Consider the following 461,373-nt stretch of genomic DNA (forward strand, 5'->3'; position numbering starts at 1 on the left):
TTTCAGAAAGTAGCAGAATTCGAGCGCAATGGCCTGAATTATAGCATGGTGCTGTCTATTGAGAGTCGTTAAATTTCTCGTTTCAGCGTTACCAGCAACCCGCGTGAGCCACCACCGTAAACCTCGGTGTCTACAACCGATACGACTTCCCAACCCTCGCGACCCATTTCGTTCAGCTTGTCGGTCAGGTCCTGAGCGTCTACCTTGCCACCCAGCCAGCCTTTTGCGGTTATGTCTATTATGCGATATTCAAAGCGTTTCATTAAGATTGAGGGTTTAATTAAGAAAAGCCCCCACGTTTCGGCAGGGGCTTCAATATAGACAGAATGTTGTAGAAATTGAATCAGGTGACTGGCTGACGCGAGAGAGACGCAAAGGTGGCTGGCTGGCGCGAGAGAGACGCAAAGGGTTGCGTCTCTACAATTGACCATCCGGTGTAGAGACGCAACCCTTTGCGTCTCATCCGCGCCAGCTATCAAAGCTACAGATTATCCAACACTGCCTTCCAGACTAATCGCCAGCAGCTTTTGCGCTTCAACGGCAAATTCCATCGGGAGTTGGTTTAGTACTTCTTTGGCGTAGCCGTTGATAATCAGGGCTACGGCCTGTTCGGTCGGGATGCCGCGCTGATTGCAGTAGAATAGTTGGTCTTCACCAATTTTCGACGTCGTGGCTTCGTGTTCGACGGTGGCCGAGGGGTTGTTTACTTCCAGATAGGGGAAAGTATGCGCCCCGCATTTATCGCCCAAAAGCAACGAGTCGCACTGCGAGTAGTTACGGGCATTTTCGGCGCGTTTCAACACCTGCACCAAACCCCGGTATGAGTTGTGGCTCCGGCCCGCCGAAATGCCTTTCGAGACAATCCGGCTTTTCGTGTTTTTGCCGATGTGTACCATCTTCGTACCCGTATCGGCCTGTTGCATGTTGTTGGTAACGGCCACCGAATAAAACTCACCAATGGAGTTATCTCCCTTCAGAATCACAGATGGGTATTTCCAGGTAATAGCCGAGCCGGTTTCTACCTGCGTCCACGAAATTTTGGCGTTCTGACCGTCGCAGATGCCGCGTTTGGTTACGAAGTTATAGATACCGCCTTTCCCGTCTTTGTCGCCCGGATACCAGTTCTGAACAGTCGAGTATTTGATTTCGGCGTTGGCATGGGCTATCAGTTCGACCACAGCCGCGTGAAGCTGGTTCTCGTCGCGCATGGGGGCTGTGCAACCCTCCAGATAACTAACATACGAACCTTCGTCGGCTATAATCAGCGTCCGCTCAAACTGCCCTGTTCCGGCTGCGTTGATGCGGAAATAAGTCGACAGTTCCATTGGGCAGCGAACGCCTTTCGGAATATAGCAGAACGAGCCATCTGAGAATACAGCCGCATTCAGAGCCGCGAAATAGTTGTCTTTGGCAGGCACCACTGAGCCGAGATACTTCCTGACCAGTTCGGGATGCTCATGCACGGCTTCCGACATGGAACAGAAGATAATGCCGCGTTCGGCGAGGTCTTTCTTAAACGTCGTGGCTACTGATACCGAGTCCATTACGGCGTCTACAGCCACTCTTGGCCGGTCGCCTTCGGGCAAGTCGAGGCCGGGTACGTCAACAACGCCTGCCAGCCGTTTCTGTTCGCTCAGCGAAATACCCAGTTTGTTGAACGTGTCGAGCAGTTCGGGATCGATTTCATCTAAGCTACCAACGGTTTTCTTCTGCTTCGGGGCTGAATAATACTTGATGGCCTGATAATCGATCTTGGGATACTTGACATTGGGCCAATGGGGTTCGGTCATTTCCTGCCACAGCCGGAATGCCCGCAAGCGATCCTCCAAAAGCCAGTCAGGTTCGTTTTTCTTGGCAGATATGAAGCGAATGGTACTTTCGTCAAGGCCAACAGGGGCTTCATCGGCCTCGATCAGCGTCTCGAATCCATACTTATATTCCGAGGTAGTGATGCTTTCTAAAATTTCAGCGTCCTTGCTCATGGTCGGTTAATGCGCCTGGTTAGTAGTGCCACACGCTCTGTTTTTAACAATCTGCCGGGTGGGTACGTTCCGGTTTGAGTTGACAAATATCGGAATCTTTATGTTAATTCGGGGCATCGCTCCTACGAACAGGTGTGATATGTAACCACGACCAATGATAAGACTTGGTTATCAATTCTCCGAGCGTCTAAATGCCCGCACTTATCTTGCTTTGTTGGTCATGAGCTGGCTGGCAACGATCTGCGTTGAGTTTGTGCCGTTTCTTCAGACGTTCGACTACGACGCGGTGCGGATGATTGAGAAAATGGCAAAACACCCCTTCGCCTGGATCAGATGGGGGCAGTTGGGGGTGCTTACCGGAGCCGCAATATCGACGTGGCGACGGGATTTCGATGATGATTTGGCAAACACACCCAAACTATGGCTGGTTATTCCTGTAGTCGCTATCAGTAATTTTGTAAATGGCATGCTGCTGTATCTGTACTTAACCGAACGCTGGAAAGAGCAAAGCAACGACGAACAATCCCGCTAAAATCGTTGGCGGTCGGTATCGCTCAGCCCGCGCAGTGCCAGATAAAACGCGATGACGTAAATCATTTGTGAACCAGCCGTATCCCAGTCTTCTTTGAGCGTTGTACCGAACAGCAACGCGCCAATAATCAGACCACCCAGCACGTAGCCCCACCTACTGAGCCGACCGCCCAGCAGAATGAGCAAACCACTGGTCAGTTCAGCAAACGGCAGCATGTACAGAAACGCGTTGGTCAAGACGGGCGGTAGGATGGTATTAGCGAAGCCGGCCCCCATTTTCTCGACAAATCCGCTAAGTTTGGGTAACCTCACCAGCCCGTGCATAAGCATGTTGATGCCCAGACCAAGGCGCATGATGATCTGGGCCAGTTGCTTGTTTGTCAGGTTCATATCAGTTGTCGCCTTCTTCGTATTCGACATTCACGTTGCCTGCTTCAACGTCTTCTTCAGCCAGTAGGTCATCATTTACGCCATTGGCATCGGTGTCTGACGCATTGACTTCTTCCCTGATGGTTTCCGGGCCTTGCGCAGTTGGAATGGCAATACCGCCCGATTGTGAAAAGCCGCCGTTTGTAGCCTGCGCCAGTGGCTGTACCACGCCCTGATTGTCATCTTCTGCGGGATTGTAATCCTGATTATCGTTCGGGTTCATAACGTTGCTGTTTGTTTTGATTGATAAACGGTAAACCCGCCGAAGACCTGAAAGGTTAAAAGTGTCGGTTAGAAGGCTGATTATCAGAATTTTGTAAGGGGATTTTTAGATAATCTGCTTCATTGTCCACTTCCAACAGTATTTTACCGATGCTCGTAGTCAATCAGTAGCAAGCCGCTTATACCATTGGCAATCAGACCAACTAAAGGTGGCGTAATGAATAGAGTGAGACTGCCCGTTTCCAGAAAATGAGCAGACAGGTTGGCCATCGATACATAGAAACCAAGACAGACAGCACCGGAAATAAGCATACTACCCATCCACCGCAGTACCGCGTTTTGCAATTCGTCGGAGATCATCAGCAACAGGCATGTACTGCATAGCAACTGACCTGCATAATGTGCTGCGATACCATACTCGACACGTCCGTGAGGTTCAGAAAACAGTTGCTCGATGGGACCCCATCTGAACCAGATGTAACTGGTAATTGGTGCCGTGAGAAACCAAATCCAAGGCCGGATAACCACCGGATGCTTTTTGAGCGTATAATAGTACACGATAGTCAGTAATAGTGGAAACAGGAAAATGCTCAGAGGGCCAGCTACCCAACTCAGTATAAACGCCAGCGAAGGAAGCAGCATCCAGCGTTGGTAGAGCGGATGACGCAGAGCGAAATAGAGCAAGTTCATGAACGTATTTTTTATGGCAGCCCCGGAATGTTCAGCCACTGGTTCGGATTGGGGCAGATGCTTAGAAAACGGGCACGGTCGGCCACGGAGCAAACGCCGGGGAAGTCGCCGTGCAGGCCGAGCAGGTCGTTCATCACCTGAAAATGCAGGTGCGGGGGCCAGTCGCCGTTTTCGGGGTAAGGGCCAATTTCGGCAATTTTTTCGCCTGCCTTTACTGATTTTCCAACGAATAGACCATCGAGAGACGTGCGCGTCAGGTGGCCGTAGAGCGAGTAACGCGGCTGAAAAGCTGCATTTTTCATCTCTGCCAGCGGCTTTCCAGCCGCGTTACTGTGTTCCAGAATGATGGTTGGGCCATAGTCGCCGAAATTGTTATTATCCTGAAAGCTGTGTACCACCCCGTCGAAGGGCGCAAATACGGGTGTACCGGCTTCGGCCCAGAAGTCAATGCCGAGGTGAATTTCGCGGGGTTCAGGCTGCTCGTCGGTGCGGATTCTCTGAAAATGATTGCTACGGCGGTAAATGGTGCGGTGTTCGTTGTAGCCGCCCACGCCAATCACCGCGCCCGCGTCGCGGAGTTTGCCGAATACGTAGTCGTTAAATGCCGCTGTGTTGGTTAGGTCAAGGCTGAGCAGGTCGGGGTTTGTGGCCGAGAAGTCGAGAACCAGAAACCGCTCGCGGTAGAAGTCGTAAGGAAGGAGCATGGTTGGGAGCCGAGTCATGAGTTCGGCGCGAAGACTGCAAAATTGAGGTGGCGATGGGTTGTTTGCAAGATGGTGAATATCTTTACCATTCCGTTTTTTGTTATTTGTCCATATTTCTTCTTTGCATACGTTTAGTTAACCCGACTACATGGAATCAACGCTTGGCAGAACAGCCCACCAAACCACAATTCTGGGCCATCCGGCTGGCCTTTTTGTTTTGTTCTTCACCGAAATGTGGGAACGCTTCAGCTACTACGGAATGCGGGCCATTCTCCTGCTGTTTCTGCTCGACAATGTGCGGGGTGGCATGGGCTTAGACGAAGCCAACGCAGCCGCTATCTATGGCCTCTATACGTCGTCGGTCTACCTGCTTTCATTACCCGGCGGCTGGATTGCCGATAACATTCTCGGCCAGCGACGGTCGATCTGGTACGGCGGGTTGGTTATTATGCTGGGCCATATCATTCTGGCTTTTCCGGCGGGGGAAGCTCTGTTCTATGCTGGCTTATGTACTGTGGCTCTCGGCACGGGCCTGCTGAAACCCAACATCAGCAGTATTGTGGGCGAACTCTATCCCGAAGGTGGTGCCCGCAAAGATGCGGCTTTCTCCATTTTCTACATGGGCATCAACATCGGCTCGCTGCTCGGAATCACCATTGTTGGGTATCTGGGTCAGAAAGTCGGCTGGCATTATGGTTTTGGTGCGGCTGCGGTCGCAATGGCACTCGGTCTGGTCATCTTCCGCACGTTTGGGCAGCGTTACCTCGGTCAGGCGGGCGAACGTGTGCAAACCGACAAGCCGCAAACAAGCGGGGGAAGCCGGTCGTTGTGGCTGTTTCTGGCAATATTAGTGGTCATTCTGACCACGCTGCAACTTACCGGCACCCTTGACCTGACCACCGCACCGGGTCTGGCAAAGGGCATGGGCACTATTATTTCGCTGACTGCTTTAGGGTATTTTGCTTATATTCTGATTGCGGGTGGGCTGGATGCCGTCGAGCGGAAGCGCGTGCTGGTGCTGTTCGTGTTTTTTCTGGCGGCTGCCATGTTCTGGGCTGGCTTCGAGCAGCAGGGTTCGTCGCTGCAAATTTTCTCCGACCGATATACCGACCTGAATATTCTGGGCTGGCAGATGCCATCGAGCTGGTTTCAGAACTTTAACCCGGCGTTCATCCTGATTTTTTCGCCCATACTGGCTGGATTTTGGGTGTTTCTGGCAAATCGAAACATCAACTTTGCCGCCCCGGCCAAACTGGCAACGGGCCTGTTATTGCTTGGCGTTGGCTATTTGATTATGGTAGCTGCTTCTAAACTGGCCGTGGCCGGGCAGAGTGCTACGCCGAAAGAATTGGTATCGCCCGTGTTTCTGTCCTTCACGTACCTGTTTCATACGTTGGGCGAACTGTTTCTAAGCCCGGTAGGGTTAAGTGCGTTTTCCAAGCTTTCGCCCAAACGCTACACCAGCCAACTGATGGGCATCTGGTTTGTGGGCGCGTCGCTTGGCAACCTCATTGCGGGCTTGTTTGCGGGTGGCTTCGACGAAGAAAACGTTGAGCAGATGCCATCTCTGTTTCAGAGCGTTGCTTTCCCCTGTTTAGCGTTCGGATTGCTTCTGTTGCTGCTGGCCCGCCCGCTGACAAAATGGATGGGTGGAATAAAGTAGGGGCTGTACAGACTCAGTTGCCTCCGGCCTTCTTCGCCTTGTATCCTTTCGTGGTAAGCCACGTCAGCACTCTGTCGCGGTGGTCGCCCTGAAGCAGAATTTCGCCGTCTTTTACGGAGCCGCCTGACCCACAGGCGGCTTTTAGCTGTTTACCCAAATCAGATAAATCAGCGTCAGAACCCACAAAATCACGCACTGCCGTTACCAGTTTGTTGCCGCCTAATTTCACGAGCCAGATTTTCAGATTCTGCTGGGCCGGTGGCAGAGTCACCGCTTCGGGCTGGTCGTCGGACTGGAAGGCGAAATCCGGGTTGGTGGAATACACAATGCCGGTGCGATTTTTCTTGCTCATAAGCGAAGCGAATGTCATTAGTTGGAGTAATAACATTCGCTTCGCTTATAGTTCCAGCAGTTGCCGCACGGCGTCGGCGTAGGTGCTGCCGGTGGTGAGTTTGGTGGCCTTTTTGTCGTTCATAATCAGGACAAACTTACCATCGAAATGGCGGTGAATCTCGCTGATTTTGTGTCGATTAACCATCGCCGACCGGCTTACGCGCACAAATGTATCGGGCAGTTTTTCGGCGAGCGTAGTTAGCGTGTACGTCGTCAGGAATTTCTGTCCATCGAGGGTAGACAGAAAAACGTATTTGTCTTCGGCTTCAAAAAAGGCAATATCGGAGAGCGGAATAAGCCGGATTTTTTCGCCTGTTTTCACCGAGATCGAATAGATTTCTTTCTTCGGCTGCATCTGGGCCAGGAGCCGCATCACGTTCTCAGTCATTGGATTCGTGACTGACCTCGGTTCATTGCGTTCGACTAACGTTCTGATTTTCTGAGCTGTACGTGCTAATCGGTCGGCTTCAATGGGCTTTAGCAGATAATCGACCGAGTTTTCTTCAAACGCCCGGATGGCGTATTGGTCGAAGGCCGTAGCAAACACCACCATCGGCACGGTAGTGAGCCGCGACAGCATCTCGAAGCCGTTGAGCAGCGGCATTTCGATGTCTAAAAAAATAACGTCGGGCTGCTGGGCTTCAATGAGCGTTAATCCTTCGGCCCCGTTCGGAGCATCGCCGATGACCTCGAACGTGTCGCTGTGTTTATCAAGCAATCGACGCAGCCGACTGATTGCCAGCGGTTCATCGTCAATTAAGATAGTTCGTAGACGGCTCACTTATTTTTTCAAGTTTAATGCTTAACAAAACCTGCTTAACGGGCCAGTTCTGAAGTTCCATACGGGCATCGTCGCCGTAGAGCAGTTTGAGTTTATCCTGAATGCTACGCAGGCCGTAACCTCCCCCCATCTCGTCGGAGAAAGCCGGGCCGTTATCGTGAACGCAGAGGTGTAGCTCACCATTTTTTTCGTAGATACGCACGTCGATACGGCCCGCGTCGGCGCGTTTGGCGATGCCGTGTTTGATAGCATTTTCAACGATAGGCTGCAACAAAAACTGCGGCAATCTCAGCTCAATCAAGCCTGGGTCTGATACATCGACGCTGAACGTCAGGCGGTTGCCAAATCGAACCTGTTCAACCTGCAAATAAGTTTTCACCATCTCCAGCTCGTCGGCCAAACTGGCAAACAGCTCTCCATCGCGCCCGGTCGAATATCGAAACAGCTTTGAGAGCAACAGCGTCATTTCCTCAGCTTTTTCGGGATTGTCATGCACCAAACTGGCGACGCTGTTGAGGGCGTTGTAGAGAAAATGTGGATTTATTTTAGCCTGTAGCGCATCGAGTTCGGCACGGGTTTTCAGTTTGTCGAGGCTTAAGAGCTGAATCTCCTGTTCGGTCATTTTGCGGGTCAGTTGCCGCCCCTGCCGCAGTACGTAGCTAAACAGGTTGGCTACCACGATATATGCGAGCACGTAGGCCCAGCCCGGCGCATTGCTTTGGTCATAGTTGGGCCGTTGGGCCAGGACCTTAAGAGGGCCTTCGCCTAACCACAGGTAGATGCCTACGTTGACCACAAAGCTGAGAGCCAGTGCCATGCCCGAAATGAGCAAATGCCGCCACCAGACTGATCGAATCTGCCGGTCCAGCCAGTCGGATACCAACCACACCATTAAAAAGATGGTAATACCCTGCATTACATTCAGCACAACCAAAAAACGGTAGAGACCTGCCAGAGCGGTGTCTTTGGTGATCACAAGCAGGCCGGTGAAATAAATAATGCCACTGAAACCATAAATAATCAGCGCACTTAGTACCATGCCCGTTAGTAAACCCCAAACAGGTTTTTGCAGAATCGACGCCAGTGTAATCCGTTCGGTGAGGCCAGCTTTTTTAGGGTCTGAAAGACCAAAATCGGCTCCTGCCAGATTAGTGTAGCCGCGCTGTCCGGATTCCTGTATCGGCGAACCTTGCCGGAATGTGTCGGGAGGGCGGTGTAGCTGCTGTTCGAGTTGTTCGCGGGTCATACGAGAATATGGTTACTCATTTGCACTTCGCTAATAAAGGGGCTATCTGATCTCTTCCCCAGTTCGGATGCAGGTCGCTGGTGGGTTTAAAGGTAGCGAATTTCTGAACCGACTGTTGCAGTAAAGGGCAGGCCGAGGCAGGACCACCGCCAAAGGTGGCAGGCTTATGATAGAGGGCGAGACCCTCCAGCAAGGGTATGCGCGGATTTGCCGGATTCTTCTGCCGGGCGGCTTGCAGTGCCTTCTCCGACAGCGGGCCATACTTCATCCACCGGAACATGGGTTTGGCCGCCAGTCGGGCCTGTGCCATATAGCTTTGCAACACCAGCACTTCGTCGTTTTGGGGTTGAAGCCGGATAACCCGCTCGTAATAGGGTTCGGCACGGTCAAGCAGGTCGTCGGCGTTGTCGCCTGCCCGAAAGCTTGCTGTAATGTAGGCATAGGTAGCCCAATAGGCAGGCAACCATTCGTTGGGGGACTGATCGCTCAGGCGGCTTAGCTGCGAAGCCACGTTCTGCCATTGGTCGGCGGTGCGGGCCGCATTCATCTGCGCCAGAGTGGGGCGTAAGGCCGGGTTTGCCCACGTCGCGAGAGACGTGCCTGCAATGCAAAGCACGAACAGACTGATTATGCGCGTTTTCATCGGCGTACTACAGAGTTTATTTTGAGCATTTTGCCAGTAGTTGTTCCATGTTTTGACGGCCCCAGTTTGGGTGCAGGTCGCTGACAGGTTTGAAGGTGGTGAACCGTTCCGCAGCCTGCTTCAGCACCGGACAGGCCGTGGCGGGGCCACCGCCAAACTGTTCGGGTGTATACAACAGGCCGGTTCCTTCCAGGATGTAAGGGCGCGGATTGCCGGGATTCATGCTCTTTGCTTTGTCGATATTGGTTTGAAAAATAGGGCCATACTGTTGCCAGCGATTCATCGGATCGACTGTCATGCGAGCCTGCGCTATGTAAGCTGCCAGTACAATCAGTTCATCGTTGGTGTTGATGGCCTGGGCTTCTTTCAGATAGCGGTCGGCATTGTCTAAGTATTTGTCCTTTTCGGTGGCATCTTTACCCATAAAACCCAGAAACACATACGATAAACCGGCATAGTAGCGTGGCAGCCATTCGTTCGGTTCGGCACTGGCAATGCGCTCAAACTGGTTGGCAACGCTCAGAATATCGGCAGTTGGCGTTTTTTCACTTTGAGTTTTCATCGTGCCGATGGCGTCGGCCATAGCCTGTTGATATTGAGCCGACTGAGCTTGTAGGGCGGTGGTGGTCAGTGCCACGAGCAGGAGAATGATGAGGGTTTTCATGGTTTCGCTTTATTTGATGTTAACAGATTGGTACTTGAAAAGCATTAAAAGGCTTCTGCCAGTTGAATGTAAAAATTGGACGTACCTTGCCCGACGCCATAATCGAAGCGGAGGTTAAGGTTTTCTTTCGGGATAATCTTAAACCGAATGCCCGCTCCCGCGTTGGGCTTTAAGCCACTAAAGCTGAACTGATTAAGTTCTGAAGCCACACTGCCCGCGCCTAACCACGCCACCACGCCTAACCAATTATTGATGGTCCGGCGATATTCGGCCTGTGTGGCAATAAAATGATTATCGCGGAAACGCCCCGTGAAGTAGCCTCGCATAATCATCGAACTACCCAGCAGCGAGAGGTCGGTGAAAGGAGTATTGCCCGCGCTGAACTCCGAAAAAATCTGTGCGGCAATCACGTTTTTATACGGATTTTGCGGATTGAGCGACCAGTATTTCCGGGCGTCGATGCGCAGTTTTTCGTAGTCGAAAGTGCTACCCAAAGCCTGTCGGTTCGGGTTATAATTCAGATCGAGATACCAGCCCCGGTAGGCGTTGAGTATACTGTTTCGGTTGTCGTGCCGAAGCGTAAACAAGAATCCGGACGATACCGAACCGTTCCAGCCAGGGGGGCGCTTCGAATCTAATAAGCCGCCGTCTTTCTGCGAAAAATCGAACAGGTTCATATACTGATACCCTGCCCCCACAAACCACTTGCCCCCAAGCCGATACAAAAATTGATGATTGAACGAAAAACTTTTCGAGTCATAACGCTCCCGGTCTTCGCGTCTGGTTTGGTTGCCAATTCCGAAATAATAGAATGGAAAACTGGTATAGCGGATGCTGCCAACGAGGTTCCAGCGTTCGGCTTTTGTGAACACGTTGTATTCACCAACCGTAACAAACTGTCGCCGTAGGGTGTAGAAGGCAGTCAACTGGGCAAACGAGGTGCGCACGTCTGAGCCGGCGTTTCGGGGCTTGAATAGCTTTTTGCCGTTTGCGCCAAGCAGGAAGCTGGTTTCCGGCGATACGCCAAATATGGGTGCCCAGGCAAACTCACTCCGATACGGCTGCTGTAGACTATCCGACTGGGCCAATAGCGGGCCGCTACTTATCAGCAGAATAACAAACGTTTTCATAGTTCATTTACATTGACTTTTGCTTTGCGGTTTAACATTACAATACCGCCTAAGAAGAAACTCCGAAATGCCTGTGGGCCAACGGCATAACGAGTTTGCCCATCGGGCGTGTAGCGGTAGGTGAATACGTTACGGGTGTTCAGGATGTTATCGACGGTGGCGTATAAAATCACCATGTTCTTTTTGATGTTGGTGAGATGGCTGGCCGTGAAACTCAGGTTGTTGACTACGGGCGTGCGGTCGCCCAGAAACTCACCCGGCGTTTCCGGGCGGTTGGGGTTGTAATACGGGCGGCCACTGCTGACGGTGTAGGTCAGCCCTACGTTGGTCGTGATTTTCTCGAACCACCGCTTGGCAATGAAGCTCATGTTGTGGTTTGAAATAAACGTGGGCGTGGCCGAAACAACGTAGTTCTGAAACAGCCGTTTCGAGTCGACGTAGCTGTAGGTGATCCAGTAATCTAATCCTTTCACCGACTTCTGATCGCGCCAGAATACGTCGAATCCCTGAGCGTAGCCGCTGCCGGTGTTGTTGGTCTGACCCCAGGGAAACCGAAACGGGTTGGCGTCGAACTGGCGGCCCGGCGTTCCGGTCTCGCCGGTGAACTCCCGCACTAATTGCGCGTAGTTTTTGTAGTAGGCTTCGACCCGGAACGTGCGCTGGTTTTTGATAATCTGATAGTTTAGAATCAGGTGGTCGGCCCGCTCAAAATCCAGCATTTTGTTCAGATATAGATAGCGATAGTCGGGCGTCTGATAAAACTGCCCGTATGCCGCTGAAATCTGACTGTATAACCCCGTTTTGTAGGCCAACGACAGGCGCGGAGCCACGTTGGCCCGGTTAATAACAGACGCATATTCGACCCGGATACCCGACTGCAAGGCGAACTTACGGCTCAGATACGTCTGCGATTCCACGAATACGGCACCGTAGTTATCCTGAAGTTTATAGGATGTTCCAGTGACGGTGTTACGCAATGTAATTGCACTCGCTTCTGTTCCGAAGAGAATCGAATGGTTATTTCGTAGCAGCCGCGTCAGCACCAGCCGCCCCTGCTGCCGGGCACTGCTTCGACCAAAATCCATGACGTCGAAACGTGTATCGTCGGTGTCGTAGCTCGATGATAAACCCGCGTTCAGCAGCCATTTTCCATCGGCCCAGCTATCGGTATAGGTGCTGGTCATGAAGGCGTTACGATTGAGTTGATTGAACGACACCCGGCCTTGTGGGTTCGTCTCGGTAGCCATGCGAGGGTCGCGGACATACATGCCTAACCGACTGTCGGAATACATGCCGTAGACTTTCAGCATACCCGTCTTGCTGGGCTTGAAACGATACGTAAGCGACGACCCTGTAAAGACCGGTTCGCGTAGCCACTCAACGTTTTGCGGCACCAGCGCAAACAGTGCTTTCAGGTTGCCGTAATAGCCGGTTGCCGAGATAGAAGATCGTTCGGTGGCGCGGTCGTAGCTGACGTTGGCACTGACTAAGTTCAACCCCAGACTAAAACCATTGTTGTTACCTAAATCCGTAGTATTCAGTAACAGCACACTCGACATGGCCTGCCCGTACTGTGCCGAGTAGCCGCCCGTGCTGAACGACGTACCTTTGAACATAAACGGCTGAAAACGTCCGCGTGACTGTAGATCGGGAAGGCTGGAAAAAAACGGATTCTGCACAATCATGCCATCGATAATTACCTTCGCTTCGGCATTGGAGCCGCCCCGTACAAACAGCCCTTCCTGCTCGCCCACGCGCTGCGCTCCGGGCAATAAATTCATGACTGCCGTAATATCGGCTCCGGCTCCGGCGGTTGTTACGATATCGATGGGTTTCAACATGGTCATACGCTTCTCGTCCGATGCCTCGAACGATCCGGCAGTAATGACCACTGTGTTCAGTTCATTGGCAGCTTCTGTTAGCCTGAAGGTCAGCGGACCGGGTTGGCCGATGGTGATTTTGCGGCTAAATGGCTCATAGCCAATATAAGAGACAACAGCGGTGGCCGTATCTTTACGCTGAGTTTTGAATCGAAACGCGCCCGTGCTGTCGGTGTTGCCCCCATCGTAGGTGCCGCGCAGAAATACGTTTGCACCGGGCAGCGGTTGCCCTTTCTGGTCTGTAACGCGGCCCGTAAGCACAGTCTGCGCCAGGGTTTCACCCCCGTAAGGTGCTATGCTGAGTAGCAGACAAACGGTGAGCAGAAAAGTTGATCGGTGGCGGTTCATAATTCGGCTTGGTTGATGCACCAAAACTATTGCCCACCAACGGCCAATACCTACCTTTTCCGACGAACCCGGTTTAAGCGGGAGTAAACTGCCGAACTAACCCGATGATTTTTTTTCGTAGTATTGAAAAAACGGCCCTACCTTAACAGTTCAGGCAGGTTCGTGGTTACTAACCTACCAAACGAAGCCCTTCTCTTGACAACAACGTTGCTAACTTTTCAACTCTCTTTAGGCCGCCTTCGTCCCTGGCGCGAGGGCGACGAAGAGGCTTTGGTGCGCCATGCCAGCAACCGGCGAATCTGGAACAATGTCCGCGATTTTTTCCCGTATCCCTACACCCCCCGCGACGCCAGTTCGTGGGTGCGCTCGAATAAATCGTACCACCAACCCAATAATTTCGCCGTAGAAATAAATGGCGAAGCGGCTGGCAATGTTGGCTTCACGGTTAAAGATGACATTTACCGTTTCAACGCCGAAATTGGTTACTGGCTCGGCGAACAATATTGGGGCCGGGGTATCATGACCGAAGCCGTACCGATTCTGACCAACTACATTTTCGATAACTTCCAGGTGAACCGCATTTATGCCTGTGTGCTTGACAATAACATTGGCTCGATGCGCGTACTCGAATCGGCGGGCTACCGGCACGAAGCCATTCATCGCAAAGCCGCTGTCAAGAATAATCAATACATAGACGAACATATTTTCGCGATGCTACGCGAAGAGCGAGCGTAACTGTTCACTGTTCTCTATTTTTGCTGAAACATTACCGCTTCGGCGGAATCATTCATTCATGCCGAAGATCGTTATTGCCATTGACGGGCATTCGAGTTGCGGAAAAAGTACGACCGCCAAAGCCGTTGCGGCCCGCATGGGCTACGGTTATATTGATACCGGGGCTATGTACCGGGCCGTTACATTATTTTTCACGCAGGAACGTATATCGCTGACTAACCCACGTGAGATTAATGCCGCCCTCGATGCCATTCATATCACATTCAACCATAATAGCCGCACCGGCAAAAATGAAACCTGCCTTAATGGGCTGAATGTGGAAGAGGAAATCCGAAAGATGTATATTTCCAATTTAGTTAGTGAAGTAAGCGTAATTCCTGAAGTGCGCCGGGCAATGGTGGCGCAACAGCAGCGCATGGGCCGCAGGCGGGGTGTAGTGATGGATGGGCGAGATATTGGCACGAAGGTTTTTCCCGATGCCGAGGTAAAAGTGTTCATGACTGCCGAGACGCTCATCCGGGCCAAACGCCGACAGCAGGAGTTGCTGGCAAAAGGCGAACTGATTAATCTCGACGACATCGTAGAAAACCTCAAAAAGCGTGATTTTATCGACTCCACCCGTGCCGAAAGTCCACTGATTCAGGCTCCCGACGCCATACTGCTCGATACGTCGTATATGACCATTGAAGAGCAGGTCGATTGGGTTATCGAACAGGCTGACCGCCGACTGGCGCAACTGCATAGAGGAAAGTGAAAAGTGAAAAATGTAAAGTGAATAGTATGACCAACAGGAAGTGGTACAGAACGTGTGCCCATTTTTCATTATACATTTTTCACTTTTCACTTCACCATCATGACTATTGATTTCCTCATTGTAGGGCAGGGGGTGGCGGGGTCGGTGCTGGCCTGGACCCTCGACCGGCGTGGCTGCTCGGTGGTGCTGGCCGATGATCCGGCTTCGCCCTCGGCATCGGGCGTGGCGGCTGGCATCGTGAATCCGCTCACGGGTCGCAAACTCGTTCGTACCTGGAAAGCTGATGAATTGTTCCCGTTTCTGCACCAATTTTATACCGGCATCGAGCAGGAATTAGGCGTTCGTTTTTTTCATCCCAAAACTATCTATCGTCCGTTCCGCTCCGAGACAGAAAAAAACGAGTATCTGGCTTTAGTGGCCGACCCGGCTGTGCGACCGTATGCATCGGAAGCTGCTGATAATGAGCAATACGCGGGTTATATTGCTAATTCGTTTGGCGGGTTGGACGTTCGGCAGGCGGGCTGGCTCGATCTCAATGAGTTTGTGCGGATTATAAAAGGTTATTTTATTAAAAAAAATCAATATTACGAAGGCTGGTTTGATAGCAGTGAGCTGATAAACAAAGGAGAATCAGTACAATGGCAGGGGTTGACCATTAATAAAGTTATATTTTGTGATGGTACGCAGGCCCGCGAGAATCCGTTATTTAACTGGTTGCCGCATAACCCGGTAAAAGGGCAGATTCTGACGGCGGTTGTCGATAATTATCCTATAAAACATATAGTTAATCAGGGCGTTTTTATTTTGCCTGTTCGCGATGGCCTGATTCGGATTGGGGCTACCTACACCTGGCACGACCTCGACTGGCAAACAACCGACGATGGTCGTGCGTTCTTAGAGTCTAAGGTTCAGAATCTTCTGACCGTGCCATACCGGGTGGTGGCGCAGCAGGCGGGCATTCGGCCTTCGACCAAAGACCGCCGACCATTCATTGGCCTGCATCCCGAATCCCTATCTTTCGGTATATTTGGTGGAATGGGCACCAAAGGCGTATCGCTCGCTCCGTATCTGGCCGAGCAATTCGCCCGGCATTTACTCGATGGCGAAGATTTGGATGCCGAAGCGAATATTAGCCGATGCGTTTCGTTATATCAGGGAGATAAAAAACAAGGGTGAGCTGGCTCCTCATCAATACGTTTATGCGGAATCGATACTTACTGTTTTGTGTGCTGTGGCTGAGCGGGTTAGGTGCCGTTTCGGCTCAGAATTATCCATCGCTCGAGCGGTTCGGGCGGAACCGGATTCAGTATCAGACATTCGACTGGAAAATTATTCGCACGTCGAACTTTGAAATCTATTACTACCAGGACGGTACGCAGATTGCCAACCTGACAGCGCAGTATGCCGAGTCGGAGTTTGACCGTATTACCGAACTGCTGGGATATACGCCTTATAATCGCATCAAAATTTTCCTGTTCAACTCCCCGCAGGAACTGGCGCAGAGCAACATCGGTCTCAATGGGCAGGGCGGGCTGAGCAGCCGCGAACGCGACCTGTCTAAATCGCGGGTCGAACTGGCTTTCACTGGCGATCAGGTGAGTTTTCGGCGTGAAGTGATCCGCAATATTTCGATGCTGTTTGTGTATGACATGCTTTACGGCGGTAGCCTGAAAGATGCCTTGCAAAGCTCCCTGCTGCTGACCCTGCCCGACTGGTTCATGCCCGGCATTGCGGCCTATATTGCCGATGGCAACAGCGTTGAACTGGACGATTACATGCGCGACGTGGCACTGACCCGGCCCGTTCGGAAGCCGTCGCTGTTATCGGGGGCCGATGCCGAGCGGGTAGGTCACTCAATCTGGAATTACATCGTACAGAAATACGGGCGAGACAATGTCTCGAATATTCTGAACCTGACGCGTATTATTCGCAATGAACAAAGCAGCATCTCCAGCACACTGGGCATTCCCTACAGCCGGTTTTTGCGTGAATGGCGCGAATATTACGCCGGTATGGCAGGCAGCGTGGCGCAGGCATATCGCAACAGTACCGATAATTTTCAAATCAAAGTAGGTTCGGCAGAGTCGCGCTCGTCGTTGGTAAGTCTGAAACTTAGCCCTGATAATCAGTTTATTGCGTACACTGTTCTGCGTGATGGGAAGTTCACGGTAGAGGTGGTGAACACTACCAATAGCAAACGTACCTCGGTGCTTACGGGCGGCTACCGGCTCGACGGGCAGGCTAACCTGACTACTACTCCGCTGGTAGCCTGGCAACGTGAGAATAATCTGCTGGTACTGACCGAAGAGAAAGGCCGCACGAACCTTTACCAGTTTGCAAATTTTGAGAAACGCCCCAAGCAAGAATTTAAGCGACCCGTAGTGGGGCTGTCTGAAGTGGTCTGGATGGACGCGTCGGACGATGGCGGCAGCCTGATTATGAGTGCCGACCGTAACGGGCAGAATGACCTGTTTCTGTATAGCATCAATCGGGGTTCATATCAGCAACTGACCAACGACCTGTACGATGACCTGTACCCGCAATTTATTGGCCGCACAGCCCGGCAGGTAGTATTCAGCAGCAACCGGCGATACGACACGCTTGGCGTCGATAAGGGGTCGTATCGCAGCATTCGCGATCAGTTTAGCTTGTTCACCAAAGAAGGTGGTGCCCGCGATTTCTCATTAGTGCGGCTGACCGACTCGCTAACGAATGCTTACCAGCCTATCCCGGCGGGCGAATCGACGGTGTATTTTCTGAGCGATATGGGCGGCATCCGCAACCTGTATCGGCTCGAAACGGAGTCGCGTTCAGTGCGGCAATTAACCGCTTTCGCGCAGGGTATTCGTATGTACGATCTGAATACGGCCAACGGCGGCTTCGTATACAGTAGCCTGAAAAATGGCGATGAATACATCGGATTTCGTTCGCAGCTCGACTTAACCCAGTCGGTTCAGGCACCACCCACGCAGCGAACGGTCAGTATCCGGCGGGCCAATCCGCTGAGTTCTGTACCTATTAATAGTGGTCAAACAATGCCGGTAACAACTGCCCCTCCCGATTCGGCTCGTGCCGACAGCACCCGTGCAGTTGCCGACACAAGCATAACGAACCGAACCGTAGCCGCAAACGGCGGACAAACTGCGCTGGAACCGGGCGAAGTAGATACTGATAATTACCAGTTCGACCCTGAAGTTGTGAAGGCGGCTGAGTATCGGCAGCGTCGGTCAACGGCGGGCATTCCGGCACTGGTGTCGAGTGCGCCACCGCGTAACCGCCGTCGGGAGAACATTACTATTCGTGGCCCGTTCGATTATCGCGGCTTGTTTTCGGTTAATGATGCTACGTCGAACTGGCTCATCGATCCGATTCGCGGCTTCGGTTTTGCGCAGGATGTGTTGCTGACCGATCTGCTCGAAAACCATGTGCTGCGGGCTGGCGGATTCATTAATACCACACTTAACAACAGTAATTTATTCGCGGAATATAATTACCTGAAACATCGCGTTGACTTCGGCTTGCGAGCCGACCGACAGACGTTACGCATCCCTGACGACGGTGGTTTAAATCAGCGGTATCGATATAATCGGTTTGCCCTGTCGGCATCGTACCCACTGTCGGTTAACAGTCGTTTCACGGTGTCGCCTTTTTATGCCATCACCCGATTGGTTGATCTGACTTCGTTTGCTGTCCCTGATCTGGTTTCTGACTATGCCGGTTTGCGGACCGAGTTTGTTTTCGACAACACCAATATCAATGGGATGAACATGATGGTAGGAACGCGGCTCAAACTGCGCTTCGATGAGTTCGCCGGACTACGTTCCTCTTCTGAAGGTTTTCGTCGGCTGTCACTCGATTTGCGGCATTATCAGCGACTTCATCGTGACCTGGTGTTAGCACTGCGTTTTTCGGTGAGCCAATCGGGTGGCCCTTCGCCCAAGCAAAGCACGCTGGGCGGTATGGAAAACTGGATAGGTGCCAACACGAAAGACCCTATTGCCAACAATCCGCTGCGCGTACCCAATACCGTACCGAATGAGATTCCGTATGATTATCGGGATGTTTTCTTTCTTGATTTTGCGGCTCCGCTGCGGGGTTTCCGGCAGGGCAAGCTAACGGGTAATAGCCACATGTTGTTTAACGCAGAGCTACGCTTGCCACTGGTGCGCTATTTATACAGAGGCAACATTACATCGAACTTCCTGCGTAATTTGCAGTTGGTGGCCTTTACCGACATTGGCACCGCCTGGACGGGGCCTGACCCATTCAGCCAAAATAATTTGAATACTGAGATAGTAGGAGGGGGCAATATTCCCTTCCGGGCTGTGGTAACGAATTTCAAGAACCCTTTCCTGATTGGCTATGGAGCCGGTGTACGAACTATGCTTTTTGGCTTTTTTGTTAAGTTCGATTACGGCTGGGGCTTAGAAGATAAAGTGGTTGGAAAGCCCATTAGCTATCTGACACTGGGCTACGATTTTTGATTGGTCAGCACATAGCAAGAAAAGCCGCATCGGAGGGATGCGGCTTTTTTTATTGGCTAATAAGTTAAGTAACACCGAATGGTAAATACAGGGCTATTTACCATTCGCTCTGTCTATATTTGTATGACCAAAGTTGTCAGGCAGGTACTTGAGGCCCGACGACGGCTTTGGCCCCTAATCCATAACAAGCTTCTATCACTGGTTTTGTCCATCAGTTCGTGTGTCGACTGACGGCTTTGCTATGCTCGTCAAATCGGTTGATTCTGTTTAATCAGTTGTACCCGGCTACAGTTGGCATAGTTTTCGCTATCCTCAGGCCGCTGTGAATCATAGGTCGTCAAGCAGGTATAGGCACGTCTGGTGGGCAAACTCGTTCAGGTGTTCAATCAAATAATACCTCTTTGTGATTCGAAAAATGCACATTTAGGCCGACTTGGCGGTCGTGTACCCCGTGAACTCGTGATTTGGCATAGTTTTAGTTAATTTTTGACAGAGGAAGATAGCCTAAAAGCTGAAAAATTTATTCGTGACTCATTCATAACGAAAGGGTCTGAATAATCGCACTTTGTGCGTAGGCTATTTCTTTAAAAAGTGTGTCGCTCCAAATCAAGTTGCAGATGAACGTATTTTCTACGCTACGCAAAAAGTATCTTGAGACTCAGAACGCTCGGTTCGGGGTTTTCTCGAAGCCCGCAACAGGTGAGCGCAATCGGTCGATTGTGCCGCTGGTTGGGCAGTTTATCCACTATTTTCTGCACCTGATTCAAGACGGGTTTTCTACGACGCCTGCTGTTTTAGCGGATGCTACACCCTCAACTCCATTTTCATCTGAGCCGGTTTTTAAGTGGCAAACGAAGCAGGAGGGTAGGCGGACAAGAGGTGAACCACCCGATTTTGTTGATACCGGCCCACCCAAGAGCCATTATCAATCGTTTCAGGAGATTCTTACTTCTTTCTATCAACATCCAATGAATGAACATTTTTTACTAAGCAAATCACCTCACGAGTCCATTTATCGGGCAGATACCGATTCGGGTGGTGAGCCAGTCAGTCAGACCAGCCCGCCATTGGTGAGGAGCAGCCTATCAGAGCTGCTGTTACCGTTTGTCGGCTGCATTGCCAGAGCCATGCAGCCAGGTGGGCGAAGTGTTGGAGCTGTAGTCGCATTGCTGCTGCTGTGGCTGGCTGCTCCGCTGGCAATGGCCCAAACACCAACCACAGTCGACTTAAGCCTGACCAAAAGTGTCAGTAAGCAGAATCCAACTATTGGTGAGGTTATTACGTATACGGTGGTTGTGGAAAACAGTCCCACGTCAACCACAGCTACCAATGTTGTTGTAACCGATCAGTTATTGGCCGATGGAGCTACCTACGTACCGAACTCAGCTTCGGTGTCGAGTGGTACGTTTACGCCGGGGGCATCGGGAACGCTGGTGACAAGCACCTGGAACATTCCATCGATTGCGCCGGGTGTATCAACTACCTTGACGTTTCAGGCGACCGTAAAGGCGCGGGGTGTCTGGTTCAACACGGCTGAGGTAACAGCCGTTGACCAAGCCGACGCTGACTCTCCTGAGATTGGAAACGTTTACGAAGACGATTACGCTGCGGTATGCTTCGCTATACCAATTTTGTGGTATGCTGGTGACGAATACACGGTTTCTGTACCGGCAGGGTATGATCAGATTGTTTGGTATCGCGATAATCAGCCAATCAGCGCGTCGGCCACTTCTGCATCTATCGCCGTTGTTAATCAGGATAACTCGCTGACCATTAAGGCAACGGGCGTTTATCGTTTTGTAACCTTTAAAAATGGTTGCGAATCATCGAACTGCTGTAATATCGAGTTGATCCCAGGACCGCTTGCGGGCTTGGGCGATTATGTTTGGGCTGATATTAATGGTAATGGTCAGCAGGATACGGGTGAGCCGCCCATTCCGGGCGTAGTTGTTACGCTTTATCTGAATGGCAGTGCGACCAGCACAACGGCTATCACCGATGCCAACGGTCTGTACAGCTTTACGGGTCTGACGCCGGGCAGCAGTAATAGCTACGCGGTGGGTTTTACCACGCCTTCGGGCTTCACGGCTACGCTGGCTAATCAGGGTAATGATGCTACCGACAGCGATCCGGTGAATGGTATCACTCAAAGCGTCACGCTGGCAGCCAGCGAGTATAATCCAACACTGGATGCGGGCTTCCTGCCATTTTATGATGTAGGTATTGCGAAAGCCGTACTGAATCGTAAAGGTAGCTATCTGCCGGGCGATCAGATTACATATGAGCTGACAGTAACCAACAACTCAGCTTTCCCGGTATATAACGTACAGGTAAACGATCAGATGCCAGTGGGCGTGAGCTTCGTGAGCAGTGGCAACGGTCTCGTTAGCAGCGGTCCGAACTCAACCTCGACTACCATTGCTGGTCCATTAAATGCCGGAGCAAGTGTTTCGCTCACCTACGTAGCGCAAATTAGCCAGAGCTACTCGGCTACCAGCGTTACGAACGTAGCTGTTGTGGGTCCCTTTACCTCGACTTCGAACGTAGACGGTTTCCGCCCGACGGATTCTAATCCAAACAACAACACAGCTACAGCGACGGTGCCGGTTGGCAACTTTGCTTCACTTGGCGACTTTGTTTGGGCCGACCTGAACGCTAATGGTCAGCAGGATGCGGGAGAGCCGGGCATTCCGGGTGTAGTAGTAACACTCTACGTTAACGGTCAGCCAACGTCTACCACGACGTTGACCGATGCTACGGGATTCTACAGCTTCACGGGCCTGACGCCGGGTAACAGTTTCTCTTATAGTGTAGGCTTTGGTACACCATCGGGTATGACGGCCACGCAGGCTAATCAGGGCAATGATGCCACCGATAGCGATGCTGTCAACGGATTGACTCAGAGCATCACGCTGGCCTCGGGCGAGAACAACCCAACGCTGGATGCGGGCTTCCTGCCACCCTTTGATGTGGGTATTGCCAAAACGGTAGTGAATCAACGTTCGTCGTATCTGCCGGGCGATCAGATTACATATCAGTTGGCAGTGACGAACAACTCGGCTTATCCGGTTTATAACGTTGTTGTCAATGATCTGCTGCCACCGAACACTACCTTCGTTGAAGGTACGGGCTTTACGGCTTCGGGTGCCAACTCGGTAAGTGCGGTGATTGCCGGGCCACTGACGGCTTCGGGTACGCTCGGATCAAGCACGAGTTTAACGCTCACGCTTCAGCTTAGCAATCCGTATCCGTTTACCAGCGTAACGAACGTGGCAGTTGTAACGCCGTTCACCTCGGTGAGCAATACGGATGGCTATAAACCAAGAGATACCAACCCGGCTAATAACACGGCTACGGTAACGGTGCCGGTAATCAGCCCTGACTTGGTTGTTACGGTTGTACCGCCTGTATGTAATACGGCAACAAATAATTATACGACAACCGGTACTGTTTCGCTGACCAACACCCAGGCGGGTACGCTGGTCATCACCGACAATGGTACGGTTGTGTACAGCCAGACGATTGCCGCCGGAACTACGTCGGTTCCGTTCACGCTGACCGGCGTGAGCAACGGGCCAGCCAGCCGCACGGTAATTGCGTCGGTGGTAAATGGGCTGACAGTGACCAGTAACACGACTTACAGTGTGCCGGAATCCTGTACGAAGGTTAGCTGTCCGCAGGACTTTAGTCTGACAGTTTCGAGTAACAGCACGATCTGTAATGGCGAAAGCGTAACGCTCGTGGCTTCGTCGCCGGTGCCGGGTGCCAAAATCTGCTGGTATCTGACGCCAACAGACGGTCAGGCTCTGGTAACGCTCGACAGTGGTCAGCCGTTTGCCGTGACGATCACTTCGTCGGATACGTTCTATGCAGAAGCCGTTACGATTATTGATGGCGTAACCTGTGTGAGTGGCCGCAAGCCCGTACATGTTATGGTAACGACCATCCCGACGCCGATTTGCCTTGGAAACATTCGGAATGTGTGCCCAAGCCGCACGGTTGATCTGACGAAAATTCAGATTACCAATAGCGAGACCATCTACAGCTATGAATGGTACACCAGCATCGACCGCGCTCAGGGTACGCAGGTAACCAACCTGACAGCAGTGGGAGCCGGTACATATTACCTGTTCGCCAAACTGGGACGTTGCTACAGCAATCCGTCGGTAACAACCGTTGAAATTGTTGACTGCAACTGCCAGAATGTAGCGGGCGTAAACGTTGGGCCGGGTGTTTCGGTCTGCGAAGGCCAACCGGTTTCGCTCACCGCCGTACTAACGGGTTCGGCAACGAGCGTCGTATGGTCAACGAGTGGTACGGGTACGTTCAGTAATCCGAACAGCCCGATAACGACCTACACGCCATCGGCGCAGGATATTACTAATGGCTCGGTGTTGCTGACCGCAACTACCAACGACCCGGATGGCAGTGGTATTTGTCAGGCAGCAACCAGTTCGCTGATTGCGACCATCAACGCCCGCCCGAAAGCTCCAATCAATCTGACCTGCGCCGATTCGCTGGTTTGCCAGGGGCAAAGCACGAAAGTGTTTGCACTGGTAGTGAATGGCAACAATCAGGTTATGCCAGGCGTGAAAATCAACTGGTACGATCAGACCAACAAATTAGTTGGAACGGTCGATAACGGAGCACCGCTCGTTATCACACCTTCCGTATCGGGTCAGGTTGTTTACACTGCCGAAGCCGTGAGTGCCGATAACTGCATTAGCCCACGGAGTTCGCTGACCATTACGGTAGGTACGTGTCTGGCTGATCTGGCAGTTGTGAAGAAGGTAGTATCGGCTGGCCCGTACAAACTCGGTCAAAAGATCACCTACTCGATAACGGCCAGCAACAACGGTCCAATAACGGGAACCGATGTGACAGTGAGCGACGTGATGCCGTCGAACCTCTCGTTTGTCAGCGCAACCCCAGCCAGCGAATACAACGCGGCTACCGGTGTCTGGACGATAGGTACGCTGACGAAAGGTTCGGACCGGAGCCTGTTGATAGAAGCTACGATTAACTCGGCGGGTTCGATTCTGAATACGGCTATTATCGGCGGCTCGAACAATGATCCGAAACGTTCGCAAAACGATACGTCCTCTGTTCGCATCGATGTGGGTGAGTGTGTCGTGAAAGCTCCACACATTGAATGCGCCGTAACCGACATCTGCGTCGATGGCTCTACGAAGCTGACGGCCAGTGGTTGCGAAGGTGGCGTTGTTCATTGGTCAGATGGGCAGACGGGCGTATCGGTTGACGTTAGCCCAAAAGTAACGACCACTTATACGGCAAGTTGCGTACTGGGCCGGAGCTGCGTAAGCCCTGCTTCAAACGCCATCACGATCCGCGTGATTACGCCAACGATTCCGACAATTACCGCTACAGCAGACAAAGTTTGCCCAGGCGCGTCGGTAACACTGACCGCAGGCTACTGCGAGGGTACGGTTGAATGGTCGGAAGGGGCACAAACGGGTTCGTTCATCGTTGTGCAGCCATACACCAAAACGACCTACACCGCACAGTGCCGCGTGGGTAACTGCCCCGGCAAACCGGCAACCAAAACGATTGATATCGCTACGGACCTGCCCACGCCGACAATTGTATGCAGCACAAGTGTAGTTTGCCCCGGCGAATCGGTAACGCTCACGGTTGAGAACTGTGTGGGTACGCCGGTCTGGAGCAGCACCACACAAACAACGGGCAGCATCGTGGTATTCCCGACGGTAGGCAACAACACCTACACGGTATACTGCACCAACGGCGTGTGCCGCAGCAAACCATCGAAAGAATATGTAATCGAAGTTACCGAACCGAAAGTGCCGACTGTTACGGCCAGTGCCGATTCGATCTGCGCCGGTCAGCCAGTAACGCTCACGGCTACAGGGTGTAACGGGACGGTTCAGTGGAACGTGACGGGTCGGAATGGTCAGATTATGACTGGTTCGATTATCACGGTGAATCCGCGCGAAAGCATCAGCTACTATGCACAGTGCAAATACCGCTCGTGCATCAGCGATCCGTCGAACGCCGTACCGATTACGGTAGTATCGCCACAGGCACCTGACATTGCCATCCGTCCGGCCAAAACCGTGTTCTGTAGCGGTGAGAGCCTGACCTTAACGGCTGAAGGTTGCAATGGTGGTACGATCTGCTGGCACGCTGGTAATACGATGATTGGCACGGGTGCCAGCATGAGCCAGATTGCGACGGTCGCCACGGAATACTATGCAGTCTGCAAAATGGGTAGCTGTGAAAGCGATCCATCGTTGAAGATCAAAATTTCGGTGAACACCACGCCAGGTCCTGCGCCGACCGTTATGGCCTCAGCAACCTCGGTTTGTGAAGGCGGTGTAGTATCGCTGTCGGCAATGAACTGCAACGGTAATGTAAAATGGAGCGACGGCCAGATGGGCAATGTGGTATCGGTAACGGCAACGGCATCGAACAACGAGTTCTACGCTGTCTGCACACCAACCAGCGGTACGGCTTGCGGTAGTTCGCGCTCGAAAGTGATTCGGGTGAACGTAACGCCAGCTCCGACACCAACGGTGACGTGCAGCACGGGTGAGATTTGCCCCGGCGAGTCGGTAACGCTCACGGTTAATAATTGCGCCGGTACGCCGTACTGGAGCACAGGCGAAACGGCCAAGACGACCATCGTGGTATCGCCAACAGCTACGACGCCCTATACGGTGTATTGCCAGGATGGTGTTTGCCGCAGTGCAACCTCGAAAGAGTATACCATCAAGGTGACGCCGGTACCGGCACCAACCATTGTGGCTTCGGCTACGGTTGTTGAGCCGGGTGGAACGATCTCGCTATCGGCTATTGGCTGTGTGGGTGAGGTTATCTGGAACGCCAACGATGTCAACGGTAACAATAAAGGCGAAGTAATTGTAGTGCGGCCAGAAGGCACGCAGACGTACTACGCACAGTGTCGCTATCGGACATGTCTCAGTGACCCATCGATCACCATCGTAGTGAATCCGGGCAACTGCATCGCCGATGCTGGCTCGCTGACGGCAGTTAATACGAATGTATGCGCTGGAACAGCCACCTCAGTAACGCTTGACGCTACGCCAAACGGCGGTCTGGTGAAACCGGAAGGCTACTCGGTGCTGTATGTCCTGACGAAAGGCGATGGGCTGGTAATTCAGCAAACGAGCGCAACACCATCGTTTACGGTAGCTGCCACAGCCGGTAACTACACCATCCATACACTGGTGTACAATGCCAACGCAGGCGACAAAAACTACCTCGATCTGTCGGGCGTAGTGCCAGGTGTGACGACGGGTGCCGACGTGCTGAAACTCATTGCCGACCGCAAGGTATGCGCCGACCTCGACGCTGCCGGTGCTAAGGTGAACGTGAAGATTGTGGCTCCGCCAACGCTCGCGTCCCTGCCATCACTAACGGTTTGTGCCGGTTCGAGCGTAACGCTCACGGCTGCGGGCTGCGACGGTGGCACGGTAACGTGGTCTGACAAGTCAACGGGTGCATCGATTGTGCGCACGGTGAACAGCAACCTGTTCCTGACGGCAGTCTGTACCATCGACGGTTGCACCAGCCAGCCTTCGGCAGGTCTCAACGTAGCAATCGCTACCTACGAGATTCCGACCATTGCGGTCGATAAGCCGGTCATCTGCACAGGTGAAACTGTATCGCTGACGGCAACAGGCTGCAACGGTGGTACATACGTCTGGTCTGATCCGGCCAGCACCACTGGTTCGGTACTGACCGTGACACCGCAGGAGACGTCGCAATACCGCGTGAAGTGTATGATTGGTCAGTGCGTAAGCGACTGGTCGGCTTCTAACACCATCACGGTGGGTACGCCACAGGCTCCGACGGTTGCCATTGCCGGATCAGCGCAGGCCAGCACCACGCTGTGCTTCGGCTCGCCAGTTACGCTGGTGGCGGAAGGTTGTCCGCAAGGCAGCTACGTAACCTGGTCGAATCAGCAGGTAGGTACGTCGATCACGATCACGCCAAGCCAGAGCGGAACCTATACGGCCCAGTGCTGCACCTCGAACAATTGTAAGAGTGTGCCGTCGAGAGTCATTGCGGTAACGGTGCTGCCGAAAGTACAGCAGCCGACAGTGGCAGACAGGACAAACACTTGTCCGTTCAATACGGTAGACCTGACTACGGCAGTAGTGGGCCGCGTATCAACTGTCGGTGGCATGTTCGAATTCTACACGAGCGAGACGCTGAATAGTGAATCGAAAGTGGCGAATCCGGCGGCTGTCGGCACGGGAACCTACTACGTGATTGAGAAGACGGTGGATGGTTGCACCAGCCTGCCGGTTGTCATTCATGTACGGATTACCAACTGTACTGAGCAGACGCCCTGCGACGAGAAGAATCCGGCCACTGCGGATGCTGGTACGGATGCCAGCATCTGCGCAGCCAAAACGTATCAGTTAGCTGGTAAGATGGGTGGTTCGGGCAAAACGGCTCAGTGGACCACCAGTGGCACGGGTAAGTTTGACGATCCGTTCGCGCTTAACGCTATTTACACCGCCAGTTTGAATGATATTCTGGCGGGTAAAGTAACGCTGACGCTCTCGGTAAGCACAAATAACACGGCCTGCCCGGTAGCGAAAGACCAGATGGAACTGACCATCAACGGTGGCAAAACCGTTCCGACGATTAGCCCGAATGGGTCAATCAGTCTGTGCTTCGGCGACTCGGTTAAGCTGACTGCATCAGAGGGAGCCGGGTATCTGTGGAACAACCGCGCTACAACGAAGTCGATTGTCGTGAAAACCAGCGGTGTTTACAGCGTACAGGTAGTCGATGCGAATGGCTGCACGTCGGTTAAGTCGGAAAAAGTGACGATAAACGTTGCTGAACCCGTTCTGCCACCGCTCGTTGGCAACCTGCGCAATGTATGCCCGTCGAAGATTGTTGACCTGACAAAGGCACTTTCGTCAACTACGGCTGGCAGCACCTATACCTATCGCATTTGCGAATGCGTGACGTCGAACGTGATTATGCGCCCCGATTCGGTCTGTGAAGGCACCTACTGGGTAGTGGAGAAAACGGCGCAGGGTTGCTTAAGCAAACCGGCTAAGATTGTTGTGAAAACGTTCGATTGTGCAGCGGATACGCTTGACACCGACGTGAGTATTACCAAACTTGCCAGCACGAGTAACGTTAGCAACGGTCAGCCAGTGACGTACACGATCTCGGTAACGAACCAGGGTACGCACACAGCGAAAAACATCGATGTGCGCGACGTATTGCCAGCGGGTCTGGAACTGGTTCCGTCTACGATTAGCGGATTCACGGTGTCGAACGGTGTGATTCACAAGCGCATCGACAGCCTGAAAGCAGGTGCATCGGCTTCGATTACGTTCGATGCCCGCATTCTGAAGAAAGGCCAGTCGATTGTGAACAAGGCTGAGATTACGTATCTCGACAACGAAGACCCCAACCTGACGAATAACACCTCGAGTGTGGCCGTACAGGATACCAGTACACGGAAGGCCAGCCTGATTGGTTTGGCAAAAGCAGTGCTGGGTACGCCCGAAATGCAGGGAGATTCGGTTGTCAACGTGAACTATCAGTTCGTTATCCGCAACTTTGGCGACGACACGCTCCGAAACGTAGGTGTGACGGATGATCTGGCAGCGGCCTTTGCGCCCCATCAGGTGATCTCGGTAGCTCCGGGTACAGACGCCAACAGTACGTTGCAACTGAACACGGGCTATTCGGGTGCAGGTGCCAATGCGAACCTGCTCGATTCGACAAGCTACATCCTGCCGGGTGCTGTTCAGCGGATTTCGCTGGCAGTGTCGATCAAGCGGGTGCCGGGCGATAGCAGCAAGGTGTTTAGCAACACGGCTGTAGCTACGGCGATGAATAGCCTGACGATGGTGAGCGATGCATCGGCTAACGGTGGCGACCCCGATGAAGACAGCGATAATGATCCGGGTAATAACACGGGTGTTACGAGCTTCACGCTGGGTAGCCAGCCGAAAGGTCCGGCCATTGGCCTGGCACTGGCGGTGGTGAAAATTGAACCACAAGGCGATGGCAGCTACAATGTGACCTACAAAGCCACAGTGAAAAATGCCGGTACAGTGAATCTGACAGACGTAAGTATCTCGGATACGCTGGCCCGCACGTTCCCATCACCGGCTTCATTCAGCATCGTGAGCGGACCAACGGTAGCCGGGGGAAGCTCGCTGGTTGCCAACACAGCCTACAACGGCAACACCGATGCGAACCTGCTGACCAGTGCCAGCTCGCTGAGCGCAGGGGCGGTTGACTCGGTACTCGTTGTGGTGAATGTGCAGCCGAACGGCAACAACGGTCCGTTCTACGCCAGCGCAACGGCAAAAGGTCGCTCAGTACTCGACAGCAATCAGATAGTGATGGACATCTCGAACAATGGTATTAATCCGAATCCCCTTGGTTCGATCTCGACGCCGGTTCGCTTTGACCTGCCGATTGGGTTGCTGGGTATTGCCAAAGACGTAGCCCAGACTCGGCGCGATGATGGTACATACGATGTGCTGTACACCATTCTGCTGAAGAACATGGGTACGGGGCCGCTGAACAGGATTCAGGTGGTTGACAACCTGAGCGAAACCTTCGCCGGGGCAGCTATCCTGAACAACGCAAGTAATCCGATCACGGTAACGGCTGGTCCTGGCCTGACGCCGAATCCTAATTACACGGGCGAAGGTCTGCTCACCAACATGCTGGTCGATTCGGCCAGCAGCCTGGCGGTGGGTGGCAGCAGTAGCCTGACGTTCAAGGTGCACGTGGGGCTGACAACGACGGCTTCGTCGCTGACGTTCAACAACACGGCTTTTGCATCGGCCCTGTCGTCGACCAGCGGAGTGGTATCGGCAACGTCAACGGCGGGTACGAACCCCGACCCTGATAATGACCTCGATCCGCGCAACAACAACTCGCCTACACCCGTGGTGCTCAACAATGCAGCGACAAACTCGCACATTGGTGTAGCCATGTCGGTACGCGATACAGTGCGCCAGGCCGATGGCACGTTCAACGTTACCTATCAGGTAGTTGTGCGGAACTTCGGACCGAGCATACTGACGCACGTGTCGGTGAGCGATACGCTGTCGAAAGTTTTCAATGCCAGCACGGGAGCCACGTATAAGGTTGTCAGAGCACCTTACACGACCTCAACGGGTAGTGCGCTGAAACTGAACGATAAGTTCGACGGTGGTGCAGAGCCGCTGCTTGTGATTGGCGACAGCACCAGCCGACTCTCGGTAAGTCAGGTCGATACAATTCTGGTAGTGCTCAACGTGGCAACGAACGGTAGTACGACTACTTTCCTGAACACGGTGTATGCACGAGCCCGGAATAACACCGGAACCGTTTCCGACGTGTCGACCAACGGTTTGAACCCAGACCCGAACGGCAACAACAACCCAACCGACAACAACGAGCGCGAGGCCACTCCGCTCAACCTGCCGGCCACGAGTTCGTCGCTGTTCATACCGGAAGGCTTCTCGCCCAATGGCGATGGTATTAACGACCTGTTCATCGTTCGTGGTACAGGTTCGGCCACCATCAGTCTGGAAGTGTATAACCGCTGGGGCAACATGGTTTACAAAAATGACGATTATCGCAATGATTGGGACGGTAAAGCAAATACCGGTATCTCGACAGGTGGCGATGCGAACGGACTGCCCGATGGCACGTACTACTACGTGATCAGACTGAGCGACGGACGCGAGTTTGTACGATACATGACGATTAACCGCTAATACCGATGGCAAACCAATTTTCAACCAAACGTTGGGCAGCCGCGCTGCTGCTGATCCTTGTGATCGGCAGCAGCCAGGTCCGGGCACAGCAAGACAAGATGTTCTCGCAGTACATGTTCAACATGATGGCTCTCAACCCGGCCTATGCCGGTAGCCGTGACGTGCTGAGCATGACGGCCCTCTACCGAAATCAGTGGACCGGCGTGCCGGGTGCTCCACAAACGGCGACCTTCACGATGGACATGCCCCTGAACCGGGAGCGGGTTGGCGTCGGTCTTCAACTGTACGGTGATCGCTATGGCGAGATGCAGGAAGCCGGGGCGTTTGCGTCCTACGCCTTCCGCATCAAAGTTGGGCAGCGCACCACGCTGGCTCTCGGCTTGCAGGCAGGCGCATCGAGCTACAACGCAAACCTGACGAACGTGCAACTATCACCCGATGGGTTGCCGTCGAACGATCCGGCTTTTGCCGTGAACATCAGCAAGGTGCTCCCCAACTTCGGAACGGGTATCTACCTGAGCAACGACCGGTCGTACTTCAGTATCTCGGTGCCACGCCTGATCAAAAACAAGCTGAGCGAGTATAATGTGGGCGGTTTGCGCTCCGTACAGGCCCGGCACGCGTTTTTGGCGGCTGGCTTCGTGGTGGGAATCAGTCCTGTGGTAAAGATGAAGCCTTCGATGCTCCTCAAATATGCTGAAGGTGCCCCGATGGGCTTCGACGGGAACATCAACTTCTGGTTTGCCGACCGCATCGCTCTTGGTGCATCGGTACGCCGGAATCAGTTCTCGACCTGGACCGACTACACGACCGATGCTATCGTGGGTATGGTAGAAGTGCAACTAACCGATCAGTTTCGGTTTGGTTACGCCTACGACCACACCATGAACAAGCTCCGGTCAATTGCACCAAGTTCGCACGAGATTATGCTGCGCTATGAGTTTGGCTTCGGCAAAAACCGTATCCTGACACCGCGCTATTTCTAAGTTAAAAGTGAAAAGTGCATAGTGAAAAATGAAACACAGCGGTAGGTACGCTACTCATTTTTCACTATGCACTTTTCACTTTTAACTATTTTCGGCGTAGTATTTGCTTAATAAAAGGTATATCCTGTCGCATGTCGGTGAGGATGTACCTTTTCTTATTTTGGTTCAGTGTGTATCTCAATCCCGCAGCGTATGACACGCATCGTTTTACTACTCGGATTTGTCTGGTGTGCCGTAGGGGCGGCATGGGGGCAGTCGGTGCTTCGGCAGGCCGACCGGCAATTCGATCAGTTGGCTTATACGAAAGCCGCCGAACTCTATGAACAGGCTCTTGCCAGGCCAGAAGGATTGTCGGAGAGCGAACGCCGGTCGGCTTCGGCAAAATTAGGGTATAGCTATCAGCAAGTGCGTGATATGCCCAATGCGGAGCGGGTGTACCGAGACCTTGTTAAGGCTGGTGAATTATCTGCCGAATACAACCAGTGTTACCTGTTTTTCGCGCAGGCCCTTGCCAGCAATGGCAAATACAGTGAAGCGCAGGAAGCTTACGAGAAATATAGTAAGCTACAGGCTGCTGATAAACGCGGGCCGATGTTTTCGAAGCTATACCGCGATGTGAGCGTACTAACCAAAAATGCGGGAAGCTATAAGGTCGAATTTCTGAAAATAAACACCAAGAAAGCGGAATTTAGCCCCATGCTGTATAAAGATGGGCTTGTGTTTGTGTCGGCAAACGAAAACAGCGGTATCAAGCGCATTTTTAAATGGAGCAACACGCCTTTCTTAGACCTTTATTACGTTCCCGAACTCAAGTCGATCCGGGCCTCGAAGGCGTCGTCGCTTGGAGCGTCTGAACGTCGGCTTCGGCGCGTATCGGGCACGCCCGTGCTACGCCCGCTGGGCCGTGACGACTACAGTGCGCCAACGGCCAACGACTCCCGCACTGTAGGCTTCTACGGCAATAGTATTAACATGGGCTATGAAGATCAGCCTATTAGTGAATCTGACCGGTTCAGCCGTTCGCTGAATACCAAGTACCACGAAGGGCCGACGACGTTTACCAAAGATGGCTCGCGGGTGATTTTTACGCGCAATAATTACACTGAGGGCAAGTACCGCCAAAGCTCCGACGGAATCAATAAACTCAAACTCTATACGGCTACCCAAACCAACGGATTCTGGAGCGAGGCTGAGGAAATGCCTTTCAACAGTGATGAGTATTCATCGGGTCATCCGGCTCTCTCGAAAGACGATCAGTTACTGTATTTTTCGTCAGACCGACCGGGCGGTTTCGGTGGCACCGATATTTACGTGTCGCGGATGCAGAACGGGAAATGGGGCGAGCCGGTAAATCTGGGGAAAGATGTCAACTCGAAAGGAAACGAACTCTTTCCGTTCGTAGACGAGAAAAACAACCTCTACTTTGCCTCCGACGGTCTGCCCGGTTTAGGTGAACTCGACATTTTTTACGCTCAGCTAACCCCCGAAGGCAAACAGGCGGTCAGCGTTCGAAATGTGGGCGCACCGCTCAACTCACCCAAAGATGATTTTGGTATTGTGACGGATGGTGATCGGATGTCCGGCTTTTTTAGCAGCAACCGAAAAAACGGCGGCTCCGACGACGACCTGTACCGCTTTACCCGCGAAGGATCGATGTACCCGTGTCGCGAACTGATTGTAAGCGTATTCGACGCTGAATCAAAGGAACCGCTCGTGAATACGTCGGTGGCATTGGATAACCCCGCTAACGATAAGCAGATGCAGCTTAAAACCGATGCCGAAGGATTGGTGCGTATTTGCCTCGACTCCGATAACGAAGTGAGTTTTCTGGTGACTCAGGAAGGCTACCTGGACAATAAAGTTGGCTTCTCAACTCGTAACCTCTCCGACGATCAGCCTACGCGTTTAGACATTCCACTGGCTAAACCAACCGTGACCGCTCCAAACGCGACCGTATTGCGGGGTCGCGTAACCACACAAAAAGATAAGAAACCCATTGCAGGCGTGAAGGTAGTGCTGATTAATGAGTGTGATGGTACGTCGCAGGAAACCACCACCGGGGCAGATGGTAGCTACGAATTTGCCACCAAACCTGGCTGTAACTACCTGCTTGAAGCTATGAAAGATAATATGGGAACCACGGGGTCAAGGGTGCTTGCCGATGGCACCGGCTCAACCGAACTGACGATGTTCAAAAAGGGCGATGTGGTGAAAATCGACAATATTTTCTACGACCTGAACAAGGCGGATATTCGCCCCGATGCCGCGACTGAGTTAGATAAGTTAGTCGATTTGATGAATAAATACCCGAATATGACTATCGAAATGCGGTCGCATACCGATAGCCGGGCCACGGCGCAGTACAACAGAACGCTGTCGGGCAATCGGGCCAAATCAGCAGTGGCTTATCTGAAATCAAAGGGCATCTCACCAAAACGGATGGTGGCAAAAGGCTACGGCGAATCGTTGCCGCTGAACAAATGCAAGGATGGCGTGAAGTGCAGCGAAGAAGACTATCAGCAAAATCGCCGGACGGAGATCAAGATTCTGAAGTTGGGGTAAAGTTTAAACGCAGAGGGCGTAGAGTATTGCGCAGAGTTCGCAGAGTTTTACTCGGTGTTCTCTGCGCGACTCGCTGCGTCCTCTGCGTTTAAACACATATATTTCCGTTATGAAAGGCAAACTCGTTTTTATTCTTCTCTTCATCAGCCAGTGTGCCATAGCGCAGCGGGAGGTGCTGTATTCGCAGTACTTAGTCAATCCGCTGGGTATCAACCCGGCCTATGCCGGTAGCCGCGAAACCTTTCATCTGACGGCCCTGCTCCGGCGCAAGTGGTTTGGCGTTCGGGGTGCACCCATCACGCAGACGGTTTCTATCGACGGAACTGTTGCCAAGGGGCAGATAGGGCTTGGTTTTCAGGCATTAAACGACCGGATGGGGTTTTACCAGGCTACGGGCTTCTATGGCAGTGCGGCTTACCGGTTCAACTTACCCGCGCTGGCGAAGCTATCTGTCGGCATTCAGGCGGGCGTTAGCGTGCTGCCGTTCCTGAATATCAACTCGTCGTCGCCACTCAACCAAACCGTAAGCAGCTTTGGCGTAGGGTTATATTACCGGTCAGATCGGCTGTTTGCGGGCATATCGGCTCCCGAACTGGCAGGTCAGCAAATTGGGTTGGGTGTGCAGTCATTCAATGTACGGCCCGTTATGATGCAGGTGGGTGCACCGATCAACGTAGGCGAAAATACGCGGCTGATTCCGTCGGTGATGGTCTCGAAAATTAAAGACCGGCCAGTAGGTTTCGACCTGAATCTGCGGGCGTGGTTCAACCAACAAATCGGTCTGGGTATATCATACCGGCAAAATAGCCCCGGCTTAGTGCAAACCAATTATTTACAGGCACTGGCTGAAGTTCAGGTGAGTAAGTCCATTCGGTTGGGATATATTTTTAACTCACAAACACCCGAAAATCCGAATGCTACGTTATACTTCCAGCCCAGCGTGCATGAGGTGATGCTACGATTCTCCCCCAACACGCTTACGTTTACAGAATAAAACTGTGCTACACAGAAATTTTATGCTGCCACACAAATGTTTAATTTTGTGGTAACTTAGTCGTTAGAATGTAATCCAACGCCCGTTTGAAACCCCACGATGAGATTTCCAGGGCCGACGTGTTTCGCTATCTGACTGCCGACAGTCGTATGCCCAATTTACAAACCATTCAGAATCTGTACATTCCCAGCGATTTGGACCGGGAATTTCCATTGGCCCCGCACTTTGTTCAGGCATTTGGCAGCTACCCCAACTACCTGCACTTCAACGACGATTTTAAGATGTCGGCGCGGGACCTGCTCGATAGTCGTGGCTTTACGCTGATTAACCACACCAGCCGGGTCAATGACGAAGGCTGGCACATGATTGAACGCGTATACCAGCACGACGATGGCATACTGCTGAAGGCTGAGTTTGTAGGCGAACGGTTTTTCCGGTTATACGGCTATTACCGCGATGAGTCGTCGGTGAAAACACTGCTCGATGGTGTTCAGGAACATAAGTATGTACATGAAGAAAATCAGACGCATATTTATCTGATTCAAAGTGGTTTAGGTGGGCTGCATACGGAGCGTGTCGAAATATCTCCTCCCGATATTAACCTCGAACTGCATTATAACGACGATTTTCCGCCCGTGCACGAACGGTTGGTGAACCTGCTGGCGCAACCTAAAAGTAAGGGACTGATTCTGCTTCACGGTGAGCCGGGTACGGGCAAAACTACCTACATCAAATACCTCAGTTCGCTGGTCAAAAAGGACATGCTCATTCTGCCTCCTTACATGACCAATTACCTGACATCGCCCGAAATCATCCCATTTCTGCTCGACAATAAAGATTCGGTGCTGATTATCGAAGATGCCGAGCGCATTCTGCAATCACGCGAGGCCGGGGGCGATACCAACAGCGTCTCGAATATCCTGAACCTGACCGACGGCCTCTTAGCCGACTGTATGCATATTCAGGTTATTGCTACTTTCAATGCCAGTAAGCATCTGTTAGACAAGGCATTACTGCGGAAAGGGCGTCTGATGGTCGATTATGCGTTTGGCAAACTGGCACCGGCCAAAGCCAACGATCTGCTGACACATCTCAACACAGACTACCGCACCGACGTGCCTATGACACTGGCCGACATTTTCAACCTCGACGAGCAAACCGTTTCGGGCGAACGGCAGGATACTCGCAAAGTTGGGTTTTGAAACAGCAATGTGTTTTCAGATAGTTCTTGAAAGCTGCCAGACGTTTATTGTCCGGCAGCTTTTAACCCGATTTCACTTCTTCATTTTAGCCAGCGTTTCCTCATACTTCGCCGTATCTTCACCCTTTGCCTTTAATAGCGCAATGGCTTCCGTTTGGTATTTCACCGCTTCGGCTCTGCGACCTGTTTTGTGTAGCAGATTGGCGTAAGTGTCTAAGTGAGCTGCACTACGACTTAATTCAAGCGACCGCTCCGACCACTTGACTGCCTGCATCAAGTCGTTTTTATCGACCATGTTTTCAAAGTAGGTCCAGGCAATAGAATTTAGTTTGCCAGCTACTTGATTTGACTCCATACGCTCCATCATCTGAGCCGATTTTTGGAAGTTTTCGGACTTTTTTACTGAATCGGGCAACATGGCGGTCTGTTGTTGAAAACGTTTGTAAGCCGCTTCATCTTTTGCTTTTATTGTATCGATTGGGGTGGTCATCAGCCTATTCGCTTCGGCTTCAGCCAGCATCCGATATTTGTCCGTGTTTTTGGTTTGCTGGTAAAAACGCATACGGTACTGATTGGCCGTTGCATCGAGCATTTCCTTGGTCGGCTTCCGAAACAGCGACTGAAATTGCGTGTTACTGATCAGCATAGCATCGAGTTGGTTCTCGTCTTTCATGTCTACGGCGCGTCGAAAATCATTCTGGATGGCCGAGCTAAGCGCGAAAGACGTTTTGCGTGATAATTCTCGTAAATCAATGTTCATCATCAGGCGAGGCTGTTGCTGAAGCAAAACGTCGAAGGCTTTCGAGCGGGCCGAGGTGATATTACCAGCAAGCAACTTCAGGTTTTCGTCGGTTGCCCAGTCAGCTTCAGGAATGCTTTGCATGTACATGTCGAGCGCATCACCATTGGGCATCCCTACCGTGGCCCGTTTGGTCAGGTAGGCCCGCATAAAGTTTATGTCGCGTGTACCGGCTTCATACTGTTTTTCCATTGCCGACAGCGGGTTAGGGTCTTTGGCGGCAGTAATGGCTTTATCGGCCTCGGTCAGCATACCGGGAATGCCGTTGTACCCAATAACCCGGTGAATGAGGTCGCCATCTGCCGAAACGTAGAGCGACGTTGGGTAAGCCGTGACCGCATACTTCTTGGCCACTTCAATGCCCTCACCTTTCTCTGCGTCAATCTGGTAGTTTACGAAATTGGCGTTGAATTTTTCGCCCACTTTGGTGTCGGGAAATGCCTGTTTCGCCATTTGCTTGCAGGGACCGCACCACGTCGTGTAAATGTCGACAAAAACGGGTTTTTTCTGTTTCTTAGCTTCGGCTAATACATCTTTCCACGAGCCGTTAAAGAAACGGATACCCGCAGGCTCCTCGGCCCGAACCGCACTAACAGTCAGGCAAAGCAATAACCACACTCGTAACGTTTTCATGATTTAGGAAGTTGATTTGTTAAAAGACGTATTTAGTAGGGTAAAGGTAACGCTTTGTCTAAACTAAGTATATAGTTGGATGTTAATCTTGTGTAAACCATTTAGTGAATGGTTTCCCGAAATGATTATTGCTTCGGGAAATGTGCATAAGAAAGGGAAAACATTTTGTTGAATGATAAGATAATCTTGAAATTCATCCTATTTTTACGAGTGTACTCAAAGAAATAAGCTAAGTTTTGTGATTAGACGCATGATAGCTCCATTGATTACAAAGGATTTGTATCAGGGAAAAGCGATTATTCTAACGGGACCCCGGCAAGTGGGTAAAACCACTCTACTTCGGGAACTGGCTCAACAGACGCAACAGGACACGCTTTGGCTCAACTGCGATGAACCCGACGACCGTGCCGATCTGGAAGGAGTTGGCAGTACGCAACTTCGGGCATTGGTTGGTACGCATAAATTGGTACTTATTGATGAAGCACAACGGGTCAGCAGTATTGGTTTGACACTGAAACTCCTGGTCGATCAACTGCCTGAGGTGCAGGTGATCGCTACGGGTTCATCGGCTTTAGAATTAGCTGGCGGCATTAGCGAACCCCTGACCGGGCGCAAATTTGACTACCGGCTGCTGCCATTCTCAACGCAGGAAATGGCCTATAGCATATCAGCCCGCGATGAACAACGTTTGCTGGAACAGCGACTTATTTACGGCTTTTACCCGGAAGTCGTACTTAATCCATCGAACGGCGAACGCCGATTGGCCGAACTGGCTGATAGCTATCTATACAAAGATATACTCCGACTGGCTGACATTCGTAAACCAGCCGTATTGCAGAAGTTGCTGATTGCTTTGGCATTGCAGATTGGCAGCGAAGTTTCTTACCATGAATTAGGACAGACCGTTGGCACCGACCCGGCCACCGTTGAGCGGTACATTGGTTTGCTGGAGCAAACATTTGTTGTGTTTCAGATAGGGGCGTTGAGTCGTAATCTGCGGAATGAACTAAAGAAAAGCAAAAAAGTATTTTTCTACGACAACGGTATCCGAAATGCTATTATCAAGAACTTTAATCCGCTCTCGTTGCGGGCTGATGTAGGGGCGTTGTGGGAGAATTTTATGATTGCCGAACGCGTCAAAGCGAACGCATACGCCAACCGACGACCTAATTACTATTTCTGGCGCACCACGCAGCAACAGGAAATAGATTGGCTCGAAGAGGAACAGGGTGCGTTACGGGCGTTTGAGTTTAAGTGGAATCCCAAAGCAAAAGCTCGCTTCCCGGCTTCGTTTCGGGCGGCTTATCCAGACGCCAGCACCAGCGTTGTCTCGCCCGACAACTACATGCAGTGGTTGCTATCGAACTAATCCCTGCATAGCCTTGTCTTTTTACGTATGGCAAAGACGACAACTACCCACGAAGCCGGGCCACCCAACGGCGTGGTGCCAACGGATAAAAAAGACGACCTCAACTGGCGCGAACGATTTGCTGCCCTCGGCAATTTACCCGCCTTTTTTAGATTGGTCTGGGAAGTGTCGCCGGGGTTGTTCATCGGCAACGCAACCCTGCGGCTTATTCGGGCGGCTATTCCGGCAGCAACGCTTTATATCGGTAAACTCATTATCGATGAGGTCGTTACGCTCACTGAGGCTAACGGTAACAGTGACACGCGCTACATATGGTATCTGATAGCGGCTGAGTTCGGACTGGCAATTTTATCGACCGCATTAGGCCGGGCCGTGTCGCTGATGGATGGGCTGCTGGGCGATTTGTTCGCTAACCGCACGTCGATTCGGTTGATGGAACACGCGGCCACGCTCGATCTGGAGCAGTTTGAAGATGCCACGTTCTACGATAAACTCGAACGCGCCCGGCGGCAAACCACGGGCCGAACGGTGCTACTGTCGGGGGTGTTTGGGCAGGCGCAGGAGCTAATCTCCGTTGGCTTTCTGGCGGCTGGTCTGGCTGTTTATAATCCCTGGCTGTTATTGCTGATTCTGGTGGCCGTAACGCCCTCGTTCATTGGCGATAACTATTTCAACCAACGCAGCTATTCGCTTTCGCGTTCGTGGACACCCGAACGGCGCGAACTCGATTATCTTCGTTATGTGGGCGCAAGCGACGAAACGGCTAAAGAAGTGAAAATCTTCGGCCTATCGGGTTTTCTTATCGACCGATTCCGCACGCTCTCGAACGAGTTTTTCCAGAAGAACAAAGCGTTAGCCATTAGTCGGGCAGGGTGGGGCGTATTGCTGACGGGGCTTGGCACGGCGGGCTATTACGGTGCCTACGTCTGGATTGTGATGCGGGCCGTAAATGGGCAGATTTCGCTCGGCGACCTTACGTTTCTGGCCGGGTCGTTCCGGCAGGTGCGGGCGTCGCTCGAAGGTATTCTGCTGCAATTCAGTAGTTTGACGCAGGAAGCCATTTATCTGCAAGACCTGTTCGATTACTTTGCCATTCAGCCGAGTATCGACTCACCCGCCGTTACGCGTCCGTTCCCGAATCCAATCCGCGAAGGATTCGTATTTGAAAACGTTGGATTTAAATATACCAACGCCAACCGCTGGGCCTTGCGAAACCTGAGCTTTACGCTTCAGGCGGGCGAAAAATTGGCTCTCGTCGGCGAAAACGGCGCGGGTAAAACCACGCTCGTCAAACTACTCGCCCGGCTCTACGACCCTACCGAAGGCCGCATTCTGCTCGATGGTTACGACCTGCGCGAGTACGACCTGCTCGAACTCCGGCGCAATATCGGCGTCATCTTTCAGGATTATACCCGCTTCAAAATGTCGGCGGGTACGAATATTGCCGTGGGCGACATAGACGAGCGTACCAACCGTCCGCGTATTCAGGCGTCTGCTGAGCGTAGTTTGGCCGATATGGTTATTGCCAAACTACCCGATGGCTACGAACAGCAACTGGGCCGAAGTTTCAATAAAGGCGTCGAACTGTCGGGGGGCGAGTGGCAGAAAGTTGCGCTGGGGCGGGCGTACATGCGTGATGCTCAGTTAGTTATTTTAGATGAACCCACTGCCGCCCTCGACGCCCGCGCCGAGTACGAAGTGTTTCAGCGGTTTATCAAACTGACCGAAGGCCGCTCGTCGGTAATTATTTCGCACCGGTTCAGTACTGTGCGTATGGCCGACCGGATTTTGGTATTGGAAAACGGCACCCTGCTCGAAATTGGCAGTCACGCCGAACTTCTCGAACACGATGGCCGCTACGCCGAATTATTTGGCCTACAGGCGCGGGGGTATCAGTAGCGGGTAAATTTCGACCCACTGAGTTGTTCGGGACTTATGTCCCGAACGCATTAACAGCGGACGTTTGTCCGCGTATAAAACTTGTTTGGCTAAGGCGGACAAACGTCCGCTGTTAATGTGGTCAGGATAAATATCCTGACCAGCCTTTTTTACTAAGGGGTTAATAATCAGGCGTAAATGGCGTTGCCGTTTGCAGAAACGCGTCGCTGATGGCGTTGGCCCAGAGTTGGGCGGCTTTTTCCTGACCCGACGCGTTCAGGTGAATACCGTCGTAGCGGTCGGTGGGTTGTAGACCCGCGTCGTAGTCGGGGCCGCTGTAGTTGCCGGGCTGGTCGGCTACGGTTTGCTGCACCTGTCGGATGTGCCGTTGCGGGTCGGTAGTCAGAAACGGCGTTTGGCGGTTAACAACCACCGGTATTGTAAAACCAAGCTGAGTGCGAGCCTGTTGAATGATGCCCTCGTAGAAACCAATTAACTGCATCACATCTTTATTTGGAAAATCGTTTTGCCCGTGATCGGCCAGAATTGCCCGAACACCCGTTTGCGGGATGTAGTTGATGAGCGCGTTTTTCAGGTTTGCGTAGGGCATCCCGATAGCCGAACGTACAAAGGGATGCGTGAACGGAACACCCTGAGCCGACTGCCACCACATGGCCAGATTGGTGCCGCCGAAAGCCGCGTTCAGCACCAGAACCGGCACCCCCGTTCGCTGAGCTACTAATTCAGCAAATCTTGACCAGAAATACGGTCCTTTTCCGTAAGGTGCCGGCGCCACGCCCTCACCAAATTGGGTAAAATTCAGACTGGGCAGGTCGTTGGGCGAACCCGTTTGGTTATACCGTTGGTGTTGAAGCGAATCGGTGAGTGGAATCGCCGTGGCCCGGTCGTCGGTGGCGGCTGGTATGGCGTACTTGTCTTCGGAAGCCGCCACGGAATGGCCCATAACCAAAAACACCTCACCTGCTCCTACGCGCCCGACGGTCCAGTTGGCAAGTATAGTGCTATCGTCTGAGATGGCTTGAACATCAAGCTGATACCACCCTCCAACAACGGTCAGCGATCCGGCGAAGGTGGTGGCTTGTGGGCTTGTAACAATTGTCCAGCCGGTGGTTTGGCCGCCGTTGAGTGCCGTAGCGCGGGCCTGAATCCGACTGGTTTGGGCGGGGCAAATGCCGCGAACGGGCAAGCGGGCGCGATTGGCGGTATCGCGCTGAACCACCATACGGTTGAGCGGTAAGCTGAGTTGCGCCTTTACGGGTAAAGAAAGACACAGAAATAAGCAGAAGAGAAAACGTTGCCAGATGACGTACACCTCATTGTAACGAAAAACGCCTGACTTGTTGTGCCACCGGTCGGCATAGTCTGCCGCCACAAGCGCATCCGGCTTAGCAACGACTACGCCGAATCGCGCTAAACTTATATTAATTTACCCAGCACCTCTGGCTCTACGCGGTGGGTGCCATTATAAGCCGTTAGTTGCAGGCCGGGCACGTCTTCCTGCATCCGGCGCATGTAGGCTGCGGCATCGGGAATATCCTTGATAAATTCATCCTGTCGGCCATATACGTAATGCGTATCAACAGCCGCAAGTTTAATCGGGTCGATCACATCGGTTAGGCCGTTTGGAAAGAAACCCGCCCATAGAATGAGCCTGTTGGCACTAACGTGGCCGTGGTTGAGCCATCGGCAGGCGGTAGCGGCCCCCTGCGAAAAACCCAGCAGTGTAATGTGCAGTGTTTGGGGCGAATGGTTCGCCAGCACGTGGTCGTAGAGTGTGTTCAAATACGCCAGAAAGTCGCTGATTTCGTGATCTTTATCTTCACGCGTAAGCCACGACGCCCCCACGCGCTGGTATTCGCCATTGAGGTAGAGCCGCGATAAACCCTCCGGCACAACAACGAACGTCTTCTCGTCGATAAAGCCGGTGAATTTTTGACTGAAATACCGCGCTAACTGCCCGAATCCATGCAGACAGAACCAGACGTGCGTAGTTTGTTCGGTCAATTGGCCGAGGGTATAATAGCGGGCTGTGCGCTGTACGCTAATGTGGTGTTCGTGGGGCATAAGCTACTTTGTCTGGAACCGTGACGATTGCCGGTCGTTCTTGTGTTGTTCGTAAAAAGCCTTGTCAGCAATGTAACACAGCCGTTCGATTTCGGCGTGAACAACGCCCGCTTTATCAACCCATTGCAGTGCGAATGTGCGTTCGGTTTGGCCGTTGGCTGCAACGTCGTGCCGGATGCCATTCAGCAGGTCATCGGTCAGTTCGTAGCGCATAAAAAGGGTAGAGCGGCCCGGCTTCCGAAATCGAATACTGCCCGCTTTATCCCAGACCACATAAGACCGGCCCAGAATCTGCAACAGCATAAGCATATAAAACGGGTCGGCAGCAGCAAACATACTACCGCCGAAAATAGTGCCGACGAAGTTGTAGGTCCATGCGTTCCGACGCAGACGCAGATGTACCTCGCGCCAATCGCCCGACCAGAATAGAATTTTGCCGCCCGTACCGACATACATCGGATACCAGTTCATGATCGTTCGGAACCACCACGATTTGAACGACTCCCGGCGCGTAGTTTGAAGAAAGGCTGGTTTCATGAGGCTACCTGTTTTCCAGCAGTTTATCCGAAAATACCGTCAGGCCATCTACGGCATCAGGGCCGAGTTCTTCACGGATTCGCTGATTGAGCGTTTTCCAGATTTTATGACAGCGTTTGGCAAGCGCGGCCCCGTCGTCGGTCAGAAACAGGCCCTTCCGGATGCTGTCGGTGAGCCAGCCGTTTCGTTGCAGCAATTGTACGTCGCGGCTCATGGCCGACTTTTCGATTTGCAACCGTTTGCCAAGTGCGCCCTGCCGGATGCCCGGTAGCCCGAAGATGTGCATCAGGAGCGCGGCCTGTGCAAACGTTACGCCCTCAGCGGCAAAGGCTTCGTTATAACGGCCCGTGATAATGCGCGACAGCATACGGAGCCGACCGGCAATGCAGTACATTTCAGCGTTCATGTTGTAAAGATTAGTTAAAAAAGTTGCATATACAACTTTTATTTTTAAAATTTCCGCCGTTTTCATCAAAACCCGAAAAAGCCATGACTTTTGAAGCCACCAAAATCGAGCTTTCCAGTAGCCTTCAGACCATTACCGACCTGTTGCCAACATTAACCGACAGCGATTGGAGCCGCCCGCAAAACGGCAAATGGACGGTAGGGCAGGAGTTTGAACACCTGCGCGTATCGACGCAGGGAACCGCCTTTTTGCTCAGTCCCATGAATCGAACCGCGTGGCGGGCAAACGAGCGCGAATCCCGTTCCTACGATACGATTGTTGCCGAATATAAAGCAGCTTTAGCCGCACGGGGGCCAATTACAAACAACGCATTCGGTCCAACGGCGGATTCTGACCACCTGACCGTGGCGAAGCAGGCTGAACGCTGGCAGCAGGTCGTTGAGCAACTGAGGAGTGTAGTCGCGAGCCTGCCTGAAACGGAATTAGATGCGTACACCGTCTGGAAACATCCGTTGCTGGGACCGCTGACGGGCCGCGAAATGCTCTATTTTACAGCGTACCACGCCCGGCACCATCACGCCAGCCTAACCCGCAAGCAGATGGATGTACATTTGTGAAAATGACGCATTTTGCAGCATGATACAGTTTACCGCGCTCCTTCAGAAATTCGATCAGAAAGGCGAAAAAACCGGCTGGACGTACATTGAGATTCCGGCGTATGTAACCGACGCGCTTAGCCCCGGTCGGCGCACATCGTTTCGGGTGAAAGGCCAGTTAGACAATCTTGCCATTCGGTTAGTGGCTCTGCTCCCGATGGGCAAAAACGGCGATTCAGACGCTGCGTTCATTATGCCGATCAATGCCGACATGCGCCGGAGCATTCGCAAAGAAGCGGGCGTTTCGGTGCAGGTCGAACTGGCGATAGACACCGACCCGCTGCCGGTTTCCGACGATTTGCTGGCCTGTCTGGCCGATGAACCAGCCGCGCTGGCGTTTTTTCAGACGTTGCCCAAAAGCCATCAGGTATACTATTCCAACTGGGTTGAAGAGGCTAAAAGCATCGATACTAAAACCAAACGCATCGCGCAGGCTGTTACGGGTATGGCAATGGGCTTAGGTTATGGCGAAATGATTCGGTATTTTAGAAAGCAAAAAGCTGATTGACAAGGTGTAATCAGGAGCAAATAAACTTCAGAATCAATCGTTGCTTATCCTGAAGGTCGTTCCTATCTTTCGCGTAAATTCGTAACCCCGCAATTGTTTGCCCAACTGTACAAACCATTACTTCGATGAAGGCCCTCTATATTTTTGTCCTGTCTGTATTGACGTTTACGGCCTGCAATCGGCAAAACGATGCCGCCGTTCAGCCCGACCGCGCCCGGCGCATGGCCGGAACGTACCAGATCAGTCTGCTAACCATGCAGGCCGGTTCGCAGCCGTCGGTATCGGTGCCGATGCCGCTCCAGTACAATGGTCAGCCATTGCTGTCGGGAGCCATAACCATTACCCGCAAGTCGGAAAACAGGGTCGATGCTACGGTAGCGATGACCGTCAATAAAAGTGCGATCCCGGCCAACGTTGACCCGGCTCTGGTGCAGGATCAAAGCTATACCAGTGAGAATCTGGAAATCCGCGACAACGGTACTGGCTACGATTTATTTGTTGATGGCGATAAAATTGCCCGCTTCGACGACAACACCTTCACCATTCAGCGGGTGGTAGCGAATCCGCAAACGGGCGAGACGTATAACGTTGGTTTGCAGGCTAAAAAGTAATGATATGTAGCTGTTCGGGACTTATGTCCCGAACCTATTAGCTGCGGATATTCATCCGCCAACTAACTATCTGAAGGCGGACGAATGTCCGCTTTTAGTTTGTTCGGGACTTATGTCCCGAACAGCCGACCCCAGTTTTCTCGCTCTTGCAAAGACCAGAGCGTTGGAAAAAATATGCGCTGTTGCTGAACGGGTGGGAGGTAGGTTTGCCAGTTGGTGCCGCCCGTAGCCCGAACAGCATCTGGTTCTTTCTGCAAATACTGCACCGCCGACCGCAGATGCGCCAGTTTCCAGCGGACGTTTACCCGGTGGTCGTATTCGCGCAGGGCGTCGCGGAGGTCGTTGGTAGCTTGTCCGTCCTGTTCCAGTTCCTGAAAACGCCGGTTAAGATTTGTGGTCTGGTAGTTCTCGGCCAACCGAACGAGCGATGCGCCATACTGCTTATCGAACTGCCGCAGGGTCAGCGTTTTTTGCTGCGTAGCCAGTTCAGTGGCTCCGCGTTTCCAGTAGATATAGTCGTATTGGTCGGCAAGGGTATTTGCATTGTCGGCTGGTTCGGTGAGCAGGTTCTGAAAATCGGTCGAGACGATTTCGATTTGCCGGAACTGCACCGATTGAAAGCCGCTCGATGGCAGCAACGCCATTCTGAAGTTCAGAAACTGCTCGCGTTCCATGCCGGTAATCATGACCCCGAACGAGTCTTCGAGCAGGCCGAAGTAGCGGTTGATGCGCTGCATTCGGGCCGTGAAAAACGCACTGGTGAGTGGTTGGGTTTGGGCAATCTGCGCGATTTCGTGCAGAATGAGCTTGAAGTATAACTCGGTGATCTGGTGGTAGGTAACGAAAATCAGTTCGTCAGGGTAGGCCGTTTTTGGGTTTTGGAGCGACAGTAGCGTATCGAGGTGGATATAGTCCCAGTAGGTCAGGTAATCGGCCTGGAGCAGTCCTTCGAGATACGAGGCCATATCCTGCCCCATCGCGGCAAATTTCTGTTCTAACTGGTTAAGTTTATCGGTCAGTGTTTCGGACATCATGGACGCTGTAAACGGGTAATTTCAGCCGCAATTTCAGGAATGATTTCGGGATTACCGATTTCGCCAACTAAGCTAAATACAATAAACACCTTACCGCTGAATTCTTCCTGAAACGACGCAAAGCCAGCTTTCATGCGCTCCGAAACCGAATAATTGCCAAAATTGGCCTTCGCTGTTGTCGGCTTTATCTGAATGCCAAACGCTTTTTCGCCCACAAAGCCGAGGTAATCGACGTCGCTCAGATAGCCAACATCTTGTTGTAGATCAATGTCTAATTTTATCATAGCGTCCATGATTTCAACAAAGCGAGCAGTGGGAAATAGTTTGGGGAGACCACAGCAAATAATGTGTTCCATGCTTCAATTTAGAGAGAATATACAATTGTCGGTATAAAATTTAAATATATTACGTATTTTCGCCCAACATTGTTGCAAAAATGCAAGCGAAAGAAACTCGGCTACGTCATATATTAGAAGGTCAGAATCAGTACGTTATCCCTTTATTCCAGCGTACATATAGTTGGGATGCTAAAGAGTGGCAAATATTATGGGATGATTTAGTAGAACTATTGGAAGGAGATCATTCACGAACTCACTTTGTCGGGTCTATCGTTAGTATGCCAACTATTTCAGTACCCGAGGGAGTTGCAAAATATTTGCTTATAGACGGTCAACAACGCGTAACAACCGTTTTCATACTACTCACGCTTCTACGCAATAAAGCTAAAGAAGTTGGGGAGGGACGACTGGCTGATGAGATTGAAAACACTTTATTGGTAAACTCATACCAAGACGGCGAGGATTATTACAAACTTATGCCTACTCAGGTAGATAGAGTGGCATATAAAGCAATACTGAAAGGGACGCATAAAGATTCCGACAGCCAGATACAACGCGCATATGATTTTTTTGCTCGAAAGTTTAGTCAGAAGAAGCCGGATATTCGTAGGTTAAAAGAACTGATACGGACTAATTTGTCGCTGGTTAGCATCGTTTTGGATCCTGATGACAATCCTCATCTTGTTTTTGAAAGTCTCAATGCCAAAGGGCGGCCTCTAACCCAGTCCGACTTAATTCGTAATTACTTCTTCATGCGCGTTCATGTTTCTCAGCAGGAGGTAATATATAGTAAATATTGGCAACCCATGCAAACAAGATTAGGAGATAACCTAACCGAGTTCATACGCCACTTCTTAACTCGAAAAGGTGCAGTAGTCAAACAGTCAGATGTGTATCAAATTTTAAAAAGCGAAGTTTCGGTCACTAACGCGTTAGAGTATCTAGAACAGTTAGCTCGGTATTCTGAGTATTACAAAAAGTTGCTCGATCCTGCTTTAGAGATTAATAGCAGTATAGAAAATTATCTTCGGAGGTTGAATAGAATCGAGGTTACAACAGCATACCCGTTGCTATTAAACCTTTATTCTGACTATGAAAACAAACACCTTTCATCAGGAGATTTTGTGCAGATGCTACAGGTCTTGGAAAATTATTTGATTCGAAGATTTATATGCGGATATGCAACAAATCAGCTGAACAAGATTTTTCCTGCTATTTATCAAACGCTTGATAAAAACCCGGAGGGGCCAGTCGAAGGTTTGAAGCAAGTGCTCCACACGAAAGGTTATCCCAAAGACGCAGAAGTACTACTACGATTGAAGGATGCTAAACTATACGGAGCAGGAGATCGACTCAATAAGACACGTTTAATTTTAGAAACGTTAGAAGACGAGTTCGGCCACAAAGAGAAAGTCTCTTTTTCTAATTTAACTGTGGAGCATATAATGCCACAAACCTTGACCAGTTGGTGGCAAAATCACTTAGGGACTGAATGGCAGGATACACACGAACTTCTTCTCCATACAATAGGCAATCTCACTCTAACTGCCTATAATTCAGAGCTGTCTAACGACAGTTTTATTGCGAAAAAAGAGCGTTTTGCTCAAAGCCATCTTGAACTTAATGCTTACTTTGAAAACATTCTTGGATGGAATAGCGAACAAATCGAGAGACGATCAGAAAAATTAGCCTTAACAGCTATAGCTATCTGGCCATATTTTGGTAGGGATGAGACAGAGCAGGAATTGGGGCCAGTTACTGGAAGTACCCCCACTCGTTTGTTTATTTTGGGAGAAGAGTTTGAGGTTAAATCCTGGCGGGATGTGCTCGAACACACGCTTAATACAATTGCTTTTCTCGAACCGGAAAAGTTTAGTATAGTGGTAGAAGAATTACCGCATTTTATCTCAAAAAACAATGCAGTATTGCGTAGTGAACGGCAGTTGAATAACGGTTATTTCGTTGAGGTAAATTTGTCTGCTAGACGTATTGAGAGACTTTGCATTCAAGCAATTCAAACGGCAGAGCTGACTATTGACGATTGGAAGGTAACGTTTGTTAGGGGGCACTGAGACTATCTTTAGGGAAGTCTGTACTTTTGCGGCCATGAACATCGAAGATAAAGTCATCATTATTTCGGGGGCTTCGCGCGGAATTGGCCGGGCAACGGCCCTGCTACTGGCCCGGAATGGCGCACACGTAGTAGTCACGGCCCGCTCGGCAGAAGACCTCAAAAAGCTCGAAACCGAACATGCTAACATCGTCGGCGTAGCGGGCGATGTTGCCAACGAAGCCGATATGCAGGCCGTCGTACAAACCGCGCTCGACCGTTTCGGACGTATCGACGTGGTGATTAACAATGCGGGTTACGGCATCTTCAAGAACGTAGACGACATCACGGTGGACGAGTGGGATGCTATCATGGCAACCAATGTGAAAGGTACGTTTCTGCTCACTAAAGCCGCCTTGCCCACGCTAAAAGCGCAGGGTTCGGGACATGTGGTGGTGGTAGCCTCCGACGTAGCGAAGCGGACGTTTGCGGGAGGCTCGCTCTATACGGCCAGTAAATACGCGCAGGAAGCCTTCATGGGCGCACTGCGGAAAGAAGTTCGTCCGTTCGGTATCAAGGTGACGGGCGTGTATTCGGGTTTGGTCGATTCGCATTTCCACGAGAAAGGACACGGCCACGAAACCTCCAAAAACTGGCTCAAAAACGAAGACATGGCCGAGTCGATGCTGTTCATCATCAGCCGCCCCGCCCACGTGGTGATTGATGAATTTATGGTCCACCCGCTGGAGCAGGAGTATTAAGTTAAAAGTGAAAAATGAAGAGTGAAAAATGCTGCCGGAAGACATTTTTCACTCTTCATTTTTCACTTTTAACTCTCCCTACTGGCTCCACTCCGTCGGCTCCCGATCCCACCTGTGTTCCTTCAATTGTTCCAGCAGTTCGGCGGGTAGTCCGGCTCCGTCGCTGGTGGCGATGTTGGACTCTACGTTGCGGAGTTGGCGCATTCCGGGAATGGTCGTGTGTACGTCGGGGTTGCTCAGGATGAAGCGCAGGGCCAGTTCGGGCATGGTCATACCGGCGGGGATGAGCGGACGTAGCGCGTCGGCGTGTTCGACGCTGCTGCTGAGGTTTTCGGGTACGAAATACGTTGATCGCCAATCGTTTGGTGGGAACGTAGTGTTTTTGGTCAGGGTGCCGGTCAGCGTCCCTTCATCGAACGGGACGCGGGCGATGGTGCCGATGTTCAGTTCGCGGCAAAGCGGGAAGAGGTTGTCTTCGGGAGCCTGATCAAATATATTGTAGATGACCTGCACGGCGTCGATGAGGCCGGTACGTAGCGTGTTCAGACTGTTGTCGGGTTCCCAGCGGTTAATCGAGATACCCCACGCCTGCACTTTACCCTGTTGCGTCAGTTGCTGGATGGTTTCTTTCCACTCGTCACGCCCGGCCCAGTCGTCTTCCCAGACGTGAAACTGCATCAGGTCGATGGTCTCTACGTCCAGATTTCTCAGACTTTTCTCCGTGTATTCCACGATATAATCCGCCGGAAATACGTCGTCAATCTGGAAGCCGCGCCGGGAAGGCCACTTGCGGTTTTTGGGCGGAATTTTAGTGGCGTTGTAAAGTCGTTTGTTGGGGTGGTTTTTGATAAGCTGGCCCAGGATTTGTTCGCTGACGCCTTCGCCGTAACCCCAGGCGGTGTCGAAGAAATTACAGCCGAGGTCAACAGAACGGTCGAGGGCGCGGAGAACTTCGGCTTTTTCGGTGCCGGTCCAGCCCGCCAGGCCCCACATGCCGTAACCAATTTCAGAAACTTGCCAGCCAGTGCGGCCAAACGTGCGGTAGTGCATATTTACGAGGTACGTTAGGAGTGCATTATAGTGTATACAGCGATACAAAGCATCGGCAACCGGTTTTGTTTAGGGTTTGGCTATTGACTGATTCCACCTTCGTGCGAAATCCGCGATTTGCCAATCTGTATATAAAACATTTTCCTAACACAGAAAATACTGATTTTTCTCTGTGCAACTCTGCTTTTTACTCTGTGTTCTCTGCGTTTATATTACATGGAATCATCTCTGGCCTATTGCTGACGCGAGGGAGACGCAAAGGGTTGCGTCTCTACGCCGGATGGTTAACTGTAGAGACGCAACCCTTTGCGTCTCCCTCGCGTCAGCAATAGGCTACAATTAATTCAACAGGGTACTGAATAAAAATTACTCCTCTCCTTCCACACTCGGTACGGTCAGCACACTACCAAAAAAGAGAGCGTTTAGGAACAACTTGTTCGTCCCGTACCAGGTTGCCCGGAAGTTGGGGTTGTCAGCGAACAGGACCACGCGCCCGGCTCCGTCGCCACTTGCCAGAATAGCCGCCGACTTCGCCACGCGCTTCAGCGACGCCGGGTGCACGTAACCCCCGATGAGCGGTTTGTCGGTGTATTGCAGCACGGTATTATACGGGCTTTGGCTGGGTTGCAGCATCGTCTGACTGTTTTTGAAGACCGACATGCGCCGGTCTGTAAACCCAAACCCGATGGGGTGGCTCAGGTCAAGATCGGCCTGGAAGATGCTGCCGCCGAGGGCTTTGGCTCCTTCGTAGTTCGTGGCTTCGTCGTAGTTGTAGCGGAGTGAACGGCGAGTAGTGTCGGCGGCTAATAGCTTTTCTTTCGTAAGTCCCTGTTTGATAGCCCATTCGGTGGCCGTTTTGAGCGTAATCAGTGTGCCGCCACTCTGCACCCAGGCTTTTACCTTGTCAGCAATAGTTTTATCGTTCGGATACGCGCCCGATACCATAATGAGCGATGTATAGCGGTTAAGGTTTGTGCGGGGCAGGTTGCTCAGGTCTAACTTTGTAATGGGCATACCTACGCGCTGATCGAGCAGGTGCCATATTTCGCCCGCTTCGTAGGCACTTACGCCGGGGCCTACCAGCAACAGTGCTTCGGGCCTGCGTAGTGTACGCACAGCGTTGCTGCCCAGATCGATGCCCTGCGCACTGAACCCCGACTCAACGCCCCGCACGGCTATGCCTACTTGCCTGCTTACGCGGCTAACCAGTCGAAACAGCGAGTCGGCAGCGAGAGTTTGCTGCTGAACGGGTATTACCAGTGTGCCGTAGCCAAACGCCCGATTTTTGTTGCCTGCCTTGACTGTGAACGGTTTAAAGCTGGTTTTCACGATGGCTCCGCCCGTTTGCAGGGCATACAGGGCGCGGTAGGCGTTGTAATCGCTGACATCAACCAGATAGGCGTAGGGGCTGCGGTCAACGGGCGGCACAGTGGCTGTGAGCGGCCCGGTAATGGCTTTGCCAAGGGGTAGGGCAGGGGCTGCCCCTTTACTGGTAGGGGTGGTTAGTTCGGCATGGGGCAGGCCAAACGCATGAATCAGCGACCACGTAGAAGCATCATAAAAAAGACTGTCGGAATACGTTATCTGCTTCTCAAACGCCGACCGCACCATCAGGTAATTTCGCTGATCGGTGGGCACTACGTAAGCCTGCCCTTTGCGGAACGTTCGTCCGCCCGCCGTCAGGTCGCGGTCGAGTTCATACGTGTCGATCTGGTGCCGACGTAGCAGGTTCACAAATGCGTTGGTGCGAGTCTGGTCGGCGGGGTCGCCAAAAACGTAGCCCTTAACGGTGCTTTGTTTAGCCTGGTTAGCTGCTGCCGTGAAGAAATCCCGGCGCAGTTTCAGCAGCATCGGTTTTTCAGCCATCGACGCCCGCAATGTTGCCAAAGCCGCCGTTAACTGGTTACGAATCGTAAATGCAAATGTGATCGGCACGGTTGTGGTTTCCTGTACAAACCCCCGCGCACTCGCCTGCTCGAACAGAAATCCGGCTCCGCCATAGAAATTAGCGTAGCTGGAGCCGTAGCCGGGGTAAAGCTTGTCGAAAGTTTCTTTGGTAAAATACAGCGACCCGATGCCATTCATGGCCTTCGCGAAGTAGTTGCCGAAAGTTGGATAAACCGTGTCGTATAGATAGGCGGGCACCACGGGGTTGTTGCTGCTGTTCTTGCCGGGGTCGAAATAGAACGTAGCGTTGGTGCCCATCTCGTGATGGTCGACCACCACGTAGGGCATCCACTGGTGAAACCACGCTACGTGGGCCTGTGCTTCGGGATGAGCGCACAGAAACCAGTCGCGGTTGGGGTCGAACCAGTAATGATTCATGCGGCCACCGGGCCATATTTCGTTGTGTTCGCGGTCGAGCGGGTCGGCTACCGACGATTCGCTCTTGTGCATATTGGCCCAATTGGCAAAGCGGTCGCGTCCATCGGGGTTCAGAATCGGCTCCACAAATACGAGCATTTCGCTGAGCCAGCGTTTCACTTCATCGCTTTCCGAAGCAGCTAAGTAATAGGCTGTTAGCAACGTCGATTCACCGCCAGATGGCTCATTGCCGTGTACGTTGGCGCCAATCTGGACAACCAGCGGTACCTCGTCGCCCCCGGCGGCTGTAGCACGTTTGAGGTGATTTTGCCGGATAGTTTCACGGTTTGTGTAGTTAACGGGGCTGGTAAACAGAGCCATAATAAGTGGCCGATGTTCGTAAGTTTGGCCGATGGTTTCAACGTGCACACGGTCGGAGAGTCGGGCCAGTTCGCGGAAGTAGGCCACCATCTGATCGTAGCGGGTCATGTGCGAACTGAGCGGGTAGCCCAAAAACTGTTCGGGCGTCGGGATGGCCGGATTTAGCGGGCCGGGGTTGTTGGCGAAAAAGTAATTGGTTTGGGCCTGTGTCAGACAACTAACAAGGCAAAGGCTGAGAAAAAAGAGGTTGCGTAGCGATTGGCGCATAGTTGACGAAAATTTTGCGGGAAATCGGAAGATAGACATTTCGCCGAAAAATCGTAAATCGTACCCCGAATTCACGTTAAAATATACTATGCTCGTTCGTATTGTTCGGATGACCTTCCGGCCCGACGCCTTGTCCGACTTTCAGGCCATCTTCGATGCCTCTAAACACCGTATTCGGACGTTTCCGGGCAATTGCCACCTGACACTGCTCCGCGACCCCAACAACCCCGCCGTGCGGATGACCTACAGTTTGTGGGTGTCTGCCGACGCGCTTGAAGCCTATCGCCAAAGTGAGTTATTTCGCACTACCTGGGCGGCCACAAAAGTCTTGTTTGCCGAGCGGGCCGTAGCATTTTCGGGAGAAGCGTTGGAAGAGGTGGAAGTAGTTACAAGAAACGTAAGTTCTCAAAATTAATAGCGTTCATTATCACAACCAATCAAATTACTGGCTTCGGTCAAGATGTTGGGCGTAGTATATAGAGGGTGCCGAAATCTCTGTACAAAAGATTTAAGTATTGAAAAATCGTCATTAGTATATTTGCTGAGTCGTTTGTGGCTGCTGATGCGTTTTGGATCAACTGACCCAACTACCAGCAAAACAATTAGATTGGTATCAATTATCAGTCCCCGGCTATCACTAAACAGGCGTTGATTCATTACTAAACTCTCTTATTTTCATAGATTCAACTTCACCAGTAGTAGAGTTGATACGAAAAACCTTAAATCTTCTTTTCATTTTTGGTTGAAGGAACGCCACAGTCTGAGAGTCGTTTTCCACTGGGAAACTCAACGTAATGAGCCATACCTGCTGCTCAGGCTCGTACTCTACTTCTTCAATAAGCTCGCCCTGAATCTCCGGATATATGTCCCGATAAAAGTTCAAGGCACTCTTTGCCGCTTCTTTTACGCCTACAATTTCCATAAATCTGTCATTTATTCGTAAAACTAAGCAAACCTGAGCAAAAGTTCTCAGCGAATAGCATCGCGTACCCGGATGGTGTACCATAGCGATAGCCCGACGCAAATCAGCCGAACTCCGTTGCCAAGCATCCAGATTAAACCCTTGCGGTGCGCTTCGGTTTCGGTAAGCGTCAGTTGGCCGATAAACAAATCGAGATTCAATGAAAGTACAATCCAGGCCGTTAGCACGAGCGCGATTGTGCCCCAAATAGCCGCCCGCCCTAAGTCCCGACCTGCCTGCTGCCGGGCGGGATTAGCGGTGAAGCAGCATACAATCAGCACGATAACGGCTACTTGTGTGATGGGCACATAGTAATGATATTGAATAACTACGGTGTAATAACGGTTGTATGCTTGTAGCACGTCGAGGGGAGCCACTAACCAATTGGGCATTAAAATCACCTCTTCATACAGATTGCCGAAGAACCAGAGTGCCAGGCCAAACAGAGCGAAATTGAGCCAGCGGAGCGTTGTTTGCGTTTTCATGGGGGCAAAGTTCCGCTGTGGAGCGATGGCAAAAATTGCCAAAACGCAAGAAAAGATATAGCCTCATCGCTTTTTGCCCCGAACCCGGCTCAACGTGTGTGGCGTAATGCCCAGAAATTCGGCGATGAATTTGAGGGGAGCGTTTTGGAGTAGGATTTTCTCGCGGCTAATGCGTTCATAACGGGCTTCTGCCGATTCGGCCTGGAACGAGACAATCGTATTAATCAGTTGAACACTAACATCTTCCCAGAGTTTGCGGCCAAACTCCTGCCAAATCGGCTTTCTACCATACAGGTATTGCATGTCGGAATGGGCAACAACAAGCAGGGTCGTATCGGCCAGGGCTTGTACCGAAAAACGGGTAGGACGCTGGTCGCGAAAGCTGGCCAAATCGCAGAACGATTGCCCATCGACAGCTAACCAGGCTGTATGCTCCTGCTCGTCGGGCGTGGTCTGGAAAACGCGCAGGGCACCGCTCTCGATAAATACAAATTCGCCATTGATCTGCCCCGGACGGAGGTAAAATTGCCCTTTCGCCAGCGTTCGTCGGTGGGTTCGGCTGCTGACTTCGGTCCAGTCGACATCGGTCAGCGGCACGTAGGTTTCGATAAAATCACGCCAGATTTGCATCGTCACTCGTTTTCGGTTGCTGCGTGTTCCAGGCCATCACTGCCACCATTGCCAGACAGGCCGCGAACCACGCAAACGGGAGTCGTAAATCGAGCAGCGACAACGCGCCGAACACGAGCGTAGTGCCAAAACTGGCAAGTCCCTGCAACGCCTGATTGATACCGAAGATTTCGCCCCGGTCGTCGTCGCTTGTGCGTTGCGCCATCAATCCCTCAATCAGCCCCTGAATCAGAGAGAGCGTCAGGCAATCGAGCGTAACGAGTATGTATAACCAGACTACCGACGTACCAATCAGGCCGTAAGCTGCCAGCACGGGAGCACCCAGACCGGCCAGCCAGATAATGGCCCGACGCTGGTTGATGCGGTCGGCTGCGTAGGTGTAAAATACGTAGCTGATGACTACGCTCAGCGCACCGAAATACATGAAAAAATAGGAGATGCCCCTGGCGTCTAAGCGCAGTTCGCCGAAACTGGCGTAGGTGACGAAGTAGAAATAGTAGCCGGTACTGAACGTTAGGGCCAACTGCATCAGTACCAACTGTTTCAGCCCCGGATACTTTTGGTTCTTTGCCAGTAGCCTCATCCAGAGCGTTTGCACGTTTAGGGATTGCATCACTTCGACTTTCAGCACAGCGGTATCAACGCCGTTGCCCGATTGGCTCGGTACGTTCGCCATTGTCTCGCGTAATGTCCAGCTCAATAGCATATTCAGTGCCGACAGTATCACGGCCATCAGCACTACCACCCGCGCCTGTTCGCCATCGACCACATCGAATACGGTCAGCAGAAAACCCGCAGCCGCCGGGCCGATTACAAAACCGAGCGAGATAATGGCCCCTTCGATGCCGAGGTTTTTAAACAGTTCATCTTTGGGCGAGATGTCGGTAATGGCCGAGCGCACGGTGGCATACATGCCGTTGGTCAGGCCATCGCTCAGCCGGTTTGCCAACTGTGACCCCAGCCGAACCGGCAGCAGCAGACAATCGGCCAGAAACGTGCCAATGGCCGAAATAATAAAAATAGGCCGACGCCCGTAACTGTCCGACAATTTACCCAGCAGAGGAGCCGAAAATAGCTGAACGCCCAAAAACAAACCCGTACCGAGGGCCAGCCAGAGTTGTGGGTAGCTATGACCTTTTACAAACTCGGGCAGTACCGGCCCAATGGCCGAGCCAACGATAACGTCGATAAAAATAATGGCGTAAATATGTAACAGTCGGCGGTCGCGGAACATACAGGTGTAGGCTATGTTGTAAAGCTACGACGAATGGCCCGGTTTTATTCGGCTATTTCCTGTGGTTTAGCTTCGGCTTCGTGCGCGGCTTCTTCGGGCAGATGCATGACCCGGTAGGCCAGCACTCCCATTGCCAGAGCATAAAACGCAAACGGAGCGCGGGGTTCTAACGCTGTCAGGGCGGTGGTGGCTACTGCCGTAGCAAAACTTGCTACTCCGCCCAATGCCTGCGTGTTTCCAAACAAACTGCCTTGCCCGTCGCTCCTGGCTATAACCTTCGACATCAGCCCTGAAATCAGCCCCGCCAGCAAACCGATGGTCAGTGCATCGGCAGCACCGGCAATGTATAACATAGTTACGTTGCTACCGGCAAAGGCGTAAAGAGCCATTGTGCCAATACCCGCTAAGCTAACGGCAATCAGCAGTTTACGCTGGTTGACATGCTTGACGATAATCTGAAAAAATACCAGATTGACGGTTAGGTTCAGCAGGCTGTGGTAAATAAAAAAGTACGACGCCTGACGGGGTGTCAGACCGAGATCGCCCGTGACTAAATAGGCAATGAAATAATTGTAATAGCCCAGCGAGGCCAGCGACAGCAGTTGCAGAATATAAATGGATTTGAACCCTTTTAACTGCTTATCGACGTCGGATAACTGATTCCAGAGTGTTATTACTTTCACGGCATTGAACGCTTTTTCTTTCAGTTCGGCCCTGTTGAGCGGCTCGGTATCTTCCTGACAGGTTTCTTTGAAAATCAGCGTCAGGCCAATGTTGATGAAGGCGAGTATCACCATCATACTAACCAATGGCTGCGGGTCGTAACGGGCCTGGGGCAGCATGATGATTAGCACACCGCCCACAGCAGGCCCGAAAACGGCACCCAACGCCGTAATACTGCCCTGAATGGCGGTTTGTTGTACTAAATCTTTCTTATCGGCAATATCGACCACCGCCGACCGCAGCACCGACGTCATGCCGTTGGTAGTGCCCTCGAAAGCCCGATTACTGAGGTAGCCCCAGGCTTTTACCGGAAACAAAAACAGCGACGCCAGCAGCGAACCTATGGCTGTACCAATCAGTACAGGCTTGCGGCCCCGCTTATCGGAAATGGCTCCCAACACAGGCGAACAAACCAATTGAAGACCCAGCAGCAGTGCGCTTCCGGCCATTACCCAAACCGTTCGGGCGGGCAGGTCCTGTGTGTATTTGTTGAAGAGTGGCCCCAACCCTCCCGTAATCACGGCGTCGATGAAGGTAATACCGTAAATTAGTGCTAATCGTGGGTCTTTGAACATAACGTTGTGCAAAAAACTGGCCCACCGAGTGGCGGGCCAGTTGATTAGGTAAACGCGATGTAAATTGAATTGGCTTGGCCCGTTGGATAAGTTAGGCCAGTTTATTGCCTACCATACGGTCATACACGTCGTCGAAATCGGCGTTTCTGCTCTGCCGGTAATGGTCGGCATGGTAGCGGTCGAGCTTATCCAGAATGTGAACCAGCAAGGCTTTTTCGCCATCGGTGAGCGAACTATAAGCCACGTCGGCCACGCGGTCCATAACCGGAAATGCCCGCTGGATACCGGCCAGACCTTGTTCTGTAATGCGCAGTCGCTTAGAACGCCGGTCGTGTTCATCCGGAAATTCTTCCACGTAACCCATAGCCATCAGCCGATTAATTACGTCGATGCCCGATGCAAATTCGGCCATCATTTCGTAGATCAGCTCACTCTTTTTAGGCGTTCCCATCTGCACCAGTACAATCAGGTACACGGGGTCATCGATGCTCCTGAAGTCGAGCGGCTGCATCGCCTTTTTCGAGTACAGATAAGCGTACTTCGCCATGCGACCAACCAGCGCACCCAGCCGGGCTTCTGGCCGAATAGCAATCAACGATTTATTCGCTTTCCCAGTCAGGCTTTCTACCCACTGCTCGTCGCGCAGGCCGTTTTCTTCCGTAACGGGGTGGTGGTGTTCTGACGGAACCACCTGTGTATGTTCAGTTAAATAGTGCAGGCAAAACCCCGCCACATCGGCCTCGGTCCGGGCTTCGCTGTAGGTTGCCCACGCATTTACAAGTTCGATAAGTCGTCTCTCTCCCTGATCCATAACGCTATGATGTCGTACTGATTACCATCTATTAAACGTGAATTCATTACGAAAATAAAATATTTTTCGTTCTACTAAAACAATTACTACAAATCCGTAGTAATATTGCAGTGTAAAATCATAAAAACTATGATTGCGGAATTAAAATCAGCCGGTAAAGAGTACAAAACCGGCGATCAGACTATTGTGGCATTACAACCAACTACGCTGCAATTAAACGAGGGTGAGTTGCTACTCATCATCGGGCCGTCGGGGTCGGGTAAAACTACCCTTCTGTCGTTGTTGGGCTGTGTTATTTATCCAAGCTATGGCGACTTGTGGGTCGATGGCGCACACGTTAACAAGCTGAAAGAAACGGCCTTAGCCAAACTCCGGCTCAATACCATCGGGTTTGTATTCCAGAATTTCAATTTGCTGGCTCCGCTCACTGCCGAGGAAAACGTGATGATGCCCCTGCAACTACAGGGTGTTGGCGGCTCCGAAGCCCGCGACCGCACCGAACAGGCCCTGAGAACGGTTGGCATGACCGACCGGCGCAGGAACCTGCCCAAACAACTGTCGGGCGGTCAGCAGCAGCGCATCGCCATTGCCCGCGCCTTAGTCACCAACCCCAAACTCGTGCTCTGCGACGAACCTACGGCATCGCTCGACAAAGATTCGCTCGGTATTGTGATGCACGAACTACGCAATCTGGCCGACGGCGGCAAATCCGTCGCCGTGGTCACGCACGACCCGCGCCTGAAGCAGTACGCCCACCGGATTGTGGAGGTGGATAATGGAATGGTAAAAGAAGTGTCAACTTTTAACGAATAATGCTGATGAAACCTGTTCCCTTAAACGCAGAGAGAAGAGAGGAATGCGCAGAGTGCGCCGAGCTTTTCTTTGCGCCCTCTGCGAAAATCTCCTTTCTCTCTGCGTTTATTATACTTCTATTAACATCCTGTTCCAGCAAAGAGTCCAAACCCGCCGAACAGCAGGATAGCGTCCGCACGGTGCAAACGCCGAAGCGCATCGATGAAGTAGTGGGTATTGCTGTGATTGAACCGGCGGCCCGCATCAGTCAGCTATCTGCCGAAACGGGCGGATTGGTCAAACGTATCAGTGTCAATATTGGCGATCAGGTGAAAAAAGGGCAGGTTGTCCTGACGATGGACAACGCTGTTGAAACGGCCCAGCTTCGGCAGGCGAACGTAAAGATCAGCACCCAGCAGGACGCCATCGAAACGGCCCGGCAAAACGTACAGACACTGCGCGTACAACTCCAGAAAGCCGAAGCCGACCTCAAACGCAACCAAACGCTATTTACTGGAAATGCCCTGACCAGGAAGGAGTTAGATGATTCGCAGTACCAGGTCACGAACCTGCAACAGCAAATTCGGGCGTCGGAAGCGCAGGTGCGGCAGGCCGAGAGCCAGATTGGTTCGCTACGTGCCGACATTCAGTATGCCAACACGGTAGCGGGTCTGAAAACGGTGAAGGCTCCCGACAACGGTACGCTGTTGAGCCTCGACGCCAAAGTAGGGCAGTTTCTGACCAGTAACCAGTCTATCGGTGATTTCGCCCCCGCCGGGCCGCTTGTGGCCGTCACGGAAATTGACGAACTGTTTGCGCTCCGGGTGAAAGTCGGTCAGAAAGCCTACGTTCGGCCACAAGGTAGCGACGAACGCCTGACGACCGGTACGGTAGTGCTGACCTCGCCTTATCTCCGCAAAAAATCGCTCTTTTCCGACAACGCGGCCAACCTCGAAGACCGGCGCGTTCGCGAAGTGCGGGTACAGTTAGACGACCCCGGCAAGGTTATCATCGGGGCAAGGGTAGAGTGTGTGATCTCTGTCAACTAAATAGTTATGACACAGAGATACGCGGAGGAACACGGAGATACACAGAGAAAATGTTTGCTTTCCTGAAGAATACCTCTGTGTATCTCCGTGTTCCTCCGTGCAGCTCTGTGTCCCCAAAAATCATGCTACGAACAGCTTTCAAATTCATCCGCTACGACAAGGCAAAGTCCTTCGGGGCGTTGGCGGGCATTGTAATCTCGGTGTTCCTGGTGGGGCAGCAGGCGGGTATTTTTATCTTCCTGACCGACGCCATGCGGAGCATTGTCGACAATAACAGAGGCTACATCTGGGTCACGGACGAAACCACTACCAACGCCAATCAGCTTAGCCTGCTCGATGTCAGGAAGGGCAACGAAATTGCGTCGCTGCCGGGTGTGGAGCGGGTGTATCCGGTGGTGATAGCCGGTGCCGGAGCCAAGTTTGCCAACGGCGAAACGGGCGGATTTTCGCTCATCGGATCGCAGGCACCCAACTTTGTGGGTGGCCCGTGGCGGCTCTATACGGCCAAACCGCAGGACATGCTGCCCGATGGTGCGCTCATCACCGATTTTTACGATGCAAAAGCTCTCGGCGGACTAAAACCCGGCGACTATTTTGAGGTGAACGGCAAGAAAGTCTATAACGCCGGGCTAACACGTGGGGCGCGGAGTTTCGGCGGGGGACTGCTGGCTTTCACGACCATCGAACGTGCCCGCTACTTAGCCAATGTACCAACCAATAAAGTGAGCTTTTATTTGGTGAAACCGAAACCGGGCGTAGCCGAATCGAAGGTGATCCAGGTCATCAACCGGAGCATCAATGGCGTGCGGGCCTGGAACGCGCAGGAACTGTCGACCACCACCGTCAAAACCGTACTGGCGACCAATGGCATTGCCGCATCGTTCGGGAGTTTGATTGGGTTCGCGATCATTTCAGGGCTGGTTATCATCGGGTTAACGCTCTATTCAGCCGCCATCGACCGCATCAAAGACTACGGCACGTTAAAAGCTATCGGGGCCACCAACGGCTACGTCAGTCGCCTGATTATGACTCAGGCTCTGCTGTTTGCCATTGTGGGGTACACGGTTGGCCGGTTTATGGTCGAGGGCTTTCGACTTGGTATTGCCGAGTCGGGCACCCTGTTTTACTTCCCGGTCTGGTTCGAGTACGCGCTGTTTGTGGTTACGCTGGTGATCTCGCTGGGCGGCAGCGTATTTGCCATTCGTCGGATTATTTCATTAGAACCGGCTTCGGTATTTAGGGGATAAAATCATTGAATGATTGACTGGTTGAATGATTGAGTGTGATAGCAGGGCATCATGCTTCCAGTTGATTAATCGCAAATAGCCATGAAAAAGATAGGTGTTCAGATTGCACTGATGATGTTATTTAATCACTCATTCAGTCAATCATTCAATCCTTCAGTTAGTCAATCATTCAATCGTCTTACCCTCCCGCAGGCGTTGCAACAGGCGCAATCGAACCGGCTGGAGTTGACAAATCAGCAACTGCAAACGCAGATTACGGAAAGCGATGAAACCCGCCGACGTGCCCGCTGGCAACCGCAGGTGAACGCCGGAGCTGATTTTCGCTGGAATACGCAAATTCAGCGAAACATTATCAGGGGGGGCTTTACCGGCACCGGCACCGATCAGGTGCTGCAATTTGGTACGCCCGTCAACAACGTGCTGAACGTGCAGGCCGAACAAAAAGTCTACGACGCGCAGAGCCGCATCGACCGGCGCATCAACCGGTTGAACGTTGACAATCAACAAGCTACGCTCGAAAAGCTGAAAGTCGATGTGCGACAGCAGGTAACGGAAGCGTATTATCAGGCCGTGTTCAACCGCGAAAAACAGCGGCTGTCGGAGCAGGCAAAAATGCGGGCGCAAAGCTACCTCGAACAGGCACAAACCCGACTACAGGCCGGAACACTGCTCAAAACCGACCTCGACCGCTTCGCCCTCGACCTGAGCAATGCCGACCTGACCCTCCGAAACGATCAGCGCGACTATGCGCTGAGTCTCGATAACCTGCGCTACCGCATCAACAGTCCGCAGGCTGTTGAACCCGCCGATTCGCTGGGGCGTTGATTGCGCAGTTTCAGGCGCAGGAACTGGCTACGGGCGAACGCATCGAACTGCGGCAGGAGGAACTAAGCCGACAGGTGAATGAATTGAATCAACGGCGCGAACAGGCTCGGCTGGCTCCGGTCATAACGGCCTATGGTGCGTATTTCGCCCAGCAGTTTGCCGATACGTTCAACCCATTCCAGAGCGGCACCTGGTTTCCGTACAACTACGTCGGTCTGCGGCTGAACGTACCGATTTTCGACGGTCGGCAAACCCGGCTCAATCGTCAGGATTATGTACGCCGGGTGCAGATCAACCAGAATACCATTCAAAGGCTCCGCAACGATTTTGACTACGAAAGTCGGGCGGCCCGCAACACGCTGGATCAGGCCCGCGAAAACCTGATTGAAACGCAGAAAAACATTGTTCAGGCACAGCAGATTCTGGCTGTTGACCGCGTTCGGTTCGATGCCGGTACGCTCGTTCTGGCCGACTTTCGCAATAGCGAATACGCGCTGCAACAAGCTGAAAACAATTATCTCCGCGCCATTTACGACGTGCTGTTAGGACAGTTGCAGGTACGGCGGGCGTTGGGAACCCTGTAGAGACGCGAAGGGTCGCGTCTCAGGAACCGGATGGTATGGTTGGGTTTACCAAATGGGTTTCGCCTGCCGGATGGTTTCGCCTACCAGATGGTTTTACCTGCCGGATGGGTTTACCTGCCGGATGAGGAGACGCGAAGGGTCGCGTCTCTACGGTGAAGCGTTACTATGTGGCGGACTTCTCGTCTGTAGGGTAAAAAATGAGCCAGAAGCGATTTGCGGATCAGTATCGAATAGAATCTACGCGGTTGGCGGAATACGATTATGGGTCAAATGGAATGTACTTCATCACCATTTGCACGAAAAATCGTGAATGCCGTTTTGGTGAAATCATAACCGATTCAAATGGGGAATGGTTTCTCCAACCAACACCCATTGGGCAGCGTGTGCTGGAAGGCTGGCACGCCATCTCTCACTATCAACCGTATGTTTTGCTGGATGTCTTTCAGCTTATGCCCAATCATTTGCACGGTGTTCTGTGGATATGTAAGGACAACTATGAGGGTTGGCAACCGAACGTGTTTGGACCTCAACGGCAAAACCTGGCTTCCATTGTCCGAGGATTTAAATCTGGCGTGAAGACGTTTGCGACAACTAATGGTCTCGTCTTCGATTGGCAACCCCGCTATTATGACCGGGTCATTCGCAATATCGACGAACTGAACCGAATACGACAATACATAGATGCAAACCCTTACAATTGGTATAAAGATCAGGATAATAGCGAGAATCTATATATGTAGAGACGCGACCCTTCGCGTCTCAGGCACCGGCAGGCAGAATCATCCGGCAGGCAGAATCATCCGGCGGGGAGAACCATCTGGTAGGCAAGACCATACCATCCGGTTCCTGAGACGCGAAGGGTCGCGTCTCTACAGGTGGTCAGAACTGTAATACGTAGTACTGGCACAGAAATGTCTGGCCGAACTCGTGGATGATTTTCTGATAGGTTGGCACGAAGCCGTAGCGTTCGTAGAAACGCATCAGCGCGGGGCGGGTGGCGTCGGTCTCTAACTGAATTTCGTGGATGCCCCGTTTCAGGCACTCGGCCCGGCAGAAATCGAGTATGGGCGCAAACAGATTCTGCCCGGCAAACTGACGCCGAATGGCTACTTTATGGATGAACCCCGCCGTATTATCAGGTACGTCGGCGTAGTAAAGCGGGTCTTTCCACTGCAGAATGAACGTTGCAGCCGGGGTTTCGTCGGCATACAGCACATAAGCATTATCGCGGGTGTAGACATCGAAAAGGTTTTCGGGCGTGAGCGTATCGATCTCCCACATTTCGTGGCCGTTATCGGCGAGCCACTGGCCTACTTCGCGAACAATCGACAGAAAAACATCGGGTTGGTCGTTACAAAAGCGAACTGTCATGTTGCAAGTTTACGGCAGTTTTTGTTGGTTGCCGTATGGTTGATTATAATTCAAAAGAATGGCTTAGAACCATTTTTTCATTAGACAAGGGCGATACGGCCCGTAAGCTGGGTCCTTCGCTGCTTGGTGTACTCGTCTACAGTACGGCTGTAGCGTATTTTATCATCGAGTACGTTCACCCCGGCCCCGATTCCGATCTGAAAAATGGAGCTATCATGCACTCGCTGCTGGGCTTTGTCATTTCAATGCTGCTCGTATTTCGCACCAATACGGCCTACGACCGCTGGTGGGAAGGCCGCAAAGCGTGGGGAAGCCTGACCAACAACTCGCGCAATTTAGCTATAAAACTGGCGCATATTCTCGGTGAAGCCGACACCGCCGACCGACAGTTTTTTCGGGCCATGATTCCCAACTACGCGTTTGCGCTGAAAAATCACCTGCGCGGTCAGGCCCGGCCCGACGAGTTGGTAGCCTGCCCCGGTTTCGACCCCGCTTCGGTTGATTTGCAAAAACACCAGCCGAATCAGGTGGCGATGCGGCTTTTCGGAAAAATGGACGAATTATATCAGCGGGGCGTTATCCGGGCCGAGCATCTGCTGGTGCTTAATGCTGAATTCCAGTCGTTTACCGACATCTGCGGCATTTGCGAACGCATCCACACCACGCCCATTCCGTACTCGTACTCGTCGTTCCTGAAAAAGTTTGTGGCCCTCTACTGCCTCACGCTGCCACTCGGTTATGTGCTGTCGCTGCATTACTGGGTCATTCCGGTGGTGCTGATTGTGTTCTACGTGCTTGCCAGTTTAGAACTCATCGCCGAAGAAATCGAAGACCCGTTCGGCACCGACGCCAACGATCTCCCCACCGACCGCATGGCAACCAACATTCGGAATGCCGTAGGCGAGTTATTGTAGTTCCCAGCCAAATGTCAGCCCTGCGTTAACAGTGGTGAAAATCATTCTCATCTTACTCTCCACTCACCACCTCGCTCAGGGCCGAAACGCCGTTTTCGTTGAAGGCTTCGATGGCGAAGTAATACGGTACGCCCACGTTCAACGCCCGCAACTCGAAGGGACTGGCCGTGTCGTGGTGGGCCGAACGCGGCCCGGCCTGATCGTGAAAAAACTGGTAGGTCTGGTAGAGCTTATCGGGTGCGATACCCCAGCGGATGTTGTAGCCCGTTGCGCCGGGTACTTTGCCCCAGCTAATGTCGGCGTTGCGCTGGTCTTTCTGGCGTTTTACGGTCAGGCCGGGGGGCGTGGCGGGGGCTTTGCCAGTGCCGGTGCCAAAGACCCGGAAAGCGTTGATGCTGAGGTGTTTTCCGGCAGTGTAGACGTGTTCATAACGCACATACCGCGCCCGCACGGGTTTGCCATCGGCCCGAACCGAAATCTCAACGTAAGCGCAGGCATGGTCTTTTTTGGGTTCTTTCGTCAGGTCAGCTACGGTTTCCCAGCGTTTGCCATCCAACGAAGTCAGAATTTTAAATTGGGTGTAAACCGTTGAATCGGAGTCGAAAATATCGAGTTTGTAGTCGAAATAATCGACCTGCACGGCCCGGATGTCAGCTTCTGCGCCGAGGTCGGTGGTAAGCGTTTCGCCTGATTTGTTTTGCCCGGCCACCCAGAACGTGCGCGGGTTCTCGTCGGCCACGCGGTCGGCGGTAACAGTGTCGGTGGGGGCAGTTGCCAGCGTAGACGAGGCCGTTACGGGTTTACGGTAATTGAGCAGCATCCAGCCCGTGAAGAGTTCGTCGCGGTTTGTCCATTTCCCGGTAGGCAGGTAGTGCGGGTAATCGCCGAATCGGGTGTTCACGTGCATCTGATCGTCTTTGTCGAAACCGGCGGGATTCATCACAATGCGCCGTTCCATACCCCAGTTCACGCCAATCCAGGTGGTGCCGGTATTCCAGTAGTTGCCGTAATTGTCCTGAAACGTGTTGCCGTGGCCGCAACCCGTCGCAAAGCCGCCCGGCTTGTAGGCAATGGGGTTGTAGGGCGCGTACTCGAACGGTCCCAGCGGGTCTTTGCCTACATACGTGCCGTTGCCATACACATTGTATTCAGTGCCGGGTGCGCCATATTGCAGGTAGTATTTGCCGTTGTATTTGGTCATCCAGGCTCCTTCCGTAAACGGCTTGAACGGGTCGGAGTGGTTCGGGCCGAAGCGTTCCCAGCCGTGTTTGTAAGGATCGAGCCAGAACATGGCCTTGTAGGCTTCAGCGGGATTGTTTCCGGCGTAGGTGAGCTTGCGGCTTTTGTCGAGTTCGGCCCCGAAAATCGGGTACACGTTCGAGGAACCCCAGTACATATACCACTTGTCGGTGTCGGGGTCGTGGAAGAGGGCCGGGTCCCAGGGACCGATGTCTTTGGGCAGGCGCGGCAACCAGCGGTTGTAAAACTTGAGTTTACCTTTCTCCGGCTCGGTCGAGATGAAAATGGGCCGTTGCTCGAACGTACTTTGAAACAGATACAGCGTATCGCGCACCGACAGAGCCGCCGGGGCACACATATCTTCCATCGGCCATTTATCGGGCACTACGTACCGCCAGTTGCTGAGGTCTTTCGAATGCCACCACCCGCCCTGAATCGTCACGAACAAGTAGTACTCCCCTTTGTGATTGATAATAACGGGGTCGGCCCCGGAGCGGTACGAAACCCGCTCGTTCATCTGCTCAAAATTATACCGATAACTAATGTCCATCGGGTTGCAGTAGGTCCGGGCCGGGCTGCGGTCAGCCGCGTTCGGCTGCTTCGGCGTTTGGGCCGTGGCAAATGCGGAGAGCAGGCACAGGGCAAGGAGCAGGCGTAACGTGTTCATAAGGCGAAAGTAAAGGTTTTTAAGAGCCAACCTTTCGGTAAAATTATTCCAGTTTTACCAACATTACGGGCGATAATAGCTTCTAATTAGATAATTACCATTCAGTCATGGAAACTCAGCGAAACGAATTAAAAGACAAAGTAGCTTTGGTTACGGGCGCAGGGTCGGGAATCGGCAAAGCAGCGGCCCTGCTCATGGCCCGCGAAGGAGCAAAAGTGGCCGTGTTGAGCCGAAGCAGCGATGAGGTCGATCAAACGGCCAACGAGATTCGACAGGCCGGGGGCGAAGCCCTGTGCGTTACCGCCGACATCTCGAAAGTCGAAGACATGCAACGGGTCTATGCCGACATCGAACAGCAGTTTGGGCGGTTAGACATCGTGTTTGCCAACGCGGGTATCAACGGCGTGTGGGCACCGCTCGATGAACTCGAACCCGACGAGTGGCAAAAGACCATCGACGTAAACCTGAACGGCACCTTCTATACCGTCAAATACGCGCTGCCATTGCTGAAAAAGCAGGGCGGCTCTATCATCATCACGGCGTCGGTAAACGGCACCCGCATTTTTAGCAACACGGGCGCAACGGCCTATTCCTGCACCAAAGCCGCGCAGGTAGCCTTCACGCAGATGGCCGCACTCGAACTGGCGAAACATCGCATTCGGGTCAATGTGGTATGCCCCGGTGCTATCGACACCAATATTGACGACAGCACCGAAAAACGCGCCATCGATCAGGCTAAAGAACCGGTCGAGTTTCCCGAAGGCAAGATTCCGCTGACCGACGGCAAGTCGGGAACCAGTAAACAAGTGGCTGATTTAGTGCTGTTTCTGGCGTCTGACCGGGCCAGCCACATCACCGGCACGCCCATCTGGATCGACGGTGCCGAATCGCTGCTGATGGGCTAATTTTTTTTGACCGAACATCAGCTTGCCCAGCAGATGGGCCGCGAACGATGGTATGCATCGTATAAAACCCGCATCTGTCGGGTAGAACGCGATTATTTTTTTTGAAGCAGACTGAACCTTTATAATTTATAACACTGTTACAGATTCGTGAATCGAAAAGCAATTTATCAGGAAGATTTAAAGGCCGATATTCTCCGGCACACGCTGGCATTGGCTGGTGAAGAAGGCTGGCCCGGTGTATCGACCCGAAAAATTGCGGATCGGCTTCAAACCAGTACAACAGCTATTTATCATTATTTTGGTAGTAAAGAGGCTATTCTGGAAGAACTTCAGCGCGAAAGTTTTCGCCAACTGCGCGACATCCTGATCGTGGCATTGGCTGAACGGGATGGCAAGCCTAAAAAGCAACTAAAGGCTGTTTCGCTGGCAATGCTGCACTTCGCACGGAATAACCCTGAGCGATATGCGCTGATGTTTAACCTCGACGGAGCGGTATGCCGGAACGATGCCACGCACGAAGCCGCCGAAGGCATGACACAGATTCAGACAGTGTTGCGGCAACTGACCGACGATGACGTTGAATCCGTGTTTGTGCAGTGGTTTGCTATGATGCAGGGCTTTGTTGCACTCGCGCGGCACGATTGTAAGCCCGAAGCTACAGGCCGGTTCGAGCGGCTGATCGATGAAGCAATTAGTCGATTTATTAAGGGGCTGTAATTTTTTTAAGCATTTAAAAACAGTGTTATAAAAAAAACCAATGATTTAAAATTATGAAAACTAAACGATTTATTCTGACAGGACTGCTCGGACTGCTATCGGTACAGTTCGGTACGGTAGGCGTGTTAAAAATCATCGGCTTTGCACCACTCTACCAGCAACTCGCCACGCTGCACGTTGATCAGACAGGCGGTTTGCTCATTGGTATTGCCGAGGTGTTGGGGGTTATTGGTCTTTGGATCCGGCCTACGCGCCGACTGGCCTTGCTGGGCTTACTACTGCTGTCGGTTTCTGCCATTGCTATACACGTCGGAGCCGTTCGACCTTTTCAGGAGGCAATTCCGGCAACAGTAGCTACGGTTTTGTTGTTAACAGCACTGTTACCTATTGAGAGAGAATCATACCTGTGAAAGCCATTCAATTTACGCAAACCGGCGGGCCAGACGTTCTGGCTCTCGTAGACCTGCCCACACCAACGCCTAAAGCGGGTGAAGCTCTTGTTCGTCATACTGCTATCGGCATTAACTACATCGACACCTATCACCGCAGCGGCCTGTACCCGGTACCGTTGCCCTACGTGCCTGGCAATGAAGGCGCGGGCGTAGTGGAAGCCGTGGGCGAAGGCGTTACGGTTGTAAAACCCGGTCAGCGGGTAGGCTACACGACCCACCCTGGCTCCTATGCCGAATACAATACCGTTCCTGCCGATAGGCTCGTACCAATTCCCGATGGGCTAACCGATCAGCAAGCAGCAGCCGCGCTGTTGCAGGGTATGACGGCGCAGTATCTGGCCTACACAACCTACCCAATCCGGCCTGGCGATACAGTACTGATTCATGCCGGTGCCGGGGGCGTTGGCCTGCTGCTGACGCAAATAGCCCGCCAGCGTGGTGCCCGCGTAATTACGACGGTTTCGACCGAAGAAAAAGCCCAACTCTCGCGCCAACACGGTGCCGATGAAGTGATTCTGTACACCCAAACCGACTTTGCCGATGAAATACGTCGACTTACGGGTGGTCAGGGCGTTCACGTTGTGTATGATTCAGTAGGTCAGAGTACGTTTGAGGGAAGTCTGAACAGCCTGCGCCCGCTTGGCGCGATGGTATCGTTCGGGAATGCAAGCGGAGCCGTACCGCCGTTTGCGCCCGCTATGTTGAGTGCTAAAGGTTCGCTCATGCTCACGCGGCCCAAACTGAATGATTATATACTGACCCGGCAGGCTCTGCTCGAACGGGCCGGTATGGTATTCAACTGGGTAGCGTCGGGCGAGTTATCGCTGCTGATTCAGCCGCCCTACGCGCTGGCCGATGCCGCCCAGGCCCACCGCGATCTGGAAGGACGTGGCACCACCGGGAAGCTGCTGTTGTTGCCGTAACAGGCAAATAAGCCGAATATCATTACTCGAAAGCAATGACATTCGGCTTATTTGCCTGTTATACAGCGAACGCTGACCTACTTCGCCAACTCCGAAACCATCTTCATACCGCCCTGAATAACAGCTTCTTCTTTAATGAAGCGTCCGCTACCGTCGGTTGCCATGTAGAGGGTACGGCTACCGGCAGAACCATCGGCGGGTTTGATCTCCACTTTCCAGGCATCGAATGTGCCAGCGGGTACCGTTACCGATTCTTTACCGACAACCGTCAGCGCATACGCTTTTGTCTTCTGTTGTGTCAGATCGAAATTTCGGTAGGTGGTCGAGTACCCTTCTTTGAGTGGCAGGGTGGCTAATTGCAGCCCGTCGCCCCCGCCGTCGGCGAAGAGTGCGCCTTCCAGTTTGCTGTCGATGGGCTTATTCTGGCCGTTCATGCCCATTGTGCCCGTCACTTTCTCTGCCGTGTAAGTTGTTTCAATGGTAACGGGGCCTTGTTTTATGGCCCGTTTCACCGGAGCCAGCGTGGCTTTCGTCACCTCTACTTCGTCGGTTATCTCGCCGGTCATGGCTGAGCTAACCTTATCGCTGATTTTCAGGTTGTCGCCCGCTTCGGCTACCGTAATCGTGCGGTCCATCGGAATGTTCTGGCCCTGCGCTTCGAGGTTTACTTTGTACGAATAAACACCCGCTTTCAGGTTGCCGCTGGGTTTCGGAGCTTCGTTGGAAACGGCCACTTTCTTCGCCAGCGTTACGGTTTTGGGGTCAACCGTAATTTCGGTCAGGCGTTTGGCAATGTTATCAGGCATCGACTCCTGATACCGTCCACCGAGGTGCTTTGCCAGAAACTTCTCCGCAGCCGCCAAAGCCGCCTGGCTGTTTACGGGCCGCGCAAAACCATGTCCTTCGTCGGGCGCAACGATGTATTCAACCGGGAAACCCCGGTCGCGCAGGGCAATCACAATCTGGTCTGACTCGGCTTTGTTCACGCGGGGGTCGTTGGCTCCCTGAATCACCAGCAGCGGAGCTTTAATCTTGTCCGACGAATTCAACGGTGAAGCCTTCGTTAGAATAGCCTTGCCTTCGGGGGTGTTGGGATCGCCCATCCATTCGTACATTTGTTTGCGGCCCGCTTCCCAGTAGGCCGGAATCGAATTCAGCAACGTCAGCAGGTTCGACGGCCCCACATACGACACCCCGGCGGCATATACGTCGGGCGTGTAGGCCAGACCAGCCAGCGTGGCATAGCCACCATACGAAATCCCCATGATACCGACGCGCTTGGGGTCAACAATGCCTTTGGCAATCAACTCTTTAACCCCCCAGGTAATATCATCCTGCATGAGCAGACCCCACTGTCTGTTGCCTGCGTTCAGAAACTTTTTGCCGTAGCCGGTCGAGGCCCGGAAGTTGGGTTGCAGCACCGCATAGCCCCGGTTGGCGAGGAACTGCGAAAACGAATCGTACCCCCACGTATCACGCGCCCACGGGCCACCGTGCGGAAACACCACCAGTGGCAGGTTTTTAGCCGCAACGCCTTTGGGTAAGGTCAGATAGGCCGGAATCTCCAGACCGTCCGACGATTTGTAGCGCAGTGTTTGCATCGGTGCCAGGTCAGTGACGGGCAGCTTCGGGCGCGGGCGGTACTGGAATGTCAGCGTTTTGGTCTGTCGGTCGTAGAGGTAGGTAGCACCGGGGTCGATGTCGCTCGTGGCCGAAACCAGCCAGTACCGTTCGTCGTTGGTGTGGCTGCCGAAATAAGCATCTACGTTCGGCAACTGTTTCTTAATCATGGCGTAATCGGTCTGGAACGACTTATCTTTCCAGAGGTAGCGCACCCGGTCGTCTTCGTAGATGGTATAAATGGGTTCGCGGGTTTTTTCCGAAAAAGCCATGTTGCTCAGGTCAACGCGCTTCATCGGGTCAACTTCATACGTTTCTGATTTCCCGCTTTCGGGGTCCATCAGCAGCACCTCGGTCAGGTCGCGCTCATTGCCGGTGTTAGAAATCAGGTAAACCCGCTTGTTGTCTTTCGTAAAACCCGCAATACCCGCGTTTTCGCCAAGTTTGGCCGAGTAAATCTTCTTTAAACCGTCGGCATCAACGCGCAGAATGTCGGTACTACCGTCTTCGTTCGAGCGGCTGGCAAAACGCAGCTTGTCGTCCCAGTCGAAATCCCAGCCACCGATACGGTCGGTATTTTTCCGAACCAGCGTTTTCTCGCCTGTTGTCAGGTTCAGTTTGTAGAGGTCGTGCCAGGCTTTGTCGCGCTCGTTCAGGCCGATATAAATGCTGTTAGGGTCGGTTTTGGGGACGTTGTAGATGTACACTCGAACGCCTTTCAGTCCCGTCAGGTCGCGGGCGGTGGGTACGTCCTGCCCGGCTTTCAGAGTCTCGACGGGGTTAACGGCGTAGATGTTAAAATTCTCATCTCCGCCCTTATCCTGACTGAATAACAGGTACTTGCCATCGCGCGACCAGAAATACCCACGAATGGGCCGGGTGGTGTCGGCAGTCATGGGTTTGGCCGCCGGGAAGGGCGCGTTCAGGGCTTTGACCCAGATGTTGCGGGTGCCTTTGTAGGGCTTGATAAACGACATGAATTTGCCATCGGGCGAAAGCTGCGCCCCGCTGATTTCGGGGTCGCCGAAGAACAAATCACGGTCGATGATGGGCGGCAGTGCCGTGGCCGAAGCAGCCGGTTTGGTGGGCGCGGTCTGTGCCGACACCGCAAGGGGCGACAGGGCCACCAAACCGAGCAGGATAAGCGTTAATGTTCGCATGATAGGAGCATATAGTTTGAATGACAAATATACATGCACCCCCGTATCGTTGCTTATTCAAAGGTATATACTGTATAATCGGTTAAGGGCGGGGTTAAATGGCGGTGCGTTCGGCTACCATCACCTGTTGCGAATCCGAGAATACCCAAATCACTTTACCGGTGCCAAAATCGAGCAGTTTGCGCGTCTTCAGGTTGACGTAGTTTCGGTCTTCAACGTTCGACAGGTCGGCTTTTACGTCAATCTCGATGGCAACCAAAGCCGGTACGCTGGCGTATTTTTTGTTGATTTTATCGGGCGTCAGCACGGTTCGGTCGTAGATGGCTACGTCATGCGAGAGGTTGCTGCGATGGTCCAGATGAACGCCTGCTTCGTTGGAAGCAAACCAGTATCGGCTTTCATCGAGTGAGCGATACATAATTTTCATAAAATAAGATACCAACACCCATTGTAACGTACTCGATCCCATAACTTCTTCGGTGGTTTTGCGGCCTGCCAGCACCTCGCGATAGCCCTGATAATATAAAGGACGGCCATCCAGCATTTCATATACCAGCGATTCGGGTATGATTGCCGGGCGTTTGGTCGAAACGGCTGTTAATGTCCGACGCTTTTTAGGTTTGGTTTCCATTATGTTGCTGATTGAGTGGCATCAGTCAAAGATAACAATCTTATTCGAGTGCCTGATATACAGCCGTGCGGAACTTGCGGACAAAATCGTTGTAATGAGCGTAAGGCTGTACGTTGGTGAACACCAGCAAAATCAGGTCTTCTTTGGGGTCGATGGTAAATTCGGAACAGTACATGCCGCCCCACGTGTACGCGCCCGGCGTGGCCTGATCGCCGTAGTGACTACCTTCGGTAATTAGCTGAAAACCAAGCCCGAACTTGTCTTCGCGTTCCCATACTTTAGCCGCACCGATTTGGTTACGTGTCATCATCTCGACGGTTTTCCGTCCCAGAATCCGCCGGTTGTTAAAGGTGCCGCCGTTGAGCAGCATCTGACAAAATCGGGCGTAATCTTCGACGGTGCTAACCAGCCCCGCCCCGCCCGAAAAATAGGTCCGTGCACCCGAAATGGCGTAGTTACGGTAGGTTTCGTTGGGGTGCAGCACCAGCGGCCTGTCGGCTTTGCCTTTGTCGTAGAGTTCAACTAACCGACCGGCTTTATCGCTGGGTAAATAAAAATAAGTGTCAGTCATACCGAGCGGGTCGAGTACGCGCTCACGCAGAGCCACGTCGAGCGGTTTGCCCGACAGCACTTCAACCAATCGCCCGATAATATCGGTGTTCAGGCCATAAACGAAACCTTTACCGGTCGAATCAGTGCCCGGATCGTTGAGCAGCGGGCGCGTAGCAAGCCGGTTTACAACGTCTTCGAGCTTGTCGGGTTTTACCGAATTAAAGAACGGCACGGCAAATTCGGGGCGGTTCTGGAGCGGGTGTTCGTAGGGAATGCCTGCGTTGTGTGCCAGCAACTGCCGAATGGTTATTTCAGATTTGGCCGGGCGGGTTTGGTAACTGCCTCCAGTGGGGTTCTGTCGGTCGTAGCTGACCAGCACGTTGGCGTTTTTGAAAGCCGGAATGTATTTGCTGATAGGGTCGTCGAGCAGAAACTTTTCTTCCTCGTGCAGCGTCATCAACGCCACGGTCGTAATGGCTTTTGATTGCGAGGCAATGCGGTAAATAGCATCGCGCCGGAGTGGAGTTTTCTTTTCCAGATTGCTGTATCCGAACGCTTTATGATGCACGACCTGCCCGCGCCGGGCCACAAACGTAACGGCGTTGGGCGCAATACCCTGATCGACCAGCCCCTGTAGAAACGCGTCAACGCGGTTGAGTCGTTCTGGCGAGAAACCAACTCCGGCGGGCGATTGGGCGGGCGTAAACGTTTGCGGTTTCGGCTGCGCGAAGAGTGAGGTTGTGAGTAAGAGTAAGGCGATGTAGCGCATAAAAAATTGTGTTTAAACCAGATTCCAATCCCACACGACCACCTGCCAGGTTTCGCCTGCATTGGGCTCATAAAACTCGTGAACTTTCTGAAAACCAACGCGTTCATGGGCGCGAAGGGAGCGCGTGTTGCGAGTCGAGATGTCTGTAACCAGCAATTGATGCCGATTGCCGTAAGTAGCCCGGTGGTGGGCATACAGTTTATCGAACAACCCCTGCCCCCGGTAGCCATCGGCCACACACACCTGCCCCATCAGGTAATAAGCATACTGACTGATAGGTTTACCTTTGTAAGGAAGTGTTTCGCAAAGGTTGAACAGACTTTCGAGTTCAGGAACGGCATCGCGCACGGCGGGCATGGCCGTGATGGCGTAGCCTACTACACGATCTTCGTCTTTGGCAAGTACGCTTGGCCCGGCAGCGTGCATCACCTGCATTTGGTCGAGCGTGTATAACAGCGTTACAAAACCATCACGCGATTGGCTTTCGGGCGAGATATTTTTAACCTGATTTTGTTGTTGTAGAGTCAGAATACCGCGCAGGTCGTCGTCGGTTTGGGCAAGCGTAATCGTAATCATTTGGTTGGGTGGGTGTTGGTGACAATCAAATATTGAGCAGCCGCGTAGGTGCTCATGATGAACAAAGTAGCCCCGTCGAAGGGCGACAGAAATGCGTTGATGGCAATCGCCGAATCAGATAAAATAAAGAGTATAGCACCCAGCAGCACGGCTCCGTAGCCCGGCAACCTCCGACGTAGCGACGCCATCAGGCCCATACCGGTCAGGCAAAACACGTATAGCAATACCGGAATCCAAAGTGGCTGTAAGGCTGGTTTTTCAACAAAAGCCGGGCGAAGGTTAGCTAAGAAAAAGACCGAATAAAGCACGAATGACAGTGCGTAAAGCCCCACCATTTTTACTGAAACCGGCCCGAAGCCCCGCGTTGTGCTAAACGACAAACTATACAGTACCTGCATGACTAAAAACGACGCCAGTCCTAGCCCGAACAAATCAACTTCCCGAATCATCAGAAAAACATCACCCAGCAAGGCAAATACCATCCCGACACGCAACAGCCATAACGACCGGCTTGTGGGTATCGACTGTTGCCGCGACCAAACCAACAAAAGCCCCATAATCAGTGGTTTGCAGCCGTAATGCAGCCAGCGAACGCCAGACACATCGCCCAGAATTTCCAGTCCCGTAACAGCAACAAACAGCAGTAAGAACCAGCGGGCAGGCGGGTTGGTCATGGCTCAGGCGACAGTGATTTTAGGTAAACCACGCAGAAATGTCGGGTCAATGTCGGCACCAATGCCGGGCGCGTCGGGCAACTCGATGTGATAGTGATTTTTGTAGCGAATGCCGCCCTGCACAGGATCGTCGGCGTGTTCAAAACAGGCGTCGAGGTCGCAGAAGCGCACGTTTTGCCGTGCCGAGGCAAAGTGGGCATTGGCCGTTAACGCCAGCCTCGACTCCGACATGCAGCCAATCATGCACGGCACGCCAGCGGCTTCGGCAATGGCGTTGATGTTCAGGGCTTCCCGAATACCACCGCTTTTCGACAGTTTGATATTGAAATAATCAACGGCTTCCTCGCGCACAAGCCGGATGGCATCGGCACCATCGAACAGGCTTTCATCGGCCATAATCGGCACATTGCCAGCCGCTTTGAGTTTGGCTAAATGGTGAATATCGGCTCTACGAACAGGCTGTTCGCAATACTGAAACTGATGTTCGATAAACCGGGTCTGGGACAAAATCTCAGACGCAGTAGGGTAGTCCCAACCCTGATTGGCGTCTAACCGATAGGGAACGTGGTAGTATGTTCGTTCGGGAAACGTAGCCGACAGAGCCTGCTCGATGGCGTAGAGTCGGTTCAGGTCGTCGGGTGCGTTGGTGCCCAATTTAATTTTAATAGCAACTCCGCCGTTTTCATAAATACGTAGGGCGTTCTCAGCCATGCGTTCTGGCGTGTCGATGTATATGGTTTCGTCGGTCACGAGCGGGCGTTTCGCTCCACCCAGAAACGCATACAGCGGCAGGTTGGCGGCTTTGGCGGCTATGTCGTACAAGGCCATGTCGAAGGCCGAGCGGGTAGTGGGGTGGCCGGGCAGATAGCGGCTTAGCGTCGACACACAACCGTCAATATCGAGCGGATTACGGCCCAGCAGGAGCCGGGCCATGTCCTGCGCTGCTGCCAGCCCCGACGCCTGTGTTTCGCCAACAATCATCCAGAACGGTGAGCCTTCGCCCCAGCCCGTCAGTCCGGCATCGGTCTGAATTTCGATGAGCAGATTTTGAGCGTTTTTGATGGTGCCGAGCGAAATGGAGATGGGCGCTTTCAGCGGAATGTCGTATTGGTAAAGTTTTATGGCAGCGATAATCATTGCGTAATGTATAACGGAGATATGTCAAACCTACTACTTTTTGCGTAGTGGTATAGGGGAATCCTGGACCCCAGACCAAAATTTTGTAAAAGTAAATGTTGTAGCAACATCTATTTTTGTTTCGCACCTGTGTCTCAATCCTCTTTTTTTCTTGCCAGGCTGTTTTTCAAGGGCTACCGTCTGTATCTGCTTTTGTGAGAACGGGAGATTACAGTAACCTATCTAATGATTTTAAGTATCATTTAAGAAGCTGTTACAGTAAAGTCTTAAAAAAAGAGCGTTCATGATTACAACTCTACAGCCCATTCAGGCTGTTTCGTCGGCATTGCGAAACGTCCTGAAACACCAGATAAAAGAACTTTTGCAATGGTTTGGTGCCAATTTATTAACAAAACAACGTACTGAAGCGTACCTCGATCAACATCAAATTGCGGTTCATCAGCACGACATAATTCAACTACATCCTGTTGTCGACATCGCCGATCCGGGCAAAACCATTTTCGGTACTACAAAAGCCATAACGACGCGCAGTTATGTGTGGCGTTATGAAAACATAGACCGGCAAGCGTCTCTGCACAGATCGGGCCACGTCGTTATTCAGGGGCATGTGCTCTGCACGGATTATAATAATCGCGATTTTCTTACCGATTTAGTTACCGATTTTTTCTGGCATACCCAACGAACCAACCTACAGACACCAACATTACTGGCTCCGTGGAGTCAGTATACCAACGGCGTGGTTTTTGGCGGTTATTATGACTTTATGTTGCTGATAGCGGCTAAGTTATGCCGCATGAAAAATGCGCTGCCCGAATCGCAGTTTACCGGCGCAGTAGTTGCTTATCCTCTTTTTAATACCCAATACGAACGCGAGTTTCTCGCTTTGATGGGCTTCTCGCCCGAACAGGTAGTAGACAGCCAACATACCACCGTGCAGTTTGATCGGTGTATTCTGGGAAATAGCGGAGACTGGACCTACCCGAACGTGACAGATATGTTGCAGTTGCGTCAGTTTATGCGTTCCAAAATACCTCCGTTGCCTGTTCGGCAGCATAACCGCATTTATATCCGCCGGGCCGGACGGCGTCGGGTCCTGAATGAAGATGCGCTGATGGCTCTATTGACAAAATACGATTTCACGATTGTAGACGATCAGCCGCGCACCCTGGCCGAGCAATTTCATTTGTACAACGGGGCATCGTTCATTATGGGGCCACACGGGGCGTCGTTCACCAATATACTCTGGTGCGAGCCGGGTACGCATCTGCTCGAGTTGTTCTCTCCCCGTTACGTTCGCGATTATTTTCGTTATATGGCCCACGCGCTTGGCCTGCATTATTCAGCTTATTTTCATGGCCCATCGATACCTGATAACGACCGGGCCATAGCTGATGATATCACTGTCTCCATAGCCGAGCTGGAGCCGTATTTGGCAGCATGTTTTGCTGGTAAAGCCTGAACCAATCACCACTTGTCTTATCGGCTGGTTTCTTTTTCGATCAGTTCAGTTAAGAATGCTGCCGTTTGCAGGCCAATGAGCCGCTGGGTAAGTTGACCATTTTTAAAGAGCAACAGCGTTGGAATTTCGTCGACCTGCTGAGTTTGCATCAGTGCCTTGCTTGCATCGGCATCGGCTTTCACGACCAGTAGTTTACCGGCATATTGTGTTTGTAACTGCTCCATGATGGGCATCATTTTCTGGCAGGGCGCACACCAGGGCGCGTAAAAATCGACCAGCACCAAACGGTTGTTGGCTACGGTCTGTTTCAACTCGTCGGGGCTGATGGCTTTAGCCGACGGATTGATTTTAACGCCTTCTACCGGCTTCAGTTTCGTGGTCCATTTCAGGTAGCCGCCCGCCAGTTCATAAACAGCAGCAAAACCTTGTTCGCGCATCAGTTTGGCTGCTTCAGCAGACCTTCCTCCGCTCAGGCAATACACAAAAACTGGTTTTGTTTTATCCAGCCCGCTTATAGTTTGCGCAAAAGCCGCCTGCCGAAAGTCAATGTTCTGGGCACCTCTCAAATGCCCCCCGCCAAACTCGCCGGGCGTTCTGACATCGATTAGTTGCGCAGTAGGCGACTGTTTCAACTGCTGCTCAAACGCATCGGGTGCGAGACTTTGCGCCGTAGCCGATGCTGTAGTTAGTGCCAAAATGGCAATCAATATCTTTTTCATAATGGGTAAACGCCGAACGGCGAAGCTGAGTAGACTACCATGTGTTTTCCAGATCCTCGGCCCGATAGCGATGATTACGTTCTTTATAAAGCGTCGGGAGTTGCGGCCCGTTTGTGAGGGCAAGGGCGTTGCGTCGTAGAAGACGGTAGAGTAGGGCGAGGGGCAGTAAAAACACGAAAAACAACAGAGATAGCAGCAACTTCGAGTTGACATAACCTAATCCCCGCGCCAGTTTGTACCACCCTATAGCAATCCACCGGCTTACGTGGGGCAGAAATAGTATACACATGCCGATGCCAAATGCCGCGTAGAGCCAGATTGGGTAGTGGCTCTCAGTGAATATATGGAGTGCAAGCAGGCCAACCATGATAGCCGTATTTGCTTTCCAAACGTTCAGTTCCGATAGTTCTTTAGGGAGCATAACCCAGGAGTTTTATCCATGTTTTAGCCGGAAGTGGGCGACGGACAGTCAGAACAAGGTATAAATGAAGGGAGCAATTGCAGACCCTCCCCCAATCACTATAATCAGGCCGAGTAACAGGAGTAAAAGTATAACGGGAGCCAGAAACCACTTCCGTCGCTCTTTTATAAACCTGAACAGATCAGTCAAAAAATCCATACCAAATGAGTAAGACAGTCAATAGCCGGTGACTCAGAAGCGTCAGGGCTAATGTTCGGTGAATTTACTAATCCAAAACGAATTCTCCGTGCCAGTTGCTTTTTTCGTGCCAGACGGGCTGATTTCGCTTGTCGAAGAGGTAGTTTCCAATAGCTACGTAATCCATCCCGGTGCGCATGAAACAACGGTAGGCATCGTCGGGCGTACAAACGATGGGTTCGCCCCGAACGTTAAAGCTGGTGTTAATGACTACGCCATAGCCCGTTTTTGCTTTGAATGCCTCGATCAATTGGTGATAGCGCGGGTTCGTTTCGGGGTGTACCGTCTGAATCCTTGCCGAATAGTCGATGTGCGTGATGGCGGGCATGTCGGAGCGCGGATAGTACAGTTGGTCAGACAGCGGCCACTCGTGGTAGTCGTCGGGTAAGGTACGTTGGCGTGACCTGACGACCGGATGCACCAGCAGCATATACGGCGACACCCCTTTGTAATCGAAATAGTCTGCTACGTCGGCGGCAAGTACCGAAGGGGCAAAAGGCCGGAACGATTCACGGTACTTGATGTTCAGGTTCAGCTTCTTTTGCATGGCTGCGTTGCGCGGGTCGCCCAGAATACTGCGACCACCGAGGGCGCGCGGGCCAAACTCCATCCGCCCCTGCACCCAGCCTACTACGTTTCCTTCGGCCAACAGTTCAGCCACCTGTTTCATTAGTTTGGCATCGGACAGGTATGTAGCGACGCCCCCATAGTTGCGTATCGTTCGTTCGATGTCTTCCTGCTGAATACCGGGGCCAAGATAACTGCCCTGCATGGCGTCAAGGCCGGTAGCAACCTGCCGGGGTCGGTCGAACCCGATGTGGTAAGCCGCCAGGGCCGCACCCAATGCTCCGCCTGCGTCGCCCGCTGCTGGCTGGATATACACGTCGTTGAAGACATTCGCTGCCTGCAACTTGCCGTTCGAGACGCAGTTGAGCGCGACGCCCCCCGCCATACACAAGTAATCGGCCCCAGTCAGCCGCTGGGCTTCCTGAGCCATTCGTAATACCACCTCCTCCGTAACGCGCTGAATAGCAAGACTCAGGTTGCAGTGCTGTTTCGTTATTTCTTCTTCGGGTCGGCGTTGCCTGATGCCGAATAGGGCCTCCCACTTTGGAACCTGGACCATCCTCAGGCCAGTAGCGTAATCGAAATAGGTCTGATCGAGCCAGAGCGACCCATCTGGCTTAAGCGAAATCAGTTTGTTATGAATCAACGATACATAGTGTTCAACCTCAGCCGATTGCGGATCGCCGTAGGGCGCAAGACCCATCAGTTTATACTCGCCCGAATTGACCCGGAATCCCAAAAAATAGGTGAAGGCGGAGTAGAGTAGCCCTAATGAATGCGGAAAATGTAACTCTTTGAGGATGCTGATGCGGTTGCCTTCGCCGAGACAAATCGAGGCCGTAGCCCACTCGCCCACACCGTCGATGGTGAGGATGGCGGCCCGTTCGTATGGTGAGGGATAGAACGCACTGGCAGCATGGGCTAAATGATGTTCGGTGAACAGTAATTTCCTGGGGAGAGCACCGTCGGGCGAGAGCTTCGCCAGTTCTTCGCGCAGCAGACGTTTGAGGAATAGCTTCTCGTTTAACCACACCGGCATGGCCGCTAAAAACGACCGCAGGCCGCGTGGTGCAAAGGCGTAATAGGTTTCCAGTAACCGCTCAAACTTGAGCAGGGGTTTGTCGTAAAACACAACAGCGTCGATGTCTTTCGGGCGTAGTCCGGCGTAATCGAGGCAGTAGTGGGCAGCGTGTTGTGGGAAGCCTGAATCATGTTTTCGCCGGGTAAATCGTTCTTCCTGCGCGGCAGCGACAACCGTACCGTCTATCACCAGTGCCGCAGCCGAATCGTGATAATAGGCCGATATTCCTAAAATGGTTGTACGTGCCTGATTAGTCATCGTAGAAGCAGGGTGAAGGGGGTCTACTTAGCCTGGCGGAGCGTGTCAGCCGCATACTGTCGGGCTGTTTCGCGCAGTTGCCGGGCCTGTCGGTTCGTTGGGTCTAACGCCAGTGCCCGGCTGAGGTATTTCTCCGCAGCCGCTGCGTTGGCAAACTGGAGATACGCTTCGGCTACACTCAAACACCGGCTCACCGACTGGCTATCGGCCTGATACGCTTTTTTGTACAGAATAACCTGTGAGGCTTTGTCTTTCAGGTCATTCCAGGCTGCGTTCCGGGCCGCAACATAGGTCAGGTAGGGCAGGGCCGTTTCCGGTTCGTCTATCTTCAGAAGTTGCACACTCAACCGCATGGCAAGGTCTTCGGAAGGCTGCATAGCAAACGCTTTCTGCCAGTAAAAGCGAGTTTTTTCGAGTTGCCGAGCCGCCTGAGCAAGTTTGCCCGCCTGTACATAAAAATCGGGGTTATAGGGGTGTTCGAGCAGCAGGGCTTCTCCTACGCGCAATGCACCGGCAGCATTATTACGTTTCTGATAATGAAGGAGGGCGTTTTGCAGGGCCGCTCCCCATGATAGCTGCCTGACAACCAAGCCACCCGCCAGTTTTTCTTCAACCGTTTTCGGAGACGGAGCGTTGGCCGGTGGAGGCTGGTTGAACGGCCAGCCTTCTTTCAGAATCTCTATTTCGTATTTCCCTTTTAGCGAATCGATGGCGGTGATTGGCATAGTAGCCAGCGACTGTTGAAACGACATGGCCGTTGACCAGTCTGCCTGAATCCGTTTGTCTTCCCGGAGGGCGTTGAAGAAAGCATCGGCCAGCAGCGCGTAGCCCAACAGGTTCGGATGAACATGTTCGAGCAGGGTTTCGCTTCCCAGAATGCCATGCGCCGAGTGCGATTCGAACACCTTTCGGGCATCGACCAAACGAACACCGGTATATTGAGTGGCCAATTTCCTGACGATTGCGTTCATGGCTTCCGGTGCTCTGAACCGGAGCATATCTAATTCTTTCGCCTGCACAAACCGTTTTTTGGCGGCTACGAAATCGCCGGTCTGATACGCCTGCGTAGCTTTCCAAAAAACGGCGTCGGCAGATCGGGACGCCGACGTGGTGTCGCTCACGAACGGCGGAAGGTCTTTTTCGTTGCTTACGAGCGTGCTCAGGTAAACCGGAACCTTGTGCTCCTGAAACAGGGCAAGCGTTAGGCTCATGTTTTCAGAAAACTGCCGGATACCCTGCTGATACAGCTCACCGTCGAGCGGAACGTAGCTGTCGGCGGCCATGCGCTTCATCAGGTTTTCGCGGAGGTCGGTTTGCTGCTTGTGTAACAGGCTACCCGCCCAGCCAATAAACTGGTAAACAGCCTGCACCAGCCGCAGGTCCCGTAGCGTTGCCACCCAGCGGACAACCGCTGGCGAGCCAATCATCCGGTTGGTAGACCCCACGCCCAATGCCCCGTAATACTCGTTGTGGCCGCCGTAAATCAAAACCGCATCTGGCTTATACTGGACGATTTCTTTGGCAAAACCATAGAACGTGTGGGAATTAACCGCCGTTAACCCGACGTTGATAACCTCAAAATGCCGCGCTGGAAACGTAAACAACAGTCGGTGTTGCAGCCACCGGTGAAACGAGCCGTTGTGCAGATACGGATACCCAACCGTGGTTGATTCGCCCAGCACGAAAATCCGAAATGTATTGTCGGGTTTGTTTTTCAAAAAAGGTTCGGCATTGCCTACTGTGGCATTCGCCTGATTTATAAAATAACGTCTCGATGCATCGGGGTTCATCACCCAGTAGTCGGGGCGTTGCGGGTCGGTGATGAACAAGTCCAGGTTATATCCGTACCCTGCCAGCCGCAGCACGCCCTCCACGCCGGTCAGCAACAGCAGCGGTAGCAGCAACGCAGTTAGTTTCAGTAGCCAAACGGGCGTTTTGGTGGCAGGCGCACTCATCGTACTCGTTTCGACAGATTTTTTAGAATGGTAAAATGACCTGATTGCTGCCAGCGTGACGTGTAGGGAGTTGCCGGGGTGCCTGCGACCGAACAATTCGCCAGGAGCACGTCCGGGTCGCCGTCGCCATCTACGTCGCCAACGTCCGCATCGATCCAGCGGCCCCGGCGGTGGCAGTCAATCGACGAAACGCTGAACGTAAAGTTGCCTTTATTTTCATAATAACAGACGCTCTGTTGCGGACGCCGTTTATAATCAGCAAAAAACGCAATCGTTAGCAGGTCGGTATCGCCGTCGTGGTCAACGTCGGCAGGCAGCGTTTTGTAAGCACCGTCATTGGCAAAAAAGCGTTTCTGAACCAGTGAGCCATTGGGTTGTTGCCGGTACAGGTAAAGCCCGTGATACGGTTTCGGCACGGGCGAGTAATCGGCATTATCGCCACAGGTGTAGGCAATATCCAGACGACCATCTCCGTCGAAATCGGTCGATACAAACGAAGTGGAGCCGTAGACCGGCGGCAACCTCAGCAGTATTTTCTCCCGATACCGACCGCCGGGCCGTTGTTCAAATAGCCGAAGCTGCTCGTCGCCCTGCCCAAAAAGGCCGAGTAGGTCCGGCAGTCCATCGCCGGTATAATCTGCTTCGGCAACGCCAACCGACCCGCTGACGTTTGTTAGCGTATGCTGTACGCGAAAATTCGCATCGCGGAGCGCGAGCTGACCCGTCAGAAAACCGAATTCGGCTGTAAGATACCGCTGTTGCGACAACTGATTTTGCGACAGCCGCAGCGACCGAACCGGGCGGTGCAGGGCTTCCGACGAGCCAATCATCTGCCAGCCTTTAGCCGTTTGGCGATACCGATATGCTCCGCCGTTCTTCTGCTCGGTAGGTAGCAGCGAACCCAGTACTGTAACGACGACCTCGGATGGAGTTGGGCAAATATCGCTCACGGGCAACGGAGCGGCCAGCGAATCGAGCCGGTGGCCCTGCGGGTCGAGCAGCCAGATTTTCCGCTGGGCATTGTCGGCAAGCCAGATACATCGGCGGTGCGCATCCCACCGGATGCAGGTAACAGCGGGGGCCGAATCGGCAAGGCGAATCGATGCCCCGGCTGCGAACAACGGGCTAACGGGCATTTGATTGGGCGTATGCGTCAGGGCGTCGGGGGCGTTCTCATCGAAGTAGGCGCAAAGTTCCTGCCATTGCTGTTGGCTCAGGGCGGGTTTTGCCGGTAGGCGTCCGGCAGCCGACAAATCAAACAAAAGCGACTGCTCCGCCAGCGTGGGAGCCGACGGAACGATGCCTAAATAAAGCCCCATGACCGGCAAAACGCTTGCCGACCAGCTTTTTCGGTCGAGTAATTGGGGTGAAGCGAACTGATGGCACCCGGCGCAGTGCTGCTGGGCCAGCCGTTCCCCCGCCGAAGGGGCACCCTGGCACCCAACCAGCAGGGGGGCGGCAGTTAAGAGTATGAGAATAAACCGTCTCAGAGCGCAGGTGGTCAAGTGGTTAGTGAAAATACACGGAAATGCCCGGCTTTTTAATTTCCGGGCATTTCCGTGTGAAGAAGGCAATTAATAACCAGGATTCTGCCTAATCAGCGCATTGGCTTCGGCCTCCTGCTGCGGAATGGGCTGGGCATAATCGGTAGGGTCAAACTGAATCGGGCCGCTTCGCACACTCTGGTAATACGCAGCTTCCTGGGGGCCTATCTTCCAGCGACGCACGTCGAACCACCACTGTCCCTCGCCATAGAGTTCGGCCCAGCGTTCGTACCGTAGCGGATTATTGCCCAAAACGGGGTCGGAGGCCATCGTTCGGTCGGTCAGACTGCGATAATCAACCGGACTCGGTGCGTTGGGCGGGAAGCCATACGCTCGTCGTTTCACCCGATTAATAAATTCCAGCCCCTGCGTGGGGTTGCCGGTCTGGATGAGCACTTCCGCGTAGAGCAGAAACACGTCGGCCATGCGCAGCCAGTAGAAGTTGGAGCCGTTGTTCTGGTTCACGTCGCCTTCAGTACCCACTTTATTAACGAATTTGCCGAACGACCAGGCATGGAAAGCATTGCCGGGCACTGCCGTAAACTGGGTAATGGGTCTTCGGCGTCCACCTACCAGTATCGAATCGACAAAGGGCTGTTGCGTGCCAATCCAGAGTCGGGGGTCGGCCAGTTGCTGGTTGCGGATAGTGAGCGAACGCTGGATGTAAGCCGGGTCGGGAATCTGCCGCAGGTTATCCAGGCTGACCGGGCGGTTGGCGTCGAAACGTGGGTTATTGATATAGTTGATGATAGGTTCTCGAAAACCGTACCGCTCCAGCGTTTTATCGTGCGGAAACACGTTCGACCAGCCCGAACCGGTCGGTTGTCCATTATCGCCCATAAACGACGGTGCCTGCACCATACCCACGCTCGAACCCGCCGAACGGTCGCCCCAGGCTCCCCAGGTATTACGGTCGATGTTCATGTTAATTTCATCGACCGATTCGACATTGTACTCATTCTCACCGTTGAACATATTTCGGTAAACGGTGAACGGCACCAACGTTTTGCCGCTGTTGTTGATAACGGCTTCGAGGTTGGTGCGGGCATTGGTGTAGTCCTGAATGAAGGTATAGACCTTTCCCAGAAACCCTTTAACGGCCCAGGTGCTGATGCGGTGGCGGTCGTTGCCGGTCCAGACCTTGTTGGCCAGCAGTTCGTCGGCCCGGCGCAGGTCGGCAATGATGAAGTCCCAGGTCTGCCTGACGGTTGCCCGCTCCGTCCGCGTTTCGGTCAGGGTAGACGCAACGGTGGTAACCAAAGGCATACCTAATTTGTCGCCCCCGGTCGTGCCCAGCAGCATATCTTCATTCCAGAAACCGGCCAGATAGTAATAAAACCAGGCGCGGAGGTAGCGGGTCTGCCCCTCTATTTCGCGCAACCGGGTTTCATTTTCCGGGCGGGCAAACTGCCGCCGGAACTCTTCGATGCTAACTAACAGCGTGTTAGCCCGTTGAACGCCCCGCCAGGCATCCCGCCAGGTTTCAGTCATAAATTCATTGTCGGGGCGGGTGTTGTTCTGGTTCATTTCATTCCAGAACTGAAACCCTACCCACGACTGGTCCTGGGTGTGGTCGAAAGAGTTGGTATTCTTACCAAACATATTGTGCCCATACAGCCCAAATGCGTGGCGGTTGGCATACACGCCATTCAGCATCAGGTCAAGATGAGCGACGGTGGTTGGGAAATTATCGGAAGTCAGACTGTTGGGGTCCTCTGTTTCCAGAAAATCTTCCCGGCAGGCCAGCAGGCCAAAAGCCAGACCAAGTGCTGTCAGGCAACAAATCAGGTAGTTTCGCATGATTTTCATTGGAACGATACGTTTAAGTCAGTTTCAGAACGACATATCCAGGCCGAGTGCAAACATTTGGGTGCGTGGGAATGTGCCGAAGCTATCGATGCCCCGCGAGGTGGCGGCACCTGCTCCGTTCCGGGTAGCCAACGACGAAATTTCGGGGTCAAGGCCAGAATAACGCGTAATCGTAAACAGGTTCTGCGCCATCAAATAAACGCGGGCCGACCCAATTCGGGCTTTGCTGAGGAGCGTCTGGGGCAGGTTATAGCCAACCTGGAGATTGGTGAGCCGCAGAAAGCCGCCCGGCTCCACAAAGTGGCTCGATACGTTGCCGTAGTTGCTGTTTGGGTCGCGGACATACACGCGCTGCCCCTGTGCATTGGTAACAAACGTGCCGGTACGGGGCTTGTCGGTCAGTCCGTTGGTGCCGAAAAATGAAGTCTCGAAAATGTTGGCCGTGGTGTTATTGTCGCCTACGAAGAAATCGGTGTACGAACGAACGCCGTTGTATATGTCTACGCCCGCCACCCCTGTAAAGACGGCATTAAGATCGAACTGCTTCCATTGCAGCCCCGTCGTAAGCCCGTAAATAGCTGCCGGCCAGGGGTTGCCGATGAAGGTGCGGTCGTCGAGCGTAATGCGCCCGTCGTTGTTCAGGTCGCGGAAAATCAGGTCGCCGGCTCCGGCTCCGGTTTGCGTAACGCCCCGCTCCGTCACGGCGGCATCGGTGGCGAAAATACCATCGACAACGTAGCCGAAGAACTGCCCGAAGGGTTGCCCAACGGCGGTTCGGGCTACGCTCGTGCGCCACACGTCGCCAGGCCGCCCTTCGTCGAATGGCGTGTTGCGAACGCCATCGAGGTTAAGCACCCGGTTTCTGTTAAAGGCTACGTTGCCACCGATGGCATACGATAAATTACCTTTGCGCCCCCGGTAATCGGCAGCCAGTTCAAGCCCTCTGTTCTGCACGCTGCCCACGTTCACGAAGGTGATGTTGCTCAGGCCCGCCGAAAACGGCGTCGGAACCCGATAGAGTACGTCTTCGCTGCGTCGGTTATACCAGTCAACGGTAATGTTCAGCCGGTTGTTGAGCAAGCCAATGTCCATACCGATGTCGGTCTGCCGAACGGTTTCCCACTGTAGTTCGGTATTGGCTAAGGTGAGTGTGCGTCCAAATCCCTGCACGCGGCTACCGTCGGGCAGGCCGGTAATGTTCTGAAAACTAAACTGTTCGAGAAACTGAAACGGGTCAACATTGGCAATGCCGAGCACGCCGTATCCGCCCCGGAGCTTCAGATTCGAGAGGAACGACACATTTTTCAGGAAGTTCTCTTCGCTGATTTTCCAGCCTGCCGAAAAGCCCGGAAACACGCCCCATTTCCGGGCCGTCTCGAACCGGTCGGTGCCATCGCGACGCACGTTGACTGTCAAAAAGTATTTTCCGGCATAATTGTAGTTCAGGCGACCAAACTGAGACAACAACCGACGGAATGGAAACCGGTTAAAGCCGTTGGTGATGAGCCGGTTGTTGGGATCGCTGCTGAGCAGAAACGAACTGGCCACCGGCACCGTAAACCCGTTGGCCGTTCCGTCGAGCCGTGAGCCATCTTCGCGATAGGCTTCGTAGCCCACCATAGCCTTGATGTCGTGCCGCCCGAAGGTGCGCCCGTAGGTGAGCGTGAAGTTGGCCGTATAGTTTTCCTGATTGAACATGCTCTGAGAGAGCGTAGCGTTCGGATTGCGCAGCGTTCCGTAGCTGAACGCTTCCTGGAAATTCTGAAAGCGGTTGTTAATCAGCGAAGCACCAAGCGTAGTGCGAAGGTTAAGACCGGAAACGATTTCCCAGTCGGCGAAGATATTGCCCTCGATGGCCGAGCGGACGTCGCTAATACGCTGGCTGAGGTTTGCGCCTACGGGGTTGGCTCCTTCGTAAAAACCGCCGGGGGTACGGCCCCAGCCTCCCAGTTCGTTGGCCGGGTCGAACACCGGCATCAGGGGCGTTGAGCGGAATGGGATGCCCCCACCCGTGTTTCGGAAGTTACCCCGCCACATGTAAAGGCTCTGCCCAACTTTAAACTTCTGCGAAAGCTGATAGTCGGAGTTGATTCGGAGGTTCAGCCGCTCGGCAAACGTGTTGATGACCACACCGTCTTCCCGCTGATAGTTGGCCGATACAAAGTAGTTAGACCGCTCGCCACCGCCGGTAATCGACAGCGAATGGTTCTGCTCAGCCCCGGTGCGATACAACTCATTGATCCAGTCGGTATCAGGCTGTTGATTCAGCGGGCCAGCCGAGGCCACGCTAAAGCCGAAGTTCTCGCGGGCCAGCGCGTACTGGTCGCGTCGTAGCAGCGAAAACATGTTGGTAGCCTGCCGGATACCATACCACGAACTTAGGTTGACTACAGGCCGGTTGGCTTTGTTGCCGCGTTTAGTGGTTATCAGAATCACCCCTCCGGCAGCATCGACCCCGTAGATGGCGGCTGCCGAAGCATCTTTGAGTACCTCGATGGATTCGATGTCCTGTACGTTGAAGTTAAACCCGGTTCCTGAAATCCGCATCCCGTCGACAATGTACAGCGGTGGCATTCCGTTGATGGAACCGGGACCGCGAATCAGGATGTCGGCCCCGGCCCCCGGTGCTCCAGACCCTTTCGTGACCTGTACGCCCGCCAGTCGGCCCTGCAATGCTTCGTTGACACTCCGCACGGGCATATTTTTGATGTCTTCGCCCCGCACCGACGCTACCGAACCGGTTACGTCGGACCGTTTCTGGGTGCCGTAGCCTACCACCACAACCTCCTCAAGGCTTTTGGGGTCGGCCTGCATCTGCACGTTGATGGTGGTTTGCCCGTTAATGGCAACCTCCTGGGTCAGCAGCCCAACAAACGAGAATACCAGTGCCCGGGCCTGCTCCGGCACGCTGAGCGTGTATTCTCCACGGGCGTTGGTGACGGTGCCGATGGTGGTGCCTTTTACCACCACGTTCACCCCCGGAACACCCTCCTTGTTTTCAACAGACGTTACCCGGCCCGTTATCTGTATATCCCGAAACGGAACGACTTCCGGTTGTGTATTTGGCGCACTGGCTTCGTTCGTCGGAATCTGTGAACTACTGCCCTGTTTATAACTCAACACAACGGTCCGGTCGATCAGGCGATAGGAGACACCCACTGGCCGGAACAGCGTTTCCAGTACCGATACCAGCCGTTCATCGCTGACTTTCAGCGTTATTTTGCGGGTGGCCTGAATAAGCTGAGGGCTGTACATGAATTTTACATCGGCCTCCCGCTCAATTTGGTGCAGGACGTATTTTATGTCTCGATTCTCGATTTGCAGCGTTAGGCGCGTGTTGAGAATGTCCTGAGCCATGGAATCTTTTGCCGAAGACAAACTACAGAAAGCTAACGCGAACAGCGTTTGCAGTAGAGAAATCTGGATGTATCTCCAGAGCGGAACCGGAATTCTCATGTACGTTTGCATAGTAGTGATAGAACATGTTTGAAAAGAGGAAACTGGTTTGCGTGTTATGCCGGTACGTATGCGTTTGGGTTAAAAATGATTGAGGAATAATCTGGAGGTAAGTGCGTTAGTGGCAGACGACGCCCGAAAGCACAACCTGCCCATCAATGACCTGATAGCTGGCGTTGAGAGCCTCACAAATCAAATCGAGCGAGGTATAGAGTGATTGCTGCGAAAGAGTAGCTGTCAGCGTACAGGACGAAGCCGATACCTCGTCGTACACGATTGTGATGCCGTACATTGTTTCTAATCGACGGAACACCTCCCGCACGGGTGTTTCATCGAAATGAAGGGCCTGCTCCTGCTGGGGCAGTCGAAGCACAATAGGATTTTCTACCAGCGTTTTGGTTAGCTCCTCGCGGTTGTTCTCATAAACCGCTGCCTGATTCGGCAAGAGCACCATCGGGTCGCGACGACCGGCTGCCCGTGGCGACACCGACACTTTTCCGTCAAGCACCGATACAACAGTCGACAGGCGACTCTCCGAAACCCGGAAGCGGGTGCCTAACACTTTGGTCACCAACCGGTTGGCGTATACATAGAAAGGCTGGTGGGCTGCGTGTGCCACGTCAAAGAACCCTTCCCCGTTCAGGTAAACCGTTCGGTTTCCGGTGCCAAAGCGGGCCGGTAATCGCAAACGACTACCGGGTGAGAGCACCACCATCGACCCATCACTCAGGCGGTAGCGTTTGGGGGTCTTTCCGTCGTTTCGGTAAGTTTGGAGCGGCTGGGTTGTCTGTTCAATGGATTTGGTCAGGCTGTCGGCCTGTAGTGGCTCCTGCGGCTTGCTGATAAACCAGTAACCAATTCCTGCCAGCAGAGCTATCGAAGCTGCCGCTGCCAGCGGCCACAGCCGCCATACGCCGGAGGGCCACAGCGGTCGGGTCTGCTCGTGTTCGGCAGCATCTGCGTAAGCGGTCGTCTGAATACGTTGCCAGAGTTCTTCAACCTTATTCTCTGGCAGGCGCACCAGCGCGTATTGCCTTCGCCCGGCAGCCAGCGTTCGAATAATATAGACAGCTTCTTCCCACATGGGGCGGCACTGCGGATGACTCACCAGCCAGTCGGTCCAGAACTGTTCCGACTCGGCGGAGGGGTTCTGGCAGCTTTCCAGAAAGTAATCGTCCGTAACGAGTTCGGCCAGAGAATAAGTTTCGTATGCGGGCATATAGATAACTGTATACCCGGAAATACGCGGAGTCGGTTTTGGTACTCAGTGTTTTGAAAAAAAATCAATAAGACCCAAAAAACAGCATCAGCAGACTGGCTGCCGTCTGACAGAAGGCTTTGCGCAGCGTATCGATGGCGCGGAAAAGTAGATTTTTAGCCGATTGAGGCTGAATGTTCAGCAGGTCAGCAATTTGTTGGTGAGAAAGGTTTTCGTAGAACCGAAGCCGGACAATCTCCTGCTGACGGGGAGGGAGTTCGCGCAGACAATCTGACACTTTCGTCTGCTGCCGTAAGGCTTCTTCATCCTGTTCAGTTGATAGTGAGGCCGGGTCAATGAGTAAGGTCGATAAAGAAATTTCCTGCATCCGGCCAGCCGTGTCAATCAGACGAATGAGCCGGTTTTTAAGTGCCTTCAGTAAGTAGAATTTTACATTGTCGGTATAAGAAATGCGGTCGCGTTTGTGCCACACCTCCGTAAAAACATCGTGTATAGCATCCAGAACGGCATCTTCGTCGGCCCAAATACTCAGGCCATATCGATAAAGTGAATGAACATGGGTACGGTAGATATGCTCAAAAGCAGCCGAATCACCCTGTTTAAGGGCAATCCAGCATTCGTCAGGTTGACCTGAGTATTCGCCTTTTGGCATTTTTCTTATAAATAATAGTCAATTCTGACTAACGCGCTGGACGCGGAATTGTTTCGTTTAGAATCATTTGCTGGTTCAGTTAATTTTAATTAGGACGATCTCAGGCTACGTCGATGGCCCGGTAGGCTTGCAGCGCGGCCATTGCACCCGCTTTTCCAGGCTTGCTTAGCCCATGTTCCATGCCCACAAAACCTCGGTAGCCTTTGTTATACACGTGCTTCATCACGTTCGGGTAGTTGATTTCGCCGGAGGTTGGTTCGTTACGACCCGGTGTGTCACCTATCTGGATATATCCGATTTCGTCCCAGGCATAGTCGAGGGTGGCTAACAAATGGCCTTCCTGCACCTGCACGTGGTAGAAATCGAACAATACTTTTACCTGCGGGCGACCCACGGCTTTGGCGAGGGCATAAGCCTGCGGAATGGTATGCAAAAACATATTGGGGTGATCGACTCGGTGATTCATCGATTCCATGACCATCACAAGACCGTGCGGTTCGTAGATGTCGGCAATGCGCTTGAGCAGATCAATGGCGTTGGCCATCTGAAAATCCCAGGGCAATCGCATATCCGATACGCCCAACACGTTATGAATCAGCTTCGTATTCATCCGTTTGGCAATATCGACCGATGCCCGTATGTCGGCCAGAACGGCGTTGCGGAGGCTTGCATCGCGCCCGGCAAATGTGATGTCCTTGAAGGTCATCGTACCCACGAACTGCCCAAATTCCATGCCTAACTGCTGCACGGTTTTGCTGATGCGTTCCTGTTCGGCCACCGATTTAAATTTGAGACCTGTGTTTTCCCAGGCCCGGAAACCCTGCTCGTGCCCCCACCTGATTTCGTCGACGGGGTCGGTGGGGGCAAGTCCTTTAAAAATTCCGAACTCAGGTGAGAATTTGACGTTGAAGGGGGAGCCTTTCGGCATGGCTGTCGCGTCGGGCGCGGTGAAGCCACCCAGAACGGTGGCCCCGGCGAAGAGACTGTTTTGAACGAATGAACGGCGGTGCATACTGGTGAACGAGTTACCGTAGAATAGCCTGATCGGTTTCGGGGTCTTGATCCTGACCCAACAGAAACGCCATCAGGTCAGCCATTTCCTGCTGGGTAAGTAACTGATCCAATCCCTGCGGCATCATCGACGTGTTTTGCAACTCCATCGACAGCATGTCTGACCGGGCAATGCGTACCGACGAGGTCTGCGCCGTTCCCAGCACAATGACCGTTGGCGTTTGTTCCTGAATGATGCCCGTATGCTCACCTGTTCTGGTTTTTATACGGTACGTTTCGTATTCCCGAACAAAGCTAACATTCGGATACACAATGGCTTCCAGTAAATCATGCGCCGAACGGTCGCGTTGAATCGACGTTAAGTCGGGTCCTAATTTGCCGCCTTCGCCCCGTATCTGATGGCAGGTCGAGCAGATGGCTTTGCCGTAGAACAGCGTGCGCCCCCGCTCCATGTCGCCGTCGGCAATCCGATTTTCCATTGCTTTCAACCGCTCTAACCGCCCGGCCTGAACGCGCCGTAGGTTAGCCATCAGCCGGTCGGTCTGTGGTTTGATTTCCGGCGGGTAGTCAGCGAAAATAGCGTTGAGATTTTCTTCCGAAAAACTATCTAAACTTGGGGAGTCGGCAAGGGTATTGGCCAGTGCAACACCGATAGGAGCTGCGTGAGCACCTTTAAACATGGGCACGATACGGGGCAGACTAAACGCATCGGCTTTGGGTAAATACTCCTGCGCGATTTTCAGCAAGTGAGCATCGGTTAATTTACCCTGAGCCAGCACTGTAGCGGCCTGTTGCCGGATGGGCGCATCGGCCCCGGCGGTCAACTGCCCGTATAAGTACGTAAAATGGCCGTCGCTGAATGCCGGTTGGGTCTTGAGCAAGGTTGCCACCGCGCCCATCCGTAGCGACGCTGGATTCTGCGCATCGTCGGCCACCTGCCGGAGTTGTCCTGTCAGCGCGGTCAGGCTTCGTAAGCTCGCTACTTCCAGCGCGCGGGCCTGCGTAGCCGGTTGATTGGGTACTACGAGTTGCTGCCCGATACGCTCGACCCAAAGGGCAGGCAGTTTTTCGCCCGGAAAGCGGGCCATTGTGGTTAATATGAACAACTTACGGGCAGGTGGGGCCGTTTGCAGTTGATCGGCCATGAATTGCTGCATCGTGGTATTGCCACTGAAGGCAACCAGCATATCGCCAAACAACTGCTCCTCATCGGGGGTAAGGGCCGCGCCAGCAAAGCGAGTTTTTAAAAAAGCGGCCATCTCCCCTGCCCAGGCTGGATGATGCGATGCAACCCAGAGCGCAGTACGCTGGAGGGTTTTGTTTGGGCTGTTGAGGAACGCCGTGATCTGATTGGCCCGCAACGGCGAAGGGCGCATTTGGTCGAGCGCAATCAGGGCGGCTTCCTGCACCAACGGCGAGGGTGGTCCGACGTTTCGCGGTCCGACGTTTCGGTTTGTCAAGGCCGCTTCAAGGAGTTTTGGCTGGTTCAGCGTGATGAGCGAATAGATGAGCGCGTGCCGAACAAAGCGATCTTCGGTTTTGCCCGTAGCGGCCAGTAACGCCGGAACCGCCTTGCTGTCGGCCAACTGACCCAATGCCGTTGCAGCCTGCCGACGGCTTGCCAGATCGCCTTTGGCGACCATTGCCAGCAATTGGGGCATGGCTTCGGCATCTTTTGCTAACCCTACCGACCGGGCAGCCGCCACCCGAACCTGCACGTCGGCATCGGACAGCGCAGCCCGAACACCCGCCAGAGCCGGTGGCGTACCAATGCGGTAGAGGGCGAAAACCGCTTTAGTGCGGGCATCCACCCGTTTCGACTGGCGCAAAACGGCGATGAGGGGAGCAACGGCGGCATTGCCTGCGTCGACCAATCGCTCAATAGCCCGGTCGCAAACCGTTGGTCGTGAGTCGGTTAAATAGCTCGCGGCTTTATTGGGCGAGAGGGTAGTCCACACAATCTGATTGCCGTAAGGGTCGGCTGTTTTGGGCGCATCTTTCCGGCGAACCCGGTAGATGCTGCCGGGCAACTCGGCTTTGGAAACCTGCGAGAGCGGGCAACCCTGAATAAACCAACCGCCCGTTTCAACGACCAGCAAACTCCCATCGGCATCTTCGAGTACGTCGGTGGGGTGAAAATCTTCGTCTTTGGTCGAGAAAAATACCTCGTCTTCGGTACGAAACGACGCCCCTTCCCGAATCAGTTTGTGCCGTAACACCCGGTGCGTATTGAACTGCGCACTGAACAGATTATCCTTAAAATCGGCCCCAAACGCCGTGTGCCGATACCGCCCGATACCCGACGGAGCCACCCGCGAATACCTGGAAACGACCGGCATTAGCTCGCCCGTGCGGACTAAACTATCGCGGGTAATGTTGTTATTGGGTTTGGGATACACGCCCCCTTCGGTCCAGTACACGAGCGCGTCGCGTTGACCGGCCTGCGGGTCGGTGAAGTAGGTTTCGGTGCCGATGGGTTCAGCCGCTTCGGTAAACGTCAGTTCGACGGGGTTGTTCATGCCACCCGCCGAAATCCACTCCAGCCGCGAACCGTCGGGACGCACCCGCCAGATGCGGGCGGTGCCACCTTTGAGCCGTTGGCCTTCCTGCGTGGTCACGTCGAAACCCATGATGGCACTGGTCATGTGGAGCCAGCCGTCTGGCCCCATAAACGGCCCAATCAGGCTATTGGCGTTCACGTTGAGGGTCCAGCCGGTGAGCAGCACCTCGCGCTTATCGGCCACACCATCGTTATTGGTGTCGGTAAATTTGATGAGGTCGGGGGCCGACGTGGCGTATAAACTGCCTTTGTAGAATACGCCACCCTGCGGAAAGCCCACGTTATCGGCGTAGATAGTGCTTTTGTCGTATTTGCCGTCGCCGTTGGTGTCGGTAAGCAGCTTGATCCGAAACTGTGGGTTGTCGAGCGCGTCTTTGGTTTTTTTATAAACGTGCCCAATGGATTCAAAAACAAACAGCCGCCCGGTTTCGTCGAGGGTCGAAAACATGGGAAAGTCGACCAGATCCGGTCCGGCAGCAACCTCAACGGTGTACCCATCGGGTACGGTGATTTCGGCTGTTTTCCCGGCAGTGGTTGTGGGGGCGTTGGTTCGTTGCGAGGTTGAGCCTACCAGTAAGAGCAGCAGACCCGCCAGGCAGGCAGTGCCAATGGCCGACGAAATGAAGCGTGAAGGGTGCATGGGTTGATCCTGAATTGATTTGGGTAATATCGGCTATAATCTGGGTGGGTCTGGGTGGATTGGTATGGTGTGCAGATAGTCTAATTGCGTTATTTGCTATATGGCAGATCAATTGATAAAGCTACTACTTTTAACGTCCGTTTGTGGGTTAACCGCCTGTAAACGTGCAGAACCTGTTACAACGCCCGCTCCGGCCATTTCCTCGACACTGGTGAATGTAACGCTCGATGCCACCATGACCTACCAGACCATTGTCGGGTTTGGCGGGTTTGGTGCACAAAACGTTTACTGGTCAAACGGCCCTTTCACCAGCGACCGATTCGTAAATGATATTGTGACCGATCTCGGCTGCACCATTATTCGCGATGAAGTGCCAACCTCGTTTGAGATTGACAACGACAATGCCGACCCCGCCGTAACCGACCTGACGAGGTTTAACCTCACCCGGCGCATTGCAGGGCATCACGTGCCGTTTGGCGACCGGGTGCCGCACCTGAAAGCCTTGCGGGAAGCTGGTGTTCAAACGTTCATCGCGTCGGTTTGGAGTCCGGCACCGTGGATGAAATGGAACAACCGCATCGACAACGGTACGCAACAAAACTCCGCCCCGGCTTATAATCGTAATCCTACGTCAGCCAGTAATCAGCTAAAAATAGAAAACTACGAGGAATTTGCTGAGAGTTGCGTGGCCTATTGTCGCATCTTCAAGCGCGAAATCGGCGTTGACCTCTACGGGCTGAGCGTTCAGAACGAACCACGTTTTTCGCAGTCGTATCAGTCGTGCGTCTACGACGGCGAAGCCCTGCGCGACGTATTGAAGGTGGTAGGTCGGCGGTTCAAAAAAGAAGGTCTCACTACCAAACTCTTCATGCCTGAAGACGTGGGCTGGCTCGACGGTGTGCGAAGCATGACCCTGCCCACCCTGAACGACCCCGAAGCCCGGCAATATGTGGGCATGGTGGCTACACACGGCTACGCCCTCGACGGGGTGCAACCGGCCTCGACCGATGCCAGCACCTGGCGAACCATGTATGGCTGGGGCCAACCCTACAACCTGCCACTCTGGATGACCGAAACGTCGGGCTTCAAAAACAACCACGAAGGCGCAATGGCCCTGGCAAAAGCCATGTACACGGCGTTTCGGTTTGGTAATGTGTCGGCCTGGGTGTTCTGGTCGCTGAGCGAGGAAAATGCGTCTGATTACGCACTGCTGACTTCTAACGGTATCAAAAGCAAACGATATTGGGTCTCAAAACAGTTTTATCGTTACGTCCGGCCCGGTGCCGTGCGGGTCGAAGCCAATAGTGCCGATGCTGATGTGTTGCCACTGGCCTTCGTGAAAGACGGCCTTCCAATCCTGGTAATCAGCAATGTCGGCACAACCAACAAAACCATTCGTGTAAAGGGCGACGGCGTTTCAACCCAATACAAGGTGTTTCTGACATCGGCTACCGACAACTGTAACGAACTCACTGCCGTAAAAGCGGGCGAATCTGTCACGATTCCGGCGCAGGGCGTGGTAACGCTGGTTGGCGCGAAGTAGGATGAAAAACAGTTCGCTGTCGAAAACCATTACGCATCAGACGGTCGGTAGTTTCCAGGGGCTGCGGTAATGCGCCTTCGCGAGGTCGTTGGCGTTGCTGTCGGCGGTGATGGTCTGAGTGGTTTCGTCCCAGTTCAGTTTGCGGCCTGTGCGGTAAGCAATATTGCCTAATTGGGCGTTTACGGCTACATTGCGGCCCACTTCTGCCGGGGCGTTGGGTTGCTGTCGGCTTCGCACACATTCCACAAAATTGAGCGTATGCTTATCGAGGTCACTGCCATAGCGCAGATGGCGCGGCATGGCCGGTGTCAGGTATTGGCCGCTGTCGGCTTCGGGCAGTAGTTCCCAGCCGTCTCGGTCAACCACCACCGTGCCGAAGTTGCCAATGAAAGCCACCCCATGTTCGCGGTCGAAGGGGCCCCGCCCGATGCCGATAGCCTGCTCCCATTGCAGGGTGAACTCAGGAAATTCATAAATCGCCTGCATCGTGTCGGGGGTTTCGCCCGCGTGGTTGGGAAAGCCGAACCGCCCGCCCATGGCTACCACTGATGTAGGGGTCGTCACGTTCATGCCCCACAGAGCCATGTCGATCATGTGTGCTCCCCAGTCGGTCATCAACCCCCCGGCATAATCCCAGAAGTACCGGAAACTGCCATGAAAGCGGTTTTTGTTGAAGGGCCGTTCTGGTGCCGGGCCAAGCCACATGGCGTAATCGACCCCCGCCGGAACCGGTTCATCGGGCAGCACCGGAAACGTTTTGCCGTAGGGCATGTAGGCCCACGTTTTTACCGTCCGAACTGTCCCGATTTTCCCAGCCCGAACATAGTCGATGGCTGCTTTCCAGTGCCCTCCGCTCCGTTGCCACTGCCCCACCTGCACAATGCGTTGATGTTTTTTGGCAGCCGCCACCATCAGATTACACTCTTCAATTGAATTAGCGAGTGGCTTTTCCACGTAAACGTCTTTCCCGGCCTGACAGGCCATCACCGTTGGTAAACAGTGCCAGTGGTCGGGGGTGCCAACAATAACGACATCGATGGCCTTGTTATCCAGCACCCTCCGAAAATCGTTGTATAAGACCGGTTTGGGGCTACCCGCCACCGTGCCAGCCAGTTTGTCGAGGTCGGTAGCCCGCCGATTCATCACGTTCTGGTCCACGTCGCACAGGGCCGCGCACCGAACTCCTGGGTGCTTAAGCATCGATGTCAGGTCGGCCCAGCCCATGCTGTTGCACCCGATGAGGGCCACCGAAATTGTTTCGGCAGCCGAACGGATTGGTGGTTGAGACGAATTGGCCAGCAGTTGGTCGGGCAGCAGTGCACCCGTAACGGCCATCTGAGCCGATTGGTGCAGAAATTGGCGACGAGTGTTTGTCATGGGAAAGGGGTGTAAGCAATCGTGTTTTTCGGGAGTGTTTTGTCTGACAATAGTGGCGTGCGGGCGTTTTTGAGGTAGTTGGTGTGAATCATAAGATTTCGGGTATTAGCTCCACCGATACGCAAAAACTGGTTTGTGCCCGGCTGAGCCACACACTCATTGATGATCCCATTGCGGCAATCGGTAAGCAACAGAGCGGGCCAATCAGATGTTTTGTGTGCCTGCCGCGCCGAAATGTCGCGCAGTCGGAAGTTGCTTACATTGGTCAGTACCAGCCCACTCTGCCAGCCGGGTTCGGGCTTTTCGTCGTTCCAGCGCACGGCGATGTTGTCGAGCGTCAGACCATCAACGCCCTCGAAGCGCATAGCGTGAGCAGTGCGTTTGTCGGGCGTGGCTTCAGGTTCCATAAACACCTGAACGTTGGCGATGCGGATGTTTTCCAGGGGTTTTCCCACGGTTGTGATGATCCGGCTCGTTCCCTGGGCGTGAGCAATCACGTTATCGATGGTGATGTTTTTGATGGCCCCTACTGCCGAGGTTGGGTTGCGTTTTTTGAGTACGAAATAAAACACCTCTGCATCGCCCCACCAGTTCCAGTGTCGTCGGTGCAGGTCAATGGTCAGGTTCGAGAACTTGATGTCGCTCACCGTTGCTCCATCCTGCACGTTGATACCCATGCCTTTGTTAGCATCGCGGATAACGCAATTGCTGAAAATGACGTGCCGGATGGGCGATAGCGTTTCCGTGCCAATCATCAGGGCGGTCGATGAACTGGTCAGGATACAGTTATCGACCACAATGTTTTCGGTTGGGTACGATTTGCCGCTGGGTTTAAAATCCCATGAGCCTGATTTGAGACAAATGGCATCGTCGCCGGTCGAGATGATGCACCCCGAAATATGAGCGTTGCTGGTTCCGTCGAGGTCGATACCATCGGAGTTTACGCCCATCTTCAGGTCAGAGGTAATGGTTACGCCCCGAATCTTCACCTGCTGGCACCCCCAGATGCGCATACACCAGAGGGAGGTGTTTTCAAACGTCACATCGTCGATTGTGATGCCGGTACATTCTTTAAACAGCACCCCAAACGCGCTGTTGCCTACCCGGTAGCTGCGTTTCATTTCTACGCCCGCTTTTTTGGCAATTTCTACCTCTTTGGCAATTTCTACGTCGCCGTAGTTGTAATCGGTCCACTGGTATTTTGCCTGCCCGTCAATTTTTCCCCGGCCTGTAATGGCGATGTTTGTGGCGTTTTCGGCATAGATAAAACCGTCAGCTTTGAAGGCCGGATTGGGCAAATCGGCGTACAAAATGGCCCCGGCATCCACCTGAAGCGTGATATTGTCGTGTAGCACAATGCCAAGGCAGGTATAGTGGCCGGGCGGCACCTGCACCACGCCCCCGTTTGTTGTTCGGGCGGCTGCAATAGCGTTGGCAATGGCCCCGGTTGCATCATCGCCTTTTTGGCCGGTAGCTCCATACTCGCGAATATTATAAATCGGGGGTGAGCCAATTGCAACTGTACTGAGGAATAGCAGAAAAAATGAGAATAAATACTTGATTATCATAGAATCGGGTAGGTTTCAGTTGGTCATTTCTTCGCTTTCTCCGCTTCAAGCAATAGCGTCACAATGGTCCGATGGCCGTTGTCGCGGGCGCGGTCGATGGCGCGGAACCCGTCGCTGTCCTGATAAAAAACGTCGGCTCCCTGCGTCAGTAAAGCCTTTACTGCCAATTCGTTACCCGTCCAGGCTGCCTGCACCAATTCTTTTCCCAGTTTCCCGTTTCCGGTTGTGCCCGATTGGTTTGGCCGGATCGAAGCCGCCACCTGACCCGTCCGCAGAACGGTGCGTGTGCTGGTCAACTGACGTTCCTGAGCGAGTTGGGCTTGTCGAACGGAGTCGGGAGTTGCCACAAATCCGCTAAATCATGGTACATGACCCAACATGCACAGGGGCGAAAACTGACTATCAGGGAAAAACGATTCCGTCTGTGCAGATTATACAAACAACTCGCAGACTAAAAGGGAGATTTGTTACTAAATGAACACCACGTCGTCAATGACATCGGTTCCCATGTCTTTGTTGATGACCTGAATGAGCTTTTGCTTGGCATTCACGAGTTCGCTGCGGAGGGGGGCGGAGGTCAGTTCGATGTGCAGCTTACGGTCGCGGACGTAGATGCGGTTGGTGCGTGAGGCAATAGCCTGCCCCATCATGCGGCCCCAGAACGCTTCGAGGTAGGTTTCGTTAAAGCGCGATTGAAGCTGATAATGTTTCAGCAACTGCCCGATGGCGTCTTTTACGGTGGTGGTGCCAGCTACGCGGGTGGCGTTTTCGCGATTGTATTTGTAGGGCTGATGCATACGGGGCGGTGTGTCTTTCCTACAAAAGTAAACAGCCCCCGGTTTTACTACCTATGCCGCTGACCAATTTTTTAGAAAAATAAGGGAACGGGCAGAAATCGCGGCAAACGTTTGGAAACAGGCGCGTTGGCTTGTATACTTGCGGCATCAAGTCAATTCTACGCGTTGCTTACCGTCGTCAACGCGCGTTGATTTATACAGAAGCGGGGAGAGATCAGGCTCTTCGAACCGCTGGCAACCTACCACTTGGCAAGGTGCTAACTCCTGCCTAAAATGACCCAAACGTGGTCATTAGGAACTATAAATCGAATACGAACATGCTCTGTATCAGATGCTGTATGCCCTACGGGGCCAGCTAAAGCACATCCGCCACCCGCACACACCAGATCGGGAGTGATTTGGCGTGCCATTTTTCAGTTGTAAAGTTATCGGGTTGTACAGTTGTAAGGTTTGCAACCACCCAACTCCACCGCCCGCTCAACTTTACAACCCTACAACTTTTACAACTTTATAACTCCGTCAAAAATGTCTTCTCAACTGCATTTCGATACACTGCAACTGCACGCTGGTCAGGAGGCCGACCCCACTACCAACTCGCGGGCGGTGCCTATTTACCAGACAACCTCTTACGTCTTCAACGATTCGGCGCACGGTGCCGATTTGTTCGCGCTGAAGGCGTTTGGCAATATTTACACCCGCATCATGAACCCCACGTCCGACGTGTTTGAGAAACGCATGGCGGCTCTTGAAGGGGGCGTGGCCGCTTTGGCCGTGGCATCGGGGCAGGCGGCTCAGTTCATTGCCCTGACCAATATCCTGAATGCGGGCGATAACTTTATTTCGACCTCGTTTCTGTATGGCGGCACCTACAATCAGTTCAAGGTGTCGTTCAAACGGCTTGGCATCGACGCTCGTTTTGCCAATGGCGACAAACCAGAAGCCTTTGCCAAACTGATCGACGAAAACACGAAGGCTATTTACCTCGAAACCATTGGCAATCCCGGTTTCAACATTCCTGATTTTGATGCCATTGCCGAGTTAGCCAGGCAACATGACCTGCCAATTATTGTCGATAACACCTTCGGGGCGGGTGGCTACCTGTTCCGGCCTATCGAACACGGCGCGGCTGTGGTGGTGGAGTCGGCTACGAAATGGATTGGCGGCCACGGTACGAGCATCGGCGGGGTGATTGTCGATAGCGGTAACTATAACTGGGGTAACGGCAAATTTCCGCAGTTCAGCGAACCGTCCGAGGGCTACCACGGCATGGTGTTCAGCGACGTGTTTGGCGTGGGCGGCCCGTTTGGCAACATCCAGTTTATTATCCGAGCCCGCGTCGAAGGGCTGCGCGATTGGGGACCGGCCATTAGCCCGTTCAACTCGTTTTTGCTCTTACAGGGCCTCGAAACGCTCTCGCTGCGCGTTGACCGCACGGTACAAAACGCCCTCGCACTGGCACAATGGCTCGAAGCGCACGAACAGGTTGACGTTGTAAATTACCCCGGTCTCGAAAGTAGCTCATACCACGAACTGGCGAAGAAATACCTCAAGCGCGGCTTCGGGGGCGTATTTACGTTCAAAGTGAAGGGCGGAAAAGAGGCCGCCGATCAGTTTGTGAACAGCCTGAAATTAGTGAGCCATCTCGCCAATGTCGGCGACTCAAAAACGCTGATTATTCACCCGGCCAGCACCACCCATCAGCAACTGAGCGAACAGGAACAGGCCAGTGCAGGCGTTGAACCCGGCCTGCTGCGTATTTCTGCCGGTATCGAGCATCTTGACGACATCAAGGCCGATCTCGAACAGGCGTTTGCCCAGATTGCCGAACCCGTAGCAGCTTAATTGTTTCAGGTACTGTGTTCTATGTACTACGGGCACTCAGTCCACTGTAGCACATAGAACACAGTATTAGGTACGTAGGATATGACCTTTTTCGATTACAAATATTCGTTTCCACTCGAATCGGGGCAAATCCTGCCCGGTTTCCGGTTGGCCTATACCACACGTGGCACATTAGACAATACAGCCTCGAACGTGGTGTGGGTATGCCACGCCCTGACCGGCAACGCCGACGCGGGCGACTGGTGGGGCGGTATGGTTGGGCCGGGCAAATACTTCGACCCTGCCCGCGACTTCATCGTCTGTGCCAACGTGCTGGGATCATGTTACGGCTCAACGGGGCCGCTGTCGGATAATCCTGAAACGGGGCAACCGTACTACTACGATTTTCCGACCCTCACGATTCGCGACATCGTGGCGGCTCTCGATTTGCTGCGTCAGGAGTTAGGTATCGAAAAAATCCGTACCTGTATTGGCGGGTCGGTAGGGGGCGAGCAGGCGTTGGAATGGGCTGTTATGCAGCCTGATGTTATTGATAATGTGGTGGTTATTGCCACCAGTGCGGTGGCATCGCCATGGTGTATTGCGTTCAACGAAGCCCAGCGGATGGCTATCGAAGCTGATCCTACGTGGGGCGAACGCCGTGCCGATGCGGGCATGGCCGGTATGAAGGCCGCCCGCGCTATGGCCATGATTTCGTATCGCAACTATGATACCTATGGCTTCACGCAGGCCCTCGACAACAACGAACAACTCGACGGTTACAAGGCCGCGTCGTACCAACGCTATCAGGGCGAAAAAATCGCCGAACGCTACAATGCCTTCACCTACTGGACGCTCTCGAAAGTGATGGACTCACACAACGTGGGGCGCAATCGGGGCAGCATCCTGAACGCGCTGGGGCAAATTAAAGCCCGTACACTGGTGGTCGGCATTAGTTCCGACTTGCTGTTCCCACCTGGGGAGCAACAATTTTTAGCCCGTCACATTCCCAACGCCACCTATCAGGAAATAGACTCGCTCTACGGACACGATGGATTTTTGATCGAGTTTCGGCCTTTAACCAATATCATCCGAAGATGGATGGAGTCGGCGGCTGCGGAGTCGCTTGTGCCAGTGTCTGCGCGTTTATGAATTGAGAATTACTTCGAGCAATCCACTTTTTCAGCACCATTGTGCCGGGAAATTTTAACCCGGATTTATTGCTGAATACCATTTTGCCGTTTTGCTCACTCACGTTGCCATACCCCTCGCTGAGTTCATTGTTTTTTACCAGAAATGCCACCTGCCGAACGGATTTCTGCCCCTCCGACAGAAAGGTGTAATCCGCCATCAGCGTGTCGCCCATCATCCGCCCGCTCAGGGTGCCGGTATTGGCGTCTTTACCCGACAGCCGGCGCAGGGGCCGTAGCGACAGCGGCTGTTGTTTCGCCTGTGGCTGAGGTGGTCGATCTGCTCTCGTCCGACTTTTTCTGATCCTGGCAGGCCATTGATAGTGCTATTACAACGAGCAGACTAATTTAAGGAGGGAGTTCGTAGTAAAGTAAGTTTGGTTAGAGTAGTTTCGGGTACGTACCCGCTTTTGTGGAAAGCAAGAAAAACAATATTTTTATGGCTCATCATTGGAATCGGCGAATGTTTACCCGGATTGCTTTAACGGCAGGGGCATCTTACTTCATTAAACCTTTATTAGCTTCTGGAGAAAAACAGCAGGTCGCCGTAACTGGCAAACGGGTGGGTATTATCGGGTTAGACACCTCGCATAGCATCGCCTTTACCAAAGAGCTGAACACCAACCCAGCAAGTGCCAATTGGCAGGGCTACCGGGTCGTAGCGGCCTACCCCAAAGGCAGTAACGATATTGAGAGCAGCGTGAAGCGCATTCCCGGCTACATTGATGAGGTCAAAAAAATGGGCGTGCAAATTACGGGTTCAATTGACGAGTTACTGAACCGTGTAGATGTCGTATTGTTGGAAACCAACGATGGGCGATTGCATCGCGAACAGGCATTGAAGGTGATTGCAGCTCGCAAACCCTTTTTTATCGACAAACCCGTTGCGGCTTCGCTTACCGACATTATCTTTATCATGGAGGCTGCAAAAAAAGCCGATGTCCCGCTGTTTTCGGCCTCTTCGGTGCGCTATATGAACGGCATCGATGCAGTCGACAAAGCACAGGTGGTTGGGGCCGATACTTTCAGCCCGGCCCTACTCGAAAAAACGCATCCCGATCTGTTTTGGTACGGGATTCATGGCGTTGAAGCTCTCTTCGCCGTGATGGGAACGGGTTGCCAAAGCGTTACGCGGCTACACACGCCCAACACCGACATTGTGACAGGCGTTTGGGCCGACGGTCGGGTAGGGGCGTTTCGCGGAACCCGGACGGGCAAGCATACGTATGGGGGAACCGTTTATACCAACAATGGCCCGGTCGTGCTTGGTCCTTATGGTGGTTATACCCCTCTGCTGAAAGACATTGTTCAGTTTTTTGAAACGGGGCATGCACCCGTTAATGCCGCTGAAACGCTGGAAATTTACACATTTATGGAAGCAGCCGACGAGAGCAAACGCAAAGGCGGGGTTGCCGTTCGTTTGGAAAGCGTATTAAAACAGGCGCAAGAAAAGGAGTAAACATATTCATTTATGGACTTTCGGGTACGTACCCGAAGTGCCTTAGCCACACAAAACCTGCTGCAATGACAGATAACCTACCCCCAAAACCCGTTGCTGGCCTTGAAACACGTCGGCTGTTTTTGGGACAGCTACTCACTGGAACAGTCGCTTTAACAGTCGGCGGTATACTGCCCGGGTTTAGCCCCCGAAGTTACGCCCGGATCCGGGGGGCCAATGAGCGTATTCAGGTAGGCATGATGGGCGTCAATAGTCGCGGGCTGGCACTGGCCAACACGTTTGGTTTACAACCCAACTGTGCGATTCGGGCGGTTTCGGATGTAGACTCCCGGGCGACCGCGCGATGTATTGCCGCTGTTGAGAAAATTGGACAGCCAAAGCCCAACGCGCAGCCCGATTTCCGAAAGGCGTTGGAGGATAAAGACCTCGATGTGCTGGTGATTGCTGCCCCCGATCATTGGCACGCCCCTGCTGCTATTCTGGCTGCTAAAGCCGGTAAGCACGTGTATCTGGAAAAACCCTGTAGCCACAATCCGCATGAAGGCGAACTGTTGGTAGCGGCCCAGAAAAAGTATGGTACGGTCATGCAGATGGGCAATCAGCGTCGGTCATGGCCCAACGTGGCGGCTGGAGTGAAAGCCGTGCGCGAGGGCGAAATTGGCCGGGCTTATTTTGCGAAGGGCTGGTATACCAACAACCGGCCATCTATCGGCATGGGCAAGGCCGTTGCTATACCCGATTGGCTCAACTTCGACCTCTGGCAGGGACCGGCTCCACGTAAAGCATTTAAAGACAATATTCTGCACTACAACTGGCACTGGTTCTGGCACTGGGGAACGGGCGAATCGCTCAATAACGGCACCCATATGCTCGACCTGATGCGCTGGGGACTGAACGTTACCTATCCCACTCGCGTCAGTTCATCGGGTGGTCGTTACCGCTATCAGGACGACTGGGAAACGCCCGACACGCAGGTGATTAGCCTCGAATTTCCGAACAACACGGCCATGACCTGGGAAGGGCGAAGCTGCAACGGGCGGACGATTGAAGGCAGCAGCGTGGGCGTGGTTTTCTACGGAGACAAAGGGTCGGTTCAGATTGAGCCGGGCAATGCTTACAAAGTTTATGATCTGGAAAACAAGCTGGTACGGGAGGTCAAAAACGACGTGGTGATCAATGCCCGCGACAATATGAATCCCTCGCAGGCGTTGGATGCCCTTCATATTCAGAATTTTTTCGATGGTATTCGAAAAGGAGCTGTGTTGAACTCCGACATGCTGGGGGGGCATCAGAGTACATTGCTTTGCCAGTTGGGCAATATCGCGCTGCGCTCCGAATCGACCCTGCACATCGACCCTGCTACCGGACATATTCAAAATAACCGAGCGGCTCAGTCTTTCTGGAAACGGGATTATGAACGCGGCTGGGAACCCACGCTATAACGCTATGCTCTATAGTCAACCTAACCATACTCCGAAATGAAAGCACCCGCCAACGTTCTTGATGTCGGCTCGCTCACCGGGCGGCAAACCACTCTGTCGATTCTGCTTATCGGCGTCCTGTTTTTCGTATTTGGGTTTGTTACCTGGGTAAACGCCATTCTGATTCCTTACTTCAAAATCGCCTGCGAACTGACCAACTTTCAGTCGTATTTTGTAGCCTTTGCGTTCTACATATCCTACTTCATCATGTCGGTGCCGTCGTCGTATCTGCTGAAACGGGTGGGCTTTAAACAGGGTATGATGATTGGTTTCTGGGTGATGGCCGTGGGCGCGTTCACGTTCGTACCAGCCGCTCTGAGCCGTACCTACCCTGTGTTTCTGCTGGGGTTGTTTCTGCTGGGTATCGGGCTGGCGATCCTGCAAACGGCAGCAAATCCCTACATCACGGTTCTGGGGACAAAAGAACGGGCGGCTCAGCGAATCAGCATCATGGGCATTTGCAACAAAGCGGCTGGCATTCTGGCTCCGATTCTGTTTGCCGCTGTTATCCTCCGGGCTACCGATACCGATTTGTTTAGTCAATTGCCCGGCATGAATCCCGCCGAAAAAGCAGGAGCCTTAGACGCCCTCGTTCGGCGGGTGATTGTGCCGTATTCGGTCATTGGCTGCATTCTGATTGGGCTGGGCCTGTTGGTACGGCTGTCGCCCCTGCCCGAAATCAATACCGAACAGGAAACGGCGGAAGTAGCAGCCGCCAATGAGCATAAAACCTCAGTGCTGCAATTCCCGCATTTGGTCATGGGCGCGTTGGCTATCTTCCTGCACGTCGGCACACAGGTCGTTGCTATCGATACCATCATCGGGTATGCCGGGTCGATGGGAATCACTCTGCTCGAAGCCAAAGCGTTTCCTTCCTATACGCTGTTCGTAACGATTTGTGGCTACGTTCTGGGTATCATACTGATTCCAAAATACGTGAGTCAGGTTGCTGTATTCCGATTCTGCACCGTACTGGGTCTTATGCTAACCCTGCTCATTCTGTCTGCCAGTGGCACTATCATGCTACTGGGCCACCGGGCCGACCTGTCTATCTGGTTTGTGGTATTACTGGGGCTGGCTAATTCGCTGGTGTGGGCGAGCATTTGGCCGCTGGCCCTCGACGGGCTGGGGCGGTTTACGAAAGTGGGCGCGGCTCTGCTGATTATGGGCCTGAGTGGCAACGCAATTCTGCCGCTGATTTACGGCTATGTGGCCGATGGCTACGGTCTCCGCAACGGCTACTGGGTGCTTTTTCCCTGTTATCTGTACCTGGCTTTTTACGCGTTCTACGGCCACAAAGTTCGCCGTTGGAGGATTCTGTCTACGCAAAAAAAACGTACCCATGAACCGCACTGGCAGGGAAACCCCACGGCTTAAGCTTATCAATGGCCGTATCCTAACGCCCCAGCGCATCATCCCGAACGGAACGATTCTGATGGCAGGCGGGACTATTGTCGATGTTGTTGCGGGCGACCTGGAAGTACCCGGCGCCGAGGTACTGGATGTCGGGGGGGCCTACGTGTCGCCGGGGTTTATTGACCTGCATGTACACGGTGGGGGCGGTCATGACTTCATGGATGGCACCGAAGAAGCTTTTCTACAAATTGCCCAAATCCACGCCCGATATGGCACCACAGCCCTCGTACCCACCACCCTGACCAGCCGCTTAGACGAACTGGTCAACACGCTGTCGGTCTATGAACGGGCCAACGCCCGCAATACGACAGGTGCCTGTTTCCTGGGGATGCACCTCGAAGGGCCGTATTTTGCCATGAACCAGCGGGGGGCGCAGAACCCACGCTACATCCGCGACCCCGACCCCGCCGAATACCGGGAAATTCTGGAGAGTTCGTCGGCCATAGCCCGCTGGAGTGCCGCGCCCGAACGACCGGGTGCGCTGGCGTTTGGCGATTACCTACGCTCAAAAGGAGTGCTGGCATCCATTGCTCATACCGATGCTCTGTATGAGGATGTGGCATCGGCAGTGGCCCATGGCTATCGGTTAGTGACGCATCTCTACAGTTGCATGAATGGCGTGAGTCGGCGGAACGGGTTCCGGTATGCAGGCGCGATAGAGGGTGCCTACCTGCACGACGAATTAGCCGTTGAACTGATTGCCGACGGTGTGCATCTGCCGGGCCCGTTGCTTCAGTTGGCTTACAAAATTAAAGGACCCGATGGATGTGCCCTCATCACCGACGCCATGCGGGCTGCCGGTATGCCCCCCGGCCCGAGCGTGCTGGGGAGCCTGCACGATGGTCTCGATGTGATTGTGGAAGATGGCGTGGCCAAACTGCCAGATCGTCAGGCATTTGCGGGTAGCGTAGCTACCGCCGACCAGCTATTGCAAACCATTCTGAAACTCACTGACATTCCGCTCCTGGACGCTGTCCAAATGATGAGCTGTACGCCCGCCCGGATCATGGGCGTAGCCACTCGAAAAGGCGAACTGCGAGCCGGGTATGACGCCGATCTCGTTGTCTTGGACAACCAGTTTTCCGTACAACTGACGGTGGTGGGAGGGCAGGTCGTTTTTCGGCGCGAAGCAACTCCAATTTCTGTTTAGACTATTTTAACTAATTGATTATGCTTACACAATCCAGCACCAATCGACTCATTTTACACCAATTCAACAGCCGGACCGACTTAGGTGAGCAAGCCGCCCGGGCGGTGAGCACCTTCATGCGGGAATTACTGAAACAGCAGGCAACTGTTCACATGATTTTTGCGGCTGCACCTTCGCAGGAGGAGTTTCTGGCGGCCTTAGTTACCCAGCCCGACCTCGACTGGAGCCGCGTCGACGCCTTTCACATGGATGAGTACGTGGGCTTACCCAATGATGCAGCTCAGCGGTTCGGCAATTTCCTGAAAGAGCGCATTTTTGACCGGGTTCCTTTCCGAAGTGTGCATTATTTAGATGGAAATGCTCCCGATCTGGTGGCAGAGTGCCAGCGATATAGCGAACTTTTAGAACATTTCCCGGTCGATATTGTCTGTATGGGCATTGGCGAAAACTGCCATATCGCCTTCAATGACCCGCACGTAGCAGATTTCGATGATCCAGTGCTCGTGAAGGTGGTTGACCTCGATTCGGCCTGCCGACAACAACAGGTAAACGACGGCTGTTTCGTTCAACTCGACGATGTGCCAACCCACGCCCTCACACTGACGGTTCCGGCTTTGATGCAGGCCCCGCATGTGTTCTGCATGGTGCCGGGTACGCACAAGGCCCAGGCAGTGTACCATACGATCCATTCACCCGTTAGCGAAACTTACCCGTCAACGATTTTGCGCTGGCACGAAGATGCTCAACTGTTTATCGACCGGGATAGTGGCTCGCAGCTGTCGTAAGCGTACATTCGACAAACTAAATGAACAACTTGCTGCGGTATTTATCCCCGTTTAGAAAAGAGGGAGTACTGACGAATATGTACGTGTATGGCGAAAAAGGAATTACAGGGAGTGAAGGAAATTGCCCGGCGGGCAAATGTAGCCATCGCGACGGTGGACCGGGTGATTCATAACCGAACGGGCGTTTCGGCCAAAACCCGCGAGAAAATCAATAAGATTATTGAAGAGCTGAACTACCAGCCAAACCTGCTGGCCCGGCGACTCGCTTCAGGCAAGGTTATCAAACTGGCCGTGCTGATTCCGTCGGTGACGGATGAAACCGATTTCTGGGAAGCTCCGCTGCGGGGCGTGCAGCGGGCCGAAGCCGAGATTCGGCAATATGGCCTGTCGGTGCAGTTATTCCTGTTCGACCTGAACGACAAGCACTCGTTTTTATCGCAAACGAATAGGATTCTTCAGAGCGACATCGACGGAGTGGTGCTGGCTCCGATGTTTGTAGACGAAACCCTGACGTTCGTGACCGATTGCCGGAGAAAGGGTATTCCCTATGTATTTATTGACTCTAATATTCCTGACGGTCAGAACCTAAGCTACATCGGTCCCCCGCTACACCAGAGTGGTTATCTGGCGGGTCGTCTGTGTACGTCGGGCTTACAGCCACAGCAGTCTGTGTTGCTGGTGCATATTGCCACCGATATTGACAGCTATACCTACCGGCAGATCGAGCAGGGGTTCCGGACCTATTTCGCCGATCATCTACCCGAACAGCCCCTATACCGGGTAGACATTCATCAGACCGACGAACCATCGGTTACGCAGGCCCTTGGGGCAGCTTTTTCCGGGCATTCTACCGTGGGTGCTGTGTTCGTAACTAACTCGCGGGCGTTCTTAGTTGCCCGGTTTCTGGAAGACTTTACGCTGATCGATAAACCCCTGCTGATTGGCTATGATCTGATTAATGCGAACACCCATTATCTCGATAATGGCTTCATCGATTTCCTGATTTGCCATCAACCCGACGATCAGGGCTACCGGAGCATCATGACATTGTACCAGTATCTGGTTTTCTCGGCAACGGTGAGTAAAGAACATTACATGCCAATCGACATTATTACGCGCGAAAACCGGGCATACTACCGAAATTGACCGCTTTTGTCTAAAGGGCGATTAGCCAAATTTTTCACGGTTTTTCTTGAAGAACACATAATTTATCAAAATAGATGCAGCAAATTTTGAAATTTAAAAACGAATCGTATTTTTACGGGTACGTACCCGTTCATTAGTTAGTTCAGCTCTTTTTTGAGTAAAATGTCTTACGATGCAATCATGAAAAAGTTGTTCACCTCAACCGACCAACCTCAGGTGAAAAAGGTGAAAAATTTTTTATTAATTGATTCCGGGTACGTACCCGCTTTTTGTTTGTTCGTATTCAACCTTAATCATTCGTCTATGAATTCGTGTACAGTTTACAGACTATTTGGGGTGGTAGCAGCCCTGTTACTGAGCCTGGGCGGATTTGCTCAGACCCCTCGTGAGATCAGCGGCAAGGTGATCGATGCCCGAACGCAGGAGAGTATTCCCGGTACTAACGTTGTTGTGAAAGGAACCACAAAGGGAGTAGTTACAAACAGCGAGGGCGTGTTCAAAACGACCGTTAACCCCGGCGATGTGCTGGTTTTCACTTTCATTGGCTATAAAGCCCATGAAGAAATGGTTGGCAATCAGACTATGTTACAAATCAGCCTCTCGGCCAGTGCGTCGAATATAGATGAGGTGGTGGTGATTGGCTACGGAACGGCTAAAAAGAGCGATTTGACGGGGTCGGTCGTGCGAATCAATGCCGATCAGTTCAAGACTCAGCCAATAACCCAACTAACTGATATGCTAACGGGAACGGTGGCAGGTTTCTACGCTAATCAAAGCGCGTCGGCGGCTGGTGGCAGTACGCTGGAGATTCGGGGGCCAAATTCGCTCAATGCATCGACAGACCCGCTGGTAGTACTGGATGGCGTTATTTTCAATGGGAGTATTCGCGATATTAACCCAGCCGACATTGAAACGATAGATATTCTGAAAGATGCCAGCTCAACCGCCGTGTATGGCGCAAGGGCCGCGTCGGGAGTGATTATCGTAACGACCAAGCGCGGCAAAACCGGCAAACCGATCATTTCGCTGTCGACCAAAGTAGGCGTAGCAACGCCGACAAACTCGTTTAAGCCGATGGGCGTCGGGCAGTATTTGGACTTCCGGCGCGATGTACTGCGTCAGGCGAATCCGGCCCTGCCCAGCTACTATTTTTATAATCCTGACCGCCTGCCCGAAGGTGTTACACTCGAACAGTGGCGAACAGCCAGCAGAAACCCACAGGCCGATAACACCAACGAATGGCTGGGGCGGCTACGGCTGTTTCCGGTAGAGATCGATAACTATCTGGCGGGGCGCACCGTCGATTGGTACGACCGCGTAATTAAGCCGGGTGTTCGCCAAAGTCATGATTTAAACATTAGCGGAGGGGCCGAACGGGTAAATTATTTCTGGTCTATCGGCTACGACAACAACGAGGGATTGATTCGGGGAGATAAATTCTCAACAGTCCGCACTCGTCTGAACGTGGATATGCAGGTGACAGATTGGCTACAGGCGGGTGTGAGTGCCCAATATGCCGACCGCGACGAAAGTGTGGTGCCTGCCGACACGGTCAACATGTACCGCATGAGTCCGTATGGCTCCGAGTTTGAGACCGATGGACGGGTGAAATGGTTTCCGCACGATTATTCGGCGGTCGCAAATCCACTCATTAATTACTACGGGCAAGATCGGCTCCGGCGGTTCAATACGTTGTTTGCATCAATCTATGCTAAAATTAAGTTGCCACTTGGGTTCGATTATCGGGTTTCGTTCCAGCCCCGCTACGAGTTCGGGAAGGATTATAATTTCTGGTCGTCGCAAACCATCGATGGGGGAGCCACCCGCTCGAACGGCTACGGCACGCGGGCCGAATCGTCGCTGTACGAGCGATTTATCGATAACCTGCTGCACTGGAACCGGAGCTTCGGGCAATCGACCTTCGACGTAACGCTGCTCTACAGCTCAGAGCAAAACCGAACCTGGTATACCCAACTTACCAATCAAACGTTCGTGCCAAACCAGAACTTAGGATATCATGCGCTTCAGTTCGGGTCTAACCCGTCGCTAACCAACAACGATACGCAGATCAATGGCGATGCCGCGATGGGCCGGTTAAACTACACACTAAAGGACCGGTACCTGTTTACAGCGTCAATTCGGCGGGATGGATACTCCGCTTTTGGGCAAAAAAATCCTCGGGCAAATTTCCCGGCCCTGGCGTTGGGGTGGGTCATCTCGGACGAAAAATTTTTCCAGTTCCGCCCGGTTAATCGGCTTAAGCTACGTCTGTCGTGGGGCGTGAATGGCAACCGGGCTATTGGCGCGTATGCAGCTTTAGCGCAATTATCGCCCAACCTCTATTACAACGGAAGTGCTGTGCAGGTTGGTGTAGTCAATTCGACGCTCTCCAACCCAAATCTGGTCTGGGAGAAAACGAAATCTATCAATATTGGCTTCGATGCGGGCCTACTTAACAACCGCATCGACATTACGGCGGACTATTACGACATCGTTACGACCGACCTGCTCATGAATCGGCAGCTACCGCAGCTTACAGGCTTTTCAAGCGTGGTAACGAATCTTGGCAAATTAGGCAACCGGGGCATAGAACTGACGGTGAATACGGTAAACGTAAACCAGCGAAACCTGTTGTGGAAGTCGAACTTTGTGTTCTCACTGAATCGTAACAAAATCCGCAACCTGTTTGGCGACTACGAAGAGGTGGAAGTTAACGGGCAGAAGGTGCGCCGGGAGGTGCCGGACTATATTAATCAATGGTTTCCGGGACAGCCGCTGGATCGCGTCTGGAACTACGACGTAACGGGCATCTGGCAAACCACCGAAGCGGCTGAAGCTGCCAGATACCGGATGGTTCCCGGCGATTTCAAAGCGGTCGACGTGAACAACAACGGTGTTTACGAAGCCCTGGCCGATAAGCAGTTTATTGGCTACACCCAACCCCGGTATCGCTTCGGTCTTCGTAACGATTTCACATTTATGCGGCACTTCACGGCTTCTTTCTTTGTCCGGGCCGATCTGGGCCATATCGGGCCGTTTGCCGAAGCTTTGCACGCCGGGTCTGAAACATACGACCGCCGGAACACCTACGCCATTCCGTACTGGACGCCAGAAAACGGGCAGAATGAGTACGCCCGACCGATGGTCAATTTCAACGCATACGGTGGTGGTATCATGATCTACAAACCCCGCTCGTTTGTGCGGGTGCAGGACGTGTCGCTGGCCTACAACCTACCCGCCGAACTTTCGAAGCGGCTCAAACTCAATAACGGACGCGTGTTTGTCTCGGCCCGTAACCTGTTTACATTCTCGAAATGGCCCGGCTGGGACCCCGAATCGGGTAATGCCCCGATGCCTCGTATTCTGATGATTGGTTTAGACTTTTCGCTTTAATCGCCCACTCTTCAACCCGAATCATGTATGAAACGCATAGTAAGTAAGCTCTGCATTTGTCTATCGCTGCTTTCGTTACTGTCCTGCCGTAAGGAATGGCTGGAACCTAACCCCCTCTCGTTTTTCACGCCCGAAAATGTGTATACCAACAAAGCCGGGTTTGAGTCGCTGCTCATTACGATGCGGAAAGACCTCAAAAACGAGAATACGGGGCCAATTAACTTTCTGATCAACGAATTTGCTTCGTCAGATCTGGGCGTAGCCAGCGTTCAGTTGGATTTCTATAAACTGACACCCAACACCGACCGCTACTACAAATACCTGTCGATGTTCACAACGGCATATGCATCTATCAAGAATGCAAACGTGCTGATCTCACGAATCGATGCCATCAAGTGGGATAGTCAGGACGTGCGAAACGCTCTCCTGGCCGAAGCTTACTGGCACCGCGCCTACTGGTACTACCGACTGGTAAACTCATACGGCGACGTACCCTTTATCGGCGAAGAATTGACTGGCCCGAAGCTCGATTTTCAGACGCATAGCCGTTGGGCGGTGCTGAAAAAGATTCAGTCTGACCTTGAATTTGCCGTGCAGCACTTGCCTGTGAAAGCACCGGCGGGCGTTATCTCGAAAGGCGCGGGCGATCATCTTCTGGCGAAGGTTTATCTGGCTAATCTGGAGTTCGACAAAGCCATCGAGGCCTCAACACGGGTTATTAATGGACCCTACGCCCTGATGCGAAATCGGTTTGGCATAACGGCCAACGATACCAAACGCAACCTGATCTGGGATTTGCACCGCCCCAAAAACTTCAACATTCCTCAGAATACAGAAACCATTCTGGCGATTGTAGATCGGTTTGAGGCACCACCGGGGGCGCGCTCGGGCGGATTGTACACCATGCGGCACTATAACTGCGCCTGGTGGAATACGATTATTCGTGATAGCCAGGGCAAAGCTGGGATGGTAGCAAGTGGCCCCATGTACGACTCGCTGGGGCGGGGTAACGGTAACGTTCGGCTGACGTCGTTTTACCAGTACGACCTCTGGAATTATAAAAACACAACCTGGAAAAACACGCCCGATCTCCGCCGGAGCGACATCAACTGGACCGACCTGAACGAGATTCTGTACAACAACCCGGCTTCGGTTGATTACCGCAAACCCGTACAGATCAGGAATCTGGCTGCTCCTGCCGATACATTCTACGGCTTATATGCCATGCCGCACTACATCATGTTTGTGCCACAGGATGACCCACTTGCCCAACCTTTTGGTGGTAACGGCGACTGGTATGTGTTTCGGCTCGCCGAGACGCACCTGATTCGGGCGGAGGCTAACTACTGGAAGGGCCTGATTGCCGAAGCTGCCAAGGACCTCAATATTGTACGGCAGCGGGCGGGTGCCTTGCCCGTTGAAGTAGGCGAGGTAACGCTGGACTTTATTTTTGATGAACGCGCCCGCGAACTTTTTGCCGAGGAGCCACGCCATTCAGAGCTGGTTCGTGCCTCATACATCCTGGCCAAACAGGGCCGCAATGGCTATAGTCTCGCCCAGTTCAGCCAAAAGAACTATTACTACGACCGGCTGATGGCGAAGAATATTTTTTACACTCGAAAGGTCAACTACATCGGTAACACCTCCGACATTGCCCCCTTTCATGTGTTATGGCCCATTCCGGCCAGCGTCGTCAACGCCAATACCCTGGGTATTATCAATCAGAACGTTGGTTACGACGGTGCCAGCCGTAACGTGCCCCCCGTCGAAACCATTCCTTAACCCTGTAGATCGCTATGTCTATTCTGTCACGACGCACGTTTTTGAAACAAAATGCCATCCTTGGCGTGGGCGCGGCTCTCTCGCCAGCGTTGCCCGCAATGGCTCTCCCCGCTGTCTCGCCTTCTGTCCCAGCCATTTTAGGGGGAACCCCGCTGCTCAAAACCGAATGGCCCAAATGGCCCCGATGGAATCCTGAAACCGACGAACCCAAACTGTTGGAAGTTCTCCGCAGCGGGGTTTGGTCGCGGGCGGGTGTCACCGCAGAGTTTGAGCAGAAATGGGCCAGTGCATTGGGCGTGAAGCGGAGCCTGTTGGTCGTCAATGGCACTAATGCCCTGACCATTGCCCTTAACCAACTCGATATCCGGGCAGGCGACGAGGTACTGATTCCACCCTACACGTTCATTGCTACCGCAGCCGCCGTGCTGGCTAACGGAGCCATGCCGGTTTTTGTAGACGTTGACCCCGAAACGTTCCAGATTGACCCGGCCAGGATCGAAGCGAAAATCACCCCGCGCACGAAGGCCATTATGCCGGTGCATATTCTGGGACTACCCGCCGATATGCCCGCGATAATGGCTATTGCCAAAAAGCATAATCTGGTTGTAATTGAAGATGCGTGTCAGGCACATCTGGCCGAAATTAATCATCAGAAAGTGGGTACGCTGGGACAGGCGGGTTGCTTCAGTTTCCAGAATTCCAAGAATTTGGCAATTGGTGAAGGTGGGGCCATTGTAAGCAACGACGACGCCTTTATGGACCGGTGTTTTTCGTACCAGAACTTCGGATACCCCTACGGCAACGTAGTTGGCAGTGTCTCGACGGGTAGCATTCGGCAAGGATCGAAGTTACGGATTACGGACTATCAGGCTGCTATCGGACTGGCTCAGTTGGCCCGTTTGGATGCTGAGACCACTACGCGCAATACCAATGCGGCTTATCTCAAGTCGCGGCTGGCGGCTATTCCGGGTATTATACCCTACAAACTGTATGACCACGTGACGCGGGGAGCGTTTCACCTGTTTCCGTTCCGATATCGGCAGGAAGGTTTCAGCGGGCTGTCCCGGGCGGCTTTCCTGAAGGCGTTGCAGGCCGAGGGCGTTCCCTGTTCGAGCGGCTACGCAACGCTGAACGATCAGTTGTTTCTGAAGGATGCGTTTGCATCCAAGAATTTTCGGAAGTCCTACCCCCGCGAAATGCTCAATTTCGAGGAATACGTAGCTCGCAATGCCTGCCCAATGAATGCCAGGTTGTGCAATGAAGAAGCAGTCTGGTTCACCCAGAATATGCTTTTGGGCACCCGGCAGGATATGGACCTCATTGCCGATGCCGTGGCGCGGGTTCATCAGTATGCCGACACTATCCGTAAGCAAACGAACCGATGAGAAGCCGGCTGTCGATCATTGGGGCAATTGCTCTCCTGTTGCTGAGTCCGGCCTCCGTTGGGTGGGCGCAGGGCTGGAAAGTGGGCATTGCCCGGACCATCATTACGCCTAAACAGCCCATATGGCTGGGGGGCTATGCCTCCCGCACACACGTTTCCGACGGTAAACTACATGACCTCTGGGCCAAAGCTCTTGCCCTTGAAGATGCTTCTGGCAAACGCGCCGTGCTGGTCACTACTGATTTGCTTGGCTTTCCGAAAGCGATGTCGGACCGGATTCGCGATAAGGTGGAAAAAACGGAGGGCCTGAGCCGGGGTCAGATTATTCTGAACAGTTCACATACACATTCGGGGCCGGTTCTGGAAAACGCTTTAGTAGATGTGTACCCGATGAATGAGGAACAACAGGCACAGGTTGGGCTGTACTCGAAGCAGTTAGAAGAGCAGATAGTGGCATTGATTCGGCAAGCCATCTGGCAGTTAGAACCTGCTGATGTCTATGCTGGTACTGGTGTGACCCGGTTTCAGGTGAACCGCCGGTCGAATAAAGAAGCCACTCTATCTGAACAGATTGCTTTGAATGGCCCTAATGATTTTGCCGTGCCCGTACTGAAAGTGCTCGACAAAACCGGCAGGCTGAAGGCCCTGACCTTCGGGTATGCCTGCCACCCAACGGTTCTCGATCTGTACCAGTGTTCAGGCGATTATGCGGGTTTTGCTCAACTTGAACTTGAGCAAGCCTATCCGGGCGTAACGGCTCTGTTTTTCCAGGGAACTGCCGGCGATCTGAACCCGCTGCCCCGTCGAACCATCCCGTTGGCACAGCAATATGGCCGGGAGTTGGCTGCTGCCGTACAGCGGATTGTGGACGAGCCGATGCGTTTGCTGAGTCCGACTCTCAAAACGGCATACACCGAAATCGACCTGCCATTTGCTCCTCTGCCAACAGACGCCGAATTAATAAATCTGATGGCCAGTAAAGAAGGGTATGTGCAACGCTGGGCCACTCGTATGCAAGTTGCCCGGAAACGAAACGAACCCGTTCGTTCCAGCTATCCATATCCGGTGCAACTCTGGCAAATAGGCAATCAGTTGCTGATCAGCCTGGGGGGCGAGGTCGTAGTCGAATACGCGCTGGAGATTAAAAAACGGCTTGGCCACAACGTGTTCGTGATGGGTTACAGTAATGATGTGATGGGCTATATACCCTCGGAAACCGTGCTGCGCGAAGGCGGTTACGAGGGTGATTCGTCGCAGATGGTATATGGTTTGCCGGGCCGATGGACACCGGGTTTACAGGCCAAAATTCTAACTGCCGTTGAGAGCCTGAACCAGCAGTTGACCTCTTCTAAGTGAGAATTCCTTAATTCGTTCTGTTTATGATTAATTACGAGACGACTGTTTACTCAATCGAAGCTCCGGCTTCTCTAATAGCCTATCCTTATTATTCGGGCTTCCCATTGGCCCATGATACATACAACGCCATCACGGCAGGCAGCGACGGTCGGATTTATTACGTCCTCAGCTCGGAGTCGGTCGAGGAGGGTGGAAAACTGTGCGTGTATGACCCGGAAACAGATCAGACGCGGATCATTGCCGACCTGACCGAAGCGTGTGGGGAGACCAGACTGGGAACTATTTCGCAGGGCAAAAGTCATGTCCGGTTTTATGAACACGCCGGAAAACTGTATTTCGCCACGCACATCGGTTATTACGAGATGATTGACGGCATGGAGCGGCTTCCGGTACAGTCGCCCAACGGGCGAAAACCGTATCCTGGTGGTCTTTTCCTGGCGTATGATTTGCAGACGGGCCTGATCGACAAACTGGCTACAGCCCCGCATGGCGAAGGTATTCTAACAATGACCATCGACCGGAAGCGGGGCTACCTGTATGGCATTACCTGGCCAACGGGCTATTTTGTGCAGTATAATTTGAACAGTGGGCAGTTGAAAACGCTGCCGCCCGTGTCGGCGCAGGGCGAAGCCGGAATTCCCGGACACGACTACCGTGTGCTGTGCCGGAGCATGTTCGTGGCCCCCCGAGAAGGAACCGTTTTTTTGTCCACTGCCGAGGGCGACATTCTTTGTTACCGACCTGATAACGAAACGCTTGAACGGGTAGAAGGCGCAGATTTACGATTAGATTATTTTGGCTCATACGACCCGACGCGACCCGGTAGTATGGGCTACAACTGGCGCAAAATCTTCTGGTACGAACCCGAGGAGGTTGCCTACGGTATTCACGGTAACTCCGGCTATCTGTTTCGCTTCGACCCCCACCAACCCCATATAGAACTGGTGGAACGACTGACCTCGGAGCCATCGCGACGAAGTGGCATGTTCGATCAGTTCAGCTATGGCTACTTAGGATTCCAGCTAGGCCCGGATGGAAAAACCATTTACTACCTGACTGGCGGACCGATTTATATGGATGGGAGACGGGTGAAAGGTGTCGATCAGATTGCGAAAGGGGCAGCTAAAGGGTTAGAAAACCTGCACCTGATTACGTTTCACCTGCCAACCCGCTCGTACCGGGATCACGGCCCGATTTTTTACCCGGATGGTAACCGCCCAACCTACGTCAATTCTATCACGATTGGGCATGATGGTACAGTGTATACCTTGGCCCGGTTTGAACATGAAGGCCGGGAAATACAGGATCTGGTACGGATTCCGCTTGCTTCACCCTATTGAACCTTGTAATCGAGTAATCAAAAAATAGCTTTTAAAACGATGACTTCAGTTCTGATTTTTTTCTTTTTTAACAGCCTTTTCGGCACATCGACTCCTGCCCACAATACTCTCACAAAACAGGAACGGCAGGCGGGATGGCAACTGCTTTTTGATGGAAAAACAACAAAAGGCTGGCGAGGTGCTTATAGTAAAACGTTTCCTAACAGCGGCTGGCGGGTTGTAGATGGCGAACTGCGGGGCGACCTTCAGAACGGCGGTGAGTCGAGTGATGCAGGCGATATTGTGACCCTCCAGAAATACCGCAGTTTCGACCTGCGTTTCGATTGGAAGCTGGGCAAAGGCGGTAACAGCGGGGTAAAATATTTCATTGAAGAACGGCTTCCCAAGCCTGAACGCGGTTCTCAGGCGGGGTATGAGTACCAACTCATCGACGACGCCAATTTTATCTATAATGGAAAACCCTTAGAACCCGACCATAAAACAGCCGCGCTCTATAATATTCTGCCCGCCAGCAAGCCCGACGCTGGCACAGATCAGTGGCATCAGTCGCGTATTGTAGTGCTGGGAGATCATCTGGAGCATTGGCTTGATGGAGTCAAAGTGCTGGAAATTAACCGGACATCCGATGCCTTTTTACGTGGTGTGGCGCAGAGCAAATTTAATCAGTATAGCGGCTTTGCCCGTATTCCAGAAGGGCATATTCTACTTCAGGATCACGGCCATAGCGTGGCTTTTCGCAACATAAAAATCAGACGTATTTGACTGCCGAAGAGTTGTTGTTGGCGAAACTGGTACATGGCAAGCCAAACGAACGAATTAACGATAACCGACACATTATGGATAAACTCGCCAGATTACTGGACATCAAGGGTAAAGAGCAGAAAAGTGGCTGACCGATGGTAAGTTTAAGTTCGCTAAAACTTGTCATAACTACCACGATGGCCAAGCCACTTTTTGCCAAATGTAGACGGTTCTTTCCGGATATTCCAGAGCATGTCTTTCGAAATCTACTGCTGGTCTGCTCAGCCATTGTGCTGGCCCGAACCACCAATCTAAACGTCCTTAAAGATTATCTGCCTCAACTACTGGAGAACGAGCAAACTAAAGCCGACTCTCATTACAAGCGGCTTATCCGATTCTTTCAATTCGCAATGCCTAAGCGACTGGTGATTTGCATCTTACAGTTTGTTTTTCGGCTCTTTCAGAGCCGTTTCACCCATCTAATCTTGGACGCGACAACCTGGCGGGTGGGTAAGAAACCCATTCATTTATTAACCCTATGCATCCTCTACCGAGATACGGCCATCCCGATTTATTGGGTTCAGCTCCATAAAAAAGGTCACAGCAGCGAGGTTGATCGACAAAAGTTGATGACTGAAGCGCTAGGCTATTATCGCTTACAAGGCAAAATTCTGTTGGCTGATCGGGAATACATGGGCGAGAAATGGCTTCGCTATCTTTGTTTAGAAGGCATTGATTTTGTCATCCGGCTCAGTGAAGGCTGTTATCGGCTGGCCATCAGTGCTGCACCAGGTCCGGCTTATTCTAAACTAACTCGACAAGCCTACCACCGCAAGCGGGGCGTCATCAAACAGTTTACTCTGAATGGGTGTACGATGTCAATCGTTATGCTCAAAAACCCTAAAAACGACCCAACTGAGCCACTCTTGTACTTTGTTTCCAGCTTAGTCCACAAAGTCAAAATAACGGAAGCTTACCGCCGTCGCTGGCGGATTGAAACCTGCTTTAAGCATTTCAAAACGCAGGGTTTCAATATTGAAGACTTAAACTTCAAAAACGACGGGAAGATCATGCTGCTCATTGCTATTGTAGTAATGGCCTATGTGTTATCCTTAAAAGAAGCCTTTGAGCATGGCTCCTTGAAGCAGAAGGCGTATCGAAATGGAAGTCGTTCAATGGCCGTTTCATACTTTCGGCAAGGCATCACCGGTTTGCGTCGACATATACAGTCATTGACCATATTCATCCGTTATTTAGAGTCCATCGCTCAAACCCTTTTGACACCCAAGTGGATGTATGTCCAGTAATCTGTAAACTCGCCACTAACAATATATAAAAAACTGAAATTCAGTAGCTTACGCTAAATTAGCACTTACTTATGCAGCAGTTGAACTGGCTCGACTACACGTGATCGAAAAAAGCAAAATCACCTATTATTTTAAACTTCAGTTGAAAGCGTAAATTTTTTTGTAAACAGTTGGTATGAAAATTGTCTATTTCGTTGCGTTGCGAAAAAGACGTTTTTTTGTCAGCTATTTCATTGTAGCATGCGACAGAGTCATTCTAATGCCATGCACTGCCCCAACATGTAATTGAAACTGGTCTGCCAAGTAATGTAAGAATACATACCTGAAATCCTGAAAAATTCAATATAGTCACATCTAAAACATAGTCAACAGTGAAACTCTACATCAAAGGCATGGTAAGTAATAGCTGTAAAACGATTGTAAGGGCCGCTTTAAATGACCTTGGGTTGCATTGTGCAGCGTTGGATCTTGGCGAAGTTGAACTGGATGGGATTATTACACTGGAGCAACTCTCTCAGGTGAGAGTGGCTTTACTGCTTTCAGGTCATGAATTGATAGATGATAAAAGGAAGCTTCTTGTTGAGAAAATAAAACATACTGTTATTGACCTGATACATCATACGGATGAGGCCATCAAAGTGACAAATTCAGATTACATAAGCGCAAGACTCGAATATGATTATACCTATCTGGCCAATCTTTTTTCTGAAGTAACAGGCAATACAATTGAACATTACATCATTGCGCATAAGATTGAGCGGGCCAAAGAATTACTTCTTTACAATGAACTCAATCTTACTCAAATCGCTAATAAGTTGCACTATAGCAGTGTAGCGCATTTATCTACTCAATTTAAGAAAGTTACAGGATTGACTCCTACACTTTTTAGACAACTCACACACAATGGCCGCATTGCACATGAAGATGTGGGAATAGTGTAAGTTATATCTATAACTATACAACTCTTTATAAAATTAAAGTTACCTACTTTGCTATGTAATATTTATCGAACGTTAAAATTCAACAAAAATGAAAAAAACTTTTCTACTTCTATTAACTACCATAACGCTATCCACGCTTGTGAATGGGAGTTTTGCTCAGACAAAGGCTCCTAATTTAAGGACAACGGCTGGTTTTGCCTTTTTTACTGCCAACGGAGCGTTCGAAGTCAATGGTAACAGTACGATGGTAACCGGCGACGTAGGCACGAATGTAGGAGCCTTCAATGGTTTTCTTCCAGGGACGTTGACTGGCAGCAAACGTCTACCGGGTTCTCCCGAAGCTGTGCAGGCCGCCAGCGATGTGTTAGCTGCGTACAACTCGTTAACCCCGCTTACCTGCGACAGGGTTGTTGCTGCTGAATTAGGGGGGCAAACGCTTACGCCGGGTGTTTCCTGCCAGAATACGGCATCCCCAACCACTTTAAATGGAACGCTGACGTTGAGTGGATCAGGTATATTTATTGTTAAGCTAAGCAGTGCGTTAACGACAGCCACAAGTTCAAATATTGCGCTTACCAATGGTGCCACGGCCAATAATGTGTTCTTTCAGGTAGATGGAGCTTTTACAGCCGGAACCAGTTCCAGTTTACAGGGTACTTTCCTGGTCAATGGTGCTATTGTTCTGGCAACGGGGGCTTCTCTCAATGGTAGGGGCTTGTCTATTGGTGGGGCAATCACCTTAAATGCTAACACAGTAACTAACGTGGCAGCACCGTTGCCTGTATCCTTAGTATCCTTTACGGCCCAGCCGCAAGCTAACCGTACAGTCGATATTGCCTGGACTACCTCCTTAGAAACCAACAATAGAGGTTTTGTGGTTGAGCGCAGTAAGGATCTACAGCTTTTCGTTAAGGTAGGCGAAGTAGGCGAAATCGCAGCCAACAGTAGTGCTTTAAAGAACTACAAACTTACCGACCAGACGCCATATGTCGGCACCAGCTATTACCGCCTGAAACAAACAGATCTCAACGGCAAAATGACCATCTATCCCGCCGTGTCGGTAGTGCTGCGAGACGACGCCTATGGCATATTTCCAAACCCGGCTCTTGGCGATGGTCGGTTTGCACTCCGGATCGATGAGCCGGAGACGGCAAAACTGGGTTTCTTCAGTGTGGACGGTCGTATCCTTCCCCTTCAGAGAACAGGTATTCAATCGGGTAATCTTCTGCTGAAAACTACCGACAAGTTGTCAGCGGGGGTTTATATTCTCACGGTTGAAGAGCGAGGCCAGGTACGCCAGCATCGTCTGGTTGTCGAGTAGGTATAAACCTGCCTAATTACTGATTCACCACATTTAATACTCTGTGCTTATGAAAACGAAGGCTGTACATATACCAACTCTCCCGCCTAAGAAGGCATACAAAACACCCAAACTTAATGTGTTGGGTAACCTGAAAAAACTCACCTTGAAAACCGGCTCGAACGTCGATGGGATGGGCGGTTTCATATAGGTAACAACTAATGAAACGACGAATGGCCTGATGAACCACACTGCTGGTTTATCAGGCCATTCGTCGTTTCAGGTAAGCTCCAAATCCGATAGAATGATGTTTAAGCCAGAAAACAGGGTATTGGGTGAGCAGCAGGGGAAGCCCGAAAATACAGGTGCTGAAAAAAACTTCAAAAAATTCATAGGGTATTTTTACTGGTCGTTGTCTTGTAGGTAGTAATCTGACTTTTTCTAAGATAATATTGTTTTTTTCTGGTAAATGCTGATGCGCATAAAGCCCCTGCAACCAGACCTTGACAACGACGCTGCCCGTCGTTTGTCTAAGGTAGCCAACGAACCCGAACAGGTTTGGGACAAGGAGCTGTTTATCAGGTTAGCGTTTGCCGAAAGTGCTAAGGCAGGTTGCGAAGTTCTCTTTCGATACTATTATCAGGTTCTCTGTAATCATGCAACCCGCTTCGTATACTCCCGAGAGTTAGCAGAAGATATTGTCAGTGAGGTTTTTTGCCGGATGTGGCGAACGCAGGCGTATGCGTCTATCCGCACGTCTTACCGGTTTTATTTATTCAGAGCCGTTCGGAATGAAGCTTACAATTATTTGCGGCTTGAGATACAGGGACACGAAGAAATTAGCTGGGCAGAGATATCGAATGACCCCATTCCCGACAGCGTCGTTCAGTTTGATGAACTGATTGGCCTGATCGATACTATCCTCGAAACGTCGTCTCCTCAATGTCGTCGGGCGTTTATGCTAAACCGTTTTGAAGGTAAAAAGTACCGGGAAATCGCCGATGAGATGGGCGTATCGATTAAGACGGTGGAAGCGCACGTCAGCAAGGCACTGCACATGCTGCGAAAAGGGCTTCGTAGCTACTGGCCCTCATAGAGCAAACTTTATCCAGTTTCTATCAACTCTGAAAACTTCGTCGATGAAAGAGAATGTGTTTCAGTTGTTTGCCAGACAGGCAAGTCCGTTACAGCGTACAGCTATTGAGATCTGGCTCCGTAAGCCAGGCAACGAAGAGCAATATTATGAATGGCTGGAAGAGTGGGAGCGTCAACACGCGCTATGCGAAGATAATTCGGAAAAAGCGTTTGTTGTCTTTCGCGATTTTATGGAGCAGCATGAGCCGAACCAACCCCCTGTCGTGGTCGAACGGCCTGTAGCGTTGGCGTTTCTTTCTTTTCCACTTCGCACGCTGCTGGCCGCAGCCTGTGCAGTATTGATTCTGGGAATTGGTTTCTGGTGGCGCAGCGAATGGGGTCAATACCGGGTCTATCAGACTGCCTATGGTGAAAAGAAGACGGTAACATTAGCCGATGGCAGCCGGGTAAGCCTGATGGGAAATGCTGCGCTGAAAGTTCCGCGCTGGGGGTTTACCGATAGGCAGCGCGAAGTTTGGCTGCGTGGGCGGGCTAATTTCGAGGTTGTCCATACGCGTATGCACACGTCGTTTATCGTGCACACGTCTCACAATTGGAAAGTACACGTATTGGGAACTGTTTTTTCGGTTCGCGCCAGCCCACGTCTGGCAATGGTCCGGCTTCATAGCGGTAAGGTAAAGCTGGTGGACCGGGTAGGTAATGTAGAGCAGTCGCTAATTCTCAACCCAAACGACGTAGCCCGGCTCGATGCGCATCATCGCTGGGTAGTTCGGTCTCAGAAGACGAAATGGGCCGAGTGGAAAGAAAACCGGTTTGATTTTAATGCCCTTACGCTCCGGCAAGTTGGAGACGAGTTGGAGGAGGAGTACGGTATTCGGGTGCAAATTCCGGATCAGGCTCTGGCTGCACGCGTACTAATGGGTTCATTTAACGCCAGAAGCGTGGATGAACTGTTACAATCGATTGCGTTGCTGCTCAATGTCCGTGTTGAACGCCGGGGCAACACTGTCGTTTTTCAGCCATAAAAGAAGCACAACCAATTCGTAAACCCTAAACCTCTTTACACATGCACACGTTTCCGGGAAACAAGCTATCCATGTTGTTAGGGTGTTGGCTACTCAGTCTGCCTAATTTGTCGGGAATGGCCCAGGTAGGGGTTCTGGCACACGTAGATAAACGAGTTCATGCGTCAGCCGAACAGCCCCAAAGTATACCCCTCAAAGCGGCCCTTGACCTGTTGCAAAACAAATTCAGGGTCAGCCTTATGTATGAACGTAAGTCGGTTGAGGGAGTATACATTTCTGCGGGGGCTATGCCAGTTGCCGCCGATATTGAAAAATGCCTGAATCAGCTCCTGCCAGCGTATAATCTCACGTATAGAAAGATGAACGCTGATTCGTATCTGATTCTGCCAAAGCCGAAAGCCGAAAAAGCCGCGCCCGCACTAAAAAGCGAGTTGGAGATATTTCAGCAGGTGGTCGACAAAACCATTACCGGCAAAGTAACCGACGAAAAAGGTGAGTCGCTGGCGGGGGTCAGCGTACTGGTAAAAGGAACCCTGAAAGGCACCAATACCGACGCCGACGGTAATTTCAGGATCAGTCTTGAGCCTGCCGACAATGTGTTGGTTTTCAGTTTTGTAGGATACATCAGGCAGGAGGTTGAAGTAGGCAATCAGTCGGTTATCGCCGTTACGCTGAAAGTAGAAACACAGACGCTGAGCGACGTGGTTGTTACGGCGTTGGGGTTCAACCGCGATAAGGCCGCGCTGTCGTATGCTGTAACGGAGATTGGTGGTGATAATCTTATCAAAGCCCGCGAAACGAACTTGGGAAACGCTTTGGTTGGGCGTATTGCCGGTGTAAACGCTACCGGTTTGGCTACGGGGCCAGGTGGGTCGAGCCGGGTGGTAATTCGGGGGAATGGCTCGCTCAATGGCAATAATCAGCCGCTGTATGTGGTGAATGGCGTGCCGATCAACAACAACAATCAGGGGGCACCCGGTACGTTTGGCGGCATTGACCGGGGCGACGGCCTGACCAGCATCAACCCCGACGACATTGCCACGATTACCGTACTCAAGGGAGGTACCGCAGCCGCCCTCTACGGCGCACGAGCCGCCAATGGGGTCATTCTAATTACCACCAAATCGGGAAATATCCAGAAAGGCATTGGTGTTGAGTATAACACAACGCTCACCGTAGAAACGCCCCGTGATTTGCTGGATTGGCAATATGAATACGGGTCTGGCTCACGCGGGAAAGCCCCGACCTCACAGGCCGAAGCCATTGCGTTTGGGCGGATGTCGTGGGGAGCCAAATTAGATGGGTCGCCCGTGGTTCAGCCCGACGGACAAATCAGACCTTACGAAGCCCAGAAGAACAACATCCGAAACTTTTATAACAATGGCACAACCTTTTCTAACACGCTGGCTTTTTCGGGAGGTAATGAAGCTGTCCGGTTCCGCTTCTCGGCGGCTAATATGGACAATAAGGGCATCGTGCCCAACAATTCGCTGAATCGAAAAACATTCAGCCTCAGTGCCAACGCCAATTTAGCCAAAAAGCTGTTGTTCGAGGGCAATGTGCAGTACACCCTCGAAGAAAACAAAAACCGTGTCCATACGGCTGATTTCACGAAAAACCCCAATGCCGCCACCCAACTGATAGCAACCAACATCGACGTTCGTACCCTGGCACCCGGTTATACGGCCAATGGCACGGAGGTGATCTGGAGCGATTACATCTACGCCACCAATCCATACTTCGCCGTCGATAAAGTACGCAACAGCGACACCCGACGTCGGTTTATCGGCTCGTTCAATGCACGATACAATATCACCGATTGGTTGTATGGGCGCGTTCGGCTGGGGATGGATCAGTTAAATTTCGATGCCTATAACATAGAACCGTCGGGCATTGCTTTCAATGACAGGGGCAGTATGACTACGGATCTGAGCATTGCCACGGAAACGAACGCTGAAGCACTTATTGGCCTGAACAAAGCTTTCGGGAAAATCAATGTCAACGCGTTGGTCGGAGGCAATCAGATGCATAATAAAGTGGATGGCCGGACGCTGAGCAGCGGTCTTTTCAATGTGCCTTTCCAGTATTTTATTGGCAATGGAAGTGGGCAGAATTTTACTGTCAACTATCAGGAGTTTGCCATTAACTCGCTGTTTGTCTCGGCAGATATCGACTATAACAACACGTTGTTTTTTACCTTCACAGGTCGGCAGGATTGGTTTTCTACGTTGTCGAAAGAAAACAACAACCTGTTTTATCCGTCGGTTGGGTTGAGTTATGTCCTCACCAATCACTGGGAGTCGCATCCGACCTGGTTAGACTACGCTAAAGTTCGCACGTCGTGGGCGCAGGTGGGGGGCGGTGCGCCGAATCCATACGGGCTAACGCTCACGTACACGCCACAGGCACAGCAGCACTTAGGGGCCACGCTGATGAACGTGACGGGGAATGTGATACCGAATAAACTGGTGCCGTATACCTCTACCACCACTGAAATAGGCGTTGACCTGAAAGCCTTTCGGAATCTGGTAGGCGTTGATCTGACCTTCTACGAACGTTCTACTACCAACGACATTGTGTTTGCCTCGGTGCCTTTCTCGTCTGGTTATGCCCGAACAGCACTGAACGTGGGGCAGGTTCGTAACCGGGGCGTCGAACTGTTGCTGACCGGTACGCTCTTCCGTAAAGCCAACTGGTCGTGGGACATTAGCTACAATGCGGCTTACAATAACAATAAGGTGGTAAAAATTGCGGATGGGATAACTTCACTGTTTATCGACGGGGCAACCACCCGCACCCAGAATGGCGGAATTTACCACTTCGAAGGTCGGCCTTTCGGGATGATTGCGGGAAACCGGCCCAGAGTGGATGCTAACGGCAGAACCGTTTATAACAGTGCCAATGGTATTCCCGTGCAGGGGCCTTTGGAACCGCTCGGACTGGGAGTACCTCCCTGGATTATGGGCATCAACAACAGGCTCAATTACAGAAACTTCTCACTTGATTTACTGATCGATGGCAAATTTGGCGGGCAGATTTATTCGGCCACCAACGCCTACGGTACTCAGTTTGGATTAGACAGGCGCACGGTTGAAAACGGCGTTCGGGAATCCGGTATTGCCGTGTCGGGTGTTGACCAGCGAGGGGCTGAGTATAGCGCAACCGTACCGGCTCAGACGTACTATTCGGCTATTTGGGCCACGCTCACCGATCAGTTTGTAAGCAGTGCCGATTTCGTTAAACTTCGTTCCCTGACGTTTAGCTACACTATTCCCAAACGTCTGTTTGCCAAAACACCCATTCAATCGGCCAGCCTTTCGGTGGTTGGCCGAAATCTGGCACTTCTCTACAACGCTGCCCGTAACATCGATCCTGAATCGGGCTACTCAAATGGCAACGGACAAGGCTTAGAAAACTTCGGTCTGCCCAGCACCCGGAGTTTTGGCATGAACCTGCTGGTAAGCTTTTAGCGAACAAAGTCTCATCTGTGTACTCTAAAGACATGAAGACGATACTGTACTGTCAAAAAAAATCTCTGTTTACGCTTCTGCTCCTCATCGGGGTATCGTTGGGTTGCGATCAGGGGTTCGACGAAATGAACGTAAATCCCAATGCCTACACTACACCCGTTGTGGGCAACCTCTTCACGTATAGCCTGATTCGGACAGCCGGTACGGGTACAAACGACCGCAACCGAACCAATATCAAATATTTTGCCGGCGTGGTGCAATACATGGCCTCGCTTGGCACCAACTGGGCCGGAGACAAGTACGTGGAGAGCGGTCAGTTCGGCGACTTTTTTGAAACCGCATATTCGGTGCATATCAAAGAATTGCAGGAAGTAATTGCGGCCACCGAGGGTAAGCCCGATCAGATTAACCTGAATGCTATCGCCAACATCTGGCGGATTTATGCCCTGCATCGGGTTACCGATGCTTACGGCGACATTCCGTATACCGAAGCAGGGCAGGGCTATCTAACCAAAACGTATAAGCCGAAGTACGACAGGCAATCGGATATTTATCCGGCTATGCTTAGCGGACTCGAAAAAGCAATTGGGCAGTTAGACCCCGCCAAACCGTCCTACGGCATTTCGGACGTGGTTTTTCAGGGCAATGTGGCAAAGTGGAAAACTTTTGGCTATTCGCTCATGCTGCGGTTAGCCATGCGGCTGACCAAAGTAGATGCTAAAGCCGCCGAAACCTGGGCCAAAAAAGCCATTGCCGGGGGAGTCATGACCAGCAACGCTGACATTGCCAAACTCAACCACGTGGCTGGTAATCCTAATACGCAAAATTGGGATGCGGCTGAACTCAAGCGCGAAAGCTTTCCTGAATCCAATCGGGGAAAAGGTCCGGTGAAATTGGCAAAAACGCTGATCGACATGCTTCAGGCACGTAACGACCCGCGACTTCCTTTCTATGCTACGTTGTGGGAAGGTAATATTTTGAGCATACAAAACGAGAAACTGCCAGTCACCACTAACCCCAAATTGCAGAAAGGACTGCCCAATGGGTACGATGCCAATACGATTAAGCAGGTTATTCCAGACTGGAGCAATGATATGCTGGTTAATTATTCGGAGCCAAACACGGGCACCATTGCCAGCCTCAACGCACCAACCGTTTTTCAGAGTTATGCCGAAGTGGAGTTTCTGCTGGCCGAAGCTTCTCTGCGGGGCTGGGATGCGTCGAGTGCGGAGAATCATTTTAGAAAAGCCATCACGGCCTCCATGCAATCAACTACCTTGTTTCCAGGTAACGTGGTGATTTCGCCGAGCGATATCAATGCGTATCTGGCGGCCCAACCACTCAACGCGGCTACGTTTGACGGCAAAATGGAGCAAATCCACAATCAGTTTTATCTGGCTCATTTTATGTGGACCGACAATTTTGAAGCCTGGTCGAACTGGCGCCGAACGGGCTATCCCAAACTCAGTCCCATTACGTATCCCGGCAACTTCACGGGTGGGGCGCCACTGGTTCGGCTACGCTATCCTATTTCTGAAACCACGCTCAACAAAGAGAATTACGAGGCAGTAGTAGCCCGTCAGGGACCTGATTTGTATACCACGCCTGTCTGGTGGGATAAGCGATAACCCTTACACACAAACCCTATTCTACGACTACGTATGAAAACGAACCGTCGAACCTTTTTCAAACAGGGGGCCGCTGTGGCTACCATAGCCTCTACAGGCGACCTTATGGCAGCTACCCGGTCAGCCAGGCGCGACCGGCTGGAAGCGAGGGATTCCATGAAAGATTTTGGAATGAAATTCGCGCTGGCTATGTCGCCCGATTCGCCACGGGTGCCGTTGGCGCAACAAATGGACGTGATGCACGCAGTGTCGGGGGTGCAACGCCAGCCCAATCTGAACCCCTGGGATGCTGACGCCATCAAGGCGACCAAAGAACGCTGGGACAAACTGGGTATGAAATGGACCGTGGTTGAAGGCCCACCAAGCTTAGGCGAACAAACCAAATTAGCCCTGTCAGGACGCGATGAGGAGATAGCAAATTTTATCACCTTCATGAAGAACCTGAAAAAACACAGCGACGTAGATGTGATCTGCTATAACTGGATGCCTGTCATAAGCTGGTTCCGGTCGAAGATGGACGCTCCGGGTCGCGGAGGAGCTTTAGTAACCGCCTTCGATTACGAAGACATCAAGAACAAACCCCTCACCAAATACGGAGAAGTCTCAAAAGACGCGTTGTGGAATAACCTCACGTATTTTCTGAAAGCCGTTGTGCCCGAAGCGGAAAAAATCGGGATGAATTTATCGCTTCACCCCGACGACCCGCAGGTTGACAGTATCCAGGGCATTTCCCGCATTATGAACACGGTCGAAAATTTCGATAAGATGCTGAAATTAGTTCCCAGCAAATACAGCGGGCTTACCATGTGCCAGGGTAATTTCTCGCTGATGGGTGCCGACATTCCAGCCCTCATTCATCGGTGGGGAAAAGCCGGACACATCAACTTTGTCCATTTTCGCAACGTTCAGGGCGGAAAATTCAAGTTTACCGAAACATTCCACGATGAGGGCCAGATCGACATGTGCAGGGCCATGAAAGCGTATTATGATATTGGTTTTCAGGGGACTATACGCCCAGACCATGTACCGACAATGGCCGGGGAAGAAAACACGCGTCCGGGATACATGACCATCGGTACGTTGTTTGCCATCGGATACATGCGGGGTCTGCTGGAATCAATTGGCAAAAGCTCTACGCTGCGTTAAAACGGTTAGTCTATCAAAAGGCATGGCTGTGAAAAAGAATCTGGCATTACACCAGCCGTACCCACATCGATCCTGACAGTACGTCGCCAGGGTTCAGAACGGCTAACCCATCGCCATTGTTGAACGCATCTACGCTGGCCGTTTGTGGTTCAATGGCTATACTGTCGCGCCGACCGGGGGTGTAACACACTAAATAATTGAGCTTGCCCGCACCCGTTTGTTGCCCTACGATCAGTTTGGCCCCGGTTTTGGTCGATGTCAGTACCGTCTCGGCAAATGGCTGGCCTACAGCCGGAATACCAGTTGGCTCAACAGCAAAGGGCGTGTCGAGTTCGCGGTCGCGCAATGAGAACGTTTCGGCGTTTTCGAGCGGTTGTTTGCCCGATGGAAGCATGGAATCGTTTAACGTAATCTGCGACCGGGCGGGTAGCGACAGCGTCAGGTCGTCAATTGGTTCTTCGGTGAACGTAAAATACGGATGCCAGCCAAAAGCTGCCGGGCAAGGCGTAGGACCCGTATTCAAGGCAGCATAACTAACGCGCAGCGCACACATCTGGTCATTTTCGACGTGACTACCGAGTAGCAGCCGATTGGCTAATGCCAGTTCATAAACCATGGTTAGCGAGAACGGAAACGGATAGCCGACCGTATCGCCCGCGTAGTCGTATCGGAGGGTAAGCCGGGCATAGTTGGGCGTGGTTTCCTGACTTATAACCGAGAATACGCGGCCATGTACAAACCCATGCAGCGCATTATCGCGGCTCACTTCGTTCATTGCCAGCGCATAGTCTTCGCCTTCAAACCGATATATGCCGTGCCGGATTCGGCTCGGAAATGGATACAGCAGCGCACTGGCGTAGCTTTCGTCTGCGAATAAAGATTGCGCCGAATCAGGTGCTTTAATCAGGGCGTACACATCATCGTTCCGACGCAGCACCAACCGACGCAGCACGGCTCCGAAGCCCGGAATAATGGTCGCAAATTCACCCGTTTCGGTATGTTCGAGAACGTACTCAATGAGTGGCTCGGTTTCGTCGGGTAGTGTGCCAAAAGGCTGGGTGGTAATTTGGAATGGCATGAGTCTGAACCAGGATTTAATAGATTTATCAGATTTGCCGTGATTTTGTTTTTAGAATTTCACATTTCCCCGTCAACGCCCAGCCCGAAGAGGGCGAAATCGTATCGAACGGGGTCGGCTGAGTCGAACTGCCGTAGGGTCTCCGTGAGTTCGAGGGCGGCTTTCCAGTCGGTTTGTGGCCGGTTGAGCAAGCCTAACCTACGGGCCACGCGGTTTACGTGTACATCGATAGGCATGATGAGTTTATGGGGTTGCAGGCGCGTCCACAAACCAAAGTCAACGCCCCGGTTGTCTTGTCGAACCATCCAGCGCAGAAACATCAGCAACCGCTTACAGGATGAATTACGGGCGGGCGTGGCAATGTGTTTCCGCGTTCGCTCCGGAAAAAATGGATCACAGCAAAACCGGTCGTGAAAGTTAATAAGAGCCTGCTCAACCGTGTCGCCCGCAAACGCATCTTCGAGCGAATCGTGTTGTTGGTAGTAGTTGTGAAAGAAATGCAGGAAATAGAGTGCGTCGGTCGCGTTGAAGGTGCGGTGTTTAAAAGCAAGAAACCGTTTCAGATCGCTTTCCTGATGATTTCGCACGAAGTCGTAGGGCGCAGCGTCCATCAGGTCGATGAGTTCGTTTGCCTTTTTCAGGATTACGGGCCGTTGACCCCAGGCCAATACTGCCGCCCAGAACCCCATGATTTCAATATCCTGCCGACGCGTGAAGCGGTGCGGGATGCTAATAGGGTCGTGTTCAATGAATGAAGGCTGATTGTACTGATCAGCCTTCGCATCTAAAAACTCTTTCACCGATTGCTGAGAGACGTCTTCGCCCGATATGTACTTCATCATTCATCGGCTTTTTCCGCCACTCGCTACCCAGGCAGCCGCTTTGGAGATGGCCGAAAACGCAGCCAGTGCTATCGACATCACTAACGTGAATACGGCAATGAATGGATAGGCCAGCGTAAACATAATGCTGAACGTGACGTAGCCGGGCGAGGCTCTCATCTGGGCATCACGCTTGCGGTGCCGACGGGCAATGCGCTCTTCTTTGGTTTCCATCTACTTCACAATATAACTCACCTCTGCCCGGAAACGCCGGTCTTCGGGCGAAAGTTTCGCGAACGCCTGTTCTGAGAGCTTAATCAGGATTTTGTCATTAATACCCGTATTGGGCAGCCGGCCAATCACTTTTACCCATAAACTCTGGTTATTGAACTCGTTCCGAACCTGCACCAGCGTGCCAATAGGGGCCGTGCGGTGCAGGGCTAAATACTTGCCCGACCCATCGCTCCCCTCGATCATTTCGGCCACGCCACTGTCCGAAATCCGGCGTCCGCGCGTTGGCATAGGGGCATCGTTGCCGGGGCGGGGGAGTTCAATTTCTTCGACGGGTTTATCACCTGGTTTCGCGCTGGCGGTGGGCTGGTTCTCAGTCCGGCGTGAATCGGGTGGGGTAGGGGCGCGTTCCGGTTTGGACTCGCTGGTAGAGGCCGGGCGGGTGGCAGGCGCATCGGGTCGGCGGGCGGGCGTATCGGTAGGTTTGGCCGATGTGCCGGGTACTGGTGTCGATGGTACGCGGGCCTGATACGCCTTTTCTGAAACAATCAACGCCTGGCCAATCAGCACATTATCGCCGGGGAGGTTGTTCCACCGGCGCAAATCGGCCTGCGACACCCCGTATCGCACAGCCAGACTATACAGCGTTTGCCCGGCTTCGACCACGTGAATACCCGACCGGGCCGGGTCGTCGGTTTTGCGGGCGTCGTTGCCGGGGCGGGTGGTGGGTGGCGTTCCGGTTTTTTCGACAGCTACCTTTTCGTCGCGCTTCTGCTCTTTTTCCTGCTTCTTAATTGCCTTATCGATAGCTTTCGCTTCTTTGCGGGTCAAGACCTCATCGGGCAGCGGAATCCGCACAACCTGGTCATACTGCACGGCATCTTTCAAATCGGGGTTGGCGGCTTTGATCTCGGCCACCGACCGTTTGTAGCGACGGGCAATGGCAAAAAGCGTTTGCCCTTCATCGACGCGGTGAATAATAAACCGCTTCCCATCTTTTTTCTCAACACCTACCGAATCGGCAGGGGAGGTAGTGGTAAAGGGCGAAGGGATTAGGGCAAATGCGGTACTACTGCCGGTGAAGGCAATTAGCAGTGCTATTGACGAAAGACGAATAAAATGAGTATTCATGGGTTGGGTGCCGCTATTAGGCTATTCGTGGATGTTGCGCGGCATGGTTTGTAAAATTAACGCAAAAAAATGGCTGTTGTCGTATGCAGGTATCGAATTGTAGCAATGAAATCCTAAACAGGTTTCATGAATCGGCGGGCATCCGATGCTCTGGCAAACAACGCAAACCCAAATGTGACTACCACCACCGCTCTATAAACCTGTACTATTGTGTGAATATAGTAGCATTGCATATTGTTGATTATGGTGTAAATGTGAATCAATTGATTGTCAACGTATTGCAATTATACAATTATATAAACAATATAAGTACATATAATCATGTAGAAAATATATTGAATTTTACTTGACATTTAGTAAGTGAACGGGTAATCTTGTCGTCTAAACCAACTAATCGATACAATGAGATGAAACCAAATCAACTGTTTCGTATGGCCGTAGTGGGCGTACTATGGCTGAGCATGGGTGTCGGGTGCCGTAAAGAGGAGCCGGATATTGACGCCCCCGTTTTCCCTCTGGTCTGCAACGACGGCACCTGCTGCCTGGCGCAACCGGGCCGCAGCTACTACCATGTGGCCGATGTCAATGGAGCGGAAATGAATATCAGGGGAGGCCTGTCTCCCGGTGTCCACTTTAAAGAACTTCAGCCTCAAAAGTTTAACACCACACTACCTGTTCAAAACGAAAAGGCGTATATGAAGGTCATGGAGATCTGCAAGTTGAGCCTGAAGAATGCGGGTGGCGTGCCTCTTGTGCCCTGGGATGAACCCGTGACTACTTTTCCCTACCGGGTATGGGGCAAGATATATAATGACCCCAACTTTGCCACCTGGGACGCCAAACCAGTGAACTACCTCTATATCGACCGCATCGAAGTCATCAAGTGAGGGCATGGTTGCCCTGTTTCTTACCACCGTAGCTAAACCTTGTTTATGAACCGTTTTACTGCCCCCTTGCTGCTGGGGCTGCTGTGCTGTTTTGTCAGCACCGCCACCATTGCCCAGAATAAGTTCAAACCCAAATACCTGCGCGAGAACGACAAAACGCTGCTCAACCTGACCAGTTATGCTTCCGACAATGGCTGGCTCGACTTTAAACAGGATGCTCAAACCGAAGCTATTGACCCCGACGCTTTCCTCAACCGCTTTGGTAACAAACTCGGCGTCGGCAATGGCTACCACCTGAAGCCGACAAAAGATGAAACCGATTTCCGGGAAATTCGCCATCAGACGTTCCAGCTCTACTACAAAAACATCAAAGTCGAGGGTGTCGAGTATACGCTTCACTCGCGCCATAAGCGGCTGCGAACCGCCCACGGGCGCATCATCGAGGGCCTGTCGACAGACGTGAGTAAGCCCATGCCCGAACGCAAAGCGTTGGAGATTGCCCTGGCCGACCTCAACATCAATGCAGATGAGCTGAAAGGGCGCGATATGCCCAAAGGCGAATTGGTGCTGATTAGCACCGATGAAGCCCTGTCGGCGCAAAACGTCAAACTCTGCTATGCATTCGATATGCGGATAGCGGGATTGAAAAACAAAGCCGCCAAAGCCAGCGAACCGCAGCGGATTTACGTCGATGCCAGCACGGGGGAGGTGGTTCAGCGGGCCGCGCTGAGCAGTCAGTGTTTTAACCCGGCTCATCAGCATCAACCGGCCCTGTTGCCGTTGCGTCCGCATTTGGCTCTGCCTGGAACCGGCAATTCGTTGGTGGCTCAACCGATGGTAGCGTCTACCTTCACGCCTTTTTCGGTAAACAACAACCGGTACTTTGGCGCACAGGGGGTAGGCAACTTCGAGACCGAACCTGTTTCTACCTCCGCCGGACAGCAATACCGGCTGTCGCTGCCCGGCACCAATCTGCGGGTGCGCGATGCCTACGGAGCTGTACCCGGTCCTGCCACAACCAATATGGAATTATGGCAAAACGGACGGGACATTTTCAATCCCACCCCCCATTGGGGAACCAATCATCAGGTGGGTACAATGGCTCTTTGGCTCACACAACGCATTTATCCCTTCTACGAGCAAATAGATCAGCAACAGCGCGGAATAGACCGCAATGGACAGTATCCATTAGTGGTGATTAACATAAATGACACTCGTGCCAGTTGGGACAACATTGCCGCAATAGGGTTCGGTCAATCGAATAATGTACACTACGTAACGGCTGATATTCTGGGGCATGAATACACGCATGCCGTAACCCAAAATAACAGCAACTTAGGAACAGGAGCAGAATATAAGCGTGAACCGGGTGCACTTAACGAATCGGTGGCCGATATTTTTGGCACGGCTTTCGAGCGGTATTTGTTTCCCGATGGCAACCAAACAAATCCTTCCAACTGGAACTGGACTTTAGGCGAAGATGGGCAGGGCGCATTTACTCAGCGCAGCATGGCTAACCCCGAAGCCTTTAGGCAACCAAGTCGATATGGCGCTGTTGATCCTAACTGGTTTCCGGCTAACCAAGCAGTGTCTTGCAACTCATTGAATAATCTATGCGGTGTTCACATTAATAGTGGGGTTATGAACAAGTGGTTTCATACGCTCTGTACGGGGCAGTTCCCGGCAGGTACGCATGCTATGAATGCCATTGCCTTCGACGATGCCATCAAGATTGTGTACCGGGCCGTTCGCCACTATACCCACAGCACCTCCAACTACGCCGATATGCGCGATGCTACGGCATCAGCCGCTCGTGATTTGTTCTTTAGCTGCTCGCCCCAGCACCGGGCCGTGGTCGAAGCCTGGCGGCTGGCAAACCTGCCCTCGCCCCACCGCTGCGATCCGGGCTGTGATTTCGATGTGTCGCCCAATGTGGTGAGCAATGCCGGATGCAATCAGGCCATTACGCTCAATGCTACGTGCAGCAGTCCGCTGGCGTGGCCGTGTTCGGGGCTAAGTTTTTCGTATAGTGGCCCAAACGTTCCCTACAATTCGGGAGGAGCCGCCTTCAACGTAACCACACCTTCCAGCAGCGGCCACTATCGGTACACGGTAAAACTCGCAAAACCCGGTTGTTATACCCCCGAAAAAACGTTTCACGTCAGTGTTAACTGTCTCTCGTCGGGGTTGTGCGATTTCGGCAGCGACCCGCGCTACGTGGGTACGTGGTACGGCCTGACGGTACAGATTCGCCACATTAACGGCAAAAACGTGCTGGTTACGGCCATTACCGGCTCCAACCCGGACAAATATTACCCCCGTGGCGACAACTTCTGGGGCAGTTTCTCGCTCGATCCTAACGCGGCCAACTTGCAGGGCTGTTTGAACGCGGGCAGCACGGGCTGGGGTGGGTTGAGCCTGCCGGGTGGTCTGACGCCCCCACCGGGTTATTCACAGGGTACAGAAGCCGACGGTGCGGTGTACTTCGTAGCCAATGGTGGCCCACCGCCAGCCAATCCCTGCGACTTCAGCCAGCCCCGGCACGTAGGCACTTGGAATGGTCTGAATGTGCAAATTCGGCAGTTTCCCAATAACAAGCGGGCACTGGTAACGGCAGAACCCAATTCGTCAAATGATAAATACTACCCGCGTGGCGATAATTTCTGGGACAACTTCACCAAAACCAGCGATGCGGAGCAGTATCGGGCCTGCCTGAATGCAGGCAACACGGGCTGGTGGGGTATGTCGTTCCCCAGCATTAGCCCGCCCGGCGGGTATCAGCAGGGCAATGCACCCGACGGGGCTATTTTCTTCTCGACCAACGGTCTTCGCAAAGCGGCCTCTGCCGGGCCAACGCCCGAAAACGTGTCGTTGGTAACGGTTCGGCCTAATCCGGCCCAAACTGTCATCACGGTGGGGTTTGTGCTGGCCGAAGCGCAACGGGTGTCGATGCAGTTGCTCGATTTGCAGGGCCGGACCGTAAAGCAACAAAGTCATGCGGGCGTAGCAGGTATGAACGAGCCAGTGCTGAACATTGCCAGTCTGCCAGCGGGTCAATACATGCTGGAGGTGCGGTTGGGCACTGAACGCATTATGCAGAAAGTGATTAAGGAATAACGATTTCTTTCTACAAATGCCCAACCCGGCCTCAGGTGGCTGGGTTGGGCGTTTGTATGCTGTGTTAAAGTATCATAAAAATCGTCCTTACTTCGAGTGCAGCGAACCACCTGAACACAAACGGTCGTTGAGAAGTTAAATCCGAACCAGAACGCTGGCCCGGCAGGATTAGCCAGGATTGACAAGATTACCACAAGATTCTACGCTGCGCTTAGTTGATTCTGTAAAACAAGCGAAGCGCATAAATCCTGTTCAATCTTGTAAATCCTGATTAATCCTGGTTCAGAATTCCATTAACTTGACACATATGCAAAATTATTCGATACTCTGGGCCGATGATGAGATTGATCTCCTCAAACCCCACATCCTGTTTCTGAAAAACAAAGGCTACGATATCACGCCCGTCAATAGCGGAGCCGACGCCCTCGATCAGGTCGAGCAGGTTAACTACGACGTGGTGTTTCTCGATGAAATGATGCCCGGCATGACGGGGCTGGAAACCCTGCAACAAATTAAGCAGATACGCCCCAACCTGCCCGTGGTGATGATTACCAAGAGCGAAGAAGAACACATCATGGAAGAAGCCATCGGTTCTAAAATCGCTGATTACCTGATCAAACCGCTCAACCCGAATCAGATTCTGCTGTCGGTAAAAAAGATTCTGGATAACAAACGGCTCGTAACTGAGCGTACCAACATTGGCTACCAGCAGGATTTTCGGAACATCTCGATGCAGTACAACGACCGCATGGACCACGAGGAATGGGCGGACGTGTACAAAAAACTGATTTACTGGGAGTTGGAGTTAGATGCTTCGCAGGATAAGAGCATGGGCGAAGTCATGAACATGCAGAAGAGTGAGGCCAATGCCACCTTCTGTAAGTTCATCATGGACAACTACGAAGACTGGCTCAACGACCCCAAAGCCGACAGCCCCGTCATGTCGCATCAGTTGATGCGCAAGAAGGTGTTTCCGTTATTGACGCAGGGCGACAGCAGCCCCCTATTCTTCATTTTGATCGATAATCTGCGTTACGATCAGTGGAAAGCCATTGAGCCGCTGTTGGCCGATTATTTTACGGTTGAAGAAGAAAGTCCGTATTACTCGATTCTGCCCACTACCACCGGCTTCGCCCGCAACGCCATTTTTTCGGGCATGATGCCGAGTGAGATGGAACGCAAACATCCCGATTTGTGGGTCAACGACGATAACGAGGACGAGGGGCTGAACAACCACGAAGATGAGTTTCTGCGTCGGCAGCTTCAGCAGAGCCGGTTAGACATCAAGATGTCGTACCACAAAATCCTGAACGTAAATCAGGGTAAATCGTTGGTCGACAACTTCAACAACCTGTTGCAGAATCAGTTGAACGTTGTGGTCTACAACTTCGTAGACATGCTCAGCCACGCCCGCACCGACATGGCGATGATTAAAGAACTTGCCCCCGACGAATCGGCCTACCGCAGCATTACGCGGTCGTGGTTTTTGCATTCGCCCCTGCTCGAATTCGTACAGAAAATTGCGGCCAAAGGCGGGCGGCTCGTTGTCACAACCGACCACGGCATGATTCGGGTGCAGAAACCGGCCAAGATTGTCGGCTACCGCGAAACCAACACCAACCTACGCTACAAACAGGGCAAGAACCTCGGCTTCGACGACAATCACCTGTTCGTAGGCCGCAAACCCGAACGGCTTTTTCTGCCGAAGCCGCACGTATCGACAGCCTACGTGTTCACGCTTGAGGATTATTTCTTCGCCTACCCGAACAATTACAATTATTACGTGAACCATTACCGCAACACCTTCCAGCATGGGGGCGTGTCGCTCGAAGAAGTCATTATTCCATTCGCATATCTGAAGTCGAAGTAAGACGCATCTCAAGAATACTGTAAGGCAGGCAACGCGTTTAAGATGTTGCCTGCCTTTTTTGCAAAAGACACACTACTTACTTATATAGCAGCTTCAACTTGCTATTAGTAAAGTAACCAATGCTGTTTCAATGGGACGAAAGGAATTTGAAAAAAGTTGATAAAGTTCGGGCCAGTGGACGAGAGTTTACCGGCGTAAGTAATCAAATGCGCGTACTGTGTGTTATCTTCGTGGTAAGGGATGGTGTGATTCGCATTTTTAACGTTTGGAGAGCCAAACAAACCGCTTTGAAAAAATACTATGCGGAAGAAACTAACGACGAAGCAGCAGCAGCACGTAATCAGGCAAACACTGACCCCAACGGAGATAAACCGGCTGGAAAACTACCCTGATGCCCGACCAGTCAGCCACACCGAGTTTGAAAGCCTGATTGCCGCCAGCAAAAAACAGGTAAAAGAGTCGGCATGATTTTAGTTCAGGATAGTAGCCCAATCATTACGTAACCATCATGCGAACAGGCTTTTGCATTGTGTTTTGCCTGCTGGTTTCGTTTTTGACGAAAGCGCAGCAACCGTTTGGTAATGAGTGGATTAATTCGACACAATCGTATGTAAAAATCTCGATTGTTCAGACGGGCATCTACCGCGTTGGCTACAGCGACATTCGGGTTGCCGACGCTACACTGACGCAGACTAATCCCATTAACTGGCAGTTATTTCACCGGGGCCGCGAGGTTGCTATGCGCGTCGTGGGGCAGACTGATGGGCGGTTCGATGCAGGCGATTACATTGAGTTTTATGCCACAGGCCACGATGGCGCGTCTGATTCGCTCCTGTATCGCCCGCAAAAACGTCTGCATCCGTACCAAACACTCTTCTCCGACACTACCGCCTGTTTCCTGACGTATAACCCCGGCCAACCGGGTCGGCGCGTAGTTGAGCGGAACGATGCGGCTATCGGTCTTGCGCCCGAACCGTTTCATGTTGAAACCGTCGTTCGGGCGTTCACCAGCGATTATTCGTTCAATAACCTGAAAAGTATTGAACCGTTTTTGCAGCAAAGTTTTTACGAACCCGGCGAAGGCTGGACCGGTCCCATCATTAAAAATGACTCGGTGGGCATCGTAACGCTGCCGTTTGTGAATCGGGTGCGGGCTGCGTGGCCCATCACACTAAGCGGCATGGTCAATGGGCGCGACAATGCCGATCATGAGATTTCCGTACAGACCGATGCGGCTCTGGAAAAACCCATTGCCGAACTCCAGTCTTATGGCTTTCTATCGGAGTCGTTTGAGGGTGTAGTGAAGCCAGAATCAATTCAGCGAGAGCAACTTAGCGTCCGGCTCCAAGCCCAAAAAACGGCGGCTACCAATAATTTTTCGCTTGCCTATCTGACACTGACGTACCCGCAGACTACGGACATGGGCGGGCAATCGGCCAAACTGTTTCGTCTGCCACCCGGCTCGCGCCAAACGGCTTTGCTTAGTGTTGCCAACCCGGTTCCTAATGCCGTAGCCTACGACATCAGCGACCCGTATGCCTGTCGGTGGCTGGTCGTGCAGCCTACTGACAACCGGGCGCAGGTAGTTGTTGGGCAGGCCGGGTTGGGTCGTAGTGTCCTGCTCACAAATCAGTTTCAAAAACCCGCAGCGTTGCGTTCGGTCCGGTTTCGGAATAGTTTTCCGGTGTCGGCCAATTACCTGATTATTACGCACGCATCGCTACGGTCGTCGGCGGTGGCGTATGCGGCTTATCGGTCGTCGGCATCGGGGGGTGGGCATGTGCCGTTTGTAGTAGAGGCCGATTCGCTGTACGACCAGTTCAACTACGGCGAACGCAGCCCGCTGGCTCTTCGGCAGTTTGCCAATTTTATGCTGAGTCGGTCATCTATCAACAACCTGTTGCTGATTGGCCGGGCCAACAGTTACCCGTACACCACCAAAACCAGCCCCGACAATTTGGTGCCAACCATTGGCTACCCCGGTTCCGACGTGTTGCTGACGGCGGGCCTGCGCGGCTATCCCATCAATACGCCCGCCATCCCAACCGGTCGTATCACGGCTACAGCCAACGAGCAGGTGCTGAACTACCTACGAAAGGTACAGCAGTTTGAAACCAACACACCCAACGACCTGTGGCGTAAGCAGATTGTGCATGTCAGCGGGGGTAAAAATCCGGGCGAAATCCAAAGTCTGAAAGCCGATCTGGGCGGCTTAGCCGATTTATTTACTACCAGTTTGCTGGGCGGTTCGGTCAATGTTTTTTATAAAACAACTACCGCCGAAGTCGAGAAAATAAATATTGCGCCGTTGGTGAACGATGGGGTAGGGCTGATTACGTTTTTCGGCCATGCGGGGCCGAGCGTAACCGACGTGAATTTTGGCTTTGCTTCGCCCCCCGAAAATGGCTTTCGGAATTCGCGCTACCCGCTGATGATTTTCAACGGTTGTGGCGTAGGCGAAATTTTCTCGCGGTTCAATACCTTGTCGACCGACTGGCTGCTGGCTCCCGACAAAGGGGCCGTATCGGTACTGGCGCATTCGTACTGGAGTTACCAATACCCAACCACGCGTTACCTGACAAAACTGTACGGTTATCTATTCGACAATCCGGCCACGCTTGGCGCGTCGATAGGGCAGGTTCAGCAGCAGGTAAATCAGGCTGTTGAGCGGGAAAGCACAGACCCGTTCGATGTGTCGGTTATTACGCAGATGGTGTTGCAGGGCGACCCAGCCGTGCGGCTTTTTCCGTTGTCAAGTCCTGATTTCGCCGTCGATGCCAAACAACTTTTCCTGAAGTCGCTGGTGGCTGGCCGTTCGCTCGGCAGTAGCGACTCGCTTCGGCTGGTGGTGCCACTTGCCAACGCAGGCCGCTTTGTGCCGGGCCAATCCATGCGTATTTCGATTGTAAAAGTCGGGGCTACCACCACTACGCAACTGATTCAGCAGGCTGGTTTCCGCTACCGCGATACGCTGGTGTACACGCTGCCCAAAGATGAGAAGCTACAGCGCATCGACGTAATTATCGACCCGGACAACCAACTTACAGAACTGACCAAAGCCAATAACCGGGCTACGCTCCAGATCGATTGGGCGAAAGCGCAGTATAGCAGCAGCTATCCCCCAACGCCCTGCCCGACCGTGTGGCACCTCAGCTAACCGTATTCGTTAACGGGGCCATCCGTGAAAATAAGGCTGTGGTAGGGCAGAAAACCAACGTATCGGTGTTGCTGCTGGACGAAAACCCGCTGTCGATAAGTGACACAAGCGCGGTAGAAATCTACCTGAAAGCCTGCGAAACCTGCGACCTGCGAAAACTGCCCGCCCGTATGGTATCGGTGTCGGCAACGTCGGCTAATCAGGTGCAGGTCGACGGCGATTTACAGCTCGATACCGGACAGACGTATCAACTGCTGGTGTTTGGCAAAGACGCTGCCGGCAATCGAACACAGCCCCCTTATCGACTCACTGTCAATACTATAGCTTCTGATGAGCTTATTGCCGTGCGAGTATATCCGAACCCGGCCCAGACGTATGCCCGGTTTGAATGGGACCTGAACGTGCGCGAGTTACCCACCGACGCAAGGCTGAGGATTTATGATGCGGCAGGCCGGGAGATAGGTGTTTATTCCGTGTCAGTAACAACCGGACGCAATAGTATGCTGTGGCAGGCTCCTGCACCTGGCCTGTACGTTTACAGGCTCCATCTGACCTGGGGCGACGGTCGTACCGAACGGCATACTGGCAAGTTGATCTGGCAACGTTAGGGCAACCGGTTGCTGGTCAGCAGCGACCACCGCTGCCGACGGCCCGACGCAATGATGCCTTTGCCGATGCAGTCGGGTGTAGTCTGGCAGAAAGCCAGCGATTCGTTTTCCTGATAGACCAACCCGATGTTGAGCGCGTAAACCTGTCGATACCGATTCAGATCAACTAATGTCGAATCATTGCGGCCTACAACCGTCACCGTTTGGTCGAACTGGCGCGTACCCACACGAAATGGCTGATTAAGTGCTTCGTAGCGCAGCAGCGTATCGGGGCTGGCATTGTAGGCGTTCACGTTCCAGGATGTGGCCGTGGTAATCGGGAACAGCAGCCGGCGTTTAGGCACGTTGTTGTCTTGTACAACGACTTCTGCTGGATTTTTATAAACCGTTCGGATGGCGTTTATTTGCCAGTCGGCCCGGTCGTTGTTGCGAATGGATTCTTCGATTATGAAAAACGGTTGCCCATTCTGACTGAACGAGCGGATTACTTTTTGCTGCAACTGAAACGTTCGCTCTACAACGTTGCCCGATACAGAGTAGGTTTGCTGCGTTACCCAATAAATCCAGGAATCGCCGACTTGCAGCGGAAAATAAGCTGTGTCGTCGGGCGCGGGCGTAGCTTCGTCAGAACGGCAGCTTTCGCCCAAACCGATTAAGAGCAGTAGGAAAACGAATCCGATAAAGCGATAGAACGAGCGCATAACGGGCCGAAATTACAAATTCTATGGGTGGTATTGCCGGTATTATTCGTTTCGATCAGCAAACCGTGTCGCCTGACCAACTTGTCGCCATGAGCGATATACTGGCACATCGGGGTAATGCGGTGCACCAAACCGTTGACAATGGGGTGTTAATGGCGTTTGGCGGGGGAGTAGACGAGTACCAACCGGCTTCTGTATGGGCCGTGGCCGATGCAACCGTTTTTGAGGAAGGCCCTTTAAATCAGCTACTTACTGATGCATATTTAACGCAAAATTTATCGGCATTCAACGGACTGAACGCTGATTTTGCTGTGGCAATCTACGATGCCCGGCAACGAACGGTTAGCTGCGTTCGCGACCCGCTGGGCGTTAAACCGCTCTACTACACGCATGTGCCGGGTCGATTTTTTGCCTTCGCTTCCGAAATAAAAGCTCTGCTGACGCTGCCCGACGTACCGACTGTTCCGAACGAAGCCAAATTTCGGGAATACCTGACTTGGCCGACCGACTACGTGCCGTACAGTGCTGAAACGTTCTATCGGCACATTTACAGCGTATTGCCCGGCTATGCCATTCGGGTAAATACCCATTCGGTTGAAACGGTTCCGTACTGGACGCCCAATCCCGCCGTATTGGACGGACTGTTGGCCCCCGACGATTACGCAGCACTGTTTCAGGAACGATTTACGACCGCTATCGACCGCCGTATGCGCGGCAGAGAGCGTGTCGGCGCGCATCTGAGTGGCGGGCTTGATTCGTCGTCTGTTAGTTGCGTGGCGCAGCAGTTGCTGCGTAAACAGCAACGACCTGCATTGCATACGTTCAACATCGATACCCGGCAGCCCGAAGCCGACGAACAGAATTACGCGCAAGCCGTGGTTGAGCAGTGGCAAACGCAGCACCAGCGCGTAACGCCCCTGCCCGACGTGCTGGCGTCGGTGCTGGAAATCAACCGGTTGTTCGACCGGCCAGAGCAGTTCATTATTCCCTCGAGCTTTCACCTGAGCGTATCGCAGTCGGCCCGGCAGGTGGGTTGCGACCTGCTGCTAACTGGCCACGACGGCGACAGCGTGATTCCGACCGGATTTGACTACATCGATCAACTGCTCGACGCCAGCGAGTGGGCGCAACTCGAACAGGCTTGTCATCAATTTGTTTCGTTTCATGAACGCGATCTGACAGCCGTTCGGCCCGACTGGTTTACGCTGAACGACCGGGCCAGGTATGAAGCTTATGTGTTGTCGGTATTGGGGGGGGCAGTGAAGAAACGGTTTCGGGTACAATCAGTTTTGGCATTCGGGGTTACGCTGAAGACCTTACAGACGCATTTGCGACTTTCGGCAGGGGCCATTGCTGCTTACGTAGTCAGACGAATACACCGAAAAATAACTCATCAGCGGGTCGTCAACCAATTATTCACCCCTGATTTTCAGCATCGGTTTGCGCCTACCCCGGCATCTACAACCGGCGAACGGTCGGCGGCTTTATCGGCAGAATTTGGCGTACCGATAAGCCAGATTATCAACACAACCAATGTGATTTGTAATGAGCAATTAAACCATATTGGGGCGTATTACGGCCATGAGTACAGTTTCCCTTTTTTCGACCGGAACGTGCTTGAACTGGGGTTGTTTACACCGCTGTCTGTGCATTTCAGCAATGGTCATGGGCGCGGCCTGATTCGTCACGGGCTGCGCCATGTGTTGCCCCCGATTGTAGCTGCCCGAGTGAGCAAGGCTAATTTTATCGGGTATAGCACCCAGGCAGCCCAGCAGTTATACAACGCTGCCTATGAGCAGTTTAGCGCACCATCACACCCAATCTGGGCTGTAATTGACCCAGGGGCTTTTGCTCAGATTAAAGCCGTTGTTTTTAATGACAAGTACCCCATTCGGCGAAAAACGCGTTATAACTGGCTACTGAGCCGGACAATCTACGCGGCCCTCTGGCTGAATTCACTGCGCTAAACGGGTTTTGCAGGCGGAACAAGCAGCCGATACAACGACCGAAACCCACGCCCGATGACCGACAAAAAGCCGAGTTCTTTGGGCACGTAAACCATACGATTGCCGACCAGAAAAGTGCTGGGTACAAAAATCCGGCTCACAACGAACGTGCGTAGGGCGCGCAGTTGCCGGGTGAAGCGGGTTTGCGCATTCAGAAAAAAAAATAGTTTGACAAGTACAAGACGGCTAAGCGATACCGGCGGATTGTCCCATCGGCGTTCGCAGGCGGTTGCCATGACCTGTATACGTTCGTGTCGAACATCGGTTAGCAGGGCGTCGGGCAGCGTGAGCGACCAATAGCGTTGGCAGAGGTTTAGCCCAGTCAGAAATACGCGGTCAATGTCGTGTTGGCGTAGTTCGTTCAGGAGCCAAAACCAGTTGAGATCGGTTTTCTGAAGCAGAAAATACAGATCGTTCAGATAAAAAATATGCTGCCAGACGTTGTTGACGCCGTGATGAACCACCAGCAACACGATTTGCTGTTCGATGAGCAGAGCCGGGTCGCGGCATAAATCAGGCAACTTGAACAGATGGTAATGATGGTCAATATGTGCAACGCCCCAGTGCAGATCGATGTCGAACTGACTACCCGCTGAAAACGGCTTGAACAAACTCATCTCCCACCAATCAGTCAGCACGGATCGGGGGCTTCGTTGCCAGTATAGGCTTTGTTTCCGGTTCAGATGGTAGCCTTCCTGCCGGAGTAATGTCACGCACCGAATTACATCGTCGTGGTTGATTACCAAATCCAGATCGCCGGTTGGGCGCAGGCTGCTTTCGGGATACACGTCGTGGGCCAGAAAGATGCCTTTCAGCGGCCAATGGTCAATACCGTGAGCGTTGAAAAATTGCTTAACAGTTTGATAATGATGGTGTTTTAACAAATTGTCGGCGGCAATTACCCGGCACTCGTTATGCAGTTTCCCGACTATCTCAGCCGGAATGTCAGATTCGGACCGGAGCCAGTAGTACAGAAAGGGGGTAAGTCTGTGGCGTTCGGCTAACGCAATCACACGCGGCCAATCGAGCGACTCGGTTTGGATGAACCGGCGAATTTGAGTGGCCCGCTCCGTCGATTCGCCGAACGCGCAGGTCAATAGCAGCAATTGAAGTTCGGGCGTGGGCTTCATAGCGTTGCAGGCAGGCCGCGAACAAAAGCCAGCAAACGGTCGAAGTTTTCGGGACGACTCAATGTTGCTACCCGAACTGTTCGTGCCAATTGTACGCTCTGTTCAAAATACCGACGTAGTGCTTCACCCTGTAGCATCGCGTCGGCCAGCGGAAAATGCCCAAGCAGGCCAACCGGAACCTGACTTGGTGCCAAAAGCTGTGGCTCACTGCGGCCCGAATCCGGCGGCTGTAGCACAAAAATATGCGACAGCGGCACTGCCGAACTCGCAAACGCCAGCGACTCCTGCCAGGCATATTTGTTAACACCCTCGCGCACGGGCGTCAGATGCGTTTTCGCTACCTGAAGGCCATTGACGGTGGTTTCCCAGATTTTCAGTTGTGGGAAGGCAGGAATAAGCCAGGGTTTTCCGGCTGCATCGATATGAATACAAACCAGATCGTCGCTGATGAGTGCATGGCCCTGCTGAGCGAAGGCAGCCGCCGTTGTGGATTTACCCGCGCCGGGTTCGCCGATGAAAACAACCCCCTGCCCACTCAGATTCACCGCGCTGCCGTGCAGTAGGAAATTGCCTCGCTGAAACAGGATTAACCCAATGGCTTCGCTGAGCGTAAACAGCGCTATCCAGTCGGGGTCATCTGCGTTGGCATCAACGAGTAATTCGCGGCCATCGAGTGCCATAAATGAGAGCGATGGCGGCCAGAACAACCACAGCCGGTCAGGGCCGTCCTGAGCAAACCGGGCCTGCATACCAGCCCGGTAAATTTTAGTTGGTTCCGATGCCGGACCGGGTGTAATCGGGGCATACCGAACAAACAGATCAGCCGGAGCGGGCGAAATTTGCGCAAGCGGGGACAGTACAACTTCCGAATCGATTGTCAGGCCATAAGCGGAATAAAAATGCCTGATTACGTCCATGTCAGAATCGGCGTAAATGCCTGATCGCTTTGTTCGCCTATAATAATTTGCTGGTTATGTTCAACCCACGCATGGGCCGTAAACTGCCCGGTCTCACTTTTGTGAACCCCGATTTTAAGTTCGATAGCCGGATGAGATCTCAGCAACCAACGCACACTCAGTGCCTGCACCAGACACGTAAAACCGAATGGTACGCGTCGGCTAACAACCTGCACCGCCCACACAACCTCGTTAAGCTGCCCGACCGATGGTTTGTTAGTTCGAACCGTCGAATGCGGAGTGATGAAGTAACGGAAAGGGAAAACAAACAGCGCGGACTTGTAAGCCAGCAACACGGAGAAGGCTTTAACTAAAAGCCCTGCTTTGCGCCAGCCGATGGCCCGGAGTTTAAACCAGTTCGATGATCTCTTCACGAAGCAGATCGTCTAAAAACGTTGTCAGTTCGTTGCCGCATATGGCAGGCTCAACGTCAAATTCTGCGAGCATCCGGGTTTCTAATTCGCCAACGCTGACTGGCTGCTGGTTTTGTAGCAAACTCCAGATAAAGCTGCCTGTTTCATTGAGTTCGTAGTACGTACCAGCTTCGTAGTTGAGCAAAATGGTCTCTTGCCCCAGCAATGATGATGCCTGCCCTGTTCTGGCTCGAACTCGTGTGTCGGGAGCAAATGCGGTCTGCATATCAGCCTAACAATTCTATGACCTGACCGTCCTGGCAGCGTAAAACGCGGGCCGGGTATTTGTTCAGCAAATCGTAGTTATGGGTTGCCATCAGCACGGCAGTTCCAGCGTTATTAATCGCCTGAAATACCTTCATAATCTGGTCAGAAACTGCCGGGTCGAGGTTGCCGGTAGGTTCGTCGGCGATCAGAATCTGCGGTTCGTTGAGCATGGCACGGGCAATGACAACGCGCTGCTGCTCGCCACCCGATAGCTGATGGGGCATTTTTTCTGAGCCGTTCCCAGGCCCACCTGCATCAATACCTCAGCGATGCGGTTGTTCATGTCGGTCTTGTTTTTCCAGCCCGTAGCCCGCAAAACAAACTTCAGGTTGTCTTCGACCGAGCGATCATAAAAGAGCTGAAAATCCTGAAAAACAATCCCGATCTTCCGGCGCAACTGCGGCACGTCGCGGCTTTTAAGGGCATTGAGCTGATAACCAGCTACATTACCTTTGCCGTTTTGCAGCCATAGATCGGCATAGAGCGTTTTCAGCAACGACGACTTTCCACTGCCCGTTCGTCCGATTAGGTATACAAACTCACCCTTGCCAACCTGAAAGGACACATCGCCCAGAATCAATTTTGGGCCCTGGTAAATGTCAGCATGGTCGAGCGTTAGAACAGGATCGGAAGAAAACATAATTCAGTTATCAGCTATCAGCCAACAACCAACAGTGGCACCCTTGAAGCACTGTTGGTTGTTGGCTGTTGATTGGTCACTGTTTAACAGGCAGGTTTGCTTTTTCGTGGTCAGACAGGAACTTGGCAAGACCAATATCGGTAAGTGGGTGATTGAGCAATGCCTTAATCGCGCTGAGGGGAGCCGTCATTACATCGGCACCAATTTCGGCGCATTTGATGATGTGCATCGGGTGACGTACCGATGCCGCCAGTACTTCGGTCGTGTAGCCGTAATTGGTGAAGATGGTTACGATCTGCTCGATCAATTCCATACCATCAGTCGAAATATCGTCTAAACGACCAACGAACGGCGATACGAACGAAGCTCCCGCTTTGGCCGCTACCAATGCCTGACCCGCCGAGAAAATCAGCGTGCAGTTGGTGCGAATGCCTTTTTCTGAAAAATATTTGATGGCTTTGATACCGTCGGCGGTCATCGGGACTTTCACCACAATGTTTTCGTCGAGTTCGGCCAGTTCATCGCCTTCTTTAATCATTTCTTCGTATTTAACCGAAATGACTTCGGCACTAACGTCGCCTTCAACAATCTCGCAGATTTGCTTATAGTGGCGCATTACGGCGTCTTTGCCGGTGATACCCTCTTTCGCCATCAGCGAGGGGTTGGTTGTTACACCGTCGAGGATACCCATTTGCTGGGCTTCGCGAATGTCGGCCAGATTGGCCGTATCGATGAAAAATTTCATGGTTTTATTAAATTATAGACTAATAACGTTTGTACCGTCCTGGATTTTGCAGACGTGAAGGTACGTATCTTTCCCCGTTTGGCGTTTATATTCTTCGGTAATCCGATTTGCGAACGCATCCAACGCACGCGCTTCTACTAAGTTGATGGTGCAGCCGCCGAAGCCGCCCCCCATCATTCGCGCACCCAGCACGCCCGGCTGTTGCCGCGCAATGCCAACTAATATGTCTAACTCAGGGCAACTAACTTCGTACCAGCGGCTTAGCCCCTCATGCGACCCATACATCAACTGCCCGAACGTGGCTACGTCTCCAGCTTCCAGAGCCGCCACACCGTCGAGCAGCCGTTGATTTTCCTGTACTACGTAGGCGCACCGGCGATATAGATGCGGTTCTTTTTCTTTCAGATGCGTATCCAGCATCGTCATCGTTACATCACGCAGACTACGGATGTTGGGATAAACCGTCTGGAGGAGTCGAACGCCCGCTTCGCATTCGGCCCGGCGCGTGTTGTATTCCGACGTCACGAGCGAATGCTTTACCCGCGAATCGCAGAGAACGATGCGGATACCTTCCATTTGCAGCGGGGCGTAGGCGTAATCGAGCGACCGACAATCGAGTTTAATGACGTGTCCGGCTTTTCCCATCATGCTGGCAAACATGTCCATGATGCCTACTTTCGCGCCAACAAATTCGTTCTCAGCTCGTTGCGAGAGTTTGAGAAGCGAAATTCGATCAAGACCGAGGTCAAATAACTCGTTTAGTGCAAAGCCAACGCCATTTTCGAGGGCCGCCGATGATGATAAGCCCGAACCCATCGGGATAGTGCCACCGAATACGCAGTTGATTCCCCGCAATGGGTGATTGGCCTGCTGAAACTGTGCTATAACGCCGAGCAGATAATCGGCCCAGGTGTTGGTTTTCTGGATGGTATCGAGCGAACCGACGTAGGTTTTACTGAGGTCGTGGGCAATAAAATGCAGCTCATTATCGGCGCGTGGGCCAACGGCTAAATAAACGGCTTTATCGATGGCGGCTGGCAATACGAAGCCTTCGTTATAGTCGGTGTGTTCGCCGATGAGGTTAACGCGGCCAGGAGAGCAAACAAATGTAGGTTCAGCATTGAACGCGTTCTGAAACGACGCGGCCAGTTGGTTCAGTAGGTCCATTCGACCGGGGAGCAAAACAGAAGGGTCGGAAAACAAAAAATGGCAAACCAATGTCTCACCGCTACAACCACCTACCCTTGCTTCGGTCAAGACCTGGGGGATTCAGCAGGAGCTGGTAGCACCGATTTGCCGACGCAAAGTTAAGCAATTGTTAGCCAAACGACCAAACTTAGGCCGTATCTTTGTGAACTATCTGGTTTCGTAACATAGAGATTCACGGAGAGAAAGAGATTCGCAGAGACTTCGTTAAATCTGCCAACTCGCTGAGTATCTCTGCGTAATAACTTTTTTATAATGACTCGCTCATCAATCATTTTTTGTTTCTGGTCTCTGATTTTTTTTGGATGTAACTCGGCCAACGAGGCTCTTGAACAAGGCCGGGCGCATTTGCGCGACGGGAAATTTCGGGAAGCTGTTCAGGTGTTGAACAAAGCCATCGAAGCCGATGCCGACAATGCCGAAGCGTTCAACTCGCGCGGGGTAGCTTATTTTGAACTAAAAGAATACGCCAACGCCACACTCGATTACGATCAGGCTATCAAATTGCAACCCGATTTTTACCGACCCTACTACAATCGGGGCTTGCTGAAACTGGCCCAAAACGACCTGACGGGTGCGCTGAAAGATTACTCCGACGCCATTCGGCTGGCTCCCGATACGAGCCAACGCATCCGGGCCGAAATTCTGCTTAACCGGGGTCAATTGTTTGCTACACAGGGTCAGGTACAACCGGCTATGACCGACTTTTCGGAGGCTATCAAACTTGCCCCCGACAATGCGTTGGCTTTATATAACCGGGGTAATCTGCGTTATCAGGAAAAAGACCTGACCGGAGCAACGGCTGATTTTCAGCAGGCCGTGCGGGCTGACCCAAAATTTGGCAAAGCATTCTACGGGCTTGGTCTGGCTCAGGTTCTGCAAAATCAACGCGAGGCCGGTTGTGTGAGTCTCAAACAGGCACAGGCTTTGGGGTATGCCGATGCCGCCAACGCCGTAACGGGCTACTGTCAGTAAACATTTATTTACTCGTATGCGTAAGACTCTTTCTATCGTTTTCGGGCTGCTTTTTGTGTTGTTTGCGGCTTTTCAATACAACGATCCCGACCCGGAAATTTGGGTGCCAATTTACGGCGCAGCGGCTGTAGCCTGTTTTATGGCCTGGGCGGGCGTGGGGCGTTGGTGGTTTTTTGCTGGTATGGCCGGGCTGTATTTTGTGGCAACCTGGTATCAGTGGCCGTCTCGGTTCGAAGGGTTTTTATTCAATGAACTGGGAATGCGTAGCCTGAATATCGAACTGGCTCGTGAGGCCGGCGGACTGGGTATCTGCGCGGCTGTCATGGTTTTGTTTGCGGTATTGACCCGCAATTCCGTTCGCTTATGAAACTCGTTGAATGCCCCCGCGATGCCATGCAGGGGCTGCACGATTTTGTGCCAACCGATCTGAAAATCCGCTACCTGAACACGCTGTTGCGGGTTGGTTTCGACACGCTCGACTTTGGTAGTTTTGTTTCACCCAAAGCCATTCCGCAACTGGCCGATACTGCCGAGGTGCTTGCCGGACTCGATCTTTCGGGAACGCAGACGAAGTTACTGGCTATTGTAGCCAATCGGCGTGGGGCCGAGCAGGCGGCTGGCTATCAGCAGATTCAGTACGTTGGTTTTCCTCTGTCTATGTCAGAAACGTTTCAGCAGCGCAACACTAACAAAACCATCGAACAGGCGTTTGTCGAAGTGGCCGAGATTCAGCATCTATCCGTTGGCGCGGGGCAACAGTTGGTCGTTTACTTATCGATGGGTTTCGGAAACCCCTACGGCGATCCCTACAGTCCTGAATTAGTCAGCGCGTTTACGGAGCGGCTGGCGCAGATGGGTATCGGCATCGTAGCACCATCCGACACGGTGGGCACGTCGACGCCCGAAACCATCGAAACCCTGTTCCGGCATTTGCTGGCCGAGTTTCCAGCTATTGAATTTGGCGCACACCTGCACGCGCGGCCCGGCGATTGTTCTGCCAAAGTACGGGCGGCTCTGCGGGCGGGTGTTGATCGCATTGATGGAGCCCTGCGTGGCTTCGGTGGTTGCCCAATGGCTACCGACGACCTGACCGGCAATCTGCCTACCGAAGAGATCATCCAAACTCTTCATCAGGAAGGCGTTAGGTTTACGCTCGACGAGCAGGCATTTGCCGAAGCAATGCAACTATCGGCGGAGGTGTTTTTTTAGGAAGTTAATCCATAAACATTGCCTGAATTTCTTCTTTTACGGCTTTAAGAGCGTCGGCGGTGGGTTGTTTGTCTTTTTGGATAATGCGCTCGAAAATGCGTTTCGACAGGTCGAGGGCGGGTGCGTCGGGGCGAGTGTCGCCCGATGCCTGATTGATAAGCGTGGCTACCTCATTCATGGCGGCCTGAATTTTCTCCCAAACCTCCTGGCTCATGTATACCTGCTGCGACAGGTTGTGGTTGTATTCGTCCCGAATTTCCTGGAGCAACCGTTGTTGAAATTCCAGTACGGTGGTGCTGCTGTTGCCCAGCCGCAGCAGCAGATTGTTTGGGCTGATACGTTCCAGAAACAGCACCATGCGCTCGTAGGCTTGTAGGCGAATCGGAACTACGGTTTCGGTATAACGGGTTTTTACTTCATTACGGTGGCGGTCGGCTTCCCGCTCAAGCAAGAGTTTGGTTGTCAGATACATACCGTAGAGCACTAAGCTGGCCGGGATAATCAACTTCAGAAAATCGCTGAAAAGCTGCATAAAGGTGGACGAATTGTTCACGCGAAAAAAAGTAATTTTGATACTTATGATTGATAAACCGATTGTAGTTCGGCCCGAGGCCCGTCAGCAAATTATCGATACGTTGCACGCCAACAAAATTCCCGGCGAATACGGCCTGCGGGTAGGTATACGCGGTGGCGGCTGTGGCGCATCGTGGCTGCTGGGCTTCGACCTGCCCGGTCCCACCGACGAACTATATAACGTTGATGATGTGCGTGTCATTATCGACCGAAAACATTTACTCTACGTATTGGGGGTCGAAATCGGCTACGAACCGGGCGGGTTCACGGTTGAAAAGAGTGCAGGGGAGGGGGCATAGGGCGAAAGATGGTCATGGTCTCCGCTTTCGCTTGTCGTGTCGTTTGCCTATCGAAATTCTTGGCATGATTTTAGGTCATGTTTTTTTAACTTTCTCTTATGCCTTGTGAAGCGTATCGAACATCACCTGTTTTTAGTTCTGGCTCTGCTGGCGGTTGGGTTGTCGGTACTCTGTTATTTTTTCTTTGAAAAAGATCTCCCCGGAGCAACCGACGAACAATACCTCAGTGCTGTTCAGGAACGTGTAAAAGAAGAAACCCAGGTCAGTGCCAACGAATTGAACACGATTGCGGGCCTGGTTCAACAAAAGAAAAAGCCAACGTTTTCTGAGTTGACCGTGGCAACGCGCTACCCGTATTTTATATTCCAGAATGGGCAGTTACTATACTGGTCCGATCATCGATTTATTCCTGACTATGAGCAGATAAAGGCCGTAGTTCAGCCCCAATTAGTCGATTTCAATGAAAGCCGTTATTTAGTAAGTCATCGACAACTAAAGCGTCAGACAACGGATGTCGATATATTTTCGCTGATTCCGATTTACAAATATTACCACAGCAGTAACGCATACTTACAATCGGGCTATAATTCTGGTATTTTCTCTATTGATCCACAGGCTGTCAGCACTACCCGGCAAAAAGCGTTTCAGGCTATCTACGACCACTCATCCGTCTTTCTGTTCTCGGTTGTACCGCCCAAAGTCGATATTTACCGAAATCAGTCAACCCCGGCCAATACGGTAATTCTGGCTACGTTAGCCGTGATGTTTCTTGGCTTGTACGTACTACGCGTACTAACGCGCCTGAAACGACGTCGGCAGTATGAGCGCGGCTTTATCTGGTTGTCGGCTTACCTGGTTTTGTTGCGGGCGTTGATGCTCTATTTCGGTGTTCCGTTTCTGTTTGTCGAATCGGATTTGTTCAATCCGCGTTTTTATGCCGCTTCGGTGCTGGTTCCTTCCTTAGGCGACTTGCTCCTGAACGCGCTGGTGGTACTGGTGCTGGCGTTATACTGGGTTAATCATTACTATCGCTCCGGGGCTTATCGATTGTTGCTCAACATCCCCAAGTGGGCGCAAACCTTGCTTTCGTTGGTATGCGTTGCGTCAAGCTATGGCGTATTCGCGCTGTGCTACAGGGAGTTAAACAACATTTACGAAAAGTCGCAGTTTACACTCGACATCACTTTGAGCATTCAGTTTTCGGCCCTGAAACTGGTGTGTCTGCTGGTGTTCATTGTAATTTCCTGCATTTATTTTCTGTCGCTTCATTTGCTCGTCAGCCTGTTTATTCGGTACAACCGACGGGTGCATCTTGGGCGTGGGTTATTTCTGGTAGTGCTCGGAACCATGCTGACAGGCGTATTCTGCTGGCTGGCGGGCTGGCCGGTTAGCTGGATTTTGCTGCTGAATGGCGTTTATTTTATGCTGACATACGCCAGTCAGCTACCTCGAACGCTGTACACATTCCGCTATCGCACGTCCATATATTTGTTTCTGGCCGCTTTTGTTTGTGCTGCCATGACTGCTTACGTGGTTTATAATCAGGAGATTAGAAAACAGTTGGTGCAGGAACGCGAATTTGCCCGGCAACTGCTCGCCGAAAACGACGAGTTCGGCGAATTTCTGATGGGTAAAGCGCAGGAGTCTATTGCCCGCGACCTTGAAATCAGCCGTGCGTTACGCGTCGATTCGGTGCTGGTGCGCGAACGGATTCAGCAACGGGTGAAGAGCCTGCACTTAGATAAGTACTTTGATAAGTATGATATTGAGGTCTTTTCGTTCCAGGCCAATGGTAAGCCGCTCGATATTAGTCCAGCCGCTCCGTCGCTGGCGGTCCTGTCGGACCGATACCGGCAAAAAAACTACCTGACCAAGAACCCCAATATTTACTTTGTAAACGAAGTCGGCAATCAGTTTATAAAACAATACCTCTGCTTCATCGAAATTCGGCAAACAGATGGCTCGGCCACCTCGTTGGGGAGTTCGGCTGGTACTACGCTGGGCCATATTGTGCTGGATATGCGGCTCCGTAACGAGCGGCCCAAAAATGTTTATCCCGAACTGCTGGTCGATGCCAAATTCAGTCAGCAACCCAACGCCCCCGAATACAGCTACGGTGTTTTCAGTGGTAAACGGCTCGGTGGTATTCAGCTAAAATCGGAGCCACCTTACGGACTCATTTACAGTGCAGGCAGCTACAATTACGAACGTAAAATGACCCCGCAACTGCTCGAAACAGTGATTATGCATACAGAAGGGGTTTCGGCGAACGGCTACCAGCACGTAGCCCAGCGAGGGCATGATGGCCGGGTGGTAGTGGTGTCGGCAGCCGAGTATCCATTCAGGAATGCGTTCTCGAATTTCTCGTTCCTGTATCTGTTGCTGGTGCTAACCGTAATTCTGGTTATTATCGGTTATGCAGCTAACTACCGGCTTACCCAATTCAGTATCAACTATTCGACACGGATTCAGATACTGTTGAATGTGGCTTTTTTTCTGCCTCTACTGCTGGTTATTCTCATTATTCTGGGGGTTATCAGTGCCAACTACATTGCGAATCAGGAAAATAGCTACATCAACAACACCCGAAACATTGCCGCTAATTTTCTGACATACCTCAGCGAACACATGGCGCAGAAGCGCAGCAAAGCGTCGATGGAAGAAGAGTTGGGTAAGATAGCCCGCGATGCCGATATCGACATCAATTTATTCGATACGCAGGGCCAGCTCTACACGTCGACCCGGCCCCTGATCTACGAGAGTGGCTATCTGTCGAAGCGCATCAACCCTGAAGCCTACGTTCATGTCATCGAAGACAAAGAAAATCAGGTGCTGCTGAATGAATCGCTCGGTACAAAGCAGTACCGCACGGCTTACGCTGGCATCAAGTCATACGATGGTAAACTGCTCGGTATTTTGAGCATACCGTATTTCTATGCCCGCCCAGATTTAGACCGGCAATTGATCGAAGTAATTGCCTCGGCACTGAGCATTTTTACCGCACTGTTCCTATTCTTTTTGGTGCTGTCGTACTTTGCCTCGAACATTTTGACCAAGCCGCTACGAATGCTGACGCAGAAAATCCGCAAAACTAACCTCGACCGACCAAATGATCCGCTACTGTGGCGATCTGACGATGAAATTGGTCTGCTGATACGCGAATACAACCGGATGCTGGTGAAATTGGAGGAAAGCAAGCAGGAACTGGCGCAGAATGAAAAACAATCGGCCTGGCGCGAAATGGCGAAGCAGGTGGCTCACGAAATCAAGAACCCGTTAACACCTATGAAGTTGACGTTGCAGCACCTGCAACGGACCTTGCCGGGTAGTAATTCGGGCGAGACCGGTGCCAACGATGCCGTAACGCGCCGGGTACAGCGCACATTTGATTCACTGCTCGAACAAATCGATAACCTGAGCGACATTGCCACATCGTTCTCCGATTTCGCTAAAATGCCGTTGCCAAAAAACGAAGTGTTTGAAGTGACGGGCGTTCTGAACAAAGCTGCCGACCTATATGCCGACGATCACCGAATTGTGCTCAGAAGGCAGATTAGCCCCGGCCCTGTTATGGTCATCGGCGACCGACAGCTCATTGGCCGAATACTTACGAATCTGATAATCAACGCTATTCAATCTGTCCCGCCCGACCGTCGGCCTACTATCGACCTGCGGCTCTATACGAAAGATGACGAAGCTCAGATAGAAGTACACGACAATGGTGCGGGTATTCCCGAAGCTATTCATACGAAAGTATTTCTGCCCAATTTCAGCACCAAACGGGGCGGTTCTGGTTTAGGATTAGCTATTGCCAAGCGAGGTATCGAACATGCGGGCGGAACAATCTGGTTTGAAACCACCGAAGGCGTTGGCACCTCGTTTTTTGTGTCGCTGCCGTTATCAACAGTCGGTGATGCCACGAAACTACCAAGCCAGACCATAACACGGTAGGATAGAAAAAAGTCAGCCGGTCAGGAAACCCAACCGGCTGAAACTCATAGTCTCAAACATCACTCAAAAACGTGTCCGCGAGCCATTTTGGCTGTTCATCAGGGGCGAAACGGGGGTATCGTCATCCAGAGTAACGTGTTTCCAATTTTCGCCCGACCGTATGCGGTTAAGCTGTGTATGTGTAATGCCAAACTGTTTGGCAATCATTTTAAGCCGGTTTTTATCGTTACGAAGCAGCTTCTTAATAATCTTCACCTTGCTTTCGGTAAGCTTATAGTTGCGTGTTTGCCGAAGTACGGGCCGGTTCTTGAGGTTTGGGTTGTTCCGATTGTGTTCGATCATCTCCTCTTTCGTAACCCAGCGCAGATTTTGGTAATAGTTATTCTGCTTATCATGGTCGAGATGAATGACAAACGTTGCATCGGGCTGGTTTCGGCTAATAAAATGCTCGGCTACAAGCTTATGAACGTATCGGTTCAGGGTTTTTCCCTCCGAACGGATATTCAGTGACCGGTATCCCTGGATAACCGATCCTTTGATAATCGTGCTGGTTGGTGGCGTCACGGGCGTACCCAACTTTCGCCGTTGGGTAGTTGGCGTTGTCTGAAAACTACGTAGCCTCCCGTAGTTTGATACTTCGTACCGGGGCGGGTTTTCAATTCCATCAAACACAATGGACACCCACTTCTCATTCCAGTAACTCTGGCTTTTCTTCTCTTCCATACCGGGTGGGACTATATTATCTATTGACGTATCGAACAGGTATTATGTTTAACTATGGTTTAACAAATGTACAACAAAATAGTTATAAGATATTTTTGCGAACGAAGCTGAAAATCAATAAACTACCGTAAAAACGGAACGTATATACCTGATATAGATAAAAAAGGGGTAAAGTTTTTCCGCGTTGTGCGTACCAAACGTTAAACAAAACTTGATAAGGAAATAAAGCAGCGAAACTGTAATGGCCCAGCCGGGGTTTACCTGCAAAAGCTTGATGAAATGAGTACAACCACACATAAGACGCTGGTGATTGGTGCTTCTGAGCGACCCGACCGATACGCCAATCAGGCCGCGCAACGCCTGCTGCGACATGGGCATTCAATTGAACTAATTGGGTTGCGCGAAGGAACAATCTACGGAAAACCCATTCAAACGGGGCTACCGCACTTAACAGATATAGATACGATAACGATGTACGTCAGTGCCCGCAATCAGCCCGGCTATTACGAGTACATCAAACAGCTAAAGCCACGCCGGGTTATCTTCAACCCCGGTGCTGAAAATCCGCCCTTCGCTGAAGAACTCCGACAGGCTAACATCGAGCCTGTCGAAGCCTGTACACTGGTGATGCTATCAGTAGGAACGTATTAGCCCGCGTAGAGACGCAAGATTTTGCGTCTCATTACCGGATGGTTTTCTGTAGCAAATGAGACGCAAAATCTTGCGTCTTTATACCTGTTATCACCATTTAATCAACGCTGAAGCCCAGGTGAAGCCGCTCCCGAAGGCGGCCAAACAAATTAAATCGCCTGACCGGACGCGCCCCTGCTCAAACGCTTCGGTGAGGGCGATAGGAATAGAAGCCGCCGTTGTGTTGCCGTACTGCTGAATATTGTTGAATATCTTATCGTCGGCCAGTCCCATCTGCTGCTGTACATAATTGGAGATACGAATGTTAGCCTGATGTGGCACTAACAGCGAAATATCATCGGCCTGATAGCCATTGGCAGTAAGACTTTCGTTGATCACTTCGGCGAAGCGCACCACCGCGTGTTTGAACACGGCATTGCCATTCATCACCACGTCGAAGCCGCCTTCATCAATCATTTCTTTGGTGGCGGCCCGGTTGGGGCGGCTGCTGCCCGGCTCTTTTACGTAGAGATCTTCAGCAAACCGACCATCGGCGTGGAGGTGCGTCGATAAAATGCGGTGTTCGGGGTCGGTGGTAGCTTCAACGACAGCCGCGCCCGCGCCGTCGCCAAAGATTACGGCTACTCCGCGCCCGGCGGTGCTTTTGTTGATCCAGGTCGATTGAATTTCAGACCCAACCACCAGAATACGCTTATACATGCCCGTTTTAATGAACTGATCGGCGATAGAAAGCGCGTACACGAAGCCCGAACACTGATTGCGAATATCGATAACGCCGATACCGTCGAGGCCGAGTTCGCGCTGCATCAAAAACGCCGAACCCGGAAAGTAATAATCGGGCGTGATGGTAGCGTAAACAATCAGTTCAATATCAGCCGATTGCAACCCGGCCCGGTCAATAGCCATGCGCGAAGCTGCGGTAGCCATGCTGGCGTTGGTATCTTTGCCGTAGGTGAAATAACGCCGTTGCCGAATGCCCGTCCGCTCCTGAATCCACGCGTCCGACGTTTCCATGTACTGGGTGAGGTCATCGTTTGTCACCACATTTTCGGGGACGTAAAAACCTAACCCACTGATCTTCGAATAAACCGTAGTCATGTATTTTGGTAAAAAACAGTCGGCAAAGGTACGCAAATCGAAAAGGTTTTCAGCACCTTCCCGGATGTTAAGCCGCCTGCAAGGCAAACGTGTATTCTTCCATAATGAGGTTTGCCAGCAATTGACGGCAGGCTGCATCAACGGTTTCGCGGGCCTGCGTTTCGGTGTCGGCATCTACTTCGAGCCGGATATGTTTGCCAATGCGCACGTTGTCGATGCTGTCCATGTGCAGGTTGTGTAAGCCCAATTTTACCGCTTTGCCTTGTGGGTCCAGAATTTCCGGGCGGGTCATAATGTCGATTTCAGCGATGTATTTCATGATTTGGTAATTGAATGATAGAATGGTTGAATGATTGAATGAATCCGTTACCTGACTACTCCATTCAATCATTCAACCATTCTATCATTCAATCATTTATTTATTAGTGAAAGAACGATGTACAGCAGGATAATGAGCGGAATGCCTGCGAACTGCAAAAATAACAGGAGCAGAATGGAAGCCAGCAAAAAACTGTATTTCATCCGGTTTTCGGCCCAGCCAAACGACTTGAATTTGAGTGCGAAGAGCGGCACCTCGGCTACGAGCATGAACGAAAAGGCAATGAGCATACCCAGTCCGATATCATTTTGCCAGAACGCATCAAATTGCGGCTGATACCGACCCATTAGCGGGAAAGCCGCAATCAGCATGGCGTTGGCGGGCGTTGGTACACCGATAAACTGATCGGATTGCCGTGTGTCGATGTTGAATTTAGCCAGCCGGAGTGCCGATAAAATAGCGATCAGGAAAGCCAGATACGAAATGTTACCCAAATCCTGAAACCAGCATAGTTGAAACACGATAGTAGCGGGCAATACGCCAAACGTAACCACGTCGGCCAAGGAGTCGAGTTCTTTGCCGAACGGTCCCGAAACGCCCACTAACCGTGCCACGAACCCATCGCCAAAATCGAGCAGGGCCGCTACACCGATGAGCCAGGCAGCTATCTCCAAATGCCCACGCAGAGCCATTACGAGGCCAATGCACCCGCACAGCAAATTGCCGCAGGTCATAGCATTAGGAAGGTGTTTCATAAATTATGAGTGATGAGTGATGAGTGATGAGTGATGAGTATTGCTTTCGCGTTAGCACTCATCACTCATCGTTTATCACTCATCACTAAAAAAGGGTTTGTTCGCTTTTCATGCTCGATGGTAGTCGGTTCCATGTGGCCGGGGTAAACCACGTAATCATCGGGTAAGGTAAAAAACTTCGTGCGGATGCTCTTGAGCAGGTCGGCATGGTTGCAGTACGGGAAATCGGTGCGGCCAATGCTGTTCCGAAATAGCACGTCGCCCCCAACTACATAGCGGTCGGCATGGTTGATAAAGGCCACATGTCCGGGTGCATGACCGGGCGTAAACACTACGTCGAGTACGGTGTTGCCAAATCGAATCTGATCGCCTTCAGCCAGAAAGGAGTCAATCGTACTGTGTTCGTAGCCGCGCAGACCATATAACACACAACGCGTAGGTACGTCGTTATAAATTACCTGATCTTTCGGGTGGAGATACACCTTGACGCCAAATTTTCGCTTTGCGTATGTCACCCCAAAAACGTGGTCAAGGTGGGCGTGGGTAAGCAATAGGTGTTTGATTGTCAAGTTGTTTTCCTGGATAAATCGACCTAATGCTTCTTTCTCATCCTGATCGTAGCAACCGGGATCTATAAGTACGGCTTCATTCGTCGCATCGTCGGCAATGACGTAGGTATTTTCAGAGAAAGGAGAAAACTCGAAGACTTTGATCATAGTAACGCGGGTGGGAACCCGCAGCCATAAACTATACAATGCGGGTTTTCACCCGCCTTACTGTTACAAAAGTAAAAATACAGTTGGTTTTTTACGCAGATCAGGAATTTGGGTTTTCCATTCGCGGATGGTCAGCGTTCGGACAAAGGCATCGGGGGCGGTCAGGTTGCAGGCTACGCACAGGCGGGTGTTGCCGCCACAGTTCGCCAGCACGTCGGCCAGGAGCGCGTCGTTGCGGTAGGGCGTTTCCATGAAAATCTGCGTCTGACTACGCTGTTGGGCTTCTTTTTCCAGAAATCTGATGGCACGGGCGCGGTCCTGCTTTTCGATGGGCAGATAGCCATGAAACACAAACGACTGCCCGCTCATACCCGACGCCATTAACGCCAGCAAAATACTCGATGGCCCCACCAGCGGCTCCACGCGCCAGCCCAGCGCATGAGCCATGCCCACAACCACCGCGCCGGGGTCGGCCACGCCGGGGCAACCGGCTTCGCTCAGTACACCTGCGTTGCGTTTATGCTCCATCAACTCCTGAATTTGCCGGCGCGTATCCGTTGGGGGCGTGTCTTTGCTGAGTTCAAAAAACGTGGTGTCGTCAATAATGCGTCCTGTTTTCAGGCCCGTAATAAACCGACGTGCCGAGCGGATATTTTCGGCAAAATAGGTATCCGTTTGTTCGATTATCCCGCGAATGTGGGGTGGTAAAACCTGATCGGCGGTATCGTCGGCCAGCAGGGTAGGGATGAGGTAAAGTGTTGGCATTATGATACAAACGTTATCAGCACTTCTACAAACTCAGCCGGTTTTTCGGCCTGTACCCAATGCCCCGCGCCGTAGATGGTTTCGATCTGAACATTCGGAAAAATGCGTTTGATCGTCGGAATGTCTTCGTCCAGAATATAGGGCGATTCGCTGCCCCGGATAAACAGCGTAGGTTCGGTTACGATGCGCGGGTTGGTTAGTTCGTCGCCCACGCCGTGCAATTCGCGTTCAATGACGGGCAGATTAATACGCCAGTCGAACTGCCCCTGTTCGTTGCGGTACAGGTTTTTGAGCAGAAATTGCCGAACAGCCGGAATCGGCTCATACTGACTCAGCACTGTGTCGGCCTCGTTGCGGTTGCTGAGGTTGAGTAGATCAATCGCTTTCAGGCCACGTATAAGATCGGCATGGTGAATGGGATAAAATTTGGGTGCAATATCAACCACAACGAGTTTGCTGAACTGCCCTGAATACTGCATAGCAAACTGCATCACGGTTTTTCCCCCCATCGAATGGCCCACCACCACGGGCTTATCTAACCCCTGATCCACAATAAACTCGTGCAAATCGGCAGCCATGCTCAGGTAACTCTGATCGTCGGCGCGGGGCGACTGCCCGTGATTGCGCTGATCGAGCGCGAACACCCGGTAGCCACGGGCGGCAATAGCTTTGCTGACGGTCAGCCAGTTATCGGATGAGCCGAAGATGCCGTGCAGAATAATGATGGGCGGGGCGGTTGGTTCGCCCACTTCTCTGAAAAATAACTTCATACTTGTTGAAACGCAGAGGCAAAGAGTTTGCACGGAGGCCGAAGAGAGAAGAAGCAAACTCTGTATCCTCTGCGCGACCTCCGCTTCTCTGCGTTTAATTGACGTAAATTACTTTTTCCTGTTTCTGAACTAATTCACCGAATGACTGCAACGTGAATCCGTTTTCAGTCGCTACGCGTTCAAACTCGGCAGTACTATCCGGCGAAACAGCAATCAACAACCCGCCCGACGTTTGCGGGTCGGCCAGTACGTAGCGTTGTGTTTCGGTCAGTTCGCCGATTTTGTGGCCGTAGCTGTCCCAGTTGCGCACCGTGCCGCCCGGAAAGCTTTTTTGTGCCAGATAGTCGTCAATGACCGGCAGTTTCGGTACGGCTTCATACTTGATAACCGCGCTCAGGCCCGATCCTTCGGCCATTTCGGTGAGGTGTCCCAGCAACCCGAATCCCGTTACGTCGGTCAGGGCTTTTACGTAAGGAAGTTTGCCCAGCACGGCCCCGAAACTATTAAGCTGCGCCATTTGCGCCGGGGCCATATCGGCGTGTTCGGGTTTGAGAATGCCTTTTTTCTGAGCGGTAGTCAGAATGCCCACGCCCAGCGGCTTGGTCAGATACAAGCGACACCCTTCGGTAGCGGTGTTGTTCTGTTTAAGGTGTTCGAGCCGAACGCGCCCCGTTACGGCCAAACCGAAAATGGGTTCGGGCGAGTCGATGCTATGCCCGCCTGCCAGCGGAATGCCCGCCTGCTGACAAACGGCCCGCGAACCTTCGAGCACCTGCCCGGCCACTTCGGGCGGCAGTTTGTCGAGCGGCCAGCCCAGAATCGCAATCGCCATAATGGGTTCGCCCCCCATAGCATACACGTCGCTAATGGCATTAGCTGAGGCAATACGCCCAAAATCGAACGCATCGTCGACGATGGGCATAAAAAAGTCGGTGGTGCTGATAATAGCTTCACCGTTGCCCAGGTCCATCACGGCGGCATCGTCGCGCGAGTCGTTGCCAACGAGGAGGTTGCTGTAGTGCGGCTGAGAAGCCGTAGCGTTGGTGTGTAGGATTTTATCTAAAATTTTGGGCGAAATCTTGCAGCCACAGCCTGCTCCGTGGCTGTACTGAGTCAATTTGATAGCAGTTGTTTCAGGAACGATCATAAGTGGCGAAAAACCCGGCGCAGTTTAGTTCTGGCAAAGGTACGTTGTTAACACAACATCCAGGAACTGAACTTGGTTAAGTACAAAATCAGTGATTGATTTAATACATGGTGCTGACTTAACAAAAACTTAACATTGGTGAATAGAACAGAAACGGAGTCTTCTTGACCTATTCCATGAATGATGCCAATAAATTATTGTACAGTATCACTTTTTAAAGAAATGGCGTTTTGTAACCCGCAGAAAATTGTATCATCTTTGCGCCCGAATTGACAGCCTGTCAACGGGTTGAACTTCATGGTACTACTAACCAAATCACAAATTTTTATGTCAAAACAATTACTGCACGTTCGGGCTGCGTTATTGCTGTTCGGCGTTATGCTATTGACTGTGCTGAGTGGCAGCGTAGTAATGGCGCAGGGTGTAACGACTTCATCAATCAACGGTGTTGTTACGGACGATAAAGGCGCAGAATTACCCGGCGCAACGGTAGTGGCGGTTCACACGCCTTCGGGAACACGTTACGGAATCACCACGAACGCACAGGGTCGCTACAGCTTCCCGGCAGTTCGGATTGGTGGTCCTTACGAAATCACTGTTACATTTATCGGCTTTCAGCAACAGAAGCGCGAAATCGTGTCTGCCGAATTGAACACGCCCGTGTCGGCCAACTTCAAACTACTTGAAGAAGGCAAGCAACTGACGGAGGTTGTCGTAACTTCTTCGCGTGGAAGCATTATTGACTCCGAGCGGAATGGCGCATCAACCAACATTGGTAAACAAAGCTTCGAGCGGTTGCCCACGTTATCGCGTAACTTTCAGGATTTCAGCAACCTGACACCACAGGCGGGTCCTGGTTTTTCATTTGGTGGTCGGTCACAGTTGTATAACAACTTCTCGATTGATGGCTCCACGGCCAACAACGTATTCGGTCTGGCGGCTCTGCCGGGTGGTCAGTCGAGTGCAACGCCGGTAAGTATCGACGCCATTGAGCAGTTGAACGTGTCTATCTCGCCGTTCGATGTAACGCAAGGCTCATTCACGGGCGCGGGCGTGAATGCCGTAACGCGGTCAGGCACGAACCGCTTCGAGGGATCGGCCTATTATTTTGGCCGTAACCAGAGTATGGTCGGCTCGAAAGTCGCTGGTGTAGAAGTACCAGCCGCTCAACAGCAGGATTTCAGTTTCCGTAACCTGGGTGTGCGCTTAGGTGGCCCGATTATCAAAAATAAACTGTTCTTCTTTGTCAACGCTGAGCAGGAGCGTCGGTCAAGTCCGGCAGTGTTATTCCCGGTGGGCGGTTCTGATGCTCTCGGTGTTCCATTTCAGCAAACGCAGGCAGCTACGGATTTAGAACGACTCCAAACGTTCCTGACGACAACCGGCCCGAACAAGACGTGGACGTATGATCCGGGAACACTCAATCCGTTCAACGCGCTGAACCAGAGTTTTAAATTCCTCGCCAAAATCGACTGGAATATCAGCGACAAGCACAAACTGACGGTTCGTTACAATCAATTAAACTCGTTCAGCGATATTCCGCCCAGCAACTCAGGCTCAAACGGGGTAAACCCGCAAAGCGGTCGTCAGAACAACGTCAATACCATTCCGTTCTCGAACACCTGGTATCGGATCAACAACAACTTGCGTTCGGTGATTGCTGAGTTGAACTCTACCTTTGGCAACAAATATGCCAATAATCTTCAGGTAGGTTATACGGCGTTCCGTGACTTCCGCGAAGGTGGTGGCGGTGTTGCTACGCCTAACTTCCCTACAGTTGATATTGCTGGTCCAAACGGAAATACGCTTACCAGTTTCGGGGCCGAGCCGTTTACGCCCAATAATATACTGAATCAGGATGTTATTCAAGTAAATGACCGTTTCGATATTTTCGCCGGCAAGCACACGATTTCGATTGGTACGGCCAACGAGTTTTACCGATTTGAGAATGGTTTTACACCCGCTATTCGGAACATCTACACGTTTAACAGCGTAGATGATTTCATTAACAACGCAACGAACCCCACGGCTGCAAACGCGCCAACGGGCTTTACTACATTATTTTCAGCCGTTCGTGGAGTTCCAGTGCCCATTGCCCGTTTCAACTCGGCTCAGTTAGGCTTCTACGCCCAGGACGCGTTCAACATTACGCCCCGCTTCCGCATTACGGCTGGTATCCGTGTCGATATTCCGACGTTCAACGACAGCGGTCTGCTGTCAAACTTGGTGTCGGACACCATGAGATTTAACAATGGCGAACGGATTCAGGTTGCAAAACTGCCCAACACCACCCTGCTCTGGTCGCCCCGTGTTGGTATCAACTGGGATGTCCTGGGCGACCGTAGCCTTCAGGTACGTGGCGGAACGGGTGTCTTTACGGGCCGGGTTCCGTTCGTGTGGATATCGAACCAAATCAGCAATAACGGGGTGTTGTTTGGAACAATCGCCCGTGTCGGACAGGCAGCCAATGCCACAACGTCGTTTAATCCTGACCCGACGTTCTACTACCCACCCTTAACGGGCGAACCGGGTACGCCATTAGCACAAACGTTCTCGATTAACGCAACAGTGCCTAATTTCCGCTTCCCGCAGGTATGGCGTACAAGCTTCGGCGTCGACAAAACACTGGGTGGCGGCTGGGTAGCTACGTTCGACGCTATTTATACAAAAGACCTGAACGCCGTCTATATCCGCGATGCTAACTTAGCGAATCCGGCGGGTACGCTGGCTGGCGATGGCCGCCCGGTATTTGGTGCCGTTGCCGGTACGGCAAACAACCCGCCGTTCGACCGCCGTCTGAACGACCGGATTGTACAGGCACTGGTACTTGACAACATCAACCGGGGTTATGCACTGAGTTTAACGGCACAAATTCAGAAGCGTTTCTCGCGTGGTTTTGAAGGCTCACTGGCCTACACCTTTACCGACTCGAAAGACGTTAACGCGCAGAGTGCTTCTACCGCTGGTACGCTGTTCTCAGGTCAGCCCATTGTAGGTTCGCCAAACTTGCCGAACCTCTCCTTCGCTAATAACCTCATCCCGCACCGTATTGTGGGTTTCCTACAATACCGCAAAGAGTATCTGAAGGCGTTTGCCACAACGGTTTCGCTTATCTATACAGGGCAGAACGTGGGTAACTTCTCCTATACTTATCTGGGAAGCCCCAACAGCGAAGGTATTAATGGCAACGACCTGATTTACGTACCCCGCAATCAGAATGAAATCATCCTGACGACGACTAACGCACAGGATACGCGCTCTACGCAGCAAATCTGGGATCAGTTGAATGCGTACATAGAGCAGGACCCGTATCTGAGCAAGCGTCGTGGTCAGTATGCCGAACGGAACGGCGCTTATCTGCCCTGGCAAAATCTGTTTAACTTCCGGTTGCTCCAGGATTTCTTTATCACGGCAGGCAACCGCCGACATACGTTACAAGTGTCGGCTGACGTGATAAACGTTGGCAACCTGCTGAACTCGAACTGGGGTGTGGCGCAACAAACGAATCGTGCGAACCTGTTGAACTTCATTGGCTATGAAACGCCAAATACAGGTACTGCCGTTACGACAGGACGGCCTATCTATTCATTTGCAGAAGCGGCCCCCGGTCAGGCTTTGACGTCGACCTTCACCAACAACGTGAACCTGATTTCGCGCTGGCAGTTGCAGTTAGGTGCCCGGTATATATTCTAATCAACAGCATTACGGCTTAAAAAAGCATGAAAAATAAGTTGAACATCATCGGTACAGTCGTGGCAACATCGTTGTTGTCGGCAGTACTGCTCACCGGTTGCGAGGACACCGATTATCCGGCTGCTCAACCCGCCACTGGTCCGTCGACGAATCAGGCCCGCTTCCTGTTTGTGAACGCGGCTCCGGGCGCACCAGCCTTAAATTTTCTGGTCGAAAACAATGCGGCTGCTCAGGCAATCGCTTTCGGTCAGGCATCCGCCTATGTACCCTCTCAGGTAGGCCCCGTCCAGTTGCGTGCTAAAGCCGCTTCGGGGCAGATTGGTGGTGTGCTGGGGAGCGGAGACGTTCTGTTCCGGGCCGGTGCTACCAACCAAACCAACTTTGCTGCTGTTGCGGGTACAAACTACTCGGTGTTTGTAACCGACTCGCTGAATCGCCCCCGCCCAACTACAACGGGTGCTACCAACCCCGGTGGGCCGCAGTTTCTGGTCGTGACGGATAATCTGGCGGCTCCGGCGGCAGGGAACGCACACGTTCGATTCTTCCATCTGGCCCCCGATGCCCCCGCAGTGTCGGTACGGTTAGTGCCAACGGCTCCTGCATCGGTAACAGTAACGCCTACGCTCAACAACCGGGCATATCGGGTTACGTCAGTGGGATCAGGTACGGCAGTAACAAACTTCGCCAACTTTACGCCCGTTCCGGCAGCTACTTATACAGCGCAGGTATTTTCCCTGACTGCTGCTCCGCCAATTTCGTCTACCATTGCTCCGATATTGACGGTTCCCGGTCTGGCTTTGGCCGACGGAAAGATTTACACGGTTTATGCCCGTGGTCTGCGTCGCGCGAGTACATTGGGTGCTGGCGTAGTGCAACACAACTAAGCGTATATCTTACGTAGGAACGCAAAACGCCCCGGCCAACACTGGCTGGGGCGTTCTGTGTTCCTGAAAGTTGCCGCTTACTTACCAAACGAGGGGTATTTCACAGTTTCTGTTTCGGCTCTCAACTTCTCAACACCCGCTTTATAGCCCTGCACAATCAGGTGTCCGATGTCGTCAGAATTGAATTTCATGAGGTTTAGGTAAAGCGGTTCGGTTGGGCGAATGATGGTCAGGCCGAGATGCCGACCGTGCAGGTGTTCGCGCTCGGCGTAGCGTTCGGCCCAGGCAATGTCGTTGTTGACCAATTGATTCACCGTGATGTCTTTCACCCGGTCCATCAGGTTGAGCAGGTTACGGTAATTGAATTTCTCGTTGTAAACTTTTTTGGCATGGCAGGCTACGCAGGCAATGTCGGTGGTTCCGTCTTCGATGGCAACCCGCAACGGGGCTACTTCGCGCAAACCGCCATCTAAAAACGCTTTGCGATGGTCGCCCCCAATTTGCATGGCAGGCATCAAAAACGGCAACGAGCTACTGGCAAACACATAATCGAGGAAGTGTGGATCATTGGCATCGGCGTAGCGCATATCACCTTCAATAATATCGACCGCTCCAACCTTAATACTCACCGGGCCGGTTTTAATTGCTTCTATATCAAGGCTTCGGCGAATCAGGTTCTGAATGGGTGAGTTGTCTAACAACCCGTCGAACCGGCTCATAAGCGTATTGTAGCCCATCCGAAAGCGCGAACGAATTACGGCCACGTCGGCGGGTCTCGTGATATTCCGTATCCAGAATTCGATTAACCCTTTGCCCACTTTGGACCAGTCGACCTGCCCGATTTCGGCCTGTTGGCGGGCGGCTTCATTGGCAATAAACGCAGCGTTGAGGCTACCCACCGAGATGCCATACAACTGATCGGGTACAAAACCCGACTCGAACAGGGCCATAATGGCACCTACCTGAAATGCTCCTTTGAGCGAACCGCCCCCCAATACGAGGGCTTTTGACGAGGGCGAGGCCGATGGCGGATTGGGCGTACTGCCGGTTGTATCAGGATTGGGCGCCGGGGGCGTCGGGTTACTGACCATGCGAACGTAACGTTGGGGTGATGGCTCATTAGCCGTTCGTAAGTTGATGATTTCTCTTCAGTAAACAAAACAGCCACACGGCAACAAACGTATTTGAACACACTGTTTTTGAACCGTTTTTTACCGTCTGCGCTTTCCTTACTATACTTGCCGGAAATTCAGCAAACAGCCAGCAGTAAACCGTTGGTACGTTCCGGCACTGTTGGTTGTTCGCTGCTCATTGATAACTGAAATGACCGTCGCTGATATACAAGCCCCGATTGCCGCTGAAATGGAGTTATTCGAGCGCAAGTTTCGGGACTTGATGAAGAGCGACGTCATGCTGCTCGACCAGATCATGAATTACATCGTGAAACGGAAAGGCAAGCAATTGCGCCCTATGTTCGTGTTTTTAACGGCGGGCGTATGCGGGCAAATCACCGAATCGACCTACCGGGGCGCGTCGCTGATTGAACTGCTGCACACGGCCACGCTCGTTCACGATGACGTAGTAGACGACTCGAATTATCGGCGGGGCTTTTTCTCGATCAATGCGCTCTGGAAAAATAAAATCGCCGTTTTAGTGGGCGATTACCTGCTGTCGCGCGGGCTTTTGTTGTCGGTCGATAATGGCGATTTTGAGCTGCTACAAATTGTATCGACCGCTGTTCGGGAACTGAGTGAGGGCGAACTGCTTCAGATCGAAAAAGCACGTCGGTTAGACATCACCGAAGCCGTTTATTACGAGATTATCCGGCAAAAAACGGCTTCGCTCATTGCGGCCTGTTGCGCCGTGGGTGCCCGCTCTGCCGGAACCGACGTAGAAATGGTTGAAAAAGCGCGGGCATTTGGCGAAAAAGTAGGCATTGCCTTCCAGATCAAAGACGACCTCTTTGATTACGGCACGGCTGAAGTTGGCAAACCGCTGGGCATCGACATTAAAGAAAAGAAAATGACGCTGCCGCTTATTTACGCCCTCAACAAAGCGGGTTTCTGGGAGAAACGACGCATTATAAATATCGTCAAAAACGATAGCGAAAATCCTAAAAAAGTAGCCGAAGTTATTTCGTTCGTAAAAAACTCAGGCGGTATCGAATACGCTACGGAAGCCATGAATCACTACGTTGCCGAAGCCCGCCAACTCCTCGACTCGTTTCCCGAATCGGCCTACCGGCAGTCGCTGCATCAGTTGGTGCAGTATACCATCGAGCGCAGCAAATAGTCGAACCGGGATTAGCCGGGATTTACAAGATCAAACAGGATTTAATACTGCATTTATTGTTTGTTCATAGAATCCGGAAAGCGCAGCGTAGAATCTTGTTATAATCGTGAAAATCCCGGCTAATCCTGGTTCTGACTTGTACCTTTGCGGGTAAGTCCCCAATCATCAATTGAACCTCTTCATGCGCTCTTTTCTTTCTGTCGTTGTTCTTACTTTTTTTGTAGGAACAGCCTTCGCTCAACCCCGGAAAACTACTGCCACGCGCCCGGCTACACCCCAAAATCGGCCTAAATTGGTTGTTGGTATCGTCGTTGATCAGATGCGGTACGATTATCTCTACCGCTATTATGACAAATATACTACGCGCGGTTTCCGGCGGCTGATGGATGGCGGTTTCAACGCCCGAAATAACCATTACCATTACGCAGCCACCTACACCGGGCCCGGCCATGCGGCCATCTACACCGGCTCGGCCCCCGCCCTGAATGGTATTGTCGGCAATGATTTCTACGACCGCAACCTGGGTCGAATGGTTTACTGCGCCGAAGATACCACCGTTAGCACCGTCGGTAATGATGGTACGGCGGGTAAAATGTCGCCCCGAAACCTGCTCGTTACTACCGTTGGCGATCAGCTTAAGTTAGCTACCGATGGGCGGGCCAAAGTCGTAGGCATTGCGCTGAAAGATCGGGGAGCCATTCTGCCCGCTGGTCATGCTGCCAATGGCGCGTATTGGTTCGATTCAAAAGATGGTAGTTTTATCAGCAGCACGTTTTACCACACGGAGTTGCCGCAATGGGTTAACGAGTTCAATGCCCGCAAACTGCCCGAACAGTATATCAAACAAAAGTGGGAGCCGCTACTGCCAATAAACCAGTATACCGAAAGTACGGCTGATGATGAGCCTTATGAAGCCACCCTGCCCGGCGAAAGCAAGCCGACGTTCCCGCATGAATTTGTGGTACAGGCAGGAAGTAGCAAATATGAAGTGCTGCGTACCAGCCCTTATGGCGATATGCTGACGAGTGAGTTTGCACTGGCGGCCATCAAAGGTGAGAAACTCGGCCAGAATGTCGTGCCAGATATGCTGTGTGTCAGCTATTCATCGCCCGACTATATCGGCCACGCATTTGGTACACACGCTGTCGAAACCGAAGATAATTACCTCCGGCTCGATAAACAGTTAGCCAACCTGTTCGATCAGTTAGATGCCGGAGTGGGTAAAGGGCAATGGCTGGCGTTTCTGTCGGCAGACCACGGCGTGGCCGACGTGCCGGGTTTTTCGCAGCAGTACCGCATTCCGGCGGGGGTGAAGAGCTACGGCGAAGTGAATGATGCCGCCAAAGCCGCGCTCGAAAAAGCCTACGGTCCTGGTCGATGGATACTGGCCTACTTTAATCAGGAAATTTACCTTAATACTGACTTGCTGGCCGAGAAGAAAATTCCGGTGCAGGAAGCCTACGAGGTGGTTAAACGGGCATTGCTGAAACAGCGGGGCGTGGTAAACGTGCTGAACCTGCGAAATCTGAACGGCGATGCGCTACCTGAAGCCCAGGCTGATTTGTTCCGAAACGTCTACTTCCCCAACCGAAGCGGTGATATATATGTGTTGCAGCAAGCCGGTTGGTTCGAGGGGCGCACCAAAGGCACGACGCACGGCACCAGTTACGCCTACGACACGCACGTACCGTTTCTACTCTACGGATGGGGCGTTCGGCCCGGCCAGATTTTTCGGCGCACCCACATTTACGACATCGCCCCCACCATTGCCGCCCTGCTCGGCATTCTCGAACCCAGCGGCTGCATCGGCGACCCCGTTGGCGAAGCGATAAAATAGTGATAAGTGATGAGTGATGAGAGATGAACGATGAGAGATGAGTTTGTTGACGCCTGTATATTTCCTTTTGCGTCAGCAAACTCATCTCTCATCGTTCATCACTCATCACTTAAAAACTACTTCCTTAAACCCAAAATACCGCACCTGTCCGGCTTCGGCGAGGGCTAAACGGCCCGTGGCGTCGATACCGACCAGAACGGCGCGAAACCGGCGGTCGTCGGCTTCGAACTCGTGTTCTTCCTGATAGCGGTACAGGGTTTGCAGGTAGCTGATTTTCAGTGCGTCGCGCTGACTGGCGCGGAGTTGCAGATAACGCTGCTCCAGTTTCTCGCAGAGCGTACTGAGCATGCCCGGCAAATCGTAGCCGTGGGGGAGGGGTGATTGCCGTTGCAGCGACGTAGCTGTAGCGTATTGAAAATCAGTCTGGTTAATATTGAGTCCGACGCCAATGACCGAGTACGCCAATGTGCTGCCCTGCAAGGTATTTTCAATCAGAATTCCCCCTAATTTCTGATCGCCGACAAATACATCGTTCGGCCATTTTATACGCAACTGACTGCCCAGCAACGGCTGGAGTGCATCGTATATACCCATCGACACGGCCATATTGAGCCAGAACTGCTCTGAAGCAGCCAGAAACGATGGCTTCAACACCAGCGAAAAGGTCAGGTTTTGTGCCGGTTGGGTTATCCAGACATTGCCGCGTTGGCCACGCCCGGCAGTTTGTTGGTCCGTCACGACGATAAGTCCTTCAACGGGGTCGGTTTGGGCAATCAAAGCAGCCGCTTCGTCGTTGGTAGACTGACAGCTTGGCAGATATTGGATAATTTGCCCAATAAAAAGCGTTTTGGGATAGATTTTGTACAAAGCATTGTTTAGTTTAGTAGTACAAAGCTAATGAATGGTGCTGTTGGCTGTTAGGCCGACAAGGCAAAGTACCCGCTGATTGGTTGTTTGCACTACGTTAATCTGAGCGCATGAGAATCAAGCAAAACAATGAATTTACCGCCGGGCAAATCCGCGATTTTATCGTTCGGGGAATGCAGGAGAAAAAAGGGCAGGACATCGTAGTAATGGACCTGCGCAACGTTAAAAACGCCATCTGCGATTATTTTGTCCTCTGTTCGGGTACATCCGACACGCAGATCGACGCCATCGCCACATCGGTTGAGGAAGAAGTTTATAAAGCCAGTCGGCAGGACCCGTGGCATAAAGAAGGCAAGCTGAACCGTGAATGGATTCTGCTGGATTATGTAGACGTGGTGGCTCACGTATTCAAGAAAGAGCGTCGTGAGTTCTACGACCTCGAACAGCTCTGGGGAGATGCTGAAATTCAGCACATTGGCGAAGGTGACCTGATTGCTGCTTCCTAAACAAACCGCCAATAAATAATTCGGCTCCGAACACAGGTTTTGGGCCGCTTACAGGACACACGAACCGTTTGTCCGAACCGGGTTCTGGCAGAAACATAAGTCCTGAAATCGGTGTTACCCTTTGAAATCCGTTTGTACAACCTGAGGAAATGGCAGAAAACAATAATAGAAATCCGTTAGTACCCCGTGGTGGTTCGCGTAAGCCCAACTTCCAGGGGTGGATTGTCGTTTTGCTGATAACCGCTATCCTCGGCATTACCTTTTTTAACAAGAGTTCGGCCACGCGCGAGATCACGCAGAAGCGGTTCGAACGGATGGTGAAAGATCGGGAAGTGTCGGAGGTGGTGGTCGTGAACGACCGTGTGGCTGAGGTAACGCTTACACAGCAAGCTATGCAAAGCCCTAAATACAAGGGGCTATTTGCTGATAAACCTTATTTTGGCACCAGTCAGGGGCCGCATTTTCAGTTTCAGATTGCATCGGGCGAAACGTTTAAAAAAGACCTCGATACCATTCAGCAAGGCATTTCTGACAACGAAAAAATTGACTACCGTTTCGAGCAACGGGGCGACTGGGGGCAGTGGGTTGGCACGTGGGGTTTCCTTATCGTGATGATTCTGGCAATGTATTTTTTGCTGGGCCGGATGTCGGGCGCAGGTGGGCCGGGCGGTCAGATTTTCAATATCGGTAAATCAAAAGCCGCTCTTTTCGACGCTGATAACAAGGTGAAGATCACGTTTAACGACGTAGCCGGGCTTGATGAAGCCAAAGAAGAAATTAAGGAAATCGTTGATTACCTGAAGAACCCGTCTAAGTTCACCAAACTGGGGGCTAAAATTCCGAAAGGGGCGTTACTGATTGGCCCTCCGGGTACGGGTAAAACCTTGCTGGCGAAGGCCGTAGCTGGCGAAGCGGGCGTACCGTTTTTCTCGCTGTCGGGTTCCGACTTTGTAGAGATGTTTGTGGGTGTGGGCGCGGCTCGTGTACGTGACTTGTTCAAGCAGGCGAAAGAAAAAGCACCCTGTATTATTTTCATCGACGAAATCGATGCCGTTGGTCGGTCGCGCGGACGCGGCTCGATGCCCGGTGCCAACGACGAGCGTGAGAATACGCTGAACTCGCTGCTGGTTGAAATGGACGGGTTTGCTACTGATTCCGGTATCATCATTCTGGCGGCTACCAACCGCCCTGACGTGCTGGATTCGGCTCTGCAACGCCCTGGCCGATTCGACCGTCAGATTAGCATCGACAAGCCGGATATTGTAGGCCGGGAAGCTATTTTCCGGGTCCACCTGAAGCCAATTACGCTCGCATCCGACGTTGATCCGAAAGAGCTGGCGGCTCAGACACCTGGTTTTGCTGGTGCTGAAATTGCCAACGTCTGCAATGAAGCCGCCCTGATTGCCGCCCGGAGCGACAAAGAAGCGGTTGACATGAGAGACTTTCAGAATGCGATGGATCGCGTGATTGGGGGTCTGGAAAAGAAAAACAAGTTGATTTCGCCGGAAGAGAAGGAAATCGTGGCGTATCATGAAGCAGGTCATGCCGTGGCGGGCTGGTATCTCGAACATGCCGATCCGCTCGTGAAAGTAACCATTGTGCCGCGTGGCGTGGCTGCGCTCGGCTATGCACAGTACCTTCCCCGCGAACAGTACCTGTACCGCACGGAGCAACTCATGGACGAGATGTGCATGGCGCTTGGTGGTCGGGCGGCTGAAGACCTGATTTTTGGTAAAGTATCGACCGGTGCCCTGAGCGATCTGGAACGCATTACCAAACTGGCTTACAGCATGGTAACGATGTATGGCATGAACGACAAGATTGGCAATGTTTCGTTTTACGATTCAAAGCAGTCGGACTATAACTTCAATAAACCGTATTCGGAAGAAACAGCCAAGTTTATCGATGAGGAGGTACGGAAGATTGTCGACATCGCCTATAGCCGCACGAAAGATTTGCTGACCGACAAGCGGGGAGCGTTAGAGGTGATTGCGAAAGAGTTGCTGGAGAAGGAAATTTTGTATCAGAACGATCTGGTGCGTCTGATTGGCAAGCGGCCTTTCGAGCGTGAAACGGTGTATCAGGCTTACAAAAACAAAGGCACGGCTGAAGAGGTGAAAGAAGGAATCGGTAAGGAAGCCAAGCCTGCCGAAACAGAACCCGAAACGTTGCCACTGTAAAAGTTTGAAAAAGTAAAGCGGGTAGAAACCCGCAATCTGGTAGCTATCACTATTCAGATTGCGGGTTTCCACCCGCTTTACTTTTTACCTAACTCAATAACCTGCATATCCGAAATCCGGCCCGCGTCGAGCGTGAACCGGATGGCTGTTCGCAGCGTATGGAAACCGGTTTTGCCAGCCGCGCCAGGATTGATGAACAATAGATTATGGTGTTTGGGGTCGCGCACAACTTTCAGGATATGCGAATGGCCGCAAATGAAAATGGCAGGTGGGTTCTGCTGCATAACGGGCCGCACGGCTGGGTTATAGGCAGGTGGACTACCGCCTATGTGTGTCATCCAGACATCAAAGCCTTCTAACACAAATCGCTGATGGGCAGGCAGTTCACTACTCTCCCGGTCGATGTTGCCGCTCACGATGCGCAATGGGCGGTAGGCCCGTAACTGCTCGGCAACGGTCAGCGCACCTACATCGCCCGCGTGCCATATTTCGTCGCATTGGTCGAAATGCGTGAAAATCTGCGGGTCTAAGTACGAATGTGTATCGGAGAGAAGTCCAATGCGCGTCATGACATGTAAACGCAGAGAAGCGGAGAATACACGGAGGAAGCGGAGAGATTCTTTGTGTATTCTCCGTTTTCTCCATCTATGAACTAATATGAAAGTGAGTGAGGTATGTGGGCTGGCTGACGCGGGTGAGACGCAAAGGGTTGCGTCTCTACATGCGTCAGCCATACGCCAATGCAATGTCAACGGGGCATAACTATCCCAAAATCAACTCTTTCATTTCGCTTCGAATTCGTTTCTTGTCAATTTTTCCTACGCTGGTTTTGGGAATTTCAGCCACAAACGCAATACGGTCGGGCAGATACCATTTGTTGAGGTCGCCCTGCTGAATCTTCGTCTGCAATTCGGCTTTGACGTGGTCAGCGGTGAGATTGGCGTCGGGCTTTTGTACGATAAGCGCGTGTGGACGTTCGCCCCAGCGTTCGTCGGGCAGACCAACTACGGCGGCTTCGGCCACGCCCGGCACCTGCGACAATAAATCTTCGATGTCGAGCGACGATATCCATTCACCACCGGTTTTGATGACGTCTTTTGTGCGGTCGGCTATCTGAACCCAGCTATCGGGTGTAATGCTTGCCACGTCGCCCGTGTGCAGCCAACCACCCCGCCAGAGATCAGCGGCCCGGTCGGGGTCGTTGTAATAGCCCTGTGTGAGCCACGGCCCCCGCGCCACCACTTCGCCCAGCGAGTGCCCGTCGTGTGGTACGAAGTTCCCATTGTCGTCCATAAGCCGCACATCGACAAACGGTGCAATCCGACCGGCACGGGTACGGTACTCAATTTGCTCATTAAGAGGAAGGTCACGTTCGTTATCATTCAACTTCGTCAGCGTCATAATCGGCGCGGTTTCCGACATACCATAGCCCTGATACACCTGAATCCCCAGTTCGAGCGCGGCCTTCGCCAGCCCTTTTGTTAAAGCCGACCCGCCAATAACAACTTTCCAGCGGCTCAATTGCTCGTTAAACTGTTGAGCTGCGGGGTTGCTAACCAGCATATTCAGTATGGTTGGTACGCAGTGCGAAAACGTAACCCCTTCTTTTAGCAGCAGTTTCAGCAGTAGTTCCGGCTCGTAGCGACCCGGATAAACTTGCTTGGCCGACAACATGGTTGCCAGGAATGGAAACCCCCACGCATGTACGTGAAACATGGGCGTAATGGGCATATACACATCGGCAATCGACGAGAATGGCACGGCCTGATAGCCGCAGACATACGTTGCCAACCCCATTGTGTGCATAAATAACTGCCGATGCGAGAAGTAAACACCCTTCGGATTGCCGGTGGTGCCGGTAGTGTAAAACGTTGTGGCCCAGGTATTTTCGTCAAAATCAGGAAACTCGTAGTCAGGGTGTGCGCTTTTGAGCAGCGTTTCGTATTCGCCCGCAAAACCTGCCGGAGCCTCGCCAACCGCGTTCAGGTCGGTATAAACTTTGTCGGATAGCAACACGTACCGCTCAACGGTCGTAAGCTGCCCCTGAATAGCGTTCAGAATCGGTAGAAAATCTTCATGAATCAGCACGACCTTATCTTCGGCGTGGTTCATGGTGTACAGAATCTGCGCGGGCGACAGGCGGACATTGATGGTGTGTAATACGGCACCAATGCTGGTAATACCAAAAAAACATTCAAGGTAGCGATGACTATCCCAGTCCATAACGGCAACGGTGTCGCCCGGCCCAACGCCAAGCCCCGTTAGTACGTTGGCTAACTGCCGTACCCGTTGATTAAACGTGACGTAATTCATCCGAAACAGGTCACGGTACACAATTTCGCGGTGGGGTTCGTATTTCAATGATTGGGCCAGCAGGGTTTTCAGGAGCATGGGTGGCTCGTGAGCCTCGGCGGTACGGGGAATTAGCTTTGTCTGGATCATGTACGTAAACACGTTCGGTGTAGGTGATAAACGAATCTGGTTGGTAGTGGTTGCGATAAAGAGCAAAATTCTAAGAATACCAGACAATTGCTATAAAAAATTAAACAATATTTATAAACATAGCCCCTCAATAGCCAAACACTTGTCGTAGACACGCCGTTGCGCATAAGCATCCTGCTGGTGATGCCTTCTATTAACTATATACCCCTGTGACAAACTTACCTTACTTTGAACAGACAAAAACCCTGTTTGACTGTGTTAGTGAGCATAATTTCGACCGGCTGGCCGATTTATGCGATGATGATTTTGGTATCATCGATCTCGATCCTGAGGGTAAGAGCGTTGCTGTACCCGACCGGGCTGGCTGGGAACACTGGTTTCAGACGCTGTTTCAACAGTTGTCGGCTATGAAGGCACACACGTACACCGACATCAAAACGTATCAGGCACTTCAAACCGATGAATTAGGGTACAGTGTCGTGAATTTTGATCAATACCTTGAGCTACCCGATCAACGATTGCGATTTAACTGCACGGCTACCATTATCTGGAAGCTTACCAGCCGAGGCTGGAAAGAATCGCGCTGGCATTGCTCGCTCATGCAACCGCCAGTACCTGCCTGAATTACTGAATCCACAAAACAAAAGCCCCTCACCGTGTAGTGAGGGGCTTGCATTCGGTAAATGGTTGGGTTAAGCGTCAACCGGCTCCCGGTTGAAACGACCATCGACCCGCTGAACAGGGGCTTCGTTGTGCGCTTTCGAGTTAGCAACAGCCGCCGAATACACAACTAAGCCAAATCCAATTTTATTGATAGCATCACCAATATTGTAAATCAGATCGATGTTGATATTCAGGCCCGCTAAGAGACCACCAGGAATCATCATGTAGCCGATGGGATAAATTGCCCAGCCGACCAGCACAAACCAGCGTAGTAGCGAAACCGCTTTCAGCGTTGATGCATCCCGCGATGCATCGGCAATCTTTTTCACGTCGCCGAGGTAGATCTCGTACAGAATTCCGATGTAACCCACGGTTGAAACGGCACCCCAAATCGCGCTGTTAGGGCGGTCGAGCGATTCACCCACGTAACCAAACACAAGCATGAATACGGAGTAGCCGATAAGCTTCCACATAGTGCTGATTTTGCCGCCGAAAGGCTTGATAATCAAGTAGAACTCGACACACATCAGCGGCACGGTTAGCGTCCAGTCAATGTATCGGAATTCTGTTGGCGATGAGTTGGTTGCCAGATATTGATCGCGCATGTAAAAGTAATGCACGGCGGCAATCATGGTAATCAGGCCGGAAATTGTGAGCGAGGTTTTCCAGTGGCCCTCAACCTGGGACCGTTCGAGGAAAAAAAACACCGACGCGGCAAACATAGCCATGTAGCCCGTAAAGAACGTGAACCCGACCACGTCGCCCGGACGTAGATCGCCTACCAATAATATTGTTTCCATGATAACTTGATTGTAGTGGTTAATTGGTTAGATGATAATCGGTCAATTTGACCTTATAAACGTAAGGTAATGTTCAGAATTATTGTTTAATAAATATTAATAAAAGTTAAACAAAATAAATAAAGCTAATACGCTGTTATTCCTGAATATGAGGAAGTTTGGCTGAATATGTGTTTAATGATGTTTGGGTGATGTTTAAACAAAACTTCCTTCGCTTAGATGAAATTATCAATCCAAACGAAGGAAATAAAGCTTTACAGGCAAATGGGGGGGTTACAACAATAGCCCTGCCAATGTGGCCGACATGTAGCTGGCTAAGGTGCCGCAGATCAACGCTTTAAAACCAAGCTTGGCGAGGTCGCGCCGACGGTTGGGGGCCAACTCGCCAATGCCGCCAATCTGAATGGCGATGGATGAAAAATTAGCGAAGCCACATAGTGCAAAACTTGTGATGGCAATGGTTTTCGGTTCAAGCGTCTGTTTTATTTTGACCAGTTCGAGGTAGGCAACAAACTCATTCACCACCATTTTCGTGCCCATCAACGCTCCGGCAGCTTCAACGTCTTTGCCCGGCACGCCCATCGCCCAGGCGAATACAGAAAAGAGTTTGCCAAGCAGGAAGTTCAGGCTGAGCTGGGGAAAGCTGGCTAAACTGCCGATTTTGCCAAGCAACACATCGATAAGCGCAATCAGGGCAATAAAACCGATGAGCATGGCAATTACATTTAGCCCGACTTTCAGCCCTTCGCTCGCTCCGCTGGCAATGGCATCGACCAAGTTGGCGTGCGTCTTCTTGATTTCGATGCGAACAGTTCCCTGCGTTTCAGAAACCTGTGTTTCGGGCATTACGATTTTGCTGATAACCAGCGCACCCGGCGCGGCCATAATGCTGGCTGCCAGCAAGTAAGGGGCCGGTACGCCCAGCGAAATATATACAGCCAGCACACCACCCGCGATGCAGGCAAAGCTGCCCGCCATACTCGCCAGCAGTTCGGAGTTGGTCATACTGTTCAAATACGGCTTAATCATAATCTGCGCTTCAACCTGCCCCACAAACGTACTCGCTACGTTGGAGAGGGCTTCGGCACCACTCACGCCCATCAGTCGTTTCATAACGCGTGCCATCAGGGCTACAATCCGCTGCATGATGCCGAGGTGATAAAAAATGTTCACCAGTACGGCCACGAAGATGATGGTCGGAATTACTTTGAAAAAGAAAACAAAGTCGTTACCGTTGCCAAACGCCCGCGTCATCAGATCGCGCTTTACCAGCGAACCAAATACGAATTCGGCTCCTTTATCGGCGTTTTCGAGCGTTTTGTTGACAAGGTAGCCTAAGTAGTTAAATACTTGCTGACCTAAGTCCGTTTTTAATACAAACACCGCCAGTCCGAACTGGAGAGCCAGCCCAACGCCAACGGTGCGGAAATTTATAGCTTTGCGATTATCAGAAAGGGCGTAAGCAATACCCAAAATCAACACGATGCCTATCAGGCCGGTAAAACGATCCATCCAGAAATATGGGGTGACGGTTAAGTCAGCGAAGATAAGGAGTTGAAACCGTCTGAACCAGGATTAGCCGAGATTATGAAGATCAAACAGGATTTGACGCTTCACTTATGTGCCTATCTAAATCTTGCCAAGCAAGATGATAAACCCTGTTTAATCTCGAAAATCCTGACTAATCCTGGTTCAGATGGTTATATATCCGCAATGGCCCGTTCGGCACCTTCCTGATATTCTTCCTCAATTTCGGCAACTTCGGCGGGTTTGGTTTCGGGGTCGAACAGGCGGGTGGCCATTGCTGCTTTCTCCGTGACGTCGAAGAAACGCTGGTGCATATTGAATGGCTCACTACCTGCCGTAACCTCACATTTTTTGAAGCTACCGTCTTCGTTCAACTCGTAGGCGTTAACATTATCGCGCAGATTGTAGTCGAGAATGAGTATCGCCAATTGCTTTACGCGCGGATCGGCTAAATAAAACAGCGATTCGATGCGCCGGTCGAAACTGCGTACCATCACGTCGGCACTGCCACCGTAAACTTTCGGGTCGCCGTTGTTATGGAAATAATAAATCCGCGTGTGTTCTAAGAAATCGCCGACAACAGATCGCACATTGATATTTTCGCTCAGACCAACCCGTTGCGGACGCAGGCAGCAGATACTCCGCACAATCAGTCGTACCGGAACGCCCATCTGCGATGCTTTGTAGAGTTCGTCGATTACGGCTTTGTCTTCTAATGAGTTAACCTTAATGCAGACACCGCAGGGCAACTCTTTCCGGGCGTTATCGGCCTCAATGCGAATCAGCCGAATCAATTGCTCGCGCATGTCGCGCGGGGCCGTAATCAGGTATTTGTATTCGTTGGGCAGCGAGTGGCCCGTGATAACGTTAAAAAACTCCGAGATGTCGTGCGTATATACTTCATTGGTTGTCAGGAGGCCAATGTCGGTGTAAAGTTTCGAGGTGTCTTCATTGTAGTTGCCCGTTGCCATGTGGGCATAGCGCACCACGCGATTGCCCTCGTTGCGTACTACAAGCAGCAGTTTCGTATGGGTTTTGAAACGGCTGATGCCGTAAATAACGAAACAGCCTGCTTTTTGCAGTCGCTGCGCTTCCCGGATATTGTTTTCTTCATCGAATCTGGCTTTTACCTCGAACAGCACCGACACGTGTTTGCCGTTTTCGGCGGCTTTCAGCAATGCTTCCGTAATGCGCGACCGCTTCGCCAGCCGGTATACGGTGATCTTGATTGCCAGTACGTTGGGGTCTTCAGCGGCCTGTTCGAGCAATTGCAGCACCGGCTCGAAATTATTGTATGGGTGGTGCAACAGCAGATCGCGCTGTTTGATGAGGTCGAAAATATTGTCAGTTTTTTCGCGGCTCATACTTGCCCGCGACATACCCATTGGCGGCACCGGCACGTGAGGACGGGGCATGTCTTCCTTAAATTCAGGATGACCGATAACTTGCCAGAAGGCCGAAAAATCGAGCAGCGTACTCGACTCGAAAATGTTCAGGTCGTCGATTTCCCAGCGTTTTTTCAGCAGATTAATCATCCAGGGCGCACCGGGTCGTTTCACAACCGCCGATTCCATACAGCCACCTTCGACCTCTATCCGCGTCACGCGACCCAGCCGCCTGTTTTTGATTTTTTGCCGAACTTCGTCAATAAAATCAACCTCGTCGTCATCGTTTTCTTCGAGCGTAAAATCACCATTGCGCGTGATGCGAAACAGGTTCACCGATAAGATTTCGACGTTGCGGTACAACTTTTTGATATGTTGCCGAATGACCTCTTCGATAGGCAGAAACACCATGACATCGTCGCGCTCGAAGGAGAGGAATCGGGGTAGATTGGCCGGAATCTGCACGAACGACAGCCGCTGCCGTTCTTCTTCGTCTTCCGAACGCAGACTTTGCAGGTCGGTCCCGTCGGGGTTCTGCGTTACAACGCCAAAGATCAGCACCTTCGCCAGCAACACCGGGAACGTATGCGTGTAATCGTACAGCATTGGCGTCAGCGTCGGGTAAATTGTGCGGTCGAAGAAATCGGTAGCTTCAGTTTTTTCGCGGTCGGTCAGGTCATTATAATTCGCCAGAAACAGTTCATTTTCGGCAAAAAGTGGTAGTAGCTGGTCCGTAAAAACGGCCTGCTGCTCGCGGCAGAATTGTTGGGCGGTAGTGAAAAGGGCTTTTCTGAACGGCACTTCGCGCAGACCCGAATAGTCGATGCGTTGTTTGTGATAATCTAAATAGTTATACAGACTACCCACGCGAATCATAAAAAACTCATCGAGGTTTGAAGCCGAAATCGCCAGAAACTTCAGCCGTTCCATCAGCGTTCGTTCGGGGCTGCGGGCCTGATCGAGTACACGCTCGTTAAACTTCAGCCAGCTTAAATCGCGGCTGAGGTAATTGCTTTGGTCTATAACGCTGCTTACTTTTTCGCTAACCTTTGCCATTTTATCAATTGCCTGCACAGGCTCATTAGGGTGCCGGTGTCTGAACCGGGAAATAAAAGCTCCCAAAATCGTCCGGCCCGGATCGAGGTGAAAACGCATACACAACTAAATTCTATGATAGAACACGCAATCCGCATTCTATCTCTACAACATACAATTTTAACGAAAAAGCGGGCTAAAAAGCCCGCCTTATGTTATTATTTAATATACGGGCGTCATTGAAGCCTGCTATAGTATCATCAATTCTGCATTGTCTTCCGGAATGAGTACAGACCAATGCGGCACAGACAAGACTATTGCTATTTGCTTTATTCTGCCCAGCTTAAACAGATCATCAGGCTGATTTTCAAGTAGTCTGTACGTTTTCAGGCTCACTCCCATTCTGTCGGCCATGATCTGTTGCGTAATGCCTTGTATCTCCCGAATTTGTTTGACGCTGGCACAGATACTTTGCTTGTAGGTATCGTTTTTATTGATTTTTTGAACAAAATTCAGCGCAGATGTAGTTAAATCAGTTTTCATAATTGACGTTGGCTCAGAGTCAGTAAGGTTTGCAATTAAATCAGTGAGTGATATCTCGAATATAGAAGCTATTTTTCTCAACTCTCTGATAGCCAACTTGTCTTCATCTTTATTTTCTAAATAGCTGTAGGCCGTCTGGCTTATGTTCATTTTAAAAGCCATGTATTCCTGATTATATTGACAGGACAGGCGCAACGTGCGGATTCGGTGTGTTAAAGATAGCATAGGATAAAGAAGCAATTCATGAAGTAGGATATAGACAGATTTATTATATCGAAGTCACACACGATGTATGAATGCATAGTGATTATTTTAATATAAAGCATACTAAATAAATACCTTTTCTTGCTAAAGAAGGTAACTTTCTTGCTAAGGCTGCGTAAGAAAGCTCATTAGCTTTGCCCCGCCAAAATGATGCAAGATGCCATTTAAGACAAGGTCTCTTTTCGTTAGTGCTTTTTGCTTGCTATCATGCACAGGTTTCGGTCAGAATAACCCTAAAGTTGACAGCACAATCGAAACGCCAAATTACCGCCAAAGTAAAGTAGTTAAGTATGCAAATCCTGCTTATCCTTTTACAATAATCGATTACTCGGATAAGTTATACACGATGCGTCAATTTACCGAAGGGTATCTGTCGCTATATCGGCTTTCGTCGGATGCGGTTTATAGACACACGCCCCAAAAACACCAATATTTGATTCTGCCCGTGCAGATGCTGGCGTCTCTTTATTTTATTCCGCTGACGCATGAAGAAGGCCACCGTTCTGTACTCACAAACCTTTCGATTGGCTCTGTTTCAGACCCTTTGTTCAAGCGTGGAGTTGCCAAAGTGGTTGGTGTTACGGATCTGACGCTTCAACACCTACGAGATACGAATCTGCCCGAATACATTCGGTTGCATACGGCTGGTCTTGAGTCCGATTACATGCTGACTAAACGTGAGCAGCAATTGGTGGCGTTCGGGCAGGAGAAACTGAAAAATGTGATTGGCGATTTTTACCCGCGTCGCTTAGGCATAGCCTTCTACTTTATATCGAGTGCTTTTTCTACTAAAAATCACATTGAGGCAGAAGAGGGCAATGAACTGGAACGGGATATTGTAGGAGACGATATTCGGGGGGCGGTGCGCCATTTACATCGACCAACAGACTCGTTTTACCGATACACCAATTACGCTGACTTGTTGCCCAACGAGCGGAAATACATACGCAAAGTCGGTTTCTGGTCACTGCTGAATATAGCCAACCCGATGTTGTTTGGGAAAAGCACATTTGCTATGACGCAGAATTTGAGCATGAGTTTTGGATTAGGCTATATTTTAGTACCCTTTGGTACAATGGCCGAAGAAAACATCTGGATTAGCTACAGGAATAACAACAACATTAGCCTATGTGTCAGGCAATACAGTAATCAGCGTAATACGTTTTGGGGTGCAGAACTTGCCCTTTTCGATAAACTGATCGGGCGTCACTGTGCCGTGTCAGGCAGCGTACAAGGCTGGAAACAACCGCAGGATTTAAGCTTCACAACAAACAAAGGTACGTTGGGCGGGGCAGCGATGCTGCGGCTGGGTTATCGCATGTATGGCAAGACAAGTTCGCCGTTTCAATGGTTGTCTGTCGATGGAAACGTGCGGGTTAAAACCGAAGGTTTCATACCCGAAGACCCGTCGCTGAAATCGGCTACTAATCTGGCTATTGGTATCTCAGTTTGTCCTAATTAATAAATCAGAATTTTTGCATGAAAACTAACAAATGGATTACGCTCACGCTGGCGTTTGCTTTGGCTTGTATTGCCTTAACTGTAAGGGCACAAACCACTGAACCTCCAATCGACAGTGCACAGTACGCCCGAATTTATGTTTATCGTCCATTCTTTGTGTTCTCTTCGTTGATTGGTTTTGGTTTGAGAAAAGATGGTGTGAAGGTTGCTAAATTACGTAATAATTCAGGGCGCGAAATCAAAGTGTATCGGCCTGATATTATTGCCATTTCAACAAAAAGCATAGAGCGTCAATCTTCCGTACAGCTAAACGTTGAATTAGGAAAGAAATATTTCATTCGTTGTAAGCCACGTCTCAGCTATCTAACAGTTAATCCTAAACTGCAATTGGTTGATGCTGAGTCGGGTGAGCGTGAATACAAAGATATTGTAAAGGAAAATTAGAGCAATCTCAACCAGATTTTTTATGAAAACTCACAAATGGAGCAAACTAATGTTGGTGCTTGGTTTGGTGTGTAATGTCTTATCAACAAAAGCACAGTTTAGGGAATCTCCAGCAGACAGCACTCAGTATGCCCGGATTTACGTGTATCGGCCATTCACCTTTTCGGCTGTTTTATTGGGGTTCGGCATTCGGAAGGATGAACAGAAACTGTTTAAACTTCGCAATCATTCTGCTCATGAAATTCGTGTGTACCGGGCAGGCTCTGTATTGCTATCGGCGAAAAGTCCTGAACGTAAATTCAAAATGCTGATAAATGTAGAGTTGGGCAAGTCATATTACGTAAGATGCAAGCCCGGTATTAGCTACTTAACGGTCAATCCTAAACTACAATTAGTTGATAATGAGTTGGGTGAGCGTGAGTATAAAGAAATTACAGACGAGAATTAGGTTGTGAAGGCAAAACATAGTTAGACGAAAGCTGAGCCTGAACAGGCTCAGCTTCGTATTTAGGGTTTTAAACATCTACGCGAGCGTATTTCGCGTTTCGTTCGATAAAGTCGCGTCGGGGAGCTACGTCGTCGCCCATCAACGTTGAGAAAACATGGTCGGCGTCGGCGGCTGACTCAACCGTTACGATCTTCAGCGTTCGGGTGTCGGGGTTCATGGTCGTACTCCAGAGTTGCTCGGCGTTCATCTCGCCCAGACCCTTGTATCGTTGCACGTTCACGTTCTCTTCGCGACCCGTACCTGCCAGTTCTTTTACAGCAACTTCGCGCTGCTGTTCGGTCCAGCAATACCGCTCTTCTTTGCCTTTCTTCACAAGGTAAAGGGGCGGCTGGGCAATGTAGATGTATCCGTTGTCGATCAGCGACTTCATGTTGCGGTAAAACAGCGTCAGAATCAACGTTCTGATGTGGCTGCCATCAACGTCGGCGTCGGTCATGATGATGATCTTGTGATAGCGGAGTTTTTCCAGATTCATCACCGTTTCATCGTCTTTCTTTTCGAGCCGAACGCCGAGGGCCGTCCAGATGTTTTTGATCTCCTCGTTCTCGTAAATCTTGTGCTCAAGGGCTTTCTCTACGTTCAGGATTTTACCGCGCAGGGGTAATATAGCCTGAAACGCCCGGTTACGACCCTGTTTGGCAGTTCCGCCCGCCGAGTCGCCCTCTACCAGATAAAGTTCACATTTCTCAGGGTCGGTATCCGAGCAGTCGGCGAGTTTGCCGGGCAGGCCCATACCGCTCATAAAATCCTTACGGTCGGCCATGATGCGTTTGTAGGCCAGTTCTGCCGCAATCCGCGCCTGTGCCGATACCAACACCTTCTTTACGATGCCCTGCGCCGTTTTCGGGTTTTCTTCCAGCCAGGTTTCGAGCATGTCGGCCATTGCCTGACTTACCGCGCTCACTACCTCCTGATTCCCTAATTTGGTCTTGGTTTGCCCTTCAAACTGCGGCTCGGCCACTTTCACCGACACCACGGCAGTTAGCCCTTTGCGAAAATCTTCGCCCGTAAAGGTCAGCTTGCCGAGATTCTTGAACTTATCGGCGTTTTTATCGGCGTAGGTTTTCAGTACCCGCGTCAGAGCCGACCGGAAACCCTGCACGTGCGTACCGCCCTCGTGGGTGTTGATGTTATTGACATACGACAGCACGTTTTCAGACGCTTCGTAATTATACACCAACGCCACCTGCACCGGGGTCGAGCCTTTCAGGTTCTCCATATAGACGGGACTCATTCCGTCGAGCGAGGGGCGGGTTTCGTCGAGGTATCTGACAAACTCAACCAGCCCGCCCTGCGAATGAAACTCGGTTTGGTTAACGGGTTCGCCGTTCTCATCAAGCTCCCGCATGTCTTTCAGGAAAATGCGGATACCCTTGTTGAGGTAAGCCAGTTCGCGCAGGCGACCGGCTACGGTGTCATAGCGGAAAACCGTTTCATTGAAAATGCTGCCGTCGGGTTTGAAGCGCGTAATGGTGCCGGTTTCATTCGAGTCACCAATGACACGCACGTCATATTGTGGCACCCCAATTTTGTACTCCTGCTCAAAAACTTTGCCTTCGCGGTGTACTTCTACACGCAGGTCGGTCGACAGTGCGTTCACGCAGGATACGCCTACGCCGTGCAAACCGCCCGACACTTTATACGTGTCTTTATCGAACTTACCACCGGCGTGTAGCACCGTCATGGCGATTTCAAGGGCCGACTTGCCTGCTTTGGTATTGATGCCGGTTGGAATACCCCGGCCATTGTCGCGGACAGTGATCGAATTGTCGGCGTTGATTGTAACGTGAATGGTATCGCAATAGCCCGCTAAGGCTTCGTCAATCGAGTTATCGACAACCTCCCAGATAAGGTGGTGTAGCCCCTTCACACCTACGTCACCAATGTACATGGCCGGGCGTTTACGAACGGCTTCCAAACCCTCCAGAACGGTAATGCTGTCGGCTCCGTAAGCCTTTGGTGTGGTATCAACAGAAGCTTCTTCTTCGATCAGTTCGTTGGTCATATCAGATTGATAAATAGTCGAATTTTGCTGTTCAGGGTTCAGATGAAACCACTTGCCAGACGGATGATTCAGATTGTAAAAATACAAAAAATATCGGTCATTTCCTACCCCGGTTGGTAAGATTGGCTTAATATAGGCAAAATAAATGTAACGGTCAGGATAACCGCCTGTCTGCTCAACTGATGGACATTTTAGCGGTTACTGCCCGGTAAAGCTGGCAACTGATTTTCGTGAAAGTGACCCCGGTTCAGCCCCATTGGGATGCCAAAAAATGACTCTGCCAATTTCCTGAAAAAGTATTATTGCCCGCAATTTGTTCTAAAGGCGAAATGTATAGCTTTGCAGCTATGAATGGTTTACAAATTGCCGCTGCTACTGAAGCAGATATTCCGGCTCTGAACAGGCTGGTAAACAGTGCCTATCGGGGTGATAGCTCGCGTCAGGGCTGGACTACCGAAGCCGACCTGCTTGATGGTATCCGCACCGATGAAGACAGTCTGCGGTCTATGTTGAGCAACCCCCGCGCTACTATCCTGAAATGCCTACAGACCGATGCGTTGGTGGGTTGCGTCTACCTTGAACAAAAGGCTGATGAACTTTATTTGGGTATGCTGACGGTATCGCCTGCCTTACAGGATAAAGGTATTGGCCGACAATTGCTGGCGGCTGCCGAAGAAATAGCCTTTCAGCGACACTGCCGGGCCATTACCATGACGGTGCTACCGCAGCGGCACGAACTCATTGCCTGGTACGAACGGCGGGGCTATACGAATACCGGCGAAACCAAACCGTTTCCGATGGATGACCCCCGTTTCGGTTTGCCTAAGTTGCCGCTGTCGTTTATTGTAATGAAAAAACAATTATGACTATGAAAACCCTTTTTCTATGTGGGCTGATTGCCCTTGTATCCGGTAGCGTTCAGGCGCAGTCCGTTGAAGAAACGCTGACCAAGATGGGCATTACGCTCATTGCGCCCACTAAACCTACCGCCAATTATGTGAAGGCCGTCCGAACGGGTAATTTGCTGTTTCTGGCAGGCCATGTTTGTACGCGTGCCGATGGGTCGGGCATTATGGGTAAACTCGGCAAAGACCTCACCATTGAACAGGGCTACGAAGCCGCCCGCCTGACGGGGATTTCGCTGCTCAGCACACTCAAAGCCGAATTGGGCAATCTCGACCGTGTTCGGCGGGTGGTGAAAGTAACAGGATTTGTTAACTCCGCGCCCGATTTTGGCGATCAGCCAAAAGTCATCAATGGTTGCTCCGACCTGCTGGTAGCGGCTTTTGGCGAGAAGGGTAAACACGCCCGCTCGGCGGTGGGCATGGGTGCTCTGCCGCAGAATTATGCTGTCGAGATCGAAATTGTTGTAGAGATAGAGTAGTTCTTTTAACCGATAAATCAATTCGTCGTACAACATGGCAGGGTTCTGTGTACCTATGTATCTGTTTGACATGCCCGTTTTTACCACACAATTCGCATAGTTCAACCAAGTATAAACCACAAAACACTTCCCTGTCATGAACGAAGAACACATCATCCTCCGCGCTCCCTCCGTTTCTACCCGCGACATTTTCGCCGGGAGTGGTGGGGGCTTCTCGACGCTCGAAAGTGCCGAATCCATCGTTGCCGGTTTGTCGGTCGAAGTGGCCGACCTGACAACGAGCGACCTGGCCGACATTACGCGCAGCCCCGACGTGGTAGCCGTGGCACCGGGCGTACCCATGAAATTGGTAGAACCCTTTGAGCGGATGGACGTACCCCAGCCAACGGCGCAGTCGATTGCGTGGGGAGTTCAGGCCGTTGGTGCCGATACATCGCCGTTTACGGGTAACGGCATTGTTGTGGCCGTACTCGATACGGGCATCGATGCGGCTCATCCGGCTTTCGCGGGTGTAACGATCATCCAAAAAGATTTTACGGGCGAAGGCGATGGCGATCAGGATGGACACGGTACGCACTGCGCCGGTACAATTTTCGGACAAACGGTTAACGGCACCCGCATCGGTGTAGCCACGGGAGTTCGGAAGGCACTCATCGGCAAAGTATTAGGTGAAAATGGCGGAGGAAGTGCCGGTATTGTGAATGCTGTGAACTGGGCTGTTCAGAACGGCGCGAACGTTATTTCTATGTCGCTGGGCATCGACTTTCCGGGGCTGGTGAAACGGCTGGAAGGGTCAGGTATGCCCACCGAACTGGCCGTATCGAAAGCACTGGAAGGCTACCGGGCCAACGTGCAGTTGTTCGAAAAGCTGGCGCAGTTGGTTCGGGCGGGCAGTGGATTTTTCCAGCCGACGCTGTTGATTGCAGCCGCTGGCAACGAAAGCCGAAGAAACGTGAACCCTCAATTTGAGATTGCCGTCAGTCCACCAGCCGTGTCGGATGGATTCATTTCCGTAGCTGCTCTGGGGCAAAGCGGCACGCAGTTTTCGGTCGCACCGTTTTCCAATACGGGTGCCATTGTGGCTGGGCCGGGCGTAAACATTCTATCGGCTAAACCCGGTGGTGGTTTTGCCAGCATGAGCGGCACGAGTATGGCAACACCCCACGTTGCCGGTATAGCGGCTCTGTGGGCCGAGCAACTCCGGGCCAACGGCGTTTTGTCGCCCGGCACACTTACAGCCCGCCTGATTGCATCGGGCGTAACAGGTAATCTGGTGTCGGGATTCGATCCGTTCGACGTTGGCACGGGCATGGTCCGCGCTCCGCAGTAAGCGTACCTCACCCCTGAAGGGAGCCTGCTGGCGCACTCATATGCCTTCGGCGAAACTACTGTTGCGTCAGTATGCTCCCTTCAGGGCGGGGGGTACTTAATAACTACCGATTCCCCTGATTAAACTAATCCCATTCGGCGTTGCCAAAGCCAGCGTTTGTTGCGAACACGCTGGTGCCAATTGCTTTACCCTTTAGAAAATGAGTATTTTGTATAATAATTCCATTTGATATAACTATTCGCTGTACAATTGATTTATAGCATAATCGGTGAATTAATTCGGAACACGGCCCGGTGGCCTGCTATGGCAACAAGTATTACGACTCCAGACCTGATACGTCACTGGCTGATTCGGATAGCTCGCGAACAGGACGCGCAGGCATTTCGCTACTTGTTCGATCACTTCTATCAGGACGCCTACCGGGCTGCTTTTTATCTTCTGGAAGACCGTGAAACCGCCGAAGAAGCTGTGTCAGACGTGTTTGTGCGCATCTGGAATCGGCGCGATGAACTCGAAACCGTCATGCACCCCCGCGCCTACCTCCTAACGGCCATCCGAAATCAATGCCTGAATCAGCTTCGCAAAAACAATCCGCAACACATCGCCCTTGACGACTTGACGAGCGACCCCGATGAGGTGGCAACTCCCGAGCAGGAACTGATTTGGGCCGATTTACAGCAGCACGTCAATCAATTTGTAGCAACGTTGCCGCCCCGCTGCCAGTTGATTTTTCGGATGGTGCGCGACGAACAGCGTTCTTACCGCGACGTGGCCGAATCGTTATTGATTAGTCCGAAAACGGTTGAAATTCAGATGGGTATCGCGCTAAAGCGACTGAGCCAGTTTGTCCGATTGCCAACCTCGGCCCTGTCGCCTACAAATCGCTGATTATTTTTTAGGGGTGCGCTGCGTCGTTTGGTGTCTGTATGGGTAAACCCCTTGCCGATGACCTACGACGACCCATTCTGGGAACAACTGGCTCGTTACTTCGCCAACGAAGCCACCGACGACGAACGCCGACTTATTGACGAATGGCTGGCCGCTACCGAAGAAAACCGCCAGTTGTTCCGGCACCTTCAACAACGCTGGCAACAGCCCGTCAAACCCGATTTACCTGAATCGAACGCTGCCGACGTTTGGGAACGGCGGATTGGCCCGCTGATAACTACCGACGACGTGCCCACCGTTCGGCCTCTGCCTGTTGGTGGGTGGTTGCCGGGCGGCTGGTGGCGCGTGGCGGCTGCGGTGGCCGGGCTGCTGCTGGGTGGGATGCTGCTGTACCGGCTATGGCTACCCGCCCAGCCAACCCTACAGGTGGCGCAGAATGCGCTGGGTACGCGCTCCCGGATTACGCTCCCCGATGGAAGCCGCGTTTGGCTCAATGCCGATAGTCGGCTCGAATTTCCGAAACAATTTAAGGGGACGATGCGTGAGGTTCGGTTAACGGGCGAAGCTTTCTTCGATGTCGCCCACAACCCGCGCCAGCCGTTTGTGATTCGACTCGAAACGGCCAGCATTCGCGTGTTAGGTACATCGTTCAATGTGCGGGCCTATCCGGACGATGCGGCTGTAAAAACAACCGTCGTAACGGGCCGGGTGGCGTTTATTCCAAACAAAGCACCCCGACAAACGGCCCGTCAGCCTGCACAGCCCGATACGCTCTTTCTGACACCCAACCAGCACGTAGTACAGCAAACGCAAACCTTGCAGGCCGTTACAGAACCGGTGGTGGCACAGCACGAAGCGGCCTGGAAAGATAATCGATTGGTATTTGAGCAAACGCCGATGGCCGAGGTTGCCCGGACGCTCGAACGCTGGTACGGTGTTTCGGTTACGCTCGAACGCCCCGACCTGGCCCGCTGCCCGCTTACGGCCACGTTCGACGGCCAGTCCCTGCCCGATGTTATGAACTTGTTAGCCCGCACGGGTCGCTTTCAGTACACCCTGACCAACCAAACGCTCATCATCCGGGGCCGGGGCTGTACGAACTGATTTTTTGCATTGAACCTGTCCAATTTCCTACTCCATCTACCCATGAAACGTTTTTTATTCATTACCCTATTACTAATCAATGGCCCTGCCGGGTGGGCACAGTCGACTCTGCTTGCCCGGAACGTTGCTGTTCGTTCTGATACGCCCCCCGCCCGCGACGTTCGTATCAGCCTGAACGCAGCAAATCGCCCGCTCGACCAGCTTTTGAAGGACATCGAACGGCAAAGCGGCTACACATTCCTGTACAGCACCGAACGGCTTCGGGCCGTTCGGCGAACGATGACGGCCACTAACCAATCGCTTCAACAGGTGCTGACCGACCTGATTACGCCACTCGGTATGACCTACGAATTGGTTGGCCGACAGATTATTCTGCGCGAAACAGACCCAAACGGCCCGGCGGTGGTCGCCGAACGAACCGTTGGCGGACGGGTGACGGCCACCGATAGTCCCGACGGAATGCCGGGCGTGAACGTTAGTCTGAAAGGCTCCAGCCGGGGCACCGTCACCGACCGGGCGGGGCGGTACAGCATCAATATTCCCGACCGTCGCGACGGGCCGGAAGGCAAGCCGGTATTGGTGTTCTCGTTTGTTGGTTACGAACGGCAGGAGGTATCCGTGGGTACACAAAGCACCATCGACGTGCAGCTAAAACCCGACGACCGTGCGCTCAACGAGGTGCAGGTGGTGGCGTTTGGTGAGCAGCGTACCCGCGACGTAACTGGCTCTATTGCCGGTATTAAAGCCGCCGATATCCGGCTCAACACAGCCGCCAGCCCCGACGTGGCGTTGCAGGGCCGGGCCGCCGGGGTGCAAATCACGCAGGCAGGCGGCACCCCCGGCGGGGCCGTGCGTATCAACGTGCGCGGGGTAGCTTCTATCAACTCCAATGCCCAGCCGTTGATTGTGATTGATGGTGTGCCGGTGCTGTCGTCGGCCTTTGGCACCGGGGGCGTTGCGATGAACCCGCTGGCCGAAATCAACCCCAACGACATTGAAAGTATGGAGGTGCTGAAAGATGCCTCGGCGTCGGTGTTGTTTGGGTCGCGGGCGGCCAACGGCGTCATTCTTATCACCACCAAACGCGGGGCGTCGGGCAAACCAAGATTCGACGTGGGCTACGAGGAAGGCGTTAGCTCGCCCACAAACCGGGTCGATTTCGTTGATAACGGGGCCGATCTGTTCGATATTTACAAACGAGCCGCCCGGAACACCAACCGCACCGGCCTGACGCCCGTGGTGCCCAACCTGTCGAATCTGGTGCCAACGGGCATTCTGCGCGGTTCGCTGCCGCCATCGTTCGATAGCCAGCTTATCGACTCCACTACGCTGTACAATGGGCGTACCAACTGGCTCGATCAGGTGCTGCGGCAGGGGCGATACCGGCAGGCGTCGCTGTCGGTAGGCGCGGGGGGCAAGCGGATGTCGACCTACGTTAGTGGGTCGTACCGGCGCGAAGACGGCATCGTTATCGGGCAGTCACTCGAACGCGTGAGTGGCCGGGTAAAGCTCGATTTTACGCCGGTGCGGTGGTTGCAGGGCGGCATCAACCTGTCGGCCAACGGGCTGAACAACCCAACCATACCACTCGATAACTCGTACCGGCTGGCTCTGTCAACGGCCCTGCCTGCCTATCCCGTTCAACTGCCCGATGGTTCGTTTTTCAACGGCATCAGCAACGGCACCAACAACGCCTTCACCATTGGCTCGAACCCGATTTTCTTTCGTAACAACTACTCGAATCAGTCGAAAACGTTCCGCAGCACCAACACGGCTTATCTGCAACTACAACCCCTGCCGGGCCTGACTGTTCGGACGGAAGCAGGCTACGACTACCAGCGAACCCGCAACGACATTCTGCTAAACCCAACACTGTATCCAACAGGAATATCCGCGCAGGAGCGTAACGGAAATGGCCGCGCCGAAAACCGCGACGTAATCAACCAGACGACCAACATCAACAACCTGATAACGTATCAGCGTAACCTTGGCAAAGACCATGCGCTGAAACTATTGGTGGGCAACAGCGTTCAGAGTACCCGCAGCGACAACGAAACCTACGTGACCGAAAACGTGCCGGAAGGAGCCAGAGGAGGCCGTGATACCGCGCGAACGGTAGTGTTTACCGACCAGATTTCGTTCCGGTTTGTGTCGTACTTCGGGCGCGTCAACTACGCTTTTCGCGATAAATACCTGCTCGAAGCCAGTCTGCGTACCGATGGGTCGAGCCGGTTTGGGCCGGGCAACCGCTGGGCTACGTTTCCGAGCGTATCGGCAGGCTGGGTCATGAGCGATGAAGCGTTTCTACGCAGCATACCGGCACTTAGTTTCCTGAAACTGCGGGCCAGCTACGGCCTGACGGGCAACGCCGAAATCGGCAACTTTTCATGGCAGAAAGCGTTTACGTTCGTTGGCTACAACGCGGCTATCTACGGCGGCATACAGGGCGGGCAGTTCACCAATCCCGGCAACCGCGACCTGAGCTGGGAATCGACCCGGCAGTTCAACGCCGGGCTTGACTTTGGACTGCTGGGCAACCGCATCAGTGGCACCGTCGATTACTACGATAAAGTGTCTGACGGGCTGCTGCTCGATTACCAGTTGGGGCCGCTTTTCGGGACTATCAACAACGTGATGACCATTAACCTCGGCTCGGTGCGCAACCGGGGCGTTGAGTTCTCGATTACGACGAAGAATATTCAGCGCAGCCGCTTCAAATGGACCACGAACTTTAACATTGCCAACAACCAGAACCGGGTGCTGAGTACCTACACAGCTCCGTTCCTGAACTATCCGTTCCAGTTTATCAGCACGCCCAACATTGCTGCCGTAGGGTATCCGCTGGGGACGTACTACCTGCCCCAGTTTGCCGGTTTCGACCCTGTTACGGGCAATGAGCTATTCTACGAACGCGACCGGTCGGTGTTTGCCAACACGGGGCAAACCGTCAGAACGGGAAATCTCTGGGATGGCACCATCAACAATCAGGCGGGCAACAACCAGTTTATTCTGGCGGACCGAACGCCCTACCCAATCTTTTTTGGTGGCTTGAACAACACGTTCCAGTTCGGGGCATTCGACCTCAGCGCATTAATTTATTTTCAGTATGGCAACTGGATTTACGATCAGGGCGAACGGGCACAAAGCTACCCGGCTTTAATTACAACTGGGGCTTTCCAGACCACTCAGGTGCTGCGCCGAAACATTCCCGGTATCGGCGACGTGCAAACGGCCATTCGCCAGGACGACAACGTGGCACTGAACCGCCTGGCTTGGGGATCGAACGCCCGCACCAACGAATCGACGCGGTTTTTGCACAATGGCTCGTTTGCCCGGCTAAAAAACATACAGATTGGCTACAATCTGCCCACCGATGCCGCCCGGAAACTGCGACTCCGCACCCTGCGCGTGTTCGTAACGGGGCAAAATCTGCTGACCCTGACCCGCTTCAACGGCTGGGACCCGGAGGTATTCCGCAACGGCGGACCCGAAGGTGGAACCGCCAATCTCTCGCCGGGACTAACCAACAACGACCTGCCGCAGGTACGCACTTATGTATTTGGCCTGAACGTCGGATTCTAAACTTATGAAAACGAAACACATCTTTATCGGTCTGCTAACGGGTGCCGCGCTGGGGCTGGCAGGCTGCGAAAATTTTCTGGACGAAGTATCGTCGAAAACCCAGATTCAGGCCGAAAACGTCAGTCAGGTACAGGAGTTAGACATCCTGCTGACGGGTGCCTACGCCGGTATTGCCCGCAACGTGGCCTTTGGCGGCAACGCGCTTATCATCGGCGAAACATTTGGCGATCTGGTTGCCGTCAATAACGTCAATTACCGCAACAATCCTGGTCGGTCGTCGCGGGTTTATACGTACACGCACCGCGAAGAAGATTACGGTTTCCAGGCTGAGTTTCTGCAATGGAGCACGTTTGGCCTGAACAATGCCAACAACGCACTCGAAATTCTGCGCCGGAATCAGGTACAGACGCCCGGCCAAACCGACGTTCGGCGTAACATCGAGCAGCAGCGCGGGCGGCTCGAAGGCGAAGCCCGCTTTATTCGGGCCATGTGCGTATTCGAGCAAACGCGGCTGATGGCGTACCCCTGGGGCCACACGCCCGACAATAGCCACCCCGGCCCTATTGCGGCCTACCGGTCGCTGTCGGAGTTCAGCGATCTGGCGTACCCACGCCTAAGCGTTCGGGCGGCTTACGACTCGGTGCTGAACGACCTGCGAATTGCCGAGCGGCTGCTCCCCGACAACTACGACCCTGCCCGACACCTGCCCGATTATCAGCCCCGTGCCAACAAATACGCGGCTCTGGCCCTGATGGCGCGGGTATATGCCCAGCAGGATAATGCCGATAGCTGCCTTGCCGTTTGCAACCGGCTGCTTGGCACGGGTAGCAGCTATCGGTTTCCGTTGGTGGCGGGCAATCAGATGCTGACGAACCTGTTTCAGCGCACCGGCATTACGCCCACCACAAACTCGGCCAATCGCGATGAGGTGATTTTTGAGTTGGTGAACGTGGCAGGCCGGAACGTGCAGACCACCAACGGCGCAGTTATTCGGGTGCATTACGTGCTGCAAACGGCTTATACACCCGCTCAGTTGGCAAACGTAAACACGCTTACGGCAGGGCCAAACCTGCGGATGAGCCAACGGTTTAAAACGCTGGCGAACTTCGACCGCACCCGCGATTTGCGCTACCGGACGCTGCTCGATACGGCTTCGGCAGCAACAGCCGCCACGGCCTGGAACAACCCAAACCGGCTGTGGTTCACCCGCAAATGGGGGAGTTTAGGCACCAGTAACCTCGGCCCGGTGCAGGGCGTCAATACCAACGTGGTATTGTATCGGTCGGCTGAATTTGTGCTGCTGCGGGCCGAAATGAACGCCCGCCGGGGCAATACGGCGGCTGCACTGACCGACCTCAACGCCATTCGGACGCGGGCCGGGTTGCCCGCCCTCGCCACGCCCCCCGCCGATCTGCTGGCCGAGATACGGACCGAGCAGGTGCGCGAACTGTTTACGGAGGGGCAGCGCGTGTATGACCTCAAACGCCGTCGCGAAGCCATCGACCCCGCCGACCGGCCAACCTCGCCCAATGGCGTTGACTGTGCGGCTGGTGGGTGTCAGGCGGTTGCATGGAATAGCCGCCTGACCGTGTTTTTAGTGCCGCAAACGTATTTAGACCGCAATCCGCTGGCCGTTCAAAATGATTAATCGACTCATGAAACGTTCCTTCATAATGCTGCTGGCCGGTCTGTTGCTGGCCTGCGCCGACGATGCCCTGCCAACGCTGGCAACTGCCGACGATGCGCTGAAAACCTCGCTGCGGGGTGTGTGGCTCCCTACGCAGCTACAGATCAAATACCAGGTGGGCCTGACGCCCCGGCAGCGCGATACTACCATCACGCTTACGCCCGCTACGGCTCCGCTGCTGGTGCCGAACCGGGCCAACGTGATTATGCCATTTACCGATACGCTCTACATTGGCACGGTAGCTACGGCCCGCATCGACACGTTTTTTACCCGCAACCGGGGACTTCGCCAACAGGGTAATTTCTTTCTGACCACCGGGGCCGATGCCGGGGCGTCGGTGCTGCGCGTAGGGCGACCTACCTACACGCGGGGGCAGCTTACCCGCTGGAACTATGATTTTGTGTTCCACGGTACAGTGCTGCCCAATCCGCAGAATCAGCCGGTGTTTAGCTTCACGAGCTACCCAAACTACCCGCTCACGGTTCGGGAGGTGACGGGCAATCGGTTAGTGCTTGGTTTTCAGACAACGGGCAATATCAACAACCTGCCGCAAGTACCGGTTACGACTGCCAATCAAAACCAGAACACCACCTGGGCGGGCCGCGTCGCGCTTATTACGGCTACGTTCACCAAACAGTGACGGTAGCCAATAGCGGTTAATAAACCTATAAGCCCCCGGCTTCAGTCCGCAAAAGGATGAGAAGCTGGGGGATATTTAAACAACCCAATTATCAATTTCCGCCCGTTTTCCCCTTCGCATCGGTGCCTGAGTCGGCAACGGCTTTGGTGGGGGTGTTCAACTGATTCCAGTTGATGAGCGCGTTCCAGACCATTGGCGCGTCGTGGTGATTGAGGAAGCGGTGCAGCGGGTCGAAGGTGAACGCCACTACCCGGCCTGCGCCCACCGGTACGTTGAAAATCGCCCCGTGACCAATGATGGCCTGCTCGTTTTTCACCATACCCGATAATACGTAGGGGTCTTCTTTCTTTGGTGCTTTGGTCTCGGACGGTCCGACGTTTCGGTCTTTCGCGGGTTTTTTATCGGGCATTCCCATAATCAGACCCTTGTATTCTTCTTCGTCTTTGAGCGGTTTGGTGCCGTATTGCAGCACCAGCATGTCGCGGTTGTACTTCGCCGTTTGCAGCAGGGGCGTGTTGCCCTTGAAAATCGGGAACGTTTCGGGATACCCGTACAACAGCGGACTATCGGTTTTGCGGGCCTTCGCCATCACCACCGAGCCGGGATGAAACAGCCCCGCACCCGCAGCGGTCGTGTTGGCGCGTAGCGGACGGGCAATACCGGCTTCGGCTACCATCATCGCCGAGTTGTCGAGCGCGACGAGCACCCCGCCCGCTTCTACGAACGTTTTCAGGTTGTTGATACCGTCGAAACCCGGTCCGCCGGTCATGTCGGGTGTGCTGTCGGGGAGGCCGTGATTCGGAAATTCGGCAGTTTTGGTGAACGGCATCGGGCTGTATTTTTTGTCGATTTCGTGGATGAAATCAGCCGCTGTGCCGCCCATACGCGGAATCAGCACCACGTCGAATCGTTTGCGAAGGTCGCCCGCCTTCAGGTCGTCTTTGTCGATGCTGGTATACGGAATGCTGCGCTGATCGAAGGTGTACCGCGCCCAGCCTTCGTCCTGTGTGCTGTACCAACTGTGATAAATAGCCACGCGGGGCAGCGTTACGTCGTGCTGCCGTACCGACGAACCGTTCGCAGCAGGCAGACCCTTAACCGCCTTCAAATCCAGTCCAAACTGCGTACTCAACTTACGCGCCTGTTCGGCGTTCAGCCCGCCAAACACCACCGACCCCGCCGAGAGCGTGTCTTTGCTGTCGAGGATTACGCGCTCGTCCAGCACGGCGGCTTTGGCGGTTTTGCTTTGATTTTTAGCCCAGTACAGGGCGGGTAGCACCGTACTTTGGGCCTTGTAGTTCAGGACATAGTTCGTGCCATCCGATGCGTCGGACCGGGTCAGGCTGCCCGCATACTGTGCGTCGGCGGTCAGCAGTTTGAGGTCGGCGGGCGCGTATTTTACGCTGTCCTGCGCTTTCACATCGACGCCATACAGGTAGCCAAGCGTCCAGGCAATGTCATCGTAAGGCGGGAATTTGGCTTCTTTCGGATAATTCTGTTTGGTAAGCAAACTCACGGCGAGGTTTCGATACGGCTGATTCAGCAACACCACATAATCGCCTGCGTTCAACCCGGTTTCGGCTTTATGGACCTCGATAGCCTGCGCCCGAAGCTGATTCACCAAATAAGCCGCCATGCCGGGGTCGCGCTGGTCTTTGGGAATTACAAAGGCGCGGGGCGTTTCATCGGTGCCCTTCCGAATGGCGTTCACGCCCTTCTGGTAAAAGTTTTTGATGAGCAGTCGGCTGTTGGTGGCCCCGTAAGAAAGCGACGCCAGCACACCCGCCTGCATGTAGTTGATGTTGTTGCGATACGACCAGTAAACTTTCTCCGTAGGCGGCACGGGTCGATACCATTCTTTACTGGTGGCCGGGTCGCCGGCGTATTTCTGCTCGGCTAAGTCGCGCAGGTAGGTACTGGCCCCGGCGTTGCCGAAGGTCTCGTAGAACCGGCCCGTTGAGTTGTGGTTGTTGGAAATCCAGAGGCCGTAGCCGGGATACCAGCCGTCGTAGAACGCCCACGTAAATACACCTGGCAAACCCTGCGCGGCCAAACTCGTGATGTCGTGGTGCGCCATCGTCTGCCACTCGCCAATGGTAATCGGGTCGATGGTTTCGTTGTACGGCCCGGTGCCGGTCGAGATGTAGAGCAGCGGCACCGATTCGTGCAGATCGAGCGAGACAACCGGGTGCCAGTCGTAGTAGATTTTATACAACCCTTTCGTAATGGCCTGCGTGTTTTGCAGCCCGTCGCGGTTGTTGTCGTGGTAGGTGTATTTGCCCCAGTACGGCACGCTCGGATGCCCGTCGGCAAACTCTTTGCGGTTTTTGGTGTAGCGATAGTACCAATCGACCTGCTTGTCCCAGCCGTCGGGTTCCGATACGGGGTTTATCAGCACGATAATGTTATCGCGAATGGTTTTGATGTCTTCGCTTTGACTGGTTGCCAGCCGATAAGCCAGTTCCATCAGCATCATCGGCGACCCCATTTCGGGCGAGTGCATGCCGCCGTTGAGGTAATACACCAATTTCGTATCGCCCAGAATTTTTTCTAAATCAGCCGGATTCACCTGGCGCGGGTCGGCCAGCAGGGCGAGCTGTTTTTTGTAATGGTCGAGCCGTTTCTGCGCATCGTCGTTACCGATGATGACGAGGTTGATGGGCCGACCTTCTTCGCTCGTCAGCACCGGTTCCATGCTCACGTAGGGCGACGCATCGGCCAATTTTTTGAAGTAGCCGTAAATTTCCGGGGTGCGGTGCAGTACGCCCGGCGCACCGATAATCTGCCCAAAATGCTTCCGGGGCGAGGGTACGTTGGGGTCGTCGGGCAGGTTCAGCACCGACGCGGGCAGAAAACGCGGGTCGGTGGTGTACTCGCGTATTTTCTGGTTATAAATCTCGTCGATCTGTTGCGCCTGCAGCGAAACCGTCGCGAAGACTATACCGGCAACTGTATTAAAGCCGTAACGAAGTTTCATGCGATAACTGATTGGGTTTATGCCTTTGTGAAAAAAGCAAGTTACCACAATTTCTTAACCGCGATACAATCAGTTATTGAGCAGGCGAATAATCGGGCACATCAACTTGTTTACCTGGGCGATGCCACCAGATTCGTAGCCGCTGCCAGCCTGCTTTGGCTTTATAGTACATAAATGCAGCCTGAAGGCGGCTTTCGCGGAAAACTCGTTGTAGGAGTAGGTCGTTGCCTGTGTAATACCGATGGATTCGGTTTTTTGAATTACCCTGAAAATGCAGCGCACTCATGCGAACGGTGGTATTCTTCAATTGATTATAGGCGATGGGTTGTCCGTTTCGCAGCCATTTTATACGCTTCACTCGTCCCTGCATAGCATATTCCCCATGCTCATAGTTGGTTGCCATCATCATGTTGTGGTCGAATACCTGATTATCGGCCACAACAGACTGATTGAGAATGGTTTCTTTATTACGTATATAGAACAAATACAGAGCTGTCATGTCCGAAATACCAACATGGCAATTATTCAGCAACGGATTCGCACAAATGGTCTCCCAGTCTGATCGGATAAGCGCGTCTGTATACAGACTTAATAGAAACGTGCAGAAATTAGCAATGCCCGCTCGTGTCCAGCACGAAACATGCCCTGATGCACAATGCACCCAGCCGTGGTCGGCTCCGATGCTAAACGCGGCCTGATAATTTCCACGGTGCATCCGTTGAGCCAGTTCGTTCAGATCACCATACAGCATGATGTCGGAGTCAGCGGCCAGGATTATTTCATAACCTTTTTGTTGCATGAACTCATGCACGATGAACCACCGTTGAAAACAAAATAATTCGTAATCGAACGGGTTGGGCGACACGTGTTCATAGCAGTTTGCAAAGTAAGTGCTTGATTCGGCGGGTAACGATTCAATAGGTATACATTCTATCATCGGGTAAGCAGCTTTGACCTGATTACCGATCAAATAAACGGAACTGGCGGGATTAGATAATTTTGCCTGGCGTAAGGTAAAATTCAGATAAAAGTGCTTGTTTCTATGGACAAACACTATAGGCATAGTAGATGGGAGGGGTAAATCTGTAAGCCGCCCATTCGTATGTGGTTTTTTCATGGAAGGTCAATAAAATGTCTTAGGAAATTTATAATAAATCCTACAGAATATATAAAGTAGTAAGTAAGGCTTTTATTGAACGGTCAATAAGTGTGTAGTTAGTAACATCTATTTAAGTCGACTATGACACACATTAAAGGTCTACAGCATACGAATTGTGGACGGATAGACCCCACAATTTGCGTACTATAGACCTTTGATTGAAAACCTACGAATACAAACGAAACTCACTTCTTAAGCCGCTCATAAAACACCCAGCCGTCTTTTTCGCCGGTTTTTCGCACGTCGGGCAACGAGTCTAAATGCGTGGGTGTTTCCTGAGCTTTGCGTATAAACCATACGTCTTTGTCGATGCGCCCGTGCATGAGCCAGTCGTCGTTATAGTAGTTGGTGTTCCGAACGGGTGGTTTCATCGTGTAGAAAAACGGACCGTAGCTGCGGTAGCCGTAGGTTTTTACGTACACATCTTTGCCCTGCGACCGCTCGAAAAACCGCATGGCCGCATCCTGCGAAATGCCTTCGATACGCCCGATGAAAAACCAGAGCGTCAGCGTTACGAATACGCCCATGCCCACAAACAGCACAACAGGGGCCTGTGGCATGGTTTGCCGCTTGCCGAACCAGTAGATAGTCAGGCCCAGCAGCACAACGAGCCACACGCCCGGCAGCACTTCCCAACCTGTCCAGTTCACGTCGGCGTTCAGATTGCCCTGCGTAAATGGGTCTTTGTCGGCCAATGATTTCACTACGTCCATGCGTTTTGCCAGCAGCGGCAAACCAACCGTTGCCAGCACAAAAACGCCCCCAACAATAATAAGCCCGGCCCGCATCCAGCCGTTGAACGTAATTTTCCGGTCTTCTAACTGCGTGATGGTCAGGGCAGCTAAATAGGTAATCGGGAAATAGCAGAGCGACGAATAATGCACGATTTTCGACTGCACGACCGTAAAGAGCAGCAGCACTACCCAGAATAGCATGAGCATCCACCGCCGAAATTCACGCTGGTAGTTACGTTCGATGAACAGGGGTGCAAACGCCCGTAGCGCAAAAATGGACGCTGGAAAACAGCCTACCAGCAAAATAATAAAATGATAACCCGGAAAGCCGCCATGCCCGGCGTCGGGTGTGCTGAACAGCCGAATGCTGTAGGCAATGAAATTGTCGATGAAAGCGGGGCCATGCAACCAGGTTTCCAACCCTACCCACGCCAGCGGAAACACAGCAGCCGCCAGCACAAATACCAGCCCTTGCCAGAGCGACAGATACCATCGGAAACGGCTTAATGCCCAGTAGGTTACGGCAGTCAGGCCCAGCACCAACAGCGCAACCGGCCCTTTGGTCAGAATAGCCAGCCCAACCGAAAAACCGCCGATGAGCAGGTAAGCCCACTCACTTTTCGGTACAATCATCTTGCTGCCCAACTGCTCGCGCTTCCACGATGCGAAAATCAGATTGACTAAGCCGATGAAAATAAACAGGTTGAAAACCGGGTCGATAATGCCCGACCGGAAGTAGAGATGGGGCAAAACAGAGCCTACATACGCCAGCGACCATAGCAGCCCGAAGCGGTGGCCGTTCAGTTTTTTGCCGATGTGATAGAGGTAAATCAGCGTTATGATGCCGCAGAGCGCATTGGGCAACCGAGCCGTAAACTCGCTAACGCCGAAGAGGTTCATCCAAACCGCCTGACACCAGAAAAAGAAGGGCGGTTTTTCGTAAAAGGGTTGATAATCAATGTGAACGCGGAGATAATCGCCCAGAACGGTCATCTCGCGGGCACACTCGGCAAAGTTGATTTCGTCCCAGTCGAACAGGCGAACACCGCCCAGAAATGGTAGAAAAAATAACGCGCCCAACCCGGCCAGTACAAGCGAAAAGAAAAGCTTTTGATTCATAAAGCGTAAAATTAGCCTAAAAAAACATTGCCCCGGATTCGCGATATTCGCGCCGGAAGTTGTGACACAGAGATGCACCGAGCAAACATAGAGATACACAAAGTTTTTAATTGTTCTCTGCGTATCTCCTTTTAACGCTGTGTATCTCTGTGTTACAACTTTCCCTCTAACTTACTACAACCGCCTATGCTTCCGAATCACCGCTTCACTGACCTCCCGGCCTACGCACAACTCCGGGCGCATTACGAAACAATCAAAGACCAGCACCTGCGCGATCTGTTTGCCCAGAATCCTGCCCGCTTCGATGCGTTTTCGCGCCAGTTCGATGACATTCTGCTCGACTTCTCGAAAAACCGAATCACTACCGAAACGTTTGGGTTGCTGCTGCAACTCGCCGAACAGGCTGGCTTGTCTGAGGCCATCAGCCGGATGTTTTCGGGCGATAAAATTAACCAGAGCGAAGACCGTGCCGTGCTGCATGTAGCCCTGCGTAATCGGTCGAACACGCCGGTTTTAGTTGACGGACAAGACGTTATGCCCGACGTGAACGATGTGCTGAGCCGGATGAAGTCGTTTACCGAGCGCGTTCGGTCGGGTGAGTGGACAGGCTACACGGGCGCGGCTATCACTGATGTGGTAAACATTGGCATCGGCGGCTCCGACCTCGGCCCCGTTATGGTGACCGAAGCCCTGAAAGCCTACGCCGACGAACAGAAACTGCGCGTTCATTTCGTCTCAAACGTCGATGGCGTGCATATCTATGAGACGTTGCAAACCGTTCGGCCCGAAACTACGCTGTTTCTGATTGCGTCGAAAACCTTTACTACGCAGGAAACCATGACCAATGCCCAATCGGCGCGGCAGTGGTTTCTGGACAACGGTGGTTCGGAAGCCGATATTGCCAAACACTTTGCGGCTTTATCAACGAACCGGTCGGCAGTCGAAAAATTTGGCATCGACCCGGCCAATATGTTCGGGTTCTGGGATTGGGTTGGTGGGCGATACTCGCTATGGTCGGCCATTGGCCTGAGCATTGCACTCTACATCGGCTTCGATAATTTTGAGGAACTGCTGGCGGGCGGTCACGACATGGATCAGCATTTCCAGACTACTCCGTTAGACCATAATTTGCCCGTAATTCTGGCGTTGGTGGGCATCTGGTACAACAATTTCTTCGGCGCACAAACGCAGGCTATTCTGCCTTATGACCAGTATCTGCATCGGTTTGCCGCTTATTTTCAGCAGGGCGACATGGAAAGCAATGGCAAGTCGGTTGATCGAAACGGGGAAGTGGTTGATTACCAAACGGGGCCGATTATCTGGGGAGAGCCGGGAACGAATGGTCAGCACGCTTTTTATCAGTTGATTCACCAGGGCACGAAGCTGATACCGTGCGATTTTCTGGCCCCGGCTATTAGCCAACGGCCCATCGGCGAACACCACAAAATTCTGATGGCTAACTTTTTCGCGCAGACCGAAGCTCTGATGAACGGCAAAACCAAAGACGAAGCCGCCGGTGAACTCCGCAAAGCCGGCAAAAGCGAAGAGGAGATTGCGGCTTTGGCTCCGTTCAAGATGTTTACGGGCAACCGACCTACCAACTCTATTCTATTTAGAAAGCTGACCCCCGCACACTGGGCCGATTGATTGCCCTGTATGAACATAAAATCTTCGCGCAGGGCGTTATCTGGAACATTTTCAGCTTCGATCAGTGGGGTGTTGAACTGGGTAAGCAGTTGGCCAATCAAATTCTACCTGAGTTGCAGGATAACGCGACTGTTTCAACCCACGATAGTTCGACCAATGGCCTGATTAACGCATTCAAAGCGATGCGACAATCATGAAAATTGGAATAATCTAAAACAACAGCGGCTATCTGCCTGTTAATGGGGTGTAATCAAGATTACGCCCTTTTTTTATACAACTCAACGCAAAACGAAAATACGTTATGAAAACCAAATTTTTCTGCCTGGCTGCATCGCTATGCAGCCTCGGTCTGGCTACTGCCCAGACCACTACTACTAACTCCTACTCGTCGCCGGGTACCACAACCGATACTACCTACAGAGCGACGACCACGACAACGGACAGCACCGGTGCAACCAATACCGGCACAATGAACACCGGTACGATGAATACCGGTACAATGAACAACGCCACCGGTACTACCTATGGCGCAACTACGACAACAACGACCAGCACGTATACCCCAACTGCAAACGCAACGCCAGCGAAAGAGCGCGCATGGGGGAAAGAAGGCAAATTCGGTGTTTACGCCGGTGTGAATTTCTCGCGTTTTGTGCAGGAGCCAATTCAAGATGGCTCGTACCGGGCTGGCTGGCAGGCTGGTATTTATGGCCGCACGGGCGGTACGGTGTTCGGGCAACTGGGTCTGGAATATCGTAACTCAACAACGAATTTGATCCGCCCACGCTCGACCGGTACGAGCGGCACAGGTTTGCCATCGCAGTCGGTCGATAACATATCAGGTCAAATCAATCAGCATTTCATTGCTATTCCTGCTTACGTAGGCTTACGGATTGGTAGCGCGTTGGGCTTGCGCGTTCAGGCCGGTGCCGAACTGTCGACACTGGTAAGAAATCCGAATAATGAGTTTGGAATTGGTTCCGACGATTTTGAACGGGCTATGTTCAATGGTTTGCTGGGTGCTGGAATTAACCTCGGCCCGTTGACGCTGGACGCTGTGTATAACCGTGGTTTCTCGCAGGTATTTACCGACGCTGATACAAAACGGAATATTCTGATGCTGAACCTCGGCTTCCGTTTCTAAGAAACAAGTTACCTGCACATGAAAAAGGGCCGTTCCGACGAACCGGCCCTTTTTCATGTGCAGGTGGGCCGACCGATTGGGCGGTTGAGCAAACAATCTATCCGGGAGGGGGTTTTACGGATGATTGCACTAACAATCTTACTCAACACAACACGTTATGAAAACTTTTGTAAAAGCAGCTCTGCTACTGGCCGGGCTATGCAGTACGGGCGTTGTCTTCGCGCAGCGCAACTCGTATGACGACCGGTACGACGACCGTGATAATGACCGACAAATGCGTCGGGAAGAACGGCGTGAAGAGCGACGCATGGACGACCGCTTCGACGAACGACGGGAATACCAACGCCGGAACGAGGAAGACCGCCGATATGACAATCGGTACGAAGACCGACAGGATCGGGGTAATCGCAATGAAAACCGCTACGATCAGCGTGACCTGAGCCGGGCTTACGATGAAGGCTTTGAAGACGGGCAGCGCAGCGTTGACGTGGCCGAACGCAAAGAACGTCGTGAAAACTACAAACGGTTTACTTTCGGGCTGTACGGCGGTGCCAACGCTACCCGTTTTGCGGGCGAAGACGTACAGGGCAATGCGCTATCGGGCCGTTTAGGCTATCAGTTAGGGTTCTTTATGCGGGGCGGTGGCCGTGTTTATGGGCAAATTGGCCTGGAGTACCTGACGTCAAGCTCAAACATCTCGACTATTGGCAGCGGCACTGCTACCACCGGCACCGGCAGTACGACAGCTATCTCGGTCAACAGCATTACGTCGAGCGTTGACCAGCAATATTTGCATATTCCCGTTTTGATTGGGGTGAAACTGGCGCAGTCGGAGCGGGGTGTTTCGGGTGTTCGGCTGGCCGTTGGGGCCGAGTTGGCTACTCCGCTGGCTATCAACAACAGCATCAACGAAAACGCTCCAGCCGCCATCCAGCAAAGCAACCTGCAACCCGTTACGTTCAATGGACTTGCCAACATCGGTTTCGACGCGGGCCCGCTATTCTTAGGTGTAACGTACCATTATGGTTTTCAGGACATTCTGCGCGAACCCGTGCAGGGTATTGTAAACTCGCAACGTCGAATCCTGAGCGTTAACGTAGGACTCAAGTTTTAAGTAGGGAGTAAGGGATAAGGTGTAGACGGGTTGGAAAGGCGTGAGAAGTTAATGCTTCCGCCTTTCCAACCCGTTATCTTTGCACCCATTCCACCCCCTACACCTTACCCCCTACCTCTTACACCCTTTTACCCTTACCTCCTGCGCCATGAATACGTTGTTTCCGATTTTTGTCAAGGCCGAAAACCTGCATACGCTGATTGTGGGGGGCGGTTATGTGGGTATGGAGAAAGTAACTGCTCTCCTCGCCAACGCGCCCGCAGCCCGCGTTACACTCGTGGCCCCCGACATCCGTGCCGAAATTCTGGAGATGGCCGAACACCACCCGAACCTACAGTTAGTGCAGGAATTGTATCACGAGAACTTTCTGACTGATAAGGATTTGGTTATTGTAGGCACCAACGATAAGGGTGTAAACCGTCAGGTACAGACCGATTGTAAAGCCAGGCGCATATTGGTCAACGTAGCCGATACGCCCGACCTCTGCGATTTTTACCTGAGTTCGGTCGTGAAAAAGGGAGATTTGAAGATTGCCATCTCCACCAACGGTAAATCGCCGACTTTTGCCAAACGCTTTCGCGAAGTGTTGGAGGAAATTCTGCCCGACAGTTTGCAGGAGACGCTGGACAACCTCACGGCTATCCGCAATAAACTAAAAGGCGATTTTGTACAGAAAATGGAGAAACTGAACGAGATTACGAACGTACTGAAATAAGGTTCAAACTGCTAACTCAACGGAAGGGTCCCAGAGCAGTTTATTGAACTCCACAATCCGGTCGTCTTCTACGCGAATGCCTTCGGCTTCAAGCCTTTCCTGCATCACGGTGGGGCCGCCAAAAAAATGTTTGCCCGATAACACGCCAATCCGGTTTACGACCCGGTGCGCCGGAACGTCGGAACCGTGGGCGGCATTCATGGCCCAGCCCACCATTCGGGCACCCGCCCGCAGGCTTAGATACCGCGCAATGGCCCCGTAGGTTGTGACGCGGCCCGTCGGCACTTCACGCACTACGCGGTACACCTCCTCGAAGTAATCTTTGTTTTCGAGCATGATACCTTCTGGAATATTGAATTTGTACCGATTTGACGTTGCATTGGCGTATGGCTGGCGCGAGGGAGACGCAAAGGGGTAATGGCTGGCGCATGTGGAGACGCGAAGGGTAATGGCTGGCGCGAGGGAGACGCAAAGGGTTGCGTCTCTACCTGCGGATGGTCACTTGTTTTCTATCTCCGCAACCAACTTTTCGTACCATTCTTCGCCGTAGGCGCGGATGAGGGCTTCACGGACGAATTTGTAGATTGGTACGTTCAGTTTTTCGCCTAATCCGCAGGCGGGGCTGCAAATGGGCCAACGGTCGTAGTTGAGGGCGTGGAAATGCTCGTATTTCGTAACGCGGATGGGGTAGAGGTGGCACGAGATGGGTTTTTTCCAGTCTACTTTGCCATCGTTATAGGCTTCTTCGATACCACATTTCAGAATACCCTTCGCGTCCCAGGTAGCATACACACACTCGCGACCGCCTACTGTGTTGGTTACGAAACCGCCCTCGCCATCCGATTCATAGCCGCCCCGTTGCTCGATGACCCGGATGCCTTCGGGCGACAGGTACGGCTTTATGTCTTCATAAATCCGGTCGAGAATAGCCGGTTCGTCGCCTTCGAGGGGAGCACCCATATCACCCTCCACGCAGCACGCGCCTTTACACTTGTCTAAGTTGCAGACAAAAAACTTCTCGGCTACGTCGTCGCTGATGCAGGTGTTGTCGATGAGTATCATAAAGTGAAAAGTGAAAAGTGAAAAATGAAGTGAGCTGTACCCACTTTTCACTTTTCACTTTTCATTATTTTAATTTTCTGTCCCTCTTTAACCGCTACATCGGTCAGATTATTCCATTCCTGAATTTGCCCGATGGTTACACCGTAATTCTTCGAGATGCGGAACATGGTTTCGCCTTTCGCTACGGTGTGGTACGTTACGCCCGACGCGGGGTTGGCTGGTGCTGGTGTAGATGCCGACGTCCGCGCCGATGCCGACGACTGATTTGTTTCGGCCTTTACCTTGAGTTGATCGCCAACTTCCAGCACATCGTTGGTTGTGCGATTGTTCAGCGTAAGCAACTGATCGACTGTCAGGCCGTAGAGCCGTGAAATGCTATAGTACGTCTGTCCGGCTTCTACGGTATGAACCATAACTGACTTATTAACCGTCGTGACTGCCGGAGTTGACCGATTTGTTGGTGATGGTGTAACAACCCTCGGTTCGGCTTTGGGTTCTGCCGGAGCTGAAGCAGGTGTTGTCGGGCGCGTGTCGGCTTTAGATACCATCGGTGCTGTGGAGCGAGGTGCGGCTTTCGAGCCAACTGTCGTTACAGAGCCATCGGCCTGCTGTTCGCTTGGGCCTTCGTAGCGGCTCCGCTCAACAGGTTCGGGAGCCGGTTTGGGCGTAGTGGCAACTGGCACCGTTCGAGCCGAAACATCGGTGGCACGCGGCTGCGACGAAGGCCGGTTTGCCGGTGCCGTTGGCGAGTTACCAGCATCACGCACAATCACTACCCGCTGCGAGCCGTCGGTACTAACGGGTTCTGAGCGGCTGGTGGTTTGCGTCGGGCGATTGGCCGGAACGGGGTCGGGCCGGGTAGCGGGTTCCGACGTGCCATCGTTGGGCGTTACGCCCCCGCCCACCAATTTGGGCTGATACACTTTGCGTTCCGATGCATTACGCGGGACGTTATCCATGCCGTTTACGGGCCGTGCCGGACCTCCGGCAACATCGGCGGTGCGGGTTGGGGGCGTGGGGGTTTGGTCGTAGACGGGGGCCGTTGGGCTGTTGATAATTTCAACGGGTTTGTTGGCCGGTCGACGTTCGCGCAGCCACATAACGCGGCCAACGGCCAGCTTTTGCGCCCGGTCGAGCCGGTTGTAGCGCATCAGTTTTTTGAGCCGAAGGCCGTACCGCTGCGAAATACTACGAGCGGTTTCGCCATCGCGCACGGTGTGAAAGGGCACTAATGCTTTTTTACGTTTCTTGGCTAAGTAATACACGTCGCCAGTCAGCACCGGGTCGCGGTCACTCATGTCGTTGTAGCGCAGAAAACTCGACAGGCTGATTTTGGCTTTCCGGGCTAATGAAGCCGCATTATCGCCCGCCTGTGCCTGAATGCCGGGAAGGCCGTTGATTTCGTATAACACCGGGTCATTTTTGCTGCTCATACCCGTCGTGACGCGTTTCAGCACCGGAAAGCCAACGTCATTCTGTACAAAATCAGGCACTTTCTTCACATCGACATTGACGATCTTCTGCCGAACGTCGTTGATCTGATTGCTGACTACCGGCACGGCCATGACGTATTGCTTATCGGTAGGTACGGTCTCGCCCTGAACCCAGCGATTATACTTGCGCAGCTCAAACTCATCGACCTTCAGCTCTTCGGCAATGGTCCGCATGGTTTTGCCGCCCCCGTTGGGATACTCAATCAGGGCAAACCGGTTGCCATTCTGGTGTGTGGGCAGCGCACTTTCGATGGCAATTTTATGGGCGAAGAAACGCAGAATATAGCGGTCGGTGCGCCCGTCGAGGGCCACTTCGCGCGCATACGACCAATCGGGCGGAATCAGTTTGGCAATGCCACCGGCACCCAGATAATACGAATAAAGCGAAGCAATCCAGTTGTTGAACTGGCTATTACTCTTTTTCAGGTATTTAGCCGCGCCGTGGGTAGAGGCTGTAATACTTTTACGCTCATCGATTTCATCGTCAACGCGTAGACCAAAGCTCTGGGCCGTTTCGGCTTTGAATTGCCAGTAGCCCACCGCCGACGAAGCAGAAACTGCATCGGGCGTGAGTGAGCTTTCCTGTACGGCAAGGTATTTAAAATCAGTTGGCACGTCCTCATCGATCAAAATGGCTTCGATCATCGGGAAATACAGCGACACCCGGTCGAGTTTGGCCGTCCAGTACTGGCGGTTTGCCAGCAGTGCATTTATGTCCTGCTGGACAATGCGCCGGGCGTCGGGGTCGAGCCGTACCGAAATATCGGCGAAGGTCAGTTGCTCGGGCGCGATGGGTACCGACGTTTGGGCCAGCGTCAGAGAACTTACCAGCACGAACAGCAACGGCAGAAGGCGGGTTTGGGTTTTCATAAGGGTAGTCGTAATGCGTAAAGATTTTTATCGTTTTCGGGCCAGCATTATCCCGTCGCGGATGGGCAACAGCACGTTGTCAACGCGGGGGTCGTCCTGAATTTTCTGATTGAAAGCCACCACGGCGCGGGTATCTTCGTCGGCTGGTTTTACTGGTTCAATAACCTTGCCACTCCATAGTACATTGTCGGCTAAGAGAAAGCCGCCCGGTCTGATTTTGTTGAAGACAAGCTCAAAATAGATTGACAGGTTACGTTTGTCAGCGTCGATAAATACCAGATCAAAGGTTTCGTCGATGGCTGGAATCAGATCGACAGCGTTGCCGATGCGCAGTTCGATGCGGTGGCCGAGGGGAGATTGCCGCCAGTAGGCGCGGGCGAAATCTTCGAGTTCTTCGTTTTGTTCGAGCGTAATCAGTTGTCCGTCATCGGTCAATCCTTCGGCTAAACAAAGGGCCGAATAGCCAGTATACGTGCCAATTTCCAGCACACGCCGGGGGCGAATCATCCAGGAAATCATCGACAGAAACCGCCCCTGCAACTGCCCCGACAACATGCGGGGGGCTATCACCTGAGCGCGGGTATTGCGGTTAAGCCGGGCCAGCAGATCACTTTCGGGCGAGGTGTGCGCTTCGGCGTAGGCGGTAAGATCGGGCGGTAAAAAATCCATTCGGCAATCCTGACGTATGTTCCGAAACAAAAAACGAACGTCGATGGGCTGGTTTGAGTAAAAGTAATGGTTTTTACTTTATTCTTCAAACGCCAGTTCTCGTAGCATATTGAATGAAACATACTGCAAGGCTCGTTCGTGCGTACAGGAGAGCAATACCGGCGGGGCCACGCCTGCGTCGTAGGCTTCGCGCCAGCGCAGGGCACACAGGCACCAGCGGTCGCCGGGTTTCAGACCCGGAAACTGATAGTCGGGCCGGGGTGTGCTGAGGTCATTGCCCCGGCTGCGGGTGAACGTCAGAAAGGATTCGGTCATGATGGCGCAAACCACGTGCCGACCCAGATCCTGTTCGTCGGTTCGGCAAAAGCCATCGCGGTAGAAGCCGGTCAGGGGATTGGTGCAACAGCAGGTGAGGTCGTTGCCGAGTACGTTTTTGGGCATAGTTGGTAAAAATAATAACGCAGAGATGCGCAGAGAAATACGAAGGTACACAGAGACGGACGAGTCACTGCTTATTTTTCGTATCAATCACAATCGTTACGGGGCCGTCGTTGAGAAGGGAAACTTTCATATCGGCACCAAATTCGCCGGTCTGGATGGGCTGGCCGAGGTCGGCGGAAAGCTGGGCAATCGTAGCTTCGTAGAGCGGAATGGCCACGTCGGGCCGGGCGGCTTCGGTAAAACCGGGTCGGTTGCCTTTCTTAGTACTCGCGTGTAGCGTGAACTGGCTGATAAGCAGAATATTACCACCAACGGCGGCTAAGTCGAGGTTCATCTTCCCGTCGGCGTCGTTAAAAATACGCATCCCGACAATCTTCTTACTAAGCCACTCGACGTCTTCGCGGGTGTCGGTATGGGTAATCCCCAGCAGCACCAGAAACCCTAACCCGATTTCTCCTTTTACAACGTCGTCGATAGTGACGGAGGCTTGGGTAACACGTTGAATTACAGCGATCATATTGTCCTGAACTTTGATTCGTCGGATTCTCCTGACCGACCCTGATTTTTGTTGATTTTGTTGCCGAAGGCAACGCTTAAAAATCAGGGTCGGTCAGAAGAATCCGACGAATCAAAGTTTATATTTTCGATTGATAACGCGTTTATGCTCCAGACTTCTCGCGCCGAAATTTATAAGTAAACCGACTTCAGAATGATAGGCTTCCAGGTAATTTATAGCCTGCGCCAAATGAATATCTTCTAATTGACTAACCGCTTTTAACTCAACACAAAGTACATTTTCGATCAAAAAATCGACGCGCCGTGTTCCTACGGATTGTCCCCTGTAGAAAATTGGCATTTCCACTTCACGCTGAAATGAGATGCCTGCTTCGTGCAGTTCGATAGCTAACGCTCGTTGATAAATGACTTCCTGAAAGCCGTTGCCTAAGCGTCGGTGTACTTCCATTGCACAGCCGTTTACACGCCAGGTCAACTCTGAATATTTGTAACGGTCGTCTATCATTGACTGTGATTTGTCGGATTCGGCTGACTGACTTTGATTTTTCTTGTTTTTTGTTGCCGAAGGCAATGATTTGAAGATAATCAAAGCCAGTCAGTATAGTCTGACGAATCACAGTTTGGAAAGTAATGCATTTGATAAAAATCATGGCCGGTCAGCCGAATCCGACGAATCACAGTCATACCTCCGCCAGCAGCAACTGGGCAATCAGAAAATACACGCCGATGCCGATGAGGTCGTTGGCAGTGGTAATAAACGGCCCCGATGCTACTGCCGGATTGATGCCAATGCGGTTGAGTACCAGGGGGGTAACTGTACCCATGAACGAAGCCAGCAACACTACCGACAGGAGCGACATGGCTACGACAAAAAACAGACGCGGCTCGCCGATCAGGAAGGTATAGGCACCGGCAATTAGCCCCACTACCAGGCCGTTGATGATGGCTACCAGCAGCGTGCGCAGCAGCCGCTTCGCCAATGTCATGTTTAAACCCGACGTGTCGGACAGACTCTGCAGGATCAATGACGATGTTTGAATACCGACATTGCCGCCTGTTGACCCGATAATTGGAATGAAAGCCGCCAGAGCCGCAATCTTGCCCAGCTCGCTCTGAAAGCCATTGATAACCGTGGCAGCCATCAAACTGCCGATAGCCCCCGCAATCAGCCACGGTAACTGTACTTTCGACCGCTGCCAGACACTATCGTCTTCTTCAATCTCACCCGACAAACCCGAAATGACCTGAATGTCTTCTTCTGCCTGTTCGGCAATTACGTCAACGACATCGTCAATCGTAATCCGACCCAGCAGCCGCTGTTGAACATTCACGACCGGAATGGCGTCGAGATCATACTTTCGCATTACCTCAGCTACCTCATCGACCGGGCGGTAGGTTTCAACATAAACAACGTCTTCGTCGTAGATGTCGGCGATTTTAGCCGTTTTTCGGGCCAGCACAATTTTTTTCAGCGACACCAGACCCAGCAGCTTGCCCACGTCATCGACCACGTAAACGGCATAAACATTCGCCACGTCTTCGGCCTGTTGCCGAATTTCCTCGATGCAGGCATTGACCGTCAGGTTGACGTTGATTTTAATTAACTCCTTCTGCATCAGGCTGCCCGCTACGCCGTCTTCGTAGTGAAGCAGGTCGAGAATGAAGCGGGCCTGTTCGCGGTCTTCGAGCAGGCCAATCACTTCTTCGCGCACCTGAATAGGTTGTTCGTTCAGCAAATCAACGGCATCGTCGGAGTCCATCAGGTTGATGAACGGCGCGAGTTCTTCCGACGTAAACGTTTTAATCAGGTTAACCCGGTCGGTTGAGTCAAGATTGGCAAGAATCTCAGCACCTACCTCTTTATCGAGCAAACTGAGCAGGTAGTGAGCGGGTTCTGGTTCCAGCTCATACAGAATCCCCGAAATATCGGCTGGGTAAAGCTCATCCATTTCAGCCCGCAACAACGCATCGTCGCCCGCGTCGATAGCCGAGAGGATGTGGTTAAGGTAGTCCTGGGTGAGTTCGAAGGTCATGGATAAGTGAAAAGTGAATAGTTAAAAATGAAGAATGATTATTTTTCATTTTTCACTGTTCATTAGGCGCGTTAGCGCGATAAACTCGGCCACGCTTAATTGTTCGGCCCGTTGGCTCATGAAAGGGCTGTTGAGAGCGGCTTCGGGTGGGTTTAGTGGTTTGAGGGCATTGCGAAGGGTTTTGCGCCGTTGCCCAAACCCGTGTTTCACCACCTGGGTAAACTTACGCTCGTCGCAGCCGAGGTCGGTAACAGTATTGCGCCGGAGCGAAATCACACCCGAAAATACTTTTGGCGGGGGGGTAAACACACCCGGCTCCACTGTAAATTCGTACCTGATGTCGTACCACGCCTGCAAGAGTACACTCAGGATGCCGTAATCTTTGTTGCCCGGCCCCGACGCTATTCGCTCGGCCACTTCGCGCTGAAACATACCAACAACTTCGGGGACTCGGTCGCGGAGGTCCAACGCCCGGAACAGAATTTGGGTTGAGATATTGTATGGAAAGTTACCGATAATGGCAAACGGGCGCGTATCGCCGGGCTGCTTGGCCGGCAGTAGGTCGGGTTTAATGTTCAGAAAGTCAGACGGGAGAATACGCCCGTCGAGTGCTGGAAAGTGTTTTTTCAGGTAATCGACCGATTCGCGGTCAATTTCGATAACGTGCGTCTCGAACTGTGGTTTCTGCAACAGAAACTGCGTCAGTACGCCCATGCCTGGCCCAATTTCAAGCACTTGCCGATAGCCGCCGTGGCCCGTAAGTAGATCGGCGATGCGCTGGGCGATGCTGAGGTCGTTGAGGAAATGCTGACCAAGTTCTTTTTTCGGCTTTACTAACATGACGCGGGTGGGCAGTTTTAATCGCAAATGTACGGGGCAAAGCCGGAAAGTAGTTGCCTCTGCAACGGGCTAAAACACGGTTTATAGGTATAAATGAAAAGCTATGAAACGTTTCGATAAGCGTACTGATTACGTATGCAGATCTTCTTATAAAAAAACAGATGAAAGACAGTTTGGTCGAACAAAAAACGTTTTTAATAAATGAAACAGAGATTGCGTTGGTGAAAATATGATAAATCGAACAATACGTTTAACAATTCAGGTATTTCTATTTAGATTGGAGATTTTGCTATTTATTGGACTTCTTTTTGATGGCCAACAAATAAACAAGCCCTCTTTTGAACACTTGCTACTATAATCATGGAAACGCTCCCACTAAGCCCTGTTACAACCACTACTTCATCTGCACTTTACTTACCACAAGTTCACCCGTTAATTAGCGGCAAATGGCGATTGTCTTTGATCTATTCGCTTCGTGGTGGTACGTTGCGCTACGGTGAAATTCGCCGTATGCATCCACAAATCAGCGAAAAAGTACTGGTTTATGAATTGAAAGATCTGACGGAATTAGGAGCAGTTGAGCGAATTGCATACCGGAGCATGCCGCCACGGGTCGATTATAAACTCACACCAAAAGGTCAGCTTGTGCTCCAATTGATTGGTCATCTGCAACAAACCGAACAGGCCATGCAGGTTGGCTAACTAACAGCAGCTACCTCATGCCTTCAGGGCTGGGGTAGCTGCTGTTAGTTAGCCAACCCGCAACTCATTTTAATTCAGCGTTGCCGAACAACACCGAAAAAGCTTTGCACCAGATCAGTACGAACCGTTGCCGGGTTGGGTCGGCAGCCGCTGGTAATTCCACAAAAAAGTTGCCGGTGGCGTTTAGTTTGCTGACTTCGATAAAGTTGCGTACCCCTGTTGTCTCGGCCAGGTAAATACGCAGATCGGGGCCACCATCTGTCTTGAAGTTGGTGAATACAAGTGTGCGTTTGCCTGCTTTTTCGTACAGGCTCACGGTGCCGCTCGTGGGGTGAACATTGCTCATAAACGGCCCCTGCGCCAGCAGTGTCTGCCCCGATGCGTCGAACGTCTGAGTTGGATTTGTTGGATTTACGGGTGCCTGCACCGTGCCTATGGGCGCGATTTCTTGGGTTTGTTCAGACCGGCATCCAGACACAGCGAGCAGCGTTAGCAGCGAGAGAAACGGAAGAAGCGTTTTCATTGGTTTGTTGATAAGAAGGGTTTACCACTTAAAAAATAATCCGGTATTATACGACCGAGAGAACGGCACATTCTCCCCGGCCACGGCCCCAATCGCGCTGGCATTGATACCCAGCCGGTTCGGTATAAGCTCGAACGAAGCCTTGATGCCCGTTCCCAAAAAAAGCTGATCGTTCAGATACGCAGCGGTAAACTGATAGGCTTCGGAGTTGGCAAACCGCCCGTTGCGGGTAGACAATCGGAAATCGAGCGTTCCGGCTACCCATAGGCGCGGATGTAACCGATAACCCAGCTCACCAGCCAATTTCAGGAAGTTGCTATACTCCTGTGTCATCAGACCGTAACCTGCTTCAGCATAATAGTAGGTTCGATTACCACTCGAACCGAGCGAGAGATAGGGCAGCACGGTCCAGCCTTCGTAGCCGGTGCGCAACCCCAGCCGGTCGTTGTTGACAAACGTATTTGCCAGTACGTCGACGCCCGCACTTAGTTTGACGTTGCCATCCAGCACGGCCCGCTTGACGCCCAGCCCGATATTGCCTACGCCCGATAGCGTTCCTGCCGGTACAGGATTGGCCGACGCGTTGGTACTTAGGCCGGTTCGCAGGATTTTGTATGGCAGCACAGCCCGTACTTCCCAACGCCGGGCAAAGCCATATTCGGCGTATAGTTGGAGCGTTACGTCGCTGGTGTTGCGGAAAACGGCCCGCTCGCTACCATCAGGCCCGAACACGGCGTTGTAATACAGCCCCGAAAATCCAACCTGTACAAACCCTTTCTGATAAGCGGGCACCCACGGTCCACCGGCACGGGATACACTGCAAAAAGCTAATAACGAGATGGTTGCGAGAAGGCGCATAAGTATTTTAGTTTAAATATTACCTTTCCTGTAGCGAGTGGCTTAAGTCGACCGCTACAGGAAGACGGGGCTATTTCCCATTCTTGATGGTCGGCCAGTTTTGGTTGGCCTTCTGGATGTTGCCCGCCCGGTCTTTGTCCCATTCAGTGCGTACTTTCTGGTTGTAATTCAGGTACAACTTACCATCGCTGACGGTCCAGGCGTCGGGTTCGGTTGGGGCTTTGTAGCCACGCGAGAGGCCAAAAGCGCAGTAACCGCCGTACTGTGGCACATATTTTTCAGGACTTTCTTTAAACGCATTGAGGTGTTGCTGACTGGCAAAATACCAGGTTGCATTCTGGTAGCGGTATGATAGCGACGAATCGCCGGGAACGGGTTTACCATCGGTAAAGTACGCTACCGGGTCATACCCGCGAATGGCTTTGCCATCTATCGAAAATACGGGCGGTTTCTGGCCGAAACTTGCTACCCCGATGAGCAGCAGAGCCAGGGTAAGTGTTTGTGAAAGAATCGTTTTCATTGCCTTCAAGTGTGTTAGTTAAACATTTAAGGAAAAAGGACTTTAATGCTCGTAGTTTAAATAGAGAATACTGTTACTAATGATTTGCGAAAAATTACCTTGTCATCCCCTGCCGAATAGAAGTCCCTGATTCTGGCCTCTTCGTGATATCCACATTTGCGATAAAATGTGCGTTGGTATTCAAAATCTGGCAGCCCTGAAGTTTCTACCAGCAATAAGCGCTCACCCCGATCTGTCAAAGTCTGCTCAACATGACGCATGATAGCGGCTCCTCTTCCTTTACCCTGCCAATTGGGGCCGACAGCAATCAGGTAAAGGTTCCAGGTTCCTTCGGTAAGCCGCTCGGGAGCATAGTAGGCGACCGCCACCGGTCGACCATCTTCTTCGTCTGTGAGCCAGAAGCTGGCACTTTCAGGATCATTGAAATAAGCAGACATCATCTCATCCAGCATGGATGAGGGAAAGAGACCAGTTGCATCAATAATGGATTTCAGTAGAGGTACATCATCAGATGTAGCGGGTCGAATCGTGGAATTATTCGTGGAATTATTCATGGATTTATTTTGGTACTGATTATTAGAAAAAACAAACGTTCTTCGGATCACCCTACGACCAAACCTGGACGATCAGTTGCCACACAGCCAAACCAATAAAGAAACTCCCCGTTAATCGATTCATCCATGGGCTGTTTAGGTAGGGTGTGATCCGGTGTCGCTGCCGGTTAGCCAAACGTACTACTCCAGCCAGCAAGCTAAACGCTCCAACGGCGGCTCCGACCGCAAACACCCATCGACTGCCCGGTTGGTCGGGAGGAACGAGCGGCTGATTACCAATGGTGGCCTGACTCATGTATAGCCAAACCGCCGACCAATACGGTAGTAATTGCGGATTGGTAGTGGCCAGTCCCAACCCGCGCCAGAACGGAAACAGTTGGTTCGTATTGGAGCCAGTTTCGGGCGTGATTGCTTGCGGACGCTGCCGTAACGAAGCCACGCCAATCAGCAACAGAACCGGCACCGACAGCAGTTGCAATGTCATATACCAAGCCGCCTGCGTGTCGAGTTGCGACAGGCCCTGAACGGCCAGTGCGCTGTAGCCTACTTCGGGTAGGCTGCCGCCCAATGCCAGCCACAAACCCGCACGCGGACTTCGGGTGAGCGTTGTTTGCGCTACAGCCACGTTCACCGCACCCGGATGCAGCGACCCTACAAAACTGATGAGACTAACGAGCAGAAACAGCGCAATCATGGCAAACCCAGCAGGTGTTTTTGATTACTCAAAGCTACCTGGTCTGACTTTGCCCAAATGTCGGCTGGCTTACATTATCGACCGATTTTGGGTAGAAAATGCAGGGAAGTCGGCCGATGGAAACACAATTTCCTGGCGGCTGTAGGTAAGTTTGCCCTCAGCTTCGAGTGCGTTGAGCGTTTGCGTGACGGTCTGGCGCGACGTGCAAACCAACTGAGCAATGTCCTGATGTGTCAGGTAGTTATTCACCACGATTGTCTGGCCCTGCGGTTGCCCTTCCTTTTCGGCCCATTCGTGCAGAAATTCGATGATCCGCTGCCGAACGTCTTTAAACACCAGATTGGCATAACGATTTTGTAACCGCTTGAATTTAAAGCCAATAAACTTGGAAAATTTCAGCGAGATAGTGGGGTCCTGCGCCAGCACGTTCTCGAAATCGGCCAGTGTGAAACTGCAAATCAGCACTTCCGATGAGATGGCCTGGGCGTACTCGGAGGTGCCATTCATGCCCGATAGCGACAACTCGCCGAAAATATCCCCTTTCTGAATAATGTCTTTGATAACCTCGCGCCCATCTGGGTCTGATTCTACTATTTTTATCATGCCTTTCTTGAGCAGATAAATGCGCTGAATCGGGTCGCTGGCAAAGTAGATAATCTCGTTCCGGCTGGCTCTTTTGTAGCGCGTAATGATGCACAAGTCCTTGATCTGGGCATTGTTGAGCGTTGAAAATAGCTTATGATCACGCAGATACCAGTACTGAATATCGGGAGCCATGCCGGTTGATGTTTAGGTAATTAAGTTACGGAAAAAAGCGCAATTCGGTTGCGTCGATTCTACCCAAAAAAATCAACGCCAAAACCGCATTCGCAGACAGTTCCATACTGCGCGCAGCGGTGCTGTTGGTATGCCCATTTGCCGCCGTTGCCGACTGATTTCATACAACAACCGCAAGTGCCAGGCAATGTCGGTATAAGCCCGGTGCAACGAATAGGCCGGATCGTACACATGGCCCGGCTCTGATGTTATGCCATTAATTTCCAGCACGCGAATATGCCGACCTGCCAGTAAATCGGCCACACTCGGCACCCGAATATCGAACCGTCCATAGTCGAAGCCGGGTATTGATTGGGCGATCTGATCGAAAATGTGGTCGAGTTCGGGCGAACGGAGGTAGTTGGCATTCAGGAACTTAGTGCCCCGGCAATGATTGCCAATGGGTTGTACCAGCACCGATTCTCCAGGGTTCGGAATCTGTTCGCCAAGCGTTGCCAAAACCGGCTTCAGTTCGGGCCAGGCCATCCGGGCGCGTTCGTTCTGTTGCAACAGGTGGCATACCGTAGAGCGGCCATCGCCCCACACGGTTAAAAATTCCTTCTTTACTACCGACGTTACACCCGATGCACTGCCGTTGGGCAGGCGGTAGTAGAACACGCCAAATTCAAGCGGTCCGGCCACAAACTCCTGCACTAAAAACGGCTCGTTACCATGTTCCAACAGCCATTCTGTCAGGGCTGCTTCTGACCGAATTACCCGAACGCCCGCACCCCGCTCTCCCACGTCGGGTTTGCACACAACGGGTAATGATAACGCATGTTCGGCCATTTCTGCCAACACCTGCCGGGTGGTGCTGATGGGGCTGATAAACAGCGTTTTAGGTAGAAAATCAGCCGGTACGTTATCTAAAATCGCGCTTTTCGATTCGCCGAATAAACCGCCGAGCGGAATGGCTGGATTAACCGCCGTGAAAAACGTCAGCGACCGCGCCCGAATGGCTAACCAGAGGTAATAAAACACCATTGGCGCGAAAAATACGTAAAACGGCCAGTACTCATACTGAAGCCATTTCGCCAGCCACAGCGGTCGCCGTATTGATAATGAAGGAGCTATGGTTTCGGACAAAGCAACGGGCCGGGCAGCGTTCATGATAGAATACGGAACGTAGTAGCGGTTTCGGTGAGCAGATCGCGGTAGTACAGCCGGTGTGCCTGTTCGGTATGTTCAACCGACGTGATGCTGACCGTTCGGATGCCGTTGGGTCGCTGCATGAGCAGGGCATTGGTTGGATCGCCATCGCCGGTTTGTTCATGAAACCGAACAATCGCTTCCTGGCTGTAGGCCGACTGTAGTTGGAGCCACTCGACAAACCACCGTTCGCGCTTCTGGCGAATGGCATAGGGATACAACGTAGCTGAACTCCACAGATATGGGCAAGCTGCGTTGAGAAGCTGGCGGTGCAATGTTGTGCCATCCCAGCGTAACTCGGTCAATGTCAGATTCGATGCGTAGGCAACAACGACAAGCGTGAACGGTTCCAGACCCACGAACGGGTAATGTAACGAAAAATCTACTTCGTTTTCGTAGCTGAAAAAAGCCGGAATCACCTGCCCCCGGCTGTGGCGGTATGGGGGCTGGTGGCGATGCGCGTCAAAAGCCCCGTTCAACAAACAAAGCGTGTATTGCTGCTCATCGGTGGCAATCCAAGTGCCACCCGCCAGCCCGTCTTTAGGATAAAAAACAGTGCGTCCGTTCAGGTTATATCGCCGGGGAAACAACGCCCGCTGCCGACTTGCCATCTCGTCGCGGTTCGATGTCAGAATAAAGCCCCCGGAAGCGGGTAGGGTAGGCGTCTGTGGGGCTGGTGTGGGCAGAAAGGAGACGGTACACATCAGGCAGTTTGTTTATGAATGAGCGTTGAATGGGCCACACCAAAATGTTGGGGTAACTGAATAGCCGGATGATAAAGCTGCACGCCAATACGTACCAAAGCCATATGGTGAACCGCATGTTCGATGTTGTAGACCAGTTCACGGCTCACGTTGGTTGGCACAAGCAGCACCGACTCGATGCCATAACTTTGCCGCAGCCGCAGGGGCTTCTCAGCATCCAGCTTGTTCAGCATACTTCGCAGGCGGTGCAGCGTTTGGCGGGCGTAGTCCAGGTTTTGCTCAAGCTGCCGGTCGCGTTGCCGGGCGTCGTAATCAACTTCGCCGGTTGCCAGCCCGGCGGTCAGGCACTGAAAAAACTCCAGCACGTGCCGAACATGCTGCCCCAGCGAACTGCCCGAAAACACGCTCAGTGGCTCGGCATAAGCGGGAGCGGGTAGTTGCTGCAACAGATCGTCGAGGTCGCTTAAAACGCCATCGACCCTATGCGCCAGTTGACTCATAAACGGTTCGGTTTTATCGGTACTAACAGCATAACCTGCCGCCAGTGAATAATCAGCAGCACAATAGCGGCTACGGCCACCGTAACGGCGTAAACGAATAACTGCCCGCCGTCGCCCTGCGATTCGATGCCCAGCACGGTCAGGTGTGCTCCGATAGCACCCACCATCAGCCCTAACGACAACCCCGCGCCCAGCACCGTTGTTACAGATTGGTAGCGACCGGGCCACAACAATAGCAGCGACGCAATCAACTCAAACGTTCCGGTGGCAAGCCGCCCCCAGGGTTCTACGCCAAGCGTCGAAAAAATATGGACCGATTCGGGAGCTGCTGTAAATTTAAAAAACAGCGTTTGTGCCATAATCACTGCGGCAACGAGTCGACAAATCCAACTGATAATCTGGTTCACTTTCATAGTGGTACGGGTTTCAGCGGTAAAATTTCAGCCAGTTTGCGTCGGCTTGCCGGGCCAGATTCGTCTCGTCCTTATTCCACTTGGGCAGGGTGTTGTTAAAGAGCCGGTTGTAAAAGAGATACAGCCGTCCGTTGGTAATTTTGTACGTTTCGGGGTCGATGTCTACTTTTTCGCCCGTTGCCCCCATCGCATACGCACACCACCCGCCATAAGCTGGCTCATAAGTTGCCGGACTCTTTTTAAAACGGTTGGCATTGGCCGCGTTGGCGAAGTGATAGGTAACGCCTTTGTAGGTAACGGCCATGTCGGCCCGGCCTTCGCGGGGTTTGCCGTCGAAATAACTGACCGGGTCGTAGCCGCTGATTGCCAGATTTTTAGCTAAGTTGAACTGAGTCTGCCGCTGTGCATTGGGCGATTGCGCCCGCGCCGACGACAAGCCGATGCCGATACACAGCAGAAGGAGGAAGTATGAGGGTTTCATTGTGCGATTTGTTTCGACAAAGGTTGCCCACGGCGTCTTCACCGAATGTCGGCAACCTGACAAAATCGCACAGAATCTGCACCTGATTGTGTGCTTATTTTTTCAGTCTTACGTACCGTTCAATATTCAGCCGATCTATGCCTGCGTCGGCCACTTTCTCGACGCCCTGCTGAATCAGGGTGTCATTTTTCAGCGTAAGCGTAAACTGAAACGTATTGCCTTCCCATTCCCGTTCGGTGCAATAGTCCAGGTGTTCCGTATACAAACTGTCGGTCAATGTGTAGCTGCCGCCCCCGGAGTTGTAGGCCGCCGATGGTCCTTTGCCTTTGGTCAGGTCGTGCTTCAAAAAAGCAAAGTGGGTGTCATTGATAATTTTGATGAACGACAGGTCTTTCGTGTAGTCCGTTACGGTCGTATCGCCTTTTTCGATGGTTGTTCCCGACAGCAGCCTCCAGGTGCCAACGATTGGGATAACCGCCTGGGTTTGCTCGTTGGTTTGCGTTTTGTCTCCGCACGATAACAGCACGGTGCTTAGTAGTAAAAGTCTGATAATCATGGTTATAGGGGAGAGGTGGTTCAAAAATCAATATCTGTCAACTCAAAATTAGCTTTGAGCGGGATAATACCACCTTCTTCGGCACCGGGGTGGTAGATGATGATTTCGGGTTGAATACCCTTCTGTACGTTGCCGATGTCGCGTTTGCGGTTGCCATTGGCGTCGAGAATAAGCCGGACCCGGTAGCGACCCGGACGCAGCCGTGCGAAGGTGTAGGTCGGTGTGCCATAAACCGAGCGCACAACCTGGTATTTTTCGTCCAGCAACTCAATCACGAAATTCCGGTCGGGGCGATTGACGCGGCCAGAAATCAGGCCGAAACTTTCTTCATCGGCAATGCGGTACTTAACCGAGTAACGCGATGAAGTATCGCCCTGTACGCTGATAAACGCGCCTTTCTGGAGCCGAAACAGCAGCGTATCGCGTAGCTCCGTTTTACGTTTAAACATCAGCCGCGAGTAGTTGTTACTCCACCGGAAATCGCTGGCTGTCAGTTTAAACGGTTTCGTGCTGTCGGGGCCAATCACGATCAGATTCGTATCGACGCGGAATACAGGTTTGCTGAACGTGAGCGTAAAATCGAGGTTATTGTCAATGGGTTCGCTGGCAGTGGGCGCAACCTGCACGGTGAGCGGCTTACGGTCTTTGGCGCGGGTTTTCAGGGGCGAAAAATAGACCCGTTCTTTCAATTCGGTCACATTCCCGACCGAGTCTTCGGCGGCCACCGTGATGTTGATGGTATCGCCCGCAGCCCGGTTGGCAGGCCGAAACAGCCGAATCATTTTTGGCGATTCGAGAAACGACACCAATGTATCGCCGGGTTTATTGAATTTGATCCGGTAATCGGCAATGCCGCTGCTGAGTTCAAGGCCCAGCGTTTCGTCGGTGCGTTCGCGTCGGCTGACACGCGGCTTGCCATAACCCCGAAAAGCAATCAGATTAATATCGGTGTAGTTGCGGTTCAGGTTCAGCACCGAATCGCGAAACCCGACGCGCTCGCCGGGGGTGTTGTTCACTAAATTCAGGTCTTTATCATCGAAGCCATACACTTTAAAACGACCCGCTTTCACATTTTCGATGCGGAAGTTACCGTTGCTGTCGGTGCGGGCGTAGTAGGCCGGGCGTTTTCGGTTGATGGGCAGCGTATCGTTTTCACCGAACAGCCCCACGACAAAGCCCAGAATAGGCGTTCGGGTTTCGTCATCGACCACGTTCCCGCTCAGATACAGCGAATCGATGACCGGGCCGGTGCTGAATACAATCTTGCTGTCGGTGGTCACGTTGCGCTCCGTAACGTCTTTGATACCATCTGAGAAGTTAATGGTGTAGGTCGTATTTTTTTGCAGGGGCCGGTCGAAATTCAGCCGCAGGCCGGTTGGCAGGGCGCGTACCGAATACGTGTTGCTGTCCTGGGGCGTAATGGTGATTTTCTGCTGGATATTTTCCGTGCTTACATACTCGTTGTATTCGAGCGTAACGGTTTTGCCTGCGTAGTTCAACTGGCGCAGTTTCGGAATGCTGCTGACCAATTTGGGTGCGATGGTATCTTTTTTACCACCCGGCGGCTGGGCCACCTGCGCACAGTTCTGCAACAGAATTGGAAGAGAAACCAGAAGCGCAAAAACAATAAGAAGTCGGAACGGCATACGCGTGTAGTGCCGAAGCTCCAGCTTCGGCCATGCAATCCTAATCTACCTGCCAAAGCTGGAGCTTCGGCACCACATACTACAAAGGTAAACGACGAACTCGCTATTCGTGGATGTTAACGAATGTTAAAGCCGGTAAATCGGGCCGTTCGTCAATTTTATAGGCCGATATATCAAACCGGGGCCTTACTTTCGTTTTTCATACCAGTACACGCACGGTCGCTGTGCCAAAAGCTCCACAACCACTACGTCGATTATGAAGCAAACGTTTCTCGTTGCCCTTGCTTTTAGCCTGTCAACGCTTTTTTTTCAGTGCGGTTCCGACCGAAAACGCGAACGAACCGCCGATAAACCCGCTGCTTCGACTGTCGAAAAAGCCCCGACGCTTGGCGAACTGCATTTTTTTCTGGAAACGTCGGCCAGTATGGGCGGCTACCTGAAAGGGGCTACCGAGTTCAAAAACATCGTGGCTGATTTCGTCACGAAAGCCAATCAAATTAAACCGCTGTCGCTACACACCATCTCGGCAGGCAAACCGCAACCACTCAACAGCGACATAAACCAGTTTGTGGCGCAATTGGCAACTACGCCGTTGGCTACTGGCAAAAGTTCGGAACTGCACCAGATTTTCAGACAGGTAGGCGAGACCGCAGCGGGTAATAACGTCGCTATTTTTGTGTCGGACTGCATTCTGTCGTTTCCCGACGCCGACATTCGGCGCGACCCGGAAGTGAATCGCAACAACGCAGCCAGTACGCTCAAGAATAATATGTACGACCAGTTTGCCCGGTTCAATAAACAAGGCATCGGGGCTACGGTTTATGCGTACACGTCGGCTTTCAACGGTACGTATTACACCTACCAGAACCAGAAGCAAAAGCTCGTGGGCGAACAGCGGCCTTTCTACATTTGGGTGATTGGCAAACAGGCGTTGCTGGCCGACGTGAACCGGCAGTTGAGCGACCTGCTGTCAACCCAACCTACCAAACGGCTCGATTTCGGCGCGGTTAATCCGCTCAAAACCTATGATTTGTTTTTCTCGCTGAATAAAAAAGGCGACTGGCGGGCCGTGCGTGGTAACGTTGCCGAAATTAAAACAGGCCGCAAAGCCGATCCGGTCGAATTTGCCGTTGGCCTGACCTTAGATAAACTACCTGCGTATGCACAGGCAGAAAACTACATCCGGCAGAACCTGAAAACATCGGCTACCAATGGCGGGGTGAAGCTGGTAAACGTACAACGCCGGAACGCTGTGAAGACCGACCGTTTGAGCGACCGTGAACAGAAATTGCTCAGTCAGCATTCGCATGTGCTGACATTCCGGGTTGAACAATTGTTCGATAATGAAGCCGACGTGACTCTGTCGCTACCTGCCCGTACTGATATGTGGTACGCTGATTGGTCTACGTCGGACGACCGCACCCCCGCTGGTCGGCGCAACAAAACGTTTGCATTCAATGAACTGATGACCGGGGTTCGCGAAGCCTACCAGTCGGGCAACAATGAGTATATTAACCTGAAATTTAAATTGATAAAGGATTAAGCCAGATTCCCATTTCTCATGTTCACTACCCTGTACGAACTTTTTCTGGGTCAGAATAACGACCCCATTTACGTTGACGAAATTTTTACGCCCGTTGGCACCATCACGCTTTTGGTGGCGTTGATACTGGCTCTTGTTTTTTACCTCGGCTTAGGTCGCTGGCGGTCGGTGTTTCATCGGGTGCCGCATTGGGTCATCACGCTGGTAGTGCTGTTGATTTTTGCCTTTGCCTATGCTATTTGGTACGCCCTTGATCGCACCGGAGCCGACGATACCGACAGCTATATGACAGGGTTCGGCGGTATCAACGCGCTCTATGCCGCTATTGAGTTTTTTGTTTTTTCCATTGCGCTCAAACGATTTTCCATCTTTGCCCGGCGGACGCCGTTTTGATTGTAATTGACGTGAAGCTGTTCGGGACGTATGTCCCGAACCCAATAACAGCGGATATTTATCCGCCCAAACAAGTAATCTATGCGGACGAATGTCCGCTGTTAACTGATTCGGGATTTATATCCCGAATAGCAACTATGAAACTATTCGTATTTGGCATTGGCGGCACGGGGGCGCGTGTGCTGCGTTCGCTAACGATGCTGCTGGCGGCTGGCGCGAAAACTCCCGCCGACCTGACTATCGTACCTATTCTGCTCGACATGGACATGCAGAACGGCGACACCGACCGTACACTGCGAGCCGTTGAACTCTATCGAACCATCCGCAAAGGGGCCTATCGCGATACGGCTCAGACCGGACAGGCCGGGCAAAGCGGGCAGGCCGAACGTCGGACGTTTTTTGCTACGCCCCTGCAACCCCTCGGCACGCTCCAGGCCGATAATGCGCAGGAAAAAATCGGCGACTCTGTGCTGCCTAAACTGACTGAACATCAGGGGACGTTTGAAGAATTTTTGAACGTGAGCAGCATGGACGACATCGACCGCGAATTTCTGAAACTGCTGTACGATAACTCGGCCAAGCCCACCAGTGCCGAACTGAAACTGAACCTGTCGGTCGGTTTTAAAGGCAATCCGAACATTGGCAGTGTGGTGTTTAACTCACTCGAAGATTCGGCGGTGTATAAATACTTTACCGGCGCATTCAACGATGCCACCGACCGGGTATTTATCGTCAGTTCTATTTTCGGCGGCACTGGCTCGTCGGGTTTTCCGCAGTTAGTAAAGTTATTGCAGCACCCCAGCCAGAAAATGCCCATTCGCACGGCTAAAAAAGGAGCCGTGACCGTAATGCCCTATTTCGCGCTTGAAGAAAATAGCCAGAGTTCGATAGATCAGGACCGCTTTCTGTCGAAAACCAAAGCGGCTTTATCGTACTACCAGCAGCAAATCAGTCTCGACGCGCTCTATTACATTGGCGATCAGCAGGGGGCAAAACTGTACCCGAACGTGGAGGGCGGAGCCAAGCAAACCAACAGCGCGCATGTTGTGGAAATGCTGGCCGCTGAAGCCGTTCTGGATTTTGCCCGCAAGCCCGCCGACGAACTTTCGGACAACAAACGGTACTACGAGTATGGGCTGAAACGCAATGACCGCCGGCTCGACCTGCCGCATTTCTACGAACCGACCTACCAAAATATGCTGGAGCCGCTGATGCGGTTTGTCTACGCGACCAAGTTCGTGCTCGACTTCGTGCCCGGCAATCTGCGCGAAGCCTTCGCCAAAAACCTGAATCTGGCGCAGGAACTGAATACCAGTACGTTCTACGTCTCGCTGACTAACTTTATGGCAAACCACTTTAAGCCGTGGTTGCAGGAAATGGCCGACAACGACCGGGCCTTTCATGCCTTCGATCTGAATGCCAATTTCAACGCGCTGGTTCGCTCGAAGCAAATCGAAACCGGCTTCTTTAGCAAAGGTATCAGCGATGGTTTTTTGCTCGATGCCGCCGGAAAAACCGAAAATAGTATGCAGGCTACGTTTCCGCAGTCTGAAGCGCGGTTCATGCAAATGCTCATCGACGTAGCCGACAAATGCCGCGAAAAGCTCGGCACTGTCAGCCGCGAATTAACAAACTAAAGGGGAACACAGATTGAACGGATGCGACAGATTCACACAGATTATTGGTAGGTCAACTAAACAGCAAGCTGGGTGGCCGTTGCCATACGGCTTGTACCAAAAAATCTGTGTCAATTCGTAGTATCCGTTCAATCTGTGTTCCAATTCCCTTTCCCATATGCCACATATACTTCGCATCGACAACGACCCCAACGTTAGTCAGCAAAATCATCAGGGCTGGACCGGCACCCAAAGCGGGCTGACCGGTAGCCGTATCGAACACATTAAAGATACGTTATCGGGCGGCAGCATTGCGGCCAAAGCCGGTACGTCGATTCCATCGCCGTTTGCGCGGCTGTATTTGTTCGACACGGCCTTTCGGCTGGTAAAAAACGACGCAAACCCGCGCGAACTGACACTGTACCACGTGCTGGTGTCGCACGCGCTCGACATGCTCGAACTGCTGTTTCAGGCGGGCAATAGTCCCGACCTGACTTACCGCGTCTGGAACCGGACCGAACGATTAAGTGCGCTAAACCAGAAAAACGGCACGCCCACGGCGTCAGGTGCGCTCGTGCAGCGGCATTCGCATCAGATTCTGGCGAAAGCCCTCGAACTCGACCTCCGGGGCGATCTGGCAAATCTGTACCAGTTTACACTTATCTACTACAAAGGTGCCCTGCTGGGCGGCACCTCGCCCCTGACGCTGGTATTTACCTCGCCCAACTGGGAACAGGAACGGCAGAACAAATACATCGAGTCGCCCCGCAGTACCAACGGGCGGGTGTTGTTTCAGAACGAATACGTATCGCTGGCCGAACGCGACGAAGCTTTTGTGACCTACCTGCGCCGGTTATACGATGGAGCCGGTAATCAGTTGCTGGGTGGTTTCAAAGAGTACCTGTACAAAGTATTTTTCGATAGCCCGGTGCCGCTGCCGATAACGCCCAATACTACGCTCGATAGTTTTGAGCCGATTCAGATTGGGGGCGAAAGCAACTCCGTCTTGCAGGTGTTGCCGGGGCTGGCCCTCTACAAAGTTCGAGAAGCCGATTTGCTACAGGATATTGAGCAGGGCAGCGACTTCGTGATGGAGCCAACGGCAACCCACTACCAGCGCGAAACACGGCACGGTGCCCCAACGGGCGTTCGCAAACCGCTGGCCGTAGCGTCACGCATGGAAGTGAGTGGTCGGTACGTTAAAAATACGCCCTGGAACCCGCAAACGGTGGTCATGCGCTCGTCGCTGAACAACCTTGCCGAGGGAGGGCTGCTGGCCGACCGTTACCTGCCGGGAGTCGACAACGTGAAATACCCGTTTGTGACGACCGACGATTTTCTGGAGGACTTCCTGATTCGGATGCCGTTCAAGATTAACAATGCCCGATTCCTGACGGGCGTGCCGGGCGATACCGACGTGCTGCTGCCGATACGGAAAGAGTACTTCAATTTCTTCACCACCGACGACCTGAAACGGCAACTGAGCATCCGCGAAGAAAGCCGGGGCATGGATCGGGTGCTGATTGTTGCGCTACGGATTCCGATTCGGAATAACCGCAGCGTCGATTTTCGCAAAGAATACAACCTCGGCAAGCCCGAAACGGTGATTGATTTCCGGGCGGGGCTGGCGTTTTTCCCATTCTATCGCATCACCGTGCCCGAACCCGACTGGCAGCGACTCAACCAGTATACCGTTATGCTGGCCGACTGGAGCGACTACGAAACGGGTTTCCAGCCTGCTACCTCGCTGCGTTTTTTCCAGATTCCGAACGTGGTGAATAACCAGCCGGTTGGGGTCAATACGCCGGAAGTGCGTTCGCCGAAGTCAGAACAGCCCGCGTCGTATTATTACAAGGTGGCGCAACCGTTCGATCTGGCTGAGGTGCGGCTGGAGCGCAATGGCATTCCGTATCGCGGGCTGGTGTTGCCGCAGTTTACGCTTATCGACCAGAAAGGCTATAAGCCCTTCACGTTCGCTATCGACTTCGGCACTTCCAACACGCACATTGCCTATACCGATGCCGTAGCGGGCGGGGTCGATCCAAAAGCACTGACCATCAGCGACGACCGGGTAAATCTCGACAAAGACGAGTTGCAGATGGTGATGCTCAACAAACCGTATGATGGTACCGACAAAACCACCTACGAGCGGTATCGGTTGCCGGTAAGTTTCGGCAAAATTACGCCGATGGAACCCCTCATCCGGCGCGAATTTATACCGCCTATCATCGGCAAAGAATTTGGTTCGCCGTTTGCTTTCCCGCTTCGCACCACGGTTTACGAAAAAAGCGGTTTCACCGATAGCCGCGATAACTTGTTCAGCAAGGTCAATCTCGGCTTTAACATCGACCTTGAAAGTGGCAACACGGGCGTAAACCACTATGTAACGAACCTGAAATGGCTGTTTGAAAACCAGCCCGCCGATACGTTGAACCGGCCCCGTGTTCGGGCATTTTTCGAGACGTTGCTGCTATTGATTCGTAACAAAATCGTGCTGAATCAGGGCGATATATCAAAGGCGGGCGTAGTCTGGCTGGCTCCGTCGAGTATGCGGGCCATGACCGAAGAAAGTCTGGTGCAGGAGTTGAAACAGGCATTCGAGAATGTGTTCGGTCATACGCGCAACTTCCGCGACATACCCGTACCGGAGTCGCTGGCTCCCTATTATTACCTGGTAAAACAGGGCGTAAAATCGTTTGCCGATACAGTCAACGTAGACATTGGGGGTGGCACAACCGACATTATGCTGTTCATGCGGCAGCAGGACCGTTACCTCAACACGTCGTTCCGGTTTGCCGGATACGACATCTGGGGCGGTGGCCTGAACGAGCAGGGCTACCCGTCGCATCGCAAAGACAATGGCTTTGTCGAAAACTATAAGAAGTACCGCAAAACGCTGCAACAGGAGCAGGGGCTGGAGTTTGCCACGCTCGATACGTTCCTGAACACGCCCGAACTGACCGCCGAAGACATTGTCAGCCTGTTGTTTAAGTACAACGATCAGTTCAAGTTTGTGCAGTCGATTCAGGATGGCAAACCGGCCATGCGTCTGGTGCTGTACCTGCACTATGCGTCAATCGTGTATCATTTGGTACAGGTCATCGAATCGCACGGACTGGGGCTGCCGCGCTACCTGACCTTCACGGGGCGCGGGAGTCAGTACCTGAACATGCTGGGGTCGCTGCCCCGCCTGATTACGTTTACGAAGATGCTGTTCCGGTCTTATACAACGCTGCCGGTTCCGCCCGATTTTGAAGTATTGCTAACCAACAATCCGAAAGAAACGACCGCCAACGGGGCTGTTCTGTTCGAGAACTCAGGCAGTGAAAAATCGCAGTACGAACGTCGGGAAACCAGTTCGTACTGGGGGCAGCAACTCGACAAAAGCACGCCCTTCGAGTATCGCCGAACAACTATTGGCGAGGCCCGCGCCCAGAAAGATTTCCACGATTCGGTGCTGCTGAACGTGAAAAGCTTCCTGGAGAAAACACTGCTCGACCGCGACGTTGCCTATTTCCTGCGCGAATACAATATTCAGACGCCAGAGAAATACTACGAGTTTCTAACCGGCTCCGACGTTACGCGGGGCGGGCGCATCTACGATAGCTACATGCTGGCGCGGATGGGCATGGAACGCAGCCCGAATGAAGCTATTTCGGAAACGTTCTTCTTCCTGCCGCTCAAACACGCACTCTACGAACTGTCGAAATTTATCGCCGAAGGCTAAAGCCGCTCGGCGGCTGTCGGCGGCTGTTCAGGACTTATGTCCTGAACAACTTAACAGCGGACATTCGTCCGCGTAGTACCCAATGCGGATGAATATCCGCCATCAAAAAGGTCGGGACGTATGTCCCGACCAGCGTCCAGCTAAACCCGTTATGAGACAACCAACTATTTACGTTTTGGGGCTTGCCCTGCTGTTGACTGAATCCGTTGCGCTTGCCCAGACTGATTCGGCCCGGAATGCGCCCAACCCGACAGCTATCGGCATGATTCGGGCCACGCTCGAATTTCTGGCAACCGACGAAAAATCGTTCGGTAGGGTTCCTAACCCAATCTGTCAGCCCTGTAGTACCTACGAAGAGCTTACAGCCTTTGCGAAAAAGAACCGACTTCGGGGGGGCGACGAATTAGTTAACGATGCCCGTCGGGAGGCCCGGAACGCACTTCAAACGAACCCGGCCACGTTGCCCGCCACCTTACAGGCTTTTCTGCTCGACCGTGTTGCGGGTGGTACTAAAAGCAACCGAAAGCAACTGCCGACATTCGCGACGTTTCAGCAAAAGCTGAGCGCAGCCGCCGGAGGGCAACCTGCTGAAACAGAACCCATTGTTGCTGCCGACGACTCCGCACTAACCGACACTGCCAGCGCAGCTACCGACGAAACGCTAACCACTGAAGCAGAGCTTGAAACTGACCCTACTACCGCAAAACCATTGTCAATTATGCAGTACTTACCCCTGATTTTTTCGCTTATCAGTTTAGTTGGTGTTGTGCTGTTATGGATACGTAGTCAGAACAGGAGCGAACCCGTTAAACAGAGTTATGACGGCCAGATTGCCGCCCTGCAAGACCGCATAAAACGGCTGGAAGACGCAAACAGGCAGTTAAGAAACCAAACTGAGCCTCGGCCCGGCAACCCAACACCTCGACCACAACCCTCTGCTCAGTCGCAGCAAACACCGGTTCAGCCGCGTATGCCGATGGCTGAGTCAGAACCTACTTCGCCCGCTGCCGACGTTGTGCCACCGATAGTTAGTGCAACGCCACCGCCCGCGTCTTCCCCAATAGCTGGCCCAATGCCAAATAGCTTCCGCTCAACCCCATCGCTGTTATATGGGCGAACGGCTGATCTGGGCGACGGCTTCAGCAGCAGCGGCTTATCGGCCACTCCTGACCGCGACACCGTATTTGAGATTCATCGGCAGACCGATACGCAGGCCGTATTTCAGGTAAGCGATCAGCCCGACCTGCAACGGCTCGCCCTGTCGGACCCGTATTCGTATCTGAACGACACCTGTAGCTATCAGATGCAGCCCCGGCCCGGTAGCCGGATTCGGACGGAAAAGCCGGGTAAGCTATCTTTGCAAGGCGATAAATGGGCCATTGTTGAGAAAGCCCAGATTAGCTTTCTCAGCTAAGATATGCCACGCTTACTATGACGATTGACGAACTGCGCGAGTGGATTAAAGACGAAATTGTACTGCACGAAGGCGACGTGGCCGAGTGGGAATGGCGCAAAAAGGGCCTGACCACCGAAGCCAAAGCCATCGGTTTGTCAGATGCCGATTTCAGCCGGTTGGTCAATCAGGTAAGCTTGAGTGTTCAGCCCGATTTTGGTAAAATCAGCGTTGTTCGCGACAGTATTCTAACGCTGGCCCGGCAACGACGCGGCAAACTGACCCCCGCCGACGTAGAGACACTGGTAAAACAGGCCGAACCAGCGCGGCTGTCGCGGGCGTTTGTGGCTGATAAGTGGATACCGGCACTGGTCCAAACGCTGCCTGTTGAAACGGAGGCCGTAACGCCACCGCCCGTTGTTGAGAATGCTCCGATTGTTGAACCGGCAACAACGCCCGGCGAAACTGCCGAGAGTATGCGCCGGAAAGTCACGGATAGCTTAGACGATTTCAAAGGACGGATTCCCGCTCCAGCCATTCGGTCATTGTTTCGAACCATTAATTTCGACGAAGCCGAACTCGCCGTTGCCATCTGGAGTTACCTCCAAATCCATGAGTACGTTCCTGAGCGTGAACTCATTAGTGATTCGCTTCGTGAGAAGTTGGTGTCGACCGACTGGCGGGTTCGCCAGCCCGAACCAGAATTATCGCCCCTTCCCCGCGAACAAGACCTGCCACCACCGCCTGCACCCATCGTGCACACGTTTACAGCCACGCCCGGTCGGGTACGCAGCGGGCAGGACGTTCGGCTCGAGTGGGACGTGGCTAACCTGCTGGCTGTTACGGTCGATGACGTGGGCGAAGGGCTGAGTCCGCAAAACTGGGCGCGGGTCAACCCCCGAAAGACCACCGAGTATACCCTGTTCGACGCGCTGAACAACCCGCTCAGCACTGTGCGTGTAGAAGTGATCCCGAGTGACCGCAGCGGCTTATACGGTGTGCTGTTCGCGCTGGCCCTGCTGGCCCTGATTTATTTCTTCATACGCAATACAAACAATACGAGTCAGCAGCGGCAAACTGACCCGCCTGCTCGGGTAGAAAAGCGGGACGTGACTGAGCCGGCACAACCCCGAAAGAAGCAAAGAAGGCAGGAAACGGCGTCGGTGTCTACCGATGAAGCTTCGGATTACCGCACACAGCTACCAGCTCCGAAAAAGGAAATAGAGACCGACTACGACGAAATTCTGGACGATGCCGGGCAGTTTGGCGAACGCAAAGCCCGCAAAGGCAACCGCTGGGGCCTCTGGACCGACGATGGCTGGCTTATTCGACCCAAATACGACGACATTACCGAATTTCGCAACGGTCGGGCCACGGTCATCAACAATGGCAACGATTACCAGATCGACCCCGAAGGCAAGCGCATTCGGGAGTAAGGCCAAGTTATTACACAGAGATGCACAGAGGGTATACAGAGATAATATGATACTCAGCGAATCTCTGTGCTATAATTAAATCTTATTCGGCAACAGTTACCTGCAAGTTCTGAAACTTCACCGCCGTCTGGCCCGCAATGAAGCCAACGCCGTTGCCGCGAAACTTCCGAAAATCGTATGGACTGGTTTCAATTTCCTGATCGTTGAGGTAGAAATGTAGCTTCTCCTGTTCCTTTATAACGGTCAGTACGTTACGATCCATTTTGGCCGGGAAACCAATCGGTGTCTTCTTTCCGGGCATGTAGGCGGCAAAGGTGCTGCCGTCGCGCGTCGATTTGATAATTACCTCTTTCTGACCAGCCAGCATAAACTGAGTCAGATTATCAACGTCCTGCACGCCCAGTAGCAAGCCTCCTTCGGGCGATTCGCCCGGTGGGCTGCTCATCTCGACCGAAATCGTAAACGATTGGGCCTTGTTGAGGTCCATGCTGGCGGGCAGATCAACATAGCAGCGGCCTACACTCTGGATGGCTTCGGCGGTTCGGCGGATGTAGAAACTGCTGCGGGCAATCTCAAATTCGTATCCCTTGCGTTTGCCCTGCAACCACCGATGCTTGTTGTTCGTAAAGTTGTCGGTAAACGTGAGTGCAGCAGTTTTTTTAGCTGGAGCTTTCGTTGTAACGGTTTCCTCTGTGCTGGACTTCGAAGTGGGCTTTGCGGCAACGGCTTCGGCTGTTTTGGCTACCGGTTTCGTGGTGGCAGCTTCTTTATTTTTTGGTCCGGTTATATCGGCAACCGGGGCTGGCTCGGTGGCTGGTGGTTGCGGCTTCGGCGAAACCGGCGCGGGTGTGTTTGTTGCCACGGTCGGTTGATCTGACGAACGCAGGGGTGTAGCCTTAAAGACAACTTTTTGCCACTCACTCGATGCCGAATACAGCGTTGGTTTGGGCTGACGCCTGGCCGACGATTGCCCAAAAGCACTGATCGCCAGACCACAAAATAGTATGAATAACGTGGAGCGCATAGCGTTTCTGGTTAAAACGAAAGAGAAATAACTGCCGTTGGCTGACCTGCCTGAATGCCGGGTCGCCAGGTAAGTGTTCGGGCACGTTGAGCCGCCTGTTGTTCGCGTTGGTTTGCCATTCCCCGGATAAATGTCAGCACCACGTCGGTGGCAGCTATCAGCATAGCTCCGCGTGTGGCTAAAAAATATCGATGGTGATGCGCGTTCGCTTGCTGATAAAAAGGTTCAGCGACTGCTGCGTTGCGTTGTTGTTGATAGAGTGCGTAGTCAGTTTGGGCTTTTTGGCGTTCCAGCAAGCCATAAGCTACCAACCCGTAGCAACTAATTGCCAGAACCGGGCGCAGGCCAATACGCGGTTTGGGCGTTTGCACAAATATGTTGCCAATGCCCGGAGCCACAGCCGAGAGCAGTGCCCAGGCCGGGCCAGTATAGCGTCGCTTTTGGGCGAGTGTGGTGTCGGGCTGAACAAGGGCCGGATTTGTTTCTACGTTGGGCGTTGCCGGTGCCGAAGCCGACCGACTGACCGGCGTTTCGGCGATGGGTTTGTCGGCCTGTTTTGTCTCGCGCGGGGCTTCATTGACAGCACGTTGCGGTGGTGTAGCGGCTGGAGTGGCTTCCGCCACGGGCTTTTCGGCTTTGGGCGAAGGCGTTGCTGTTCGCGATTCGGTAGCCGTTGGCGCGGGAGATTGTTGAACCGGACCTGCCGCAATAGCGGTTGGCTTGCGCGGGGGTTTATCCGCCAGTGGTGGCGTAAGCGCACCCGCCCGGAGCAGCACGTTTACCCGAATTTCTTCGTTTAGCGTAATACCGTTAGCTTGGGCGTCCCAGAGAATCCGGCGGTCAGAGCCGGCGTCGATGTTAGTGCCCCAATGGCCCGTTACAAACTCTGCCGCAGGCTTGATGGTCGAGCCGCGCCGACGGCTTTTTATGTCAAAATAGACCGAATCGCCGGGCCGGGTAGTGAGCAGGTCGTACCGAATCTCGATTTTTGACGAATCGATAACGCGAATTCGCACATTCTGAATTGGGTTCTTCCGATCCTGAGCCTGCGCGGTAGTTATCAGCAGAAAACCGATGAAGAGAGAAAAATAACGCATGGCGATTAGTTGCGGACAGTGATAATGCGAGACAGGGTAAACTTATCGTCGCACGAATTAACGAGCGTTAGCGTAACGGTATAGGTGCCGGGCTGGGCGTAATTGTACGTCACGCGTGACCCAACCCGATTTATGCCGCGTCCATCGCCGGGGTCCCAGCCAATGGCTCCAATGTCGCCCTGTGGATTTTCTACGAAGAACGTCACGTCGAGTCGGTCGATGGTTATGCCAATGTCTGCCGATGGTTTGGCACAGACCGGAAAATTCTTTCGGGTCAGGTCAAATGGTTCGCAGGCCGTCAGGCTGGTCAAAAGAAGGAAGTATAGAACGCACTGTCGCATATTCATAGATGGGAAACTTGACAAAGTAAGCGATACTTACGAAATTTTTCTACATTTAACAACCGGGTATTTCCCGATTTTCACCCCCACTGACCGACTAACGTCGATTAACCTATTGATTGTCATGATGCGCTGGTCCGCTAAAACAAAAGACGAATTAGTAGCCGAAATTCAGCGACTGCATACAGAGCGTAACGGAACTACCCGATCCGACGCCCTGCCCGCATTTGATGTTCGGCATACGCTCGATCAGCTTAACCTCGTGGGCGTAACCCTCGACCGCGACGGTACCCTCACCTACGTAAACCCGTACACCTACCGCGTTACGGCCTGGCAACCTGACGACATTCTGGGCCGCAACTTCTTCGATGTTTTCATTCCGGCTGCCGACCGCGCCCGGCTCGAACTCGATTTTGAGGAAGCTCTTGCCAAAGGCGGTTTCCCCGATCAGCGTGAAATCAGTTTGCTTACCCGCAGCGGAGCCAGCCGTAACGTTCAGATCAATTCGTTCATTGTCAACGCACCCACCGGGCAAACTGGTGTGTCTTCGTTTACAGTAGTAGGCGAAGACGTTACTAACAAACGGCGCGTGGCCTCGGCCCTGTCCAATACGAACGCGCAGTTGCAGGATTTGGTCGATAACACGTCCGACCTGATTCAACTGCTCACGCTCGACGGCAAATTTATCTTTGTAAACCGGGCCTGGCGCGATGTGCTGGGTTACGGCTCCGACGAAATTTCGGCCCTGAACCTGCGCGACGTACTGCACCCCGATTACGCGGATAGCACACTGGCCCTGCTCAAACGAATTCAACAGGGTGATAAATTGCCCTACGTTGAAACCGTTTTCAGAAGTAAAGCCGGTAAAACGCTGTTTTTGTCGGGCAGCGTAAACTGCCGGTTCGATAATGGTAAACCAACCGCTTTCCGCTGTATCCTTCATGATACTACCGGCAAAATTCGGGCCGAAAAATCGCAGAAGCTGTATTACAGTATTGCCAACTGGACTATCAACACGCCAAACCTCGATGAACTGTACCACAAGATTCACGAAGAACTTGGCAATATTATCGACGCCCGCAACTTCTTTATTGCCCTCTACGACTCCGGCAAAACATATTTGTCGTTTCCGTACTACGTCGATGAGTACTTCGGCGGTAACATGCGATTTACTAAACGAAAGTTAGGCAATGGCCTGACTGAGTACACTATTCGGGCTAATAAACCGCTGTTTCTGTACGAAAAAGATATTCGTCACTTAGCCGAGCAACATCAGATTGACTTATACGGCCAACTTCAGCCGCAGGTGATGCTGACGGCCCCGCTCCGTATTGGCGACGAGATTACGGGCATCATCGGCGTGAAATCATACGACGACGCGCAAACCTACGGCCCCCGCGACCTCGAATTGCTTGAGTTTATTTCGGGGCAGGTAGCCTTAGCCATTGCCCGAAAACAGGCCGAAGCTGCCCTCGATAAGCAGAATGCCCGCCTGAACGCCATGTTCGACAGCAGCACCTACCTGATCTGGTCGGTTAATAAAGCCCTGCAACTCACGTCGTTCAATAAAAATTACCTGCACTTAGTTGAAGAAAACGTTGGCGAAACGCCCCGGCTGTATGGTAACGCGCCCAACCTCGGCTGGCGCATGATTGGGCCGGAAGGACGCAAACTGCTCGAAGAAAAATACCGGCAGGCGTTTCGGGGTGTCCCGCAGAGTTTTGAACTCCGCATCGACGGCGAACGGCGCGACAACACCGAAGTATGGCTCGATTTTCAGCTAAACCCAATCCTGCTGTCGGGCGGCATCATCGAAGAAGTGTCGGGTATTGCCCGCGACATCACCATCCGCAAACGCGCCGAAATTGCTACCCGTCAAAGTGAAGAAAAATTCCGGGGTATTTTTGAAAACCTCCAGGATATCTACGCCCGCGTTGACCGCACAGGCCGCGTGACCATGATCAGCCCGTCGGTGTTCAAGCGTATGGGCTACACGCCCGATGAGGTGCTGGGGCAGGACGTGATGCAGTATTTTGTGGATAAGAGCGTGATTCGTAAGGCGATGCTCAAGCTCGTTCGGAACCACAGCCTGCGCAATTTTGAAGTTAGCATGCGCCGGAAAGACGGCTCCGAACGGCAGTTTATGTTCAATATGCTGCTCCTGCAGGACGAACACGGCCATTATTCGGTGGTGGCCGTGCTGGCCCGCGATATTACCGAACTGAAACGGCAGTCGGCAGAACTGGTAAAGGCAAAAGAAGAAGCCGAACGCTCGCTGAAGGTGAAAGAGCGGTTTCTGGCCAATATGAGCCATGAAATCCGCACGCCCATGAACGGCGTAATTGGTATGATCGACCTGCTGACCGACACGCAATTGGACGATGAGCAGCGCGGCTATGTAAAAACCATCAAACGGTCGTCGGAGACGCTGCTCAACATCCTGAATGACATTCTCGATTTGTCGAAAATTGAAGCGGGCAAAATGGCGTTACATGAGTCGCCGGTGGCGTTTGCCGAGATTTTCGAGAAACTCATTGCACTTTTCGGGCAACAGGCCAATTCCAAAAACAACCGCCTGACCTACCACCTCGGTCCCGACTTGCCGACGTTCGTAATTGCCGACCAAACCCGGCTGCTCCAGATTCTATCGAACCTGACCTCCAACGCCATCAAGTTTACCGAAAACGGTACGGTGCGGGTCGAAGCGTCGCTGATCAGCAAGCGCGGCAAGTTCAACCGCATCCGCGTGTCGGTTATTGATTCAGGCATTGGTATTTCGCCCGAAAATATTAACCTGCTGTTCAACTCATTCAGTCAGGTCGATGAATCGTCGCGGAAATCGTTTGGTGGTACGGGGCTGGGCTTAGCTATTTCCAAAGAACTGGCGCACCTGATGAAGGGCGAAGTGGGCGTTGAGTCGGAAGTAGGTAAGGGCAGTACGTTCTGGTTCACAATCGAACTAAAAGAAACGGCAATCAGCCCAACCCAGCAACACACCGAAGTGGCCGAAATCTCGCTCGCCAATTTCTTCAGTACGTACCACCCGCAGGTGCTGCTGGTCGACGACAACGCCGTGAACCGTAAAGTTGCCAGCGAGATTCTGCGTAAAGCGGGCTGCGTTGTGACTACCGCCGACAGTGGCCCCAATGCCATTGCGTGCTTCGCGCAGGGCACACCCTTCGACGTTATCTTTATGGACATTCAGATGCCCGATATGGACGGCGTGGAAACAACCCGCCACCTGCGCGAACAGTTTGGAAGTCAACTACCCGTTATTGTTGCCATGACAGCCTACTCAATGCGCGAAGACCGTGAACGGTTTATTAGTCAGGGACTTGACGATTACATTGCCAAGCCAATTCGCGCCCAGAGTCTGATTGCGAAAGTGAAGGAAATTGTGGACGTGAAGCTAAAGGCAGCGGGCGAAGGGCAGCAACAGACCCCGCCTAAGGCTACTCTTCAAACAGATTCATTGCTGCCGATTATTGACGAAAGTATTGTGCAGCAACTACGTGAGATTGGCGGGCAGGAATTGGTCGACAGCATCATGGAGGAGTTCGTAACCGAGGCTACCGACCTGGTGAAAGGAGCGGTTGATGCTTACGCGCTGGGCGATATTCCGACTGTGAAAAGCCACCTCCACACGCTCAAAGGCAGTGCAGGCACCATTGGTGTCGCCCGTGTTGCCGACATTGCCCGCGCGGCAGAAGGCAAACTAAAAGTCAACGATACCAGTGGCTTAGCCGACGCCTTGCAGGCATTGGAAAATGCGTTTGACGAATTTCTGAAGGCGCAGGACTGAAAAACGCGCCTTCAGAAATTTTCGCAGACCAGTTACTCCCGAACCGGGAACCTTTTTATCTGCTTCTCCAGGTCCTGAACAGCCTGTTGCAGTTCACGTTTGTCGGGTTCCACCAAGAGGAAGAACGGAGCAGAGCCATGTTGCCACGAAGGCTGAACATCAGGGCCGAGTTTAACGCGTAAACGATAATCGTTGGGTTTGTTTGATATGTTACTGAAACTCAGTGCAGGCTCAATAAAACTTAATTTTGGAGATAGCTCATGTCCAGCGTCTAAGGAGCGCATCCATTTGAGTAGCAGTTCTATTTCCCAGGTCGACAAAACAGGGGCAGTACGCACGCATTCACGATTTTGATAGCGAATCTTTAGGCTAACAATCAGCCAGTTGCGATCCATAAAGTAGGGCGAGTCGGAGCATTCATAATCAAGGATGGTCAACGCTAAAGCGCCGTTTGGGCCAGTGAGCAGCATAGAGAGGAAGATAAAAAGGTTACTGGAAACGGTATTGTGTAAGACGCAGGGACGTTGCCGTCCACCAATAATCGGTATCTAAAAAGTAGATTATTGGTTATAATAGCTACCTGATTATTTTTATAGGGATAGATGGGTAAAGTTAAGCGATTAAACAGATTTATGTGTTATCGGAATGTATTTTTTTGAGAATTATAACGGCATAATCCGGCGAAAGCCACACGGCTCCGTTCAGCAAAAAAATTGACTGCGTTGGCGCGGCAGAACGCTCTTTTTTTGTGTTTGCATATTTAACTGCTAATTTCACCACCCTAAACATTACACGACTCTCCAAGCCTTATGTCAGCTTCAAAACGCGTTTTGATTGCAGAAGATAGTTCCGTCATTCAGAACCTCGCCCGTAAAATTCTTGAGTTTCAGAATTACGATATTACGGCAGTCAAGAATGGCGAACAGGTGTTGCAAATTCTTGAAAAAGAAGACTTTAGTATTCTTTTATTAGATATTAACATGCCCGTTATGGACGGTATGGAGTGCGTTCGTCGGGTGCGGGCATTGCCTGATGCCGAGAAAGCGGGCGTGCCTATCGTGGCTATTACCGGTAACGCCAAGAACTATACGGAAGAAGAATTCAAAACAGCCGGCTTCAACGACGTGCTGGTGAAACCCCTGAATTTCGACCGCTTAGTTGAAGTCGTAAATCAGTTGACGGATAAGTGACAGAACGATTAAATGATTGAATGACAGAATGATTGAATTAGAGACCATTCAGCACGTCAATCATTCTGTCATTCAATCATTCAATATGATTATTACCCTGCTCGGAACCGGAACATCGTCGGGGGTGCCGCTGATTGGCTGCGATTGTGATGTATGCCGATCCGTTGATTACCGCGATAAACGCCTGCGTACCTCGGCTCACATTGCCGTTGGCGGGCGTAGTTTCGTGGTCGATACCGGCCCTGATTTCCGGCAGCAGGTATTACGGCTGAACCTACGGCAGCTCGACGCGGTGCTGTATACGCACGAACACAAAGACCATACGGCAGGTATGGATGAGGTGCGGGCGTATAACTTCCGGCAGCGACAGGATATTCCCGTATATGGTCGCCCGTCGGTGCTGACACAACTTCAGCGCGAATTTGCTTACGTTTTTACGGAGCATAAATATCCCGGAACCCCGCATATTCGACTCAACGAGATTAACAACGAGCCGTTCGATGTGCTGGGTGTGCGTATTGTGCCTATTGAGGTTATGCACCACCAACTGCCCGTATACGGTTTCCGCATCGGCGATTTTACCTACCTGACCGATTTGAATTATATTGCCGAGCCGGAACTCGAAAAGGTTTACGGGACGAAAATTCTCATTCTCGACGCCCTCCAGCGGCAACCGCATATATCGCATTTCACGTTCGATCAGGCAGTTGCACTCGCCGAACGCATTGGTGCTCATCGCACTTACTTCACACATATTAGCCATAAACTCGGCCTCCACCGCGATGTTGAGCGCGAATTGCCACCTCACATCCGGCTCGGCTACGATGGGCTGCAAATCAGGCTCTAAAACCAATCGCTTCAACCCGGCGTTATCGGCGTAGATATGTATGCTATGCCAACGCTCATAAAACCAACCCGCACCTTTACCGACAAACTCCTCGACCACTACCGGCAACAGGGCGATCCCCCTGCCGACGCGGTAATTACAGCCGTAGCTGAACAGACCGGACGTGAGGGCGTTGGCGCGTTGATGCGGTGGTTAGGCGACACTGGTAATTTTAGTACGGATGAGCAGCCGGAGCCAATCCAGCGTTTTTTTATTGAACATGCACACTTGCCGGAGTGGGCCGACCAGACGCGGATGCAGCGCGGCATGGCGTTTTTTCAGAAACATACCGCACTGATTGGGCTGACGTTAGGCACTTATTCGCTGCCGTACACGTACCTCGGTGCCAACGGCGTGCGACTGCTTTGGCTGACCGAACGCATTAAAAATGATACCGCCCGCCGATTGCAGGAGACCGGCGAGTGGGTATTTGCCGTCAATAATCCGAAGAATTTTCCCTTAGCCCCTCCCTCACCCCCGACCCCTCTCCCAAAACGGGAGAGGGGAGCAATGCTCCCGGATGGCTCTCCCCTCTCCCGTTTTGGGAGAGGGGCCGGGGGTGAGGGTGACGGTATTGAGCGCACGCTCAAAATCCGGCTCATTCATGCGGCTTCGCGTTGGTTTGGCCTTCAGTCGGGTCGCTGGAACATGGCGTGGGGGATGCCCGTGAATCAGGAAGATATGGCCGGTACAAATCTGGCGTTCAGCTATATTGTGCTGAAAGGATTGCGAAAGATGGGCGTAACAACCTCCGAACAGAACGAAGAAGATTATCTCCACCATATCAACGTTGTCGGTTCGTTGAACGGGTTGGCCGAAGAATTGATGCCACATAATTTGCGCGAAGCCTATCACCTTGATCGCCAGATTGCCCGGCGGCAGTTTCGAGCGTCGGAAGCCGGTACGGGCCTGACACGGTCGTTGCTCAACGCTATTGCCGACGTAGCCGGAAAACAAACCGGACAACCCGAAACAACCCGGAACCTCGCAGCCGCTCAGATGCGTTTCTTCCTCGGCGACGATCACGCCAACGCGCTTGGTATTCCTGCCGTACCGGTCGAAAAACGGCTGGCCGGGGTGGTGAGTCGGCTGCCTATTTTTCCAAAATGATTCAATACGAACCTATTGCCGCGCTTGCCACGGCCCCTGGCATTGGGGCCATTGCCGTTATCCGGGTGTCGGGTGAGGGAGCCATTTCTATTACCAATCGGCTGTTTCGCGGAAAAGACCTTACACAGCAACCCAGCCATACGGCCCATTTCGGTACGCTCCGTACTGCCAGCGATACCCTGATTGACGAGGTGCTGGTGACTGTGTTTCGGGCACCAAAATCGTTTACGAAAGAAGATGTGGTCGAAATATCGTGCCACGGATCAGAATTTATTATTCAGCAGATTTTGCGTCGGCTGACCGACGAGGGCGTTCGGCTGGCCCGGCCCGGCGAGTTTACGCAGCGGGCGTTTCTGAACGGGCAGTTCGATCTGGTGCAGGCCGAAGCCGTGGCCGACCTGATTGCCGCCGACTCCGACGCCAGTCACCGGGCTGCCCTCACCCAACTGCGCGGAGGTTTTTCCAAACAACTGAACGTGCTTCGCCAGCAACTGATTGATTTTGTAGCTTTGGTTGAACTCGAACTCGATTTTGGCGAAGAAGACGTAGAGTTTGCCCACCGCGAGCAACTCCGGCAGCTTATGCTCGACATCCGGCGGGCACTGCACCCGCTTATCGACTCGTTTTCAGCCGGTAACGTTATCAAAAACGGTGTGGCAACGGTCATCGTCGGTAAACCCAACGCGGGTAAATCGACCCTGCTCAATGCCCTGCTGAACGAAGAAAAAGCTATTGTTTCCGACATTCCCGGCACCACCCGCGACGTGATAGAAGACGAGCTGTTTATCGACGGTATCCGGTTCCGGCTCATCGACACCGCCGGGCTGCGGCAGGCTACCGACCAAATCGAAGCGATTGGCGTAGAGCGCACCCGGCAGCAGATGGAAAAGGCCGCCTTAGTTGTTTATCTGTTCGACGGCGCAGCCATTTTGCCCGATGAACTGCAACAGGCGGTCGATGAAATCAGTGCGTCGGGCAAACCCTATCTGCTGGTTGGCAACAAATCTGATCTGATCGATGCCCAAAGGCAGCAACAACTAAACGTTGTTGTCAACGAAGCTATTCTCTGGATTTCGGCTAAAAATCAGCGCATCGACGATCTGAAGCTGGCTCTTTCGGCCCGTGTTCGGACCGATGCGGCTGTACAAACGGGCAGTGCCGTTGTTACCAACGCCCGACACTACGAACACCTGACCGCTACCGACGATGCAATAGCCCGTGCTCTTGCTGGCTTAGACGCCGGTACTACGCCCGACTGGCTGGCAATGGACCTGCGCGTGGCCTTGCAGCACCTCGGCGAGTTGACCGGAACCATCATTACGGATGATATATTAGATTCGATTTTTAGCAAGTTCTGTATTGGAAAATGAAGGGGAGCCAGTTGGACGTATGCCTGAGCCGGGGGTATTTTCGGACGCAGCAGGAGGTATTTACATGCCGGTTTCTGTACCACGACAACCGTTTTTGCCCGGTTCACTGGCTCCGCATTGTTGTGCCCAATATTGATTTCGGACCCAAACAACGTCGGCTGTTCCGCATCAACGAAGCTTTTTCAGCCACCATCCGACCGTTTGCGCTGACCGACGAATTAGAAACGCTTTATGCAACCTACCGGCAGTCGATTGATTTTGATGCGTCGGATTCGGTTGCATCCTGTCTGCTCAATGGGAGCGGGCAGAACCGATTTGATACCCAGGTTATCGAACTGCGCGACAACGGTAAGCTAATTGCGGCTGGTATTTTCGATAACGGTCTGCACACCATTGCCGGCATCATGAATTTCTATGATCCGGCCTATCGCAGGCATAGTCCTGGCAAATATTTGATGCTGCTGAAAATGAGCCATGCCTGGCAACAGCAGAAACTTTACTATTACCCCGGCTATATCGTTAGTCAGCACCCCAAATTCGATTATAAACTATTCGCCTGCGAAGCGGCAACCGAAGTGTACGACGACAGCCGGAGCCGCTGGTATCCGTTCTCCTGGCCCGTTGTCAACGCATTGTCTGAAGAAATGCTGAGAGAGGTGTGATGCTATCACCTTATTTTCTTTATGCAATAAAACGTGTATTTGATGCGTAGCTTTACATTTGTCTGATTTCTTTTCAGCAGTATAATCGCTTCACATCCTTTGACTACGTTTTTTAGTAAGCGTGAATTGATGTGTTAATGTTTTGGGCCTGCGGTTTTACCGAGACCGAAATACTGTACGTCCTCGACCAATTCTCCACGGTCGGCAGCTACGAGCGCGAGATGATACAGAATAATTTTCGGAACTTGCTCCTTCAACCGTTTACGCTATGACTAATGAACTAATTGAAGCCGACGTGCCCGATATTGAGCCGACAGATGAGTCAGGGGTGGAGTCGGATATAAAAGAGCCGTTTGACCCGAAAGACATCAACATTACTGTTGAGCCGAAAACGATGGACAACCTTGTACAACGGCTAAATCATAATGAAATTGATCTTGACCCCGATTTTCAGCGGAAAGGCAACTTATGGGCACCCGATGTACAGAGTCGGCTGATCGAATCGCTAATGCTGCGGTTTCCGTTGCCTGCGTTTTATTTCGACGCTGAGAGCGAAGATAACTGGTTAGTAGTGGACGGCCTGCAACGGCTCTGGACGCTCAAAAACTTTGTAGTTGATAAAACAGATAAGCGGTTAAGATTACGCGGCTTGGAAATCCTGAAAGATTACGAAGGCAAAACCTTCGATGAACTGCCCCGGCCCATGCAACGCCGGATTATGGAAACGCAGGTAACGGCCTACATCATCAAGCCTGGTACACCCCGACCCGTGAAATACAACGTGTTCCGACGTATCAATACGGGGGGGCTGATGCTGAACCCGATGGAAATCCGGCACGCGCTCAATCAGGGACCGGCGGCCAAGTTTCTGAAGGAGATTACCGAGAGCGACGTATTCAATCAGTACATTCCATTGTCGGACCGGCGCATGGCCGACCGCGAACTGGCCCTCCGGTACGTAGCGTTCCGGCTTACGCCATACCGGCAGTACACTAAGCCATTAACCGGATTTTTAGATACGGCTATGGAAAAACTAAGCCGGACCAATGCCGTAGAACGGACCGAACTCAAGGCCGGTCTGTTCCGGGCGTTTACGATCACTGAAGCTTGGTTTGGCCGGGAGCAGTTCAGTCGCTCGTATGGAATAGGTGGAAAAAAATTGTTGAATGGGGCTTTATTTGAAGTATGGACTTCGCAGGTAGCCTCATTAAATTATACCTCTATTGAGCGAATTAATGAACATCTGTCCGATTTTCAGGAAGATTATAAACGACTGCTAACAAGCGATGATTTTATATTCGCCATTACGCGGGCGACGACCGACAACCGTTCGGTAACGACTCGTTTTGAGGCCATTGAGAAACTGATAGCCCGGTATTCCGCATGATTACGCGCTTGATTATCGAAAACTTCAAAGCGTTTCAATACGCCGAATTGAACTTTACCGAATTGAATTTATTAACGGGCATCAATGGTGTAGGCAAATCGAGCATTATTCAGGCGTTGCTGCTGCTGCGGCAGTCACAATACACCAGCGTGGGTGAGCCTTTCGCCGGATTGATGTTAAATGGTCCGTTAGTCACCATTGGTTTAGGACGCGACGCACAAAATGCGAACGCTGATAGCGAGTACGTTAATTTTGAACTACAATTTGAGTCGTACACGGACACCCTGAATGCTCAATTCGAGTTTATCGCTGAATCTGACTTTCTGCCTTATGCATCCGGTTCGCACGAAGGAAATGTTGGTGACCAGCCTCTTTTTGTGGAAAGTCGTTTTCAATACTTAAACGCCGAGCGCAAATCGCCGAGTGTCATTTTTCCTACGTCGAACTATCAGGTGCAGCAACTGAGGTCGGTGGGTAAATACGGTGAATTTGCCGTGCATTTTCTGGCGCAGTATCAGCGCGAACCAGTTGTTCTAGCATCAGCCCGAATTGCCCAAACGAACACACTCATTGATGAGGTTGACGCGTGGTTCCAACGGATTTCAGCCGGTACGCGCCTGACCACAACGTACCGCTCTGACCTGAACGTTGCGACGCTGACCTATCGTTTTGAAGCGGGCGAAAACGTGACCCCCGACTTCACGCCCGTCAACGTCGGTTTTGGCTTTACGTATGTGCTGCCCATCATTGTGGCCGTGCTGGCGGCCCGCCCCGGCGATTTGCTTCTCATCGAAAACCCCGAATCGCACCTTCACCCGCAGGGACAGGCGCAGTTGGGCGCGTTGCTGGCTTGTGCTGCCGCCGACGGCGTACAACTCATTGTTGAAACCCACAGTGACCATTTGCTCAACGGCGTTCGGGTATCGGTGAAAGAAAAAAACATTAAGCCTGAACAGGTATCGGTTTACTACTTCGAGCGCGACCCCGACGCCGACGAACACGTTACCGAAATCATACAACCAACCATTGATGCCAACGGGCGGCTTAGTCAGCAGCCGCGAGGCTTTTTTGATGAATACGCCCGCCAGTTAGACCGTCTGCTGCAATAATCAATGGAGTGCATTTTTAATGAATTGTCTGCCCGGCCAGTCAGTACGGCGGCAGAAGCCTGGAACGTAATGGAGCACTTTGTACGGGCGGTGGGTGCCGTTCAACAACTTGGTTTGCGTCAGGTTCGTATCCCCGAAGAAGTAGGAAATAACCTGTTCTCGTTATCTCTTGCCCCAGATTATGCAGTCGGCGCGTGGCTGAACGACGAGCGGGTTAATCGTGATTTAAAAGACCGATTTCGGCTGATTGTGGCCAATCCACCATTGCTTACCGTTGAGGAGGTTGACGCACTAACACTGTTCGGGCAGTCGTTATTTTGCCTGACGGAACCAGCCGGTACGCCGGAAGCCAAAGGTTTTGGCGCAGCCTATTTAGCCGACCGACTCCTGCTTAGCCTGTATACTGATACGCAATGGGACACGCATCAGCTAAGCGGCTGGCATTGGTATTTAGACGCTGACGGGCAGGCACAAACGGTACAGGTACAAGTTAGGCACTTTGCTACGTATGTTCACGTCGAGCAGCATAAGCCTTGGGTGCAGCAACGGCAGGTTGAACAGCTACAACGCAGCAGCGACGTGTGGGAAAAGCGAACATCATTTTTTCCAAATCTAATTCTGTGTGGCGACGTGAAAGGGCAGTTGAAGCGGGTTGGCGAATCGGGCTACCTTAACCAAATTATTGACCGATTACGAACACTTAATGAGTTTGCCGCTCAGTGGCAATCGGGTAATTTCGATCTGAACAGGCTCAAAGAGACTACCAACTTAAACGTATCGCCCGAAAGCGATTCCACAATGAGACTACACGGCGGTCAACGCAGGTTTAAATTACCGGATGGGCGCCGGGAGCTATTTGAACTGCACATTAAAATTGGCGATTTACGATTTCATTTCTACCCCGATGAGCAGGAAAAGAAGGTGTATGTAGGCTACATCGGTCCGCACTTGCGAACGGCAACCGGATAAAATTTGACATAAGCTATTCGTTCGTCCACCCCCTGAAATATTTCTACTATATTTTTAGTTAAAAATCGTTAAAGCTGTAACCGTTTTTGCTTTATCCGTTAGTTTTGCTTAAAACTTCATCAGTTCCTAAACCTGTTCTCACGTATGAAAAACCTTTTCCTGCTGGCCGTGCTGGGCCTGCTCTTAGGGCCGGTCTGTGCGCAGAATTCGGTACGGTTTACGCTTCAGGGCCGGGCGGTCGATACGTCGGCGGCTCCGCTGGCATCGGCAACGGTGATGCTCCTTAACCCCAAAGATTCCTCATTAGTGAACTTCGGGCGTACCGACGACAAAGGGGCATTTACGTTCAAAAACCTGAGGTCGGGCAGCTACCTGCTTAAACTTTCGTTTGTTGGGTACTTGCCTTATAACCAACTTATTACGCCAAATGCCGAAGCCGTTCGCGATCTGGGCGAGTTGACGCTCAAACCCATTACGAAAGAATTGTTTGAGGTGGTGGTGAAAACGGCGAAAGCTCCGCTCACCATCCGGGGCGATACCATCGAGTACAACGCCAGTTCGTTTAAGGTGCCGCCCGGCTCAACAGTAGAAGATTTGTTGCGGAAACTGCCCGGCGTGCAGGTCGATCAGGACGGTAATATTCGGGCGCAGGGGCAGGAGGTGAGGAAAGTGACGGTCGATGGCAAAAGCTTCTTCGGCAACGACCCGAAACTGGCGACCAAAAATCTACAGGCTGAAGCCATCAATAAAGTGCAGGTCTTCAACGACAAAACCGAACAGGCCAAGCTGACGGGCGTAGAAGACGGCAAAAAAGAAAAAACGGTAAACCTCGAACTCAAAGAGGAATTCAAAAAAGGCGGGTTCGGGAAGATTACAGCCGGAGCTGGCCCAGCCTCGAACGACGTTTCGGCGCGGGCCGACGTGAAGGGCAACTACAACAAATTCGACGCCAAGCGGCAGTTTTCGGTCATTGGATTAGGTAACAATACCAACTCCGGTACGCTGTCGTGGAACGATTACCAGGACTTTCGGGGCAGCAACTCGTTCAACTGGAACGACAATGCCGACTTTGGGTTCGGCAGCGGCAACCGCTACATCCGTTTCGGCGACGACGATGAAACGCTCGGCATTCCCATCAGCGGGGGCGACAGCCGGGGCTTTAACAACGTAGTGGCCGGTGGAGCCAACTACAACTTCGACACCAAAGAAACCAAGTTGAGTGCCAGCTATTATTACAACCAGACCCGTTCGATGCTCGACGCCGAACGCAACCGACAAAGTTTTCTGGATAACAGCGCGTTTCGGTCGACAGAACTCAGCGACCAGAACAACTTCAGCGGCAACCACCGCATCAGTCTGCGCTACGAAAAAAACATCGACTCGCTCAACACGCTGGTATTTATCAACAACAGCCGACTGAATTTTGGTAACAACGGGCTTTTCAGCGATCAGAATGTGTATCGGGTCAACGGTACGGGGGCGGAGATTCTCTCGACCCGCAACCAGACTACCAACACCACAATCGCGAATCGGCTTGGATCGGCCAACTCGCTGATTTATCGGCGAAAGTTCAAGCTGAAAGGCCGGAGTTTTGCCGCCAGTGCCACCTACCAGATTAACGACAACGACACCGACCTGGGTCTGAAAGCGCAAAACGATTTTTTTGACGCAACCAACATCGATGAGCAGTTGCGCCGAATCGACCAGATGCAAAACACCCAGAGTCTGCGGAGCGAGTACCGGGCCAGTTTGCTGTATGTCGAGCCGTTCGCGAAAAAGTATTTCTGGGAAACATTCTACAACTTCAGCCTGCACTACGATGAGGTGAACCGCGACGTGCTGAACGTAAGCGATGCTACCCGCCCTCGCGTCGATTCGCTGAGTTTGTATTACCGCAACAACTACCTCTTCAACCGGGTCGGCACCAGCCTGCGCTATTCATACAAGGGCCTGAACGTGTCGGCGGGGGTGGCCGGGCAGCAGTTCAGCATCGACGGGCGATATGCGCCCTCGCGCAACGCCACGGACTTTAATTTTATCAATCGGACGTTTACGACAATTTTGCCCAATGCCTCGCTGAACTACGACCTCAAGAACAATAAATATTTATATAGCAATTACGATGTAAGCGTCAGAACGCCCTCCTCACGAGAGTTGCAGCCGATTGTGAATAACGCTAACCCACTGTTTATCACTACAGGAAATGCCAACCTGCTGCCCGAAGTGCAGCACAATGTAAACGTGGGGTTCAGCATGTTCAACCCTGGCAACTTCATGCAGTTTTTTGCCAATCTATACGGCAATTACTATGTCAATCAGATTATTAACAGCCAGACCGTTGATCCGCAGACGTTTATTACCCAAACCCGCCCCGAAAATCTGACTGGTGGGCGCAGCATCGGCTCATATATCAACTACGGGTTTCCGCTCAAAAAAACCAAAGCCACCCTGAACCTGAACGCTCAACTGAATTTTGGCCGCAACCTGACCCTCATCAACGATGTACCGAACAATACCGACAATGCGAGTTATAACGGCGGCATCCGGCTCGACCTGACGCCCGTGGAGTGGCTCACGTTTTACGGGCGAGCCAATCTCGGATACGCCAACACGCGCTATTCGCTGAATGCAGGTCAGAATCAGACGATTATCAACAACACGTATGCCGGTGATCTGAACCTGAAACTGCCACGCGGTATCTACCTGACTACCAGCCTGAATTACCGCGTGTATCGAAACTACCGGTTTGACTTCGATCAGCAGATTCCGATCTGGAACGCTTCGGCGTATCATATTCTGGGCAAAGCCAAAAAAGCTGAAATCCGGCTGTCGGCGGTCGATTTGCTAAATCGAAACGTGGCTGTGAGTCAGTACGCCGGGCAGAATTTTGTAACGAATGAACGCATTGAAACGCTGGCGCGGTATTTTCTGCTGAGTTTCACCTACAACATGCGGGGTGTTCAGGCGAAGATGCGACGGGAAGGATTTTATTAAAAGAATAACGAATATTGAATGGAGCCGTGGTGTATGGCTGGCGCATGTAGAGACGCAACCCTTTGCGTCTCCGCCTGCGCCAGCCATGTCCAAACCAAATTAAACCTGATAATAAAAACCATGAAACGCTATTTCATTATTCTCATAATCAGCTTGTTATCGGCTTCGGCTTTCGCCCAGAACACGGAGGGCATAGTAAATTACAAGCGCAAAACGTACTGGACGCGTATCACGAGCCGCATGACGTACCTGAGTCAGGAACAGAAAGACCGGGCCGCACAGACGTGGAAAAACTACGAAGAAGAAAACAACGCCGAGAAGATGAAACTCGCGTTCAATGCCAGCGAAAGCCTCTATGGCTACACCAGCGAACAGAGCGAAACCGACGACGGGCAGTACTCGTGGCGCAACCCAGACCTGAAACTTTACCGCAACTTCGAGAAGGATAAAAAAATCGACGTAATCGAAATGCTTGGTAAAACCTACGTCGTAGAGGATTCGCTGCACGTGCCGACCTGGAAAATCGGGAACCAAATTAAAGACGTGGCGGGCTACGTTTGTATGCGGGCCGACACCGAAGACCCCATAAAAAAGCAGAAAATTACGGCCTGGTTTGCACAGGATTTACCCGTGTCGGCTGGCCCCGAACGCTATTTCGGTTTGCCCGGCGTGATTCTCGAACTCAACATCAACGACGGCGACGTAATTATTGAAGCCACGAAAGTAGAACTCCGCAAACTCACTCCCGACGACCTGAAACTGCCTAAACTGAAAGGCAAAAAAATTACCGATGCGGCCTACAACGACCTCATTAAAAAGCACATTGCCGACCAAATGGCCGACCAGCGAAATCCGTACTGGTCGCTGCGGTATTGAAATTTTACACCCCACCCCAACCCCTCCCCCGTTAGGGAGGGGCTTTGCCATCCGGCTCCTTTAGCCCCTCCCTAACGGGGAGGGGTTGGGGTGGGGTGAATATGTCAGAGCAAAATCGATTTCGTATTATTCACCATTATGCGCCTTTTCTGCTTCCTCTTCTTGTTTACCCAAACCCTTTTCGCCCAGCAACGTTTTGCCGAGCTTGGCAATTTCACGCTCGAAAACGGGCAGACTATCCAGAACTGCCGGCTCGGCTACCGCACGTTCGGTACGCTGAACAGCAGCCGTTCCAACGCTGTGCTGGTGCCAACGTGGTTTACGGGAACCTCGCAGGGAAAAGCGTTTGTGGCAAATCCGGGCAGCATCGCCGACAGCACCCGTTACTTCACCATCGTAGTCGATGCACTGGGGAATGGCGTGTCGTCGTCACCCTCCAACAGTACGGCGCAGCCGGGCGCGCAGTTTCCAACCATCAGCATCCGCGACATGGTGCGGGCTGAGTATCAATTAGTAACGAACGTACTGAACCTGAAGCGTTTACATGCCGTGATGGGCATTTCGATGGGTGGGATGCAGTCGTTCGAGTGGGCCGTATCGTATCCTGATTTTGTCGATAAGATTATACCGATTGTTGGAACACCCAAACAAAGCAGCTACGACCGGCAGTTCTGGGGAACGCAGTTGGCCGTGCTGGAGCGTGGTAATTTCTCGCCCGATGCCATGCGTACCGTGGGCGACCTCCACGAACTGAACCTGACCACGCCCGCCCATTACCTGAAAACACTCAAACCCGAAGATCAGCCCGATTTCATGCGGAAGAAAGAAGCCGGTTACGGCGGACAGAACCCGTACAACTGGGCGTCGCAACTGCGGGCTATGATTGGGCACGATATTTATCGGGGCCGGTCGGCAGCGGAATTGAAGAACGTCATCAAAGCCAAACTGCTCGTTGTGGTAGCCACGCAGGATCACATGGTTACGCCCGGCACCGCTACCGAACTCGCCCGCGCCCTGAACCTCCCGCTCATCGAACTGACCGGCGACTGCGGCCATTTAGCCACCTCTTGCGAAGAAGAAAAGCTACGAACGGAGGTGCGGAAATTTCTGGAATCAAAATGAAGGGGAACGCGGATTAAACGGATGATGCGGATCAACACAGATTTCTTTACCACTGAAAGAAAAATCCGTTTTGATCCGCATCATCCGTTTAATCCGCGTTCCCCTTTTATTACATCCCTGATGTTGAGAACTGCAACTTATCTACTGCAAACAGCGGCTTCTGGCCCGCGTTTGGGTTCACGAACACGAAATACAGTTTGTGCATTCCGTTGACCGGCGTCTTGATTGGAATCTTGACCGGCCCCATTGTGCCCTGTTTTACGTCGGCTTCACCGATAAGCATACCAGTCGGCGAGTCGATGCGGGCTTCGAGTTTACCCCCCGCAACGCGTTCGTCGCTGGCGAAAACCATTGCCGAAACGGTCTGGATGTCAGTTAAATCGAGCGCATCAAAAGCAACGTAACTACCCGATTTGGTGCCGATTGCCATCGTGCCCATCTTGGGAATGTCGTACTCGAAGATGTCCTGTTTCTTATCGGCTGATACGGCTTTGATCGATGGCGACCGCAGGGCTACCGACGTTGAACCCGTCAGCGGGCCAACCATGCCATTGCCCCGGTCGGTATAACTGGCCGAAAGAATATATGAGCCGTCTTTTTTCTGCTCCTTGGGCATGTAATCACCCGCAATAGGCTGGCGTTTGGCGGCTTTATCATCGGCCAGCGACAGGATATAGCGGACCATTTCGGTGGCTTCCGAATCTTTCAGTTGCGGGTGTGCGCTCATGGCCTGTTCGCCCCAGACACCGCCCCCGCCTTTGATGATTTTGTTGGCTAACTTACCTTCGGCCTGAAACGCACCTTTGTATTTTTTCGCTACGTCGATGTACGACGGACCAATGGATTTTTTGTCGACAGCATGGCAGGCTTTACAGTCGCTGAGTTCGATAAGCCGTTTGCCGGTCGAGAAACTCAGGTTGGCCTGATGACCCTGTGCCAGCATCGTTTTATCGAAGCCTTCGAGATAGTCGATGGTCATCGTCACATCGTCGGGGCTGATACCTTTTTGCAGCGTACCGTCTTCTTTATCAACCACCTTTACGCTGTATTTCACTGGCTTTTCGGGAAAATAGAACGACCGGTTGCCTGCTACGGCTACCTCAACTTTCGGTTCTTCGTTACCTACCTTAATCTCCATCGTTTGGGTTGCCACGTTGCCAGCGGCATCGGTCACGCGTAGGGTAGTCGGATACACGCCCGGCTTGCTGAACGTAACGGTTGGGGTAGCCGACGTTTGTTTGGGCATTCCATTTCCGAACGACCATTCGTATTTAAGCGCGTCTCCGTCGTAGTCCATCGACTTTTTGGCGTCGAATTTCACGGTGAGCGGGGCCGATCCAACGGTTTTGTTTGCGCTTGCGATGGCAACGGGCCTGCGGTTTCCGGCGTTGTAGGTAATGCGGCTCAGGCGGGCGTCGTCGTTGGCGGCAAACCAGCGTTGGCCGTATTCGAGCATATACAACGACCCGTCGTTGGCAAACTGCATATCAATGGTATGCGAGAATTTCGTGCTGGGCATAAACCGCTCCATCTTCACAAAATCGCCGTTCTCCTTCATTGTAACGGGGTTAATCCAGTCGCGCATCCAGTCGTAAGCAAAGAATTTACCGTCGTAGTGGCGCGGGAATTTCACGTCTGTTTCCGGGTAGTCGTCGTAGTAGTAAACGGGGCCACCCATGCCATTGCGTCCGCCTTTGCCCACAATCTCACCGAACTCAGGCGACTCGGCGTAGGGGTAGTAGATAAACGCTTTCTGCGCCGGGGGCAACTCGCGCAGCCCGTCGATGCGATCCGAATAATTGATGGGCCGGGCCGGGTCGTTGAGCGGACCGGAGGTGCTGTCGGCAAAATTGAACCGGCGGTAGGGGCGGTTGTCGGCCACAAACAGCGGCCATCCGTAGTAGCCCGCCTGCCGGGCCTGATTGATTTCGTCGTGACCACGCGGGCCGTACTTCTCGTCGTTCTCACCCGCGTCGGGGCCAACTTCGCCCCAGTAGAGGAAACCCGTGCGCTGATCGACCGAAATGCGGTAGGGGTTTCGGTTGCCCATCACGTAGATTTCAGGCCGGGCCTTTGCCGTGCCTTTCGGAAACAGGTTGCCATCGGGAATAGAATAGGTTCCGTCGGCTTCAGGTTTGATACGGAGGATTTTGCCGCGCAGGTCGTTGGTATTGCTGGAGGTGACTAATGCGTTCCAGCCTTCGCGGCCCGGTCGGTCGTCAGACGGGCTGAAACCTTTTGAGGCAAACGGGTTAGTATCGTCGCCGGTCGAGAGATAGAGGTTGCCCTTGCGGTCCCAGGCAATAGAGCCGCCCGTGTGGCAGCAGTCGGTACGTTTTACTGGCACCGTTAGCAGCACCTTTTCGGTACTAAGCAGCAGCGTGTCCTTCACATCGTCATAGACGAACCGCGACAGATGCTGCGCCGTATCGCCGGGAGCTTCGGGCCGCGAAACGGGCGAATAGTAAGCGTAAACGTATTTGTTCTGCTTGAAATTGGGGTCAACGTTCAGCCCCATCAGGCCGTATTCGTGTTTGGTGTAAACCGGAAACTGAGCTACCACCTTTACGGCTTTTGTTTTCGGGTTCCAGAGTTTCAGCTTGCCCTTGCGTTCGGCAAACAACACCTTGCCATTGTCTAAAACAGCTAATTCGGTCGGTTCTTCCAACCCAGCAACAAACACCTCTTTCGTAAACCGGTTTTCTTCGGGATACGGCTGCGTTTTGGCCTGACCAAACTTTAGGCTCGTTGCCATTACTGATTTGAGACCACCCATCAGGTGCTTCAGGAAAACCGGATTGGTGAACGTTTCGTCGGGATGGCCGAAGTTGGTGTAAAACGCCTTGCCACCGTCATAATCGTGATACCACGACATGGGGTGGTCGTCGCCCATTTTCCCGTCTTTATACGTCTTTTCATCAATCTTGACTAATACGTTGACGTCTTTGTTAAAATTCTTGAAGTCGTAGAACTCGTCTTTGATTTTCCAGCGGTCGGGAAAGCCAAACATCGACGGATGGTTTTTATTGACCACATACGCTTCGCCTTCCTGCACGTTAGGATTGCCGGGGTGACTGGCAAACTGCCCGCCCGACAACTTGTTGTACCAGGGCCAGCCGTATTCGGTGTCGGTAGCCGCGTGTATGCCAACATAGCCGCCCCCGCCTGAATGTAGCGTTCAAAAGCCGCCTGTTGCGCGTCGTTCAGCACGTCGCCGGTAGTGCTGAGCCAGATAACGGCCCCGTAGCGTTTCAGATTGGCTTCCGTAAACTGATTGGCATCTTCGGTGGTGTCAACGGCAAAACCGTTCTCCTGACCGAGTTTCATGATAGCACGTTGACCGGCAGGAATGGATTTGTGCCGAAACCCTTTTGTTTTAGAAAATACCAGCACCCGATTCAGCGCGACGGGCGTTTCAGCCGCAGCGGTTTTCTGGGTGGTATTGCGTTTAGCAGTGGTTTGCGCGTCGGCAGTTGTCAGCAGACCGGAAGCCACCAGCACACCCGCCAGCAGCCAGGTGCAGGAGGGGAGCCATTGGTTTTTCATAGAGTTAATAGGTTGGGTGATTATTAACAGAACAGAGTAAGTCGTTTGCTTTATTCAACGACGGTTTTGGCTTTTACGAGGAATCAAAGTTACCAAAAAAGCGAACGCCTAAAGAAGGGCGTTCGCGCTGATTTATACCGGAATATTAACAAATTAATCCACTTTTTTGAACGTAGCCACGGGCTTGCCATCGCGCATTAGTGTCAGCGTCATATCCGCAATCTGATAACTGAGTGGCCCTTCCAACGCTTTCAGAAAGCTGTTTTCGAGTTGGGCCGTTTCGCCGGGACAGGCCATCATTGTCGTTGCCAGCCGCCCAAAATCGACCTGACGCGTGTCGGCCCGAACGCTGCCCATGATGCGGTTGCAGCCCGCCAGTCCACCAATTCGACCCTCCGACAGATTAATCTCGATATACGGCAACTCCTTCTGCGGGGGGCTGACTGTAACAGGCTGACCATGTAGCGTTTTCAGCACCCAAATGTCGTTCAGCGACATCAGTTGCCCGAGCGATGCGCCACAGCCGGTATAGGTTTTGCCATTAGCCGTTACCTCGACGGCGTAGTCGAAGCGTTGCCCCGACATGGCGTTGACGCAGCTATCGGGCCGGAAGCGGGCCATCAGCCGGTTCGATTCGGCAGTAGCGTCGTAGCGGAAAGCTCCGCGCACGTCGTCAAGGCGTTCGGGTACCTTCGTCACGATGCTGTCGCCGTCGACAGTCGTAAACGTCATTCGGTTTTTAGAAATATTGATTGTCAGCGACCAGAATGGCTCGGTTCCGTTGGCAATCAGGCTATTACCAGCCCGAATGTGACGGGTGTAATCAGCTACCTCAGGCGTTTCGGTGCGGGTGGGTGTCATCATCGCAGCGATTTGACGAGAGGGTCGGTGGCAGGAAAACGAACTCACAAGCAATGCGTAAATCAGAAAGATTCTCATGGATCAGTTTATTTTTTAGTGAGATGTTTCGAAGCCGACAACGTTTAACTGTAAACACTTCAATACCACAACTGTTAATGGCTAACACCTGTAACGCGGCTGGAAAGCCGCCGGTTGTTAAAGCGGTAGGTTGTCGAGGTCACAGGTCTTCAAAGCGGCTTTCCAGCCGCGTTACATGCAACGTTATGAAAAAAGGATGGCTTATTGTTTTGGGATTGCTGTTAATTGGCGGCATTGGTGCCTACGTGTGGTATAATCGGCTGAAAAACAATGCACAGGCTGAAGGCGGGGCGTATGATGACACGCTGAAACCCCGGCTGGAAATGACTACGCTGGAGATTACAGACATGGACGACGATGTGATTACCATGAATGTGAAAATGCTCATCGATAACCCGTTGCCGGTTGGGTTTAAAGCCAATAACCTGCGTTACACCGTATTTATCGCCAAAACGCCCGTTATCGAAGAAACCTACGGTAAACCCATCGAAGTCGAATCGGGCGACAGTACGCTGCTGGTGTTGCCAATGAAACTACGAAACCAGAAGCTGATGGCGGTACTGAACACACTCGACAAAAAAGACATCGACAGCACCACCTACGGCGTTCGGGCCGCGTTCGACCTCGACGTACCCATTCTGGGCGAACGGACGTTTACCCAAACGTTTGAGAAACGGTTGCCGACCTACTACCTGCCTAAAATAAAAATTGAAGACCTCGATTTTGGCAAACTTGGGCTGAAACGTACCGACGTGGCAGCTAAGGTAAGCGTTGAGAACAAAAACAGATACCCTTACAACATCACCGATGCGCACTACACCGTCTCGATTGATGGTAAGGAAATTGCCGAAGGAAGCCAGCCGGAGCCGATTCTAATAAAAAAGCAGGCTACTACGCCCGTTGTTTTTCCGGTTACGGTGCGGCCCGGCGCGAACCTGAGCGTTCTACCCAAAATGCTGTTCGACAAAAAAGATACGCCGTTTCTGGTGACGTTTCGCTGTAAAATTTTAGACAAAGACGGGAATTTAGCCTTCAAAAACAGCCGGTTCAACACCACTATTCGCGGCACGCTGGCCGATTTTAAGAAGGATTAACCCCATCCCAACCCCTCCCCTTAAATCAGGGGAGGGGCTAAGCCATCCCGGTCTTGTAAGTCCCTCCCCTTGTTTTAAGGGGAGGGGTTGGGGTGGGGTCACAGTTTCACGAACACATACGGATCGTACTCCACAAAATCGCTGGCTTTAATGTCAACGCCCGTTACGCGACCATTTTCTACGGAGAATTTTGTCGGGAAAATGCCGAACGCCGGGTGTGAGTAGGTAAGCCGGAAGGTGTCGCTATCCATGCAGTCGAGTTGGGCGGTAACGGTTGGGTGGTGTTCAAAACTGATTTTCAGGCCGGTAGCGGTCGGTGCAATCGTGATGGTGCCGTACAGTTCGTTGTGATACGTACCGGCGTAGGCCGACAGCGGCAGTGCGGGCCTGGCTTTTTTTGCCACGCGACCGGCCATTTTTGCCAATTCCTGCTGTTGTTTCTGGTCTTCGGGGCGGGTGAGATTCAGGAAAAAGCGGCTGCGGTCAGTGTAAGACACGCCCAGATAGGCGTCTAAAAGCTGGTAGCGCAGAGCCTCGAAAAATTGTTGGTTATCCTGATTGGTCAGAATCGTAATCGCCAGTTTCTCTTCGGGTACGAAACAGGTGTTGGTTACGAAACCGAAGGCTCCACCCGTGTGCCAGTACACCTGCCGACCAGCATAGTCGGCCATGAACACGCCTAATCCGTAGGCCCGGAAATGCACGGGAAATACCGGCGATTTGCGACTTCCGGTTACAATATTGGCGTCACGCGTTTTTTGCAGTACCGACCACGGCAGCACGCGTTTGCCCTCAAACCGGCCACTGTCTAACTGCATCAACAGCCACTTGCTCACGTCTTTCACACACGAAACCATGCTACCTGCCGGAGCCAGATTGTCGACCGAGTCGTAGGGCAGGCGAATGGGTTTGCCATCGAGCGTAAAATTAGTTGTGTAGGGCCGGGCCATGTTGGGGCGGTTCTCGGCTCCGGTGGTGAGCATAAACGTGTTGGTCATGCCCAGCGGCTTCACAATGTTGGTTTCTACATACTGCTCCCACGACTGCCCCGTTACTTTCGGGATGATTTCGCCCGCCGTCACAAAGGCCGAGTTGCAGTAGCCGTAATCCTGCCGGAACTGACCCTCTGGTTTCAGCAACCGCATTCGCCGGACTACTTCGGCGCGGGGCAGATTAGTATCCCAGAATGTAAAATCTCCCTGGAAGGTCTTGGTGCCGAGCCGGTGGCAGAGCAAATCGCGGATGGTAACGAGTTGCGTGGCTGCCGGGTCATAGAGCTTATAATCGGGCAGGTAGTTTGTGACGCGGTCGTTGAGCGAGAGTTTTTTCTCATCGTCAAGTTTGGCTAAGGCCGTGCCTGTAAACAGCTTTGTATTCGACGCAATCAGGAACAGCGTGTTCTCATCGACCGGTTCTGGCTTAGAAACATCCCGAACGCCGTAGCCTTTTGAGACAATGACCTTACCATCTTTCACGACGGCAATGGCGAGGCCCGGAATCTGCCAGTCGGCCATGCCGCGCCGGATGTAGGCGTCTAAGCTATCGGTGACGAAGGCGGGTTGCCGTTGGGCGAAAGCCGCCGATGAACCAGCGAGAACCGACAGGAGTAGGAGTAGTAGGTGAATCTGAAAATACCCCACCCCAACCCCTCCCCATTGAGGGAGGGGCTTTTTCATAGCACAGGGTGTTTTGAAAAAATATGAAAGTTTCATGGTCTGAAAATAATGAGTAGCGTTGTATGAATGAAACGCCCCGCCTTCTGTACGATGGCGGGGCGTTTCGTTGGCAACAGTTGGGAATCGGCTGCTGCTTTTATAACTGCGGCTGTTCGGCTACCAATTTTTCGTCGACGTGGCCGGGCTTGCGGTTGCGCATCCAGAACCAGAGGATGGTGAACGCTACGATCAGGATGAGGGGAAAGGTAGTCATTTTTGCCAGTGTAGCCTGCCCGGCAGCCAGTTCAAGCGCATCGCCCGTCAGACCGGCGGTTGCTTTTTCGGCCCGTTCGCTATCAATCCAACGGCCAATAATAGGGTTGAAAATCGACGTTGAGAACATACCCACCCCCCCGATAATTGACATGCCGAGGGCACCACTTTCAGGCACGCGCTCGGCTATGAAGCCGACCATCGTGGGCCAGAAGTAGCACACGCCGATGGCGAAGAACACAGCCGCTACATAGGCCATCGGACCAGTTTGCGTACTGAACAGGTAGATGCCGATAGCAGCAAAAATAGCACCGCCCAACAGTACACCCGTTTGGTCGAGCCGGTGAATAATGGGACCACCGAAGTACCGGCCAATTGCCATCAATCCGGTAGTCAGGGCCAGAATGTACATAGGCGTAGCTCCGCTCTTGCTCATAATCAGCCCTACCCACTGCTGTGGACCAAACTCCGAAATAGCGGTCAGAGCCATACAGCAGAACATAAACAGATAGAGGGGCGTGAGCATAGCCTTGAAGTTATTACCCAACGACGTGGCACCCACCACTTTCGACACAGGAAAGGTCTGACCGAAGAACAGGAACGCATAAATCAGCGTCGGAATCATGATAACCCAGATTTGTGCCTGCCACGGTAAGCCCGCATCGGTCATGAACTTCGAGATCAGGCTACCAATTACAATGCCGCCCGGAAACCACATGTGGAAACGATTCAGCATTTTATTCATCTGATTACCAGTGTACGTGTCGGCAATCATGGGATTACAGGCCGCTTCGGTACAGCCGTTGCCAATACCGATGAGCAGTGTTGAGATCAACAGCGTAGTGTAACTGCCGGCGTAGATGGTGAGCAGAATACCGAGCGTATGACACAAAAACGCCACCTGCATGATGAGCTTGGGACCAACCGAGTTGTAGACCAGCCCGCCGATAATCATCGAGATGGGAAAGCCCAGGAACCACATGGAATTAATGAATCCCAATTGTTCGGCTGACAAATTAAGCTCCGTTCCTAACTGAGCCAGAATACCGGCCCGGATGCTAAACGAAAAGGCCGTTGTGATAAGGGCAAAACAACTCGCGTTGAAGAGCCGTGTCGCGTTAACAGATTGATTCATTGTCGAAAGAAGGGATTTAGTGGTTATTGACTAATCAAACACGAAAAGACAGTTGGCGGTGTAAACTCCCCAAAATGGGACGTATTTGTGCAAAATTTCCGAAAAAAAAGTAAATCCGCTAATTTCCGCCCGCAAATTATTTAGACCCTGAAAATGGGTAAACGAGCCGAAATCGACTCTTTTCTCTCTTAAACAGTACGTTATGCATCGCAAACTTCGCATGGGGCAGGTTGGGGGTAGCCTCGACGCCTTTATTGGGGCCGTTCACCGCCGGGCCGCCGTCTTCGACCACGAAATAGAATTGGTAGCAGGCTGCTTCAGCCAATCGCCCGACAAATCAAAAGCGACCGGAAAGGCACTCTACCTCGCCGATGACCGCGTGTACGATTCCTTCGAGCAGATGATTCTGGCCGAAAAAGAACGACCCGACGGCGACCGTATCGACTTTGTGAGCATTGTGACGCCGAATCACATGCACTTTCCGGCAGCGAAGATGGCTCTCGAAAATGGCTTCCACGTCATCTGCGACAAGCCTATGACGCTCAACCTTCAGGAAGCCAAAGACCTCGCCGACATTGTTGAGAAGTCGGGATTAGTATTTGGCCTGACGCATAACTACACGGGCTACCCGATGGTGAAAGAAGCCCGCGACATGATTCGCAACGGCAAATTGGGCAAGATTCGTAAAATTGTGGTCGAGTATCCGCAGGGCTGGCTTTCGCTCGATGAAGAAAACAAAGACTACAAGCAGGCCATCTGGCGTACCGACCCGGCCCGCTCCGGTGCGGCAGGCTGCATGGGCGATATTGGCACCCACGCCGAGAACCTCGCCGAGTATGTTACAGGGTTGAAAATCAGCGAACTATGCGCCGACCTCAGCACCTTCGTACCGGGCCGCGCCCTTGACGACGACGGTAATGTGCTGTTGCGCTTCGAGAACGGCGCGAAGGGTGTGTTGCACGCCAGCCAAATCAGCAATGGCGAAGAAAATAGCCTGAAAATTTTTGTGTATGGCGAACTGGGCGGCCTGGAGTGGCATCAGATGGAGCCGAATACGCTTAAATACAAATCGCAGGAGGGGCAGCGGCTTATCCGGCCCAACGTCGGTGCAATGTCGGCGGCAGCGAAAGCGCACATCCGGCTCCCGGCGGGCCACCCCGAAGGTTTTTTTGAAGCCTTCGCAAACATTTATCGCAACTTCGCCTACGCCGTTCGCGCTCACATGGCTGGCAAACCCGCCGACCCAATTTACGACTTCCCAACCGTTGAGGATGGTGTGCGCGGCCTGGCCTTCATCGACACTGTGATTGCATCGAATAAGTCTGCCGAGAAGTGGACGAAGTTTGTTCAATGAGTTTTTTGTGACACAGAGATGCACAAAGGGACACAGAGATACACGGAGGATTATTTTAGAAAATATCTCTGTGTATCTCCGTGTTCCCTCTGTGTATCTCTGTGTCACAACCCTAACGTGTCATAACTTTCAACCCCAAACCAATGTCAAAAATCAACATCGGTGTTGTCGGTACTGGCTTTATTGGCCCGGCCCACATCGAAGCCCTCCGTCGCCTACCCAACACCAACGTGCTGGCTCTCTGCGAAGTAACGCCCGAATTGGCCCGTCAGAAAGCCGATCAACTCGGCATCGAACGCGCCTGTACGTTCGAGGAACTACTCAGCATGGACGATATTCAGGCCGTGCATATCTGTACGCCCAACTTCCTGCACTACAGTCAATCGAAAGCCGCGCTGCTGGCGGGTAAGCATGTTGTCTGTGAGAAGCCACTGGCGAAAGATTTGCACGAAGCCGAAGAATTAGTGCAACTCGCGAAAGAAACGGGACTGGTGAATGCCGTACATTTCAACCTGCGCTACTATCCGCTGGTGCGGCAGATGCGCGTGATGCGTGAGAAAGGTGAATTGGGTGAATTGTATAGCGTAATCGGCTCATATCTACAGGATTGGCTGTTCTATGAAACCGATTACAACTGGCGGCTCGAACCCGACAAATCGGGCGATAGCCGGGCCATTGCCGACATTGGTTCGCACCTGATGGATTTGCTCGAATACGTAACGGGCGTGAAAACCGTTGCCGTGATGGCCGATTTCAATACCATTCACAAAACCCGCAAAAAGCCGCTGAAACCGGTGGAGACCTATTCGGGCAAAATGCTCCAGCCCGAAGACTACGCCGACGTACCCATCAATACCGAAGACCATGCCAACGTGCTGCTGAAATTCGACAACGGCAACCGGGGCGTCATCACGGTGTCGCAGGTGTCGGCGGGACGCAAAAATCAGTTGAAAATCGAGATTTCGGGAGCGAAGAAAACGTTTGCGTTCGACTCCGAATCGCCGAATCAACTCTGGATTGGCAACCGCGACGGCTACAACCAAACCATGAACGACGACCCTTCGCTGGTTCATGCCGAAGCACGGTCGGTCATTAGCTTTCCCGGCGGGCATAACGAAGGCTTCCCCGACACCTCGAAGCAGATGTTTAAGGAAGTGTATGCTGCCATCGAAGCGGGCAAACAACCCGAAAATCCGACGTATCCGACGTTTGCCGACGGCTATCGGGAGTTATTGATTTGCGAAAAGATTCTTGAATCGAACCGGAAGCAGGCGTGGGTGGAAGTTGAATGATTGAATGGTTGAGTGATTGAATGGAGTGCCAAGCCCACTTCAGATGCCTCAACAACATGAGTAGTGTGCCTTCTGCATTCAATCACTCAATCATTCAATCATTCAACCATTCAGTCACTCAATCATTCAAAATGTATCTTCCTCCAAGGACCATTTAATCGCTCAATCATTCCATCATTCAATATAAAATAAAATGAACGATAAGATTGAGTTTGTGCAACAAATGCAGCGTCGGACGAAAGATTTTGCCATTCGGAGCATTCGTTTGTATCGTGCTCTGCCCAAAACAGGCGAAGCACGAATTGTTGGTAAGCAGTACTTGCGGTCAGCTACATCTTTAGCGGCAAACTATCGTGCTGTTTGCCGGGCACGAAGCAATGCCGAGTACTTTGCGAAATTGAGTATTGTCGTTGAAGAAACTGATGAATCGCTGTTCTGGCTTGAGTTATTGGTTGAAGCAGAGATCATGTCTGAACAAAAATTAGCGAATCTGAAGCAGGAAGCAACAGAACTCTTATCAGTCTTTGCATCGGCCCGAAAAAATACCACCAGAACCCGACGCTGACCAGTCAATCATTCCGTCATTCAACCAGTCAACTTACATGAAAACAATGAAAGGGCCAGGTATTTTTCTGGCACAATTTCTTGGAGACGCCGAGCCGTTCAATTCCCTCGACTCCATCGCCCGCTACATGGCCGATCTCGGCTACAAGGGCATCCAACTCCCGACCTGGGACCCGCGCGTAATTGACCTGCAACAGGCCGCCGACAGCCAGACCTACTGCGACGATCTGAAAGGCAAACTGGCCGACATTGGCGTAGAAATCACCGAACTCTCAACCCACCTGCAAGGGCAGTTGGTGGCGGTGCATCCGGCCTACGCGGCCATGTTCGCAGGTTTCGGTCCGGCAGAACTCGCCAACGACGCCAAAGGGCAGCAGGAGTGGGCCACGAACCAACTCAAGTTAGCCGCCAAAGCATCGAAAAACCTCGGCCTTACCTCGCACGTCACGTTTTCGGGCGCATTGCTGTGGCCGTTTATGTACCCGTGGCCGCAGCGTCCCGCCGGGTTGGTCGAAACAGGATTTACCGAACTGGCTACGCGCTGGAAACCTATTCTGGATGCATTCGATGAAGCAGGCGTGAACGTGGGGTATGAACTCCACCCCGGCGAAGACCTTCACGACGGTATCACGTTCGAGATGTTTCTGGAGAAAGTGGGCAATCACCCCCGCGCCGGTATCAACTACGACCCAAGCCATTTCGTGTTGCAACAGCTTGATTACCTGCAATTTATTGACTTCTACCACGAGCGTATTTACGCCTATCACGTAAAAGACGCCGAGTTTAACCCGACGGGTAAGCAGGGCGTATACGGCGGTTTTCAGGGCTGGGTTGAGCGGGCCGGGCGGTTCCGGTCGCTGGGCGACGGGCAGGTGGATTTCCCCGGTATTTTCAGCAAACTGGCTCAGTACGATTACGACGGCTGGGCTGTGCTGGAGTGGGAGTGCGCCATCAAACACCCCGAACAGGGAGCCGCCGAAGGTGCGCCGTTCATTGCCGACCACATCATCCGCGTAACCGAACGCGCCTTCGACGACTTCGCCGGAACCGGTGCCGACGAAGCGTTTAATAAGCAGGTGCTGGGGTTGTAGTCTTAACTGTAAAGAATTAGTTTTGAACCGTACCGAAATCCTGTTTTTGATACGGTTCAAAACTAACAACCAGTGAAAATAATGCCTCGCCCGAAAACAAGCGTTTACATCGCTACCAGTTTGGATGGATTCATTGCCCGGCCCGACGGTACGCTCGATTGGCTGATGGATGAACGCTATACCATTCCCGGCGAAGATTTTGGCTATCAGTTATTTATGGATTCGGTCGACACGCTCGTGATGGGCCGAAATACCTACGAAACTGTGCTGGGCTTTGACGAATGGCCGTATGCAGGCAAGCGGGTGGTTGTGCTGAGCAGCGGCACCCCCGCCGTACCCGATAAGCTGAGAAACGACGTTATGGTGCTGTCGTTGCCACCCGCCGGAGTACTCGACTACATAGCCCAACAGGGTGGGCAACACGTCTATATCGATGGCGGACAGACGATTCAGCGGTTTCTGCGCGATAAGTGTATCGATGACTTGATTATTACCCGGATGCCTGTGCTGATTGGCGAAGGCATACCGCTGTTTGGCGCACTCGCAGAAGATGTTCTGCTTTCGCACCTTGAAACAAAAGCGTTTGTCAACGGGGCTGTACAAAGCCGGTACGCTTGTGAATAGTAAACAGCCAATGCCCGTAATGCCGTGTCGTTAGAACCGTTAGCGCAATTGATTGGAGCCATTCACCCGCTATCGGTTGCCGATTGGTCGGCTTTTTCGGCTATATGGCATCCCATTTCGGCCAAACGAAAACAACCGATAACAACAGCCGGGCAAACTGAAAACTACCTGTACTGCGTAACGGAGGGCGTTCAGCGGGTATATTATGTCGATGACGCAGGCCGGGAAGCAACGCTGCTGTTTACCTACGCGCCCTCGTTTGGCGGGGTGGTCGATTCGTTACTTCTTCGGCAACCTTCCCGCTACTATTACGAAACCTTGACGCCCTCAACGTTTTTGCGGGCGTCGTTTCACGATTTGCAAGCGGTAATGCAAGCCCACCCAGCAATTGAAACAGCGATTCGGTTGGGGACAACACAGGCGTTGTCGGGCGTGCTTGAACGCCTTGTCGAGCTACAATGCTATTCATCTGCCGAGAAGCTCAGGGCGTTGCTCCGGCGTAGTCCGCATTTGCTACAACTCGTGCCGCACAAATACATTGCCAACTACATCGGCGTTGACCCCACCAACTTCAGCAAGCTCATCAATTCGATCCGGGCATAAAATCGTGGTAAATACCAAGATTTACCAAAGATCGAACCGGCAATTTTGCGCTGTAAAAAAACAGCAAACCCGATGAGAACTACCATATCGCAACAAGAATGGCTCGATTCCCTCGAACAATGTGTGGAACAGCACATACAGAAGGCCATAGACTTTCAAAACATGGACGATGCCGTACTGAACAAACCAGCATCGGATGGCGGCTGGAGCGTAGCGCAATGTCTGGCACACCTGAACAGCTACGGGCAATACTACCTGCCTTATCTGAAGAGTGGGTTGGGCGGGCAGTCAGGTAAACGGGGGGCAGCCGTATTCAAAAGTTCATGGCTGGGCAATTACCTGACCCGGCTCATGAATCCCAACCTCAGTAAGCGGAAATTTAAAGCTGCCCAGCGTCATCAGCCCACCGCGTATTTATCAGCGCAACAGGTTGTAGCTGAGTTTATTGATCAACAGGAAGCGTTATTGGTGTTGCTAAAAAAAGCTGCTCTGGCTGATCTCAGTCAAGGCCGTATACCAACGTCGGTTATGCCGTGGATTCGCCTGAGTCTGGGCGATGTATTGCAGTTCGTGATTGTTCATAACGAGCGGCACATAGCTCAGGCCGGACGCGTACTTTCGGGTTGCACAGCCTCGTCGTTCCGAAAGTAGCTGAGGGCTTTGGAAGGGCAGCGATCAACCTGCTCGGCGATGCGGGTGGTTTCGGCCCCGGCCATGTCGATCCAGGGGCGTTGACGGGGGTTGAAAACCTCGATCAACTGCGTCCAGCAGATTTTCGAGTGAATACAAACGGCAGGTTTCCAGACAACCGTTATTTCGCCGTTCGTGTAGGTTTTGGTGATGTCGGATGCGTCGTTCATAAAACAAAATAGGAGAGTTAGTCCACTAAAGTTGTCTCAAAATCAGCCGGTTGTGCTAAGGTTCGGTGAATGGGACAGCGGTCGGCCATGTCGAGCAGGCGGGCGCGCTGGTCGGTCGTCAGATCGCCGTTCAGAATTAGCTTCATCGTATACCGTGTTCGTTTTGTGTCGGGGTCGCTGCTAAAATCAACGTGGGCCACCACCGAATCGAGCGGCCATCCTTTTCGGTCGGCATACATCCGCAGCGTAATGACCGTGCACGACGCCAGTGCGCCCGCCAGCAAATCGCCCGGTGTCATCCCCCGGTCCTGCCCACCCGCATCGAATGGCTCATCGACTACAATCACTTGCGACGAGGTAGACAAATGCGTTTCGTAAGGCGTTCGTTCGATGCGGGCGGTAATCATTTGGGAGTGATGAGTGTGTGCTAAATATACAAGTTATGGCCTACTTATACCAATTTGACGTTGCAGTAGGGTATGGCTGACGCAGGTGGGCTGGCGCAAAGGAGACGCAAAGGGTTGCGTCTCTACAGTTGACCACCCGGTGTAGAGACGCAACCCTTTGCGTCTCCTTTGCGCCAGCCACTAACCCAACGTCCCCCTCGCGCCAGCCATACGACAACCCCTAACTACTGCTTACTATTTCCCCATTCGGCTGGATTCTGCCGCCATGCTGCCAGCGAATCGAGGGCGTTGGCCGGGATGTAGTTCAGAGCCTGGGCTTCGGTTAGCAGGGCGTCGTAGTGGCTCAGGCAAACTAATGGCACCTGCCTGTCGGCAAAATTCTGATCGGCCAGCGGGAATCCATACGTAAAAATAGCGGCCATGCCCAGCACGTTGGCTCCAGCCGCCCGCAACGCATCGACCACCTTCAGCGAACTGCCACCGGTCGAGATCAGGTCTTCAATTACTACCACATTCTGGCCGGGCAGTAGCCGACCTTCAATCTGTTTGCCCATGCCGTGGGCTTTAGGTTCGGGCCGAACGTAGCAGTAGGGGAGGTCCAGCACGTCGGCTACCAGAGCACCCTGCGGAATGCCCGCCGTAGCGACTCCGGCAATGGCCTCTGCTGCCGGGAAGTTCTCACGAATGACATCGGCCAGCGCATTTTTGATGAACGAGCGCACTGCCGGATCGGCCAGCGTAACCCGATTGTCGCAGTAAATGGGTGATTTCCAGCCCGAACTCCACGTAAAGGGTGCGTCGGGCCGAAGTCGAACGGCCTGTACCGCCAGCAGATGACGGGCTACAGCCTGTTGAACAGTCAGTGAATCCACGAAAAAGCAAAAAAAGTTTTAGACTCAAAAGTACAGAAAGCTGTTTGATCTTTCGCTCGCTATTGCTTGACCCTCCCGTTAAATAAAATAAATTGTTACTGACTAAGGGGTATGAGTGCCGAAAAATGGACTTATGATTTATCTTTATAGGTAGTTAGATACCCGCCTATCGTAGCTGATGAATGAAACTATAATTACGCAACCTCTTGACCTTGTGCAGGCTATTCTGGATAATACGCCAACCGGAATTGCCGTAATGGAATCGGTGCGCGAACCCGACAGCGTAGCGAGAAAAGGGCGTATAGTTGATTTTCGCTTTACTCATCTGAACTACGACGCCGGACGCATTACCCGGCGCGACCGTCATCAGCTTATCGGGCAACGCTATTCTGAAGCCTGGCCCGAAGCCCGTACAAACGGGGTGTTAGACTGGCACATCCGCGTAGCCGAAACGGGTGAACCGGCTAAAATCAACGGCGTTAACCTGGTGGTTGATGGCTACGATGGGTGGTTCAACATTCGTATCAGGCCCTTTGGCGATGGCGTTATAGCTACCTTTATTGATGTTACGGCCCTGAAACAGGCCGAACTTGCCAATCAACGGCAAGCTGCGCTACTACGCTCAGTATTAGATAGTTCGGCAAACCCTATCATTGCTTTCTCTGCCGTTCGTGATGGAGCCACCAACAAAATTGTCGACTTCCGTTACGAAGCACAGAACGAAGCGAATCGCCGAAACGTGAATCGAACCGACGAGGAAGTGATTGGACACACCATGCTCGAACATTTCCCCCAGGTGGTGTCAGCCGGCCTGTTCGACCGCTATGTGACGGTGGTAGAAACGGGTGAGTCGGTGCGGTTTGAACAGGAATGCAACTACGACGGGCTGAATGGGTGGTTCGAAATTTCGGTCGCCAAATGGGGCGACGGTATTGTGCTGACGCTTGTTGACATTACAGACAGCCGGGCCTATCAACAACAGATTGAACGCGCCAACCGCGATTTACTCTACGCCAACGACAATCTGCGCCAGTTTTCTTACGTTGCCAGCCACGATTTGCAGGAACCGCTGCGTAAAATCATGGCCTTCGGCGATCTGTTGCAGGAACAATTTGGCCCGCAGTTGGGCAATGTGGGGCAGAACATGATCGGGCGAATGCAGTCGGCAGCGGGCCGGATGTCGAATTTACTCAAAGACGTACTGGCCTATTCACGTATCAGTACACATAGCGAACCGTTTTGTGCCGTGTCGCTCAACGAACTCATGACTGACCTGCGCGACGAGTTGCAGCACGAACTCCAAAAAACAAATGCTCACCTTATCATCAACGACCTACCCAGCGTACCAGGCAATTACGTACAACTGCATCAGCTATTCGTCAATCTATTGCTGAATGCACTGAAATTCAGAAAAAACGACCGTCCGCTAACGATCACCATCACGAGTCAGGCGGTGGCGGGGGCTGCGCTGCCCGCAGCGTTGAACCCAACGATGACCTATTACGAAATCTGTGTTGCCGATAATGGCATCGGTTTCGACAATAAGTACGCCGACCAGATTTTTCGGGTTTTCCAACGGCTTCATAACCGGCAGCACTATGATGGTACGGGCGTTGGTTTAGCCATCTGCAAACGCGTTGTAGAAAACCATCACGGGTGTATCATCGCTACCGCCCAACCGAGTGAAGGAGCTATATTCCGGGTATATTTGCCGAAACACGAGTAGTGCAATGATGCAGTCACTCCCGATTCTGTCGTACCCGCACGGTGTCGATTCGGGTGCCGCTCATCGAAACAATGGTGAATGAGAAAGGCGGGAACTCGATTATTTCGCCCACTTTCGGAAGGTCTTCGTTGGTAGCTAAAATCAGCCCACCAAGGGTGTCATAGTCTCCTTCGGGGATGTTCCAGCCGTACTTTTCGTTCAAGTCGTCAATTTCGTGGCGGGCACTCAGCAGCCATGTATTTTCGTCGAGCTGTCGTTCGGTCCAGTCTTCGTTGGTATCGTATTCGTCCTGAATTTCGCCGAAAATCTGCTCCACCATGTCTTCAACGCTCACAATACCTGCCGTGCCGCCAAACTCATCGACCACCAGAGCCAGACTTTTACGTTCCGACAAAAAACGCAGCAGTAAATCCTGCGCGGGCATACTTTGCGGCACTGTAATGATAGGCGTAATAATTTCCTCAACCGTAGCCGGTTTTTTGAACAGGGCAAGTGCGTGGCAATAGCCAATCACATCATCGATGGTGTCGCGATAGACAATGATTTTCGAGTGGCCGCTATCCTGAAACGCCTGTCGCAGTTCTTCTACCGAATCATCGACTGCAACAGCCGTAATTTCGGGGCGGGGTACTAAACAGTCACGTACCCGCACGTCGCGAAACTCGATAGCATTGTTAAAAATCCGGGTATCTACCTCAACGGCTTCGTCGGTATCGGCTTTCTGATTCAGTTGTTGCAGATAATGATTCAGGTCGGTCAGGCCGAACACGGGCCTGATTTCGGGGTTGCGGTCGCCCAATATGTAGCGGATGAAGAAACGCGCCGTGCCAACCAGCACCCGCACCAACGGGGCAATTGTTTTGTAGATAACCCAAAGCGGAATTGCCAGCCATTCCAGAAAGCGGTCGGGATGAATCAGGGCGAGACTTTTGGGCAGGTAGTCGGCTAAAGGCAGAAACAGCAGCGTCAGAATCGTCGTTTCCAGCACAATCAGCAGAAAAATGTTGTCGTAATCGTCGGGAAGGGCGGTCAGGAGCAGCGGATTCAGGAACGTAACGCCCAGCACGGTGTAGAGAACCAAAAACAGTGTATTGCCCGTGAGGGTTGTACCGACAAACAGGATCGGATTTTTCAGGAAGCCCGACACTAATTTTTCGCCCAATGGTCCCTGTTTGCTGTGCAATTCAAAATACAGCCGATTTACCGATACATACGCCATCTCGACTGCCGAGAAAAACCCGGCGAGTATCAGGGCAAGAAAGGCTCCGAAAAGTAAGGCGTATGATTCCATGTTACAAAGAACAGTGAACAGCCAACAACCAACAGTGATGTTAGGATGATAAAGAAACTGTTGGTTGTTGGCTGTTCACTGTTGGCTGAATACTATTTTTTTTTCTTCCGGTCGTTCACCATTTGCTTAATGGTGGGCGAAACTACTTTTTCGCGCTCTAACCGTCGGTTCTTAATGAACTGAAAGCCCAGCAGACAGGCTAAACAGAGCATGAGTAACCAATAACTTTCGGCAAAACTTGTGCGCTGGTATTCGGCAATCCAGATAATGAGGAAACCAGCCGCACCTGCCAGAATAAGTATCTCAGAGAGCTTGAGTTTCATAGTTATACTACGCTTTGCGCATCTTGCCGAACTCCCGATACCGGCGAATGGCGGCCAATACGAAACCGAACGTAACGATTAATGTTCCGATCCAAAGAACATTGATAAGCGGTTTTTCCAATGCTTTCATCACGATATAATCACGTTGGGTACGGTTTACGGCGAAGCTGAACTTGCCCGTGCGCGGGTCGATTTCGTTCAACTGAATCCGAACGCCAAGTTCATCGCTAACGTCTGCCGGGCGGGCTACCATCCGGTTCCGAATCACGAAGGCGGGTTGCAGCACCTGCTCGCCGTTTTTGCTCAGCACCCGCACCTGCGCCCGCACAGCCGCATCGTTGGGGCCGAGGTCTATGCCATCGATCTGATTGGTGCGGACCACATTGTCCAGAATTGCTACGTAATCGTTCAGGAAAAACGTGTCTTTAATGGCAACGCTGTAGGTTTCGGTCTTCTCCCAGCGATTTTCGGCGGTTGGGTCCGGCACCGACGATACGAACGTGTACAGGTCGCGGTCGGCTTTGCGATATACGTCGGGCGAAGCCAGCAGGCCCATGCGTTCGTTAACCTGCGCCCGTGGGTACAGACTGAACACCTTCCCGTCTTTGTCGCGGTACTCAACTTCGTAGTACGTATTCTCAGGATAGAGAGCCAGGGTATCACCTTTTTTGTAGTACAGCTTGCCGTTCTGCTCGATGTCGCGCTGGGCAATGCCCCGGAAGTCGCCTTCAATCACGGTTACGTCTTTGCGGTTCAGGAAGCCCGGCACGTCGCGGGCTTCAATGCGCTGCCCCCGGTACGTAAGCTGATACTCGCCCATACGCTCGGGCTGATTCAGCCACAACAGCGTATTCTCCTTATTTTCCTTATTGTCGTTCTTCGTGAATTCGTCCTGTTTCGAGATGAGTAAACCGCTGGTATTCAGCGAAACTACCTTCGAGAAACCCGCCGAGAACAGAATGCCGATGAGCATCAGGGCCATGCCGATGTGGGCAATGGCTCCGCCCGACAGTCGGTAATTGCCCCGAATAACGCCGAGTAAGATGTTGCCGTTGGTCATCAGCGCGAATACAGATGCCACCAGAAGAGCCATGTAGACCGGGTTGCGGATTTCGCCAAATGCAATCAGCCCCGCACTAACCAACAACGTCAGGATGCCGGGCGTAATAAGGGCGTCCCATTTTTTGCCTTCCACTTTGCGCCACCACAGGTATTGTCCCACGCCCGTAAGCAGAGCAATGGCTACGAAAAACCAAACCTGAAATTTGTTGTAGTGAGCAATCTGATCGGTAGGCAACGCAAGGTTCGAGACCTTCCCGAACGATTCCATAATCTTGTTGTAGACTGGAATCGACGTGGTTATGATGACCTGGAAAGCCGCCAGCGACAACACCAGCGCACCGATAAACAGCCAGAATTCTTTGGTGTATACCGATGCCTCCTGCTCGTCGGTCGGAATGTGTTTCCACTTCACAGCCGCCAGCGCAATCGCCAGCCCCACGAAGGCCAGTAAATATACCAGTAACTGCCCCGACAGCCCCAAATCCGTAAATGAGTGTACCGAAGCATTGCCCAGAATACCGCTGCGTGTCAGAAAGGTAGAGTACAGAATCAGTAGAAACGTGCTGATGGTCAGAATGGTAGCCGTTTTCAGGCCCGTTGATGACTTTTTGGCAATCAGCATGGTGTGCAGCGCGGCCACCATCACGAGCCAGGGGACGTACACCGCATTTTCGACCGGGTCCCAGTTCCAGTAGCCGCCGAAGTTAAGCGTTTCGTAGGCCCAGTAGCCGCCCATCATAATACCAATACCGAGAACAGCCGCCCCCAGCAGTGTCCACGACTGCGCGGGCCGAATCCAGGCCAGTGGCTGGTTGCGCCACAACCCAGCGATGCAATAGGCAAACGGCACGAGCGTGAAGGCAAAACCCAGAAACAGCGTTGGCGGGTGAATCACCATCCAGTAATTCTGCAACAACGGGTTCAGGCCATTACCATCTTTCGGAATAAAGGTCGGGTCAGTCGTGAAAATTGGCGCGTCGGGCATTGCTTCACGCAGCAGCAAAAACGGCGATGAACCAATTTTAAACGTATCACCAAAGACTACACCGAGAATCATTGATGCCAGAAACGCCTGAACGAGCGCGAAAACAGCCATCATCGGAGCCTCCCAGGTGCGCCCGCTCGTGCGGATAAGAATGGCTCCCAGCAGCGCATTCCAGAACAGCCACAACAGGAAGGAGCCTTCCTGACCTTCCCAGAAGCACGAAATCACATATTGCACCGGCAACGCCCGCGACGAGTGACTCCAGGCGTAATGGTACTCGAAATAATGGTTGTAAATAATCCAGTACAGGCAAACGCCCACGCCTACAACAGCCGCACCGTGAATATAGAACGCCCACCGCGCCAGCGTTCGCCAGTCGTCGGGGGGGAGGGGCGCAGTCTTTTGAGCGGCAACCGGTGTTTTCCGCTTCGCCGTTTTGCCGTTGAAGTTAGCTTCGCCTGCGTAGGCTAACTGCGGTTCTTCGACTGGCTCAGCCGCAGCGGTTTGCTGCCGACCGAGGGCTGATATAAAATAAGCCACGGTTGCCACCAATGCCGTTATGAACGACAGAATGACAAAAAAGTGGCCGAGTTGTCCAACGGTTGTGTGTATCATTGGCTAATGATTCTATCGTATTCTGAGTGATGACCAATCCAAAACCAGGATATAACGTTCTCTTCAGGTTCAATAGCCAATGCCCGGTAGTGTTCACCAACCCGAACTGACCAGAACTGTTGTTTCCTGCCAACTTTTTTGAAATGGAGTGAAGGATGAAGAGGGTCCTGTTTAAGTAACTCGTAATTTTTCCTCGCCAACTACTGAATAGACTGCGGCAACTCGCCATGACGCTTCCAGAAACGTTCAAATGTCCGATGCGTCATAAAGGTTTAGTGCGGCCAAGCTTGTATTCCTCAGTCAGTTCGGCAATCAGTTCATCAAAGTGTCCTGCATCTAAATCTTGCTCGAGCCGCTGTTCCCACTGCTGACGTCGGTACTCTTCAATCCAGTTAGAAAGTTCCTGAATTTCGGCGGAACTCAGTTTGGTAATTGCCACTTCAATTTCCTGTACGCTCATAGCTGTGCCGTTTTCGCTTCGTGTTCGGTCGTTTCTAACTTACCATCCTGGTATTTCGAGGGGCATTTGAGCAGGATTTTGTTGCACTGAAAATGATCGCCCTGCATTGAACCGATGATAACAACCTGCTCCGACCGCTCAAAATCCTGCGGTTTGGGGCTGTTGTAAATCACTTTCTGCGCCCGATTTTCGGTGTCGACCAACGTAAACTCGAAATGGTTTGGGTCGATGGCGGGGTTGTAAAATACATCAACGATTTGGCCGTTAGCGTCTTTTTTTACCTTGCCCACCACGTGAATAGCCTTGTCGTCGCCGTCGGCAGCCATTTCCTGGGCTTTGGTGAAGGTAGTATACACACTCGCGTCGCCCGCTGTGCTGGCAATCACGCCAATGGCAACCGCAATAACTATGATGCCGATGATATGAGAAATTTTCATGATGAGTAGGCAGGCAAACTAATTCGCCTGCTTGTGAAAGTTGTTGGTCTTATCTTTTACTTCTTTCTCCAATTTGCTCAGTTGCCGGTCGAGCCGGACGAGGTACACGATAATGCCGACAAAAACGGCGGCTATTACGACCACTACTACCCAGATTTTGCCATCGGCCCGCAGTTGGTCGGCCATGTCGACACCGTCTTGTACGGGTTGTTGAGCCAGAAGGTTTTGACTAAGCAGCAACAAAGCTGTCAACAGGGTTTTCGACAAAAAGGCTACGCGCATCATTCGATAAAATTTACACAAAAATAACAGGAAAACAGCCTGATTCATTCCGACCCGTTAATCTTCCAGCGCAGTTTTAATCCGACGCATCCGAACGCGCAGTTCAGTAATCCAGACGCCCAGCAATGTGAAACCAATTACGGCAGGGTAGAATACCATCCGCATCTGACTATCCATGTCATACTTACCGAAAGCCGGGTTGCCGCCGTTGCCGGGGTGCAGCGAGTCGGTCAGGCGCGGTACAATGAAGATGAGTGGAACAAATACGGCGAAGGCGAAGATGTTGTAGACCGCCGAAATGCGGGCGCGTCGCTGCTCATCATCGAACGAGCCGCGCAGAATCAGATAGGCTAAATACAGCAGCATACCCACCGCCACACTGTTGAGTTTCGGGTCGTTAGGCCAGGGTTCGCCCCACGTAAAATTGGCCCAGAGCGCACCCGTGATGCACCCCAGTAACCCAAACAAAATCGACGTGTTGGCAAATTCGACGGCGATAATGTCATCACCAACCCGCCCTGAGCGCAAGTACCGAATCGAATAAATCGCAGAGGTCAGCAGCAGAATAATCATGCCGAACCAGAGCGGCACATGGAAATACACGTTTCTAATGCTCTCGTTCAGAATCGGCTGACGCGGCACCGGGCCAAGCAGCCCCTGCAATACTACATACGTTAAGATCAGGACCGCCAGGGCCTTCCACCAATTTTTATTCATGTGTAGCGCGGGCAGAAACCCGCTTTAGTCCGTGAAATAGTAGACTGCGGGTTTCCACCCGCGTTACTCAGCTCCGCCACAAGAACGGAAATAACAGAATCGACAGCGTCAGCACAATGGCGTCGATAGCTACGACGGTGCCTATTTCGCCGTAACTGATGCTGCGGTCAAGGCCGTCCATTGCGTTTTTCGAGATTTTCAGCAGCATCAGCAGCAGCGGCAGAATAATCGGAAAACTCAGTACGGCCATGAGCGTCGCCGGGTTTTCGGCTTTGCTGGCAATGCCCGATACCAGCGTAAGCGAGGCTGCAAAACCTACGGCACCCAACGCCAGCGTGAGCAGATACAGCGGCACGTCGGCTACGGGATTGCCCAGCACAAAGGCGTATGTACTAAACCCTAACAACGCCAGCACGGCCATGAGTGCCATGTTATACCCAATTTTTGCCAGAATAATTTGTTGCGGACTCGCCAGCGTGTAGTAGTACAACTGCCGCCCCGCCCGCTCCTGCACAAAGCTTTTGGCAATGGCATTGATAGCTGTGAAGAGCAGGATAATCCAGAACAGCGTGTTCCAGACAATGGGCGTGAGTTGCCCGCGCCGGGCGTTGAAGCTCAGGTAACACACGAAAACCGCCCCTACAATGTATAACAACATGCCGTTGAGGGCGTAGCGTTGCCGCCATTCGAGCAGAAACTCTTTCCGCATCAACGCCCCCATCTGCCGTACCGACTCTGTCATGCTGCAAAATTACTCTAAAAAATACGTTAGCGCACCTATCCCAACGATGCCCAATCCAATCAGGCTTTCGACCGGGCGGTCAATTAAAATAAAGCCCAGTACGCACAGGCTGAAGATGATGTAACTCCATTGCAGCCACGGGCGGGCAGGGCTATGGAAAGCTGCCGGGTGGCGCGGGGTGCGGAGTAGACTCGCTACGGCCAGCGTTCCCATCAGTTGGAGTACGAATGAGGTGCATAGCAGCACCTGTTCGAGTGTTCCCGAAAACAGCAATAGCAGCGTAATGCCGACTTGCAGCCAGATAGCCCGCACCGGAATGTGGTAGCGATTATCGTGACCGAAAAATCGCCAGAGCGAAAAATCTTTCGCCATGCGGCTCGTCACGCGCCCGCCAATCCAGATGTACGAACTCATGGTAGCGACTAACTGAAACGCAATACCAACGCTGACCCACCGCCCGGCCTGTTCACCGAATCGGCTACCGAAGGCTACCACCGCCACGTCGGCCTGACCGCTGAGTTGTGCTATCGGAGCTAATTTCAGAAAAACGATTTGCAGGGCTACGTAAAGTATAGTTACGGTCAGCGTTCCGAGCAGCAGCGCACGGGGCAGATTGCGATGCGGATTGCGAATTTCGCCCACAATGTAAGCCGCTGCATTCCAGCCCGTGTAAGCGTAGGTTACGTACAGCAGCGATACCGCAAACGGCGAGGTAAAAACCTCCTGCCGATAGCTACCATCGAACCGGAACGCATTCGGCACCGACGGAGCCACCACAACGCCAACGGCCAGAATCACCGCCACAAACACGACTTTTACGACGGTCGTACTGTTCTGGAAAACACTGCTTTGCCGCAAACTGACGGAGTGAATCAACCCGATGAGCAGAATTAGTGCAACCGTCAGCACCCGGCTGTTGGGTATGTCGAACGGGCTTAGATAAGCTTCCATCGCTTTGCCCGCAATGGCAACCGGAGCCGCAAATCCGCCCACGAGCGATACCCAGGCCGACAGATAGCCCAGCAACGGGTGAAGCCCCCGCGAAATAAAAATGTAATCTCCACCTTTTTCGTCGGGGTAATGCGTGCCGAGTTCGGCAAACGTGAACGCGCCAATCAGGGCCAGTAGCCCGCCCAGCACCCAGAGCAGCAGGATAGACCAGGTGTTCTGCACAGCCGCCAATTGAAAGCCTAAGCTCGTGAAAACGCCCGTGCCAACCATATTGGCAATCACTAACGAAGTGGCTGTTCGCCAGCCGATTTTGTGTGGCGTTTCGATGATGGTAACGAGTTAACGGCGTCGGTTCCGTAAGGGGGCGACTACGCGTCCCGGAATTAATTCGCCCCCTTACGGAACCGACGCCCGCCGAAGTCGGTCATTAATAGCGCGGCCAAGCCCTACGTTGGGTAGCGGCTCGGCGTAGAGCCGCACTACGTCGAGCGCATCCAACGCCCGAAGATACGCAAAGAGATTTTTGGCTGCTTCAGTCAAATCGCCGGTAGGAGAAAGAACGTATTGTTGTTCGGCTGGGATACCGGGGAGCAGGTGCTGAAAAACCAATGCGCCAACAGGCTCATCCTGAACAGGCTTTTGATCAGGCATTAATAGCGTCAGCGGTTTGCGGGGGGCGTAGTGACTGCTGAGCATACCCGGTGCCTGCGGATTTGAGGTCGAGTGCGTTCGGACCGAAACGGGGCCAATCACGCGCTCAATTTGCTCGAGAGCCATGCCACCCAGCCGAAACACGGTTGGCACCTCAGTGTCAAACCCGACAATGGTTGATTCGAGACCTACCTGTGCCGGGCCGCCATCGAGAATGTAGGGCACCTGATCGCCTAACTGATCGGCTACGTGCCGGGCCGTGGTGGGGCTGATGTACCCAAACGGATTGGCACTTGGTGCCGCCAGCGGAAAATCGAGCGAACGCAGCAAGGCAAGCGTGAGTGGATGGCCTGGAATACGCACGGCCACCGAAGGCAGGCCCGACGTAACCAGGTCGGGAATGCGGCCGTGTTTGGGGAGCAGGAGCGTAAGCGGACCGGGCCAGAAGGCTTCGGCCAATTGCCGGGCTGCATCGGGCAGGGAGGTAACAAGCTCTGCAACAGCATCGAGCGAGTGGGTATGCACAATGAGCGGGTCGAAAGCCGGTCGGTTTTTGACCTGAAAAATGGTCAGTACCGCGTTGGTATCGAATGCATTGGCTGCCAGGCCGTAAACCGTTTCGGTCGGGATGCCAACCACATTCCCTGCTTCCAGAAACGCCTTTGCTATGCCAATGTCCGTACCAATCTGTGCCATTTCGGGGCAAAGATAGTTTACAGTGAGCAGTCATCAGCCAACAGTGTTTAACCGGACGGTACTGTTGGCTGTTGGCTGATGACTGCTCACTGTCAATGGGCTACCCCGCCGGGGCCGTGAACGTGGCCGTGGTCGAGTTCGTCGCGGGTGGCGTCGCGCACGTCAACCACTTCTACGTCGAAGTGCAAATCCTGATCGGCGAGGGGGTGGTTGGCATCTACCGTAACGGCCTCAGCACCCACTTCGGTAACGGTAATGATCTGCCCGTCGTTGGCCTGAAACTGCATGCCTACTTCGATGGTCTGCCCACCGAAGGCCGTGCGTGGCACCTGCTCGATGAGTTGCGGGTCGCGCCGACCGTAGCCTTTTTCGGGCGGAACGGTCAATTGCAGTTTATCGCCTTTTGTGCGGCCTTCCAGCCCTTCTTCCATGCCCGGAATCAGGTTGTTTTCGCCGTGGAGATAATAAAGCGGCTCGCGGCCCTCGCTCGAGTCCAGTACAGTACCGCTGTTGTCGCGCAGGGTATAATGGATAGCCGCTACCTTATGCTTCGTGATAGTCATGAGTGCATTTTTAACGATTGATTTGGAAACCTAACAAACAAAGTTCGGAAACGGCTTCCCGGTAATCAATTTTATTAGTCAATCGACCACAAGAATAGCCGAAAAAAAACAGACCGGACGTAGATTGGCATGAATTTAATGGAGCAGTCGCACCTCTCTCTCTGCCAACGTGTTCATTGATAGAAGGCATTTCAATCATTAACGTTTAGTACTATGAATGAGCGATTCAGATTCTGGCTCAAACGACTTGGGTGGGCGGGTTTTTTCTTTTTCCTGATTAAAGGGTTGCTGTGGCTGCTGATTCCCTATCTGATTGCCAAAGGATTACTGTCGAAGTAGCAACGCCCGTTTCTCTGGCTACACGCTAAGTTATTAGCCGGAAAGTAAATACCGTGAAGGCCAACTGCCGCAATCGGCATGAATTCTGCGTATATTTCACTAAATGGCCCCAATTCGCCCATTGACTTATATCCAGCAATCCGGTATTTGAATGTATGCAAACGGTTTACCTATGTGTGTGTTGGCAGTGGAGATGGTTGGCGGGCTGGCTATGCATACTGATGGTATGGGCATTGCCGGGCCGGGCCAATCACATCATTGGCGGTGATCTGACGATGCAGGCCGTGAGTACTACGCCCGGCTTGTTTCGTATACAGCTCAACCAGTATTGGGATGCCACGCAGGTGGGTACGGGCAACCGCGACCCTACCGTTACGATACTTATCTACCGTAAACAAAATCCTATTCTGGTTGAATCCATTACGATTCCTCTGCGCGAAGAACTGCCCTTAGCCTTCGATAATGCCGCCTGCGCCCGACTTCGTAATTTAAACTTTTCACAAGCCCGCTACTATCAGGACGTTCAACTCGACCCAGCCCGGTACAACGATCCGGGGGGGTATTATATGGTGTGGGAACGCTGCTGCCGGAACGATGCCCTTACCAATGCCGTCAGCGTGGGTAATGCGGGCGTTGCCATGACGTTCTACGCCGAGTTTCCGGCCATTACCCGCAACGGACAAAATTTTCGCAACTCTCTACCCGATTTCCGTCTCCCCAACGGCGACTATATCTGCATTGGTAAATCGTTTACATTCGACGTTGGTGCCACCGACGCCGACGGTGACCAACTGCGGTATTCGCTCGTAACGCCCCTCAACGGATACACTAACCGCAATACGCCTATCAGCACCAACGATTCGCCCCGGAGCAGCTACCCGACCGTTACGTGGGCATCCGGTATTAGTTTAGCCAATGTAATACCGGGTAATCCGCCGTTGACGATTGATCCCACAACGGGTACGGTGAGCGTGCGTGCCACGAGAGAAGGACTCTATTTATTCACGGTTTTATGCGAGGAGTATCGAAACGGGGTGAAAATCGGCTCAGTACGTCGCGATATGCAGTTGCCTGTCGTCGACTGTTCGCGCAATACGCCCCCCTCGCCGGTTGTGTCGCTCAACAGTCAGCCCCTGGCAGCTACCGATATTGTCTGGTGCGCCACCCAGCCGCTGGTGCTGTCGGTCGAGAGAAACCCGAACTGGGCCTATCAGTGGCAGAAAGACGGCGACAACCTGCGGGGCGATACTACCAGTACGTTTACGGTGAAAGAAAGCGGAACGTACACCGTAGTCCGAAGTCTGGCCCGCGCCTGCGCCAACGATACTGTTTCCAAAGCCTACAAAGTCACGTTCGTAACGGCTCCGCCCGTTTCGCTCACCACGTCGCGCGGGCAACCCTACTGTACGGGCGATACCCTGCTGCTGGTAGCCGAGGGACAACCCGGCTACCAATACCGCTGGCAACGCGATACTACGCTACTGGCCGGTCAGCAACAGTCAACGCTGCGCATCACCCAATCGGGCCAGTACATTGTGCTGGCAAAACCTGCTGCTGCCGTTTGCGAGGGAGCCGATACGCTCACAGTCACGATGAATCCGCGACCAACAGCGTCAGCGTCGGCATCAACATCAGCCCTATGCCCCGGCGATTCGATAACGCTTACGGCCCAGACCGGCACCGGCTACCGGTACCGGTGGCAGCAGGGAACCAGCCGGTTAGCCGACAGCACGAGCCGTATAGCTGTGCGACAGGCTGGCACGTACAGGGTAACGGTAACGGGAGCAAACGGCTGTACGGCCACGTCGGGTGCAGTAACGGTTAATGCGCTTACGGCTCCAACTGTGGTGTTCGATTCCATACCGCCCCAGTGCAGTATCAGCAATCCTCCCGTATCGTTACGTGGTTCGCCTACGGGCGGTACATACGCTGGGGCAGGCGTTGCCAACGGCACGTTCGCGCCCGCAACCGCTGGTGTAGGCCGACATACCATAACATACACCGTAACGGGGAGCAATGGGTGTAAAACGTCGCAGACGCGCATGGCAATGGTCGACGCCGGACCCAGCATTACCGGCCCTGCGGTTTACCAGATTGTTAAAGGCAGCAGCGTACAACTAAAAACGCAGAGCAACACGCCCATTGCCCGCTATCAGTGGGAGCCACCCGCGTCGCTGAGCCGGGCCGACGTGGCTGCTCCTACCGCCAGCCCTGCCGAAACCACGCCCTACACCCTGACAGCTCTGAGCGAGAACGGTTGCCCCGTAACGTTCGCAGTGCGGGTTGAGGTGGTTGAGCCACTTTATATTCCATCAGCGTTCTCGCCCAATGCCGACGGTATCAACGATACGTGGATTATTCCGAATATTGAAGCATTTCCAGCCTGCGAGGTAGCTATTTTTAACCGTTGGGGCGAGGTGATTTATGAGTCGGTCGGGTACGCGCAGCCGTGGGATGGCACGTATCGCAAACAACCCGTTACAGCGGGTGCCTACACCTACCGGATTCGGGCCGGGGCTGGTCTGTTTACCACCGTTTATCGAGGGCAGGTCATTGTACTAAAATGAGTTTCGCCGGGCCGTTGGCTCAGAAATATCGGTCAGCCGCAATTTTTTGGCGCGTTTCTACCGTTTACTAAAGAAGTGGACACGCTGCTTGCCTATCAAAGCCAGCCAGTGTTTGCTGCTTTATCCAATTTTTTCACCTTTATCCAACTATTTCAAACATGACAACGAAACTGTTTGGCGCATCAGTACTGGCCGTATCATTGATGATCGGAACAACCGTTTGGGCGCAGGATCAAAACACAACAGCCGCTACGGCTACCAACACCACAACCACCGAAACCGCCATGAAACCGGGCGGTTCAACAGGCCGGGATTTAGCCATCAGTGCGGCAAAGTCGGCCAGTCACACCACATTATTCCGGGCGTTGCGTGTGTCGGGACTGACCGAGCAGGCGGCTGGTAAAGGCCCCTACACCGTGTTCGCGCCCACCAACGACGCCTTCGATAAATTACCGTCGGGAACGCTTGATGAGTTACTGAAACCGGCGGCCAAGCAAAAATTAACGAAACTGCTGGCCTATCACGTTGTGAAGGGCAAATACACGGCTGCCGATTTGCAGGACGGACAGAAGCTGAAAACCGTGACAGGCGGTACGCTGACCGTTGGCAAACAGGGCGATACCGTAACGATTACCGACGAAGCAGGCAACGCTGCCACGGTAAATCAGGCTGACATCGAAGCTACCAATGGGGTTGTTCATTCGGTCGATACGGTGCTGATGGCCGCTGGCAGTAAGTAAAACAACAGTTAGTCAGAAAAACACACCCCCAACCCGTGCGAAACTCTGGCTCTGAGAGGAGCTTTGTTTCGCACGGGTTGGGGGCGTTTTATAAACTAACCGGCAATTCCGGCGTTATAATATGACATTGCATTAACGTATGGCTGGCGCAGGTGAAGACGCAACGGGATGATGGCTGGCGCATGTGGAGACGCAAAGGGTTGCGTCTCTACGCCGGATGGTCAATTGTAGAGACGCAACCCTTTGCGTCTCCACATGCGCCAGCCATCATCCCGTTGCGTCTTCACCTGCGCCAGCCATACGCTATAGCCCATTGCCATGTCAAACTGGTATAAGTAGAAAAGTACACTCAACGTATGAATTTTAAATCATTTTATTTCCGTGCTGCTTTCCCCATCGTTCTTTTCATCGCTTTAAGTAGTATCTGGAGTTGCCGGAAAGCGAAAAAATCTGCCACTGATTCATCATCAGAAACTACAGAACAGGCTCACATGGCGCAGCAGGCATTGGTGCATCGCGCCTGCCGCTTTGCCGATTCGGTAGGTATCGACACCAGCCGGTATGCCGTGACAACAACCGATGCAGAAGACGTTATCCAAACGAAACTGACTAATCTTTTGACTGAAATCCAGTACGGTAAAAAGCCGTCTCGACTGGCATTCAGCGGTTTACGTGAAGATCGCGATTCAACGAAGCAGACAGCCGCTACCGACGCAGCATTGCGCGACGCGCTGGAGAAGTCGACGACATTCGCGCCGTATCGGCAGTTGGTAGCCCGATACAATCAACTACGCAAGCAGACAACTAATAGCCCCGCTTTAGCCGATTCGCTGCGGCTGATTCGGCAAACGCTCAACTTTTATCGTTACGTAAATCGCTTCGATGCCGACCGGTTTGTTTTAGTGAACATCCCGGCGGGTGAACTGAATGTGTACGACCGGGCTGGTACACGGCTGTTGCCTATGCAGGTGATTGCGGGCCGCTGGGATCACCAAACGCCCTGCATGACCACCTACATCAAAGGTATTGTGGCTTACCCATACTGGAACGTGCCGAAAAGCATTGTGCTGAACGAAATGCTGCCCAGAATGCAGCGCGATTTGTCGTATATATACAACCAGAACCTCCAGATTCTGGACGAGAAAGGCCGTGAACTCGACCCCGAAGAAATTGACTGGGACGGTCTTTCGACTACCTACTTTCCGTATCGCGTTCGGCAGGCGTCGGGTTGCGAAAACTCGTTGGGACTGATTAAGTTCGACCTGGAAAACCCGCTGGCAATTTACCTACACGACACTAACAGCCGAGACCTGTTTACGCGCACCGCCGACCGCTGGCGGAGTCATGGCTGTGTACGGGTGCAAAAACCCGTCGAACTGGCGAATCTTATGCTGGGCAAACCTGCCTTCGACGCCGGCTTCATGAATCGCTGCCTGATCGACCAGAAGCCGAAACCGCTGGCCGTGCCGCAGAAAGTGCCGGTGTTTATTACCTACAATCTGGCCGACGTTGACAGCACCGGGCGGCTGATAGTTTATAAAGACGTGTACGGGCTGGCTAAGTAAGCCGACTGGCTGATGTAGTCGGTATTTGGCGCGTACACAAACAGGCAGGTGCCGCCTTTTACGGCTTCGATAATACCCTTCGAGTCAGTGTAGGGAACGGCGGGGCATCCCTGGCTGCGGCCCAGTCGTCCGTTCTTTTTGATCCATTCTTCGCACGCATAATCGGCCCCGTGCAGCACAATATTGCGGTTTTGCACCTGATCGTTTACGCCTTTTTCCAGTCCTTTCAGTTGCAGAGACAGGCCATGTTTGCCCATGTACGTGCCGAGTGTTCGGTAAAAACCCAAACTGGTTTGAAACGATGCGTTGACGTTGGAAAAACGCTTTGGAATGAGATCGCCGGAGTTTTGACCGTGCGCAACGTAAGTATTGAACAGTAGTTTTTTGTTCTGTAAATCAACCACGTAGAACCGTTTTTTTGTCGATGGCTGACTCATGTCAACAATGGAAAGAACCGGTTTTTCGGTGTCCATTTTCTGCCAGCCGCGCAGGGCGTATTCAAACACATCGCGGTGCAGGCCCATCTGTTCGAGGTTGAGCTGGTCATAAACGGCGAGGTGTCCGGTTGCTTTCGGGGCTACCGGTGCAGTAACGTGAATAGCAACCGGCGAACCTTTGGCATCGGAGGGCGTCGGCTTCGACGTAGTTGCGGCCAGATAGATCAGAACCAGACCGGCCAGTGGCAACAACACGTTACGCATCGATACGAGCTTCCGTTTGCGAGGCATTGTTACAAAGTTGGGTTAGCGGTTAAAAATGTAGATCAACGGTAAACAACGATACAAAAGCAGAACGAAAATCTGTCGAAATTTGTCCCAAATCGAGGGTGAAAGTACGCGAAAAGTCCTACTTCTGCAAGCTGATTTGCCTGCCGTTCTCCCATTTTCCATTCCGCTATGACTCCTTACGAACAGGCCGTGCGCACCGAACTTGCCCGCTGGCAACGCGCCATGCAACAATCACCGTCGGGATTCAGTCGGCTGTCGACAACCATCCAACGGCGTATTAACCGGCTCATTCCGCAGGGTATTCACGATGTCATTACGGCAGCTATCAAACAAATGACCAGGGCGGTACTATACGGTGCCGAATACCTGACGTCTGAACCTGCTACCGATCTCACTCTCACCGAGCGCGATGCCGCCGTAGCAACCCGAATCGACTGGTATCGGAAGGCGGGGGCGGCAGAGGGGGGCGTGATGGGCGCGGGCGGTTTTGCGCTGGCCTTAGCCGATTTTCCGCTGTTACTGAGCCTGAAAATGAAGCTGTTGTTCGATATTGCCGCGCTATACGGCTTCCGAACCAGCGACTACCGCGAACGGGTATTTATGCTCTATGTGTTCCAGTTGGCGTTTTCCAGCCAGGACCGACGACAGGCAACGTACCGACTTCTGGCCGACTGGCAAAGCCACAGCCAGCAATTGCCCGACGACATTAATCAGTTCGACTGGCAGACTTTCCAGCAGGAATACCGCGACTACATCGACCTAGCCAAACTGGCCCAGTTGATTCCCGGCATCGGTGCCGCCGTTGGACTGGTAGTCAACTACCGGCTTATCAGCCACTTAGGCCGCACCGCCATGAACGCCTACCGTATGCGGCTCATTGCCGGAAGTAACGCGGCTGGAAAGCGGCTTATATAGGATAGTAAGTCACTTGGCTCGTTCTCGGAGATATAGAAACAACGGTAAACCCGCAGAACCGCCGACAACTACGCTGGCTATGTAGCAAAGCCATCGCTCCGTTTGGCTAAGTCGATGGCCTTCGGCAGTAATGAATACCAGAATTACCGCCACTGATACGAAAACATCCCAACCAAAAAAAGACGAAATCCGATTAATCCAGAGTTGCTCAAAGAACAATGGGAAATTGAAACCATGTTCAAGCAGAAACGGAATAAATTGCGATAGTGGAAGAACGGTACCGGCAATGAAGCCCAGAAGATACAGGTTTTTGAGGCTCATCATTCTACTCTGTTTTTTTGATAAATAATTGGTCTTGGCCTTTAATTGTTTCACTCAATTTTCCCCGTTGCTTTTTCCAAATCGACTGTAGCCACCAGCAGGTCATAAATGGCCTGAATGCGGTTGCTCTGAGCTTGCCGCAGGGCTAGTTCAACGTCGGTGAGGTCGGTGAATTTTGCCAGTCCCTGCTGATAGCGGCTGCGGGTCTGGGCATAGCTGCGTTCGGCGGCCCGAACCACGGTATTTTGGCTACGCAGCCGGTCGCGGCTTTCGGCCTGTGCATCGAGTGCGGCCTGTACCTCGTTCGTAATCAGTCGTTTGGTGTAACGAAGTTGCTCCTGCGTTTGGTCGTAGGCCAGCCGTGCCTGCCGGATTTTGGGCGACGTTGTCGGGTTCCAGAGCGGGATGTTCAGTTGTAAACCCATAAATGCCACGAAAGGCCATTGGCTGCCCCGAAAATCGAAACTGTTCAACTGCGCCAGCGTACTTGCCTGCCCAATCAAACTCAGCGTAGGTAGTCGGCGAATGCGTTCGGCTTCGGTTTGTTGCTGCGTTTGGTCGAGCGAGAGCCGCAACTGCCGCAGTTCGGGTCGGTGGCTGAGTGCCTGTGCTACCGTGCCGGTGTCGTCGGTCAGGGCGTCGAAAGCTGTTTGTTCAGAACTGGCGGGCAAAGCGAGTGAATCGGTCAGCGTGAGGGGTGTATTGGCGTCGAAACCAAGCAAAACGCCGAGTTGGTTGGTTAGCAGCCGCCAGGTACGGTCGAGTTTCGAGAGGTTGGGTCTTAGATTTTCGACTTCCACAAATGCCCGGAGCGTATCGGCGTCGGTAGCTAACTGCGTGTTGTATCGGCTCCGGCTTTCGGCCAGCAGTGTTTGCGCCCGGTTCATGCTTTTGAGCAGCAGACTACGCTGTTCTTTGAGTAGCAATGCATTCAGGTACAGCTTTTTAGCTTCCGTGATTTGCCGCAGTGTTGTTGCCCGAAGCGTTTCGTCGGCAACCTGCCGGGCGGTTTGTGCCTGCCGTTTGGCAAGTTTCAAATCGGGCTGAAGCAGCGGCATTGCCAGATTGACGGCTCCGGTGTAAGCGTGGGTCAGAGCCGCTTCTACGGGCGTCAACCGGCCATTGTCGAAGGCGAACGCCCCTGTGTTGGGGTCGATGGTAAAAGCCGGGAAAAAGAACACCGGTTTTTTGATATTATACTGATACGACCCCTGCGCGTTGAGCGTTGGCCACCAGTTTCGCCGAACTTCATCGAGCCGCGCATCGGCCCGCAACCCGTCGTACTGAGCCGCCCGTACCTCGCCGTTTTTCTGTTGAATAAGCCGGGGAATTTGCTGGAGAGAGAGGTTGACCTGCGCCGACGCACCGCTACCTGCCAGCAGCACCAGCATAAGTCCGGCTGCCACTGGTTTTGCCAGTTTGCTACCCGGCACCTTGCTATTCACGTAGGATGCCAGCCGCGCAAAATAGACATACATCACCGGCACGAACACGAGCGTCAGAAACATCGAACTGCTCAGGCCACCGATGAGTGCCCACGCCAGACCGGTTTTGAGTTCGGCACCGGGGCCGGTTGCCAGCGCAATGGGCAGCATCCCGATTACCATTGCTAGCGTAGTCATCAAAATCGGGCGTAGGCGGGTGTGTCCGGCGTCGAGCAGAGCCGTAATCAGCGTCAGCCCGTTTTCGCGGTTTTCGTTCGTGCGTTCGACTAATAGAATGGCGTTTTTGGCGACCAAGCCGAGCATCATAATCAGACCGAGAATCGAAAAAACATTGAGCGAATTCATGGTCAACGCCAGCGCAAGCAATGCACCGATGATGGCAACGGGAATGGAAAAAAGCACGACGAACGGGTATAGCCACGAGTTGTAGAGAGCCACCATGATGAGGTACATAAATAGGATAGCCGCGCCGAATACGAAGCCGAGTTTGCCGAACGAATCGTCCTGTAATTCAAGGTCTCCACCATACGTAATCCGCACGTCGGTTGGCAGATTTAGCCGCGATACGACCTGCTTGATGCGTTCGCCAACGTCGCCAACGGGTCGCCCGATTACCTGTGCGTACAGCGTTACGGCGTTGCTGCGGTCTTTGCGCTCGAGTACAGCGGGCATAAACTCCTCCCGAATATCGGCCACCTGACTCAACCGTATCGGTTGCCCCGACGCGCTCATCAACGACAGTCGCCGGAGTTGGTCGGTGCGGCTCCGGTCAGCTTCGAGCAGCCGCACGCGAACGGTAATCGAATTGTCGTTTTGCAGAATTTTCAGGTCGTCGTACCCCGCCAGCGCAGTACGGATGGCCCCGCCAACAATCTCGGTGGTCAGGCCGTAGCGGGCCACTTTTTCGCGGTCTAAGTTGAGTTGGACTTCCGGTTTCAGACTCTCGCCCGACAGCCGGATGTCTGCCGTACCCGGAATCTGCCGCACCGCTTGGGCCAGCCGACGCGACTGTTTTTGTACCTCATCCCGATTTGTGCCATTGACAATCAGGATAATAGGCGTACTGGCATCAGACCCCAAAATACCGATAGGCGATACGCGAACGCGCAAACCCGGCTCCTGCGCCATAATTTCTTTAACCTGCCGCGACAACTCGGCCAGTGTTTTGGTGCGCTGCTGATTGGGCGTGAACGTTAGGTTCAGTTCGAGCGTGTTGGTGGTTGGAATACCGAATCCGTCGGGATTTGCGCCCACGTTCGTAAAGATTTTCACGACTTCAGGAATCCGGCGAATCTGCGTTTCAAGCCGTTTGGCAACGGCGTCGGTCTGGGCGAGGTTGGTGCCGTCGGGCAATTGTGCTATCACCTGCACTTCGCCTTTGTCGGCGGGGGCCGTAAACTCGCTGCCGACAAACCCTGCCATCGGCAACGAGAGCGAGCCTGCGAACAACGCCAGCACCAGCCCGACAACCGTTTTGCGGTGGCTCAACGCCCACGTCAGCAACGCCCGATACTGCCTGCTCAGCCGTTCGTACTGCTGCTCGAACCACAGCCCGAACCGACCCATCAGGGTTTGATTGGTCAGGTGTTCCAGCCTGCCAAACCGCGACGCGATCATGGGCGTGAGCGTAAACGAAACCAGCAGGCTGAACAGCGTAGAAATCACGACTACGAGCGCAAACTCGCGCATCAAATCGCCAATCAGGCCCGGCGCCAGCGACAATGGCACAAATACGACCACGTCGACGAGCGTGATTGCCACAGCCGCAAAGCCAATTTCGGTGCGTCCATCAAACGCGGCCTGCATCCTGTCTTTGCCTTTTTCCATGTGCTGGTAGATGCTTTCGAGTACCACAATCGAGTCATCGACCAGAATGCCAACCACCAGCGACAGGGCCAGCAGCGTGAGCAGGTTGAGCGAGAAACCCAGCAAAAACATAAAGACGAACGTAGATAGCAGCGAGGCCGGAATGGCAACCATCACAATCAGCGACGACCGCAAACTGTGCAGAAACACGAACATCACCAGCGCAACCAACCCGATTGCCAGACCCAGATCGACATTTACGGCATGGGCCGCTGCCAGCGTAAACTCCGAACCGTCCTGTGCCACGTCGAACCGTAGTCCCCGCGCCGAATAGTCGCTTTGCAGGGTTTGCATTTCGGCCCGCACAGCCTCGCTCACGGCCACGTTATTAGCTCCGGACTGCTTCGTAACCAATAAACCAACGGACGATTTGCCGTTGTAGCGGTTGATGTTTTCCACCTCTTTCGCGCCCGCCCGAATGGTTGCTACGTCGCCTAATCGGATTTTGGCTCCGTTTGGCGCGGTGGCAATGACAACGTCGCGCAGGCGGTTGAGATCGTCGGTTTTGCCGACTACGCGCACCGAAAACAGGGCGTCGCGGTCTTTGACGCTGCCCGCCGGTACATTCAGGTTGGCCTGCCGCAACGCGTCTGTCACCTGTAAAATCGATAACCGACGTTCGTCTAAAGCGCGGGCGTTGAGACTAACCGACACCTCTGTTTCGGGCAGGCCCACGAAGTTGATTTGTCCCACGCCCGGCACCTGCGCCAGCCGGGGTTTGATCTGATTTTTGAGCAACGTGCCGAGTTCGAGCGGGGGCAGCGTGCTGGTAATTGCCACGCGCAACACGGGCAAATCGGCCAGCGAATACTTACTGACCTGAGGTGTTTTGCTACCAGCAGGCAACGTCGAGACAATGTCATTGACGCGTCGCTGGGCTTCCTGCAACGCCTTGTCGGGGTCGGCCCCCTGCCGGAACTCAACCGTCACGAGCGATACGTTTTCGAGCGACTGCGCCGTAATGCGCTTCACCTTGTCGGCGGTTGAAACGGCTTCTTCGATGGGCCGCGTGATGCCGGTTTCCAACTCGCCCGGCGAGGCTCCCGGCCAAACCGTCGAGATGGTTACGAAAGGCGTGCTGATGTTGGGCAGCAGTTCGTAGCGCAGTTGGGTGTATGAACATACGCCCAGAATGCCCAACGCCAGAAACAGCACAATCACCAGTATGGGCCGGTTTATAGAAAGTTTTGTGAGGTTCATTGTATGTTGACGTTTAGCCCATTCCGCAATCCATTTGACCCGCTCGTAACAACCTGATCGCCAGTTTTTAAGCCGCTTTCAACGATGATGCTGGTGCCAACAATGTCGCCGGTTTGAATGGATCGAAGCCGAACCCGATTTCCGTGCAGCACATACACGGCGGGCCTATCGGTGCCGGGCACGAGGGCCGTGCGAGGAATGGTCAGGGCGGGGGCGGCAACTGTTTCGGTGCGACTCACGCGGGCGGTCATGCCCACGCGCAGGGGGGCATTGGGGTGGTTGTTTGCTACCCGGATTTCGACCGGAAACGTACCGGCTGCGGAGTTGGCCGCGTCGCCCCCCTTTAGCCCAACGTGATGAACCATACCCGTGAACGCCCGATTCGGATAGGCTTCAAACCGCACCCGAACCGACCGGCCAACGGGCCAGTTGGTTAGCTCGACTTCGGGGATATTGACCGTTATTTTCACTGCCGACACGTCGGTGATGGTCGCCAGCGGAGTGCCGGGGGCGATGTACATACCCCGTTCGATGGGCTTTTCGGTGATGGTGCCGCCAATCGGAGCCTTCACCACCGATTCGCTCAGTTGTTTTTGCAGCGTAGTGATTTGTAGTTCGGCGTTGCGGACCTGTAGCCGTGCCGTTTCGACCTCGGTGGCAGTCGCGTTGTTTTCGCGTTGCAGCGTCTCGTAGCGCGTGAGGTCTTGCCGGGCTTTGGTAAGCGTTGCTTCGGCTACGGCCAGCGATGCCCGGTTCACGTCTGAATCGACCGTAAGCAGGATTTGTCCGGTCCGCACCGGCCCGTTCAGCCGGATATTCAGCGACCGAACGATGCCCTGTGTAGTGGCTGTCATGGGAACTTCGCGCCAGAACGTACTGGTGCCAACGTATTCCGTTTCCGTCGTAAACGTTTGCCGACGAACGGGGGTTACGGCAACCGTAACGGGCAGAGGGCGCGATGCCGCCTGTACCTGAAGCTGTCTGGTTTGTTGATTGTGCGCGAGCCAGGCTCCGATGCCTGCCAGTACCGCCACCAGCCCGATTATCCAACGAAATGTTTTCATTCGATTTGTTTCCGTTTGTTTGACGGAACAAACCTATTCATGCGTGTCTGCGTGGCTGGTCGAAAGCAAACCGATCCGTAGAAATTGACGACCGAACCGTAGTACTGGTACTCTAAATCTTGTGGTCTTTAGGTCGGAAAATCGGGGTTGTATATCCGTGTAAATCGTGTTGTGAATCCGGCAGCAAGAAACGAAAAAAGCCTGATTTACAACAGAATCAGGCTTTTTTCAACAACAATTGTCACATAAGTTGTGACCACGGGGAGACTCGAACTCCCATGCCTTGCAGCACCACCCCCTCAAGATGGCGTGTCTACCAGTTTCACCACGTGGCCGGAATCGCATAGGCTATTTTGCCATTGCGGGTGCAAATATAGCAAATCGCCTGTCTATTGCCAAGTGAGCGTTGAATCTTTTGATTTTTCAGATGCATTGTGCGATGAATCGGGCAAAATTTCGTACTTTTATCTTACCAAACCAGTGTAAACAGCCAATATAGTATGGCCTTAGAATTAGTCGGAAAACTCGTAAAAGTGCTGCCCGAAGTGACGGGGCAGAGCCAGAAAGGACCCTGGAATAAACAGGAATTTGTAATTGAAACGCTCGATAGTCAGTACCCCAAAAAGGTGTGCATGACGGCCTGGGGCGAAAAAGCAAACGATTTAAAACAATTCGCTGCGGGCGATACCCTGAAAGCAACGTTCAGTGCCGAGTCGCGCGAGTATAACGACCGCTGGTACACCGAACTGCGGGCCTTCCGTCTCGAATTGGCCGAAGGTGGTGAAAGCACTCCGGCAGCAGGAGGCTATCAGGCTCCGGTCAGCCGCCCGGCTCAGCCAGCCGCCCGTCCGGCAGCGCAAAGCCAGCCCGCTGGTATGCCATTCAACACCTCGTTTGACGAGGAAAGCAACGATCTGCCTTTTTAAAGCAGGAGTAAGGTAAAAAAAGGTATAGGGTGTAAGTACTTCCAGCGAAGTGACTTACACCCTATACCTTTTTTTACCTTACTCCTGTATTTTTGTGATCCGGCTGGGATTCGAACCCAGGACCCATACATTAAAAGTGTATTGCTCTACCAGCTGAGCTACCAGATCATTAGCGAAATGCAGTGCAAAATTATGGCTCCGTAGCTCAAAAAACAAGCGATGCTTCTTAAAATAAGACTATTTTTCTGGTTCATCGCCGTAACGATAACCGCTCAGGCTATTCCCATCGACTCGCTGCGCCGGGCCGATTCGCTGTTTGCGGTTGGTAATCAGGATGAAGCCGCCCGGCTATATGTGTCGATACTCGCCGATGGCCATACGGCTACCGACCCGATGTTGCTGAAGTTAGCCAGTGCCGCCGAACGTCAGGACGATGTGCCGCGACTGCTATACTATCTACAGGTGTATTTTGAGCGTCATCCCGACGATGCCGTGTTGCGCAAAATGAACGACATCGCCTTAGCCAACAACCTCACCGGCTATGAAACCGATGATCTCAACTATTTTTATCTGTTTTACCGCAAATACGGTATTTATATTTTACTCTTTCTACTTATTCCAGCGGCCTATGTATTCAGTGTAATGATCATAAAAGCCATGCGAAAAGAACCCGTAGCCCGTTCGCAGCAGTGGGTTATGTTGTTGTACCTGTTTCTGTTGCTCGTATTCGTGAACTTGCCCGAAAGTTTTCAGTCGGGCATTACGAGCCACGACCGGATTCTGCTCCGTACCGACCCGTCGGCAGCCGCGCCTGTTGCCGAAGTTATTGGCCGGGGCCATAAAGTGAATATTCTCGGTAGTAAAGATATTTACCTCCGCGTGCTCTGGCACAATAAGTTATACTACCTGCGCCGGGATATGGTCTGGATTATTTAATCTCGTTTTAAAGGCGACCCTTTTTCTTTCGCCAGCGTGTTATAAACCATCCTGTCCATTAGACCTGGTAGCCATTTGTTCAGAAACACGGTAAGTTTACCCTGGGCAGTTAGTACCAACTCGCGTTTGCGCGATTGTACGGCCCGCAGAATATGTCCGGCGCACGCTTCGGCACTCATCATGTTGCCTTCCTCACGCATGGTCTCGCCAGTAATTTGCCCATGAGCATCGAGCGACGTGTAGCGAATATTCGACGCCGTAAAACCTGGGCTGGCCGTCAGTACATGAACGCCCGTGTGAAGCAACTCGGTCCTGATAGCTTCCAGAAAGCCATTCATAGCGAATTTCGAGGCCGAATACCCCGCCCGAACGGGCAAACCCCGATAGCCGGCAATAGACGAAATGCCCACAATGGAGCCTTTGGTTTGTTGAATATACGGCAGGGCATAGCGTGTGGCATACACTGTACCCATGAAATTGATATTCATAACCTGCTCAATTACAGCCGGGTCGGTATCGATTAGCATTGAGCGCATCGAAATGCCTGCGTTGTTGATGAGAATGTCGATGCGGCCAAAGTGAACTACGGTTTGCTCAACGAAATTTTTTACGTCGGCTTCTTTGCTCACATCGGCAGTAAGGGCAAAAACGGTGATACCCGCCTGCCGAAGTTCGTCGGCAACCTGATTGAGGGCGTCGGCTTTACGACCGCAGATGGCAATTTTGGCTCCCTCACGTCCGAAGGCAAACGCCAATGCCCGCCCGATACCCGACGACGCACCGGTAATCACTACAATTTTATTGTTCATACGGGCAAAAATACGACCGGCTACCGGATCAGCGATACCATGCCCTTAAACGTTCGCTTTGTAGTTGTAATCAGGTAGTAGTACGTGCCCAACGGCGAGTCGGTACCGAACCAGCGAAACTTCGGATCGTTCGAGGTAAACACCACTCTGCCCCATCGGTTCGTGATTTCTACGGATTTGAATTGTTCCAGACAGCCGTTTTCAGGCAGGTTTTTCACGGCAAAAAAATCGTTAATGCCGTCGCCATTGGGTGTGAACACGTTTGGAACAGTAATATCGGTGCTTCCCGATAGATCGCGAACGCGGAAGGTTACAGTAGTTGTATCGGTTCGGTTGGGCTGGCATGAGCGATCATCGACCACAAAATCGACCACGAACGTAGCTTCGGTGCGGCCTGCCATCAGTTCGCAGGTTGGCCTCCAGTCGAAGGGCGAACGCAGGGTGGGTGGGCCGGTTTGATTAGAAAACGACATACCCGCCCCGCGCATGTCGAAGCCCCGGCCCGTGGCAGTCATCCGTAGCGTATCGCGGTCGGGGTCGTTGCCCAGCACGTCGAACGTACTTCGTCCCGACGTATCGCTTCGGCTAACGGTCAGATCAACAGCGGATTGCGTGAGCGTGGTACGAATGTTGGGCGGCTGACTCGGCAACCCCATTGCCGCCAGCCGCACTGTAACGGTATCGCGCAGGTTGCGGTTACAGCGCGTATCGGTCACGATAAAATCAACGACATACTCCGACCGGGTAGCCGCGTCGCAGGTTGGTTTCCACGTAAACGGCTGAGATACCTTGCCTACACCCGCCCCCGACGTGAACGACATACCCGCCTGTGTCAGCGCAAACCCGCGCCCAACAGCCTGAATGGTGATGTTGTCGTTGTTGATGTCGGCCCCGAATGCCGTGAACGACAGCGGGGTGCCAACCTGAACCGTTGCCCGATTATTGACCAGGTTTGTGGTGGCAGCGGGCTTGTCGTTGGGCGATGGAATTACCGTAAGCTGAATTGTCAGCGTATCGCTCAGGCCCTGCGGACAACTTTCGTCGGTGGCCCGGATTCGGAGCGTAAAGGGTCGGCCATCGCCCCCCACGCACTTGCCGAAGCAGAATTTAGCCTGTAGCGTATCGGTGCCGGTGCGGGTCAGCAGCACGTCGGGCGTAAGGGTCAGGCCGGGCAGCGAACCGCTCATGTTTATAATGCTGATGCGTTGGTTGGCGTTGCGGTCGGTCACGAACAGGCTCAGGCAGTTGGTATCTTTTTCGGTGATGGTGAGCGCAGCGGTTTTACGCATGAATGTTTTCTGACCGTCCATCCGTAACAGCAGTTGGGGCGGGTCGTTGCGGGGGCAGTCGATGACCAGTACCTGATAATCGCGCCGAACGCGGCCAATGCGCACACCGCGCCGAAACTCGTCCACTTCTACTGAAAAAACGTGCAAGCCCGTTCGGTTAGGTGTCACGGTCAGCAGCCCTGTTCGGGCGTTCACGCGTAGTGGCTGCGATCCTGGAATCTGGTTCTGGACGTTCAGGCCCGTTATCCAGTTGATGGGCGGATAGGGGCCGGGCGTAAAGATGCCGTTGAAGCCGGGGTTTCGTAGATTGGTCGGCAAGTCGGAACTGTAGCCATTATAAGGCGTTACAAGCGTATAAGTAAGGCTGTCGCGGTCGGCATCCGTTGCGCTGAAATCAAGCGTAAACGGCTGACCGATACAGGCGTAATCGCCTTTCGGAATGACAAAAACAGGCGACGAATTGGCCGTTCCTATCGCCGGAAACTCCAGATAAAACGTTGACCCTGCCGAGCCGGGGTTCTGAATGTTGACGATGTTGCGGTTGCGGCAACAGCGTTCCCAGGACAGGTAATAGCCGCTTGGATCATTGAACACGTTCGGGTCGAACGTCAGGTCGGCGGCATACCGGATAAGCCGGGTGCGGAGCTGCGCGCTCTGGCAGGCGTTCTGCGTGTATGGCACCAACTCGTTGCCTGTTCTAAACAGGTTGATATACCCAATAAACTGATTGTTGCGCCGGGCAAATACGCCAACCTGCACGTTTGGGTCTTCGGCACCGGGGTCGCCATAGATGTCGTCGAAATACAGGTTCAGATTAACCCGGTGCGAGTAGGCACTGCCTGTGGGCTGACGCCGTAGTTCCAGTTCGCCCCCAACGATATGAGTGGCAGTGGCAATCTGGTTGATAATCAGCAGTAAAAGAGTCAGAGCGAATGCCCGCCCCCGGCAACAGTACAGGTTGAGCATAAAGGGAATTGTTTCGGTGATGAGTGCATCCGAAAATAGCTGCCTAAATTAGCAGTTTTTTAGGATAGTATGCGTAGAAAGAGTCATAAAGCACCCGAACGGTTGTACGGCATTCGTATAGATGCCGTAGTCGCCGAAGGCAAATGCATTGTTCGCACCGACGAGGGCGTAATTTTCGTAGAAAATCCCACCGGCGGACCGGGTGTGGCACCTGGCGACGTGGTTGATTTGCGAATCACGAACAAGAAAAAACAGTACCGCGAAGCCGTAGCCGAAACCGTTCATGAACGCTCGAAGGTGCGTGCAGAGCCGTTCTGCGAACATTTTGGCACCTGTGGCGGCTGTAAGTGGCAACACATTCGCTACGATGAGCAACTGCGGTTCAAGCAGCAGCAGGTAGTCGATCAGTTGACCCGTATCGGTAAAGTGCCGCTGCCTGACATTCGCCCGATTTTGGCCGCGCATCCCACTCAATATTACCGCAACAAACTCGAATTCACCTGCGCTGAAGGTCGCTGGCTCACGCAGGCTGAAGCCGCCACCGACCTGCCGATGGACCCCCGCGCCTTAGGTTTCCACGTGCCGGGCCGCTTCGACAAGGTGCTGCCCATCCGGCATTGCTACCTCCAGCCCGACCCCTCGAACGCCATTCGCTTAGCCGTAGCAGATTATGCGTTTCGGCACGATATGACGATGTATAATCTGAAACTGCATACTGGTTTTCTACGGACGCTCATTATCCGCACTGCCGATACTACGCAGCAGGTGATGGTAACGGTACAGGTGGCACAGGACGACCCCAACCAACTCAACGGGCTGCTGACGTTTCTGCAAACGGAATTTTCGCAGATTACCTCGCTGAACTACATCCTGAACACCAAGAAAAACGACAGCTATCAGGATCAGGAGGTAGTTAACTGGGCCGGAAAACCTTACATCGAAGAAACGATGGACGATGGAAGCGGCCAACCGCTTACGTTCCGGGTAGGCCCGAAATCGTTTTATCAGACCAATGCGCAACAGGCGTTCAGTCTCTACAAAGTGGCCCGCGCCGGGGCAGCCCTCACCGGGCAGGAGTGCGTGTATGACCTCTACACTGGCACCGGCACCATTGCACTATTCGTGGCCCGGCAAGCCCGCGAAGTGGTTGGCGTTGAGTACGTTGAAGCCTCCGTGGCCGATGCTCGTGTCAACGCCGACATCAATGGTATCACCAATGCCCGTTTCTATGCGGGCGACATGCGCGACATTTTGACTGAAAGCTTTTTCGACCAGCATGGTCGGCCCGACGTGGTGATTACCGACCCGCCCCGCGCTGGCATGGACGAAGCCGTTACGCGGCAGTTGCTACAGGCCGCTCCCCGGCGCATTGTGTACGTAAGCTGCAATACTGCCACGCAGGCCCGCGACCTCGGTATTTTAGATGAAGGCTACACCGTTACCGACGTGCAACCCGTTGATATGTTTCCGCACACACATCACGTCGAGAACGTAGTGGTGCTGGAACGGAAGGGCTAAAACTCCAGATACGGTGCGATTTTCTCTATCGTCCCGGCATCGAGAATGCGAATTGGTTTGAGCGATTCGGCAGACGTGTATGCCCCGTGCTGTTCGCGGTAGTTGACAATCACCTGCGCCTGTCGGCGCGACAGAAACGGCAGCCGGTCGAGTTGTTCGGCGGTAGCGGTATTAACCGGAATCTTGCGCGGCCCCGACCGAATCTGCCCAAACTTGCGGAGTTCGTCAAATGCCAGCGAATCTAACCCGTAGACGTTGCGAAACTGCTCGGGCGACACAAAACCGCCGAGTGCGTCGCGGTATTTCACGATGCGCCCTGCCAGCGTACTGCCAATGCCTTTGAGGGCAATGAGTTGCGACGTGTCGGCGGTGTTGATATCGAATGGTTGGAGGGTAGGTTTAGCGGGTCGTTCGGCAAAGGCCGGTCGCTCAGTGGGTTTGAATGGTTCGCGCTCATTACCAAACCGCCCGTCACTCTTGTCTGCAAAGCTCCTTTCTCCCTCCACCTTGTTTCCCGGCGTCTGTAAAACGATATACGGTTCAAGTTGGTCGTAGAGGTCAGGTGGAAAGTCGTAGATGCGGAGGAGGTCTTCTTTTTTGCGGAACTGCCCGCCTTTGCTGCGGTATTTATCGATGCGTTCGGCCAGCCACCGGGGAAGGCCCAGTTGCTGCCAGCCCGCCACGCTCACCGTGTTGGGGTCGAAGTTGAACAGTTTGGGTTCGCTGAAGCGTTCGGCGGTGGTTTTGTCGCGGTCGGGGCGATTGCCGAAGGCGGGTTGTCTGGCGTCTTCAGCCTGCATCAGAGCTACCAAACTATCGAGTTTGCGCTGGTCGGCGGCTGACGTATCGGCAGGTTTTCGGTTGGCAACGAAGCGATACAGAAAGGGAATAAACAAACAAAGCAGCGTCAGGATGATAAGCACCGTAAAGCCACGAGCCTCGCGGTGCGAAAAGCCAAAATAGTCGCGCACGAGCGACTGAAAACGATTGAACATGAACGGTGGGCTTACCTTTTAGTTGGATATTCGGTGCAAACTAAAAGGTAAACAGGTTTCTGTCAAGCGGTTTGTTGATTTTCTCAATTATTATTGCGTTTTCTACGCTACCGACGCTACGCTGTTACGTCCCTACGGGACAATGGAGGGAGGGGGCATTTCTGTTTTCTACCGACGCTGCGCTGTTACGTCCCTACGGGACAATGGAGGGAGGGGGCATTTCTGTTTTCTACCGACGCTGCGCTGTTACGTCCCTAATGGGACTTCTGGAAGATTATTAATTTTTCTGGTACTGATACCGCACATCTACGTAGTCCCGTAGGGACATAACAGCGCAGCGTCGGTAGAAAGAAATAGCCCCCCCCCTCCATTGTCCCGTTAGGGACGCAACAGCGATAGCGTCGGTAGAAAACGCGATACCTGCACATCAATTCCTCGTCAAATCAAGAAAATTGACGCTTACCATGCCAAACACCTATACTCAAATTCATTTGCAACTGGTTTTCGCCGTTAAGCACCGCGACGCTGTTATTGCACCCAATTGGAAATACGATTTGTACAGCTTCATGACAGGTATCATTAGTCAATATGGTCATAAACTCCTCATCATAAACGGTATGCCTGACCACGTACATCTATTGGTCGGCTTACGACCGACCCAATCGCTTTCAGAATTGATGAAAAACTTGAAGCAGAGTTCGGCCAAATGGGTTAACGACAATCGATTGACGCAGGGTCACTTTAGCTGGCAGGAAGGCTACGGCGCATTCTCCTACAGCAAAAGCCAGCTACCGGCGGTTATCCGTTACATAGAAAAGCAGGAAGATCACCATACCAAACGTTCGTTTCTGGACGAATACCGACAAGTCTTAGATGCGTTTGGTGTCAGCTACGAAGAGCAATATTTGTTTCAGCCGTTGGGTTGAAGGACACTATGTTATACCGACGTTGCGCCGGTACGTCCCTGACTATGGGTGTAGTTTGGGCCTATGCAAATGTCACTATGAACAAGCCACTGAACATAGTGGCATGTTCATATGCAAAAGGTGCGTATTTTTGCCCTCACGTATGAATACTACTCCGACCCGTACCGACGGACCGCCAGCTACTTCGCTGCAAGATATTATCGCCCACGCCAAAGAATATGGCTTTGTGTTCCCTTCGTCTGAAATCTACGACGGTCTACAGGCCGTGTATGACTACGGGCAGAATGGCGTTGAACTGAAAAATAACCTCAAAACGCTGTGGTGGAAGGCCATGACTCAACTCCACGACAACCGCGACGGCGGACCGGTGGTGGGCATCGATGCGTCGATTTTCATGCACCCGCTCACGTGGAAGGCGTCGGGACACGTCGATTCGTTCAACGACCCGATGATCGACAACCGCGATTCCAAAAAACGCTACCGGGCCGACCAACTTCTTGAACTGAAAGCCGAAGAATATGCCAACGCAGGTGATGCCGACCGCGCCCAGGCCCTGCTCAACGAAATGGCCCGGCTGCTTGGCGAGAACGACCTCGACGGGGTGCGGAATCTTATCATTGCCGAAGGTATCAAGTGTCCTGTTTCCGGCACTGACAACTGGACAGAAGTGCGGCAGTTCAACCTGATGTTTTCTACGCAGGTAGGTTCGTTGGCTGAAGACGCCAGCCTTATTTACCTCCGCCCCGAAACAGCGCAGGGCATTTTTGTAAACTTCCTGAACGTGCAGAAAACGGGCCGCATGAAAATACCCTTCGGCATTGCCCAGATTGGGAAAGCGTTCCGCAACGAGATTGTGGCGCGGCAGTTCACGTTCCGTATGCGCGAATTTGAGCAGATGGAAATGCAGTTCTTCGTGCGCCCCGGCACCGAAATGGAATGGTACGAACGCTGGCGCGATACGCGCATGAAATTCCATCAGGCACTCGGACTGCCCGCCGAAAAACTGAAATTTCACGTTCACGAGAAACTGGCGCACTACGCCAATGCCGCTGTGGACATTGAGTATCAGTTTCCGTTTGGATTTCGTGAGATGGAGGGCATTCACTCACGCACTGATTTTGATCTGAAATCGCACCAGGAACTGAGCCGCAAAAAACAGCAGTATTTTGACAATGACGTTGACCCGGCCACGGGTAAGCCCTACGGAAATTACATTCCTTACGTAGTTGAGACCTCCGTTGGGGCCGACCGGCTGTTTCTGGCCGTGTTCTGCAATGCCTTCACGAAAGAGACAGTAGGAGAGGGCGAATCCACGCCGGGCGATAAACAGAAAGAGCGCACATATCTGAAACTACACCCGGCACTTGCCCCTATCAAAGCGGCCGTGTTTCCGTTGGTACGCAAAGATGGCCTCCCCGAAAAAGCCGAGCAGATCGTGAAATTGTTGCGCTCAGAATTCCGCGTAATTATGGAGGAGCGCGACGCCATCGGCAAACGTTACACACGGCAGGATCTAATTGGCACGCCGTTCTGCATTGCGGTTGACTACCAGACGATAGAAGACGACACCGTAACAATTCGGTATCGTGACACTACCGAGCAAATCCGGGTTCCGATTAGCGAACTCAAAGCCCGCATCGGCCAGGAAGTGTCGATGGAGCGATTATTAGAGCAGATGTAAGTAAAATAAAATAAGGGGGTAGTTAGCCACTCCCTTATTTTATTTTACTTACGACAACAGGCAAGCATTTTTTTTCGTCCGGTGTGTATTTCCATAGCTCCAATCCGTGAGCTGAATCCCTAAGGCGAAGATATAGGGTCCCATCATAAGCTCCCAGTATCACGTTGCTTCTTTCTTCATGCCGTTGATAAGGAACCTCAAACAAACGTTTAGTTCCTGCCTCTGTTCCATCGCTAACAAACAGAAACCTCTTTTCAAGCTGAACGGATCGAGCAGTAAAATAAATTTTGTTGCGGAGGGCAGTGATTTCCTGCACGTCTTCGTAGATAATTCCTTCATTAACAACAGGAATCGCAAAAGTGCCGTTTTCAGTTGCATCTGAACGCCATAAATTGTTCCGATTGTCTGTTGAGAAAGCACGAAAGTACAAAACATTATCAATGATGGGCACTTTACCATTGTAATACATTGAGTGATAGGATTGTAGAGGATGCTTTATCAACTGTAGGTTAACTCCATCATACTTCCATAACCCAATGATACCGTTAGACGAAAATCCGTAGAAATAGCTATTGTCATTTAGTACAACGGGTTGGCTTATGAAAGCAAGTTTTTCGCCATTTATAGTTTGTATAGTTGATGTGCCTTCTGATGTACCATCTGACTGCCAGAGGGTACTACCAAACCAGCCCTGCGGGCCAGTAAACAGTAGCTGCCTGTTGTTGAAGTTTACTAAAAAGTCACCCCCATACGATAATACCTTTACAGGTAAAGTACCATCCAGCGATCCGTCAGATTGCCATAATTGTAGCTCACTATCTGATGTATACAGATAATGCAGTTTGTTCTTGAAAGATATCATTTGAGGCTGACCAACAGGGAATCCAAAATCATTAGATAATCTTTTCACTGGTATTGTACCATTAAGAGATCCGTCTGATTTCCAGAGTTGGTCTACGTTTTGCAAGTCAGACGCTATAAAAAATAATGTACCGTTTACATTGGTTAATTTTCTCGGATAAGAGCTGCCAGTGGTATGTATGTCTTTCACCATTACTGTACCTTCTGTTGTTCCATCTGATCTCCATAACTCTGTGCCGTTTTCGTCGGACGCGGCAAAATACAAGATATCATTTATACCGGTTAATGTTCGATCATCTATTTCAATATGACTTTTTACTAAGACAGTACCACCTGTTGTGCCATCGGTTTTCCAAAGGCTGTAATGACTATTATTGTCAATTAGAGTTGATGCTGAAAAAAATAAATTTTTGCCTACTTTGATCATACTATGAGGCCATCCGCTCACAGCACCACTGTACAGGTCCTTTACTAACTCGGGAGATTGAGCGAGACTGGATGCTGATGTAACAAAAAGTAAAACAAAGAATCTAATCATACTACAATCTCAGTTATTTATAAAACCAGAGCAAAAATTATGCCTCTATTGTGCCTTATTAATGCATAATGCAACAAAAAAACCCGGCCTGTTCTGGTCGGGGTTTTTTTCTACGTTGGGAAGAAGCGGAAATGAGCGAGTATTAATTCAGATGTGGCATGCCATGCGCTAATTGCCGCCGAACAAGGCTCCACCGCCGACGCGATACCGGGAGAACCTCGCCTGTTGAGAGATGTACCAGCCCACCAGCATCAGTGCGCTCTAACCGCTCAACGTAACGCCGATTCACCACACAGTTGCGGTGCAGACGAATGAACCATTCGGTGGGTAATTTTGGCGAATAATATTTGAGTGTGCGTGGCATCAGCATCCGCTGACCGTCTACCCAATTTAACCAGCTATAATTAGCAACAGCCTGAAGATAAACCAGATCGGAAACAGAAAAAGACTGACGACCTGTTTCACGTAAGTACAACTTTAACGGGGGCCACTCGGTCGGCATCGTGCGAGCTGAGGTAGCGGCTGATGGAAAATAAGACATGAGCGTTCGGTAGTAGAGGTTTGACCGTAGTTGGTAAAACGATAGTGATACAATACTATGGCGATTGTCCGCCTACCACATGCTCATTCGTAACAGCGACTATGAAATTTGTAACATGATCTGTGAATACTCACCTACGTATACTAAGTCTATAATATTGATATAAAATTACCTCGATTGAGGAAAGCATAAATTAGTATAGTATGCATAGACAGTTTATGGATTGTACTACGTTTCTGATGGTATTACACAACTTCCTGTCGACTTTTTTCGACATATTCCGACGGTGTACATTGATACTGCTCCTTGAAAACTTTGGAGAAGTACGCTGCCGTATCGAACCCAACGCGGTCAGCGGTCTCAGACACCGAAGCTCCCGTCAGCAACAATTCAGCACCCCGCTTCAGCCGAACAGCCCGGATTAACTCGTTGGGTGTCATGCCTGTCATGGCTTTGATTTTTCGATTCAGATGCATCCGGCTCATGCCGATGCCCGTGGCCAATGGCTCAACGCCGAAGGTAGTATCGTCAAGCCGCTCTTCCAGAATAGCATAGATGCGGTTCATGAACTCGTCTTGCGGTGCCGGGCTGGCCGTAGGCAAATGCCCTTCGCGCAGAAGCTGCGTGCGGTAATGCAGGCGCATCCGCTGTTGCTGTTCCAGGCGATTCCGCACTCGCCCACGCAGTTCTTCAACCTGAAATGGCTTCGTCAGGTAGTCGTCGGCCCCCGCGTTAAATCCTTCCAAACGGCTTTCAATAGCGGCTTTTGCTGTCAACAGCAAAATAGGAATATGGCTGGTAATGGGGTTGGCCTTCAACTGGCGGCAGAGTTCATACCCATCTAATTCAGGCATCAGCACATCACTGATAATCAGATCGGCACCATCGGCAATAGCAGCCTCAATACCGGCTCGTCCGTTTGTAGCCCGGCGAATTTTCCATTCCGGGTTCAATACGCTGATTATGTATGCAGCCAACTCGTCATTATCTTCAACCAATAATAAACGGGGTGCACTGCCATCTGTAGAAGTTGGCTTGGTAATCAACCCGTTGGTAGCGGGCAACGGCAGTACCAGCGATTCGATGACCCCAACACTGGCCGGACGACAGGGCAATTCAACGATAAACGCGCTACCCACGCCAGGACGACTTTCGAGCGAAATAGTGCCATGCATCATTTCGACCAATTCTTTTACCAACGCCAGACCAATGCCAGAGCCACTGGCCGACCCATCGGGCGAGGTTGTAGCATCGACCTGATAAAATCGGTTAAATATATGGGGTAGCTTATCGGCTTCAATACCGATGCCCGTATCGCGAACCACAAACCTGACAAGATCACTGGCTGGCTCAGAGCTGACCGAAGCAGAAGTCTCGTAGGCAGGCTGTGCCGATAGGTGTATGCTAACGACACCTGCCTCTTTGGTGAACTTGAGCGCGTTGGAAATCAGGTTGTTGATAATCTTTTCAACTTTATCGGTATCGAACAGGTAAAACGGCTTTTTAAGTGTCGATTGCACTTGTAGCGTAATATTCTGCCGTCGGGCTTCCTCGTCGAAGCTGGCCGCAATCCGCTCAACAAATTCACTCAGGTTGTCGGCGGTGAGCGTAATGGTCATGTTGCCCGCGTCTAATTTAGCCAGATCGAGCAGTTCGTTGATGAGCCGCAACAGCCGGTTGGCGTTCCGGTAAATGAGCGACAGCCGGTTGTGTTGACGAGCATCGGTAGTTTCGTTCAGTAACTCCTGCAAGGGCGTCAGGATGAGCGTTAACGGCGTGCGAAATTCATGGGTAATGTTGGCAAAAAAGCGGGTTTTAACTTCATTCAACTGCTTGAGTTGCTGCGATTCCTGCTCGCGAAGCTCCATGCGGCTTTGCAGCCGAACCCGGTGGATACGCATACGCAGGTAAATGGCAAAAGCTCCCAGCAAAACCAGCGCGTAGCCCAGATAAGCCCACCAGGTTTTCCAGAGGGGTGGTTTGATAACAATCTGAATTTCACGTGTATGCGTACTCCAGATGCCAGACGTGTTCGACGCATTGACCACAAACGTGTACGTGCCTGATGGCAGGTTGGTATAGGTAGCCGTTGCCTGATTACCGCTGTAGGTCCAGTCGCGGTCTAAGCCGGTGAGTTTGTACCGGTATTGATTTTTCCCATTCTGGTTGAACTGGAGCGCGGCAAAGTTGAACGTCAGGAAGTTTTGGTCGTGGCGTAATTCAATTTCTTTCGTTTCATTGATGTCCTGTTGAATGGGAGAATCGGGTGTAAGGGCATTAACTAACTGATTGTTAATGCGCAAAGCCGTCAGCGCAACCACCGGGTTAAAGCCATCGACCCGAATTCGGGCTGGGTCGAACAGGGTATAGCCGCCAATGCCGCCGAATATCATCCGACCATCGGGCAACGCTACGTCGTGGAATCGGTTAAATTCTTCACTCGGCAAACCGTCGTCGGTGGTGTATAAGCGCACTTCAAAGGTTCGGCTGTCAAACCGGCACAATCCCCGGTTGGTGCTGAGCCACAGATGCCCTTTTCGGTCGGGGCGGATACCGTAAATAACGTTGTTCGGAAGCCCCTGATCAACGGTAAACTGGCGAATTTGCCCCGTCATCTTATCAAGCCGGCACAACCCACTGCCGAATGTACCAATCCAGAGATAGTTGTACTGAATTGGGTCCTGGGCCAGCGACAGGAGCGCGTTGTTGGGCAAGGCCCGGGCATTGTTACCATCGGCATACCAGCGAACAAGACGCTTTGTCGACAAATCGGCCCGGAGCAAACCATGATTTTCGGTAGCTAAATAAATTCGACCGCCATCGACAGTCATGGCCTGAATCACGTAGGGATGACCGGCTGGCAGCGGTAGCGGAAAGGCTGTAAACGTCTGTAGATCAGGATTGTGACGAACCACCGCCCGGCTATCCGGGCCGAGCAGCCCCCATAATTCACCCTGTGCGCCTTTGGTTAAGGCGGTGAATCGGAAAGAACCGCCGGGTAGCCAGCGTGGTTCGATACCGGTTGGCCGAACGGGGTCGAATGTACGTCGAACAGGGTCGAAGCGATACGGTCCGAAATTTTTCCCGCTGATCCACAATGCTTTGCGCCGGTCGAACTGATAACGGACGCTATAGGCCCACTCCTGTCGGACGGGAACCGGGATAGCCGTAGCCGGAACGCCAAGCACCTGCGACAGCCAGTCGGTATGAAAATTGACTACGTAGGGAGTAGCCGTAAACGAGCGGCTGTTCAGGTCATATTTGATGACACCGTCGCCGTTGGTGCCGACCCATAACACATTAGAACGGTCGACTAAAAGCGAAATGACCGGAAAACGAGCGAGTTTTGGATCGGGCTGTAGAATAATCAGGCCCGTACTGTCGGTATATCGATTTTGGTTGATGTAGACCGTACCGCGTCGGTCGCTGGTAAAAACGGGCGTTTGGCTGGCAGGTATCGGCACGTCGAGCACCTGCCTGACAGTGCCTTTATCGGGGTCGAAAAAGGCTACTTTTCCCGGAAAGCCCAGAAGTAACTCGCCATTCGCCCGTTCATACATACTCAGCACATTGTTCTGAGGAAGCCCCTGCGCTGTACGGAAGCCCGCAAATTGGCCTGTTTTGGGGTTGTATTGAAACAGGCCGTCCTTTGCCGCCAGCCAAACCCGGCCCCGTCGGTCGAGCAGCAGGGCGCGAAGGGTACGCTGAATGGTGTCGCCCTGCATGAACCAATGCTGATGCGAGATGCTGCCATTTGGATTAAGGCGGAAAAAACCGTTCGTTTGCGTAGCAACCCAGACACCATCCTGCCGGTCAGGAAAAAAGCCAACCAACTCAGAACGCCCCCGGGCCTGTCGAAAAGCTGCCGTGGCGGAGTAATGTTCTGACTGTTCCGTAACCGGATCGAAGCGGTCGATGTTATTATTTTCGGTGCGAAGCCACAGCCTTCCTTTGGGGTCTTCCCTGATTTCGTAGATGCTGCTGAACGACAGCGAACGAGGTTGCCGGGCATCGTAGTTGTAGATACGGAATCGAACCCCGTCGTAGCGGCAAAGGCCGTCGCGGGTGGCGAGCCAGACAAAGCCGCGCCGATCCTGAATGAGCGATTTGATGAAGCCCTGTGGCAACCCATTTCGCACAGTTAAGTACTCAGGGTTGGGTACGTCGGCACCTACCGGTACGGCCCATCCCAGCAACCCAACTACCAGCAAGCCTACCGACCAACGCATGTTTTGTAGCCACATTTGCCCACTTCGGCTAAGAGGAAGCCGAATGCAAAGGGTCAAATTCGCCCAAGTCTGCGTATTTATCAATTTTACGGTAGCATTATTTATTAACCGGTCTTTCTGCCTCAGCTTTTTACCCCTCATTTTCGTATGCATCTGCTTCTGCAAACACATGTTAATCAGGCCCCAGCTACTGTGTGGGCCGGTTTTACCCGCAACCTGTTTAACCAACTCAGCCCGCCTTTTCCACCTGTCGACGTTGTGCGCTTCGACGGGTGTCTGACTGGCGACATCGTTCACCTCCGGCTTAATTTTCTGCTCTTTCGGCAAGACTGGATCAGTCTCATCACCGATCAGCAAACAACGCCCAACGAGATTTTTTTTATTGACGAAGGTACTAAACTTCCCTTCTTTCTAACCTACTGGCAACACCGCCACCGCCTGCTGACCGACCCTGCGGGCGGAACCATCATTGCCGACGATATTACGTTCCGAACCCCGTTCTGGCTAACTGACTACCTGATGTACCCGCTCATGTGGTTGCAATTTGCGTACCGAAAACCAATTTACCGGCGCATCTTTAGTTGAAAGATATACGTACTTTTTCAACTGGCTGGATTGCTTTACTTTTGTCAAACTGGTATTTAATCTATTTACATGAAGCTCCCTAACTTAACTACCCGAATATTCATTGGCATGGTGCTGGGTATCGTGATTGGCTATTTCTTTCCAGCTACCGACTCCGGCTTTTCGGGAACCGATCTGAATATTCTGTCCAAGATTTTTTTGCGGCTCATTAAAATGATTATCGGGCCGCTGGTGTTTGCCACCCTCGTGGTAGGTATTGCCAAACTTGGCGATTTTGGCACGGTGGGTCGCATTGGGCTGAAAACACTGGCCTACTTTTATTTTGCCACCATTCTGTCGTTAGTAGTTGGTTTGCTGGTGGTGAACATCATGAAACCGGGTGAGGTTATGAACCTGCCTTTGCCCGTTAAAGGCACCGATACGGGGGTCGAGGTGAAAAAGCTGACGTTCGAGAATTTTATTACCCACATTATCCCGACCAGTTTCGTAGAGGCTTTAGCCACCAACGAAATCCTGCAAATAGTGGTGTTCAGTATTTTCTTCGGTGTGGCTGTGGGAGCCATTGGGGCGCAGGGTAAAATCATGATCAAGGCACTGGACGCCCTGTCGCACATTATGTTCAAGATTACCGGCTATGTGATGTCGTTCGCGCCGTTTGGCGTTCTGGGTGCCATTGCCAATGTGGTAGCCATGCAGGGGCTGGGCATTCTGGCCGGGTACGCTTACCTGATTCTGTGCTTCTTCGGCGGGCTGTTATTCTTTGTCTTTGTGGTATTGTGGGGTATTTGCTTAGTGGTGGGCATACCGTATCTGGCGTTGCTGAAAGAGATCAAAGATGCGTTCATCCTGTCGTTCAGCACGGCGAGTTCAGAAGCCTCGTTTCCACAGACCATCGAAGCGTTACGCCGGTTTGGCTGTTCGGAGCGGATTATTTCGTTTGTGCTGCCGCTGGGCTATTCGTTCAATCTCGACGGTTCCATGCTCTACATGACCTTCGCCACGGCATTTATTGCACAAGCCTACAACATCCCGCTTAGTCTCGAACAGCAAATCACCATGATGCTCACGCTGATGATTACCTCGAAAGGCATTGCGGGCGTGCCGCGTGCGTCGCTGGTGATTATTGCCGGTACGCTCTCGCTGTTCAATTTGCCGGTTGAGGGGCTGGCTCTGCTGTTGGGTATCGATCAGGTGCTCGACATGGGCCGTTCGGCCACAAGCGTAGCGGGCAACGCCGTAGCTACCTGCGTGATCTCGAAATGGGAAGGCGAGTTTCGGAATGCGCAACCCGTTGATTCGGGCGAGGTTGCCGTTGAGTAAACATATTGTTGGGTGAGCCGGATAAAGGATTAGTTTGGGTAGGTTTTACACAACCATTCATTCCTAAACCTACTAAAGCTATGGCCCAATCTGCCATTCTGGAGTCTGAACTGGCTCCGTACTTTACTACCAAAGCCCCATTTCAGTTTCCGGTCAATTTTCGCGAGGGGTTCGTGAAATACTGGCCTATCGTAACCCTGGTTCTGCTGATTTTGTCGGCACCGGCTCTGTTGGCTTTCCTTGGTATAGGAGCCGCGCTGATGCCGGTCTCATTTCTGGGCGGAGCCGGGGCCGGATTTACCTACACCGTTAGCATGGTATTGGCTCTGATCGGGCTGGTACTGAGTATCCTTGCCTTGCCGGGTTTATTCAACCGCAAGCGGCAGGGCTGGGTGTTCAGCTACTACGCTCAGCTTATCAGTATCCTGACCAGCATATTGTCGCTTAGCCTGTTCGGTATTCTGCTCGGCTTGTTGTTTCTGATGCTGCTGTTTCAGGTCAGGGAATATTATACGTAACGGTTTTTGATTTTTGCGATAACGAAACGCCACAACCTGGTAAAGGTTGTGGCGTTTTTATTACCGCTTATACCGTCGTTTGGCTATTCGTCCGTAAATTGTTTCTCGTATTCAAGAAAGCTTGAAGTTTGTAGGTAACAACTACTTAAACCTAAACGACAATCAACGCTACGTGACCAATATTCTTGAGGTTCATCATATCGTAAAGCAGTACGCCGAACACCGCGCTCTCGACAACGTTAGTCTGAGCGTGCCGCAGGGCAGTATTTTCGGGCTGCTTGGCCCCAACGGAGCCGGTAAAACATCGCTTATTCGCATCATCAACCAGATTACGGCCCCCGACGAGGGCGAGGTGATTCTGGATGGCGAACGGCTCAAACCCGACCACATCAAACGCATCGGCTACCTGCCCGAAGAACGCGGCCTGTATAAGAAAATGAAGGTTGGCGAGCAACTGCTGTACTTAGCTCAACTGAAAGGGCTGAGCGAAAAGCAGGCGATGGAGAAGCTGAAAACGTGGTTCGTCAAGTTCGACATCAAAACGTGGTGGACCAAAAACGTGGAAGACCTATCTAAAGGGATGCAGCAGAAGGTGCAGTTTGTGGCAACGGTCATGCACGAACCCGATCTGATTATTCTCGATGAACCGTTTTCGGGCTTCGACCCGATCAACGCCAACCTCATCAAAGACGAAATTCTGGAACTGCGCGACCGGGGCAAAACCATTATCTTCTCGACCCACCGCATGGAGTCGGTCGAAGAACTCTGCGATCATATCGCGCTCCTGAACCGTTCGCACAAGGTACTCGACGGGCCAAAACACGTTATCAAGGAGCAGTTCAAGACGCACACTTACCATGTTGACTATCAGGGCGAACTGAGCGATTTGCCCCCGGCTTTCACGGTGCTGAACACCCAGCCGACCGATAGCGGATTTCGGCGGGCTAACATTCAGATTCCGCCCGATGCTGCCGTCAACGACCTGATTCGGCACCTGCTCGACCGCGTGGCTGTGCGCTCATTCGGCGAGAACATCCCCAGCATGAACGACATTTTTATCAAGACCGTAGGAGAAACTATAGAATGAACACAATATTCCTGATTATCAAGCGCGAGTACCTTGTTCGGGTGCGCAAAAAGTCATTCGTTGTTATGACGATTCTGGGGCCGGTGCTGATTTTTGGTTTCTATGCCGTCATTGGCTGGGCGGCCATCAGCTCGATCAACCAGAAAAAAGTAGCCGTTGTCGATGAGAGCGGAATGATTGCCAGTCGGCTCAAAAGCGACAAGGAAATGGTGTACTCAACCCTGCGGCAGCCGCTGCCCCAGGCTAAGCAGGCGTTTTTGAAGCAGGGCTACGACGCGCTCGTGTTTATTCCGAAAGCGGTGGTCGAACAGCCGAAGACCGTACAGATTTTTGCTGAAAAAGGCGTCAGTCTGGATGTGCAAAGCAATATTGAAAAAGCCATCTCGAAAGAAATCGAGACAATCAAATTAAGTCAGGCGGGCATTAATCAGCAGGTTATTCAGGATGCCAAAGTTGACGTTGATGCCCAAACCATCAGCATGGCCGATGGGGGTGAAAAGAGCAGTAACTCCATTGCCATGTACGTAATCGGGTATTTCTGTGCTATCCTGATCTACATCTCGCTCATGATTTATGGCACGCAGGTGATGCGGGGCGTGATGGAAGAAAAAACCAACCGTATTGTCGAGGTTATCATCTCGTCGGTAAAACCGTTTCAGTTGATGATTGGCAAAATTGTGGGTGTTGCCTTAGTGGGCCTGACGCAGTTTATGCTCTGGATACTGCTGACGGTGGGCTTGTTTACCGTGGGGGGCAAACTCATGGGCGATAAGGTAGAGCAGGGGCGGCAGGCGGCTCAGCCAACGGCCATGATGAACAACAACGCCAACTCTCCCGAAGTCAAAAAAGTACAGGAAAATGCCGTTGCCAGCGTCATGAAGGCAGTCGGGACGCTGAATATTCCGTTGATTGTGGCTTGTTTTCTGTTCTATTTCTTAGGCGGATATTTGCTGTACAGCGCGTTGTTCGGTGCCATCGGTGCCGCCGTTGATAACGAGACCGAAACGCAGCAGTTTATGCTTCCGGTAATGATGCCCATAATTGCATCCATTGCGTTTGCGCAGATTGCCGCCCGCGAACCCGACGGGGCTATGGCGTTCTGGACGTCTATGATTCCCTTTACGTCGCCCGTGATAATGCTTGTTCGAATTCCGTTTGGCGTACCGGGCTGGCAATTAGCACTTTCCATGACGCTGCTGGTGCTCGGTTTTATCGGCACCATCTGGCTCGCTTCGCGTATCTACCGCGTCGGCATTCTGATGTACGGCAAAAAAGTAAGCTACAAGGAGTTGTCGAAATGGGTGTTTTATAAAGGCTAAATCCCAATTTCCAGAATCAGCGGCTGCACGAGCCATTGGCCGGTGGTGAGGTTGTAAACCGTGCGGGCACCCAACTCGAATGATGAGCGTAGGCGTAGTACATTGAAGACAAATGACAGGTCGACCCCAGCCGTTTGGTAGGTTCGCGTGCGGGTTTCGTAGTTGCGCAGACGCCCGTACACGTCGCGTACTTCGAGTGTGCTCCGCCCGTAAGCAGCATCGAAAAAAGCTCCGCCTTTAATGCGCTGAACGTATAGAAACCGTGTCAGCGACCAGTGCGTATCGGCCAAAGGCAGCCGATACTCAACGTTGCCCGCCGTAATCTGATCGTCGCTGATGTAGGGTTGCCCGCGTGGGTAAAACACTACCGGCTGGAATCGGTAGGTGCCGCGTGACTGCTCCTGATAGCCGCCCCGCAGTCGAATGGCGTGATGTTTGCCGACGCCGGGCAGAAACAAACTTGCCTGAACGCCCCACTGCTCGGCCTGCAAGCGTCCGCCAAACGGCGTGTTTCGGTACGTGGCCGAGAGCGACTGACCCCAGCGGGGCGATACGTCGCGTTTGCTTTGCCGCAGCAGTCGGTTATACGAAAATCCGTAAGTCATGGCACTGAGCGAACCAGCAAAACCAACCTCCGTAATGCTCCGAACCGGGAGGTCGTAGTCGCTCACCGACAGGTAGTTGTAATAGGCCGACAGGTTTGCCGACTGACTGTATTTCGATTGGGTCAGCGTAAACGGCAATCGCACGCCCGCTACCAATTGATTGTATTGCCAGCGGTCGGCACGCAGACTATCGACCGGTACAATGCGGTCGACGAACAGCGAGGTGTTACGGTGGCCCCGTTGGAAACTGAGGTCGAAAATAGGGTAGAGACCCTGATAGCTCAGCGTGGCGTAGGCATTGCCAACCCGCTCGGCCTGATTGTAGGTATACCCTACGCCCAACTGCGTAGTACTCAGCAAGTCCTGCGAACTGACGCCTACGTTCAGCGACTGCCCTGCGTTGCTGATAACCGACCCCCAGTTATAAACGTTGAGGAGGTTTGTCAACCGGCTGAATCGTCTCGCCGGATAAACCGTTGCCTTATCGGTAGAATCGCTCAACAGCCGCCGAACCTCAGCCGCGCCGGGTTCTACGTTGGTTAGCGGCCCAAAATACCGGACAGGTTCAACCGACTCGACCCTCGCCGGATTGGCTCCCACGGGTTTCCAGTCGGCGGGATTTAGCGGCATGTCGGCAATGCGGTAGCCATCGGCTGAAAAATCCTCGAAGGCCAGCCGCGTTCCAGATGGCGACACCGCCGTATGGTAAGCCGCCAGTGGCCGTGACGTTACCTGAAACACCTCCTTTGAGGCCACGTTCACCGCATATAGATTATCGATACCTGACCGGGGCGAGTTATAAAAAACGTAGCCGTTCCAGGATTGCGGATGGCTAATGTTCTCGTTTGTCCGGGGCAGTAACTCCCGACTCTCGCTCGATTGGCTGTCGATGAGCTGAATGGTTTTCTTCCCATCTTTCAGGATAACCGACGCAATGGTTTGGTTGTCGTGCCAGCGTGGGTGCAGATAAAAAATATTTTCGGGGTTGGGCAACTCGCGCAGCCGACTGCCGGTTTTGGCGTCCAGCACTACCAACCGGGTTGTGTAGGTTTCGGTATTCTCAACCACTACAAGCTTTTGATTGTCAGGCGATAGGGCTACGGCGGTGTAGCGGGCGCGGTGTGTGAGTCGGCGGAGTTTACCGGTGGCGAGGTTCAGCAGCCGGATATTATTGTAAATGCGCTGCCCCCAGCGTGGGTCGAAACCAAACTCAATCCAGCAAGCGTAAGCGGGCGTGGCCGAAAACATAGCCGGGTCGTTTGGAAAGCCCTGCACAAACACCTGTTTTTCGCGCCCGGTTTTGCTCAGGCGCACCAGCCGGGGCGTGTCGCCTAACCCGTATTTCACGGCTAATATGGTTGAGTCGCTCAGAAATTGCGGGTAACGGTAGTTCGTAAAAATGGGCCGTTCCGAGCGGGCCGCTTCGGGGCTGACAGCATAAAAATTAGCGGGCGTTAGCGTCAGTTGTTCCTGTTGTTTTTGCCAGGTTTCGGTCAGGTCATTGATGGTTTTGGCGTACAGACCATCGGCGGTCAGGCCCACTGTTTTTTTGATGCTGCCCGAAAAATTGAGCGGCAGGGGAGGAGTCTGGAAATTTCGGTCGAGCACGCGGCTCCAGGCGTCGGGGCCTTGCGTGCGTTTGAGATGAGTAACTAAGTGATAGCCAAGCGTATAATGATCGGGTATGTTGTCGCGAAACGAGCCGCAAACCGATTTCTGGTAACTGAACTGCCGACCAGCCAGCAGGTTGGCCCGCAGCCCCAGGTCGAAGTTTGGAATTCGGCCCCGTCCGCTGTTGCTGAGCAGCGTTTCGGTGCTTACGGCGTCGCCTTCCATAAACCAGTCGGGTATGGTCATGCGCGAAAACGCCAGTCCGGTATTGCCCAGCAAGGCATATAGAACCTTGCCGTAGTGCTGGAGGGCTTTGTCGAGTTGCACCACGTGCCGGTATTCGTGCACAGCCAGCAAATCGAGCCATTCGTAGGTACCGAGCAGGCCGGGGTCTTGCGGGCGGGTCGCAAAGAACTCCGACCGGCGCGGCTGAATTGCCACAAAACCATTGCTCAATGTGGGCTGGTTTTGCAGCAGGACCGAAATGGTGCGGGGCCGTTTGCTAAGCGACGCGCTGGCGGGTTCATAAACCTGTTCGAGCCGTTGCGCCACGCGTTGCGCCGTCGTGTCGAAGCCAGCGGGATAGAGTACGCGGAAGTGGGACGTTTGAATCTGATACCAGCGCAGATAGGTTGGGTTTTGACTCAGAACGGGCAAAATTTGAGCAGAAGCGGTTACGGCAGAGATAAGCCACAGGGCGGCTAAGCAGAAGATTCGTTGCATACGGTTTGAAGGTACGCAAAAATTTAAAGGGGAACACGGAAAAGGGGAACACAGATTAAACGGATAGTACGGGTTAACACAGATAATAAAGAAATCCGTGTTCATCCGTAGCATCCCGCTCCGGCGTACCGGTTAAATCCGTGTTCCCCTTCAAAAAATCACAACCACTTTACGAAGAAGCCAATCAGCTTCTTCACTTTGTCGGTATACGGCGGGTAAATGAACTTCATGGTGCCAAATTCGCGCTGCATCACCCCCCGCTGATTAGAAAATTCCTGGAAACTGAAAAACCCGTTCGATTTACCTAAGCCACTGTTGTTCACGCCCCCAAACGGTAGTTCGACGTTACCAAATTGCAGTAGCGTATCGTTGATGACCGTATCGCCCGCCGAGGTGCGGTCCAGAATATACTGCGTATTTTGGCGGCTGCGGCTGTGAATGTACAGGGCCAGCGGTTTTTCGCGGCTATTCACCGTGCGTAGTGCATCGTCAAGGTTCTCGTAAGTCAGAACGGGCAGCACCGGGCCGAAAATTTCCTCCTGCATCACCCGCATTTCGTCGGTCACGTTTTCCAACAGCGTGGGTTCCATAAAATTATCGGCTTCGTTGGTATTGCCGCCAAACGCCACCGTCGCGCCCTGTTGCACGGCATCGTCCAATAGCCCTTTTACCCGCTCGAAATGCTTGCTGTTCACAATCCGGGCATAGCTGTCCGACTGCTCGATGGGTTTCCCATCGGGGCTGTACATGGCGGTCAATGTTTCGCGCATGGCCTGTATAAGTGGCTCTTTCACAGACCGATGCACCAGCAGATAATCGGGAGCGATACAGGTTTGGCCGTTGTTGATACACTTGCCCCATGCCAACCGACCGGCAGTTTCTTTGATATTGGCCGTTTCATCCACAATGGCGGGCGATTTGCCGCCGAGTTCGAGTGTGACCGACGTTAGGTGTTTGGCCGCTGCGGCCATCACAATGCGGCCCACGGCGGGGCTTCCGGTAAAGAAAATATGGTTGAACGGCAGTTCGAGCAGGGCGGTCGATACCGCTGCGTCGCCCTCAAAAACGGTCACTTCGTTAGCTGGGAAGAGTTCGGCAATCATCTCCCGAACTAAGTTGGCGGTGTGTGGCGTCATCTCCGACGGTTTCAGAATCACCACGTTACCAGCCGCAATAGCCGACACTAATGGCTTGATCATCAGTGAGAAGGGGTAGTTCCAGGGAGCAATGATAAGCACGTTGCCTTTGGGTTCGTGCCGGATATGGCTCTTTGTACCCACTAAGCTCAACGGCGTTGGCAACCGTTGCGGGAGCATCCACTGGCGCAGATTTTTGATAATATGCTTGATTTCGGCATGAACGGCCATCAACTCACCCAGCATTACCTCCGCAGACGGCTTGCGGAAATCGTCGTACATAACCCGTTGAATATCAGTTTCGTGGGTCGTTATCCACGACTGAATACGTTTTATTCGTTCAATCCGCTGTTCGGCGGTAGTAAGGGCCATTTGGGGCGCGTGCTTACGCTGGGCGTCGAACGCGGCCTGAATAGCGTCGCGGGGAGTGGTTTGCGGAAGTGCCGTTATCATGGGTATAAACTCGTGGGCCTGGTTCAAAAGAATAGGCTAAAAGTACAAAAAAACGGTGGACTGCCCGTGTTTTAGCATTTTAAATTGAGAATCGGCTATCTTTAGCAAAACATTAGCAAACCGAAGCCCGGATGACTCTCGTCAGCGATAATATCCGCTACCTGCGTAAACTCAATGGACTGACACAGGAGCAATTCTCCCGAAAAATTAACATAAAACGCTCGTTGCTGGGTGCTTATGAAGAAGGGCGCGCCAACCCGAACCAGCAGAATATGCAGGCCATCGCCAAAGCGTTTAACACCACCGTTGAATTACTAACGCGGCAAGACCTGCGCAAACTTCGCGAAACGCCCAACCTGAGTATCCCGCTGGGGCAGGCAACTACGGCGGAGCCGGTTACGCGCCATGCTACTATCCGATCTGACGGGAAGATTGACGCCCATGACGACGACCCGTTTCAGCACCCGGATTTTCCTGACATCTTTGCTGAACCCGCACCCAAAACGCCTGAGCCACAGCCGTTGACCAACGTGCTGAATAAATTTTACCGGCAAGACGAACCCCGCGAACCACGTCCGGCTCCTATACCCCCTGTAATTACACCCCCCGCCCGGCCTACCAACGAACGCGCTCAATCAACGGCTTTTCAGCCCGTTACGGGAAATTCGCCGGTCGATCATCTGTTTGGGCAACCCGCCGAACTCCGGCCTGCTACACCCCCGATGGCTCCCGCACCACCCGCTCGTCCGGCTGAGTCGTCGGGTTTCAATAACGTGTACGAAGCACCAAATGCGGTCAATCGTTCGGCTGCGGTGCTGCCCACAGTGCAAAGCATTCCGGTAGTTAGGCAAAATCAGTTTGGCGAATACGGGCAGCGGTATCAGCAGCCCGATTTTCTGCATCGGCTTCCGGCTATGCAACTCCCAACGTTGCCCGCTGGTACGTACCGGGCCTTTGAAGCGGGCGACGATTTTGCGTTTCCGGGTGCGTTGCTCGTGGGGCAGTTCGTGCGCAACTGGTTCGACATTGCCGATGGCAAACAATATATGTTGGTGATTCACAACCAGGGAATCTGCTATCGACGCGTGTATAACCAGGTGAAAATCAAAGGGACTCTACTTCTTACTGCCGACCGGCCCAATGTCCCCAATCAGGAGGTGCCGCTCAAAGACGTGGCCGAAGTCTGGGAAATCTGCGCGTTCGTGAGTCAGCAACTTCCCCCGCCTGCAACCAATACGGATCGGCTCCGGCAGTTGGTTGAAGAACTTCGCTTCGAGGTGGAGCGGTTGTAGGAACGGAGCGTTATTTACCGACACACAACCGGGACAATTGGAAATGCTGACAGGATACGGAAGGGGTGAAGCTGATAAATTATTTCTATTTAAACAGCTTTTGGGCTAATTCTTCTTTGGTCAAATCGAAATGGTCTGCAACGTTTTTCAGTATGTTGTTAAGCGTACCGATTTTGATCGGATCATGACGAGGAATTGTTTCGTGATGCTGGCCGTTTTGTGTAGTCTCGATTCTGACGTGACTCCCCGTCTGTCTAACAACCTCATAACCAAACGGTTTTAACAGCTTTATTAATTGAATGCCGGTCAGGTCGCGGGGTATTCTCATAAAGCAAATACTTCGTCTTTTACGAAATGCAGCCGAACCAACTGCGGCCACTCTGCCGGGCTATCATAGTGACAATCAACCGCATCCCGAATCATTGTTTTTAGTTCGGCAATGGTTTCCCCCTGCGTAAAAATATTTTCACCAACGGCCTGTGCCGTGTAGCCACCCTCCGGGTCTTCTTCTACCAAAAAGATTAGCTCTTTCATCTCTATCGTCCAATAATTCAACACAAGATAAGCATAAGCAGCCGAACCTTCGCCCGACCACTTACACCTTTCAACTTGACTCCGTTACTTGATATACCGAAAATCTTCTCCGCCTTTCAGGGCCAGCAGGGTTTCATACATCAGCTTAATTACGTTCTGCACGTCGTCCATATGCACGGTTTCGACGGTGGTGTGCATGTACTTGAGGGGCAGCGAAATCAGGGCCGAGGCAATGCCTTCGGTGGCATAGGCGAAGGCGTCGGTGTCGGTGCCGGTGGAGCGGCTAACGGCCTGCCGCTGGAACCCAATGCCCTGCTGTTCGGCCACGCCAATCATAAAATCGAGTACGTTATTCTGTACGGCAGGGCCGTAGCACAGCACCGGGCCGCCCCCGCATTTGAGGTCGCCCTGTTCTTTTTTGTCATACTTCGGCGATTGGGTGTCGTGCGTTACATCGGTGCAGATAGCAAGGTTGGGTTTCAGTCGCCGGGCAATCATTTCGGCCCCGCGCAGGCCAATTTCTTCCTGTACGGCGTTTACCACGTAGAGCGTGTAAGGCAGCGTAACCCCGTTTTCTTTCAGCAGCCGGGCCACTTCGGCAATCATAAACCCGCCCATCCGATTGTCTAACGCCCGGCCCACGTAATACCGCCCGTTGAGTTCCATCAGCCCATCGGAGAACGTCGCGACCGTACCGACGTGAATGCCCATTTCTTCTACTTCCTGCTTCGTAGCCGCGCCCACGTCGATAGTCAGGTCGGTTACTTTGGGAGCTGCGTCTTTGGCGAGGTCGCGCACGTGAATGGCGGGCCAGCCGAACACGCCCGGCACGGTGCCTTTTTTGGTGTGCAGATTCACGCGCATCGACGGAGCAATGAGCGCGTCGGAGCCGCCGTTGCGCCGAACATAGAGGTAGCCATCGTCGGAGATGTAGTTTACGAACCACGAAATCTCGTCGGAGTGGGCCTCGATAACCACGCTGTAGTCTTTGCCGGGGCCAACCACACCAACGGCTGTGCCGTAGGTATCAACGATGTATTCGTCGGTGTAAGGTTTGAGGTAATCTAACCAAATCTGCTGCCCCGACGACTCGAAGCCGGTGGGCGACGCATTGTTGAGGTACTGATACAGGAAATTCTTACTCTGCTCGTTCATTGTTACGAAAAAAATGGGTCTAAAAATTCTTTAAGGGGCTTCAGAGCCGGATGTGCCGGGTCGAGGTTCCAGTGTTTTTTATTGCGGTAGTCGCGGTGTTCTTCCTTAATTAGTTTCTTCTGAGTTTTGGTCTCACCCAGCAGGGCTTCCAGATAAGCGTATATTTTTGTTTTACGGGCCGGGAGCGTGAAAGCTCCAGAAGCTGTGTTGAGGGCTTTTTTAGTTGCCAAACACTGCTCATAAGTCTGCCAACAGTCAAAAATAATCTGATTATCAGGGCAAATAACTTCTTGAAGTAATGTCTCTAAATCGCCATCATTTTTATCGGCGTCTGAGTGAGTGCCATTGAAAGGCAGCAGAAAGTACGAAAAGCCTTGCTCTTGGCAAAACATGTCTATATCAGGCTGTTTGACAATATATTCGTCAGCATCAAAAATGACGAGCATTGGAATCTCTTCAATGCGCAGGGTCTGAATAATTGGGCTCAGTAAATTCATTCTGATAGGATCAGCGAATGAATCCTGACCGCCCATATCAAAAATGTCACCTGCTTCGACACGGGTATTCTTTTCGGCAAACTTTCCTTTCGATAGTTTAAGGCCGTACCATTCGTGAATCAAGTCCTGAAAGAATTTTTGGTCAGCAACTCCTTCAACAAAAATCTGAACATTACTCATCGTGCGCCACCCCGTGTATTAAAGCCAATATTGAGGGCGTATTCAAACTGCCCAAAATCGTAGGTGACTGCTTTTACTTCACCGGCTTTGTTTTCAATCAACGAAATATTCCGTGCGTCTTTCTGATAAGGCTGCATATCCGGGTCTTCCAACGCTTCAACAAACGCCTGCTGGCATTCGAGACTGTGCGTCGTAGCGAAAAGCTGAACGTTGTATTTGGCACAGAGTTGAAGCACGGTTTTCCAGTAATTTTTTAGTCTTGTAAAGTGAATGCCTGAACCGATTTCATCGACCATCAGACGGCGGTTTTGGGCGACGAATATTTCCATCAATAACATTGTGAGTTTGACTGTGCCATCACCAAATTGTCCAAGTGGAGAATAAAAGTTTCTGTTTGTTAATCCGATACTAAGGGTTTCTTGATTGTCAAATAATCGGTCTGGTCTGATTTCTTCCAGATTGGGAATTAATTGTTTAAGATTTTCTTCAAGCTCCTGTCGCGCTGCTTTGTTTCTGTTGAAATAATAATAAAAAAAACTCACCATATCCTCACTGAATGACGTATTAACTGGCAAAAATGGCATATACCAATCCAGGAAGTTTTTACCTAAATCCTGACGATTAAACAATGCATTTGCCAACGCTCCTACATAGTCAATTTGATCTTGGTTATCTCGGCTTACTGTCGATTTGATCCAAATGTTTGGCGTCTCACCTATACTATTTTTACGAATACGCTCTCTATCATATTCGCTTAGTTCTAATGTCGTTTTGAGTTCAATTTTGATTGAGAAGGGCTTATCATTTTCAACCGTAATCTGCAAAGGCTTACTTGATTCCTTAAGGGTAAATTCCCAATAATTGATTTTCCCCATTTCGTCTGGTTCCCCTGCCTTCAAACCGTAAATTTTACGGCTCATGAAATTAGTGAAGTAATTGAAGGAAAGACGAGCAACATTCTCATCAAAACATAACCCCTCCAGCACCGACGTTTTGCCTACGTTGTTATCGCCTACAATTAGGTTGAACTGGCCGAGATTGCTCATCTCGAAGGAGTCGAACCGCTTGAAGTTTTCGATTTTGAAATACGTGAGGTGCTGCTTTTCCATGACGCGCAAAAAATAAGGCAACGGACACGCCCACGCACGATGAGCCTACCCGTTGCCAAATCAACAAAAAAAACGGCAAACCGTCACGCTAAAACACTACCCGGTAACTCAGCACCGGCAGCAGACCGTTCTGGTAATTGGTGCGGATGGTGCCGGTCTGCGCGTCGAAGTAGCGGTTGAAGACGTTCAGGCGGTTGGTCACGTTCTGGACGTCGAGCGAGAGGGTGCGGGTGGAGTGGGGGCGGTTTTTCTTCCAGCTTAGCCGGATGTCGGTGCGGAAATAATCGGGGAGCCGCTCAGTGTAGGCGAGGTGGTCGAGCCGCACGGTTTCGCCCCGTTGCTGCGACGTCGCTACGTCGATGGGCGTATCGCGGTAGCCGCCGTAGTAGGTCAGTTTCAGGTTCAGGCCCACCACGCCGTTACGAAACAGGCCATGGTCGCCCGTCGTGAATTCTTTTCCGGCCAGGAAACTCGTTGCGTGCCGACCGTCGAAACGGCTGCTTCGCCAAACCTCGTCCGACCCGCGATACTCCGACCGATAGAGCGACGACGATAACAGAAAATACACGCCCCGGTTCAAGAACTGCTCCAGCGTCAGTTCAAGCCCGTAGTTGCGGCCCAGCCCGGTGTTGGTCAGTCGTTCGGTAGTCAGGCCGTCGAGGTAGTTGATGAGGGCGAACGAGTTGGCCGTGTCGGCACTGACGGGAATGTTAAACAGACTCTGGTAGTAGGTTTCGGCTTTCAGTCGCAGGTTGTCGGTTAGTTTGCGGTCGTAGGCCAGCACGAGGTGGTGCGAGCGCGTGAAGCCGAGATTGCGGTTTAGTGGCCGGGCCACGTCGCCGAGTTGCTGGCTGGCGAACAGCACAGCCGGGTTCTGCATCTGACTGTGCAGGCCATAGCCCAGACTCAGCGACTGCCCCGGACGGAACGCCCACCGCACCGAGCCGCGTGGCTCTACGGCGTCGGTGCCGTTTAAAAACAGCCGCAGGTAATGCAGCCCGGCGTTCAGCGTTAGCTGCTCCGACAGCCGGTAATTCCACTGCGCGAAAGCTTGCAGCGTCTGCGTGGTTTGCCCCGGCACGCGCACCGTTGTCAGCACTTGCCGACGCTCGGCATCCCATTCGTTGCGCGACAAATCGTAGCCAATCTGCGAGCCTATCAGCCCCGCCCGAATCGTATGTTGCGTGTTTAGTTTATAGGTTAACGTGCTGGAAACGATGCTTTTCCAGATGGTGTATTGCTCTCGGTAGCGCGGTTCGAGGGCGTAGCTTTCCAGCAGATAATCGCCTGCGTATTTGTTCTGATACCCCGATCCTGACACCACCGTTTTCAGAAACGCCCGCCGACCGAAATTAATCGAGTGCGTTAGGCCAACCGCGCCCGTATTGGCCGAAAACCGCTCGTTATAACGGTCGAAGGCGTTTTTCCAGGCGGTCGAATCGCGCACGGCGTCGGTATCCTGACTACTCAGCCCGCCGAAACCGAAGAGCGTGAGCGTACCGGCTTTGGCCGTTGGCAAGTAGACGTTGAACGAAAAATCCTGAAAGGTCGTCACGCCCGTTCCAACGTTCAGTCCCAGTCGGCTCAGTAACCCCAGCGTCGAATACCGGTAATTGAACAGGTACGAGCCTTTGTACTTCTTTGAAAAAGGCCCCTCACTCGATACGTCTACGCCCAGCACCCCGGCCTGGACGGTGTGTTCGGCGCGTTGGTTGTTGCCCCGGCGCAGCCGCAAATCGAATACACCCGACAGCGCGTTGCCGTACTCTGCCGGAAATGCACCCGTCATGAAATCAGAATTGGCGAGCAATTGCGCACTCAAAATCGAAATACCACCCGACGCCGTGCCAACGTTGGCGAAGTGATTCGGATTTGGAATCTCAACCCCTTCCATGCGCCAGAGCAGACCGTTGGGCGTGTTGCCGCGAATCACGATGATGTTGTTCCCATCGCTGGCTCCCACCACGCCGGCGTAGGCCGTTGCCATACGGGCGGGGTCGTTGATGGCGGCTGCGAATCGCTGCGTCTCTTCGACCGAAAATGTCCGGGCCGACACCGTCGCCATTTCGTTCAGTGGCTTGTCTTTCTCAACAGTCGGTTTTACCGTCACTTCAGCCAACTGTCCGATGGCTTCTTCGAGCGCAACGGTCAGTACCAATTCTTTGCCCGCATCGACTACAACGTTTGTCAGTAGCGCGTCTTTGTAGCCCACAAACGAAATTTTGAGCGTTTGCCGCCCCACCCGAACACCCGTCAGCCGAAACGAACCGTCGGCGTCGGTCAGCGCACCCTGTACGGGGTTGGTCGTCAATACCACGATTGTAGCACCAGGAATAGGTGTTTGCAGGCTTTGGTCAACTACGGTGCCGCGAACGGTTTGGGTCAGAGGCTGCGCGACTGAACGGGTGGAGAAAAAAAGGCCCATCAACAGGGCCGCAGAGAAAACGAGTCGCATAGCGGATCAGGTTGTTTGCCGCTATGACCACTGGAAGGGCATTTACCCCTATGCACTGGTACGAGCCAATGTCAGAGCCCCACCCGCAGCCCTGCCTGCCAGCCCAACCAGCCCGACCAGACATCCCGAAGCCTCAACGCGTTATTGTCTCTGACGACCACCGCAGGAAGGCTGATATTTGCCAGTGGACTCAAAGCCGAATCCTCTGTATAATAGCCGTTCAGGGTCGGACCAACCGATATACCGATGCGCGGACCAAACTGCTTTACCACGGTTGGCGAAAGCCGTAGCAACAGATTTGCGTCGTCGATAAACAGGTTGGTGCGGTTGAGTTGGTGAACCATGCCCTCTACTGCAAATGACCAGCCCCGGCGGTCGGCGGTGGCCGTGCCAAGGCCGTAGCCGTAACTCCAGACGTTGGTGGTCGGGTTCAGGCCCGCCGTAAAGACGTTGTAAAACTGCCGGACGCCGATGCGAAAGGTGGCGTTCAACGTTGTAATCTCGTTGGCCGACAGTTCGATGTTGCGGTAGCCGTTTTCTTTTACGAAACTCAGAAAACCAATCGGGGCTTTTTCCGATGAACGCGCTACGTTGATAAACCCTACCTGCCGCCCGCTGACCACGTCTTGAGCTTTGTTCAGAAAACCACTGATTTGCCAGCCTGTCAGTTGGCCCTGCACCACGTTTGTGAAACCGGCAATTTGCCAGCCCAGCACGTCGGCAGCGGCTACGTTGGCGAAACCAGCCACCTGAACGGCCTGAACGGTTTGGCGATTTGTGTTCAGAAAACCAGCCAGTTGCACACCGTTTGCCGTGCCTCGCGTAACGTTTGTGAAACCTGCCGCCTGAAAGCCGCGTACATTACCACCCACGGTATTGATGAACCCAGCCAGTTGCACCGGCCCGACATTGCCCTGATTCGTGTTCATAAATCCGGCTAACTGAACGCCCTGCGTATTGCCGCCAACAAGGTTGCCAAACCCTGCTGCCTGAAAGCCGCGCACGTCTTCGCGAATGAGGTTCATAAATCCACCCAGTTCCATCTTCCTGACGCCGAGCGCGTACCCCATAAACATGTTTATCGAATAATCGTTGATGATGCGCCCACCCAGCGAGCGGTTTGTGCCAAGACCCGGTACGAGCGATACCTGCCAGGTGCGGTATAAGGTATCACGGTCGAGGTTGATGCTGTTAATCAGTTGCTTAGTCGATAATGTCCAGCGGCCCAGCGTTTGGCGGCTGCGCTCCAGAAACGACGCGGGCATAGCGACCACGCCCGAATCGGCAGACGCGAACACGACGGGCCGTTCGGTCAGCATGGGCGTGGGGCGGCTGGCGGTATCGGTGGGGAGCGGTCGCGTGTCTAATGGGTCGATGACCGTTGGGCGGGGAATAGCCGTGAGGTAAATGTTCTGCGGCTGCGACCGGCGCGACGGTATGGTAAGCGACTGACTCAGATACGCCTGCCGCCGAACTTCGAGCCGCACCACCGACAGCGTAGCGGGCAATTTCAGCCGGTAATAGCCGTACTCGTTCGATACCGCCGACCGCAGCGAAGTGCGTTCAAACAGACTCACCGCTCCCACGCGTTCCGATGTTTGCCCGTCAATGATGTAGCCGTCGAGAATAAAATCTTTCGGCTGTTCGGGTTCGTCGGCCCGTAACAGAATAATATGATTACCCCGCGTCCGCAGCCGAATGCTGCCCCCGAACAATTGCCCCAGCACGTCGCGAACAGGCCGTTTGGTAGCTCGGAGCGTAACGGTTCGATTGGCGGGCAGAAGGGCCGGGTTGTACGAAAAACTGAACTTCCCGGCCTGACTGATTTTAGCTAATGCCTGACTCAGGGTTTCGTTTCGCAAATCGATTGACACCAATCGTTCGAGTGGGGGCGCAGGTTGGGCAATGAGTGAGAGTGGAAGTAGAAAAAGCAGAACAACTGTACGAAAACGGGTCATAACAAAGCGTGATTTTGGCCATATGACCAGCCAGTAGACCAAAACCCCTACTCGTAACAACCCGTTCCGCTCAAAACGCGCGTATTGCCCTCGCGCCGAACAGTCAGTGAGAGCGTTTCTGCCACTACAGCCAGCACAGCGTCGATGGGTTCGTTACCGAAGTCAGCCGTCAGATGGCAGTTATTGAGGTCGGCATTGTTCAGGCGAATATCAGTGCCGTACACCTCGCGCAGGGTTTGCACCACGTCGGCCAGCGATGCGTTTGCAAATGATAGTCGCCCGGTCTGATACGCCAGCCGGTTGGCATCGAGCGAAACAGGTCGGCGGATGGTATCAGCGGGGGCGAAATATGTCGCCTGTTGATTGGGCGTCAGCACTACAGCCTGCCTGCGAGCCGAAAGCTGCACCCGGCCCGTGCGCACCGCCACCCGAACGCTGTCGCCTACGACCCGCACGTTGAACGATGTTCCAAGTACGCGCACCACAGCCTGTCCTGCCCGTACCCGGAACGGATGCGCCGGGTCGTGGGCTACCTCAAAAAATGCCTCGCCCGTCAGCACCACCTCGCGGCTGCTGTCGGCAAACGTGGCTGGGTAGGTCAGGCGACTGTTTCGGTTGAGCAGCACCCGCGAGCCATCGGGCAGGGTGAATCGTTTCGGGCTGGTTGTTGTAGCGGCAGATAACTGTGCGGTCGGCTGTCCGACGTTGCCCGTGTCCCGCAGTCGCCAGACCGATACGCCCACCAGCACGGCCAACGTCAGCATGGCAGCAATGCGGCTGTAAACCAACCAGTTGGGGCGAGTTGGCGTAACGGGCATGGGCCGGATTTCAGGGTTGGAAACAGAAGGTTTCTGCATCTGCTTCCGAACATGCTGCCAGGCGGCTTCGGTGTTGACTGTCGTGGTTGGGGTAAGCGCGCTGGCGGTGGCCCAGATGCGGGCAAAGCGTTTATATTCGCGCTGGTTGGCTGGGTTGGTTAGCCAACGACGCACCCGGTCGGCCTCGGCTTCGGAGGCTTCGCCCGCCAGAAACTTGCCCAGCAGCGCGTCGTCGATAGGTGGTTGCGGTTCGGTTGCCATCATGCCCCGGCCTCTACGGCCAGCCAAACAAAAAGTGGTAAACAATCGCTCAATTCAGTACGGAGGATACGGAGTGCTTTGCCAATCTGATTTTCAACGGTTTTGGTGGCAATGCCCAACTGGTCGGCAATTTCTTTATACGATAATTCCTCAAATCGGCTCAGTTCAAAGGCGCGTCGGCATTGTTCGGGCAATCGGCCAATGGCCCGTTGGAGCCGCGTACTCAACTCGTCGGCCAGCAGAGCCTGTGTAGGGCTAACTGCGTCGGCGTAGAGTTCAGAAGCGGCCTGCTGTCGGTGCTGCGCCTGATTGGTTTGCTGACTGATTCGGTTCAGGCAGCGATTATGTACAGCCCGATACAGATACGCCTTCAGCGACGTGGTAATGAGCAGCGATTCGCGCCGTTCCCAGATTGTCACAAACACACTTTGCACTACCTCCTCGGCTTCGTCGGTATCGCCCACAATCGGGCTGGCATACCGGCAGAGGGGCGCGTAATACTGACGAAATACGCCCTCGAACACCGCTTCGTTGCCGATGCGGATTTCACCAATCAGGGTTTCGTCTGGGGTGGTCTGCACAAAAGGAGCGGTAATTGTCAGCAGAATTCTTCGTTTTCAGTGATTTTGCCCATATGACCATCAAATGACGGTATACCCCTACGCCGGATTGAAAATAACCCAATCACTTGACACGCGTACTACTCAAAACACCTAAAACCCAATGCGTTCGCGTTTTTGCTCGATGCCCATTGAGCGCAGCAGATCAAGAGCAATGCGGTCGTCGTGTTTACGTTTCCAGAAATCGGCTTCGAGCCGGAGTTTATCAATCTCGATTTGCTGCTTTTCAACGGTCAGTCGCAGGGTTTCAAGGTCGCGTTCGGTTGTGTTGTCGGCAAGCGGAATTGCCTGCACCGACACGGCGTCGTCGGTAAGCAGGGCCACGGGCGACAGGTCGAGCACAGCGGCAATCTGGCTCAGTCGTGAGAGCGTCAACTCGGTTTTGCCGCGTTCGATGTCGCCGTAAGCTGTGGTCGAAAGGCCCAGCAGATCGGCCATGTTTTCCTGCGAAAGACCGCGTTGCAGCCGTTGCAGGCGTATTTTTTCTTCGACGGATGGTTTCATATCAAGTAGTGCCGATAAAATCTAAACCGGAACCGACAGGGTTTTTCGGTTGCATAACGCATTTTTGTGTCGTTCAGTGCTAAGTGATTTAAACGCAGAGGTAGCAGAGATATACGCAGAGAGAACAGAGTTCTTTGCGTTCTCTGCGCTAACCTCGGTTTCCTCTGCGTTTAAACTGTCGAAACTTACACCCAGCAAACATAGTTTTTAAACTAAAGTGTCAATCCAATATATGAATTTTCAGAACGAATTCCGCAAGTTTGCCGTACATCATATGGGTCTCAACGGCCTCACCGTCGACGGCTATGTAAACCACACCATTGAGAACATGACCCGCTCGGTCATTGAAGAACGCCCGATGAATTTCCGGGAAGTAGACGTGTTCTCGCGTTTGATGGCCGACCGGATTATTTTTATGGGCCTGCCCGTTGACGATAATATCGCCAACATTATCGTAGCGCAACTGCTCTTCCTCGAATCGGCTGACCCGAAAAAAGACATTCTAATGTATCTGAACAGCCCCGGTGGTTCGGTCTACGCTGGTCTGGGCATTTACGATACCATGCAGTACGTGCGGCCCGACGTAGCTACGGTCTGCACCAGTCTGGCTGCGTCGATGGGCGCGGTATTACTGGCGGGTGGCGCGGCTGGCAAACGGTCGGCACTGCCGCACGCCCGGATTATGATTCACCAGCCGAGTGGGGGGGCGCAGGGCCAATCGGTCGATATTGAGATTACGGCCCGCGAAATCGTAAAATTACGCGAAGAGTTGTATCAGATTTTATCCGACCATTCGGGCAAAACCGTGGAGCAAATCGAGAAAGATTCGGACCGCGACAAGTGGATGCGGGCCGAAGAAGCCAAAGAGTACGGCCTGATCGATGAAGTGCTACGCCGGGAACGGTAGTGGCCTGAAGTGGGCCTTTGGCGCAGAAAATACAGCTTTCATCGAAGGCTGTATTTTTTATTCAGTTTATTTCTGGTGCAGACGTTTGCCCATTTGCCGACCGAACAATAACTTTGTTTGCTACGGATAGCCCGGTTGCTGCCGGGCTATCTTTTTTTTGCCAACTTCGACCAACAAATACACTGCAACCTTTCATGCCACAAATCAATTGCTCGTTCTGCGGACGGCGCAAAAATGAGGTGATGCTGCTGCTGTCGGGCATTGACTCACACATCTGTAATTACTGCATCGAGCAGGGGCATCAGGTGGTGCTTGAAGAAATGCGCCCGCGCCGAAGCGAACCGACCGAGATACACATCAACCTGATTAAGCCCGTTGATATGAAGCGGCACCTTGATCAGTACGTGATTGGTCAGGACGATGCTAAAAAAGCCATTACCGTAGCGGTCTATAATCACTACAAGCGACTGATGCAGCCCCGCACGACCGACGACGTGACCATCGAGAAATCGAACATCATTATGGTGGGCGAAACGGGTACGGGCAAAACGTATTTAGCCAAAACCATCGCTAAAATTCTGGAGGTTCCGTTTTGCGTGGCCGATGCCACCGTAATTACCGAAGCCGGCTATGTGGGTGAAGACGTAGAAACTATTCTGACGCGGTTGTTGCAGGCCGCCGATTATGACGTAGAGGCCGCCGAACGGGGCATTGTTTACATTGACGAGATCGATAAAATTGCCCGGAAATCTGATAATCCCAGCATTACGCGCGACGTGAGTGGGGAGGGCGTTCAGCAGGCGTTGCTTAAACTACTCGAAGGCTCTGTTGTGAACGTACCACCGCAGGGCGGTCGCAAGCACCCCGACCAGCGGCTTATTGCGCTCAATACCGAAAACATTCTGTTTATCTGTGGAGGGGCATTCGATGGCATCGAACGGCACATTACCAAACGTATCAATACCCGACCCATCGGCTTTTCGGGCGATAGGCGGCTCAACGATACATTCGAGAAAGGTCATCTGATGCGCTATATTTCAGTCCTTGACCTGAAATCATACGGATTGATTCCCGAATTGATTGGTCGGTTGCCTGTGCTAACACACCTCGAACCGCTCGACCGCAACGCGCTGATGCAGATTCTGACGCAGCCGAAAAATGCCATTACGAAGCAGTATAATAAGCTGTTTCAGATGGAGGGTATAAAACTGGACTGGGATCAAACGGCTCTCGATTATATTGTTGATAAAGCATTAGAATATAACCTCGGCGCACGGGGGTTACGCTCTATCTGCGAATCGATTATTACCGATGCCATGTTTGAATTGCCTTCGCAGCCGGGCGTAAACGAGTTTACGGTCAGCTTGGAATATGCCCACGAGAAGTTTGGTAAATCGAGTACGTATCAATTACGGTCGGTGGCCTGAGAACCATATAGACATAGAGTTGAACGGAACCGGCATCGCGTTGATGCCGGTATTTTTTTTACCGGTGACTGGATAAATGGCGCGGGTTGTCAACAAAGTAAGTGTTCTGGTGTTTACAAGCTTGATAATAAATTCTTTGCACTTAATAAATCAACGTTTTCTTATGAACACGCGTACTCAACACGTACTGGCTGGCCTGATGCTGGTCGTTACCTTCGCATCGTGCAGCCGTCCGGTTGCCTACTTCCAGAAAAGTCAGCGCGAAACGTTTACCGCTGCTCCGGTAGCAACTGCAGAAATACCCGTGCCTGTAGTTGCCGAACCCGTTGCCCCAACACCTGTTGGGCAAGCGACACCGGTGAATGTAGCACAGGCAAATGCTGCCCTCGATCAGATGGACGCCTTAGTGCGCAACGATGCTAAACTGGCTACGAACAGAACGGTTCAGAAACGGCTGAACCGCGTTCGGACGATGTTGGCGTCGGCCAGTGAAAAAACAACGCTGCTGGCACCGGCTGCTGGTAACGCACGCCAAAAAGTCAGTCTGATGGAACGGCTGATGGTGAAGAAAATGAACAGGAAGCTGAATCAGCAGGTAGCTCCTGACAACACCAAAAAGGCAATGGCAAATACCGGTCTGTTATCGGCTGGGGCCGTAGCCGTAATTATTGGTCTGCTGGTGCTGCTGCTGGGTGGCTCGGGTACGCTGGGCGTAATTCTTTTACTGGCTGGGGCTATCGTATTAGTACTCGGACTACTCGCTTCGTAGCCAAGAAGCAACACACTTTAAACATATGCCCCACGATAACTTTTGGGTTTCATTGTGGGGCATATGCTAATCGCTTACTCAGATTTATCTCCTTTTTTTAGCCATATCGCAACAAACAAACTGGCTGGCAGTTGTTGTGAAAGTTAACTCAATGTTTCATTTCTAACAAAGTGCTCTATGAACACATTCACCAAACACGTTGCTACAGCTCTATTGGGCGTGGCTTTTCTTTCATCGTGCAGCCGTCCGGTCGCCTATTTTCAACGGGGTCCGGTCGAAAATTACCACACCCCCAAAACAGAAACAGTAGCTGTTGTAACACCCGCTGAGGCACCTCAGCCCGTTGTGGTCGAAGCACCAACCGTTGACGTAACACCGGCACCCGCCGTGGTAGCAGCCACACCAGCGTCGCAGGTTGAGCAGGCGCAAACGGCTTTGAAAAAACTCGATGCCTACGTTCGCAACGATAGCAAACTGGCCTCGAACAAAAAACTGGCGCAACGTATGGAGCGCGTCAACACAGCCCTGGCCGCTACCAGTGCAAAAGCGGCTGTGACGACCCCAACGGCAGCCCCGCAGAAAATGACCTTCGCCCAAAAGCTGATGGTGAAGAAGATGAACAAAGACATCAAAGACAAGATGATGGGCAAAAAAGCAATGGCGAAGAGTGTGCTCGTCATTGGAGCTGTTGTGGCCATTATCGGTCTGATTTTAATCCTGCTGGGCGTTGGCGGTCTGGGTGTTATTGCCCTTATTGTGGGTCTGGTTCTGATGCTGCTCGACCTGCTCGATGTTGTGTAAATCATTGATAAACCATGCCTGAACAACCCACGTTGGTTTTGATTCACGGCCACGGCGTAGACGCTTCCATCTGGGATGGCGTCTGCGCCGTTTCGCTGTTCGACGGGCCTACTCTGCGACCCGATTTTTCTAAACGTACCGACCTTGCCAACATCGATGCTTATGCACATGACCTGCATCGGCAGCTACAAACTGCCAATGCCCGAAAGGTTGTGTTGGTGGGACATTCGATGGGCGGCTACATCGCGCTGGCGTTTGCTGAGCAGTATCCCGAAATGGTAAGCGGGCTTGTACTTTTTCATTCGACGGCCTACGCCGACGATGATGCCAAAAAAGAGCAGCGTAAACAAACCATACAGGCGTTGCAAACAGAAGGTGCAGCCCCATTTATCGAAAAGACCATTCCGAAAATGGTGGCACCGGGTTTTTCGCCCGAAATTGTTCAGCAGTTGGTCGATACGTACCGCACGTTGCCCGCCAATGCGCTGGCAGCGGGTATGCAGGCCATTGCCAACCGCCCCGACCGCACTCATCTGCTACGCGATGCCCGCTTTCCGGTATTGGTGATTCTGGGCAAACAGGACCAACTGATTGCTTACGACAAAACCCGGACGCTGGCTAACTTTTCCACCAAAGTGAACGTAGCCACAATGGAAACAGCCGGACACCTCGGCATGATCGAACAGATCGACGAAGCCGCCCGATTGCTGTCGGGATTCGTTCAATAATCGCTGTTTTCGCTCGATAATCCGTAAACTTGCAGTGCTGAATACAACGGATTATCATGGCTGAACTGTTTAACGTTTACCCGCTCTACGACATCGAACCCGTTCGGGCCGAGGGCAGCTATCTCTGGGATGCCAACGGCACCCGCTATTTAGATTTGTACGGCGGTCATGCCGTGATTTCGGTGGGCCATACGCATCCATATTATGTGCAGGCACTGACCGATCAACTGCATAAAATTTCGTTCTATTCCAACTCGGTTAAAATTCCTCAGCAGCAGGAACTGGCCGATAAATTAGGCGAACTGTCGGGCCATCCCGACTATGCACTTTTTCTGTGCAATTCAGGAGCCGAAGCCAATGAAAACGCGCTCAAATTAGCTTCGTTCCACAACGGGCGAACGCAGGTTGTGGCGTTCTCGAAGTCGTTTCATGGCCGAACTGCCGGTGCCGTTGCGGCTACTGACAATCCGGCTATCGTAGCCCCCGTCAACTACAATCAGCACGTTCGGTTTTTGCCTTATAACGATGTTGAAGCCGCCGAAGCGGGCATTACAACCGACACCTGCGCCGTAATTGTAGAGGGTATTCAGGGGGTAGGCGGCATTCACGTGGCTACCGACGAATTTCTGCGAACGCTGCGGCAACGCTGCAACGAAACCGGAGCCGTGTTGATTCTTGATAGCGTACAGTGTGGGTATGGTCGGTCGGGGCGTTTTTTTTCGCACCAGTTCAGCGGCATTGAGGCTGATATTATCTCGATGGCAAAGGGTATGGGGAACGGCTTTCCTATTGGCGGCATTCTGATTTCTCCCCAGTTCAAGTCCAGCTACGGTCTGCTCGGCACTACCTTTGGCGGCAACCACCTCGCCTGCACAGCCGCCATTGCCGTACTGGATATTATGCGCAACGAAGACCTCCTCGACAATGCCACCCGCATGGGCAACTACCTCATAGATGGTATCCGGCAGATTGGCGGCTACAAAGAACTCCGGGGGCGGGGGCTGATGATTGGAATTGAGTACGATTTTCCTGTAGATGAACTACGGAAACGGCTGCTGTTCGAGCATAAGCAGTTTACGGGTGTGGCAGGAAAAAATACAATCCGGTTGCTGCCCTCGCTGGCAATCGGCGTAGCGGAGTGCGATCTGTTTCTGGAAGCGTTGCAGGTGTGTTTAAACGCAGAGAAAGCAGAGTATTGACGCAGAGTTCGCAGAGAAAATGGCGGAAAATGAAATAACAGAGTGCTTCATTGGCTGTGCCATGCAAGTGCATCGAAAGTTAGGTCCGGGCCTGCTTGAGTCAGTATATGAAGAGTGTGTAGCTTATGAACTCTCTAAGACGGGCCTGTTCGTTGAGAGACAGAAAGCATTGCCAGTCGTGTATGAGACTATAAAACTGGATTCGGGCTATCGGGTTGACCTTCTACTCAACCGTAAGGTAATCATTGAGTTAAAAGCAGTTGAAGCCCTCAACGAAGTCCATTTAGCCCAACTTATGACATATCTTCGCCTGGCAGATTGTCGACTTGGTTTACTTGTCAATTTTAACGTAATCTTGCTTAAACAAGGTATCAGACGCGTTGTCAATAACTTTTGACTTTGCGCCCTCCGCGCAACCTCTGTTACCTCTGCGTTTAAAAAAAATGACTAATTTCCTCTCCCTATCCGACGTTACCGACCTCGATGCCCTGATCCAGTCCGGTCGAGATGCCAAAGCCAACCCGTTCGCGGATCAGCACATCGGCAAAAACAAAACTATCGGCCTGATTTTCTTTAACTCCAGCCTGCGCACACGCCTGAGTACACAGAAAGCCGCCCAAAACCTCGGCCTGAACGTCATGATTATGAACGTCGGGCAAGATTCGTGGGGGCTGGAGATGGAAGAAGGTGTATTGATGAACGGCGACAAAGCCGAGCACGTCCGCGAAGCTGCCGCCGTGATTGGCCGCTACTGCGACATTATTGGTATTCGCGCCTTCGCCGAACTCAAAGACCGCAACGCCGACTACCGCGAGCAGGTGATGCACCAATTCGCCAAATATGCTGATGTGCCGATTGTGAACCTTGAATCGGCTACGCGACACCCGCTGCAATCACTGGCCGACTGCATCACGATTGACGAAGCAAAACGTGTGGCTCGCCCTAAAGTGGTGCTGACGTGGTTGCCGCATTTTAAGCCGCTGCCGCAGGCTGTAGCTAACTCATTCTGCGAGTGGATGAACGCCCGCGCCCAGGCTGGTGCCGTTGAGTTTGTAATGACACATCCCGAAGGCTACGAACTGGCACCCGAGTTTGCAGGCAACGCCCGCGTTATCTACGACCGCGCCGAAGCCTTTGCCGGGGCTGATTTTATATACGGCAAAAACTGGTCGTCGTACACGCAGTACGGACAGGTGCTCACCCAAGACCCGTCGTGGGCCGTTACGATGAACGATATGGCACTGACCAACAATGGTAAGTTTATGCATTGCCTGCCCGTTCGGCGCAATCTAAAAGTTTCCGACGCCGTGCTGGATGGCCCGCAGTCGCTCGTGATCGAGCAGGCCGCCAACCGCGAATGGTCAGCGCAGGCCGTGTTGAAAGAAATTCTAAAAAGAGCTTAAACGCGGAGTAGCAGAGTGAAGCGCAGAGGGCGCCGAGACCTATTTGCGCCCGCTGCGTATACCTCGTTAACGCTGCGTTTTAACAAAAATGACACCACTCACAGTCATCAAAATTGGCGGGAACGTCATCGACAACCCCGCAGCCCTTTCTCAGTTCCTTACCGCATTTGCCAAACTGCCCGGCGCGAAAATTCTGGTGCATGGGGGCGGTAAAATTGCTACACAGGTAGCCGAAAAATTAGGCGTTCAAACAACTATGATCGAAGGTCGCCGTATTACCGACCAGCCTATGCTCGACGTGGTGACGATGGTTTACGGCGGGTTGGTTAACAAGCAGATTGTGGCGAAGCTGCAAACGCTTGAGGTAAACGCCATTGGCCTTACCGGAGCTGATGCGGGTACAGTACTGGCGCAGAAACGTCCCGTTACAGCGATTGATTACGGCTTCGTAGGCGATATAATTGACGTGGATTCGGGCCGGATTCAGGCGATGCTGATGCAGGGCCTGACACCCGTGTATGCCCCGCTCACCTACGACCAAACCGGCAGTCTGCTCAATACCAACGCCGATACAATGGCTTCGACAATCGCCGTCGACATGACCCAACGCAATGCCGTTACACTGGTATATTGTTTTGAGAAGAAAGGCGTTCTGACCGATCCTGATGATAACGACAGCGTAATCGCCGAATTAACGCCTAAGCTCTACGCCGAATACAAAGCTGCCGGAACAATCAACAAAGGCATGATCCCGAAGTTAGACAACGCCTTTGCCGCTCTGCAAAATGGCGTCGCCAAAGTCATTATTTGCCATGCCGATGAGGTGGGCGCGGCTGTAAGCCAGCAGGGAGCGGGTACGGTTTTAAGCCAGTAAATCGGCTGGAAAGCCGTCTGGTGCAGGCGTTTGCTCGTGTCGGGCGGCTTTCCAGCCGATTTACTTTTCTGCCAGCAGATGTACAACACGCCGAACACCTACAAATCGGTGTTGGTAGTAATTGGCGTGGAGGTAATCGTAGCGCACGCCCCCGTTCCAGGCCGAATGAATAAACTTGATTCGATCACCAATAACTTCAGTGATCAGGCCAACATGGCCGATGCGACTACCGCCCGCGCTATGGCCTTTAAACAGAATTAAATCGCCTGGCTGGGCGTCGTCTTTGGAAATGGGCTGCCCAACGTTACCTTGAGCTGCGCTGGAGTGGGGCAGAGAAATACCGAAATGGCTGAAACAAAAACGCGTGAATCCCGAACAATCGAATCCACGCGTGCTTGTACCGCCCGAACGGTAACGGATGGCAAGATGCTTGCGGGCAAAATCGATTACATTGCCTACGAGCGGAATCTGCTCATAAAACTGCTTACTGGGTACAGTTACGGCGGGTATAGGTGTTACAGCGGGTTCAGAATTAATTACGGCAGATACAGACTGAGCGTTGGCAATGCCGAACGAGACAGCATAAAATACTGTCAGGAGCATTTTTTTCGTCATAAAATTAGGTCAAGTACTGCTTTAGGTGTTCTAAATTAGGCAATCGATTTTTTACTGCCAACTTTTTGAGGAAAAATTTCCACAAAAAAAAGCCTGACATCTCATGCCAGACTTTTTAAATTGCTGATACTAAATGGATTGATTTTATTTTCCGGTAGAAATTAAAACCAGCCTGCACCCGGAATGCGGAACGGCCACGGAATAGATGCCAGAATGAGTAGTAAGCCCAAGCCATAGAAAATGCCGACTAATCGTTGTTTGGTTGTTGCATCTGTAGCCCGCTTCGAGCGAGAGTAGCCAACCGTGACCAACGCAATAGCGAGCAGCATACCAACAGTATGTTCTACGGTGTAGAAACGATACAGCTTATCGCTTAATAGACCGAAGTTTACTTTAGGGCTTAAAAAAAGCAAGACCAGACCAATCAGCAACTGCGTGTGAACGGCAATGAGCGTGAACAGGTACAGTTTGCGGTTGCCATCGGTATAACCGCTGCGGCCCTGCCATTTGCTTATAGCAACGGCAACAGCGGCCACCAGCAACACAAGCGCAATCCAGCGAAGCCCCGAATGGGCATGTACTAATCCAGAATACATGAGACGTAGGTTGATTGATTATTGATTTCGTTTAGCAAAGAAACAACCAAACGGCCAACTTATCCCGACTTTCTGCGGTTTGACCGGTATGATTCTTTATAACACCACCTATAGCGTAGCCACCGATATTGCCCCGACTGGCTTCGCTGGATGAGAACCTTCTACCTGCCCGCTGTCATGGCAACTGAATTGCCTACGGGCCACAAAATTCTGCGTTTGCTCACTGAGCTTGATAATGGGGGCGTTACCTACTCGGTTCAACTCAATTTCGCGACTATGGAAGACTACTTTACGTACCTCAACCGCCACGCCGACGCTATGCAGCAGCGCATTCATCACCGATTTGCCAATCAATACGTCTCGTTCGATACCCTGTTGGAAGAATTATAAGCAGGCACGGGTGGCTGCACCATTACGTGGTTTTCGCGGCTGCTGCCCGTCGCTTATCAGTCATCGTTAACAGAAAAGCAGGAAGCAGGATCAGGTTTGAGGCCATGCCCATCAGCAGGGTAATCGACACCAAAATGCCGAGCGCGACGGTCCCCTGAAACGTGGAGGCCGTAAAAATAGCGAAGCCTGCAAATAGAATGATAGCCGTGTAGAACATGCTCAGACCCGTATAGCGGATGGTGGCCGAGATAGCCTGTTCGAGCGTTTTGCGGCCATTTTTGAGTTCATCGCGGTATTTGGTGATGAAGTAAATGGTGCCGTCGGATGAGATACCGAAGGCGATGCTGAAGATCAGGATGGTTGAGGGTTTGAGGTTGATGCTGAAAAAACCCATTAGCCCCGCCGTAACGATAAGCGGCACAATGCTCGGCAGAATTGCAACAAGGCTCAACCGAATGTCGCGGAGTAAAATTATCAGAATAATCGAAATCAGGCCAATTGCCAGTAAGGTGCTTTCGGCAAGGTTTTGCAACAGATAATCATTGCCCTTCGTAAATACCACGCTGTTGCCTGTAATATGCACCTCATACTGCTCACCAGCAGCCACACGTTGTTGGGTAACGCGGTCGATGTTAAAGATTGAATCAACTTTAGGTTGTAGTTCGGCCAGCAGTTGATTGGTACGAACTGTGCCAACGTCGGGCATCTGAAAGCTGACGCGGGTAAATTGCCGGGTGCTATCTAAATAGGCTTTAAATCGATTCTCGGAGCCTTTTAGCTGGGGCATGTAACTCCCTAATTTATTTAGTTCGAGTGCGCCGGGAAGGGCGTAATATTTAGGATCGCCCCCGCGATAGCCCTGGTAAAAAAACTTAATCGCTTCTACCAGCGACAGCGGACGCGTAAATTCACTGTATTTGCTGAATTCACGTTCGAGTAATCGAATTTTGGTCAGCGTCTGGGGTGTCAGCACCCGACCGGGCCGTTTGGCGTCGATACTCACTTCAAAGGGCATTACACCGTTGAAGCGGCTTTCGATAAACTTCAGATCGGTATAAATCGGATCGTTTTTGGGTAAGTCATCCACTACGTAACCAATGACATTGATACGCAGTGCGCCAATAACAGAAATGCCTGTTACGATGGCGATGAACGCATAAATGGCTGTCCGGCGTGTACGTACCAAACGCTCGACCCAGGTTAAAAAGCCGTTGATTTTCCGGCGGTCCAAATGCCCGCGCTGTCTGGATGATGGGGCAGGTAAGTAGCTGAAAATTATCGGGATCAGAATCAGCGAAACAATGTAGGTAGTCATAACACCGCAAGCCGCTACCAACCCGAATTGCAGCAGCAACGGGCTGCCGGTGAAGTAGAACACGAAAAAGCCAATGCTTGTCGTAACGTTGGCGAAGAAGGTAGTTTCGCCCACTTTTTCGGTTGCCAGCCTTAGGGCTTCTACTTTTTCGCGCCCCCGGTTGAGTTCTTCGTGGTAGCGGTTGAGCAGGAAAATAGCGTTCGGAATGCCAATAACAATAATCAACGGCGGAATAAGCCCGGTCAGAATGGTGATCTCGTAACCAAATAAAACGATGTAGCCTGTTACCCAGACCACACCGATGCCCACCACTACAGCCGCCACCAGCATAACGAGCAGCGACCGGAAAAAATAGAGCAGAATTAGTGATGTGACCACGAATGCCAGTAACATAAATTTGGTTAATTCGCTGCTTACCTTCGCGGTGAACTCGGTGCGGATATAGGGCATTCCCGACAGATGAACGGAAAGGTTGTGCTTCGTACCGAACGAATCGGCTACGGCTTCTATATTACGCACGATAGCAATGCGATTTTTAGTGTTCAGTTGCTTCTGATCGAAGGTAATAGCCATCAGATGTGCCCGACCGGCACTGTCTTGCACAAGGCCCCGGTAAAACGGCAGGCGACTAATTTTTTCACGGAGACTATCGACCTCAGCCTGTGTGGCGGGCGGGCGCGGCACCAGCGGCACAATGCGGAACCGGCCCGCCGAATCGTCGCGAACAATATCATAAAGGTTGGCATTCGCCACTACGTCTTTAATACCCCCTATAGCTTTAATGCGCTGATTTAGCCGATACCAGTCATTAAAAAACGGCAGCCGATACATACTATCGGTTTCGATGCCGATAACCATCACATTGCCGTCTTGCCCGAACTTACTCTTAAACACTTCGTAGCGTTGATATTCGGGGTCAGAAACGGGCAGGATTTTGGCTAATTCGTAGGAGAGTTTAACGCGGCTGGTCTGATACCCCATGAAGGCTGTGCCAAGCAACACAACGGCAACAAGGGGTAATCGATTCGCCAGAATAAAACGGGAAATCAGGTGCCAGAACATGATAAGTGGGCGAGGTGCTACGCTGTTGTGGGTGTATTCGAAACGAACAGGGTGGCACAGCAGACATTGAGCAAATTTGCCCGCAAGTTACAAAAGAATTGGCTGGCACTGATGTGAGTAATGCCGGTGAGCAGTGAATAAGAAAATTATGACTTCACGCATAAATCCATAATCCTGTAAATTCTATGTTAGTAATATAGCTTACTATTGCCTCTTCAGCGTATAATGCTTCCTGCTACTTCATGCCGGAAAGATTCTGTTGAGTTCTTTTTCAAGCAAATGTCAGCCGTAGTAAAAGTTATTAAAAAAGTTTTGGGTATTGATCCCCAGCAGGGTGTTGAACCCCTTACCCAGATAGAATACATTGGTTCGGCCTATCACGGGTACTATGTTCCGCAGCATTTCCTGACGGGCGAGTCGGTTTGCTACTGTATTGGCGCTGGCGAAGACATATCGTTCGACACAGAACTCAAGGTTCGCTATGATGCACGGGTCTACATTTTCGATCCGATGCCCGAAGGTATTCTTCACTTTCAGCAGTTACGTGCATTGGCACATACAGACCAACGGCTAACCATCCATGAAAAGAATCCGTTTACATATAGAATAACACCCGATCAACTGGCCGACATTCAGTTTGTTGAAATAGGCGTTTGGGACCACAAAGGTGTTCTTAAGTTTTACGAGCCACCCCGCGAAGGCTACCCATCGCACTCCGTGTATTTGTTTAAGGAATCAGGTAAATATATTGAAGCCCCGGTTGACCGGCTGTCGAACCTGATGAATCAATTGGGGCATACAGCGATTGACCTGGTCAAAATTGAAATAGAAGGAGCCGAATACACGGTGATCGACACTATTCTGGAAGATAAACTCGATGTAAAACTAATTCTGGTAGAGTTCGACGAAGTGCACAATGCCAAGGATAAACGATTCCATTACCGTATCCGAAAAACCTGTAACAAGCTCAAAAAAGCGGGCTATGTGCTGATTCACTCTACTGAATCGATGAAGCGTTCGTTTTTGCGCCGGGACGTATTCGATGCCCTGAAAGCACAAGAATCGGAGACATAAACCGCTTTCCGGTAAACATCATGTCAGTACACAAACAAAAAGCACTTAACATTGCTGCTAAGTGCTTCATTTTGAGTGCGGTCTGGACGGGACTCGAACCCGCGACCCCCTGCGTGACAGGCAGGTATTCTAACCAACTGAACTACCAGACCAACTTTACGATTTGTTAACGTTGCCGTCTTCCTTAATCGTGGCACAAAAGTAGAGGATTCTGGCTGACTACGCAAGCCATGCCTCGAAAAAACTTTTTCCATTATCTGCCGAATGAGAAGAGATTGCTTGGAAATCAGGTGCTTTGTGACGAAAAAATTTTTTATACTGACGAATAGTTCATCATTTATTAACCACAATAGAATTAGGAATTGTCATTTCAGTGTTGTATCTTTCAAGAATAACAACCTTCCTCTGACATGCTTACATCGGAATCATATGTCGAATTAGTAAACCGGGGTTATAGTCAGACCCGGCAGGAAGGGAGCCGGGCTTACCCTGTTGCCTGCTATGAGATATTTATGCTTAGCCGGGCACAACAACGAGCCAAACAGCGGGAAGTCATGTTGTTTCGGCAACTGACCGAGATTTTTGACTGGACCATGCCCCGTCGGCAGCGCAATGGCTACGTAAAAAAACTGGAAGCCGGGTTTACGTTCATATTAACCGATCTGTCGAAAACTATTCTGTGGACCAGCCAGAGTTTTCTGTCCATGACCGGCTACGCGCACGGCGAAGCCATTGGCCGCTCTCCCAGCATGTTACAAGGGCCTGATACCGACCCAAACGAAGTGGCGCGTATACGTGCCTCGCTCGACCGGGCCAATCCGGTGAAAGTGAGTTTGTTAAACTATCGTAAAAATGGTGAAGCTTACGCATGCCGCATTGCTATTGACCCGCTCTACAACAGCCAGGGTGAGTTGACGCACTTTCTGGCCGTTGAAAGCGAAATTAGTTATTAGCAAACAGCCGTTTTTACACAGGAAAATGTTGACCGTATACGAAGCTTCTCAAACCTTTGGCTAATAATTTGTGGTTATAGTCATACACACAATGACTATGACACGTTTCTTACGCGCACTGCGCTGGGCCTTATTTACCATACTCATCGTTTCAGTTGGCTTGGTCGTGACCGCCTGGTTTGTTAATTTTCGACAAACTGACCAGGAGCTGGCCGACGAGTTTCGCGACCAGTTGGTTCAGCCTGCTATCCAGCGCTACACTGTTAATGACCGAACGCTATCGGCTACTCCGCGTACGATTCGGTTTATGGAAACGCCCGCCCGCCCCGGTAAGCCTGTGGTGCTGTTTGTACATGGCGCACCCAGTTCGCTGTCGTTTTTCAACGCCTTTTTCAAAGATACAACCTTGCTCAATCGGGCGCAGTTGGTGGCGGTTGACCGGCCCGGCTACGGATATTCCGATTTTGGCCGGGTCGAAACGTCCATTGTGCGGCAGGCCAAACTGCTACAACCGCTTATCGACCGCTATAAAAGTGTTTCCTATCTGATGATTGTAGGATCGTCGTATGGCGGGTCAGTGGCTGCCCGGCTGGCAATGAATAACCCGGAACGCGTTGATCATGTGGTGTTTGTATCATCGGCACTGGGGCCGGGGCTGGAGCGTACTTACCCCATTAGCCATTGGATCGATACGCCCTTGTTACGGTGGGGAGTGCCACCGTTGCTACGATTAGCCAACGACGAAAAATTGGCTCATCGGCGAGCGTTGGAAGCTATACTGCCCGACTGGTCGAAAATTAGAGCGAACATAACCATGCTACATGGTCAGCGCGACGAACTGGTGTACCCAACAAACGTTTCGTTTGCCCAGAAGCAACTCACCAATGCGCGGGTAAAGCAGTTTCTGCTACCCGAAAATAGACACGACATTGTGTTCAACAAGCGGGAGTACATGACTCAAATTCTGATTGATATTCTGACCAAACGTGAGCTTAATCAGCCAGTCATGGCTTTGCAAACGGCTTATAACACTAATGCGGGCATCCAGAATACACCATCGCCGAGCCAGCGGTAACGTTCGTTTCGCAGGAAATAATCCGGGTACCGCTGAATGCCGTAGAGCGTCAGGCTCATCAGTCCTAACATAAGAGCCGACCGTTGGGCAAAACGGTCGTCGGTGAAAAAGCAGAGCGCGAAGCCAATAGCTATGGTGCCGAACGTGAGCCAGCGCAGGAGCGTATCACACCGACGTAGCCCCAATTCAGTAGCTAATGAAAACAGACCGGGAGTATTGGGCGCCAGACGCTGCCGTTCGCGGGTTTCCATCACGTCGAACAGAATCAGGTTCTGAAATGCAATTGCTGTAAATAGCAGAAACTGAACAACTTCTGCTCCTTTCACCGAAGGTCGCTGCACCCAGACACTACCCCAGATGGCTACCGAATAGAGTACAGCCACCAGCGGCTCTTTCAACAGCAATGCCGGATGACGCGCCGGTAGCCGGAAGACAGCCACTACGTAGGCCGCGCAGATTCCGCCCAGCACAATGCCGAACCGAACGACCTTGCCTGGTAAAAAAAACACCAGAATCAGGCCCAGCACGGCGGCCCCGGCCACTACACGCCAGAGCAGTGGAGCATATCGGCGATGAAATGCGTGGCGGGCTGTAGGTGGGTGGCCGGGCTTTTGCACATCGAGCAGCCGATCAACGGTATAAATAATAAATACGGCCAACGCCAGCACAATGGGCGTGGCCCAATGTACCGGTTCCACGTCAGACAGCCGGGTTGCCATCCGGTTCGATAGCACGGCTCCCAATACAACGGGGAAACTCAAATAATAGGCGTTGCGGATAGAACTAAGCAAAGTGGTAAGTAGTAAACGGTAATCAACTGAGGGAGGGCGCGGCCAGCCACGGGGTTATCTGCCGCACCACCGTTACGGATTGACCAACCCGCAACAAGCCACTTGTGTTAGGTTCGACCAGTACATTCTGACCAAACAGAATTTTGTGCTTCCATTGCCGGTAGCCCGCCAGCGTTTTCAGCGGTTCAGTTCCTTTCTGACCGGTGGCCGGGTCGATAGTGGTCAGTATGCAGCGGGCGCATGGCTTTACGCCGTACATATCCAGTTCGCCCACACGAAAATGCGCCCAGCTATCTTCGGCAAACGGCAAACTGCCACTCACAACGATGTTGGGCCGAAACCGCTCGATACCAATTGGTTCGGGCAGGCGTTGGTTGAGGTCATCGAGCGATGCCTGCCCGATTAGCAGATACGGGTAGCCATCGGCAAAGCTTACGGCATCGTCGGTATGGCGGGCATAGGTCAGGTCAATGGTTCGGCGGGTGCTGTCGGGCATAAACACCAGATGACAGGGTTTTCCGAGCACGTTGGTAAACCAGCGGTCGGCTTCGGCACCAACACGCACGGCGGATACGTTCTCGCTGTCCCAGATCGTTACTGGCAGCGTGGGCAGGCCAGTGGCGTCGGGTTCGAGAGCAAGCATTAGCCTGTCGGTGGGGCGATGCCGGTGCCAGACATAGAGCGTATCGCTCTCTATCGATACATCGATCAGGGCCATGTGCGGGTTGCTGCGCTGGGTGATGAATATGCCGTTGGGGTCAACGAGCATGAACCGGCGATCATGCTGAAATCCTTTGGCATCGACAACGGCTTCGTTTACCGCAATGCCGCCAAGCGACTTAACCGGATAGAGGTAGAGGGCAGAGATTTGCAAACGGTGTAAAGTTATGAGGTTGACATAAAGTTGTAAAGTTACGGCTTGGGAGCCAACGGCGAAGCCAACTACACAACTTTATAACCTATAACTCCATACGTGGCATAGGGCTTATAGCCTGATCCGTAAATTCACCAGCTTCATATTTGAACTGAGCCGCCATAGCAATCATAGCCGCATTATCGGTGCAGTATTCGAAACGGGGAATAAAAACCGTCCAGCCAAGTTCGTGGCCAGCCTGCGTGACAGCCATACGCAGGCCGCTGTTGGCCGATACACCCCCGGCAATGGCAATCTGACTAATCCCGGTTTCGCGGGCAGCGCGTTTCAGTTTGGTCAGCAGCATCTGCACGAGTGTGTGCTGAATGCTGGCGCAGATATTGGCAAGGTGTTGGTTGATGAAGTCGGGATTCTGCTTTGTATTATCGCGCAGAAAGTACATAATGGCCGTTTTGATGCCGCTGAACGAAAAATCCAGACCGGGCATCTCACCCATTGGAAAGCGGTATGCCAGCGGATTGCCGTCTTTGGCGTAGCGATCAATGAGTGGTCCGCCGGGGTAGGGCAGACCCAGCAGTTTGGCCGATTTATCGAAGGCTTCACCAACGGCGTCGTCCTGCGTTTGGCCGATTACTGTCATCGTCAGTGGCCCATCAACGCGCACCAACTGCGTATGACCTCCGCTAACGGTAAGACACAGAAACGGAAATGCCGGGCGGGGTGCTTCAATGAAGTGCGCCAGAATATGTGCCTGCATATGGTTGACCTCGATGAGTGGAATATTGAGCCCGAGAGCCATTGCTTTGGCAAATGATGCTCCCACCAGCAGCGACCCCAGCAGCCCCGGCCCACGCGTAAACGCCACTGCCGATAGGTCACGTTTGGGAATACCTGCGTCGGCCAATGCTCGGTCAACTACCGGTAGAATGTGCTGTTGATGCGCCCGCGAAGCCAGTTCGGGTACTACACCCCCGTATTGCTCATGAATCAACTGGGTGGCAATAATATTGGAACGAATTTGGCCGTTGGCTAAGACTGCTGCCGATGTTTCGTCGCAGGATGATTCAATTGCAACTATATTCACCGTAGAAACGAATTAATGTTCAATTTTGTAGCTTACATAAGGAAACTTACTGCTAAACCGTTCCAAAGAAGAATTGTCGAAGGAATAATCCTGAAACAAACCACTCTGTGAAACTTCTGTGCGTTCGCTTGTCGCCATATTGCTAAAAACACTGCTCTACCTGTCGCTCGTGCTGGTCGGGTTATTGTTCGGCGGTATACTGGCCCTACAGATACCGACAGTGCAAACGAAAGTAGTACAGGAAGTGGCCCGGCGCGTGTCTGAAAAGCTGCTGTTTCCGGTCGACATTCAACACGTTTCTATCAAGTGGTTCGATTCTTTAACACTCGAAGGCGTTCGAATCAAAGACCGGCAGGGGCGACCCATGATTACTGTTGGGCGGCTCGATGCCGATTATAACCTACGCAACCTGATCGACTCGTCGGCGCATAACATTCATTTAGACGAAGTGGTGTTGTATCAGCCGCACGTTCTAATGATAAAAAATCCAGCCAACGGCGATACCAACCTCGACGACTTCATTGCCCGTATCGAAGAGCTAACGGCTGACCCCACCAAACCGAGTATCCCGAATCAAAATGTACCGTTTACGGTGGCGCGGGTGGTGCTGGCCGACGGTTCGTATACGCTTTCCGATCCGCGCGAACCGCTGATGCGTAACGCAAACTGGTTCGACTATAACCACTTTACTCTTCAGCACCTCAACGCCGACGTCAGCAATCTGCTCGTATTGGGCGATACTATTGCGCTCGACATCAGAAACTTAACGGGAGTCGACCGCGATTCCCGGCTACCAATCAAGCGCATTGATACCAAGTTTCTGTATTGCAATACCAAAATGGAGTTGCTGAAACTGAATGCGCGCATTGGCAATTCGGTTATTCGCAACGAACTGGTTTTTTACTACGACCGTCCTTCGGCTTTTAGTGATTTTAACAGCCGGGTGCTCATGAAAGCCCATTTCCACGACAGCGAAGTAACGTCGAAAGACCTCGGTTATTTTTCGGATTACCTGCGTCAGCTAAACGAAACATGGCTGCTGAGTGGCACGTTTACCGGTACTGTCAACGATTTTCGGCTGAGCCATACCGACCTGCGCTTTGGCCCGAATGGGCGCAGCCGACTGGCGGGCGATCTGGCCTGGAAGGGCTTGCCCGACATCGACAAAACCACGGTCGATTTCAACTTCACGCCCTCGCTCGTGAACATGGCCGACATTCGGCAATATTATCCCGACTCGTCGTTTAATGGCGTAGTGCAGAAACTCGGTACGGTAGCTTTCAATGCAGCTTTTGCGGGTGCGTTCGATGATTTTAAAACGAAAGGCGCGTTTCGTACAGACATCGGCAATGTAACGGGCAATCTGGTGCTGAAACTCGCTGACCGCCCTGGGCAAACGGCCTACACGGCCAATCTCCGAAGTGAAAACTTCAACCTCGGTCAGTTAATTAACGAATCTGAACAGATTGGTGCCATAGACGGTGAGGGGCGGCTTACGGGGAGTGGCACCGACCTGGCGCACATTACGGCAGACGTCGATGCGCGGCTGGGCCGTTTTGGCTGGCAGGGCTACGACTATCGGAATGTAGTTCTGCGTGGTAATCTGCAAAAGGCGTTTTTCAATGGGCAAATGGAGGTCCGCGATCCAAATCTGGACTTCGCCCTCGATGGCGAATTTGACCTCAGCACCCCCCGCAATCGGTACGACCTGCGCGGCACTGTGCAGCACGCCAACCTGCGGGCGTTGGGCTTCCTGACCGATTCGCTCGTGGTGCGGTCTGACGTTGACGTGCGGCTGGAAGGCACCAATCTCGATGATCTGGTAGGTAGTGCGGCTTTTCGGAACGCCGAGGTAAACCTGAATCGGCGGAGTCTGCGTGCCGATACACTCACGCTGGTGTCGTCTATCGAACGGCGCGGTATTGGCACCGATTCGGTAGTAATGCAGCGGTATTTCGACATGGAGTCTGATTTTCTGACAGCCCGGTTGCAGGGCAGTTTTGAACTCCAGCGCACCATCGGCGATCTGACACAATTAGTTCGCGAATACCAGATGTACTTTGCGGGCGATGCTGTTGGCATGCGTACCTACTACGAGCAAAAACAACGATTGTCGGCCCAGAATAAAACGCCTTCAAGTCGATATGGTGTTGATTATCAATTTATCACGAAGCAGATTCAGCCGTTGCTGGCGTTTCTGGGGCCATCGGTTTATGCAGCTCCCGGCACGCAGGTAGAAGGCCGCTTTACGGTTGATAACACGTCGTTTCTAACGGCCACCGTGCAAACGGATTCGGTGGCGTTCGGGGCTATTGGTTTTGGGCCGAGCGAGCTTGATCTGACAACCTCGAAGTTTACACTTGGGCAAGACGTGCTGGCGTCGTTGGTGCTGACGTCGGAGTGGCAAACATTCAGTTCGTCGTTGCCGACGCGCCGGTTGCAGGCCGAGGGGTCGTGGAGTGTAGATCACATTACTTTCACCAGCAGTATCGAACAGGCCAACAGCCCCAATCGCGCCAAGCTGAACGGCGAACTGCGATTCAAAGGGGACGCCATCGACCTGACATTCCGCCAGTCGGACGTGCGTGTGCTGGATGGCGACTGGATACTTAATCCCGAAAGTCTTATTCGGAAGGTGGGCGACGAGTATACGCTTCGGAACGTATCGTTGCTGAATCAGGATCAATTAGTGCGGGTGTCGGGCCGGATTTCAGCCGATTCGGCACAGCATCTCGACATCGGGGCGCAAAATTTCCGGCTGGCTTCGCTCAATCCACTGCTGAACACGACCCTCGGCGGAACCCTCAACGGCACAGCTTCTGTACGCGATTTATATCATACGCCCATTATTGAGAGTCAACTGACGGTTAATGCATTATCGTATCAGAATACACTGCTGGGCGATGTGCGGGGCCGGGGCGAGTGGGACCAGCAGGGGCAGCAACTCAACCTCGACGCCAATGTAAATCGCAACGGCAACGACGTGCTGACGCTGACGGGCAACTACACGCCTGAGCGCAGAACGAACCCGCTGGCACTGCGGGCAACCGTCAACGATGCTGAACTGGTAATCCTGGAATCGTTGACCGAGGGGCTTTTCACGAACCTCGGCGGTACGGCAAACGGGCAAATTGCCATTACGGGAACCCCCGCAGCACCTATCCTGACTGGTTCATTGGCCGTGAAAAACGGGCGCGGGCGTTTCGAGTATCTTAAAGCAGATTTTACGTTCGACGATCAGGTATATTTTGGCGAAAATGAAATCATTACCCGGCGGCTTACTCTACGCGACCCGAACGGTAACACGGCCCAACTGCGCGGGGGCGTCTATCACGATAATTTCCGCTATTTCACGCTCGGTTTTGATGCCGACCTGAAAAATTTCCGAATTATGAATACGGGTGCCAAAGATAATAACCTATTCTATGGGCAGGCCGTTGTAACGGGTAAAGCCGAACTGTTCGGGCCAATCGATAACCTGACGATCAGGGCCAATGCTACCAGCAACAAAGGCACCCGCATTTACATTCCGCTCGATGGAGCCACCACAGTTGATTCAGACGACCGGATTCGGTTTGTATCCAGCCTGTCGTCGGGTAAGCTCGTAAGCACGTCGGCCACGAAAACAAACGGAACGCCACCCGATGAAGCCGCTTCGGGCGAAATTGACCTGTCGCGGATTCAGATGGATTTCAATTTCAACATCACGCCCGACGCATACTGCGAAATTCAGTTGGACCGCCAAACGGGCGACATTATCAAAGCCTATGGGCAGGGCCGAATTGGTATGAAAGTCGATACCGAGGGCGACTTTACGATGACGGGGAACTACGAAATTCAGAAGGGTGAATACACCTTTACGTTTCAGAATATCATCAACAAAAAGTTTCAGCTACGGCCCAACAGCCGCATTACCTGGACCGGCGACCCCTACGGTGCCCTGCTCGACGTAACGGCGGCCTATACACAGTACACCTCGCTGGCTCCGCTGCTGCCCCCAAATGGCTCGTCGGCCACGCCCCGCAACGATCAGACACGCCGGTATCCGGTCGATCTGCTTATTAAAATGAATGGCGAACTTGGTTTGCCTACTATCACATATAATCTCGATATTAAAGAGTTTCCGGCCTCGCCCGATTTCCGGCAGGCCGTTATCAACTTCAAGGCACGTCTGCAAAGCAACGATCAGGAACTAACCCGGCAGGTAAGCAGCGTCTTGTTATTCAATCAATTACTGCCCGAAGGCATGAGCCTGTTCGATCAGAATCAGGTAAACTCCGGTGTGGCAAACAGCGTGAGCGAGCTGCTCTCCAACCAGATCAGCCGACTGGCCTCGAACCTGAACGAGAACCTCGACGTGGGTGTGTCGTTTGGTGGATTTACGGGGATGGGTACGCAGCAAAACGAAAACCTGCTCAACAACCTGCAACTACGATTCTCGTACCGGCTGCTGAACGACCGCCTGCGTATCAGTCGCGACGGGGGCTTCACCTACGGCCAAAGCCAGTACAATGCCGCCAGTTTGCTCGGCGAGTGGACGCTCGAATACATCATTACGTCTGATGGGCGGTTGCGGGCTAAAATGTATAACCGCAATCAGCAGAGTGTGCTAACGCAGAACAGCATTAATAGCATCATCAGTACGGGCGGGGGTGTTAGTTTGCTCTATACCCGCTCGTTCAATCGCTTCTTTGGGGGCAAGCGCACCACCCCCGGCCTGGCACCAACCGAGCCACCCGCCGACGAACCGAAAGTTCCGGCCCCGGCCCCCGCTTCAGTAACAACGGTATCGAGCCGGTAGGTTTTACGCGAACCGGGCCGAAAAACAGCAAGGCGGGCGGGGTAAAACCCGGCGGGTCGTTCTTTTGCTGGTAACGAACCCTTTGCCATTATGAAATTTACTCTTTATGGGCTGATTGCTCTGTTCATGCTGCCCGGCTATGTGTTCAGCCAACAGCGCACCTTTACCAACCCCATCAAAAACTCCGGACCCGACCCGTGGGTGCTGCAACAGAACGGCTGGTATTATTACATGAACACAACCGGCACCAATCTGACGCTCTGGCGCACGCGCAACGTGGCCGACCTTGCCAACGCCGAGAAGAAAATTATTTTTACACCCCCACCTGGCAAACCGTACTCTAAAGAACTCTGGGCACCCGAAATTCACTTCGTTCGGGGCAAGTGGTATGTATACGTAGCCGCCGACTCGCTCAACAACCTGAGCCATCGAATCTGGGTACTCGAAAACCCTTCTGCCGACCCGTTTCAGGGCGAATGGACCGTGAAAGGCAAATTAGCCGACCCCGGCGACCATTGGGCCATTGACCTAACGGTACTCGAACACAAAGGCAAACTCTACGCGGCCTGGTCGGGCTGGGAGGGCGAAAAAAACGGACGGCAGGATATTTACTTGGCCCGACTCAAAAACCCGTGGACCATGCGCGGCAAACGCGTAAAACTGTCGCAGCCCGATCTGCCCTGGGAGCGGCACGGAGCCACGCCGATTGAATGGCAGCAGAAAAACGGCGAACCCCCGTTGATTTTAGTGAACGAAGGCCCCGAATTTCTGCAAAACGGGAACCGGCTCTTTGTCGTGTATTCGGCCAATGCCTGCTGGCTCGATTACTGCCTCGGCCTGCTCACACACACGGGTGGCAGTTTGCTGAAGGCTAAGAACTGGACGAAATCGCCCCAGCCAGTGTTTGTGCAATCGTCGGAAAATAACGTCTGGGCACCCGGTCATGGCGGTTTTTTTGTGGATGGTAAAGGGCAGAACTGGATGATCTACCACGCTAACCCGTCAGAAACCGACGGTTGTGGCAACAAACGCGCTCCGCACATTCAGCCGTTTACGTGGCAGACCGATGGTTCGCCTAACTTTGGTAAGCCGATGCCCAAAACGCCAATGCCCGTGCCGGGTGAATAGCGGAAACATTGATGATAAAGATTGACGGTTAGCCACCTGAACGGCATGATTGGGCTGGAAGAACTTGATAAACACCTATTTGACGAACTTAGTAAATGAAACAATTTCTGATTCCGGCTGCGGTAGTAGCCTTGTTGCATCTGGCCGGTTGCCAGTCGTCTACCAAAACGAAAGAAGCCGACACGGAACTGGCGAATACACCCGCTGCCGGATCGCCCGACGCCGATACCGCCACCCAAACCACTATGATCGACTACAAACTACCAGACCCAAAAGCTTTTGGTGGGGAGAAAAACGGGAAAACCGTTACGCTGCATATCCTGAAGAATGACAACCTGCACGTTGCCATTACCAATTTTGGTGCCCGCGTAGTGGGCTTGCTGGTGCCGGACAAAACCGGAAAACTCATCGACGTGGTGCCGGGCTTTGCCACGCTGAAAGCCTACGAAGCGGCCAATGAATCCTTTTTCGGGCCAATTGTCGGACGGTTCGGCAATCGCATCGCCAAAGGCAGGTTCACCATCGATGGAAAAGCGTATCAGACCGAACTCAACAACAACGGCAACACGCTGCACGCTGGTCCGACAGGTTTCCATAATCAGGTCTGGGACGCTAAACAAATCGACGACAAATCGCTGGAACTTACGTATGTCTCAAAAGATGGAGAGGGCGGCTTTCCCGGCACTGTGACAACCAAAGTGATATACACGCTTACGGATACTAAGGGTCTGCGCATCGACTACACCGCCACCACCGATAAGCCTACGCCCTACAACCCAACCAATCACGCTTTTTTCAACCTCAATGGCGAGGGCAGCGGCACGATTAATAACCATGTGCTGATGATTGACGCGGACCGGTTTTCAGCAGTTGATAAAGGACTGATTCCGCAGGGCGAACCTATTTCAGTTGAAGGCACACCATTCGATTTTCGGACGCCAACAGCCATTGGAAAGCGGGTGAATGACAAGAATGAACAACTCACCTTCGGTGCAGGCTACGACCATAATTTTGTGCTCAATAAAAAGTCGGGCGGTTTGGCGAAGGGTGTCGAGATTACGGGCGATCAGTCGGGCATTCGGATGGAAGTGCTCACCACCGAACCGGCTATGCAGTTTTATGGGGGTAATTTCTTCAAAGGAGCCGATACGGGCAAGTATGGCAAGGCCATTGGCTACCGTGAAGCTTTCGCGCTCGAAGCCCAGCATTACCCCGATTCGCCCAATCACCCGACCTATCCCAACACTATTCTACGACCGGGGCAGACCTATAAACAAACCACCGAGTATCGCTTTTCGGTGGCGAAGTAAGGGGGTAATTTCAACGTGTTCTTTCTTTTCATCTAAACCCGATTTCATTATGAAAAAACTGTCATTCTTAGTCTTTTTTCTGATTACTACCCTGTCGTTTGGACAGAACGCCCGCTGGTCGGCGCAAAAAGCCAACGCCTGGTATGCCAAAGAGCCGTTTTTGGTTGGCTCAAACTATGCCCCGGCCAACGCCATCAACGAACTGGAAATGTTTCAGGCCGAAACCTTCGATCCGCAAACGATTGATAAAGAACTGGCTTTGGCAAAAAGCATCGGCATGAATACCATGCGCGTGTTTCTGCATGATCTGCTTTGGCAACAGGATGCCGAAGGGTTTAAGAAGCGGTTAGATCAGTTTCTGGGTATTTGCGCCAAACACAATATCCGGCCTATGCTGGTGCTGTTCGATTCGTGCTGGGACCCTAATCCCAAACTGGGCAAACAGCGCGACCCAATGCCGGGCATTCACAACTCTGGCTGGCTGCAAAGCCCCGGTGCCGACGCCCTCAGCGACGTGTCGCAGTATCCGCGTCTGGAAGCGTATGTAAAAGGCGTGGTTGGCGCGTTTAAAAACGATAAACGCATTCTGGCGTGGGACATGTGGAACGAACCCGATAATACCAACGACAACAGTTATGGGCAGAACCACACCATCAAAACAGAAATGCCCAAAGACAGAAAAATAGCCATCGTAACGCGCCTGTTGCCCGACGTGTTTCGCTGGAGCCGCGAAGCCGGACCTACGCAACCGCTCACGTCGGGCGTCTGGATTTTTTGGGACGGCCACGACTGGAGCAATCCGGCCAAGTGGACGCCAATGGAAAAAGTGCAGTTCGAGCAGTCGGACATTATCACGTTCCACCAGTATTCCACTGCCGACGCGCTGGAAAAAATAATTCCGGTATTACAGAAGATGGGCCGCCCGGTAATTTGCACTGAATTTATGGCCCGTGGTGCCGACAGCAAATTCCAAACGCACCTGCCCATTGCCAAAAAAGCAAAAGTGGGTATGATGAACTGGGGTTTTGTAGCCGGAAAAACGCAAACCTACCTGCCGTGGGATAGCTGGCAGAAACCTTACGTGAACGGTCGGGAACCATCGGTATGGTTCCATGAAGTTTACAAACCCGACCTCACACCCATCGACCCCGCCGAAACAGCCGCCATCAAACAGGCTACAGGAGTAAAGTAATACCCTATTGACGTGGCATTGTTGTATGGCTGGCGCGAGGGAGACGCAAAGGGTTGCGTCTCTACAGTGCCAGCCATATGACACATCTCATCTAAAATGCTTTCTCCGAATCATCACTGATTCACGGTCGTATCGGCGGGGGGAGGCACTACATCGGGTGCGGGGGCGGTAGGCACAAAGGTTGAATCGCCGACAACTTCGTCAACGCCAGTTGAATCTGATTCACTTGCCGCTTCTTCATCATACGAATAGCCGCAATTCTGGTATTCTTTCGTGATTTCGACCGAAGGTTTGGGAAACGGACCTTGCAGATTTTTGAATTTAGAGTCGGCATAAACCTTTTCTAAGAAACGCCCTACTAATGGCAACGCCGTTTTGGCCCCTTCGCCGAGGTCGGTCGAGCGGAAGTGAATACTTCGGTCGTCGCCACCCACCCACGCGCCTACTACCAATTTGTCGGATACACCCACAAACCACCCGTCGGAGTTGTTGGAAGTGGTGCCGGTTTTGCCGCCCATCTCGTTACCATTCTTAAACAGGTTGAACGACCACAGATTTTGCGAAGTGCCGCCCGGTTCCTGCAAACCGCCCTGCAACATAAAGCGCATCAGAAATGCCGTTTCGGGGCTGATAGCGCGTTTTTTCTTCGTGGCAAAGGTTTCGATTACATTCCCGTCACGGTCTTCTATTCGCTGCACGATCATTGGCTCAATGGCTTCTCCATCGTTCATGAACGTGCAATAAGCTCCTACCAACTCATACAGCGAGACATCGGACGAGCCTAAGCCGATAGACGGTACGGCTTCCAATCGGCTCTTGATGCCCATGCGGTGGGCATATTCGGCCACGCGCTCCGGCCCTACATCGTCGGTAAGCTGGGCCGTTATGGAGTTAACCGAACGTGCCATAGCCCGGCGCAGCGTCAGGCGCGAATACGAATAGTAACCCGTTGAGTTTCGGGGTTCCCAAATTTTGTCTTCACCGTTTTCGCGGTATTCCTTTCGGAAAGGCCGGTCCTGAATGCGGTCGCAGGGGCCTAAATTAATCAGCGTATCGTCTATAGCGGCTGTATATACAAACGGTTTGAAGGTTGAACCCGGCTGGCGTTTACCCTGCTTTACGTGATCGTATTTGAAGTAGTCATAGTTTAAACCACCCACCCATGCCCGAATGTAGCCCGTGTGCGGGTCCATCGCCACCATACCCGATTGCAAAAACCGTTTGTAGTAAGCAATCGAGTCGTAGGGGGTCATCTCGGTCGAATCGTAGCCACGTTTTTTATCCCAGCTAAACACCCGCATCTTGTACTTCTTGTTTTTCATGTAGTACATGATGGAGTCGGGGTAGAGCGGCAAGAATCGTTTGCTCAGGGTTTTGTAGCGTTCGGTGCGCCGGGCCACCGAGTCGATAAAGCCGGGCAGTTCGTTGCCGTCTTCGTCGGTCCAGGGTTTGCGGCCCCGCCAGTGGTTGTCGAAGGTGCGCTGCAACTGCTTCATTTTCTCGCTCGTTGCATCTTCTGCATACGTTTGCATCCGCGAGTCGATAGTTGTAATAATCCGCAGCCCGTCGGTATAAAGGTCATAGCCGTTTTCTTCGCCCCATTTTTTGACGTAATCCTGCACCGCGTTTTTCAGATAACTGGCCGGGCCTGAATACGGATTTTCGGGTGTGAACTCCGTCACTAACGGCAGCGCACTAATTGAATCAGACTGGCTTTTGGTCAGGAATTTGTATTTCGCCATCTGAGCCAGCACCACATTCCGGCGTTCTTTCGACCGTTTCGGGTTTTTGAGCGGGTTGTAGGCTGTAGTGGCTTTCTGCAAACCCACCAGCACGGCCCCTTCCTGCACATTCAGGCTGTCGGGCACTTTATTGAAAAAGGTACGTGCGGCTGTTTTCAGCCCAAACGAGTTGCTGCCAAAATCAACCGTGTTGAAATAATACGTAATGATCTCATCCTTGCTGAAATTGCTTTCTAATTTCAGGGCCATCAGCCATTCTTTCGACTTATACACAATGGCCCGAACGCCCGGAATGCGCGTCAGTACGCCCCGATCCTGCTTTCGGCGGGTTTTGAACAGGTTTTTTGCTAACTGCTGGGTAATGGTCGAACCGCCCCCGTCGCGCCCCAAGCTGGCTAAGGCTCGTAGAATGGCACGCGGGTCGATACCGCTGTGGTCGTAGAAGCGCACGTCTTCGGTTGCAATCAGCGCGTCGATGAGCGGTTTCGGGATATTTTCAAGCTTGATGGGCGTTCGGTTTTCGGCGTAAAACTTACCGATCATCACCCCATCCTGCGAGTAAATTTCCGATGCCTGATTCAGTTTTGGGTTCTTCAGCTCAGCCACGCTCGGCATCGATCCGGTCAGCCACAGGAAATTATAGTTGAGCATGAACACGTAGAAACCCAACGCCAGCGCACCGTAGCCAGCTACTTTGACAGTATTTTTCAGGTACGGGTAATACCAGGCATCGGGGTCGATGTACCGATGCACAAACGCCCTGAACTCGTAACGGTACGAATTATATGTGTCACGCCCGGAGGTTGTCCACGAGTTTACTCGTTCTTCTCCCACAACCCGTGCCGTTTGTCGATAAAGCTGTCGACCAACTCCGCGCCGAACATCACCCAACTGGTTCCGGCGTTGTCGGACCCGTTGCCGAAAAACTCCGAAGGCGTGTCGGATGGCGCGAAATCGCTCCCTATTTTCACTCATGCGTCGTAAATCGAAGGAATCGGATGGCTAAAAATGGTAGTACCCCGACCGCCAATCCGCAGCCGGGGTGCCAAATATAACGCATTTTTTGCCCTATTTCTTCTCAAACGTCATGGCAACGCCGTTCATGCAATAGCGTAGGCCGGTTGGTTTGGGGCCATCCTCAAAAACATGCCCTAAATGACCTCCGCACACATTACATAGAACTTCTGTCCGCACCATGCCGTAACTTTTGTCAACCGCTTCTTTTACAGCGTTTTTGGCGATGGGTTTGTAAAAACTCGGCCAGCCCGTGCCCGAATTGAATTTGTGGTCCGACGAGAAGAGTGGGTTATGACAGCCCGCACAATAGAAAACGCCGTTGTCGTGAATGTCGTTGAGCGGACTGGTAAACGCCCGTTCGGTGCCATGTTCGCGCAGTACGGCATACTGGTCGGGTGTCAAAATTTTCTTCCATTCGGCATTGGTTTTTACCACCCGCCGACCGCCCGGTGGCGTATCGTCATGCAGAAGGGGTCGGCTGGGCGTCAGAAACGCCGACAGCGCCAATAGTACCGCTACGGCTAAAATGCTTGCTTTCATATGTTTTGTGATTGACAGGTTTTACGTCAATATACGTTGCAGCATACAGCTCAGATTTTGGTTCACGCAAGTTGTAACGGGCATGAAACAGCGATGAGAGACGCTGTCAGCAACGACATAATAAAAACACAGAAAACACGTACCGCGTTCAGGCATCGACCGGCGTAATCGCGAGCAGCGTAGAGAGGGTAGGCGTAGGGTTGCCCCCCCGCTTTTCGACCGTAATGGCAAACGAATCGGCCTGGCTAATGGGTCGGTTCATGCGTTGAATGGCGGTCGTTACGTTGTTGCCATCGAACACCCCCGCATCGATAGGCTTACCATCGACCAGCGACCAGAGCTGGTATTGCTGATCGGGGGGCAGGGCGGGCAATGACCGTACTTCAATCGCTATTTGCCGATTACGGGCATTCCAGTATACCAGCACGTTGCCTTTGGGGGCCTTCTCGTTGCCAAGCAGTTCCAACGTGCGGGTGCCGGGTTGCCGCAGCATTGCCAGCGTTTGTTCGTTCTGCGTCTGATGGTCGCGCAACTGCCGGACTTCCGACTGAAGCGAACCATTGGCCGCCCGCAGCGATGCCAGCGTTTCCTGATTGGTGCGTAGTTGCGACAGGAGAAAAAACGAAAATAACAACAGCAGCAGAGCCGCCGATGCGGCCACAACCCACGTTACGGCGTAGGTACGCCCGCCCTCCGACCGATTGACCGGCATAGGGCGAACAATTGTCTTTTCCTCTTCCGGCTGGCTGAAATCCAACTCCTTCAGCAGCTTGTCTTTGACCGATGTAGGTGGTTCTACGCTATACAGCAGCGCGTAGTTTTCAAGGGCATCGGAAAGCTGGTCAAGTTCTTGTTTAATTTCAGGATAAATAGACGACAGGCATTCGACCTCACGCCGTTCCTGATCGCTCACCGCGCCCATAACGTATGATTCCAGAATGCCCGACGCTATATACTCCGTTACGTTCATGATTTAAATAGTTGCTTTAACTCCTGCAAAGCGGCTCGAATGCGGGTCTTCACCGTACCCAGTGGTAGATTCAGTTCTTCGGCAGCTTCCTCGTGGGTATAGCCTGCAAAATAAACCAAATCGATCAACTGTTTTCGCTCGGGCCGCAACTGGCTAACAATCTCTTGAATGCCAATGTGTTCAGGATTGGGTTGCTCAGTATTATGCTGGCGGTCAACTATATGTACGTTCTCTTCGTCGGTACGGATTGCGCCGAACGGCTGGCTTTTGCGTGCCCGTAAGGAATCAATAGCCGTATTTCTGGCTACATTGAGCATCCAGGTAAACAGACGCCCTTTGGCAGCATCGTAGCTGTCGAGATTCTTCCAGATTTTAACGAAGATGTCCTGCAATAAATCCTGAGCCTGGTCCTCATCCCGAACAATACGCAGTACCACCCCATACAGGGCGGGCGAGTATTGGTCATAAAGCCACTGGAAAGCCTGTTGATCGCGCCTGTTCAGCTTTTCGATCAAAACGCTTTCCGAGACTAAAGAAGACTGGCGTTTCACAAAGGAAGGGGTTAGACAGGGCCAAATATAGCAGAAAATCTACAGCGGCCACATCAAAGCCGGGGAGGACGTGTGTTACTATTCGGGTTACTGGTATTTGGGTTGCTCCCTACGCCAGTAGGGGCGGTGGTTACGTTTTTGCTGTTTTCGTTTGTTGTGTTGCTATTATTGATGGTCGTGCCGTTGCTAACAGCACCCTGCCGGTAGCGGGCATCCTGTTCGCTGGTATTTTCTGTCGGGCGGTTGTTCTGATTCATGCGGTTGCGCCGGTTGCGTTTGCGGTCCTGCTTCCGATCTTGCCCGGCAGACCCGGTCAGGGTACTGGAGTCGGGTACAACGGCACCCTGCGGATATGTAGTTGGCGTGGCCGTACCAGGAGGGGTAGTCTGGGCGAACGTGGCAGTGCCTGCCAGCGCAAAACCCAGCAGGAGCAGGGGCAGTGTGTTGTTGAGTTTCATAACGTTGTAGGCTCGTTGAGCGTTTAGTACCTGATTTTCTAACCGCATTCGCATTAAAAAGTTTACCTGACGCCGGTGCTTGTTTACGAATCGACGGGTAGTTTTGCTGTATCAACAATAATTATAAACCAAATTTATGCAGTCTATTCTTCCGCTGCCCGCCCAACCCGTCAAGCCCGGCACCAGCACCGGGCAGCAGTTCTGGCACTCCGCAACGGCGGACCGAACCGAGAAAACAATTGACTCGTACTCACCCGCCGACGGTCAGCTAATTGCCCGCGTTCATCTGTCTACCCGCGCCGATTACGACCGGGTTGTTGAAATAGCACAGGCGGCTTTTGCCGGGTGGCGATTGGTTCCGGCACCGCGCCGGGGCGAAATTGTCCGGCAAATGGGCGATCAGTTTCGACGCTATAAACGCGAACTTGGTACGCTCGTTAGCTACGAAATGGGGAAATCGCTTCAGGAAGGACTTGGCGAGGTGCAGGAAATTATCGACATCTGCGACTTTGCCGTGGGTTTGTCGCGGCAGCTTTACGGCCTGTCGATGCACTCCGAACGCCCGGCACACCGAATGCTCGAGCAGTGGCATCCGCTGGGCGTTGTCGGCATTATTTCGGCGTTCAATTTCCCGGTAGCGGTGTGGTCATGGAATGCGATGCTGGCATGGGTATGTGGCGACGTCTGCATCTGGAAACCGTCGGAGAAAACACCGCTCACGGCTTTGGCCTGCCAGCAGATTATTGGCGACGTGCTGCGTAACAACGATGTGCCGGAGGGCGTCTCGTGTCTGGTAACGGGCGGACGCGACGTGGGCGAGTGGCTGGCCCGCGACCCGCGCATTGCGCTTCTATCGGCAACGGGCAGCACCCGCATGGGCAAGGCCGTAGCCGAAGCCGTGGCCGGGCGGCTGGGCCGGAGCCTGCTCGAACTGGGCGGCAACAACGCCATCATCGTATCGGAACACGCCGACCTCGATCTGGCGATTCCGGCCATTGTATTTGGCGCGGTCGGTACGGCGGGGCAACGCTGCACCACCACTCGCCGACTCATTGTGCAGGACAGCATTTACAACGATGTGAAAAAACGGCTTAAACATGCTTACGCTCAACTTCGCATCGGCAACCCGTTAGACGAATCGTTTCATGTTGGCCCGCTAATTGATACACAGGCCGTTGCGGGTTATCAGGCAGCCGTAAAGGCGGTTTATGATCAGGGCGGGCGGTTTGTGGTGGAGCCGGGTGTGTTGAGCGGGCTGGGTTTCGAGTCGGGCTGTTACGTGAAGCCATGCATTGCCGAAGCCGAAAATCACTGGCCCATTGTGCAGCACGAAACCTTTGCACCGATTCTGTATTTGCTCCGCTACACCACCCTCGACGACGCCATTGCCCAGCAGAACGGTGTACCGCAGGGCCTATCGTCGTCTATTTTCACGCTAAACATGCGCGAAGCCGAGCGATTCCTGTCGGCGGCAGGGTCTGATTGCGGCATTGCAAACGTAAACATTGGCACGTCTGGGGCCGAAATTGGCGGAGCGTTCGGGGGCGAAAAAGAAACCGGCGGTGGTCGTGAATCCGGCTCCGATGCCTGGAAAGCTTACATGCGCCGGCAAACCAACACCATCAACTACGGCACTACCCTACCGTTGGCGCAAGGCATTACGTTTGAGTTGTAAACTAATGAGATGGCACACAGATGGTACGGATGACACAGCTTTTCGCGGATGGATTTCGGGCGGGGTTTATGTGATTCGTACCATTTGTAGGCTAAAAATCCACCGTTTAGTCAATTCGCGTAGCGTGGCTTGCGGACGCTGGGTGGAAGGTAGTTATTTGTTTGCGTAACAGGCCGACGCAATCATTAACTGTTGAAAACTGCGGAACTAAAATCAGTTAATAGTCAGGTTATCGTACATTCATAGTTTCGCAAATTCGCGTACAATAATTCGTTGGGCGTCGGTGCAGGCCGTGCTTCCATTTCCGGGTTTCGCGTGACAGGTTGCCCGCCTGTGGAGCCGTCGGGTGGTGCGTTGCCAGCTTTCGTGCGACAAGCCTCACTCGCGTGAGTGGCAGGCTTGTCGCGTTGGCCATCTCCGTTCGACAACACTAACGCCTTTGTTATTCAGTTCATCACCATGACAACAAAAGAATACATCTACCGTCTTAATGACTTTAAACGCTCAGTTACCAACTACCTCCATTACAATATTGAAAGCCCCCAACGCATCCAACAGGACTTGCGGGCGGCTATTGAGTTTTTGGAATCGGTACAAACAACTGGTCAGCTTAAAAAGGAAGTAGAACTGGCCGTTCAACGCCTAAAAGCAGTTTTGGAAAATGCCAAAGCGTTCAGCAAGCAAGTCAAACCAGATCCAAACGACAAAGATTTAGGAGCGGTTCATCATGATGATTCGTTCTGGTATCAGCAAGTGATTGGTTCCGCCGAATCAGCCATTAATGAGCTTATTAGACACGTCCGTGATTAAAAACGTCGTTGGCTTGCAACAACGTTTTTATCTCAGTGGGGTCTGCAAAGCATTGCCGCCGAATAACCCAATTGGAAAAGAAACCCGCTGAATGTTTGAGATCAAAAATGTTCTCTTTGGTATCAACATAGATCGAGAGGCAATCGCTGCCTTTAATTTGTTTGATGCCAATCACTAAACGGGTATGTTCTTGAATGTCAAACCCTAATTCGCTGAGAATAGCCAAAAGTATCTGGTTCATGTTGCTTGTGTTTTGTGTAGGGCAAATCTGCCCACACAAGCAGTTGTGAAAAAGGACACCAATAGCGCATTCGCGCAACGAAGAACATCTGTTTTAAACATAAACTAAACAAGAGTACCAAAGACCAAATATGTTCAATCAAAGTGATAGACTCCACGACTACGTATTTCCAATCGCAATTGCTTCAAAAGATCGGTCAACTGATTCATATAGCTATAGAGAGCTGATTGGGACAGGTTTTCTCATCGGCAACAATGGTTATGCTCTTACAGCAGCCCATGTTATTGATCAGTTACAGGATGGTATAAAATCTGAATTCGATGTAATGATTGGTCTGTTCCAGAGTGACTCAAATTGGTATGTCTTTGAACTCATCGGATTTGAAAAACACCCTACAGAAGATGTTGGAATTGTCAAATTACAGGGAGAAGGCTGGAAGTCTTTTTTGACAGTTACTGACATGCCACAAAATTCGAGTTGTGAGTACCATTGTTGGGGATTCCCACGCTCAATTGCTGAAGAAATGAAAATGCTAGACGAAGATGCTTTAGAAAGACCTGAATTAGTTTTTACACAAGGCTATGTCAGAAGAAGAATTTCTAGAGAACTCTATCCCACCATAATTTTTAGGGGGACACAATTTTATGAAGTAAGCGAAACGATTGGTGGTGGAGCTTCTGGCGGTCCTTTGGTCTTGAAGTCATCAGTGGGGCAAGATAAATGGAAAGTGTTTGGAATATATGTCGGGGAGAAAGAAGGAGGTAATGTTGGATACGCTGTTAGGGCAGAATCTTTTACACACTGGACACCCAACATTTTACAACATTCAATCATCAATGAGGCTAATAATGTTTAACACGGGGAGTTGCGTCCGCTCCGCGCTGCCATCTCTCCGTTGACAGTAGGCTCGCCCCCGGCACAGAGTTTTCACCCAACAAAACGGGGGTGTAAAGGGGCTACGCCCCATCAGCCCCCGTTGGCGTTGGGCGTCGGTGCAGGCCGTGCTTCCATTTCAGGGTCGCGGCTGACAGGTTGCTTGCCGCTGGGATCGTCGGGTTGCTTGTGGTCGGTCTTTCGGTCGACAAAGCGCACAGCTTGCCCCGCAAGGCGGGGCCGGAGTGGGTCAGATTTTGGGCTTCAAGGTCCGTCTTTCGGCTGACGGTGCGAACGCCTGAATAAATCAAGTTGCTGTTAGTCAAAGAGTTTCTGCGTTGGTCAGCTCCGGTCGACAAAGCGAACGCTCCCGCAAGGGAACTCTGGTTTGGCTCGGCAAAATCGGCTTCGTGCGTTGTGAGCTTCGCGCTCGGCGCGGATGGTTGGTGTTTCGTGGGTTTGCTCCGGTGGTGGGGCTGTGTCTCGGTTGACAGCAGGCACGTCCCGAAAAGAGGTTTCGACTCCCAACGTGGGCGGGGGTGTAAAGGCTCGCTTCGCTCACCATCAACCCCCGCAGGCGTTGGGTGCAAGTCCATAAAGTGCTTCCATTTCCGGGTCGCGGGCGACAAGTTGCAGGCCGAAGAGGACAGGGCTTTTGCTTGCTCGGCGGATTGCGGCTGATGGGCCAAACGCCCCGACAGACAGGCTTAGATTGTCAGCCAGCGTCCTGACGACAGGGTAAACGCTCCGGCAAGGTGAATTGAGCGAAGCAGATTCCAACCTATTGCCCGTATGTGGGTCTTGTCTGAAAACAAGTTGACGATGAGGCAATTTTGGTATGTCTTGATAATGCTATCCGTCGTGGTGGCTTGCAAAGACAAATCAATTGAGAATCAAACTGTAAACTGTGGATATTCGACAGTTGACGTTAGTCGGGCGGGGATGGTCCGTGATTTAGCCGTTACGGTTGTTCGAGTAGGGGTGTGTCTAAGCTTACATTTCCGGGTTTCGTGCAACAAAGGTTATAGTGCAATTAAGTGGGATAAATAAACACTGATAATGCAGCACGTAGTAATGCGCTCGTTTTTTGCTTCACTTGTTGTAAGCATTTGCCTATCTGCTTGTGTCACCTCTAAAACTAAGCCACTTGCTCAGGTGAGCGGAGATTTACAGGCCGATACGTCTTCATTCAGGGTTTTTCTCTTGGAGAGGGAAATTCCTCAAGACATTGAGCAATTAGGAGTTGTCTCTCTGTCAGTCAATGGCAGACCTTCTTTAAACATAGATGTGGAAGTGAAGCAAAAGCTTCGCAGGGAGTGCCAGCAGTTAGGTGCTAATGGGGCCTATCGAATTAATGACGGCACTTATTACCCGTTGGTTGTAAGCTACTTAGTTTTTAGGTACAAGAAGTAGCCGTTGCACAAAGCTAAGGCAGGCCGCCATCCTCCGTGATTCGCGGGCGAACGAACCCGGAAAAACGCATGAGCTACAATAGCTACCTTGCTTATGTGTTGATTGACTGCTAACCCAGCTAACTTTCCATACGGTTTTGGCTACTTTTACCGCATGGGTAAACAAGCCAGTCAGTACGACAAGATTTTTAAAGAGAACATTGAAGCCGTGATACCGAGTTTGATGCAAAACATCCTTGGTATCACGGCTGTTTCGTCAGAGGAGTTGCCTGACGACATTCAGCACACCAAAGAACGGAAGCCTGATGCCCTAAAGAAAATAACTGACAGCCACGGCGATACGTATGTTCTACAAATTGAGTTTCAGGTAGCTGACGAGCCAAAGATGGTTTATCGCATGGCTGAGTACTACGTTATGCTGGAGCGCAAATACGAAATTCCAGTCGAGCAATACGTGATTTATTTGGGAGCGACTAAGCCCCAGATGCCAACACGCCTTAACCGAAAGCGGATGAAATTTGACTTTCCGCTGATTTCGTTTGCCGACTTGGATTATAACTTCTTCTTGAAATCAGCGCGACCCGAAGAAGTGGTTTTAGGGGTTCTTGCTGACTTCAGAGGGGATAGTTCCGAAAAAGCGTTAGAGCAAATTATTCAGCGAATTGAGGAAACGGCCAGTGGGGATTTTCTGTTGAAGAAGTATTTCAAGCAGTTGCGGGTATTGGCGCAATTGCGTAATTTAGGTAATAATCTGAAAGAAATAGCTATGGACAGTATCACCAAGTTTGTAAGTGTTGAGAAAGACGCGGCTTACATGGTCGGTTTTGACAAAGGAGAAGAAAAAGGAGAGGCAAAGGTAGTCGCCAGTCTTTTAAGAAAGTTAAATTACAGTCTTGAACAAATTGCCGACATCGCCGGAGTGTCGGTCGAGTTTGTGAAGAATGTTAAGCAGAAACTTTCAGCCGACAAATAACTCTCTCTTTACTGTTACTCTGGGTGGGCAAGTTTCTGGTGAAAGGATGCAGGCCGAAGAGGGCAGGCTTTTGGTTGCTCGGCGGGTTTCGGCTGATGGGCCAAACGCCCCGACAGGCAGGTTTGGATAGATAGGGTCGAGTTGCTTGTGGCATGAGAAATGCTGTTGGTGACGAGCTAAATTAATGCCTGGGTTGTTGTAATATTGCGTTATACACTCCAGGACGATGAAAATACTAACTGTCAACGATAAGGACTACGCCAAAGCGATAAAGTTGTTGAGTGAAAACGGCATTCAAATTGAGCCAGAACCCGAAATAAACATTCCACTCCTACGCAAGAGCAACGCTAAATCCGGCGAGACTCCAGCCGCTTTTGGTGGTATCTGGACGAATGACGAACGCACAATGGCCTCAATCCGGGTAAAAGCATGGCCAAAAAGAAAATAGTCCTGTGCGATTCTAATGTATTGTTTGACTATTTCCGAGGAGTGCCGGTGATGGTTCAGGAATTGGATGAGCTTGGTTTTGATCGTCTGTATTTAAGTGTGATTTCGGAAGCGGAAATGTATGTGGGCATGAAACGCAGCGAAAAGCGTAAGACGGTCGAAACCATCAACAAGTTCAACGTGATTGGTTTGGATGCCGAAATCTCGCGCCGATTACTCAATCTGACTTGGGAGCATTATGCGAAACGGCCAGGCATAGCCGATATGATTATTGCGGCAACCGCCCTAACGTATCCGGTTGAACTATTCACCTTCAACAAAAAAGATTTCGATTTTGTGGAGGGCATCACTTTTTATCGGCCTAAGTACAAGCATCAATACGGCCCTCAATCTGCGTAAATCAGATCCCCGGCGACAGGCCGCAAAGGGCAGGGCTTTTGCTTGCTCGGCGGATTGCGGCTGATGGGCCAAACGCCCCGACAGGCAGGTTTAGATTGTAAGCCAGCGTTCTGACGACAGGATAAACGCTCTGGCAAGGTGAGTTGAGCGAAGCAGATTCCAACCTATTGCCCGTATGTGGGTCTTGTCTGAAAACAAGTTGACGATGAGGCAATTTTGGTATGTTTTGATAATGCTATCCGTCGTGGTGGCTTGCGAAGACAAATCAATTGAGAATCAACCAGCAAACTGTGGATATTCGACAGTTGACGTTAGTCGGGCGGGGATGGTTCGTGATTTAGCCGTTACGGTTGTTCGAGTAGGGAGTAATTTTCAGTTGATTCGTGCGGGTGGCGGCAACGGTGCGCCATTAGGTGCCTGCAACTTAGCTACTGACTTTCGTCAAGACAGCGTAAAACTTTTGGTAAGCGGATACTTCTTAACTTGGCCGGAGTTAAAGTACATCAATATAAGTCCTTTGCCTTTTGAGGTGGTTGATGCCCGAAGAAGGTAAAATTTTTCGCCTTTGCGGGTGTTGGTTCCTGGCAAAAGCTTGGGCGTCTTCCGTCGGGCGGGCGACAAATGGTACGCCCCACAAGGCAAGTTCTTTATCAAATTCCAGCTTCCGGCTTGTAATCCTCACGCCAGGCTTTTTGCGCTGTCATTTTATTACGAAATACCTGATTTACCCTTGATGCAGGAACTTCCCAGCTTTTATACGGGGAGGCTCAAGTTTAGCACCCTACCAAAAATAGCTAATTACGTGCCATTGACAAATTTTTTGTACTACCTGTTGCAACGCTCATAGTGATACATGCGTATATTTAAGTAGTTGCAAATCAGTTAGTTGTAGTATTTCCTCTATATACAACTAACGGGTTGCGATTGTTAACCAATTACTCTCTACAGAAACTACAACTACTCATGTCTGCCTGGAACGCCGACAATGCCCGCCATTTATTGGCGCGTTGTTTGTTTGGCTACACCCGCGCTGATTTGGCTAAAGCTTTGTCGTATAACTCAGCCGATGCCTTCGTCAGTGCCGAACTGTTAGCCAGTTTGCCCCAGCCTGCGCCCCCCAATCCCTGGGTGACGGAGACGCCCGTCGCCAATGATTCCAATACGGGCATTCGCTACGCCGAGCTAACCACCTGGTGGTTGAATCGGATGCTGACCGAAGGCACGTCGATGCGCGAAAAAATGGTGCTGTTCTGGCATAATCATTTCGTATCAGATCGGGCTAAAGTCAACTACCCGCAGCACATGTTCAAGCAGAACGCCCTCTTCCGCCAGCACGCGTTTGGCGATTTTCGGCAGTTCGTGAAAGACGTGACCATCGACCCGGCTATGCTCATTTACCTCGACGGGCGGCAGAATAACAAAAACGCACCCAATGAGAACTATGCCCGCGAATTGCTCGAACTCTTTACCCTCGGCATAGGCAATTACACCGAAACCGACATCAAACAAGCTGCAATGGCTCTGACCGGCTGGCGCGTGAATGGGCTGGACGTTGCGTTCAACAAAGCCAACTTCGCCGACGTCAGCAAGACGTTTCTGGGCAAAACCGGCAATTTTAGTTATACCGATATTGTCGATATCATTTTCACGAAAGACGCTGCTGCTGAGTTTGTTTGCCGAAAACTTTACAAAGAATTTATCTTCTACAAACCCAACGAAGCGTTTGTGAAACAGATGGCCGACGTGTTCCGCAAGGCCAATTACAACATCGGGGCCGCGTTGCGATTTATGCTCACCGCCGACGAGTTTTACAAACCCGAATACCGGGGCGCGAAAATTAAAAACCCCGTCGAGCTAACGGTTGGTTCGCTCAAATACCTCGACATCAGAAGGCCCGATCTTGCCTACATCGCCGATGTGTCGCGCACGTTGCAGCAGTATATTTTTTACCCGCCGAACGTAGCGGGCTGGCCCGGTCAGCGCGACTGGATCAGCTCGAACACGTACCCGGCGCGGGGCGGCTTTTCGGATTCGCTGGTAAATGGTCGCCGTGCGAATGGGCAGAATCTGTCGTTCAAAGTTGTGCCGCTCGACTATGCCCGGAGCTACAAAAGTTCGGAAGATGCGCAACAATTCGTGAGCGACGTAATGCAGCAGATGCTGACGATATCGCCCGCTGCCAGTCAGCAAAAACTTCTGCTCGATACGCTCCTCGACGGAACCATTGCCGCCAACTGGTCCACCAATACGCCAATGGCCGACGTTCGGATTCAGAAATTTCTGAAAGCTCTCATGCGCCTGCCTGAATACCAACTCACCTAAATGTTGAGTGGTTGAATGATTGAATGACAGAATGATTGAATGGAGCAGATAGGTATCATTCAATCATTCAACCACTCAATCATTCAACCACTCAATCATTCAACCGCTTAATCTCTCAAACTATGAACCGCAACGAATTTCTACGACAATTGGGCGTTCTGACCGGGGGAGTAGCCTTCGGGTTGCCGGGTGTGGCGGGCCGTGCTTACGCACACAATCCGTTTGCCATCGACATGGACGTCACCAACGGTAATATTCTGGTATTGGTGCAACTGTCGGGCGGCAACGACGGGCTGAATACGGTAGTACCATTTGAGAACGATGTGTATTATCAGAAACGCGCCACAATTGCCATTCAAAAAGATAAAGTGCTGAAACTAAATAGCCAATTGGGCCTGAACCCGGCTCTGGGCGCGTTTCGCGAACTTTACGACAAAGGGCAATTGAGCATTGTGCAAAACGTAGGCTATGCCTCTCCTAACCGGTCGCACTTTCGCTCGACCGACATCTGGCTGTCGGCTACCGACGCCAATGTCTATGAGTACGACGGTTGGGTAGGGCGGTATCTCGAACAGCGATTCCCGGCCTATCCGGTCAAAATGCCCGATCAGCCGATGGCTGTACAGTTGGGTTCGGTAGAGTCAATGTTATTGCAAAGTTCAGTGGGGTCGATGGCAACGGTTTTCGATAATCCCGATGCGTTTTACCAGTTGGTACGGGGCAGCAGTGCCAGCACCGACATTGTACCGAATACCGTAGCGGGCGACGAACTGAAATTTCTACAACAGATTGCGGCTCAGTCGGTTCAGTACGCTGACATCATCAAGAAAAAAGCCGACGCGGGTAAAAATACCCTTACGTATCCCACTACAAACTTAGGTCGCCAACTGGCTATTGTGGCCGATCTGATTTCGGGCGGTATGACAACGCCCGTGTATCTGACTACAATCGGCGGCTTCGATACGCATGCCAATCAGGTCACGGCGGGCAATACCACGGCGGGGAGCCATGCCAATCTACTTAAAACCGTAGCCGATGCAGTAGCGGCTTTTCAGAAAGATTTGCAGCAGCAGAACCTTGCCAACCGCGTCACGGTGATGACGTTTTCAGAGTTTGGCCGGCGCGTTGGGCAAAACGGCACCACCGGCACCGACCACGGCACGGCGGCTCCGCTGTTTGTGGTCGGCAATACGGTGCGGGGTGGTATTGTTGGCACGGCTCCCGACCTGAAAGACCTCGACAGCAACGGCGACTTGAAATTCAAGAACGACTTCCGGCAGGTCTACGCCAGCGTATTGAGCGACCATCTGGGGGTAGAAAACGCCGTCGTGAAACAGATTCTGGGCCGCGATTTTGAGACGCTACCCATTTTCCGGCAGGCTCCGCTACTTGAAGTCAAAGAAGGACTCTTTGCGCTGGGGCAGAATACACCCAACCCGTTTGCCGACAGCACCGAAATTCAGTTTTCGCTCAAAACTACCCAAACGGCTCGTTTAGCTCTGTACGATATGCAGGGCCGCGAGTTGGCCGTACTGCGCGAAGGGCGGTTTGAAGCAGGCAACTACGCCGTACCGCTGAGTGGTGCGGGTTTCGTGCCGGGCCACTACCTCTACAGCCTGCAAACCGATGAAGGCCGCGCTGTTCGGCGTCTGATGAAGATTTAAGGTTAAGGGCATCTGTTCAATCCGTGTTGCCCTTTCGTATCTTTGCCGGATTCAGGTATAAACCGGCTCAATGAAACAATTTCAGGAATTACCCCCGCGTCGGCAGGAGCAGTTAATGGCGTTCGACCGGTTGCTTACCATCATGGACGAACTGCGCGAGCAGTGCCCCTGGGATCGCAAACAGACGCTCGAAAGCCTGCGTCATCTTACCATTGAAGAAACCTACGAACTCTCCGACGCCATTCTCGAAAACGACCTGCCCGAAATCCGTAAAGAACTGGGCGACATTCAGTTGCACTTGATATTCTACGCAAAAATTGCCGCCGAAAAGGAAGCCTTTGACATCGCCGACGTGTTGCACGGTATTTCTGATAAACTGATCAGCCGCCATCCGCACATCTATGGCGATGGCAGCGGCCAACCGGTGAAAGCTGAAACCGAAGAACAGGTAAAGGCCAACTGGGAACAGTTGAAGCTGAAAGAGGGCAACCGCTCGGTGTTGGGGGGCGTGCCGGGGTCGTTGCCCGCGCTGGTAAAGGCCATGCGGATTCAGGAAAAAGCACGCGGTGCGGGTTTCGACTGGGAAGAGCGGCAGCAGGTCTGGGAGAAGGTAGAAGAGGAAATGCAGGAGTTTAAAGCTGAATTCAACGGCGATACTGGACAGGCTATTGATACCCAACGCGCTGAAAGTGAGTTCGGTGATCTGCTGTTCTCGCTCGTGAACTACGCTCGCTTTATCGACATCAATCCTGAAACAGCCCTCGAACGAACCAACAAAAAATTCATCAAACGGTTTCAATATCTGGAAGAACGCGCCCGCGCCAATGGTAAAAGTCTGAACGACATGACACTGGCTGAAATGGACGTGTACTGGAACGAAGCTAAAACCATCTGAACCAGGATTAGCCGAGATTTTCAAGATTAAACAGGATTTTACGCTGCGCTTACTTAATTTGTTGAATTTATTTCGATTAGCAATCCAGCTAACCTGAAGAATCCAGTAAGCGTAGCGTAAAATCCTGTTTAATCCTATAAATCTCGGCTAATCCTGGTTCAGACTATCTTCTTCACATGCGTATTGCTTTTATCACCGACCCACATCTAAGCAATGAAAAACCGGACGGCGTTAACGTGCGGCAGAATTTTCTGAACGCACTATCATTTCTGGATGTGCTAAAACCCACGGCTTTGGTTATTGGGGGCGACATCTGCTACGATAAAGCTGATCCGGCGGTTTATCGCTGGGTGAAAGAGCTGCTGGAACAACTGCCGTTTCCGAGTTACTACATCGCCGGAAATCACGACGATTCGACAATGCTGGCCGACGTGTTCAATCTGACGCATCACCTGCAAAACGGCGAATTATATTACGCGCTGCCGCTGGAAGGGCAACCCGTTCTATTTCTCGACTCGGCCAAAGGGGAGTTTTCTGCCGAACAGTGGGCGTGGCTGCGTGAGTACCTGACAGCCCTGCGCGATAACAACGTAACGGTGTTTATGCACCATCCGCCCCTGCCCGCCGACGTATGCTTTATGGATGAACACTATCCATTTCGGCAAAGCGAGCAATTTTTTGAACTCGTACATGAATTGCCCTGCCACGTGACGGTTATCTGCGGGCATTATCACGTTGAAAAAACTGTGCAACGGGGTAATTTGCTGACATTAGTGTCGCCTTCAACTTTTTACCAGATGAAGCACGACACTACCGAATTCGCTATCGATCATTACCGCGTCGGTGTTCGCGAAATCAACTTCACCACGCACGGAATGAGCAGTACGGTGCATTATGTCTGAGCCATCAGAACCAGGATTAGCCGGGATTATCAAGATTAAACAGGATTCTACGCTTCGCTTAGTTGATTTTACAAAATCTGGTGAGCGCAGCGTAACATCCTGTTTAATCTTGATAATCCCGGCTAATCCTGGTTCTGACTACCTCGCCGAATAGTTTGGGGCTTCTTTCTGAATCTGGATGTCGTGTGGGTGGCTTTCGCGAACGCCCGCCGACGTGATTTTCACGAACTTGGCCTCGTGCAATGTTGGAATGTCTTTGGCTCCGCAATAGCCCATACCCGCTTTCAGACCACCCACCATCTGGTAAATGATTTCAGAAACTTTGCCTTTAAACGGAACGCGGCCCACGATGCCTTCGGGTACAAGCTTCTTGATGTCGTCTTCGGCGTCCTGAAAATAACGGTCTTTCGAGCCGTCTTCCATGGCTTCTACCGAACCCATTCCCCGGTACGTCTTAAACCGCCGACCTTCGTAGAGTACCACTTCGCCGGGGGCTTCTTCCGTGCCGGCCAACAGCGAGCCAATCATCACCGTACTGGCTCCGCCCGCCAAAGCCTTCGTAATATCGCCGGAGAACCGAATGCCCCCGTCTGCAATGACCGGAACGCCCGTACCCTGCAACGCTTTGGCCGATTCGTAGACCGCCGTAAGCTGCGGCATACCAATACCGGCAATGATGCGGGTGGTGCAGATACTGCCTGGTCCAACGCCCACTTTTACAGCGTCGGCACCGGCGTCGGCCAATGCTTTAGCTCCCTCGCCCGTGGCTACGTTTCCGGCAATGACCTGAAGGTTCGGAAATTGCACTTTGATGTTACGAACGGCATCAAGTACGCCCTTCGAGTGACCGTGTGCCGTATCAACACTAATGACATCGACACCAGCTTTCACAAGTGCTTCAATACGCCGGGTCAGGTCGGGCGTAACACCCACGGCGGCTCCTACGCGCAACCGGCCTAGCTCGTCTTTGCTGGCATTGGGGTGGCTTTTGCGTTTCAGAATGTCTTTGTAGGTAATCAGCCCAACGAGTTTGTAGTCGTCGTTGACGATGGGAAGTTTCTCAATTTTGTATTCCTGCAAGATGCTCTCCGCATCTTCGAGCGATAAGCCTGCTTTGGCCGTAATCAGGTTGTCGCGGGTCATGATGTCAGTCACGGGCTGCGTCAGGTCGCGCTGGAAACGCAGGTCGCGGTTGGTCAGAATCCCGACTAATTCACCACCGTCGTCAACCACGGGAATCCCGCCGATTTTGAACTCGCGCATAATCTTGTGCGCGTCGGCAAGCGTCGCGTTTTCAGACAGTGTGATGGGGTCGATGATCATACCACTTTCTGAACGTTTCACTTTCCGAACCTGCTCGGCCTGTTGCTCAACGCTCATGTTTTTGTGGATGATGCCAATACCACCTTCCTGCGCCATCGCAATAGCGAGTGCTGATTCCGTAACGGTATCCATAGCCGCCGAAATGAGCGGAATGTTTAGCTGAATCGTGCGGGTAAGCTGGGTGACGGTGGTCGTATCGCGTGGTAGAACTTCCGAATAAGCGGGGAGTAGCAGTACGTCGTCGTAAGTGAGTGCCTCGTAGAGGAACTTGCTGGAGTCTAAGCTCATGGCAAATAGCAGGTGCTGTTATTTGCCGGACAAAGATAGTTCTGAACCGGGATTTTTACAAGATTTACCGGATTAAACAGGATTGGCTGGCGGGCGCAGCCCGAATCCTGTTTAATCCTAATAATCCTGGCTAATCCCGGTTCAGAATTATTCCAGTTTTATACTAATCTCCTTGCCGCCTTCGCCCAGTGTAAACTGGCAGTCGCCGAATTTGGGGGCCGAGAATTTGGGCCGAAAGTTGTTGCTGAAACCGTAAGGCTCTTTCGGTATGCCAAACATTTTTTTATCCATTTTACCGTTACCGTTTTCATCGTGGTAAACGGCAACGGCGTAGGTGCCCGGCTCTACCGAAAACGTAGTACGAACGCTCTTACCGCTGGCGTCTATCTTTTTACCCTCAAACGGTTTGCTGTCGGGGAAGCCCTCGCTGGGTTTGTGGAGAGCTACGTAAACAGCACCCTTTTGAATCCGAATATTCTGAACGTCAACGGTTAACGTAACTTTAGCAGGGTTTGCAGACGGGTGGGAGAAAGAGGGGAGCAGAGCGAGCAATGAAAGCAATGTCAGCATGGGCGCAGTGTTTTTCTAAAAACGGATTTATCTTGCAGTTATGATAGCCCAGCCGACACCACCCCTGAAACGATGGATTGCCAAATCTTTTCCCGGCTCACCCGATGAGCGACGAGCCATTGAGTCGTTGACAACCTCTTTGGGCGTGAGTCCGTTTCTCGCAACTTTGTTGGTGCAGCGGGGTGTCCGGACGTTTGAGGAGGCACGGGCGTTCTTTCGGCCTGAAATTAGTCATTTGCACGATCCATTCCTCATGAAAAACATGGATCGGGCGGTGGCACGGCTGCAAATGGCCCTGGCTGGGCAGGAAAAAATTCTGATCTACGGCGATTACGACGTTGATGGTACTACTTCGGTGGCATTGGTCTACGGTTTTCTGCGCAATCACCACCCACATATTGACTATTACATTCCCGACCGGTATAAAGAAGGCTACGGCATTTCGCGGCAGGGCGTACAGTGGGCCGCCGAACAGGGTTTTTCGCTCATCATTGCCCTCGACTGTGGTATCAAGTCCGTTGAGCGGGTGGCCGAAGCCAGTCGATTGGGTGTCGATTTTATCATCTGCGACCATCACCGCCCCGGCCAAAAACTACCCGATGCAGCCGCCATACTCGATCCCAAATGCGACGATTGCCCGTATCCGTACAAAGAACTGAGCGGCTGTGGCGTTGGCTTCAAACTGCTTCAGGCGTTTTGTTTGACGAACAACATTCCGCTCGATGGACTCTATGGTTATCTGGATTTGGTGGCCGTCAGCATCGCGTCGGATATTGTGCCGATTACGGGCGAGAACCGGATCATGACTCACTATGGGTTAAAAGTTCTTAACAGCACACCCCGAACCGGCCTGAAAGCGTTGATTAACGTAGCGGGGTTCAAAAACAAAAACGACCTCGACATCACCAACGTGGTGTTTGGCATCGGGCCTCGAATTAATGCCGCCGGGCGTATTCAGCACGCTAAAGCTGCCGTACAACTGCTGTTGGCCGACCACGACGACGAAGCCGATAACTTCGCAATGGCGATCAACAAACACAACAACGACCGGCGCACGTTCGACACCAGCATGACCGAACAGGCTCTGGACATGATTCGACAAAATGAAACGCTGCTCAACGCCAAATCAACGGTGTTGTTCGATGCATCGTGGCATAAGGGCGTAGTGGGTATCGTGGCGTCGCGCTGCATCGAACATTTTCACCGGCCTACGATCATTCTGACACAATCGAACGACAAAGCGGCTGGGTCGGCGCGGTCGGTGCCGGGGTTCGACGTTTACGAAGCTATCGAAGCCTGCGCCGATCTGCTCGAACAGTTTGGCGGGCACACGTTTGCGGCTGGCATGACCTTACCCGTTGATAACGTCGAAGCATTCCGGCAAAAGTTTGAGGAGGTGGTATCGCAAACGATAAAAGACGAACATCTGACGCCATTAATTGACATTGATTTGCCGTTAGATTTTAGCGAGATCGACGCCCGGATGTGCCGGGTTCTGAAGCAGATGGGGCCATTTGGGCCGCACAACATGCAACCGGTATTCATGACCGAAAACGTGTATCTGGTCGGTGAGCCGATTATTATGAAAGAGAAACACCTGAAAATTCAGGTTCGGCAAACGCGCACGGGACACGCTCATTGGGCCGTTGGTTTCGGCATGGCGCACCTGGCCGAACATATTCAGCCCGGAATGCCTTTCTCGATCTGCTACCACCCCGACCTCAACACCTACAACGGCGATACCCGAATTCAGTTGATGCTGAAAGATATTAGAGTCGCGTAAACGAGTGGTCGCCTTTGGGATACCATACCGGACAGAAACTAAACGAATGATTCTTAGAACCGAAAATCTGATAAAAAAATACGGCTCGCGGCTGGTCAACAACAACGTCTCGTATCAGGTGGCGCAGGGCGAAATTGTAGGGTTGCTCGGGCCAAACGGCGCGGGCAAAACTACCTCGTTCTACATGGCCGTAGGGTTGGTGAAACCCAATAGCGGTAAGGTTTACATCGATGATATCGACGTAACTGACCTGCCAATGTACAAACGCGCCCGGCTGGGGCTGGGTTATTTAGCGCAGGAAGCCTCGGTTTTCCGCGATCTGTCGGTCGAAGAAAACGTGCTGGCCGTACTGGAAATGACCAATCTGCCCCGAAAAGAGCAACGTGCAAAAGTAGAAGAACTGCTCGAAGAGTTCAGCCTGACGCACGTTCGCAAGAGCAAAGGCAAGGTACTATCCGGGGGCGAACGCCGACGCACCGAAATTGCCCGTGCGCTGGCCGTGGACCCGAAATTTATTCTGCTGGATGAGCCGTTCGCGGGCGTCGATCCCATCGCCGTTGAAGATATTCAGAGCATTGTGGCGAAGCTGAAGCATAGAAATATCGGCATTCTGATTACCGACCACAACGTAAACGAAACGCTGTCGATCACCGACCGGGCCTACCTTTTGTTTGAAGGGAAAATCCTCAAACAGGGCAGTGCCGAAGACTTAGCCAACGACGAGCAGGTTCGGCGGCTGTATCTGGGGCAACATTTTGAACTGAAACGGAAAATCTGATGATGGAACACGGATAATACGGATTCAACGGGTTTACACTGATTTCTTTTTCCTACCGGCTGTACGTACCACTAAAAAAATTCGTGTAAATCCGCAGCATCCGTACAATCTGTGTTCCATCAAAATCACTTTGCCATCATTATGTTCATGGCGGGGGTGGGTGCCTGAACATCCTGGGCTACGAATTGCCGTTTGATGTTTTCCTGCACGTAGTAGTACACGTCCCAGTAATGTTCGCTTTTGCACCACGGGCGCACGTCGAATTTGGTGATGCCAATTTCCTGTGAGTTGACCAGGATATCAGCCGCCGGGTCCGATAAAATCAGTGGGCTGGCGTTGCATACTTCCCGTGCCACGCGTATTACTTTATCGATGTCTTCACTGCCCGCCACGCTGAACTGCATATCGACGCGGATAGTGCCCTGCCCCGAAATATTGGTAATCGGCCCAGACGTGACCGCGCCGTTCGGAATGATAATCCGCTTGTTATCAAGGGTTTTTAGTACCGTATTGAAAACCTGAATCTCCGTGACTTCGCCCGTGAAACCAGCCACCGTTACCAGATCGCCCACGCGATACGGGCGGAACACGAGCAACATAATACCCGATGCAAAATGGCCCAGGCTACCCTGCAAAGCCAGCCCGATTGCCAGCCCGGCACCGCCAATCAGTGCTACAAACGACGTGGTTTCAACGCCGAACATGCCGGCCACACTGATAACCAGCACCACCTTCAGCACCACTTCGATGATTGATTGCAGGAACGGAATCACCGTAGCATCGACGTGCCGACGCTGCATTACTTTCGTCAATAGTTTGACGAAATAATTGACGGCCCAGAAACCGACAATAAGCGTAATAATTGCCAGCAGTACGCGCGGAGCGTAGAGAACGGCCATTGCCTGAAGTTGCTCTGCATACTTTTCCATATAAACAAGAGGGTTTGTAGTGAAAGATTGGAGTGATACAATCCTCAAAATCTAGGAAAATAATGCTATAACTAACTGGCAACCAATTAATTTTTTGTTAACGTAGTAAAATGCTTCTGTAGAGGTACAGGCTACCCCGATAATCAGCCGTCGATGATGTGGCTCAACCATGCCCGCCGTATCTTTGCCGAACCAAACATTATGTACCGTATGCCCCAGCCCGCCGATACGCTATCTCTACAAACCGCACTTGCCACCGACGCCCTGCATCTGCTGGAACGGCTCATTGCTACGCCTTCATTCAGCCGGGAAGAAGGACAAACAGCCGACCTGATCGAAGACTTTTTGCGAAGCAAACAAATTCCGTTCGAGCGGCTGAAATATAATGTCTGGGCCAGAAACCGCTACTTCGATCCCGCTAAACCAACCGTTCTGCTCAACTCGCACCACGATACGGTGAAGCCCAACACCTCCTGGACGCTCGACCCGTTCAGGCCGCTCCGGCAGGATGGCAAACTGTTTGGGCTGGGCAGCAACGACGCGGGTGGCTGCCTGGTATCGCTGCTGGCTACGTTCGTTTATTTTTACGACCGGCCCAACCTGAGCCATAACCTCGTACTGGCGGCCAGTGCCGAAGAAGAAATTTCGGGACGCGACGGGCTGGAACTGCTGCTGCCTCACCTGCCACCCATCAGCTTCGCCATCGTGGGCGAGCCGACCGAGATGCAGTTAGCCATTGCCGAAAAGGGGTTGCTTGTTCTCGATTGTACGGCCCACGGTGTTAGTGGCCATGCGGCCCGAAACGAAGGCGACAATGCGATTTATAAAGCGATACAGGACATTAACTGGCTCACAACCTACCAGTTTCCGAAGGTTTCGCCCACGCTGGGACCCATCAAATTATCGGTTACGATTATCAATGCCGGAACGCAGCACAATGTAGTGCCCGACACCTGCACATTCACGGTCGACGTGCGCGTAACGGAGCAATACACGCTCGAAGACGTGATCGACACCATCCGGGCGGGCATTCAATCGGAGGTAAAACCGCGCTCGATTCGGCTCAAACCGTCGAGCATACCCGCCGACCATCCGATTGTGCAGGCAGGGCTGGCGTTGGGTCGGCATACCTACGGTTCGCCAACTACGTCAGACCAGGCCGTGCTGAACTGCCCGTCGCTCAAATGTGGTCCCGGTCATTCGGGCCGGTCGCATTCTGCCGACGAGTTTATTTATCTGCGCGAAATTGAGGAAGGCGTAGATGGGTATATCAGGATGCTGGAACAGGTGTTGCTTTAAGGGCGGCTGCTCTGACCACATGAGGAGATTTTGACCCGAAACATCCTTTTCGGCTACGAACCGAAACAGGATGAACCGCCTACTGCCATTTACGCTCGTTCTCGTTTTTATTGCGTCAGCCGCCAATCGCTGGATTGTTGAACCAGCACCCGACACCGACTGGGCCGAGTATAACGGCGACGGGGCGCGTAGTCACTACAGCCTGCTTAGCCAGATTGACGCCCGCAACGTCGGGCAGTTGCGCGTAGCCTGGACGTATGCATCGGGCGGGGCCGATACAACGCAGCACCGAACGCAGATGCAGTGCAATCCGATTGTCATCGATGGCGTTTTGTATGGCGTTTCGGCTGGTACACAGGCGTTTGCACTTGATGCGGCAACGGGTCGCGAACGCTGGAAAACCCGCCTGACCGATACCGGTGGTACGACCAGCCGGGGCGTTACATACTGGACTGATGGACGAGATAAACGCATTTTTTTCGGAGCCGGAAAATGGCTGTACGCGCTTGATGCCCAAACGGGCGAACTCATTTTGTCGTTTGGCGAACAGGGGCGTATCAACCTGAAAAAAGGATTGGAACGCCCCGGTGCCGACGAGTACGTGGCGTCGAATACGCCCAATACGGTCTACAAAAATCTGTTGATAGTAGGCGTTCGCGTGGCTGAAACCGAAACGGCTTTGCTGGGCGACATTCGCGCTTTCGATGTGCGAACGGGTCGGTTAGTCTGGACGTTCCGCACTATTCCGCAGCCGGGTGAGCTGGGTTACGAAACCTGGTCGCCCCGACCCGCGCGGCAGTATATTGGCGGTGCCAATGCCTGGGCAGGTATGGCTATCGACCGGCAGCGCGGTATTGTTTACATTCCTACTGGCTCGGCGGCTTACGATTTTTATGGGGGCAATCGAAAAGGTAATAATCTGTTTGCCAACTGCTTACTGGCATTAGACGCGGCAACGGGCCGGCGACTTTGGCATTACCAGCTTGTACATCACGACGTATGGGACCGTGACCCGCCTGCGCCCCCCAACTTGCTGACGGTGGTGCAGAATGGCCACGACGGACAACCCCGGCGCATTGACGCGGTGGCGCAAATCACCAAGCAGGGCTATGTGTTTTTGTTCGACCGGGTGACGGGCAAACCGTTGTTTCCAGTTATCGAACAACCCGTTGCCACTGTAGGTGTGCCGGGCGAACAACTCAGCCCAACACAGCCCATTCCGACGAAGCCGTACTTTGCCCGGCAATCGTTTACCGTCAATGATATTAATTCGTTTGCGGCCCACCGCGATTCATTGACAGGTGTGCTGCAAAAGGCTCAAACGGGCCGGGCCTACATCCCGATCACTAACCAGATGACTGTTTTTTTTCCTGGGACCGATGGGGGCGGGCAGTGGGGCGGGGCCGCCGTTGACCCACAGGGAATGATGTATGTGCCGTCGAAAGAAATACCGGTCTACACCTCGTTGGTAAAGCGAAAGCCAAAAGCGGCTGGCGTCACCGTTTCCGGTGCACAACTGTATGCTCTGCGTTGCGCATCATGCCACGGAGCCGACCGGCGCGGCAACCACGATGGCTCGTATCCATCGTTAGTGGCGGTTCAGCAACGACTGTCTGACGCGCAGATTGACGAGGTTTTGCAAAAAGGGCGCGGTATGATGCCGTCGTTTGTTCATCTGCCCGAAGCCGAACGACGGGCTATCATTGATTTTCTAACTCAGAAAACAGACCAGAAAGCCGTGCGTACCACCCAGACAACGGGCGTTCCGTATCAGCATACGGGCTACAACCGCTGGTACGATGCCAGCGGCTATCCGGTCAGTACACCACCCTGGGGCACGCTGACGGCCCTCGACCTGAACACGGGCGAACGACGCTGGCAGGTGCCGCTGGGCGAATACCCTGAATTGACGAAACGCGGCATTCCGCCAACTGGCACTGATAACTACGGCGGGCCGCTGATTACAGCCAGTAAGCTGTTGTTTATTGCCGCCAGCCGCGATGAGCGGTTTCGGGCATTCGACGCGCAAACGGGAAAGGTGCTTTGGCAGGCACAGCTACCAGCCGCCGGATATGCGTCGCCGAGTACCTATGCGGCAGCAGGAAAACAGTACATTGTCATCGCCTGCGGGGGCGGTAAACTTAAAACCAAATCTGGCGACCGCTATGTGGCGTTTGCGTTGCCTTAATCAGCTTTTTTTATGTCGAAACTAATTTACTCAATAGTCGCGCTTGCGGTTAGTTTGCTCACTGCCAATCTTGCTTCAGCCCAACCTAAGCAACTATCTCCCCGGCCAACGCCACGCCAACTGGCCTGGCAGCAGTTGGAAACAACGGCTTTTCTGCATTTTACGGTCAATACGTTTACCGACAAAGAATGGGGCGAAGGCACTGAAGATCCACAGATTTTCAACCCAACCCAACTCGATGCCCGCCAGTGGATCAGAACCCTGCGCGATGCTGGGTTCAGGATGGCGATCATCACGGCCAAACACCACGATGGGTTCTGTTTGTGGCCCTCGAAACTAACCGAACACTCGGTGAAAAATAGTCCGTGGAAAAACGGTAAAGGCGACGTAGTACGCGAAGTAGCCGATGCCTGCCGCGAATTCGGGCTGAAATTTGGCGTCTATCTGTCGCCCTGGGACCGGCACGAACCACGTTATGGCACAGCCGCTTACAACGACTACTACAAAGCCCAACTGCGCGAACTGCTCACGAACTACGGCCCTATAGCCGAGGTATGGTTCGACGGAGCCAAAGGCGAAAACGCCAAAGACATGACCTACGATTTTGACGGCTACTGGGCATTGGTGCGGGAGTTGCAACCACAGGCCGTGATGTTTTCCGATGCTGGCCCCGATGTGCGCTGGGTGGGCAACGAAGCCGGTAATGCGGGCGAAACCTGCTGGTCGATGATTAACACGGAGGGCATGGCACCGGGCGTGGCCGACGCCAAATACCTGAACACCGGCGACCCTACCGGAAAACGCTGGATACCAGCCGAAACCGACGTGAGTATCCGTCCCGGCTGGTTTTATCATCCCGCCGAAGACACCAACGTGCGGTCAGCACAGAATTTAGTGAATCTGTATTATCAATCTGTGGGCCGAAACAGTCTGCTGCTGCTCAATGTGCCACCCAACCGGGATGGTTTATTTTCGGAGCCGGACATTGAAAGCCTGAAAGCGTTTCGGCGTATTCTGAACGAGACGTTTAAAACCAATCTGGTAGCGAAAGATGCCAAACTGACCGATAGTAAACTGGCTACATTCGTAACCTTACAAGCCAACCAGCCTCTGACCATTAACCTTAACGGCGAACAGACCTTTGATCGGCTGTCGATTCAGGAGAACATTGCCAGCGGGCAGCGCGTTGCCAGCGGACGAGTCGACTATTGGAACGGCTCCGACTGGCAATCGTTAGCTACGTTTACGACCGTCGGCTACAAGCGGCTGCTGCGGTTTCCGGCTATCAAAACCAGCCGCATCCGGCTAACGTTTACCAACGCCAGTGGCCCGGTCGAACTGGCGGAGGTAGGCGCGTTTAAGGCGTCGGCGGGGGAGGGGTCGGCGAAGTAGCCATCTGATTCATCTCGTTCCGCAGCGTTTCGGCATCCCAGCCTTCTTCTACTTCGCGGAGCCACCGGTCGGTTTCGTCGGAGCTAATCAATTGTTCCAGTTCGCGGATACGTCGGCGGGCGGTGCTGAAATATTGTTTCCTGTCGGTTCGCACGGCGGCAAGTTCGGCCAGAGCCGCTTCATCATGACGCCTGAACAAACGGGCCGACCGTTCGGCATGGTAGGCCCGCGTACCCAACAGCCGCATGGCATCGACGCCCATGCGCAGCGACGAATCGAGTGTTTCGCGGTAGACGTGTTCGATGCCTGCATCCATGAACTCGTAAGCGTCGTCGCGGTCGTAGGCCCGCACTAAAATTTTCAACTGCGGAAAGTGCCGCCGAACTGTTTCGACCAATGCCAGCGATTTTTCGGGCGTATCGAGCGCAATGATAATCAGTTTGGCGTCGGCGGCTCCGGCAGATGCCAGCAGGTCGTAGCGCGATGCATCGCCGTAATAGACTTTCAACCCAATCCGGCGCAAAATATCGACCCGGTCAGAGTCGAAGTCAAGTACAGTAGTGCCAACCCCGCTGGCTCGCAGAAACCGCCCGACAATGTTGCCAAACCGCCCAAAGCCCACTACCAGCACCGGGTTTTTCTCTTCGATGGTGTCGGTGTCGCGGTCAGGATGGCTGCGCGTACCGATGCGCGGGAGTAGCAGACGTTCGTTAATCAGAAAGACCAACGGCGTCAGGGCCATACTCAGAGCCACTACGGCAGTGAGCAGCCCCGCCATCGACGCTTCCAGAATACCATTCTGCGTGCAGAACGACAGCAGTACAAAAGCAAACTCGCCTACCTGCGAGAGAGCCAGCGCGAAAATCAGGTTCTGGTCGGTGCTTAGCTTAAACCGCTTCCCTAATCCGGCCAGAATCAAAGCTTTCAGGGCCATGCTGCCCAGCACTAAGCCAGCCACCAAACCCGGCTGACTCACAATTAGCCCCACGTTGACCGACGCGCCTACCGCAATAAAAAACAAGCCCAGCAACAGCCCCCGGAATGGGTCGATGTCGCTTTCCAGTTCGTGTTTATATTCGCTGTTTGCCAGTACCACCCCGGCCACAAACGCGCCTAAGGCCGGGCTTAGACCCACTAATTCCATCAGATAAGCCACGCCACCCACCAGCAGCAGGGCCGATGCAATAAACACCTCGCGCAGGCCGGTGCGGGCAATGACTCTGAACACAGGGCGCATACCGTAGCGGCCCAGCACTACCACAAAGGCTACCGCTCCCAACACAGCTAACATCCGCGCCCAGGCTGGCAACCCCTCCAATAGCGAGTGTTCGTGCGCCCCGGCAGCATCGCCCGGCAGCGGATACGTAGCCAGCAGCGGCAGTATTGCCAAAATTGGAATTACGGCAATGTCCTGAAACAACAACACGGCAAAGGTACTCTGCCCGGCTACCGAGGGCATGAGGTCTTTTTCGTTCAGGGTTTGCAGCACGATAGCCGTTGACGACATCGCCAGAATCATGCCGATGGCGAAGGCGGGTTGAATAGGTACGCCCAGCAGGAAAGCCAGCCCGGCTACCGCCAGCGTTGTTAGCACCACCTGCAAACCACCCAGTCCCAGAATGGCCGTGCGCATCTTCCAGAGCAGGTCGGGTTCGAGTTCCAGCCCAACCAGAAAGAGCATAATCACCACGCCAAACTCGGCAATGTGCATGATGTCGCCCCCTTCTTCGCCGACTAAGCCCAGCCCCGCCGGACCAATCACCAGCCCGGCCAGCAGATACCCCAGCACCGAACCTAAACCTAATCGTTTGGCTAACGGCACAAAAATTACCCCGGCAGCTAAATAGATAATCGCCTGTAATAGTATGGATTCGGTCATGACTGGGGAGCAGGGTTAACGGTGAGTTCGTCGGTTGGGATAATGTCGTTGATGCAGGGTAGATCGAGTACGGTGGGAATGTCGATCAGGCCAGCGTCTAACTGAATCAGCAGATTGCGGTATTGCCGGGCCGCCTGCTGAATGCCCGCTTCGGTGATGCGGTGGGTGCCATGAACGGCAAACGGTGGCAGGTAGGTCATCTTACACAAACGGGCGGTCTGCTCCAGCGGAGCCAGAAATTGCCGCACCGTGTAGCGGTTGTAGCCCGCTTCGTTGTAGGCTTCGCGCTGACCACCAATGGTCATTACATTCATCAATTTTTTGCCCGTAAGTGCCACTCCCTGACGCCCATAGGCCCAGCCGTGTTCCAGCGTCAGGTCTTCCCATTGTTTCAGCATGGCCGGGGTGCTGTACCAGTACATAGGATGATGCAGCAGAATATAATCGTGTGCCAGCAACAGTTGTTGTTCGCGGTCAATGTCAATATCGAAGTCCGGGTATTCCTCATACAGGTCGTTGATGGTGACGAACGGTAAATCGCGAATAGCCCGAAGCATGACCTGGTTCACGCGCGATTTTTCGAGGGCCGGATGCGCAAACTGAATGAGTATAGACGACATAAGGAAGATAGTAGCAGACAAGGCAGGCAAAAGCCGATTCCTGAAAAGGTTGTTAACTTTGCCAACTTACGTCCGGTTGTCAGGTCGGTGTTCGCTAAATTAGAAAAACCTGCCTAACAAACCACTTTCCGGCTGGTTGATGTTATTGAATCAATTGAGTTTTTAACTTACTATGCTATACCCGCTTACATTCGAGACGATTTACAAAGATAAAATCTGGGGAGGTCAGAAAATAAAAACCATTTTGGGTAAAGACTTCAGTCCGCTGCCCAATTGTGGCGAAACCTGGGAAGTTTCTGACGTAGAAGGCAACGTATCGGTGGTGCGTGAAGGTGTGCTGAAAGGCAAAAGCCTGCGTGAACTGGTGCAACACTACAAAGGTGAGTTGGTTGGGCAGCACGTGTATGAGCAATACGGCGACCGGTTTCCACTGCTCATCAAATTCATCGACGCCAACGACGACCTCTCGATTCAGGTTCACCCCGACGACGAACTGGCCCGACAGCGCGGCACCGGCTTCGGCAAAACCGAGATGTGGTACATCATGCAGGCCGACGAGGGCGCGAAACTCAATTCAGGCTTCAACCGCGACCTCACAAAAGACGAGTACGTGCAGGCCGTGGCCGACAATACGATTCAGGATGTATTAAACATCGAAACCGCCGAGCCGGGCGACATCTTTTTTCTGCCCGCCGGTCGGGTACATTACATTGGCAAGGGGCTGCTGCTGGCCGAAATCCAGCAAACGTCGGACACCACCTACCGCATTTATGACTTCGACCGCGTTGATGCCACCACCGGCCAAAAACGTGAATTGCACACCGAACAGGCCGTTGATGCCATCGACTACAAACATTACGACCACTACAAAACGCCCTACGAGCGCAAACTCAACGAAAGCGTGAATGCCGTAACGAGCGATTATTTCGTTACGAACGTGCTGAATTTCAATCAGGAAGTAGAACACGACTACACGCACATCGACTCGTTCGTGATTCTGATCTGCGTATCGGGCGGCTTAACGATTAATGCACCGGGCGGCTACAGTTTGCCCCTCAGCATGGGTCAATGCGCGCTGATTCCGGCCTCCGTCCGCAACGTAACCCTCGTTCCCGACGGCGACATGACCGTGCTGGAAACGTATGTGCCGTAGTGCTGCCCCCGTAAATTACGACTATGCCAAACACCTATACCCAGATTTACATTCAAACCGTTTTTGCCGTTAAACACCGACATGGCTTGATTAGAGCCGAATGGGAGCAAAGCTTGTACAAATACATGACGGGCATTGTGCAGAAGCAAGGGCATAAGCTCATTGCCATCAACGGTATGCCAGACCATGTACATGCATTCGTTGGTTTGAATCCGAAACAAGCTGTTTCTGAATTGGTCCAATACCTCAAAATGGACTCGTCAAAGTGGATTAATGAGAATAAACTTACGATGGGCCGCTTTGAATGGCAGACGGGCTACGGCGCATTTTCATACGGTCATTCGCAGATTGACGACGTTGTTAAGTACATTCAGAACCAGAAACAACACCATAACAGGCGAACGTTTCTGGACGAATACGCAGCATTTTTACACAGATTTAACGTACCCTACGACGAGCGTTATGTATTTAAGCCCGTAGAAGATTGAGAGCACCGCACTATTGAAAACGGTGTGTAGAAGATTACAATTCCATCTAATCCCTGTCGCGTTAGCGACTCAATGGTTGTAGCAATATACATTCTCATTATTCCCTTCGTCACATAACGACCAGCTATTGGTAGCTTGTATTACAACACGTTCAGCCCGTCGCGTTAGCGACTTAATGTTTATAGCTATATCTATTAATGTGAGTCCTCCCGTCGCGTAGCGACCAAACGTGTTAGTTGTATTCGGTTTGGTCGCTAACGCGACGGAGGGAAGGGGGGGCGGTTTTCTACAAACTTTTGGTCGCTAACGCGACGGGATTGACAAGGGGAAATTTTTATCGAAGTTCACACTGCACTACTCCAACGCTGGGTATCTCGCTCTGCCTTGTCGTAGATATAAGATAATGTGACGGTAAAAGACGGACAGGGTCAGGATTTTATAACTCATTAAGCAGGTCAGCTAAGGGGTGGGCCTGTTTGGTACCCTGCTCAACGGCTTTGAGTTCCTGAATAGCTTCTTTTAATTGAGTGATAAGCTGCTTTTTGGTTGGCTCGGCGATTTCGTACTGATCCAGATCGGCGTATTGTTTCTTTAACTTCTTCCAATCGCTCATCGGAATAAAAACGCCGGTTGGGTTGCCCTTGCTATCGTGTATGATTTGCAGATTCATACAGTTGAAGTTTTGCTCAATTACAAGAGAAACCATTATGCCAATATAATAATTTCGACGCAGCTTGACATAGGTGTCATCTTAATAAATTGGTCTCACTGACATTGTGGATTAGAGGGAACATTGCCGATCATTTGTATTTTTAAGCCGTCATCAAGAATTTGGTTACCTAAATCCCATTTGTTTCATGCAACTGCTACAAGTTATACTGTTCTTTTTAGCTGGTTTATCACTTTCTACGTTTGCACAGAACCCGCCCGCCGACACGATGAGTCTTGAACAATTTACTGACCGAACAGTAACAATCGTCACGCTAACCGATTATAAGTTACCTGACGTGAATTTGGGTATGAATCGGCTATATGTACGTATTCGTAAAGCTACTATTAATACAGTTTCACGTTACTTCTTCACTTTCGATAAAATAAGTACTGATAAGGGCAATGGCTTTGCGCTCAATTACGAAGAAATTGGCGGGATGATTGCTGCTATTGGTCGGCTGAGTCAGGAGATTGATGCCGCCCTACGCGAGAAAGCTGATTATAAGGAGAGCCGTTATAGCACCTACCGGGGCATACGAGTCGGTTATTTTGTTGAGAACGGAAAAGTTAGATGGTTTATAGATGGGGCTCCCAACGCCCTACACATCTACTATCGTACTATCGGCTCAATAAACGTTGCCGACATCGGTCCTTTCGAAAAAGCACTTATTGATGCTAAACGAAAGATTGATCAAATGATGGATAGATAACTCTCTGTTGTTCAGAAGGATAGAAAAGTGTTGCTCAGTTTGGTGAACTTGTGTCTGTATAGACATTGTGTTGTCGCCTTCAAAGAAAGATTTACCCCTTTCTGTAAAGCAAAAACGCCCGACTTCGCAGCCGGGCGTTCTCAAATCTATCACACTACCTTACTCCAACACCGGCACCACCTTGTCTAAGTTGTAGAAGATGATGTCTTCGGTGCCGTTCTCGTCTTCGTTGAGCATCATGCCCACGATGGCGTTCTTCTGAATGCGGCCCGACAGAATCTCTTTCGAGAGGGCGTTCAGCACGCGCCGTTGCAGTACGCGCTTCAGCGGGCGGGCACCAAACTGCGGGTCGAAACCTTCGCGGGCAATGAAGTCGAGCACCTCTTTGTCGGCTTCGAGTGCGATGCCCTGCTCGGCCAAACGGTGTTGAATCTGCCGAAACTGAATGTCCAGAATTTTCCGCATCTCGCGTCTGGTCAACGGCTGGAACATCACCAATTCATCAATCCGGTTCAGGAATTCGGGCCGCAGGGTCTGTTTCAGCAACTCGAACACTTCTTCTTTCGTGTCGTCAATCACCTGCACGGCGTTCGTATCGTTGATGTCGGCGAACCGTTCGCGGATGATGTGCGACCCGATGTTCGAGGTCATGATGATAATCGTGTTCTTGAAATTTGCCACGCGCCCTTTGTTGTCGGTCAGGCGTCCGTCGTCGAGCACCTGCAACAAAATATTGAACACGTCGGGGTGCGCTTTCTCGATTTCGTCCAGCAGAATTACGCTGTATGGTTTCCGGCGCACGGCTTCGGTTAGCTGACCACCTTCGTCGTAGCCCACGTAGCCCGGAGGGGCACCAATTAACCGGCTGGCGGCATGACGCTCCTGATATTCAGACATATCAATCCGAACCAGTGCGTTATCATCGTTGAACAGGAACTCGGCTAATGCCTTCGCCAATTCGGTTTTACCGACGCCCGTAGTGCCGAGGAACAGGAACGAACCGATGGGCCGTTTGGGGTCCTGCATACCGGCCCGGCTCCGGCGCACGGCATCGGCCACCACCTGAATGGCTTCTTCCTGACCAGCTACGCGTTTGCCCAATTCAGCTTCAAGAAACAGCAATTTGTCGCGCTCTGACTGTAGCATCCGGCTCACCGGAATACCCGTCCATTTCGCCACCACTTCGGCGATGTCTTCCGACGTAACTTCTTCCTGGAGCATCCGGTCGCTCCCCTCTCCCGACGGAGAGGGGTCGGGGGTGAGGTCCTTCAACCGTTTTTCCATTTCTGGAATGCGCCCGTAGCGGATTTCGGCCACTTTGCCGTAGTCGCCTGCGCGTTCGGCCTGTTCGGCTTCGATGCGGAGCTGATCGAGTTGTTCTTTCAGTGTCCGACCTTCGTTGACCGATGCTTTTTCGGTTTCCCAGCGGGCCTGCAATTCGGTGCGCTGCTCGTTGAGGTCGGCAATTTGTCGGCTCAGCAGGCTCTCTTTCTCGCGGTCGTCTTCGCGCCGGATGGCTTCGCGCTCAATTTCCAACTGCATGATGCGCCGGTTCAACTCGTCCAATTCTTCGGGCACCGAATCAATCTCTAAGCGCAGTTTCGCAGCCGCTTCGTCCATGAGGTCAATGGCTTTGTCGGGCAGAAAACGGTCTGAAATATAGCGGTGCGACAGTTCAACGGCGGCAATTACGGCGTCGTCTTTTATACGCACGCCGTGGTGCAATTCGTAGCGTTCTTTGATACCGCGCAGAATCGAAATGGCATCGGGTACGTCGGGTTCATCGACCAGTACGGCCTGAAACCGGCGTTCGAGAGCCTTATCCTTCTCAATGTATTTCTGATACTCTTTCAGGGTGGTAGCACCAATGGCATGGAGTTCGCCACGAGCCAGGGCGGGTTTCAGCAGGTTGGCCGCGTCCATCGCGCCTTCACCACTGCCACCCGCGCCAATGAGCGTGTGAATTTCATCGATGAACAGCACAATTTCGCCTTCCGAATCGGTCACTTCCTTGATGACTGCCTTCAGCCGCTCTTCAAACTCGCCTTTGTATTTGGCTCCGGCCACTAACAAACCCATGTCGAGCGACATAATCGTTTTCGACTTCAGGTTTTCGGGCACGTCGCCCTGCACGATGCGCTGAGCCAGCCCTTCTACGATGGCTGTTTTTCCGACGCCGGGTTCGCCCAGCAGCATCGGGTTGTTTTTGGTTCGGCGGCTCAGAATCTGAAGCACCCGCCGTATTTCTTCGTCGCGGCCAATGACGGGGTCAATTTTACCCTCGCTGGCCCGTTTGTTCAGGTTAATGCCGTACCGTTCGAGCGATTGGTACGTAGCTTCTGCGTTTTGGTCTTTCACGGGGTTATTCTTGCCACGCAGTTCGCGAATGGCGTCTTTTAAAGTCTGTTCAGTAAAACCAATATCGTTCAATAACGTGGCAACGGCGTCTTTACCGCCTACGAGTCCGAGCAACATCATTTCGACGCTAACGTACTCGTCGCCAAAGTCTTTCATTTGCTTTTGAGCGCGTTGCAAAGCTGCGTTCAGGTCGTTGCCGAGGTAGATGCCCTGACTGCCGCCCGAAACGGACACTTTCGGGTAGCCGTTTACGATGGCGTCGAGCGCGAGGGTCAGGCGTTTGCTATCGGTGCTAAGTTTCTTCGCCAGAAACCCGACCGTATTGGGGTCTTCTTCCAGAATGGCTTTCAGCACGTGGCCGGTTTCAACGGTCTGTTGCAGATTGCCCTGCGCCATCTGAGCCGCGTGCTGCACGACCTCCTGCGCCTTGATGGTATAGTTGTTGAAGTTCATGACAGTGAGCAGTTATCAGCCAACAACCAACAATGTAGACAGTCTCTTAAACACTGCTACTTGTTGATTGTTGGCTGATAACTGTAAAAGCAAATCACGGACCGAAGCAATTTTTAAGACATTTTGGCGGAAATAAGCGCAATTTTGGGCTCTATTGCGTCAAAATGGCCTGATGAGTTACCATCGGCTGCGCTTTCAGATACGTCAGAGACCGCCAAAGCCATTCGAGCGGGCCGTACTGAAACCGCGAGAGCCACCAGCGGCTGAACAGCACTTGCACGGCAAAGACCGGAAGCACAAACAGAGCCGCCGTTGCTGTGTCGATTTTGCCAATCAGCCCTAACCCGTAGCCGTAGAAAATGAGTGTGCCAATAATGGATTGCAGCACGTAATTGGTCAGGGCCATTTTGCCGACTGATGCCAACGGCGATGCAACACGCTGCCAGGCTACCCGCTGAAACAACAGTGTCAGCCCGGCTATATAGAAGACGGTCAGGGCCGCGTTGCCGAGATCGAACAGAACCGAAAAAATAACCTCAATGGCTTTGGGTGGCTGTGTGTTGTTACCGAGGATGGAAATAGTCGCAATGAACAGCAGAATGATGCCCAGTACGCTAAAACCGCAGTATTTAGTCAGTTTTCGGAACAAAGCGCGGTGTTCGGACAGGTGCTGATACAGCCGCCGACGACCAGCGTATAAGCCCAGCAAAAAGAAGCCGAGCGTGATATAAATTCGGCCACTGTCGAACTGAAACTTCATTTTCGTTTCAAACTCGCGCCAATTCACGCGTACTACATCGGCATAGCTACCGTGTTGAATAACCTCGTAATTGGCAGCTACCAGCTTTTCGTCGGCTTTCTGTTGTTGCTCGCTCTGGGCTTTGCCGGGCGGTGTCACAAACGCGCTTGTATACGCATTGCGAAGTTGAACCGGCACGTTCAGAACCAGCAGAATCGACACCACCAGAATGAGTCGGGTAGGGGCGTTACGAAACAGCAGCAGCGGAAACCCCAGCATAGCGTAGATACTCAGAATATCGCCCCGCCAATGGAGGTGGTGCAGCAGGCCAATAGCTCCCAGAATAACCAACCGCCAGGCAAACCGCCGGAGAAATGACCCGTCGGAATCTGTTGACCGGGTGAGCATGAGCGCGAAACTCAGCCCGAACAGAAAAGAGAAAAAGGTGTAAAATTTGCCACTGACGAAGATGCCGGTAAAGGTCTGGACAATGGTATTGGCAACACCCTCGCCGTTAATGGCATAAACAGAGCCGGGCAGCGGTCCACCATCGAACCAGACGCAGGTATGGGCAACTAAAATGCCAAACAGAGCAAAACCGCGCAACGCATCAACGACCTGAATACGGGCAGTTTTGTCAGTTTGTAGGGAGTGAGTCAATGTACCGGCAGATTCCATGAGGTAAAGGTTTATAGTATTAGTAGGCAATACAAGCTACCTTGCATTGATAAACCAAGCAGTACTACATGAACGACCGAAAAATGAGGATGAACGTTGCATAGATTGGGCAACACTATAGCTTTGTTCAGATAGTTTATACGACATCGTATTGGCAAATGGCTGACGCGCGTGGAGACGCAAAGGGTTGCGTCTCTACAATTGATCGGCGTAGAGACGCAACCCTTTGCGTCTCACCCGCGCCAGCCATTTTTGCCGATGCGATGTCAAATTGGTATTAATTCTGTTGATTTATGGCAAACAAGACGCCTGTATTTCACCCGCACGTTAAAGACGGTTTCAAAAGCCCGGCGTATTCGCCCGGCGTTATCTGCGATGGCTGGCTGTACGTATCGGGCCAAACGCCCATTGATTACCCATCGGGGCAGGTGATGCTTGGCACCATCGAAAGCGAAACACGCAAGGTGATGAGCAATATCCTTGAGATTCTGGAAGGGGCAGGCTGCTCGTTCGACGATGTGGTGAAAACGACGGTTCATTTAGCCGATATTGCCGACTTCGAGATTTACAATGCCGTGTATGCCAGCTACTTTACGGGTGTATTGCCCGCCCGAACCACCGTGCAGTCGGTGCTGAACCGGGGCATTAAAGTCGAAATTGACGTGGTTGCTAAAGTGCCGGAACAATGAGTTGGTACGAAGTAAAAAATGCGGACGCTATTCCTTCGCCCGCGCTGCTGGTGTACCCCGACCGGGTGCAGGAAAACATTCAGCATGCCGTGCAGATTGCGGGCAGTCCGGCCCGGCTGTGGCCGCACGTCAAGACGCACAAGATGCGGGTCGTTACCGACAGGCTGCTGGCCGCAGGCATTCGGTCGTTCAAATGCGCGACACTGAAGGAAGCCCGGATGCTGGCCGAAGCCGGAACCGACCTCGCCGAAATCATCAGCGTATTGGTAGCCTACCCGCTCGTGGGTCCGGCAATAGCGCAGTTGACCGGGTTGCGGGCCGAGTTTCCAAACGTTCATTTTGCCTGTCTGACCGATAACCGGGTGTCGGCGCAACGGCTGTCGGATGCGTTCGCGGCCAACCCGCTCGATGTATTTCTGGACCTGAACGTAGGCATGAACCGAACGGGCATCAAGCCCACCGACGCGCCCGCTCTATACCATTTCTGCGCCACGCTGCCGAATGTTCGCGTAGCGGGGCTGCACGCTTACGACGGGCATATCCGTGATACTGACCTCATGCAACGCACACAACGAACCGACGAATCATTTGCGCTGGCCGATGGCGTTCGGCAGGCCATTGCCGATGCTGGCGGGCCAACGTTGCCGCTTATTATGGGTGGAACGCCGAGTTTTTCGTGCCATGCTCAACGGCCCGACGTGTTGCTCAGTCCCGGCACGTTTGTGTTTTGGGATGCGGGCTACGGCCAAACGCTGCCCGATTTACCATTTATATGGGCGGCTGCGCTGCTGATGCGCGTGATTTCGGTAGTTGACGAACAGACGCTTTGTCTCGATTTGGGCCACAAGTCAGTAGCCGCCGAGAATCCGCTGCCACGCGTGGTGTTTCTGAACGAACCCGACGCGCAACCTATTGGTCAAAGTGAAGAACATGTAGTAGTTCGCATCGCCAATGCCCATCGGTTCACACCCGGCGACGTATGGTACGGCGTTCCGATTCACATCTGCCCAACAGTCAATTTGTATGACTCGGTTAATGTAATTTCTGATAATCAGGTAGTTGATAACTGGCTCGTAACAGCACGCGGACACTAATGCTCATCATCGACACGCATCTCGATCTGGCTTTGAACGCCTTGGAATGGAACCGCGATTACCGGCAACCCGTGTCGGCCATACGAGCGTGGGAGCGGGGCATGACCGATAAAATTGACCGGGGCAACAACGTGGTCTCGTTGCCCGATTTGCGCCGGGGTCAGATTGGTCTGGTGGTTGCCACGCAGATTGCCCGTGTCAACAGCGACAATGGCAACCTGCCGGGCGCGGGCTGGAACTCACCGGCGCAGGCATGGGCCACCACGCAGGCGCAGCGGGCCTGGTACGAAGCCATGTGCGACGCTGGTGAAATGACTCAAATCCGCACCCGCGCCGACCTCGACGCACATATGGCTCACTGGCATGGCGATAGCGTATCGAACGACCCAAAGCCGGTGGGCTATGTGCTAAGTCTGGAAGGGGCCGACTCGCTCATTGATCTATCGTACCTCGAACGCGCCTATGCCTATGGCTTGCGGGCGATTGGCCCGGCGCACTACGGCCCCGGTCGGTATGCACCCGGCACGGGGCTGAGCGGGCCGCTGACATCGCTGGGCCGTGATCTGCTGCGCGAAATGGACCGGCTCGGTATGATTTTAGACGTAACCCATCTCACCGACGAAGGCTTTGCCGAAGCGATGAACCTCTACAAAGGGCCGGTTTGGGCCAGCCACCACAACTGCCGGACGTTGGTACCGCATCAACGCCAACTAACTGACCATCAGATTCGGGCGTTGCTGGAGCGGGGCAGCGTAATTGGCGGCTGTTTCGATGCCTGGATGATGAAGCCCGGTTTTACGCAGCGCAAAAGTAATCCCGCCGACTTTGACATCACGCTCGAAACCATCGTAGACCATTACGACCACATTTGCCAGTTAGTCGGCAATTCGCTTCACTGCGCTATTGGCTCCGACCTCGACGGCACCTTTGGCCGCGAACAATCGCCTACCGACCTCGACACTATCGCCGATTTGCAAACACTACATGGAACATTGAAACGCCGGGGCTACTCGGAAACAGACGTAGAAAATATTTTTTACGGAAATGCGCTACGTTTTTTGAGTTCAGCTTTACCCGCTTCGTAACGGACACGAACACTCGCTTGCGCCAGTTACGGGGTGGACAAGGCTACTTCGGTTTTTTGTCCGCGTCGGCTAATGAAGCCCTGTTCGGGGGTGTAGCCAACGGAGCGTTTGCCATAATAGCCGGAGCCGTCGTAGGGGCGCAGGTCGGGGTCGTTTTTGCAGTTGTCCGAGCAGGTGCCTGCGTGGTCGTGGCCGCAGTTTTCGCAGAGCGTGATGTGGTTGTTGCAGGCCGGGCTGGCGCAGTTAATCATCCGGGCCGTTGGCGTGCCACAGCGGTAGCAGGTCGAAACCGTCACGGGGTTAACCTGGTTCACATCGACCGTAACGCGGTTATCGAATACGTAGCACTGGCCCTCAAAATCTTCGCCCCCGGCTTCCATACCATACTTGATGATGCCGCCGTGAAGCTGATACACATTCTCGAACCCGCGCGAAAGCAGGTACGCGCTGGCTTTTTCGCACTTGATACCGCCCGTGCAGTACGTGATAATCTTTTTGTCTTTCAGGTGCTCAATTTCGTGGACGTGGTCGGGCAGTTCACGGAGGTTTTCCATGTCGAACGTAATGGCGCCTTTGAAGCGTCCTACGGCGTGTTCATAGTTCGACCGCATATCGACCAGCACTACGTTGGGGTCGTTTTTTAGTTGCCGGAATTCTTCGGGTTCGAGATGGATGCCGGTTTGTTTAAGCGGGTCGACGGGCAAATCAGAGTGTACGATTTCGGGTTTCACGCGCACGTGCAGCTTCTGAAACGTATGGCCGTCGCTGTCGTCAACTTTGAACTCGATACCGGCAAAGCGCGGGTCGTTGCCGAGCGTTTCCATATACGCGTCGCAGTCGGCTGCCAGGCCCGACACCGTGCCGTTGAGTCCTTCGGGAGCTACAATTACCCGGCCCAGCAGGTTCAGCCGCAAACAGAGCAGATGATGCTCCTCGCGGTATTGCTCCGGGTTTTCAATGGGCGAATAGATGTAGTATAGTAAGACGCGATACGGTTTCATACTACAAAATTAAACCAAAAGTGGTTATGGACTATTATAGCTGTTATGTCGGGAAAGTTGTTACACAGAGATGCACAGAGAAAAAAGAGCCTCACAAAGACCTCTGCGTATCTCCTTTTCTCTCTGTGCATCTCTGTGTAATAATTTCTTTCAATAACTAACCCAGCAAATGCACATTGCGATAACGGGAAATATTGGCGCGGGCAAAACAACGCTGGCCCGGCAGTTGGCCGACCATTACGGCTGGGAAGTACTCTGCGAAGCTGTTGACAACAACCCGTTTCTGGCCGATTTCTACGCCGATATGCCGCGTTGGGCGTTTCATTTGCAGATTTTTTTTCTGAATAGCCGCTTTGGGCAGATGCGCCGGGTGCGTGCAATTTCCGATACCGACAAGACGTGGCTCATTCAGGATAGAACCATCTATGAAGACGCGCACATCTTCGCCCGCAATCTGTATCAAACGGGTGTGCTGACCGAACGCGATTACCAAACCTACCGTAGTGTGTTCGACAATATGCTCAGTCTGGTACGCCCGCCCGACCTGATGATTTACCTCCGCGCCGACTTGCCCAAACTTCGGGCGCAGATTCAGAAGCGGGGCCGCTCGTTTGAGCAGGCCATCAGCGATGATTACCTGAATAGCCTGAACCAACTTTATGAAGAATTTGTGGCGACGTACCACGAAGGGCCACTGCTTTGCATCGACGTCAACGAACTGGATCACGTAGAACGCGAGGCTGATTTTGCCGAGATTATCCGGCAAATTGACGAGTCGCTGTCTATTATTCCACCAAATTCCGAAGCGTCCCAATCGGTTCGATGGTAATCAGAATTTCGTCGCCCGATTGTAGCGTAAACGGGTGGTCGGGTACGATGCCGGTGCCGGTCATCAGAAAACAACCATGCGGAAATTCACATTCGCGGAACAGATAACCGGCCAGTTCGGTAAGCTGACGTTTCATCTGGCTGAGCGTGATGGTGCCCTCGAATGCGGCTGCCCCTCCCCGGTTAATACGCAGACTGATAGGCGTGTCGGGCGGCAAGGGTGTTTCAGAAACGTACAGGCATGGCCCCAGTCCGGCACATTTCTCGTAGGTTTTAGCCTGGGGCAGATACAACGGATTTTCGCCTTCGATGCTGCGCGAACTCATGTCGTTGCCAATCGTATAAGCCACAATTCGGCCCGATGCCGTGATAAAGAGCGTTAGTTCGGGTTCGGGAACATCCCAGGTCGAATCCTGGCGGATGCGGACGTGGCCGTTGGTGCCAACGGTTCGGCGGGCAGTAGCTTTGAAAAACAGTTCGGGACGTTCGGCGTCGTAGACTTTATCATAGAAGGTGTCGCCCCCGGCCTGCCGCGATTCTTCCATGCGGGCATCGCGGCTCCGCAAGTACGTCACCCCCGATGCCCAAACCTCCTGACTCTGAATAGGAGCCAGCATAGTTTGCTGGCTTAACCAATGGGCGGTTTGCGGGCGGGCGTCGGCGAAGTCGGTCTCGGCTTGTGCCAGCAAATCATCGCGGTTGATGTAGGCATCCCAGTTGGTATGGGTTGAGAGCCGGATTTGTTCATCTTTTTGCAGCACAATGCCAGCAGAGGTACGGTACAGTTTCATGCGGTGACTAATTCGAAATTGATCGGGTGGTGGCTGAAAATGAAGAAAGTCCTCATACAAGGTGATGCGACTTTACTGTATTACCAACCTATGAGAGTTCACTATAAATTACGTAGTGTGTACAAGCCGGTGCTGGACCTGAAGAAACGCGGTAATTCTTCTAAAAGATAGAAGAATCAAACAACAGGAGTCTACTATTGTTCGACTACAAAGCGGTCAAAATTCGCTGAATATTGGCTAAATTCCGGGCTACATTGATTTGTATAGTGTTATGGCGAGCAGGTGAATTTGATTTGCTAATAACCTTCGGTATCTATGTGCTTTAGGATTTACCAGTTTCTACTCAAAAGACATACAGACAATGATCACTAAGTTTTTGTTTCTTTTCGTTGCGTTCTGCACGTCTGCTTTAGCCCAGACACCATCCGTTGAAAACGAAAAATTTGTGTTTCTCAACAACGGTACAACCATTGGTATGATAGTAAAATCAGTGCTGAAGGCCGATACGAAGCGGCTCAGCCTGACCACCGAACAGCAACCCAAAGCCCGAACCGTAATTCTGGACGCTGTAGTAAAATACAATGAGGGCGTGAAGCAACTCAAAAAGTCGGGTATGAACCAGCAAAAACTACGCACGTTGGCCGTAGCAGTCGAAACCGAAAAAGTACGCAACTACAAACCTATTCTGACGCCTAAGCAGTATGACGTGCTGGTGGCAAATCAGAAAAAGATGTATCCGGAGAGCAAACTTTGACTTATCAGAGACTGGCTACCTTTCGCTCCAGTAACGTTTTTTCCGCAAGGGAAAAGGTTAGTTGCTGGGCGCGTCGATAATGATGCCGGGCTGGTTCGGGCTGCTGATTTTCGGCATAGAGGTCGCCCAGTACGGCGTGGTAATACTGGCTATGATCGAGGCCGGTCAGGTTAGTAACGTCTGCCAGAGCCTGCAATGGTCCCGCTACTCGCGCCAGCGCAACGGCCCGGTTGAGCGCAACCACTGGCGAGGGTTTGCAGACGAGCAACAAATCGTAATAATGCAGAATCTGAGGCCAGTTGGTCGTCTCGTAAGTAGGAGCCATGCTATGGCAGGCGGCAATAGCTGCTTCGAGGTGGTAATCTGTCAACTGATTGCCAGTAGCTGCCCGATTCAGGTAATATTGCCCCCGGTCAATCAAATCGCGGTCCCATAGGCTGCGGTCCTGGTGTGCCAGCAGAATTATATCGTCTGTACTGGTATGTCGGGCCTTGAACCGGGCAGCCTGAAAACACAGCAAGGCCAGCAGGGCGTAAGTGGCCGGTACGCTCGTGCGTGGGTGTTCGGTCAGAAGCCGGGCGAGTCGCAGGGCTTCGGCGCAGAGGTCGTACCGAATGAGTTCGTCGGGCTGATGAGATGCATATCCTTCATTGAAGAGCAGATAAACAGACCGCAGTACGCTGTTGAGTCGGGAGGTTAAGCTGACACCAGCAGGTACGGCCAACTCGATGTTGTTTTGCCGAATCCGTTCTTTGGCCCGATACAGCCGCTTCTCAATGGTGTCGGGGGCTGTCAGAAAAGCATGTGCAATCTCACGAACACTAAGCCCACAGAGAATTTTCAGGCACATAGCCTGTTGTGCCTCCGCAGAGAGGGCCGGGTGGCAGCAAGCGAAAAGCATCCGTAACTGACTGTCGTTCAGTTCATCGTCGAAAAACAGGCGTTCCATGTCCGGGGCATCTGTTTCGGTAAATTCAGAAAGCTGATCGTCGCCTACGTGCCGCAGTTGTTTTTCCCGCCGTAACACGTCTAACGCCCGGTTTTTGGCCACCCGGTAAAGCCAGGCCCGTGGGTTATCGGGAATGCCCTGGGCAGGCCAGGCGTGTAATGCCTGCATCAGCGTATCCTGCACAATGTCTTCGGCCAGACCGAGCCGCCCAAAACCCAGCCAGCAGGTCAGCACGGATGCCATTCGGCCTGCCTCCTGCCGAAAAAAATGCTCGACCAACTGGCTGGAATTCTGCGGCTCACACATCAGGCAAACTGCTCGAAGTTAATAATAGGGCGTACTTCTACTGCTCCGTTATCGGCCAGTATCGGGCAACCGGCAGTCAGACCAATGGCTTCATCCAGCGTGTCGGCGTTGACAACTGCATAGCCACCAATAATTTCTTTCCCTTCGGTAAATGGGCCGTCAGTAACAATTGACTCTTGTCCACGCACTACTTTGCCGAAGGGCATCAACCCCTCGGTGCCAATGAATTTCCCCTGAGCGGCAAGCCCGGCAATCCAAACGTTCCATTTCTGCATTTCGGCCTGCATTTCCTCGGGCGATGGCTGGATAGCCGTGGCGGCTGCGTTATCGTGAAAAATCAACATAAACTTTTCCATGACCTAAATTACTGGTTAGTTTTCGTAGCATAACAGGCTCCGTTGCCTGTTGCTTACGTATGACGAATGACACACCCCAAACCGGACAACATTTGCAAAAAATAAATAAAAAAAACGCTCCCGGTCAGTTGGCCGCGAGCGTTTATAAATCTTGTCAATCTTCTGAATCAGGAGAATCCTGGTTCAGATTACATCATGCCGCCCATGCCACCGCCGGGGTGTGCATGACCGCCACCTGCCGGAGCCTCTTCTGGCTCGTCGGCAATCAGGCATTCGGTTGTCATACGCATAAAAATCAGCATATCAGTCCTTCCTTCAGTCATCCTCATGCGTTATTTGATCCTGCACATGCCTAACAAAATCAACAGAAACGTCATTAATTTCGGCAATTATTTCCGGCTGTAACCCTTTTTGCAATGCCCTACGCACGGACTCCGTTTTAACAGCTTCAACTTCTGCTTCAATCTCTTTCTTTACATTTCGGATAGCCAGGGCATTTTTAGCCAATGTCATTTCATAATCTAATCGCTCTTCAGGAGTCATGGCCCGCTTATCCAACTCATCAATCGCCAGACGCAACCACTCCTCGTTCCAGAATTTAGGATATTGAGTAGGATCAGTAACAGTATGAAGCGTTTTCATTGTGTAAAGCAGTTTGTCGAGGTCTGATTGAATACTTGCCAGCGATTTATCAAATTTAGATAACTCTACTGTAATAATTGTAGTCTGCTCGTCAATCAATTCTCCATGTTGGTTTTTGAGTACTGCTATGTTATGGTATTCCATGATTGTTGGAAAAATGGATTCTGCCAAAATGCCAATGCAATAAACGGTGGGCAACCCTTCAAACGCATAATCTCCTTTCTTGACTAACGTATTGAACCGATAAAGCGAATAAAATTTCATACGTTGAACAAATTCGGGATACTTGCTTAGCTGCATCTCAACAATAAAGAAGCGTCCCTGGGCATCCTGACAAGCCAAATCATAAATACCACTTCGGCTATCCAGCGTTAAACGGCTGAGTTCGTTCGGCAAGAATTGAATGTGTTCGATAGCTGCTTCAGACTTAATTAAGGCTTGCAATGCTGTTCGTAAAAACAAACTGTTGGCCTCGTTGCCAAAGGTTGTTTTAAATCCATAATCAGAGATAAGCGGTATAAACCGTTGCTCATCGGAATAAGTGGTTTCCATAGCTCAAAGCTACAAAACAAAACCCCCGCTGCCAGCACTAAGCCAGCAGCGGGGAAGCGTTTATAAATCTTGTCAATCTTCTGAATCAGGAGAATTCTGGTTCAGATTACATCATGCCGCCCATGCCACCGCCGGGGTGTGCATGACCGCCACCTGCCGGAGCTTCTTCTGGCTCGTCGGCAATCAGGCATTCGGTTGTCAGCAGCAGACCAGCAATCGAAGCTGCGTTTTCGAGGGCCAGACGCGTTACTTTTTTCGGGTCGATGATACCAGCCGCGAACAGGTCTTCGTAGGTGTCGGTTTTGGCGTTGTAGCCAAAGCCTGCCTCACCTTCTTTTACCTTGTTCACTACTACCGAACCTTCACCACCAGCGTTGGCAATGATGGTCCGCAGGGGCGATTCAAGAGCTACCCGGATGATGTTAACACCCGTTTTCTCGTCTTCGTTGATAGCGTTAACATTGTCGAGAGCCGAGATAGCGCGGATCAGCGCAATACCACCACCCGTCACGATACCTTCTTCAACGGCAGCGCGGGTTGCGTGCAGGGCATCGTCAACACGGTCTTTCTTCTCTTTCATCTCCACTTCGGTAGCTGCACCGATGTAAAGAATTGCCACACCGCCCGACAGTTTCGCCAGACGCTCTTGCAGCTTCTCACGGTCGTAATCCGAAGTCGTGTTTTCGATCTGGGCTTTGATTTGGTTCACGCGGCCCGTGATGTCTTCTTTCTGACCTACACCGTTTACGATGGTGGTGTTGTCTTTGTCGATCAGAATTTTCTCGGCCTGACCCAGATAGTCAATCGTAGCGTTTTCGAGTTTGAAACCGCGCTCTTCCGAGATCACCTGACCACCCGTCAGAATGGCGATGTCTTCGAGCATGGCTTTCCGGCGGTCGCCAAAGCCAGGAGCTTTCACAGCAGCCACTTTCAGCGCACCCCGAATTTTGTTTACTACCAGCGTTGCCAGTGCTTCACCATCAACATCTTCAGCGATGATCAGCAGCGGACGACCCGTTTGGGCCACCTGCTCCAATACTGGCAGCAGTTCTTTCATCGACGACACTTTCTTCTCCGAAATGAGGATGAACGGGCGATCCAGTTCGGCTTCCATTTTCTCGGTGTTCGTCACGAAATAGGGCGACAGGTATCCCCGGTCGAACTGCATACCCTCTACGGTTTTCACTTCCGTTTCGGTGCCGCGTGCTTCTTCAACCGTGATAACGCCTTCTTTGCCCACTTTTTTCATGGCCTCGGCGATCATCGTACCGATTTCTTCGTCGTGGTTGGCCGAGATGGTAGCTACCTGCGCAATTTTGCTGAAATCGTCGCCAACGGTTTTTGCCTGTTGAGCAAGGTTTTCTGAAACAGCTTTAACAGCTTTATCGATACCGCGCTTCAGGTCCATTGGGTTGGCACCGGCAGCTACGTTTTTCACGCCAATCGAATAGATCGACTGAGCCAATACGGTAGCTGTTGTTGTACCGTCGCCAGCCTGATCAGCCGTTTTCGAGGCTACTTCTTTCACGAGCTGTGCGCCCATGTTTTCCATAGCGTCTTTCAGCTCAATTTCTTTGGCTACCGTTACACCGTCTTTGGTGATGGCGGGTGAGCCGAATTTCTTGTCGAGGATAACATTGCGGCCTTTCGGACCGAGAGTAACTTTCACCGCGTCGGCGAGGGTATCAACGCCTTTTTTGATGCGATCACGCGCTTCGGTGTCAAAAAGAATTTTCTTAGCCATTGTCTTTTAGTGATGAGTTATGAGTGATAAGTGATGAGTAGTCATCGTTCATCACTCATCGTTTATCGTTAAATTAAAGGATTGCGAAAATGTCGGATTCACGCATGATGAGGTACTCTTTTCCATCGACCGTGATTTCCGTGCCGGCATACTTGCCATACAACACCGTGTCACCCACCTGAACCGTCAGCGGTTCGTCTTTCTTACCAGCACCAACGGCCACAACCGTACCACGCTGGGGTTTTTCTTTGGCCGTATCGGGAATGATGATCCCGAACGAGGTTTTTTCTTCTGCCGGTGCGGCCTCTACCAGCACCCGGTCAGCAAGCGGCTTCACGTTCACTTTAACGCTTTCCATTTCTGCTACCATTGTAGTAATATGATTAAGGTTACTAACTGTTTGTGCAATGCATTACACGACCACACGGGCGGTCTCGGTTTCGGACCCGCCAATTACTGTGCCAACCTACCAGCCTGTCAAAATTTCAGAATTTCATCTGACAGCTTGTCAATCAACGAATTAGTGGCTTTTTATTCGGCGTATTCGTAAATTCGTCAGATAAAATTTGGTTTTTTGGCGAACTTTAGATACTTTGTCTAATCAACACGCACGTAATGCGTTCAGTTATCGACCATGAGAAAATTACAGTCTGACTGGTTTACGCAAAATTGGCTGGATGCCGAGTACCAGAAATATGTCTTGTTGGCATACCTACAGGCCGTTCGTCAGAACTTCGATGATGACAAACTGTGTCCTGATTTGCCCGATCTGCGCAATCATTATGAATCCGGCGTTCGTTTTTCGAGGGGCAAAGGTACGCTGAATGCCGCCTTTCCCAAACGCGTGGCGGGTATAACCGGCCCACCCCCGCAAATTGCCTACAAATCTGAGGTTACGGACGACGGGTATATGGCCGAAGTAGATGCCATTCTGGACTTTGCCCTGCCCCGCTTTCAGGCCATGCTTAGCGAAGGGCAACAACGCTGGACCGATATTGTACAGACGCTCACGCTGGCACCGGTGGGCCTGATGCCACTTCGCCCCGAAGAAGGCTACCTGCTCCTGCACGCTACCAATCAGGCCGAAACGCAGATATATTACTTCGTTGTCACGCTCTACTCCGACAACGAACCGGGCGGGCGGCTCGTGCAGCTCCGGTTTATGGAAGCCGTGCGTAAAAACTTGGCAATCACTTACGAAACTATCAAACTCGATCTCATTCGTCGGCATCGTCACCTGCCCAACCCAGCCACATTTATGCTCGAAACCCGACGCGCTTACCCCATTCAGGAAACGCTTCTGCCCATTGCCCGGCAGTTGCTGGCAAAACAAGTGGCCCAGTCCTAACAACCCAGTGTTATACTTTCGGATTACAAACATGAAAAATGCCCTGAAATGTAGCTTCAGGGCATTTTTCATGACAAAGTCTTAACCCAAACGGTTACGGTTGCGAAGTCGATGTGCCGGGGGTAGTTTGCGGTGTTGCTGCACCAGCAGGAGCGCCGGGAGCCGGGGCCGTACTGGGCAGTGTCTGCGTTTGGGCGCGATTCACGTTCGCACTGTCGAAATTAGCCGTACCGGTGCGATCAACCAGAACGTAGGTTGCCAGCGACAGAACCATGACACCAATGCCGAGACCCCAGGTGATTTGTTCCAGCAGATCGGTGGTTTTCTTCACGCCCATCAGTTGGTTCGAGCCTAAGCCGCCCAACTCACCAGCCAAACCACCGCCTTTTGAATTTTGAATCAATACAACCAAAATCAGCAGAACAGTCAGAATACAAATGAGGACAATAATTGCCGTTACCATTATCAATGTTCAGTAAGCAGTAAACAGTTAATCAGCACCCGCTTTTTGATTGTCGAGTTCCCTGATTTTTTCCGCAAAGTACGCTTTTTTCTGTGGATTTTTTACCATCAATTTTTCATAGATTTCACGAGCCTTCTCCTTCTTGCCTTGTTGGGCCAGAATTTTGGCAAAACTTTCGGTCACAAAGCCGCTCCCGACAGGTTTGTGACGCTTCGTTAAATCTTCCTGATTAAATGGTTCGTCGGGTTTTGCCCGCACGGGCGAGATGCGCGGCTCCATCTGAATAAAGTTCTCGATCAAATCAAGCTGACGCTGCCGTTCGAGGTCGGCGGGCGATAAGGCGACTTCGGCAGGTGGGGCTTCGGGAATGTCGACCAAATCGCTTTGTAGGTTCGTTTCGGTCAGTGTCGGGTCTTCCGGCATTGGCCTTGCTGGCATGGCGTCGGTGCCAAACGAACCGGGCAAACGTAGCAGCGGAAGTTTGGGTAATCCGTTGCTTAACCCTTCTTTCGATTTAAACAGAGCGTAACTCTCGTGCTGGTAATCGTCGGGAATGGCGACCTGACTGGCCGACAATTCATTGAGCTTCGTCAGCAAATTGGCCGACCACTGAAATTCGTTATCTATCAATTTACGGAGGGCATTTCGGCTTAACGCATAAGCAGCCGCCTGTCGGATGTGGGGTACCGACTGGCTTTTCAGGTGTACTGAAGCGGCTTTAGCGGTCAGCGTATAAAGCGGTTGACAATACGGATAAGCTTGCAGACTCGCCTGCAACTGAGCAAAGTCGCCGGAAGTCAAATCATCGGGATGGGTGACCCAGTACGAAAACGTTTCTTTGTCAAGAGGCAACATAGAATAGTGATGAGTTATGAGTGATGAACGATGAGTGAGTGTAAAGATGCGAAAACTCATCGTTCATCACTCATAACTCATCACTGAAATTACCAGTCGGCGGCTGTTTTATTGAAAATATCGAGTACGAGCTGATCCAGGATTTTTGGTACTAAGCGGCTTTCGTTCTGACTCAGCGTCTGGTTCTGTGGAAAATCCTGATAAAATGAAAACGATTGCTCAAAGTTCTTCGTCTCGTCTTTGTTATTGTAGAATCGGGTCAGTACGGTGATTTGCAGCCGGTTAACGCCCGCCTGATCAGAGGCCGTTGGCGCAATAGCCAGCAGGTCATAACCCGTTATGTTCCCTTCCAGCACCATATCGCCGTTGAGCGGTACTACTTTCAGGTTGGTGTATCGCTGGTAATATTCTTTCAGCTTTTCGTTGAACGTCAGCGGCAGGTTGGCCGGGCCACCCGCCGTTGCCAGGGTGAAATTATTGACCGTAACCGTTTTAATATCCGGCGAAAGGGTGGTGCCGGTGAAAGAATACACTCCGCAGGACGTCAGAGTGAAAAGTGAAAAGTTAATAGTGAAAAGTGCAGTTAGAAGCCGCTTTATCCGAACATTTTTCATTATTAACTTTTCACTTTTCACTATCAACCTATTCTTCATCAATTTCATACTGCTTAATTTTCCGGTATAACGTGCGTTCGGAGATGCCGAGTGCCTGGGCCGCGTATTTTCGTTTGTTGTTGTTACGCCGGAGAGCTTTTAGAATCATCTCCTTCTCCTGTCGTTCGAGCGAGAGCGAATCATCGTCTTCGGTTTCGTGCGTTACGTCTTCTACTGTTACGTCGTTGATATCGCCGTCAACATCATCGAAAAGTTGAACGGGCGGATGACTGCCATACGTTTCAGAAGGCGGTGTTGCGGGTCGGGTGGGCATGTCGGGCCGGGTCGAACCGTTCAGGGCGGGCAAGTAGCGCGTTCCATCGTCGGGGAGCGGCCCTGTTTCGGGTGGAATTGATTCAAACAGGTCGCGGTTGTTGTGCAGAAGCTGCCGCCCATCCTGCTCATTCGCCAGCACGTCGCGCACCAAACGCTTCAGGTCGTTCATGTCCCGGCGCATATCGAACAGCACTTTGTAGAGTAATTCCCGCTCCGACAAACTCTCCGCGTTGCCTGCGTTATGCGGAAACACCGCCAGCGACCGCCCCGGTTGCTGCGACTGCGGCAGGTATTTTGCCAGCACGTCGGTTTCGATAGGCTTGTTCTGTTCTGATTCCAGAATCGACACCTGCTCGGCAATGTTTTTCAACTGACGGATATTGCCCGGAAACGGAAAACTGATCAGCAGATTTTTGGCTCCTTCGGTCAGTTGGAGCGGCTTGATGCGATAACGTTCGGCAAAATCGGTCGTAAACTTCCGAAACAGCAGTTCTATGTCGGTGCCGCGTTCGCGCAGGGGGGGTACGTAGATAGGTACTGTATTGAGCCGGTAGTACAAATCTTCGCGGAATCGCCCTTTTTCGACCGCATCCAGCAGATTTACGTTCGTAGCGGCCACTACGCGCACGTCGGTTTTTTGCACTTTCGAGGAGCCAACCCGGATAAACTCGCCATTTTCGAGTACGCGCAGGAGCCGGGCCTGCGTTCCCATTGGCATTTCGCCAATTTCGTCCAAGAAGATGGTGCCGCCGTTGGTGGTCTCGAAATAGCCCTTGCGCGAGTCAACGGCCCCCGTAAACGACCCTTTCTCGTGGCCGAACAGTTCCGAATCAATCGTACCTTCGGGAATGGCCCCGCAGTTGATGGCAATAAACTGACCGTGTTTGCGGGTACTCAGGCTGTGGATAATTTTGGAAAACGACTCTTTCCCACTACCACTTTCGCCCGTTATCAGTACCGTCAGGTCAGTAGCAGCCACCTGCATCGCTACGTTGATGGCGTAGTTCAAGGCAGGCGCATTGCCGATAATCCCGAAGCGTTGCTTGACAGATTGGATTTCCTGTAAATTCATATCACTGTTCCTCGCAGTGTAGCCGACGTACATTCAGTAACTAACACGTTCACGTACTGACCTTTCCGGTGGTTGCCGCCTGGGAAAACCACCATCTTGTTCTGATCGTTGCGACCGCAGAGTTCAGCGTCGGAACGCTTCGATGGGCCTTCGATCAATACGCGCTGTACCTGCCCGATGTGGCGTTGATTGCGTGCGGCTGAGTGTTCGAGTTGTTTAGCGATGATCTCGTTCAGCCGCCGTTTTTTCACGTCTTCAGGTATGTCGTCTGGATATTTTTTAGCTGCCAGCGTGCCGGGCCGCTCCGAATAGGCAAACATATACGCATAGTCATAGCGCACGTAGTCCATCAACGAAAGCGACTCCTGATGTTCATCTTCTGTTTCGGTGCAGAAGCCCGAAATCATGTCGGTCGAGATACCACAGTCTTCGCCCAGAACCTCGCGAATCCGGTCGATTTTGCCTATATACCACTCACGGTCGTAGGTGCGATTCATCAGCTTCAGCACCCGACTATTACCGCTTTGGGCGGGTAGGTGGATGTAGTTGCAGATGTTGTCGTACTGTGCCATCGTGTACAACACCTCGTCGGTAATGTCTTTCGGGTGCGAGGTACTGAACCGAACCCGCAAATCAGGATGAATCTGCGCCACCAGTTCAAGAAGACCAGCGAAAGTGACCCCACCCCCCAGCCCCTCCCCGTTAGGGAGGGGGGCAAACCATCCGGATTCTTCCCCCCTCCCTAACGGGGAGGGGCTGGGGGTGGGGTGCCATTTATACGAGTCCACGTTCTGCCCGAGGAGCGTAACTTCGCGATAACCCTGATTGAACAAATCGGTGCATTCGCGCACGATGCTGTGCGGATCACGGCTGCGTTCGCGGCCCCGCGTGAACGGCACCACGCAGAAACTGCACATGTTGTCGCAGCCGCGCATGATGGAAACAAAAGCAGTTACGCCGTTGGAATTCAGTCGGATAGGCGAAATGTCGGCGTAGGTTTCTTCTCGTGAGAGAAACACGTTTACGGCTTTATGTCCCGACTCTGCTTCTTCAACCAATTTCGGAATGTCGCGATAAGCATCGGGACCGGCCACAATGTCTACCACTTTTTCTTCTTCAAGAAGCTTGGTTTTCAGCCGTTCGGCCATGCAGCCGAGCATGCCTACGAGCAGTTCGGGTTTTTGCCGTTTCAGCGCGTTGAGGTGTTTGAGCCGGTTTCTGACTTTCTGCTCGGCATTGTCGCGAATGGCGCAGGTATTCAGAAAAATCAGGTCGGCGTCGTCGGCAGAAGAGGTGGTAGCAAACCCGGCATTACGCATCACAGCAGCTACTATCTCGCTGTCGGCGAAATTCATCTGGCATCCGTAGCTTTCGATGTAGAGCCGTTTTTTGCCCACCGCCAGTTCCTCTTCAGAAGTGCGGGGTGCATCAACGTTCTCCTTATCAGCCGGTTGCAATATGGTCAGTTCAGAAATGAGCGTCATCGTCTATAAAAAATAGAACGCAAAATTACGAAGAATAGCAAGAAATGCTGTCATTTTGGCAGGAAATACCCGTTAAAATTGCTTAATTATAATGATGCGTTAAACTACAACAGCTTACGGTAAACAGTCGAGATGCACACTCTTATATTTTGCTTTCTTTATCTGCACCGGTTGAGAAAGATGACCGCATGGATGGGAACGAGCAATAAAAGCCTGTCATGGGGGGTTATTTGCACAAACTTCGGTCTACATATTGTTTACGGCCACTTGCTGTAATGTAGTAACATCCGCCACGAGGCCCTCGGTAATATTGGCGCGAGTGCGTCCGGTTGCGCGTAGGATACGCTTCGACTTCTTCGGGTGCAGTTTGAGCGACTTTTATCTTTGGATACTTACGCAAGTAAGTTTCATCTGATTCATCGCCTGTAAGATTAAGATAACTTTTAGCTGCATAACCCTCAATGCTTTTGTATGTGGTCTTATAGTATACTTCATTATGTTCTTTGATAGGCAACAACGAATCTTTGGGTACCGTCACCAGCATCTTTGTCTGGCTATTTGTAATTGGCTGAGATTGCAGTTCAAAGGGAAACTTAGCTATCCCAATTAACGGTTCGTGTTCGTACTCAGTAGCTTTAAAAGCTTCGTATGTCTTGTCAATTACCGAGTATGATACATAACCAAGCAGGTTTTTGTAAATGACTCGGTAAAAAGCATTTCGCTTACCAACCAATAACACTGTTGTACCTTTAGGTATCAGGTAGCCAGTAGAGAAGCTATAACCGGGCGTTGCACTTATATATAGCCCTGATTGGTCAAGTAATTGTGCTTTGACAGGAGTAGCAAAAACGTAAGAAGTTGACTGGGAAAAAGCGGTAAGTGCAGAAAGTAGGTAGAGGATAAATAGGCTGGTAACTGCTTTCATTGAGAAATATAGGTTATCGTTGTAATATCGGCTCTATCCGGAAGTTATTGCTTAAAAATATAGAATGTTCAGTGTAGTGATGTCATTCATTACACAATTTAATGAACATTGTCGAGAGGAAAGAGATCATCTTTCATAAAACCGCCTTCTTTTTGAAAAACACTATTTTATTCAAAACCACTTTTTAATCTCACTACGAATAAACGAAGTGATACGAACCTTTCTTTCACAACACTACTAGCTCGTAATCAGAACGGATAGCCAATACCAAAATTGATAACCAATGGGTTTGGTCCTTTCGAGAGTCGGCGCAACGTAAACTGGGGCAATATAAACCGTTCGTCTACTAATTGTCCTTCGCCATTTGTATACCGACGGGCCGGGTCCCAAACCTTAACGCCCCCGTCGAGCCGGACGATGAAAAACGAAAAATCGAGCCGCAGCCCAACGCCTGTGCCAACGGCAATCTGAGGAATAAACGCATCGAGCTGAAACTCACCTCGATTATTGCTGCCTCTACCCGGCAATCGCCATACGTTGCCCGCATCGATGAAAAACGCACCGTCAACGTCGGCCAGGAGTTTGAAGAGCCGACCCCGCAACTCTGCCGAACCTTCGAGCAGAAAATCGCCGGGCTTTTCAAACGTATACAGAAATTGCCCAACCCGGTCGGGGCTGGGATTCAGGGATTCTTCGATTGTTGGGCGGGGCAGTTCGGAGCCGGGACCTAACCGGCGTGGCAACCACGCCCGGATGCTGTTGCTACCACCTGCGAAGAACAGTTTTTCGTAAGGAGCCGCCCCGCCCGGCCCGTAGCCAAACACCAACCCCGAATTGACCCGGAAGGCCAGTGTTGTGCGGGGGCGCAGGGGAATATAGTGCCGGTAGTCTACGTTGAGCCGCAGGTATTTATAGTATTGTAGACCGGTGGTGTCGGTGGTGCGGAACAACCGCCGAAGCTGGTCATCCCGGAAGAAATTCAGCGTTGTGCCGCCCGACTCGGCCACAACCCGGAAGAAGTTGGCCCGGCGATTCTGGCCCACGGTGTTTGTATTATAGGTGTACGAAAAACTGACGCCCGAGGCAAACGACCGCCGGAAGCTGAGGTAAAGCGTTCCGCCCCGTCGCTGGTCTTCGTCCAGTTCTCTCTGAAATGAAGCACTAATCTCCGAATTGAACCCCGTGCTTGCGTTGATTAAGTTAACGTCGGCAATCAAGACATTAAACTGTTTGGCGGGCGTCGTTTGCCAACTGTAACCAACGGTAGAACGCAACAGCGACCGGATGAAATCGGGCCGGTACGTATTCGTGTAGCCTAAGCTGATCTGCGTTCGGGGATTATACCGGTTAAACTGAAATCGGAAGCGACCCGGCAACAGAATTTGTGGGAAAATGAGTGACGTCGTTACGCCTAATTCCTGTGCCCGGTAAACCTGATCAGTCCCTGCAAAACCTGTTTGTGCCTCAATACCGTAGCGCACGCTGGTTTCGAGGTTTTCTAATCCGCCGAACAAATTTCGGACTCGGAATGTCAAGTTCCCAAATGGGCCGGGGGTGTTATTCTGGCTTTGATAGAGTACAAACAAACCACCTTCAAATGTGTATTCGTACTTGTCTAACGGCGTGGCAGTAATACGTGTCCGAAGTTGCCGGGCGGTAGTATCGGTGAAATCGACGTTCACGAATTTGAACTGATTGAGCAGAAACAATTGCCGCTGCGTATCGCGGTAGTTGGTCAGGCTGTAGGGGGCACCTGGCCTGATGCTAATCTTACTGTCTAAGAGCCGGGCCGAAATGTTGCGTCCGTTGAGCAGGTACGTAATGCCGTTGCGCTGAACCGTATCCAACGCCGTGCGGGCCAGCGGCTGAGTTTCGTCGGGAGTGATGCGTACTTCTACATCGCCAATTTGATAAATAGGGTGCGCCGACCTGCCGGGCGGGTTCAGAATCTGTATCAGTATATCGACGCGCCGATAGAGCGAATCGTCGGCCCCGCGCTGGTCTGTAATACGGCTGGTGGTGTCAACATCGGTAGCGCGGATGTACTGGCGCGAAAATGTGTAATATCCTTTATCGCGCAGTAGCGTTTCGAGTCGCACTTTTTCAGCCGAAAGCTGATCAAAACTAAACCGATCACCCACTTTTAGTACCGATGTATTGAGCGATCCACGCACTAATGAATCGATAGCTGGGTCGGCAATCTGATAATTGACGGTTCTAAGGTGAAAAGCCGCCCGCTCGTTTACAAAATAATTAACCCGAATCTGCCGTCGTCGGAGCGTATCGAGCGTAAACGAAGCCGTAGCGTTGAAAAAGCCGTTGTTTTCAAGGTAGCTTTTCATTTTGGCGGCATTCACCTCGGCGTCGCGCCGGGCAAAATAGGTGGGCGGTTCGCCAAGATTGCGCATGAGCCAGTTGCCTTCTTCTGCTTTCAGGCGCAGCTTTTTCAGTTGGCGGCCATAGCGTCGGTTTAGTCGTTTAAGTGCATCGGGCGCGTAGGCTCCCGACTGATTCATCAGTAGCTGACTTTGCTGTTCAAATTCGTTAGTTTTGGCCTGTAATTCGCGTAATACGGCCTCGCGGTCGTAGCGTCGAAGGCCGAATTGATAAAACCAGAGCGGGGGCGTAATGGGCAGCCCGAGCACACGGCGGTTTGGTTTCTGCGGAATCAGACTTTCGAGCTGATCGTTGGGAATGACCCGGTTGCCGCGTATCGTCTGGGCTGTCAATAGATACTCATTTCGCAGGTTCTTCGGTGCCACGCAACCCGATAAATACGCGAAAAGTGAAACGTGAAAAATGAAAAATAACGTTCGCAGACAGCGTAGCGCGAGGCTGTAACCGCGCTCATGCCAACCATTTCTTACGCTAAACTTTTCACGTTTCACTAAATTTTTCATGCTTTCAAAAAGTCGACAAACCTATATCCGGTCGCTGCATCAGAAGAAATATCGGCAGCAATACGGCGCGTTTTTAGTTGAAGGAACCAAGAGCGTTCAGGAGGTATTGCAATCCAGTTTTGAGATTGAAGCCCTGATTGCGACCGAAGCCTTCTACAAAGAAAACGTCTCGCTGACAGACCACCAACGAACGCCGGTTGAAATTGTATCGGTAGCTGATTTGCAGCGCATCGGTACGCTCGAAAGCAACAACGGTGCCCTCGCTGTGGTCAGAACGAAAGAGAACCGCCCATTAGTAGCTGACACGGGCGAAATTGTCCTGATTTTAGACGACATCCGCGACCCCGGCAACTTAGGCACCATTCTGCGTATTGCCGATTGGTATGGTGTTCATAAAATTCTGTGTTCCGAGACCACCGCCGACGTGTATAACCCCAAAGTGATTTCGGCCAGCAAAGGCTCGTTCACGCGCGTACAATGGTGGTACGGCGATATCATTTCATTATTGCAAAACAGTGCTGAGAATACGACACAGCCTGTTTACGGTGCCTTTCTCGACGGTGCCGACGTGCATACGCTACCCTTTGGACCGGGCGGGTATTTAGTGATGGGCAATGAATCGAATGGCATTCGGCCCGACCTGGAACCATTCGTAACGCAGCGTGTCACGATACCCCGCTACGGCGACGCCGAATCGCTGAACGTGGGCATTGCTACGGCGGTTCTGCTCGACAACTGGCGTCGGGTGAATGGACGTTAAGCTACTTATAGTTGGGCGATTTCGTCGGGCGAAAGCCCCGTAATGGTCGTGATTTGGTCGGTCGGCAAGCCAAGCTGTTTCATTTGCCGGGCTATTTGCTGTTTGGCCTGCAACTCACCTTCTGCCCGTCCTTCTTCCAGACCTATTTGCCGTCCTTCTTCACGGCCTTCCTCCAGCATGGTATCCATTGCATTTTTCAAATCGCGATAGTATTTTAAACTGTCCTGATAAGCCTGCTGCTCGTTTCGGTTAAAATTGGCTAAGGCCGCTACGGAGAATAACTTTTCAAAAATTCGCTCCTGAAACCGTACCGGAATTCGGTCGAGTCGGCCCAGGTTTTTAATAACATACATCCATTTATCAAAACGCGTAATCAGTTCATCTTCAGTTTTCTTGAACTTGGGCATTTCAAGGTAAATGAACCGCAGCTTATCGTTGAAAACCTCCCCAGTCGCTACTTCTATCAGGCGCACGTCGTGTAAAAACTGGTCGGGAGCGGTTTCATCGAACTGAAAATCCATCACCGAAATCGTGTACACGGGTTTCAGCCTATAATCCCAGTCGCCCGATTGCGCCTGCTCCTGAACGGCAAATGTGGCGTAGTATAAACTCCTGTCTTTGAAGAATTTTTGCTTCGCTTTTTGCAGTTCTACGATAAATTTTTCGCCCCGGTCGTTCTGGCAATATAAATCAAAAATTGCTTTGCGGTCGGCTTCGGTTGTGCCCAACTGCTCGTTTTTGAGATAGGTTAGCTGCGTAATGGTTCCCTGCTCGGGTAAAAGCTGATTCAAAAAATCAATCAACAGATCTTTATTGGCTTCTTCTCCAAAGAGTTTCTTGAAACCAAAATCGGTGAAGGGGTTGATGTATTTATCGGGCATGACCGTAGCGCATTGTCAATATAACGTAAAGCTACGAAGCTTCTGACGGCAATCGTCACATAAACGAACTCATGGCCGACTCGTTGGCTAATTCTTCAGCGTGCTCTTTGCCCAAATAGCGGTCAATGAGTGCATGAGCAATGTATAGCACCGGTGTAAGCAATATGGCCGTGGTAGCTTTGTAGAGATAATTGATGATACCTACCGCAATTACCTGCGCCAGCGACCAGTTGCCGAATACATAGAACGCAATACCCAGCACCACAAACGAATCGACCAACTGCGACACCAGCGTAGAGCCGGTGGCCCGCAGCCAGATTTTTCGGCTTCCCGTAATTCGGCGCAGGTATTGAAAAACGGATGCATCCAGAATTTGCCCGATTAGAAAAGCCGTGAGCGAACCGATGATAATGCCAAGCCCCTGCCGAAAAATCAGTTGAAAGGCATTGTTGATATTGATAGGATTACCCATCCCGTCTTTAGCGTTCACGTCGAGCCAGAACTGGGCAGGGGGCAGCGTGGTTACGGCGTAGATAATCAGGAAGCTATACGCCACAAATCCAGCGGTTAGAAACGAAATTCGCCGAACGCCCGCCTTGCCAAAATATTCGTTGATAATGTCGGACGTGACGAACACAAACGGCCAGATAACGGCCCCCGCCGTAAGGTTAAAATCTAATACAAAATCGCCGAAGAGATGAATCTGAGCCGGAGGAACACCCAGCAGGGTCTCACCCGAGAAGATTTTAACGCCGATAATTTCGGCAATCAGCGCGTTGGTCAGAAACACCGCACTCAGGAAAATGTACAGGTTTGTACGCTTGTTCGTGAACGAGTAGGAAGGCATGGTGGAATTTACGATTTATAAAAATATAGATTACTTCCGTTTGTATACCCCTCCGTTTCGGTTTTTTCGTAGCGGAGGGCCAGTGCCGGGGCACGCTGGAAAAGTTTTTCAACGACATTTTCGCGGTCGATGATATAATCGGGTGGGTCTTGCCGGAAATGATCGAAGACGTTGATAACCGCTTCGTAATTGTCTAAGTTTTTCAGGTCATACTTCGCCAGATCCCAGTTCAGGTAGGGGGTAGCTGGCCTGTTGTCGCGGTAGGCACTCAGGTCTTCACCAATAATCAGAATTTTTTGACCTGTCAAACGGGCTGTAAGCGACGATGACTGCACCCGTAACTGGCTCAGCCGCCCCAGTTCGGCACCCGGAATCAGGCCAAGCACACCCTGATAAAACAGCAATAACATCAGCGAAAACGCCATGATGAAACCCAGTTCGGCCAGCCACGCTTTGCGCATGTGATCGAAGTAAAACACGGCGAAGTAGGCCATTGGCGGAACAAAACCCAGAAACGACATTGGGGCCAGAAACGGCATCAGCACAATGGTAAGCACGGCAACGATAAACCAGATTACCATGATCTGCTGTACCCGTTGCTGCATGTTTACGTAGCGGCTCGTGGTATTAAACAGACTCAGAAAACCCAGCACACCTAAGCCCAGCGGAATCAGCAACGAAGCTGCCAGCGACTGAAAATCGGACAACGAATACTGCCGCACCCGAAACACCGACGACAGCAGGTTGCGGTTGAGGTCGTCTAAGCTGTTGTTGAGGTAGTAATACAGAAGCATGGCGGCTATCGGGAATAGAAAGCCGAATACCGACAGCGAGTGTTGCCGGAATGTGGCCCCCGTAAAAAACAGTAACGACAGCGTGGCCCAGAGAATAAACAGTGCCGAGGGCAGGTAAAATAAAGAGGCTATACCGATGTAGAACCCCACTTCAAACACTTCGTCGGTGGCTCCGCGCCGGTCCATTTGCTTCACTAAAGTGCCAAAGGCCAACAATAAAAAACTTGTTGACATCAATACGGGCGACAGCGTCAGGCAGTCATACGACAAATGCATAAACAACATGTACATCAAACCGGGCCAGAACGAACGGTCGGCATACAAATCGCGGTTATTGGCAACGTAGTTGAAGTAGATAATCTGAAAAATTGTCACGACCGTAGCGGCTGCGTGCAGAGCCGCCTGCGACCGCCCGAAGAGTGCGTTCAACCCCCAATAAACCATAGCCGAAAGCGGGCTAAGGCTGTCCCAGATGTCGCGGTAAAGCAAATCGCCCTGACTCATTTGCTCGCCAACCAGCATCCAGTTGAGTTCGGGCATCAGCAGTGGTAGCGGATTCAGCAGCAACGGCAACCGGATAAGCAGCAATAATCCCAGCAGACTGGCGTATTGGTAGGGAAAGTATGATCGGAAGAAACTAAGCACGCGTCAGTTATCAGTCAACAGTCAGTTATCAGTCAAATTTACAGTCAATTTCGGCAGAACGAAAAAAGCTGTGGATATTTGCAACCACGGCGTCAACCAATTCGGCGGTTGATTGTAACAACAAAGTCAGCCACCCCGTGTTGTTACGGTACGGCCTGACTCAATCCCAACAGCAATGGAATCGAAACGACAGCAGAAAGTAGGACGGCAGTTGCAGAAAGATTTAAGTGAGATTTTTCAGCGCGAAGTGCCGCATCTATTCAACGGACCCGCCAATCCGGGCGCGTTTATCACTGTCACCAGTGTGCGCATCTCGCCCGATTTGAGCGTAGCCCGCATCTACCTCAGCTTTCTGGCGACCAAGAACAAGGAAATGCTGCTCGATGAGATTCGTGAGAAAAGCAAAACCATCCGGCAACACCTCGCCGAACGCGTTCGGCATCAACTCCGCATCGTACCCGAACTGAATTTCTTCCTCGACGATACTGCCGAATACGCCGATAAGATGGACAAACTTTTCGCCGGACTCGACATCCCGCCCGCACCTGAAGAAGATGACGAATGATTAAATGACTGACTGATTGACTGGTTGAATGATTGAATGTAAGCTCGCCCCTCATTCAATCATTCAGTCATTCATTCATTCAGTCAGTCATTCAGTCATTCAGTCAGTCAGTCATTCAGTCATTTTCTATGAACCTCCCCACCTGGATTGCCCGACGGTATTTTTTCTCGCGTAAAAAACGCAGTTTTATTAGCTGGCTGTCGATTTTTTCGATGCTGGGCGTGGGCGTCGGTACAATGGCCCTGATTGTAGTGTTGTCGGTGTTTAACGGCATGGAAGAGCTGAACCGGCAAATTTTCAAGTCGTTCGAGGCCGACATGACCGTGTCGCCGGTTGAAGGCAAGCGGTTTTTAGCCTCATCGGCATTGCTGACCAAACTGCGGCAGGTGCCCGGCGTGGCATTAGTAACGCCTGTCGCCCAGGACAACGCTCTGGCTCGCTATGCCGACCGGCAAACGGTGGTGCGCGTAAAGGGCGTCGATGATAACTATGTGCAACGCGCTCAAATGGACTCGGCAATGATTGACGGGCGGCTGCTGTTGCGCGAAAACGGCATCAATTACGCCGTCGTGGCCGATGGCGTTCGCAGCGACCTGAGCATTTCGCCGGTCGATATTCTGACACCTCTCGAAGTGCTGTATCCGCAAAGCGGGCAGGCATTCAGCGTACTGAATCCCGACGCCTTCAATCGCGAAGCCATGACGGTAGCGGGGGTATTTTTTATCGAAGCCACTAATTACGGCAACCTTGTGCTGGTGCCGTTACGTGTGGCCCGCACGCTGTTCAGCTACCAGCCCGATGAAGTAACGGGTCTTGAAATTCAGCTTCGGCCCGGCACCGACGAAGCAGCCGCCAAACAGGCGTTGCAGGCCGTAGTGAATACGACGCTAACCGTGCAAAGCCGCGACGATCTCAACCAGAATCTGTATCGTACCATCCGCATCGAAAAACTGGTTGTAGCCCTCACGCTGGCGTTTATTATCCTGATTGCGTCGATCAACATATTCTTTTCCCTCTCGATGCTGGTTGTCGAAAAGCGCGACGACATCAAAATTCTGTTCGCGATGGGAGCCACCACTGGGCTGGTACGCCGGATTTTCCTGACCGAAGGAGCTATTATTGCCCTGACGGGTGCCATTACGGGCTTGGTGCTGGGCATTAGCATTTGCCTGATACAGCAGAGCTACGGCCTTATTACGATGGGTACGACCAGTTCGATTGTTGACGCCTATCCTGTCAGGCTTGAACTGACCGACGTTGTTATGACAGCCATACTGGTAATTCTCGTTACCATTCTGACCTCCTGGTTTCCGGCACAGCGGGCAGCCGAATCAGTGAACAGATAACAGTGGAGACAGTGAACAGTGAGCAGCCAACAACCAACAGTTTTTATTTATCCGACTAACATCACTGTTGGTTGTTGGCTGCTCACTGTTCACTGTTATCACCAGCCAGCCGCGATATTCAGCCCGAATACGCCCTGCGATCCGCCCGACCGCTGCCACGGAATAGCATAAAATGGTTCTAAGACCGCAAAGCCCAGCAAATTCAGCCGCAAGGATACGCCAGTGCTATAAACAGGTGTGGTTGACACCGACGGTGCATTCAGGCGTAATCGGTCGGGTTCAAGACCAGTGCGGCCCCAGGCATAACCAGCATCGGCAAATAGGGCTATTTCTGTCGGAAACACACGACTACGGAATAAGGCCATGCGCTCGTGACCAGTCAGCGACAGGCGTAGCTCGGCGTTGGCAACGGCCATACTGCTGCCCTGCATCTGATTCAGCGATACGTCGCCGTCGCCCCGGTAGGGGTTCGAAGCGTAGGTTTGGGCCGCGTAACCCCGCACCAGCGTTGGGAAGCCCACGAAAAAGGGCGGAATGATACCCGTAGCCGCATCGCGCCCATACCGGCCCATGTGCAGCCCCCGGAAGGCCAGCGTGAGTGGTCGGAACCGCAAATACTGCCGGTAGTCGGCGGTTATGGTGTTCATCTGCAACGGCCCAAACGAGGTTTCAGCACCCACCCGGTAGCGGTGTCCTTTGAGCGGAGCCACCGGGCCGGGCGTGGTATTGTCGCCCACATAGGCCGCCGACAGTTGTGCCGTGTAAAGGTCGGCGGGCGAGGGAAGCCGCTGCCGGTCAGTACCAATCAGATTACCCCGGAAGAAAAACTCGCTCGTTCGCACGGTCGAAAAACTATACCGCGACACGGCCCCGGCCAGTTCCACCCGACGTGTGCGCGACAGCGGGAGGTAGCTAAACAGCGTAGCCTGCTGCTCAAAGGTGCGCTGTACGTCGGTGGCGCGTTCCAGCACTGGCACGGTTTGCCCGCCTACGTCGATGGTGGTTAGTCGCGACCCCACACCTCCCGACCGAAACGGCACGTGCGACAGCGACGCGCCCCAGTTGATGCGTTTACGTCGATTCAGGTACGTAATCTGCCCCGATACGTCGGTGATTTCGCCCGCTACGGCCAATCCAACGCTCAGTTGCCGGTCGCCAAGCATATCGCTGAACGTTGCGTTTACTCCGCCCGATAGGTTGGTGCCAAAGCGGTTGGCCGTTACGCCCGCGCCCCCGCCACCACTGCCGCTGATCCCCGTAATACGCAATTGGTTGCGCATCGGTGCAGCCTGTACAGGCTCGGTGCGTAGCGGGTCGTTGGGCCGGGTCGAGTTAAGCCGGGCCGCTACAAAATCCTGATTGAACCGGGGTAGCGGAGGCAGCGTGGCCGCTGTATGATCGACAGACTTGTTGGTGAGCGGAAGCCACAGTAAATCAAGCGGTTCGGCGCGGTACATGTAGTAGCCCTGCCGCTCGAAACGGGAGAACACCACCTGCCCCGTTTCGGGCGAAACGCTCAGTGCGGGCGCATGGGGTGTGATACCCGAAATGCCGGTAAAGAAACGCGTAAGCTGATAGGTTTCATCGCCGAAGGGCCGATGAGCGTACAGATTGCGGTATCCGTCGCGGTCGGACAGAAAATAAATTGTTTGATTATCGGTGCCGAATACGGGATTCAGATTGTCGGCACCGGGAAAAATATCTAAGATGCGCGGAGCATTGGCCGCCACGTCGAACAGGGCCAGCCGGTGATCGAACGCCAGCGGTCGGTCGTCCTGTTTGGCGGGCTGATCGGTGGCGTAGGCCAGCATCCGGCCATCGGGCGACCAACTCGGCTGTAACTCAGAATAGCGGTCGTTGGTCAACTGCCGCACACTGCCGTCCTGAAGGTCGTATAAGTACAGATCGGTCTGCCCATCTACCAGTCCGTTTACGGCAATGTACCGGTTATCGGGCGACCAGGCCGGGTTAGAAAAAGCGGGTACACCCGGAATCTCTATCTCGCGCCGGATGCGCCCATTGCTGACATCTACCACCACCAGGCGGTTTCGACCTCTCGCAAACGCCACAAAACCAAACTGTTTGCTATCGGGCGACCATGTGCCGGCAGACTCTAAGTAACTTAGTGCGTCGAGGTGGCTGTTACGGGTGGTGCTGATCAGTTTGCGCAACACCCGACCCGTGCGGGCATCGGCCAGAAAGACGTCTATCGAAAACAGATTTTTTTCGGACAGATAGGCTACATACCGCCCATTGGGACTGAGGGCCGGTGCCAGTTGCATAGACGTGAGTACGTTACGATTCAGCACGCGCGACAAATTGGTAGGCGTGGATGGGAATGGCACGAATTGCGCCCGTAATGATGCCTGCCACCGACGCGAAAACTCTGCCGACGAGACCCCCAGCACCCGTTGCAAAGCCGGTTCAACACCTTGCCGGGCCGCAGTCAGAAACAGCGGACGCACAACCTGCTCACCCCAGGTGCCGGTAGTGAATGCCCAGAATGCATGGCCCCAGCGGTATGGGAAAAAGCGAGGGTTGGCGGTCAGGTCGTTCAGCGTGGGCAGGTCGTTGGCCTGAACGGCGTCGCGCATCCATAAGGCCGTATGCGCATCAACCGGACCGATAGAGAGGTATTCGGCCATCCCCTCAATAAACCAGAGCGGCAACTGAAACAGCCCTGCTATCGATGCCGAATCGCCACTTTGCGCCATCTGAAACTGAAGCGCGTGAACAATCTCGTGCCCTAAAACATGATCGGTTTGGGCGTTTACCTTCGTAATGGGCATCACGATACGGTTTTTCAATGCTTCGGCAAACCCGCCAGTGGCCGGATCGATAGGGCCGGGCGTAACGTTGGTTTGTTGAAAATCAGCGTGATTGTTGTAGAGAATAACCGGATTTCGAAACGGAATCGAATCGCCCAGCACATGCCGGTGGGTTTTGTACCAGATTTCGCTTTGCCGCGCCCAGAAGTCGCGGATAGAGTCGTTTTTAAGGTAGTGATAGAGTTCGAAATTGCGGGTTTGATGCAGCTTGAACTGGAAGGTAGTGTAGCCAATTTTGTTTTGCCCGAAATACTGCGCCCTACAGTCGGTAAGCCCCAGACCTATTAGCAGCAGCCCAATCAGCAGTTGAGCCATTTGCGGGCGCGATAACGACAGAAAACGGTGTTGCCAGCGTGCCATAGATAACGTCAGAGTTTGTCGATGATTTCATCGTCAAAACTCTAACGCACGGATTATAAGCCAATTAGACAAAAATTAAAAGTTGATTAGAGCGTCGTTCCAGTATCTACGCTGATAATATAAGCCCGCCCGCCTTCGCGCTCGATAGCTTCGGCCACCGCTTCCGGATTTTCTGGCGCATACGCAAACATACAGCCGCCCCCGCCCGACCCGTTGATTTTGCCACCCAATGCGCCAGCGTTCAGAGCCGCGTCGAGCATCCGGTTTATTTTGGGCGTGCTGATGCGTTGGGCGTCGCGGAGGTTGGTTTGGTGGTCGGTCAGGAGTTGGCCGAAGAGGGCGTGGTTCAGGGTGGGTGCTTGCAGTACGTTTAAAGCTTCGTGCAGAATGTCGCGGTTGGCGAGGTTGCCTTTCAGCAAAACGTATTCGTCTTTACTGAGCATGTCTTTGAACTCAGCGGCCTCGGTAAGTCCGGACGTGTGCAGCGAAAACGCCGGATTAACGCCCCGGATGCGCTGCAAAATGTCGAGCATCCCGAACTTCACCCGTCCCAGAATACCGACCGTATCTTTCGGCTCCTGCGAGTCGCCGAGCACAAATGTACCCAGCACAGGCACAAGCGGAACAAGCCGAATCTGCGGCTGCGATTCCAAATAAATTACATTGCCTACAGCCGTACTATAGTGATCCATCATGCCTCCCGGTTCGCCAAATTCCAGCACTTCGGCCATGTAGGCCAATTCTGCCAGTCGTTCGGCAGCGAGCAGACGCGGCTCGTCGGCCAATCGGGTCAGCACATTAAGCCACGTAACGAGCAGAGCCGACGAACTCGACGTGCCGGAGTTGATGGGAATGTTACCGCGCACCTCGCCCGCGATGCCCCGCGAAAACGTGTACCCTTCGCGCAGCAGCACGTTGATGGCCGAGCGGAAATAATCCCGGTCATGCTCATAAACGAGCGGCATCCCATCGAACGGAATCGCTACGGAACTCCCGATGTCGGGCAGGTTTAGCCGAAAGCCGGGCGTTGGCGTAGTGTCGGCATTGATTTGAATCCGGCGCGAGATAGCGGCTGCAATAACGGGCAGGCCGAGGTAATCCTGGTGTTCGCCGAACAGACAAACCCGACCGGGTGTAGAGATTGAAATAGGCATTAAGCTAAGGACAGTACTTCAAACTGACGATGTTCTTGCCGGGCTTTTGCTACAATTTCTTCTAATAGTTTTGCTACGTCGTTGGCAATCCACTCTTCGCCACACTGTTCGCAAATTGTAGCCGGAACATGCCGAACCACTACTAAATTTTCGCCCAGATCAGCCGTGAAGGTTGTTCGTCCCGGTTGCTTACTACCATCACAGACAGGGCATTGATTTGATCTCATCAGGTTTTACGCGTTTTATAATCTTCCTCAAACCGCTCCAATGATGGGTTGTAGGCTGTGATGATATGTGTCTCTGCATTTGTTTCATTCAAAGACGCCACAATGTGCAAAGGCCCATGCTCAGTGAAACATAAAAACAAAGCACTTGCAAATGGCGTATCGTCTGGATACTCCTGAATAATAACACCAAAGATCAAGCCATTCAAGACATCCGCCTGGCGAATGTTGCGTTCAGCTATTCGTTGTAAAACGTGTTTCTTCCACTGAACGTTACCACTCGCAACAGATTTCTTCAGTAAATCATGATTCATAATTTACCAACTCGACTTTTTATAGCCCGATACAGCATAGTACAGAATAAATCCAAACATAGGCAGCAGCAGCGCGTAGGCTATTTTGGGGCTAACGGCATCGGTGAGGTAGCCGTGTAGCAGGGGTAAAACGGCTCCGCCCGCAATGGCCATGATGAGCAATGCCGAGCCGAGTTTGGTGAATTTGCCGAGCCGGTTCAGTGCCAGCGGCCACACAGCAGGCCAGGTGGGCGCAATGGCAAACCCCATCAGTGCAATGCATAGTATGGATGTAAAACCGTCAGTCACTAACGCGCCAACAGTTAGAATCAGGGCCAGAATCATGCCGTAACGCAGCGCGTTTTGTTGCGAAATCCAGCGGGGAATGGCTACAATCCCCAGCACATAACCCGCCAGCAGGCCATAGAGCGTATATTCGGTGAAGTGCTTGGCTTCGTCGTTGCTAAACCCAATGGCCTTACCGTAGTTGATGATGGTATCGCCCGTAATTACTTCGGCCCCCACGTAACAGAATAGAGCCAAAGCCCCTAAAACCAAGTTTGGAAACTGCCAGATGCTGGTGTGGTTTCGCAACGTCGAACCGGACGCATAATCGGCGGTGGTGTCGTCTTGTTCTTCTGATACTTCGGGCAGGTTTGAGAAGCGAATCAGTCCCGCCAGCACAACCAGAACGCCCGTCAGAATCAGATATGGCTGCACCACCTTTTGCAGACTCTCGGCCCCCACAGCCACGCTTGTGCCAGTGAGTAATATTCCCCCAAAAACGCGCTGACTAATAATACCTGCCAACTTGTTGGCAATACCCAGAAAGCTGATCCGCTGGGCTGCACTTTCGCGCGGGCCGAGAATAGTGGCGTATGGGTTCGAGGCCGTTTGCAGCACCGTAAGCCCGATGCCAATCAGAAATAGGCCCACTAAAAACAGCGGGTATGACACGGCATTGGCCGCCGGTACGAAAATCAGCGTACCAATCGCCATTGTCAATAGCCCCAGCGACATGCCGTTTTTAAACCCCGTTCGTTTCAGCACCGCCGACGATGGAATGGCCATGACCGTGTAGGAAATGAAAAACGCAAAAGCCACCAGATTGGAGCCTACCGTACTGAGGTCAAATGCCTGTTTGAAAAAGGCAATGAGCACACTGTTGACCCACGTAACGAAGCCAAACACAAAAAAAAGTGCTCCGATAATGAGCAGCGGGCCGGTGTAATTCTGAGATTTAGGGGGAGTGGCGGTTGGAGTCAATGTCTGAACCGGGATTAGCCCGGATTTATAGGATTAAACAAGATTATCTGACGCGTAAAAGCCTTCAATTATAAGAAAATCCTGTTCAATCTAATACATCTTAATTAATCCTGGTTCAGAATGCATCATCCAGCCCAAAAATGCGCTTGTTGGTTTTCCACTTGCCGCGTGTGAAATCAGGAATGTCAACGGCCTGACTGCCTTTCGCGATGCTTAGCTCCGATAGCGGGCTGATGGCACTCCACGCGGCTGCGTCATACACGTCGATGGGCACGGGGCCTTTCGCTTTTACGGCTTCGATGAACGCCCGTAATACAAAAAAGTCGATGCCGCCGTGGCCCGCGTTTTCGGCGGTTTGGGCATGGCGTTTCCAGAGCGGATGGTCGTAGCGTTCCTGATAGGTTGCAAACGGCTCCCACGTGTGCGGCTTCGGCGACTTACCCTCCAGATAAATCATGTCGTTGTCGTCCATCCAGATGCCTTCCGTGCCCTGCGCCCTGAAACCGAGCGAGTAAGGGCGGGGCGAGTTGGTGTCGTGCATGATTACGATGTTCTCGCCATCCGCGCATTCGATCATGGTTGTCACCACGTCGCCAAGTTTGAAGTTGACTTTGGCGTTCGGATGATCTTTGCCGCCTTTATCGACCACGTACTTGTGCAGCCCCGGCTTTTGGTTGCCATGCTCGTGAGCCGTACAAACTGATTGCCCCGGTTGATGTCGAACCAGTGTGCCACCGGACCGAGGCCGTGCGTAGGGTAGAGGTCGCCGTTGCGGTCGACGGAGTGTTGGGTGCGCCAGCGGGCTTCGGCATACCCTTTCGGGCCAAATTCAACGCCACCGCCCGCGTATTGCTTACCATTGTTAAACTTGATGTCGCGCAGGTCGTGCTGATAGCCGCAGTGTGCGTAGGTCATCTCGCCGAACAACCCCTGCCGAATCATGTTCAGCACCGCCATTACGTCGCGCCGGTAGCATACGTTTTCCAGAATCATGCACGGCATTTTGGTCTGTTCGGAGGTGTTCACCAGATCCCACGACTCCTGCAAGGTCACGGTGGCCGATACTTCTACGGCGGCATATTTACCCGCTTTCATGGTCGCAACGGCCATCGGTACGTGCCATTCCCAGGGCGTGGCGATCACCACCCCGTCGAGGTCGTTGCGTTGCAGCATCTGCCGGAACGCTTCGGCTCCGTTGGTGTACGCTTCCGGTTTTTTCCGGCCACTTTTTTCAATCATCGCATTAGTACGACTGATCGCTTCGGGGTCGATGTCGCAGATAGCCGGAATCTGCACGTCGGCCCGGTACAGAGCCTGTTCAACGTGGCTGCGTCCGCGAGAGCCAATACCAATGAAGCCCAGTCGAACGACCGAATCAGCGGGTTTCGCCGGGCCGCGTTCGGCTTTAGTAAGAATGGTCGGAAAAACAGACGCATCCACTGTGGATACTGCCCCGGTGGATACTGCGGCACCGGCAAAAGCCGTTGTGCGGATAAACTGGCGTCGGGTAGGGTGAGGCATAGGTCGGTCAGAATTTTTGGCAATATAACCCAAAGCAGCAAAACGGGCCAGTCTCCGCATCGCGTTGGTATTTTCGCTACGTTAGGCGTAGAATTCCGAACCCTCCAGATTTCATGAACTACCGTTCCCGTGTTTTATCTTTTTTAGTAGCACTTTCGGCTATTACGTACATCGACCGTACCTGCATCTCTCTCGTTGCCGCCGACATGAAGCAAGACCTCGGTATCGAAAATGATGCCTGGGGCTGGGTACTGAGTGCGTTTGCGCTGTCTTACGCGCTGTTTGAATTACCTACCGGCGCACTCGGCGACCGGCTTGGCCCCCGGCGCGTGCTGACGCGGGTAGTAGCCTGGTGGTCGGTGTTCACGGCTCTGACTGGCACGGCCACGTCGTGGCTGTATTTAGTGATTGTGCGGTTTCTGTTCGGGGCGGGTGAAGCCGGAGCGTATCCAAACGCGTCGATTGTGGTATCGCGGTGGTTTCCGCGTCAGGAAACGGGCCGGGCGCAGGCATTTATCTGGGCCGCCGGGCGAGTGGGTGGGGTACTGGCTCCGTGGCTCGTGATTCCGGTGGCCGCGCAATTCGGCTGGCGGGTATCGTTTTTTGCGATGGGCCTGCTGGGTGTAGTTTGGGCCGTGGCGTGGTATGGCTGGTTCCGCGATTTTCCGCACGAAGAACCACGCGTGTCGGCAGATGAGGTGCAGCACATCGAAGCCAATCGCCGGTTTCGGGCACACAGCCACCACATTCCGTGGCGGGCCGTGCTGCGTAGTCCGAACATGTGGGCCATTATGCTCATGTTCCATTTTTACATGTACGGAGCCTATTTTTTCACCGGCTGGTTGCCAACTTACCTGAAAGAAGGACGCGGTTTTGGCAAAGACGAGATGCAGATCTTCGCTACACTGCCGTTTTTTCTGGGAGCCATTGGCTGTTTTACAGGCGGTTATGCCAGCGACTGGCTTGCCAAACGCTACGGTCTGAAAGTAGGCCGGAGGGCAGTAGGCATCGTCGGGATGGGATTATCGGCCATTGTCATCTGTCTGTCTGCCCTCACGAAAGATAACCAAACGGCGGCTGTGCTGCTGGCAATGGGAATGGGCTTCAAAGACCTGACCCTGCCCGTCTCGTTCGCGGTCTGCAACGACGTTGGCCGCAGTCAGTCGGGTACAGTATCGGGGGCCATGAACATGGTGGGGCAGTTGGGAGCCGTATTTCTGGGCGTACTATTCGGCTATATTGTGAAAGCCACTGGCGACTTCAACCTGCCGCTGTTCCTGATTGCGGGCCTGCTGCTGTGTTCCTGCCTGCTCTGGCTCCGCATCGACCCAACGGAGGAAGTGGCGTTGTCATAGTTTGTTCCACCAATGCTCCGTTTTCAATGCTCCGCCAACCGTGATTGGCTCGCCAATGCGTGGAGTAGTCACGGGGATGCCCTTTTCGGCGGCACTGACTACGAGTTGCTGAATCGGTTCGTTCCAGGCGTGATAGGCCAGCGCAAATTTGCCCCAGTGAACAGGTAGCAGCGTTTTGGCCCGCAAGTCCTGCGCGGCTGTGGCTACTTCAGTTGGAAACATGTGAATGCTGGGCCAGTCGCGGCCATATTGCCCGCATTCGAGAATCGCCAGGTCGAAGGGGCCGTAGGTTGTGCCAATCTGCTTGAACTGCCCGTCGTAGCCCGAATCGCCACCCAGAAAAAGCCGGTAGCCGTGCAGGTCGAACACAAACGAGGTCCAGAGCGTGCGGCCCCGCGCCAGACTCCGGCCCGAAAAGTGCCGCGCCGGGGTAGCCGTCAGCACGATACTGTCGGCAACCTGATGGGTTTGACCCCAGTCAAATTCTACGATGCGGTCGGGCGAGATACCCCAGCGTTCGAGGTGGGCACCTACGCCGAGAGCCGTGTAAAATTTCTTCACACGTGGGGCCAGTTCGGTAATGGTTTTGTGGTCTAAATGGTCGTAGTGGTCGTGCGAAATCACGAGCATATCGATGTCGGGCAGGTCGCTGGCAGCATACGCATCAGCTCCGGCAAAAGCCCGCCCGAACAGCGACACCGGCGACGCACTGCCGCTCAACACCGGATCGACCAAAATGGTAACCCCCTTTGATTTAATCAGGTATGAGGAATGCCCAAACCACACCACCGTCGGCACCGAGTCGGGTAGGGCGTGTAAGTTTGTTTGTACAGTGGGCAGTGGTTTCGGCGGGGTGTTAATTGGCGATTTGTTGATGTAATCGCCAATCATAGCGAAGTACGACGCACCCTGCCGCATCACGTCAGTAGGCTCTGTATTCTGAAACGAACCGTTGCGATAGTTAGGCGACTGCTGAATGCGTTCGAGTCGGGTGGTGGCCGGATCACTGCCGAAAACGGGTTGACGCAGGTAAAAAAAGCCGCCAATGGCTACCAGCAAAAGAGCAATCAGTCCAACAAGCATACTAATTTTCAGACGGTTCATATCCAGCGAACGGCGTTCGGAAGGGGCCGGTTCCACACCGTCGGAATATACGCCCGTGGCTGATTGCTCTATGTGGTAATCGTTCTCCGCTACGCCATAGACGATTGAGAGCGACTGGACATATTAAGGCTTTATTAGTTTGAGGGTGGTGTGCTGCCCGTCGGTGCCGATCTGCAGGAGATACACCCCGCCGGGTCGGGCCTGCATGTCCCACTCGATAAGGTGTTTGGTATCAGCCTGTTCCCACTGCTGCTCCCGCAGCACCTGCCCGTTCAGGTCGGTCAACTGCGCCCGCAGCCGCTGCCCGCCCGCGCCCGTCACGACCGCCCGCAGCCAGCCGCCCTCTACCGGGTTGGGGGCAATAATTACCCGTAGGGGTGTTTCCAACTGAGCCGCTACCCGGCCTCCCGGTGCCACACAGCCCGCGTTGACGACCACCGCAAACGGCCCGGCCCAGGTGAAGCTGCCGTTGGCAGCAAAAATCTTACAGAAATAGGTAGCCGTAGTCTGTACGCTCACCAGCGTCAGGCTGGCCGTGCCTGTACCCACCTGAACGCCCACTACGTTGATGAGCCGGTTGGCGGGTAGTTGCCCACCCCGATACCATTCGTAGCGCGTACCGGTAGTGCCTGCCGTGAGTACCACCTGACTACCCCGGCAAACGGTCTGGCTGGCGGGCGTGACCACCACCGGAGCCGTTACCGTCAGGCTGAAGAGTGTGACCGGGCTGATACAGCCGTTGGCATTGGTCTGACTGACCGAGAAGTTCTGAACCCCCGCCGTGCTGATGTTGGCTGTTGGCGGATCGAGCAGCCCCGTTACGCCCGAGAAGCTCAGCGCATTGCCGGTTGCCTCCACAAATCCGGTCAGCGACACCGGCGTTGGACTTGCGGTCAGGCTTCGGCTCTGGCTCGATAGGGCCGGAGCCGCCGGACGGGGCAGCACCGTAAGCGACGTAGTAGCTGTGGCCGTACAGCCGTTTGGCCCTGCGGCCAATACTGTAAAGCTATAGCTGGCCGTACTAAGCTCGGACACGGCGACCGTGTTGCTGGTGCCGGTGCTAATGACCCCGCTGCCACCCACAAAAGTGTAGCTGGTGAGTCCTGCCGTAGCCGACAGGTTTACTACGTTGCCCGCGCAGACGTTGGTACTACTCAGGGCCAGGCTGGGGGCGGTGTTGTTGAGCGTGAGGGTAACGAGTTGGCTGGCCGTGCTGGAACAACCGCCCGCCGAGGTGACCGTTACCGAGTAGGTGCCGCTGGCGGTCAGGCTGCGGCTGGCGGTGGTGCTGTTATCGTCCCAGCGGTAGGTGCCTCCGCCGGTGGCCGAAATGGAAACGGTTGGCGAAGCACAGGTAAGCGTCAGGTTTGTAGGCAGGTTGATGCCCGCTGTAGGTAATGCCTGCACACTCAACGTAGTGCTACTCGCCACTGTGGTGCCGTTAGCCCCGATAGTGAGCGTGAAGGTCTGTTGGCCCGAACCACTAGCCGTCAGCGTTTGGCTGAAGGACGCGCCCGTAGCCGTGCCGCTCACTGGCCCTGTGCCGTTGGTGAGGGTAAAGTTGTACGCTCCCGTCACGTCGCCCACCGTCGCCGTGAACGTAGCTACGCTGCCCACGCAGACCGTAGCGGCTGTAGGGGCAAAGCCCGCCAGAGTGGGGGCGGGATTAACGGTGACGGTAACGCTGGTGGTGCTCGTACAGCCCGCAGCGTTGACGCCCGTCACAGAGTAGGTGGTGCTACCCACACCGGGCGTAGCCGTGAAGCTGCTGCCGGTTGTTCCGTCGGTCCAAGTATAGGAGGTGCCGCCCGTTGCGGTGAGCGTAACGGTCTGCCCGCTGGTGATGGTTAGGCCGGGGCTGGCCGAAACCGTTACCGTAAACGCTGCCGGTGCGTCCTGAAACTCCACCGCGCCCATATCTACGCGCCCGCCGAAGATGCGCGGATTGCCCGCGAGGTCCGTTTGTGGCAGGGCCGTGACGGAGAATGGCCCGGTGGCGGCTGTGGCACTGCTGGGGTCACCGGCGTCGATGGCCGGGGCGCAGGCGTTGAGAGCCACGCTGGCCGTGCTGACAAAAGGCGAGGTGATGGTGGTGAGGTTGCCGGGGCCTGTGACATCCACGCCCGTAGTGTTGTCGAAGAGCGAGTAACTGGCAGTGCGTGTACCACCAAAAAAGGTATTGCTGCCTCCATTACCAAAAAACACGCAATTGGTTAGAAAACCTGCACTACCATTTGCATAAATAGCCCCCCCAAAAGCAAAAGCACCGGCTCTGTTGTTTTGAAATGAATTATTGACCAATGTGATGGTATTCGTAGTCCAGATTGCCCCGCCATTAAACCTACACTGATTACCGATGAATGAGGTGTTATAGCTAAATAGGGTGCCTGCATTTATATTTATTGCCCCTCCAAGTCCAGAAGGGGCATTGTTATTTTGAAACGAGCAGTTCACCAGCGTCAGCGAGCTGCTCGAACCGTCCTGACAGATTGCCCCACCGGAAAAAGCCTGATTGTTGCGAAATAAGCAGTTTGTAAGCTGAAGCGAACTAAAAACACTTAAAATCGCACCACCAAAATTGATGTTTCCCGAAGCTGTCGTGTTAAGTTCGAACAAACAGTTATTCACACGGACACTGGAAGAGCTACGAAAATGCATACCCCCACCCCCGGCATTGTCGCCAGAGGTGGCGTCGGCATTGCCCCCCGTAATCACAAAGCCATCGAGCAGAGCCGTGTTGTTGAGGTTTGAGCCATTAGGGTGATAAAACACATGGAAACTATTATCGGTCGTGCTGGTGGGGTCACCAATCTCCCCGCTGAGGGTGGTGCTACTGGGGTTCCCCGCGTTGGGGCTGGTCAAGGGGCGGCTGCTCAGGCTCGTTTCGTTGCCTGCAAAGCCGCCGTAGATACGCACGTTGTTCCGCATCTGGAAGCTAATGGTGCGGTCGGTGCTGGTGGTAGGCCGGTAGATACCCGCTGCTACCCATACCTCCCCGCTGCACGAAGTAGCCGAGTTGATGGCGGTTTGCAACATCGTGCCGGGGTAGGCGTTGGCCCAGCTACTGCCATTCTGCAAACCCGCCCCGCTCTGGGTCACATACACTACTGAATAACACAACGGCGCATTGACGGTCACGGTCACACTGGTGTTGCTCCTGCACCCGGCCGTGCTCGCGCCCGTGACCGAGTAGGGGGTATCGCTGGCAGGTGTGGCCGTGAAACTGCTGCCGGTGCTGCCGCCCGTCCAGGTGTAGCTGCTGGCCCCTGAGGCCGTGAGGGTAACAGTCTGTCCGTTCGTGATGGTCAGCGAGGGATTGGCTGTGACCGTCAGGCTGGGCGGCACGTTCAGCGTTGCACTAACCGACACGGTCCGGGTGCAGGCATTGGTGTTATCAGTGGCGGTAAAATATAATGGCAGGCTGCCGGGTGCGCTCAGGTTAGTGGGCGTGAATGTATTTGTGTTCTGGTCATAGGTTCCTGCCGGGGTAGTCAGGCCCGCATCGGTGTACCAGGTGCTGCCCGCCGAAAAGCTGTTAGCCCCGCCAATTTGTAGTGCGGTGGCCGACGTAGTGCCGCACACGCTAAACGAATTTACAACCAGCGCGTTGTTGGTCACGTTGGGAATGGGGTTGCCCTGCGGATACGAGATAACGCCGTTGTTGGTCAGCGTGCCGTTGTTGCTGTGGGGTTGGGTGGTGCTGACGGTGAAGAAACCGACGTTGGTCAGCGAGTTGGTATTGAGCAGATTATCGCCAATGTTCAGCGTGGCACAGGCACCGTTACTGAACGTCCCTGCGTTGGCAATGGCATTACCCCCAATGCTACCCGACATCCCGATGCTGACCGTACCCCCGTTGTTGAACGTCGTAAGCAGTTCGTTCGTAATCCCGTCCTGATTAGCCGCCGTCTGGTCGATCTGGAGCAAGCCACCGGGCAGGTTGTTGAACACCGCTGCCACTGTACCCGTGCCATTGCCATTCAAAAGCCCCCGCTCGCCTAACGGCACATTATTGCCCATTTTGATCTGGCCGGCGTTGAAAAACGCACTCGCGTTGGTCAGCCCCCGTGTAACCCGGTCTAATTGGATACTGGCCCCGGCCGTGTTGGAGAAGGAAGTTCCGGTATTCAAAATTCCCACCCCCGTATTGGCGACAGAACCGATGACTATCTTCCCATCATTACCGAACGTCCCCGCTACGTTACGGACCGCATTGCCGGGTGCCCTGTCGGCTCTGATTTCGCCCGTAGCGTTGTTGGTAAACGTACCCTGATTCTGAATGCCATCCGCTGCCGAAAAGTCGATGTTGCCAATGGTCAGCGTGGCCGAGTTGATAAACGTAGCGAAGTTGGTGATGCCTCTAACCGATGCCCGGTTAATGCTGATGTCGCCACCCGTCGTATTGGTAAAGCTGGCTTGATTGGTGATGCCATTCCCGCCGACACTGACCGACGCGCCGATGGTAATGGTGGCCGAATTGATGAAACTACCGCTGGCCCCCCCGTTGAATATAGCTGCCCCCGTACTTGCCGTCACCTGGTCAATCGTAATCAGCCCGCCAGCGTTGTTCTGAAACGTAGCCTGATTGAGTATCCCGTTGTCATTGACTGTTGCCGACCCTCCAATGGTGATGGTGCCTGAATTGATAAAGGTAGCCGCTGTACCCGACGGATTCCGCAGAGCCTGAGCCGTGGTGCGGTCGATGCTGATACGTCCGGTGTTGGTGAAGGTTCCCCGATTCCACAGACCAAACTGGCTGGTACTGGCGGTAATGTCGATAACAATCTGTCCGTCGTTGGTCACCGTTCCGCCACTAAACAGCGCGTTTGTAAAGCCACCGAGGGTCTTTGAGCCGTTGATGGTCAAACTCCCCGCACTGCTGATACTGAGCGAAGCCCCGCTTTGCACCTCCACCGAGAAGGCCACCGCCGTGGTACTGAGAATGGGTTGATTGGCCGGCCCCGACGGAATCACGACATCGCTCGTGGCCGTAGGTACGTTGCTCGATGCCCAGTTGCCCGCCGTGTTCCAGTCGCGGCTGGTGCAGCCCGTCCACGTGACTAAGCCGGGTGTGGCCCCAGCCTGAAACTCGACCGCGCCCATATCGACCACGCACCCCACAATGCGCGGATTGCCCGCCAAATCGGTGGTGATGCCCGCCAGCCCCGGTGCGTTGTTGTTGCCCGCGTTGATGGCCGGCGAACCCGTTGCCAAGGATACACTGGTCGGAGACGCAAAGGGCGAGGTGGTTGTGGTAAGGTTAGTAGGGCCGGTGCTGTAGCCCGTCACGCTCTGGTCGAAGAGCGAGTAGGTAGCCGTGCTGCTGCTGTTGGTACCGTTGAAGACGGTGTTGCCGCCCCCGTTGCCCCACAGCACACTGTTGGTCAGCGTGGGGCTGCTGCTGTTGTTGTTGAAGATGGCCCCGCCGAGGTTAGTAGCCGAATTGCTCTGGAAGCTACAGTTGGTGATGGTGGGGCTACTGCCGGCATTGTTGAAGATGGCCCCGCCATTTGCAGCCGTATTGCTTTGGAAGCTACAGTTGGTAATGGTTGGGCTGGGCACCTCGCTGGCGATAGCACCGCCCCCCCCCTCGCCTGATTACCCGTGAAGCTACAGTTGGTGATGGTGGGGCTACTGCTGCCTCCGTTGTAAATGGCCCCGCCAGTGCCAAATAGTCCCGTTGCCCGATTGTTTTGGAAGCTACAGTTGGTGATCGTAGGGCTACTATTACTGTTGTGCATGGCCCCGCCATAAGCAACACTGCTATCATCACTTACATTGCTGATGAAGCTACAGTTGGTGATGGTGGGGCTACTGCTAAGATTGATCATCCCACCACCGGCGAAACCAGTCCCCCGCCCGTTAGTGGCATTTCCGCCAGTGATGACAAAGCCATCAAGCACCGCCGTGGCGTTCAGGCCATTGTTGTTGTTGCTGATTACATTGTAGCTGTTATCGCCGTTGTTAGCAGCGTTCGGCCCGTCGTCGCCCAGCAAATCGCCACTGAGTGTACTGCTGGACGGGTTACCGCTGATGGGGTTGATGGCGGGGCGTTGGCTGAGGTCGGTTTCGTTGCCCACAAAGCCCCCGTAGATCGCCACGCCGTTTCGCATAGCAAAGCTGATGGTTCGGTCTGTATTGGCGTTGCCACCGGGTCGGTAGGTTCCGGCAGCCACCCATACCTGCTGGTTGGCGGCACTCGCCGTAATCATGGCCTGGAGGTCGCTACTGGCATTGGCCCATGAATCCCCCGTACCTGTGCCGGTAGCGACAGGTTTTACGTAGCGGATAGTCTGGGCCTGGGCCGAAAGGTTGCCCAGCAGGAGCAACAGAGAAATCAGACTGGCCTGAACCAGGCGGGTAATCAGGAAAAGAAAAGGTGAGCGCATGAGTACGGTGGGATGGCGCAAAGCCAGTGTTTTAGAGTAGTGGAATGGTACGCCACGAAGAAGTGTGATGAAACGTAGCCATGCCACGGCGTCACTTATCGTTCGGTAAGTTGCTCAGAAATACCCACGGCTCTCAATAAATTTACTATTAGGTTGTATGGTTACGCCGAGTCTACAGACCTGGATAGGTCCAGACTAACATACCTTGTCTGTATAAGCTTTGTTTGTATAAGAATCTGCCAGCCTAATGTCGACGAATCTGACTGATCTGGTCGGTCTGGCTCTGGAAGCTAAACGCCAATCTCTCTTAGTTAAACAACGGGAACGTTAGCGCGGCATAGGCCAGCCCGGCGCGATGACGAAAGCGGTTGTTGTCGGACACAACGTCGCGATTTTGCATGGTTACGCCCACCGTAAGCCATTGATACCCAAGTTTCAACTTAATATTCTGGGTTATTTTCAGTCGGGCGTATACTTCGGTGTTTAATGTTCCTATGTCGTTGTCGCCCAGCATCCGCACGTTGAAACGGGTAGGATAGCCACGCTGCTGATTATTGGCACCCCGAAAGGGCTGTGGCACTGAACCACTGGAGTCGGGTTGGAAAAGACCCGTCGAGGAGCGATAAGTGGCCGTGCGCCATCGTCCGTAGGTTATGCCCAGCAGGTCGGCACTCGCTCCAATGTCAACAATGCCCAGATTAACCTGCACCCGAATGCCCAGATTGGCCGATGTAGCTGTAATGAAATCGAATCGGACGGTATCGATGTTGCGTTCGACAAGCGGAGCAGCGAGGGCCGAAAAACCTGATTTCTCACGCGTAAGGCGGGCCGGGGCTGTGTAGAAATTCAGATTGTCGCCGTAATAGGGGGCAAATCGGAACGTCCAGCCAACCGAAAATCGCTTTTTCTCGCCGAGGTTCAGCAATTGATAATACGCAAACGAGGGGTTGTAATTGTCTTTAGTGTACCCCATGCCCAGATCGATACCGCTACTCAGGCGGGTCGCCACCGGCGACTGGGCAAAACTGCAAACGGATAAAAGCGTAAAAAGAGCAACGAGTATTTTTCTCATGCGGCAAAGATAGTTCTGAACCAGGATTAGCCAAGATTTATAAGATTACCGCAAGATGCTACGCTGCGCTTAGTTGCTGCGCTTATTTGCTACGCTGTGGATTTGCCCATGTGCTGTACACTCCTGGCTTATCCTGATAAATCAATAAGCGCAGCATAGCATCTTGTTTTAATCTTGTGAATTCTGGCTAATCCTGGTTCGAAATTTTTAGCACCGTGGCGCCCAACGGAGGTAGATTAAGCCGTATTGACTGGGGGCGGCCATGCCAGGGTTCGGTTTCACTGACAATGGGTTCGCCGTTTGTAATGCCACTACCGTAGAAGTCGCGGGCGTCGGAATTGAATAGCTCGCGGTAAGTGCCGGGTGCTGGTACGCCAATGCGATAATCGGAACGTGGCACGGGCGTCATGTTCAGCACAATCAGCAGCGTGTCGGCAGGGTTATCGCCTTTGCGGGCATACGTGACAATGCTGTTTTCGCGGTCGGTGGTATCGATCCACTCGAAACCGTCGGCCTGAAACTGACGTTCAAATAAAGCGGGTTCGGTGCGGTAGAGGTTATTCAGTGCTTTTACACACGCAGCCGCGCCCTGATGCGGGGCAAAGTTGAGCAGGTGCCAGTCGAGACTGTCATCGAATTTCCACTCGGACGTCTGCCCGAATTCTCCGCCCATAAACAGCAGTTTGGAGCCGCTGTGCGTAAACATATAGCTGAACAGCAGGCGCAGGTTCGCGAACCGCTGCCACTCGTCGCCCGGCATTTTGCCCACCAGCGAGTGTTTGCCATACACCACCTCATCGTGCGAAAGGGGTAGCATGAAGTTCTCCGTGAAGGCGTAAACCGTGCTGAACGTAAACTCGTCCTGGTGAAACTTACGGAAAGCGGGGTTCCGCTCGAAATACCGCAACGTGTCGTTCATCCAGCCCATCATCCACTTCATACCGAAGCCCAGTCCACCCACAAACACAGGCCGCGATACGCCCGGAAATGCCGTCGATTCCTCGGCAATGGTCTGTACGTCAGGATAGTTCAGGTAGATGGCTTCGTTCAGTTCTTTGAAGAGCGAGATGGCTTCGAGGTTTTCGCGCCCGCCAAAGATGTTCGGCTCCCACTCGCCCGCATTCCGCGAATAGTCGAGATACAGCATCGACGCTACGGCATCGACGCGCAGTCCGTCGGCGTGGCAGCGGTCGAGCCAGAATAGCGCGTTTGAGAGCAGGAACGACCGCACTTCGGGGCGTCCGTAGTTGAAGATATACGATTTCCAGTCGGGGTGATAGCCTCGGCGTGGGTCGGGGTGTTCGTAGAGGTGCGACCCGTCGAATTCATACAGCCCGTGGGCATCGCCCGGAAAATGACTCGGCACCCAGTCGAGAAGTACGCCAACACCAGCCTGATGGAGCCGTTCTACCAGTCCCATAAAGTCTTGCGGAGTACCGAAGCGGCTGCTGGGTGCGTAATAGCCCGTAATCTGATAGCCCCACGACGGTTCGTAAGGGTACTGCATAACGGGCATGAACTCAACGTGCGTAAAGCCCATGTCCTGAACATAAGGTACAAGCGCGTCGGCAATTTCGCCGTAGCTTAACAACCGTTCAGGGTTGGATGGGTCGCGACGCCACGAGCCGAGATGCACTTCGTAAACAGAAACGGGGGCGTTCAGGGCGTTTTTGGCTTTGCGGTTTGCCATCCACTCCTGATCGTTCCATTCGTAATAGGTGTCACGAACGATAGACGCCGTTTTGGGGGGCACCTCCCAGAAATGGGCGTAGGGGTCGCCTTTTTCCAGTTCGCGCCCGCCTTCGTGAACGAGGAAATATTTGTAGGTTTCGCCACTGCCAATAGCTGGCACAAACAACTCCCAGATGCCCGACGAGTCCCAGCGAACATTCATTGAATGGGTGCCTTTGTCCCAGCCGTTGAAGTTGCCGATGACCGATACGTAGCGGGCCGATGGTGCCCAAACGGCGAAATAAGTGCCTACAACGCCGTTATGCTCTACGACGTGCGAACCAAATTTTTCGTACAGTTTCTGGTGCTTACCCGCCCGAAACAAATAGATGTCGAATTCGGTAAAGCGCGAATATGGGCCACTGCCGACCGGAGCAGCGTCGGATTGCGCCGGTGCTGGTTCGGCAGTGGGCTGAAGTACGTCGGCAGCAGCTTTTTTTGCCTTGCCTGCGCGGCTGACGGGTTTGGGGATATTCGTAGAATCGGGTGCTGATTCGGCAGATGCGATGCGTTTCGCCATAGGTTGGATTCGTAATGAATTACTTTGTTGAACGGATAAGGGAGCGGAAAGTTAGGAAAAAAGGTCAGACCTCAGTGGCAAACGCTTTTTCAATCTGTTGTTTCATCATCCGAACGTAGGCCGTTGGGAACAGGCGCGTGAGGGCTTCAATCAGGCGGGCATCGGCTCCAATGAGTATGCGGGCCTTGTTGCGCCGAACTCCGTTCCAGATAACGCGGGCGGCTTCGGCGGGTGTAGTTTTGGCTACTTTCTCGAAGCTCATAACGCTCTGTTGCAACATGGCGTCGGTCACGAAACCGCCCAGCCCGATGCGGGCACTACTGGCAATGCTGGTTTTAATACCGCCCGGATGTACGCACGTAACGTTGATGCCGGTATCGAGCAGTTCCATCCGCAGCACGTCGGAAAACCCCCGTACCGCAAACTTAGCCGTGCTATAGGCCGACTGATTCTGAACGCCCGCCAGCCCGAATACGCTGGAAATGTTGACGATATGCCCGGCGTTGTGTTCGATCATATAGGGCAGAAAGGCTTTGGTCATGCGGACGACGCCCCAGAGGTTGATGTTCAGCAGCCACTCAAAATCGGCCAGATCGGTGTCGGTAAAGTTACCACTTGCCAACGCCACGCCTGCATTATTCACTAAAATGAGTTTACGGCCTGCCAGTGTCGCAATGGTTTCGGTGGCAAAAACACCGATTGCGCTGGCATCCGACACGTCTAAACGAACTGTTTCAACCTGACCGGTAGCCGCCTGTTTTGTTTCGGCCAGTGTGTTCTCATTCACGTCGGTAGCAATCACGTGCGCACCTTCGGCAGCGGCCTGTAGCGTCAGGTGCCGCCCAATGCCCGACCCGGCCCCGGTAATGATGACGGTGGTATTCTCGAATGTAGTCAAGAGCACGAAGGGTTTAGCAACAATCAGGTAGTTTAGTTCAGCAACCCTGTTTGCAGCATGGGTACGCTGGGGGTTATGTCGCCATCGTCTAAGCGAATTTTTTCGATTTCGCGCACCACGTCGATGATGCCTTTGAGCGGAATTTTCACCCACGAGGGCCGATAACTGATTTCATAGCCCAGTTCATACACCGCCTTTTCGAGCAGATAGATCATGAGCAGGTAGTTGGTTTCGTGATTATTTTTAAACAGCGGGTGTGGCGTACCAAAGGTGTCGAAATAAGCGTGCAGAAACGTATCGCGAATAAGATAAAACCAGCGGTCCGACACGCGTTGCAGGTGGTCGGGGTGCAGGCCATCGGTTTCGGCGGAGTTGAACAGCTTGGCCGAAACGGCATAATGATACGACCGGATCATACCGGCTACGTCTTTCAGGGGCGAATGCTTGATTTTACGCTCGGTAATGGTGCTTTCCGGTTCGCCCTCAAAGTCGATCAGAACAAAATCGTTGTGAGTGGCAAGCACTTGCCCGAGGTGGTAATCGCCGTGGATTCGTATCCGCAGCGAGTCGAGCGGGCGGGCGCGGAAGTCGGCCACAAAGGCGTCGATCATTTCTTTAGCTTCCATAAACACCCACGCCAGCCGTTGCGCCTGTTCGTCGAGTTTGGTGTAATTGTCGATCAGGAGCGCGTATCGGCGTTCGAGCAGGTCCTCGAATCGCCGAATCAGAAATTCGCGGTAATCGTCGGTAAACGGTTCGGGCGCAAAAGCCGGGTCGGAGCCGGGTTTATAAAGGGCGCAGTGCATCTCGCCCGTTCGGCGGCCCAGCAGTTCAACTTTTTCAAATACGTCTTCGCGAATGGCAAATAATCGCTGCGGTACGGCATACAGGAAATCGTTCAGGTAATCGCCCGTTTGTGCCCACGAATCTTTGTCGTTTGGCACCATGCGCTGCACCATACCGAGAGTAATATCGGCGCGGTCCAACGGGTCGGTATGACTGCGTTGCCAGATAATGCTGCCGCCAAAGGCCGGGATGTGCGCGAAATCGCTTTCGTCAGTCAGAAACGCGACCATATCGACCTCCGGGTTGGTTTCGCGGAAGAGCTTGCGGTAGAGTTTCATGAAATATTTCTCACCGAAGGTCATGGCCGAGTTACTCGAATCGACTGGCAGCACCCGCGACGACAGCGAGCCGTCGCTCTCGTCCAGCCCTTTACCACGCCGGAAGGCCAACTGCCCGTTGGTTTGGGGCAATGTCTGACTTTCGTAAATATTCGTAAACAGAGCTGCCCGGAACCGTTCGTCGTAAATGGCGTCGATCAGGAGACCGTGCTGCCCGCCTATTAGTGCGTCTGTGATGCGTCCTTTTTCGGGAATGTCGGCCACTTGCTGCGTTGTTGGCTCACGGATGAACGACAGCGGCAGCAGGTAATTTTCCGGCACGCCATCGGCATAGGCGGCTTCCAGAATGAGCAGGTAAGCCACGTCGCCATCGGGCAGCGGCAGCGTATGAACAGTTGGCACTGAGCAACCCATTTGTTGCCGGGCTTTTCCGGCAAACCAGCGGCAGGTGTTTATATACGGCAGCAGTGTCTGCGACAAAGTCGACCAAAACATAGTGTCCTGTGCCACATGGGGCCAGGCAGTGGGTAAGGAGAGAGGTGTTGCGGGCATATGTTTACTACGTCACGGCAAAGACGCCAAGACCACTAAATACCTTGCGTCTTCGCGCCTTTGCGGTGAAATTTATAATTTATACTTGACTACACATAATAAAACGTAAAAAGCCAGCCCCGGCAAAGCGAAACTGGCTTTCTTGATTCACTAATTACGTTACGCCTTCGGCGTTTTTTTTACGCGGGGCCGCGTAGTCGGAACAGCGTACTGCGTTTCTTTTTTAACGGTCCAGTCGGGTAGTTTTCGGGCCAGTTCATACACCACTTCGTCTTCCTGCACTTCCACCAGCAACGTCTTTCGGCTACTGTCAACAACGTGCGATTTGGCCCGAATCAGCCGCACGTCGTCGGCAGGTAGCGGTGGACTACCCTTAAAATTCAAGATATATCGATCCTGCGCCATAAGCCCTGAGTGTCATTGTGTTGCAATTATTCACATAGATAGCGAACAATTTTTACACAAACAACATTCCAGTGCCTTCAATGGTTGGGCCAAAGCCCATTGGCTGTACCTGTTCGGCCAGCATGTGTACAATGGCTTCGGCGCGGGCGGTATTTCGGGGCATGTTCAGAATGTCGGTGCGAACCGACAGGTGCCGGGCGGCTGCGCCCGTTGCCATCGGGCAGGCCATACTGGTGCCGCTCAGGGGCGCGTAACCGCCCGGCACCGTTGAGACGATGCCCACGCCCGGCGCAATAAAATCGACCTCCGGGCCGATGTTTGAGAAAGCCGCTACAAAGTTTTTCCGGTCGGTGCCAAACGGGGGCTGAATGTTCGGCGAATCGGTGGTGTTGGACGGAAACGTACCGCGCCGACCCATAGCCCCCACCGCCAGCGAGAGCGAAAACGACGCCGGAAAGCTAACCGGTTTCCGACCATCGTTGCCAGTAGCTACGAAGCAAACCGCGCCATTATCGTGGGCATAACTGATAGCATCTTCAATGGCATCGTCGGTAGGGCCACCGCCCATGCTTATATTGATGAGGTCGCATCCGTCGGTTACGGCCTGCTCGATGGCTTTGATAATCGCAAAGTTTGACGCACCCCGTACATTCCGTCCAAACACGCGATACGTATATAGATCAACGTTAGGGCAAATGCCCTTCAATCCAGTTGGCGAAACGCCCCGTGCGGCAATAATACCTGCCACGTGCGTACCATGTTCGTCAATGTCGGCGAAATCGGTCGGATCGTCGCCGGTTACGGTACAGGTACCACCCGCCAGTACCAGGTCGGGATGTGGTCCGCTGCCGGTATCGATTACGCCTACTTTTACGCCCCGCCCATTGGGATGGTCTTCGGGCGCAGGTGGGTAGAAGAAACGCTGAGCATCCTGATAGGTTAGCCGAACCGGAACGAGTGAAATAACAGCTTCATTGTCGAGTGTCAGATTTTGCCGCCAGAATGTCCAGTATCCCACTTTGGGGTAAATATACAACTGCTCGATTGGACGGTTGCCGATGCTTCGGAATCGCACAACGCCCTGATTATCAGAGATAGAATGTTCGCCTTCACGTTCATCAAAATTAGTGAAAGCCATAACGGTGGCACCGATGATGGGTTTGCTGCTTCGGCCTTCGCGCAGCACCAGTTTAAGGCCCGTGCGCGGTTGTCCGGCCAGCGGGCGAGGTTTGCTGCGGACTTCCTGCTGCCAGCGTTGCGGGTAATAAAACACTTCCGGTATAATACGTAATCCTGGCAATTGCGCCCGCAAATCAGGCAGTTCCTCCGCTGACAGCCGCACCAGTTTAGCCCCGCTGCATCCGATCATATCGAGTACCACGGCCCGGTCGGTCAGGCAACCGGCCAGAACGTCGTCCAAGTGCGTGCGAGTGGTTAGTCGGGCGTAGGTGTGTTGTACGTCAGAGTCGGGGTAGTTGTCGGGAAAGCGAACGCCGAGTTTAGGTAATAGAATGTAGTTCTGATAAACAGGAGGTTTGGACATGTAGCGTAAATGGTCTTTTTACAGATTCAATCTACGATTTTCTGCTCATTTTATCAATAAAAAAAGCCGGGCCATTGTGGAGAGATGTCTATTGATGGCTGACCTATGCGGCAGCGTTTGCCCAAACGTTATCTGTTACATTCCCTAAAGACGGGGCCGTGTTTCACCAAAACGCTCAGAAGTACTTGTTTATACTTCTCATGAACATATTTGCAGGTATATGTATCAAAAAAAAATAGTAGTTACTAATGCTTGCTACGTACTCAGTCCTTACATACTTTTGTATCAGTTAAGCCTATCCCGCTTATTCCACCGTCATCATGAACCGAATCACTGCCCACCCCCTTGCCTTCCTACTCCTGCTGACCGTTGCTTTTAGCTGCAACGAGCAGGTGCAACTGCCCGTTACCCCGCCCCCGCCCGACGAACCCGCCCCCAATCTGGCAACCTGCCGCATTGCCCGCACCGTTTACAAGAACCCGACCATTGGTTTAAAGCCTGATGAGATTATAGACCCCGAAACAGTAAAACTGCCCGATGGTTCGACCATTAGAGTGAGTACCCTACGAACGACAAGCTACCAGTATGATGAGCAGGGGCGCATCCGGGAGATTTATGTAAAACGATTGAAGGGGAGTTACTCCCGTTATGTCTATGAGTATAAAAACGGGGGAGTGTACACATTTGAAAGACATGCATCCGCAGATCTTGATCCCTTGATTGTACAAACTGATAGCGTTCAAACCAACGAGCAGGGTCTCATCATCCGTCCGAGGGGGTTCGGTTCGGTATCTTTCTTCTATAACCAGGATGGACAGTTGCTCAACAACTACCCTTCCTATCTGCCCTACACCCATCAGTATGTCGATGGCAACCTGACCGAAGAGTTACTCTTCGCGTCGCGGTGGCAAAGAGACGGCCAATGGCAGGGTTACGACCGGCAATACCTGCGTTATCGCTATGACCTGAACCGTCCCAACCTGCCGGTAATCCACCAGTTCCTGGGTAAGCCCAGCCGCAATCTGCCCCTGGAAGAGACCCAGGAAATTCAAAATGGCTCTCAATATCCTAATGGGCTGGCCTACCGCAAGCAGTTTGCGTATAGCTACGACCGGTGGGGCCGCGTTCGTCGGCGCATCATTCAGGGTAAGGCCTTGGTTAACTGGTGGCTGCTTGAAGATGACACCTATGGCGTCGGTGTGACCGACTTCGAGTACGCGTGTTCGCCCAACTAATCTTCTGACTTTCCCTGTTTCAGCTTAACCTATCCCGCTTACTCCACATGCTATGATGAACCATTTATCCAACCATTCTATGCTTGATTTGTATAAACACTTTACCAACACCGAGCTACAGGTGCTGCTGGGTTGTCTCGATAACAAACGCTGCAAAGCCATTGCCGATGAGTTAGGCATCAGCGTGGAAACGGTGAAGAAACACCGTAAGAACATTGCCCGCAAATTAGGCGTATCGGGCAAAACTGCTTTTCGGCAGGCTCTGAGCCAGCTCGAAACCGAGGGCTTTGCCAGTCTGCTGCGTACTAAACTGACGGGTATGTATCGGGCCAAAGAGGTTGCTACGGCTGCGCCGGAATAGCCCGAATCCGATAGTAAACTAACTCGGTGGGAGTATGCCTGCTGACCGACACGAACAAACTGTCGGCAGTACGGGTAGCTTCTCCGCTCAACGCAACCGACGGGCTGGCTTTTTCAGGCAGCGTAAGCGTTAGTTTGCCCGAAACTCGATAGCCGAGCAAGGGTCCCGGTAGGATGGTCTGTTGCTGCCAGAGCCGAACAGTGAGCGAATCGGTGCCGGGGCGGGTGGTAATCAACACCGACGCCCCGGCGTAGTGCTGTTGGGAGGTTACCCCGGCTGTTGTGCGGCTTACAGTCAGATGCCCATAGTAGGCACCCGGAAACGGCAGCGATGACACGGCGGTAGGGGGTGGGTTTTGGCAGGCTATGAACGCCCCCAGTAGTGGTGTCAGTATGGAGAAGCAGGTTGTAAGTCGAATTTTGTTTAAGCGATACTTAATTTGCGTAAATGCGTTATGCATAGCATTGGGGGGATGGGTAGTTGGCTCAGATGGTCTAAATCTGCTGCAAGAATACCCACCATACCCGCTCAGATGGCGGTTATACCCCCAAAATTACCCCAAAATACCCCCAAAAGTGCCCCAAAGGATGATACGCGGTATCTGATGTGTACTTTACCTTTGTAGCGTTCCAATGTTCAACGCTTTACCGGCTATGAAATCACTTATCACGACTCTACCCGCCTGGCTGTTGTTGCTGACGATAGGAGGAAGCTGCAAAAAAGAAGCCATTATAGAAGAGTCCGCCCCGAATCTGGCGACTTGCCGGGTGGTACGGGAAGAGCATAAGGGATTAGGCCCTGTTAGCCGAATTCCTAACCCTTCTTCAGAGACTGTGCTTGTTGGAACAGAGGTATATACTATTTACAAGTATGACGAAACCAGGTATAAATATGATGAGCGGGGCCGATTGATTCGGTCGGAAGGGTATGGCCCTGATGGGAAAATGGAAAACTTTATGGAACGTGTATATTATTCTGACCGCGTTCAAGTACGGCAAAAGTCATTGAATAGTCTTAACACTACAGAGTTTACTATCCTTCTTAATTCTCAAGGTGATATGTATGCACAAATACATCAAAATGACACTGTTTATTTTGAAAATATACGCTATATCAAAGAGGGATATGAAATAGTTGACACGAAGAACAACGGATTACTTAGTGTAAGGTCAAAACGAAAAAATGGCAATATAATCGAACAACAAGTTTACTCTGTTTTGAGTGGTACTTTTATTCATAAATACGAGTATGATACACTTCG

At 52.5% G+C, this 461,373-nt stretch carries 391 protein-coding genes, 3 tRNA genes, 4 pseudogenes and 1 riboswitch (2 of these 399 running past the window's edge); of the genes and pseudogenes, 186 read left to right on the forward strand and 212 right to left on the reverse strand.

The features are described 5' to 3' along the window. On the forward strand, window positions 1–72 hold the 3' end of the coding sequence (locus AWR27_RS01505) for a GNAT family N-acetyltransferase (RefSeq protein WP_198045088.1). 540 nt of this gene lie to the left of the window's left edge; only the last 72 of its 612 coding nucleotides appear in the window; its start codon lies off the left edge, out of view; the stop codon is at window positions 70–72. Here the strand turns inward: AWR27_RS01505 and AWR27_RS01510 are convergent. Both AWR27_RS01510 and sufB read right to left on the reverse strand, forming a co-directional pair. Then, window positions 69–263 (reverse strand): DUF4177 domain-containing protein, encoded by a 195-nt coding sequence (locus AWR27_RS01510; RefSeq protein ID WP_077129563.1) that lies wholly within the window; start codon window positions 261–263, stop codon window positions 69–71. The two genes, AWR27_RS01505 and AWR27_RS01510, sit on opposite strands and share 4 nt — an antisense overlap. 225 nt (window positions 264–488) lie before the next feature. Further along, on the reverse strand, window positions 489–1,982 hold the full coding sequence (gene sufB, locus AWR27_RS01515) for a Fe-S cluster assembly protein SufB (RefSeq protein ID WP_077129564.1): 1,494 nt from the start codon (window positions 1,980–1,982) through the stop codon (window positions 489–491). Between the two features lie 220 nt (window positions 1,983–2,202). Here sufB and AWR27_RS01520 point away from each other — a divergent pair, with 220 nt between their 5' ends. After that, entirely contained in the window at window positions 2,203–2,514 is a 312-nt protein-coding gene (locus AWR27_RS01520; RefSeq protein WP_077129565.1) for a hypothetical protein, read from the forward strand. On the opposite strand, the gene AWR27_RS01525 is transcribed toward AWR27_RS01520, so the two are convergent. The 4 genes from AWR27_RS01525 to AWR27_RS01540 all read right to left on the reverse strand — a co-directional run bounded on the left by AWR27_RS01525 (window position 2,511) and on the right by AWR27_RS01540 (window position 4,558). Beyond that, window positions 2,511–2,903, reverse strand: coding sequence for a DoxX family membrane protein (locus tag AWR27_RS01525; protein WP_335695406.1), 393 nt, complete (start codon window positions 2,901–2,903; stop codon window positions 2,511–2,513). The genes AWR27_RS01520 and AWR27_RS01525 overlap by 4 nt on opposite strands. Window position 2,904: 1 nt before the next feature. After that, a complete protein-coding gene (locus AWR27_RS01530) occupies window positions 2,905–3,165 on the reverse strand; it encodes a hypothetical protein (RefSeq protein ID WP_077129566.1) in 261 nt (86 codons plus the stop codon). A 143-nt stretch (window positions 3,166–3,308) separates the two neighbouring features. Then, entirely contained in the window at window positions 3,309–3,854 is a 546-nt protein-coding gene (locus AWR27_RS01535; protein ID WP_077129567.1) for a hypothetical protein, read from the reverse strand. 11 nt (window positions 3,855–3,865) lie between these two features. Then, a complete protein-coding gene (locus AWR27_RS01540; RefSeq protein ID WP_077129568.1) occupies window positions 3,866–4,558 on the reverse strand; it encodes a peptidoglycan DD-metalloendopeptidase family protein in 693 nt (230 codons plus the stop codon). A 148-nt stretch (window positions 4,559–4,706) separates the two neighbouring features. On the opposite strand from AWR27_RS01540, the gene AWR27_RS01545 reads away from it, so the two are divergent. Next, complete coding sequence (locus AWR27_RS01545; protein ID WP_077129569.1) at window positions 4,707–6,221, forward strand: peptide MFS transporter; 1,515 nt, start codon at window positions 4,707–4,709, stop codon at window positions 6,219–6,221. 13 nt (window positions 6,222–6,234) lie between these two features. On the opposite strand, the gene AWR27_RS01550 is transcribed toward AWR27_RS01545, so the two are convergent. From AWR27_RS01550 to AWR27_RS01580, 7 genes are read right to left on the reverse strand one after another with little or no spacing between them, the layout of a single operon-like run. After that, window positions 6,235–6,573, reverse strand: coding sequence for a translation initiation factor (locus AWR27_RS01550; protein ID WP_077133732.1), 339 nt, complete (start codon window positions 6,571–6,573; stop codon window positions 6,235–6,237). A 45-nt stretch (window positions 6,574–6,618) separates the two neighbouring features. Further along, a complete protein-coding gene (locus AWR27_RS01555) occupies window positions 6,619–7,395 on the reverse strand; it encodes a LytR/AlgR family response regulator transcription factor (RefSeq protein ID WP_077129570.1) in 777 nt (258 codons plus the stop codon). Continuing rightward, window positions 7,367–8,641 (reverse strand): sensor histidine kinase, encoded by a 1,275-nt coding sequence (locus tag AWR27_RS01560; protein WP_077129571.1) that lies wholly within the window; start codon window positions 8,639–8,641, stop codon window positions 7,367–7,369. The genes AWR27_RS01555 and AWR27_RS01560 overlap by 29 nt, the downstream gene beginning before the upstream one ends. Window positions 8,642–8,657: 16 nt before the next feature. Continuing rightward, window positions 8,658–9,284, reverse strand: coding sequence for a hypothetical protein (locus AWR27_RS01565; protein ID WP_077129572.1), 627 nt, complete (start codon window positions 9,282–9,284; stop codon window positions 8,658–8,660). 16 nt (window positions 9,285–9,300) lie between these two features. Continuing rightward, a complete protein-coding gene (locus tag AWR27_RS01570) occupies window positions 9,301–9,948 on the reverse strand; it encodes a hypothetical protein (protein WP_077129573.1) in 648 nt (215 codons plus the stop codon). A 44-nt stretch (window positions 9,949–9,992) separates the two neighbouring features. Further along, on the reverse strand, window positions 9,993–11,078 hold the full coding sequence (locus AWR27_RS01575; RefSeq protein ID WP_077129574.1) for a BamA/TamA family outer membrane protein: 1,086 nt from the start codon (window positions 11,076–11,078) through the stop codon (window positions 9,993–9,995). Then, window positions 11,075–13,306 carry a TonB-dependent receptor gene (locus AWR27_RS01580; protein ID WP_077129575.1) on the reverse strand — a complete coding sequence of 744 codons (2,232 nt, stop codon included), beginning with the start codon at window positions 13,304–13,306 and terminating at the stop codon, window positions 11,075–11,077. The genes AWR27_RS01575 and AWR27_RS01580 overlap by 4 nt, the downstream gene beginning before the upstream one ends. Window positions 13,307–13,513: 207 nt before the next feature. Between AWR27_RS01580 and AWR27_RS01585 the strand changes: the two genes are divergently transcribed. The 9 genes from AWR27_RS01585 (at window position 13,514) to AWR27_RS01625 (ending at window position 36,779) form a co-directional block, all read left to right on the forward strand. Next, window positions 13,514–14,041: a GNAT family N-acetyltransferase gene (locus AWR27_RS01585; RefSeq protein ID WP_077133733.1), complete on the forward strand. Its 528-nt coding sequence runs from the start codon at window positions 13,514–13,516 to the stop codon at window positions 14,039–14,041. 58 nt (window positions 14,042–14,099) lie between these two features. After that, on the forward strand, window positions 14,100–14,795 hold the full coding sequence (gene cmk / locus AWR27_RS01590; RefSeq protein WP_077129576.1) for a (d)CMP kinase: 696 nt from the start codon (window positions 14,100–14,102) through the stop codon (window positions 14,793–14,795). 99 nt (window positions 14,796–14,894) lie between these two features. After that, the gene (locus tag AWR27_RS01595) at window positions 14,895–15,971 is read left to right on the forward strand and encodes an NAD(P)/FAD-dependent oxidoreductase (RefSeq protein ID WP_077133734.1); all 1,077 of its coding nucleotides are present in this window, start codon (window positions 14,895–14,897) and stop codon (window positions 15,969–15,971) included. A 23-nt stretch (window positions 15,972–15,994) separates the two neighbouring features. After that, window positions 15,995–19,279 carry a hypothetical protein gene (locus AWR27_RS01600; RefSeq protein WP_077133735.1) on the forward strand — a complete coding sequence of 1,095 codons (3,285 nt, stop codon included), beginning with the start codon at window positions 15,995–15,997 and terminating at the stop codon, window positions 19,277–19,279. A gap of 617 nt (window positions 19,280–19,896) precedes the next feature. Next, entirely contained in the window at window positions 19,897–31,035 is an 11,139-nt protein-coding gene (locus AWR27_RS01605; protein WP_232325943.1) for an SdrD B-like domain-containing protein, read from the forward strand. Between the two features lie 5 nt (window positions 31,036–31,040). After that, entirely contained in the window at window positions 31,041–32,021 is a 981-nt protein-coding gene (locus tag AWR27_RS01610; RefSeq protein ID WP_077129577.1) for a PorP/SprF family type IX secretion system membrane protein, read from the forward strand. Between the two features lie 192 nt (window positions 32,022–32,213). Further along, the gene (locus AWR27_RS01615) at window positions 32,214–34,583 is read left to right on the forward strand and encodes a carboxypeptidase regulatory-like domain-containing protein (RefSeq protein WP_077129578.1); all 2,370 of its coding nucleotides are present in this window, start codon (window positions 32,214–32,216) and stop codon (window positions 34,581–34,583) included. A gap of 109 nt (window positions 34,584–34,692) precedes the next feature. Beyond that, on the forward strand, window positions 34,693–35,577 hold the full coding sequence (locus AWR27_RS01620) for a PorP/SprF family type IX secretion system membrane protein (protein ID WP_083732721.1): 885 nt from the start codon (window positions 34,693–34,695) through the stop codon (window positions 35,575–35,577). Window positions 35,578–35,663: 86 nt separating this feature from the next. Beyond that, window positions 35,664–36,779, forward strand: coding sequence for an AAA family ATPase (locus AWR27_RS01625; RefSeq protein ID WP_077129580.1), 1,116 nt, complete (start codon window positions 35,664–35,666; stop codon window positions 36,777–36,779). A gap of 72 nt (window positions 36,780–36,851) precedes the next feature. Here the strand turns inward: AWR27_RS01625 and AWR27_RS01630 are convergent, their stop codons facing one another. Further along, complete coding sequence (locus AWR27_RS01630) at window positions 36,852–38,210, reverse strand: thioredoxin family protein (RefSeq protein ID WP_077129581.1); 1,359 nt, start codon at window positions 38,208–38,210, stop codon at window positions 36,852–36,854. 250 nt (window positions 38,211–38,460) lie between these two features. Between AWR27_RS01630 and AWR27_RS01635 the strand changes: the two genes are divergently transcribed. Together AWR27_RS01635 and AWR27_RS01640 are read left to right on the forward strand one after the other, a co-directional pair. Continuing rightward, the gene (locus AWR27_RS01635; RefSeq protein ID WP_157579056.1) at window positions 38,461–39,579 is read left to right on the forward strand and encodes an ATP-binding protein; all 1,119 of its coding nucleotides are present in this window, start codon (window positions 38,461–38,463) and stop codon (window positions 39,577–39,579) included. A gap of 27 nt (window positions 39,580–39,606) precedes the next feature. Next, window positions 39,607–41,478, forward strand: a complete 1,872-nt coding sequence (locus AWR27_RS01640) for an ABC transporter ATP-binding protein (RefSeq protein WP_077129583.1) — start codon at window positions 39,607–39,609, stop codon at window positions 41,476–41,478. A 160-nt stretch (window positions 41,479–41,638) separates the two neighbouring features. Here AWR27_RS01640 and AWR27_RS01645 read toward each other — a convergent pair whose 3' ends face one another. The 4 genes from AWR27_RS01645 to AWR27_RS01660 are packed head-to-tail and all read right to left on the reverse strand — an operon-like array spanning window position 41,639 to window position 44,485. Continuing rightward, window positions 41,639–42,850, reverse strand: a complete 1,212-nt coding sequence (locus AWR27_RS01645) for an SGNH/GDSL hydrolase family protein (RefSeq protein WP_157579059.1) — start codon at window positions 42,848–42,850, stop codon at window positions 41,639–41,641. Between the two features lie 44 nt (window positions 42,851–42,894). Beyond that, complete coding sequence (locus AWR27_RS01650; RefSeq protein WP_077129585.1) at window positions 42,895–43,542, reverse strand: alpha/beta hydrolase; 648 nt, start codon at window positions 43,540–43,542, stop codon at window positions 42,895–42,897. A 3-nt stretch (window positions 43,543–43,545) separates the two neighbouring features. Beyond that, entirely contained in the window at window positions 43,546–44,079 is a 534-nt protein-coding gene (locus AWR27_RS01655) for a DUF4442 domain-containing protein (RefSeq protein ID WP_077129586.1), read from the reverse strand. A gap of 4 nt (window positions 44,080–44,083) precedes the next feature. After that, on the reverse strand, window positions 44,084–44,485 hold the full coding sequence (locus AWR27_RS01660; RefSeq protein ID WP_077133737.1) for a MarR family winged helix-turn-helix transcriptional regulator: 402 nt from the start codon (window positions 44,483–44,485) through the stop codon (window positions 44,084–44,086). An 83-nt stretch (window positions 44,486–44,568) separates the two neighbouring features. Here AWR27_RS01660 and AWR27_RS01665 point away from each other — a divergent pair, with 83 nt between their 5' ends. The 3 genes from AWR27_RS01665 (at window position 44,569) to AWR27_RS01675 (ending at window position 46,260) form a co-directional block, all read left to right on the forward strand. Further along, window positions 44,569–45,102, forward strand: coding sequence for a DinB family protein (locus AWR27_RS01665; protein WP_077129587.1), 534 nt, complete (start codon window positions 44,569–44,571; stop codon window positions 45,100–45,102). Between the two features lie 19 nt (window positions 45,103–45,121). Further along, window positions 45,122–45,649: a YdeI/OmpD-associated family protein gene (locus tag AWR27_RS01670; protein ID WP_077129588.1), complete on the forward strand. Its 528-nt coding sequence runs from the start codon at window positions 45,122–45,124 to the stop codon at window positions 45,647–45,649. Between the two features lie 125 nt (window positions 45,650–45,774). Beyond that, complete coding sequence (locus AWR27_RS01675; RefSeq protein WP_077129589.1) at window positions 45,775–46,260, forward strand: hypothetical protein; 486 nt, start codon at window positions 45,775–45,777, stop codon at window positions 46,258–46,260. Window positions 46,261–46,370: 110 nt separating this feature from the next. Here AWR27_RS01675 and AWR27_RS01680 read toward each other — a convergent pair whose 3' ends face one another. Both AWR27_RS01680 and AWR27_RS01685 read right to left on the reverse strand, forming a co-directional pair. After that, entirely contained in the window at window positions 46,371–47,291 is a 921-nt protein-coding gene (locus tag AWR27_RS01680; RefSeq protein WP_077129590.1) for a tryptophan 2,3-dioxygenase family protein, read from the reverse strand. Then, a complete protein-coding gene (locus tag AWR27_RS01685; RefSeq protein WP_077129591.1) occupies window positions 47,291–47,587 on the reverse strand; it encodes a hypothetical protein in 297 nt (98 codons plus the stop codon). Before AWR27_RS01685 ends, AWR27_RS01680 begins: the two co-directional genes overlap by 1 nt. A 143-nt stretch (window positions 47,588–47,730) precedes the next feature. Here AWR27_RS01685 and AWR27_RS01690 point away from each other — a divergent pair, with 143 nt between their 5' ends. Further along, window positions 47,731–49,704, forward strand: coding sequence for a DUF262 domain-containing protein (locus AWR27_RS01690; RefSeq protein ID WP_077129592.1), 1,974 nt, complete (start codon window positions 47,731–47,733; stop codon window positions 49,702–49,704). A 34-nt stretch (window positions 49,705–49,738) separates the two neighbouring features. Further along, window positions 49,739–50,443: an SDR family oxidoreductase gene (locus tag AWR27_RS01695; protein ID WP_077129593.1), complete on the forward strand. Its 705-nt coding sequence runs from the start codon at window positions 49,739–49,741 to the stop codon at window positions 50,441–50,443. Window positions 50,444–50,521: 78 nt separating this feature from the next. On the opposite strand, the gene AWR27_RS01700 is transcribed toward AWR27_RS01695, so the two are convergent. Then, window positions 50,522–51,493, reverse strand: coding sequence for an aldo/keto reductase (locus tag AWR27_RS01700; RefSeq protein ID WP_077129594.1), 972 nt, complete (start codon window positions 51,491–51,493; stop codon window positions 50,522–50,524). 366 nt (window positions 51,494–51,859) lie between these two features. Beyond that, window positions 51,860–54,445 (reverse strand): M14 family zinc carboxypeptidase, encoded by a 2,586-nt coding sequence (locus AWR27_RS01705; RefSeq protein ID WP_077129595.1) that lies wholly within the window; start codon window positions 54,443–54,445, stop codon window positions 51,860–51,862. Between the two features lie 88 nt (window positions 54,446–54,533). On the opposite strand from AWR27_RS01705, the gene AWR27_RS01710 reads away from it, so the two are divergent. Beyond that, complete coding sequence (locus tag AWR27_RS01710) at window positions 54,534–54,860, forward strand: putative quinol monooxygenase (protein ID WP_077133738.1); 327 nt, start codon at window positions 54,534–54,536, stop codon at window positions 54,858–54,860. 222 nt (window positions 54,861–55,082) lie between these two features. Here the strand turns inward: AWR27_RS01710 and AWR27_RS01720 are convergent, their stop codons facing one another. From AWR27_RS01720 to AWR27_RS01745, 6 genes are all read right to left on the reverse strand, one after another. Next, window positions 55,083–55,367, reverse strand: coding sequence for a hypothetical protein (locus AWR27_RS01720; protein WP_083732722.1), 285 nt, complete (start codon window positions 55,365–55,367; stop codon window positions 55,083–55,085). A 47-nt stretch (window positions 55,368–55,414) separates the two neighbouring features. Beyond that, window positions 55,415–55,891, reverse strand: coding sequence for a hypothetical protein (locus tag AWR27_RS01725; RefSeq protein ID WP_157579065.1), 477 nt, complete (start codon window positions 55,889–55,891; stop codon window positions 55,415–55,417). A 63-nt stretch (window positions 55,892–55,954) separates the two neighbouring features. Next, the gene (locus AWR27_RS01730) at window positions 55,955–56,521 is read right to left on the reverse strand and encodes a Crp/Fnr family transcriptional regulator (protein WP_077129598.1); all 567 of its coding nucleotides are present in this window, start codon (window positions 56,519–56,521) and stop codon (window positions 55,955–55,957) included. After that, a complete protein-coding gene (locus AWR27_RS01735; protein WP_077129599.1) occupies window positions 56,505–57,755 on the reverse strand; it encodes an MFS transporter in 1,251 nt (416 codons plus the stop codon). Before AWR27_RS01735 ends, AWR27_RS01730 begins: the two co-directional genes overlap by 17 nt. Before the next feature lie 44 nt (window positions 57,756–57,799). Beyond that, window positions 57,800–59,053, reverse strand: a complete 1,254-nt coding sequence (locus tag AWR27_RS01740) for an MFS transporter (protein ID WP_077129600.1) — start codon at window positions 59,051–59,053, stop codon at window positions 57,800–57,802. Between the two features lie 91 nt (window positions 59,054–59,144). Continuing rightward, window positions 59,145–59,864 (reverse strand): MarR family winged helix-turn-helix transcriptional regulator, encoded by a 720-nt coding sequence (locus tag AWR27_RS01745; RefSeq protein WP_077129601.1) that lies wholly within the window; start codon window positions 59,862–59,864, stop codon window positions 59,145–59,147. Window positions 59,865–59,993: 129 nt separating this feature from the next. Here AWR27_RS01745 and AWR27_RS01750 point away from each other — a divergent pair, with 129 nt between their 5' ends. The 6 genes from AWR27_RS01750 (at window position 59,994) to AWR27_RS01770 (ending at window position 65,101) form a co-directional block, all read left to right on the forward strand. Beyond that, window positions 59,994–60,677, forward strand: coding sequence for an ABC transporter ATP-binding protein (locus AWR27_RS01750; RefSeq protein ID WP_077129602.1), 684 nt, complete (start codon window positions 59,994–59,996; stop codon window positions 60,675–60,677). Window positions 60,678–60,856: 179 nt separating this feature from the next. Continuing rightward, window positions 60,857–61,705, forward strand: a complete 849-nt coding sequence (locus AWR27_RS01755) for an HlyD family secretion protein (RefSeq protein WP_232325944.1) — start codon at window positions 60,857–60,859, stop codon at window positions 61,703–61,705. Between the two features lie 122 nt (window positions 61,706–61,827). Continuing rightward, entirely contained in the window at window positions 61,828–62,952 is a 1,125-nt protein-coding gene (locus AWR27_RS01760) for an ABC transporter permease (RefSeq protein ID WP_077129603.1), read from the forward strand. Between the two features lie 81 nt (window positions 62,953–63,033). Continuing rightward, on the forward strand, window positions 63,034–63,777 hold the full coding sequence (locus AWR27_RS25645; RefSeq protein ID WP_232325945.1) for a TolC family protein: 744 nt from the start codon (window positions 63,034–63,036) through the stop codon (window positions 63,775–63,777). Next, the gene (locus tag AWR27_RS25650; protein ID WP_232325946.1) at window positions 63,774–64,361 is read left to right on the forward strand and encodes a TolC family protein; all 588 of its coding nucleotides are present in this window, start codon (window positions 63,774–63,776) and stop codon (window positions 64,359–64,361) included. Before AWR27_RS25645 ends, AWR27_RS25650 begins: the two co-directional genes overlap by 4 nt. 197 nt (window positions 64,362–64,558) lie before the next feature. Next, a complete protein-coding gene (locus AWR27_RS01770) occupies window positions 64,559–65,101 on the forward strand; it encodes a transposase (protein ID WP_077129604.1) in 543 nt (180 codons plus the stop codon). Window positions 65,102–65,240: 139 nt separating this feature from the next. On the opposite strand, the gene AWR27_RS01775 is transcribed toward AWR27_RS01770, so the two are convergent. Next, window positions 65,241–65,732 (reverse strand): GNAT family N-acetyltransferase, encoded by a 492-nt coding sequence (locus AWR27_RS01775; protein WP_077129605.1) that lies wholly within the window; start codon window positions 65,730–65,732, stop codon window positions 65,241–65,243. A gap of 35 nt (window positions 65,733–65,767) precedes the next feature. Here AWR27_RS01775 and AWR27_RS01780 point away from each other — a divergent pair, with 35 nt between their 5' ends. Next, a complete protein-coding gene (locus AWR27_RS01780; RefSeq protein ID WP_077129606.1) occupies window positions 65,768–66,646 on the forward strand; it encodes a bestrophin family protein in 879 nt (292 codons plus the stop codon). A 52-nt stretch (window positions 66,647–66,698) separates the two neighbouring features. On the opposite strand, the gene AWR27_RS01785 is transcribed toward AWR27_RS01780, so the two are convergent. Next, on the reverse strand, window positions 66,699–68,552 hold the full coding sequence (locus AWR27_RS01785; protein ID WP_077129607.1) for a family 43 glycosylhydrolase: 1,854 nt from the start codon (window positions 68,550–68,552) through the stop codon (window positions 66,699–66,701). Between the two features lie 107 nt (window positions 68,553–68,659). Here AWR27_RS01785 and AWR27_RS01790 point away from each other — a divergent pair, with 107 nt between their 5' ends. From AWR27_RS01790 to AWR27_RS01810, 4 genes are all read left to right on the forward strand, one after another. Further along, the gene (locus AWR27_RS01790) at window positions 68,660–69,457 is read left to right on the forward strand and encodes an SDR family oxidoreductase (protein ID WP_077129608.1); all 798 of its coding nucleotides are present in this window, start codon (window positions 68,660–68,662) and stop codon (window positions 69,455–69,457) included. 147 nt (window positions 69,458–69,604) lie between these two features. Continuing rightward, the gene (locus tag AWR27_RS01800) at window positions 69,605–70,174 is read left to right on the forward strand and encodes a TetR/AcrR family transcriptional regulator (protein WP_077129609.1); all 570 of its coding nucleotides are present in this window, start codon (window positions 69,605–69,607) and stop codon (window positions 70,172–70,174) included. A 53-nt stretch (window positions 70,175–70,227) separates the two neighbouring features. Then, a complete protein-coding gene (locus AWR27_RS01805) occupies window positions 70,228–70,584 on the forward strand; it encodes a DoxX family protein (RefSeq protein WP_077129610.1) in 357 nt (118 codons plus the stop codon). Then, complete coding sequence (locus AWR27_RS01810) at window positions 70,581–71,549, forward strand: quinone oxidoreductase family protein (protein ID WP_077129611.1); 969 nt, start codon at window positions 70,581–70,583, stop codon at window positions 71,547–71,549. The genes AWR27_RS01805 and AWR27_RS01810 overlap by 4 nt, the downstream gene beginning before the upstream one ends. A 77-nt stretch (window positions 71,550–71,626) precedes the next feature. Here the strand turns inward: AWR27_RS01810 and AWR27_RS01815 are convergent, their stop codons facing one another. The 6 genes from AWR27_RS01815 to AWR27_RS01840 all read right to left on the reverse strand — a co-directional run bounded on the left by AWR27_RS01815 (window position 71,627) and on the right by AWR27_RS01840 (window position 78,668). Then, window positions 71,627–74,329, reverse strand: coding sequence for a S9 family peptidase (locus AWR27_RS01815; protein WP_083732723.1), 2,703 nt, complete (start codon window positions 74,327–74,329; stop codon window positions 71,627–71,629). A gap of 94 nt (window positions 74,330–74,423) precedes the next feature. Beyond that, on the reverse strand, window positions 74,424–74,960 hold the full coding sequence (locus tag AWR27_RS01820; RefSeq protein ID WP_198045090.1) for a Uma2 family endonuclease: 537 nt from the start codon (window positions 74,958–74,960) through the stop codon (window positions 74,424–74,426). Between the two features lie 40 nt (window positions 74,961–75,000). Beyond that, entirely contained in the window at window positions 75,001–76,281 is a 1,281-nt protein-coding gene (locus tag AWR27_RS01825; protein WP_077129612.1) for a serine hydrolase domain-containing protein, read from the reverse strand. Window positions 76,282–76,293: 12 nt separating this feature from the next. Continuing rightward, window positions 76,294–76,857, reverse strand: coding sequence for a GNAT family N-acetyltransferase (locus AWR27_RS01830; RefSeq protein WP_077129613.1), 564 nt, complete (start codon window positions 76,855–76,857; stop codon window positions 76,294–76,296). Continuing rightward, window positions 76,854–77,531 carry a lysoplasmalogenase gene (locus AWR27_RS01835; RefSeq protein WP_077129614.1) on the reverse strand — a complete coding sequence of 226 codons (678 nt, stop codon included), beginning with the start codon at window positions 77,529–77,531 and terminating at the stop codon, window positions 76,854–76,856. Before AWR27_RS01835 ends, AWR27_RS01830 begins: the two co-directional genes overlap by 4 nt. A gap of 3 nt (window positions 77,532–77,534) precedes the next feature. Continuing rightward, the gene (locus AWR27_RS01840; protein WP_077129615.1) at window positions 77,535–78,668 is read right to left on the reverse strand and encodes a mandelate racemase/muconate lactonizing enzyme family protein; all 1,134 of its coding nucleotides are present in this window, start codon (window positions 78,666–78,668) and stop codon (window positions 77,535–77,537) included. A gap of 283 nt (window positions 78,669–78,951) precedes the next feature. Between AWR27_RS01840 and AWR27_RS01845 the strand changes: the two genes are divergently transcribed. Continuing rightward, entirely contained in the window at window positions 78,952–80,127 is a 1,176-nt protein-coding gene (locus AWR27_RS01845; RefSeq protein ID WP_077129616.1) for a glycosyltransferase family 61 protein, read from the forward strand. Window positions 80,128–80,144: 17 nt separating this feature from the next. Here AWR27_RS01845 and AWR27_RS01850 read toward each other — a convergent pair whose 3' ends face one another. The 12 genes from AWR27_RS01850 to AWR27_RS01900 form a co-directional block, all read right to left on the reverse strand. After that, a complete protein-coding gene (locus AWR27_RS01850; RefSeq protein ID WP_077129617.1) occupies window positions 80,145–80,846 on the reverse strand; it encodes a thioredoxin domain-containing protein in 702 nt (233 codons plus the stop codon). A gap of 34 nt (window positions 80,847–80,880) precedes the next feature. Further along, window positions 80,881–81,267: an SxtJ family membrane protein gene (locus tag AWR27_RS01855; RefSeq protein ID WP_077129618.1), complete on the reverse strand. Its 387-nt coding sequence runs from the start codon at window positions 81,265–81,267 to the stop codon at window positions 80,881–80,883. A 48-nt stretch (window positions 81,268–81,315) separates the two neighbouring features. Beyond that, the gene (locus tag AWR27_RS25655; RefSeq protein ID WP_232325947.1) at window positions 81,316–81,465 is read right to left on the reverse strand and encodes a DUF5989 family protein; all 150 of its coding nucleotides are present in this window, start codon (window positions 81,463–81,465) and stop codon (window positions 81,316–81,318) included. Between the two features lie 67 nt (window positions 81,466–81,532). Continuing rightward, a complete protein-coding gene (locus tag AWR27_RS01860; protein WP_077129619.1) occupies window positions 81,533–83,410 on the reverse strand; it encodes a carbamoyltransferase family protein in 1,878 nt (625 codons plus the stop codon). Window positions 83,411–83,433: 23 nt separating this feature from the next. Next, the gene (locus AWR27_RS01865; protein WP_077129620.1) at window positions 83,434–85,365 is read right to left on the reverse strand and encodes an SGNH/GDSL hydrolase family protein; all 1,932 of its coding nucleotides are present in this window, start codon (window positions 85,363–85,365) and stop codon (window positions 83,434–83,436) included. Then, window positions 85,362–86,870 carry an FG-GAP repeat domain-containing protein gene (locus tag AWR27_RS01870; protein ID WP_157579071.1) on the reverse strand — a complete coding sequence of 503 codons (1,509 nt, stop codon included), beginning with the start codon at window positions 86,868–86,870 and terminating at the stop codon, window positions 85,362–85,364. The genes AWR27_RS01865 and AWR27_RS01870 overlap by 4 nt, the downstream gene beginning before the upstream one ends. Before the next feature lie 69 nt (window positions 86,871–86,939). Beyond that, complete coding sequence (locus tag AWR27_RS01875; RefSeq protein WP_077129622.1) at window positions 86,940–88,718, reverse strand: RagB/SusD family nutrient uptake outer membrane protein; 1,779 nt, start codon at window positions 88,716–88,718, stop codon at window positions 86,940–86,942. Window positions 88,719–88,742: 24 nt separating this feature from the next. Then, window positions 88,743–92,075: a TonB-dependent receptor gene (locus AWR27_RS01880; RefSeq protein ID WP_198045091.1), complete on the reverse strand. Its 3,333-nt coding sequence runs from the start codon at window positions 92,073–92,075 to the stop codon at window positions 88,743–88,745. A gap of 217 nt (window positions 92,076–92,292) precedes the next feature. Beyond that, window positions 92,293–93,393, reverse strand: a complete 1,101-nt coding sequence (locus tag AWR27_RS01885; RefSeq protein ID WP_077129624.1) for a FecR family protein — start codon at window positions 93,391–93,393, stop codon at window positions 92,293–92,295. Window positions 93,394–93,457: 64 nt separating this feature from the next. Next, window positions 93,458–94,045 (reverse strand): RNA polymerase sigma factor, encoded by a 588-nt coding sequence (locus tag AWR27_RS01890; RefSeq protein WP_077129625.1) that lies wholly within the window; start codon window positions 94,043–94,045, stop codon window positions 93,458–93,460. 100 nt (window positions 94,046–94,145) lie between these two features. Beyond that, on the reverse strand, window positions 94,146–95,057 hold the full coding sequence (locus tag AWR27_RS01895; RefSeq protein WP_077129626.1) for a hydroxypyruvate isomerase family protein: 912 nt from the start codon (window positions 95,055–95,057) through the stop codon (window positions 94,146–94,148). A 13-nt stretch (window positions 95,058–95,070) separates the two neighbouring features. Further along, window positions 95,071–98,256, reverse strand: a complete 3,186-nt coding sequence (locus tag AWR27_RS01900) for a PVC-type heme-binding CxxCH protein (protein ID WP_077129627.1) — start codon at window positions 98,254–98,256, stop codon at window positions 95,071–95,073. A gap of 100 nt (window positions 98,257–98,356) precedes the next feature. On the opposite strand from AWR27_RS01900, the gene AWR27_RS01905 reads away from it, so the two are divergent. Further along, on the forward strand, window positions 98,357–99,799 hold the full coding sequence (locus tag AWR27_RS01905; protein WP_157579074.1) for a glycoside hydrolase: 1,443 nt from the start codon (window positions 98,357–98,359) through the stop codon (window positions 99,797–99,799). A gap of 36 nt (window positions 99,800–99,835) precedes the next feature. Here the strand turns inward: AWR27_RS01905 and AWR27_RS01910 are convergent, their stop codons facing one another. The 4 genes from AWR27_RS01910 to AWR27_RS01925 all read right to left on the reverse strand — a co-directional run bounded on the left by AWR27_RS01910 (window position 99,836) and on the right by AWR27_RS01925 (window position 103,541). Beyond that, window positions 99,836–101,176, reverse strand: a complete 1,341-nt coding sequence (locus tag AWR27_RS01910) for a Gfo/Idh/MocA family protein (protein ID WP_077129629.1) — start codon at window positions 101,174–101,176, stop codon at window positions 99,836–99,838. Continuing rightward, window positions 101,173–102,744: a glycoside hydrolase family 28 protein gene (locus AWR27_RS01915; RefSeq protein ID WP_077129630.1), complete on the reverse strand. Its 1,572-nt coding sequence runs from the start codon at window positions 102,742–102,744 to the stop codon at window positions 101,173–101,175. Before AWR27_RS01915 ends, AWR27_RS01910 begins: the two co-directional genes overlap by 4 nt. A 23-nt stretch (window positions 102,745–102,767) precedes the next feature. Continuing rightward, window positions 102,768–103,091: a hypothetical protein gene (locus AWR27_RS01920; RefSeq protein ID WP_157579077.1), complete on the reverse strand. Its 324-nt coding sequence runs from the start codon at window positions 103,089–103,091 to the stop codon at window positions 102,768–102,770. A 123-nt stretch (window positions 103,092–103,214) separates the two neighbouring features. Next, complete coding sequence (locus tag AWR27_RS01925) at window positions 103,215–103,541, reverse strand: DciA family protein (protein ID WP_077129632.1); 327 nt, start codon at window positions 103,539–103,541, stop codon at window positions 103,215–103,217. Window positions 103,542–103,731: 190 nt separating this feature from the next. Further along, window positions 103,732–103,848: riboswitch (SAM riboswitch) on the forward strand. 218 nt (window positions 103,849–104,066) lie between these two features. Between AWR27_RS01925 and AWR27_RS01930 the strand changes: the two genes are divergently transcribed. From AWR27_RS01930 to AWR27_RS02035, 25 genes are all read left to right on the forward strand, one after another. After that, the gene (locus AWR27_RS01930; RefSeq protein WP_077129633.1) at window positions 104,067–105,383 is read left to right on the forward strand and encodes an O-acetylhomoserine aminocarboxypropyltransferase/cysteine synthase family protein; all 1,317 of its coding nucleotides are present in this window, start codon (window positions 104,067–104,069) and stop codon (window positions 105,381–105,383) included. 81 nt (window positions 105,384–105,464) lie between these two features. Beyond that, complete coding sequence (locus tag AWR27_RS01935) at window positions 105,465–106,514, forward strand: homoserine O-acetyltransferase family protein (RefSeq protein ID WP_077129634.1); 1,050 nt, start codon at window positions 105,465–105,467, stop codon at window positions 106,512–106,514. 91 nt (window positions 106,515–106,605) lie between these two features. After that, window positions 106,606–106,791, forward strand: coding sequence for a hypothetical protein (locus AWR27_RS25160; protein WP_157579080.1), 186 nt, complete (start codon window positions 106,606–106,608; stop codon window positions 106,789–106,791). Between the two features lie 200 nt (window positions 106,792–106,991). Further along, complete coding sequence (locus AWR27_RS01940; RefSeq protein ID WP_077129635.1) at window positions 106,992–108,011, forward strand: Gfo/Idh/MocA family protein; 1,020 nt, start codon at window positions 106,992–106,994, stop codon at window positions 108,009–108,011. A gap of 65 nt (window positions 108,012–108,076) precedes the next feature. Next, on the forward strand, window positions 108,077–109,453 hold the full coding sequence (locus tag AWR27_RS01945) for a Gfo/Idh/MocA family protein (protein WP_077129636.1): 1,377 nt from the start codon (window positions 108,077–108,079) through the stop codon (window positions 109,451–109,453). A gap of 36 nt (window positions 109,454–109,489) precedes the next feature. Next, entirely contained in the window at window positions 109,490–110,869 is a 1,380-nt protein-coding gene (locus AWR27_RS01950; protein ID WP_077129637.1) for a sugar MFS transporter, read from the forward strand. Then, complete coding sequence (gene nagA, locus AWR27_RS01955; RefSeq protein ID WP_077129638.1) at window positions 110,835–112,058, forward strand: N-acetylglucosamine-6-phosphate deacetylase; 1,224 nt, start codon at window positions 110,835–110,837, stop codon at window positions 112,056–112,058. Before AWR27_RS01950 ends, nagA begins: the two co-directional genes overlap by 35 nt. Before the next feature lie 20 nt (window positions 112,059–112,078). After that, window positions 112,079–112,843: a glucosamine-6-phosphate deaminase gene (locus AWR27_RS01960; RefSeq protein ID WP_077129639.1), complete on the forward strand. Its 765-nt coding sequence runs from the start codon at window positions 112,079–112,081 to the stop codon at window positions 112,841–112,843. Between the two features lie 87 nt (window positions 112,844–112,930). Beyond that, on the forward strand, window positions 112,931–113,989 hold the full coding sequence (locus AWR27_RS01965; protein ID WP_077129640.1) for a LacI family DNA-binding transcriptional regulator: 1,059 nt from the start codon (window positions 112,931–112,933) through the stop codon (window positions 113,987–113,989). 303 nt (window positions 113,990–114,292) lie between these two features. Next, a complete protein-coding gene (locus AWR27_RS01970) occupies window positions 114,293–117,382 on the forward strand; it encodes a SusC/RagA family TonB-linked outer membrane protein (protein WP_077133742.1) in 3,090 nt (1,029 codons plus the stop codon). Between the two features lie 27 nt (window positions 117,383–117,409). Beyond that, on the forward strand, window positions 117,410–119,164 hold the full coding sequence (locus AWR27_RS01975; protein ID WP_077129641.1) for a RagB/SusD family nutrient uptake outer membrane protein: 1,755 nt from the start codon (window positions 117,410–117,412) through the stop codon (window positions 119,162–119,164). 14 nt (window positions 119,165–119,178) lie between these two features. Then, window positions 119,179–120,549 (forward strand): DegT/DnrJ/EryC1/StrS family aminotransferase, encoded by a 1,371-nt coding sequence (locus tag AWR27_RS01980; protein ID WP_077129642.1) that lies wholly within the window; start codon window positions 119,179–119,181, stop codon window positions 120,547–120,549. Beyond that, window positions 120,546–121,904 (forward strand): neutral/alkaline non-lysosomal ceramidase N-terminal domain-containing protein, encoded by a 1,359-nt coding sequence (locus tag AWR27_RS01985; RefSeq protein WP_077129643.1) that lies wholly within the window; start codon window positions 120,546–120,548, stop codon window positions 121,902–121,904. The genes AWR27_RS01980 and AWR27_RS01985 overlap by 4 nt, the downstream gene beginning before the upstream one ends. A gap of 23 nt (window positions 121,905–121,927) precedes the next feature. Further along, complete coding sequence (locus tag AWR27_RS01990; protein ID WP_077129644.1) at window positions 121,928–123,244, forward strand: ligand-binding sensor domain-containing protein; 1,317 nt, start codon at window positions 121,928–121,930, stop codon at window positions 123,242–123,244. Window positions 123,245–123,283: 39 nt separating this feature from the next. Then, the gene (locus AWR27_RS01995; RefSeq protein ID WP_077129645.1) at window positions 123,284–124,006 is read left to right on the forward strand and encodes a 3-keto-disaccharide hydrolase; all 723 of its coding nucleotides are present in this window, start codon (window positions 123,284–123,286) and stop codon (window positions 124,004–124,006) included. Beyond that, window positions 124,003–124,137 carry a hypothetical protein gene (locus tag AWR27_RS25945; protein ID WP_257788520.1) on the forward strand — a complete coding sequence of 45 codons (135 nt, stop codon included), beginning with the start codon at window positions 124,003–124,005 and terminating at the stop codon, window positions 124,135–124,137. The genes AWR27_RS01995 and AWR27_RS25945 overlap by 4 nt, the downstream gene beginning before the upstream one ends. A gap of 45 nt (window positions 124,138–124,182) precedes the next feature. Next, on the forward strand, window positions 124,183–125,292 hold the full coding sequence (locus tag AWR27_RS02000) for a transposase (protein ID WP_077129646.1): 1,110 nt from the start codon (window positions 124,183–124,185) through the stop codon (window positions 125,290–125,292). Between the two features lie 371 nt (window positions 125,293–125,663). Then, window positions 125,664–126,233, forward strand: a complete 570-nt coding sequence (locus AWR27_RS02005; RefSeq protein WP_077129647.1) for a helix-turn-helix domain-containing protein — start codon at window positions 125,664–125,666, stop codon at window positions 126,231–126,233. 88 nt (window positions 126,234–126,321) lie between these two features. Beyond that, window positions 126,322–127,554, forward strand: coding sequence for an ice-binding family protein (locus AWR27_RS02010; RefSeq protein WP_077129648.1), 1,233 nt, complete (start codon window positions 126,322–126,324; stop codon window positions 127,552–127,554). 49 nt (window positions 127,555–127,603) lie between these two features. After that, complete coding sequence (locus tag AWR27_RS25460; protein WP_198045092.1) at window positions 127,604–127,744, forward strand: hypothetical protein; 141 nt, start codon at window positions 127,604–127,606, stop codon at window positions 127,742–127,744. Window positions 127,745–128,008: 264 nt separating this feature from the next. Then, window positions 128,009–128,629: an RNA polymerase sigma-70 factor gene (locus tag AWR27_RS02015; RefSeq protein WP_077133743.1), complete on the forward strand. Its 621-nt coding sequence runs from the start codon at window positions 128,009–128,011 to the stop codon at window positions 128,627–128,629. A gap of 43 nt (window positions 128,630–128,672) precedes the next feature. Continuing rightward, complete coding sequence (locus AWR27_RS02020) at window positions 128,673–129,653, forward strand: FecR family protein (RefSeq protein ID WP_077129649.1); 981 nt, start codon at window positions 128,673–128,675, stop codon at window positions 129,651–129,653. A gap of 41 nt (window positions 129,654–129,694) precedes the next feature. Beyond that, entirely contained in the window at window positions 129,695–133,123 is a 3,429-nt protein-coding gene (locus AWR27_RS02025) for a SusC/RagA family TonB-linked outer membrane protein (RefSeq protein ID WP_083732725.1), read from the forward strand. A gap of 32 nt (window positions 133,124–133,155) precedes the next feature. Next, window positions 133,156–134,751, forward strand: a complete 1,596-nt coding sequence (locus AWR27_RS02030) for a SusD/RagB family nutrient-binding outer membrane lipoprotein (RefSeq protein ID WP_077129650.1) — start codon at window positions 133,156–133,158, stop codon at window positions 134,749–134,751. Window positions 134,752–134,784: 33 nt separating this feature from the next. Then, window positions 134,785–135,897 (forward strand): mannonate dehydratase, encoded by a 1,113-nt coding sequence (locus tag AWR27_RS02035; RefSeq protein WP_077129651.1) that lies wholly within the window; start codon window positions 134,785–134,787, stop codon window positions 135,895–135,897. A 46-nt stretch (window positions 135,898–135,943) separates the two neighbouring features. Here the strand turns inward: AWR27_RS02035 and AWR27_RS02040 are convergent, their stop codons facing one another. Genes AWR27_RS02040 through AWR27_RS02055 form a run of 4 tightly spaced genes read right to left on the reverse strand, consistent with a single transcriptional unit; the run spans window position 135,944 to window position 139,158 of the window. Continuing rightward, a complete protein-coding gene (locus tag AWR27_RS02040; RefSeq protein ID WP_077129652.1) occupies window positions 135,944–136,975 on the reverse strand; it encodes an aldose 1-epimerase in 1,032 nt (343 codons plus the stop codon). A 59-nt stretch (window positions 136,976–137,034) separates the two neighbouring features. Next, on the reverse strand, window positions 137,035–137,817 hold the full coding sequence (locus AWR27_RS02045; RefSeq protein WP_232325948.1) for a TIGR02757 family protein: 783 nt from the start codon (window positions 137,815–137,817) through the stop codon (window positions 137,035–137,037). Beyond that, a complete protein-coding gene (locus AWR27_RS02050; protein ID WP_077129653.1) occupies window positions 137,818–138,030 on the reverse strand; it encodes a hypothetical protein in 213 nt (70 codons plus the stop codon). It lies immediately after the preceding gene. After that, on the reverse strand, window positions 138,031–139,158 hold the full coding sequence (locus tag AWR27_RS02055; RefSeq protein ID WP_077129654.1) for a LysM peptidoglycan-binding domain-containing protein: 1,128 nt from the start codon (window positions 139,156–139,158) through the stop codon (window positions 138,031–138,033). 407 nt (window positions 139,159–139,565) lie between these two features. Between AWR27_RS02055 and AWR27_RS02060 the strand changes: the two genes are divergently transcribed. The 6 genes from AWR27_RS02060 (at window position 139,566) to AWR27_RS25660 (ending at window position 148,797) form a co-directional block, all read left to right on the forward strand. Continuing rightward, complete coding sequence (locus tag AWR27_RS02060) at window positions 139,566–140,045, forward strand: hypothetical protein (protein ID WP_077129655.1); 480 nt, start codon at window positions 139,566–139,568, stop codon at window positions 140,043–140,045. A 45-nt stretch (window positions 140,046–140,090) separates the two neighbouring features. Then, window positions 140,091–143,162: a T9SS type A sorting domain-containing protein gene (locus tag AWR27_RS02065; protein ID WP_077129656.1), complete on the forward strand. Its 3,072-nt coding sequence runs from the start codon at window positions 140,091–140,093 to the stop codon at window positions 143,160–143,162. Window positions 143,163–143,469: 307 nt separating this feature from the next. Next, window positions 143,470–145,032 (forward strand): T9SS response regulator signal transducer PorX, encoded by a 1,563-nt coding sequence (gene porX / locus AWR27_RS02070; protein ID WP_077129657.1) that lies wholly within the window; start codon window positions 143,470–143,472, stop codon window positions 145,030–145,032. Between the two features lie 300 nt (window positions 145,033–145,332). Further along, entirely contained in the window at window positions 145,333–145,500 is a 168-nt protein-coding gene (locus AWR27_RS25165) for a hypothetical protein (RefSeq protein WP_157579083.1), read from the forward strand. A 40-nt stretch (window positions 145,501–145,540) separates the two neighbouring features. After that, entirely contained in the window at window positions 145,541–148,189 is a 2,649-nt protein-coding gene (gene porU2 / locus AWR27_RS02075) for a putative type IX secretion system sortase PorU2 (RefSeq protein ID WP_232325949.1), read from the forward strand. After that, window positions 148,174–148,797, forward strand: coding sequence for a T9SS type A sorting domain-containing protein (locus AWR27_RS25660; protein ID WP_232325950.1), 624 nt, complete (start codon window positions 148,174–148,176; stop codon window positions 148,795–148,797). Before porU2 ends, AWR27_RS25660 begins: the two co-directional genes overlap by 16 nt. Here the strand turns inward: AWR27_RS25660 and AWR27_RS02080 are convergent. Next, window positions 148,794–149,498 (reverse strand): hypothetical protein, encoded by a 705-nt coding sequence (locus tag AWR27_RS02080; RefSeq protein WP_077129658.1) that lies wholly within the window; start codon window positions 149,496–149,498, stop codon window positions 148,794–148,796. The two genes, AWR27_RS25660 and AWR27_RS02080, sit on opposite strands and share 4 nt — an antisense overlap. A 23-nt stretch (window positions 149,499–149,521) precedes the next feature. Here AWR27_RS02080 and AWR27_RS02085 point away from each other — a divergent pair, with 23 nt between their 5' ends. Next, complete coding sequence (locus tag AWR27_RS02085; RefSeq protein WP_077129659.1) at window positions 149,522–151,465, forward strand: asparagine synthetase B family protein; 1,944 nt, start codon at window positions 149,522–149,524, stop codon at window positions 151,463–151,465. Here AWR27_RS02085 and AWR27_RS02090 read toward each other — a convergent pair. The 7 genes and pseudogenes from AWR27_RS02090 to AWR27_RS02120 form a co-directional block, all read right to left on the reverse strand. Further along, window positions 151,462–152,634: a nucleotidyltransferase family protein gene (locus AWR27_RS02090; protein ID WP_077129660.1), complete on the reverse strand. Its 1,173-nt coding sequence runs from the start codon at window positions 152,632–152,634 to the stop codon at window positions 151,462–151,464. The genes AWR27_RS02085 and AWR27_RS02090 overlap by 4 nt on opposite strands. Further along, complete coding sequence (locus AWR27_RS02095; RefSeq protein ID WP_077129661.1) at window positions 152,631–153,551, reverse strand: HPr kinase/phosphorylase; 921 nt, start codon at window positions 153,549–153,551, stop codon at window positions 152,631–152,633. Before AWR27_RS02095 ends, AWR27_RS02090 begins: the two co-directional genes overlap by 4 nt. Beyond that, on the reverse strand, window positions 153,542–153,964 hold the full coding sequence (locus tag AWR27_RS02100; RefSeq protein WP_232325951.1) for a lasso peptide biosynthesis B2 protein: 423 nt from the start codon (window positions 153,962–153,964) through the stop codon (window positions 153,542–153,544). The genes AWR27_RS02095 and AWR27_RS02100 overlap by 10 nt, the downstream gene beginning before the upstream one ends. Then, a complete protein-coding gene (locus AWR27_RS02105) occupies window positions 153,939–154,229 on the reverse strand; it encodes a PqqD family protein (RefSeq protein ID WP_077129662.1) in 291 nt (96 codons plus the stop codon). The genes AWR27_RS02100 and AWR27_RS02105 overlap by 26 nt, the downstream gene beginning before the upstream one ends. Window position 154,230: 1 nt before the next feature. Continuing rightward, window positions 154,231–154,910 (reverse strand): annotated as a pseudogene (locus AWR27_RS02110) (cell division ATP-binding protein FtsE). A gap of 76 nt (window positions 154,911–154,986) precedes the next feature. After that, window positions 154,987–155,655, reverse strand: coding sequence for a fructose-6-phosphate aldolase (gene fsa, locus AWR27_RS02115; RefSeq protein WP_077129663.1), 669 nt, complete (start codon window positions 155,653–155,655; stop codon window positions 154,987–154,989). Between the two features lie 12 nt (window positions 155,656–155,667). After that, entirely contained in the window at window positions 155,668–156,822 is a 1,155-nt protein-coding gene (locus AWR27_RS02120) for a galactokinase (protein ID WP_077129664.1), read from the reverse strand. A gap of 294 nt (window positions 156,823–157,116) precedes the next feature. On the opposite strand from AWR27_RS02120, the gene AWR27_RS02125 reads away from it, so the two are divergent. Genes AWR27_RS02125 through AWR27_RS02135 form a run of 3 tightly spaced genes read left to right on the forward strand, consistent with a single transcriptional unit; the run spans window position 157,117 to window position 159,045 of the window. Next, complete coding sequence (locus AWR27_RS02125) at window positions 157,117–157,836, forward strand: tetratricopeptide repeat protein (RefSeq protein ID WP_077129665.1); 720 nt, start codon at window positions 157,117–157,119, stop codon at window positions 157,834–157,836. A gap of 16 nt (window positions 157,837–157,852) precedes the next feature. Then, complete coding sequence (locus AWR27_RS02130; protein WP_077129666.1) at window positions 157,853–158,203, forward strand: transmembrane 220 family protein; 351 nt, start codon at window positions 157,853–157,855, stop codon at window positions 158,201–158,203. Beyond that, on the forward strand, window positions 158,200–159,045 hold the full coding sequence (locus tag AWR27_RS02135; protein WP_077129667.1) for a hydroxymethylglutaryl-CoA lyase: 846 nt from the start codon (window positions 158,200–158,202) through the stop codon (window positions 159,043–159,045). The genes AWR27_RS02130 and AWR27_RS02135 overlap by 4 nt, the downstream gene beginning before the upstream one ends. A gap of 4 nt (window positions 159,046–159,049) precedes the next feature. Here the strand turns inward: AWR27_RS02135 and AWR27_RS02140 are convergent, their stop codons facing one another. Continuing rightward, complete coding sequence (locus AWR27_RS02140) at window positions 159,050–159,577, reverse strand: DUF7935 family protein (RefSeq protein ID WP_077133746.1); 528 nt, start codon at window positions 159,575–159,577, stop codon at window positions 159,050–159,052. A 46-nt stretch (window positions 159,578–159,623) separates the two neighbouring features. Between AWR27_RS02140 and AWR27_RS02145 the strand changes: the two genes are divergently transcribed. Both AWR27_RS02145 and AWR27_RS02150 read left to right on the forward strand, forming a co-directional pair. Beyond that, window positions 159,624–159,917: a HesB/IscA family protein gene (locus AWR27_RS02145; RefSeq protein ID WP_077133747.1), complete on the forward strand. Its 294-nt coding sequence runs from the start codon at window positions 159,624–159,626 to the stop codon at window positions 159,915–159,917. A 105-nt stretch (window positions 159,918–160,022) separates the two neighbouring features. Next, window positions 160,023–163,868 (forward strand): sensor histidine kinase, encoded by a 3,846-nt coding sequence (locus AWR27_RS02150; protein ID WP_077129668.1) that lies wholly within the window; start codon window positions 160,023–160,025, stop codon window positions 163,866–163,868. Window positions 163,869–163,931: 63 nt separating this feature from the next. Here the strand turns inward: AWR27_RS02150 and AWR27_RS02155 are convergent, their stop codons facing one another. Next, window positions 163,932–164,591: an HNH endonuclease gene (locus AWR27_RS02155; protein WP_077129669.1), complete on the reverse strand. Its 660-nt coding sequence runs from the start codon at window positions 164,589–164,591 to the stop codon at window positions 163,932–163,934. Between the two features lie 279 nt (window positions 164,592–164,870). Here AWR27_RS02155 and AWR27_RS02165 point away from each other — a divergent pair, with 279 nt between their 5' ends. After that, complete coding sequence (locus AWR27_RS02165; RefSeq protein ID WP_077129671.1) at window positions 164,871–165,242, forward strand: CoA-binding protein; 372 nt, start codon at window positions 164,871–164,873, stop codon at window positions 165,240–165,242. A 90-nt stretch (window positions 165,243–165,332) separates the two neighbouring features. Here AWR27_RS02165 and AWR27_RS02170 read toward each other — a convergent pair whose 3' ends face one another. The 7 genes from AWR27_RS02170 to selD form a co-directional block, all read right to left on the reverse strand. Continuing rightward, window positions 165,333–166,340 (reverse strand): 3-oxoacyl-ACP synthase III family protein, encoded by a 1,008-nt coding sequence (locus tag AWR27_RS02170; RefSeq protein WP_077133748.1) that lies wholly within the window; start codon window positions 166,338–166,340, stop codon window positions 165,333–165,335. Window positions 166,341–166,407: 67 nt separating this feature from the next. Further along, complete coding sequence (purS, locus tag AWR27_RS02175; protein WP_077129672.1) at window positions 166,408–166,659, reverse strand: phosphoribosylformylglycinamidine synthase subunit PurS; 252 nt, start codon at window positions 166,657–166,659, stop codon at window positions 166,408–166,410. Window positions 166,660–166,751: 92 nt separating this feature from the next. Then, a complete protein-coding gene (gene pssA, locus AWR27_RS02180) occupies window positions 166,752–167,414 on the reverse strand; it encodes a CDP-diacylglycerol--serine O-phosphatidyltransferase (protein ID WP_232325952.1) in 663 nt (220 codons plus the stop codon). Between the two features lie 65 nt (window positions 167,415–167,479). Then, complete coding sequence (locus tag AWR27_RS02185) at window positions 167,480–168,130, reverse strand: MBL fold metallo-hydrolase (RefSeq protein WP_077133749.1); 651 nt, start codon at window positions 168,128–168,130, stop codon at window positions 167,480–167,482. A gap of 63 nt (window positions 168,131–168,193) precedes the next feature. Continuing rightward, window positions 168,194–168,895: an SAM-dependent methyltransferase gene (locus tag AWR27_RS02190; protein ID WP_077129674.1), complete on the reverse strand. Its 702-nt coding sequence runs from the start codon at window positions 168,893–168,895 to the stop codon at window positions 168,194–168,196. Further along, entirely contained in the window at window positions 168,895–169,665 is a 771-nt protein-coding gene (locus AWR27_RS02195) for an alpha/beta fold hydrolase (RefSeq protein ID WP_077129675.1), read from the reverse strand. Before AWR27_RS02195 ends, AWR27_RS02190 begins: the two co-directional genes overlap by 1 nt. Window positions 169,666–169,759: 94 nt before the next feature. Further along, complete coding sequence (gene selD / locus AWR27_RS02200; RefSeq protein WP_077129676.1) at window positions 169,760–170,812, reverse strand: selenide, water dikinase SelD; 1,053 nt, start codon at window positions 170,810–170,812, stop codon at window positions 169,760–169,762. 327 nt (window positions 170,813–171,139) lie between these two features. Here selD and AWR27_RS02205 point away from each other — a divergent pair, with 327 nt between their 5' ends. Continuing rightward, window positions 171,140–174,505: a TonB-dependent receptor gene (locus AWR27_RS02205; RefSeq protein ID WP_077133750.1), complete on the forward strand. Its 3,366-nt coding sequence runs from the start codon at window positions 171,140–171,142 to the stop codon at window positions 174,503–174,505. Between the two features lie 26 nt (window positions 174,506–174,531). Then, the gene (locus AWR27_RS02210) at window positions 174,532–175,389 is read left to right on the forward strand and encodes a DUF4397 domain-containing protein (RefSeq protein ID WP_077129677.1); all 858 of its coding nucleotides are present in this window, start codon (window positions 174,532–174,534) and stop codon (window positions 175,387–175,389) included. 77 nt (window positions 175,390–175,466) lie between these two features. Here the strand turns inward: AWR27_RS02210 and AWR27_RS02215 are convergent, their stop codons facing one another. Continuing rightward, complete coding sequence (locus tag AWR27_RS02215) at window positions 175,467–176,480, reverse strand: patatin-like phospholipase family protein (protein ID WP_077129678.1); 1,014 nt, start codon at window positions 176,478–176,480, stop codon at window positions 175,467–175,469. A gap of 232 nt (window positions 176,481–176,712) precedes the next feature. On the opposite strand from AWR27_RS02215, the gene AWR27_RS02220 reads away from it, so the two are divergent. Together AWR27_RS02220 and pafA are read left to right on the forward strand one after the other, a co-directional pair. Beyond that, on the forward strand, window positions 176,713–177,681 hold the full coding sequence (locus AWR27_RS02220) for a polyprenyl synthetase family protein (RefSeq protein ID WP_077129679.1): 969 nt from the start codon (window positions 176,713–176,715) through the stop codon (window positions 177,679–177,681). 181 nt (window positions 177,682–177,862) lie between these two features. Further along, a complete protein-coding gene (gene pafA / locus AWR27_RS02225; protein WP_077129680.1) occupies window positions 177,863–179,518 on the forward strand; it encodes an alkaline phosphatase PafA in 1,656 nt (551 codons plus the stop codon). 105 nt (window positions 179,519–179,623) lie between these two features. Here pafA and AWR27_RS02230 read toward each other — a convergent pair whose 3' ends face one another. Next, window positions 179,624–180,385 carry a biotin--[acetyl-CoA-carboxylase] ligase gene (locus tag AWR27_RS02230; RefSeq protein ID WP_077129681.1) on the reverse strand — a complete coding sequence of 254 codons (762 nt, stop codon included), beginning with the start codon at window positions 180,383–180,385 and terminating at the stop codon, window positions 179,624–179,626. Between the two features lie 110 nt (window positions 180,386–180,495). Here AWR27_RS02230 and rsfS point away from each other — a divergent pair, with 110 nt between their 5' ends. Beyond that, window positions 180,496–180,891: a ribosome silencing factor gene (gene rsfS, locus AWR27_RS02235; protein WP_077129682.1), complete on the forward strand. Its 396-nt coding sequence runs from the start codon at window positions 180,496–180,498 to the stop codon at window positions 180,889–180,891. Between the two features lie 149 nt (window positions 180,892–181,040). Continuing rightward, window positions 181,041–183,071, forward strand: coding sequence for an ATP-dependent zinc metalloprotease FtsH (ftsH, locus tag AWR27_RS02240; RefSeq protein WP_077129683.1), 2,031 nt, complete (start codon window positions 181,041–181,043; stop codon window positions 183,069–183,071). Window positions 183,072–183,148: 77 nt separating this feature from the next. On the opposite strand, the gene AWR27_RS02245 is transcribed toward ftsH, so the two are convergent. Then, window positions 183,149–183,640: a metallophosphoesterase family protein gene (locus AWR27_RS02245; RefSeq protein ID WP_077129684.1), complete on the reverse strand. Its 492-nt coding sequence runs from the start codon at window positions 183,638–183,640 to the stop codon at window positions 183,149–183,151. Window positions 183,641–183,833: 193 nt separating this feature from the next. Continuing rightward, the gene (locus tag AWR27_RS02250) at window positions 183,834–185,513 is read right to left on the reverse strand and encodes a fatty acid--CoA ligase (RefSeq protein WP_077133751.1); all 1,680 of its coding nucleotides are present in this window, start codon (window positions 185,511–185,513) and stop codon (window positions 183,834–183,836) included. A gap of 209 nt (window positions 185,514–185,722) precedes the next feature. Between AWR27_RS02250 and AWR27_RS02255 the strand changes: the two genes are divergently transcribed. Then, on the forward strand, window positions 185,723–186,136 hold the full coding sequence (locus tag AWR27_RS02255; RefSeq protein WP_077129685.1) for a nuclear transport factor 2 family protein: 414 nt from the start codon (window positions 185,723–185,725) through the stop codon (window positions 186,134–186,136). A gap of 69 nt (window positions 186,137–186,205) precedes the next feature. On the opposite strand, the gene AWR27_RS02260 is transcribed toward AWR27_RS02255, so the two are convergent. The 4 genes from AWR27_RS02260 to AWR27_RS02275 form a co-directional block, all read right to left on the reverse strand. Then, window positions 186,206–186,976 (reverse strand): bacteriorhodopsin-like, encoded by a 771-nt coding sequence (locus AWR27_RS02260; RefSeq protein ID WP_077129686.1) that lies wholly within the window; start codon window positions 186,974–186,976, stop codon window positions 186,206–186,208. Between the two features lie 273 nt (window positions 186,977–187,249). Beyond that, a complete protein-coding gene (locus AWR27_RS02265; RefSeq protein WP_077129687.1) occupies window positions 187,250–188,488 on the reverse strand; it encodes a NupC/NupG family nucleoside CNT transporter in 1,239 nt (412 codons plus the stop codon). Window positions 188,489–188,676: 188 nt separating this feature from the next. Next, window positions 188,677–191,043, reverse strand: coding sequence for a polyphosphate kinase 1 (gene ppk1 / locus AWR27_RS02270; RefSeq protein ID WP_077129688.1), 2,367 nt, complete (start codon window positions 191,041–191,043; stop codon window positions 188,677–188,679). Between the two features lie 129 nt (window positions 191,044–191,172). Next, window positions 191,173–191,691: a helix-turn-helix domain-containing protein gene (locus AWR27_RS02275; RefSeq protein ID WP_077129689.1), complete on the reverse strand. Its 519-nt coding sequence runs from the start codon at window positions 191,689–191,691 to the stop codon at window positions 191,173–191,175. Window positions 191,692–192,076: 385 nt separating this feature from the next. On the opposite strand from AWR27_RS02275, the gene AWR27_RS02280 reads away from it, so the two are divergent. Genes AWR27_RS02280 through AWR27_RS02290 form a run of 3 tightly spaced genes read left to right on the forward strand, consistent with a single transcriptional unit; the run spans window position 192,077 to window position 194,083 of the window. Then, a complete protein-coding gene (locus AWR27_RS02280) occupies window positions 192,077–193,192 on the forward strand; it encodes a hypothetical protein (protein ID WP_077129690.1) in 1,116 nt (371 codons plus the stop codon). Window positions 193,193–193,209: 17 nt separating this feature from the next. Continuing rightward, window positions 193,210–193,635 (forward strand): hypothetical protein, encoded by a 426-nt coding sequence (locus AWR27_RS02285; RefSeq protein WP_077129691.1) that lies wholly within the window; start codon window positions 193,210–193,212, stop codon window positions 193,633–193,635. A 22-nt stretch (window positions 193,636–193,657) separates the two neighbouring features. Then, window positions 193,658–194,083 (forward strand): hypothetical protein, encoded by a 426-nt coding sequence (locus AWR27_RS02290; protein ID WP_077129692.1) that lies wholly within the window; start codon window positions 193,658–193,660, stop codon window positions 194,081–194,083. A gap of 67 nt (window positions 194,084–194,150) precedes the next feature. On the opposite strand, the gene gyrB is transcribed toward AWR27_RS02290, so the two are convergent. Then, on the reverse strand, window positions 194,151–196,148 hold the full coding sequence (gene gyrB / locus AWR27_RS02295; RefSeq protein WP_077133752.1) for a DNA topoisomerase (ATP-hydrolyzing) subunit B: 1,998 nt from the start codon (window positions 196,146–196,148) through the stop codon (window positions 194,151–194,153). A 347-nt stretch (window positions 196,149–196,495) separates the two neighbouring features. Between gyrB and AWR27_RS02300 the strand changes: the two genes are divergently transcribed. From AWR27_RS02300 to AWR27_RS02335, 8 genes are all read left to right on the forward strand, one after another. Continuing rightward, entirely contained in the window at window positions 196,496–197,014 is a 519-nt protein-coding gene (locus AWR27_RS02300; RefSeq protein WP_077133753.1) for a GNAT family N-acetyltransferase, read from the forward strand. Between the two features lie 2 nt (window positions 197,015–197,016). Further along, a complete protein-coding gene (locus tag AWR27_RS02305) occupies window positions 197,017–197,532 on the forward strand; it encodes a RidA family protein (protein ID WP_157579086.1) in 516 nt (171 codons plus the stop codon). A 136-nt stretch (window positions 197,533–197,668) separates the two neighbouring features. Beyond that, on the forward strand, window positions 197,669–198,862 hold the full coding sequence (locus AWR27_RS02310) for a S8 family peptidase (RefSeq protein ID WP_077129694.1): 1,194 nt from the start codon (window positions 197,669–197,671) through the stop codon (window positions 198,860–198,862). A gap of 303 nt (window positions 198,863–199,165) precedes the next feature. Next, window positions 199,166–199,750 carry an RNA polymerase sigma-70 factor gene (locus tag AWR27_RS02315; RefSeq protein WP_077129695.1) on the forward strand — a complete coding sequence of 195 codons (585 nt, stop codon included), beginning with the start codon at window positions 199,166–199,168 and terminating at the stop codon, window positions 199,748–199,750. Between the two features lie 57 nt (window positions 199,751–199,807). Then, window positions 199,808–200,854 (forward strand): FecR family protein, encoded by a 1,047-nt coding sequence (locus AWR27_RS02320; RefSeq protein WP_077129696.1) that lies wholly within the window; start codon window positions 199,808–199,810, stop codon window positions 200,852–200,854. Window positions 200,855–200,896: 42 nt separating this feature from the next. Continuing rightward, the gene (locus tag AWR27_RS02325; protein ID WP_077129697.1) at window positions 200,897–204,436 is read left to right on the forward strand and encodes a SusC/RagA family TonB-linked outer membrane protein; all 3,540 of its coding nucleotides are present in this window, start codon (window positions 200,897–200,899) and stop codon (window positions 204,434–204,436) included. 4 nt (window positions 204,437–204,440) lie between these two features. Beyond that, on the forward strand, window positions 204,441–206,084 hold the full coding sequence (locus AWR27_RS02330) for a RagB/SusD family nutrient uptake outer membrane protein (RefSeq protein ID WP_077129698.1): 1,644 nt from the start codon (window positions 204,441–204,443) through the stop codon (window positions 206,082–206,084). A gap of 7 nt (window positions 206,085–206,091) precedes the next feature. Continuing rightward, the gene (locus tag AWR27_RS02335; RefSeq protein WP_232325954.1) at window positions 206,092–206,763 is read left to right on the forward strand and encodes a hypothetical protein; all 672 of its coding nucleotides are present in this window, start codon (window positions 206,092–206,094) and stop codon (window positions 206,761–206,763) included. 91 nt (window positions 206,764–206,854) lie between these two features. On the opposite strand, the gene AWR27_RS02340 is transcribed toward AWR27_RS02335, so the two are convergent. The 3 genes from AWR27_RS02340 to AWR27_RS02350 all read right to left on the reverse strand — a co-directional run bounded on the left by AWR27_RS02340 (window position 206,855) and on the right by AWR27_RS02350 (window position 212,752). After that, window positions 206,855–209,740, reverse strand: a complete 2,886-nt coding sequence (locus tag AWR27_RS02340) for a M14 family zinc carboxypeptidase (RefSeq protein WP_077129700.1) — start codon at window positions 209,738–209,740, stop codon at window positions 206,855–206,857. Between the two features lie 73 nt (window positions 209,741–209,813). After that, on the reverse strand, window positions 209,814–210,539 hold the full coding sequence (locus tag AWR27_RS02345; RefSeq protein WP_157579089.1) for a hypothetical protein: 726 nt from the start codon (window positions 210,537–210,539) through the stop codon (window positions 209,814–209,816). A 545-nt stretch (window positions 210,540–211,084) separates the two neighbouring features. Then, complete coding sequence (locus AWR27_RS02350; protein ID WP_077129702.1) at window positions 211,085–212,752, reverse strand: ArnT family glycosyltransferase; 1,668 nt, start codon at window positions 212,750–212,752, stop codon at window positions 211,085–211,087. 186 nt (window positions 212,753–212,938) lie between these two features. Between AWR27_RS02350 and pgi the strand changes: the two are divergent. From pgi to AWR27_RS02370, 4 genes and pseudogenes are all read left to right on the forward strand, one after another. Beyond that, a pseudogene (gene pgi, locus AWR27_RS02355) lies at window positions 212,939–214,596 on the forward strand (glucose-6-phosphate isomerase). A 104-nt stretch (window positions 214,597–214,700) separates the two neighbouring features. Beyond that, window positions 214,701–215,543 carry an outer membrane beta-barrel protein gene (locus AWR27_RS02360; RefSeq protein ID WP_077129703.1) on the forward strand — a complete coding sequence of 281 codons (843 nt, stop codon included), beginning with the start codon at window positions 214,701–214,703 and terminating at the stop codon, window positions 215,541–215,543. Between the two features lie 157 nt (window positions 215,544–215,700). Next, complete coding sequence (locus tag AWR27_RS02365; protein ID WP_077129704.1) at window positions 215,701–216,657, forward strand: porin family protein; 957 nt, start codon at window positions 215,701–215,703, stop codon at window positions 216,655–216,657. Window positions 216,658–216,805: 148 nt separating this feature from the next. Continuing rightward, complete coding sequence (locus AWR27_RS02370; protein WP_077129705.1) at window positions 216,806–217,372, forward strand: precorrin-2 dehydrogenase/sirohydrochlorin ferrochelatase family protein; 567 nt, start codon at window positions 216,806–216,808, stop codon at window positions 217,370–217,372. 3 nt (window positions 217,373–217,375) lie between these two features. Here AWR27_RS02370 and AWR27_RS02375 read toward each other — a convergent pair whose 3' ends face one another. The 9 genes from AWR27_RS02375 to rsmA form a co-directional block, all read right to left on the reverse strand. Next, a complete protein-coding gene (locus tag AWR27_RS02375; RefSeq protein WP_077129706.1) occupies window positions 217,376–217,708 on the reverse strand; it encodes an MGMT family protein in 333 nt (110 codons plus the stop codon). Between the two features lie 162 nt (window positions 217,709–217,870). Further along, complete coding sequence (locus AWR27_RS02380) at window positions 217,871–218,434, reverse strand: DUF3109 family protein (protein WP_077129707.1); 564 nt, start codon at window positions 218,432–218,434, stop codon at window positions 217,871–217,873. Window positions 218,435–218,481: 47 nt separating this feature from the next. Further along, window positions 218,482–220,797 (reverse strand): lytic transglycosylase domain-containing protein, encoded by a 2,316-nt coding sequence (locus AWR27_RS02385; protein ID WP_077129708.1) that lies wholly within the window; start codon window positions 220,795–220,797, stop codon window positions 218,482–218,484. Between the two features lie 27 nt (window positions 220,798–220,824). Beyond that, window positions 220,825–221,466, reverse strand: a complete 642-nt coding sequence (locus tag AWR27_RS02390; protein ID WP_077129709.1) for an O-methyltransferase — start codon at window positions 221,464–221,466, stop codon at window positions 220,825–220,827. Window positions 221,467–221,544: 78 nt separating this feature from the next. Then, the gene (locus AWR27_RS02395) at window positions 221,545–221,907 is read right to left on the reverse strand and encodes a DUF2237 family protein (protein ID WP_077129711.1); all 363 of its coding nucleotides are present in this window, start codon (window positions 221,905–221,907) and stop codon (window positions 221,545–221,547) included. Between the two features lie 64 nt (window positions 221,908–221,971). Then, window positions 221,972–222,424 (reverse strand): D-aminoacyl-tRNA deacylase, encoded by a 453-nt coding sequence (dtd, locus tag AWR27_RS02400; protein ID WP_077129712.1) that lies wholly within the window; start codon window positions 222,422–222,424, stop codon window positions 221,972–221,974. Between the two features lie 111 nt (window positions 222,425–222,535). After that, window positions 222,536–222,928 (reverse strand): GxxExxY protein, encoded by a 393-nt coding sequence (locus AWR27_RS02405; RefSeq protein ID WP_077133754.1) that lies wholly within the window; start codon window positions 222,926–222,928, stop codon window positions 222,536–222,538. A gap of 175 nt (window positions 222,929–223,103) precedes the next feature. Next, window positions 223,104–224,456 (reverse strand): magnesium transporter, encoded by a 1,353-nt coding sequence (mgtE, locus tag AWR27_RS02410; RefSeq protein ID WP_077129714.1) that lies wholly within the window; start codon window positions 224,454–224,456, stop codon window positions 223,104–223,106. A gap of 45 nt (window positions 224,457–224,501) precedes the next feature. Continuing rightward, entirely contained in the window at window positions 224,502–225,296 is a 795-nt protein-coding gene (gene rsmA / locus AWR27_RS02415) for a 16S rRNA (adenine(1518)-N(6)/adenine(1519)-N(6))-dimethyltransferase RsmA (RefSeq protein WP_077129716.1), read from the reverse strand. A gap of 360 nt (window positions 225,297–225,656) precedes the next feature. Between rsmA and AWR27_RS02420 the strand changes: the two genes are divergently transcribed. After that, complete coding sequence (locus AWR27_RS02420; protein ID WP_083732726.1) at window positions 225,657–225,998, forward strand: winged helix-turn-helix transcriptional regulator; 342 nt, start codon at window positions 225,657–225,659, stop codon at window positions 225,996–225,998. A gap of 64 nt (window positions 225,999–226,062) precedes the next feature. Here AWR27_RS02420 and AWR27_RS02425 read toward each other — a convergent pair whose 3' ends face one another. The 13 genes from AWR27_RS02425 to AWR27_RS02485 all read right to left on the reverse strand — a co-directional run bounded on the left by AWR27_RS02425 (window position 226,063) and on the right by AWR27_RS02485 (window position 235,412). Then, the gene (locus tag AWR27_RS02425; RefSeq protein WP_077129718.1) at window positions 226,063–226,521 is read right to left on the reverse strand and encodes a DM13 domain-containing protein; all 459 of its coding nucleotides are present in this window, start codon (window positions 226,519–226,521) and stop codon (window positions 226,063–226,065) included. 21 nt (window positions 226,522–226,542) lie between these two features. Next, a complete protein-coding gene (locus AWR27_RS02430) occupies window positions 226,543–227,379 on the reverse strand; it encodes a hypothetical protein (protein ID WP_077129719.1) in 837 nt (278 codons plus the stop codon). Between the two features lie 70 nt (window positions 227,380–227,449). Then, entirely contained in the window at window positions 227,450–227,899 is a 450-nt protein-coding gene (locus tag AWR27_RS02435) for a YHS domain-containing (seleno)protein (protein WP_077129721.1), read from the reverse strand. 56 nt (window positions 227,900–227,955) lie between these two features. Beyond that, a complete protein-coding gene (locus tag AWR27_RS02440) occupies window positions 227,956–228,453 on the reverse strand; it encodes a GNAT family N-acetyltransferase (protein ID WP_077129723.1) in 498 nt (165 codons plus the stop codon). 52 nt (window positions 228,454–228,505) lie between these two features. After that, the gene (locus AWR27_RS02445; RefSeq protein ID WP_077129724.1) at window positions 228,506–229,147 is read right to left on the reverse strand and encodes a LysE family translocator; all 642 of its coding nucleotides are present in this window, start codon (window positions 229,145–229,147) and stop codon (window positions 228,506–228,508) included. A 69-nt stretch (window positions 229,148–229,216) separates the two neighbouring features. Next, entirely contained in the window at window positions 229,217–229,924 is a 708-nt protein-coding gene (locus tag AWR27_RS02450) for a Crp/Fnr family transcriptional regulator (protein ID WP_077129725.1), read from the reverse strand. 72 nt (window positions 229,925–229,996) lie between these two features. Continuing rightward, window positions 229,997–231,073 (reverse strand): ATP-grasp domain-containing protein, encoded by a 1,077-nt coding sequence (locus AWR27_RS02455; protein ID WP_083732727.1) that lies wholly within the window; start codon window positions 231,071–231,073, stop codon window positions 229,997–229,999. Further along, the gene (locus AWR27_RS02460) at window positions 231,070–231,816 is read right to left on the reverse strand and encodes an NRDE family protein (RefSeq protein ID WP_077129726.1); all 747 of its coding nucleotides are present in this window, start codon (window positions 231,814–231,816) and stop codon (window positions 231,070–231,072) included. The genes AWR27_RS02455 and AWR27_RS02460 overlap by 4 nt, the downstream gene beginning before the upstream one ends. Next, on the reverse strand, window positions 231,816–232,316 hold the full coding sequence (locus AWR27_RS02465; RefSeq protein ID WP_077129728.1) for a DinB family protein: 501 nt from the start codon (window positions 232,314–232,316) through the stop codon (window positions 231,816–231,818). Before AWR27_RS02465 ends, AWR27_RS02460 begins: the two co-directional genes overlap by 1 nt. After that, entirely contained in the window at window positions 232,313–232,729 is a 417-nt protein-coding gene (locus AWR27_RS02470) for a DoxX family protein (RefSeq protein ID WP_077129729.1), read from the reverse strand. The genes AWR27_RS02465 and AWR27_RS02470 overlap by 4 nt, the downstream gene beginning before the upstream one ends. A 13-nt stretch (window positions 232,730–232,742) precedes the next feature. Then, the gene (locus tag AWR27_RS02475; RefSeq protein ID WP_077129730.1) at window positions 232,743–233,210 is read right to left on the reverse strand and encodes a YHS domain-containing (seleno)protein; all 468 of its coding nucleotides are present in this window, start codon (window positions 233,208–233,210) and stop codon (window positions 232,743–232,745) included. Between the two features lie 94 nt (window positions 233,211–233,304). After that, window positions 233,305–233,766 carry a hypothetical protein gene (locus AWR27_RS02480; protein WP_077129732.1) on the reverse strand — a complete coding sequence of 154 codons (462 nt, stop codon included), beginning with the start codon at window positions 233,764–233,766 and terminating at the stop codon, window positions 233,305–233,307. A 20-nt stretch (window positions 233,767–233,786) separates the two neighbouring features. Next, window positions 233,787–235,412: an Ig-like domain-containing domain gene (locus AWR27_RS02485; protein WP_077129734.1), complete on the reverse strand. Its 1,626-nt coding sequence runs from the start codon at window positions 235,410–235,412 to the stop codon at window positions 233,787–233,789. Between the two features lie 256 nt (window positions 235,413–235,668). Here AWR27_RS02485 and AWR27_RS02490 point away from each other — a divergent pair, with 256 nt between their 5' ends. The 6 genes from AWR27_RS02490 (at window position 235,669) to AWR27_RS02515 (ending at window position 245,520) form a co-directional block, all read left to right on the forward strand. Then, window positions 235,669–236,955: a hypothetical protein gene (locus AWR27_RS02490; RefSeq protein WP_077129735.1), complete on the forward strand. Its 1,287-nt coding sequence runs from the start codon at window positions 235,669–235,671 to the stop codon at window positions 236,953–236,955. 18 nt (window positions 236,956–236,973) lie between these two features. After that, a complete protein-coding gene (locus AWR27_RS02495) occupies window positions 236,974–237,348 on the forward strand; it encodes a hypothetical protein (RefSeq protein WP_077129736.1) in 375 nt (124 codons plus the stop codon). 137 nt (window positions 237,349–237,485) lie between these two features. Then, window positions 237,486–238,985, forward strand: coding sequence for a hypothetical protein (locus AWR27_RS02500; RefSeq protein ID WP_077133757.1), 1,500 nt, complete (start codon window positions 237,486–237,488; stop codon window positions 238,983–238,985). Between the two features lie 157 nt (window positions 238,986–239,142). Beyond that, window positions 239,143–242,691, forward strand: a complete 3,549-nt coding sequence (locus AWR27_RS02505; RefSeq protein WP_077129738.1) for a hypothetical protein — start codon at window positions 239,143–239,145, stop codon at window positions 242,689–242,691. A 151-nt stretch (window positions 242,692–242,842) separates the two neighbouring features. After that, window positions 242,843–244,105 carry a hypothetical protein gene (locus tag AWR27_RS02510; RefSeq protein ID WP_077129739.1) on the forward strand — a complete coding sequence of 421 codons (1,263 nt, stop codon included), beginning with the start codon at window positions 242,843–242,845 and terminating at the stop codon, window positions 244,103–244,105. 17 nt (window positions 244,106–244,122) lie between these two features. Beyond that, window positions 244,123–245,520 carry a WG repeat-containing protein gene (locus AWR27_RS02515; RefSeq protein WP_077129740.1) on the forward strand — a complete coding sequence of 466 codons (1,398 nt, stop codon included), beginning with the start codon at window positions 244,123–244,125 and terminating at the stop codon, window positions 245,518–245,520. Between the two features lie 82 nt (window positions 245,521–245,602). On the opposite strand, the gene AWR27_RS02520 is transcribed toward AWR27_RS02515, so the two are convergent. Genes AWR27_RS02520 through AWR27_RS02530 form a run of 3 tightly spaced genes read right to left on the reverse strand, consistent with a single transcriptional unit; the run spans window position 245,603 to window position 247,982 of the window. Then, entirely contained in the window at window positions 245,603–246,544 is a 942-nt protein-coding gene (locus tag AWR27_RS02520; RefSeq protein ID WP_077129742.1) for a hypothetical protein, read from the reverse strand. A gap of 11 nt (window positions 246,545–246,555) precedes the next feature. After that, the gene (locus AWR27_RS02525; protein ID WP_077129744.1) at window positions 246,556–247,641 is read right to left on the reverse strand and encodes a hypothetical protein; all 1,086 of its coding nucleotides are present in this window, start codon (window positions 247,639–247,641) and stop codon (window positions 246,556–246,558) included. Between the two features lie 5 nt (window positions 247,642–247,646). Then, on the reverse strand, window positions 247,647–247,982 hold the full coding sequence (locus tag AWR27_RS02530) for a PKD domain-containing protein (protein ID WP_077133758.1): 336 nt from the start codon (window positions 247,980–247,982) through the stop codon (window positions 247,647–247,649). A 127-nt stretch (window positions 247,983–248,109) separates the two neighbouring features. Here AWR27_RS02530 and AWR27_RS02535 point away from each other — a divergent pair, with 127 nt between their 5' ends. After that, window positions 248,110–251,784 (forward strand): PAS domain S-box protein, encoded by a 3,675-nt coding sequence (locus AWR27_RS02535; RefSeq protein ID WP_083732974.1) that lies wholly within the window; start codon window positions 248,110–248,112, stop codon window positions 251,782–251,784. A gap of 32 nt (window positions 251,785–251,816) precedes the next feature. Here the strand turns inward: AWR27_RS02535 and AWR27_RS02540 are convergent, their stop codons facing one another. After that, on the reverse strand, window positions 251,817–252,254 hold the full coding sequence (locus AWR27_RS02540; protein ID WP_077129746.1) for a WapI family immunity protein: 438 nt from the start codon (window positions 252,252–252,254) through the stop codon (window positions 251,817–251,819). A gap of 339 nt (window positions 252,255–252,593) precedes the next feature. On the opposite strand from AWR27_RS02540, the gene AWR27_RS02545 reads away from it, so the two are divergent. From AWR27_RS02545 to AWR27_RS02595, 11 genes are all read left to right on the forward strand, one after another. Next, window positions 252,594–252,974, forward strand: coding sequence for a response regulator (locus AWR27_RS02545; RefSeq protein WP_077129747.1), 381 nt, complete (start codon window positions 252,594–252,596; stop codon window positions 252,972–252,974). Window positions 252,975–253,059: 85 nt separating this feature from the next. Next, window positions 253,060–253,821, forward strand: coding sequence for an MBL fold metallo-hydrolase (locus AWR27_RS02550; RefSeq protein ID WP_077133760.1), 762 nt, complete (start codon window positions 253,060–253,062; stop codon window positions 253,819–253,821). Between the two features lie 45 nt (window positions 253,822–253,866). After that, on the forward strand, window positions 253,867–254,970 hold the full coding sequence (locus tag AWR27_RS02555; RefSeq protein WP_077133761.1) for an oxygenase MpaB family protein: 1,104 nt from the start codon (window positions 253,867–253,869) through the stop codon (window positions 254,968–254,970). Then, window positions 254,967–256,340, forward strand: a complete 1,374-nt coding sequence (gene mnmE, locus AWR27_RS02560) for a tRNA uridine-5-carboxymethylaminomethyl(34) synthesis GTPase MnmE (protein ID WP_077129749.1) — start codon at window positions 254,967–254,969, stop codon at window positions 256,338–256,340. The genes AWR27_RS02555 and mnmE overlap by 4 nt, the downstream gene beginning before the upstream one ends. Beyond that, window positions 256,337–257,002 (forward strand): GNAT family N-acetyltransferase, encoded by a 666-nt coding sequence (locus AWR27_RS02565; RefSeq protein ID WP_077129751.1) that lies wholly within the window; start codon window positions 256,337–256,339, stop codon window positions 257,000–257,002. The genes mnmE and AWR27_RS02565 overlap by 4 nt, the downstream gene beginning before the upstream one ends. A gap of 268 nt (window positions 257,003–257,270) precedes the next feature. Next, the gene (locus AWR27_RS02570) at window positions 257,271–258,389 is read left to right on the forward strand and encodes a DUF262 domain-containing protein (protein WP_077129753.1); all 1,119 of its coding nucleotides are present in this window, start codon (window positions 257,271–257,273) and stop codon (window positions 258,387–258,389) included. After that, the gene (locus tag AWR27_RS02575) at window positions 258,386–259,498 is read left to right on the forward strand and encodes an AAA family ATPase (RefSeq protein ID WP_077129755.1); all 1,113 of its coding nucleotides are present in this window, start codon (window positions 258,386–258,388) and stop codon (window positions 259,496–259,498) included. The genes AWR27_RS02570 and AWR27_RS02575 overlap by 4 nt, the downstream gene beginning before the upstream one ends. A 3-nt stretch (window positions 259,499–259,501) precedes the next feature. Beyond that, window positions 259,502–260,467, forward strand: coding sequence for a hypothetical protein (locus AWR27_RS02580; RefSeq protein WP_077129756.1), 966 nt, complete (start codon window positions 259,502–259,504; stop codon window positions 260,465–260,467). 144 nt (window positions 260,468–260,611) lie between these two features. Then, on the forward strand, window positions 260,612–263,461 hold the full coding sequence (locus AWR27_RS02585; protein WP_077129758.1) for a TonB-dependent receptor domain-containing protein: 2,850 nt from the start codon (window positions 260,612–260,614) through the stop codon (window positions 263,459–263,461). A gap of 120 nt (window positions 263,462–263,581) precedes the next feature. Beyond that, complete coding sequence (locus tag AWR27_RS02590; protein WP_077129760.1) at window positions 263,582–264,337, forward strand: GLPGLI family protein; 756 nt, start codon at window positions 263,582–263,584, stop codon at window positions 264,335–264,337. Window positions 264,338–264,475: 138 nt separating this feature from the next. Then, window positions 264,476–265,459, forward strand: coding sequence for an alpha/beta fold hydrolase (locus AWR27_RS02595; RefSeq protein WP_077129762.1), 984 nt, complete (start codon window positions 264,476–264,478; stop codon window positions 265,457–265,459). 109 nt (window positions 265,460–265,568) lie between these two features. Here AWR27_RS02595 and AWR27_RS02600 read toward each other — a convergent pair whose 3' ends face one another. The 3 genes and pseudogenes from AWR27_RS02600 to AWR27_RS02605 all read right to left on the reverse strand — a co-directional run bounded on the left by AWR27_RS02600 (window position 265,569) and on the right by AWR27_RS02605 (window position 269,944). Then, complete coding sequence (locus tag AWR27_RS02600) at window positions 265,569–268,235, reverse strand: PQQ-dependent sugar dehydrogenase (RefSeq protein WP_418346632.1); 2,667 nt, start codon at window positions 268,233–268,235, stop codon at window positions 265,569–265,571. Window positions 268,236–268,280: 45 nt separating this feature from the next. Beyond that, window positions 268,281–269,005: pseudogene (locus tag AWR27_RS26085) on the reverse strand (ThuA domain-containing protein); the annotation flags it as partial. A 153-nt stretch (window positions 269,006–269,158) separates the two neighbouring features. Continuing rightward, window positions 269,159–269,944, reverse strand: a complete 786-nt coding sequence (locus tag AWR27_RS02605; RefSeq protein ID WP_077129763.1) for an META domain-containing protein — start codon at window positions 269,942–269,944, stop codon at window positions 269,159–269,161. A gap of 185 nt (window positions 269,945–270,129) precedes the next feature. Between AWR27_RS02605 and AWR27_RS02610 the strand changes: the two genes are divergently transcribed. Further along, window positions 270,130–271,038 carry an LEA/WHy family protein gene (locus AWR27_RS02610; RefSeq protein WP_077129765.1) on the forward strand — a complete coding sequence of 303 codons (909 nt, stop codon included), beginning with the start codon at window positions 270,130–270,132 and terminating at the stop codon, window positions 271,036–271,038. Window positions 271,039–271,136: 98 nt separating this feature from the next. Here AWR27_RS02610 and AWR27_RS02615 read toward each other — a convergent pair whose 3' ends face one another. Together AWR27_RS02615 and AWR27_RS02620 are read right to left on the reverse strand one after the other, a co-directional pair. Beyond that, window positions 271,137–272,714, reverse strand: a complete 1,578-nt coding sequence (locus AWR27_RS02615; protein ID WP_083732728.1) for a serine hydrolase — start codon at window positions 272,712–272,714, stop codon at window positions 271,137–271,139. A gap of 136 nt (window positions 272,715–272,850) precedes the next feature. Continuing rightward, window positions 272,851–274,101 carry an MFS transporter gene (locus AWR27_RS02620; protein WP_077129766.1) on the reverse strand — a complete coding sequence of 417 codons (1,251 nt, stop codon included), beginning with the start codon at window positions 274,099–274,101 and terminating at the stop codon, window positions 272,851–272,853. Window positions 274,102–274,321: 220 nt separating this feature from the next. On the opposite strand from AWR27_RS02620, the gene AWR27_RS02625 reads away from it, so the two are divergent. The 7 genes from AWR27_RS02625 (at window position 274,322) to AWR27_RS02655 (ending at window position 280,280) form a co-directional block, all read left to right on the forward strand. Next, window positions 274,322–275,455: a Gfo/Idh/MocA family protein gene (locus AWR27_RS02625; protein ID WP_077129767.1), complete on the forward strand. Its 1,134-nt coding sequence runs from the start codon at window positions 274,322–274,324 to the stop codon at window positions 275,453–275,455. 143 nt (window positions 275,456–275,598) lie between these two features. Further along, the gene (locus AWR27_RS02630; RefSeq protein ID WP_077129768.1) at window positions 275,599–276,747 is read left to right on the forward strand and encodes a Gfo/Idh/MocA family protein; all 1,149 of its coding nucleotides are present in this window, start codon (window positions 275,599–275,601) and stop codon (window positions 276,745–276,747) included. 193 nt (window positions 276,748–276,940) lie between these two features. Next, window positions 276,941–277,312 (forward strand): four helix bundle protein, encoded by a 372-nt coding sequence (locus AWR27_RS02635; protein ID WP_077129769.1) that lies wholly within the window; start codon window positions 276,941–276,943, stop codon window positions 277,310–277,312. A 37-nt stretch (window positions 277,313–277,349) separates the two neighbouring features. Continuing rightward, window positions 277,350–278,402 carry a sugar phosphate isomerase/epimerase family protein gene (locus AWR27_RS02640; protein ID WP_077129770.1) on the forward strand — a complete coding sequence of 351 codons (1,053 nt, stop codon included), beginning with the start codon at window positions 277,350–277,352 and terminating at the stop codon, window positions 278,400–278,402. Window positions 278,403–278,483: 81 nt separating this feature from the next. After that, window positions 278,484–279,026, forward strand: a complete 543-nt coding sequence (locus AWR27_RS02645; protein WP_077129771.1) for a dihydrofolate reductase family protein — start codon at window positions 278,484–278,486, stop codon at window positions 279,024–279,026. A 24-nt stretch (window positions 279,027–279,050) separates the two neighbouring features. Further along, window positions 279,051–279,629, forward strand: a complete 579-nt coding sequence (locus tag AWR27_RS02650) for a Crp/Fnr family transcriptional regulator (RefSeq protein WP_077129772.1) — start codon at window positions 279,051–279,053, stop codon at window positions 279,627–279,629. A 72-nt stretch (window positions 279,630–279,701) separates the two neighbouring features. Beyond that, on the forward strand, window positions 279,702–280,280 hold the full coding sequence (locus AWR27_RS02655) for a DinB family protein (protein ID WP_077129773.1): 579 nt from the start codon (window positions 279,702–279,704) through the stop codon (window positions 280,278–280,280). Here the strand turns inward: AWR27_RS02655 and AWR27_RS02660 are convergent. From AWR27_RS02660 to pyrE, 3 genes are all read right to left on the reverse strand, one after another. Further along, a complete protein-coding gene (locus AWR27_RS02660; RefSeq protein WP_077129774.1) occupies window positions 280,229–280,489 on the reverse strand; it encodes a (4Fe-4S)-binding protein in 261 nt (86 codons plus the stop codon). The two genes, AWR27_RS02655 and AWR27_RS02660, sit on opposite strands and share 52 nt — an antisense overlap. A 17-nt stretch (window positions 280,490–280,506) precedes the next feature. Then, entirely contained in the window at window positions 280,507–280,896 is a 390-nt protein-coding gene (locus AWR27_RS02665; RefSeq protein WP_077129775.1) for an OsmC family protein, read from the reverse strand. A gap of 224 nt (window positions 280,897–281,120) precedes the next feature. Further along, window positions 281,121–281,768, reverse strand: a complete 648-nt coding sequence (pyrE, locus tag AWR27_RS02670; RefSeq protein ID WP_077129776.1) for an orotate phosphoribosyltransferase — start codon at window positions 281,766–281,768, stop codon at window positions 281,121–281,123. Between the two features lie 178 nt (window positions 281,769–281,946). Here pyrE and AWR27_RS02675 point away from each other — a divergent pair, with 178 nt between their 5' ends. Then, complete coding sequence (locus tag AWR27_RS02675; protein WP_083732729.1) at window positions 281,947–283,494, forward strand: sensor histidine kinase; 1,548 nt, start codon at window positions 281,947–281,949, stop codon at window positions 283,492–283,494. A 13-nt stretch (window positions 283,495–283,507) separates the two neighbouring features. Here AWR27_RS02675 and AWR27_RS02680 read toward each other — a convergent pair whose 3' ends face one another. The 12 genes from AWR27_RS02680 to AWR27_RS02735 form a co-directional block, all read right to left on the reverse strand. Then, window positions 283,508–284,785 (reverse strand): hemolysin family protein, encoded by a 1,278-nt coding sequence (locus tag AWR27_RS02680; RefSeq protein ID WP_077129778.1) that lies wholly within the window; start codon window positions 284,783–284,785, stop codon window positions 283,508–283,510. Window positions 284,786–284,877: 92 nt separating this feature from the next. After that, the gene (locus AWR27_RS02685) at window positions 284,878–285,108 is read right to left on the reverse strand and encodes a hypothetical protein (RefSeq protein WP_077129779.1); all 231 of its coding nucleotides are present in this window, start codon (window positions 285,106–285,108) and stop codon (window positions 284,878–284,880) included. Between the two features lie 7 nt (window positions 285,109–285,115). After that, the gene (locus AWR27_RS02690) at window positions 285,116–287,770 is read right to left on the reverse strand and encodes a heme lyase CcmF/NrfE family subunit (RefSeq protein WP_077129780.1); all 2,655 of its coding nucleotides are present in this window, start codon (window positions 287,768–287,770) and stop codon (window positions 285,116–285,118) included. Beyond that, the gene (locus tag AWR27_RS26090) at window positions 287,767–287,970 is read right to left on the reverse strand and encodes a ParE family toxin-like protein (RefSeq protein WP_418346600.1); all 204 of its coding nucleotides are present in this window, start codon (window positions 287,968–287,970) and stop codon (window positions 287,767–287,769) included. Before AWR27_RS26090 ends, AWR27_RS02690 begins: the two co-directional genes overlap by 4 nt. A 62-nt stretch (window positions 287,971–288,032) precedes the next feature. After that, complete coding sequence (locus AWR27_RS02700; protein ID WP_077129781.1) at window positions 288,033–288,230, reverse strand: hypothetical protein; 198 nt, start codon at window positions 288,228–288,230, stop codon at window positions 288,033–288,035. Further along, on the reverse strand, window positions 288,227–288,667 hold the full coding sequence (locus tag AWR27_RS02705) for a cytochrome c maturation protein CcmE domain-containing protein (protein ID WP_077129782.1): 441 nt from the start codon (window positions 288,665–288,667) through the stop codon (window positions 288,227–288,229). Before AWR27_RS02705 ends, AWR27_RS02700 begins: the two co-directional genes overlap by 4 nt. Before the next feature lie 18 nt (window positions 288,668–288,685). After that, window positions 288,686–288,997 (reverse strand): CcmD family protein, encoded by a 312-nt coding sequence (locus AWR27_RS02710; protein ID WP_418346602.1) that lies wholly within the window; start codon window positions 288,995–288,997, stop codon window positions 288,686–288,688. Window positions 288,998–289,006: 9 nt separating this feature from the next. Continuing rightward, the gene (gene ccsA, locus AWR27_RS02715; protein WP_077129783.1) at window positions 289,007–289,666 is read right to left on the reverse strand and encodes a cytochrome c biogenesis protein; all 660 of its coding nucleotides are present in this window, start codon (window positions 289,664–289,666) and stop codon (window positions 289,007–289,009) included. Window positions 289,667–289,733: 67 nt separating this feature from the next. Next, entirely contained in the window at window positions 289,734–290,408 is a 675-nt protein-coding gene (locus AWR27_RS02720; RefSeq protein WP_077129784.1) for a heme exporter protein CcmB, read from the reverse strand. A 9-nt stretch (window positions 290,409–290,417) separates the two neighbouring features. Next, window positions 290,418–291,689: an APC family permease gene (locus AWR27_RS02725; RefSeq protein ID WP_335695423.1), complete on the reverse strand. Its 1,272-nt coding sequence runs from the start codon at window positions 291,687–291,689 to the stop codon at window positions 290,418–290,420. A gap of 66 nt (window positions 291,690–291,755) precedes the next feature. Continuing rightward, a complete protein-coding gene (locus AWR27_RS02730; RefSeq protein ID WP_077129785.1) occupies window positions 291,756–292,706 on the reverse strand; it encodes an L-threonylcarbamoyladenylate synthase in 951 nt (316 codons plus the stop codon). Between the two features lie 92 nt (window positions 292,707–292,798). Further along, window positions 292,799–293,269: an FKBP-type peptidyl-prolyl cis-trans isomerase gene (locus AWR27_RS02735; RefSeq protein WP_077129786.1), complete on the reverse strand. Its 471-nt coding sequence runs from the start codon at window positions 293,267–293,269 to the stop codon at window positions 292,799–292,801. Between the two features lie 213 nt (window positions 293,270–293,482). Here AWR27_RS02735 and AWR27_RS25950 point away from each other — a divergent pair, with 213 nt between their 5' ends. The 4 genes from AWR27_RS25950 to AWR27_RS02750 all read left to right on the forward strand — a co-directional run bounded on the left by AWR27_RS25950 (window position 293,483) and on the right by AWR27_RS02750 (window position 298,480). Further along, on the forward strand, window positions 293,483–293,608 hold the full coding sequence (locus AWR27_RS25950; RefSeq protein ID WP_257788521.1) for a hypothetical protein: 126 nt from the start codon (window positions 293,483–293,485) through the stop codon (window positions 293,606–293,608). 155 nt (window positions 293,609–293,763) lie between these two features. Next, entirely contained in the window at window positions 293,764–296,175 is a 2,412-nt protein-coding gene (locus tag AWR27_RS02740; protein ID WP_232325956.1) for a T9SS type B sorting domain-containing protein, read from the forward strand. A 158-nt stretch (window positions 296,176–296,333) separates the two neighbouring features. Further along, window positions 296,334–296,915, forward strand: a complete 582-nt coding sequence (locus tag AWR27_RS02745; RefSeq protein WP_077129787.1) for a fasciclin domain-containing protein — start codon at window positions 296,334–296,336, stop codon at window positions 296,913–296,915. Between the two features lie 356 nt (window positions 296,916–297,271). Then, window positions 297,272–298,480: a L,D-transpeptidase family protein gene (locus AWR27_RS02750; protein ID WP_077129788.1), complete on the forward strand. Its 1,209-nt coding sequence runs from the start codon at window positions 297,272–297,274 to the stop codon at window positions 298,478–298,480. Here AWR27_RS02750 and AWR27_RS02755 read toward each other — a convergent pair. After that, window positions 298,450–299,208, reverse strand: coding sequence for a murein L,D-transpeptidase catalytic domain family protein (locus AWR27_RS02755; protein ID WP_232325957.1), 759 nt, complete (start codon window positions 299,206–299,208; stop codon window positions 298,450–298,452). The genes AWR27_RS02750 and AWR27_RS02755 overlap by 31 nt on opposite strands. A 168-nt stretch (window positions 299,209–299,376) precedes the next feature. Here AWR27_RS02755 and AWR27_RS02760 point away from each other — a divergent pair, with 168 nt between their 5' ends. Then, window positions 299,377–300,123, forward strand: a complete 747-nt coding sequence (locus AWR27_RS02760; RefSeq protein ID WP_077129790.1) for an EcsC family protein — start codon at window positions 299,377–299,379, stop codon at window positions 300,121–300,123. Window positions 300,124–300,132: 9 nt separating this feature from the next. Here AWR27_RS02760 and AWR27_RS02765 read toward each other — a convergent pair whose 3' ends face one another. The 4 genes from AWR27_RS02765 to AWR27_RS02780 all read right to left on the reverse strand — a co-directional run bounded on the left by AWR27_RS02765 (window position 300,133) and on the right by AWR27_RS02780 (window position 306,354). Continuing rightward, entirely contained in the window at window positions 300,133–300,498 is a 366-nt protein-coding gene (locus AWR27_RS02765; protein WP_198045093.1) for a DUF2834 domain-containing protein, read from the reverse strand. Continuing rightward, on the reverse strand, window positions 300,495–304,955 hold the full coding sequence (locus AWR27_RS02770; RefSeq protein WP_077129791.1) for an efflux RND transporter permease subunit: 4,461 nt from the start codon (window positions 304,953–304,955) through the stop codon (window positions 300,495–300,497). Before AWR27_RS02770 ends, AWR27_RS02765 begins: the two co-directional genes overlap by 4 nt. Beyond that, the gene (locus AWR27_RS02775; protein ID WP_077129792.1) at window positions 304,952–306,019 is read right to left on the reverse strand and encodes an efflux RND transporter periplasmic adaptor subunit; all 1,068 of its coding nucleotides are present in this window, start codon (window positions 306,017–306,019) and stop codon (window positions 304,952–304,954) included. Before AWR27_RS02775 ends, AWR27_RS02770 begins: the two co-directional genes overlap by 4 nt. Window positions 306,020–306,272: 253 nt before the next feature. Continuing rightward, window positions 306,273–306,354 (reverse strand) — tRNA-Leu (locus tag AWR27_RS02780). A 165-nt stretch (window positions 306,355–306,519) separates the two neighbouring features. On the opposite strand from AWR27_RS02780, the gene AWR27_RS02785 reads away from it, so the two are divergent. After that, window positions 306,520–306,945: a DUF3127 domain-containing protein gene (locus AWR27_RS02785; RefSeq protein WP_077129793.1), complete on the forward strand. Its 426-nt coding sequence runs from the start codon at window positions 306,520–306,522 to the stop codon at window positions 306,943–306,945. Between the two features lie 95 nt (window positions 306,946–307,040). On the opposite strand, the gene AWR27_RS02790 is transcribed toward AWR27_RS02785, so the two are convergent. Further along, window positions 307,041–307,113: transfer RNA gene (locus tag AWR27_RS02790), tRNA-Lys, on the reverse strand. Window positions 307,114–307,164: 51 nt separating this feature from the next. On the opposite strand from AWR27_RS02790, the gene AWR27_RS02795 reads away from it, so the two are divergent. Then, entirely contained in the window at window positions 307,165–307,881 is a 717-nt protein-coding gene (locus tag AWR27_RS02795) for a tetratricopeptide repeat protein (protein ID WP_077129794.1), read from the forward strand. Here AWR27_RS02795 and AWR27_RS02800 read toward each other — a convergent pair. Together AWR27_RS02800 and AWR27_RS02805 are read right to left on the reverse strand one after the other, a co-directional pair. Beyond that, window positions 307,878–308,690: an SDR family oxidoreductase gene (locus AWR27_RS02800; RefSeq protein ID WP_077129795.1), complete on the reverse strand. Its 813-nt coding sequence runs from the start codon at window positions 308,688–308,690 to the stop codon at window positions 307,878–307,880. The genes AWR27_RS02795 and AWR27_RS02800 overlap by 4 nt on opposite strands. 20 nt (window positions 308,691–308,710) lie before the next feature. Further along, on the reverse strand, window positions 308,711–310,945 hold the full coding sequence (locus tag AWR27_RS02805; RefSeq protein WP_077129796.1) for a gliding motility-associated C-terminal domain-containing protein: 2,235 nt from the start codon (window positions 310,943–310,945) through the stop codon (window positions 308,711–308,713). Window positions 310,946–311,014: 69 nt separating this feature from the next. On the opposite strand from AWR27_RS02805, the gene rlmD reads away from it, so the two are divergent. Continuing rightward, window positions 311,015–312,463, forward strand: coding sequence for a 23S rRNA (uracil(1939)-C(5))-methyltransferase RlmD (rlmD, locus tag AWR27_RS02810; protein WP_077129797.1), 1,449 nt, complete (start codon window positions 311,015–311,017; stop codon window positions 312,461–312,463). Here rlmD and AWR27_RS02815 read toward each other — a convergent pair. Continuing rightward, window positions 312,460–313,458: a ComEA family DNA-binding protein gene (locus tag AWR27_RS02815; protein WP_077129798.1), complete on the reverse strand. Its 999-nt coding sequence runs from the start codon at window positions 313,456–313,458 to the stop codon at window positions 312,460–312,462. The genes rlmD and AWR27_RS02815 overlap by 4 nt on opposite strands. 464 nt (window positions 313,459–313,922) lie before the next feature. On the opposite strand from AWR27_RS02815, the gene tnpA (AWR27_RS02820) reads away from it, so the two are divergent. Continuing rightward, a complete protein-coding gene (gene tnpA / locus AWR27_RS02820) occupies window positions 313,923–314,384 on the forward strand; it encodes an IS200/IS605 family transposase (protein WP_077129799.1) in 462 nt (153 codons plus the stop codon). Window positions 314,385–314,526: 142 nt separating this feature from the next. Next, the gene (locus tag AWR27_RS02825; protein ID WP_077129800.1) at window positions 314,527–316,065 is read left to right on the forward strand and encodes a glycine--tRNA ligase; all 1,539 of its coding nucleotides are present in this window, start codon (window positions 314,527–314,529) and stop codon (window positions 316,063–316,065) included. Between the two features lie 34 nt (window positions 316,066–316,099). Here the strand turns inward: AWR27_RS02825 and AWR27_RS02830 are convergent, their stop codons facing one another. The 3 genes from AWR27_RS02830 to AWR27_RS02840 form a co-directional block, all read right to left on the reverse strand. Beyond that, window positions 316,100–317,464 carry an ELWxxDGT repeat protein gene (locus AWR27_RS02830; protein WP_077129801.1) on the reverse strand — a complete coding sequence of 455 codons (1,365 nt, stop codon included), beginning with the start codon at window positions 317,462–317,464 and terminating at the stop codon, window positions 316,100–316,102. A gap of 142 nt (window positions 317,465–317,606) precedes the next feature. Continuing rightward, window positions 317,607–318,005 (reverse strand): LytR/AlgR family response regulator transcription factor, encoded by a 399-nt coding sequence (locus AWR27_RS02835; RefSeq protein ID WP_077129802.1) that lies wholly within the window; start codon window positions 318,003–318,005, stop codon window positions 317,607–317,609. 245 nt (window positions 318,006–318,250) lie between these two features. After that, window positions 318,251–322,234: a hybrid sensor histidine kinase/response regulator transcription factor gene (locus tag AWR27_RS02840; RefSeq protein ID WP_157579094.1), complete on the reverse strand. Its 3,984-nt coding sequence runs from the start codon at window positions 322,232–322,234 to the stop codon at window positions 318,251–318,253. 147 nt (window positions 322,235–322,381) lie between these two features. On the opposite strand from AWR27_RS02840, the gene AWR27_RS02845 reads away from it, so the two are divergent. The 5 genes from AWR27_RS02845 to AWR27_RS02865 all read left to right on the forward strand — a co-directional run bounded on the left by AWR27_RS02845 (window position 322,382) and on the right by AWR27_RS02865 (window position 327,063). Beyond that, window positions 322,382–322,819 (forward strand): SRPBCC family protein, encoded by a 438-nt coding sequence (locus AWR27_RS02845; RefSeq protein ID WP_077129804.1) that lies wholly within the window; start codon window positions 322,382–322,384, stop codon window positions 322,817–322,819. 69 nt (window positions 322,820–322,888) lie between these two features. Continuing rightward, entirely contained in the window at window positions 322,889–324,139 is a 1,251-nt protein-coding gene (locus AWR27_RS02850; RefSeq protein ID WP_077129805.1) for a dicarboxylate/amino acid:cation symporter, read from the forward strand. Window positions 324,140–324,219: 80 nt separating this feature from the next. Beyond that, window positions 324,220–324,657: a chromate transporter gene (locus AWR27_RS02855; RefSeq protein ID WP_077129806.1), complete on the forward strand. Its 438-nt coding sequence runs from the start codon at window positions 324,220–324,222 to the stop codon at window positions 324,655–324,657. A gap of 172 nt (window positions 324,658–324,829) precedes the next feature. Continuing rightward, complete coding sequence (locus tag AWR27_RS02860) at window positions 324,830–325,744, forward strand: ABC transporter ATP-binding protein (protein ID WP_077133767.1); 915 nt, start codon at window positions 324,830–324,832, stop codon at window positions 325,742–325,744. After that, window positions 325,741–327,063, forward strand: a complete 1,323-nt coding sequence (locus tag AWR27_RS02865) for an ABC transporter permease (RefSeq protein ID WP_077129807.1) — start codon at window positions 325,741–325,743, stop codon at window positions 327,061–327,063. The genes AWR27_RS02860 and AWR27_RS02865 overlap by 4 nt, the downstream gene beginning before the upstream one ends. On the opposite strand, the gene AWR27_RS02870 is transcribed toward AWR27_RS02865, so the two are convergent. Both AWR27_RS02870 and AWR27_RS02875 read right to left on the reverse strand, forming a co-directional pair. Next, the gene (locus AWR27_RS02870) at window positions 327,060–330,002 is read right to left on the reverse strand and encodes a TolB-like translocation protein (protein ID WP_077129808.1); all 2,943 of its coding nucleotides are present in this window, start codon (window positions 330,000–330,002) and stop codon (window positions 327,060–327,062) included. The genes AWR27_RS02865 and AWR27_RS02870 overlap by 4 nt on opposite strands. 158 nt (window positions 330,003–330,160) lie before the next feature. Continuing rightward, window positions 330,161–331,591 carry an aldehyde dehydrogenase family protein gene (locus AWR27_RS02875; protein WP_077129809.1) on the reverse strand — a complete coding sequence of 477 codons (1,431 nt, stop codon included), beginning with the start codon at window positions 331,589–331,591 and terminating at the stop codon, window positions 330,161–330,163. Window positions 331,592–331,722: 131 nt separating this feature from the next. On the opposite strand from AWR27_RS02875, the gene AWR27_RS02880 reads away from it, so the two are divergent. Continuing rightward, the gene (locus AWR27_RS02880; RefSeq protein WP_077129810.1) at window positions 331,723–332,883 is read left to right on the forward strand and encodes a helix-turn-helix domain-containing protein; all 1,161 of its coding nucleotides are present in this window, start codon (window positions 331,723–331,725) and stop codon (window positions 332,881–332,883) included. Window positions 332,884–332,968: 85 nt separating this feature from the next. Here AWR27_RS02880 and AWR27_RS02885 read toward each other — a convergent pair whose 3' ends face one another. The 10 genes from AWR27_RS02885 to AWR27_RS02930 all read right to left on the reverse strand — a co-directional run bounded on the left by AWR27_RS02885 (window position 332,969) and on the right by AWR27_RS02930 (window position 342,974). Further along, window positions 332,969–333,211, reverse strand: coding sequence for a type II toxin-antitoxin system HicA family toxin (locus AWR27_RS02885; protein ID WP_077129811.1), 243 nt, complete (start codon window positions 333,209–333,211; stop codon window positions 332,969–332,971). After that, window positions 333,208–333,417 (reverse strand): type II toxin-antitoxin system HicB family antitoxin, encoded by a 210-nt coding sequence (locus AWR27_RS02890; RefSeq protein ID WP_077129812.1) that lies wholly within the window; start codon window positions 333,415–333,417, stop codon window positions 333,208–333,210. Before AWR27_RS02890 ends, AWR27_RS02885 begins: the two co-directional genes overlap by 4 nt. An 84-nt stretch (window positions 333,418–333,501) precedes the next feature. Further along, window positions 333,502–334,572, reverse strand: a complete 1,071-nt coding sequence (locus AWR27_RS02895; protein WP_077129813.1) for a M42 family metallopeptidase — start codon at window positions 334,570–334,572, stop codon at window positions 333,502–333,504. A gap of 2 nt (window positions 334,573–334,574) precedes the next feature. Further along, window positions 334,575–335,249 carry a DUF3226 domain-containing protein gene (locus tag AWR27_RS02900; protein WP_077129814.1) on the reverse strand — a complete coding sequence of 225 codons (675 nt, stop codon included), beginning with the start codon at window positions 335,247–335,249 and terminating at the stop codon, window positions 334,575–334,577. Next, window positions 335,246–336,358, reverse strand: a complete 1,113-nt coding sequence (locus AWR27_RS02905) for an AAA family ATPase (protein ID WP_077133768.1) — start codon at window positions 336,356–336,358, stop codon at window positions 335,246–335,248. Before AWR27_RS02905 ends, AWR27_RS02900 begins: the two co-directional genes overlap by 4 nt. 88 nt (window positions 336,359–336,446) lie before the next feature. Continuing rightward, the gene (locus AWR27_RS02910) at window positions 336,447–338,813 is read right to left on the reverse strand and encodes a TonB-dependent receptor (RefSeq protein ID WP_077129815.1); all 2,367 of its coding nucleotides are present in this window, start codon (window positions 338,811–338,813) and stop codon (window positions 336,447–336,449) included. A 71-nt stretch (window positions 338,814–338,884) separates the two neighbouring features. Next, window positions 338,885–340,771 (reverse strand): STN domain-containing protein, encoded by a 1,887-nt coding sequence (locus tag AWR27_RS02915; RefSeq protein WP_077129816.1) that lies wholly within the window; start codon window positions 340,769–340,771, stop codon window positions 338,885–338,887. A 47-nt stretch (window positions 340,772–340,818) separates the two neighbouring features. Next, a complete protein-coding gene (locus tag AWR27_RS02920) occupies window positions 340,819–341,877 on the reverse strand; it encodes a FecR family protein (RefSeq protein ID WP_157579097.1) in 1,059 nt (352 codons plus the stop codon). Continuing rightward, window positions 341,850–342,431, reverse strand: coding sequence for an RNA polymerase sigma-70 factor (locus AWR27_RS02925; RefSeq protein ID WP_077129817.1), 582 nt, complete (start codon window positions 342,429–342,431; stop codon window positions 341,850–341,852). The genes AWR27_RS02920 and AWR27_RS02925 overlap by 28 nt, the downstream gene beginning before the upstream one ends. Before the next feature lie 132 nt (window positions 342,432–342,563). Next, window positions 342,564–342,974, reverse strand: a complete 411-nt coding sequence (locus AWR27_RS02930; protein ID WP_077129818.1) for a helix-turn-helix domain-containing protein — start codon at window positions 342,972–342,974, stop codon at window positions 342,564–342,566. Between the two features lie 232 nt (window positions 342,975–343,206). Here AWR27_RS02930 and AWR27_RS02935 point away from each other — a divergent pair, with 232 nt between their 5' ends. From AWR27_RS02935 to argB, 9 genes are all read left to right on the forward strand, one after another. Then, on the forward strand, window positions 343,207–343,881 hold the full coding sequence (locus tag AWR27_RS02935; RefSeq protein ID WP_077129819.1) for a ClpP family protease: 675 nt from the start codon (window positions 343,207–343,209) through the stop codon (window positions 343,879–343,881). Between the two features lie 194 nt (window positions 343,882–344,075). Beyond that, complete coding sequence (gene clpX / locus AWR27_RS02940) at window positions 344,076–345,308, forward strand: ATP-dependent Clp protease ATP-binding subunit ClpX (RefSeq protein ID WP_077129820.1); 1,233 nt, start codon at window positions 344,076–344,078, stop codon at window positions 345,306–345,308. Between the two features lie 163 nt (window positions 345,309–345,471). Next, window positions 345,472–346,077, forward strand: a complete 606-nt coding sequence (locus tag AWR27_RS02945; RefSeq protein ID WP_077129821.1) for a hypothetical protein — start codon at window positions 345,472–345,474, stop codon at window positions 346,075–346,077. 177 nt (window positions 346,078–346,254) lie between these two features. Continuing rightward, window positions 346,255–346,878 carry a hypothetical protein gene (locus AWR27_RS02950; RefSeq protein ID WP_077129822.1) on the forward strand — a complete coding sequence of 208 codons (624 nt, stop codon included), beginning with the start codon at window positions 346,255–346,257 and terminating at the stop codon, window positions 346,876–346,878. Window positions 346,879–346,892: 14 nt separating this feature from the next. Next, window positions 346,893–347,606, forward strand: a complete 714-nt coding sequence (locus AWR27_RS02955; RefSeq protein ID WP_077129823.1) for an alpha/beta fold hydrolase — start codon at window positions 346,893–346,895, stop codon at window positions 347,604–347,606. Window positions 347,607–347,662: 56 nt separating this feature from the next. After that, a complete protein-coding gene (locus AWR27_RS02960) occupies window positions 347,663–348,805 on the forward strand; it encodes an aspartate aminotransferase family protein (RefSeq protein ID WP_077129824.1) in 1,143 nt (380 codons plus the stop codon). A gap of 19 nt (window positions 348,806–348,824) precedes the next feature. Continuing rightward, window positions 348,825–349,202 (forward strand): GxxExxY protein, encoded by a 378-nt coding sequence (locus AWR27_RS02965; protein ID WP_077129825.1) that lies wholly within the window; start codon window positions 348,825–348,827, stop codon window positions 349,200–349,202. 46 nt (window positions 349,203–349,248) lie between these two features. Beyond that, window positions 349,249–350,208: an N-acetylornithine carbamoyltransferase gene (locus AWR27_RS02970; RefSeq protein ID WP_077129826.1), complete on the forward strand. Its 960-nt coding sequence runs from the start codon at window positions 349,249–349,251 to the stop codon at window positions 350,206–350,208. An 88-nt stretch (window positions 350,209–350,296) separates the two neighbouring features. Next, window positions 350,297–351,082, forward strand: coding sequence for an acetylglutamate kinase (gene argB / locus AWR27_RS02975; RefSeq protein ID WP_077129827.1), 786 nt, complete (start codon window positions 350,297–350,299; stop codon window positions 351,080–351,082). 60 nt (window positions 351,083–351,142) lie between these two features. Here argB and AWR27_RS02980 read toward each other — a convergent pair whose 3' ends face one another. Continuing rightward, on the reverse strand, window positions 351,143–351,697 hold the full coding sequence (locus AWR27_RS02980; RefSeq protein WP_077129828.1) for a C40 family peptidase: 555 nt from the start codon (window positions 351,695–351,697) through the stop codon (window positions 351,143–351,145). A gap of 161 nt (window positions 351,698–351,858) precedes the next feature. Then, on the reverse strand, window positions 351,859–352,293 hold the full coding sequence (locus tag AWR27_RS02985) for a cytochrome B (protein ID WP_077129829.1): 435 nt from the start codon (window positions 352,291–352,293) through the stop codon (window positions 351,859–351,861). A gap of 150 nt (window positions 352,294–352,443) precedes the next feature. Here AWR27_RS02985 and AWR27_RS02990 point away from each other — a divergent pair, with 150 nt between their 5' ends. Next, the gene (locus tag AWR27_RS02990) at window positions 352,444–352,683 is read left to right on the forward strand and encodes a DUF4286 family protein (protein ID WP_335695407.1); all 240 of its coding nucleotides are present in this window, start codon (window positions 352,444–352,446) and stop codon (window positions 352,681–352,683) included. 22 nt (window positions 352,684–352,705) lie between these two features. Here AWR27_RS02990 and AWR27_RS02995 read toward each other — a convergent pair whose 3' ends face one another. After that, a complete protein-coding gene (locus tag AWR27_RS02995) occupies window positions 352,706–355,060 on the reverse strand; it encodes an efflux RND transporter permease subunit (protein WP_077129830.1) in 2,355 nt (784 codons plus the stop codon). A 312-nt stretch (window positions 355,061–355,372) separates the two neighbouring features. Between AWR27_RS02995 and AWR27_RS03000 the strand changes: the two genes are divergently transcribed. Then, on the forward strand, window positions 355,373–356,134 hold the full coding sequence (locus tag AWR27_RS03000; protein ID WP_198045094.1) for an FkbM family methyltransferase: 762 nt from the start codon (window positions 355,373–355,375) through the stop codon (window positions 356,132–356,134). A gap of 78 nt (window positions 356,135–356,212) precedes the next feature. Here AWR27_RS03000 and AWR27_RS03005 read toward each other — a convergent pair. Then, a tRNA-Asp gene (locus AWR27_RS03005) sits at window positions 356,213–356,286 on the reverse strand. Window positions 356,287–356,544: 258 nt separating this feature from the next. Here AWR27_RS03005 and AWR27_RS03010 point away from each other — a divergent pair. Then, a complete protein-coding gene (locus tag AWR27_RS03010; RefSeq protein ID WP_077129832.1) occupies window positions 356,545–357,087 on the forward strand; it encodes a PAS domain-containing protein in 543 nt (180 codons plus the stop codon). Between the two features lie 97 nt (window positions 357,088–357,184). Further along, window positions 357,185–358,162: an alpha/beta fold hydrolase gene (locus AWR27_RS03015; RefSeq protein WP_077129833.1), complete on the forward strand. Its 978-nt coding sequence runs from the start codon at window positions 357,185–357,187 to the stop codon at window positions 358,160–358,162. Here AWR27_RS03015 and AWR27_RS03020 read toward each other — a convergent pair. From AWR27_RS03020 to tsaD, 3 genes are all read right to left on the reverse strand, one after another. Continuing rightward, window positions 358,111–358,953: a UbiA prenyltransferase family protein gene (locus AWR27_RS03020; protein WP_077129834.1), complete on the reverse strand. Its 843-nt coding sequence runs from the start codon at window positions 358,951–358,953 to the stop codon at window positions 358,111–358,113. The genes AWR27_RS03015 and AWR27_RS03020 overlap by 52 nt on opposite strands. Window positions 358,954–358,975: 22 nt before the next feature. Beyond that, window positions 358,976–359,827, reverse strand: a complete 852-nt coding sequence (locus AWR27_RS03025) for an MOSC domain-containing protein (protein ID WP_077129835.1) — start codon at window positions 359,825–359,827, stop codon at window positions 358,976–358,978. Window positions 359,828–359,912: 85 nt separating this feature from the next. Beyond that, window positions 359,913–360,911 (reverse strand): tRNA (adenosine(37)-N6)-threonylcarbamoyltransferase complex transferase subunit TsaD, encoded by a 999-nt coding sequence (gene tsaD / locus AWR27_RS03030; protein ID WP_077129836.1) that lies wholly within the window; start codon window positions 360,909–360,911, stop codon window positions 359,913–359,915. Window positions 360,912–361,029: 118 nt separating this feature from the next. On the opposite strand from tsaD, the gene AWR27_RS03035 reads away from it, so the two are divergent. The 4 genes from AWR27_RS03035 (at window position 361,030) to AWR27_RS03050 (ending at window position 369,342) form a co-directional block, all read left to right on the forward strand. After that, window positions 361,030–365,712, forward strand: a complete 4,683-nt coding sequence (locus tag AWR27_RS03035; RefSeq protein ID WP_077129837.1) for a translocation/assembly module TamB domain-containing protein — start codon at window positions 361,030–361,032, stop codon at window positions 365,710–365,712. Window positions 365,713–365,802: 90 nt separating this feature from the next. Continuing rightward, complete coding sequence (locus tag AWR27_RS03040; protein ID WP_077129838.1) at window positions 365,803–366,840, forward strand: glycoside hydrolase family 43 protein; 1,038 nt, start codon at window positions 365,803–365,805, stop codon at window positions 366,838–366,840. A gap of 95 nt (window positions 366,841–366,935) precedes the next feature. After that, window positions 366,936–368,150, forward strand: a complete 1,215-nt coding sequence (locus AWR27_RS03045; RefSeq protein WP_077129839.1) for an aldose epimerase family protein — start codon at window positions 366,936–366,938, stop codon at window positions 368,148–368,150. A gap of 49 nt (window positions 368,151–368,199) precedes the next feature. Further along, on the forward strand, window positions 368,200–369,342 hold the full coding sequence (locus AWR27_RS03050) for a cellulase family glycosylhydrolase (protein ID WP_077129840.1): 1,143 nt from the start codon (window positions 368,200–368,202) through the stop codon (window positions 369,340–369,342). Window positions 369,343–369,455: 113 nt separating this feature from the next. Here AWR27_RS03050 and AWR27_RS03055 read toward each other — a convergent pair whose 3' ends face one another. The 6 genes from AWR27_RS03055 to AWR27_RS03075 form a co-directional block, all read right to left on the reverse strand. After that, the gene (locus AWR27_RS03055) at window positions 369,456–371,918 is read right to left on the reverse strand and encodes a penicillin-binding protein 1A (RefSeq protein WP_232325958.1); all 2,463 of its coding nucleotides are present in this window, start codon (window positions 371,916–371,918) and stop codon (window positions 369,456–369,458) included. Then, window positions 371,900–372,055: a hypothetical protein gene (locus AWR27_RS25665; protein WP_232325959.1), complete on the reverse strand. Its 156-nt coding sequence runs from the start codon at window positions 372,053–372,055 to the stop codon at window positions 371,900–371,902. Before AWR27_RS25665 ends, AWR27_RS03055 begins: the two co-directional genes overlap by 19 nt. 97 nt (window positions 372,056–372,152) lie before the next feature. Continuing rightward, on the reverse strand, window positions 372,153–372,641 hold the full coding sequence (msrB, locus tag AWR27_RS03060) for a peptide-methionine (R)-S-oxide reductase MsrB (protein WP_077129842.1): 489 nt from the start codon (window positions 372,639–372,641) through the stop codon (window positions 372,153–372,155). A gap of 148 nt (window positions 372,642–372,789) precedes the next feature. Continuing rightward, a complete protein-coding gene (locus AWR27_RS03065) occupies window positions 372,790–373,611 on the reverse strand; it encodes an anti-sigma factor (protein ID WP_077129843.1) in 822 nt (273 codons plus the stop codon). Continuing rightward, entirely contained in the window at window positions 373,608–374,162 is a 555-nt protein-coding gene (locus AWR27_RS03070) for an RNA polymerase sigma factor (protein WP_077129844.1), read from the reverse strand. The genes AWR27_RS03065 and AWR27_RS03070 overlap by 4 nt, the downstream gene beginning before the upstream one ends. A gap of 53 nt (window positions 374,163–374,215) precedes the next feature. Then, entirely contained in the window at window positions 374,216–374,668 is a 453-nt protein-coding gene (locus AWR27_RS03075; RefSeq protein WP_077129845.1) for a hypothetical protein, read from the reverse strand. 88 nt (window positions 374,669–374,756) lie between these two features. On the opposite strand from AWR27_RS03075, the gene amaB reads away from it, so the two are divergent. Beyond that, the gene (amaB, locus tag AWR27_RS03080; RefSeq protein ID WP_077129846.1) at window positions 374,757–376,295 is read left to right on the forward strand and encodes an L-piperidine-6-carboxylate dehydrogenase; all 1,539 of its coding nucleotides are present in this window, start codon (window positions 374,757–374,759) and stop codon (window positions 376,293–376,295) included. A gap of 459 nt (window positions 376,296–376,754) precedes the next feature. Further along, entirely contained in the window at window positions 376,755–377,105 is a 351-nt protein-coding gene (locus AWR27_RS03085) for a hypothetical protein (protein ID WP_077129847.1), read from the forward strand. On the opposite strand, the gene AWR27_RS03090 is transcribed toward AWR27_RS03085, so the two are convergent. After that, window positions 377,086–377,346 carry a hypothetical protein gene (locus AWR27_RS03090; protein WP_077129848.1) on the reverse strand — a complete coding sequence of 87 codons (261 nt, stop codon included), beginning with the start codon at window positions 377,344–377,346 and terminating at the stop codon, window positions 377,086–377,088. The genes AWR27_RS03085 and AWR27_RS03090 overlap by 20 nt on opposite strands. A gap of 130 nt (window positions 377,347–377,476) precedes the next feature. Here AWR27_RS03090 and AWR27_RS03095 point away from each other — a divergent pair, with 130 nt between their 5' ends. Then, entirely contained in the window at window positions 377,477–378,202 is a 726-nt protein-coding gene (locus AWR27_RS03095; RefSeq protein WP_077129849.1) for a S1 family peptidase, read from the forward strand. A 110-nt stretch (window positions 378,203–378,312) separates the two neighbouring features. Here the strand turns inward: AWR27_RS03095 and AWR27_RS25955 are convergent, their stop codons facing one another. Further along, entirely contained in the window at window positions 378,313–378,438 is a 126-nt protein-coding gene (locus AWR27_RS25955; protein WP_257788522.1) for a hypothetical protein, read from the reverse strand. Between the two features lie 1,347 nt (window positions 378,439–379,785). Here AWR27_RS25955 and AWR27_RS03105 point away from each other — a divergent pair. From AWR27_RS03105 to AWR27_RS03145, 8 genes are all read left to right on the forward strand, one after another. Next, window positions 379,786–380,604: an RpnC/YadD family protein gene (locus tag AWR27_RS03105; RefSeq protein ID WP_077129851.1), complete on the forward strand. Its 819-nt coding sequence runs from the start codon at window positions 379,786–379,788 to the stop codon at window positions 380,602–380,604. A gap of 226 nt (window positions 380,605–380,830) precedes the next feature. Next, window positions 380,831–381,052, forward strand: a complete 222-nt coding sequence (locus tag AWR27_RS03110) for a hypothetical protein (RefSeq protein WP_077129852.1) — start codon at window positions 380,831–380,833, stop codon at window positions 381,050–381,052. After that, entirely contained in the window at window positions 381,034–381,450 is a 417-nt protein-coding gene (locus AWR27_RS03115; protein WP_077129853.1) for a type II toxin-antitoxin system VapC family toxin, read from the forward strand. The genes AWR27_RS03110 and AWR27_RS03115 overlap by 19 nt, the downstream gene beginning before the upstream one ends. A 175-nt stretch (window positions 381,451–381,625) precedes the next feature. Beyond that, window positions 381,626–382,003, forward strand: a complete 378-nt coding sequence (locus AWR27_RS25670) for a hypothetical protein (RefSeq protein ID WP_077129854.1) — start codon at window positions 381,626–381,628, stop codon at window positions 382,001–382,003. Between the two features lie 410 nt (window positions 382,004–382,413). Further along, window positions 382,414–383,772, forward strand: a complete 1,359-nt coding sequence (locus AWR27_RS03130) for a DUF1800 domain-containing protein (RefSeq protein ID WP_077129856.1) — start codon at window positions 382,414–382,416, stop codon at window positions 383,770–383,772. Between the two features lie 122 nt (window positions 383,773–383,894). Then, window positions 383,895–385,436 (forward strand): DUF1501 domain-containing protein, encoded by a 1,542-nt coding sequence (locus AWR27_RS03135; protein WP_077129857.1) that lies wholly within the window; start codon window positions 383,895–383,897, stop codon window positions 385,434–385,436. 70 nt (window positions 385,437–385,506) lie between these two features. Then, the gene (gene mazG / locus AWR27_RS03140; RefSeq protein WP_077129858.1) at window positions 385,507–386,331 is read left to right on the forward strand and encodes a nucleoside triphosphate pyrophosphohydrolase; all 825 of its coding nucleotides are present in this window, start codon (window positions 385,507–385,509) and stop codon (window positions 386,329–386,331) included. 176 nt (window positions 386,332–386,507) lie between these two features. Beyond that, window positions 386,508–387,233 (forward strand): metallophosphoesterase family protein, encoded by a 726-nt coding sequence (locus tag AWR27_RS03145; protein ID WP_077129859.1) that lies wholly within the window; start codon window positions 386,508–386,510, stop codon window positions 387,231–387,233. 138 nt (window positions 387,234–387,371) lie between these two features. On the opposite strand, the gene guaB is transcribed toward AWR27_RS03145, so the two are convergent. Then, window positions 387,372–388,844 (reverse strand): IMP dehydrogenase, encoded by a 1,473-nt coding sequence (gene guaB, locus AWR27_RS03150; RefSeq protein WP_077129860.1) that lies wholly within the window; start codon window positions 388,842–388,844, stop codon window positions 387,372–387,374. A 147-nt stretch (window positions 388,845–388,991) separates the two neighbouring features. Further along, a complete protein-coding gene (locus AWR27_RS03155; RefSeq protein WP_083732733.1) occupies window positions 388,992–389,414 on the reverse strand; it encodes a DUF2141 domain-containing protein in 423 nt (140 codons plus the stop codon). Between the two features lie 40 nt (window positions 389,415–389,454). Here AWR27_RS03155 and recJ point away from each other — a divergent pair, with 40 nt between their 5' ends. Both recJ and lptB read left to right on the forward strand, forming a co-directional pair. Further along, window positions 389,455–391,197 (forward strand): single-stranded-DNA-specific exonuclease RecJ, encoded by a 1,743-nt coding sequence (recJ, locus tag AWR27_RS03160; protein ID WP_077129861.1) that lies wholly within the window; start codon window positions 389,455–389,457, stop codon window positions 391,195–391,197. 46 nt (window positions 391,198–391,243) lie between these two features. Then, window positions 391,244–391,975, forward strand: a complete 732-nt coding sequence (gene lptB, locus AWR27_RS03165; RefSeq protein WP_077129862.1) for an LPS export ABC transporter ATP-binding protein — start codon at window positions 391,244–391,246, stop codon at window positions 391,973–391,975. A gap of 125 nt (window positions 391,976–392,100) precedes the next feature. Here lptB and AWR27_RS03170 read toward each other — a convergent pair whose 3' ends face one another. After that, on the reverse strand, window positions 392,101–392,904 hold the full coding sequence (locus AWR27_RS03170) for a mechanosensitive ion channel family protein (RefSeq protein ID WP_077129863.1): 804 nt from the start codon (window positions 392,902–392,904) through the stop codon (window positions 392,101–392,103). A gap of 210 nt (window positions 392,905–393,114) precedes the next feature. On the opposite strand from AWR27_RS03170, the gene AWR27_RS03175 reads away from it, so the two are divergent. The 3 genes from AWR27_RS03175 (at window position 393,115) to AWR27_RS03185 (ending at window position 397,783) form a co-directional block, all read left to right on the forward strand. Continuing rightward, entirely contained in the window at window positions 393,115–394,203 is a 1,089-nt protein-coding gene (locus AWR27_RS03175) for a M20 family metallo-hydrolase (protein WP_077133771.1), read from the forward strand. A gap of 70 nt (window positions 394,204–394,273) precedes the next feature. Further along, window positions 394,274–396,391, forward strand: coding sequence for an outer membrane protein assembly factor BamB family protein (locus AWR27_RS03180; RefSeq protein ID WP_077129864.1), 2,118 nt, complete (start codon window positions 394,274–394,276; stop codon window positions 396,389–396,391). A 12-nt stretch (window positions 396,392–396,403) separates the two neighbouring features. After that, entirely contained in the window at window positions 396,404–397,783 is a 1,380-nt protein-coding gene (locus AWR27_RS03185; protein ID WP_077129865.1) for an alpha-L-fucosidase, read from the forward strand. On the opposite strand, the gene AWR27_RS03190 is transcribed toward AWR27_RS03185, so the two are convergent. Next, complete coding sequence (locus tag AWR27_RS03190; protein ID WP_077129866.1) at window positions 397,749–399,662, reverse strand: monovalent cation:proton antiporter-2 (CPA2) family protein; 1,914 nt, start codon at window positions 399,660–399,662, stop codon at window positions 397,749–397,751. The two genes, AWR27_RS03185 and AWR27_RS03190, sit on opposite strands and share 35 nt — an antisense overlap. Next, window positions 399,659–400,282, reverse strand: coding sequence for a glutathione-regulated potassium-efflux system oxidoreductase KefF (gene kefF, locus AWR27_RS03195; RefSeq protein WP_077129867.1), 624 nt, complete (start codon window positions 400,280–400,282; stop codon window positions 399,659–399,661). The genes AWR27_RS03190 and kefF overlap by 4 nt, the downstream gene beginning before the upstream one ends. A 172-nt stretch (window positions 400,283–400,454) precedes the next feature. On the opposite strand from kefF, the gene AWR27_RS03200 reads away from it, so the two are divergent. Continuing rightward, the gene (locus AWR27_RS03200) at window positions 400,455–401,435 is read left to right on the forward strand and encodes a type I phosphomannose isomerase catalytic subunit (RefSeq protein ID WP_077129868.1); all 981 of its coding nucleotides are present in this window, start codon (window positions 400,455–400,457) and stop codon (window positions 401,433–401,435) included. Between the two features lie 23 nt (window positions 401,436–401,458). Further along, a complete protein-coding gene (tnpA, locus tag AWR27_RS03205) occupies window positions 401,459–401,923 on the forward strand; it encodes an IS200/IS605 family transposase (RefSeq protein ID WP_077129869.1) in 465 nt (154 codons plus the stop codon). Window positions 401,924–402,359: 436 nt separating this feature from the next. Here the strand turns inward: tnpA (AWR27_RS03205) and AWR27_RS03210 are convergent, their stop codons facing one another. Next, window positions 402,360–402,593 carry a hypothetical protein gene (locus AWR27_RS03210; RefSeq protein ID WP_077129870.1) on the reverse strand — a complete coding sequence of 78 codons (234 nt, stop codon included), beginning with the start codon at window positions 402,591–402,593 and terminating at the stop codon, window positions 402,360–402,362. Window positions 402,594–402,780: 187 nt separating this feature from the next. Between AWR27_RS03210 and AWR27_RS03215 the strand changes: the two genes are divergently transcribed. Beyond that, a complete protein-coding gene (locus AWR27_RS03215; RefSeq protein WP_077129871.1) occupies window positions 402,781–403,344 on the forward strand; it encodes a hypothetical protein in 564 nt (187 codons plus the stop codon). Between the two features lie 159 nt (window positions 403,345–403,503). Here AWR27_RS03215 and clpB read toward each other — a convergent pair whose 3' ends face one another. Next, entirely contained in the window at window positions 403,504–406,155 is a 2,652-nt protein-coding gene (clpB, locus tag AWR27_RS03220; RefSeq protein ID WP_077129872.1) for an ATP-dependent chaperone ClpB, read from the reverse strand. Between the two features lie 151 nt (window positions 406,156–406,306). After that, entirely contained in the window at window positions 406,307–407,572 is a 1,266-nt protein-coding gene (locus tag AWR27_RS03225) for a DUF418 domain-containing protein (RefSeq protein ID WP_077129873.1), read from the reverse strand. Window positions 407,573–407,865: 293 nt separating this feature from the next. Here AWR27_RS03225 and AWR27_RS03230 point away from each other — a divergent pair, with 293 nt between their 5' ends. The 3 genes from AWR27_RS03230 to AWR27_RS03240 are packed head-to-tail and all read left to right on the forward strand — an operon-like array spanning window position 407,866 to window position 410,440. Next, a complete protein-coding gene (locus AWR27_RS03230) occupies window positions 407,866–408,261 on the forward strand; it encodes a RidA family protein (protein ID WP_077129874.1) in 396 nt (131 codons plus the stop codon). Then, the gene (locus tag AWR27_RS03235; protein WP_077129875.1) at window positions 408,258–409,355 is read left to right on the forward strand and encodes a D-TA family PLP-dependent enzyme; all 1,098 of its coding nucleotides are present in this window, start codon (window positions 408,258–408,260) and stop codon (window positions 409,353–409,355) included. The genes AWR27_RS03230 and AWR27_RS03235 overlap by 4 nt, the downstream gene beginning before the upstream one ends. Continuing rightward, window positions 409,355–410,440, forward strand: a complete 1,086-nt coding sequence (locus AWR27_RS03240; protein WP_077129876.1) for a dipeptidase — start codon at window positions 409,355–409,357, stop codon at window positions 410,438–410,440. The genes AWR27_RS03235 and AWR27_RS03240 overlap by 1 nt, the downstream gene beginning before the upstream one ends. A 26-nt stretch (window positions 410,441–410,466) precedes the next feature. Here the strand turns inward: AWR27_RS03240 and trhO are convergent, their stop codons facing one another. Continuing rightward, the gene (gene trhO / locus AWR27_RS03245; protein ID WP_077129877.1) at window positions 410,467–411,441 is read right to left on the reverse strand and encodes an oxygen-dependent tRNA uridine(34) hydroxylase TrhO; all 975 of its coding nucleotides are present in this window, start codon (window positions 411,439–411,441) and stop codon (window positions 410,467–410,469) included. 169 nt (window positions 411,442–411,610) lie between these two features. Between trhO and AWR27_RS03250 the strand changes: the two genes are divergently transcribed. Next, a complete protein-coding gene (locus AWR27_RS03250; RefSeq protein ID WP_077129878.1) occupies window positions 411,611–412,270 on the forward strand; it encodes a deoxynucleoside kinase in 660 nt (219 codons plus the stop codon). Here the strand turns inward: AWR27_RS03250 and AWR27_RS03255 are convergent. Then, window positions 412,227–413,060, reverse strand: a complete 834-nt coding sequence (locus AWR27_RS03255; RefSeq protein ID WP_077129879.1) for a fumarylacetoacetate hydrolase family protein — start codon at window positions 413,058–413,060, stop codon at window positions 412,227–412,229. The two genes, AWR27_RS03250 and AWR27_RS03255, sit on opposite strands and share 44 nt — an antisense overlap. A gap of 475 nt (window positions 413,061–413,535) precedes the next feature. Between AWR27_RS03255 and AWR27_RS03260 the strand changes: the two genes are divergently transcribed. Then, the gene (locus AWR27_RS03260; RefSeq protein WP_232325960.1) at window positions 413,536–413,814 is read left to right on the forward strand and encodes a hypothetical protein; all 279 of its coding nucleotides are present in this window, start codon (window positions 413,536–413,538) and stop codon (window positions 413,812–413,814) included. Between the two features lie 4 nt (window positions 413,815–413,818). Here AWR27_RS03260 and AWR27_RS03265 read toward each other — a convergent pair whose 3' ends face one another. From AWR27_RS03265 to AWR27_RS03285, 6 genes are all read right to left on the reverse strand, one after another. Then, on the reverse strand, window positions 413,819–415,069 hold the full coding sequence (locus tag AWR27_RS03265) for an RNA polymerase sigma factor (protein ID WP_077129880.1): 1,251 nt from the start codon (window positions 415,067–415,069) through the stop codon (window positions 413,819–413,821). After that, window positions 415,069–415,425 carry a YciI family protein gene (locus AWR27_RS03270; protein ID WP_077129881.1) on the reverse strand — a complete coding sequence of 119 codons (357 nt, stop codon included), beginning with the start codon at window positions 415,423–415,425 and terminating at the stop codon, window positions 415,069–415,071. The genes AWR27_RS03265 and AWR27_RS03270 overlap by 1 nt, the downstream gene beginning before the upstream one ends. 188 nt (window positions 415,426–415,613) lie before the next feature. Beyond that, window positions 415,614–415,748: a hypothetical protein gene (locus AWR27_RS25960; RefSeq protein ID WP_257788523.1), complete on the reverse strand. Its 135-nt coding sequence runs from the start codon at window positions 415,746–415,748 to the stop codon at window positions 415,614–415,616. Beyond that, window positions 415,741–416,619 carry an Rpn family recombination-promoting nuclease/putative transposase gene (locus tag AWR27_RS03275; protein WP_077129882.1) on the reverse strand — a complete coding sequence of 293 codons (879 nt, stop codon included), beginning with the start codon at window positions 416,617–416,619 and terminating at the stop codon, window positions 415,741–415,743. The genes AWR27_RS25960 and AWR27_RS03275 overlap by 8 nt, the downstream gene beginning before the upstream one ends. A 106-nt stretch (window positions 416,620–416,725) precedes the next feature. Then, complete coding sequence (gene groL / locus AWR27_RS03280) at window positions 416,726–418,363, reverse strand: chaperonin GroEL (RefSeq protein ID WP_077129883.1); 1,638 nt, start codon at window positions 418,361–418,363, stop codon at window positions 416,726–416,728. A 73-nt stretch (window positions 418,364–418,436) separates the two neighbouring features. Further along, on the reverse strand, window positions 418,437–418,733 hold the full coding sequence (locus AWR27_RS03285) for a co-chaperone GroES (RefSeq protein ID WP_077129884.1): 297 nt from the start codon (window positions 418,731–418,733) through the stop codon (window positions 418,437–418,439). A gap of 264 nt (window positions 418,734–418,997) precedes the next feature. Here AWR27_RS03285 and AWR27_RS03290 point away from each other — a divergent pair, with 264 nt between their 5' ends. Next, the gene (locus AWR27_RS03290; RefSeq protein ID WP_077129885.1) at window positions 418,998–419,711 is read left to right on the forward strand and encodes a hypothetical protein; all 714 of its coding nucleotides are present in this window, start codon (window positions 418,998–419,000) and stop codon (window positions 419,709–419,711) included. A 94-nt stretch (window positions 419,712–419,805) separates the two neighbouring features. Here the strand turns inward: AWR27_RS03290 and secG are convergent, their stop codons facing one another. The 7 genes from secG to tamL all read right to left on the reverse strand — a co-directional run bounded on the left by secG (window position 419,806) and on the right by tamL (window position 428,339). Then, window positions 419,806–420,174: a preprotein translocase subunit SecG gene (gene secG / locus AWR27_RS03295; RefSeq protein ID WP_077129886.1), complete on the reverse strand. Its 369-nt coding sequence runs from the start codon at window positions 420,172–420,174 to the stop codon at window positions 419,806–419,808. A gap of 27 nt (window positions 420,175–420,201) precedes the next feature. Continuing rightward, window positions 420,202–421,029 (reverse strand): hypothetical protein, encoded by an 828-nt coding sequence (locus AWR27_RS03300; RefSeq protein WP_077129887.1) that lies wholly within the window; start codon window positions 421,027–421,029, stop codon window positions 420,202–420,204. 89 nt (window positions 421,030–421,118) lie between these two features. Beyond that, window positions 421,119–421,562, reverse strand: coding sequence for an LPS assembly lipoprotein LptE (gene lptE / locus AWR27_RS03305; RefSeq protein WP_335695408.1), 444 nt, complete (start codon window positions 421,560–421,562; stop codon window positions 421,119–421,121). Between the two features lie 109 nt (window positions 421,563–421,671). Further along, a complete protein-coding gene (locus tag AWR27_RS03310) occupies window positions 421,672–423,030 on the reverse strand; it encodes a sigma-54 interaction domain-containing protein (RefSeq protein ID WP_077129889.1) in 1,359 nt (452 codons plus the stop codon). Then, a complete protein-coding gene (locus tag AWR27_RS03315) occupies window positions 423,027–424,514 on the reverse strand; it encodes a MiaB/RimO family radical SAM methylthiotransferase (RefSeq protein ID WP_077129890.1) in 1,488 nt (495 codons plus the stop codon). The genes AWR27_RS03310 and AWR27_RS03315 overlap by 4 nt, the downstream gene beginning before the upstream one ends. Before the next feature lie 226 nt (window positions 424,515–424,740). Further along, window positions 424,741–425,439: an SH3 domain-containing protein gene (locus tag AWR27_RS03320; RefSeq protein ID WP_157579109.1), complete on the reverse strand. Its 699-nt coding sequence runs from the start codon at window positions 425,437–425,439 to the stop codon at window positions 424,741–424,743. A 248-nt stretch (window positions 425,440–425,687) separates the two neighbouring features. After that, the gene (gene tamL, locus AWR27_RS03325) at window positions 425,688–428,339 is read right to left on the reverse strand and encodes a translocation and assembly module lipoprotein TamL (RefSeq protein WP_083732734.1); all 2,652 of its coding nucleotides are present in this window, start codon (window positions 428,337–428,339) and stop codon (window positions 425,688–425,690) included. Between tamL and AWR27_RS03330 the strand changes: the two genes are divergently transcribed. Further along, window positions 428,338–429,099, forward strand: a complete 762-nt coding sequence (locus AWR27_RS03330) for a TrmH family RNA methyltransferase (RefSeq protein WP_077129892.1) — start codon at window positions 428,338–428,340, stop codon at window positions 429,097–429,099. The genes tamL and AWR27_RS03330 overlap by 2 nt on opposite strands. Before the next feature lie 5 nt (window positions 429,100–429,104). Here AWR27_RS03330 and AWR27_RS03335 read toward each other — a convergent pair whose 3' ends face one another. From AWR27_RS03335 to AWR27_RS03345, 3 genes are read right to left on the reverse strand one after another with little or no spacing between them, the layout of a single operon-like run. Beyond that, a complete protein-coding gene (locus tag AWR27_RS03335; protein ID WP_077129893.1) occupies window positions 429,105–429,980 on the reverse strand; it encodes an Rpn family recombination-promoting nuclease/putative transposase in 876 nt (291 codons plus the stop codon). Between the two features lie 55 nt (window positions 429,981–430,035). Continuing rightward, the gene (locus AWR27_RS03340) at window positions 430,036–430,827 is read right to left on the reverse strand and encodes a queuosine precursor transporter (protein WP_077129894.1); all 792 of its coding nucleotides are present in this window, start codon (window positions 430,825–430,827) and stop codon (window positions 430,036–430,038) included. 8 nt (window positions 430,828–430,835) lie between these two features. Then, on the reverse strand, window positions 430,836–432,266 hold the full coding sequence (locus AWR27_RS03345; RefSeq protein WP_077129895.1) for a DUF6427 family protein: 1,431 nt from the start codon (window positions 432,264–432,266) through the stop codon (window positions 430,836–430,838). Window positions 432,267–432,441: 175 nt separating this feature from the next. On the opposite strand from AWR27_RS03345, the gene rbfA reads away from it, so the two are divergent. Then, entirely contained in the window at window positions 432,442–432,831 is a 390-nt protein-coding gene (rbfA, locus tag AWR27_RS03350) for a 30S ribosome-binding factor RbfA (protein ID WP_077129896.1), read from the forward strand. A gap of 128 nt (window positions 432,832–432,959) precedes the next feature. Continuing rightward, window positions 432,960–434,177: an ABC transporter permease gene (locus AWR27_RS03355; RefSeq protein WP_077129897.1), complete on the forward strand. Its 1,218-nt coding sequence runs from the start codon at window positions 432,960–432,962 to the stop codon at window positions 434,175–434,177. Between the two features lie 98 nt (window positions 434,178–434,275). Here AWR27_RS03355 and AWR27_RS03360 read toward each other — a convergent pair whose 3' ends face one another. The 6 genes and pseudogenes from AWR27_RS03360 to AWR27_RS03385 form a co-directional block, all read right to left on the reverse strand. Further along, window positions 434,276–437,365 (reverse strand): BamA/TamA family outer membrane protein, encoded by a 3,090-nt coding sequence (locus AWR27_RS03360; RefSeq protein WP_083732735.1) that lies wholly within the window; start codon window positions 437,363–437,365, stop codon window positions 434,276–434,278. An 86-nt stretch (window positions 437,366–437,451) separates the two neighbouring features. Then, window positions 437,452–438,519 (reverse strand): mevalonate kinase family protein, encoded by a 1,068-nt coding sequence (locus tag AWR27_RS03365; protein ID WP_077129898.1) that lies wholly within the window; start codon window positions 438,517–438,519, stop codon window positions 437,452–437,454. Further along, window positions 438,519–438,746, reverse strand: a complete 228-nt coding sequence (locus tag AWR27_RS03370) for a type II toxin-antitoxin system MqsA family antitoxin (protein WP_077129899.1) — start codon at window positions 438,744–438,746, stop codon at window positions 438,519–438,521. Before AWR27_RS03370 ends, AWR27_RS03365 begins: the two co-directional genes overlap by 1 nt. Continuing rightward, on the reverse strand, window positions 438,746–439,057 hold the full coding sequence (locus AWR27_RS03375; RefSeq protein WP_077129900.1) for a DUF4258 domain-containing protein: 312 nt from the start codon (window positions 439,055–439,057) through the stop codon (window positions 438,746–438,748). Before AWR27_RS03375 ends, AWR27_RS03370 begins: the two co-directional genes overlap by 1 nt. Before the next feature lie 3 nt (window positions 439,058–439,060). After that, window positions 439,061–440,302, reverse strand: coding sequence for a sugar MFS transporter (locus tag AWR27_RS03380; RefSeq protein WP_077129901.1), 1,242 nt, complete (start codon window positions 440,300–440,302; stop codon window positions 439,061–439,063). Between the two features lie 115 nt (window positions 440,303–440,417). Next, a pseudogene (locus AWR27_RS03385) lies at window positions 440,418–441,823 on the reverse strand (Gfo/Idh/MocA family protein). A gap of 113 nt (window positions 441,824–441,936) precedes the next feature. On the opposite strand from AWR27_RS03385, the gene AWR27_RS03390 reads away from it, so the two are divergent. Continuing rightward, entirely contained in the window at window positions 441,937–443,178 is a 1,242-nt protein-coding gene (locus tag AWR27_RS03390; protein ID WP_077129902.1) for an MFS transporter, read from the forward strand. On the opposite strand, the gene AWR27_RS03395 is transcribed toward AWR27_RS03390, so the two are convergent. From AWR27_RS03395 to AWR27_RS03435, 9 genes are all read right to left on the reverse strand, one after another. Continuing rightward, window positions 443,173–444,282 (reverse strand): MBL fold metallo-hydrolase, encoded by a 1,110-nt coding sequence (locus tag AWR27_RS03395; RefSeq protein ID WP_077133775.1) that lies wholly within the window; start codon window positions 444,280–444,282, stop codon window positions 443,173–443,175. The two genes, AWR27_RS03390 and AWR27_RS03395, sit on opposite strands and share 6 nt — an antisense overlap. Before the next feature lie 123 nt (window positions 444,283–444,405). Then, window positions 444,406–449,658 carry a choice-of-anchor Q domain-containing protein gene (locus AWR27_RS26020; protein ID WP_077129903.1) on the reverse strand — a complete coding sequence of 1,751 codons (5,253 nt, stop codon included), beginning with the start codon at window positions 449,656–449,658 and terminating at the stop codon, window positions 444,406–444,408. A gap of 8 nt (window positions 449,659–449,666) precedes the next feature. After that, entirely contained in the window at window positions 449,667–450,671 is a 1,005-nt protein-coding gene (locus AWR27_RS25680; RefSeq protein ID WP_077129904.1) for a right-handed parallel beta-helix repeat-containing protein, read from the reverse strand. A 307-nt stretch (window positions 450,672–450,978) separates the two neighbouring features. After that, complete coding sequence (locus AWR27_RS03410) at window positions 450,979–451,743, reverse strand: hypothetical protein (protein ID WP_077129905.1); 765 nt, start codon at window positions 451,741–451,743, stop codon at window positions 450,979–450,981. 187 nt (window positions 451,744–451,930) lie between these two features. Continuing rightward, window positions 451,931–453,994 carry a 1,4-alpha-glucan branching protein GlgB gene (gene glgB, locus AWR27_RS03415; protein WP_077129906.1) on the reverse strand — a complete coding sequence of 688 codons (2,064 nt, stop codon included), beginning with the start codon at window positions 453,992–453,994 and terminating at the stop codon, window positions 451,931–451,933. Between the two features lie 64 nt (window positions 453,995–454,058). Further along, on the reverse strand, window positions 454,059–454,892 hold the full coding sequence (locus tag AWR27_RS03420) for an SDR family NAD(P)-dependent oxidoreductase (RefSeq protein WP_077129907.1): 834 nt from the start codon (window positions 454,890–454,892) through the stop codon (window positions 454,059–454,061). Window positions 454,893–454,924: 32 nt separating this feature from the next. Further along, window positions 454,925–456,511 carry a putative maltokinase gene (locus tag AWR27_RS03425; RefSeq protein WP_232325963.1) on the reverse strand — a complete coding sequence of 529 codons (1,587 nt, stop codon included), beginning with the start codon at window positions 456,509–456,511 and terminating at the stop codon, window positions 454,925–454,927. 216 nt (window positions 456,512–456,727) lie between these two features. Beyond that, complete coding sequence (locus AWR27_RS03430) at window positions 456,728–456,973, reverse strand: hypothetical protein (RefSeq protein ID WP_077129909.1); 246 nt, start codon at window positions 456,971–456,973, stop codon at window positions 456,728–456,730. Window positions 456,974–457,025: 52 nt separating this feature from the next. Further along, on the reverse strand, window positions 457,026–458,516 hold the full coding sequence (locus tag AWR27_RS03435; RefSeq protein WP_077129910.1) for a S8 family peptidase: 1,491 nt from the start codon (window positions 458,514–458,516) through the stop codon (window positions 457,026–457,028). Between the two features lie 320 nt (window positions 458,517–458,836). Here AWR27_RS03435 and AWR27_RS03440 point away from each other — a divergent pair, with 320 nt between their 5' ends. Further along, a complete protein-coding gene (locus tag AWR27_RS03440) occupies window positions 458,837–459,751 on the forward strand; it encodes a hypothetical protein (RefSeq protein WP_077129911.1) in 915 nt (304 codons plus the stop codon). A gap of 79 nt (window positions 459,752–459,830) precedes the next feature. Next, window positions 459,831–460,112 carry a helix-turn-helix transcriptional regulator gene (locus tag AWR27_RS03445; protein ID WP_077129912.1) on the forward strand — a complete coding sequence of 94 codons (282 nt, stop codon included), beginning with the start codon at window positions 459,831–459,833 and terminating at the stop codon, window positions 460,110–460,112. On the opposite strand, the gene AWR27_RS03450 is transcribed toward AWR27_RS03445, so the two are convergent. Beyond that, window positions 460,093–460,572, reverse strand: a complete 480-nt coding sequence (locus AWR27_RS03450; RefSeq protein ID WP_157579113.1) for a hypothetical protein — start codon at window positions 460,570–460,572, stop codon at window positions 460,093–460,095. The two genes, AWR27_RS03445 and AWR27_RS03450, sit on opposite strands and share 20 nt — an antisense overlap. A 193-nt stretch (window positions 460,573–460,765) precedes the next feature. Between AWR27_RS03450 and AWR27_RS03455 the strand changes: the two genes are divergently transcribed. After that, window positions 460,766–461,373, forward strand: partial view of a hypothetical protein gene (locus AWR27_RS03455; protein WP_077129914.1) — the 5' portion only. It continues 256 nt past the right edge of the window; the window shows 608 of its 864 coding nt (coding positions 1–608); the start codon lies at window positions 460,766–460,768; its stop codon lies off the right edge, out of view.

The sequence above is a fragment of the Spirosoma montaniterrae genome (assembly GCF_001988955.1).
Lineage (GTDB): Bacteria > Bacteroidota > Bacteroidia > Cytophagales > Spirosomataceae > Spirosoma > Spirosoma montaniterrae.

Excerpts from the sequence above, each read along its gene's own strand:
- AWR27_RS01510 (WP_077129563.1), bottom strand. The coding sequence starts at position 263 with ATGAAACGCTTTGAATATCGCATAATAGACATAACCGCAAAAGGCTGG.
- sufB (WP_077129564.1), bottom strand. The coding sequence starts at position 1,982 with ATGAGCAAGGACGCTGAAATTTTAGAAAGCATCACTACCTCGGAATAT.
- AWR27_RS01520 (WP_077129565.1), top strand. The coding sequence starts at position 2,203 with ATGAGCTGGCTGGCAACGATCTGCGTTGAGTTTGTGCCGTTTCTTCAG.
- AWR27_RS01525 (WP_335695406.1), bottom strand. The coding sequence starts at position 2,903 with ATGAACCTGACAAACAAGCAACTGGCCCAGATCATCATGCGCCTTGGT.
- AWR27_RS01530 (WP_077129566.1), bottom strand. The coding sequence starts at position 3,165 with ATGAACCCGAACGATAATCAGGATTACAATCCCGCAGAAGATGACAAT.
- AWR27_RS01535 (WP_077129567.1), bottom strand. The coding sequence starts at position 3,854 with ATGAACTTGCTCTATTTCGCTCTGCGTCATCCGCTCTACCAACGCTGG.
- AWR27_RS01540 (WP_077129568.1), bottom strand. The coding sequence starts at position 4,558 with ATGCTCCTTCCTTACGACTTCTACCGCGAGCGGTTTCTGGTTCTCGAC.
- AWR27_RS01545 (WP_077129569.1), top strand. The coding sequence starts at position 4,707 with ATGGAATCAACGCTTGGCAGAACAGCCCACCAAACCACAATTCTGGGC.
- AWR27_RS01550 (WP_077133732.1), bottom strand. The coding sequence starts at position 6,573 with ATGAGCAAGAAAAATCGCACCGGCATTGTGTATTCCACCAACCCGGAT.
- AWR27_RS01560 (WP_077129571.1), bottom strand. The coding sequence starts at position 8,641 with ATGACCCGCGAACAACTCGAACAGCAGCTACACCGCCCTCCCGACACA.
- AWR27_RS01565 (WP_077129572.1), bottom strand. The coding sequence starts at position 9,284 with ATGAAAACGCGCATAATCAGTCTGTTCGTGCTTTGCATTGCAGGCACG.
- AWR27_RS01570 (WP_077129573.1), bottom strand. The coding sequence starts at position 9,948 with ATGAAAACCCTCATCATTCTCCTGCTCGTGGCACTGACCACCACCGCC.
- AWR27_RS01575 (WP_077129574.1), bottom strand. The coding sequence starts at position 11,078 with ATGAAAACGTTTGTTATTCTGCTGATAAGTAGCGGCCCGCTATTGGCC.
- AWR27_RS01580 (WP_077129575.1), bottom strand. The coding sequence starts at position 13,306 with ATGAACCGCCACCGATCAACTTTTCTGCTCACCGTTTGTCTGCTACTC.
- cmk (WP_077129576.1), top strand. The coding sequence starts at position 14,100 with ATGCCGAAGATCGTTATTGCCATTGACGGGCATTCGAGTTGCGGAAAA.
- AWR27_RS01595 (WP_077133734.1), top strand. The coding sequence starts at position 14,895 with ATGACTATTGATTTCCTCATTGTAGGGCAGGGGGTGGCGGGGTCGGTG.
- AWR27_RS01600 (WP_077133735.1), top strand. The coding sequence starts at position 15,995 with ATGCGGAATCGATACTTACTGTTTTGTGTGCTGTGGCTGAGCGGGTTA.
- AWR27_RS01605 (WP_232325943.1), top strand. The coding sequence starts at position 19,897 with ATGAACGTATTTTCTACGCTACGCAAAAAGTATCTTGAGACTCAGAAC.
- AWR27_RS01610 (WP_077129577.1), top strand. The coding sequence starts at position 31,041 with ATGGCAAACCAATTTTCAACCAAACGTTGGGCAGCCGCGCTGCTGCTG.
- AWR27_RS01615 (WP_077129578.1), top strand. The coding sequence starts at position 32,214 with ATGACACGCATCGTTTTACTACTCGGATTTGTCTGGTGTGCCGTAGGG.
- AWR27_RS01620 (WP_083732721.1), top strand. The coding sequence starts at position 34,693 with ATGAAAGGCAAACTCGTTTTTATTCTTCTCTTCATCAGCCAGTGTGCC.
- AWR27_RS01630 (WP_077129581.1), bottom strand. The coding sequence starts at position 38,210 with ATGAAAACGTTACGAGTGTGGTTATTGCTTTGCCTGACTGTTAGTGCG.
- AWR27_RS01635 (WP_157579056.1), top strand. The coding sequence starts at position 38,461 with ATGATAGCTCCATTGATTACAAAGGATTTGTATCAGGGAAAAGCGATT.
- AWR27_RS01640 (WP_077129583.1), top strand. The coding sequence starts at position 39,607 with ATGGCAAAGACGACAACTACCCACGAAGCCGGGCCACCCAACGGCGTG.
- AWR27_RS01650 (WP_077129585.1), bottom strand. The coding sequence starts at position 43,542 with ATGCCCCACGAACACCACATTAGCGTACAGCGCACAGCCCGCTATTAT.
- AWR27_RS01655 (WP_077129586.1), bottom strand. The coding sequence starts at position 44,079 with ATGAAACCAGCCTTTCTTCAAACTACGCGCCGGGAGTCGTTCAAATCG.
- AWR27_RS01660 (WP_077133737.1), bottom strand. The coding sequence starts at position 44,485 with ATGAACGCTGAAATGTACTGCATTGCCGGTCGGCTCCGTATGCTGTCG.
- AWR27_RS01665 (WP_077129587.1), top strand. The coding sequence starts at position 44,569 with ATGACTTTTGAAGCCACCAAAATCGAGCTTTCCAGTAGCCTTCAGACC.
- AWR27_RS01670 (WP_077129588.1), top strand. The coding sequence starts at position 45,122 with ATGATACAGTTTACCGCGCTCCTTCAGAAATTCGATCAGAAAGGCGAA.
- AWR27_RS01675 (WP_077129589.1), top strand. The coding sequence starts at position 45,775 with ATGAAGGCCCTCTATATTTTTGTCCTGTCTGTATTGACGTTTACGGCC.
- AWR27_RS01680 (WP_077129590.1), bottom strand. The coding sequence starts at position 47,291 with ATGTCCGAAACACTGACCGATAAACTTAACCAGTTAGAACAGAAATTT.
- AWR27_RS01685 (WP_077129591.1), bottom strand. The coding sequence starts at position 47,587 with ATGGACGCTATGATAAAATTAGACATTGATCTACAACAAGATGTTGGC.
- AWR27_RS01690 (WP_077129592.1), top strand. The coding sequence starts at position 47,731 with ATGCAAGCGAAAGAAACTCGGCTACGTCATATATTAGAAGGTCAGAAT.
- AWR27_RS01695 (WP_077129593.1), top strand. The coding sequence starts at position 49,739 with ATGAACATCGAAGATAAAGTCATCATTATTTCGGGGGCTTCGCGCGGA.
- AWR27_RS01700 (WP_077129594.1), bottom strand. The coding sequence starts at position 51,493 with ATGCACTACCGCACGTTTGGCCGCACTGGCTGGCAAGTTTCTGAAATT.
- AWR27_RS01705 (WP_077129595.1), bottom strand. The coding sequence starts at position 54,445 with ATGCGCCAATCGCTACGCAACCTCTTTTTTCTCAGCCTTTGCCTTGTT.
- AWR27_RS01710 (WP_077133738.1), top strand. The coding sequence starts at position 54,534 with ATGCTCGTTCGTATTGTTCGGATGACCTTCCGGCCCGACGCCTTGTCC.
- AWR27_RS01720 (WP_083732722.1), bottom strand. The coding sequence starts at position 55,367 with ATGGAAATTGTAGGCGTAAAAGAAGCGGCAAAGAGTGCCTTGAACTTT.
- AWR27_RS01725 (WP_157579065.1), bottom strand. The coding sequence starts at position 55,891 with ATGAAAACGCAAACAACGCTCCGCTGGCTCAATTTCGCTCTGTTTGGC.
- AWR27_RS01730 (WP_077129598.1), bottom strand. The coding sequence starts at position 56,521 with ATGCAAATCTGGCGTGATTTTATCGAAACCTACGTGCCGCTGACCGAT.
- AWR27_RS01735 (WP_077129599.1), bottom strand. The coding sequence starts at position 57,755 with ATGTTCCGCGACCGCCGACTGTTACATATTTACGCCATTATTTTTATC.
- AWR27_RS01740 (WP_077129600.1), bottom strand. The coding sequence starts at position 59,053 with ATGTTCAAAGACCCACGATTAGCACTAATTTACGGTATTACCTTCATC.
- AWR27_RS01745 (WP_077129601.1), bottom strand. The coding sequence starts at position 59,864 with ATGGATCAGGGAGAGAGACGACTTATCGAACTTGTAAATGCGTGGGCA.
- AWR27_RS01750 (WP_077129602.1), top strand. The coding sequence starts at position 59,994 with ATGATTGCGGAATTAAAATCAGCCGGTAAAGAGTACAAAACCGGCGAT.
- AWR27_RS01760 (WP_077129603.1), top strand. The coding sequence starts at position 61,828 with ATGCTACGAACAGCTTTCAAATTCATCCGCTACGACAAGGCAAAGTCC.
- AWR27_RS25645 (WP_232325945.1), top strand. The coding sequence starts at position 63,034 with ATGAAAAAGATAGGTGTTCAGATTGCACTGATGATGTTATTTAATCAC.
- AWR27_RS01770 (WP_077129604.1), top strand. The coding sequence starts at position 64,559 with ATGAGCCAGAAGCGATTTGCGGATCAGTATCGAATAGAATCTACGCGG.
- AWR27_RS01775 (WP_077129605.1), bottom strand. The coding sequence starts at position 65,732 with ATGACAGTTCGCTTTTGTAACGACCAACCCGATGTTTTTCTGTCGATT.
- AWR27_RS01780 (WP_077129606.1), top strand. The coding sequence starts at position 65,768 with ATGGTTGATTATAATTCAAAAGAATGGCTTAGAACCATTTTTTCATTA.
- AWR27_RS01785 (WP_077129607.1), bottom strand. The coding sequence starts at position 68,552 with ATGAACACGTTACGCCTGCTCCTTGCCCTGTGCCTGCTCTCCGCATTT.
- AWR27_RS01790 (WP_077129608.1), top strand. The coding sequence starts at position 68,660 with ATGGAAACTCAGCGAAACGAATTAAAAGACAAAGTAGCTTTGGTTACG.
- AWR27_RS01805 (WP_077129610.1), top strand. The coding sequence starts at position 70,228 with ATGAAAACTAAACGATTTATTCTGACAGGACTGCTCGGACTGCTATCG.
- AWR27_RS01815 (WP_083732723.1), bottom strand. The coding sequence starts at position 74,329 with ATGCGAACATTAACGCTTATCCTGCTCGGTTTGGTGGCCCTGTCGCCC.
- AWR27_RS01820 (WP_198045090.1), bottom strand. The coding sequence starts at position 74,960 with ATGGAAACCAAACCTAAAAAGCGTCGGACATTAACAGCCGTTTCGACC.
- AWR27_RS01825 (WP_077129612.1), bottom strand. The coding sequence starts at position 76,281 with ATGCGCTACATCGCCTTACTCTTACTCACAACCTCACTCTTCGCGCAG.
- AWR27_RS01830 (WP_077129613.1), bottom strand. The coding sequence starts at position 76,857 with ATGATTACGATTACGCTTGCCCAAACCGACGACGACCTGCGCGGTATT.
- AWR27_RS01835 (WP_077129614.1), bottom strand. The coding sequence starts at position 77,531 with ATGACCAACCCGCCTGCCCGCTGGTTCTTACTGCTGTTTGTTGCTGTT.
- AWR27_RS01840 (WP_077129615.1), bottom strand. The coding sequence starts at position 78,668 with ATGATTATCGCTGCCATAAAACTTTACCAATACGACATTCCGCTGAAA.
- AWR27_RS01845 (WP_077129616.1), top strand. The coding sequence starts at position 78,952 with ATGATTACAACTCTACAGCCCATTCAGGCTGTTTCGTCGGCATTGCGA.
- AWR27_RS01850 (WP_077129617.1), bottom strand. The coding sequence starts at position 80,846 with ATGAAAAAGATATTGATTGCCATTTTGGCACTAACTACAGCATCGGCT.
- AWR27_RS01855 (WP_077129618.1), bottom strand. The coding sequence starts at position 81,267 with ATGCTCCCTAAAGAACTATCGGAACTGAACGTTTGGAAAGCAAATACG.
- AWR27_RS25655 (WP_232325947.1), bottom strand. The coding sequence starts at position 81,465 with ATGGATTTTTTGACTGATCTGTTCAGGTTTATAAAAGAGCGACGGAAG.
- AWR27_RS01860 (WP_077129619.1), bottom strand. The coding sequence starts at position 83,410 with ATGACTAATCAGGCACGTACAACCATTTTAGGAATATCGGCCTATTAT.
- AWR27_RS01865 (WP_077129620.1), bottom strand. The coding sequence starts at position 85,365 with ATGAGTGCGCCTGCCACCAAAACGCCCGTTTGGCTACTGAAACTAACT.
- AWR27_RS01875 (WP_077129622.1), bottom strand. The coding sequence starts at position 88,718 with ATGAAAATCATGCGAAACTACCTGATTTGTTGCCTGACAGCACTTGGT.
- AWR27_RS01880 (WP_198045091.1), bottom strand. The coding sequence starts at position 92,075 with ATGGCTCAGGACATTCTCAACACGCGCCTAACGCTGCAAATCGAGAAT.
- AWR27_RS01885 (WP_077129624.1), bottom strand. The coding sequence starts at position 93,393 with ATGCCCGCATACGAAACTTATTCTCTGGCCGAACTCGTTACGGACGAT.
- AWR27_RS01890 (WP_077129625.1), bottom strand. The coding sequence starts at position 94,045 with ATGCCAAAAGGCGAATACTCAGGTCAACCTGACGAATGCTGGATTGCC.
- AWR27_RS01895 (WP_077129626.1), bottom strand. The coding sequence starts at position 95,057 with ATGCACCGCCGTTCATTCGTTCAAAACAGTCTCTTCGCCGGGGCCACC.
- AWR27_RS01900 (WP_077129627.1), bottom strand. The coding sequence starts at position 98,256 with ATGCACCCTTCACGCTTCATTTCGTCGGCCATTGGCACTGCCTGCCTG.
- AWR27_RS01905 (WP_157579074.1), top strand. The coding sequence starts at position 98,357 with ATGGCAGATCAATTGATAAAGCTACTACTTTTAACGTCCGTTTGTGGG.
- AWR27_RS01910 (WP_077129629.1), bottom strand. The coding sequence starts at position 101,176 with ATGACAAACACTCGTCGCCAATTTCTGCACCAATCGGCTCAGATGGCC.
- AWR27_RS01915 (WP_077129630.1), bottom strand. The coding sequence starts at position 102,744 with ATGATAATCAAGTATTTATTCTCATTTTTTCTGCTATTCCTCAGTACA.
- AWR27_RS01925 (WP_077129632.1), bottom strand. The coding sequence starts at position 103,541 with ATGCATCAGCCCTACAAATACAATCGCGAAAACGCCACCCGCGTAGCT.
- AWR27_RS01930 (WP_077129633.1), top strand. The coding sequence starts at position 104,067 with ATGTCTTCTCAACTGCATTTCGATACACTGCAACTGCACGCTGGTCAG.
- AWR27_RS01935 (WP_077129634.1), top strand. The coding sequence starts at position 105,465 with ATGACCTTTTTCGATTACAAATATTCGTTTCCACTCGAATCGGGGCAA.
- AWR27_RS01940 (WP_077129635.1), top strand. The coding sequence starts at position 106,992 with ATGGCTCATCATTGGAATCGGCGAATGTTTACCCGGATTGCTTTAACG.
- AWR27_RS01945 (WP_077129636.1), top strand. The coding sequence starts at position 108,077 with ATGACAGATAACCTACCCCCAAAACCCGTTGCTGGCCTTGAAACACGT.
- AWR27_RS01950 (WP_077129637.1), top strand. The coding sequence starts at position 109,490 with ATGAAAGCACCCGCCAACGTTCTTGATGTCGGCTCGCTCACCGGGCGG.
- nagA (WP_077129638.1), top strand. The coding sequence starts at position 110,835 with ATGAACCGCACTGGCAGGGAAACCCCACGGCTTAAGCTTATCAATGGC.
- AWR27_RS01960 (WP_077129639.1), top strand. The coding sequence starts at position 112,079 with ATGCTTACACAATCCAGCACCAATCGACTCATTTTACACCAATTCAAC.
- AWR27_RS01965 (WP_077129640.1), top strand. The coding sequence starts at position 112,931 with ATGGCGAAAAAGGAATTACAGGGAGTGAAGGAAATTGCCCGGCGGGCA.
- AWR27_RS01970 (WP_077133742.1), top strand. The coding sequence starts at position 114,293 with ATGAATTCGTGTACAGTTTACAGACTATTTGGGGTGGTAGCAGCCCTG.
- AWR27_RS01975 (WP_077129641.1), top strand. The coding sequence starts at position 117,410 with ATGAAACGCATAGTAAGTAAGCTCTGCATTTGTCTATCGCTGCTTTCG.
- AWR27_RS01980 (WP_077129642.1), top strand. The coding sequence starts at position 119,179 with ATGTCTATTCTGTCACGACGCACGTTTTTGAAACAAAATGCCATCCTT.
- AWR27_RS01985 (WP_077129643.1), top strand. The coding sequence starts at position 120,546 with ATGAGAAGCCGGCTGTCGATCATTGGGGCAATTGCTCTCCTGTTGCTG.
- AWR27_RS01990 (WP_077129644.1), top strand. The coding sequence starts at position 121,928 with ATGATTAATTACGAGACGACTGTTTACTCAATCGAAGCTCCGGCTTCT.
- AWR27_RS01995 (WP_077129645.1), top strand. The coding sequence starts at position 123,284 with ATGACTTCAGTTCTGATTTTTTTCTTTTTTAACAGCCTTTTCGGCACA.
- AWR27_RS02000 (WP_077129646.1), top strand. The coding sequence starts at position 124,183 with ATGGCCAAGCCACTTTTTGCCAAATGTAGACGGTTCTTTCCGGATATT.
- AWR27_RS02010 (WP_077129648.1), top strand. The coding sequence starts at position 126,322 with ATGAAAAAAACTTTTCTACTTCTATTAACTACCATAACGCTATCCACG.
- AWR27_RS25460 (WP_198045092.1), top strand. The coding sequence starts at position 127,604 with ATGAAAACGAAGGCTGTACATATACCAACTCTCCCGCCTAAGAAGGCA.
- AWR27_RS02015 (WP_077133743.1), top strand. The coding sequence starts at position 128,009 with ATGCGCATAAAGCCCCTGCAACCAGACCTTGACAACGACGCTGCCCGT.
- AWR27_RS02020 (WP_077129649.1), top strand. The coding sequence starts at position 128,673 with ATGAAAGAGAATGTGTTTCAGTTGTTTGCCAGACAGGCAAGTCCGTTA.
- AWR27_RS02025 (WP_083732725.1), top strand. The coding sequence starts at position 129,695 with ATGCACACGTTTCCGGGAAACAAGCTATCCATGTTGTTAGGGTGTTGG.
- AWR27_RS02030 (WP_077129650.1), top strand. The coding sequence starts at position 133,156 with ATGAAGACGATACTGTACTGTCAAAAAAAATCTCTGTTTACGCTTCTG.
- AWR27_RS02035 (WP_077129651.1), top strand. The coding sequence starts at position 134,785 with ATGAAAACGAACCGTCGAACCTTTTTCAAACAGGGGGCCGCTGTGGCT.
- AWR27_RS02040 (WP_077129652.1), bottom strand. The coding sequence starts at position 136,975 with ATGCCATTCCAAATTACCACCCAGCCTTTTGGCACACTACCCGACGAA.
- AWR27_RS02045 (WP_232325948.1), bottom strand. The coding sequence starts at position 137,817 with ATGATGAAGTACATATCGGGCGAAGACGTCTCTCAGCAATCGGTGAAA.
- AWR27_RS02050 (WP_077129653.1), bottom strand. The coding sequence starts at position 138,030 with ATGGAAACCAAAGAAGAGCGCATTGCCCGTCGGCACCGCAAGCGTGAT.
- AWR27_RS02055 (WP_077129654.1), bottom strand. The coding sequence starts at position 139,158 with ATGAATACTCATTTTATTCGTCTTTCGTCAATAGCACTGCTAATTGCC.
- AWR27_RS02060 (WP_077129655.1), top strand. The coding sequence starts at position 139,566 with ATGAAACCAAATCAACTGTTTCGTATGGCCGTAGTGGGCGTACTATGG.
- AWR27_RS02065 (WP_077129656.1), top strand. The coding sequence starts at position 140,091 with ATGAACCGTTTTACTGCCCCCTTGCTGCTGGGGCTGCTGTGCTGTTTT.
- porX (WP_077129657.1), top strand. The coding sequence starts at position 143,470 with ATGCAAAATTATTCGATACTCTGGGCCGATGATGAGATTGATCTCCTC.
- AWR27_RS25165 (WP_157579083.1), top strand. The coding sequence starts at position 145,333 with ATGCGGAAGAAACTAACGACGAAGCAGCAGCAGCACGTAATCAGGCAA.
- porU2 (WP_232325949.1), top strand. The coding sequence starts at position 145,541 with ATGCGAACAGGCTTTTGCATTGTGTTTTGCCTGCTGGTTTCGTTTTTG.
- AWR27_RS02080 (WP_077129658.1), bottom strand. The coding sequence starts at position 149,498 with ATGCGCTCGTTCTATCGCTTTATCGGATTCGTTTTCCTACTGCTCTTA.
- AWR27_RS02085 (WP_077129659.1), top strand. The coding sequence starts at position 149,522 with ATGGGTGGTATTGCCGGTATTATTCGTTTCGATCAGCAAACCGTGTCG.
- AWR27_RS02090 (WP_077129660.1), bottom strand. The coding sequence starts at position 152,634 with ATGAAGCCCACGCCCGAACTTCAATTGCTGCTATTGACCTGCGCGTTC.
- AWR27_RS02095 (WP_077129661.1), bottom strand. The coding sequence starts at position 153,551 with ATGGACGTAATCAGGCATTTTTATTCCGCTTATGGCCTGACAATCGAT.
- AWR27_RS02105 (WP_077129662.1), bottom strand. The coding sequence starts at position 154,229 with ATGCAGACCGCATTTGCTCCCGACACACGAGTTCGAGCCAGAACAGGG.
- fsa (WP_077129663.1), bottom strand. The coding sequence starts at position 155,655 with ATGAAATTTTTCATCGATACGGCCAATCTGGCCGACATTCGCGAAGCC.
- AWR27_RS02120 (WP_077129664.1), bottom strand. The coding sequence starts at position 156,822 with ATGGACCTACTGAACCAACTGGCCGCGTCGTTTCAGAACGCGTTCAAT.
- AWR27_RS02125 (WP_077129665.1), top strand. The coding sequence starts at position 157,117 with ATGACTCGCTCATCAATCATTTTTTGTTTCTGGTCTCTGATTTTTTTT.
- AWR27_RS02130 (WP_077129666.1), top strand. The coding sequence starts at position 157,853 with ATGCGTAAGACTCTTTCTATCGTTTTCGGGCTGCTTTTTGTGTTGTTT.
- AWR27_RS02135 (WP_077129667.1), top strand. The coding sequence starts at position 158,200 with ATGAAACTCGTTGAATGCCCCCGCGATGCCATGCAGGGGCTGCACGAT.
- AWR27_RS02140 (WP_077133746.1), bottom strand. The coding sequence starts at position 159,577 with ATGCAGCTTTTCAGCGATTTTCTGAAGTTGATTATCCCGGCCAGCTTA.
- AWR27_RS02145 (WP_077133747.1), top strand. The coding sequence starts at position 159,624 with ATGATTGATAAACCGATTGTAGTTCGGCCCGAGGCCCGTCAGCAAATT.
- AWR27_RS02155 (WP_077129669.1), bottom strand. The coding sequence starts at position 164,591 with ATGGAAGAGAAGAAAAGCCAGAGTTACTGGAATGAGAAGTGGGTGTCC.
- AWR27_RS02165 (WP_077129671.1), top strand. The coding sequence starts at position 164,871 with ATGAGTACAACCACACATAAGACGCTGGTGATTGGTGCTTCTGAGCGA.
- AWR27_RS02170 (WP_077133748.1), bottom strand. The coding sequence starts at position 166,340 with ATGACTACGGTTTATTCGAAGATCAGTGGGTTAGGTTTTTACGTCCCC.
- purS (WP_077129672.1), bottom strand. The coding sequence starts at position 166,659 with ATGAAATACATCGCTGAAATCGACATTATGACCCGCCCGGAAATTCTG.
- pssA (WP_232325952.1), bottom strand. The coding sequence starts at position 167,414 with ATGAAACACCTTCCTAATGCTATGACCTGCGGCAATTTGCTGTGCGGG.
- AWR27_RS02185 (WP_077133749.1), bottom strand. The coding sequence starts at position 168,130 with ATGATCAAAGTCTTCGAGTTTTCTCCTTTCTCTGAAAATACCTACGTC.
- AWR27_RS02190 (WP_077129674.1), bottom strand. The coding sequence starts at position 168,895 with ATGCCAACACTTTACCTCATCCCTACCCTGCTGGCCGACGATACCGCC.
- AWR27_RS02195 (WP_077129675.1), bottom strand. The coding sequence starts at position 169,665 with ATGAAGTTATTTTTCAGAGAAGTGGGCGAACCAACCGCCCCGCCCATC.
- selD (WP_077129676.1), bottom strand. The coding sequence starts at position 170,812 with ATGATCGTTCCTGAAACAACTGCTATCAAATTGACTCAGTACAGCCAC.
- AWR27_RS02205 (WP_077133750.1), top strand. The coding sequence starts at position 171,140 with ATGTCAAAACAATTACTGCACGTTCGGGCTGCGTTATTGCTGTTCGGC.
- AWR27_RS02210 (WP_077129677.1), top strand. The coding sequence starts at position 174,532 with ATGAAAAATAAGTTGAACATCATCGGTACAGTCGTGGCAACATCGTTG.
- AWR27_RS02215 (WP_077129678.1), bottom strand. The coding sequence starts at position 176,480 with ATGGTCAGTAACCCGACGCCCCCGGCGCCCAATCCTGATACAACCGGC.
- AWR27_RS02220 (WP_077129679.1), top strand. The coding sequence starts at position 176,713 with ATGACCGTCGCTGATATACAAGCCCCGATTGCCGCTGAAATGGAGTTA.
- pafA (WP_077129680.1), top strand. The coding sequence starts at position 177,863 with ATGCGCTCTTTTCTTTCTGTCGTTGTTCTTACTTTTTTTGTAGGAACA.
- rsfS (WP_077129682.1), top strand. The coding sequence starts at position 180,496 with ATGAGAATCAAGCAAAACAATGAATTTACCGCCGGGCAAATCCGCGAT.
- ftsH (WP_077129683.1), top strand. The coding sequence starts at position 181,041 with ATGGCAGAAAACAATAATAGAAATCCGTTAGTACCCCGTGGTGGTTCG.
- AWR27_RS02245 (WP_077129684.1), bottom strand. The coding sequence starts at position 183,640 with ATGACGCGCATTGGACTTCTCTCCGATACACATTCGTACTTAGACCCG.
- AWR27_RS02250 (WP_077133751.1), bottom strand. The coding sequence starts at position 185,513 with ATGATCCAGACAAAGCTAATTCCCCGTACCGCCGAGGCTCACGAGCCA.
- AWR27_RS02260 (WP_077129686.1), bottom strand. The coding sequence starts at position 186,976 with ATGGAAACAATATTATTGGTAGGCGATCTACGTCCGGGCGACGTGGTC.
- AWR27_RS02265 (WP_077129687.1), bottom strand. The coding sequence starts at position 188,488 with ATGGATCGTTTTACCGGCCTGATAGGCATCGTGTTGATTTTGGGTATT.
- ppk1 (WP_077129688.1), bottom strand. The coding sequence starts at position 191,043 with ATGCGTTTTCACCTCGATCCGGGCCGGACGATTTTGGGAGCTTTTATT.
- AWR27_RS02275 (WP_077129689.1), bottom strand. The coding sequence starts at position 191,691 with ATGCTATCTTTAACACACCGAATCCGCACGTTGCGCCTGTCCTGTCAA.
- AWR27_RS02280 (WP_077129690.1), top strand. The coding sequence starts at position 192,077 with ATGCGTCAATTTACCGAAGGGTATCTGTCGCTATATCGGCTTTCGTCG.
- AWR27_RS02285 (WP_077129691.1), top strand. The coding sequence starts at position 193,210 with ATGAAAACTAACAAATGGATTACGCTCACGCTGGCGTTTGCTTTGGCT.
- AWR27_RS02290 (WP_077129692.1), top strand. The coding sequence starts at position 193,658 with ATGAAAACTCACAAATGGAGCAAACTAATGTTGGTGCTTGGTTTGGTG.
- gyrB (WP_077133752.1), bottom strand. The coding sequence starts at position 196,148 with ATGACCAACGAACTGATCGAAGAAGAAGCTTCTGTTGATACCACACCA.
- AWR27_RS02300 (WP_077133753.1), top strand. The coding sequence starts at position 196,496 with ATGAATGGTTTACAAATTGCCGCTGCTACTGAAGCAGATATTCCGGCT.
- AWR27_RS02305 (WP_157579086.1), top strand. The coding sequence starts at position 197,017 with ATGAAAACCCTTTTTCTATGTGGGCTGATTGCCCTTGTATCCGGTAGC.
- AWR27_RS02310 (WP_077129694.1), top strand. The coding sequence starts at position 197,669 with ATGAACGAAGAACACATCATCCTCCGCGCTCCCTCCGTTTCTACCCGC.
- AWR27_RS02315 (WP_077129695.1), top strand. The coding sequence starts at position 199,166 with ATGGCAACAAGTATTACGACTCCAGACCTGATACGTCACTGGCTGATT.
- AWR27_RS02320 (WP_077129696.1), top strand. The coding sequence starts at position 199,808 with ATGACCTACGACGACCCATTCTGGGAACAACTGGCTCGTTACTTCGCC.
- AWR27_RS02325 (WP_077129697.1), top strand. The coding sequence starts at position 200,897 with ATGAAACGTTTTTTATTCATTACCCTATTACTAATCAATGGCCCTGCC.
- AWR27_RS02330 (WP_077129698.1), top strand. The coding sequence starts at position 204,441 with ATGAAAACGAAACACATCTTTATCGGTCTGCTAACGGGTGCCGCGCTG.
- AWR27_RS02335 (WP_232325954.1), top strand. The coding sequence starts at position 206,092 with ATGAAACGTTCCTTCATAATGCTGCTGGCCGGTCTGTTGCTGGCCTGC.
- AWR27_RS02340 (WP_077129700.1), bottom strand. The coding sequence starts at position 209,740 with ATGAAACTTCGTTACGGCTTTAATACAGTTGCCGGTATAGTCTTCGCG.
- AWR27_RS02345 (WP_157579089.1), bottom strand. The coding sequence starts at position 210,539 with ATGCAACAAAAAGGTTATGAAATAATCCTGGCCGCTGACTCCGACATC.
- AWR27_RS02350 (WP_077129702.1), bottom strand. The coding sequence starts at position 212,752 with ATGAATCAAAAGCTTTTCTTTTCGCTTGTACTGGCCGGGTTGGGCGCG.
- AWR27_RS02360 (WP_077129703.1), top strand. The coding sequence starts at position 214,701 with ATGAAAACCAAATTTTTCTGCCTGGCTGCATCGCTATGCAGCCTCGGT.
- AWR27_RS02365 (WP_077129704.1), top strand. The coding sequence starts at position 215,701 with ATGAAAACTTTTGTAAAAGCAGCTCTGCTACTGGCCGGGCTATGCAGT.
- AWR27_RS02370 (WP_077129705.1), top strand. The coding sequence starts at position 216,806 with ATGAATACGTTGTTTCCGATTTTTGTCAAGGCCGAAAACCTGCATACG.
- AWR27_RS02375 (WP_077129706.1), bottom strand. The coding sequence starts at position 217,708 with ATGCTCGAAAACAAAGATTACTTCGAGGAGGTGTACCGCGTAGTGCGT.
- AWR27_RS02380 (WP_077129707.1), bottom strand. The coding sequence starts at position 218,434 with ATGATACTCATCGACAACACCTGCATCAGCGACGACGTAGCCGAGAAG.
- AWR27_RS02385 (WP_077129708.1), bottom strand. The coding sequence starts at position 220,797 with ATGAAAACCCAAACCCGCCTTCTGCCGTTGCTGTTCGTGCTGGTAAGT.
- AWR27_RS02390 (WP_077129709.1), bottom strand. The coding sequence starts at position 221,466 with ATGGATTTTTTACCGCCCGATCTTACCGCCTACGCCGAAGCGCACACC.
- AWR27_RS02395 (WP_077129711.1), bottom strand. The coding sequence starts at position 221,907 with ATGCCCAAAAACGTACTCGGCAACGACCTCACCTGCTGTTGCACCAAT.
- dtd (WP_077129712.1), bottom strand. The coding sequence starts at position 222,424 with ATGATCGCTGTAATTCAACGTGTTACCCAAGCCTCCGTCACTATCGAC.
- AWR27_RS02405 (WP_077133754.1), bottom strand. The coding sequence starts at position 222,928 with ATGATAGACGACCGTTACAAATATTCAGAGTTGACCTGGCGTGTAAAC.
- mgtE (WP_077129714.1), bottom strand. The coding sequence starts at position 224,456 with ATGACCTTCGAACTCACCCAGGACTACCTTAACCACATCCTCTCGGCT.
- rsmA (WP_077129716.1), bottom strand. The coding sequence starts at position 225,296 with ATGTTAGTAAAGCCGAAAAAAGAACTTGGTCAGCATTTCCTCAACGAC.
- AWR27_RS02420 (WP_083732726.1), top strand. The coding sequence starts at position 225,657 with ATGGAAACGCTCCCACTAAGCCCTGTTACAACCACTACTTCATCTGCA.
- AWR27_RS02425 (WP_077129718.1), bottom strand. The coding sequence starts at position 226,521 with ATGAAAACGCTTCTTCCGTTTCTCTCGCTGCTAACGCTGCTCGCTGTG.
- AWR27_RS02430 (WP_077129719.1), bottom strand. The coding sequence starts at position 227,379 with ATGCGCCTTCTCGCAACCATCTCGTTATTAGCTTTTTGCAGTGTATCC.
- AWR27_RS02435 (WP_077129721.1), bottom strand. The coding sequence starts at position 227,899 with ATGAAAACGATTCTTTCACAAACACTTACCCTGGCTCTGCTGCTCATC.
- AWR27_RS02440 (WP_077129723.1), bottom strand. The coding sequence starts at position 228,453 with ATGAATAATTCCACGAATAATTCCACGATTCGACCCGCTACATCTGAT.
- AWR27_RS02445 (WP_077129724.1), bottom strand. The coding sequence starts at position 229,147 with ATGATTGCGCTGTTTCTGCTCGTTAGTCTCATCAGTTTTGTAGGGTCG.
- AWR27_RS02450 (WP_077129725.1), bottom strand. The coding sequence starts at position 229,924 with ATGGCTCCCGATATTCAGTACTGGTATCTGCGTGATCATAAGCTATTT.
- AWR27_RS02455 (WP_083732727.1), bottom strand. The coding sequence starts at position 231,073 with ATGAACGCTGCCCGGCCCGTTGCTTTGTCCGAAACCATAGCTCCTTCA.
- AWR27_RS02460 (WP_077129726.1), bottom strand. The coding sequence starts at position 231,816 with ATGTGTACCGTCTCCTTTCTGCCCACACCAGCCCCACAGACGCCTACC.
- AWR27_RS02465 (WP_077129728.1), bottom strand. The coding sequence starts at position 232,316 with ATGAGTCAACTGGCGCATAGGGTCGATGGCGTTTTAAGCGACCTCGAC.
- AWR27_RS02470 (WP_077129729.1), bottom strand. The coding sequence starts at position 232,729 with ATGAAAGTGAACCAGATTATCAGTTGGATTTGTCGACTCGTTGCCGCA.
- AWR27_RS02475 (WP_077129730.1), bottom strand. The coding sequence starts at position 233,210 with ATGAAACCCTCATACTTCCTCCTTCTGCTGTGTATCGGCATCGGCTTG.
- AWR27_RS02480 (WP_077129732.1), bottom strand. The coding sequence starts at position 233,766 with ATGATTATCAGACTTTTACTACTAAGCACCGTGCTGTTATCGTGCGGA.
- AWR27_RS02485 (WP_077129734.1), bottom strand. The coding sequence starts at position 235,412 with ATGCCGTTCCGACTTCTTATTGTTTTTGCGCTTCTGGTTTCTCTTCCA.
- AWR27_RS02490 (WP_077129735.1), top strand. The coding sequence starts at position 235,669 with ATGAAGCAAACGTTTCTCGTTGCCCTTGCTTTTAGCCTGTCAACGCTT.
- AWR27_RS02495 (WP_077129736.1), top strand. The coding sequence starts at position 236,974 with ATGTTCACTACCCTGTACGAACTTTTTCTGGGTCAGAATAACGACCCC.
- AWR27_RS02500 (WP_077133757.1), top strand. The coding sequence starts at position 237,486 with ATGAAACTATTCGTATTTGGCATTGGCGGCACGGGGGCGCGTGTGCTG.
- AWR27_RS02505 (WP_077129738.1), top strand. The coding sequence starts at position 239,143 with ATGCCACATATACTTCGCATCGACAACGACCCCAACGTTAGTCAGCAA.
- AWR27_RS02510 (WP_077129739.1), top strand. The coding sequence starts at position 242,843 with ATGAGACAACCAACTATTTACGTTTTGGGGCTTGCCCTGCTGTTGACT.
- AWR27_RS02515 (WP_077129740.1), top strand. The coding sequence starts at position 244,123 with ATGACGATTGACGAACTGCGCGAGTGGATTAAAGACGAAATTGTACTG.
- AWR27_RS02520 (WP_077129742.1), bottom strand. The coding sequence starts at position 246,544 with ATGCGCTCCACGTTATTCATACTATTTTGTGGTCTGGCGATCAGTGCT.
- AWR27_RS02525 (WP_077129744.1), bottom strand. The coding sequence starts at position 247,641 with ATGCGTTATTTTTCTCTCTTCATCGGTTTTCTGCTGATAACTACCGCG.
- AWR27_RS02530 (WP_077133758.1), bottom strand. The coding sequence starts at position 247,982 with ATGCGACAGTGCGTTCTATACTTCCTTCTTTTGACCAGCCTGACGGCC.
- AWR27_RS02535 (WP_083732974.1), top strand. The coding sequence starts at position 248,110 with ATGCGCTGGTCCGCTAAAACAAAAGACGAATTAGTAGCCGAAATTCAG.
- AWR27_RS02540 (WP_077129746.1), bottom strand. The coding sequence starts at position 252,254 with ATGCTGCTCACTGGCCCAAACGGCGCTTTAGCGTTGACCATCCTTGAT.
- AWR27_RS02545 (WP_077129747.1), top strand. The coding sequence starts at position 252,594 with ATGTCAGCTTCAAAACGCGTTTTGATTGCAGAAGATAGTTCCGTCATT.
- AWR27_RS02550 (WP_077133760.1), top strand. The coding sequence starts at position 253,060 with ATGATTATTACCCTGCTCGGAACCGGAACATCGTCGGGGGTGCCGCTG.
- AWR27_RS02555 (WP_077133761.1), top strand. The coding sequence starts at position 253,867 with ATGCCAACGCTCATAAAACCAACCCGCACCTTTACCGACAAACTCCTC.
- mnmE (WP_077129749.1), top strand. The coding sequence starts at position 254,967 with ATGATTCAATACGAACCTATTGCCGCGCTTGCCACGGCCCCTGGCATT.
- AWR27_RS02565 (WP_077129751.1), top strand. The coding sequence starts at position 256,337 with ATGAAGGGGAGCCAGTTGGACGTATGCCTGAGCCGGGGGTATTTTCGG.
- AWR27_RS02570 (WP_077129753.1), top strand. The coding sequence starts at position 257,271 with ATGACTAATGAACTAATTGAAGCCGACGTGCCCGATATTGAGCCGACA.
- AWR27_RS02575 (WP_077129755.1), top strand. The coding sequence starts at position 258,386 with ATGATTACGCGCTTGATTATCGAAAACTTCAAAGCGTTTCAATACGCC.
- AWR27_RS02580 (WP_077129756.1), top strand. The coding sequence starts at position 259,502 with ATGGAGTGCATTTTTAATGAATTGTCTGCCCGGCCAGTCAGTACGGCG.
- AWR27_RS02585 (WP_077129758.1), top strand. The coding sequence starts at position 260,612 with ATGAAAAACCTTTTCCTGCTGGCCGTGCTGGGCCTGCTCTTAGGGCCG.
- AWR27_RS02590 (WP_077129760.1), top strand. The coding sequence starts at position 263,582 with ATGAAACGCTATTTCATTATTCTCATAATCAGCTTGTTATCGGCTTCG.
- AWR27_RS02595 (WP_077129762.1), top strand. The coding sequence starts at position 264,476 with ATGCGCCTTTTCTGCTTCCTCTTCTTGTTTACCCAAACCCTTTTCGCC.
- AWR27_RS02600 (WP_418346632.1), bottom strand. The coding sequence starts at position 268,235 with ATGGGTGGTCTCAAATCAGTAATGGCAACGAGCCTAAAGTTTGGTCAG.
- AWR27_RS02605 (WP_077129763.1), bottom strand. The coding sequence starts at position 269,944 with ATGAGAATCTTTCTGATTTACGCATTGCTTGTGAGTTCGTTTTCCTGC.
- AWR27_RS02610 (WP_077129765.1), top strand. The coding sequence starts at position 270,130 with ATGAAAAAAGGATGGCTTATTGTTTTGGGATTGCTGTTAATTGGCGGC.
- AWR27_RS02615 (WP_083732728.1), bottom strand. The coding sequence starts at position 272,714 with ATGAAAAAGCCCCTCCCTCAATGGGGAGGGGTTGGGGTGGGGTATTTT.
- AWR27_RS02620 (WP_077129766.1), bottom strand. The coding sequence starts at position 274,101 with ATGAATCAATCTGTTAACGCGACACGGCTCTTCAACGCGAGTTGTTTT.
- AWR27_RS02625 (WP_077129767.1), top strand. The coding sequence starts at position 274,322 with ATGGGGCAGGTTGGGGGTAGCCTCGACGCCTTTATTGGGGCCGTTCAC.
- AWR27_RS02630 (WP_077129768.1), top strand. The coding sequence starts at position 275,599 with ATGTCAAAAATCAACATCGGTGTTGTCGGTACTGGCTTTATTGGCCCG.
- AWR27_RS02635 (WP_077129769.1), top strand. The coding sequence starts at position 276,941 with ATGAACGATAAGATTGAGTTTGTGCAACAAATGCAGCGTCGGACGAAA.
- AWR27_RS02640 (WP_077129770.1), top strand. The coding sequence starts at position 277,350 with ATGAAAACAATGAAAGGGCCAGGTATTTTTCTGGCACAATTTCTTGGA.
- AWR27_RS02645 (WP_077129771.1), top strand. The coding sequence starts at position 278,484 with ATGCCTCGCCCGAAAACAAGCGTTTACATCGCTACCAGTTTGGATGGA.
- AWR27_RS02655 (WP_077129773.1), top strand. The coding sequence starts at position 279,702 with ATGAGAACTACCATATCGCAACAAGAATGGCTCGATTCCCTCGAACAA.
- AWR27_RS02660 (WP_077129774.1), bottom strand. The coding sequence starts at position 280,489 with ATGAACGACGCATCCGACATCACCAAAACCTACACGAACGGCGAAATA.
- AWR27_RS02665 (WP_077129775.1), bottom strand. The coding sequence starts at position 280,896 with ATGATTACCGCCCGCATCGAACGAACGCCTTACGAAACGCATTTGTCT.
- AWR27_RS02675 (WP_083732729.1), top strand. The coding sequence starts at position 281,947 with ATGAATGAAACTATAATTACGCAACCTCTTGACCTTGTGCAGGCTATT.
- AWR27_RS02680 (WP_077129778.1), bottom strand. The coding sequence starts at position 284,785 with ATGGAATCATACGCCTTACTTTTCGGAGCCTTTCTTGCCCTGATACTC.
- AWR27_RS02685 (WP_077129779.1), bottom strand. The coding sequence starts at position 285,108 with ATGAAACTCAAGCTCTCTGAGATACTTATTCTGGCAGGTGCGGCTGGT.
- AWR27_RS02690 (WP_077129780.1), bottom strand. The coding sequence starts at position 287,770 with ATGATACACACAACCGTTGGACAACTCGGCCACTTTTTTGTCATTCTG.
- AWR27_RS02700 (WP_077129781.1), bottom strand. The coding sequence starts at position 288,230 with ATGAGCGTACAGGAAATTGAAGTGGCAATTACCAAACTGAGTTCCGCC.
- AWR27_RS02705 (WP_077129782.1), bottom strand. The coding sequence starts at position 288,667 with ATGAAAATTTCTCATATCATCGGCATCATAGTTATTGCGGTTGCCATT.
- AWR27_RS02710 (WP_418346602.1), bottom strand. The coding sequence starts at position 288,997 with ATGAATCAGGCTGTTTTCCTGTTATTTTTGTGTAAATTTTATCGAATG.
- ccsA (WP_077129783.1), bottom strand. The coding sequence starts at position 289,666 with ATGAATAAAAATTGGTGGAAGGCCCTGGCGGTCCTGATCTTAACGTAT.
- AWR27_RS02720 (WP_077129784.1), bottom strand. The coding sequence starts at position 290,408 with ATGACAGAGTCGGTACGGCAGATGGGGGCGTTGATGCGGAAAGAGTTT.
- AWR27_RS02730 (WP_077129785.1), bottom strand. The coding sequence starts at position 292,706 with ATGGCACAGATTGGTACGGACATTGGCATAGCAAAGGCGTTTCTGGAA.
- AWR27_RS02735 (WP_077129786.1), bottom strand. The coding sequence starts at position 293,269 with ATGACTATCACGAAGCATAAGGTAGCGGCTATCCATTATACCCTGCGC.
- AWR27_RS25950 (WP_257788521.1), top strand. The coding sequence starts at position 293,483 with ATGAATGAGCGATTCAGATTCTGGCTCAAACGACTTGGGTGGGCGGGT.
- AWR27_RS02740 (WP_232325956.1), top strand. The coding sequence starts at position 293,764 with ATGCAAACGGTTTACCTATGTGTGTGTTGGCAGTGGAGATGGTTGGCG.
- AWR27_RS02745 (WP_077129787.1), top strand. The coding sequence starts at position 296,334 with ATGACAACGAAACTGTTTGGCGCATCAGTACTGGCCGTATCATTGATG.
- AWR27_RS02750 (WP_077129788.1), top strand. The coding sequence starts at position 297,272 with ATGAATTTTAAATCATTTTATTTCCGTGCTGCTTTCCCCATCGTTCTT.
- AWR27_RS02755 (WP_232325957.1), bottom strand. The coding sequence starts at position 299,208 with ATGCCTCGCAAACGGAAGCTCGTATCGATGCGTAACGTGTTGTTGCCA.
- AWR27_RS02760 (WP_077129790.1), top strand. The coding sequence starts at position 299,377 with ATGACTCCTTACGAACAGGCCGTGCGCACCGAACTTGCCCGCTGGCAA.
- AWR27_RS02770 (WP_077129791.1), bottom strand. The coding sequence starts at position 304,955 with ATGAACCTCACAAAACTTTCTATAAACCGGCCCATACTGGTGATTGTG.
- AWR27_RS02775 (WP_077129792.1), bottom strand. The coding sequence starts at position 306,019 with ATGAAAACATTTCGTTGGATAATCGGGCTGGTGGCGGTACTGGCAGGC.
- AWR27_RS02785 (WP_077129793.1), top strand. The coding sequence starts at position 306,520 with ATGGCCTTAGAATTAGTCGGAAAACTCGTAAAAGTGCTGCCCGAAGTG.
- AWR27_RS02795 (WP_077129794.1), top strand. The coding sequence starts at position 307,165 with ATGCTTCTTAAAATAAGACTATTTTTCTGGTTCATCGCCGTAACGATA.
- AWR27_RS02800 (WP_077129795.1), bottom strand. The coding sequence starts at position 308,690 with ATGAACAATAAAATTGTAGTGATTACCGGTGCGTCGTCGGGTATCGGG.
- AWR27_RS02805 (WP_077129796.1), bottom strand. The coding sequence starts at position 310,945 with ATGCTCAACCTGTACTGTTGCCGGGGGCGGGCATTCGCTCTGACTCTT.
- rlmD (WP_077129797.1), top strand. The coding sequence starts at position 311,015 with ATGCGTAGAAAGAGTCATAAAGCACCCGAACGGTTGTACGGCATTCGT.
- AWR27_RS02815 (WP_077129798.1), bottom strand. The coding sequence starts at position 313,458 with ATGTTCAATCGTTTTCAGTCGCTCGTGCGCGACTATTTTGGCTTTTCG.
- tnpA (WP_077129799.1), top strand. The coding sequence starts at position 313,923 with ATGCCAAACACCTATACTCAAATTCATTTGCAACTGGTTTTCGCCGTT.
- AWR27_RS02825 (WP_077129800.1), top strand. The coding sequence starts at position 314,527 with ATGAATACTACTCCGACCCGTACCGACGGACCGCCAGCTACTTCGCTG.
- AWR27_RS02830 (WP_077129801.1), bottom strand. The coding sequence starts at position 317,464 with ATGATTAGATTCTTTGTTTTACTTTTTGTTACATCAGCATCCAGTCTC.
- AWR27_RS02835 (WP_077129802.1), bottom strand. The coding sequence starts at position 318,005 with ATGTCTTATTTTCCATCAGCCGCTACCTCAGCTCGCACGATGCCGACC.
- AWR27_RS02840 (WP_157579094.1), bottom strand. The coding sequence starts at position 322,234 with ATGCGTTGGTCGGTAGGCTTGCTGGTAGTTGGGTTGCTGGGATGGGCC.
- AWR27_RS02845 (WP_077129804.1), top strand. The coding sequence starts at position 322,382 with ATGCATCTGCTTCTGCAAACACATGTTAATCAGGCCCCAGCTACTGTG.
- AWR27_RS02850 (WP_077129805.1), top strand. The coding sequence starts at position 322,889 with ATGAAGCTCCCTAACTTAACTACCCGAATATTCATTGGCATGGTGCTG.
- AWR27_RS02855 (WP_077129806.1), top strand. The coding sequence starts at position 324,220 with ATGGCCCAATCTGCCATTCTGGAGTCTGAACTGGCTCCGTACTTTACT.
- AWR27_RS02865 (WP_077129807.1), top strand. The coding sequence starts at position 325,741 with ATGAACACAATATTCCTGATTATCAAGCGCGAGTACCTTGTTCGGGTG.
- AWR27_RS02870 (WP_077129808.1), bottom strand. The coding sequence starts at position 330,002 with ATGCAACGAATCTTCTGCTTAGCCGCCCTGTGGCTTATCTCTGCCGTA.
- AWR27_RS02875 (WP_077129809.1), bottom strand. The coding sequence starts at position 331,591 with ATGATAACGGCACTTCCGCAAACCACTCCCCGCGACGCTATTCAGGCC.
- AWR27_RS02880 (WP_077129810.1), top strand. The coding sequence starts at position 331,723 with ATGACTCTCGTCAGCGATAATATCCGCTACCTGCGTAAACTCAATGGA.
- AWR27_RS02885 (WP_077129811.1), bottom strand. The coding sequence starts at position 333,211 with ATGAGAATACCCCGCGACCTGACCGGCATTCAATTAATAAAGCTGTTA.
- AWR27_RS02890 (WP_077129812.1), bottom strand. The coding sequence starts at position 333,417 with ATGAAAGAGCTAATCTTTTTGGTAGAAGAAGACCCGGAGGGTGGCTAC.
- AWR27_RS02895 (WP_077129813.1), bottom strand. The coding sequence starts at position 334,572 with ATGAACGAGCAGAGTAAGAATTTCCTGTATCAGTACCTCAACAATGCG.
- AWR27_RS02900 (WP_077129814.1), bottom strand. The coding sequence starts at position 335,249 with ATGAGTAATGTTCAGATTTTTGTTGAAGGAGTTGCTGACCAAAAATTC.
- AWR27_RS02905 (WP_077133768.1), bottom strand. The coding sequence starts at position 336,358 with ATGGAAAAGCAGCACCTCACGTATTTCAAAATCGAAAACTTCAAGCGG.
- AWR27_RS02910 (WP_077129815.1), bottom strand. The coding sequence starts at position 338,813 with ATGCGACTCGTTTTCTCTGCGGCCCTGTTGATGGGCCTTTTTTTCTCC.
- AWR27_RS02915 (WP_077129816.1), bottom strand. The coding sequence starts at position 340,771 with ATGACCCGTTTTCGTACAGTTGTTCTGCTTTTTCTACTTCCACTCTCA.
- AWR27_RS02930 (WP_077129818.1), bottom strand. The coding sequence starts at position 342,974 with ATGAAACCATCCGTCGAAGAAAAAATACGCCTGCAACGGCTGCAACGC.
- AWR27_RS02935 (WP_077129819.1), top strand. The coding sequence starts at position 343,207 with ATGAATTTTCAGAACGAATTCCGCAAGTTTGCCGTACATCATATGGGT.
- clpX (WP_077129820.1), top strand. The coding sequence starts at position 344,076 with ATGCCACAAATCAATTGCTCGTTCTGCGGACGGCGCAAAAATGAGGTG.
- AWR27_RS02945 (WP_077129821.1), top strand. The coding sequence starts at position 345,472 with ATGAACACGCGTACTCAACACGTACTGGCTGGCCTGATGCTGGTCGTT.
- AWR27_RS02950 (WP_077129822.1), top strand. The coding sequence starts at position 346,255 with ATGAACACATTCACCAAACACGTTGCTACAGCTCTATTGGGCGTGGCT.
- AWR27_RS02955 (WP_077129823.1), top strand. The coding sequence starts at position 346,893 with ATGCCTGAACAACCCACGTTGGTTTTGATTCACGGCCACGGCGTAGAC.
- AWR27_RS02960 (WP_077129824.1), top strand. The coding sequence starts at position 347,663 with ATGGCTGAACTGTTTAACGTTTACCCGCTCTACGACATCGAACCCGTT.
- AWR27_RS02965 (WP_077129825.1), top strand. The coding sequence starts at position 348,825 with ATGGCGGAAAATGAAATAACAGAGTGCTTCATTGGCTGTGCCATGCAA.
- AWR27_RS02970 (WP_077129826.1), top strand. The coding sequence starts at position 349,249 with ATGACTAATTTCCTCTCCCTATCCGACGTTACCGACCTCGATGCCCTG.
- argB (WP_077129827.1), top strand. The coding sequence starts at position 350,297 with ATGACACCACTCACAGTCATCAAAATTGGCGGGAACGTCATCGACAAC.
- AWR27_RS02980 (WP_077129828.1), bottom strand. The coding sequence starts at position 351,697 with ATGACGAAAAAAATGCTCCTGACAGTATTTTATGCTGTCTCGTTCGGC.
- AWR27_RS02985 (WP_077129829.1), bottom strand. The coding sequence starts at position 352,293 with ATGTATTCTGGATTAGTACATGCCCATTCGGGGCTTCGCTGGATTGCG.
- AWR27_RS02990 (WP_335695407.1), top strand. The coding sequence starts at position 352,444 with ATGAGAACCTTCTACCTGCCCGCTGTCATGGCAACTGAATTGCCTACG.
- AWR27_RS02995 (WP_077129830.1), bottom strand. The coding sequence starts at position 355,060 with ATGTTCTGGCACCTGATTTCCCGTTTTATTCTGGCGAATCGATTACCC.
- AWR27_RS03010 (WP_077129832.1), top strand. The coding sequence starts at position 356,545 with ATGCTTACATCGGAATCATATGTCGAATTAGTAAACCGGGGTTATAGT.
- AWR27_RS03015 (WP_077129833.1), top strand. The coding sequence starts at position 357,185 with ATGACACGTTTCTTACGCGCACTGCGCTGGGCCTTATTTACCATACTC.
- AWR27_RS03040 (WP_077129838.1), top strand. The coding sequence starts at position 365,803 with ATGAAATTTACTCTTTATGGGCTGATTGCTCTGTTCATGCTGCCCGGC.
- AWR27_RS03045 (WP_077129839.1), top strand. The coding sequence starts at position 366,936 with ATGAAACAATTTCTGATTCCGGCTGCGGTAGTAGCCTTGTTGCATCTG.
- AWR27_RS03050 (WP_077129840.1), top strand. The coding sequence starts at position 368,200 with ATGAAAAAACTGTCATTCTTAGTCTTTTTTCTGATTACTACCCTGTCG.
- msrB (WP_077129842.1), bottom strand. The coding sequence starts at position 372,641 with ATGAAAGCAAGCATTTTAGCCGTAGCGGTACTATTGGCGCTGTCGGCG.
- AWR27_RS03065 (WP_077129843.1), bottom strand. The coding sequence starts at position 373,611 with ATGAACGTAACGGAGTATATAGCGTCGGGCATTCTGGAATCATACGTT.
- AWR27_RS03075 (WP_077129845.1), bottom strand. The coding sequence starts at position 374,668 with ATGCGGTTAGAAAATCAGGTACTAAACGCTCAACGAGCCTACAACGTT.
- amaB (WP_077129846.1), top strand. The coding sequence starts at position 374,757 with ATGCAGTCTATTCTTCCGCTGCCCGCCCAACCCGTCAAGCCCGGCACC.
- AWR27_RS03085 (WP_077129847.1), top strand. The coding sequence starts at position 376,755 with ATGACAACAAAAGAATACATCTACCGTCTTAATGACTTTAAACGCTCA.
- AWR27_RS03090 (WP_077129848.1), bottom strand. The coding sequence starts at position 377,346 with ATGAACCAGATACTTTTGGCTATTCTCAGCGAATTAGGGTTTGACATT.
- AWR27_RS03095 (WP_077129849.1), top strand. The coding sequence starts at position 377,477 with ATGTTCAATCAAAGTGATAGACTCCACGACTACGTATTTCCAATCGCA.
- AWR27_RS03105 (WP_077129851.1), top strand. The coding sequence starts at position 379,786 with ATGGGTAAACAAGCCAGTCAGTACGACAAGATTTTTAAAGAGAACATT.
- AWR27_RS03110 (WP_077129852.1), top strand. The coding sequence starts at position 380,831 with ATGAAAATACTAACTGTCAACGATAAGGACTACGCCAAAGCGATAAAG.
- AWR27_RS03115 (WP_077129853.1), top strand. The coding sequence starts at position 381,034 with ATGGCCAAAAAGAAAATAGTCCTGTGCGATTCTAATGTATTGTTTGAC.
- AWR27_RS25670 (WP_077129854.1), top strand. The coding sequence starts at position 381,626 with ATGTGGGTCTTGTCTGAAAACAAGTTGACGATGAGGCAATTTTGGTAT.
- AWR27_RS03130 (WP_077129856.1), top strand. The coding sequence starts at position 382,414 with ATGTCTGCCTGGAACGCCGACAATGCCCGCCATTTATTGGCGCGTTGT.
- AWR27_RS03135 (WP_077129857.1), top strand. The coding sequence starts at position 383,895 with ATGAACCGCAACGAATTTCTACGACAATTGGGCGTTCTGACCGGGGGA.
- mazG (WP_077129858.1), top strand. The coding sequence starts at position 385,507 with ATGAAACAATTTCAGGAATTACCCCCGCGTCGGCAGGAGCAGTTAATG.
- AWR27_RS03145 (WP_077129859.1), top strand. The coding sequence starts at position 386,508 with ATGCGTATTGCTTTTATCACCGACCCACATCTAAGCAATGAAAAACCG.
- guaB (WP_077129860.1), bottom strand. The coding sequence starts at position 388,844 with ATGAGCTTAGACTCCAGCAAGTTCCTCTACGAGGCACTCACTTACGAC.
- AWR27_RS03155 (WP_083732733.1), bottom strand. The coding sequence starts at position 389,414 with ATGCTGACATTGCTTTCATTGCTCGCTCTGCTCCCCTCTTTCTCCCAC.
- recJ (WP_077129861.1), top strand. The coding sequence starts at position 389,455 with ATGATAGCCCAGCCGACACCACCCCTGAAACGATGGATTGCCAAATCT.
- lptB (WP_077129862.1), top strand. The coding sequence starts at position 391,244 with ATGATTCTTAGAACCGAAAATCTGATAAAAAAATACGGCTCGCGGCTG.
- AWR27_RS03170 (WP_077129863.1), bottom strand. The coding sequence starts at position 392,904 with ATGGAAAAGTATGCAGAGCAACTTCAGGCAATGGCCGTTCTCTACGCT.
- AWR27_RS03175 (WP_077133771.1), top strand. The coding sequence starts at position 393,115 with ATGCCCCAGCCCGCCGATACGCTATCTCTACAAACCGCACTTGCCACC.
- AWR27_RS03180 (WP_077129864.1), top strand. The coding sequence starts at position 394,274 with ATGAACCGCCTACTGCCATTTACGCTCGTTCTCGTTTTTATTGCGTCA.
- AWR27_RS03185 (WP_077129865.1), top strand. The coding sequence starts at position 396,404 with ATGTCGAAACTAATTTACTCAATAGTCGCGCTTGCGGTTAGTTTGCTC.
- AWR27_RS03190 (WP_077129866.1), bottom strand. The coding sequence starts at position 399,662 with ATGACCGAATCCATACTATTACAGGCGATTATCTATTTAGCTGCCGGG.
- kefF (WP_077129867.1), bottom strand. The coding sequence starts at position 400,282 with ATGTCGTCTATACTCATTCAGTTTGCGCATCCGGCCCTCGAAAAATCG.
- AWR27_RS03200 (WP_077129868.1), top strand. The coding sequence starts at position 400,455 with ATGCTATACCCGCTTACATTCGAGACGATTTACAAAGATAAAATCTGG.
- tnpA (WP_077129869.1), top strand. The coding sequence starts at position 401,459 with ATGCCAAACACCTATACCCAGATTTACATTCAAACCGTTTTTGCCGTT.
- AWR27_RS03210 (WP_077129870.1), bottom strand. The coding sequence starts at position 402,593 with ATGAATCTGCAAATCATACACGATAGCAAGGGCAACCCAACCGGCGTT.
- AWR27_RS03215 (WP_077129871.1), top strand. The coding sequence starts at position 402,781 with ATGCAACTGCTACAAGTTATACTGTTCTTTTTAGCTGGTTTATCACTT.
- clpB (WP_077129872.1), bottom strand. The coding sequence starts at position 406,155 with ATGAACTTCAACAACTATACCATCAAGGCGCAGGAGGTCGTGCAGCAC.
- AWR27_RS03225 (WP_077129873.1), bottom strand. The coding sequence starts at position 407,572 with ATGGAATCTGCCGGTACATTGACTCACTCCCTACAAACTGACAAAACT.
- AWR27_RS03230 (WP_077129874.1), top strand. The coding sequence starts at position 407,866 with ATGGCAAACAAGACGCCTGTATTTCACCCGCACGTTAAAGACGGTTTC.
- AWR27_RS03235 (WP_077129875.1), top strand. The coding sequence starts at position 408,258 with ATGAGTTGGTACGAAGTAAAAAATGCGGACGCTATTCCTTCGCCCGCG.
- AWR27_RS03240 (WP_077129876.1), top strand. The coding sequence starts at position 409,355 with ATGCTCATCATCGACACGCATCTCGATCTGGCTTTGAACGCCTTGGAA.
- trhO (WP_077129877.1), bottom strand. The coding sequence starts at position 411,441 with ATGAAACCGTATCGCGTCTTACTATACTACATCTATTCGCCCATTGAA.
- AWR27_RS03250 (WP_077129878.1), top strand. The coding sequence starts at position 411,611 with ATGCACATTGCGATAACGGGAAATATTGGCGCGGGCAAAACAACGCTG.
- AWR27_RS03255 (WP_077129879.1), bottom strand. The coding sequence starts at position 413,060 with ATGAAACTGTACCGTACCTCTGCTGGCATTGTGCTGCAAAAAGATGAA.
- AWR27_RS03260 (WP_232325960.1), top strand. The coding sequence starts at position 413,536 with ATGATAGTAAAATCAGTGCTGAAGGCCGATACGAAGCGGCTCAGCCTG.
- AWR27_RS03265 (WP_077129880.1), bottom strand. The coding sequence starts at position 415,069 with ATGTGTGAGCCGCAGAATTCCAGCCAGTTGGTCGAGCATTTTTTTCGG.
- AWR27_RS03270 (WP_077129881.1), bottom strand. The coding sequence starts at position 415,425 with ATGGAAAAGTTTATGTTGATTTTTCACGATAACGCAGCCGCCACGGCT.
- AWR27_RS25960 (WP_257788523.1), bottom strand. The coding sequence starts at position 415,748 with ATGACTGAAGGAAGGACTGATATGCTGATTTTTATGCGTATGACAACC.
- AWR27_RS03275 (WP_077129882.1), bottom strand. The coding sequence starts at position 416,619 with ATGGAAACCACTTATTCCGATGAGCAACGGTTTATACCGCTTATCTCT.
- groL (WP_077129883.1), bottom strand. The coding sequence starts at position 418,363 with ATGGCTAAGAAAATTCTTTTTGACACCGAAGCGCGTGATCGCATCAAA.
- AWR27_RS03285 (WP_077129884.1), bottom strand. The coding sequence starts at position 418,733 with ATGGTAGCAGAAATGGAAAGCGTTAAAGTGAACGTGAAGCCGCTTGCT.
- AWR27_RS03290 (WP_077129885.1), top strand. The coding sequence starts at position 418,998 with ATGAGAAAATTACAGTCTGACTGGTTTACGCAAAATTGGCTGGATGCC.
- secG (WP_077129886.1), bottom strand. The coding sequence starts at position 420,174 with ATGGTAACGGCAATTATTGTCCTCATTTGTATTCTGACTGTTCTGCTG.
- AWR27_RS03300 (WP_077129887.1), bottom strand. The coding sequence starts at position 421,029 with ATGTTGCCTCTTGACAAAGAAACGTTTTCGTACTGGGTCACCCATCCC.
- AWR27_RS03310 (WP_077129889.1), bottom strand. The coding sequence starts at position 423,030 with ATGAATTTACAGGAAATCCAATCTGTCAAGCAACGCTTCGGGATTATC.
- AWR27_RS03315 (WP_077129890.1), bottom strand. The coding sequence starts at position 424,514 with ATGACGCTCATTTCTGAACTGACCATATTGCAACCGGCTGATAAGGAG.
- AWR27_RS03320 (WP_157579109.1), bottom strand. The coding sequence starts at position 425,439 with ATGAAAGCAGTTACCAGCCTATTTATCCTCTACCTACTTTCTGCACTT.
- AWR27_RS03330 (WP_077129892.1), top strand. The coding sequence starts at position 428,338 with ATGCTTTCAAAAAGTCGACAAACCTATATCCGGTCGCTGCATCAGAAG.
- tamL (WP_083732734.1), bottom strand. The coding sequence starts at position 428,339 with ATGAAAAATTTAGTGAAACGTGAAAAGTTTAGCGTAAGAAATGGTTGG.
- AWR27_RS03335 (WP_077129893.1), bottom strand. The coding sequence starts at position 429,980 with ATGCCCGATAAATACATCAACCCCTTCACCGATTTTGGTTTCAAGAAA.
- AWR27_RS03340 (WP_077129894.1), bottom strand. The coding sequence starts at position 430,827 with ATGCCTTCCTACTCGTTCACGAACAAGCGTACAAACCTGTACATTTTC.
- rbfA (WP_077129896.1), top strand. The coding sequence starts at position 432,442 with ATGGAATCGAAACGACAGCAGAAAGTAGGACGGCAGTTGCAGAAAGAT.
- AWR27_RS03355 (WP_077129897.1), top strand. The coding sequence starts at position 432,960 with ATGAACCTCCCCACCTGGATTGCCCGACGGTATTTTTTCTCGCGTAAA.
- AWR27_RS03360 (WP_083732735.1), bottom strand. The coding sequence starts at position 437,365 with ATGGCACGCTGGCAACACCGTTTTCTGTCGTTATCGCGCCCGCAAATG.
- AWR27_RS03365 (WP_077129898.1), bottom strand. The coding sequence starts at position 438,519 with ATGCCTATTTCAATCTCTACACCCGGTCGGGTTTGTCTGTTCGGCGAA.
- AWR27_RS03370 (WP_077129899.1), bottom strand. The coding sequence starts at position 438,746 with ATGAGATCAAATCAATGCCCTGTCTGTGATGGTAGTAAGCAACCGGGA.
- AWR27_RS03375 (WP_077129900.1), bottom strand. The coding sequence starts at position 439,057 with ATGAATCATGATTTACTGAAGAAATCTGTTGCGAGTGGTAACGTTCAG.
- AWR27_RS03390 (WP_077129902.1), top strand. The coding sequence starts at position 441,937 with ATGAACTACCGTTCCCGTGTTTTATCTTTTTTAGTAGCACTTTCGGCT.
- AWR27_RS03395 (WP_077133775.1), bottom strand. The coding sequence starts at position 444,282 with ATGAACCGTCTGAAAATTAGTATGCTTGTTGGACTGATTGCTCTTTTG.
- AWR27_RS25680 (WP_077129904.1), bottom strand. The coding sequence starts at position 450,671 with ATGCGCTCACCTTTTCTTTTCCTGATTACCCGCCTGGTTCAGGCCAGT.
- AWR27_RS03410 (WP_077129905.1), bottom strand. The coding sequence starts at position 451,743 with ATGAGAAAAATACTCGTTGCTCTTTTTACGCTTTTATCCGTTTGCAGT.
- glgB (WP_077129906.1), bottom strand. The coding sequence starts at position 453,994 with ATGGCGAAACGCATCGCATCTGCCGAATCAGCACCCGATTCTACGAAT.
- AWR27_RS03425 (WP_232325963.1), bottom strand. The coding sequence starts at position 456,511 with ATGTTTTGGTCGACTTTGTCGCAGACACTGCTGCCGTATATAAACACC.
- AWR27_RS03430 (WP_077129909.1), bottom strand. The coding sequence starts at position 456,973 with ATGGCGCAGGATCGATATATCTTGAATTTTAAGGGTAGTCCACCGCTA.
- AWR27_RS03435 (WP_077129910.1), bottom strand. The coding sequence starts at position 458,516 with ATGTCCAAACCTCCTGTTTATCAGAACTACATTCTATTACCTAAACTC.
- AWR27_RS03440 (WP_077129911.1), top strand. The coding sequence starts at position 458,837 with ATGAACCGAATCACTGCCCACCCCCTTGCCTTCCTACTCCTGCTGACC.
- AWR27_RS03445 (WP_077129912.1), top strand. The coding sequence starts at position 459,831 with ATGCTTGATTTGTATAAACACTTTACCAACACCGAGCTACAGGTGCTG.
- AWR27_RS03450 (WP_157579113.1), bottom strand. The coding sequence starts at position 460,572 with ATGCATAACGCATTTACGCAAATTAAGTATCGCTTAAACAAAATTCGA.